Raw genomic sequence first — 378,777 nt, forward strand, 5'->3', positions numbered from 1 at the left:
TATACTTTAATATTACTAAGTTATTACTACTTGAGCTAGATTTTTTGATGGTAAAAAACATTAAGTATAAATCGTTATTTACTACAATAACATCATCATAGTGAACCAAATTTCCTAAACTTCTTACCGTGGCAACATTTTTTGTGTTTTCAAGAGTTCCATCAGTTTCAAACAAAAAATATCTGGTAGTAAAATAGAGTTTTCCGTTAGCTTCAATAAACTGCGTTAGTATAGAAGTTCCTCCAGTCCCATCAAGATAGCCTGAACCATTACCATCAAATTCACCAGTTATCGGAAATGTTCCTTCAGTTGTTCCATCACTTCTCCAAACTCTCGAATTATTAGTACTTGGAGGTTGAAATGAAAATATAAAAGTATTATTGCATTTTCCTTCAAAAGAAGGCGAATTCCAAATCGACAAATTATCTTTTACTAAAACAGTTCCTATAGTTGTTCCATCAGTTTTCCAAACCTCTAATTTTTCATTATCTTTTTTAAGTAGAAAATAAATTACATTTCCAACTGTTGTTAATTTTAAAACTCTTCCGTTAATAAAATTAGTTATTTTCTCTGTTCCGCTTTCAGTACCGTCTGTTTTCCATATTTCTCCTAACGAATTTTCATCTTTAGCTAAAAAATAGAGCTTATTATTCAAAATTGCGGCGTTTAGTGCTAATGAACGAGATATTCCATTACCAGTCCCAGGATAAATATCCTTTACTAAAGTCGTATTTGCCGCTGTTCCATCACTCTGCCAAACTTCTCCACCAGTACTCTGTTGATAACCAGTTAAAAAAATCTTATCATTGAATTGTATACAATTCCCTGCTCCACCTGGAGTAAAATTATAAATTTCCTGTTGTGCCTTAGCTTCAATAAATAAAAGAGTTAAAAAAAGTAAAAGTAATTTTCTTTTCATAGGGTTTTAATAATATAAATTCCGTTAGACAATAGCTTGAAAAATTAGTACGTAAATATATATTAATAATTAAAAAGTAGTAAAAAAAATAGAGGATTAATTAAAAAACTAATCCTCTATTTTATTGATTCTCAAAATATCTACATATTCCTTCTATATTGATTTACCCTTATTTTATTGATATAAATAAAATTTTAGTCAACCATTAGCTAACAGCTATAAAGATTGGCATTTATATTTTTGCTTTTCTAAACTAAACTGGCATTATAAAGACTAATCTTAGATTTGTTCATTTGAGAATTTTTTAATACGAAATACAAAATAAAAAAACATACTAAAATTAGCAACTATAAATAATATTGAAATAAATTCTTTCATTGCATATTCAGAAATCGCTAAATTTAACAGTGGGAGAATAACTCCAATAAGTAAACTAACTTTAATCGTGTTTATAATATCAATCTCAATTACGGACAAACCATCATTTACTCTTTTTACCGATTTCAAAAGTTTTGGCAAAATATCAGATTCTATGTCAGAACAAATAACTGCAAGCATTTCTTTAAAATTATACTTTTCTAAATCATAATTTGAATTAATTTCATGTATTAACCTTGATAATCTGTCCTTGCTATCCTTGTTTAATTTATTATAATCAAAAACGTCGTATTTATTGAGGTTAGAGGAAAGCCTTGAAAGATGATTTATTTCACTTAGTCTTTGGAGAAAATCAATTTCATAAATTAATTCATTATCGTAATAATCATTATATAAGACAGTTTCAAAAACTTCAGGTTTTTTACGATTATTTACAATACTAATCATTGATAAGAACATATCGCTTTCAACATCTAAATGGTCTTCGTGTTCATTAAGTTCCTCTATTAGTTCATAATCTTCTGGTTTGTAGTCAGAATAAGACATGAGTTTGTAATCAAAATAATCTACTGATTTAAATTTATTGACTTCTAATAGGTTTTTCGTCGAATTATCATGCTTCCATACTCCGTAATAATTCGTAACCTCATAAAGAATACGTCTTAGAGCAGTAATCTTTTCGGATAAACTTATAGCATTGGCTTTAGCCGTAATTTTACTTTCTTTGGATATATTTAACCTTCCAAAGAGAAAGGTCGTTAGAATTGCGGAAAAGATTCCATTAACAGTAATTATTACTTCAAGTATTTTATCATTGTTTTGAAATAATTTTTCAAGGTAAATAATTGTTGAATAGCTGAAAAGATTTGCAATTATAAGTACGTAAAATATAATAAGTAAAATTTTAGACTTGCTATACATATATTTTTTTTGAACAAAAATATTGATAACTATCTTGAAAAGTAAATCAACTTACTATTATTTTTTAATTCTTTAAATGAGTTTTTTAGTTTTCTTAAATCCATAAAGTGAAATTTCAAAAAATTAATAACCTTTGGATTAATTTGATAAATTAGCAAACGAAATTAAAAAAATATACGTAGAGCTATGACAGAAATTGAAATGACTGAGTTTTTCGAAAGCTATGGTCGAATGCCTGCTTTTTCAAGAATTAAAAAAATTTACGACATAACAAACAATCTTGATTTATTTTTGCTAAAAATTCTGAGAAGTGATTTTAGAAGATATTCACTTAAAAAAAATTTTCAATTAGTAAAAGATTTCCACTCTGGAAAAATAACCGAAGTTGGCTACGAATACGAGTCAGCAATGTCCTTTATCGAATTATACAACTTAAAAAACAATGCTTTAATAATAGATATTAAAGACGAAACATTTGATGAAATTGTTTGGTCTCTGCCTGAAAGAGATTGCGAAGATGCGGAAATTCTCTTCGAAGGAATGTCTGAATTTCTATATGAAATTGACGAATTAATTAGACACGAACAAAATGAAATTAAAAAATCTAGTCCAGTAAATAATAATACTGAAGAAGAAGAAGAAGAAGAAGAGGAAGAACTAATTGATTATAGCGAAAATAGCTATAGTTCAAAAGTTATTTTTTTAGAAAAACTAGGAGTTCTCGAATATCTCAAAAATAAACCTCCATTCAATACATCTGTAAACAGCTTAGCAAATGCTTTAAGTGGTGTTACAGGTGTAAAAGCGACAACATTACAACCAATGTTAAATGCTATGATAAGCAAAGGTATATCAGAAAAAAACAATCCTTTAAAATCAATAAAAACGGTAAATGTTGTTGTTAATAAATTAGTAAACATCGGTTATAAAGCGGAATAGAATAAAAAGAAATACCAGCCCATTATAATTAAGGCACTTATCGACCTGCAATCAAACATTTTTGTTTTCTAAAAGTAATACATCCGCTAAATCTATTCCGTCTTCATAGTTGGTATTTTCCAACCAGTCATTAACAACAATATCAAAATTAAAACCATTCAACTGTTTTGCTTTAATTAACCAATCATTGTATTCGCTTTTGTCTGGAAATGCAATAATTCTATATTGCTTAATTGGCAACAATAACTCGTATTTTAAACCGCCTTTACTACCTGTAGCCATCCAAATATACTCAGGTTTAAAAAGACTCATTAAAACTGCTGTTTTTTCACTTTCAACTAATCCAATGACTTTCGCATTAACCCCATTAATGAGATGTAATCCAAACAAACACTGCCTAAGATTAAAATCATGTATAATTCCTTTCCTTTTCAATACACTATGAACCCAATCAATTAACGCTTTGCCGTCATTATTTTTTATTCTTTTCCCTGTTTCTTTATTGTAAGCCAATATTTTACCCGCATGAGCACATTCATAATTATCAATTTGCCAAAAAACTGTAGAACAATCCCAACGATTTGATGTACTTATTAAGTATTTCGAAACTACTTCGTTTACCGCTTTTTCTGGAAAATTATTCATTAAAAATTGAATAAAATTATTTCTCTTTTTTGAAAGGAAGCCACTTTCAACTAATTGCAAACTATGAAAACTAGTTTCGACATAATCAATAATCCTTTCTTTTTTGATAATTATACCGTTAGATGGCACATTAAAATAACCACAACTACTTTCACGGTCACACCTACCTAAATCATCACTTAAATAGGATTTGGTTTCAGTATCAATAAACTTAACTAATGTCTTCATTTTACACATTGGGCAAATAAACTTTTTACTACTGGTGTCTAAACTATATTTATACTTCTTCATTGTTTTGTTTTGTTTGTTCACGGTGTTCATCTTTAAAAGTGTGAACACTGTGAACACGTTTATAATTTAAGATACTTGTTCACTGTTCCAACTGCGATACCCAATTCGTCTGAAATCTCTCTTTGAGTTTTACCACTGTCACTAAGTTCTTTAGCAAGCTCAATCAGTTCATCCCTATCTGCCTTATCTACTTTATTTGATTCTTTTAAATGAGTTTTTTCTTCATCAAAATCTAAGAACTCAAATTCTAGAAAATTGTGAGGCTTTATTATCTGACAAACACAAACATTATCAGCACCATAAATCTCTTCGGTATTTCGTTGTTTAATCTGTTTAATATATCTTAAACTAGAATCTGCGGAGCTTTGGCCAATCGTAAATGAACTATCACAAAAATTCATCAACATTTTGCTTCCTGCCAAATCGTTTTTAGTTATTGCTTTGGACAAATCACGTTTAGGAGTATGAGCCAAAACCAACATTGACAAATCATATTTACTTTTCAATGCTTTTAATTTCTTCATCAAAGGAAGCGCATCTTTTGCTGATTCATTACCACTTTTAAGGTATGTTAGATTATCGACTATGATAGTTTTAGCACCTGTTTTAGCGATTGACCACTCTAATGAATTTAAAAGATAAGTTTCAAAATCTGTATTTGATGGTAAGTCCGCATCGCTATTGATTTCTATTCGACTAAAACCATTATCGAAATAATAATGTTCATCATAATTTTTAGAATATCTATTTTCAAATTGTTTAGCGGATAACTCAAAATCAAGATATAGAACAGCCTGCTTTTCTGCATCTAATTTAAAAGGCGTTATTTCCTTGTTTTTACTTATACTGTCAGCAATTTGAACCGCTAGGATTGATTTACCAACATTGGAATCAGCAAATAGAATACACAGTTCTCCTTCGAACCAAAACTCACCAAAAAGCTTTTTTGGTACAGGTTTATTTTTTGCTTCTTCCATCCATTCATTACCAGTTTTAATGGTGAACAAACCAATATTTTCATATTTAACTATATTATTGCTTGTCATTGCTTCATCAATTACATTACTTAATACTTCCAATCCGTTGCTTAAATTTTCCATAGTTTATGAATTGATAGGTTTAACTGCTTCTAATACTTCATCTCTTTTATAGTACACACGATTTCCAATACCATAGCTTTTAAGCCTTCCACTTTTTGTATGTTTCCATAGGCTTGTCTTATTGAAAGAAAGAAGCTCACAAACCTCATCTCGAGTTAGTAAAGGATTTTCGGATAAATTTTGTTCCTGAGTTTTTGCAAGTAACAATGGCTTTAATACTTCTGCTAATTGTTCTATTGTAATACCGTTTAAAAAAATTTGATTGTTCATAATTACCATGTTTTAATTTCTATGGTACAAATGAAGATTAGGGATTTTTTAGGGTTTCCCTAATTCGAACAGCAAAAACTTAATCGCTTGATTTTATACAAAATAGGTGCAATAATTTATTTTTCATTGATTAGGAGCTTAGCCTAAAATTGAATCCAACTAAGACGCAATAAAAAATAAATGCATGTTTTTTTTAGTCAAAGTGCATCTTTTTTAAAAGTTTCACATATTTATTAAAAGACAACAGACATAACCCAAGAGATTAGCAACCTCTCTTGACCTTTTTATATCCAATTTAGAATGAAAGAAAAGTTTAATGAATTAATCAACAATGCAAATAGCAAAAGATACAAGGCCTATTATAAGCTTAACCAGTTACCAGAGTTAACAGGTTTATCAATAAGAATGTTGAAATACAAAATGATTAAAATCAAAGAAAAATATGCTGGAGTAACTAATTTACTAGACAAAGATGGCAAGCAATGGAAAATACACTATTCAATCATTAATGAGTTTATGCCAATCAATAAACGAAAAACTTATACTGAAAACAATTACGATTGGCAAAGCTTTGTATCGTGGAATCCTTTTGAGAACTATGACAAGGAATATCATCAGGAATTGATTTATCAGATAAAAAATGAGATGCCAGACAAATACATAAAGTACACAATAGAAATGGATGGGAGAGGATTCAACCATGTTCACTTTATCACAGATGGTAATTTATCCGAAGTAAAAACAATAGTTGAAAATGTGATTTATAAGTACTTTTCCTGGAACGAAATCTCTTTTGAGGCTACAAGTATAACAAATAAATATAATTGCTTAAACTACACTAATAAAGCACCAATAATAACAGAAATAATATAAATTACAATGAAAGAAAATGAAATAACAAATTTTGACTTTAATCCGCAATTGCGTGAACTAGTAAAAAACTATTGCGAAATGAAATATGAAGAAAACTCAATCACCGATGATTGGCATTTATGGCAAGAGTACCAATTATTACTAAAAGACAATAAATTGAATGACCTTTTTGAAGTTGAGTATCTTTTAAATTCTTGGGAAAATGGATAACATTGACGAAAAAATAAGAATCAAACAAATGGAAATTAGTATTGAAGAAAATCCAGAAAGAAAAGCTGAACTACACACACAAATGACCAAATTACAATTTCAAAAAGAAATTGCTGTTATCAAAAAAAAAATAGAACAATTAGGCTAGCCCCTAGCCCCCCCTCTCCTCCTTCGATGTAATTAATAATTTATCTCTCGTTACCTCCCTCAAAAAAAACAAAAAAACATTGCTCTATTGGGGGGTATCGATGGCGTTCGAAAATTTTTTTTCTGGAATTTTATCACTCCCTTTTGTTCCTAGATGCTCCTGTATTTCTTCTTACGGTCTTTTCTAAAAGACGTGTTTTTATCATCAAAATCAAGTTTTTTAATGATTACGTTCGTGAATTGTTTTAATTAATTCGAAATAATATTTTTAATATCTATAAATGATTATTTTTGAAGATTAAAGTAATTAAATCTTACAATGAACGCATCTCAAATAGAAAAAAACGTAAGCGAATTAGTAAAATTAATAGATAAAGAAAATTTTATTTTTGATTTATTAATTGCTTATGGAATTTCCAAAACTTCGATAACTCGTTTAAAGAAAGGCGATTTCAATTTATCAAAAATTGAAGGAGAGGTTTTGTATAAAAAGAAAGTATTCTTTAAAGAAGTTGCTTCTGATAAATTACTAACCACTATTGATGATTTAACTAAAAATGAAGAAGATTTAAAACATAATCCTCGTTTTGTAATTGTCACTGATTATATTACTCTATTAGCAAAAGACATCAGAACAGGCCTAACGCTTGATACTCCAATTACTGAAATTAATAAAAGATTTGATTTCTTTTTACCTTGGGCAGGACAAGAAAAGTACCAATCTAAAAATGAAAATCATGCTGATAGAAAGGCTTCTTACGAAATGGCCAAACTGTATGATATTTTGGTACACGAAAACCCAAATATTTACGACGACGGTGGCCATAATTTAAATATCTTTTTATCAAGATTGTTATTTTGTTTCTTCGCAGAAGATACAGGAATATTCAATGAAGAAGGAGTTTTCACAAACACATTAGGTCAACATACGAAATCTGATGGTAGTGATGTACATTTATTTTTAGATAGATTATTTAAAGTATTAAACACTGAAGACAATAGCGATGAACCTGCTTATTTACAAGTATTCCCTTATGTAAATGGTGGGTTGTTTGGAAGTAATATAGTATCTCCAAAATTCTCATCTAAAGCTAGGAAGATAATTCTCGAATGCGGAGGATTAGATTGGTCTGAAATTAATCCAGATATATTTGGTTCAATGATTCAGGCAGTAGTTAATCCTGAATACCGCAGTGGTTTAGGAATGCATTATACTTCTGTGCCTAATATTATGAAAGTAATTGAGCCTTTATTTCTAAATGAACTTCGCGAAGAGTTTGAAAAAAGTAAAGGAAAACCGAGCCAGCTAAGAAAACTAATTTATAGAATTTCAAAAATAAAATGCTTTGACCCTGCCTGTGGTAGTGGTAATTTTTTGATTATAGCTTATAAAGAATTAAGACAATTAGAAATTGAAATTTTACAAGACATTTATAATACAGAAAGTCAAGTTTCTATTGTTTTTACCGAAGTTAAACTATCACAATTTTATGGTATTGAATTAGATGATTTTGCCCACGAAATGGCCATTTTATCACTTTGGTTAGCGGAACATCAAATGAATAAAGTATTTGTGGATGAATTACACGATTACGGTAAAGCTAAACCTATTTTACCATTAAAAGATGCAGGACACATTACACAAGGAAATGCTACAAGATTAGATTGGGTAAAGGTTTGTCCAATAAGTAAGAATGATGAAGTTTACATTTTGGGGAATCCTCCATATTTAGGTTCACGCAATCAAGATACTGAACAAAAGGAAGATATGAGATTCGTTTTCCGAAAAGATTATAAAAGTTTAGATTATGTTAGTTGTTGGTTTTATTTAGGCGCAAAATATATTGAAGGGTTTAATGCTCAAATTGCATTAGTTTCGACAAATTCTATTTGTCAAGGTGAACAGGTCGCAATTACATGGCCAAGAATATTAAATGATAAAATAGAAATTGGATTTGCTTATCAATCATTCAAATGGACTAACAATGCAAAAGGCAATGCTGGAGTTACCGTAATAATAGTAGGATTAAGAAATATTACAAATAAAGTTAAATATCTATTTGACCATGGCTTGATGAAAGAAGCTACAAACATATCACCATATTTAACAAATTCTAAATCAATTTATATTAAAAGAACATCTTCTCCAATATCAAATTTACCAGTAGCAGTATTTGGAAATATGCCAAATGACGGGGGTAATTTATTACTAAATGAAATTGAAAAAGAAGAGTTAATTAGTGCATATCCGCAAACAACTAAATATATTAAAGAGTTTATCGGTGCTCATGATTTTACAACTGGTAAAAAAAGATGGTGTTTGCTAATTGCAGACAGAGAACTTGAAGAAGCAATGAAAATTGACATATTAAGTAAAAGACTGGACAATGTTAGAAAAATAAGAGAAAAAAGCACTGAAGTTAGTACTAGAGAAAAAGCAAATACACCGAATCAATTTTACTTTTTTTCTCATCAAGATACCGACTCGATTCTGATACCTAGACACACTTCAGAAAGAAGAGATTATATTCCAGTTGGTTTTTTTGACTCTAAAACTGTAATTGCAGATTCGGCTTTAGCTATATATAATGCACAACCATGGATTTTTGGATTACTAAATTCAAAAATCCACATGTCTTGGGTTAGAGGTGTTGGAGGTAAATTAAAAACAGATTATAGATATTCAACAGGATTATGCTTCAATACATTTCCCTTTCCAAAAATTACAGATAAACAAAAAGAACAAATTAATTTGCATGTTTTTGATGTCTTAGACGAAAGAGCAAAATATCCCGAAAAAACCTTAGCACAATTATACGACCCCGATAAAATGCCAAAAGGATTAAGAGAGGCACATTATCAATTAGACCTTGCAATAGAACGATGCTATCGTTTAAAGCCTTTTGAAAGTGATGTAGAGCGTTTGGAATACCTTTTTAAAATGTATGAAGAAATGACAACCAAAAATAGTTTAGCTATAAAAGAAAAGAAAACGAAGAAAGTAAAATAATTATGCCAGATATAGTTCACGTTAAATACAACCAGACAGGTAAAAGCAAAAAAACTAATGAGTTTGGTATGAGGGAAATGCAGGAAAGAGCTTTTGAAGCTCGTACTGCACAATATTTATTAATCAAAGCACCTCCAGCATCTGGAAAATCAAGAGCTTTAATGTTTATTGGTTTGGATAAATTAATAAAACAAGGTGTTAAAAAGGTTATTGTTGCCGTTCCAGAGCGTTCTATCGGTAGTTCTTTTTCAAGAACTGATTTAATGAAAGATGGTTTCTTTGCCAATTGGGAACCAAATGATATTTATAATCTTTGTACGCCAGGTGGTGAAAGCAGTAAAGTAAAAGCATTTAGTAAGTTCCTTAATAGTGATGAGAAAATATTAATTTGTACGCACGCTACATTACGTTTTGCTTGTGAAGGTATTGATGAAAAGACTTTCGATAATACAGTAATAGCAATCGACGAATTTCATCACGTTTCAGCAGATGGTAATAATCGTTTAGGTGAAGTACTACGTTCTATTATGACAAAGTCAAAAGCACACATTGTGGCTATGACTGGTTCTTATTTTCGTGGAGACAGTGTTCCCGTGTTGTTACCTGAGTTAGAAGCTCAATTCACTAAAGTAACTTATAATTATTATGAACAATTAAACGGATATGAGTATTTAAAATCCTTAGGTATTGGTTATCATTTTTATCAAGGAAAATATTTCAAACCTCAGGACGATACAGGTATCTCAGCAATTGCAGAAGCTATAAAAGAAAATCAAAAAACAATTATTCATATACCAAGCGTAAATTCTGGAGAATCATCAAAAGACAAATACGAAGAAGTAAATCATATAATTGAAGCTATAGGTGAATTAGAATATCAAGATTCTAATACAGGTTTACTACATGTTCGCAGTTATAAATCAGGCAAACTATTAAAGATAGCCGATTTAGTTAACGACAATCAAAAAGAAAGAGATAAAATTCAAGAATATTTAAGAGTTTCTAGAAATGCTGATGATGTTGACATTATTATTGCATTAGGAATGGCAAAAGAAGGCTTTGACTGGCCATTTTGTGAACACGCATTAACGGTAGGTTACAGAGGTTCATTAACCGAAATAATACAAATTATTGGTAGATGTACTAGGGATAGTGAGAACAAAACACATGCACAATTTACAAACCTAATTGCACAACCAGACGCCGAAGATGGAGAGGTAAAACTATCTGTTAATAATATGCTCAAAGCTATTACGGCCTCATTATTAATGGAGCAAGTTTTAGCACCAAATTTCAAATTCAAACCAAAGTTTCCTGATGAAGATGAATCAGAAGACGATGATGAAACCATTAGAATAAAAGGATTTAAAACACCTACATCTCAACGGGTAAAAGACATTGTAGAATCCGATATTAACGACTTGAAAGCTAAGATTCTTCAAGATGATAAAATGATTAAAGCTCTACCTGGTAATGTTGACCCTGAAGTTATCAATACAGTTTTGATTCCAAAAATTATTCGAGAGACTTATCCAGATTTAACTGAGGAACAAGTTGAAGAAGTTAGACAATATGTGGTAGTTGATTCAGTTATTAAAAATAGCACCATTGAAACACAAGGCGACAAACGTTTTATAAGAATGGCTGATAGTTTTGTAAATATTGATGATATTAATATTGACTTAATCGACCAGATAAATCCATTTCAAAAAGCATTTGAAATTCTATCAAAATCTGTAACAGCATCAGTATTCAAAGCTATCCAAGAAACGATTGACGCTACAAGAATTGAAATGACCGAAGAAGAAGCGGTAGTTTTGTGGCCAAAAATTAAAAATTGGAGGGCTAAAACAGGAACAGAGCCAAGTATCCAATCATTTGACCCGCAAGAAAAAAGAATGGCAGAAGCTGTAATATATTTAAGAGAACAGTTAAGAAAGAAAAAAGCTAATGGCTAAAAAGTTAACATTAGACGATATTTTTAATGATGATGAATTTGGACTATTAGAATCAAAAGCTAAAGTTTCCAATGTAAAATCAGAAGATGAACGATTGATTGATTCGTTCCAAGAAATTAATGTCTTTTTTGAAAAGAATAAAAGAGAACCAAAGGCAGATGTTTTTGTTATTTCAGAAAGAAGTTTAGGAGTTGTATTAAAAGAATTAAGAAAGAACAATAAAAATTTACAAATATTGAAGCCGTACGATACCTATAACTTACTTGGTAATGCAGTCACGGAAATAAATTCAATCGATGACATTTTAAATGATGATGAATTTGGTTTATTAGATACCGATGATACGCTGGAAATATTTAAACTAAAAAATGTTCCAAAATCTTCTGAAATAGCTGAAAGAGATTTTACTGCTCGAAGAAAAGCCATGAAAGACAAAGACTTTGAACCTTATGAATTTAGATTTAAAGAAGTACATAAAGAATTAAGAGAAGGAAAAAGAAAATTATCCGAATTCAAAGATGTCGAGCAAAATCTTGAAAAAGGCAAGTATTATATTTTAGATGGAATTTTACTATTTTTAGAAGATGATGGAATTGAGGACAGGTTAATTAAAGACCGAATTAGAAAAGACGGCCGTACCAGAATCATTTTCGAAAATGGAACAATTAGTAATATGTACTATCGTTCATTAGCAAAATCTCTGTATAATAATGGTAGAATAGTTTCTGATACTGATTCAGATTCAGAAAATGAATTATTTAAAAATGCTAATATTGTCAATGAAAATGATTTAGAAACTGGTTGGATTTATGTTTTAAAATCAAAATCAAACAACCCCGTCATTTCTGAAATTAAAGATTTACATAAAATCGGTTTTTCTAAAGTAGATGTGCGAGATAGAATTAAAAATGCAATTAAAGAACCTACATATTTACTTGCTGATGTCCATGTGGTCTCGACCTACAAGTGTTACAATGTAAATCCACACAAATTTGAACAGCTATTACATCGATTTTTTGCAGAAGTGTGTTTAGATGTAGACATTCATGATGATAAAGGAAGAAGAATTACACCAAGAGAGTGGTTTGTTGCTCCATTTCCAATAATTGACAAAGTGATTGATTTAATCTTAGATGGAACTATTGTCAATTTCAAATATGACTATGAAAATAAAGCCATTATTAGTATAAAATAAAACCAATATCAACATAGAGCTGTTCTAAAACAATCAAAAAATGCAAGAAACAAAAATCTGGAAAGTAAATCACAATATATTAACTGAACTCAATAAGTCTAATTTGGATTATGAAGACAGAATTCATAAATGGATAGAAAATGATATAAAAATTATTCTTCCCGATGCGATTTTAATTGGGTCGAAAATTAAGACAGACCATTTGAAGGAGATTGACTTGTTAGCTATTGATAGTAGTGGTGATTTGATTATCATCGAACTAAAAAGAGGAAATACAACTAGAGATGTTGTAGCTCAAGCTTTGGATTATACTGCTTGGGCTTCAACTTTAAAGGCCGAAGACCTTACTGCCATTCTTCAAAAACAAAATATTCATGAATCAATATATGAGCTTTTAAACAAAAATTTTGATGACGGTGAGCAAATTGAAATTAATGAAAATCAAAAAATTTTAATTGTAGCTTCTGAAGTTGATGCAATTACTGAAAGAGTTATTAACTATTTATCGACGAAAGGCTTAAATATAAATGCAGTAACATTTAATTACTACAAAGACGATAACAGTGAACTTGTAGCGAGAAATTTTTTAATTAAACGCAATGAAATTTTTACAACAGACGAAAATAAACGTAATGGTAGATTTATCACAAAGCTTTTTAATGAAGGAAAATTGTTAGTTGGCCACAAAGTGAGATATATTCCTTTAAATAACAAAGGAGTTGATAATTTTGCTGAAATTGTTAGGAAAGGAAGCAAATGTTTGAAGATTACAGGAACGGACGAAACATTTTCTTTTAGTGGATTAAGAAAGAAATTTATACTTGATAACCAATTAAATGACTATAATGCCTACTTTCCTTATAATCAATGGGGAGAATGGGAGTTGATTGGAGAAAGCGAAAATAAAGAACTAGCAGAATTATAAAATAACAAAAGTTTCACTAATAACAATAGTGAAACTTTTTGTTTTAGCCAAACCCTTACCAGTAAAGGGCTGACATGATTTTAATAAATTTGAAAACTAAAAAAGTTTCACTTTTGTTTTGATATAGTTGTTTTTGAAACTTTTATTACTATCTTTACAGTAATTAATAATCACCACATGAGCCTTAAAAATTCTATTACAACTAGTGACTATCTAAATTTTGATTCAACATTGAACAAAGCAATGAAAATCATCAAAACTGAAAATAACTATAAATTAGGATTCTTGGTTGTGTTTGGTATTAACGCTGGACTTAGAATTTCAGATATTTTGAAATTAAAACATGAGGATTTAGAAAAGGATTCAATTTCATTAGTAGAATCTAAAACTAATAAGAAGCGTGTTATTAGATTAAACGACAATATTAAGAATGCTTACGAAATTCTGAAAACAAGAACAGATATAAGAAGTGGTCATATTTTCACTTCAAACCAGTCAACAGTAATAACGGTACAATATGTAAACCGTAAACTAAAAGAAATGTTTGCAACTAAAAACGTTGCGATTAGTAGTCACTCCCTCAGAAAGACTTTTGGTCGTCAAGTTTGGGCTAATAATGGAGAAAGCGATAAAGCTCTTTTATACCTTAGCGAATTATTCAATCACTCATCACCAGCGATAACAAAAAGATACTTAGGAATCAGACAAGAGGAACTGGATGATATATACATGAGTTTGTAGTGTTCATGTTCACGATGTTCATACTTCTAAAGTGTGAACACCGTGAACAAAAAACTAGAAAATGTAATTCTCATGTAATAGTTTGCTCAAGCAATAAAAAAATGCATCCTAATCAATAATTAAGTTAGACTTTTTTAAAATTTGACTATTGCTACTTCCATCATTTACTAATAAGTATAGTTTATTGTCATAATAGGTAAAACCGTTGCAAAAAGATGGAGATTGATTAAGTTTAATAACTTCTTCATCAATTAGCTTTCCATTTTGAGTATCAACTTTCCAAATAATTGGGTCATTTAAACCAATATGATATTTATTTGTAGCAGTTCCCATTAGATATAAATAATTATTTATCTGCTTAAAATATGAAATTTGCCCCACTGATTTGCCATTTTCTGTAGCTAATTCTTTGTGCCATTTTATATTTAGGTTTTCATCATAACAAATTATTTTTCCTCCATCTGAAATAATTTCAAAAAAGTCGTTACTGTTTTTACTGAATAATTTGTAGTCAGCGTCTACAATGAAATTGTATTTTACGAGCTGTAGTTTTGGGTTCAGAATAATGGCCAATTGATATTTATGAGATGAAGCCATTGGTAGGCTAGTTGGATAATGAACTTTGTATTGGTTATACAGATTAATGTTTAATAATATATTGCCATTATTTAAATAGTCCATTGAATCAATGTCCCATGTATAAGCTTTAACTCCAACTTTAGTTTCGACTACACCATTACCTTTATTTATCATTTGTGGCATGTCACTATTTTCAATAATGTAACTTACATTGAGCATTTTCATGTTAATGAATGCTTTTGAACTATTAAATAACTGAATATAAACATAACCATTTTGATTTTGTATATCTACAGCTTTGGAACTCATAGCATAGTTTCTATTTTTGTCAATAGTAAAAAAATATGATTGGTCTTCCGTAAGCGTATTTTTTGTAACTTGAAATCTATAAATCTTACCATTTTCTTCTATGTCAACGTATGTGCCAACTTTCGTAAATTCACACATGACATCTGGTGAATAATAGCTCCATTGTTCGTTTTTATAACGAGGATAATTATAATATTCAAACTTACTATAATCGTCTATAAAATAGGACGATTTATACACCTTTGAATTACGAAAAGTGAAAAATAAATCTTCATCAAAATTTGGGCGTAAAATATTTAAAGCTCCTAATTTACTGGCGTTAGAATTAGTTCCATCTAAATATTCAATTGTACCAAATTGTTTTTTATTTAAGTCATATACGGAAAAACCGTCAAGTTGCCAATGTTGACCACCATTGCTACTTCGAGGCACAAACAATAATCCATCTTTAATGAAAAGTTCATCTTTCCAATGTTGAGCTTTATTTCTACTCTTTGCCTGCCCATCATTTTTTATTGCGTCTAAATAATATGGGAAAGGTTCAAAATTTGATTCTTTTAAATTTTCAAGAGAAAAAGAAGTTTGACCATTTATTTTAATGGGACTGAGAATACATCCCAAAAAGAGAAATTTAATACCACAGAGTAGAACGATTTTTTTTTTCATTTTTTTAGAGTATTTACTTATTAGTGAACATGATTTTTTTCACAAATATATACGTTTATAGCATAAGCGCTATAACAATTTTCATGTAAATATCTTCTTTTTGATAAGTGGAAAAGAATGATAAAAAAACTAGAATACTAATCTTCGATAAAGAAGGATTAATGTTGTTGGCTAAACGACTTAAGGAGCTACGTTCTGAAAAAAAAATGTCTCAGGAAGAACTTGCTGATAAGTCAGAAATTACTTTATCACAGATTGCAAGAATTGAGACCGCAATAATAAATCCAACCGTTAGTACAATATTTAAAATTGCTAGAGGTCTGGATGTTTCACCTAAAGAGTTGTTTGATTTCGAATTAACTAAAACATTGAAATAAAAAGCTCGCATTTTGAGCTTGATGATATTTATATGAGCTTATAGTTTATTCTGTGTTCTTTTTGTTCACGCTTTTAAAACATGAACACTGTGAACAAAAAGATATTTTAAGAATCAGAGAATATCTTATATGAGAGCTTAAATAAAAATAGGGTAGCCAAAAGCTACCCTATTTTTTTAGACAGTTACTATTGTTCGCTGTCTAATTTTCATAGACAGTTACTGTTTTTCGTTGTCTAAGTACTGCTTAATAGCCGTAGCGACTACTATGACAATACCCAAAATCCCTTTCCAATTCATTGGATGTAGTTTTAGTTGTAAAAAAATTTACTTTGCAAACTAATGCACACTAACGCTAACGGGCTGAAGTTAATTACACTAAAACCGACTCTTTGCAACAACTTCAAAATTGTAGATATCGGTACTTACCTCATGTGTAAGTAGTACAAATATAATCAATAATTAATTTTTAACAAACTGTCTTTTTTGTAATAGATAGTTTTGCAGATTCTTAATTGTTGATGTTGGTAGATTAATTTTGTTCTATGTCAGAAGACAATCTACTAAAATAATCTAACATTTGAAAAGCATTATCATATGTCGTTTTGCCAATATACTTTAAAAACATTTGCTCTGTTCCATGACCAGTTATGCCCATCAAAACTGAGGTTGGAATATTACCATAAAAATTAGTCGCAAAAGAACGCCTACAAACATGAGAACTAATAACTTGCCATTTTTCATATACTCCAAAGGTCAAAGTCCTTTTATCATCAATACGCATTTTACCTTTTACCTTGGTGTTAATTTTAGCTTCTTTACATACTTCTTTACTGTAATGATTAAAATGCTCCAAGTTTATTTTATATGGTAACCCCGTTTCAATTATTTCTAATGCCTTTGGAATTAATGGAATAACCACTAATTTACCCGTTTTCTGCTGTCTTAATTCTATAATTTTCGAACCTTTTATAATCTTAATATTTTTGTCTGTAATATTAAGTAAATCACCTGCTCTTTGTCCAATTAAACAGCCTAACAATAGCCATTTTCTAGCGTTGATGTGTGCTTCACGTACTAAGTCGACATTCTTTATAAGCTCTTGTTCTGCTTCTGTCAATATTATAATCTCTTCAGATTCTTTGACTTCTTTTATAGATTTAATTTGTTTAAACTGTGGATGCGTCACAATACCATTTAATGATGCCTTATTAATAACCGCTCGTAATATTGAAATATAAGTACCTATATAATTCACAGAACGACCTTTAGCTTTATGATATTTTTTAAACGTATCAATAAAATCCAAACCAACATCTCTAATAATCACTGGCTTACCTTTTAAATTATCAACCTCATAATTAGTAATAAATTTTTTCAGGTTTTCTAAATTTTTGATAGAGCCTTTAGTTAAATTATCTCCACTATCTATATAAGAATCTATAGAATTAGTTAGTACATCTAAGTCAACAACAGCAACTTTATTATTAAATAAGTCTATTTGATATTGTAACCATTCACCAGTGAATATTATTCCTTTATCTACATGATTGTTATAAGCTTCATTAATAAAGAGAGACAATTTATCCAACTTAAACTTAATTGCTTTCAATTCTTGATTTTTCAGTATTGGCTGACCTTTATCTTTATTCCAATCATTTGGACTAACTACGAAACCAGTCTTGCGTTTCCAAACAGATTCTCTATTCAATGAATAACGAACATAAATGTTGGCATTTTCATTTTTGCTTTGAATTAAATATTTAATAGTTGCCATCTTTATTTTTTTGAAATCAAATGTAAATAAAAAAATACACTTTTAGCCAACAATTAGTCAACCAAAAGTGTATCCCGATAAATTCATTAAAGTCTAAACAACAGCTAAAGCATTGAAAACACAAGATTTTTATTCGTTTTGATTTAGGCTAATTATTTATTCTACATATTCCTTCTATACTGCCCGCCTACTTCAAACAAGGCCGAAGTAATTTGCCCTAACGAACAAACTTTAGTCGCTTCCATTAAATGGGCGAATAAGTTTTCGTTTTTAATGGCGGCTTCCTGTAGTTGGCGCAGGTGCTCGTTTACTTTTGCTTCGTGGAACTGGTGTAAGTTATCGAGCATCGTAATTTGATATTGTTTTTCTTCTTCGGTAGCACGAATTACTTCTGCCGGAATTACCGTTGGAGATCCTTTTGAGCTCAGGAAGGTGTTTACACCCACAATTGGGAAATCTCCGTTGTGTTTCAGGGTTTCGTAATACAAACTTTCTTCCTGAATTTTAGAACGCTGGTACATGGTTTCCATAGCACCTAATACCCCGCCACGTTCTGTGATACGGTCGAATTCCTGTAAAACGGCAGCTTCTACCAAATCGGTTAATTCTTCGATGATAAACGATCCCTGAATTGGGTTTTCGTTTTTCGCCAGACCTAATTCTTTATTGATAATTAACTGAATCGCCATGGCTCTACGCACTGATTCTTCGGTTGGTGTGGTAATCGCTTCATCATATGCGTTGGTATGCAATGAATTACAGTTGTCGTAAATCGCATACAAAGCCTGTAAAGTGGTACGAATATCATTAAAATCAATTTCCTGAGCGTGTAACGAACGTCCGGAAGTTTGAATATGGTATTTTAGCATCTGCGCTCTTTCGTTGGCTCCGTATTTATTTTTCATGGCTTTTGCCCAAATCTTACGCGCCACACGTCCAATTACTGAATATTCAGGATCTACTCCGTTTGAGAAGAAGAACGATAAGTTTGGTCCAAAATCGTTAATGTTCATGCCACGGCTTAAGTAATATTCCACGTAAGTGAAACCATTCGAAAGCGTAAAAGCCAACTGTGTAATTGGGTTGGCTCCTGCCTCAGCAATATGATATCCTGAAATCGAAACAGAGTAAAAATTACGAACGTTTTGTGTAATAAAATATTCCTGAACGTCCCCCATTAATCGCAAAGCAAATTCCGTTGAGAAAATACAGGTATTTTGTGCCTGATCTTCTTTTAAAATATCGGCCTGAACCGTACCACGAACCTGTGATAAGGTTTTTACTTTGATATCGTTATACACTTCCAAAGGTAAAACCTGATCTCCCGTAACACCCAAAAGCATTAATCCTAAACCGTTGTTTCCTGCCGGCAGATCGCCCTGATACTTCGGACGTTCTGTTCCTTTTTCCTTGTATATTTTGTTGATTTTAGCTTCAACTTCTTTTTCTAATTCGTTGGCTTTAATGTAAATCTCACATTGCTGATCGATTGCCGCATTCATAAAGAAACCTAATAACATTGGTGCTGGTCCGTTGATGGTCATACTTACCGAAGTCAGGGCGTGAACCAAATCAAAACCTGAGTACAATTTTTTGGCATCGTCCAGACAACAGATCGAAACTCCTGCATTACCAATTTTTCCGTAAATATCAGGACGTAAATCCGGATCGTTTCCGTATAAAGTCACACTATCAAAAGCAGTCGACAGTCGCTTTGCTGGCAATCCCGCACTTACGTAGTGAAAACGCTTGTTGGTTCTTTCCGGTCCACCTTCGCCTGCAAACATTCTTGACGGATCTTCTCCTTCACGCTTGAACGGATACAATCCTGACGCAAATGGAAATTCTCCCGGAACGTTTTCCTGTAAATTCCAACGTAAAACATCGCCCCAGGCTTCGTACTTAGGCAAAGCAATTTTTGGGATTTGCAAATGCGATAAACTTTCTGAATGTGTAGCGATTTTAATTTCTTTATCTCGTACTTTAAAGCTGTACACCGGATTTTTATATTTGGCTACTTTTTCGTCCCAATTCAGGATAATTTCCCAATTGTAAGGATCCAAATCCATTTTTACTTTGTCAAACTGATTGAGTAATAGGTTTAAAAAGATTCTGTTTTCGTCTAATCCTTCGGCTTCGCTCAGGATGACGCTGTCGTCATCGATTCCCGCTTTATTAATTTGCGGAACTTTCCCTGAAACGGTTTCTATGGTTTTAAAAATTCCGTATAATTTCTGCGCTACTTTTTGCTGTGAAGCTGCGATTTCATCATAAGATCGGTTGTTCTCTGCAATTTCGGATAAGTAACGAGTTCGGTGTGGCGGAATCACGAAGATTTTCTCGCTCATTTCCTTCGTAATCTGAAAAGTAGATTTCAGCTCCGATTGTGTTTTCTCTACAATCTTGTCCATGATCGCTTTATAAAGCGTGTTCATTCCCGGATCGTTAAACTGAGAAGCGATGGTTCCGAAAACCGGCATTTCATCCGGATTTTTATCCCATAAATTATGATTGCGCTGGTACTGCTTTTTAACGTCACGGATGGCGTCAAGAGCACCTCTTTTATCAAACTTATTCAAAGCGACCAAATCGGCAAAATCAAGCATGTCGATTTTCTCCAATTGTGTTGCTGCTCCAAACTCCGGTGTCATTACATATAAGGATACATCAGAGTGGTCCATAATCTCGGTGTCGGATTGCCCGATTCCTGAAGTTTCAAGAATGATCAAATCGTACTTTGCTGCTTTTAAAACCTGAATGGCTTCGGCAACATATTTAGACAATGCCAAATTCGACTGACGTGTCGCCAGCGAACGCATATACACACGAGGATTGTTGATGGCATTCATGCGAATTCTGTCACCCAGTAATGCTCCTCCCGTTTTTCTTTTTGACGGATCGACAGAAATCAATCCGATTGTTTTCTCAGGGAAATCAATTAAAAAGCGACGAACCAGTTCATCCACTAAAGATGATTTTCCGGCTCCACCCGTTCCGGTAATTCCAAGAACCGGAATTTTAGAATCGGTATTGCTTTCGTGAATCTGATCAAAAACAGGTTTTGCGATTTCAGGAAAGTTTTCTGCTGCCGAAATCAAACGTGCAATTGCGGTTGGAATTTTATTTTCGATATGATCGATTTCTCCATTTAACTGATCTCCAATAGGATAATCTGAACGTTGAACCAAATCATTAATCATTCCTTGTAAACCTAAAGAACGGCCATCATCCGGAGAATAAATTCTTGTAATACCATATTCATGTAATTCTGAAATTTCGCTTGGAAGGATTACTCCGCCTCCGCCTCCAAAAATTTTAATGTGTCCTGCTCCTTTTTCTTTGAGCAAGTCATACATGTATTTAAAATATTCATTATGTCCTCCCTGATACGATGTCATCGCAATCGCATTCGCGTCTTCCTGAATAGCGGTATTTACCACTTCCTCAACACTACGGTCGTGCCCAAGGTGAATTACCTCAACTCCGGTTGACTGAATAATACGACGCATAATGTTTATCGCTGCATCATGTCCGTCAAAAAGAGAGGCTGCGGTTACAATTCTTACTTTATTTTTAGGAATATATGGTATTTGTTGTTCCATTTTATGAATATGATAATTTTAAGGGAGCAATTTACAAAATATTACAACATTTGATCATGCTAATATCTTTTTGTTAACAAAAAAAAGAATCTTTTTTCTTTTAGAGGGGTAACAATTTGAATACTAAGCTGATTTATCCTATATAAGTCTTATAAAAATGTTAACAACATGGAAATCTTGAAATATTTAAACAAAATACAAGAACCTATAAATCAACACTATAAAGTAATTTAGTAGTATAGAAAAACCCCAAATTTTTACTTAAAACTACCTACAAAAGTAACACCGTAAAAATTTAAAAAATGAAAACATTATATCCACTCAGCCTAATTATAGTTCTAAGTTTTTTTGTCTCTTCTTTTGCCAAAACTGATCATAAGAACGTTTCGTATAAAAAAACTTCAACTGTCGCGCCCGTTTACAAGAATTCAGGTTCTGATAATGTAAACGAAATTTCAAATGACTTCTTTAAAAGATATTCTGATTTGAAAAGATATAAGTCTGACGTCATGTCTTTATACAAAAACAGAACTCCGGGAACTATTTGGTTTGATGAAGATGCCATCAATGAGTTTGGTTCTGCATTATATCAAAAAGCTAAAAAAACGAATGATTTGATTGTTCCTTATCAAAAAGAAATCGATGCTCTTTTTTCTTCTTCAGCAACAAAGCTGTCTAAAACAGATGCAGATATGCTTTTGAGTTCTCTATATATTGCTTACGCCAAAAAAAGTAATGCAGATGCCGGGAAAAAAATGTCGTATGATGCTATGCTGACAGATTTTTTAAATTACAGTACAATCGAAGAAGCCACTACTTCGACCACTGAAAATGTTAAAGTAACCTATGATCAATATTATAAATTACAGGACGTTCTGAAAAAATATAAAAAACTAGACCGTTCTAATAAATGGAAACCTATTGTTCCGGAAGAAACACCTTATAAAGATTTACGTCCGGATGCTGTTTCAAATACTATCGCTCAAGTCAGAACCCGTTTATACTTATTGGGAGATTTAAAAAAGGATTCTAAAAGTAACGTTTACGACCGTGAATTAATGGATGCTGTAATGAAATATAAAGTTCGTAACGGTTTCAAGCCTAACTATATTTTAGCAGAAGAACATATTAAAGAAATGAATGTTCCTCTTGCCGATAAAATGGAGACCCTAAAACTTAACATGGAGAGATGTCTTACTATTTCGGATCAAATGGCCGGTTGCGATGAGTATGTTTTAGTCAACGTTCCTTCGTACGAATTGATTTATGTAAAAAATGGGAAGGTGCAACTGTCTTCGAGTGTCTTTGTTGGAGCACCATTAACTAAAACAACCATTTTTAATGGCGAAATTGAGAGAATCGTTTTCAGCCCTTACTGGACCGTTCCGCAAAGTATTGTAAACAATGAGTTGAAAAGTAAAATCGCTGAGGATAAAAATTATCTGGCCAAAAAGAATATGGAAATCGTAAATGGTCAGGTGAGACAAAAACCGGGTCCTGAAAACTCATTAGGATTAGTAAAATTTATGTTTCCGAACCCTGATGATATCTATATGCATGATACTCCATCTAAAACTTTATTCGATTTTGAAAAAAGAACGTTCAGCCATGGTTGTATAAACGTAAAAATGGCAAAAGAATTAGCTACTGCCATGCTTAAAGATTATCCTGAATGGACTCCCGATAAAATAGATAAAGCTATGGCGGGTAAAACAGAAAATAGTTTTAAACTAACTAAAAAAGTACCTATTTATATTACTTACTTTACTTCGTTGGTCAATGAAAATGGAGAAATTGGTTTCTTTCAGGATGTTTATGAGCAAGATGCTGAATTAAACAAAACGGTTTCTCCTCAGACGGGAGTAGTATCTAACTAAAATTTAACAATTAGCTAGTTCTCTTCATCAAAAGAGCTGTAATTTTTAATAGGGTAATTTTAGATTTGAATTTAGAGTTTGAAAGATTAATAGTATCTTTAATAACTCAAATGCAAATTTAAAAATTACCCTTTTTTTATGGAAGACGATTATACTGAAGTTCAAAAAAGCTGGTGGGACAGAAACTGGAAATGGTTTGTTCCAACCGGATGTTTAAGTCTTGTGGTGTTGTTTGGTTTGTTTATAACTGCACTTGTCTTTGGAGTTACCACCATGCTCAAAGAATCTGATTCTTATAAATCTGCCATGAACGAAGCGCAGCATAATGCAATAGTGCTGGAGAAATTGGGCAGTCCAATCGAAGACAACGGAGTTGCCTCTGGTAGTGTTAATTCAAGCAATAGTGTTGAGCATTGCAACTTACAAATTCCAATAAGGGGTTCTAAAAGCAGAGGAACTTTATTTGTCGTGGGCACCAAAAACGGAACATGGAAATACGATGAAATGAGTCTTTATGTTGAAGACACTAAAGAAAAAATTGATTTGCTAAAAAAATAAAATACTTTCCTCTCTTATACTTTTCTACACTATCACACTATGAGCCTACGTTTACTTTTTTTAACCCTAGTTTTAAGTTTCAATTATTCCGTTTTCTCACAAACTAGCGAACCTCACAATATAAACCAAAAACCTGATAACAAAACCGTTCCGTCCCAAACTGATTATATCAAAATACTTTGGGTAAATAAGCAAGGTGTTCTTCAGCTTAACGAAGAATGCATCAAAACCTTAACCGATCCACAACGGGCAGCACTTGGATTTGTTACTACTGGTGTCGACCATGACTGTTACTGGGATAGTGATAAAAAAGCAGACGAGAGCAACTTAAAATGTAAATTTCTATGGGCTCTGAACTTGGGATATCAATGCTCTGAAACGCATTTAGGTTTTTTAAAACAATGGTTTAAAGAAGATACTGAAGTTTTAGGAAGATTGCAATATTGTTCCAAAAATGAGACTACACCCAAAAATAAAGAATTCTTTCTCTGGCTAAAAATGGCCACAACTGACAATAACATCAAAATTATCTACTCGGCAGTTGGCATAGATAATGATACTAATTCCAATTGGAAATGGACGGAAGCGTCAAGTTATTCTTACACCAATACCGGAATTAAACAAATATCCCGAAAAAATCTTGATGGAGGTTTTTTCTAGAAAAAACACTGAGGCTCTGAGATCCTGAGTTACTAAGGTGCTAAGTTTTATTTTCAGAAGAAATATTTTAATTCTAAAAAACTCCCTAGAGTCATTATCCTATTCAAATAAAACCTTTACGCCTCTATTCCTTAGCACCTTAGAACCTCAAAAAAACTGTTAAACCTCCAACAAATTGGTTTCTTCTCTAAAAATAAAATTGTGGCTTTATTTTTGAATAAGTAGTATTTTTGAAAACTTATAAAATTACACTTTAATGAAAAAGATTCTACTTCTGTTACTTACGCTTACATTTTCTTTCACTTCTAATGCTCAGATACAAAAAACTTTAGATCAGTTATCTCAATTATCGTCAAAGATTAATGGCACCGGAAATGTTGATATTGCCTCGGGATTAAAGGAAGCCCTAAACAAAGGAATTACAAAGCAAGTAAGCAAATTAACCGCTGAGGATGGCTTTTATAAAAATGAAGCGGTAAAAATTTTAATGCCGGAAGAACTGCAAAGAGTTGACGCTACTTTACGAAAAATTGGTTTATCCTCTCTTGCCGATGAAGGCATAAAAGCAATGAATCGTGCTGCTGAAGATGCTGTTAAAGAAGCTACACCAATCTTTGTTTCTGCCGTTAAAAACATGTCGTTTACCGATGCCAAAAACATTTTATTGGGGAACGAAAGTGCTGCAACCAATTATTTACAAAACAGCACTACAACCGCTTTGTACAGCAAATTCAATCCCGTAATCAAAACTTCTTTTGAAAAAGTAGGTGCTGATGTAATCTGGACAAACATAATCAAGAAATACAACACCATTCCTTTGGTTAGAAAAGTAAACCCGGATTTGACTGATTACACCACAAATCAGGCTTTAGCAGGTGTTTTTAAAATGATTGCTGTAGAAGAAAAAGACATTCGTACCAACATCAATGCAAGAACATCTCCTTTATTGAAGAAAGTATTTGCTATGCAGGACAAAAAATAGCTTTTGTTGTTAAATTGTTGATTGGTTAATCGTTTAATCGAATTAACCAATCAACGATTAACCGATTAACCAATAACCTAAACCAAAATGCAAAAAATAACCATTCTGATGCACTGCAAAGATCAAAAAGGAATCATTGCCGCAGTGACCACTTTTATTGCTAAAGTCGAAGGAAATATTACCTATATCGATCAGCATGTTGATGTAGAGCAAAATGTCTTTTTTATGCGACTGGAATGTGAGCTCACCAATCAACATGTGAGTGCCGAATCGATAAAAGAAGATTTTTCAAAAACCATTGCAACCGACTTTAATATGTCGTGGGAATTGTACAATCAGGAACACAAACCTAAAATGGCTTTGTTTGTCTCCAAATACGATCATTGTCTGTTTGATATTCTTGGGCGTTACAGTGCTAACGAATTAAATATAGAAATTCCTGTCATCATTAGTAATCATAACGAGTTGCGATCAGTTGCCGAACGATTTAATATTCCGTTTCACTGTGTTCCATTTACAAAAGACAATAAAGAAGAAGGTGAAGCCAAACAAATTGAACTGTTAAAAAAATACCAGATTAATTTCATTGTCCTGGCGCGTTATATGCAGATCGTTACGCCTAAATTGATTTCGCTTTACGAGAATAAAATCATTAATATCCATCATTCGTTTTTACCGGCCTTTCCGGGTGCCAAACCTTATCACTCGGCTTTTAAGCGAGGGGTAAAAATTATTGGAGCAACCAGCCACTACGTGACGGAACAACTGGATGAAGGGCCAATTATTGAACAGGATATTGCGAGAGTTTCACACATACATTCCGTTGAGGATTTTATTATGAAAGGGCGTGATTTAGAACGCATCGTTTTAGCCAGAGCCATAAAATTACATGCCGAAAGAAAAACAATAGTTTACAGTAACAAAACAGTTGTTTTTTCTTAGGTGCAAAGTCGCAAAGGCTCAAAGAAACAAAGATTTTCCTCTTAAATAAACAAACCCGACAGGTTTTAAAAACCTGTCGGGTTAACTTTTTAAAAATATACGTTCAAAACTCAGAACCTTTGTCCCTTTGAACCTTTGCTCCTCAGAACCTTTGTCCCTCAGAACCTCAGAGCCTTTTTATTAACGTACATCAAATCGGTCCAGATTCATTACTTTAGTCCATGCTGAGACAAAATCTTTAACAAATTTCCCTTTGGCATCACTGCTTGCGTATACCTCAGCTAAAGCACGAAGTTCAGAATTAGAGCCAAATATAAGATCGGCACGGGTTGCTGTCCATTTAACCTCTCCCGTAGTACGATTACGTCCTTCAAAAACTTCACCGGTTTCATCACTGGCTTTCCAGGCCGTTCTTAAATCTAGCAGATTTATGAAGAAATCATTACTTAATGTTTCTTTATTTGCAGTAAACACACCATGTTTAGAACCGTCATAATTAGCATTCAACACTCTCAACCCCCCCACCAACACAGTCATTTCAGGTACAGATAAGGTTAACAATTGTGCTTTGTCTATTAAAAGTTCTTCGGTAATGGCTCCTGTTTTCGCACTTTTATAGTTTCGGAATCCATCTGCTTTTGGCTCTAATACTTCAAACGAATGCACATCTGTTTGCTCTAAAGTAGCATCACCTCTTCCTTGTGTAAAAGGAACATCAACAGATAAACCGGCATTTGATGCTGCTTTTTCAATAGCTGCAGATCCTCCTAAAACAATTAGATCGGCAATCGATACTGATTTTCCGGAATTAGTAAAATCATTTTGTATGGCTTCTAAAGCAGCCAATACCTTTTTTACTTGTCCACCTCCATTAACTTCCCAGCTAATTTGCGGTTCAAAACGAATACGGGCGCCATTAGCCCCTCCACGTTTATCCGAACCTCGGAATGTAGAAGCTGATGCCCAAGCCGTATTTACCAATTCTGAAATAGAAAGTCCGCTGGAAAGAATTTTATCTTTTAAAGCAGCAATATCATTATAACTCAACTCGCCTTTAGCAGCAGGAATCGGGTCTTGCCAAATTAATATTTCACTTGGAACTTCAGGCCCTAAATAACGAGAAACGGGCCCCAAATCTCTGTGCGTCAGTTTGTACCATGCTCTCGCAAAAGCATCAGCAAATTTGTCGAAATTCTCGAAATAGTCTCTTGAAATTGGTGCGTAAATAGGATCTAATTTCAGTGCCATATCAGCTGTTGTCATCATCGGAGCATGTCGTTTGGCCGGATTGTGAGCATCTTCTACTGTTGTAGCAGCGCTTTCATCTGTTGGTGTCCACTGATGTGCTCCTGCAGGACTTTTGGTTAATTTCCAATCGTACTTAAACAAAGTTTCAAAAAAACCATTATCCCAGGTAGTCGGATTTGGTTTCCAGGCTCCTTCAATCCCACTGGTAATAGCATCTCCTCCTATTCCGCTACCAAAACTGCTTTTCCAGCCCATTCCCATTTGTTCTATGCTGGCACCTTCCGGCTCAGCTCCGACTAATGCTGCATCACCGGCACCATGCGCTTTTCCGAATGTATGACCTCCCGCAACTAAAGCAACAGTTTCTGCATCATCCATTGCCATTCTTGCAAAAGTCTCTCTAATATCTCTACCAGAACCTAGTGGATCCGGATTACCATCCGGGCCTTCAGGATTTACATATATTAATCCCATTTGTACAGCCGCAAGTGGATTCTCCAGATTTCTATCACCGGTATACCTGCTAAATGGTTTATCACTGGTAGCCAACCATTCTATTTCTGACCCCCAGTTCACATCCTGTTCCGGTTCCCAAACATCTTCCCTTCCACCTGCAAATCCAAAAGTCTTAAATCCCATAGATTCTAAAGCGCAGTTACCTGTTAAGATCATCAAATCAGCCCAGGAGATTTTGTTTCCGTACTTCTGTTTGATTGGCCAAAGTAAAAAACGTGCTTTATCTAAATTCCCGTTGTCCGGCCAGCTGTTAAGAGGAGCAAAACGCTGATTCCCCGAACTTGCACCTCCACGACCGTCTGATATACGATACGTTCCCGCGCTGTGCCAAGCCATACGAATAAATAAAGGACCATAATGACCATAATCTGCCGGCCACCAATCCTGCGAATCTTTCATCAGGTCAAAAAGATCTTTTTTAACCGCATTCAGGTCTAACGTTTTAAATGCTTCCGCATAGTTAAAATCTTTTTCCATTGGATCCGACAAACTAGAATGCTGACGCAGTATATTTAAATTTAAACGATTTGGCCACCAATCTTTATTAGAGGTTCCTGTACCAGCAGTTTCTTTCATTTGTCCATTATGGAAAGGACATTTACTTTCGTTTGAATCACTCATTGTTTTCTGTTTTTTTTGATTAGAATTAACTGTTTTATATCAAATGCTAATTTTTTTTTAAGAAATCACACCTCATTGATATCTAACACTTTATCAAATATACAAACTTATCTTTGCGATATTAATAAACAAAATTGATTGTTTTTATATTTTAATAGCCAAAAATTATTTAACACTACAGAAAGCTCAAAACAGCACATTAAAGAATCTTAACTTATGTCCAACAAAGTAATAACAAAACCTTAACAGCAAAACATCCATATAAGTTGGATCTTTGTAGTGTAATAAACTGGTTATTTATTATTTTGGTTTTGGTTAGTTAAATGATGCCGGCGTCTTCGAGATGCCGGCATTTTTTTTGGGCTAATTTGTTACCTTTTTTGTTTCAGGTTTCAGGTTTCAAGTTGCTACACTTTGAACATAGTTTAACCGCAAATTTGCTAAAGTTTTTGCGCCAAAATATACGCTCCAACAACTTGAAACAAAGAAAACCTGAAACTTGAAACCTGAAACTAATTTCTAAGTCTTTCGTGCAGTAATTTGAAGTATGGAAAAGCTTTTAACAATCGGCTTCCGTGCCAGGAGAACATTTCGCCATCGACGAAAATAGTTTTGGCATGATGGGTAAAACGTCCTATTTCAAAAGCATCTTCTTCTTTGAATGGATAAGGTTCTGAAGAAAGAAAAACCAAATCAGGATCGCCTTCCAGACGCATTTTTCTGAGTTCAATTTCCGGATAGCGGCCTTTATCACCGTAGATATTCTGAAAGTGATTGAGTTTTAATAACTCATTAATATAGGTATCATTTCCTGCTACCATATAAGGGTTCTTCCAAATAAAGTAAGCCGTTTTTTTCTCAGGAATGTCCTGAACGTATTTTTTAAAATCGTCTAAAGCGAAGAGCAGTTTATTGTTCCATTTCTGAGCTTCGGTTCTGCAATTGAAAAGCTGTCCGAAATCAGAAATCATTTGAAAATTATCCTCAATTGAAACAATATTGGTCACCCAAACCGGGCAAATAGTACTTAACTGCGCTACAATCTCGGGCGTATTTTCTTCTTTGTTACAAATGATAATATCGGGTTGGAGCAGTTTTATTTTTTCATAATGAATCTTCTTCGTTCCTCCAACCATTTTTTTAGTCGACTTAAAATGATACGGATGCACGCAGAACTTTGTTATCCCCACTATTTTTTCTTCTAAACCTAAATCGTATAGCAATTCAGTTTGAGAAGGAACTAACGAAATAATTCGTTTTGGAGCTGTTTCGAAAGTATGTAAGGTACCAAGCTGATCTTGTAACTGTTTCATGTTTATTTTGTTTCAGGTTTCAAGTTCTTTAACCGCAAAGTTCGCAAAGGATTACGCTGTGAACGCAAAGCTTTTTTTTTGCGAACCTTGCGAAAAACCTTTGCGAACTTTGCGGTTAATCTATTTATAAAGTTATTTAAACCTTAGAGTTAATAATCTCTTCCATTTCTTTTTGAACTTTCAGAGCTTCTTCTCTTGCTTTTTCAGCAAAGTCTGTTCCTTTTGAAGCATAGATAATGGCTCTCGCTGAATTGACCAATAAACCTACTTTATCATTCATTCCGTATTTGCAAACTTCAGATAAACTTCCGCCCTGGGCTCCAATTCCCGGTACCAGTAAGAAATTATCCGGGACAATTTTCCTGATTTCAGTAAAGTATTCCGCTTTTGTAGCGCCTACCACATACATAAGGTTGTGACTGTTTTTCCAGGTTTTAGACGTTTCCAAAACTTGTTTGTATAATTCTTTTCCGTTAACGTTTAACGTCTGAAAATCAAATGCTCCTTCGTTTGAAGTCAAAGCCAGCATAATCGTATGTTTGTTTTCAAAAGCCAGGAAAGGCTCTACCGAATCTTTCCCCATATAAGGAGCAACGGTTACACTGTCGAAATTCAAATCTTCAAAAAAAGCTTTGGCATACATGCTTGATGTATTACCTATATCACCACGTTTTGCATCGGCAATGGTAAACATTTCCGGAAAATTCTCGTTGATGTAGTTTATGGTTTTCTGAAGTGAAAGCCATCCTTTTAATCCGTAAGCCTCAAAAAAAGCAGTGTTCGGCTTATAGCCTACCGCTAAATCGTGCGTTGCATCAATTATTGCTTTATTGAACTCAAAAATTGGATCTTCGGTTTCTAATAAATGTGGCGGGATTTTAGTCAGATCAGGATCTAATCCAACGCATAAAAATGATTTTTTTAAAAGAATTTGTTCGTGTAGTTGTTGTGTTGTCATTCTTGATTTTTTAGTTCTCCAAACAGAGTAGAAATAATTCTATTTTAGAAGTATGCAAAAATAAAAAAAGCCATTCAATTACGAATGGCTTTTTGGTTTTATATTCTGTTTAGGCTTACAAATTACCTAAATATACAATTTCTGTTCTTCTGTTTTCTGCTCTTCCTTTAGCCGTTTTATTAGACTGAACCGGTTTTGCAGATCCAAATCCTTGTGAACTTAAGTTAGCCGGATTTACTCCTTTTTCAATCAAAGCATCCATTACTACTTTTGCTCTTGCCTCAGATAATTTCTTGTTGGCTTTTGGATTTCCTATGTTATCTGTATGTCCGTTGATTGCAAACTTAGCATTTGGATAGTTCTTCAGAATCTCTTTGATCGCATCTAATCTACCTGAAGTTTCTCCTTTTCTGGCGTCACTTAAAGTTGCTTTTCCGGTTGTAAAGAAGATAGACTTAGCCTCTACTTTCAATTGTGCTAATGTTTCTTTTGTAACTTTAGGACAACCATTATTTTCTGCAGGACCATACACTAACGGGCAAGCGTCATCTTTATCTAAAACTCCGTCTTTATCAGCATCTAAAACAGGGCATCCTTTATTTTCTGCAGGACCAGCAACATCCGGACAAGCATCGTCTTTGTCTAAAACGCCATCTTTATCAGTATCCGGCCAAGGACAACCTTTGTTTTCTACCGGACCGGCAACTGCAGGACAAGCATCTACATTGTCTAATAAAGTATCTCCATCACTATCTTTCCAAGGACATCCTTTATTTTCTACAGGACCTGCAACACTTGGGCAAACATCATCTTTATCAAAAACTTTGTCTCCATCTGTATCCGGCCATGGACAACCGTTATTTTCTTCCGGACCTGCTACTTTTCTGCAAGAGTCTTCTTTATCAATTACTCCGTCTTCATCCGTATCTTTGAATTTCTTCTGATAAACCGGAATTTTTACCCCAAGATGAAAATCAACCGCTTTGGATTCTTTTGAAACCAGATTCGTCAAAACAGAACCTGAACCAATAAAGAAAGCTCCTAAACGAATTCCTGATCCTACCTGCATTCCGCTATATTCCATCCAGGTCATCGGTACATAAAAGCTAAACCATCTGCTTTCGTAACGAGGCGTTAAACTCACACGATTGGCAATACTGCTTCCGTTTAATTTAGAATCACTCACCATACTGATATCTCCATTTAAATTTAAATAGAATTTTCTGTACATGTTCCAATCTACATCAGCGTGAATTGCTGTTGGCAAGTTGGTTCTAACTCCTTTTGAAGTCGAAACTTTTGTATAATGCTCGTTTAGGAAATCATATAAGTTATCAGCATCGTTGATCATTTTCTCTGTTACCACTCCTGTAACATTATAGGTATCTAATTTTGAGTTCTTGTAATTGATCGAACCAATATCGGTAACCGAAAGACCAAAACGTACTTTGTATTTGTTCAAATCACGAAAGTTATTGTCGGCTCTGGTTGCTTTGTTTAAATCGTACTTTTTGTATTCAGGTCTCCATTCATAAACAAGTCCAAAATCAAAACCGAAACCATTTGAATTCGCATCAAATTTGTAGTCTTTATTAGCATCAAAGTCCTGGCTTGCTCCTACGGTTACTTCTCCTTCAGAAAAAAGCGTGCTGGCTCTCGGATTGGCTTTGTTCTCCACAAATGCAACTTTCACACCTCTGCCCTGAGTATAACCGTTTACACCACCCTGAAGATATTTTGCTGTTAAACCTCCTTTTAAGAAATGTTGATCGTTCTGCCATAAAACTGCAGCATATGAAACACCAAACTCTCCCCATGAATGCGAAACTGCATTTGGATTGCCTAAGTTGAAATTAAAGTTACTGGCATGATCTAAACCATCTTTCACTTCATTTACAAGGCTACCATTAACATTATAAGCATTAGTGACAGATCTGGCTCTTGTAAAAACAGCGATTGTATGTTTTGGAGCAATATTAAACATGAATGAAGGCCCCATGATATCAAAATTAACCAAACCATTGTTGGAGTTAGCTGGTGTCATGATCGACTGCTTGTCAAAATCATATCCTTTTTTATACACGTCAAAAAGACGAACACCATAAAGATCATTTGCTACTGTCCCACTGACTGAAAACAGATTAATATCGGTTTTAAAACGAGAATCGGCGATAGAAGCCGGATTAAAAAGAACGCTTTGAACCCCTGCATAATTATCATGCGTATATCCCAAATAAGACTGAGATTTGGCTGAAAAAGTAATCGCAATAAGTAATAAACTGAGTAAAGTTTTTTTCATTAAAATTTGTTTTGTTTTAGGTAAATTCGGCGGCAAAACTACACTATTTGAATTACAAACAGGTTACGTAAACATTGAATTCCTGTAACTTTTTTAACATTTTTTTCACATGAATCTAAAGACTCTCTTTCTGCTTTTCATAAGTACCCTTTAATCAAATAATTATAACAGTATAAATTAAATTTCTTTATCACCTTTAAAAGTGTAAAATGTGAATTATGCAACACTTCTTTAAATAGATATAACAGAAAAAAGGCAAATAATTCGCAATTTTACATAACTATTACTGCTTAATGATTTTGCAGGAGTAGCATAAAAGCGGAATGAGTTTAAAAAGGAATACTGAAGCAAAATACGCAACTCTGAAGCATGATGATTTGATGTTTGCCGGAGCTAAAATGGATAGTAAACTTTAGCAAAAGCAGGGAAAAGTAGAAGAAGAATTTCATCAAATCCTTTCAGATTCGCAACCCTTTCTGACTCAATCGGAATACCGTCTAGTATAAATATTAGACGGTATTTTTTTATACTAAAAACGATGTCTTGATGTGTCGAATAGTATTTTTCGGAATTACACTCAATGGGTTACTGAAAATATTAGTAAATTTCTAACAATTGTTAAACGACAGAACCAAAATTAAATTAAGTATCTTTAACCAAATTTTCATTAAATGAAACTATTTATAAAGTTCGACATTAACACCATTTGCTCGCTTTTTTTAAAACACAATCTGGACCAGCACAATGTAAGCTTTACCACTTTGGGGTTTGGTGAAATTGAGCTCAATAACAACCTTGATGCTGAGGCACTCGAGGCCTTAAAAGAGAAACTGAGCCCTTGTGGTTTTGAAGTGGTAGAAAACCAAAAAAGTGTTTTGGTACAGAAAATAAAGGATGCAATTATTGAACTTGTCTTTATGGAAGACAGTAACAATTACAAAAGTTCTGTGTTTTTGGCCGAAAAACTCAATCATAGCTATGGGTACCTATCGAATGTATTTTCGGAAGTAACCTATTCGTCTATCGAGAATTTTATTATTTTACAAAAAATTGAAAGAGCAAAACAATTAATTATTATCAACGAAATGAGCCTGACCGAAATTGCTTTTTTACTCAACTATTCAAGTGTAGCGCACCTTAGTACACAGTTTAAAAACACCACCGGAATTACGCCATCGGCTTTTCAGCGAATTATTAAGAAACGAAGAGAGAATTTAAAATAAAATACAAATACCTATATTAAAATGCAAAAAAACGCATTACACATTTTATTGGCTGACGATGATGAGGACGATCGCCTTTTTTTTAAAGATGCTTTTGAAGAGATAAAGATTCAGACTAAAGTAGAATTTGCGCATGACGGAATGCAATTAATGGACCATTTAATGAATCCTGATAATGCTTTACCCGATATTTTATTCCTGGATTTGAACATGCCGAAAAAAACCGGAAAAGAATGCCTGATCGAGATTAAAAAAACAGAGCGTTTAAAAGACATTATCATTGCAATCTACTCTACTTCCTCTTCGGAAGAAGACATTGAAGATACTTTTATTCAGGGCGCCAATATTTACATTAAAAAACCAAGTGATTTTAACAATCTGAAAAAAATAATTAATGAAGTCGTTACTGTAAACTGGCACTATCATACCTCAGGGTTAAATCGTGATAATTTTCTGTTGCGACTAAAATAGTAGGAAATCAATGAAGTGGATCCCAAATTTTAATTCCTCAAACTCACTGAGAGTTATTTTTGTAATCGCAGTTTTCATTCTGTTATTTCTTTCTTCTATTGCTCACAAGCACAATCAGGACCTGAATGAGTCCAGTAAGCTGGTGATGCATACGTATGAAATTAACATTCAGTTAGAACGGTTAATGTCGGCTATTAAGGATGCCGAAACGGGACAGCGCGGCTATATCATAACCCGCAATGCCCGTTTCCTGACTCCTTATATTTATTCGCGCGACAAGGTAAACACTTCGTTCATTAATTTAAAAAAGTTAACAAAAGACAATCCGCGACAGCAGAAAAATCTTCAAAACTTATTCAAGCTCATCATTCAGCGTTTTGTTTCGTTTGAAAATTGCCTTAAATACAGCGATCCCAAAACCTACGATAAACGAAAACTCGACAATCATTTGTTTGGCGGACGAATTTTGATGGAAAACATTCGTTTTAAAGTAGACGAAATGAATGATATCGAAAAAACTGATTTGGCCAAAAGACTAAAAATCTACGATGCCGAAATTTCCCTGAGTCCGCTTTTTTCTATTTCACTGTTTCTGGTTGCTTTAAGCTTTATCCTATTGGCTTACCGACAAATTAGTCGTGATTTCGAACGCCTGAAAGTCTTCAACAAGCAGCTTTTAATCTCCGGAAAACTGATGGCCGAATCTGAAGCTATTGGTAAATTCAGTACCTGGCAATGGGATTTAGACACCAACAAAATAGACTATTCCGACAATCAATATCGCCTGTTGGGCTACGAACCTAATGCTTTTGTTCCCGAAAAAGGCACCTTTTTAAACTTTGTTCATCCGGATGATAAAGAAACGGTAGCAAAGTCAATGAAAGGAATCCTAAACTATAAGCAACTGCCTTTTGTTTATTACAAAATTGTACTTCCTACCCAAGAAGTGAGGCATTTTAAAACAACAGGAAAATTATTGACTGATGAACAGGGAAGCAAAATTCTACTGGGAATCAACTTTGATATTACCGATGAGCACTTACTCAACATCGAACTTCAGGCACGAAACGTCGAACTCGAAAACAGCAATAAGGAACTGGCTTCTTTCAACCACGTTGCGAGTCACGATTTACAGGAACCTCTTCGAAAAATTCAGACTTTTATCTCCCGAATTTCAGATGCCGACAAAGCTGTTATGTCTCAAAATGCTAATGATTATATTGCTAAAATTGAGATTTCGGCCAAAAGAATGCGTGTTTTAATTGATGATTTATTGTTGTTTTCAAGAACAAATACCACCAAAAAAGAATTCATTAAATCAAATTTAAATGAATTACTTAAAAATGCCGAAGCTGAATTAACCGAAATGATCGACGAGAAAAAAGCGGTTATTACCTCTACAAAATTGCCTAAACTGGCCGTCATTCCATATCAGATCGAACAGCTTTTTATCAACCTCATCGGGAATTCTTTAAAATACAACCGTCCGAATGTTGCTCCCGAAATTACCATTGAAAGTCAAAAAGTATTTTCGGTAGATTATCGCGAACTATTAGATCAGAATGTAAAAAAATACCATAAAATAACTTTTACAGATAACGGAATGGGCTTTGACCCTCAGTTTAAGGAAACTATTTTTGTACTATTTCAGCGTCTTCATTCTAAAACAGATTATCCCGGAACAGGAATTGGTCTGGCGATTTGTAAAAAAATTGTCGACAATCACAAAGGATATATCATGGCCGACAGTCAACCTGACCAGGGTTCAATATTTACGATTTTTCTTCCGGATTAAACCCTCAAAAAAATCTTTAAAAACCACATAACAAACGTTATATAAATCTTTTATGGGAATTATATAACGTTTCTTTTTTTTGGTGTAAAGCAAAATCCTCCATTCGTTGCCATCTTTGTAAAGTAATACTTTATGAAGTAATAATGAAAGCAATTCCCCGAGTAAAAGCATTTTTTTTAAGAACAATATTCCTATTGTGTGTACTAGTTTTTGTTTCGTCCTGTAAAAAAAACTACCCAGTAGCAACTTCTTTAAAAAATGAGGCTTTTACTAAGAATGAAAAAGAAGAAATTGAAGCCTTTTTTTTTATCGCAGCGGCAAATGCAAGTCAAACCATTATTTCTAAAAGTCAAATTGCACAACAAAAAAGTTCTGACAACAACATACTGGAAGTAAGCAAACAAATCGAAATCAATCAAAATCAGCTGTTACAAGAGATCACAACTCTGGCCAATAAAAAGTTGATCATTATTACCGAAATCAATGCCACTCATAAGCGGGATTTATACGATTTAATTGATGCCAACGAAACCAATTTCAATGCGGCTTATCTGGATTCTATGAATGCCTCTTTAGAAGAAGAGATCAGATTGCTCGAATCGATTTCAAAGGAGACGAACGATCAGATTATTTTAGAAATGGTGTTGCAATATCTGCCAAAACAATATGAGTTTCTCAGAGAAATTCAAAAATCAAGAATAGTAATCTAAACGCCTGTATACGCTATTATTAACTAAACTATCTAACTATGAAAATGTACCCAAATTTTTTATGCGCCTTAACCCTTTTCTTAACAGCATCGTTTGGAATGCTGCACGCTCAGAACAATAATGTAAATCCTGAGTATGGAATCAAAGGAGGGTTCAACATGTCGAATTTGTACTCTAGTGATGCCAATGACGAAAACATATTATACGGTTTCAATGCCGGTCTTTACGCCACTTTACCCATCTCTGATTTCATTGCTATTCAGCCTGAAATCCTATTCACTACAAAAGGAGCCAAATTGGAATACAATAACGCTCTTGCCAGCGGAGATTCAAAATTCAGACTCAACTACATCGAAGTTCCTTTATTGGTTAGAGTAAATATCACCAGAAACTTTAACGTTCATGCCGGTGGTTACGCCTCTTATTTGGTAAGCTCAAAAGTAACCGGCAGGGGAGATTTTAACTTCGAACAAGAAATTGACACCAATGACCTGAACAAGTTTGACGCCGGTTTATCTGCGGGAGTTGGAGTCGATTTTGACCCAATAAGCATCGGATTACGTTACAACTACGGGCTAACTACTATTGGAAAAGAAAGAACGGTAGCCGGAACAACCTATACTTTTCCGGATGCCAAAAACAGCAACCTTACTTTATACCTTTCGTATAAATTAAACTAAGAAAACGATTCAATTAAACCTAAATACAAAAAATCATGTCAAATCTACTATACACAATCGCGTTGGTACTGGTCATTCTTTGGGCATTGGGCTTTTTTGTTTACAGCCTTGGAAGTATCATTCATATTTTATTGGTCATTGCAGTTATTGCCATATTATTGAGGCTCATTAAAGGCCGTGAAATTTAATAAACACTATTAAGCACTATATATTAATTACTAAATCGAATATTATGAAAACGAGCACCACAATTTTAGGAATATTAGGAGCCGCAGCAGCGGGAGCAGTTTTAGGAGTTTTATTTGCACCGGACAAAGGATCAAATACCAGAAAAAAAATATCAGACAAGTCTAAAGATTACGGAGATAATATAAAAACCAAATTTGACGGAATCGTTAGTACTATTAAGTCAAACGGGAAAGAAATTATCGAAGAGGGAAAGGCAAAATTCAGCCAGGCAAAAGAGGACTTCAACACCCTTAAGGACGAAGCCAAAGCGGTAAAATCGAACTATTAAAAGGTGAAATTTAAATCCTAAACACCCCCTTTATTATGGAATCAAATGCAACAACAAACGAGAACTTAAATCTTTACGAGAAAGCAGAGAACTATACCAAAACGAGTTTAGAATTAATCAAACTCAAAACGGTATCAGCATCGGCAGATGTTTTATCAACATTGACCTCCAGGATCGCAGTTGGCGCTGTTGTTGCATTTTTTACGTTGTTCCTTAATATTGGAATCAGTTTATGGATTGGAAAAAAACTTGGCGAAAACTATTACGGTTTTTTTATACTGGCCTTGTTTTACTTAATTGTTGCCATTGTACTGCACAAATCGCATCACAAGCTTATTAAAACCCCTATCGGAAACATGATTGTTTCGAGCATTTTAAAAGAAACGAAACAAGAAGCCCATTGTGATTCAGGTCAATCAAAAAACTAAAAAAGACTGTCATGGAAACTATTTACACCCTTGATTCACTAGACCGGAAAATTCAGCTTTTAGAACACCAACAAAATGCCGAGTGGTGTGCCATTAAAGACGAAATCGATGACATTAAAGAGCATTTAAAACCTCTTAACCTGATTCGTAGCACCGTTGAAGAAATCAATGAAACGGTTGGGTTTAAAAGCGATCTCGCACAGTCGGCTATTAGTATCGGAATTGGTTATCTCGCCAAAAGATTTGTCGTTGGCAAAAGCACCTCGACTTTCAAAAACATCTTCGGGTCTGTGTTACAGCTTTTTGTGACCAATGTGGTTTCGAAATCGGGGAATTCCTAAGATACTGAGGCTCTGAGATGCTAAGATTCTAAGATCTGTGACCTATATTTTAGGTTCAAAGGGACAAAGGTTTTTTGGATGTGTTTACATCCTCCACAAAAAATGCTGAGAGATTTAGAAAACCTAATTTTCGGCCTAAATCCAACAAAATTATTTCATTTTACAGCAACAATTTTCAAGCTGTAATCCATATAAACAATAAAAAAAGGAGTGTTTCAAAAACAATGAAACACTCCTTTTTTATATATCTATTTTCAGAAACCTTTGTATCTCTGCACCTAAAACCTTAGAAACTTAGCGTCTCAGAATCTTAGTATCTTAGAACACCTCCGACGCTTCCTTCAATTTCTCCATATTGTTTACCAATTGAAGCTCGGCAACAATTTTCTGAATATCACCATTCATGATGTTTCCTAAATCGTATAACGTTAGTCCCACACGGTGATCGGTTACACGACCTTGTGCGTAGTTGTACGTACGAATCTTAGCCGAACGGTCACCCGAACTTACCTGAGAACTACGTTTTGTAGCGTCTTCCTCTTGTTTCTTAGCCAATTCCATTTCGTACAAACGAGAACGTAAAACCGTTAACGCTTTGTCTTTATTTTTATGCTGTGATTTCTGATCCTGACATTGCGCCACTAATCCCGTAGGAATGTGCGTTAAACGTACCGCCGATTTCGTCGTATTTACCGACTGTCCTCCAGGTCCTGACGAACAGAAGAAATCTACACGAACATCGTTCATATCAATCTGTACATCAAACTCTTCCGCTTCCGGTAAAACCATTACCGTTGCTGCCGAAGTATGCACACGACCTTGAGTTTCGGTTTGCGGAACACGTTGTACACGGTGCACACCTGCTTCAAATTTCAGGGTTCCGTACACATCTTCTCCGGTAACTTCAAAAATAACCTCTTTGAAACCTCCCGAAGTACCTTCGTTCATATCCACCACAGAAGTTCTCCAACCTTGTGACTCACAGTATTTAGTATACATTCTGAATAAATCCCCTGCAAAAATACTCGCTTCGTCCCCACCCGTTCCGGCGCGGATCTCCACCATGACATTTTTAGCATCTTCAGGATCTTTAGGAATCAACATAAATTTGATTTCCTCCTCCAGTTGCGGCAAGCGTTCTTTTGCTTCGTCCAATTGCATTTTGGCCATTTCAACCATATCTGCATCGCTTCCGTCAGCAATAATTTCGTTTGCTTCGTCAATATTCGCTAAAACAAGAATGTATTCTTCTCTTTTTTCAACCAAAGCTTTGATGCTTTTATATTCCTGGTTGAGTTGCACATAACGCTTTTGATCAGCAATAACATCCGGCTGAATAATCAAATCCGAAATCTCATCAAAACGCTGCTTTACATATTGAAGTCTATCTAACATTTTCTAATTCCTTTTATTGGACCGCAAAATTACAAAATTTTTACCGAAAATTCTAGTGTTGTTTTCTTGTGTTTTTTCAGATCGAAATTTAGCGGAATTAGGATGGTTTTTAGGAGCTTGTTCCTGCTATCCGCTCTATCTTTTTAGGCAGAATGTTTATCGCTTTAATTTAGACGTTTTCGTTTGCCTAAAAAGGATGCCGCTGCTATCAGGGCTAGGGGTTTTGAATTTATCATCCATTTACGGATTTCCATAAAATTATTAGGTTTAAAGAAGGTACTTTTATGAAAAATCAGGTATTTCTACGTAGTAATTAATTTAAAATAAAAACGATGTTTGTCATTTACGAAGACTTAATTCAAAAACATCAATTTTAAGAAAAAATATAAATTAACTAAAATTAAAAAACTAGTTTATGAGTGGATCAGGAGGAGGTGGATATCAGCCACCACAACGAACTAAATTTGATTGTTATACAAGTATTATTACAAATACTGTTTCTTCTTTAAATATCAAAGTACTTGAAAAGCGCAAAATAGGAGATCTTTTAGAAGTTGTACTTGGGAAAAATGAATCTTTGTTATTGGAAGATGGAGATGGAGAAATACTGGGAGCTATTCTTCATTTAAATACCCCAGATATAATTGACTGCATTAAAAATGGATCATTATATAAAGCAGAAATATTAAGTATAAATTCACCTGCATGTCGTGTGCAAATAACAAGGAAATAAATATGATAACAGTTGTTGGTGGAACTTATCGAGAAATCGATTATGATGATATTTCAATCGAAATTTATGGCTCTGGTTTTCGCGCAACAAAATTTCTTCTAGAAAATGACTGCAAAGCACATTTTGAAACTGTAGGAAACAGTAATATCATTGGATATCTTAATGAAAATAAAAAAGTTTACAATGGGTTTACTTTTGAATGTAAAGAATGTGATGAAATAATAACATTTAAATATAGCTTTTCTCTAGACCAACCAGCTATATTTCCGCATTTGCTTACTATACAAAAAGCTGAGCAAATAAACATAAAGTCTGAAAATCTTATTGCCTTTGGTATGTTAGAAACAGATTTTACATTATCTGGAAATAAAGTTGTTTATGACCCACAAACCCCCATAAAACCTAAAAAATTTAGTGAATTTGGTAAAGCTGAAGAACTTGTATATATAGTTAATAAAAATGAAGCATCATCCATCGCTTTTTCTGAAGATATTGAAGAAATCAAAAACTACTTTTTTAATTCGGAACAAGCAAAAGCATTTATTATAAAAAATGGACCATTTGGAGCAACTTTATATTTGAAAGATAAGGAAGTAAAAATTCCTTCTTACATTACTAATAATGTAAATAAAATTGGTTCTGGTGATATATTCACGGCAAGCTTTGGCTATTATTGGATGATGAAAGGTTTATCATTAGAAGATTCAGCAATATATGCATCCCGATCGACAGCAATTTATTGTGATAAAAAAGTATATGTTGAAACATCAACCTTAGATGTTTTTAATTATCCAGAATTTAACAACCAAGCGTTTTCAGAAAAGCAAGTTTATTTAGCATCTCCATTTTTCTCAATTGCGGAACTTATCTTGATCGATAAGATACGTTCTGCTTTTTTATCTTTTGGAATTAAAGTTTTCTCACCATTTCATGATATTGGCTTAGGCGAAGATACAATTATAGCCAAAAAAGATCTAGAAGGTATCGAGAATTCTGATATAATTTTTTGTGTTTTAGATAACCTTGATTCAGGTACATTAATTGAATCTGGCTATTCATTGGCTAAAGGAAAAAAAATGATTGGATATCATAGAACTTGTGATGATAATAAGCTTTTAATGCTCAAACCAGCCAATATTCATTTTTATCAACATCTAACAACTGCAATCTATCAAACAATATGGAATCTATAAAAAAGGCGCTTTTATTATCGGGTGGAATTGATTCAATATGCTTAGCATATGATCTCAAGCCTGATATTGCTTATACAATTGATTATGGTCAAACAGTTGCTGAGAGAGAAATTTATGTTTCTGATTTTGTTTGTCAAAAATTAGGAATTCAACATAAAGTAATTAGAGTTGATTGTAGAAATCTAGGAACTGGTACTTTAGCAAATTCAGAAAATTTAAGTATTTCGCCTTCTGAAGAATGGTGGCCATTTAGAAATCAGTTATTAATTACTTTAGCTTCTATGCAAGGGATAAAAGATGGTATTTCTGAACTCTATTTGGCATCAGTAAAATCAGATAATTTTCATAAGGATGGGACGGAGGATTTTTATAAGTTATCCGATAAACTTGTCTCTTTTCAAGAAGGAAAAATTCGTGTATTATGTCCAACCTTGGATTTTTTTAGCCATGAGCTAGTAAATAAATTTAATGTCCCTTTGGAATTATTAAGTATTGCTCACTCTTGTCATATTTCAAATATTGCTTGTGGAAAGTGTTCCGGTTGCATAAAGCAACTTAAAGTTAGGTATGAAATTAATCTGGAATAAAAAAACATTGTACCATCAGTATTTACACGAGCGGGACGCTCGCGACTGCAAGGAAAAAAATAATAGTAATGGGCTGTTAGAATATGTAAATACTAATAAAACTTGATAAAATACTTTTAATCAAAAGACAAAATATGGCATTTCCAATAGAAAAAAAATTAGTCGTCGGTGTTTCATCCAATGCTCTTTTCAATCTTCAGATTGAAGATGAAATTTTTGATAAAAAAGGAATAATCGAATACAGAAAATATCAAAAAGAGAATAAATTGGTTTTACTTGAAAAAGGTCCAGCTTTTCCATTTATCAAAAGGTTCTTAGAAATTAACAAGCATTATCCCGAAGAGCAACCAGTTGAAGTTGTACTATTATCAAAAAATAGCCCCGAAACTGGAATAAGAATTTTCAACTCGATAAAACATTTTGAATTAGATATCTCCAGAGCTGCATTTACTTCTGGTAAATCACCATTTGAATATATACCTGCGTACAATATTTCATTATTTTTATCAACAAATGATTTAGATGTTCAGAATTCAATAAATGCTGGTTTTCCAGCAGGTAAATATATAAACAACAATGTCGAAGATTTTGACGAAGATATTGAATTAAGGGTTGCCTTTGATTTTGATGGGGTAATTGCAGATGATAACTCAGAGGCAGTCTATAAAGAAAGTAAAAATCTAAAAGATTTTCATGATTATGAATTAGCCCATATAACAGAACCTCACGAACCTGGCCCTTTAGCTGATTTTTTCAAAAAATTAGCATTTTTTCAAAAGTTAGAAACTAAAAAAGAAAACAATTCTACTGATTATAGAAAAATATTGAGGACAAGTATAATAACTGCAAGAAATGCACCTTCCCATGAAAGAGCAATTAACACTTTAACAAGTTGGGGAGTTACAGTTGACGAATTATTTTTAATGGGAGGGGTTGATAAAAGTAGAATTTTAAATGTCGTAAAGCCACACATTTACTTTGATGACCAATTAGTTCATCTCAATAAAGAAGCTACTAAAATACCATTAGTACATATTCCATTTGGAATTGCTAATAAATAAAAAATTTCACCTCCTTCGCTAACACGAGCGGAGAAACCTTAAAACAAACTTCAATTAAAAAACAAATCCTTATGAAACATTTTCTTTTACTTTCTTTTTTATTCGTTTTCAATATCAATTTTGCACAAGAAGCCAAAATAAAAAAGGAAAAATGGCATTGGAACAATGGTCCCAAACAAGATACGGTTATTGGTTATGCTCAGGTTTTAAAAGTCGACAATGTGCTTTACATTTCGGGTGCTGTAACAACGGAATTAACTCCGGCAGGAATCACAACTGTCTATAACGATTTAAAGGCTTCGCTAGCGAGTTATGGTGCCACATTTGCCAATGTGGTAAAAGAAAATCTATACACAACAGATATTGAGACCATGAAAAAGTACAACAATGTTAGAAAAAAATTCTACAATGGTGACTTTCCTGCGGCAACGTGGGTGCAAATCGTACAATTATACGTGCCAACCGCAAAATTAGAGGTCGAACTGGTTGCACATCTGCCTAAATAATTGGATTAGATTAGAGGTTTAGCGTCCCGCTCTTGAACACAAATAAAATTACCTAAAAAAGTCACGAGCATTCAATTATAAAATCTAATTGCAGAAAACATGAATAACGAGAATAACAAAAATGACCAAACCAAAACAAAAATTTTAAATGCTTTAGCGTGGGTTGCTGCGGCCTTAATTGCCTTGTTTTCTGCTTACATTTTTTATATAATGGCTCAAAGAGGTTACGAATCTAAAGTCTGGTTACCTATCGCGCAAAAGCATTTTCCAGTTGTTGTTGGATTACCTATGGCAGCGATTACTTCCCTTTTCATCGTTTTAGTTCTAGAGTATGTTTCTGGAAAAATAGAATTTGAGATACCGGGAGTAAAATTTAAAGGCGCAGCCGGACAAATTATATTTTGGATCATTTGCTTTCTAACAATAGTCTCGTCAATAAAATTGTTATGGGATTTAGAATAAAAAACTTATTCCCGCTGACACGAGTGAAATGCTCGCACCAGGAAAAGTCTATTTTTTTAAATTCTAAAAATCAAACAAAAACAACTCAAAATGAAAATCTTAAAAACCTTATTTATCTTAGCGTTCTTAACATTCTTATCCTGCAAAAAAGAAGACAAATCATTTGAAACTCCCGAAAAAGTGGCTGCCCACACATTCGAAGTTCTTAAAAATATCGATAAAAAAACTAACGAAGAATTCCTGCAAGAAGTAATGACCTATCAGGAGCTTAAAGATTTGGCCAATAACCCTAATGCTAAACTTGGTGAAATTGTAAAAAGCAAGTTCGAATCTGTATCACAGAAAGCGTTTACAGATACTTCAATAAGAGATTTTAATGATATTAAAGAAACTGGTAAAACTTATAATATTGACTGGAGTTCTATAACATTTTCTGAGTTTAAACATTTGGTTATTGAATTTGACAATATGAAAGGTTTGAGAGTAGAAACATATTTCAAAAATAAAGACGGTCAAATTTACTTTGTGAAATCACAATCATTTTATGACGGAAAAGGCTACAGAATCGTAAAATTAGCCGAAATAGTACCAAAAAGGTAATTGCCCCCCGCTGGCGAAAGCGTTCCGCTCGTGAACGCAAATAAAATAACCTAAAAAAGTCACGAGTAATCATAATGATCAGACTATTATAAAAACTAATCAATTCAGGACATGCACGAACAGAACGCTCGCGCCAGTGGATGGATTTTAATAAATTAAACTCATAAAAAAACATGGATTACAAAGAAGAATTAGCAAAGCAACTTGAAGAAATTTTCAAAAGACATGACGAAATTACAATCAATGACAACCTTTCACAGATTTGTAGAGAACTTGCTGGTTATACTGAGAAAATCAAAGATTGTTTATCCAAAGACCAAGATTTGTCAGAAGACGATAAAAAAAGAATTGAACAATTGGAAAAAGAATACAATACAAATATTGACAAATTTAAAAAACTTAAAGGTTTCTAATTTGTTCGAACAGCTATTTCTTACAGAGTAATTCCACTCACTGCTGCGAGCGTCGCTTGTAAACGCAAAAAATAACCTAAGAAATCACAAGTAATGATAATGATCCAACTATTTTAGAAATTGATCTTAATTAATTCAGGATATGCACGGGCCTGCAAGGAAAAAAAACAATCTTTGTGGGCAAGGCTTACAAATCCATATTATTGGAGGAAGCTATTCAAAGTTCATTTCTAAAAATTAAAAAATTCTATTTATTACCAAAATATGGCAACAATATTTTATTCATGGCAATCTGATTTGCCAAATGCTACCAACAGAACACTAATTCAAAAATGCCTTAAAGCTGCAGTATTAGCAATCAACAATCCTAATCTAGAAATAGAGATTAAAGTGGATCAAGACACACAAGGACTCTCTGGTTCTCCTGATATCGCTCAAAGTTTATTTGAAAAAATTGATAATTCAGAAATATTTGTTTGTGATATAAGTATCATTAATTTTGATCAAGGAAAAAGGAAAATACCAAATCCAAATGTTTTGATAGAGCTTGGATATGCAGCAAAAGCACTTGGTTGGGAAAATGTTATCTGTATTTACAATACCGCATTTGGAGCAATTGAAGATTTACCTTTTGATATAAAACAAAGAAGAATCCTTACCTACAGCCTTTCTGAAGGGGAAGACAAAAATTCTACAAAAAAAACGTTAGAAAACAGTTTAAAATCATCAATAAATCGAATTCTTGACGCTGGAGAGCCTAAATTAAAACGTGAACTCTCAACTATATTTAACGATATAAATCCAGACATAATTCAGTTGGTTAAAACTGGCAAAAAAGCTATTTCAATTAATGTAAATTTTCTCCATACTTCTGAATTACATAAACATATAAGAAACAAACATTTCAAAAAAGTAATTGAGATGACTCCTAATAGAAATACATTAGGTAATAACACTTGTTACAATGGAGGATTAAACGATATAGGGCCAGGACAATTAGATGGCTACGATTTTACCTTTAAGGGTGAATGGTAATAAATAAGAAAATAGTTTCACGAGCGGGACTTTCTCTCCAGCTGTCAAATTTATAATTCATTCAAAAAATTTAAGTAAAAAATATGATTAACGATTTAACATTAGACAGAGCATTGGCTTTTTTTAAAGCATTTAAAGGAGATGATATCGTATTTGATACTCCATATTGTGGAACTTACACTGATTTTTACTCTGAAATAGATAGTATCGGTATTTCAACTTTACGAGTAAAGGTTGACAAAAATTATATAAATCCAGATTGTGTTGATAAAGATAACCTGGCAGATATCCCTATTGGTTCAATTAGAAAAATATTAAATACCAATAATGTTCCTTTGGAATTACATGAAATAGATGGAAAAATACTTAGTTTACGAGCTTTTCTTTTAAAGAATAAAATATTTTTCAATCCTGCGGAGCAAGAAACTTTAGAGAAGTTGCTACAGAAGCTTGAATCATTTTATAGTCAAACTCTTCTCGAATCAGATAGATCTCCTGCTCCAAAAATTAATCGAAATAGATTTAGTGAGTTGTTTCTAGATTTATAGATTACGGTCTTGTTCTAAAACAGATCTACAAGAAAATTTTGTTGTGACAAAACTAAAAACAAATTCAACTTTGTCACACTTTCTGTAACAAAATAAAAATAAATTCAACTTTGTTACAACTACTGTAACAAAATGAAAATAAATTAAAATTTGTTACAGCTTTTGTGGCAAAACAAAAATAAAAATCAAATTTGCCACAAGAATATAATGTGCTTCTCCTAACTATCGCGAGCGTACAAATGATTGGCAATTAAAACAAAAATGCGCAAAAGTCTCCAAAAGACATTTGCGCATTCTTATTATAAAAATTCCTTATGTTAGTACGAGCTGAACGCTAGTGAACATAACGGGTAAAATATTATTCTTTTACAGACGACATAAATTTTCGTCCCATTCTCTCAGATGTTTTTTCGAGCTCATTACCTTTTGAGGAGTTTTTTACTGCCATTAAATGAAGTATTTCATTTCTGTAATTGAATTCGTCTAATAAATTTATTACAGACAGTTTCCTTTTCTTAGTATTAGCCAAATCATTAGACAACACATCCTCTAGAAATTTTATCATAAGAGAATTAATTTCCTCCTTATTTTCAATGGTGTGCGGATTTTTATATTCAGATCTTATAGTTCCAGACATAAGAACATCCGCCAAAACTTCAAAAATATCATTTGCATTTTTGAAATGTGATTTTTCATTATATTCTTTTACCAAATCCATATCAAACTTCTTCAAGTGTTATTCTAATCGTTTTATCTGCTTCTTCTGTAATGTCTATAACTTTAAATTTTGAACCTGACATAAATAGCACTTCCCTTTCATTTTCTCCATTGTCTATACCAAATTTAGCAATTTTTTCTATGTCTTTTCCTCTTTTAGAAAAAATTATGAATAATGGACTACTACTAAAACCCGAAGCTACAAATCTTGACTTACTGCACGATAAAAAGCTTTCTTCAATTATAATCGAATTACTTTTAAGAGCATCATAATATCTCTGTAATTTCGACTTATTAACTTTTATAGATCTGTAACAAAGCAATTTATAGTCCGGTAACTTGTTAAGAGCATAATTTAAATGTTTTCCAAATTCAGGTAAATCTTTCCCATCTCTTAAAGTTTCATTCAAAGATTCATAACCTATGTCAGAATAATTATAAATAATTGCTTTTTCAAATTCATTTAACTCACTTGTATTTTTGTGTCGATTAGAACTTAGAATTTCTTTTAGCTCTGCGGTCAAAAAAGTTTCAGCATATTTTTGTAAATCTTTCTCCATGACTTCTGAACAATGTTATAAAAACTGCTTTTCGAGACTATTACTTTTCTTTCAGTACTCTTTCTAAATACTCGATTTTTTCTTTTTCGGCTTTCACCAATTCTTTTTCAGCCAGTACCAAACGTTCGTAAAGTTCAACTACTTTATCTAAAGGGTTGAAAGTACATTCATTATTAAATGTTCCATTTCCAAAACTACTATTCGAAACTGTTTCATTAAAAGTATTGAAATAATTAAAAACCGCTTCTTCCGAAAAATTTTTAATCGCTTCTACAGTTACCCCCAGCGCCTTTGCCACTGCTATTAGTTTTTCGTCATCAATAGTCTCGCTGTTTTCCATAATTGAAACGGCCTGCTGGTTGGTTCCTAAAGCCTGTGCCAAAGCTTCCTGCTTCATGTCTTTCAGTTCACGAATACGGCTGATTTTTCGCCCTATGTGATTTGGTTTTGTTGCTGTACTCATAATTCAAAGATATTTAAAATTCTTTTAAAAAGTAATGATCTGTAAAAAACAGAATTGTTTCGGTAAGATACTGTTTTAACCACTTATTAAACGGTGATTAAAAATACGCTTTTTCTTACATGATTCACCAATGTGTTTTGTTTTTCTTGTACTAAAAATGCATCAACAAAATAAAGAACCAGCGGTACGGAACCTATAAAGACGGTAAATAGGTGTCGTTCCTATGGAACTTTGCAAAACGAAAATCCTTTTTTCAACGGATTAAAATCCGTTGCTACAAAATATTTCATTCCTAGCGGAATTAAAATTATGCATAAAAGACTGGCCTAAAACTCCTGTCTGTAAAGAAATTTAAAGACACATTATCAAGGTAAAGAGCCATAGGCTCGACTAATATTGTAGGGTTGGATTTTAATCCAATTTGAATATATGCGGTTACAAAAGAACCAGCGGTTCGAAACATATAAAAAACGATAAATATGTACCGTTCCTATGGAACTTTACAAAACGGAAATCCTTTTTTCAACGGATTAAAATCCGTTGCTACAAAATATTTCATTCCTAGCGGAATTAAAATTATGCATAAAAGACTGGCCTAAAACTCCTGCCTGCAAAGGAATTAAAAACACACCCAAATAAACGTAGAAATTTTCTTTCTTTTTAAACAAAATGTAAGTTTATTTTTATATATTTGAGTTCTTCGCAAAAACAAATTTACCAAGCTATATACCCCGATTTATGAACTATTAAAAGCCAATAATCATGGAAAAGCTATTTAAATGCGCCTTAGCGTTTGTTTTTCTTGCCTTGACAGGTTGCGAAAAAGATTCAAATGAACAACATGAAACCAAAACAGAATCAGCAGTTCCTTTTGAAAAGAAACTTCTAAATGCCAATGAACTTCCGGCTGACATTCAGCAATACATCAACACAGACGATGCAGAAAACAGCGCCAAGTCCGGTAACGTTGAAACTTTAAACGAGCCAATATTTATGATGCATGACATCGTAAGTATGACCGATGACAAAAACATCACCAATTACAGTATTAGTTTCTTTTATCCCGACACTCCGGAAAATGTGTATTACAATCTTGTTATAAATGTACTTCCAACAGGAGAAAGTAAAAAATACATCTTTAAATACATTTGTAACCCGGAGGATTTTGAAAATTTTAAAGCACACCGTTTTGATTTTAAATATTTCGATGGCATCACCGAGATAAGTCAGGTTAGTTATCCTACTACCCGAAAATTTACCTCGAAGTCCAGTGTGGGAGATGATCCATGTGCTAAAATCTTTGTTCCTTCACCTTCAGATCCAAAAAGCAATCCGGCCGCAGGTGGCGGAAGCGGTAATGGAGGAAATCTTCCGTCAGGAGGATTCAATACAAGCGTTCCGGGATACAACTCCCCTCCAAGCAGTGGCGGTTATAAAGGCGGCGGTGATGGCAGTTCCGGTCATGATCATTCTAACTGTTATGGCAGCAACGGACAATATTGGTATTATGCCGGTGATGTTCGTCCACCACATCCTCATACTTCAAAAAGCGCAGGACCTTGTCCTGAAGTAACTCCTCCAACCGGATATGTACCCGTAAATACAATGCCACTGATTAAAATTTTAGGCACCCAATTAAAACTATCTATAGCTCAAATCGCCTTTTTAAGAAATCGTCCTGACACTATGAATATCATAGGTAGTTATTTGAATTCAAATAATTTCTCTGATGAAGCTAAAAGCTTTTGTAATTGGGCAATAAATTATCTAATGCAGAACCCTAATGTAACGATACATCAATTTAAAAATTGGTTTATGGGGACTTCAGAAGGGCAAGATGGCGATTATGACGCTGCATATTGGGATAATCCTAATTTAGTATTTCCAAAACAAGAACTCCCTACATTCAGTAATTTTAAAAATGCATGCCCAAGCAGATATACTACTTCCGAGACTCTTTGTAATGATATTGGCGGAGATATTTTAAAAATGTATAATGCAGTAATAGCAAAAAATAATAAACTAAATACATGTGCTATCCGTATTTCAAGAGCCCTTAATTATTCAGGAGTAGTAGTCCCCTCATTGCCTGATAATCCCAATGGAACAAAAAATAGTGTTGTCGGAGCAGACGGAAAAAATTATATCATTAATGCAAAAACACTTAATTCATGGATGAAAAAAACCTTTGGTACTAATCCAACAAATTATGAGCATTATGATTTTACACAAGGTGGTAATAAAGGAATAAATTTTCCTAATTTGCTAAAAAATAAAAAAGGGATATACACAATGGTATCTAGACCAGAAATACAAAAAGCTTGGGGATCTGGTCATGCAGATTTGCTAGAAGATGGTCAATGCTTGTTAGATTGCCACTTTTACGATTCAAATAATCAATTTGTACCTGTAGATTATATAGATATCTGGACTTTAAATTAGTTAGTTATGAAAAAAATAATAATTATAGGAATTCTTTTTTGTATATTTTCATCATGTGAAACTTATAAGAGATCTAAATTTGAATATCAATTTGGCGAAAGGAAAGCCGAATGGATTAACATGTACAAAACAGAAGTGTTTTTTACATGTTTAAGAAAAAGCTATGAAAACCCAGCTATCTTTAACTTAATTGCAAAAGAAGACCTTCAAGTACCTTATGAGCCAATCCTATCAGAATATGATAAAATAAATTTATTAAGCACTAAAATAATAAAAGATATTCCGAAACCTATCTACCCAAATTGTGACGATTGTACTGAAAAAGAAAAGCAAGAGCAATTAAAGAAGAACTATTTTTGTGCAACCTGTCTAAACTACTATGCTAGTAGTGAATTAGATTCTATCGCTAAAAAAGCATATAAAAACTATCTAAAATCTGAAAGAAATATTCTTAAGAACTAAAACAGAATATAAAAACATCCCTATCAAGTATATAAATTTCAAATACTTTCTATATTTCCCGATCTATTAAAATTAGTTAGTGGTTACATGGTGGAGAATGAGAAAAAATATACGGTAGAGCCTAATAATACAAATAAGAAAATAAACTTAGGTAGAACTTTTTTAGGAGCGCGAAATTTATATAAATGGATGTTAAAAACTTTTCCAATTACTAATGTAAATAGCATAGTTTTAAAGCAGTCAGATGGAGGTATCAATGGGGCTAACTTCCGCAGTCTACTTGGTACAAACCAAGGAATTTACATTTTAATACCAAAGGATGCATCAAGTTCTGGTTTTGGAGCGTCAGGACATGCAGGTATTTATACTACACCAGATTTAACTCATTATTATTTTGGGGCCACTGGAGGAGTAGAATCAATTACATTATGGAAATTAAATTAATTAATTATGAAGAATATAAGTTTACTTTTTAGTCTCTTAGTTTTAGTGGCTTGTGGTGTTTCAAGTAATAAAAAACATATACAAGATTTTAAAAAAGATTTTAAATTTAATGCATATTGTAGTTGCCTATTAAAGGGATATAATGATAAAAATATAACCTCGCAGATCACACGTATTGATAAATCCTTCTACTCACCAATATTAAGCAGTATCTTTTCTGATGAATTTAAAAAAATTGGACTTGAAGAATCTAAAATCATGACAAACGATTCAATTAAATCTATCAACACTGTTTCCGAAGCAATGATTGGAAAGAAAATACAGTTACATTGCCTTAATTTTTACAACAGTAAAAAATTAGATTCAATAACAAAACTCAATTATAAAAAATGGAAGAATTTAAAAAATATTGATTCAATTGTCAATATAAATAATCCTGGATTATAAGCTAAATTATATCTATCTTAAAATATGACTAATTGCGAATTTGAAAAATTGTTATTACAAAAGGCTGTAATTTCTTTATAATAATAAGATCGATTCTTATTTCTAAATCATATAGATGTATGGATTTTAAACTAGTGTAGTAATATGAAAAATATAAAAATTCTTTTAATTTTATTTTACTTCTGTTCTTGCAGCACAAATACTTTTCCAAAATTTGATTATAATAAAAGTGATAATCCTTGGATTGATGCTTATAAGGACAATGTGTTTTTTTCGTGCTTAAAAGAAAGTTACAAAAATGATTCTATTTTCAAATTGATAGAAAAAAAAGATGTTCTAAATCCTTATGATGGTCTAAGTTTAGAAGACTTAGAAAAAACTAGGTGTTTAGGCATAAATCTAAGTACTAATATTCCCAAGCCAATTTTATGTGACAATTGTAAAGAGGGAAATAACTATTATATGGCTAATTGTCTCCACTACTATATTAGTAAAGAATTAGACTCTATTGCCAAAAAGGCTTATAAAAACTTTTTAAAATTTGAAAAAGATAATTCTAAGAACTAAAACAAATTATAAAGAATAATCCATTTCGAAGTATAATAAAATACGCTGTACGAAATCAAAAAACTTTGTGCAGCGTAAATTTTAATAATATTTTTAAGTCCTTGAAAACCACAAAGAGCAAAAAAAGCTCTAAATATCACCGACTCAAATATTCAGATCCAGCTTCGACAGCAACATAGCTTAGAACATTTTTTATACAAAATTACAAGAAGGAATGGCTGAATATGGAGGAACTATTAGCACATCTCCCCTCTGCTGGCGCGAGCGTCTTACTCGTGAACACATACAAAATAACCTAAAAAGAACCTTGCTCAATCAGGATTGTGGAAATTGATCCAAAAGTTGAATTACGGATTTCCGTAAAATAACTGAGTCATAAGAAGTTAGTTTTGGATAAATATTTAATTCTAAAACCAACTACCATGAGTAAAAAATCAATTAATGTTACAGACCTTTTCCTGGCAATACTTGCCTTTTTATTAATCAGTGTCAGTTTTTATCAAACCTGGCTTGGATTAGATCAAATTTTTGGTCCGGCATCTTTTATAATCGCTTTGGTCCTATCGCTTTTACTATTGTTTTTAGTTTGGATGATCCGATCTGCAAAAGCAAATGGTAAATCAACTTCCAGCTATGTGGGTATTTACATCTTCATAGCCTCGTTTTGTTTCATTGCCAATTTTAATGCTTTGTATACCAGATTTATGAAAACGGACATTTATACTACCGAATTGAGAGATATCAACGAACGTTTCAATAATTTGGAAGCCGACATTCAGTCCAAATTAAGTTATAAATACAATCGGGAGACTTCGCAAAACATTGAAATCAAGAAAAAACAAATGATGGAGCAAATTAAAGATCCCGGAAATAAAGGAATTGGAACAAGAGCACAAACCTTAATAAGAGATATAGAAGGATTAACAGGACAAAATGTTGATCTTCTGACTCCTGTTGCCAATGATTATGATGATTTGGCAGAACGAATGGGTCGCCAGATCGACAATATGATTTCTGATCTTTCTCCGGAAGAAAAAGCTTTAAAAACGGATGTAAACAATGCCGCCCTAAAATGGAATAAAAGGATTCAGGATTTATTACTGCTTTCTAAAAAAGAAAAGGATGATATCTCTCAAGGCTTAATTGATGAATCATTGGCCGAGTACAATAAACTGGGAAATCGCGCTCATACCGTGCTGGGCGATACTAAATTTAAGTTTACACCTGAAATTTCAAAAACACAAGATGTTGGAAAAATAGGTTTTGCTTTTGACCACGCCATTAAAAACTTTGGAATGTATCAATTTGTGGTATTAATGGGTTGTATTTTATTAGATTTTGTTATTGTTATCATAGTCTTATTAGCGACTACAAGCAATGAAAACAGCAACAATAGTTCGAGTGTCTTTAGTGGAAACAAAAGAAGTGGTAAAGTATTAATTGCAAAAAACTAAACTGAAATGAGCAGCGAGATCAAAAATCTAAAACCATTGTCTTTTGATGACGAAAAATTGAAACCTATTTCATTTGAAACAAAAAATGAAGTAAAACCTAACTTTGTTCCATTGGCAAATGCAAATACAAATGATATTAAAAATAAAGACAGCAATTTTGTTTTCTTTTTTGGTGTTGGAGAATCTGGTAAATCAGTTATTCTGTCTTCAATGCTTTACTATTTAAGTTCGCATGCCGGGGTTTTGCGTCCAAAACTAGGAACTCCCAATTCAAAAGAAGCGCAGGTTTTATTGTCTGATTTTTTTGAAAACATCAGACAAGGAATCTTACCAAACAGAACAACCCGCGATCAGGTAACCCGATTAGATTTAATATTTGAACCTAATAATAAATCTAAAAAAGTGCCCTCTATCAATTTAACTTTTTTAGAAACTTCCGGAGAGAATCACAAAGATATCAGCAAAGGCGGCACATATCACAGTAGCATCGAAGCTTATTTGAATGCAAACATACCGCTTACTTTTATCATTGTAACCAGTTTTGACAATGCACATCTGGAAGATACTTTAATAAATGAATTTCTTGATGAACTGGAAAGAAAAGGGAAAAATTTAAAATCAATAAATGTGATTTTAGTGATTTCTAAATGGGACAAATCAGGCCGAACAGACGTATCTAATGAAAATGAATTAGAAAATTTCATTAACGAAAGACTTCCCAGAACCAATAACCGAATAAATTCATATGAATTAAATAAAACCTATTTCACCATTGGCAGCATAGAAAACAACGGAAACGGAGAAAGGATAACACTATTAAATTTAGCGCAGGCAGAAGTCTTGTCTAATTGGCTTTACGAAAGTATTATAGGATATTCGTTAGATTATGAAGGCACTTTCTGGGAACGTTTAAAATTTAGCTTCTAAAACAAATGACACAAAACATATACTTGTTGGCCTTTGGTACATTTGGAAATCCGTACGGCTTCAGACAGACATTTTTTAAAATGGGAAATGAAAATGTTGCAAAATCAATCAAAACGTTTGATTTAAATACAAATGCAATAAAACTATTTGAGAACAGCTCCTTATACGCTATACGCAAAGAGTCGGCAAATGGATTAAACTCAATTTCATATTCAAAATATTCGTTTGCAAAAGAGAAGAATTCCGATAGAGGAGGAACTTTTATAGGAGCAAGTATTCTTTTTACAAATGAAATTGCAGAAGAAAATGTTACTATCAATAAATTAAATGAATTTCATAAAATACTAGTTAGTAAAAACATTGAAGACAAAACCCTGATGGTTAATCATTCGGATAATTTTACTGTAGATCTGCCTCAAGACTATGATAAACTTAGTTATAATCTTAAAAGTTTTAACGAACCATCCAGCTTTTATGTGTCAAATTCTAATCTGGTTGTGTACTCTAAAATAAATATTGATAAACTACAGCATAACTTTAAAAAGTCTTTAGAGCTATTAAACCGTTTTGATACCATATTTTTTACGGATAATGAAGAAATTGCAAACTTCAGTCACAGCAAAGGTCTCTACAGAACGACTAACGAAGAAGGATTTGATAATGAAATACAAATTGCAAAAGAAGAAAAAAAGAAACAATTACAGTTAATTCTAAATGATTACGAAAAAGAAATTTCTGAACTCGAAGAAAACAAGATAATCTCTATCAAGAAGCTTAAAGAAAGTATCGAACAAAATGTGCGATTACACCAGGAAAACGGCAGAAAAATTGAAGAATCTAAAAAACAGATTACTGCTACTGAAAATAAATACGCTGAGTTTTCAAAAAAAATAAGAGAGGCTATAAATTTCATCAAATCGAATAGGAAAATTGACGAAGTAAAATCATTTCATCAGGAAAACAAACGTGAGTTTCTCAACTTTATTAATGAAAATACTAAACCGCAATATTTGAATCAATTGAATAATGTACAGCCAAAAACCAACATAACAACCCAATACGCGTCAGGCTATGATTTTCTGCAACCGAATGATACATTTCAAACGAGACGATCAGAAAAGACAAGGAAAACGTATAAAATTTTCAAACCGCTGTCTATTTTGTTTTTCACTTTATGGATTTTAACCTTGCTTTATTTTTTATTTTCTGTCGAAATTTTAGAAATGCTAAGAATGAATTAATCTATAAATCTTGTTTTACTTTTTTCTTGTGCCAAAAATTACATTATAACAATAAAGAACCAAAAAAGACAACGAACAGTTCAGAACCTATAAAAACGGCAAATAGGTGTCATTCCTACGGAACTTTTAGAAACAACCTTTTTCTTTTCAACGGATTAAAATCCGTTGCTACACCGTATTTCATTTCTACGGAATTAAAGCATGCAACTTCTCATGATTTTTTTAATAAGAAATTATAGAGATAATGATTAAACTGTTTTGCTTATTGACATTAATTTATATTCTTTGCATACACAATCGGGATGCTGAAACCAAAGCTGTCAGTAGGATTTCCGCATTTTAAATCCTATAGTAAACAGTTAATACCATCAATAAAATAAACATGAAAAAACATTTTTTAACCAGCCTAGCATTATTTAGTTTCATTTTGACAGCTAATGCACAATGGAGCGGAACAACCTTTATTTATACAGATCTTTCTGTGGGTATTGGAACAAGTTCTGTCACTTCTCCTTTAACGATTAGCAAACCGACATGGAATTTAATCCCTACCGTTGAAATAAAACACATTTCCGGGAATTTTGGTTGCGACGGCTGTTTAAATGTAGCGCAAAAAATTTCAGTTTTAGACGATCAGGGAATTAATAAAAGTAATATTGGCCTTTGGGTAACTGCTAAAAATGCAGCAAATAATTATGCAGCAATATTCGAAAATGGATATGTTGGCATCGGGACAACTACCCCTACTGCAAAACTGCACATAAACAACGGTGCCAATACCGATGCCGCTGTATTAGCAACCAGTTCAGAAGATAATAAATTGGTAGTTAGTAGTGGTGTAACCCAACCTATAAACGTACCAACCTTTACAATAACTCAAGAGTTCGCAAACAATCGAAATAATGGCTATATAAGTTTTCATAGAGGGCATTCTGTACATGGTGGCTTTTTAACATTTGGGGCTTCCGGAAAGGAGAGGCTTCGAATAGACAGTGATGGGAATATAGGAATTGGAATAGCATCTCCTCTATATAAATTGGATGTTTGCGGAACAATAAGAGCAAGAGAAGTAAAAGTTGATTTACAAGGAACCTGCATCCCTGACTTTGTATTCAAAAAAGAGTACAAATTAATGACTTTAAACGAACTTGAAAAATTTGTAACAACCAACCATCATCTTCCTGAAATTGCACCTGAAAAGGAAATGCTTGAAAATGGACTCAATATGAAAGATTTTCAAATGAAATTGTTACAGAAAATGGAAGAAATGACGCTCTATATTATCGACCAAAATAAAAAGAATGAGAAGCAGGAACAAGAAATAAAATTACTCAAAGCCGAAATTAAGAAAATAAAATCAGCTAAAAAGTAAGACTCCTTATTCAGCAACTCTATTTCCGGCTCTGCGAAGCCTTAATTTTTCAAAGCCATGTGACTTCGTAAAGTAAATATAAACTCGTAGCCTTCGAACAACATAATTTTAATCCAATTTAAATAGGTACGTTTATAAAAAAAATCAGCGGTTCGGCACCTGTAAAGATGATAAATAGGCGTCGCTCCTATGGAACTTTGGAAACCCAAAATCTTTTCTTCAACGAATTAAAATCTGTTGCTTCAAATGAATCATTACTAGCGGAATTAAATTGATACGACAGCGAGAGCGCGATGCACACATTGTAAGAGAAAAAACCTAAATAGATGGAAAAACATTCTCATTCTGGAATAATTTTTGTCTAACCAATTGAATTATCAATTTAAAATAACCATGGAAAATAAAATAACTGTACCAAAACCCTGTAATGAAAACTGGAACTCAATGTCACCCAATAAAAATGGTAGATTTTGTGGTTCGTGTAGTAAAACTGTAGTTGATTTTACAAAAATGAATACTACCGAAATTCAGAACTATTTTATTGAAAATTCGGGTAAAGAAAATATCTGTGGCTATTTTAAATCTACTCAAATAGAAACTGAAAAAAATACGAAATATGATCATTTAAAAAATCGATTTAACCGAATTAGAATCAAACCCATTAAAAAAATGGCTTTATTTTCTTTGAGTTTAGTTTTCTCCCTAACCAGTTGTATGGGAAAAGCTATGGTAAATGGTGAAACTGCCGTAATCGATAATGACACAATAAATGAAACCAAAGTAACTAAGCCGGAAGATACCATAAAACCAAAAGATTCTATAAAAACCGAAAACATTCGGTTAAAAGAAAAAAATACATCATCAAGGTAAAGAGCCATAGGCTCGGCCAATATTGTAGATTGGATTTTAATCCAATCTATAATATATTTGTTTACAAATAATCTAGATTTTATGAAAAAAGTATATATTTTTCTTTTACTTGGCTTTCTATCTATTAAATGCCATTCACAAGAATCGAATTGTGAAAAATTTAAAACTGGAAAATTTCTTTATACAAGCGAAGGACTTCCGGATACATTTATAACTCGAACCGAAACAACCCAAATTGAGACTATTAAAGAATCGAAAGACGAAATTCAAGGTAAAATTATCTGGAAATCAAACTGCAATTATGAATTTACCTTTACAAAATGTCAGAGACCTTATTTTTTAGGAAAAACTATAGCTGTCGAAATATTTGAGATAAATGGTAATACCTCTAAAGGAAAAGCTTTGTTTGAAGGAATGACTCTCGATTTCAAAATAGAAAAATTGAATTAATACTCTTTGCGCTTCTTTCTAAAAATCAAGCAACAGCACATTCCATATTTTTTTGCTCAACGATCTGCATGTCAATTATTTTTTGAGCAACTGTACCTCTTTCGAATAAACGAATGAATTTGAAAACGGCACTCACAAAATATCCTGGGTTTGAAACCAAGCGGGCGATTTCTGTTATTCTCACATCTCTTTCATGCGTACAAGCCACTCTTTTATCCTCGGGAACCGCTACAAATTCATTGGCAAATTTCCAGGCACCGTCTCTGGCGGTTTCCATACTAAAGTCAATAAAAAAGGTATCTGCTTTGCCTGTTAATTTTAATATCCAGGTAAGCGTTGGCCAAATTTTAATCAAACACTTTTCTACGCTTCCTACGAGACTGCTTAAAATGGTATTTATTTTATCGAAATCAGCTTTTAAACTTCCTATATCTTCAGCCGTACTGATCTCTGCAGCGGCTATACCTAAGTCCAGGTTGATATGAGCATTCATTCCGAGTAATAGATGCTGCAGTACTATTGGCCAAAACTTTTCGGCTTGTTCAAAGGCAAAACCCCAACATTCCGATGGTTTTTCTTTGGCTTTATATTCGTAATAGGCTTTTAAATACCGATTGGCAAAAATGACATCCAATTTTTCCATTCGCTCCCCATTTTGAAAGGCTCCATTTTGAATACCTTCTTTTACCTTCACTGTCACTTCACGGTATAGTGTTGCAAATAAACCTATATTACTCTGTTCTATTTTTGATAACTCGATTATTTCATCTAATAGCTGAATGACTTCACCTATAGTTGCAGCTTGTTTCACACTCATGGTAGTTGACTTTGGTTGAATTAGTTACGAGCGAATATAATTATTTTAATCGTTAAAAAAAGGAATATTTTGAAGTATTATCTTGTTATTTATTCTGTTTTACTTTAAAAACCAATCCACTAACTAAATGAATACTTCTTCGCTCGAAATGACTCATCCAATTCAGCCGTCGACAAAAGTATTTCACTCTGCAAAGTCTTTCTCTTAAAATATAATTCTCCTTCTTGAATCCACAAATCTTTAGTACAAATTCATTTTCAAAAATTCTACTTCTGTTCACCATCAAACGCACTTATTAAAACAATTTAGTCCTTCAGACTCTAATCACAAACTTTTTCTTATTTTTGATTTCATAAGAATCACATTTTCAATAATATACCACACTTAAAAATGTAGATTTTAAAAACAATTTCATCATCATCAAAAAAAGTAAATTATGATTAAAAAAAACGTATTATCCGTTTTAGTTGTTTTGGCTGTTCTTTTAAGTTCGTGCAAACAGGAGCCAAAAGAAACGCCAGCTCCATTGATTGACGTAAAAACATTCTTCAAAAATGGAGAAAAAAGCACCTTCCGAATTTCGCCCGATGGAAATTATTTTAGTTATCGTGCCGATTATAAAGGAAAATCAAACATTTTTGTTCAGAAAGTAGGCGAACAAAAGGCTGTTCGTGTTACCAATGATACTTTGCGAAGTATTTCCGGTTATTTCTGGAAAGGCGACAGAATTGTATATGCACAAGACATAGGCGGAGACGAAAATTTCCAGCTATTTTCGGTAAAAGCAGATGGAAAGGATTTAAAAGCACTAACCCCTTTCCCGGGTGTAAGAAGCGATATTACAGATGCGCTCATTGATATTAAAGGAAAAGAAAAAGAACTCATCGTACAGATCAACAAAAGAGTAAAAGAATATTTTGATCCTTATCTTCTTAATGTCGAAACAGGAACATTAACACTACTTTACGACAACAAAGAAAACTTCGATGGCTGGTTTACAGACAACAATGGTATAATTCGTCTGGCTTCAAAAACCGATGGCGTAAACATTACCTGGAACTACCGAAATTCAGAAAAAGAGCCTTTTACTCCTTTAGTTACAACCACTTTCAAAGATATTTTTACGCCTGCTTCTTTCGATAAAAACAATAAAAATATCTACGCGCTTAGCAATATCGGAAAAGACAAAGTAATCTTGGTTGAATACGATCCTATTAGCAAGAAAAATGTAAAAGAATTATTTTCTGACCCTAATTACGATCTAAGTACTCTTGATTACGACAGAAAAAAGCAGGTCTTAACTTCTGTTGGCTGGGAAGCAGAAAAACAGGAAAAACACTTTTTTGATAAAGACTGGGAAACCATTCAAAACAATCTTGAAAAGAAACTGGAAGGCTACGAAACCGAGATTGTAAGTTATGATGATGCCCGAACCAAAGCTATTGCCTGGGCGGGGAACGACAGAACTCCCGGAAAATTTTATCTGTATGATTTTAAAACTGCAGAAATTAAAGAAGTAGCAAATCCATATCCCTGGATTGAGGAAAAACAAATGAGCCACATCAAACCTGTTACTTATAAATCGAGAGACGGTCTGGAAATTCATGGTTATCTGACGCTTCCCCTTGGAATTGAGCCTAAAAACCTGCCTGTTGTTATCAATCCACATGGTGGACCTTGGGCAAGAGACGGCTGGTATTACAATCCGGAGGTTCAGTTTTTAGCGAATCGCGGTTATGCTGTTTTACAAATGAATTTCAGAGGAAGTACAGGGTACGGAAAGAAGTTTTGGGAAGCAAGTTTTAAACAATGGGGAAAAACAATGCAGGACGATATTACCGATGGTGTGGAATGGCTGAAAAAAGAAGGCATTGCCGATGAAAAACGAATTGCTATTTATGGTGGTAGTTACGGCGGTTATGCAACTCTTGCAGGGGTTGCCTTTACACCCGATTTGTATGCCGCAGCGGTAGATTATGTTGGTGTAAGTAAACTGTTTACGTTTATGAATACGATTCCGCCTTATTGGAAGCCTTACTTAGATCAATTTCACGAAATGGTAGGCGATCCTAAAAAAGACAGTTTACTGCTTGCATCGACATCGCCGGCTTTACACGCAGACAAAATAAAAACGCCTTTATTTGTAGCACAAGGAGCTAACGATCCGAGGGTAAACAAAGCCGAAAGCGATCAGATGGTTGAAGCCTTAAAAAAACGCGGTGTCACTGTAGAATATATGGTAAAAAATGATGAAGGACATGGTTTCCATAATCAGAACAATCGTTATGACTTTTATGGTGCAATGGAAAAATTCCTTGACAAACATTTGAAAAAGGCGAAATAATCGATAACTGAGAATCTAAAAAGTGGCAAGATTTTTTTTGCCGCTTTTTTAATTTAACGCTGTTTCATTTTTGTAATGAAGTAGTTACAGTCAATAAAATTAAGATCTCAACACTCTTAAATTCAAAGGTAAAAGTCCTGATTTAGATGATAAGCGGAACAATGAAAAACAAAACAAACCTCCTCATACTAATATTTACCTTTAAATTTAGAACAAACTCTTAAAAACTTTGTCACTTTGTTCCCAAGAACCTTTGCCCCTTTCTTATAAAAAATCGCTAATTTCGCTTTTCGAATAAGAAAGAGAAAAATGAAGGTCTGTATTGCTGAAAAACCAAGTGTAGCACGTGAAATCGCATCCGTTTTGGGAGCCAATACCAAACACGATGGTTATTTTGAAGGCAATGGTTATGCTGTAACCTATACTTTCGGGCATTTATGTACCTTAAAAGAACCTAACGATTACAAACCGCACTGGAAAAGCTGGGATTTGAACAACTTACCCATGCTTCCTGAGAAATTTGAAACCAAAGTAGTTCAAAATTCAGGAATCGAAAAGCAATTTAAAATCGTAAAAAGTCTGTTCGACAAAGCCGAAGTAGTCATCAACTGCGGGGATGCCGGGCAAGAAGGGGAACTTATTCAGCGATGGGTAATGAACGAGGCGAATTACAAAGGTGAAGTGCAGCGTTTGTGGATTTCGTCCCTAACCACCGAAGCTATCAAAGAAGGTTTTGAAAACCTGAAACCCTCTGAAAACTACGATAATTTATTCTATGCCGGATTCTCAAGAGCCATTGGCGACTGGTTACTCGGAATGAATGCTACACGTTTGTATACCGTAAAACATGGCGGTTACAAGCAAGTCTTGTCTATTGGACGCGTACAAACACCAACATTGGCCATGGTTGTCGACCGATTTAAAGAAATCGAAAATTTTAAACCTCAGCCGTATTGGGAACTACAGACTTTGTATCGAGAAACTCTTTTCAGTTATGAAGAAGGACGTTTCCTGAAAAAAGAAGACGGAGAACTTTTAGCCAATAAAGTCAAAGAAAGCGAATTCGAAATTGTTTCGGTTGAAAAAAAGAACGGAAACGAATACGCTCCAAAACTATTTGACTTAACTGGTCTGCAAGTATACTGCAATACCAAATTTGGATTTTCGGCAGATGAAACGCTTAAAATCGTACAAACTCTATACGAACAAAAAGTGGTCACGTATCCCAGAGTAGATACCACCTTTTTACCGAATGATATTTATCCAAAAGTACCCGGGATTCTGCAAAAATTAACTAAATATGCCGAATTAACTCAACCGCTTTTAGAGAAAAAAATAAAAAAATCACCAAAGGTTTTCAACGATAAAAAAGTTACAGATCACCATGCGATTATCCCAACTGGAATAGAAGCTCATTTGCAATTCAACCAGCAGCAGGTCTATGACATTATTACCAAACGTTTTATTGCCGTATTTTATGACGACTGTCTCGTAGCCAATACCACAGTAATTGGTAAAGCAGCTGACGTAACTTTTAGAGCCACCGGAAAAGAGATCTTAAAAAAAGGATTTCGTATCGTATTCGAAGCCCCGAACGCGAAAGAAAGAGAAGCTGATTTGTTACCCAGTTTTGTGGTGGGAGAAAAAGGACCGCATGAACCTTCTTTTCTGCAAAAAGAAACCAAACCACCCAACCAGTTTACCGAAGCAACTTTACTTCGTGCCATGGAAACTGCCGGAAAACAAGTCGATGATGAAGATCTGCGTGAATTGATGAAGGAAAACGGTATCGGTCGTCCGTCAACAAGGGCAAATATTATCGAGACACTTTTCAAACGTCAGTATATCGTTCGAAACAAAAAACAGGTTTTGCCAACGCCTACTGGAATTCAGCTTATTGATACGATTCAGAACGAACTTATCAAATCGGCTGAGCTAACAGGTTCCTGGGAAAAGCAACTGAAAGATATCGAAAAAGGAACTTTTACTGCCGGAGCTTTTATTAAAAACATGAAACGCATGGTAGAAGCTTTGGTTACCGAAGTACGAAGCGAAACCAGACATGCTAACATTTCGCATGCAGCAACGATTGAAAAACCAGTTGTTAAAGCAGAGAAAAAGAAAACTGCGGGAATTTTAGCCGAAACCTGTCCAAAATGCCAAAAAGCTACTTTAATAAAAGGAAAATCTGCTTTTGGGTGCGGTAATTATAAATCGGGCTGTGATTTTCTGCTGCCTTATACTTTTGCAGAGAAAAAAATATCAGAAAATCAATATTTAAGATTGGTTCAGAAAGGATCTACTGTAAATATAAAGGGGTTTAAAACCGAAGAAGGAACTGTTGAAGGTTTGATTCGCTTTGAAGAAAATTACAAACTTAAATTAGAAACGAAGAAAACCACTGCGAAAGCAAAATCAGTGACAGCAGCATCAGACTCCTTAACGTGTCCAAAATGTCAAAAAGGAACAATTCTCAAGGGTAAAACGGCCTACGGATGTAGTGAATACAAATCAGGTTGTGATTTTAAAGTTACTTTTGACCATGTCCGAACCAAATTAAAAGATCAGAAACCAACAAAGGAATTGGTTTATTCTATTTTACAGAACAATGTTTAATATTTAGCCACAGATTAAAAGGATTAGTGCAGATTTTTAGTTTTATAAAGATTCTGTTAATTTGAACAAATTTAATTTCAATTCTGAATTATAAAAATTTGCTTAAATCTTTATAAATCTCTGTGAAAAAAATCATTTAAATCCATTAATCTGTAGCAACTATTTTTTTTATACTTTAGTGCGATCAAAACTCAAAAATATGTTTCAGAAAATTACTCTTTTAGCTCTTGTTTTAGTTGCTGTTTCTTGTCAAAAAAAGGATTCTACCGAAAAAGATAAAATCAAAGTTGCAGACTGGCTCATTGGGAACTGGGAAAACAAATCTCCAGAGGGGGTTCTGACCGAAAACTGGCAAAAACTAAACGATAGTACTTTTAGTGCTTCCTCCTATTTCATAAAAGAAAAAGATACTATTCATTTAGAAAACATCGTGTTATCTCAAAAGGAAGAAACCTTAACTTATTTTGCTACCGTGAAAGGCCAGAATGATGATAAACCAGTAGCTTTTCAATCAACTGCTGAATCAGACAAACAATTGGTTTTTGAAAATCCTAAACACGATTATCCACAAAAAATAACGTATACAAAAGGAGCGAATAATACTTTAACTGCTGAGATTTCAGGGAATTTGAATGGGAAACCGAGTTCAGAGAAATTTGTGATGACGAAGAAATAGCTTTTATAAAATGGGTCGTTCCTACGGAACTTGTCATTTATTGTTGCATTAATCTCAACGGATTAAAATCCGTTGCTATACATATTACATTCCTTTGGAATTTGTAACGTTGTGTTTTATTTTTTTCGAACTAAAACTTACTGCCTTATAAACTTCGAATCTTGATCATATAACAAAATTCAAACCTCCTGTTTAAACATTTTATCAACAAAAAACTCAGAACCTTAGCAACTTAGAACCTCAGCACCTTCAAAAAACCTACTCGTTTTCCCCGATCTTATTCACCATAAAGATCATCAGTATCCCCAGAAGTGCCATTATTAAAAATGCCCATTTCATACTTAAATATTCAGAGATAAAACCAACCATAGGCGGAACCAGTAAAAATCCAAGATAACCAATAGTAGAGATAGACGTTAAGGCAGAACCGCTGCTTAATTTGGATGATCTTCCTGCAATACTAAATACAAGCGGAACGACACAGGAAACTCCAAATCCAATCAAGACATAACCAAAAATTGTTGGATAAGCATACGGCAGGGCAAAACAAATCGTAAAACCAGCTGTGATTAAAACTCCGCTGTAAAACAAAATCCGTTTTGTACCAAATTTCATTACACCGTAATCCCCAAACAGACGTCCTAAGGTTACTGCTGTTGCAAAAAACACAAAGGCGGCACTGGTTAGTTTTGGAGAAGCTTTTAGTATATTTTTAAAATAAATACCACTCCAATCGTACATCGTATTTTCGCACGCCATAGACACAAAACAAATGAGGGCAAACTTTATCAGATTTTTTTCCGGCATCGAAAAGAACTTCTTTTTTACCGGTACAGGCTCATTGTGAATACTCATCGGATAAAAGCAAGCGGTAAGTCCCATCATAAAAACACTAACGCCAAGTAAATGATGAACCGGTGCAATATGCTGTGTCACCATTACATAACCCAAACCTGCTCCCGAAAAAACAGCTATACTCCATACGGCATGAAAACGGGTTATAATTGATTTTGGATACAATTTCTGAACCTCCAACGATTGTGCATTAATAGATAAGTTGAAAATGTTCCGCGAAGCTCCGAAAATTAAAAGTATAACAACTAACTGCCATACAAAAGCTGCTAAACCGGGTAACGCCAGAGCAATATTAAACATGATGGCTCCCAAAAGCATAACATAACGACTGCTGTATTTATTTAACAGCATTCCAGTAAAAGGCATGGTCAGCATCAGACCAATCGGAAAGGCAAATAAAACAGCTCCAAACTCAGCTTCGGACAGATGCAATTGTGCCTGTATATGCGGAATACGGGACACCCAGGAAGAATATCCAAATCCCGAAAGAAAGAAAAATACAGTATTAGCCAAACGGAATCCCTTAGGAGAATTCTGCAGTTTTTTCAAGAAAGGTAAAATCATGAGGAGGGTTTCAATTTGGATACAAAATTAAGGCTTTCAACATGTAACTTCTACTCTTTTTAACTTTTTTAATAAACGTCAGAAATTTAATTCATTCCGATCATTACTCAAAGAAATTTTAAAAAAGTACCCCAGATTTAACTCAAAGTTCATGAAATCAAACTAAACATTATTTGTTAAAGAAATAGTATTTTTTACATTTGCACTGTTTTTATTAATTCTAAATAAAAATAATTACCTTAACCAAACTCAATGTAAAATGAAATATTCTATTATGAAAACCTATCGTTTTCTACTTACAATCAGTTTTCTTTTTTCTTTTTTCGGTTCGTTTGCCCAGCAAAATTTCGGAAAAATAAAAGGAACGATTACTACATCTGATGGCGATCCTGCTGCCGGTGTAAATGTTATTCTTAAAAACTCAAAATACGGTACCGTTACCAACGACGATGGTACTTTTGATCTCAACAGAGTACGAACTAATACCTATACCTTACAAGTATCTTTAACCGGTTATGAAACTACTGAACAAGAGGTAGTGGTAACTGAAAGTGAAACAACAGTTCTCAATTTGCAATTAAAAGTTTCCAACAAAGAGCTGCATGAAGTTGTAGTAAACGGTAAGAAAAGCATCCTCTCTAAAAAAACAGATTATGTTGCGAGAATGCCGCTGAAAAATCTTGAAAACCCTCAAGTCTATAATGTGATTCCCAAAGAACTTTTGCAGGAACAAATTGCAATAGATATTAGAAGTGCAGCTGTAAATGCGCCTGGTGTCACCACAAAAATTTATCCATCAGGAGGGCTTGAAATTTCATTTAGAGGATTCAGTACCGGAGTTAATGCCCGAAACGGAATGGAAAATATGACAGGTCGAAGCTCTATTTCTATTGATAATGCCGAACGTATCGAAGTTCTAAAAGGACCTTCGGGAACTTTATTCGGGTCGTCTGTCTCTTCTTTTGGTGGTGTTGTGAATTTAGTTACCAAAAAACCTTTTGAGACTAAAAAAACAGAAGTATCCTATACCGGAGGAAGTTTTGGATTAAACCGACTAGCGCTTGATGTTAATACTCCACTAACACCTGATAACAACGTATTGTTTCGATTAAACGCTGCGGTAAATACCGAAAAGAGTTTCTTAGACTATGGTTTTAGCAAAACATTCCTGATCGCGCCAAGCCTTACTTACAAAGCAACGGATAAATTAACCTTAAGTATTGATACCGAAATTTACAATGTAAACAACACACGTCCTACTTACGGACGTTCGTATGCTTCGGGAATTACAAACCCAACAGATTTAAAGGTAGACTATAGAAAAAGTTTGTTTCACGATGATCTTGATGCCAAAACTTCATCAACAAAAGTTTTTGTTCAGGCCGAATATCAATTGGCAGAAAACTGGAAATCTACTACTGTTTTCTCTTTTATTGATGAAAATGTAGATCGCAGTTATCAATATTACACACAATGGATTTCACCAACAGAAGTAAAAAGAAGCGTATCGCGTTTTGGCCCAATATTTAATCAGTTTACCAACATACAAGAAAATATTAACGGTCAGTTTTCTACCGGAAGTATCAAACATAAACTTTTATTAGGTACCAATTACAGATTTTCAAAAGGTACTTTTAATTATGGCGCAACGCCGGTTCTGGACATTATCGATGTCACAAAACCTTTTGATCCTATCCGAAAAAAACAAGTTGATGCCGTGGTATCTCAACTTACATGGGCAGTTCCGGACGAACAAATATTTAGTGTTTATGCCTCAGATGTGATAAGCTTTACAGACCGTTTATCAGCTATGCTAAGTCTTCGTTTAGACAACTTCGTTCAGAAAAAACTGGAAGACACAAAGGGCTATAATCAAACTGCTCTATCTCCTAAATTAGGTTTGGTTTATGAAGTGCTTAAAAATCAGGTTTCTTTATTTGGAAATTATATGAATGGTTTTCAAAATTCGGGTCCCGTAAATCAACCCGATGGAAGCTTGTTAGTATTAAAACCGGTTTATGCCAACCAATACGAAGGTGGGGTAAAAGTAGAAGCGTTCAATAAAAAATTAAGTACTACATTAAGTTACTACAACATTACGATTGATAATGCTACAAGAACAACTTCTGACGGTTTTAATGTTCAGGATGGTAAACAAGTGAGTAAAGGAATTGACTTTGAATTTATTGCCACTCCGGTTGCAGGTTTAAATGCTATGCTTGGGTATGCTTATAATGACAATCGCATCGTAAAATCATCAGATGCCGCTATTGAAGGAAATAAAGCCAGCGGAGCTCCGGAAAATGTAGTTAATTTTTGGATATCATATAAGTTTCAAAACAAATTAAAAGATTTAGGACTTGGTTTTGGAGGCAACTACGTAGACAAGCAATACAAGTTTGAAGATGAAAGTTTTTACAGCCCATCTTATTCTGTTTACAATGCGACCCTATTTTATGATAAGCCAACATGGAGAATCGGTGTTAAATTCAACAACATAAACAATAAAAAATACTGGGATTCTTACGGAATGGCGCAAGCTCCTGCCAACTTATTAGTAAACTTAACTCTTAAGTTTTAACAGCATCTGCAATAAAAAAACACCTCTGCTTTAGAGGTGTTTGCATTTAAAAGAAAATTAGTCGCTTATTATTTTCCTACAATTATTCACTGATAACATTAACCAATCAAAAAAATCATGAACTACTTTAAAAAACGAATTAAAAATTCGCAATTCGTAATCTATCTCTTTTTACTCTTTTCTTTCAGTGCTTTTGCTCAGCAAAACACCGGAAAGATTAAAGGAACGATAACAACATCAGATGGTGAACTGGCTGTTGGTGTTAACATCATCCTGAAAAGTTCAAAATACGGTACCACCAGTAATGAAGACGGCGCTTTTGAATTTAACAGGGTAAGACCAAACACCTATACTTTGCAAGTTTCTTTAGCCGGTTATGAAACTCTGGAACAGGAAGTAATTGTTTCGATCAATGAGACTACAACACTTAACTTACAGTTGAAGGTTTCTAACAAACAGTTAAAAGAGGTAATCATTACCAATAATCGAGGAAAAGCTTTTCCGAAGCAAAGTACTTATGTTTCAAAAATGCCTTTAAAAAATGTCGAAAATCCACAGGTTTACAACATTGTTTCATCTGAATTAATTAAGGAACAAGCCATTACAAATTATGAGGATGCCTTAAAAAATGTACCCGGAATTCAAAAATTATGGGAATCTACAGGTCGTGGCGGTGATGGTGGTTCGTATTATAGCCTTCGTGGATTTGAAGTCCAGGCCAATATTGTAAACGGATTACCGGGTTTAACAAACGGAAGTTTAGATCCGGCAAACGTTGAACGCATCGAAGTCATAAAAGGTCCATCCGGAACTTTATTTGGCAGCAGTTTAGTGAGCTATGGCGGATTAATTAATACCGTTACCAAAAAACCATACAATGGCTTTGGCGGTGAAGTATCTTATCTGGCCGGAAGTTTTGGATTAAACAGGGTCACTGCCGATATCAATACACCGCTAGACGATGCCGATAATGTTCTTTTTAGAATTAATACTGCTTATCAAACCGAAAACAGTTTTCAGGATGCCGGATTTCGTACTTCCTTTTTTGTAGCTCCTTCCCTTTCTTATAAAGTAAACGATAAGCTTTCCTTTTTGATCAATACGGAATTAATGCTGGAAGAAAAAACAACGCCGTCAATGCTATTTTTAGGCAGAGATTCCGCTTTGCAATATGCTAACTTGGCCGAATTAAACTATAATACCGATTTATCATTTTACAGCAACGATCTATCGATAAAAAATCCAAGATACAGTCTCCAGGGACAGATGACTTATAAAATTTCCGATCAATGGACTTCGCAAACGGTTTTATCCAGAAGCTCATCAAAATCAAGAGGTTATTACACTTATATCTATGACAATGAAGATGGAAATAAAGATTTTGGATTTAATATCACCAAAGAACAATCACAAACCGTAACAACTGATATTCAACAGAATTTCATTGGCGATTTTAAAATTGGATCAATGCGCAATCGTCTTGTTGCCGGTTTCGATTATTTTGAAAGAAATGTAATGTCTGGCGGATCCGGTTATGGTAAACTTTACAACATCACAGCACAGGGTGAAGTGAGACAATTGAATGCTGCCAATCCTTATTATCTGACCCAAACGTCTGTTGATAAACTTCTGGCAAATGAGCCGGCCGGAAACTTCAATCCGAAGGATGCAACTTATAGCGTCTATGCGTCTGATGTGCTTAACATCACTTCTAAATTGTTGGTCATGGCTAGTTTAAGAGTTGATTATTTTGATACGAAGGGTGACATCAAAAATAAAAATGACGATTATACACAAACGGCTTTATCGCCAAAATTCGGATTATTATACCAGCCAGTCGAAGATAAGTTAGCCGTATTTGCCAATTACATGAATGGCTTCAGAAACATTGCTCCAGCCGTAAGTTATGATACTGATGGCAATTTAATCGGTTCCAAAACTTTCGAAGCGGAACATGCCAATCAATTGGAATTTGGAGTTAAAGCAACTATTTTTGAAGATAAATTAAATGCTACTGTGAGTTACTATAATATTAATGTAGCCAATTTAGTGACCAGTAATCCATTGTACAGCTCGCAGGGTGGTGAAGCGCAAAGCAAAGGTTTTGAATTTGACCTGAATGCTGCGCCAATAAAAGGATTAAGCATAATTGCCGGATACAGCTACAACGACAGTAAAATTACGAAAGGTGATGTTGGAAATGTTTGGCTGGAGCAAGGCAAAAGACCATTTTGGTCAGGTCCTAAAAACTTAGTAAACCTATGGGTTACTTATAAATTTGAAGAAGGCACATTAGAGAATTTCGGTATTGGTTTTGGAGGAAATTATGCCAGTGAAAATGCCATTCTGGACAGTTCTAAAACCGGAAAATTTGTATTGCCGGATTATACTGTAATCAATGGCTCGGTTTTCTATAATTCAAATAAATTCCGTGTAGCTTTTAACATTAACAATATTGCTAATAAAGATTATTTCAATGGTGGGTGGTCTACTCTAAATCCACAAAAACCCAGAAATGTTGTAGCCAGTTTCGCCTACAAATTCTAATATAAACTATCCAATAAAGATAAAAAAGGGGCTAATTTAAGAGATTAGTCCCTTTTATTTTTTTAGTTTACTGGGCAGATATCCAAACGTTTTTTTGAAAGCCACTGTAAAATGGTGCGGGTTTTTATAACCTAATTCTTCAGAAACAACAGATATCGGGAGATCCTTTTCTAATATCATTTGTTTCGCATATTCCATTCTCACCTGCGTCAAATAATTAAAAACAGTAGCATTAAAAACCATCTTAAAATATTTTTTAATTTTAAAATTATTCAGTCCTACCTGCGATGCAATACTCGCTAAAGTATGTTTTTCTTTAAATTGTGTTTTTAAAATATTTTCGACTTCAAGGATTTTAACATAATCGCATGCACTAAGTTCTACGCTTACTTTGGTATTTTCTTCTTCATTTATAATGGTAAATAAATACGAAAGAATCTCTACTACTTTTGATTCCAGAAAAGCTTTTTTAATGGCTCCGGAATACGAACATTGCAAGATATCTTCTATCAAAACATTCAGTTTAGGCGAAATACTTTTGCTTGTATCCCACATTGCATATGAAGTATGAGTAGCTATTGCTTCTGCCAAAAGCGGAATGGTGGTTTTTAAATTTGGGTAAAACAGCTGCTCTAAATAGGATGCCGTAAACGTGATTTCGAGCGTTTTTCTTCTTTTAGTCCGATAATTTAAAATGCCTTTTATTTTGGGCAAATAAAACAAATTATAGTGTCCCTGCGGAATATAAATTCCTCTGTCTGATGTATTCTCGGGGCAGTATTCATTATCACCCTCCATTTCAATATGAAGCTTTATGAACGAAAAATCGTGCTCTACTTCAATCGAGTAAAATTCATTTTCTATTATTAGATCTCTTGCCACCAAATGAACCCCATCTAACATTATATCGGTAATGACACCTCTAATTCCTTTGTAATTATAATTGATTTTCTTCTCGACAAGATCTTCCTTATTAAACCGAATAGGATCATTTACAACAACCAGTTCTCGCTTAAAAATATCACTTCTCATCACTGTTTTCATCGCTAACATTCTATTTGCTGCTACGGGTTTAAACGCATAATTATAGTCTATAACTTACTAATTACAAGACGATTTCATTTAAATCCTTATTGCGTTTATATTAATCCTTATTGCGTTTATTATGTTTTTATTAACATATTACTTTTGCGTAAAATTATCAATTTATAACCAATCTAAATAAATATAGTATGCTTTTTATTATACCAAGGGTAAAAAAGATGTTAACCACCCCCATTTACATGCTTCTTCTGGTTTGTTTTTTCATTACGAATGCATTTTCCCAACAAAGTACCGGTTCTATAAAAGGAACTGTAATTACTTCAGATGACCACCTTGCCTCCTCCGTAAATATTACAATACCAAAATTAAAAAAGTCAGCCCTCACAGATGAAAATGGTGTTTTTATTTTAAGTCAGGTGCCTACAGGAACATATGAAATCGAAATTAATATGATGGGACATATTCCATCAAAACAGCAAATTACAGTCAGTGCAAACGAAACCTCAACGGTTTCATTTCAATTAGAATCTTCTTTAAAAGAATTACAGGAAGTTGTGGTTGTTTCTGCAGCCAAAAAATTTGCTAAAAAACAAAGTGAATATGTCGCGAGATTACCGATTGCAAATCTTGAAAACCCGCAAGTGTATACCGTCGTTCCCAAAGAACTCTTTGTAGAACAAATAGCAGTTGATTTCAGAAGTGCTTTAAACTCGGCTCCGGGACTAAACAACGTGACACAAAGCGTGGGCTCAGGAGGAGTTGGATTAAGTTTAAGAATGCGTGGTTTCAGCGGTTCATCGGCAGCAGGATCAATCCGTAACGGAATGAACACAAACTGGGTAACGATGAGTGATCCTGTAAACCTGGAAAGTATCGAAGTAATCAAAGGGCCATCGGCAACCTTGTTTGGTTCGTCCTTAACCACTTATGGCGGTCTTATCAACAGAGTGACTAAAAAGCCTTTTGACGTTATGAAAGGTGAAGTAAGTTATACGACCGGAAGCTGGGCTCTGAGTCGTACAACTATCGATTTTAATACACCTCTTAATGAAGAAAAAACAATGCTTTTTAGGATTAACGCCGCTTTAGACAACCAAAAAACATGGCAGGATTATGGCAAAAGCCACACTTTTATAGTGGCTCCTTCCTTTACTTATAAAGCCAGTGACCGTTTGACCTTTGACTTTGATTTAGAATTGTATCAAGGAAACCGTAATTCAACTTCTATTGGTTTAGGAAGCGGTACACCGCCAGTAAAAAGTCTGAATGATTTACATTTTGATTTCAAAAAATCGTATGCGACAGATGATTTACAGTCGGAAGCAAAAAACACCAACATTTTTGCAAAAGCCACCTATCAATTATCAGATCAATGGGTTTCACAAACTAATTTTTCTAATGCTTTTACCGACAATAAAGCCAATTATTTGTTCTTGCTGATCAATACGGCTGCGAACTCTGGTATTACTTTACAACGAAGATTGTACAACATCAACAGTACTTTTAAAACTTCACAAATTCAACAAAACTTCATCGGAAACTTCAATATTGGAAGCCTTAAAAACCGATTACTTTTAGGGATCGATTATACCTATATCAGTACAAACGATAACAGATGGCTCATTAATAATTATGATGCCGCTGTTGCAAATCCTGCTCTTACCATCAACGGTAATGCTGCTTTTATCAATATGGAAAAATACAAACAGCTTATTGCCAATATGACAGCGCCAACTGTAGTTAACACCAGAGATTTTAGAACTTTGAGTTTTTATGCTTCCGATGTGATCAATATTACCGATCGATTTATTGCTATGGCCAGCGCGCGTTTTGATCATTACGAAAACAAAATTGCACAGTACAATCAGAATGCTGTTTCTCCAAAATTTGGTTTAGTGTATCAGGTTATTAAAGACAAAGTTTCGGTTTTTGGAAATTATATGAACGGATTCAGCAATGTGTCGCCAGCACCAACTGCAGACAATCCAAATGGTTTGACAGAGTTTAAACCTGAAGAAGCAAACCAGTTAGAAGGTGGTGTAAAAATTGAATTACTGGGAGGAAAACTAAACGGTACTTTGAGCTACTATGATATTAAAGTAAAAAACAAATTGCGTACAGATCCTAACAATCCTTTATTTTCTGTTCAGGATGCAACGCAAAGCAGTAAAGGTTTTGAGGCCGATTTGATTGCAAATCCGTTTAGAGGTTTACATATTATTGTAGGTTACGGTTATAACCAAAGTGAATACACCAAAGCAAACCCAAGTCTTGAAGGAAAAAAACCTTACTCTACTCCTGCTAATGTTGCTAATTTTTGGATTAGCTATAAAATCTTAGACGGACAAGCCAAAGGAGTTGGTTTTGGTTTTGGCGGAAACTCTCAAAGTGATAGCTATTTAAATGATGCCAACACCTTTACAGCAAACGGATACACCACATTAGATGCCAGTGTCTTCTATGAAAAACAAAAATTTAGATTAGGGCTAAAAGTCAATAATCTTGCGAACAAAGAATATTGGTCAGCAGATTATTGGGCTAATATGATGCCAACAAGACAATTAGTAGCTAATCTTACTTTTAAATTTTAATTCTTTTTAATTAGTTATAACCAAGCTATCATATCTTATCAATTGTAGCTTGGTTTTTATCGTTTTACAGTATGTCTGGAAATACAATCAAAAAAAACAAACAAAAAAGCAAATGGAGTAAGCTGAATCATTGGCTGCATTTGTGGTTAGGACTTACTTCCGGAATTATTGTATTTATTGTAGCGCTCACAGGAGTATTATTTATCTTTTGCGATAATATTATTGATGGACTGGCTTATGATTCCTTATATGTTTCTGAAGTAAAAGAACAAAAACTGACTCCGGAAGAAATTATAAGGGCTTTCAAAACACAGCTGCCAGATCGTAAACCCAGTTATTTTATTACCTATAGAGATCCCGAAAGAACCATTAAAATGGCTTCGTCGACCAAAGACCGAGATTTGCAATTTTCATGGATCGATCCCTACACAGGTAAAGTTCTGACTTCGGGAAAAGCTTATGATTTCTTTTATGTCATTGCCCACATTCACAGCGGTCATATTCCTTTTGGAGATATTGGGAATTTAGTTGTCGAAATTTCAGTTTGGATTTTTCTAATCGAATTAATTACGGGACTTATTTTATGGTGGCCCAAAAAATGGAACCGATCTACTAAACTGCAAAGCTTTACTATTAAGAAAAATGCCAGTTTCAAGCGACTTAACTACGATTTACACAATGTTCCAGGGTTTTACAACCTATTGCCCGCCTTATTGATTACCATTACGGGTTTAATTATTGTCAACAAACCTTTAAACTCTGCGACGCAAAAAGCATTTGGAGGTATGCCACGCGCTTACTCCAAATTTCGGGACATAAAACCTGAATATGACAGTACTAAAACATTTGCAGCATTAAACCCAATAATAGAACGATTATTTGCTAAAGACGAAGCAATTGAGCAAGTCAAATTATCGATTGCCGCAAAAGACAGTATTACCAGTTTATTTGCAGTTACCGCCGAAGATATTGGTTTGAAAGGCGTTCAAAACGGGAAAACTTTTGTGCTTAATCGCTATACAGGCCAGGAATTTGAAATACCCGTAAAAGTAATGAACGGTTTAGATATTGACGACACAACTATGAACCTCCACATTGGTTTTTGGGCCGGATGGATTGGAAAAACACTGACTTTACTTGTGGGACTTGTATGCATGTTTCTTCCCGTGACAGGTTTTTTAATTTGGTACGGACGTCAGAATAAAAAGAAAAAAACACAATCAGTTTAAAAATGAAAAAAACAATTTTATTGCTATGCCTTTTTTGGTTTACGCCTTCCTTTTCGCAAGACAGCATCTCTATTGGCAGTAAGCATCATCTATTCTCTAAAGCATTAAATGAAGAACGAAACTTCTGGGTTTATCTTCCCCCTGATTACAACAGTACTAAATATGCTCCTGCAAAATATCCTGTTGTTTATTTACTAGATGCCGAGAGTAATTTTCATTCCTTTACCGGACTTCAGCAATCACTTGCGCGAGGACCTTATGCCAGTATTCCTCAAATGATAGTTGTTGGAATAACCAATACCAACCGAACCAGAGATCTTACCCCTACCGAAGCAAATCGTCAGGCGTTTTTTGATAAAAAAAAGAAGATGTTTCAACAAAGCGGAGGCAATAAAAACTTCATCGCTTTTTTAGAGAAAGAGCTACGTCCTTACATCGACTCCAATTACAGAACTTCGGGATATAATGTTTTAAACGGACATTCTTTTGGAGGATTAACAGCCGTAAATATTCTGTTGAATCATACCTCATTATTTAATTCTTATATCATTATTGACCCAAGTCTTTGGTGGGATAATGAACTTATGAATAAAAAAGCGGATTCACTTTTTAATACAAAAAATTTTGAACAGCGCAGTATTTATTTAGCCATGGCCGATAAAAAAAGCATTCCTCAGGATACCACAACAGATATGGCAAGAGGCATCAGAAAATTTGAAAAATTGCTGAAAGATAAAAAGCCTAAAAACCTTCGCTGGGGTTTTAAATTTTATGACAATGAAGATCACGGAACCATTCCCATTCCGGCCGAATATGATGGTTTACGCTTCCTTTTTGAAGAACATCTGGTTCAGGTAAAACAAGCTGTTATTGATCCAACACTGGTCGAAAAACAATATGCTAAATTATCTCAGCAAACCGGTTTTACCTTCCTCCCAACCGAAAGTTATCTGGATTGGATTGGCAATTATTGTTTGGACATTGATAAACCGCAACAGGCCCTTATTTTCTTTAAATATGCCGAAAAGTATTATCCGAAAAGTAAAAATATACCTCTCGCACTAGAAAAAGCATATATAAAAAATGGAGACACAAAACGAGCTGACGATATTCGGAAGAAAATTCAAAATTAGATTTACGATTTATTATTCATAATTATTCTAAATAAATATTGTCAGACTAATATTAAATTTTACATTTGTGATACTAAATTATTAACTCACTAATTAAATATTATGAAATCTAAAACTTTAAAATCATTAACATTTTTACTTTTAATGTTAGTTGCGAGCCCTGCATTATTTGCCCATGCTTTATGGATTGAAACTAAAGCGACTGGTACTAAAGGGAAAGCACAGGAAATTTCAGTTTTCTTCGGGGAATTTTCAGACAATGATATTACAGCTTCAGCAAAATGGTTTTCGGATTTAAAAGATTTTTCACTGGTTGTAATTAGCCCGTCAAAAAAAGAAACAAAACTTACCGCTACAGCCTTAGAAAATAAATATCAGGCCTTTTTTACACCAGATGAGGATGGCGTTTATACGGTTGTGATGCATCATACTGTAAAAGATGTATACGGTACCATGAAATTAGATTACAACTCAAGCGCAACGGTTACCGTGGGCAATGCCGTAAAAGGAAATGATGCTGCCGCAAATACAAACATCATTAGTGTCTTTGCTAAAGAAGTGACAGCGGCTAAACAAAAAACAGTACTAAACATCAATGCTTTGTATGAAGGTGCAGCGGCTAAAAAACAAAAAATAAAAGTAATTGCTCCAAATGGCTGGGAAAAAGAATTATGGAGCAATGACAAAGGGGAAATCTCTTTTACACCACTTTGGTCAGGAAATTATATGGTAGAGTTTGCTTATACTGAAAAAGCTGCCGGAGAACATAATGGTAAAAATTACAACGAAATCTGGAAGATGGCAACTTATTTAATTGCCGTTAAATAATAGAGTCCATTCCTTTATTTGATCATTTTATAGTTAGTTGGGCCTTGTTCGTAATGAGCAAGGCTTTTTTTAACCTAAAATCTCTTTTACCTCCTCTATTTCATACTTAATAAAATTCAAAAAAGCAAAATCTTAAGCTAATCTTAAGACTATTCTAATGAAATTTTAATCTAGAAAAACTCTGAAAATTTTGTTAAGACCGTATCTCGATATTACATTTGCAAAAATTTATTTTTATTAAATCTAAATAAGCAACATGAAATATAATTTACTACTTGCATTATCCTTTATAAGTTTTGCTTCTTATAGTCAAAACTATTCAAGCGACGAGGCAGCCTCAACTGCCAATGACACGGTAAAAAACAAAAAAGGAGAAATACTAAATGAAGTATTAATTAAAACCAATAGAGAGCCTAAACCGGTTACTGCAGTTCGTTCGGGATTAAAACCAATGGACAATCCACAAAGCATACAGGTTATTAGTTCTGATGTAATCGAACAACAACAGGCCATTCGTTTAAGTGAAGTTATTAAAAACGCTAATGGTGTTTATGTAAGTTCTGCTCGTGGTGGTGCACAGGAATCTTTTTTCTCAAGAGGATATGACATGTCCGCCAATAATATGTTTAAAAACGGATTCCGTTACAATTCAGGTTCCATTCCTGATGTTTCCGGTCTGGAGAAAGTTGAATTCCTAAAAGGAGGTTCGGCATTATTGTTTGGAAACGTTGCACCGGGAGGTATCTTAAACCTGGTAACCAAAACACCTTCATTTAAATCAGGTGGCGAGGTATCGATGCAAATTGGAAGTTATGCGTTCTACAAACCTTCTTTCGATTTTTATGGCCCTCTTAGCAAGTCAATTGCTTTTAGAATAAACGGTTCTTACGAAAACTCTGAAAGCTTTAGAGATGTAGTAAAAAACGAACGTGTATATGTAAACCCGTCTTTACTTTTTATCATCAATCCAAAAACACAAATTACGGTACAAGGGGATTATTTAACAGCAGACTGGACTCCGGATTTTGGAACAGGACTTATTGGAAAACAAATTCTTGACTTACCTCGTAATGCATTCTACGGATCACTTTGGTCTAATGGTACTACAAAATCAGCAAGCGCTTCGGTTTTATTAAACCATGATTTCAATAAAAACTGGAAACTAAACTTTAATAGCTCTTATCAAACCTATGATAGAGGTCAAAAATCTACAGCTCAGATGTCCAATATAACCAATAGTGGCGACTGGACCAGAGCATTAGTTCAAAATAAAAATTTAGAGCAGATATTGGGCGACCAATTAAGTTTACAAGGAAATTTCAATACCGGATCAGTAAAACATCAGGTATATACAGGTGTTGATTGGGAAAATTCATTTGCTACCGGATACACTTATGCTTTTGATCCAGCAAATTATGACACTATCAATTTATTTACTTTTGATCCGTCAAAACAAAAAAATGATATTCCAAATGCAAGAGCGACTCAAATTCTAAAAACAGAAACCAATCGTTTTGGGGCTTATTTCCAGGATCTGATTTCGATTACAGAAAAAGTCAAAGTATTAGCAGGTATTCGTTGGTCATGGCAAGAAGGCCAAGCTACCACTTATAAAGAAACTTATAACACCGGTACAAAAGTTCAAACGGTCGCTCCGGAAAATGCAATTGCAGAAGTTGGTGCTAAAAAACTGGACAATGCCTTCTCACCAAAAGTGGGTATTATCTATCAACCGACAAAAAGCACTTCATTATTTGCCAGCTACTCGAACTCGTTTTCACCAAATACAGGATTCACAGTTGACAACAAAACAATTGAAGCATCAATCATTGACCAATACGAAGCAGGTATTAAAAAAGAATTCTTTGAGGGCTTGTTAAGTACAAACTTAACGGTTTATCAAATCTCAAACAGCAATTTAGCACAAACTGCACCATTTCTAGCTGATGGTGTTACGGAGAATGTGAATTCAAACATTAAAGTATTGGGTGGAGCTACTAAAAGTAAAGGGGTTGAAATTGATGTTACCGCAACACCTATTGAAGGACTTAATATTATTGCCGGTTATAGCTATAATGATATGCGTTATACTAAAACTTCCGGAACAAGTGGAAGTTTTGTAGCAGGAGATCAGGTTGTAAGAACACCTAAAAACACAGCCAACCTAAGTTTCTTCTATAAAGTACCGGAAGGAATGTTTAAAGGAGTTTCATTTGGAGCAATCGCTAACTATATTGGTAACCGTTTAGGCGGTTGGAACGATGATTATCTATGGACAGCTGTTAAGCCTACACCTACCAATCCAAAACCAAATCCTGCTTACATTGTTACCATTAGAGACAGAGATATTCCTATCGAAGGTTACACTACTATTGATGCTTCTGTAGGTTACGAGTGGAGAAAATTCTCCGTTTTATGTAAATTATCTAATATTACAAATGAATTGAATTATACTGTTCACGAAAATTACAGTATCAACCCAATTGCACCTCGTCAAATTTTGACAAGCTTAAAATATAAATTCTAAAATTTTGAATTAGATTTTACCCTCCGGACTTTTATCGTATTTCAATAACGAAAACAAAAAAGTTTGGTTTTAAACGAAAAACCTCATCTGACAATAGATGAGGTTTTTTGTTTTCACTAAAGAAAGTAATCCGATTGTATTACTTTTGTTCCACAAAAATTCTCACCAAAACAAAACTCCGATATATGTCAGATTCCAAAAAAAATCAATTGCAAAAAAGTCTTGGCCTAAGTTTTAATATTGCTGTATTAATTGGAGGAACGATAGGCGTTGGAATTCTTCGCACACCCGGCAGCATTGCTTCCCTACTAGACAATTATTGGCTCATTATTGCTTCATGGCTCTTTGGAGGTTTATATGTTTTGCTAGGAGCCAATTCTTATGCAGAACTTTCCACAATGTTACCCAAAGCAGGAGGTTCCTATAACTATATTAAAAGAGCATTTGGTGAATATGCCGGCTTTCTTTCCGGCTGGTTTGATTTTATCGTCAATGTAACACCACCGGCTTTTTATTGTATTGTAATTAGTGAGTACATTATTATTTTGTTTCCTGTACTCTCAAACTATTCTACCGTGATGGCAATTTCTTTATTACTTGCTTTTGTACTTATTCATTTAAGTGGTGTAAAAAACGGCAGCGTCATTCAGCAAATTACCAGTTTCTTAAAAGTAATATGTTTTGTAGCCTTGGTCATAGCCTGTTTTATGTACACAGGTACTGAAGTTCCTAAAATCAAAACGGACAATTCTTTCTTTCAAATTGGACTAATCTTCGGCTTTTTCAAATCATTACAGTTGATCATCGGGACTTACAACGGCTGGAACAGTGTTTGCTTTTTTGCCGAAGAAAATGATAACCCCAACAAAAATATTCCCAAATCATTGTACAGCGGTGTCTTTTTAGTTGTTGCCATTTATGTTTTAGTAAACGCCGCTTTCTTTCATGTTTTACCAATTGAAACCCTGGCAAAATCAAATTTAGCAGCAGCTGATGTTGCCAAGATCCTTTTTGGAGAAAACGGAGCTATTATTGTTACGGTAATTTCCATATTTTCATTAATCAGTATACTAAATGCTTTTATGATGATTCCACCAAGAATCCTTTACGGATTAAGTCGTGACGGGTTCTTTTTCAAACAAGGAACAACAGTAAATAAAGGAGGAACACCAATCGTAGCACTTTTAGTTTCATCGTTTTTCAGTTTATTTTTAATTTGTATAGGTTCTTTTGAAGTATTATTTTCTTTCGCGGCCTTTATCTCCATTATCGTTTGGGGATTAGCTTATCTTTCTCTCTTAAAACTAAGAGCCACCGAACCCAATTTACCTCGTCCGTATCATTCTTTTTGGTATCCGTGGACGACAATATTTGCCTTTGTAGCCTCGATCGCTTTGTTAATAGGATTTATTTTCAGCGATCCAAAAGGTTTTGCTATAATCGTTATTCTCACTTTGATTTCTTATCCTGTATTTTTGGTTTTGAGGAAGAAAAAATAACGGCTTATTTTTAATCGCCACGAATTCTCGAATTTTATTTTTACCATCTATGAAAACAAACAATTCGTGAATTCGTGGCTATTTTTTTAAGAAAAAAGATCTAAAATATTTCTGCTGACATACTGTTGTCACCTTCTGTGATTTAATTTGTAATAAAACTAAAAAGATGAGCAAACTAGATTTAACAAAAACCGACAAAGTATACTACACTGCTAAAACTAATCCCGAGATAGTTTACATTGAAAAAACAAATTACCTATCGATTACAGGAAAAGGTGATCCTTCGGGACAAGAATTCTCAGAAAATATTCAGGCATTGTATGCCACTGCTTATGCTATTAAATTTATGCAGAAAGCTGTAAATAATGATTTTGTTGTTCCAAAACTGGAAGCCTTGTGGAGTTTTGATACTGAAAAATACAAAGGCATTTCTATGGATGAAGCTCCGCTAAAAATACCCCGAAGTGAGTGGGATTACAGAATTATGATCAGAATGCCGAATTTCGTAACTAAAGAGCAAACAGAAGAAGCCATTCAAAATACTGCCAATAAAAAACAAATCGAACGGGCGAAATCAATCGAGTTTTATGAGATGGCTGAAGGCAAAGTAATACAGGTTCTTCATATCGGACCTTTTGAAAATGAGCCTCAGACACTAAAAAAAATACAGGAGTTTTCTACAGTACACCAGCTGGAACAAAATGGCTTACACCATGAAATTTATCTATCAGACTTTCGAAAAACAGCTTCTGAAAAATTAAGAACAATACTTAGAGAACCTGTAAAATAACTTACTTTTAATAGCCACGAATTCCCGAATTTTATTTTTTACTATCTGTGAGTAAATGAATAATTCGTGAATTCGTGACGATTAAAAACAACAAACCCGACAGATTTTCAAAAATCTGTCGGGTTAAATATTAATTACAAAGCAGCTTTTATTTCAATCCGGCAATACTTTGCTCGATTGTAGCAATTTTTGCTAAAGCATCAGCTTCTTTTTGTTTTTCATTAGCCAAAACTTTCTCCGGTGCTCCGGCAACAAATTTTTCGTTAGATAATTTTGCCTGAACAGATTTTAAGAAGCCTTGCGTGTATACCAGCTCTGCAGTCAGTTTAGCAATTTCTTCTTCTAAATTGATATTTCCTGAAATCGGAATGAAATATTCATTTGATTTTACACGGAAAGACAATGCTCCGTCAACTTTAGCTATAACATATTCGAAAGCAGAAATGTTCCCTAACTTCGTAACGATAGAGTCAAAATACGTTGTGATATTCTCACTGTTGATTGCTTTCAATTCGATCGCATCTTTAAACGGAATATTTTTATCCTTACGAATTGTTCGGATTCCTGAAATTACTTCAATTGTACTTTCAAAATCTGAAATTAAACTGGCGTTGAAAGGTTTTAATTCCGGCCAGGTAGAAACGATTAAAGCTTCTTCCGGAGTTCTGTCAGCTAGTAAATGCCAAATTTCTTCGGTTAAGAAAGGCATAAACGGATGCAGCAATTTCAAATTGCTTTCTAACATTTCGATCGCTTTATCAAACGTTCCTTTATCAATTGGCTGTTGATAGGCTGGTTTAATCATTTCTAAAAACCACGAACAGAAATCATCCCAAACCAATTTATAAATGGCCATCAATGAATCTGAAATTCTGTATTTTTCGAAATTATCTTCAATATCAACTAAGGTTTGCTGCAATTTTGCTTCGTACCATTCGATGGCTACTTTTGAAGATTCAGGTTGTGGAATCGTTTCAGAAACTTCCCATCCTTTGATTAATTTAAAAGCGTTCCAGATTTTGTTTGAAAATGCTTTCCCCTGATTGCATAATTCTTCATCAAACATAATATCGTTTCCGGCAGAAGCACTTAAAAGCAATCCTACACGAACTCCATCTGCACTAAATTTATCGATCAAATCTAAAGGATCAGGTGAATTCCCTAATGATTTAGACATTTTACGACGTTGTTTATCACGAACTAAACCAGTTAAATACACATTTGTAAATGGTTTTTCACCTGCGTACTCGTAACCTGCAATGATCATTCTGGCTACCCAGAAGAATAAAATATCCGGACCTGTTACCAAGTCATTTGTTGGATAGTAATATTTATAATCTGCACTTTCCGGATCCATAATTCCACCAAAAACTGACATTGGCCAAAGCCATGATGAAAACCAGGTATCTAAGGCGTCAACATCTTGTTTTAAGTCAGCTGCTGTCAATGAGTTGTTAGATGTTCTCTCTTTAGCTAAAACTAAAGCTTCTTCAATAGTTTCTGCTACTACGAAGTCTTCTTTTCCATCTCCATAATAATAAGCCGGAATTTGTTGTCCCCACCATAACTGACGTGAGATATTCCAATCACGGATGTTGTTTAACCAATGCGCATAAGTGTTCTCGAAACGTTTTGGATGCAATTTGATGTCTCCTGTTTCTAAAACGGACTTAATTGCCGGTTTTACCAACTCTTCCATTTTCAAAAACCATTGGTCAGATAATCTTGGTTCGATTACCGCTTTGGTTCTTTCGGAGGTTCCTACTTTATTCAAATGGATTTCGGTTTTAGCCAAAGCTCCAATTTCCTCTAATTCTTTTGCAATTTCAGTACGAACCACAAAACGGTCTTTGCCCTGATAATGCAATCCGAAACTATTTAATGTAGCATCTTCATTAAAGATATCAACGATTTCAAGATTGTGCTTCTCTCCTAACGTTTTATCATTCATATCGTGTGCCGGAGTTACTTTTAAACACCCGGTTCCGAATTCAACATCTACATATTCGTCTTCAATAATCGGAATAACTCTTCCACAAATTGGAACGATAGCTTTTTTCCCTTTTAGATGTGCAAAACGCTCATCATTTGGGTTAATACAGATCGCAGTGTCTCCAAAAATAGTTTCAGGACGTGTCGTGGCGATCGTCAGAAAATCTTCTGAACCTTCGATTTTATATTTTAAGAAAAATAATTTTCCTTGTTGTTCTTCATAGATTACTTCTTCGTCAGAAAGCGTTGTTTTTGCTTCCGGATCCCAGTTTACCATTCGGTATCCTCTGTAAATCAACCCTTTATTATACAAATCTACAAACGAGCGAATTACAGATGCTGACATATCAGGATCCATTGTAAATTTAGTTCTTTCCCAATCGCAGGAAGCTCCTAATTTTTTAAGCTGATCTAAGATTACACCGCCGTATTTATCCGTCCATTCCCAGGCGTGTGCTAAAAATTCTTCACGGGTTAAATCATTCTTATTGATTCCTTCCGCTTTTAATTTCTGTACTACTTTTGCTTCTGTCGCGATAGAAGCATGATCCGTTCCCGGAACCCAACAGGCGTTAAAACCTTTAAGACGCGCTCTACGAATTAAAACATCCTGAATAGTATTGTTCAGCATATGCCCCATGTGAAGGACTCCTGTGACGTTTGGTGGCGGAATTACAATTGTATATGGTGTTCTGTGATCAGGTTCTGAATGAAAATAGTTGTTCTTCATCCAGTAATCATACCATTTGTTCTCGATCGTCTTAGCGTCAAATTGTGCTGGAATTGTCATTTACTAGGGTTGTTTAATCGTTAATTTGCTTATTTGTTTAATCGTTTTGTTACTGCAATTACATCTTTTACTAATCATCAATCGATGAAGCAGATACACGTCTAAACAATTAAACAGAAAAACTGGTTCAATTTTTGTACTAATTATTGACAGCAAAAGTAAATAATTAAGTACACTATAAAAAGCGAATTAATAATTTGTGTGTTAATTAAAAGAATGTATATTTACTTACAACTTAAAAAAAATTTGAAATGAAAAATGTAGCCTCTTTTATTGCAGTCGTATTGTTTAGTACAATAAGTTATGCACAAAACGGCCCAAAAATTGAATTTGAAGCCCAAGACAATACAATTGATTATGGAAAAATTTCGAAAAGTGACAACGGAGTTCGCTCTTTTGAATTTACCAATACAGGTGATGCCCCACTTTTGATTACCGGTGCTGAATCTACTGTAAGTTCTATAGTTGTTACCAAACCGGCAGCAGCAGTTATGCCAGGAAAAAAAGGTAAAATTGATGTAAAATACAACATGGTTTCCGGTCCGATTCGTAAAACAATAACCGTTGAAACGAATGCCGTAAACTACCCTGACGGTAGAGTTGCCTTAAAAATCAAAGGTGAAGTTTTATAAAGAATTAAATCTAAAAAATAGTAAAGCCGCTTCCTGAAATTAAGAAGCGGCTTTTTTTATCTGTATTTTCAATCTAAATCCGAAAGGTTTTAAAAGTCTGTCGGATTTATTTTTTAGAGGTCATTATTTTGCTTTCTCAGTACACTCAACAGCATCAAATTTATATTTTACACGATCAAAATCGATTGGTTTATCTTTTACCAGGTAAGTAACTCCCATAGTAGTCTGCATCGTCCCGTTACCTAGAATAAGTCTTTTGTCTTTCTTTAAGAATGCCATTGGATTTTTAAAAGTTTTATTCTTGTTGGTTACCTCTTGAAAAGTATAATCGGCAAATAAGGTGTCTCCGCGAAATTCTCCCGTAAGTTCTCCCACTCTTTCTGTTGCCGCGGAAACTTTCATAGTCATGTTACCACTTATCTTACCATTTTTTAGCGTGTTTACTTTTAAATCGATAATATCTTTTTCATATATAGCTTTGTAACATTCTGTACTTACGATGGTCTCAGCATCTGCTTTAGCTGCTTCAGCCGCCTTCTGATTTTCATTGTTTTTACAGCTTTGAAGTCCGATACAAGTCACAAGCAAGCAGGATACAACTAGGTTTTTCATAATTATCTTTATTTTAATCGTTGTTATTTTATAAAATTAAATAAAAAAGAAGCCAAAAGAAAGGGTTCTCAACTAATTTTTTAAACATCAAACCCGACAAGGTTTTAAAAATCTGTCGGGTTGGTTTAACTCTTGCAATTATAAGTCCTTAATTACAAATTCACTTCTTCTGTTCAATTCGTGTTCTTCTTCTGAGCACGCTTCATCGGGGTTACATTTCACAATAGGTACCGATTCCCCATATCCCTTAGCCGTCACCCTTTTGGCGTTAATACCTGACTCTATTATAAAGTCTCTGGTTGAATTGGCTCTTTTTTGAGATAAATTGGCATTAAACTTTTCATTTCCTCTCGAATCGGTATGTGATCCAATTTCGATTACCATGTCTGGATATTTCTTCATTAATTCGACCACACGCCCCAATACTACTTTAGATTCTTTTCGGATGTACCACAAATTATAATCAAAATAAATCGGATCGGTTTTAATGATTAATCTGCCTTTATTGTCTTTTACCACATCTTTTTCCTGTGCAAGAATCTGAGCAGTTTTCTCTTTCTTTCTAATGTCTTTTGCAATAATTTCGTCTGCCTTCGCCTTTTTATCAGCTTCTTTTAAAGCAATAGCAGCCAGTGCTTCCCTTTCTTTTCTTCGTTTTGTATCAATTTCTTCCTCTTGTCTTTTCTTTTCTGCAAGCTGCTGTTCTTCCTGTCTTTTCTTTTCAGCAGTTTGTAACTCCTCTTGTTTAATAACCTCCAAAGATCTTAATGCCATCGAAGCATCATGGCTTGCGTTTCTGGTTTTTCCGGAAGATATGATTCTCGATTCGCTTGTATACTTTTCTTTGGAACTTAAAACTATAAACGAACTTTCGCAATCAACAGTAAAACTAAACTTCCCATCTGTGGTGGTAATTGTTGTATTCAAAACCTTCTGATCTGAATTCTGTAAAATCACTGTTGCATTTTCTAAGGGTAGCTTAGTATCGACATCTGTAATAACTCCTGTGATGAATTGTTTACAATCTTCTACAATTAGATCTTTGATTTCTTTAATTTGATAAATATCATCGCTCCCTTTTCCTCCCTCTCTATTCGAAGCAAAATAACCTTCTTTGGTATCGGCATCGATATTAAAAGAGAAATCATCCCCATTTGAATTCAAAGGCTGTCCCACATTCACGGGCTTACTGTATTCGTTTCCTTTAATATCGGAAACAAAAACATCAAGTGACCCATAACCCAAATGTCCGTCAGAAGAAAAATAGAGTTTTTGGTCGGTTGAAACAAAGGGAAATTGCTCTCTTTTGTCGGTATTAATGGTTGGCCCTAAATTTCGAGGTGTATCAAATGCTCCTTTATTAATGTTTACCGAATAAATATCAAATGAACCCAAAGTTCCCGGCATATCTGATGCAAAGTACAACACTTTTTCATCCGGACTCAAAGCGGGATGTTCGACTGAATATTCTGAACTGTTAAACGGAAGAGAAGTTACATTTTTCCATTTTCCTTCCACCAATTCAGCTTTAAAGATCTGAAGATTCGAAATTTTCTGCTCGTTTGTTTTCTTGCTTTTGTTCTTAGAATTGTTACGCGTAAAATAAATCGTTTTACCGTCTTTTGTAAAAACCGCGTTTGCCTCGTGCATCCCGCTTTTTAACTCTTTGGCAAAATAATGCACTATAGAATCCGCGGAATTGCTGTTTTTAAGAGGAATCGACACCAGATTCAAATAGGTTTCATTGTCCCATTTGAATTTTTTATCCAATAATCCGGGCTTTAATTTTACTCCTGCAAAAACCAGGTTTTCATTATATTTTACTGCTCCAAACTCAGAATTAGGAGTGTTGATTGCCAGATTTTTAAGTTCATATCGTTTCCCTATTGCCGAAACATTCTCCAGAGTTTTTAACTCTTTCTCAAAATTAGAAACTGCATCACTATCATTTGATTTTGAATAATACTCCTTTAAAGCTGCATTGGCATCGTCATAACTGTTGCTTGCTTTTAAAGTCTGTGCATATCTGAAATAATAATTTCTATCTAAACCATTACCATAATTTTGGATCAAAAGTCGGTAATAACGCTGTGCTTTTATCAAATCGTTAGTGTAAAAATAAGAGTCTGCCAGATTCCTGATCACTTCCTGTGAAGGCTTATTTTCTGCTAATTTTTCATATAAAGTAATCGCTTCAGCATAATGCGTTTTATCAAAAAAACGTTTGGCTCTGGCCAATTCAAAATCCTGAGCCTGTATAAACTGTATTAAAAATACGAATACAATAACGAGTAATTTTTTCCTGTTTTTCATTTTAAAAGAATCTTGGCGATTTATCATATCCTTTGCCTAATAAGTCTAAATCAAAAAGCAGCATAATTTCGTGTGTACCAGAATTAAACCTTCCCATATTCGACAAAGTATGATCGTAAGCATAGCCCACTCTTAAAGTTGGCGTTACATTTATGTTCATTAAAGCACTTACAGCATCGTTTACTCTATAGGCTGCACCCAATTCAAATTTATTATTGTACAAAACATTGGCTGTCAGATCTAAAGTAATCGGCGTTCCCGGAACAAATTTTGACATAAAAGCGGGCTTTAATTTAACCTTATCATTGAGTTGGAAAACATATCCTGCCGTTAAAAAAGTGTGAATGGCTTCTGATCCGTAAGCGTTGATTCCGGATTTCTCTTCAAGGTGTTTTGTGCCCAACAAATTGGGTACAGACAATCCGACATAAAAATTATCTCTGAAGTAATAGGCTCCCACTCCAATATTAGGCTTGGTGACATTTACATTTTCGGCGAAAGCCAAATCACTGGCCGCATTCCCGCTTTCTAATTTAAACCCGTTGAAATTACTTTGGAGCGATGTATAACCTGCTTTTAGTCCAAGCGAAAGTTTATTTTTTCCACCCAGATTTAAGACATAGGCAAAATCAGCATAAAAATTATTCTCTTTTTTTGCTCCGTCGCCAATATCATCTGAAACCAATGATAATCCCACTTCAATTTTATCGCTTAAAGCTGTATGTCCGAAAAAGGTAAAAGTTTTAGGCGCTCCAACGGCTCCAACCCATTGCGTTCTGTACAATCCTCCAAAATTCATCATAGCAGGAACTCCTGTCGCATAAGCAGGATTGACTACACTCATGTTGTACATATAATGGGTGTACTCAGGATCCTGTTGGGCTGAGGCTGATGTGATACAAAAGAGGAAACTTATAAAAAGTAGTACTTTTTTCATTTGAAACTTATCTTAAATACTATAAAAAGAAACTATCTGTTCAGGTAAAGTCGTCCCTGCTGCGGACGTCTGTTGTCTTTATTAAAATTGACCACATAAAAATAGACTCCATTTGGCACAATTCCGTCACCAAAACCGGCCGATTCGGAATTTCTTCCGTCCCAATTTGGTTTATTTCTATTTCCTTTAAACATTACATTTCCATATCTGTTGAAGATTTCAAGAGTATAATCCGGGTATAAAAATTCTATATCCGGAATCCTGAAAGTATCATTTACGTTATCTCCGTTTGGTGAAAATCCGTCCGGAATAAAAAAAGCATATTCATCCGGATTACAATCGAATAAAGAAACTGTAACCCCTAAATAATTATCAGAAATACAACTGGTTACAATCGAAAGATCGAAACCGTAATAAGTTGCCTTATCGCGAAGCAAAGTTGTTGAAGTCAATAAATTACCGTTATTTTCTGCATCATACCACGCAACTGTCGAAGATACATTGGTCGCTTTTGATAAATCTGCAATCGTTGGATTTTTTAAACCACAAAAATTTTCCCCACCTGAATTCAGTGTCGGAGCCGGTGTATCGTTTACCACAACTGAAACGGGAGTGGGCGCAGAAAGACAATTTGCAGCAGAAATCTCTCTTACATAAAGCTGTTCTGTTTTTAAAACATAAGTATCTGCAAGTGGAGTAGTTACCGTTGCAGAACTATACCATTTGTACTGAGTTCCTCTTGGTGTTAAATTTGTGATTACCGCTCCCTCTACTTTACAAAAAATCTGCGGACTAGCTGCAAGCGGAGCGTCAGGAATTGCATTTAACATAAAAGTGTCCGACACATTAACCAAATCAATATCACAGGATGTCACATTGTTCTTCACATTAAGAGCTTTAATTCTTGTTGAACCTGTATTTAAAAGCAATTCCTGAGGAATAACAAAAGTAGCTTTCCCGTTTGTAACTGCTAAAACAACGGTCTGTAATGCAGAAGAATTACTATCAGAAAGCGTGTAAGAGAGCGTAATGTCTGTTAAATTTCCTAATCCGGAAACAGCTACAGGAACTGATTCTCCAAAACAAAAGTTTTCGACCTGTACGACAATAGTTGTCCCATCTGGCAAAGGATTAATAATCTGATTCCCTTTTACATTGGCTACATTCGCACATTGGGGAGATGGATTCGTTATGTTTGTAATACTTGTTATCGTAATTGCTGACGATCCGCTTTTTACATTTAAACTCGCCGGAATTACAAAGTTTGCATTCCCACCAGAAACTGTAATATTTACTGTTCTTCCGGTAACAACATTATCTCCTGTCAGATTATAAGTAATTCTGTAAGTTCCATTAGCCAATAACGAAGCATTTGAAAGCTGAATTATTGCTGCCTCATTTTGACAAATTGGACTAGTGGTTAAAATGGCTCCATCTAAACGCGGCAACGGACTAATAATTAAATCATCTGATAAATTATTAATTATATTGGTACATAATTTTTTACTGGATGTAGCTATAATGCTAGTCACAGTAAGCGTAAATGTGCCTATTTGCTTAAAATAAGCAGAGCTAAGCGGAAATATCAATATCCCATTAGTAAAATTAGCCTTTACAGTTGCTGATGCAATGGTAGGTCCTGTAATAGTATACTGAACTTCATATTCTCCGTTCGGAATTACTTGCGGCCCTTGCATAATTCTTGCGGTATAGGATGCCGTTGCAATTTTATCTTCACAAATATCTGAATCAACCAACACCCTTGCGCCGGTAAAATCTAATCTTTTTTCCAGTGTAATTTTTACCGTTTCACTATCATTTTCACAGATATTCTGATCCGGAACTGCAAAAACGGTGTAGGTATAGGTGTACTCTCCCGCTCCGGATGTAGCAAACAATGTCTGAAGATTAACGGTATGACCCGTTGACGCGGTAATACCGGGACCACTCCACTTACCTCCCATATCTTCCCCTGAAAGCAGGTCGTGCAGGTCAAAATTAGCATAAGGTCCTAAGTCAGTCGTTCCGCATAATTCTTTATCTGTTGGATCTCCGGCTTCCGGCTTCCTTACAACCGTTATCTTCACTGCAGAAGTAAGTGGCGCTGATTCGCATGCCAGTACGGGCGGCACTGTGTACGTAAAATTATAAGTGGTCTTCACTTGTACCTTTGGTACCGTGAACGTAGATCTTACAATCCTACCGCTACTATCCCTCCATGTTCCGTTGGAATGCGGCCCCATAATAACACTATTAAATGCCGTAAAAAGATTATACTCTCCTCTGTCATTACAGATTGTAGCTTCAGTTCCAATTCCCGAATATGCACCAATAGTTAAGGTTACGGTTGCTTTATCTACCACACATCCCGGCGTTGTTACGGTATAGGTGTATTGATAAGTGCCTCCACTTGAAATAAGCTGGGCATTTAACATTCCTGTAGCAGAATCCAGACCTCTCAGATTATTATTATCCGTCCAGGTTCCTCCCGGAGTTGGTATACCTCCCAATAACGAAAACAAAGAAATTGATTGATTGACCGGATTTTCAATATCACAAATTATTATTTGCGCATCGGTTCCCGCACACTGCGCATGAATTTTTGACGTACAAATCAGTAAGACAATAAAGGATAATAAAAATCGAAAGAAATTAGCGTTTTTTTTAACCATAAACCTCCAATTATTTTTTTACAAACATAACAAAATAATAATGTTTATTAAACAGTTAAAGCTCACTTTAATAATTAAATATTTACAAAAGATCTCTGTAATAAAAAGCAACATTTAATTTTTTCTACAATTCATCTTCCAGTTTAAATCTAAATTTTAAAAGAAGACTGTTTCTTTCTATTTCTAAATCTATCCAAACGTCTTCTTCCGACTTTAAAAGTGAATTGATCTGCTGTAAGGTATATTTGTATGGAAGTGCGTGATTAATTCGAACAATGACATCTCCTGCTTTCAACCCACAACGTTCTGCGGCTGATTTTTTACGGATGTTTACAATTTCATAAATTGGTTTTAATGAAAACTTATATCTGAAATTGTTATCTTTTTTAGCGGTATAACCCGCTTCCTGAATTGAATTAACAACCTGTACAGTCTCCAAATGAACCGTCTCCTGAACCCATTGAAGCCCATTGTGCTGCACAGTAATTCCACTCTTGTTATAGGTAAAAGGTTCTAAAAATTTACTATTTTTCTTGAGATACAATGTTTTATCCGCATAATCCAATACAACTGTAAATCGTTTTAAAACTTCCCCGCCAACAGAACCAATTCGTCCCGGTACCATCTTTACATTTCGAATCGAAGTTGAATCCGGAAAAGCCACGATAGGATTTTTAAAATCAAACTCACCGATAGAAAACTTTTCAATTTTGGCACGATGTCCTTCGATATCACCACTGAAACCTTTCCCCAGAAAATCAGGGAAATTTTTATTCGGCAGTTTTATAATATCATTCTTAAAAATCCAAAAAGCGTCACTATTACCAATATCGATTAACATTTTTGCGGGTACAGCAACATTGTCCACAAATGCGGTTGTGTACAGATACGGTTTAGCTCTTTCGATCGTAATCGGGACTTCTTTAAATTTTTTATTCAGTCTTTTAAGAGTTTCTTCATTATTCTGATAAACAACAATTTTCTTCTTTTGATAGTTTAACTCAACGAGGTTGTTTTTGAAAAATTTATATCCGATAATGCCATTCACCGGAATTCCAATGTGTGATGATAAATTAAAAGTTTGGTCCAAAATAACATAAAGTAAATGGTTATTTGATTTTAAACCATGAGTTTCTAAGACATTATTAGTCGATTTCAAACCTTCAATTTCGTTTTCACTTCCTAAACCTCTCAGCTTAATTTTCTGAACATTTTTAAAACTAACTTCCTGCTTTTCTTCCATACTGAACAAAATGGTTTCTTCAACACCGGAATCCAGTAAGAAATTCAGTTCTGCTCCATTTACTTTTATAGGAATAAAAACCAGATTATTAATTAATGTAAAAGGTATGGTAACCTTAGAGGCACGATTTCCTATTTGAAAATCTTCTTGCGCCTGAAGTGTAAAAGCTGTGAAAAGCCCAAAAAACAACATGAAATGTTTTCTCATTGATAAAATTTTAAGATAAAATTACTAAAAATATCGATAATTACTACAAATTAATAAGTACCTGTAATGTTTACGTTAAATTCGAAAAAAAAATGCAAATTTGCACTTCAATAAATAAAACCCATGCCAACAATCTCACACAAAGGCAGAAACATGCCCGAATCACCGATACGTAAACTTGCTCCTTTTGCTGATTTAGCAAAGAAAAAAGGACACAAAGTGTATCATTTAAACATTGGTCAACCGGATATCAAGACACCCGAAGTGGCCATCGAGGCGGTAAAAAATATTGACTTAACCCTTATAGAATATAGTCCGTCAGCCGGATACGAAAGCTATAGAAAAAAATTAGCTCAATTTTACCAGCGTCAAAATGTAAACGTTAACACAGAAGACATCATTGTTACAACTGGTGGTTCTGAAGCCTTACTATTTGCGCTGGCCACAATTACAGATCCGGGAGATGAAATTATCATTCCGGAACCTTTTTATGCTAATTACCATGCATTTGCCTCTTCAACAAGTGCAACTGTCGTTCCTTTGGTTTCGACTATCGAAACAGCATTTGCTTTACCAAGTATTGAAGAAGTTGAAAAACTCATTACAAAAAAAACAAAAGCCATATTAATTTGCAATCCCGGCAATCCAACCGGATATTTATATTCTGAAGAAGAAATCAGACAATTGGCAGCCTTAATCAAAAAACACGATCTATACCTGATTGCTGACGAAGTCTATCGTGAGTTTTTATACGACGGAGACGACAAACATTTTTCTGTAATGAATTTGGAAGATGTTCAGCAAAACGTGATCATGGTCGATTCTGTTTCTAAACGCTATAGTATGTGTGGCGCCAGAATTGGATGTCTGGTAACCAAAAATAAAGAGGTATTGGCAACTGTAATGAAGTTTGCACAGGCACGTCTGAGTCCTCCTACCATCGAGCAAATTGCATGTGAAGCGGCAATAGATACTCCGCAAAGTTATTTTGACGAGGTAATTTCCGAATATAAAGAACGTCGCGACACTTTAATCGCAGAACTGAATAAAATTGAAGGCGTTATTGTGACGAAACCAAAAGGAGCATTTTACTGCATCGCACAATTGCCTATCGACAATTCTGAAGATTTTGCGCAATGGCTTTTAGAAAGTTACGATCTGAATGGAGAAACGGTTATGGTTGCTCCTGCTGCCGGATTTTACTCAACACCGGGAATGGGACTGAATCAGGTTCGAATTGCGTACGTTTTAAACAAAAAAGATTTAGTTACTGCTGTAAACATTTTAAAAGAAGCTCTTTTGGTTTACAACAAGAAGTAAGATTCGAATATAAAATTTTAAAAAGACAATAACATGCTGTGTTATTGTCTTTTGTATTTAAAAGAAACCTCATTTTCTCTACAATTTGAATTTTATAGCAAAAGCCGCAATTAAATAGTAAAAACCATAGAAAAGGTTTACCATTTATTAATTATCTTTACCGCCTTAAAAAGAAATACCCATACTAATAGTAAGTTTTTAATGATAAATAACGAAGATTTTTTAGACGAAATAGGAGACAATCACTTTAGCAGTAACGCAAAAAATCCTTTAAGACCGGATGCTTTTGACTTAAGTGATGACGAAAAAATAGAAAAAATAAAAAAAGATGTTGAAAACATCCTTCAAACCTTAGGAATGGATTTGACGGATGACAGTATCAAAGGGACTCCAAACCGAGTAGCCAAAATGTTTGTAAAAGAAATTTTTGGAGGTCTTAATCCTTCAAAACAGCCAAAAGCTTCTACTTTTGACAATAACTACAAATACGGTGAAATGCTGGTAGAAAAAAATATTACGGTTTATTCTACTTGTGAGCACCATTTACTGCCAATTATCGGAAGAGCTCACGTGGCTTATATCTCTAACGGAAGAGTTATTGGTTTATCCAAAATGAACCGTATTGTAGAATATTATGCCAAAAGACCTCAGGTTCAGGAGCGTCTAACCATGCAAATTGTTCAGGAATTACAAAAAGCACTTGGAACCGAAGATGTAGCCTGCGTGATCGACGCGAAACACCTTTGCGTAAATTCCAGAGGAATCAAAGATATCGAAAGCAGCACAGTAACCTCTGAATTTGGTGGTAGATTTAAAGATCCGCAAATTAAAAGAGAACTTTTGGATTATATTAAATTGGATACGCAGTTTTAAAAGTTTGTTGTTTTTGGTTGATAGTTTGTTGTTCTTATGGCAAAAATAGAGAAATTTGAAGATCTGGAAATCTGGAGACTTGCCAGAGAAATTTGTCAGCAAATTGAGTATTTGATTCAAAATACCAACTTAAAAACAAATTATTCACTGACAAATCAAATTGACAGAAGTTCAGGTTCAATAATGGACAATATTGCTGAAGGTTTTGAGCGAAATGGAAATAGAGAATTCATTAATTTTCTAAGTATCGCAAAAGGTTCAGCCGGAGAAGTAAAATCACAATCCTACAGAGCGTTCGACAAAAAACTAATTAATAAAGAACAGCATTTAGAACTAAATGAAAAAGTTGAACTGGTAAAAAATAAAATAGGGGCTATGATGAATTATTTAAATAAATGTGAAATCAAAGGCCTCAAATTCAAATAACATTTTTCCAACAAACAACAAACAACAAACAACAAACAATAAACAATAAACAATAAACAATAAACAATAAAGTAAAAATATGCCTTTATACACAGCTCAACCTCTAAAAATATACAATTCACTTTCGGGTGAAAAAGAAAGTTTCAACCCTATACATGAAGGAAACGTTGGAATGTATGTTTGCGGACCTACGGTTTATAGCAATGTACACTTAGGAAACGTTAGAACTTTCATGTCTTTTGACGTGATATTCAGGTATTTTTTACACCTAGATTACAAAGTGCGATATGTGCGTAACATTACTGATGTGGGGCATATTGTAGACGATGTAGATGAAGGTGAAGATAAGATTGCCAAAAAAGCACGATTGGAGCAATTAGAGCCTATGGAAATTGTTCAGCGCTATACCGTTGATTTTCATAATATATTGAAATCCTTCAATTTCTTACCGCCAAGCATTGAACCAACTGCTACCGGACACATTATTGAGCAAATCGAAATCATCAAAAAAATTATCGATACCGGAATTGGTTATGAAGCAAACGGATCGGTTTATTTTGACGTTGTGAAATACAACGAAACCAATAATTACGGAATTTTAAGCGGTAGAAATATCGAAGATATGCTGGCAAACACTCGTGATCTTGACGGACAATCTGACAAAAGAAACCCACAGGATTTTGCGCTTTGGAAAAAAGCAGAACCGGAACATATTATGAGATGGCCTTCGCCATGGAGTGATGGTTTCCCGGGCTGGCACTTAGAATGTACCGCCATGAGTACCAAATATCTTGGAAATCATTTCGATATTCACGGAGGTGGGATGGACTTGAAGTTCCCACATCACGAATGTGAAATCGCCCAAAACGAAGCATGTACAGGTCAGTCTCCGGTAAACTACTGGATGCATGCCAATATGCTGACTTTAAACGGAAAGAAAATGGCAAAATCGACCGGAAACAACATTTTACCGGGAGAAATTCTAAGCGGAGACAATAACATTCTTAGCAAAGCTTTTTCGGCGTCTGTAACCCGCTTTTTCATGTTGCAGGCACACTATAGAAGCATCCTGGATTTTTCTGATGATGCTATTGTGGCTGCCGAAAAAGGATATAAAAGATTAATGGAAGCTGTAGATGCTTTACCTACAATTTCAGCAGGTACAACAAGTTCTATAGACATTGCAGCATGGAAACAATTGTGCTACGATGCTATGAATGATGATTTCAATACGCCAATTCTGATTGCGCAATTGTTTGAAGCGGTTCGTTATATCAATTTACTGAAAGACGGAAAAGAAACAATCTCAGCAGAAGATTTAAACACCTTCACAACTGCAATTAATGCTTTTGTTTTTGATGTTTTAGGCTTAGCCAATGACAAAGCTGCTGACGGAAATACCGACAAACTGGAAGGAACTGTGAACATGCTTATCGCAATGAGAAATCAGGCCAGAGCTGACAAAAACTTTGCCCTTTCAGACCAGATTCGCGATCAATTGATTGGCCTTGGAATTCAGTTGAAAGACGGAAAAGAAGGAACCAGCTTCTCTATATAAATCACTCATTTTCTAATAAATCATGAAAGTAATCACTCCATTTGTTTTATTAGTCCGCTTTTATCAATCTGCAATATCGCCTTTTACTCCGGCGAGTTGCAGATTTGAACCTACATGCTCCACTTACATGATCCAGGCCCTGCAGACACATGGTTTGTTTTATGGAGGTTATCTGGGCATGAAAAGAATCTTAAGCTGTCACCCTTGGGGAAGAACCGGTTACGACCCCGTTCCTGAGAAGAAATGTTCACACAAACATTAACTTTTTATAAAGAGCAACACTACTTTAAATATCTATTTTTACAAAATACAAAAAACAACAGCACATGACACAGCCCTTAAATATCGTTTGGAATCCTTCAGAAGGAATCGATCTAGGATTTTTTATGATTCGTTATTACAGTTTAATGTTCGTAATTGCTTTCGGACTAGGATGGTTTTTAATGAAAAAGATCTTCGAACGCGAAAACGAATCTATCGACAAATTAGATTCTTTATTTGTCTGGACTGTTTTAGCTACGTTAATAGGTGCCCGTTTAGGACATGTTTTATTTTACGATTGGGAATATTTTAGAAATCATTTACTTGAGATATTCTTACCTGTTAGATTCGAGCCTAAATTTGAATTTACCGGATTTCAGGGATTAGCGAGCCATGGTGCGGCTATTGCCATCATTGCTGCTATGTATTATTACAGCAAAATGATTTTGAAACGTCCATTATTATGGATTTTAGACCGTGTTGTAATTCCGGTTGCCAGTGGTGCTATTTTTGTTCGTCTAGGGAATTTCTTCAATTCCGAGATTATCGGACATGAAACAAAATCTGCCTTCGGAATTCGTTTTTTACACGATCAATTCAGTAAAAACGAAGCTGTAAATGCTACTCAAATCGCAGATCCTAAAGCTGCGTACACCGCTATCGCAACAGATCCTAAATTTGCCGATTTACTGGCTCAGGTTCCGGCAAAACATCCAACACAATTATATGAAGCTATCAGCTATGTATTTGTTTTTGCCATTTTGTTTTTCTTATACTGGAAAACGAACGCAAGATTAAAATCAGGATTATTGTTCGGACTGTTCCTTGTACTTTTATTTGCAGTACGTTTTGTGGTAGAATTTGTAAAAGAAAGTCAGGGTGGATTTGAAAACGAATTAGGTCTTTTTTCTACCGGACAGTGGCTAAGCATTCCGTTTATCATTATTGGACTTTTCTTCATCATTAGAGCGCAAAGAAATCCTCTAGCAGAATCTTAATCCATTCGATAAAAAACTATAAAAAAGCGTCCGATAATTCAATTTATCGGACACTTTTTTTTGCATTAGGAACAAAAGTTGAGAAAGAATAGGACTGAAAGTCCTAAAAGCAAAAGCATAGTGCGAAGCACTATAAATTAGATTAAGATGTAAAATTGCCCTGAAAGGGCAAAAGCAATTTTCGCACCTAAATCTCAACAAAAAAACATTCAGATTCTTAGAGAATCTCATACAAAATATGCTGAAAGATTTTCTCTGCCATCAGGCTTTTGCCCTTTCAGGGCGTAGCTCATAATTGCCATCATCATTCATAGTGCTACGCACTATACTATTGCTATAGCTCTTTCAGAGCAAATTCCAATTTCATAGATTCGTTTTTAATTAAAGGAAATACGAAATCCCTAATTCAATGTTTCTGGTATTATATCCGGCATTTTCACTGTTTAACCCTCCATTTGAAACGTGCCGAATATTACCGCGAGCATCCAGCTGTAAGCGATTCATTTTAACCGAAAAGCCCATCGCAAAAACATCTGCAAAAGCAAAACCTTTAGACATTCTTTCTGTTTCCGTATCTGTAATCATTGGTCCAATACTTCCTAAAGCATAAACAGAGAAAACTTTTCCAATTGGTTTCCTGACCAAAAAGCCAAGATTCAGCACGTACTCATGCACGTCCTTCAACTTCGTATATTCTTCCCTCTTTTCAAGATAATCAGGTCTGTCCGGCTTTACAAAGTAAAAATTCAACAATTGATGTCTTCCAAAATTAACTTCCGGCTGAACTAAAACTTCATATTTAAAATACTTTGATTCATTAACCCGATAGCGCAATTCTACTTTATAAAAATGATTGGTAAACGTGTAATTTCTATTATTAAATTCACTCCCAAAACCATGATTGATTCCTATGGCCAACTTTTCGTTTTTAGTCTGCCCCGAGGCTTTAAATACGCCAAAAACAATAATTAGAATCAATAGTAATTTTCTACCCATAAATTTTTTTTTACTACCCTAAATATAGCACAAAAAAAAGATCCGGCTTACACCGGATCTCTTTTCAAATACTTAATTTACATTTTACAATATTTTACTTCTATCCCAAAATTCAATCCTAAAGGATTGAATTACCTGACTTATTAAACTTAATTTGCAAGTCATACTTAGCACATCTCCCTCCTAAATAGAAAGCTAAAGAAATACAAAAAAGTACCAGAATAAATAATCGTATAATTTTTTTTTCTTCCATTTTAGCAATTTATAGATTATGCCTTGCATCATATGCAGCACAAGCAGCTCCAAGTTCATAACAACACCATACAGCGGCTAAACCAAGTGATAGAATCCCACTGATTCCTCCATTAATATCCTTTACTTCTTCTTCTGATAATTCTATTACATTTTCCATAATCTAATTTCGATTTTATGAATTTAAATGATATCCTAACATAAATGCCCCCAGGCCAACTGGACCACATACTAAATAACACCCAAGCCCAACCAAATAAGTTGTTTTAGATACACCTCCCTCAACTTCCTTCATTTCCTGAACATTGAGCACTACTACTGCTAAATTTTCTAATTGTTTTTCCATGATTTCATTTTTTTAATTAATAAATTTTTCAATAAAATTATTTTATAGAAATCTTTTTCTTACAGCAAATTTAACCGACTTCCGTCTAATAACCTTGGACGGAAGTCTTACTTATCTATTTTTAACAAATATTCTATTAAAAAAACTACAGCCTTCCCTCAGACAAACCAAATTGTTCTTAAAACTCCAATGCATCGTACCCATTTTTAATGCAAAAAAAAGATCCGGTTTTCACCGGATCTTTTTCTATAACTTAAGCATTTAATTATGCGTTGTGCTTGTCTTCGATTGTGTGTTTGTCATCACTTGAAATTGTGTCAACCAATACCGGTGTAGCAATAAATAATGATGAATAAGTTCCTACCACAATACCAATTAACATAGCAAAGATAAATCCTCTGATAGATTCTCCACCAAAGATAAACATCGTTAATAATACAATGATCATCATTAATGACGTATTCAACGTTCTTGATAATGTAGTATTAATAGAAGCGTTTACGATATCTTCAAAACTTCCTTTACGGTTTCCAATGATGAACTCTCTAATTCTGTCAAATACAATTACAGTATCGTTCATAGAGTAACCAATTACAGTAAGGATAGCTGCAATAAAGTGCTGATCCATTTCCATGTGGAAAGGCATGAATTTGTAGCATAAAGAGTAGATTCCTAATACAAAGATAACGTCGTGTGCTACCGCTGCAATCGCACCTAATGAATATTGCCATTTACGGAAAGAGATCATTAAGTATAAGAAAATAACCGCCATTGCACCTAATACAGCCCAGTAAGAGTTTGTTTTGATATCCTCAGAAATAGAAGCTCCAACTTTAGATTGTTGTACAACACCAATTCTTTTACCATCAAATGAGTTGATGAATTTTTCGTAAGAAGTGTTAGGGAAATATTTCGTTAACGACTTGTATAAAATTTGGTTCACTTCTTCATCGATAGCTACACCGTCTTCTTTAATTTTATATTTAGTTGTGATTTTCAACTGATCGTCATCACCTAAAATTTTCGCCTCAACCGGAGTACCGAAAGCAGCAGACAATTCATCTGATACTACAGTAGCATCAACAGGTTTTTCAAATTTCACCTGGAATGTTCTTCCTCCAACAAAATCAACACCTTCATCTAATCCGTTTACGAAAAAGATAGAAACTAAACTCACAACTACTACAATTGAAGAGAAGATGTATGTGAATTTTTTGATTTTAATAAAGTCAAAGTGGAAGTTTGTAAACCAGTTTTTAGTAACACTTGTAGAGAAAGTTAAATCTCCTTTTCCAGCAATGTTTCTGTCAATAAAAATTCTTGCGATAAAGATTGATGTAAACAATGAAGTTACGATACCAATCAATAATGTTAATGCAAAACCTTTAATTGGTCCTGTACCAAAAATAAACAAGATTGCTCCAGTTAAAACGTGCGTTACGTTTGCATCAATAATAGAACGCATTGCTCCGTGCCATCCGTAAGAAGCTACAACCGCATCAGACAACGATTTACCTTCACGCAATTCTTCTTTTGCTCTTTCAAATATAATAATGTTCGCATCTACCGCAGTACCTAATGTTAATACGATACCTGCAATACCTGGCAATGTCAATACAAAACCAAAACTTGCCATAATTCCGAAAAGGAAAAGTAAGTTTAATAATAATGCAAGGTTAGCATACCAACCAGCTTTACCATAATAGAATACCATCCATAAACAAACCAATAAGAATCCTAATACAGAAGAAATTGTACCTGCATCAATTGCTGCCTGACCTAAAGATGGTCCTACAACTGTTGACTGAATAATATCTGCAGAAGCCGGTAATTTACCTGCATTTAACACGTTAGCTAAATCTTTAGTTTCAGCAACATCAAAAGATCCAGTGATCTCAGATCTACCTCCGGCAATTGGTCCGCTTGTAACACCTGGTGCAGAGTAAACAATATTATCTAAAACGATAGCAATGTATCCTTTTTGAGAGAAAGCTCTTCCTGTTAATTCTTCCCAAACTTTAGCTCCCTGGCTGTTCATTTGCATAGAAACAGCTGGTTTTCCTAATTGGTCAAAAGTATCTTTTGCATCTGTAACTACTCCACCGCTCATCGCAGGAACGTTGTCTCTATTTCCTTTTAAAGCATATAATTCAACTGCTTCAATATCTTTTCCTTTTGCATCTTTAATTGTAGTTGGTTTACTCCAAACAAATTTTGCATTGTGTTGGTCAGCACCCAATAAAACTCTGATATCTGCTCTTTTAAAGTAAGCATTTACAGCAGCAGTATCTTTAGGAGCAAAATATCCTAAAACTGGTCCACCACCCTGACCTAACATTTTGTCAAATAATGGGTTGTTTCCTTTTTTAGTATCAACTGAATCTTTAGCATTATCTGTTAACAATGCATTCAATGAATCTTTAGCAACAGCTTTAGTTTCTTTTACTTTAACTTCAGTCTTTTTTAAAGCCTCGTTAGAAGCTACTAAGAAGTTACCAATTTCTTCGATTTTAAAAGTTTCCCAAAACTCTAACTGAGCTTTTCCACCTAATAATTTCTTAATTCTATCTACATCCTTAGCACCTGGAAGCTCTACTAAGATTCTTCCTGTTTCTCCTAATTTTTGGATGTTTGGTTGCGTTACACCAAATTTGTCGATACGCTCTCTAAGTACTTTGTAAGCACTTTCGATAGATTCGTCAACTTTTTTCTTAATTACTTTTTGAACTTGTGCATCAGACATTTGAAAATCTACACCACCTTCTCCTTGTAAACTTCTGTTTGCAAAAATATCAGGTGAAGCTAATTTTACTGATCCTTTTGAGTTAGCCTCAAAAGCTTCAAAGAACTTATTTAAATAGGTTTTGTTTCCTTCTAAATTTGCAGTTGCATCAGCTAATGATTTATTAAATACCGGATTTTTAGAATTGTTTGCTAATCCTTTCAAAACGTCTTTAACAGAGATTTGAAGAATCACGTTGATTCCACCTTCTAAGTCAAGACCTTTATTAAGTTGTTTGTTTTTTACTTCGTTATAAGTAAAATCAGTAAAACCAAGGTTTAACACTTTTTCTTTTCCAATAGAATCTAAGTATTTTAATTCTTTATCAGGATTATCTCCTGCAAAAGCTTTAGCTTCACTTTTGACACTATTGGCCACAAAAGTGAACGAGAGTTGGTAAATACTTACCAATGCAAATAGAATTGCGAAAAATTTAATAAGTCCTTTATTCTGCATTATTACTAAAAATTAATTATTTTTTATTGTTTGTTTTTGTTTTAAAGTCCCATAGAATAAGCCCTGATATGATTTTTTAGCACTAAAAAATCAAGATCACGAATTACAACATTTTTTTTAACCCGAGCAAATATATAATTAACGAAAAGATTAACCAATTTATTTATTAATTAATCTCAAAAAAAAGACTGCAAAAGTGCAGCCTTTTCCTCTTTTTACGAAATTCGTTATACTAAAATCGATTTTAAAGCGTCATTCATGCTTCTCACCGCATCTGCACTTTTGGCAAATAAGGCTTTTTCATGATCATTTAACTGAATGTCTAATATTTCTTCCACTCCGTTTTTACCAATTATACAAGGTACACCTATACAGATATCATTTTGTCCATACTCTCCTTCAACAAAAACAGAGCAGGCGATCATTTTTTTCTGATCATTCAGAATACTATCTACCAGATAAGCTACAGAAGCTCCTGGCGCATACCATGCTGACGTTCCCAAAAGACCTGTAAGTGTCGCTCCACCCACCATAGTATCAGCAGCTACTTTTTGCAATACTTCTTCTGAAAGAAATTCAGTTACCGGAATTCCGTTATAAGAGGCCAGACGGGTTAATGGAATCATAGTAGTGTCACCATGCCCTCCAATAACCATAGCCGAGATATCGTTTGCCGGTTTATCTAAAGCTAATGAAAGATAGGTTCTGAAACGAGAACTGTCTAACGCTCCACCCATACCAATAATTCTGTTTTTTGGTACTCCGGTCGATTTCAATGCCAAATACGTCATCGTATCCATTGGATTAGAAACTACAACTATTATAGTGTCCGGAGAATATTTCAGTACGTTTTCGGCAACTGTTTTTACAATTCCTGCATTTATACCTATTAATTCTTCACGGGTCATTCCTGGTTTTCTTGGAATTCCAGATGTAATAACTACTACATCACTTCCGGCAGTTTTAGAATAATCATTGGTCACCCCAGATACTTTGGTATTAAAACCTGTATTTGTGGCACATTGCATAATATCCAACGCTTTCCCTTCGGCAAAACCTTCTTTAATATCCAACAACACTACTTCGCTTGCAATTCCTCTATAAGAAATAACATCTGCACAGGTAGCTCCAACATTTCCTGCTCCTACAATGGTAACTTTCATATTTTATACTTTATCGGTTATTAATTAATTTGTTTGTTTGATAAATCGACAATTCGTTTAATCGTTTAAGTAAATTTAAACAATTAAACGAATTGATGATTAAAATTTATTACGCATCGATATTAGCGTAAACTGCATTTTTCTCGATAAATTCTCGACGTGGCGGAACTTCATCTCCCATTAACATAGAGAAAACTCTGTCAGCTTCAGCCAAACTATCAATGGTTACCTGACGCAGAGTTCTGAAGTTCGGATCCATTGTTGTTTCCCACAATTGCTCCGCGTTCATCTCTCCAAGACCTTTATAACGCTGAATTGCGGCGCTTCCACCCATTCTCTCGTTGGCCTGATCACGCTGAACATCATTCCACGCATATTCTTTCTTGTTTCCTTTTTTAACCAAGTACAAAGGTGGTGCAGCGATATAAACGTGACCTTCTTCGATCAGTTCTTTCATGAAACGGAAGAAGAACGTTAATATTAAGGTAGAGATGTGACTACCATCGACATCCGCATCACACATGATGATTACCTTGTGGTATCTTAATTTTTCAATATTTAAGGCTTTACTGTCTTCTGCGGTACCAACTGTTACCCCTAAAGCAGTAAAGATATTTCGAATCTCTTCGTTTTCGAATACTTTATGGTGCATCGCTTTCTCCACATTCAAAATCTTACCACGTAAGGGTAAAATTGCCTGAAAGTTTCTGTCACGACCTTGTTTAGCAGTTCCACCCGCCGAGTCTCCCTCGACAAGGTAAACCTCACATCTTGCAGGATCCTGCTCTGAACAATCTGAAAGTTTTCCCGGTAATCCACCACCACCCATAACGGTTTTACGCTGTACCATTTCACGAGCTTTCTTAGCCGCGTGACGTGCCTGAGCAGCCAAGATTACTTTTTGAATAATGACTCTGGCGTCATTTGGATTTTCTTCCAGATAATTCTCTAACATCTCTCCAACAGCCTGAGAAACCGGAGAAACTACCTCTCTGTTTCCTAGCTTTGTTTTGGTCTGACCTTCGAATTGAGGCTCTGCAACTTTTACCGAGATAATAGCAGTTAATCCCTCACGGAAATCATCTCCCGCAATTTCGAATTTCAATTTATCCAACATTCCGGATGCATCAGCATATTTTTTAAGGGTTCTTGTTAAACCACTTCTAAAACCTTGTAAATGCGTTCCTCCTTCGTGTGTATTGATGTTATTTACGTAAGAGAAAATATTTTCTGTATAACTTGTATTGTAAATCAGCGCCACTTCAACCGGAATTTCTCCTTTATCGTGATCCATACTGATTACATGCGAAACAATTGGCTCGCGGTTACCGTCTAAATAACGAATATACTCTTTTAGCCCTTCTGTAGAATGAAAAACTTCGCTTCTGAATTCTCCTTTTTCATTTACTTCTCTTTTATCTGTGAAAGTGATTGTAATTCCTTTGTTCAGAAAAGAAAGCTCACGCATACGAGCGGATAACGTATCATAAGAGAACTCTGTAGTTTGTGTAAAAATGGTATTATCAGGGTAAAAAGTCTGACGTGTACCTCTTTTTTCTGTTTCTCCTATTTGTTTTACCGGATATAATGATTTACCTCTCTCGTACTCTTGTTCGTAGATTTTTCCTTCTCTAAAAACGGTAGATTTCATGTGAACAGAAAGGGCATTTACAACCGAAACCCCTACTCCGTGCAAACCTCCGGAAACCTTATAAGAATCTTTATCAAATTTACCTCCGGCTCCAATTTTAGTCATTACAACCTCAAGTGCCGAAACGCCTTCTTTTTTATGTAAATCAACCGGAATACCACGACCATTATCCTCAACTGTTACTGATCCGTCTTCGTTTATTGCAACACCAATGGTATCACAATGTCCTCCCATCGCCTCATCAATAGAGTTATCTACAACTTCATAAACCAAATGATGAAGCCCTCGAACTCCCACATCTCCAATATACATCGATGGACGCATTCTTACGTGCTCCATTCCTTCTAATGCCTGAATACTATCTGCTGAATAATTGTTCTTCTTGATTTCTTCGCTCATATAATTTATTCTAAAAAATGTATTTATTGTCTAACACGCAAATATATAAAAACGCAAATTATATATCCGTAAAATTCCGATTTAAAGCACTTAAGTTATCAACACAATTGTCTGAAAAACCTAAAAATATACTTAAAAGAACACTTAAATTCCAATTTTCTTAAATTCCAATTTGCAAAATTTTAGAATGCAGTAAAAAATCAATTGATTTTATAAAGTCTAAATTGCAAAACGCCTATTTTTTAAACTGTATAAAAAAACCGAAATAACATTATAAAAATGCATTTCGGTTTCTATGAATTCCCCCTAAATTGGAATTTGGGTTTTGGAATTTTTATATTAATTTTTATTGTTTTTTATTAAAATCTCCAACATAAACAGAAGTCATTTTATCTAAACTTAAGTACTTTTTCGCAACCGCATTTACCTCTTCGATTTTCAAGGCTTTAACTTTAGCTTCAAGAGCATCATAATCTTCCAAAGGAACTCCGTATTGCAGATAAACATTGGTCAAATCCATTAAAGTTCCGTCATCACCCAATCGTGTTTTTCTTTCATTAAGCCAGCTCACAAGATTTGATTTTAACTCTTCTGCTGTGAAGCCATCTTTTAATGCTTTTGCAATTTCTTCTTTTGCAGCAATCTCAACGGCATTTTTCTTCGTTGGATTTAAAAATGCGTAATAAGCCCAATACGAAACATCATTGGTGATGGGTACATTTACGAACGACCCTGCTCCGTAGCTGATTCCTTCTTTTTCTCTCAATCGCATCGGTATTCTTGCGCTTAGAAAACCTCCGCTTCCTAACATTTCATTGGCCATCACAAAAGCAGGATAATCAGCATCTTTCTGAGTCATTTTAAAACTGATTTTACCCACAGCAACCGCATTTTCTTTATCAGGAGTAATATACTCTTTATCGGCTTTCTGTGTTTCAAAATAAGTCGGTATTGCTCTTTCATATTTTGATTTAGAATTCCATTTACCAAAAGTACTCTCTAAAATCTGAGCTGTAGATTTCGATTCTAAATCTCCCACTACAGTCCCTACTCCATTATTTCCTCCTAAAATATTTTTATAGAAATCAATAAGTTCCGGCTGTTTTATCTTTTTGTAAGCATCAATTTGTTCCTGAACGGTCGCAGTGTAAAAAATACTCTCTTTTGGATATTTAGAGGTTTGTCTTGAAACTTCGATAAATGCCAGAGAATTAGGATCATTTAAATTCGATTCTAAGTAGGTGTTATATTCACTGATTGTTTTGGTTAACTCATTTTGCGGAAAAGTAGCATTAGTCAATAAATCTCCTAAAATCTCCATTACTTCCTTAAAACTTTCTTTATAGGTACTAACATTCACCGTTAATGTTTGTCCTGAAAAACCAAATGACAAACTTGATTTCAGAACATCTAAACGATCACTAATTTGTTCTTTTGTACGGGTAGTTGTTCCGGTCTTTAACAATTGAGCCAAAATAGCACCAACATCTGATTTTCCAGATAAATCCTTTTCATTACTTACCGGAAATTTAAACGCTGCCTGAACTTTTCCTCCTTTAATTTCTTTTTTAATCAAGCCATACTTAGCGCCATTACTTAACTTTCCTTCAACAAAATTTTGTTTCAGATTTTTAATAGAAGCTTCAAACGGAGCTGTTTCTTTTTCAAGTGCTTTTCCTTTGTAATCTTTAGTAAAAGCTGCTAATTGCTCGTCAGTATATTCGACTGGCTTAACTCTTTGTTCGTCTTTTGAAGGAATAAATACTCCCACAGTTCTGTTGTTACTTTTAAAATACTTTTCAGCAACTCTTTGTATGTCCTCTTTTGTAAGTTTTTCGATTGCATCTCTATACAGGAAACCTAACCTGTAATCACCTGCACCAATAATTTCGGTAAGATTTATGGCAAAAGAAATAGTGTTATTTTTAACCCCTTCAATTTGCTTGATAATTTTAGCTTTAGCTCTGCTTACGTCTTCATCCGTGTATTTGGTTGATCCAATTTTATCCAGTTCAGCTCTTACCAGTTCTTTTGTTGCTACAACATCTTTATCGTTTGGAACGGCTACTCCAAAGTACACAAAACTGGCATCTCTGGTGGTTGGCTGCCAATAATAAATACTGGAAATCTTTTGAGTTTCTACCAGTGATTTGTACAAATAACCAGATGGATCGGCTGTTAAAATTTCCCCCAGAGCATCAATGGCTGCATAGTCTTTATCTGCATAGGCTGCGGTGTGGTACAATGCCCCGATATTTTTGCTGTCACCGGCTCTTTTCAGCTCCACAAACTTTTCACCATCCTGCGCCGGCTCTATCGTATACGTTTTATCCAAAACTCTCTTAGGTTTTGCAATGCTTCCAAAATATTGACCTACATACTGCAATGCTTTTTTCTCATCAAATTTTCCGGCAATTATCAAAGTTGAATTATCCGGCTGATAATATTTTTCATAGAAAACTCTTAATCTGTTAGCTTTTACGCGTTCAATATCTTCTTTACTTCCAATGGTGCTCTTTCCGTAATTGTGCCACAAATAAGCCGAAGAAAGTATTCTTTCCTGTAAAACACCGTCAGGGTTGTTTTCTCCTATTTCGAACTCGTTTCTAACTACAGAAAATTCTTTATCTAAATCGGTCTGTAAAATAGTCGCATTGATCATTCGGTCTGCTTCCATTTCAATACTCCATTTCAGATTTTCATCATTCGATGGAAAAACTTCATAATAATTGGTACGATCCAGCCAGGTTGTACCATTAGCAGCACCTCCTTTTTCAGAAAGCATTTTTTTTATATCTCCTAAGTTTTTGGTACTCTTAAAAAGCATGTGCTCTAACAAGTGGGCCATTCCTTTTTCTCCGTAACCTTCGTTTCTGGAGCCAACATTGTAAACAATATTTACCACCATATTACTTTGGGAAGCATCCGGAATCAAGAGCACTTTCAATCCGTTATTCAGGGAATATTCTTTTACTCCTTCGACATTTTTAATATATTTTGGCACGTCAGTTTTTTGTGCGCACACCGGACTTAATGAAGCTAGCGAGCAGCACAAAACACTGCTAAGCAATAAGTTTCTCATAGATAAAGTTTAAAATGGTTAGTTATTAATGGTAACCAAATATAATATTTTTCCTAAACACGATGAGCGATAATTAACTTAGTTTTTAGAAATGTTCAAGGATTCAAATCTTAATTTTCAAATTACAAGTTTCAGGTTTCAAGTTTCAGGTTTCAGGTTTCAAGTTTCAAGTTTCAAGTTTCAAGTTTTGAAATTTGGAATTTGGAATTTGGAATTTGGAATTTGAGTTTTAATAACTAAAAGTTTTCCTTCTTTCAAATCATAAAAAAATCCGGAACTACATTTGACATGTCTTTCCGGATTTTTTTTTAAAACTTATTTTCAATAATGATTTTGTTCCCTCTATTAAGAAACAACACTCCTTGCCTATTTTAAGCAATAATTCCTGCTTTCGATTCAACACCTGCTTTAACGTGCGCTGCATTGGCTCTTCCGCTTGGATCCTGATTTTCCTGCCATTTCGGTATCCATTTTCTAACGGTTTGTGCTGAACTAACCTGTGGGTAGAATTTATGGAAAATTGATCTGTACAGATAAGCTTCCTTAGTTGTCGGTGAGTTATATGGAAATTCTATGCTTGCACCTGCAAGCTGTTCGTCTGAAACCTGTGCGGCGCAGAATTCAATCAATTCATCTACCCAGTTGTATCCCACTCCATCCGAAAACTGTTCTTTTTGTCTCCATAAAACTTCCTCTGGCAAATAAGGATCGTCTGGTGTATCAAAAGCTTTTCTTAAAATGTATTTTTCAATTCCATCGTAGGTTTTTGGTTGTTTTTCTATGGTTTTAATTCGGATTGACGCCTCTAAAAATTCTTTGTCCAAAAACGGAATTCTCGCTTCCAGTCCATGTGCCATTGGTATTTTATCAGCACGCAGCAAATCAGCAGTAAACAATTTTTGTACTCTTTCGATCGTTTCGTCCTGAAATTCCTCTGCTGATGGTGCATTTCTAAAATACAAATGACCTCCAAAAACCTCATCGGCACCTTCACCGGAAAGAATTACTTTAATTCCTTTATCAGCAATTACCTTTGACAACAGATACAAGGGCACCCCTGATCGCACCGAGATAATATCATAAGTTTCAATATGATAGATTACTTTTTCTAAAACCTCGATTCCTTCTTCAATTGTAAAATAGATTTCATGATGCTCTGTCCCTAAAAATGCTGCCGCAGATCTCGCCGCTTTATTATCAGGTGCATCAGCATCTAATCCGATAGAAAACGAATGCAGTTTTTCTCCGTTTTCTTTCAATAATCGCGCAGCAATTGCTGACGTTAATGAAGAGTCTAATCCTCCTGAAAGTAATACTCCCACAGGAACTTCGCTCATTAAACGTTTACGGGTTGCTTCAATTAAAGTATTACGAATTAAATCTAAATCTAATTTTTGATTGGCTTTGGAGTGGTCTTCATATTCGGGATTGTAGTATTTTACAAAACCGGTTTTACCTGTATAATAGTGTCCCGGAGGAAAAGTTGAAAAGGATTTGCACTGATCAGAAATGGACTTCATTTCTGATGAAAAATAAATTCTCCCTCTCTCATCCAGTCCATAATACAACGGTTTTACACCAACTGCATCTCTGGCTGCTATGTAATTATCTCCGTCAACAATTACAAAAGCAAAATCACCATCCAGCATATGACAAAACTTATGCCCAAATTCTTCGTACAAATGCACGATAACTTCTGAATCTGATTTTGTTCTGAAGCTATGCTCTTTTAAGACTGTATCTTTTAGTTCCTGATAATTGTAAATCTCTCCATCATGCACCATCCAGACCTTGTTAGTTCCCTGAATAGGCTGCTTACCTGATTTTAAATCAATAATCGACAAACTTTCATGGCAAATGATACTGCCATTTTCCATAATATGCAAATCACTTTCATCAGGACCACGATGCGACATTCTTGCAGAAAGCTCTTTTACGAGTTGCGGGTCTTTACCTTTACCTATAACAGCTAATAATCCAGACATACTGTTCTATATTTTTTATTATTCCCTTTATTTTTTTGGATATTAAATACGTTAATCCAATATTTAATATTTTTCTAATGTTTGGCTAAGCTAAATATTATTTCTGAATTTTATGTACTTATTCAGCTACATTTTTAGTTGTTTCCATTTTTATTTCGACAAATGCCAAATATAAAAAAGTAAAATCAGATCATTGCTTAAAAAAACTTTTAACTAACTGAAATAACACAATTTAACATTCTAAGACAAGAAAAACGTTCCCAGTACTGAGAACGTCTTTCGAAAATATATATACTAATTCTAAAAATACTTTTTTATGCTTTAGCGTATGCATCATCATGCACACTGGCTACAGCTCTTCCTGAAGGGTCATTCATGTTTTTGAAAGCCTCATCCCATTCTAAAGCAATTTTTGTACTACACGCTACACTTGCTTCCTGAGGTACGCATAATGCAGCGGCATCACTTGGAAAATGTTCTGCAAAAATAGAACGATAGTAATATTCTTCTTTAGACGTTGGTGTCTGCAATGGGAACTTATACTTTGCATTGGCCAATTGTTCATCTGAAACTTCTTGGGCTACCACTTCTTTCAAAGTATCAATCCAGCTGTATCCAACACCGTCTGAAAATTGTTCTTTTTGTCTCCAGGCAACACTTTCAGGTAACATGTCTTCAAATGCTTTACGAACGACCCATTTTTCCATTGGATGCTCTTTGTTGATCATTTTATCTTGTGGGTTGATTCTCATGGCAACATCCATAAATTCTTTATCCAAAAACGGAACACGTCCTTCAATTCCCCAGGCTGCTAAACTCTTATTGGCACGTAAACAATCGTACATGTGTAATTTACCTAATTTACGAACGTTTTCTTCGTGGAATTCTCTCGCGTTTGGTGCTTTATGGAAATACAGATACCCTCCGAACAATTCGTCTGCTCCTTCTCCTGACAATACCATTTTGATTCCCATTGATTTGATCACTCTCGCCATTAACCACATGGGTGTCGAGGCTCTAACGGTTGTTACATCATAAGTTTCTAAGTTGTAAATCACGTCACGAACAGCGTCCAATCCTTCCTGAATGGTAAATTTAATTTCATGATGAATGGTTCCGATGTGTTTTGCAACAACCTGCGCTGCTGCTAAATCAGGTGATCCTTCTAAACCCACTGAAAAAGAGTGCAATTGCGGATACCACGCATCTGTTGTATCATCTGACTCGATACGTTTTTGTGCAAATTTTTTGGCTACAGCCGAAGTAATAGACGAGTCCAAACCTCCTGAAAGTAAAACTCCGTAAGGAACATCACTCATTAATTGTCTGTGAACTGCTGCTTCAAGCGCTTTTTTGATTTCAGGAATACTGGTTTCATTGTCTTTTACAGCTTCATATTCTGTCCAGTCTCTTTTGTACCATTGTACAAATTCGCCATCTTTACTGGTCATATAATGTCCCGGAGGAAACAGTTGGATTTTTGTACAGTACCCTTCCAAAGCTTTTAATTCAGAAGCAACATAGAACGTTCCGTGCTGGTCCCAACCAATGTACAATGGAATAATTCCCATGTGATCACGAGCTATAAAATACTCATCTTTCTCTACATCATAGATTGCAAATCCAAAGATTCCATTCATTTCATCTACAAAATGAGGTCCTTTTTCTCTGTAAAGTGCTAAGATTACTTCACAGTCACTTTCGGTCTGAAAGTTGTATTTTCCCTGAAATTGTTTACGTAATTCTCTGTGGTTATAAATTTCACCGTTTGCAGCCAAAACCAGTTTTTTATCTTCGGTAAATAATGGCTGTTTTCCTGAGGCCGGATCTACAATCGCCAAACGCTCGTGTGATAAAATTGCTTTATCATTACTATATATTCCACTCCAGTCCGGTCCGCGGTGACGGATAATTTTAGACATTTCCAAAACCTGAGGTCTTAAAGTCTCAGCTTTTTGCTTTAGATCAAAGGCGCATACGATTCCACACATAACTATATATTTTTAATTATAAAATTTTAACTTGATGAAGCAAAGATGCGATATCAGTTACAATTGAAAAACACATGAGTTATTTTTAATTACAATTTAAAATCAAAAATCGATTTTTACATACAAAACATAAAATTTAAGCATTTAAAAAAGCCTCAAACTTAAAAATTTCAATTTTAAGCTTCATAAAAGAAAAAAAAGCAAACTAACAGAAAAATATTTAAGTTAAATCACAGCAAATATCAGAATCATTAACAGATTCTCAAAGGGAAGAATAAATACTGTTCTGAAATTATTGTTTCAATCAATCCCGAAGTTTAGGAAGAAATTATCTAAAGATTGATAAACTTTATATTGATCGTTCCTAAGGAACTTATTAATTGGTATTCATGCCTCTTCAACGGATTAAAATCCGTTGCTACAAAATAAACCGTTCCTCCGGAACTTGTATATAAAAGCCTTGATCTTTACATATATTGTAACAACGGATTTCAATCTATTGAAAAAAGTAATTAACAATACCTAATTTCTAAAGAGCAAGGTATAAGAGCCTTGGGCTCGACATATATTGTAGCAACGGATTTTAATCCGTTGAAAAAAAATCATCAAAGCAAAGTTCCGGAGGAACGACACATTTAGATTTAAAAAATTAAGCAAAAAAAAACAGCCCCAAACAAAGAGAAGCTGCATATTAAATAAAGAGAATCCATTTAACTAATTTCCTGAATTAGATATTTCGTTCCGTTAATTTCAAAAGTAAACCCCACTTGATTTCCCATCAAGTGTGCTCCCAAAGGAGATTGAGGTGAAAGCGCAATAACATTTGTACCTTCAATATTAATTTTAGGAAGTGCCACACTTACATACAAAAAGATTCCATTGGTTTTTACCAAACTTCCCGAAATGATATTTTCGGTTGTTTTTGAAGCATCAATTTTGTCTAAAACTGCTTTTTGAGTCATTGCTTCTTTCAATTTATTCGTCAATTTTTCCTGTTCGATATGCATCATAGACAAAGCAGTTTCATGTTTGTCTCCGGCAGAACCTTTGGCATCGTTTTTAGAATCTTCGGTCAGAGCCGAAATCATGTCTCTAAAAACGTCAATTCGATCCTGAACCATTTGCTGGTAATGTGTATGTATTTTTTGTTTGAAAGTCATTTTTTTTGAGGTACTGAGGTTCTGAGTTGCAAAGGTGCAAAGGTTAAAATTAGAAATGAAAAAAAATACGCTTAACCTATTATTTCATCAGGAATCCATCCTTCATCATTATTTATAATTTTTCTTACCCAAGTCCAGCCGTTCAAACTCTTAATTTTTAGAATCTCATCGTCTTTGTCAACGTCGAGTTCTTTTGCAGTGTAATATTCTAAAACTTTAGCCTCTTTATTATCCTCAGAAATTTCAAGTATCTGAATGGGTACCCAGCCTCCATTAATTCCGTTATCTGCCCAAATCCACCCTTTCCACTTTTCTTCTGTTTCCTCTTCTCCTAATTTTACAATCTCACCCTTATCGAGAGTAATAGGATTTTCATATTGTGTTTTATAGGTTTCAAGAATTTTAAATACTTCTGTCATTATACAGCTCTTTTAATGAAATGAGTTTTTTTGGAGGTACTGAGGTTCTAAGTTGCAAAGGTGCAAAGTTTTTTTCTCTTTGTTTTATTTTTTATTCAAAGAAAGCCGATGGATAAACTACTTTTCCGCTTACTCCTGACAATCCATTTTCGGTTAAAGGAATCACCATACAATTTTCTGCCGGAACATCGAAAGGCATTTCGATATTGTATTTTTCACAAAGTTCATAACCAAATCTCGGATAATAATCAGGATGTCCTAATAAGATAACTGATTTAAATCCTAATTCTTTCGCGACTTCATGAGCGTACACGATAAGTTTCGAACCAATTCCCTTTCCTTGAAATTTTGGTAACACTGAAACGGGAGCCAATGCCAAAGATTCAAAAGATTCTGTATCGTTTTTAATTTCTAATTTCGTCAATAAGATATGTCCTGCGATTTCATTCTCCACTTCGGCAACAATAGATAATTCCGGAATAAAAGCAGCTGATTTTCTTAATCTTTCAACTAAAAACTGTTCTTTATGATCGCTGTATTCTTCTTTTTCAAAAGCTTTTTCAATTAAGTCAAAAACACTTTTGTGGTCCTTTTCATTTTCTTGTCTGAGTTTAATTTTCATCTTAATTATTTTAATTATCTGTCTATTTAACCGCAAAGCACGCAAAAGTTTTTATCATGAACGCGCTTAGCAAACGCAAAGTTCGCAAAGCTTTATGTTGAAATAGCTTTGCGAACTTTGTATTTTATCTGCGTAACGCAAAATAAAAAACTTTTGCGTGCTTTGCGGTTAAAAAAAACTTAAAAATCGAATTTGTAGTTTGCTCCAACTACTACCTGAAATCCTTGTACCGGGTAATTCAGCCATTTTTCATAGGCTTGATTCCCTATATTATTCAATTTCAGGAAACAAGTCAAACGGTCGTTGTATTTATACCCCAGATGGGCATTGGCATCAAAATAGCTTTTTAGTGTTGTAATTACCGGATCGGTTCCTAAGTTTACATTCGACTGCATGTCTTTTCGTTCTCCCACAAAGAAAACATTCAGTCCCGCATACCATTGTTTGGTGATATTTACATCCAGATTAGAACTCAATTTCATAGAAGGCAAATTCCACGCTTCTATACCGTCATATTTGTAACTATTGAAGGTTCCATTAATTCCGAAAGAAACATTTTGAGAAAAATCAGCTTTTAATTCCCCATAAAAACGGAAGGTTCTGATATCATCATAAATCACTCCAAAAGAGTTTCCAAAACCATAATTTTGATTAGAAAAATCTTCTGTGTAATCGTTACTTCTGTATAGTGCTTTATCTTTTTCATTTAAATAAGAACCGGTAAGATTGTAACTAACATTGTTGGCCAACTTTCCTTTTAAACCCGCAAAAACAGTATATTGATTGTTGGTCGGTTTCACTAAAAGTGTTGGAGATAAAAACGGATTTTCAGTCACAAAATCAGCATAGGAATTTTGATTCAAACCTCCATTTACTCCTGTATAAAAAATCATCAAATCTCCTACCAGCTTATAGGAAGCATTTACTTTTGGATAAATATAAAATTTGTTTCCGCTGTTTTCAGAATCCAAGCCATAAAACAAGCCTGCTCCCAACTCCAGTGTCCAATCATTTTCTAACATTACAAAGCTTGGTTCAATTCCAAAATTAGTCAGACTGTATTTCAAAGGCTTTGTATTATCATACGCATAATTATGTTCGAAAGATCCGCTTACGTGATCTACAATAATATTGGTATTGATAGCCTGGTCCATTATATCTACCTTAAAAGAAGGTTTTACATAAAAACGGTTTTCTGATGACGAAAAACTATCTGAAAAATGCGTAAACTTAGTCGAAATCTTACTGAAAACACCTTCTGCAAAAGCTACGTTACCGCCTAAAGAAATGGTATTATATGAATGATTTGGATTAATTCCTCTTATTAAATCATCACGCATCTGTCCCGCTAAAGTTGACCCAAAATCAGCCGGTAAACCGTACCAGTTGTACAATTGATTCTGATAGCCCAAATCGACATTCCATGACATATCACGATTGTTTACCCCATATCCTACATTCAGTGCTGTATCATAAAACTCATCGTTTAATTCTACACCTTTAATTCCTCCCTGAGAAGAATGGTGACGAAACATACCTGCCACATAATCGTTGTTTCCTAAATCCTGATTGACAAACAATTCAGCGTTTAAAGTTCCGTAATTCCCTACTCCAAGCGTAGCATAATTGTTAAATAATTTTTCTTTTTTAGATTTCTCAACACCTTCCGCTTTTCCTTTTGAAGGCGTAAAGGTAGAGGCTACAGGAACAGATAAAATACTGTACTTTATCGTTTCTTTGGGCTGATTACCGCTATCGTCAAGCGAAGGAGTTTCCTTTACTTTGAAAGCATCTGAAATCGTTGGCGAATAGGGCTTTACTACGTTTACAGTTTCTGTACCGATTGTTTCATTCTTCTTTTGCGAAAACGAAAGCTGGACAACAAACATTACTAGTAAAATGATGATTTTATTCTGGCAATTAATTTTCATATATCTTTTTTTTGAGAGTAAAGGGAATAGAATAAAGAGTATCGACTTCCCTCCTTTTCTAAATTTTCTTTTTACTCTATAATCCTACCTTCTTTATTCTATTCTCTTTACTCTTTACTCTTTACTCTTTACTTTTAAACTTCCCACTCTCCTTTTGCGACAAACTGAGCTTTCCCTCCTATTTTGATATCAAATTGATTTTCGGTCAATTGCCCTTTAAAATAAATTTGAGACGGACGATTGATATAATCTCCCTGATAATTGATCATTTCAAATTGAGGCAAATGATATTTTAAAAGAAAAGCCTGTAAACAAGTACTTGCGCTTCCGGTTGCTGCATCTTCAACCAATTGATTGTGCTCGATACACAACATTCTGCTAAACAATTTTGAGTCTTCCAAATAATAAAAATATAAGGCTCTGTGAGCTGTTTTACAGTTGTTTTTCATCCATTCATCTGCTTTATCTTTATCTAAAACCAAATTTTCCAATGCTCTTTTATTGCTCAGTCCAACCATCACAAAAGCACTTCCGGTCGTTACTTCCTGAATTGGGAATTGATTCTCGAAATCTTCTTTTTTCAGATTGCTGAATAAGGTGAAATCTTCCTTTGCATAAATATCCCAAAACTTAGGCTGTGCAGCTTTTAACCAAATTAAATCTTCAGATTGATGAATCGAAATTGGCCCAATAGGAACTTCTAATGTGATATTCTCAGGGGAATTATCAAATATTTTGTTGATTAAAACCCATGAAGTTCCAATTATAGGATGTCCTGCAAACTGCATTTCATGAACAGGAGTAAATATTCTGATCTCTGCTTTGTTTTTTTCTCTGTCAAGCTTTGTTATAAATGTGCTTTCTGCAAAATTAATCTCACGTGCCATCTGCTGCATTTCTTCAGTACTTAGATTCTCTGCTTCCGTAAAAACGGCTAACTGATTTCCTGTATATTTTTTATCGGCAAAAACATCAACTATATAAAATGGTAAACTCATAAACTATTTCTTTTTTTTATTTAGATGAAAGAGTCAAGATACAAGACTTCTATTCTATCTTCTTGCATCTTTACTCGTGCATCTTTACTCTTGCATCTATTCCCTTTTCTCTTTAAAACACTTACTTCGTGATCGACGAATTTGTTTTCGACTCTTCCAGTTTTATGGCACTTAACTCTTTCTTAGCTTCTTCAACAACATCCGGATAATCGGTAAAATTGTTAATGACATTGTCTAAAATATAAGTTGCCTGATAACTGTCTTTTAATCCGTAAAAATTCTTTGCCATTAGCACCAAACTTTTCGCTCCGTAATATTTGTAAGCCGAATAGTTTTTAGCCAGCTTTTGTACTGAAACATTAGACGCATCAAATTTTCCTTCTTTGGTTTTAAAATAAGCATCATAGTACAAGGCTTCCGCTGCTAATTCTCCTTTCGAAGTTGCCGATAATTTAGCATAGGCCGTTTTGGCCTTGTCTTCGTTTCCGGTTTGCATTGCTGCACGTGCCACGATAATTTGTGCATCGGCCTTTACATTTGCATCGGCTTTTGCGTTTTGCAATACTTTATCAGCATACACTACAGAATTGTCATAATCTTTTTTGTCATAGTAACATTTCATCAGGTTGGCCTGTGCAAAGTTTTTATTCTGAGGAAAATCAGCTTCGTTTTCTAAACGTACTAAAACCGGAATCGATTGATCACAATCTTTTGCTTTAAGGAAAATCTGTGCAAGTCTGCTCAACGATTGCTCCGTAAATTCACTTCTTGGCTGATCAGTCACATACTGATAATTTGCCACTGATTTTGTTTCTGACCCTTCGGCAAAATACAATTGTGCTAAATAAAAGTTGGCTTCCAACGCATGCATTCCTTTTGGAAATTTGTTCACATAACCTGTAAAACCTGTTATGGCTTGCTTACTGTTGTTCTGACTATATTGTTTGAAAGCCGCATCATAAGTATCATTATCCAGCTCGGCATCAGTTACCGCCACAAAATCTAAGGTACGTACCCAGGTCGCATATTCATCCACCTTTCCTGAGTCGACATAAATCAATCTGGCTGTCGAAACGGCTTCTAAAGCTTCGGGAGTTTTAGGAAACTCTGCTGCTACTTTTTTAAACTTCACCAAAGCCTGATCATCACGATCTGAATTGTAATAAATCAATCCTTGCTTTAAAATGGCTTTCGAAGTAAACGAACCGTTTTTAAATTCTGAAATCAACTGATCATAAGTTTTAAGTGCCTGGTCGTTCTTTTTCTCCGCAACATAAGTGTTCCCTAATTCGTATAAAGCATCATCGCGATAAGACGACTTTTTATACATTTGAAGGAAATGGCTCAACTCCTCGGCTTTTTTATCATTTTTAGACATAAATCCGTAAGAAATTGCTTTTTGAAACTGCGCATAATCGGCGTCAACACCTTTTGCTTCAATGGCTTTGGAGTACGCTTCATTTGCCGCACTGTACTTCGAACTCACAAATCGGCAATCGCCCAAACGCAAATACGAATCGTTCAAACGTACTTTATCTTCTTTCGAATTGTCAATTTGTGCCTGAAAAGAATTCCCTGCCTGATCGTATTCTTTTTGTTTAAAATAAGCATAACCAATATTATAATTGATGTTTTTATACTCATTAGTAGTTTTTGCCTCAGCTAATCCTGCAAATTGCTTGTAGCTTAGTAAAGCATTCTGAAAATCATCGGTCATATATTCCGTTTCGGCTTTCCAAAAAGTCGCACGGGCCGTAAATTCAGGAGTCTTTTGTTCGCTGACAGCATTTTTGAACATTTTCCCTGCCTCGGGATAATTAGATTCATTGTACAATTCTACACCTCTGTAAAAAAGTACTTTTTGATAAGCCGCTTTATTCTCTGCCGACCTGTTTTTTTCTAATAACGAAAGTGCTTCTTTGTAGTTTTTTGAAGAAATATAAGAATCAACCAATAATTTTTCTACTTCAGATCTGCTTGAATTATTTGGATATTTCTTTAAAAAATCGAGCAAAATTCCCGGTACAGTTTGATAGGCATTCCCAATTTCATAACTCAGTTTTGCATAATTTAATGCTGCGTCTTCCTGAATTTGCGCATTAAAATCCATTTCAGAAGCATTTTTAAACGCATTTAAAGCTTCCTGCTTTTTACCTGTATTTAAATATGCTAAACCTAAATGATAATAGGCATTTTGAGCTACAAAATCTTTTCCTTCAATAATTTTATTGAATTGGGAAATTGCTTTTTCATACTCTTTTTGTTCGTAATATGCATATCCCAATTGATAAAAATCGGTGTTATTCCACTTTCCTTTTTTACCGGCATATTGCTCTAAAAACGGAATTGCTTTACCATATTGCTTTAAATTGAAATAACTTTCTCCAATAATTTTATTCAGTTCTGACTTTTCCAAATCATTCGATTTACTCATGGCTTTTTGCCCCAAATCAATTGCTTTTTGGAAACTCCCCAACTTAAAATTCATGTCGGCCTGATAATACGAAAGCTTTTCTTTGTACTTTTCTTCGCCTGAAACTTCATCAAAATATTTCGTTGCTTCTTTATAATCATCACCTTCATACGCCATAAATCCCAAATAATATTTGGCCTGAGAACCAAAATCAGCAGAATTTACCACTTTGTTAAAATAAGTAGTTGCTTCCTTTTTCTTTTTAGCGCTGAAATAACTGTATCCTTTTTGAAAATTAAATTTATCTGAGTCTGATTTGCTCATGTAACTTTCGTCTACTTTATCAAACCATTGCAACGCTTTCGGGTAATTTCCCTGCTCAAAAAAATACTGAGCCACTTCAATATACGCCTGATTTTGCTTTGTACTTGTCGGATAATCGTGTACAAATTTCTCCATCAGAGCATCAGCATTTACTTTATTCGTTCGAATGGCGCAATTAGCAATATAATAAGCACAATCAGATTGAACTTCCTCAGTTGTTGCATTATTTTTTACATATTCGAAAATAAGTTGAGCCGAAGCATATTGTTTATCATTGTATAAAGCCAGTGCTTTGTCAAAATCCTTTAAGTCGTAAGTATAAATAGCTGATTTTTGTGCCGAAACTATGGTTGAGAAAAGGATAATTGGGAGTAAAAAGAACCAGGAAAGTTTACGCATTTTAATTATATTTAGTATTCAAATGTATCATTTTATACCGTTTATAACGAAACGTTCCTTGAATTTATTATGAATAAATATTTTAATCGCAATTATTAAACTACATAGTAAACGCCAAAAGATTGGTTCTCAAACTTTACAGAAATATTTTTCTGTTTTACAATTGAAACAACGATTCTGTTATGTTTGACACAGATTTCACCCCTTTTCACAGATTGAAAAATTAACTTTAGCACAAGGAATAAAATCATTCTAATTCTTTAATCTGTGGCTGTTTTTTTGAAATTCCTCACAGAAATGATTAAAATTTATTTTGAATCCAAGCGTTATCTTATTACTTTTACCATTCAAATTAATTTTATTATGTCGCAAACCGTACTGTCTCTTAAAGAAGTCACTATATATCAGGAAGGAAAGAAAATTTTATCTCATATTAATTTAGATGTTCAGCATGGTGAATTTATCTATATAATTGGAAAAACAGGTTCCGGAAAGAGTAGTTTCATGAAAACGCTTTATGGTGATTTGCCTTTAACTGAGGGTGAAGGACATATCGTTGAATTTGATCTGGCGACTTTAAAAGAAAGTGAAATCCCTTATTTGAGACGTAAAATCGGAATTGTGTTTCAGGATTTTAAGTTACTTCCGGACCGTTCGGTAAAAGACAATATGCTTTTTGTTTTAAAAGCTACCGGCTGGTCTGAAAAAGAAGCGATGGAGCATAAAATCGATGAAGTTTTGGATAAAGTAGGCATGAAAGAATTCCTAAACAAAATGCCACATCAACTTTCAGGCGGTGAACAACAGCGTGTTGCCATAGCAAGAGCGTTATTAAACGATCCTGAATTTATCTTAGCCGATGAGCCAACCGGAAATCTTGATCCGCAAACCAGCTCAGAGGTTCTTGAAGTACTTAAAAAAATCAACGCCAACGGTAAAACTGTGATCATGGTAACCCACGATTATGCTTTACTGATGAAATTCCCGTCTAAAACCCTAAAATGTGAAGACGAAAGAATTTTTGAAGTAGTACAACGCAGCGTATAGTGCTTTCTATTTTAATTCCGGTTTATAATTATGATGTTGTTTCCTTAGTTAGAAAACTTCATGAACAAGCCGTGGAGTTAAATATCTCTTTTGAAATTATTTGTCTGGACGATGCCTCAAATCTTTTTACAAATGAAAATCAACAAATTAATCAATTTCACAATGGTTCATTTTTTATACTAGAGAAAAACATTGGAAGGAGTGCTATCCGAAACTTGTTAGCAGAAAAAGCTGCTTATCAAAATTTACTGTTTCTCGATGCTGATACATTTCCTGTTCATGAGAATTTTCTTTTGAACTATATTTCAAAAATAGATAATCGCGAGAAAATTATTTATGGCGGTATTTTATATGAAAAATCAAAGCCTTCCAAAGAAAAACTTCTACGATGGATTTATGGCGCAAAAAGGGAGGCCTTAAGTGTTTTTGATCGAGAAAAAAATGTGCATCTTTCTTTCTTGACTCTAAACTTTTTAATTCAGAAAAGTATCTTTTCTAAAGTCAATTTTAACGAAAGCATTCCAAATCTCAGACACGAGGACACATTGTTTTCATACGATTTAATGCAAAATGAAATTGACATTGTTCATATTGAAAATCCGGTTTATCATTTAGGAATTGAAAACAGTAGCACTTTTTTGATAAAATCAGAAGAAGCCGTTTTAGGATTAAAAAATCTAGTAGATTCAGATTTAATTTCTAAAGATTATGTAAAACTTTCTCATTATTTTCAAATCTTAAAAAAGTTCCGTCTTCAATTTTTAGTTTCTTTTGCCTTTAAAATCTTAAAACCTTTATTCAAAAAACAGCTTTTGGGTAAAAATCCTTCTCTTTTTCTTTTTGATCTTTATCGATTAGGGTATTATTGTAGTATAAATTAAGCTTTTACAATTGAGTCAAATAATTCATTCCACTGTTTCATAATAGAATGTAAATTATACTTTTCTACACTTTTTATTGCTTTCTCACTCATTCTCAATCGTAAGTCTTTATCTTCTATCAAAAGGCTTAACTTTTCAACATAAGAGCCCTGATTGCCGTCTTCTATAAGAAATCCATTTTTATTATTTTCTATAATTGCCTTTGGTCCAACCGGGCAATCATACGCTACGCAAGGCAAGCCACAAGCCATCGCTTCAATCAATACCATTGGTAGTGCTTCATTTCTGGAAGTCATTACAAATATTGATGATTCTGTGTACTTTTGTTGAATATTTTCGACCGGATTACAAAAAACTACACGCTCTTCAATTTTTAACTTTCTTGCTAAATTTCGCAATTCTAAAGCTTCATTTTCTTTGCCATAAATTTCTAATATCCAATCCGGATGCTTTTGTGCAATTAATTTCCATATCTGAAGTAATCTGTCAATTCCCTTTTCATGCGAATGTCTTGCGACGGCGATAACTTTTTTTGCTTTTAGATCTGAAAAGGATTCCCTTTCGATCCATAACGGATTAGAAATTACATGACTGTTTTTAACAGACCATTCACTCAAACTTTCTTGTGATAATGCTATAAAAAGCATAAATTGAGAAGCACAGTAATTTCGGTACTCATATTTAAACTTGCTTATAAATCTAAAAGGACTATTACTCCTGTATTCATTAAACCTGGAACCATGTGCCTCAAAAACAATAGGGACTTTTGTGTTTATGAGTAATGGTATTGAAAATGATTTTAAGGCAAAATCACAAACTATAATACAATCGGGCTGTATTCTTTTTATATACTCTTCTATTTTTTTTTTATATTGTAACAGGTTAAATGCTTTATTACTTTTTAAAGATATATCGTAAAAATCAATTCGCTTATTAAACTCAAAAAAAAGATTTTCATTCCCTTCATTTTGAGTAACAATACTAACTTCATAGCCAAATTTTTCAATCAAATAATTAGTTTTTACCGCAAGTACTCTTTGTACCCCTCCTTCTTCGTTTGCTCTTTGAGTAATGTAGAGTAGTTTCATTTCTTTGATATCAAAAAATCATCGTAATTCCTTATGTAATCATCTTCTTCAAAAAATTCCGAAGCTAAAACCAAGCATACTGCTCCAGACGAAAAATTTTCGAGCTCACGCCATATATTATTCGTAATTAACAAACCCTTATCCGGCTTATTTAAAAGTACTGTTTTTTCAGTTTCCCCATCTTTTAAGACCACATCGAAACTCCCTGAAATTGCAATTAAAATTTGCTGTAGCTTTTTATGAGAATGACCTCCCCTTTTAGAAGAACTTGGAATATCGTATAAATAATAAACTCTTTTAATCGCGAACGGAATTGTATTCTTTTCAATTACCGCAATATTACCTAAGATATTTTCAATTTTTGGAAAATCAATCATTACTATATCCATACTTGTACTATCAGCTTTATATTTTATTAGGTAATATTATTATCGATTTCTTATTTTCGTATCAAATATATAACTCTTTAAAAATAATGCAAGATAAATTATTAGTTACAGTTATTTGCTTGTGCTATAACCACGAACATTTTGTGGCGGAGAGTTTATTTTCTGTGATGCTACAGGATTATCCGTTTATTGAATTAATAATTATTGATGACTGTAGTAATGACGATTCTAAAAAGGTAATAAAAAATTGGCTTTTGGATTATCCTAAAGTAAAATTCATTACTAATAAAAGGAACTTAGGAATCACAAAATCATTTAATATGGCACTAAAATTGGCTAAAGGAGATTATATCATTGATTTGGCTGCAGATGACGTTTTAGTTCCAAATTGTATTTCTTTGCAAATTGAAACTTTTAAGAAAAGTACTTTTACAAATCTTGGTATTGTATACGGAAATGCTGAACTGATTACAGAAAAAGGTGAATTTGATTCTTATTACTTCCCTGTAGATCATAATCACAAAACTATTAAAAAAAAACAAAATGGCGATGTCTACAAGAGTGTTCTCTCAGGTTTAGATAGTATTTGTTCTGTTTCTTCCATGACAAAAAAAACAGTTTACGATTCATTAAATGGATATGATGAAACACTTGCTTATGAAGATTTAGATTTTTGGATTAGAGCCTCCCGTGTCTATGAATTTGACTTTATTGATGAAATTTTGGTAAAAAAAAGAATCTCAGAGAATTCATTGACTTCTAGTTTCTATGACAATAAAAAATTAGCATTTCGAAAAATGAATCTCTCTACTTATTTGATTCTAAAAAAAGCCATTCATTTAAACAGAACTAAAAAAGAAGATCTTGCAGTTCAGAAAAGAGTACATCATGAAATTGTACATACTTTTCAAATCAAAGATTATAATTTATTATTTAAAAACTTCAGCTTACGATTCTGGTTATTCTGGAGGACCACTTTTAAAAAGTATTGAAAAATAAGTGAAAGGCTTTTTTAAAACTGTAAATTTTATACTTCTCCAACATGGTAAAACTAATTGTATTCAATGGGAATTATTGTATCTCAAAATTTTAAAAGTCTACTTTTTAAACTCAAAAATAATTGCCAGACTTCCTTTAATTCCTCTAACTTCAATAAATAGGAAATAAATAAATAGGTTACTCCTCCAAGTACAACTCCAAGAAACAATTGCAATATTAGATTATCCACGAAACAAGTCATCGCATATACCGAAATTGCCATTCCAAAAGCTGCTATAAAAAAAGGAACCATGTCTTTTAGTTGTTTTATCGCTCCATATCCATAAAATTTACCCGGTAAATAGGCATTTATAATGAACGATAATGCTGAAGTAATAACATGACCAATTACGATAGCTTTTACGCCTAATGGAATTGTGATTATCATCGCTAATATTGTTAAAGGTAATTTTGACAAATCTACTTTTAAAAATAAATCTGAACGACCAACTGCGTTTAATAAATTCATATTAATTGCACTCATAGGGAGAAAAATACGTGCAAAAACCATCCACTGCAAAAGTGGAATCAGAGAAATCCATTTTTCTGTAAGCAATACTATCACAATTGGTTTTGCCAATAAAGCAATAATTGTCATTAATGGAATAATAAAAAAAGCTGACATACGAATCATTCTGCTATAAATAGAAACCAGTCTTTCTCTATCATTTTGAACGGTGGCAAGAACAGGAAAAGTAGCTTGCTGAACGATGCTAACAATGATTCCTGCTGATAAATCGGCAAAACTTTTAGCTCTTGTATAATGTCCTAATGATGCAGGAGCATAAAATTTTCCTAAGCAAATATTATAGGTATTATTTAGGATTTGAGCATACAAACCGGCCATTAACAACTTTGAGCCGTAACCAAATAATGATGTGAATGACTTTTTTGAAAAGACAACAGAAGGAGTCCAGTTTCCTAAAAACCACAAAGATAAAGACGTACTAAAAGTTCCGACAAGCATTTGAATAACCAACGCCCAGACTCCATAACCGCTTATTGCCGCCGTTACTCCACACACTCCTCCGGCAATCATGCCAATTACATTACTTTTGGCCAGGGATTTAAAATCAATTGCAATTGTTAATTTTGTTCGTTGAACTACTGCAAAAGCATTTAAAATCAGGATTAAACCTAATACCCGAAGTAAATCAATTAATTTTGGCTGATTAAAAAATGATGCTATGTAAGGAGCCGAGAAAAATAACAGTGCGTAGAAAAAAACACTAACCGCTAAATTAAAAACAAACACAGTCGAAAAATCAATATGGGTTCTGTTCTGACGCTGAATCAAACCTGTTCCTAAACCACTTTCTACAAAAGTCTGTGACAAGGCTATAAAAATGGTTAACATCCCTATTACTCCAAAATCTTCCGGCAGCAAAATTCGAGCAAGTACTATACCTACAATAAATTGCCCAAACTGAATGGCAAATTTATCAACTGCTGACCAGACAACTCCTTTTATTGCAGTTGATTTTAAAGAGGTATCGTGCATGTATAAAAATAAATTTTAATTAAATTCCAATTCAAAATTATTCAAAAATTTGACTTTCGAGGTATTTCATAATGTTTTCGGATGCGGTTGAATTATTTTTAGGAATTAGAGTATTTTGTACAAAATCGCAACGTTTATCTTTCATCCAATCATTCCCGTTAAGGACAACATTCTCAATAAAATCAATCACTTCTTTTTTGTTTCTCGACTGATAATGTGCTGTTATCGCTTCATTGCCAAAAGTACTCCAATAATCCATAATTGATTCATCCCGAATCATAAAAAGCGATGGTTTTCCTGTAATAAGATATTCTGCCATAAAAGAACCACTATCATGTATGAGTGCATCTGATGTTAAAAAAAGATCGATATAATAACCGTCACCAAACTGACCATTTTCAAGGTTTATCCATTTACCGAAATAATTATCGGTTTTTTCTTTACCCCAATTCGGATCATTTTCCAATTTAACTCTTAATAAAGGATGGGGATTGAATGTAATCTGTAATTTATCCTTATAACTAGTGGCTAATTCTAAAAAGAAATCATAATACTCCAAAAAATTAGATACTTTGCTTAACTCGTTCATTAAATGATGCGGCGTCCATATAATTCTTTTTAAAGCAGGATCCTTATTTTTCCAAACCTCCCTTGGCCGTTTATTTATCAAAAGAGGGTCGAATCCCGGATAACCCGTTACAACTCTATTTATTGCTTTATTCCTTTGGTTTTCGGAAGCCATTTTTTGATGAATATCCGTTTCTGAAAAAATTTTCCAAATTAAATTATGAAAATTCAGATCATAGGTAAACTCATAATTAACCGTTGGGATACTATAAGGAACATAACAGGTTAGTGTTTTGGAAAACTCTTTTATATAATACCTGTAATCCTGCAAACCCTCATAAGGATTAGTAAAAAAAACAAGATCAGGTGAAAATGTCTTTTTGATATCTAAGTATTCAGCTGTAGCGGTATCATAAGTTCTAAAAACATCATATCCTCTATTTTTAAAGGCATTATAGGCTTTATTCATTTCGAAAAGCATATTTTCCTTACCAAAATTTACAACCGGGCACACAAATATTTGAGGCTCAAACTGAGGATGTGCAAGCATTAAATCAAATAACAGATCGTATTTCCAAACCGATTCATGAGTCAGAAAAAAAGCAACTTTAACCTTTTCTTTTTTCCTTACGATTTCAAGTGCTTTTTGATGATTTTTAGGTGCCTTTCTAATTTTATACCCATCCCTTATGGCGCGCAGGTTTGTAAAATTATAGGCTTTAATCAGCGACATCCAAATTTTCTCAGGAACGTAAGGTTTAACAGCTAATTTTAATTCTCTCATTTTTTATTCCAATTAAAACTAATATCTATTTAAAACCTCAACAATAAAATCAACCTCCGTTTCTGTCAAAACTGGACTAATAGGTAAGCTTAAAACTTCCTGATGAATCTTTTCTGTCACCGGCAATGATAAATTACTCCATTCCAGAAGTGCTTTTTGCTGGTGTGGCGGAATTGGATAATGTATTACGGTCTGTATGTTATTTTGGGATAAGTAGGCCTGCAGCCCTTCACGATCTGAAGTTCGTATCACAAACAAATGAAAAACATGGTTATTTGAAAAATCCCAAAACGGAAGTACTATTTTTTCATTTTTTATTTCTGCCAAATATCGTTTAGCAATTTTGCGTCGCCTCTCATTATCGGTATCTAAATGAGGTAATTTCAGACTTAAAAAAGCAGCCTGAAGTTCATCTAGTCTTGAATTCACACCAATATAATCATTGTGATATTTTACCTCAGATCCATAATTGCGAAGCGAAAAAAGCACTTTTGCCAACTCCCTATCATTTGTCGTAATGGCACCGCCATCGCCTAAAGCACCAAGGTTCTTTCCGGGATAAAAACTGTAAGCTGATGCGGTGGATAAATTATTAATTGTTGATTGTTGATTGTTAATTGCGCCATGCGATTGGGCTGCATCTTCAACTATCAATAGATTATTACGATTTGCTATTTCATTTATTTGGTCCATTTCGGCCAGTTGTCCGTAAAGATGAACGGCTAAAATGGCTTTGGTTTTCGGACTGATTTTTTCCTCAATTAAATCAGGATTGAGATTGTACGTTTCTAATCTTGGTTCCACCAAAACCGGAACTAAATCTGCCTGCAATACAGCCAAAATGCTAGCAATATAAGTATTCGAAGGAACAATAACCTCATCTCCTTTTTGCAGTTTTCCTAAAGCTATATACCCCTTAAAAATCAGAGTTAAAGCATCGAGACCATTTCCTGTTCCGATACAATAATCGGCTTTGCAATATTTTGCAAAAGCGGTTTCAAATGTTTCCACTTCCTTCCCTAAAATGTACCAGCCATTCTCTAAAACTGTTTTCAGTTTTTCGTGAAATGCGGTTTCATAAGGTTTGTTTATTTTCTTCAGGTCCAGAAATGATATCATTTTCTTTTTTTCTATTTAAACAAAAATACCATTTAACTTCTTATAATTTGCCGTTTCCAGTTCGTAGAAATCATGAACTATAGTACCCGCTCCAAAACTTTCTTTCCAGTATGACAAACCTTCATTCAGGTTCTTTCCCTCATTTTCATTCGAAATTCCAAAATCAAAAAATCGCTTTTGAGCAAATCGTTCCTGAATCAGATAATGGTATAAATAATCCAGGCTTCCTAAGTCTCCCTTTTCATTCTTCGAAATATACTGGCAATGCACTGTCGTTTCAGTTTCAAAAATCGTAGTTCCGGCCACAATTTTATCTTCTAAATAAACATTAAACTGATGAATGTTTTGAGGAAAATGCTTTTGCAGATAATACATTTCTTCTGCTGAATGTACCGGATTTGCTTTGTGTTTTTTATTCAAATTGGGAATTAAAACTTCATCCCAAAATAAATAAAAATCAGTTTCTTCTTTGATAGTCAGTTGATTCAAAACTCCTTTTTGAAAACCTCTTTTTCTAATTTTTGATACGACATTTCCCTGAGATAAATCGATTACTGAAAGTGAATCACGGCGTACCAGCTTCGCATCAGCCAAAAACAGAGCATACAAAATTTCTTCTGCAGGTTTCAGATGGTAAATAGAAGGAAGAGTTTTATAATACAGTTTCAGAATCTCATTTTCGTTCAGAAAGAACAAAACTGCCTGAAAAATTTCAATAACGTCAACTTGTTTTGTTTTTTCACTATAAACCAAGCCTCCGTAAGTCAATCCCTGGTGTGAGTAAACCGAATTTTCGACTTTATTCGCCGGTAAAATTGCTTTTAATCTATCATCCTTGAAAACCAAAAGTGAGAAATCTTTAAACCGGTCTTCGTGGTACTCCATAAAATCACGGTAAAACAGGAATGTTGCATTTTTAGCCTGCGCCACAAATGCATTCCATATTTCGTAATCGTTTTTATGATAATTCCTTACGGTATATTTCATTCCGCTTTCTGTGGTAATTTTATGGTTCTCTTTTGAGTTCTGTTGAAACAAACTTATAAAAAAGTTTGCCGCGAATTCACAAATTTAATTTTTATTGTCTAACAAAAATTTAAATTCTGTTTGTGAATTCGCGGCTCTTAAATTTTCAGCACACTACTATTGTTTAAAAATCTTATTTATGTTCAAATGCCGGTAAATACCATTTGTATTTTACGGCTAATAAACGTGTAACAATCATTACGACAGAAGTTACTAAGTACAAAACATCGTCTTCTAAATTCAGTTTTTTCAGAATAAAAAATACGATTCCTCCAAAAATACAGATGGTTGCATAAATCTCTCTTCTAAAAATGGTTGGAATTTCGTTACACAAAATGTCCCGAATCACACCACCAAAACAAGCCGTCATGGTCCCTAAGGCAATACAAATTGCAGGATGCAAACCAATCATAATCCCTTTTTCGAGTCCAATCAAGGTAAAAACACCCAATCCGATGGTATCAAACAAGAATAGCGAAGTACGCAGTCTGTCGAACTTTTTTCTGAAAAGAATGGCAAACCCAAAGCCCAGGATGATTACATATACATATTGCAAATCCAGCATCCATCCAACAGGTGTTCTGCCAATCAGCACATCACGAAGCGTTCCTCCACCTACGGCTGTAACAAAAGCAATGATAAAAACACCAAACGGATCCAGCTTTTTATGCATCGCTGTCAAAGCACCCGACATGGCAAAAGCCATTGTACCAATAATATCTAATAAATGAAACATTTTTTACTTTTTAGCTGCAAAAGGCGCAGAGCCGCAAAGGTACAAAGGTTAGCGCTGTTTTTATATTCTTTAGTGCCTCTTCTCTCTGATTATTTATTTTTTCACATAAATCGGACTTCTTTTCAAAAGATAAGAAACAGAATCCATCCAACTGTCTTTTATGTTTAAGAATGGCTTACGGGTTTGTGAATAAATTTTCGTTCCGTTTTTATACATATCAAAATAAACCATGTAATTGTAGTAGGTCTGTGTACTTGATGTTGTAGTCGAAATATCGTTTGTTTTAAGCTTTTTATTGTTGTCACTCACTTTAGCGTTTCCGCTGTTATAAGTTGAAGCTACTGAACCCTCAGTTACAGTATACGACACTTTTGTTGCGATGACATTATCCACTCCTAAAATTTGCTGAAGATCTTCGATTGGGGTTTCATCGATATTTTTATAATCTATCCCTGCTTTGTGCAATAAACTGTTGGTTACTCTTAAGTCCTGAACTGTTAACGGAAAAATATTCGACGATTTATCCAGTAATTTGTTGTACAAATCATTCTGAGCAAATTTTGCCATTTCTTCTGAACTTTCTAAAGTGCCTGAGTTTACATAAGGTACCGGCAGCACAGCAATGGTATTGGGTTTCATTTCTGCGGCAGCAATCACCTGTCCTGAATTACCTGAACTGGCAGTATTTGCAGATACATCAAAAGTTTGAGAACGCCCGCTCGCAAAATCAATTCTGGCAATCTGAGATACGTCGAGTGAAATTTGCAGTGTTTCCCCAGGTAAGGAATATTCAACTGTTTTATCTGACATTTTTGCAATGGTACATTCAATAATCTGATAATCTCTTTTTATAATTTTATCCAGTTTTTTGCTTCCGGTCTGAGCAAAATTGGTAACGGAAATCAGCAACATTAAAATTGCAAAAACCTTTGTAATTTTCATAATTTCTATAATTTAAATGATCCTACTCTTAAAGCTTTTCGGTAACGCCTTTCTAAAATCAATAAATATCTCCGTAATACAGCTTAAAAATCAGCATTACGACAAGTTGATTTTAGTATTAGTAAAACTACAAAAATTAAGAACTTTATAAAATGACATTTATCATCATTTTTTTTCGCCCCTTTAAACGCTACATATTCTGCGTATAAAAATTATAATCTTTAAGAATGACTCTCAGAAAGTCGCTATTATTACCTGACTGATTTTTAATTCCGGTAACACTCTCTATTTTCGCAACCAGTTTATAAATGATTTCATGATCGTTTTTGGCAAGTGCACTTTGAAAAGTCTCTTTGATAATTCGCATATCATTGTCCGATAATTTAATCACCAAAGGATAAGTCGGAACATAAGCGTCTCCTATTTCCTCCAGAATAGTGTGGCTGATATTGATTTTATTTTTTAACGTAATCACAGCTGTTCCGGCAACCATATCGCCCAATCGCTGTCCTTTCTGACTCGAAATTATGGATATAAGTCCCACGATTCCTCCAAGTACGGAAATATCAACTAATCTGAAAAACCATCGCATTAAGTAATCACCGAATCCCGCCTGATAACCGTCAATTTTTACCACTTTTATTTTTACCAATTTCTTACCAATTGTCTGTCCTTCAAAAATACTTTCTAAGGTTATGGTATAAATGATAAATGGAAAATACATTAGTAAAATTATAGACATTCTCGACCAGTTGTCTAAGGTGTTCAGGACTTTATCGAAATTTAATCCGTAAAAAAATACCAGGGAAATTACGGTCACATAAGCCAGTTTAATAGCCAAATCGATGAAATAAGAACCTATTCTTTCCCCTATCGTTGCGGCGATAAAATTTATTTTGACATTTTGTGTCGTATTTATAGATAATTCTGACATATTTTATATTTTAGCCTGCAATGAGAGAAGTTGCCTTCATAAAACAAAATAAAGAAAAATGGCTGGAATTTGAGCTAGCTATTTTTGGTAAAGCTAAAAAAAATCCGGACGAGTTAGCTAATTTGTACATTCAAATGATGAATGACCTGTCCTATGCCCAAACGTATTATCCGAAGAGCAAAACCGTTATTTACCTCAATCATCTCGCTTCACAAATTTATCAGAAAATTTATAAAACAAAACGAACAGAAAAAAATAAGTTTCTGGAATTCTTTGTTACCGAAGTTCCGTTGCTGATGTACGAGTACAAACGCTATTTACTCTATGCGTTTGCGTTATTTTTTCTGACAGTGGGAATTGGAGTTGTTTCTGCCCGATACGATCAGGATTTTGTTCGCCTTATTCTGGGTGATTCTTATGTGAACATGACTTTAGAAAACATCAAAAAAGGAAATCCAATGGCTGTATACGGCTCCGGAAGTAACTGGGGAAGTTTTATTGGCATCACCATGAACAACCTTTATGTAGGTGCGAGATGCTACATTTACGGGATTTTCGGGGGTCTGGGTACTTTTTATATTTTCCTTCAAAACTGTATCATGCTAGGTTCTTTTCAGTACTTTTTTTACGAACAGGGCGTTTTCTGGAAAAGTGTCCGCGGCATCTGGATTCACGGTTCAATGGAAATCTTCGCCATCGTAATCGAAACTACAGCAGGCTTTATTTTGGGAGCTTCTATCTTGTTTCCTAAAACTTTCTCGAGAATGAATTCTTTTAAAATAGGCTTCAAAAATAGCTTCAAAATATTCCTGAGTACATTTCCGTTTACCATCAGTGCGGGTTTTCTCGAAGGTTTTATCACGCGTTATTCGATTGATATGCCCAATTGGCTAAGTAGTTTTATCATTTTACTTACTTTAGCTGTAATTTCATTTTATTATTTGATTTACCCTTTTATTGTTCACAAAAAAACAACTTTATCCTAATGTTTGAACTTTACAAAAAACGACAGCTGGGCGATTATATCATCGATACTTTTTCCTTTTTTAAAACTTTCGGAAAACACTTTTTTAAGATCTTTTTCATCATCAACGGTGCCTTTCTCCTAATCGTAGGGGCTTTGGTGTTTTTCTTTTTAAAAAGTAATTTTCAGGCTGTATTTAATGATAGCTTAAACCAACCCGGCTCTGACAATCTTGCCGGTTATTTTAACGATAATTTTGGACTCTTAGTTGGCTTTGTTGCCCTCTTTTTTATTGCTGTGATTGCTTTATCGCTTTTCAACTCGACTTACCCTATTTTGTACTTAAAACTGGTGGCGAAAAAGAACACAACTGATTTTAAAACAGAAGATATCATCAGGATCTTCAGACAAAATATCTGGAAAATCATCAAATTTTGTATTGGACTTACCTTTCTTGTTGTTCCGGTGCTGTTAATTGTTATCATCATACTCTTCTTTTTATGTTTTCTAATTGTTGGGATTCCCCTTCTGCTAATTGCCATCCCCGCTTTATTTACCTGGGTCAACTTTAGTTTTTATGCGTATCTGACAGAAGATAAAAGTTTCTTTCAATCCTTAAACCATGCCTATCTTTTACTAAAAGAAGATTTCTGGACTTCAATTGGAGCTACTTTTTTAGTTCTGATTATGATCCAAATGATTCAGGGATCGATCACCATGGTGTTCTATTTTGCCGGAATATTTATTTTTTTACTAACGGCCATTGGAAGCTCTAATTATAATGCAGAAGCGATAGGCGATTCTCCGCTCTTCCTTTTATTTTTGACTCTGATTTTCATCCTTATATTTACTCTGAGTAATATTTTCAACAACATGATTATGGTCAATCAGGGAATTATGTATTACAGTTTGGGAGCAAAAGAAAAAATTTCAAATCGCGACATTGATTTAATCGGAACCGATAATGAATAAAATCTTCCTATTCCTTTTATCTTTCTTTATTTTCTCCGGCATTGTTCAGGCTCAGGATACTTTGGCTACAGCCGAACCTCCCAAAATAACAGCTGTAAAATACACTGAAAAAGATATTCGGATAGATTCTGACACCATAAAAATTAAGACTTTCTCTAAAAATTTCAAAAAAAAGTATAGCGGTTCCAGCTTTGTTTATGAATTTAAAGCTCCTGAAAAAGGTTTATGGCAGCGTTTTAAGGAATGGCTGGCCAGTGTTTTTAGCGATTGGTTCGATTTTGAAACTCCGGAAAGCTCTATTAATTTTGTTTCGGTTTTAATAAAAGTACTCGCCGTTCTTATCATCATTTTTGTTATTTATTTGATCGTAAAAGCGATCATTAATAAAGAGGGACAGTGGATTTTTGGAAAAAACGCTAAGAAAAAAAATATCATCTATTCAGAAATCGAAAAGAACATTCACCTTTTGGATTTCGATAAACTGATCAAAGAAAGTATACAATCAGGAGAAAAAAGAGCAGCCGTTAGATACTACTATCTGTGGCTTCTGAAAGTAATGGCACAAAATCATTACATTGAATGGGACATCGAAAAAACCAATTCTGATTATTTATACGAACTTCAAAAGCCTACCCACAAAGAAGAGTTTACTTATTTGTCTTATCTGTACAACTACATCTGGTACGGGGAGTTTGAGATTGATGAAATCACTTTCAGAAAAGCCGAAAACCGATTTAAGAATGCCTTAAAAACCTTTAGCAATGAGTAAAACACTTAAAATTTATATTGCTGTACTGGTTCTTATTCTGGCTTTAATTCTTATAGCAGATCGGGAACAGCCAAAACCTATTGACTGGACACCCACCTATTCTGTCAATGACAAAATTCCTTTTGGGCTCTATGTTTTTAACAACGAAATCAATGATTTTTTTAAGAATCATACTGTAGAACGAATTTCAGACCTAACTCCTTATGAGTATTTGACTTCAAAATATGACAATGACAGTCTGGTAGAAAATTACAAAATAAAAGGAACTTTTTTAAACATCTCCGAATCCAATACTATTGATGAAGAATCTGTAAACGAACTTCTTTACTTTGTATCGCGTGGAAACAATGCTTTTTTGAGCATGAAAGACTTTCCTCAATACCTGTTAGACAGTTTAAAAGTTGAAGTAAATGCGGATTATCTCAATTCTGGCAACACCACTGTCTGGCTGGCGAACTCCCAACTGAAGGACAAAAAATATAAGTTTGTACAGACACTGGAAAATTATTTTTCTAAAATTGATACCGCAAAGACCACCGTTCTGGGTTATCAGCTTTCTTCGCTCAAGAAAGCAAAAAAGCACGTCAATTTTATAAAAATACCGTATTATCAAGGGCATTTTTACCTGCACACACAGCCTGTCGCTTTTACAAACTACAACTTACTGAAAGCAAACCATTATCAGTACGCAGAGAATGTCTTATCCTGTTTGCCTGAGGGAGATATTTTTTGGTACACGAAAGGGCAAAACAGCGAACGCATTTCCGAATCGCCTCTGCGATACATTTTAAGTCAACCCGGTTTAAAATGGGCCTGGTATTTCTTTCTGTTTGGCATGTTGATTTTTATTATTTTTAATGCCAAGCGCAAACAGCGAATTGTTCCCATATTAAAGCCTTTACCCAATTTAACCGTTGATTTTACAAAAACTATCGGAAATTTATATTATCAGGAAGGCGATCACACTAATATCATTGATAAAAAGATCATTTACTTTTTAGAGAAAATCAGGAATGAATATTTAATCGACACCACAAAACTGGACGATCATTTTATTCAAAAATTGCATCATAAAACGGGTAAAAATGTAACGGATATTCAGGAACTCGTATTTTTGATTAACGAACATCGAAAGAGTTATCACGGCAGTCTTGAAGAAGATCTGATTCGAATAAACAATGCCATAGAAAAGATTTTACATTAGATAAAAAAAGCTACCATACTATAAAAGAAAAACTGACCATCATGGACGATATCAATACAACATCTCAAATCACAAATGAAAATGTGAATTTTGAAACCAGAATAAACTTAGCACCTCTTTTAGATCACGTTAGCGCGATTAAAAAAGAACTTGAAACTGTAATTGTCGGACAGCACAAAATGGTCGATCAGCTTTTGGTGGCTATTTTATCAAACGGACACGTTTTACTGGAAGGTGTTCCGGGAGTTGCCAAAACCATTACGGCCAAACTATTGTCTAAAACCCTAAACATTGGCTTTAGCCGTATACAATTCACACCGGATTTAATGCCATCGGATATCTTAGGAACTTCGATTTTTAATTTAAAAACCTCTGAATTTGAATTCAAACAAGGTCCAATTTTCTCCAATTTAATCTTAATCGACGAAATAAATCGTGCCCCTGCCAAAACACAGGCCGCACTTTTTGAAGTAATGGAAGAACGTCAAATTACCATTGACGGATCGGCCTATCAGCTTGAAACTCCATTTCTGGTAATTGCCACTCAAAACCCGATTGAACAGGAAGGAACTTATCGTTTGCCGGAGGCACAATTGGATCGTTTTTTATTCAAAATCACCATCGATTATCCGAAACTCGATGAAGAAATTTTAATTATCCAAAGAGAGCATTTGCTACAAAATCACGGAAAATTAGAGGCTGTTAAAACGATACTTTCTGCTGTTGAAATAAAAGAGTACCAGGCATTGGTAAAACAAATCAGAGTCGAGCAAAATCTGTTGGAATACATTGCACGAATTGTAGTCAATACCCGTGAAAATGCTTTCTTATATCTGGGAGCCTCACCACGTGCTTCAATTGCCATTTTGAATGCCGCCAAAGGTTTTGCTGCCATCCGAGGACGTGATTTTGTTACTCCTGAAGATATAAAAGAAGCTGCCATTCCGGTTTTACAGCATCGTGTAATTGTAGCCCCTGAGCGCGAAATGGAAGGCATCACTAGTTCAGAAATCATCAGACAAATTATTGAGACTGTTGAAATTCCGAGATAGTTATTGGTCTCAGTTTTCAGTCTCAGTGGCAGTTTTCGGTACTATGCTTAATAACAAACCTTTTTTAAATGAAATATTCCAAAATTTTCTTTTTGTTTCTTCTGGGTATCACATTGGTAAGTTTTAAACCTTTGGATGTTAAACAGGCGGATACTACCTATACATCAGTTTATTTTTTAACAGACAAACAGCAAATTGAAACCTTAATAAGAAAAGCCTATGAATGGATCGAAACCAAAAAAACACAAGGCGACTTTGATGTAATCGAAAATAAAAAGGGAGATAAATATGTAGCGCTAAATACAAAAACACATCATAAAATAATAAGCGAACTTAAAAACTCTAATTTTTTTGCACAGCAATTTATCGACAATTATAACAAAATTGCGCTGAAAATTGGGGAGAATCTTAAAAGCAGTAAAATCGAATATTGGGTTGGAGAATTACCTCCATACGGTAACGATAGCAACCCATGGTGTAATTGTCAGGATAATCCGGAATCTTATTGGAAAACACTAAAAGTAAACGACTTAAAAATCCAAAATAACAAAGCGACATTTTACTGGACATGGACAGAATGGAAAGATAGTCCTAAATATAAAGTAACAGCAGTTAAAGAAAATGGAATCTGGAAAATAGCCGCCTTAGACGGTTTTGATTATAAAAGCTTTACTAAAATATAGTAAAAAACCTTTAACCCTAATTTTATTAAAATTGAAATTTATAAAAAGCCTTTACCTTAATAACTTTTTCTTCTATGTGCTTCTGGGCATAATTGGATTGTTTGTCTGTGCTTTTATTTTCCCAAATTTGTATCATGCGGTTTGGTTTGTGGTTTTAATTTTATTTAGTTTCTTAGGGCTTGACGTTCTCCTGCTCTATCTTAGTAAAACAGGCATTGTAGCGGAAAGAACGACACCGGAAAAACTTTCAAACGGAGATTTGAATCCCGTAACCATCACCGTTAAAAACCATTATACCTTTAAAATTTCAGTTAAGATCATCGATGAAATTCCGTTTCAGTTTCAGGTACGCGATTTCAAAATTGTAAAAACCATTAAAGCCTCTGAGCAAAAAGAAATTGGCTATGAATTACGACCTACAGAACGAGGAGAATATTACTTTGGTTATCTGAACGTTTATGTTTCGTCACCGCTAAGATTAATTTCCAGAAGATTTTCGTTCGATAAAGACAAAATGGTTCCCACTTATCCGTCTTATATTCAGCTGCGAAAATATGATTTATTAGCTTTTTCGAATAATCTGTACCAATACGGAATCAAAAAAATCCGTAGGATTGGCCATACGATGGAATTTGAGCAAATTAAAGAATATGTTCAGGGTGATGATCTTCGAACTTTAAACTGGAAAGCCACAGCCAAGAAAAATGCTTTAATGGTCAATCAGTTTCAGGACGAAAAATCGCAGTCTGTTTACATGGCAATCGATAAAGGCCGCTCCATGCAAATGCCGTTTGACGGCTTAAGTTTGCTGGATTATGCTATCAATTCGGCCTTAGTTTTATCGAACGTTATTCTGAAAAAGCAGGACAAAGCAGGGATTTTTTCATTCTCTAAAAAAGTAGAAAATCGTGTTTTTGCCGAAAAAAGGGCTTCTCAGATGCAAAAAATTCTGGAAACCTTATACAATATCAAAACCGACTTTTTCGAAAGCGACTACAGCCGTTTGTATGTCGACATCAAAAAAAACATCAATCAAAGAAGTTTGATCCTTTTGTACACTAACTTTGAAACAATGGACGGTTTAAACCGACAGTTGCCTTATTTAAAAGGAATTGCAAAAAACCATTTACTGGTGGTTGTTTTTTTCAGTAATACCGAACTAAATGCAATCATCAACAAAAAAACAGACACCATTCAGGAAATCTACGACAAAGTAATCGCTGAAAAATTCATGTTCGAAAAGCGTTTAATTGCTAACGAACTCAAAAAATATGGCATACACTCTGTTTTAACACAGCCAGAAAATCTGACTTTGGATGCTATCAATAAATATCTGGAAATAAAAGCCAGAGGGATTTTGTAGAAGTGTAATTATTGTTACTAAAAAAATTAAGTTTTATGGATTATGAATTTATTTCAAAAGTTGTATTAATTATAGGTATATATTTTTTTGTAAATTATTTCTATAAAAAAACAGATTGGCATTCTTCATCAAAAAATGAGAAAAAAAAATTCCAATATTACTTTAATTATATCTTTATATTCTTTTTTATTACTTTTCTATATATCTTTATAGCATTCGTCTTTATTGTCTTTTTGAAAGAATCTTTACATTATCTAGCAACAAGAAGCTACTGGGAACAAATTTTTCTTGTTCTTGGCGTAATAGTTTCTTACTTCTATTACTTAATTATAAGTGATAGCAGGAAACTTAAAGACAATGAAAAATCCTCTATAATTAAAGAACAGAAAAAATTAATTTATCAACTAGAAGAAAAAATTAATACGTTAGAAAAAGAAAACTAAATATTAAACTATCTACATTAGAATTAAAATCAGTCTGTTCCAAACTTTTTACTAACATCAGATCAATATTTGGTCATATTAATAGAAGTCATTTATTTTTTATAATTAGAACTATGAAAAAAACATCTTTAATACTATTCTTTTTAGCCAGTTTTTTAGCAACAGCACAAAAAACGGAAAACATTATTATCATCACCACAGACGGCTTTAGATGGCAGGAAGTGTTTAAAGGAATGGATCCTGCAATTGCCAATGATAAAAAATTCAATCAGGGAGACAGTACCTATATTTACAAGAATTATGCAAGTACTGACTCCAAAGAAAGCCGAAAAAAAATCATGCCTTTTTTATGGTCAGAAATTGTTTCAAAAGGGCAAATTTATGGCAATCGCGAGTTAGGAAGCAAAGTTGATGTTTCTAACCCATACTGGTTCAGCTATCCCGGATACAGCGAAATTATGACCGGAAATGTTGATGTTGCCATCAACTCCAATCATTACAAAAACAATCCAAATGTAAATGTTCTGGAGTTTTTAAACCAGCAATCTAAACTAAAAGGAAAAGTTGCCGCTTTTGGCGCCTGGGATGCTTTTGATCGAATTTTAAACGAAAAAAGAAGCGGTTTTCCGGTAATTTCTGCCTTCGATAATGTGGGAGGAGACAAACCTACAGAAACTCAGAAGTTATTGAATGAAATGCGCAACAATTCGTTTAAACCTTTTCATCAGGATGAGTGTTTAGATGTTTTTACCCACTATCAGGCTTTAAACGAACTTAAAACCAAAAAGCCAAAAGTACTCTACATCGCCTACGGAGAAACCGACGAATGGGCACATGCCGGGCATTACAGATCGTATCTTGATGCTGCAAACCAGGTCGACAAATGGATTAAAGAAATCTGGAATTTTGTACAAAACGATCCCCAATACAAAAATAAAACTACCCTGATAATCACCGTGGATCACGGCCGTGGAGATAAAACAAAAGCACAATGGACAGATCATGGTGCCGATGTTGAAGGTGCCTCACAAATTTGGTTCGCTGCAATGGGTCCTGAAATTGCCTCAAAAGGAGAAATCAAAACAGATTCTCAACTGTATCAAAAACAAATAGCGCAAACCATTGCAAAAATCATGGGATACACCTTCACTGCTCCACATCCGATAGCAAACGAAATTTCAGAAGTCCTTACAAAATAAAAGTTTTTTTTGCCACAGATTAAAGGATTAAAAAGGTTATAATCTATAAAAATCTTTTAATCTGTGGCAAACTCTTTTTACGATTTTAGAATCTCAGTAGCTTAGCCTCTCAGAACCTAAGCTCCTCCAAGAAAAAACCTCTGAACCTTTGCAACTTTTCAAAAAAACCTCAGTGACTTAACCTCTCAGGACCTTAGTACCTCCAAAAAAAACCTTTTTAAAAAAAATCTCAGTACCTTAGCCCCTCAGAACCTAAGTACCTTTAAAAAAAATGAAACAAATTACTTCAGTACAAAATCCGTTTATAAAATCACTTGTTTTACTACAGGAAAAGGCCAAAGCCCGCAAACAAACCGGAACATTTTTGATTGAAGGCTTACGTGAAATTTCACTTGCAATAAAAGGAGGCTACGAAATAGAAACCGTTTTATTTTTACCTGAATTGGTTACTGAAAATCAGATTCATAAATTAGTAAACAGTCCGGTTCAACTCATTAAAATCAATAAAGAAGTTTATCAAAAACTAGCTTATCGCGATACTACTGAAGGCGTTCTGGCCATAGCTAAAACCAAATCGATGCTTTTATCAGATCTAAAACTATCTGATAATCCATTGATTATAGTGGCCGAAGCACCGGAAAAACCGGGAAACATTGGCGCCCTTTTACGTACTGCTGATGCCGCAAATCTTGATGCGGTATTAATTGCCAATCCAAAAAGCGATTTATACAATCCGAATATTGTACGCTCCAGTGTTGGCTGTTTGTTTACCAATCAGATTGCGACAGGAACGACAGCTGAAATCATAGCCTTTTTAAAAGAAAAAAAGATTGATTTTTACTGTGCTACGCTTCAAAATTCAACATCGTATCACACACAGGATTTCACCACTCCCACCGCATTGGTTGTGGGTACAGAGGCTACCGGCTTAACGCAGGACTGGCGAGATGCTGCTACTCAGAATATCATCATTCCCATGCAGGGCGAAATCGACAGCATGAATGTCTCGGTAGCTGCTGCAATTTTAATTTTCGAAGCCAAACGACAACGCGGATTTAACTAAACCAAAACATACCGTCATGAACTGCAAATTATCACTTTTAGCCTTATTATTTAGCTTTACTCTTTCAGCACAAATAACCAATCCGGAAGTAGATGATCTGGTCAACCGCACCCTAAAAGCATTTGATGTACCCGGAATTGCAGTGGCCATTGTAAAAGACGGAAAAGTAGTTTTGGCAAAAGGTTATGGTGTAAAATCAATTGCAACACAGCAAAAAGTAGATGCCAATACGCTTTTCGGGATTGCTTCCAACAGTAAAGCTTTTACCTCAGGAGCACTGGCAATGCTGGTTGACGAAGGTAAAATAAAATGGGATGACAGAGTGGTAAAATACCTTCCTGATTTTAAAATGTACAACGATTATGTAACCCGTGAATTCACGATTCGTGACCTGTTAACCCACAGAAGCGGACTTGGACTTGGAGCCGGAGATTTAATGATCTGGCCCGACGGAAGCGATTTTAAAGCACAAGATATTGTTCACAATCTAAGGTATTTAAAACCTGTTTCTGATTTTAGAACCAAATACGATTATGACAACCTGCTCTATATCGTAGCAGGCGAAATTGTACATGTAGTAAGCGGTAAAACCTGGGCCGAATTCGTAGAAGAACGCATCATGAAACCTTTGGAAATGAGTAATAGTGTAGCTTCAGTGAAACGTTTAAAAGACACCACAAACGTTATCACACCTCATGTTCCGGTTGACGGAAAACTCAAAACCATAAAACGTTATGAAAACCAACTTTTTGACGGAGCAGCCGGAATTTATTCCAGTGTAAATGATCTGAGCAAATGGGCCATACTACAACTCAACAACGGAAAATATGGCGATAACAAACCACTGTTTTCAGAAAAAGAACACAATGAAATGTGGCAATTGCAAACCATCATTCCAACCAAAACAAGACCGCCGTATAACACTCATTTCTCCGGTTATGGTTTAGGCTGGTTCCTGAGTGATGTAAAAGGATACAAACAGGTTTCACATACAGGAGGACTGGAAGGAAATGTAACTCAAACCACTTTGATTCCGGAATTAGGATTAGGAATTATTGTTTTAACCAATCAGCAATCGGGAGCAGCTTTTAGTGCCATTACCAATACGATAAAAGACAGTTACCTCGGTATTAAATCAGATGACTATGTGACGATGTACAGCAGCCGAATGAAAGACAGCGAAGCATCGGCCGATAAAGTAACCGATGAAGTTTGGGCAACTGTTGCTAAAAACAAAAAAGACAAACTAAAAACTGACTTTTCTAAAATTACCGGAACTTACAAAGACAACTGGTTTGGCGAAATTACCATTACCGGGAAAAAAGGAAAAGTATATTTTGCTTCCAAGCGCTCTCCGCAACTGGCCGGTGAGGTATTTTTCTATAAAGATGGAAATTACGTCGTGAAATGGAACAATGCTTTCTTTCACGCCGATGCACATCTGCTTTTCAAATACGACGAAAGTGGTAAAGTCCTTAACTTAAAAATGCTTCCAATTTCTGAATTAACTGACTTTAGTTACGATTTTCAGGATTTGGATTTTTCGAAAGAGTAATTTCAGGTTTCAAATTTCAAATTTCAAGTTTCAAGTTTCAAGTTTCAGGTTTCAAGTCGAAAACAAAATATAAAAACAGTTCTCTAAAACATGAAACCTGAAACGTGAAACAAAATAATTTCATTCTAAAATCAACCCTCCATTCCCTTGCGTATATTCAAACTTATTCTTATTTTTAGTACTTGAACTATGCCGTTATGATAGAAATAGATATTGAAAAAGAAAATAAAGCAATTGCACAAGAGTATAAAGAGTTACTTCGAATCAGTTACCAGACTTTAAGTCCAACCGACAAAAAACTTATCCGTAAAGCATTTGATGTTGCAGTTGATGCGCATAAAGAACAAAGACGTAAATCCGGAGAAGCGTATATCTTTCATCCTATTGCAGTTGCGAAAATTGTTGCTTCCGAAATTGGTTTGGGAGCGACCTCTATCGCTGCGGCCCTTTTGCATGATGTTGTTGAAGATACTCCCTTGACAGTAGAAGATATAGAGCGTTTGTTCAATCCGAAAGTTGCACAATTGGTAGAAGGTTTAACCAAAATATCATTGGTTCAGAGAGATCTGAATGCCTCCATGCAGGCCGAAAATTTCCGAAAAATGATTCTGACACTGAACGATGACGTTCGTGTTATTCTGATCAAACTGGCCGATCGTTTGCACAATATGCAAACCATGGATTCGATGGCGGAATACAAACAAACTAAAATCGCCTCAGAAACACTTTATATTTATGCCCCTCTTGCCCACCGTTTGGGATTGTACAATATCAAAACCAAACTGGAAGATTTAGGTCTGAAATATACAGAACCAAATGTATACAACGACATTGTAAGCAAAATCAGAGAAACAAAAGAAGAACAGGATGCTTATATCAAAGACATTTCAGATGTTTTAAAGAAATCTTTAGACAGTGAAGGTGTCGATTATGTCATTAAAGGACGTCCAAAATCTATTTACTCCATTCGTCGAAAAATGCGTGCTCAAAATGTAAGTTTTGACGAAGTGTACGATAAATTCGCCTTAAGAATTGTTTACAAATCAGATCAGCATGATGAAAAATTCGTAGCCTGGAAAATCTATTCCATCGTGACAGATCATTACAGACCGAGCCCGAGTCGTTTGCGTGACTGGATTTCCTCTCCAAAATCAACCGGTTACGAAGCCCTGCACATTACGGTTATGGGGCCAAAAGGCCGTTGGGTTGAAGTCCAGGTTCGAAGCGAACGTATGGATGAAATTGCCGAAAAAGGATATGCCGCACATTACAAATACAAAAACGGCGCAACCGAAGAAAGCGGTCTGGACGTATGGCTGAATTTACTTCGTGAAGCACTGGAGAATCAGGAAACCAATGCCGTAGATTTTGTTGAAGATTTCAAAATGAATTTGTATTCCAAAGAAATCTTTGTCTTTACACCAAAAGGAGAAATCAAATCACTTCCAAAAGGAGCCACATCACTTGATTTTGCTTTCAGCATACACTCTGAAATTGGAATTAAAACCCGAGGAACACGCGTCAATGGACGATTAGTGCCTTTGAATCACGAATTAAAAAGTGGCGATCAGGTTGAAGTTATAACCTCTGCCAATCAAAAACCAACTGTAAACTGGTTGGAATACGTGACAACTTCGCGCGCGAAAACCAAAATTAAAAATGTTCTGAACGAGAACACCAAAAAAATCGCCGAAGAAGGAAAAGAACTCCTTACCCGAAAATTAAAACATCTTAAAATCACCATTAACGAACAAGTTATCAATGAATTGGTTAACTTTTTCAAACTTAAAACCAGTTTAGATTTATTTTACAGAGTAGGTATTGGTGCGATCGAAAATCAACAATTAAAAGATTACGCGGCGCAAAAAAGCAATACGTTTATCAATTTCTTCAAAAATAAAATTAAGCGAAACAAAGACAACACCGCTTCAGAAGACATTCACAAACCCATCATCAGCAGTAACTACGACATGCTGGTTTTTGGAACGGAACACGACAAACTCGATTATAAACTCTCCCCATGCTGTAACCCGATTCCGGGAGATGATGTTTTTGGATTTGTAACCATCAATGAAGGAATCAAAGTTCATAAAAAAGACTGTCCAAATGCAATTGGCATGCAGTCAAATTATGCTTACCGTATCATGAGTGCCAAATGGATTGACTCTTCTCAGGAAGAATTCAAAGCCATCATCAACATAACAGGAATGGACGTTTTAGGACTTACCAATCAATTGACCAGAGTCATTTCGAACAACATGAGTGTAAACATCCAGAGCATTTCGTTAAGCACTGATGCCGGAATTTTTCACGGACAAATTGCTGTCATCGTTCAAAACAACACCATTTTGAAGAAAATGATCAATGCCATTAAAAAAATCGACGGAGTTGATAAAGTAACAAGAGAGTACAGAACTTAGGAATGGGTTATTGTTCCAGCTTTCAGATTATGAGTTCTGGATATTAAACTCCGAAACTTGAAACTTGAAACTTTAAACTTGAAACTTGAAACTTGAAACTTGAAACTTTAAACCTGAAACTCACAACACATAACTTTTTTAACCTATCTATAAGGGTTTTATAACTAAACTTTAAACCCGAAACTTTTATTCATTAAAAATAAAAAATTATCTTTGCCGGATATGACACTCATTTCAACTGACAACACTAGAAATCAAGAAATTGTAAAAAATGTTTTTACACTGTATCTTGAGCAAAAAGGGCATCGCAAAACTCCTGAGCGTTATGCTATACTTCAGGAAATTTACGATAGCGAAGAACATTTTGACATAGAAAACCTATACATCAAAATGAAAAACAAGAACTATCGTGTGAGTAGAGCTACATTGTACAACACGATTGAGCTTTTGTTAGACTGCGCTTTGGTTAGAAAACATCAATTTGGACAAAATCAGGCTTACTACGAAAAATCATATTTTGATAAACAGCATGATCACATTATCATGACGGATTCCGGTGAGGTAATTGAATTTTGCGATCCAAGAATTCAGACCATCAAAAAAACTATCGAAGAAATATTTGATATTGAAATTACAAATCATTCGTTGTATTTCTACGGAAACAAAAAACAAAAACAATAATTCCGAAAGGTCTTATTCAGAAAATATAAAAAAGAAAATTAACTACATTAATCAGTGGGGCAATACGGATTGCCTCAACGCAAATTAAAAGAGAATGACCGTAGATTTATTACTAGGATTACAATGGGGAGATGAAGGTAAAGGAAAAATTGTAGATGTACTTACCTCAAATTATGATATTATTGCACGTTTTCAAGGAGGACCAAACGCAGGACATACATTAGAATTTGACGGAATTAAACACGTACTTAGAACCATTCCTTCCGGAATTTTTCATAAAAAATCAGTAAACATCATTGGTAATGGTGTTGTAATAGACCCGGTGGTTTTTCAAAAAGAAATCGAAGGTTTAGAGAAATTTAACCTTGATATCAAAAGCAAACTGATCATTTCAAGAAAAGCACACTTAATTTTACCAACGCACCGTTTATTGGATGCTGCTTCTGAAGCATCTAAAGGAAAAGCAAAAATCGGATCTACTCTTAAAGGAATTGGACCAACTTACATGGACAAAACCGGAAGAAACGGATTGCGTGTTGGAGACATCGAATTAGAAGACTTTAAAGAGCGTTACAGAGCATTGGCTGACAAACATGAAGCTATGATTGCTTTTTATGATGTAGCGATTCAATACAATCTGGCTGAACTTGAAAAAGAGTTTTTTGAAGCTATCGAAGAATTAAAAAAATTAGATTTCATTGATAGTGAAGAATACATGTACCAGGCTCAAAAAGCAGGTAAATCAATCTTATGTGAAGGAGCTCAGGGTTCTTTATTAGATGTTGATTTCGGAACCTATCCGTTTGTAACTTCTTCAAACACTACAGCTGCCGGAGCTTGTACCGGTTTAGGAATTGCTCCGAACAAAATCAAAGAAGTATACGGAATTTTCAAAGCTTACGTTACACGTGTAGGTAGTGGCCCATTCCCTACTGAACTTTTTGACGAAGTAGGTGCAACAATGGCAAAAGTTGGAAACGAATTTGGATCCGTTACAGGAAGACAAAGACGTTGCGGATGGTTGGATTTAGTAGCTTTAAAATATGCCGTTCAGGTAAATGGAGTTACTCAGTTAATGATGATGAAAGGTGACGTACTTTCCGGATTTGAAACTTTAAAAGTTTGTACTGCATACAACTATAAAGGTGAAAACATCTCTCACTTCCCTTACAACATCGAGCCTGAAAACGTAACTCCTGTTTATAAAGAGTTTAAAGGATGGCAAGCTGATTTAACAGGAATGACGACTTACGATCAATTACCGGTTGAGCTAAAAGAATATATTGAGTTTATTGAAGCAGAAGTAGGAGTGCCGATCAAAATTGTATCGGTTGGACCAGACAGAAAGCAAACAATAACAAAATAACACCTCTAAACGCTCTGATAATCAGAGCGTTTTTTTTTATACCAAACATTTCTTATGATGAAAAATCCAAAAATTAAAGTTACCGAAACCCAATTATTATCAGACAATTGGTACCTGCTGAACAAAGTAACTTTTGATTACGAAATGAAAGACGGTAAAATAGAATCTCATATCCGTGAAGTGTATGACCGCGGAAATGGAGCTGCCATTTTATTGTACAACACCTCAAAGAAAACCGTTATCCTGACGCGTCAATTTCGTCTCCCGACCTATCTAAACAGCAATAAAAGCGGAATGATGATTGAAGTTTGCGCAGGACTTTTAGATCAGGATCATCCGGAGCAGGCTATTATTCGCGAAACCGAAGAAGAAACCGGGTATCGTCTACAGAAAGTAGAAAAAGTAATCGAAACCTACATGTCACCAGGATCAGTAACCGAAATTTTATACCTTTTTGTGGGAGAATATGACGAGACCATGAAAGTAAATGATGGCGGTGGATTAGACGCTGAACAAGAAAACATAGAGGTTCTGGAATATACTTTTGACGAAGCTTATGCCATGATTGAATCCGGCGAAATCACAGATGCAAAAACGATTTTATTGTTGCAGCATGCCAAAATAAAAGGTTTGATTTAAGATTTTTTGAGTATTTTAGATAAAACTAAAATCTATTAAATGCTCCATTTTAAAACATTCCTTTTTCTGTTTTTTCCTTGTCTGCTCTTTTCCCAAAATGAAAAATGGCCTGCCGCAAAACTAAAACAGGATTTATCAACTTTTAAGGAAATTCGAGAAAAAGCCAATTCAGGGGTTTATAAATACCGAACCAAAAAGCAGATCGAAAGTATTTATTCGTGGGCATTTTCAGAATTAAAAAAACCTAAATCGTTACTGGATTTCTACAAAATAATCCTAAAAATCACTGACTTCGAAGGTAGTGTGCACAACAATACAACTCTTCCTAATGAATTTCTAAAAAAATATACATCAGGAAAAGTTTTCTTTCCATATCCTGTAAAACTACTTGGTAATAAAATAATTATAAATTTTCAGAATTCCGAAATTCCGATTGGATCTCAAATTCATAAAATCAACGGCATTAAAATCGAGAAAATAATCTCTCGTTTCTATAAATATTACACGACGGACGGTTATAATCTTTCTGGAAAATCAATCGGAATCAGCGCTTCATTCGGAAGGTATTTCGAACTGGAATATGGCCCAAAAGAGCATTTTCTGGTTGAATATTCACTTCCTGATCAAACTCAAAAACAATCCAAAAAAGTTCTTGCTGTTTCGAACGAAACAAGAAAGGATAATTTTAAAAATCGCCATTCTCTGCCTGTAGACAGTCTGTATTATGGCAAAATCAAAAATAAATATACTTTTAAGATAAGTACACCAAATACAGCACTGCTTTCTATACCAACTTTTGCCATTGGAATGAATGCAGAAGACAAGGAGCATATTGTCTATAAAAAATATCTGGACAGCTGCTTTCAGTTTCTCACACTGCATCCTGAAATCAAAAATTTAATTGTAGATGTTCGTAGTAATGGCGGTGGAAGTGACCCCAACGATCTTGTCGCTTTTTCTTATCTGACACAAAAAACGTATCGGGAAAACACATCGGCATTTATTAATTTTCAAAAAGTTCCCTACCCCCAGTATTTCGTTTACGAAGAAACAGAACCCAAAAAACAACTGGAGGAACTAAGTGAATTTGAAGCCGAACTCAAAGAAGAATACCCTGAGTTGAAAGGCAAAACATATCTGCAAGATCCCAAATTCAATCGTTTATTACAGCCTGACAAAAATAATTTTCAAGGGCAGATTTATTTATTAATTAGTCCCAGAATCGCATCTGCGGGATCACTCTTTGCTTCTTTAGTTGCAGGCCATACCAATGCCATAATTATTGGAGAAGAGACAATGGGAGGTTACTATGGCCATAACGGACATACACCTGTGGGATATGAACTCCCAAATACAAAAATAAAAACGCAATTTTCGATTGTCAACTTAGAACAGGATGCCCCTAAGAAACCCAATCAGCTTTTTGGCAGAGGCGTAATTCCCGATCATGAGATCAAACAAAGCACGACTGATTTTATACAAAATAAGGATACACCGTTGGAATATACTTTTAAATTAATTGATCAGATGTAAAATGAAAATCCAACAAACTATTCAGGTAATTGTATAAACGATTTGACTGGTAATCAAATAACTTTACTAGTATAAAAAAATACAATTATGAGAAAGTTACGATACCCCTCAAGTATTTTACTACTGATCGTTCTAATTTTAATAAGTTCTTGCAAAAAGAATGAAACTACTGAATCTAAGAGCAAAGTCAAAAAAACGATCGAGTATAAAAAACCAAAGTCGATCTCTTATCATTTTGAAAACACCAAAGAATGGCTTAAAATCAATGCATCCGATAGCAGCAAGCTTCATATTGCCTACGCTCTAAACCGAACAGATCAAAAGAATTTTGTCAAAATGGACTCGGTTATTATTCCGGCTGATTTTACAGGTGATCTGGTCTATTATCTTCCGTTTCCTTTGCACGTTGCCGCCTTAGAAGAGGTTTCAAAAGTGATTCTTTTTTCTTATCCTTCTCAGGCATTTGCCGCTTATGAAAATGGAGAACTAATCTATACAGGCCCAACTAATATGGGAAGAAAAAAAGATCCTACTCCAACCGGATTATTCTTTACCAACTGGAAGGCCGAGAAAACAACCAGCACCTTCAATGACGAATGGGACTTAAAATGGAATTTTAATATTGAGAATAAACTGGGTGTTGGATTTCACCAGTACGATTTACCCGGATATCCGGCATCACATTCCTGTTTGAGATTACAGGAAAACGACGCCAAAGATCTTTACAAATGGGCTGATGAATGGGTCTTAAAAGACAGAGAAAACGTAGAAATAAAAGGAACTCCCGTAATCGTTTTTGGAAACTACCCTTTTGATGCACCAAAACCGTGGTTTGCATTGGTAAAAGATCCTAAAGCACTTGATCTCTCCGAATCAGAGATAGAAACGCAAATCCGGCCTTTTTTAAAAGAAATACTGGAAAACCAAAAACTTAGAGAAGCCGGACAAACTCCTACGCCCTGATTCTATTTTATAAAAAGCAACATCATTACAATCAGTCAAAACCATTTCTTAAAAGGTTCTGGCTGATTTTTTTTATAACATTTACGCCCCCACTAAACCTTTGAAACTTTGTGTCTTTGAAACTATTTAACATTTAAATGAATAAACGTTCATTTATTATTTATATATTTGCTACCTAATTAAAAACAAGACATGAACCATTCCCTTATAAAAAACAAAAAGATCGTCATTATTGGTGGCGGACCTGTTGGCTTAACAACAGCAAGAATTTTACAAATTAATGGTGCCGACGTAACGGTATACGAAAGAGATTTGAACGCTCAGGCCAGAACTTCGGGCGGAACACTTGATATTCATTTAGATTCTGGTCAGAAAGCAATTGAAAAAGCGGATTTAATGGCCGAATTCTATAAATATGCACGTCCAACCGGCGAAAAAATGGCCGACATGCACGGTAATATTACTTCGACTGAAATGCCTACTGAAGAAAACGCCTATGCACGACCTGAAATCGACCGCAACGATTTACGAAAAATCATGCTGGAGAATCTAAAAGAAAATACAGTAGTTTGGGACAGTCATTTAATCCATATAAAAAAAGCCGGAGCGCAATATCATTTAGAATTTAAGAATGGTACCACTGCGAGCGCTGATTTTGTAATTGTAGCCAACGGCGGAAGATCGAATGCCCGAAAATTTGTAACCGATCTGGAACCTCAACTTTCAGGAACCTATATTATTCAGGGAGAAATTGCTGATCCGAATCGCGATTATCCGGAATTCAAACCTAAATACGGTGATGGAAATGTAATGGCTATGGGAGAACACAAAATGTTCTACACTCACACATTACGTGACGGTTCAGTACATTTTGGAGTTTCTTTCAAAGCAGATGAAAATTGGATTTCAAACAACGGAATTGACTTTGAAAACCTCACTTCAGTAAGAGCTTTTTTGAATGAAACCTTTAAAAACTGGAGCGACGATTATAAAAAATTCTTTAACGCAGCAACTGATTTTTCCGGATTGCCTTTACGTTTGTTCTCATTAGAAGATTCCTGGAAAGAACACTCCAACATTACACTTGTTGGAGATGCAGCTCATTTAATGCCTCCCTTTGCCGGTGAAGGTGTCAATATGGGATTGTTTGATGCTTATCATTTAACCGAAAACTTAACCAACGGAAAATTTATCACCCTTCAGGATGCCATTGATGACTATGAACAAAAGATGTTTGGCTATGCTTTAGAAGCACAGCGTGAAACTACCAAAATGGAAATCTTACTGCACTCTGACAACACAACGGAAGACATTTTAAATAGCAGGATTGGCTAAAAAATCGAGTTATTAAAACTAGAAAAGGCATAAGAAACTAACTCTTATGCCTTTTGTTTTTTTTGTATAAAATTCTTGGCTTCCTTAGCAATCATTAACGCAAATTATATCAGCGCCTAATTATTACTGACATACAAATATCCCACCCTTTCTCTAAATACACCTGCTCTTTCATAACGAAGAATATAAAAGTAAGTTCCGGTAGGCACACCGCTCTTTTTAGAGATCGTAGCTCTTCCTTCGGATATACCCCTGAAAACATTGTTATTACCTCCATAATTATGGGTTTTAAAGATTTGAACTCCATTTCGATTGAATATTTCCACCGTATTATTAGGATAATTATGTAAGCCTGTAATTTTAAAATAATCATTCAAACCGTCACCGTTTATTGAAATCGCATTGTACACTATAACATCTGCAATTACAATCGAAGCTTCTGCCCTATTGTTCATTTCATTGATATCTACAGGATTGGAATTTTTCAAATAGGCTATATTAAGATAATCACCCAATTCTTTAACTTTTGCTGTTATCTTAAGCGTTTGATTTTCCTGTGCCTGTAAAACAGGTAACATCCAAATTCCATCGATGCTATTATAGCTCCCTGAAGAAGTCTGTGAAGTTACATAATCATATCCTGATGGAAGTTTTTCACTAATCACCACTTCCTTAACTGCATTTATCCCTAAGTTCTCTGCTGTTATCGTAAAAACTACCTGATGTCCAATTCCCGGTGTAGGATTATCGACTGTCTTTTTTAAACCCACATCCGAACAAGAATTAACCGCTACAGGAAAATCTATCAACACCAGAGGATCAAATTTCGAAACATCAATATACTCTGCTTTTACAGTTGCCTTCCCTGCACTATTCCATATAACCGTTACATAATCATCTGTAGATTCTCCTCCTGCAACAATTACACCTTCCTTAGAAACTATCCAATTATAATCTGACATTCCGCTGGCAACCTTGTATGTTGCTTCATCAAAAACACAGGCTCCACTATCCCAGTGAGGAGATTCGGTGGTACAGCTCTTCACAATTGTTTTTACAGCCAAACGTATTGGGCTCTCGCAAATTCCTGCTTTTAAAGAACCGTAATAAACTTTGTTGTCTTCTAAAGTTGTTGTTGCGGCAATAACATTTCCATTGTTAGCTGCATCATACCAAGTCACTCCTGATTCGTTTACTGCTAAATCAGCCACGGTTTTGTTGTCTGCTTTACAAAACTCTTGTGTGGTTTTGCTGGTCGTTGGTGTTTTTGGATCACTCAAAGTAACGGTTACCACCAATCTGGTTGAACTCTCGCAAGTTCCTGCTTTTAAAGAACCGTAATAGACTTTATTGTCTTCTAAAGTTGTTGTTGAAGCAACTGCATTTCCGCCTGTTGCTGCATCATACCAAGTCACTCCTGATTCATTTACTGCTAAATCAGCCACTGTTTTGTTGTCTGTTTTACAGAATTCCTGCGTGGTTTTGCTGGTCGTTGGTGTTTGAGGATCGCTCAAAGTAACCGTTACCGCTAATCTGGTCGGACTCTCGCAAGTTCCTGCTTTAAGCGAACCGTAATATACTTTGTTGTTTTCTAAAACTGTTGTTGAAGCGATTACACTTCCTGCTGTTGCCGCATTGTACCAGGTCACTCCTGATTCATTTACTGCTAGATCAGCCACGGTTTTGTTGTCCGCTTTACAAAACTCTTGTGTGGTTTTGCTGGTCGTTGGTGTTTTTGGATCACTCAAAGTAACGGTTACCAATAATCTGGTCGGACTCTCACAAGTTCCTGCTTTTAGAGAACCGTAATACAATTTATTGTTTTCTAAAGTTGTTGTTGAAGCAACTGCATTTCCATTGTTAGCTGCATCGTACCAAGTTACTCCTGATTCGTTTACTGCTAAATCAGCCACGGTTTTATTGTCTGTTTTACAGAATTCCTGCGTGGTTTTACTGGTCGTTGGCGTTTGAAGATCGCTCAAAGTAACGGTTACCGCCAGTCTGGTTGGGCTCTCGCAAGTTCCTGCTTTTAAAGAACCGTAATAGACTTTATTGTTTTCTAAAAGAATTGTTCCGGCAATAACATTTCCATTGTTAGCTGCATCATACCAGGTCACTCCTGATTCGTTTACTGCTAAATCTGCCACGGTTTTATTGTCCGTTTTACAGAATTCTTGAGTGGTTTTACTGGTCGTTGGTGCTTTTGGATCACTCAAAGTAACGGTTACCGCCAATCTCGTTGGGCTCTCGCAAGTTCCGGCTTTTAATGAGCCGTAATAAACTTTATTGTCTTCTAAAGTTGTTGTTGAAGCAACTACATTTCCTGCCGTAGCTGCATCGTACCAAGTCACTCCTGATTCATTTACTGCTAAATCAGCCACGGTTTTGTTGTCTGCTTTACAGAATTCCTGCGTGGTTTTAGTTGTCGTTGGCGTTTTTGGATCGCTCAAAGTAACCGTTACCGCCAATCTGGTTGGGCTCTCACAAGTTCCTGCTTTTAGAGAACCATAATAAACCTTATTGTTTTCTAAAAGAGTTGTTGAAGCAACTGCATTTCCTGCCGTAGCAGCGTCATACCAAGTTACACCAGATTCGTTTACTGCTAAATCTGCCACCGTTTTGTTGTCTGTTTTACAGAATTCTTGCGTGGTTTTACTTGTAGTTGGTGTTTTTGGATCGCTCAAAGTAACCGTTACCGCCAATCTGGTTGGGCTCTCACAAGTACCCTCTTTTAAAGAACCGTAATATACTTTATTGTTTTCTAAAAGAGTTGTTGAAGCAACTGCATTTCCTCCAGTAGCTGCATCGTACCAAGTCACTCCTGATTCATTTACTGCTAAATCAGCCACTGTTTTGTTGTCTGTTTTACAGAATTCTTGTGTGGTTTTGCTGGTTGTTGGTGTTTGAGGATCATTTATTGTAATGTTAATCGATTCTGAAAAATAACACCCTCCAATAGTATTTATTTCCACTTTATACGAACCACTTTGAGCAGTCGTTACATTATCTAATGCCAATTGCGTTGCATTAGATGTAGTACCATCCGTCAGCGTCCATATAATCGAAGTAACTGGTCCCACGTCACTTATATCCAGTTTCAAACTATCTCCTTTACAATAAGAACTTTTCCCCTTTATTAATGGATCAGGTTTTGCTCTTAAAATTAAGGCTTGATCTACCTCATAGCAAGCCGTTTTGGCTCTTACCACATAATTGCCCGCTTCCAATCCTTTAAAAACTGGGCTCGTTTGACCATTAGCAGGAAAGGCCGCATCTGTATCTTTTTTAATAAAATAAGTTACGGTATCCGTATCTAATGTATTATTTACCTTAACATAAAGGTCTCCTGTGGTATTGCCAGCGCAGACGATTCCTCCCGATTGAGAGAGATCAAAAATAGGGAAATTGGATTTTACACTTAAAGATACAGTTGTAGTATTGCCCCACAAATCACCTGGCTGCGAAAAATTATTTCCTGTTATGTAATTTTTCGCTATACCAATTTCATAGTCTCCCGAAATTTGCGGTTGAAAACTAAAATCAAAAACTCCTTTAGCCAGTGTAACCCCAATAACAGAATTTATGTTGCCTTCTCCTGCAACAGGTCCTTTAAATGTATTAACATAAAACCTTGGTGTCGAATATAAACCTTCTAATTTACTGCTAATTATAGCACTGCCTACTGCTGAAACCGTTACAGTTGCTTTTTTTATGTAACGATCACAGATGGAAGGAGAAACCTCATAAGAAGCTTTTGTAATTTCAATCTTGGTAAAGTAGGTGTCCAATACTACATCAAAAACTTCATTAAAACAACCGGAATCTTTTACCCTGATTTTATAAGTTCCAGGTGTTAAATCATTTCCTAACCTGAAATTACCCGTCTTTTTTCCTGAATTATCTAAAATTTGTACAACTGTCAATGCCGAGGGACCGCTTTCCAAACTAATCGTTACTGCTCCTTCCAGGCCAACAGTTCCAGTAACTCCTATCGGCGCATTCATGCCTAAGGCCGATTTACCAAAATACTGAGCACTAGGACCTGTAAGAATTTGTATTTGACTTTTTAAATCACTCGTGGGCGGGCTGAAATAAACCGGATCAATAAAAACATTGTTTTTATCACTAATATTTTTCTTTGTCGCGCTCGAAGTATCATTTCTAAAAAAATAAGATGGTGCTTCTGTACCAGCATTATCTGTTATTTTTACAGTATAAGTCTCACCAATATCTAAAAGACAATTTACAAGACCTATATCGAGTCTTCCATCAGTAAGAGTATAATCCGTTTTAATACCTGTTGCATTATTAGTAACTTCCAAATTATAGGGCAGGCATCCTGTCATCGCCCAATTTGCCCCCATACCATTACCGCTTAATCGTACTTTTCCTGTAGTACTGCAATTAGTATTAGCCGGATCATCAACAATACGAAAGTCAAATTTAAACGCCAAAGGTTTACCTATCGACGATGCCCCATAATCCTGCGTTATTGTTCGTGACAGTCCACAATAGGTGCCCGTAAGACGAACCTCTCCCCATTCAGAGCGATCCGAAGGCAATACAAACCTTTGTTCAGCCTGTGCACGTGTTAAATTATCATATACATCCCAGCCTGTGCCGTTTTGGATTTCTAATTTGTATCGAATACTGCTGGTAGCATCATTAAAACCGACTAAAAAATCCGGAGTAGTATTGATGTAAAAATGACTTACGACAGCTTTAAATCCGTTCACCAGAGTGGCACTTTTAACACCTGAACAAACATCTCCTGTCGTATTATACACTATATCAACATCGCTATTGCTCAAAGATGTTTTTGTTACAATCTGTAAATCACTAGACTTGAATATTACATTTGCTGAAAGTGTTACGGTATTGAGCGAAGTAGTCGTTGCCCCGCAGTTGTCTGTTAGCTGTACTTTATAAGCTCCCGGAAGCAGATTTGTAAAGTTATAATTGGTCAAAGAGGTTGTTATTTTCTGCACTTCACTGTTATCTGAAGCATTGAGAAGGCTTATGGTGTAAGGCCCATTTCCTCCCGAAATTCTAACTGAAACAGTTCCTAAAGGATCAGGATCGTTACCACAGTAGGTATAGTTTTTTGCACTAACAGAAGTAATCGTGGGTGAAACTGTAGAGAACGAACTTCCTACATTTATAGAAGCTGCCGCCCTAACAAAAGTAGTACCGTTATAATAGCCATAATAGTAATCTCCCGTTGCGAGATTGATAAAAACAGGATCCGGACTTGTGATAACAGTTGCCTCGTTAAAAGGTAATTTTGCAATTGCATAAGTAATCGGAACTGTTACATTATTCACTGTAACGGTAATACTTCCGTTTCCCACACAAGACGTGTTACTTGCAACGGCCGTGATAGTTACCTGTGCATGACCTGCATAAGACAATACATATAATAAAATAAGAACTATTTTAAACCAACAATTTTTCATATAATGTGGTACCTAATTTTTTAACGTTTTTGGAACATTTAATCATTTTTATCTCGCACATTCAGAAAACTACCTTTATAAATTTGCAGCTTCTTCCTCTCTAATTATTCTGCAAAGGTACCTCCCCCTTATCGCTACATACATGACTATGTAATAAGTGGTATAAGAGTGTAATAAATGGTTGCTGGAAAGCCTTTATATGTAATACGTGACATTGCTCGCATTTCAAAAGTTCCGCTCCTCTTGAGCTTTTTGATATTGAAAAATTACATTTGCTATAAATATTTTGCTCCGTTGGAGCAATTTCTAAAAATACCCGTTCTCCAAATTCTTTAACGTATTGGGAATGATAGTGGAAATAAATATTTTGCTCCGCTGGAGCAATTTCAGAAAAGCCAATAGTAGAGAAACAATCCCAAAAATGGTTGGTCTCCAAATTCTATAACACATTGCAGATGATAATGGTTTTTTTTTAGTTTTGGAAATCTGCTTTTGTTGCTCCATAAGATTTTATAGGGAAACAAAAAAAGGCATAAGAAACTAAATCTTATGCCTTTTGTTTTATATTGAAAACTAAAAATTATCTGGAATAATTTGGAGCTTCTTTTGTAATGGTTACGTTGTGCGGGTGACTTTCAGTAATTCCACTTGAAGTAATTCTAACGAAACGTCCTGACTCTTGTAAGGTTGGAATATCTTTTGAACCACAGTATCCCATTCCGGCGCGAAGACCACCAATGAACTGAAGCATACTTTCGTTTAATTCTCCTTTATAAGGAACACGACCTACAATTCCTTCTGGAACTAATTTTTTAACGTCGTCTTCAACATCCTGAAAGTAACGGTCTTTAGATCCGCCTTGCATCGCTTCAACAGAACCCATTCCGCGATACGATTTGAATTTTCTTCCTTCGAAGATGATCGTTTCTCCCGGAGATTCTTTTGTCCCTGCCAGTAATGAACCTAACATCACACAATCAGCTCCTGCGGCAATCGCTTTAGGAATATCACCTGTGTAACGAATTCCACCATCGGCAATTACCGGAACACCACTTCCTTTAATAGCCGCAGCTACTTCAAGAACTGCTGAGAATTGAGGAAAACCAACACCGGCAACGATACGGGTTGTACAGATAGAACCAGGTCCGATACCCACTTTTACACCGTCAGCACCGCTTTCTACTAAATATTTAGCCGCTTCCGGAGTAGCGATGTTTCCAACTACTACATCTATTTGAGGGAATTTTGATTTTACTTCTTTTAATACATTGACTACACCTTCAGTATGTCCGTGAGCAGTATCGATGATAATTGCATCAACACCCGCTGCCACTAAAGCTTCCGCTCTTTGAACAGCATCACCGGTTACCCCAATTGCCGCTGCAACTCTCAAACGTCCGTAAACATCTTTGTTAGCGATTGGCTTTTGAGTCAGTTTTGTGATATCTCTAAAAGTGATTAAACCTACTAATTCATTATTAGCATTTACCACCGGTAATTTTTCGATTTTATGCCCTTGTAAAACTACTTCGGCCTGCTCTAATGAAGTACCTTCAGCAACCGTCACTAAGTTTGTGCTTGTCATTACCTCAGCGATTGGTCTTGCTCCGTTTTTTTCAAAACGTAAATCACGATTGGTAACAATTCCTTTTAGTATTTTATTCTCGTCAACGATTGGAATACCACCAATCCCGAATTCTTTCATTGCATTTTTAGCATCTGCAACAGTTGAATTTGTTGGTAAAGTTACCGGATCGATAATCATTCCGGACTCTGCACGTTTTACTCTTCTAACTTTCGCAGCTTGTTGCTCGATCGTCATGTTTTTATGTAAAACACCAATTCCGCCTTCCTGAGCCATAGCAATTGCCATAGAACTTTCAGTAACGGTATCCATAGCAGCTGATACTATTGGAACATTTAGCGTTATATTTCGTGAAAACTTTGATTTAATACTCACTTCGCGGGGAAGCACATTCGAGTAGTTAGGTACTAATAATACATCGTCGTAAGTTAAACCTTCGCCGATAATCTTGGAGTTGTGTGCTATCATGATGCAATTTCTAGTTGAATTGCGTGCAAATATAGTGAATAAATTGATAACTTGGATGCTAAGTTATTCTTAAATTTATAGTTAAGGAATTAATCTTACAAATGAACCGTATGATAAATTCCAAGTTTTGAAATTCCAAATTCCAATTGTTAGAACTTGAAACCTGAAACCTGAAACCTGAAACTTGGATTTTGGATTTTGGATTTTGGATTTTTTAAAAACATTATTCTTCCGAATTGTCATTAAATATAAAATTAAAACCGAACTGAAATGCCATACTGTTGGCTTTTGAAACATCTTTTAATTCTAAGAGGTTATTGACCAGAACATACATATTCAGTTTTCCAAGTGTACCTGCAAATCCTAAGCCAATATTCTTACTCGAATAGGAATCAACTGTATAAGTGGCTTTTACATCTAATTTTTCAAAAATATTGCGTCTGTAAAAGGCGGTTAATGCCACAAAAGGTTCTACAGGCATGGACATTGCAAACAGCTGCCCTCCTACACCGTTGACATATTTTCTGGTAACTTTACCATGGCAATTACAATCTTCATCAGAACGTGATTCGCCAAAGGAATACTGAAGGGAAGAATAGAATTTTGTTGGTCTGAGGGTGGTGTACTTGTTATAAAGTGTATCGCGTGGTATGGCTTTATCAAAATCATCAAAGATATTCTTCGGTTCATTCGAATTATCAAAATTCGGATTCACACCTTCATAGTGATACGTTCCTTTATAGGTTAAGGTTTCGATATCTTTAGACTGTCTCACAAAACCCAGATCAACAATACTTGCGGTAAGTTGAAGATTATCTTTAAAATAATAAGTAAAACCCGCATCAAGCCCTAAACCTAAACTTCCGTTAAAAAAAGTATTGTGCACAATATCACTCGGAATACTACCGTCGTACTCGTCTTTTGTAAATGTGGCAATACCAGAAGTCTTAATTTCTAAGTTAGACGAAATCGTTTGGGTATATAAATTAGGAGTTCCCGCAGCCTGTCCGGTATAAATATATCCTGAATTTCGGGTTGATGTTGCATTTGCTCCGCTCGAATAGATTTTGGCACGACCTCCCAGAACCAGTTTCTCACTTACTTTTTTATGAAATCCAACGTGAAACACTGAGAGTACTTCGGCTCTTAAATTTAAGTCAGACAAATTGAATGACTTACCAATGTAATCTTTATTTCCGTCTAGTGCTAATATAGCGGGGTCCTTTGGAACGTACATTAAAAAGTCAAATTCCTGATAGGCTCCAAACGAAAGATACGACTGACTGTCTTTTCCTCCCACTCTGAAACCACCTGAAAACAGTTCCAACTGTTGATTAATTTGAGTTTTATCTCTACTGGATGATTTATTAATCACGTTTCGGATTTTATCGTTGAAATTTACCCCGTTATTCGCAAACAAATCATAGGCCGAAAAACTGCTTGAGCCTAAATTTGCTGAAATTCCGGATAAAACAGGAACTCCAAAATAGAATTTATAAGCGACATCTGCTCCCGGATTTACAAGGGAAGATTGCGGAATGGCGGTAAAATTATACAGTAATTCTTTATTTTGAGCAAAACAAGAAAGCTGAAACACGACTATCAGAACTAAGTATAGTTTTTTCATTGAATTACCATATAAGCGGTTGCACTTGATCGTAATTTTAAACTGCCTGTACTGTTTCCGTTTAAAGGCGGACCTGGTGCCATAACCACTACAAAGCCAAGTTTACGGGTCTGTTTCAACAAATCTAATCGTTGATTTTCAAATACTTCGGTAGGATATTTTATAACATTTGTACCTCCTGCATAAGCCGGAACAGCAAGCGTAATGGTTTGAAGAATTTGATTATTATCATTCAGAAGTAATACATTCAGGGTAAAAGCCCTGTTTATAGTATTCTCCATTTCAAAATTAAATTCGGCTTTAACGAGATGATCGTTGAAATATTTTTCTTTGAAAACATCAAATTCCTGAACATCAAATCCTATTTGCTGTTCTGTACCGTTATCAACAAAGGAAGCTGCCGGAACATTAAAATATGCCAGATTCGCTACAAAAGCAGGTTCCAGCTTGAAATCTTTAGTCTGATCAAAATCCAGATCACTGGAACATGATGAAAATAGGACAGATAAAAATAGTATCTGAGAAATTCTCTTTATGAAATTTGGTTTCATGGCTTTACATATCTAAAGATTAACAACGATACTTTGATACTAGTTATTATTTTACTTTCATAAGTAAATATAATTATTTTCTAATGAAATTTTCCAAACAATTTTGATGCTTCATTATAGGCACTCTCAAAACTTAAAGAGTTCAAACCTGTCACTTTTTTATTGGATGTAAAATACGAAATCAACTTTTCGGTAGGCATATTACCTGTGAGTTTATCTGTTGCCATCGGACAGCCTCCAAACCCCTGAATAGCACCGTCAAAACGGGTACAGCCAGCATTCGAAGCTGCCTCTATTTTCTCAAACCAGCTGTTTGGTGTGGTATGCAGGTGCGCTCCGAATTCAATTTGAGGGTATTTCGGAATTAAATTGGAAAAAAGATACGTGATTACTTCCGGTGTAGAACTACCAACGGTATCTGAAAGTGATAGTATCTTAACTCCCATTCCCGCAAGTTTTTCCGTCCATTCACCCACGATCTCTACATTCCAAGGGTCACCGTAAGGATTTCCGAACCCCATAGAAAGATAGGTAACTACTTCTTTATTTTTCTGATCGGCGATTTCAAGAATTTCTTCTAATGTGATTAAAGATTCAGCGATTGTTTTATGTGTGTTTCGCATCTGAAAATTTTCAGATATCGAAAAAGGAAATCCCAAATATTGAATAGGTTCATGTGCTGCTGCCAGCGCTGCCCCTTGTGTATTGGCAATAATCGCTAACAATTTGCTCGTTGTTTGCGACAAATCAAGCTGAGCCAGAACTTCGGCAGTATCCTGCATTTGAGGAATTGCTTTTGGAGACACAAAACTTCCAAAATCGATAGTATCAAACCCCACTCTCAATAAAGACTGTATATAGGAAACCTTATTTTTAGTAGGTATAAAAGTTTTGATGCCTTGCATAGCATCACGTGGACATTCGATAATCTTGATTTCTTTATTCAAAGCTTACTCTTTTATGCAGGCTAAGTTAGTTTCTTTTTTAAAGAAATAAAAGTTATAATTTTCTTTAATTGTATTACATGATATGGTAACACTTTAATATGTTACACAAAAACGTAACAATCAACAATGTTACACAAAAACGTAACATTAAAAAATATTAGCTACATTTGTAATACTATTATTATTCTTTTTATTTATATTTGAAACTATGACTAGTGTAATTACGGGGGATATAATCGATTCCAGAAAGCAAAAATCAAAAGACTGGGTAGAATCTTTAAAGAGAATCTTATCTCCTTTTGGAGATACGCCTCTTCAATGGGAAATTTACAGAGGGGACGAATTTCAAATTGAAATAAAAAATCCCGAAGAAGCTTTATTGGCAACCATCCTCATTAAAGCACATTTAAAAGCTTTAAAACTGGATGCCCGAATGAGTATTGGTATTGGAGATAAAACACACAATGCTGAGAAAGTTTCTGAAAGCAATGGTTCTGCCTTTATACAATCAGGTGAACTTTTTGGAACTTTAAAGAAACTAAAAGTAAATTTAGCCTTGCGAACCGGTGATACGGCTGTCGATGAAAAAATGAATTTAATGCTTCAGCTTGCTCTTACTTTTATGGATAATTGGCCCGCTCAATCTGCAGAATTTGTTGCAATTGCGATAGAAAATCCAAGCTTATCACAAGAAGAATTAGCCCCAAAATTAGGAATCAAAAGAGCCGCCGTAAGCCGAAGACAAAAACGGGCACAGTTTGATTTAATATTGAGTTTAGACCGTTATTTCAGAACACAAATAAACCAACTTACAACGCTATGATTTTATTTATAAAACTACTTTTAGCACATTTACTGGGTGATTTTACAGCACAACCTAACTCCTGGGTAGTCGATAAAGAAGCCAGAAAACACAAAAGTATTTATCTGTATCTTCATATTCTTTTACATGGCATTTTAGCAGCCGTTTTAGTCGGAGAAATTCAATTCCTCCCTTACGCTTTTCTAATTGCCGTATCTCATGGCGTTATCGATTTAATCAAACTCCATTTCCAGAAAAACACAACAAAACGCAGTTGGTTTATAGCAGATCAGGCGCTGCACCTTTTAGTTTTGATTGGCGTTGTTTTGCTCTACAATGGTGAAACCGTTCATTTTCTATGGCTCAACAATCAATTTTGGATTTTAGCTACAGGATTTTTATTCATTACAAAACCAACTTCTATCCTGATTAGAACCATTATATCAATCTGGAATCCGGAAAGTCAAAGCAGCCACAATGAAAACTCACTTTCCAAAGCCGGAAATTATATTGGCATATTAGAAAGATTATTTGTCTTCTGTTTTATTCTAACGGGACATTTCGAGGCCATTGGTTTCCTATTAGCCGCAAAATCTATTTTTAGATTTGGCGATTTAAAAGAAGCCAAAGACCGAAAACTAACCGAATATGTTTTAATTGGTACGCTGATCAGTTTTGGAAGTGCTATTACTACAGGACTAATCGTTCAGGTACTGCTTTTACAATTGCTTTAAAACCTTTTTATTGATTGCTTTGATCAAAGCCGGTCCTTCATAAATAAAACCGGTATACAATTGTACTAAGCTGGCTCCTGCATTCAATTTCTCGATTGCATCATCGGCAGTATGAATTCCCCCTACTCCAATAATCGGGAAAGCTTTGTTGCTTTTTTCCGAAAGAAAACGAATCACCTCTGTCGAACGTTTTGTTAGTGGTTTTCCTGACAATCCACCTGTTTCTACTTTATTGGCAGATTGCAATCCGTCACGTGAAATTGTCGTATTGGTGGCTATCACACCCGCAATCTGAGTTGTTTTTACAATATCAATAATATCTAATAACTGCTCGTCTGTAAGATCGGGAGCAATTTTTAACAAAATTGGTTTTACCTTTTGCGTGCTTGTTTTTTGTTTCTCTGTATTTCTGTTCTGAAGCGTTTGCAACAGAGCTGTCAAAGGTTCTTTGTCTTGTAATGCACGTAAATTTGGCGTATTTGGTGAACTTACATTGACTACAAAATAATCTACGTGATCAAACAAAGCATCAAAACAAATAATATAATCGTCTACCGCATTTTCGTTTGGAGTCACCTTGTTCTTTCCTATATTACCCCCAATCAAAACTCCGGAATTCTTTTTCAAACGCTCTACAGCTTCCAGAACTCCGCCATTATTGAATCCCATTCGGTTTACAATTGCCTGGTCTTCTTTTAGTCGAAACAAACGTTTTTTAGGATTCCCTTCCTGTCCAACAGGAGTTACGGTCCCAATTTCGATAAATCCAAATCCGAAATCCGATAATTCTTTATACAGCTTGGCATCTTTGTCAAATCCTGCCGCCAAACCTACCGGGTTTTTAAATTTAATTCCAAAAACTTCACGTTCCAGACGACTGTCTTTTACTTCGTATACTGATCTTATAATTGATGAAACTCCGGGGATTTTTGAAATGAATTTAACAAATGAAAAAGTAAAGTAATGGACTTCTTCAGGATCAAACCCAAAAAGTATCGGGCGAATTATCGATTTATACATAGTAGTGTGTTGTTGTTGTTTTTTCGGGTGCAAATTTAATTATAATACTTTGAAAATGTCTTCTTTTTGCTAAAACAAATTACATCGGGTTTTGACCCTATATTTCTATGTTCAAATGATTTTTACTGTAATCAAAAGCCCTCTTTTTCATAATTGCATTACAACATTGGAAACAGAAAACAAAATCTTTAAACACTACAAATACAAAACTAACCACAATCATATCAACACTTTATCAAAAAACAACAATAAAACACTATTAACTATATAAAATAAATAGATATTAAAAAGATTACTTTATAAACTTTATTCTTAAATTTACCCGCAACTACTATTCGATAAAAACATTCGTCATGAAAAATAAAACGTATTGGATTTTTGCCATTCTAACCCTCTCCGCTATTACAATTGCTTACGGCTATACAAAACTTATAGTACCGAAACAAAAGTTAACGGCGATGAATTGTGACGAGGTTCCAAATACAACGGAGAAATCATTGTTTAAACCAACCATTGAAAACAAAAACAAACCTGTCGGTAAAGCTCCTGAAGGAATGGTGTGGATTCCAGGTGGAGAATTCTCTATGGGAAGTAATGTTGAGGACGAAAGTTTGTGCAGCATAAAAGGAGTTACCAAAGATGCTGCACCCATACACCGTGTTTATGTAGATGGATTTTACATGGATAAAACCGAAGTTACAAACGACCAATTTGAAGCTTTTGTTAAAGCAACAGGTTATATTACTTTAGCTGAGATAAAACCCACTCATGAAGAATATCCCGATGCTCCTTTGGAAAATCTCGTTGCCGGATCGGCCGTGTTTACTCCTACCCCGGCTCAAGTTGATTTAAACAATTATATGCAATGGTGGACTTATGTGCATGGTGCTGACTGGAGACATCCGGAAGGAGCCGGAAGCTCGATAAAAGGAAAAGGCAACTACCCTGTTGTTCAGATTTCCTATGATGATGCCGCCGCTTACGCCAAATGGGCCGGAAAAAGACTGCCAACAGAAGCTGAATGGGAATTTGCTGCCCGTGGTGGAAAATCAGGTCAGTTGTATGCCTGGGGAAATACCTTAAAACCTAAAGGAAAATTTCAAGCCAACATTTATCAGGGACACTTTCCTCTGGAAAAAGGAGACACTGGCGAAGACGGCTATATTGGCATTGCACCGACCGCTAAATTTGCTCCTAATCCTTATGGTCTTTATGATATTGGCGGAAATGTGTGGGAATGGACCAATGACTGGTATACCGCAGACTACTACGAAATAATCAGTAAGAATCGTCAGGTTGTTAAAAACCCACAAGGTCCTGACTCTTCTTATGATCCTTCAGAGCCCGGACTACCCAAAAAAGTTCAGCGTGGCGGATCTTTTTTATGCACCGATCAGTATTGTACCCGCTATATGGTAGGCACCAGAGGAAAAGGAGATTACAAATCACCGGCCAATCATATTGGTTTTAGATGTGTTCAATAAGATTTTTTTTAGTCTGTAATAACATAAATTAAAATCTTTGTCATGCTACTTACAAATCCAATTTCACCAATTTAAATTCGTGAAATTGGATTTTAACTTTCTAAAATCAGAACAAATCAGTAAAATTTGAAGCAAACTTTTTTTCAGTCTAATTTATAGTTTTCATAATTTGAAGCTTTACAACCCTTAACTATTTACTTATATTTGCCTAAAAATAAAATAAAAAAAATGCAACATATCATAGATCGTTTTGTTAGTTATGTAACTATTGACACTGAGTCAGATCCAAATTCAAAAACAACTCCAAGTACAGAAAAACAATGGAATCTTGCCAATAAATTAGTCGAGGAATTAAAGACAATTGGCTTATCAGATGTTACCATAGATGACAAAGCTTACATTATGGCTACGTTACCTTCTAATGTCGATCATGAAGTTCCAACTATTGGTTTTGTATCTCATTTTGACACTTCTCCTGATTTTAGCGGAGCAAATGTAAAGCCTCAGATTGTTGAGAACTATGACGGGAAAGATATCGTTTTGAATGCCGAGAAAAACATCGTTTTATCACCCAACTATTTTAAAGATTTATTACAATATAAAGGGCAAACCATTATTACAACTGATGGAACAACCTTATTAGGAGCCGATGACAAAGCAGGAATTACCGAAATTGTCTCCGCTATGGAATACTTAATTCAGCATCCGGAAATTAAACACGGAAAAATTAGAATTGGTTTTACTCCGGACGAAGAAATTGGCCGTGGCGCACATCATTTTGATGTAAAAAAATTCGGTGCAGCCTGGGCTTATACTATGGACGGAAGCCAAATTGGTGAATTAGAATATGAAAACTTTAATGCGGCCGGAGCAAAAATTACTTTCAAAGGAAAGAGCGTTCATCCGGGTTACGCCAAAGGAAAAATGATCAATTCAATGTTGATTGCCAACGATTTCATCAACGAACTTCCAAAAGGAGAAACCCCTCAGGAAACGAAAGGCTACGAAGGTTTCTTCCATGTACATCATCTTACCGGAAGTATTGAAGAAACGGTTTTAGAATTAATTATCCGTGATCACAACAAGAAAAAATTCGAAAAACGTAAAGATTTAATCGCCAAAATTGCCAAAAAAATCAATAAGAAATTTGCGAAAAAATTCGGAGAAGATATTGTAATTGCTGAAGTTAAAGACCAGTACTATAACATGAAAGAAAAAGTACTTCCTGTCAAGCATATCGTTAATATTGCCGAAAAAGCAATGAAAGAATTGAACATCAAACCTATCATCAAGCCTATTCGCGGCGGAACAGACGGGTCGCAATTGTCTTTCATGGGACTTCCTTGTCCGAATATATTTGCCGGCGGTCATAACTTTCACGGAAAATACGAATATGTTCCTGCCGAAAGTATGCAAAAAGCGACTGATGTCATTGTAAAAATTGCTGAGTTAACTGCAATTCCGGGCATTTTTGACGTTCCTGAGAAAACTAAAAGAAAAAAATAAACCGAAGTATGTCCGATAAAAAACACGTTTGGGATAAAGTCAACAATTGGGAAGAAGAACTTCTTTTCCTAAAAGCTATTATTGACAAAACCGAACTGGTTGAAACCGTAAAATGGGGAGGCCCCGTTTATGTATACAACAAAAAAAATGTTATCGGCATAGGTGGCTTTAAAGAGTATTTTACGATTTGGTTTTTCAATGGGGTTTTCCTGAAAGACGAGAAAAAGAAACTCATCAATGCGCAGGAAGATAAAACAAAATCGCTACGCCAATGGCGTTTTACTTCAAAAGATCAGGTAAACGAGGCAGAGGTTTTGGCCTACATTTCGGAAGCTATTGAGAACGAAAAACAAGGAAAAATCATCAAACCTTCAAAAAAAGAAGCTATTGTTTCTGAACTTTTTCAAAAAGAACTGGATCAGAACCCTGCTCTGGCAGAAGCATTTCAAAAATTCAGTCCTTACAAGCAATATGAATTTCTGGAGTACATTGAAACTGCTAAGCAAGATAAAACCAAACTTTCGAGAATTGAGAAAGTAATTCCGATGATACTGGAAAACATCGGTTTGAATGATAAATACAGATAGGGTCAAATTTCAAATTTTTAAAAATTCCAAATCCCAACCTATAAAAAAACCTTTATCAAAGTTTGAAACTTTGATAAAGGTTTTTTTCTTTACACAAAGAACTGTCATTTCGACTGAAATGACAATTAAAAAAAAATCCCAAACTCCAGTTTTGGAATTTGGGATTTCATATTTTGAAATTTATTTTTTCGAAGAAAAAATTTAAGCTTTTTTATTCAAAGCAGCACTCATTTCCATAGAAATTGCTGAACGCTCAATTTTCAATTTTCCGGACATTGTTTCGATCACTGCACTAGTTTCAGCAAGCTCAACAATTTTACCGTGAAAACCACTTTTAGTAATTATTTTATCACCTACTTTTAGGCTGCTTTCAAATTCTTTTTCATTTTTTACTCTTTTTTGTTGTGGTCGGATCATAAAGAAATACAACACGACAAACATTAGTAAATAAGGCGCAAATTTCATTAAATCTTGCATAGTATTCAGTTTTTATTTTTGTTATTAATATTTATGTTTTCCGGCTCTTCGGCATCGCTCAGAGCAAAATTGGAATTTGTTCTTCGACTTCGCTCAGAAAGACAACTTAATTGGGTTTTCGAATTTAAAAAATTGAAAATTCGTCTCAATTACATTAAACCACGACCTACTTTAACCATCTTTTTATTTGCTGTAAGCTCTTTAACCAGATTGTCTAAAATTCCGTTGATAAAAATACTACTTTTTGGTGTAGAATACTCTTTTGCAATTTCTAAATATTCGTTAAGAGTTACCTTTACTGGAATAGAAGGGAATTTTAAGAATTCGCAGATAGCCATTTTTAAAATAATAGTATCAATTTCTGCAATCCTTTCGCTGTCCCAGTTTGGTGTTTTATCATCGTATTCTTTTGCCAAAACCGATTCGTTTAAAACTGTTCTTCTGAACAAATCTTTAGCAAAATCCTTATCCTCAACATCTTTATACAATTTAGGCACTCTAAAATCGTCCGGATCTTCTGTTTTAATCGCTTTTAATTGTTTGATGATGTGCGTATTTACAACCGGAATGTCATCCACCCAGGTTAATTTATCATCCTCTAAATACTCATATAATTTTTCATTTGGAACAATTACTTCAGCAAACAAATCAATTACAAATTGCCTGTCTTCTTCAAAAGTATTGGTTGTAGTACTCATGTATTTCGCATACAAAGCACTTGACTTGATATCATTTAAAAGTAAAATGATATAATCGTCGTTTAGGTTCCAGTTGTTGATTTTACGATTTTCTAAAGCAATACTAAGTGAATTACTTTCGGCCAGGAGTTGAAAAATTTTGTTTTTAATAAATTTTTCATTCGGATTACGTTCTGCAGCGGTTGCAAGATGTTTTTTACTTGAAAGATGTAAAAAAACGGACTCTTTTTTGCAAATTTCAATCAATGAAGAAAGCATTATAAGATATAGATCCTGAATATTATCAATACTGTAAAAAAGAAACTTCTCTTCTTTTTCCATATTATCAGAACCGCTTTGATGCATTGCATAAATGGATTGCATTACTTTAACGCGTATGTGTCTTCTATTTACCACCTCGTAAGAACATTTAAAAATTAGTCTGCAAAAGTAAGTATTTAACTCTTTATAATAAAATTAAAATGATAAAAAAAGTCTCAGTTTTCAGTCACAATTTCAAGATTTCTCTAAAAACTGTGACCGAGACTGAGACTCTTCAACAATAAACTATGTTTTATTATTTTTTAGCGTTTTCAATTTTTCTCAAATCGATACGATTTTGAGCAATTGTCAAAGCCGCTTTGTGCGTTGTCATTCCGTTTTTCACAGCATACTCGATAATCTCTAAAGTTGTGTTGTAGATGTTTTCGGTTTTTGACATGATTTCAGCTTTACCGTAATGCTCTAATTCAGCATATACGTTGATAATTCCACCAGCGTTGATTAAGAAATCCGGAGCATATAAAATCCCTCTTTCCTGTAATCTTGCTCCGTGAACATTCTCATCAGCCAACTGATTGTTAGCTGCTCCGGCAATAACTTTAGCTTTAATTTTATCTACAGTTGCATCATTAATGATCGCTCCCATTGCACATGGCGCATAAATATCAACATCAGCTGTATACAAATCTTCACCAGAATAGATTGAAGCATTGTATTTCGAAGCTACCTGAAACAATTTCTCTTCATTGATATCCGTAATTGTAACGATTGCTCCTTCTTTAGTTAAATACTCAACCAAAGCCTCACCTACGTGACCAATTCCCTGAACTAAAACTTTTTTACCTTCTAAAACATCAGTACCAAACTGACTTTTAGCAGCAGCTTTCATTCCTAAATAAACACCGTAAGCTGTTATTGGAGAAGGATTTCCTGAACCACCTCTTTCTTCAGAAATACCCGTAACATAAGGCGTTACGTCTCTAACAGTGTCCATGTCTTTTGTTTCCATTCCAACATCCTCAGCCGTAATATATCTACCGCCTAAAGAGTGAACAAATTCACCAAATTTACGCATTAATTCAGGTGTTTTTTGCGTTTTAGCATCACCAATAATTACTGCTTTACCTCCACCGATATTCAATCCGGTAATGGCTGATTTATAGGTCATACCTCTTGAAAGACGCAAAACATCGTTTAATGCTTCCCATTCAGTATTGTAATTCCACATTCTAGTACCTCCTAAAGCTGGTCCCATAACTGAATTATGAATACCAATAATTGCTTTTAAACCTGTATCTTTGTCATTGCAAAATACAATTTGTTCGTGATCGTCAAAAGACAATTGACCAAAAACAGGATCCATTTTCTGAAGTTCTTTTCCAGTTGCGAAAGTTGCATCCATAGCGCTACTATATTATTTTGTTAAAATTATGAATATGTCAAAAAGACTTCTCAAATTTATATAAAAAATATACATGTGCTAATTTATTATCTTTAAAATAACAATCTAACAATCGTTTTGTTTTGATAAAATTATATATTGCATTAATTTTTATTCATAATATTTCATCAAATCGAAACATTTTAACATTGAATCTCTTAAAAAAATGAAAGAATTAAGTTATTTAAACAAATATTTCATCAAATATAAATATAGTTTTTCTTTAGGTATTTTAATCACCATAATCGCACAAATATTCTCTCTGTTTACTCCAAAGCTTATTAGCAAGTCGTTAAACGCTATCGAAAAGTTTGACAAACTACCAAAAGCCGATCAATCTTCGCAAATCGTCATTGATTCGTACCGCGAAGGATTAATTCACAACGTACTGCTAATCATAGCTACTACCATCGTAGCAGGATTTTTAACGTTCTTAATGCGTCAGACTTTGATTGTAATGTCGCGTCATATCGAGTTTGATTTAAAAAATGAGGTTTTCAAACAATATGAAAGACTCTCACAAAACTTTTACAAACAAAACCGCACCGGAGATTTAATGAACCGTATTAGCGAAGACGTTTCAAAAGTTCGTATGTATGTGGGGCCTGCCGTAATGTATACGATCAATACTTTTATTCGTTTTGCCATTGTCATTATATATATGTACAATGTCTCACCATTATTGACACTTTATACGATTTTACCTTTACCTATTCTTTCCTATTGTATTTTCAAACTAAGCTCAGAAATCAATAAAAGAAGTACCACTTTTCAGCAATATTTATCTAAAGTTTCCAGCTTCACACAGGAAATCTTTTCCGGTATCCGTGTTATAAAAGCCAACTCACTGGAAAATCAGCATCAAAACAACATGGTCGCTCTGGCTGACGAAAGCAAAAAAAAGAGCTTAGATTTAGCCAAAGTACAGTCCTTATTTGGTCCTTTGATGATTGCCTTAATCGGAATCAGTAACCTTGTAGTCATTTACTTTGGAGGTGTTATGTACATTAACGGAACGATTCCAAATATTGGAACGATTGCCGAGTTTATTTTATATGTGAATATGTTAACCTGGCCAGTAGCTTCATTAGGATGGGTTTCATCAATGGTACAGGAGGCCGAAGCTTCTCAGAAACGTTTGAATGAATTTTTAAAAATCGAACCTGAAATAAAAAACAATAACGAAAATCATTCCGATATTGAAGGCACAATTTCTTTTGAAAATGTAAGCTATACCTACGAAGACACCAATATTGAAGCGCTTAAAAATGTAACTTTTACTGTCAAAAAAGGAGAGACATTGGCCATTTTAGGAAAAACCGGTTCCGGGAAGTCCACAATATTATCGCTAATCTCTCGTTTATATGATGTAACCGAAGGGAAAATCACCATTGATCAAAACGAAATCAGCGGTCTGAACCTATATGATTTGCGAAATAATGTTGGAATTGTACCTCAGGACGCTTTTCTATTCTCGGACACTATTAAAAACAATATAAAATTCGGCAATCAGAACGCTACAGATGAAGAAGTAATCGAAGCGGCCAAAAATGCGGTAGTTCATGATAATATTATCGCTTTTAACAAACAATACGATACTGTTTTAGGAGAAAGAGGAATCACTCTCTCAGGCGGACAAAAGCAGCGTGTCTCTATTGCGCGCGCCATTATTAAAAATCCGGCGATTTTACTTTTCGACGATTGTTTGTCGGCAGTGGACACAGAAACAGAGGAAACAATCCTTAGCAATTTATTTGAAATTTGCAAGGATAAAACTACAATAATAGTAAGTCACAGGGTATCATCGGCAAAAAATGCCGATAAAATAATCATTCTGGAAGACGGGAAGATCATTCAACAAGGCTCTCATAATCAATTAATAAATCAGGAAGGCTATTATGCATCGTTATATTTAAAACAACTTTCAGAAAAAGAATTACTTTAATTGTTGCGTAATAGATAATTTTTTATGATTTTTGAGTACTATTAATTCCAAAAATGATAGAACGTATTATGAGAGAAAATGACATGTTAGAAAAAGAAGAGATTTTTTCTAAAGTATTACGAGCAGGAAGAAGAACTTATTTCTTTGATGTGAGAGCTACTAAAGCTGATGATTATTATATCACAATTACCGAAAGTAAAAAATTTACTGAGGAAGACGGTTCCTTTCATTTTAAGAAACACAAGATCTACTTGTATAAAGAAGACTTTAGTGCTTTTGCCGAAATACTTGAAGAAATGACTTCCTATGTCCTGAACCACAAGGGCGAAGAAGTAATCTCTGAAAGACATCAAAAAGATTTCAAAAAAGAATATGGTTCTGATAAACCTGAAGGACAAAGAACCAGTTTTACTGATATAGATTTTGACGATATTTAGTCGACGGAAGACTTTTTTAAAAGTATAAGTCCATAGTGTTTTGCATTTTGGACTTTTTTTAAACACATAAACTCTACCAATTTGGTAGAACATTTATTTATGCTTTAAAATAAGGAATTCAACTATCTTGATAAAAAAGCAACAATGGAAATACAGCTATTGATTCTGCCAGGTCTTGGAAATTCAGGAGACAAACATTGGCAAACGTTTTGGCATGAGAAATTTAAAAATTCAACCCGCATCGTTCACGACGAATGGGATGAACCTATTCGCGCAGAATGGCTTGAGCGTTTAGAAGAAGAAATCTCCGGACTTAATGGTCCGACAATACTAGTAGCACACAGCTTAGCTGTTTCACTTGTCCTACATTGGGCACAGAACAATAACAATTCAAACATAGTGGGCGCCTTACTGGTTGCACCTGCCGATGTAGATTCACCTGCACACACACCGGAATCTATACGAAACTTTTCACCAATGCCAACCTCGAAACTGCCTTTCCCTTCTATTGTAGTAGCGAGCGAAAATGATCCTTACGCGACTTTTGAGCGAAAAAAATACTTTGCCGAAATGTGGGGAAGCGATCTTGTCAATGTGGGACAAAGAGGACACATCAACTCCGATTCGGATTTAAAATATTGGGAAGAAGGACAATTGATTTTGAAACAATTGATCGAGAAAACAAAATAGTCTTCAGTCGCAGTTTACAGTCGCAGTCTGCATACTGAAAACTGAGACTGTAAACCGTGACTGGATACTGCAAACTAACCTATTCGCAGTCCATTTTCTATTTTAAAATCAGGTGCCAGTAAAATAACATCCCCCTCCTTGCCTATTGCGCCTAGAACCAAACATTCGCTCATAAATTTCCCGATTTGCTTTTTGGGAAAATTGACTACTGAGATAATTTGTCGGTTTAGCAAATCTTCTTTTTTATAATGCACCGTTATTTGAGCTGATGATTTACGGATTCCTATTTCGGGACCAAAATCAATGGTCAGCTGGTAGGCCGGTTTTCTGGCTTCGGGAAAATCATTTACTTCTATAATTGTTCCGACACGCATGTCAGTTCTTTCAAATTCACTCCAGGTTAAATCCATTTTTGTTTTACTATTTGATGTTTTACAAACCTATTAATTTTAGTATTACAACCACCAATTCCATAACTGTTTTTTGAGTTGTTTTCCTCAATTTAGAAATCATATTGTTGTTCTGATCTCATAAAAGAAAATATACTCCAAAAAATTAAAAACAAGTCTATATCCTTTCTTTTACAGAAATTTAAAGTTATTTTTGAAGAACTTATTTCTACAAAAATGGCACGAACTCCTTCTAATATGATTCCTCTTGGAACAATTGCTCCAGATTTCAAATTAAGAGATACCAATTCGAATAATGAGTATTCATTTGACGATTTGAGGGGCTCAAAAGGTACGCTGGTTATGTTTATTTGCAACCATTGCCCATTTGTGCTTCATGTTATCAAAGAGGTTGTCATGATTGCCAATGATTATCGTGTACAGGGAATTGGTGTGATTGCGATTTCAAGCAACGATGTTAAAAACTATCCGCAAGACGGTCCCGAATTAATGACTGACTTTGCTTTTCAGAACAAGATCGATTTCCCGTATTTGTACGACGAAAGCCAGGAAGTTGCCAAAGCTTACGAAGCGGCTTGCACTCCTGATTTTTATTTATTTGACAATCAGGATCGACTGTTTTACCGTGGTCAATTGGACGATTCAAGACCCGGAAACGGAATTCCGTTAAGCGGAAGTGATCTTCGCAGTGCAATTGATGCTCTTATTTATAACAGAAGCCTGAAAGATCCGCAAAAACCAAGTATTGGCTGCAACATCAAATGGAAAACATCGCTTTAGTATTTTCAAAAAGTTTGCCTATCTTTACAAATCAAATTAATTATTCCCACAGTGACTACTATAAATCTATTTACAGTTTCTCCGGTATTGCTTTCTCTTACGAGAAGGGCATACTCGACTGTATTTATTTCACATAGTAAGGCCTTTATCAATTAGGCCTCCGTCTATTTCAATTTCTTCTCTCAGACGGAGGATTATTTTTTTTAAATTTTTCAGTTTACAATTTTCAGTTTTTAGCAGCAGTCTCCATTTACAGACCGCCAGAAATGACTGTAGCTCTAATTTGCAACTGAAAATTCTACACAGTCAACCCACAATAAATTAGAATAGATATGAAACCAACACCTACATTCTGTAAGTCAGATTATCAATTTTTAAGAGAATTGATCCTAAAAAGTAAAAATGCAACCAATGCCAAAGAAATTGGACAGCTTTCGAACGAGCTGGACCGCGCTGTTATCCGTAAAGAAAGTGAATTAGACAGCAGCACTATACGCATTAATTCCCATGTTATTATTGAAGATGTAAAAGCAAAAAAACAAATGAAAATTCAAATTGTCCTTCCTTCATTTGCAGACGTAAAAGAGGGCAAAATATCAATATTAGCGCCACTAAGTGTTGCCATTATTGGCTTTAAAAAAGACGATGTTGTCGATTGGGAATTACCGGCCGGAATAAAAACTTTAAAAATAGCAGCGGTTGACAATTCTTCTGAAAACGCTTCTTAATTTTCTAAACACCTCCCGCGTGAAGGTGTTTTTTTTATGCTTAGTTTGAAGCAAAAAAAAACTATTCAAAAATAATATGAATAGTTTTTATGCTTTTTAAATTTCAACTCCTTACAATTGAGAAGTTATATAGTTTGATATTAAAGCAATTTGAGTATCGTCTACCTTCGCTTTTTTCTGCATTCTTACCAGAATTGGCTTCCAGTCTTCCTGACTAAATTTCTTCGGATCGTATAGTTTATGGCATCTTGCACAACTGTTTTCGTACAAGTTTTTACCTTCTGCCAATGCAGGAGTTAGTTCTGTAGTTTTTGCCGTCTCAGTTGCAGCCGGAGTGGCTGTTGCAACCGGAGCTGCTTTTTTTGTACCGCACGAAATCAAAAGCAATGTCGCAGCGGTTAAAGTTAGGATCCTTAATTTCATTGTTCTTGTTTTTTAAAGTAAATATAAAAAAAATCCCATTCGGCTAGCGAATGGGATTGCTATTTAAAACAATACTAAATTGCTGTAAAGTCTTATTTTACGTCCATTAATTCAACGTCAAAAATCAAAGTTGCGTGTGGTGGAATAACTCCTCCTGCACCTGAAGCTCCGTAAGCTAAATCAGATGGAATTACAAAACGAGCTTTGTCACCTACTTGTAATAAAGCAATACCTTCGTCCCATCCTTCAATAACCTGCCCCTGACCTAATCTAAATTCGATCGGTTTTTTACGTGGGTAAGAAGAATCAAATACTTTTCCGTTTTCTAAAGAACCTTCGTAGTGTACTGCAACAGTTTTACCTGCTTCTGCTTTTTTACCTTCTCCTTTTTGGATCATTTTATAACGCAATCCACTATCTGTTTTATCAAAACCTGCAGCCAATTGCTCCATCTTTGCTTCTGATTCAGCTTTTAAAGCAGCATCACGCTTCAAACGAGCTCCTTTTAAAGAGATAAAAGCTTCGATTGCATTCCATTTTTGAGCTTCTTCACCTACTCTGATGATTTCTACTGCATCAAGATTATCTCCTTGAGCTACAGCATCCACAACATCCTGTCCTTCGATTACATGACCAAAAACAGTATGTTTTCCATCTAACCATGAAGTTGGAACGTGAGTAATGTAAAATTGAGAACCGTTACTTGCCGGACCTGAATTTGCCATTGCTAAAACTCCCGGACGATCGTGTTTCAAGCTTGGGTGAAACTCATCATCAAATTTGTATCCAGGATCTCCGGTTCCGGTTCCTTTTGGACATCCTCCCTGAATCATAAAATCAGGAATTACTCTGTGAAAAGTTAATCCGTCATAGAATTTTTGTCCTTGAGGTTTTACTTTATTTTCCATATTTCCTTCTGCAAGAGCTACAAAATTCCCTACGGTCCCAGGTGTTAAATCGTGTGTAAGTTTTACTAAAATCGAACCTTTACTAGTGTTGAATTTAGCGTATATTCCGTTTTCCATGGTTGTTATTTTTTATTTGATTGCAAATTTACAAATTAATTTTATATCAATTTATGCTTTCTGTTTTTTAGACTTTGATTTGTAAGTAAGGCCATAAACCGTAAATGCCAGTGCCGATAATCCAACACATCCAATGGTTACGGCATGCCATCCGCCCAGTTTCCATAACAACAATCCGTAAGCAGATCCGGCTGCTGTTCCTAAAAAACTAAATGACATAAAGACGGTATTCAATCGGTTTCTGGCTTCAGGAAGTAAGGAATACACGCGGGTTTGGTTTGAAATATGCACTCCCTGAATTCCGATATCAATAAATACAATTCCAATCGCAATTCCGATCACACTTTCTATTGAAAAATAAAAAACCAGAAAACTAATTAAGATCAATAAACAACCGTAACCTACCGCAATTCTTGAGTTTCCTTTGTCTCCCATTTTTCCTACTAAAGGTGCCGCCAAAGCTCCTGATGCTCCCACAATTCCAAATAGTCCAATTGTAGCACTGTTAAAACCGAATGGTTCTCCCGAAAGCAATAAAACCATAGTGGTCCAAAAGGCCCCAAATTGCGCAAAACTAAATACATTGATCAGTGTCGCTTCACGCAGAACCGGTTGTGTTTTTATAAGTGTAAAAAGCGATTGAATCAGCTGTCCGTAAGTTCCCTCAAACTGAGGTTTATTGACCGGAAATTTATTCTGAATCACAAAAAATATCAGTAAACAAATACCTGCAGCAATATAAAACATAGACCTCCAACCCAATACCTGACCGATAAATCCGCTTAAAGTTCTGGAAAGCAATATCCCCACAAGTAAACCACTCATTATGGTTCCGACTACTTTTCCGCGCTGTTCAGGCGCACTTAAAGATGCTGCCAATGGTAAAATTAACTGTGGTACAATTGAAGTAATTCCAATTAATAAAGAAGCTACCTGCAAAAGAAAGAAACTTTTTGCCGTTGCCGCAATAATTAAAGCGATTACAGAAGCAAAAGTGGTGATTAAAATTTGCTTTTTACGTTCGATTTTATCTCCCAGCGGAACCATGAAAAACAGTCCTATAGCATAACCCGCCTGGGTTAGATAGGTTATTGTTCCCGCACTGGCTTCAGGAATTTTAAATTCGTTGGCAATTAAAACAATTAAAGGTTGGCAGTAATACAGGTTTGCAACTATAAGTCCGGTGCAAGCTGCCATAAATAAGACATTCGTTTTGGATAAATTCATTTTGCAAAAATACCAATCTAATTATTACCAAAACTTTAAAAAAATTATAATTTTTAAAGGTTTCAAAACCAATTCGGTTCTTATTTTATCGCTTTTAATGGACTTTAAGCCCTTACGATTGTATAAAATCTTCTCGCATTGGACTAAAAACATCTGTCAGAAGTCCGCTTTCCAGACAAACTACTCCATGAATGGCATGAGGCGGAATGTAAAAACTATCTCCTTCCTTTAACGTTTGGGTGACTCCGCTAATGGTAACATCAAATTTACCACTGGAAACATAGGTAACCTGAGAATGATAGTGCTCGTGTAAAACTCCAATTCCGCCTTTCTCAAAATGTACATTTACTAACATCACTCTTTCATCGAAAGCCAGAATTTTACGCTTGATTCCTTCTCCTACGATCTCCCACTCAATTTCATCTCCTTTTATAAATTCTTTACTTGTTTTTAGATGCTGCATTTTCTCTGTGTTTCATTAACTTTTCGTTTCTTGCAATTTCATTAAACGATAAACGTCTTTTCGTTTCGGCTATTTTTATCAAATTTAAGCTAATCTGTTTTCTTATTACTTACTTCTAAATTAATTCTTTAAAAATAAACTTTTCATCATAATCAACTTCAGACTTCTGCAAAAAGTGAATATACTCCTCTCTCAAAGTTTTCTTTTTGTGGTGCGCTTCCTGGTTTTCAATATACCTGATTACAGTACTCAGTTGAGATTTACTGTATGAAAACGCTCCATAACCTTCCTGCCACTGAAAATGACTTTTAGACAATTTATTACTATTGATCCATTTTGAGGAATCCTGTTTAATATTTTTCATCAAATCAGAAATTGATTGCGCAGGTCTGATCCCGATCAAAATATGAATATGATCCGATACGCCATTTATCGCCAGAAGCTTATGATCATTATTTTTTATAATTCCGGTTATATATTGATACAATTCGGCTTTCCATTCTTTGTCTATTAACGAGCGTCTGAATTTCACTGCGAAAACAAAATGAATATGTATTTGGGTGTATGTGTTTGCCATTACCGATATGTAATTCCTAACGGAATAATTTTAAATCACTAAAAAAGAAAGAATAAAACTACAAATATTTTATCGTTAAATATTACTTCCCTCAATTTATTTTACTTATTAGCAAAAAAAATGCTCCGTCAGGAGCAAAATATCGGTAATCCACCGTCAACAATGTCCCGTAGGGACAACACCTCTTTTTACAGTTAGCAGCTGGCCTTAGTTTTCCTCTTCTTCAAAATTATCGAAATAGGTAAAATCTTTGGTAATCAATCCGTTTTCAATGGTAAAAATAGTGCAGATTGGCAGTTCAAATTTTGAATTATCAGGCGCTGTACCTGATGAAACAAACTCTACAATAATATGTTTGTCTCCCGACGGATAAACCTGAATCACTTTATCATGCAAATCCGGAAATGTAGCATTTAGTTCTGCATACTTATCCGCAATTTGTTTACGGGTTTGTTTTACAATCCCCGCTCCTAGTGAAGGGTCTTTAAAATCAGCGGTATCCGTGTACATTTCTGACATCTTCTTCCAGTCGTGGTTGTTAAAATGTTCAAAATACTGTTTAATTAATTGTTCGTTTTTTGTGGCATCCATAGGTTTTGATTGATTTTGATTGTTACAGGAAATAATTAGAAAAAACACCATTAACATTGCTATTTTTCTCATGATTTATCATTTTAAGTTACTCAAGATCAGCATAAAGAGAACATAAATATACTGAAATGATTTTCACCGCAGTAATAAATCAGCGCTATTTTCTGATAAAAAACAATCAATCCGTTTATTTTACAGCAATCGTTTGTGGCGGCTGCTGTTGTTTATCGGTTTTATACAAATAAATTTTCCCGTCTTTATGGGTGTATATATAAGTGTAATTCCAATAGTTTAAACCCGCAATTCTGGTACCTTCACTTGTATTTGTATTTGCATATACCTGATCTGCATAAATTAATATTTCCCCATGATCCTGATTGTTTATAGTACGTATGGGAGGTCCCCACGCCTTTATAAGATTATTTTTAGACTGACCAATCCATTGATCGTTTGCATTTTTAGCTGTTGAACATGCCTGTAAAATCAATAGAACAGTTACTACTAATAGCTTTTTCATGGGATTTTATTTTTTGATGATTGAATCGTAATATTACTTAAAATTAGGCATCTTTTTTTTACATTTTGACTGCTTTATGTTATATAATTGTCACATATTTAACTGTATCACAAACACTTAAATACAAATCATCAAATAACACACCCGTTAATAATTCATTCTGAGCAGTCTCTTAATTATTTTCTCTCATTTTCAAATCTTGAAAATTCACAAAAATTAACTTTGTATCTTTGCATCTTAGAACTATTGAAGAAAAAAAATGCGAATTGACATTATTACAATTTTACCTGAATTATTAAAGAGTCCGTTTGAGGCTTCGATTATGAAACGTGCCATAGACAAAGGTTTAGTAGAAGTTCATTTTCATAATTTGCGTGATTACACCACAAATAGACAAAAAAGTGTTGACGATTATCCGTTTGGCGGAGGTGCCGGAATGGTAATGACAGTTCAGCCTATTGATGACTGTATCACACATTTAAAAAGTCAGCGTGAGTATGATGAAATTATCTATATGTCACCTGATGGAGAAACTCTAAATCAAAAAATGGCCAATACAATGTCGATGTATGAAAACATTATCATTCTCTGCGGACATTATAAAGGGGTAGATCAACGTGTTCGTGACCATTTTATTACCAAAGAAATTTCAATTGGCGATTATGTGTTATCCGGTGGAGAATTAGGCGCTTTAGTATTATCTGATGCTTTAATCCGATTGATTCCCGGTGTTTTGAGCGACGAAACTTCAGCATTGACTGATAGTTTTCAGGACAATCTGCTTTCGGGCCCTATATACACAAGACCTGCAGATTATAAAGGCTGGAAAGTGCCCGAAGTATTAACGAGCGGACATTTTGCTAAAATTGACAAATGGCGCGAGGATATGGCCTACGAACATACTAAAAACAGACGCCCGGATTTATTGGAAGAAAAATAAAAAATATTCCCTTCTCATTTATTTTTAGTGATTCTTCTCCATCATACTTGAAAGCTGTAATTATCGTTATCTTTTTTGTTACTTCTTTCTAAAAGATAAAAAATGAGCGATTTTAATCTGAAACATATTTATAATACACGGAATTATATTGAGATGAATTACAATCAAATCATCTCAATAAATTCTCTGGAGCGTATTTCCTGTTACTCCTACAGGAATTTGCAACGCATTTTTTATTCTTTATTTAATGAAACCATCGGCGCTTATCAAACCCGATTGAAAGTAGAAAACGGATACAAAAAACTGATCTACTCCAACAAACAAATCTCAGAAATTGCACTTGAAGTAGGTTTTGCCGATGTACAGTCTTTTTCAAAAACCTTCAAAAAACATTTCGACTGTGCTCCTTCACTAGCCCGCAATCAAAAAGAACTTTTATTAAACGATACAGGTATTCTTCAATCTTTTACCTCCTTTTTAAAGCCTGAAATACTTGTAATTCCTGAAACAGCTGTTTATTACCTTAGCTCCAAAACGCATTATATTAATCCGGAAATAGAAAATCTTTGGGACACTCTTTTAAAAAATGAATTCCCTGAGACGGATGCTCGCTTCTTCGGAGTTATAACGGATGACATTTTAATTACCGAAAAAATAAATTGTACTTACGAAGCCTGCATTGCGACAACTGCTGTTCTTAAAAATCTTCCAAAGAAGCAAATTTTTGGAGGCAAATATGCTCGCTTTTTTCACCATGGAAGCTACAACACCCTTGAAGAAACGTATAATCAAATCTTTGGCGGTTGGTTTCTAACCCATGATTTTGAACTTTCACATTTGCCTGTTATTGAACAATACCTAAAAACCAGCGACAATTGTGATAACGAATCTGACTATCTCACAGCGATTTTTATTCCGCTTATTTGATTTGTCCATTTTGGACAACTAACCGTTTATCGCTTGATACTATCTTTGCCTCGTCAAAACACTAGTAACACAATGACAATAAACAAGTTAATCCACAACAAACTCAAATTAAGATGAAAAAATTATTTCTACCAATAGTACTACTTCCTTTATTCACTTCCTGTCAGGAAGACGGAATGTCTGCAACACCTAACGAACCAACTGAATCCATTAAAAGTGAGATTATGTATGCCATGCCTGAAGAATCTGCTCCGCATGAAGGAACCTGGCTGCAATGGCCACACCAATATCAATACGGTATTAACTATAGAGATGATTTGGATGCTACATGGGTTGCTATGACGAAATCATTGTCGACAAGTGAAAAGGTGCATATCGTTGCTTATAATACCAACGAAAAGAACAGAATTACAACTTTATTACAAAATGCAGGAGTTTCTCTTTCTGCCATCGATTTTAAAATCTATAAAACGGATGATGTTTGGGTACGAGATAATGGACCTATTTATGTAAAAGACAAAAACAATCAACTGGTAATTCAGGACTGGGGCTTTAATGGCTGGGGAGAAAAAGCTGATTTTAAAAATTGCAACACCATACCAGCACAAATTGCCGCAGATCAAAACACAACTGTTGTAGATTTGAATGCAATCATGATCAACGAAGGCGGAGCTGTAGAAATAGATGGAAAAGGAACCTTATTAGCTACGAAAAGCTCAATTCTGAACTCAAATCGTAATCCTGGAATGAGTCAGGCACAAGCTGAAGCCATTTTTAAAAAATATTTAGGAGTGTCTAACTTCATCTGGCTTAACGGAAAAGCAGGAAAAGAAATTACCGACATGCACATTGACGGGTTTGCACGATTTGGTAATGACAACACCATCGTAACGATGAGCGAAGATGATTTATTGTACTGGGAAGTACCAGAAGGAGACATTCCTACTTTGTACAATTCAAAAGATTTAAAAGGTAAAAAATACAATTTCCTAAAACTGCCTTTGACTCAAAACAAAGTGATAACGACCTATGGAAAAAAATTAGGCTACAAAGGTTCTTATGTTAACTACTACATTGGAAACACGGTTGTATTGGTTCCTAATTACAATGATCCTAATGATGCTGTTGCCAATCAACTGATTCAAAGCTTGTATCCTAACAGAAAAGTAATCGGTATCGACGTTCGTAATTTGTACGCTAACGGGGGAATGATCCACTGTGTGACGCAGCAGCAGCCAAAATAAAAAGTTTCTTTTGTTTCAGGTTTCAAGTTTCAGGTTCTTATGATCCGTAATCAAAACCTGAAACTTGAAACCTGAAACTCTTAACCTTCAATTTATCAGCAACTTAAAATAATTTACATTTTATAATTCATAATTTACAATTATTTTTTACATTTGCACCCGAATTAGACTAACCTCTGGCGAAATACGTGAATGTTACTCTAAATAAACAATAATAAAAATTATCATGGCAGATTTATTAAAGTTCGTTCAAAACGAATTCGTTGCTAAAAAAGATTTCCCTGTTTTCGGAGCTGGAGATACTATCACAGTTTACTACGAAATTAAAGAGGGTGAAAAAACAAGAACTCAGTTTTTTAAAGGAGTTGTTATTCAAAGAAGAGGTTCTGGTAACACAGAAACTTTCACTATTCGTAAAATGTCTGGAGCTATTGGAGTTGAGCGTATCTTCCCGGTAAACTTACCAGCTTTACAAAAAATTGAAATCAACAAAAAAGGAGCTGTACGTAGAGCTAGAATTTTCTACTTCAGAGAACTTACTGGTAAAAAAGCTAAGATTAAAGATAAAAGAAGATAATCATTTATCTATTGGTTATAAAAAACTCGTTTCATATCATTTGAAACGAGTTTTTTTTTGGACTTCATTTTCAGAATGCCAAAACCGTAATTTTTTAATACCAAAATCGTCGATTTGACAATTTAACGACCCCGAAATAACAATCTGATAATTTCGGCATTTCTCCTGAAAACTACACCGTTTTCGGACTGTTTTTATTATATTTGCTCCGCTCATTCTGAGCCGACTATACCTTTTACATTGCCATTCTCTGGCGATACGATTATAAAAAAAAAAAAAAATGACACAGAATTCGAAAATCTATTACACCTTAACTGATGAGGCGCCCTTGTTAGCGACTTATTCTTTTTTACCTATTGTTCAAGCATTTACGGGTACTGCTGGTATCGCTATTGAAACCAGAGACATCTCTTTGGCTGGCAGAATTTTATCTAATTTTCCTGAGCTTCTAACAGCTGCTCAAAAAACCGGAGATGCCTTGGCTGAATTAGGTCAGTTGGCAACACAGCCTGATGCTAACATCATCAAATTACCAAACATTTCTGCATCGGTACCGCAATTAAAAGCGGCTATTGCTGAGTTAAAGTCACATGGTTACGGAATTCCAAATTATCCTGAAGATCCGCAAAATGATGCCGAAAAGGAAATTAAAGCAAAATATGCTAAAGTTTTAGGTTCTGCTGTAAACCCGGTTTTACGTGAAGGAAACTCTGATCGTAGAGCACCACGAGCAGTAAAAAACTTTGCAAAATCAAATCCACACTCCATGGGTGCCTGGTCTGCTGATTCTAAAACAAAAGTAGCTTCAATGCCAAGCGGTGATTTCTACGGAAGTGAAAAATCGCTTACAGTTGCAGAAGCTAACGATGTAAAAATTGAATTCGTTGCAAAAGACGGTACAACTACTGTATTAAAAGCCAGTACTCCGCTTAAAGCAGGTGAGATCATTGACAGTTCTGTTTTAAGTGTAAAAAAATTAAAAGCTTTTGCTGCTGATGCTATCGCTGATGCTAAAAAAGAAGGTGTTTTACTTTCGGTACACTTAAAAGCAACCATGATGAAAGTATCAGATCCAATTATCTTTGGCGCTATCGTTGAAGTATACTTTGCTGATCTTTTCAAAAAATACGAAACTTTATTTGCAGAATTAAACATTGACACCAGAAATGGTTTAGGTGATATCTATGCAAAAATTGCAGGAAGACCTGAACAAGCGGAAGTGGAAGCTGACATTACTAAAGCAATCGAAAACGGTCCTGCTTTGGCAATGGTGAATTCTGATAAAGGAATTACAAACTTACACGTACCTTCGGATGTAATTGTTGATGCTTCTATGCCGGCAATGATTCGTACTTCAGGACAGATGTACAATAAAGAAGGTAAACAACAAGACACAATCGCAGTTATTCCGGATCGCTCTTACGCTGGAATTTACACGGCTACTATCGATTTCTGTAAAAAACACGGTGCTTTTGATCCTAAAACAATGGGAAGTGTTCCTAACGTAGGTTTAATGGCTCAAAAAGCAGAAGAATACGGATCTCACGACAAAACATTCCAAATTAAAGCTGACGGAGTTGTTCGTGTAACAGACAACAAAGGAACTGTTTTAATGGAACAAAACGTTGAAACTAATGATATTTTCAGAATGTGTCAGGCCAAAGACGCTCCAATTCAGGACTGGGTTAAACTAGCTGTAAACAGAGCTCGTTTATCTGATACTCCTGCTGTTTTCTGGTTAGACGAAAACAGAGCACATGACAGAGAATTGATCGCAAAAGTTCAAAAATATTTAAAAGATCACAATACCGTAAATCTGGATATTCGCATCTTAAACCCAGTTGCTGCTACTGAATTTACTTTAGACAGAATCATCAAAGGTTTAGACACCATCTCTGTAACCGGAAACGTTTTACGTGATTATTTAACGGATTTATTCCCAATTCTGGAATTAGGAACTTCTGCAAAAATGTTATCTATCGTTCCGTTAATGAACGGTGGTGGATTGTTTGAAACAGGTGCCGGAGGTTCTGCTCCAAAACACGTAGAGCAATTTACAGAAGAAGGATATTTACGTTGGGATTCATTAGGAGAATTTTTAGCGCTTGGTGCTTCTTTAGAGCATTTAGGACAAACTTTAGACAATTCTAAAGCAATTGTTCTGTCTGAAACTTTAGATCAGGCAAATGATAAATTCCTTGCCAATGATAAATCTCCAGCTCGTAAAGTAGGTCAGATTGACAACCGTGGTTCTCATTTTTACCTTGCATACTACTGGGCTCAGGCTTTGGCTGCTCAAAACAAAGATGCTGAATTAAAAGCGATCTTCACTCCAATTGCTGCTGAATTTGAAGCTAACGAAGCTAAAATCGATGCTGAATTAATTGATGCACAAGGAAAGTCTCAAACGATTGGAGGTTATTACCAACCAACTCCGGAGTTAGTAAGCAAAGCAATGCGACCAAGCGAAACATTCAACTCTATTATTGCTCAAATAAAATAGCAGTATAAAATAATAGAGAGATAAAAACATCTCTTCACTAAAAAGACAACTTTCAACAGTTGTCTTTTTTTTATGAATTGAACTAAAAAAAAACTTTGAACCTCCGCACCTGTGTACCTTTGAACCTTAGAGAAAAAGTGATTCTTAACTTATGTTTAACAATTGTTGTGCAAAAATATTTAACAAGAATCGTTAACTATGTAACTCAAAACCAAGATAATGACCACCAAAAAAATAACTGCTTTTTTATTTTTCTTCTTTACTATTCTAACATCATTTTCTCAGGAAAAATTTACACTGAGCGGTACCATCACCGACTTTAAAAACAATGAAACTTTAATTGGCGTAAACCTCTATATTCCAGCCTTAAAAATTGGCACTACCACCAATGAATATGGTTTTTATTCCCTAACTGTTCCAAAGGGAGAGCATCAAATTGAAATTAGCTATGTTGGTTATCAAACTCTTCAAAAAACCATTGCTTTAAATCAAAACACTAAAAATAATTTTGCCATTACCGAAAGCGGTGAAGAACTTAAAGAGGTCATAATTACCGATAATAAAAGTAAAATCAACATCAAATCGCCTGAGATGAGTGCCAATAAACTCTCTATTGCCACCATCAAAAGAATGCCGGTTGTTTTGGGTGAAGTCGATGTCATAAAATCAATTTTATTGCTCCCGGGAGTCACAAATGCAGGTGAAGGCGCTTCGGGGTTCAATGTACGTGGCGGAGGTGCCGATCAGAATTTGATTTTGCTGGACGAAGCTACTATCTTTAATTCTTCTCACGTATTTGGTTTTTTCTCCGTTTTTAATCCGGATGCCATCAAAGATTTAAAATTATATAAGGGAGGAATTCCGGCTCGTTATGGCGGAAGAGCCTCTTCTGTTTTAGACATTTATCAAAAAGACGGAAACAGCAAAGAGTTTCACGTCAATGGTGGAATTGGATTAATTTCAAGTCGAATTTTAGCCGAAGGTCCGCTAGTGAAAGACAAAGGTTCTTTCCTGATTGGAGGAAGAGCTTCTTACGCTCATTTATTTCTAAAGTTATCCGAAGATCAAAAAAACAACGCTGCTTATTTCTATGATTTGAACACTAAATTGAGTTATAAGCTAAACGAAAACAACAGCTTGTATTTATCGGGTTATTTTGGCCGCGACGTATTTAGTCTGAACAAGAGTTTTACCAATATCTACGGAAATTCGACCCTAAACCTGCGTTGGAATCACTTGTACTCTGATAAGCTATTTGCCAATTTATCTCTAATTTACAGCGATTACTATTACGGTCTTGACTTAGATTTTGTAGGCTTTAAATGGGACTCCGGAATTAAAAATTATAACATCAAGTATGATTTCAAAAACTATGTCTCGGATAAATTCAAACTGAACTATGGTTTAAACGGAATTTACTATGAATTTAATCCCGGAACCATTAAACCAAGTAATGAAAAATCCGGAATTAATCCGGACCAGCTGGACAAAAAATATGCTTTTGAACCTTCAGTTTATATCGAAGCCGAGAATCAGCTTTCCAAAAAACTCACACTTGCTTATGGCTTGCGCTACAGTCTTTTCTACCGCTTAGGTACTTCTACTATTAATTATTACAACAATAATGAGGCTGTAACCTTCAATAATAATATGCAGATTTACGAAAAAGGAATCCCTGTCTCAACAAAATACTTCGGTAAAAACAAGGTCATTCAGGATTACAACAATTTCGAACCGCGACTTTCGGTTTCTTATCAGTTAAACGACGATCAGGCTATTAAAGCAAGCTATAACCGCATGGCGCAGTATCTTCAATTGATTTCGAATACCTCATCACCTACTCCGCTTGACGTGTGGATGCCTAGTGACAACTACATCAAACCCCAGATTGCAGATCAGGTTGCTTTGGGCTATTTTAGAAATATTAATAATGGCGCCTATACCGTTGAAGTCGAAACCTATTATAAAAAGATTCAAAACCGACTCGATTATATCGATGGTGCTGATTTGATCGCTAATGATGCGATCGAACAAATAGTTCTGAACGGAAGAATGAGAGCTTACGGTGTCGAATTTATGCTTAAGAAAAACGAAGGCAAATTCAACGGATGGATTTCCTATACTTTATCCAAATCACAACAGCAGACTCCGGGAAGAACTTCCGAGGAAATCGGTATCAACAACGGACAATGGTACAGTTCTGCCTATGATAAAACGCATAATTTAGCCGTAACATCAGCCTATAACCTGAACGAGAAATGGTCTTTTGGAGCTAATTTTGCGCTTCAGTCAGGACAGCCTGTTACCTATCCAAATGGGCAATATCAGTATTTAGGAATCACGGTACCTAGCTATGGTTTAAGAAACGACAACCGTTTGCCGGCCTATCATCATTTAGATGTTTCGGCAACTTTGACACCCCGAAGAAACAAAGACAGAAAATGGAAAGCAGAATGGGTTTTTAGTATTTACAATTTATACAACCGCCAGAATGCAGCCTCGATTAATTTCCGCCAAAATACTGATACCGCTGCAAATGAAGCCGTAAAAACTTCAATTTTCGGAATTGTTCCTGCTGTTAGCTATAATTTTAAATTTTAAGACCTCCTTTCCCTCCAAAGAAAATAAAAGACCGATCATGAAAAAAGCAACTCTATTAATTGTCCTTTTTATATCCATTTTCTTCACCGCCTGTGAAGAAGTTGTGGATGTTAATCTGGATACTGCTCCGCCAAAATTAGTTATAGAAGCGGCAATAAACTGGCAAAAAGGAACTACAGGAAAGCAACAAACCATAAAACTGACCACCACTACAGGTTATTTTCAAAATGTTATTCCAATTGTTTCGGGTGCAACCGTATTTATCACGAACAGCCAGAACATAAAGTTCAATTTTAGTGAAGTTCCGAAAACCGGACGCTATGTTTGCTCAAATTTTATTCCGGTAATCGACGAACTCTATACCTTAACGGTGATTTCCGGCGGAATTACTTATACTGCCACTGAATCTATGAAATCAGTCGCTCCCATAAACCGGGTGGAGCAAAACAATCAGGGCGGTTTATCAGGAAAAAAAGTGGAAACCCGTGCTTATTTTAACGATCCTGCCAATGCCGATAATTTTTATCTTTTTAAATATGTATATTCGACGAAAATTACTTCAACTTATTACGTTACTGAAGACAAATTTTTTCAGGGAAATGAATATTTCAGCACTTCAGATGATGACGATTTAAAAGTTGGTAATGAAGTCGAAATGACGCATTACGGCATCTCTAAACAATATTACAATTATATGAGTATTCTGGTGAGTATTGCCGGAAACAATGTTGGCGGACCTTTTCAGTCTCCTCCCGCAACCGTAAGAGGAAATATTATCAATACGGCCGATAAAGCTAATTTTCCGTTAGGTTATTTTTCGCTTAGTGAAACCGATTACAAAAAATATAAAATTCAATAATCAGTAAAAAATGGAAGCCAGAATTCAGATTTTATCCGAAAAAAAACTAATTGGTAAATACGTAATAATGTCGTTTTTGGAAAACAAAACTCATGAATTATGGAGTTCGTTTATGCCGAAACGAAAAGAAATTAAAAACATGGTCGATGCCGACTTGTATTCTCTGGAAGTTTTTCCAACGGCACATTTTGACAATTTTGATCCCGGAAATACCTTCGAAAAATGGGCCGCAGTCGAAGTCTCTGCATTTGATGAAGTGCCACAGGAAATGAAATCTTTGGTAATTCCTGAGGGACTGTATGCCGTTTTTGTTCATAAAGGCCCTCAAAGTGAAGGCCACAAAACGTATCGTGAAATTTTTGTAGATTGGCTCCCCAATTCAGCGTATACGGTTGATGAAAGACCGCACTTTGCCATAATGGGTGAAAAATACAAAAAAGAAGATCCGGATTCCGAAGAAGAAATCTGGATTCCGATAACCCAAAAAGCTTAAAATCATGTTGATCGATACCTTAAAAATTCTTTTTAACAGAGACCTGAACAAATTAAAAGTTGAAATCGAATCCTATCAAAACGAAGCTCTGATTTGGACAATTGCACCGGATATTTCCAATTCAGCCGGAAATCTTTGTTTGCATCTGATGGGAAACATAAATACTTATATTGGCGCCGAATTAGGAAAAACAGATTATGTTCGTGATCGTCCATTGGAATTTTCCCTGAAAGATATTCCAAGATCTGAGCTCATCAGCAAAATTGAGCATACTATTTTGGTGGTAAACAACACCTTTGATAGCCTAACCGAAGCCGATTTAGAGCTTATTTATCCGCAAATTGTTTTCGAAAAAGAAATGACAACCGGTTTCTTTTTAGTGCATCTTTCTACCCATTTAGCCTATCATTTAGGGCAAATCAATTACCACAGAAGATTATTATAACTTAAATTTAAGGCTACAAAAAATAAGAAGAAACAATTGTTTTTTTGTCTGTACAAATAAAATATTAACAATATATTTGATACAAAAATTTATTTATGAAAAAACACTACTTCTTATTATTTCTTTTTTTTATATCACTATCGAGCAATGCTCAAGTTTCTTCAAATATTGACCCGGATTTTGACACCAAAGATTATCTTCCCAGTTTAACTTTGTTCAGTAAAGATTTTGCTTTACAGCCTGATGGGAAAATAGTTTTGGTTGGAAATTCCAGTTCTTATAAATTGTACAATGACAAGAATGCAGTAAAAGGCAACAATATTTTGAGGTTAAATAAAGATTTGTCTCTTGATGAAACGTTCAAAACTGGCTTAGGGTTTAGTTCTGCACCGTCAGGTTTAGCAATACAACCGGATGGAAAAATTCTGATTGGTGGCGCTTTTACAACTTATGATGGAAAACCGGTAAACAAAATAATCAGGTTAAATGCCGACGGCACTCTTGACAATACATTTAATCTTTCTGATAAAGGATTCAATTCATTTACGTTTACAATTATACGTTCCATAAAAATACAACCGGATGGAAAAATACTAATAGCGGGAGTTTTTGATGTTTCTATTTATCAAAAATTTACTGGCCGCAATATGCTGCGCCTAAATGCTGACGGTACTGTGGATAAAACTTTTCAACCAGGCTCCGGTTACCCTTATAATATTTTCAAATTTGAACTGCAAACTGATGGTAAAGTAGTAAGAGCCTATGAGAATACATTCAACAAAGAAACAAGTTATAGAATTGACCGTCTAAATTCTGATGGTACTTTAGATTCAGGATTCACTGCTATAGAAGGATTTGGAGGAATTTGTTCCAACAATACTGTTGGGTATGATAGTATGTACGATTGTAAATTGGGCATTCAAAAAGATGGAAAAATATTATTTGGCGGTTGCTACAGTACATTCAAATATATTGGGACCTCCGGTTTTATGAGATTCAATACCGACGGATCGAAAGATACATCATTTAAATATGTTGTACCCGGATTCCCAATGGCAACAGTAAAAGATTTTATTTTTCTTTCGAATGATAAAATACTAAAAAGCGATTTGACACTCATTAATAATGATGGTTCTATTGATAATACAGTTGTAGCAAAATTAGACGCAAACACAAATTCAAATAAAATTTTGTTGTGCCCGGATAATAAATTATTAGTTTGCACGGAGAATATTGTAAACTTTACAGGAGGAAGTACTTCTTTTAACCGATTTATTAAATTAGATTTAACTACTTCTGAAATTAACGCACAAGAACAACCAAGTACTTTTTATGCCGGAAATGATATTTTAGAAAAACCGAATGGCGACATTCTTGTTCTGGGAAATAGCAAAAGTACCTTTAATACAAAATATCATGATGGTATAAAATTGCTAAACAAAAATGGCAAGCTTTCTCAGAATAAAAATTTATACCAAAACCTGTTTACATCCCCTAAAAGCGAAAAAAATACCTTTAGAAAAGGAATTGTTCTGCCAGATGGTAAAGTTATCTTAAATAAAATTGAATCTACAGGCGTAAGTAGTTTGGTTAAATACAATGATGATTTTACAATAGATGCTTCTTTTTCGGCCCCTATTTACCTTGGACGCATATACAATTTAATATTGCTTTCCGATGGAAAAATCTTAGTTACTTCGGATGGACAGGACAGTCTTACAAGATTAAACAGCGATGGCTCTAAAGATCTTAGCTTTGCTTCAGTCAGAGGATTTAACAATCTCTGCTACACTTCAGCAGTGCAAAAAGATGGAAAAATAATTGTAGCCGGTAATTTTACTGCTTATAACGAAACAAAAATCAATCGAATTGCAAGATTTAATAGTGACGGAACATTTGACAATACTTTCCGTCCTGATGAAAACCTAACCGGATTTATCTACACTACAGGCATACAATCCGATGGAAAAATCATCATCGCGGGTCAGCTAAATTTTAATTCTATAACAGAAAAGAGTTGTGTCCTAAAACGCTTAAATACGGATGGCTCTACAGATGCATCATTTACTGAATATAATTCTACTTATGTGGCGCATCTTGTACGAGGTATGGAAATACAGTCTAATGATCAAATTGTACTTTTTACTAATCGAAACAGCACCACTGATTATCAAATAAATGACTTTAAACGATTAGAGAAAAATGGAGAAATTGACACCACATTTGATTCAGGTGAAGGATTTGATGGTAACATCACTGCCATTAAAATTCAAAAAGACGGAAAACTTTTGGTAACAGGTAATTTTGTAAAATACAAAAACAACTGGTCTAATGGAACAATCCGATTACTTGGCACTAAAAGCACATTGGATACACCCGATTATTTCTTAAACAATGACAATTCTAATCTTGTTTTATTTCCTAATCCGGTTAAAGATGTACTGAACATTTCGTCAGATGAAAATCTATCTATAAAATCAATACAAATTTATAATACACTTGGACAATCTGTATTAGATACCAAAAACATAAAAAACTTCTCGAACATCAATGTTTCGGAATTGAGTAAAGGGATTTACTTCGTTAAAATAAATTCAAACAAAGGAACAACAACAAACAAATTTTTAAAAAATTAACCAAATGCTCTCTTAATTGAGAGCATTTTTTTTGCTCCCCTATTCTCGTAAAATCTCCATTCCAAATAATTTAGTTATTTGCCTGATCTTTTACAGCTCATAACTTTTGTACATTTGCAGCACATTTCAAATTAAAAACTAAATGTCTTCACACCATATCGTACGCGACGACCAGGAACCCGCTTTAATTATCGCCAACGGAGCAGCATGCCATCCGGAATTATTAGGACAATTACTGGAATGGTCTCCTCTGGTTATTGTACTTGATTCAGCCATTGAAAGAGTAATTGAACTGGGCATTAAAGTCGATGTCCTTCTGGGTGATTTCGACCGTGGTTTTGATCCTGAAATATACAAGACCACACAATATCCTATCGAAATTGTTCATACACCCGATCAGGACAAAACCGATCTGGAGAAAGCTTTTGATTATTTAATCGATCGAAAAATCCCTGCTGTAAATGTTGTCTGGGCCACCGGAAAACGTGCGGACCATACCATAACCAATATCACCAATATTGCCCGCTACCGCGATTTGCTTAAAATTGTTATACTGGACGATCATTCGAAAGTATTCTTACTCCCTCAAAAATTCGAAAAGTGGTACACCGCAAAAACTCCTATTTCCTTGATTCCGATTGGGGTAGTTAACGGAATTTATTCGACCAATTTACAATATCCTCTTGAAAACGATACCTTAACCATTGGCTACAGAACCGGAAGCAGCAATTCTGTTCTTCAGGATGGTCTGGTAACCATTATCCATACCGATGGTGATTTACTGTTGATGGAATGTATGGATTAAGGATTGTTGTTCTGAATGCAATCACAAAAAAGGAATGACTATCTTTGCACCCAAATTCACAAAATGAAACCAACAGACAATTCCGAAAAAAACAATTTACATCCCCGAAATCTGCATCGTTCACGTTATGATTTCGAACTTCTTATTGCAAATTGCCCTGAATTAAAAGCGCAGGTTGCCGTAAATAATCACGGAATTGAAACTATTGATTTCAGCAATCCCCTTTCGGTAAAACTGCTCAACAAAGCTTTACTGAAAACCTATTATGACATACAAAATTGGGACATTCCTAAAAACTATCTTTGTCCGCCAATTCCCGGAAGAACAGATTACATCCATTATCTGGCCGATTTACTGGCCGAAACTAATAACGGAACTATTCCTCAGGGATCATCCGTGTTAGGTTTAGATGTAGGTACGGGTTCTAACTGCATTTATCCTATTTTAGGAAATGCTGTTTACGGCTGGGACTTTGTTGGAACAGATATCGATAGAAAAGCAATCGAAAACTGCAGTAAAATTATTGAAGCAAATCCAAAACTAATTGAAGCCATTAGCCTTCAGCAACAAACAGAATCGCGCTTTATTTTTAAAAACATCATTACTCCCGAAGATCGTTTTACGTTCACGATGTGCAATCCGCCTTTTCATGCTTCGGCAGAAGAAGCCAATAAAAGTACCGTTCGTAAAGTTTCTAATTTAAACCCGAAGGACAAAAAGAAAGTAAACCCTGTTTTAAACTTCGGAGGTCAAAATGCGGAATTATGGTGTGATGGAGGTGAGCTTCGTTTTATCACTCAAATGATTTACGAAAGCGCTAAATATGCCACACAATGTCTCTGGTTCACCACTTTAGTATCCAAAAGAGATAATCTTTACAGCATTTACAAAACATTAAACAAAGTAAATGCGGTCGATATTAAAACAATTGATATGGCTCAGGGCCAAAAAACAAGCCGAATTGTAGCCTGGACTTTTTTAAGTGAAAACCAACAAAAGGCCTGGAACTTTGAAAATGCCTGATATTGAAATTCTAATAGTTTAAAATAAAATTCTGATACTTTTTAGAGTTGCCATTTTTGTACCTTTAAAGTAATTTGAATTTTATTCCTATGGCAAAAATTTTCTTTAAAGTATTGTTGTTGTTTTTACTAGCAGGTTGTGCGGCTTCTAAAAAGACGAAATTTGACGATTATGTTTTTAAAACAAAAAGCGAAAAACAAGTTTATATAAATTCATACGATCAGGCACTAAAGCTTTGGGATATTCCTTATACCGAGGAAACTATACCTACAACTTACGGAACAGCTCATATAATTATTAGCGGTGTAGAAAACGGTAAAGATCTAGTGCTCCTACATGGTATGGATGCGAGTTCGACTATGTGGTATCCCAACATAAAAGCACTCTCCAAAACACACCGCATTTATGCCATTGATTTTATAATGGAACCCGGAAAATCTACTTTGACGACAAAACCACTGTCTTCAGAAGAAATTGTTATCCTATACAATGAAATTTTCAATCATTACAAATTAAAAAATATTGATCTTATAGGAGCCTCCCGCGGTGGCTGGATTGCAACATTACTAGCCACTCAAAAAGAAAATTCAATTGATAAAATAGTATTGTTAAGTCCGGCACAGACCTTCAAATCTGTAGATAAAGTAAGAAAGATGACTCCGGCCTTACTATTGAAACTTTTTCCAAATGAAAAGAATTTCGAAAAAACATTGAACATTTTTTCTATTCATCCCGAAAAAATCAGTCCGGTTTACAAACAACAATTCTATTTGGCCAACAAATATGCAAAGTCAAATTCAAGCATGCTGAAAATGCGTCCTTTCTCAGATGATGAACTAAAATTCATCAGCAATCCGGTTTTGATTTTAATTGGAGATCATGATGTTATCAATTCAGAAGAAAGTCTTGAACGTGCTCAAAAACTTTTAGTAAACGGTACAACAAAAACGATTAACGATGCGGGTCATTTTTTAAGCATAGATCAATCTAAATCAGTAAATGAACAGGTAATTGAGTTTTTAAATCCTAAGAAAGCAAACTTAAAACCTTAAAGAAAAATATTTTTCGCAACGTAAACACAAGATAAATACTAAAAATTTAAAAAAGGACCTTTAAACAGAATTAACCAATAGTTTTAACTTAAAATTACATATATTTACAATTATAGCAAAACTATTTTAAAAAATCGTCAAAATAGAGCGAACCATACCCTTCAATCTACTGGACCAGTCATAAATTAAAAAAGTGACAATAACCATTTGGTTCAGAAATTTATTGAATAAAAATTCCAAAACAAATTCAATTTCAAAATAATTTATAGCAGACCCGTTTGTTATTTATTTTTTGCTTTCATATTAATTTAAACCAAACTAATATAAAACCAGAATTATGAAGAAGAATCTATTCAAAAACCAAATGTATTTACGACTCCAAAAAGTGTTACTCACACCTTTTGCATTCACTATTCTTTTAGCAAACGGCAACAATCTTACTGCTGCTGAAAATACGAAAAACCGAAAAAATACCATTCAGACCAATCAAAACAAACAAACCGATCTTGTCAAAGGAAAAGTTGTCGATGACACAGGAGCCTCTTTACCGGGAGTTACTGTTTTGGTCATCAGTACCAAAAAAGGAGCCGTTACCGATATTGACGGGAATTATACTATTGAAGCCAAAGTTGGCGACGTTCTGCAATTTTCCTATGTAGGATTACAAACCAAAACCGTAACAGTTGTGGGACCAACTGTAAATGTTACGCTATCAGGAGGCAGTGGTGAAAGCCTGGAGAATGTAGTGATTATTGGTTCGCGTAACCCTACCCGAACTGTTACAGAATCAGCTGTTCCAATAGATGTTATTGCAATGAAGGATATTGCAACACAAGGAGCACAAACCAACCTGAATCAGATTTTGAACATGGTAGCTCCTTCCTTTACCTCAAATACCCAAACGGTAGCCGACGGAACGGATCACCTTGATCCGGCGCAATTAAGAGGTTTAGGCCCTGATCAGGTATTGGTTTTGGTAAACGGAAAAAGAAGACATACTTCCTCTTTAGTTAACATAAACGGAACTCCGGGAAGAGGATCAGTAGGAACCGATTTGAATGCAATTCCCGCTTTCGCTCTTGAAAAAATAGAAGTACTGCGAGATGGTGCTTCTGCTCAATATGGTTCAGACGCTATAGCAGGGGTAATTAATCTTAACATAAAAAAAGACACTAAAAAAATAGATATTAATCTCTTCTCAGGAAGTAATTTTTCACGAAATGCTAACGATCACAGGGGAGGAAATGATGGTAACAATTACCAAATGGATGTTAATTACGGAACAAATTTAGGCAAAGAAAAAAGTTTTATTAATTTAACGGGAAGCTTGCAATTAAGAGATGCTACAAGTAGAGCTAATGACGCCACAGGTACTATCTATAACGCTTACAATGCGATTGAACAAAGAGCTTCAGAAGACGGAATAAATATAAATTCTCTGTACGGCAACATTACCAATACTCCCAATTCTGCTCAAATTGTAAGCTTAATAAAAAACTATGCTCCCAAAGTAAGTTATTTTACCGGGGCACAACAAACGAATATCAGTAATGCCACAACTATTTCGCAATTACAAACGGCCTTAAATTTTGATGCCACAGACGGAGAACTGGCTTACCGAAAACTTGAAAGAAGAAACTTTAATATGAGAATAGGGCAATCTGAATTTAAAAGTGTTCAGTTCTTTTTGAATGCCGCCTATCCCATAAATGATAAATTAGAAGTTTATGTTTTTGGTGGAACCAGTTATAGAAATGGTGAATCTGCCGGCTTTTTCAGAAGACCTAATCAATCAAGATCTTATACCGGTTTATACTTAAATGGTTTCTTACCTGAAATTCATTCTACCATTAATGACCTTTCTGCTGCAACAGGGCTTAGAGGTACTATTTTTAAAGACTGGCATTTTGATTTGAGCAATACATACGGTCGAAATTCCTTTGATTATAATATCGAAAACACTGTAAATGCAACTTTAAGAGAAGGCTCCCCTACTGAATTTGATGCTGGAGGCTTACGTTTTGCTCAAAACACAACGAATTTTGATATGAGTAAAAAAATCAATACCCTGAACGTCGCTTTTGGTGCCGAATATCGCTACGAACAGTACGGTATCAATGCCGGAGTTCCTGATTCTTACAGTCAATACGATATCAACGGAAATGTAGTTACCGGCACAACACCTGCCAACATAAGAGTGACTGATTTTTATGGCGCCGCCAGACCAGGTGGAGCACAGGTTTTTCCGGGTTACAGAGCAGAAAATGCAAAAACCGAAAAAAGAAACAGTGTAGCTCTTTATACGGATTTAGAGTTAGATGTAACCGAAAAATGGTTATTAAACGGAGCTGTTCGCTTTGAAAACTATTCTGATTTTGGAAGTACTACTAATTTTAAAATTGCCACCCGCTATAAACTTACAGACAACATCAATTTGCGTGGTGCTTTCTCAACAGGATTCAGAGCTCCATCCTTACATCAGATTTATTATGAATCCACTGCAACACAATTTACAGGAGGAGTTCCTTTTGAAGTAGGAACTTTCAGCAATGATTCTGAAATCGCAAAATTACTTGGAATTCCGAAATTAAAACAAGAAGAGTCAACCAGTGTAAGCGCCGGATTTACAGCTAAAATTCCATCAGCCAACCTTACTATAACTGCAGACGCTTATTACATCAAAATAAACGACAGAGTAGTACTTACCGATCAGTTTACGCCAACTCCACTGACTCAGTCTTTGTATGATCAGGCTGGCGCAAATGCGGCAACTTTCTTCGCCAATGCCATTGATACCGAATCTAAAGGAATTGACGTAGTACTTACCAACAAAATGAACCTAAATGAAAATCTGACTTTAAAAAATGACTTGTCCGGTACCTTTTCAAAAACACATAAAATAGGAAACATTCATGCTTCTCCTATACTGGAAGCGGCAGGTCAGGTAAACACTTATTTTTCAGAATCCTCAAGAATTTATTTAGAAGAAGCAGTACCGCGAGTAAAAGTAAATCTGACAAACGGCCTTACTTATAAAAAATTCGATTTCTTCTTAAGAAACGTGTACTTTGGAGAAGTAACAGATCCAAACGTTGCTGACGTAAACGGTGATGGTTTTGTAGGCGCCACTATTGTAAATGGAAAAGCGGTGGAAAATGAACATCCTGTTTGGGGAGGAAGAGTGATTACCGACATGTCTGTAGGTTTTAAAATTAGTCCTATTGCTAAAATCATAATCGGTGCTAACAATGTTTTTGATATTTATCCGGACAAAAACCTTGGACCGCAAACAGCAAGAAGAGCCAATGGCGTTGATGCAAATGGAAACATAACCTATGCCACTACTCCAACTGCTATTGATTTATCCAACCAAAATCAATTTGTGTATTCCAGAAATATATCTCAATTTGGTCAAAACGGACGTTTTGTTTTTGCAAGATTAAGTCTTAGCTTCTAAATCATTCTCAACTATAAAAAGACCGTCAACATGAAATTTGTTGACGGTTTTTTTTGAATTATACTTTCAGAAAAAAAGAAATCAAACTCGTATCTTTACGACACTAATCTTTCATCATCCAAAAATGAATTTCCAGGTATCCTCTGAATACAGTCCAAAAGGTGATCAGCCGCAAGCAATCGAAAAACTGTCACAAGGCATTATAGACGGTGAAAAATACCAAACTTTATTAGGAGTTACCGGTTCCGGAAAAACTTTTACGGTGGCCAATGTTATTCAGGAAGTTCAGAGACCTACTTTGGTTTTGGCACACAACAAAACGCTGGCTGCACAGTTGTACTCGGAATTTAAGCAATTCTTCCCGAATAATGCTGTGGAATATTTTGTTTCTTACTACGACTATTACCAACCGGAAGCTTTTATGCCGGTTACAGGAGTATTTATCGAAAAGGATCTATCCATCAATGAGGAACTTGAAAAAATGCGTCTGAGCACTACTTCTTCCCTGCTTTCGGGGCGTCGTGATGTATTGGTTGTCGCTTCGGTTTCCTGTTTGTATGGTATTGGAAATCCTGTTGAATTTCAGAAAAATGTCATCGAAATAGCAAGAGATCAGGTCATTTCCCGAACAAAATTACTACACAGCCTGGTGCAGAGTTTATATTCCCGAACGGAAGCAGACTTTACTCCCGGAAACTTCAGAATCAAAGGAGATACGGTTGAAGTATACCCAAGTTATGCCGATGACGCCTATAGAATTCACTTTTTTGGTGATGAAATAGAAGAAATAGAATCCTTTGATGCCAAGACCTCACAAGTCATTGAAAAATTCACCAGACTAACCATTTATCCTGCCAATATGTTTGTGACTTCACCTGATGTTTTGCAAGGCGCTATTTGGGAAATCCAGCAGGATTTAGTCAAACAAGTCGATTATTTTAAAGAAATCGGTAAACATCTGGAAGCAAAACGTCTGGAAGAACGTACAAATTTTGATTTAGAAATGATTCGCGAATTAGGATATTGTTCCGGAATTGAGAATTATTCAAGATATCTTGACGGCAGAGATGCCGGAACCCGTCCTTTCTGTTTGTTAGATTATTTTCCAAAGGATTATTTGATGGTGGTAGACGAGAGTCACGTGACGGTTTCGCAGGTTCATGCCATGTACGGAGGCGATCGCAGTCGAAAAGAAAACCTGGTAGAATATGGTTTCCGTCTGCCTGCTGCAATGGACAACCGACCTCTGAAATTTGAGGAGTTTGAAGCCATGCAAAATCAAGTTATTTACGTGTCTGCAACACCTGCTGATTATGAACTTCAGAAAACAGACGGGGTTTATGTAGAGCAGATTATTCGTCCGACAGGATTATTAGACCCTATTATTGAGATACGCCCAAGTTTGAATCAGATTGATGATTTGATCGAAGAAATTCAGGTTCGCTGTGAATTAGACGAAAGAGTTCTGGTCACTACTCTGACCAAAAGAATGGCCGAGGAACTAGCCAAATATTTGACCAAAGTCAACATTCGTTGTCGTTATATTCATTCCGACGTAGATACACTGGAGCGTATCGAAATTATGCAGGACTTACGCAAAGGAATTTTTGATGTTTTGATCGGGGTAAACTTACTTCGTGAAGGTCTGGATTTACCTGAAGTTTCGCTTGTTGCTATTTTAGATGCCGATAAAGAAGGCTTTTTAAGAAACCACAGATCATTGACCCAAACTATTGGCCGTGCCGCAAGGAACCTTAACGGAAAAGCCATCATGTATGCTGATAAAATCACTGCCAGTATGCAAAAAACAATCGATGAGACCAGTTATCGCAGAACCAAACAAATCAATTATAATACTCAAAACAATATCACTCCTCAGGCCTTAAATAAAAAAATCGATAGTGCCTTTACTAAAAATCCTCTGGTTGAATACAAATTAGGGCATACCATACCGTCAGCAGCGGCAGAACCGGAAACGGCTTATTTATCGAAATCGGAACTGGAAAAAATGATTCGTGAAAAACGAAAATCAATGGAAAAAGCGGCAAAAGAACTGGATTTTTTACAGGCTGCAAAACTGCGTGACGACATTAAAAAACTGCAGGAACAGCTTCCTTAAACACACAATTCTAAAACAATTGACATCCAAAGTATAAAAGAATTTTATACTTAAAATTATGGAAGAAATATTTTATAAGGAATTTCAAATTCATTAGTTTTAACAAAATTTTAAAACGCTGAAATGAAATATCTTTTATTCCTTCTTGCTCTTTTTGTTTTCAATATTTCTGCCCTGGCACAATCTGGAAATAATGATTTTTGGAATAAAGAAATAGAAAATTCTTCGGATATCATCAAACCGAATATTCTTTCCAATCACCCGTTAGGAATTTATATTTCCAGATTAAATCATAATTTCAATGTTCGTTCTCCTGATAAATACTCTTTTTCATTTGAATTCTCTAGCGGTAATGTCGCTCTACCTTATGTAAAATCATATGAATTAACAGATCCCAACGATCAAAAAGCAGCAGAAAACATGCCCTGGCATGTTCGGGAGTATGCTTTTGACTTCAATAAAGTTCCGCACAATACTAAAGAATTCACCGCCGATGGTGTGATTCGATCGTATCGATTTACTTTTACATTGCCTATCACGGTTCATCACGAACTTAATTTCGGTTTACGAATAAATTCGCTGGATGGAGGAAAATATCCGTACTCTATTTTTACTTCTGATGAAACAATCGAATGGTTTCACAGTAACATTGCCGGCGGAGAAGATCCTTTCTCAAGACGCTACTATGGTTTAAATAAAGCCGGAATATCTTACAAAGATGAAAATGACAGGGTCCTCACCATGCATAACGGTAATTTTACCATTCCCGGAATTGACATCAATTACAACTATTATCCCAAATTAGAAATGAATGAAAAACATCATATCTATTTGAATTTTGGAGCACAGCTTGGTATCAATACTTCTCCATACAATCCTGTGGCCGATTTTGGGATTTCTTCTTCTATTCTAAAAAAGAAGATCATTAAAAACAAAAACATTCTGACTTTTGGTGCCAGTGCAGGAGTTTTGCGTCAGCATTTTTTAGAATATGGAGATCGGGTAAATATTAGTAGTAGGGATTTCTTCTATAGTCTTGAAGGGCTTATTGACTACAAGGTAAAACTGAAGAACAATAACCACCTTTCGTATGGTATCAATTATAATTTTCAGTCCTCCTATAATAGAAAAAACGAAAAAGATCATACTGTTCTCACCGGACAAAGAATCAAGACGCACTGGCAAAAAACGATTTCACATTTATACGAAGATTTAGAGGGATGGAATTTTATCTGCACCTACTCTACCAAACGTTTTTCTTATTTTGTGTATTTCAGAGAAGATCTAAATCTGGACAATGCACCTGATTTTCAAACCGGTATTGGTTTAAAAATGTCCATTAAAAAAAAGTAGTTATCTGATCTGAAGCTTAAAAATTTAATTGTGCTGTTCCTGAAATACTTTCAATAAAAGCTTAGGATCGATTATAGCATTGGGTGCTTTTTTCATTAAATCGAGAACACGTCTGGTTGCAATGGGATTCAGACCCATTTCGATCGCAATTTGCTGTATGGCTTTGGCTTCTTTTTCATGCAAGATACCATCGCAATACATAATCAGCGCCAGTCGATAAAATTGCTGAATGCGCTGAAACTCCGATTTTATAACTGAACCGGCACTTTCCTGATGAAATAAATCGCGAAAAACATCGGCACTAATATTTAATTCCTGAGCCACCAGCCACAAAAACTCATACTCTCTTTTATGCAACTGTCCGTCAACGGTAGAGAAAGCAATCATTTCTAAAAGTAAACTTATCTTTTCGGCTTCGGTATTCATCAATTTATTATTTTTAGCTAAAATATTGTTTTTAACTCTAAAACGCAACAGTACTCATGATTAGGAGGTTTTTCTTTTTTATTTTCTTGTGGGTAACCGCCATCGCAAGCGCACAAGAGAGTACTGCTTCAAAAAACGTATCTACCTTTACCATCGAAGCTCCTCAGCTAAAAACAACTAAAAAAATATGGATTTATCTTCCTGACGGATATGCCGCCTCGGCCAAAAAGAGATACAGCGTGATTTACATGCACGATGCCCAAAATTTGTTTGATGGCAAAACTTCGTACGCAGGCGAATGGAATGTAGATGAAAAACTGGACAGTCTGAAAGCCCCCGTAATCGTAGTAGGCATTGAACATGGAAATGACAAACGTTTAAATGAATTAACTCCGTATAAAAATGAAAAATACGGCGGTGGTGATGCCGATAATTATCTTGATTTTATTGTAAAAACGCTAAAACCTTATATCGACCAGAATTACAAAACCAAAACCAAGGCCAAAAACACCCTGATTATGGGAAGTTCATTGGGCGGATTGGTTTCGTACTATGCCGTGTTAAAATATCCCGAAGTCTTCGGAAAAGCAGGTGCATTCTCGCCATCCTTCTGGTTTTCAAACAACATTTATACTTTGACGGAACAAACTCCTAAAGTCAAAACTAAAATTTACTTTTTATGCGGAGACAAAGAAAGTGACGATATGGTAAGAGATATGACAAAAATGGAACGTCTTCTGGACACTAAGCGTTGCTATTGCCTTCATCTCACCAAATCTAAAATTGTAAAAGGCGGCGAACATAATGAAAAACTTTGGCGTGATGGTTTCGCAAAAGCAATAATCTGGCTGGGCTATTAAATAAAAAAACAGACTTATGGAATTAATCTTAAGAGAATACAATTTAAAACTCAAACATACTTTTACCATTTCCAGAGAATCGATTGATTTTCAGCCTTCACTGATTGTGGAGCTTAAAAGCGATGGCTTTTCAGGTTTTGGAGAAGCCACTTCAAATCCGTATTACAAAACAACTGTTCCGGTAATGATTCAGGATTTAGAAAAAATCCGAAGCATTATCGAAAGTACAACCACTGAAACTCCCGAAGTTTTCTGGTCCAAAATCTATCCGTATTTAAAAGAGGACATGTTTGCTTTATGCGCTTTAGACATGGCTTATAATGACTTGTACGCACGCAAAAAAGGCAAGAAATTATATGAATCATGGAATTACTCCACAGAAAAAAATCCGCTTACGGATTACACCATTGGTATTGCCTCGATCGAAAAAATGGTTTCAAAAATGCAGGAACTTCCGTGGCCTATTTACAAAATTAAACTGGGTACCAAAGAAGACATTGCTATTGTAAAAGAGCTTCGAAAACATACCGATGCCATTTTCAGAATCGATGCCAATTGCGGTTGGGATGTTGAGGAAACCATAAACAACGCCATTGAGCTCAAAAAACTAGGTGTAGAATTCCTCGAACAGCCCATGAAAGCCGATGACTGGGAAGCCCATAAGGAAGTTTTTAAACATTCGGTCTTACCTGTAATAGCCGACGAAAGCTGCATTATTGAAGAAGATGTCGCAAAATGTTTCAATCATTTTCATGGCGTAAATGTAAAACTTGTAAAATGCGGAGGTCTGACTCCAGGGAAACGTATGATCGAAGAAGCCAAAAAATTAGGACTCAAAACGATGGTGGGCTGCATGACCGAATCGACTGTGGGAATCTCGGCTATTGCCCATTTGCTCCCTCAGCTGGATTATGTGGATATGGACGGAGCCTTACTTCTAGCCCAGGATATTGCCACCGGAGTAACCATAAAAAATGGTGTAATTCATTATTCTGAACTTAACGGCACCGGAGTAACCTTAATCTAATTTTTATGAACGTAGACCAATTTCCGGACAGAACTATTGAAATCAATAAAGAGCAATACTTGTATTTTGGTGGAACTGCTTATTTGGGATTGCCCACCAATAACCCTTTTCAGGAATTGGTCATTCAAAACATACGAAAATGGGGAACTACTTACGGCAGCTCCCGCAATGCCAATATAAAACTAACGGCTTATGAAAATGGTGAGGCTTTTCTCGCCCGTCACATACAGGCCGAAAGTGCTGTTACGGTGTCATCGGGAATGCTGGCCGGAAAATTGGTTACGGAACAATTGACTAAAACCACCGATTGTTTCTTTCATTTTTCAGATCTGCATACCGCAATTAAAACGCCCAACAGTTTACCAATATTTTTGAACAATCAGATACATCCACGTCTGACCGATTCTAAAGCAGAGAAAATCACTATTCTTACTGACGGAGTTCCTTCCTATCAGACCAAAGCTGTTGATTTATCTGTTTTAAAGGAAATTCCAAGTCATAAAGAAGTCACTTTAGTTATCGATGAATCACATTCGTTTGGAATTTTAGGAAAAAATGGCTGTGGAATTTATTCACAAATCAACCTTCCCATTAAGCATAAAATTATGGTTTCGTCTCTGGGAAAAGCGTTCGGCTTAAATGGCGGTGTTATTGCCAGTGATACTTCTTTCATCGATCAGATAAAAAATACGGATACTTTTATATCGGCTGCCGGAATGAATCCCGCTTTTGTTCAGACACTGGCCGATGCATCCGATATTTATCGTGTTCAGCATCAAAAATTAATGGAGAATCTACATTATCTGGATACAAAACTTATCAAAAGTGAGCATATCAAATTTGATAAAACGTATCCTTTGATTTACATTGAAATGGAACGTATAACGGATATTCTTAGAGCAAATAAAATTATTATCGCCAATTTCAGGTATCAAAAAAATTCGAGAGATATTAATCGAATTGTAATTACAGCCAATCACACTAAAGATGATTTAGACCAGGTAATTGAAATTTTGAATCAAAGCAAAAGCGTATAAAAAAACAGCTCTGATCAAAAAATCAGAGCCGCTTTAGTTTTTATTTATCCCACCAAACCGGTGTGACCATTGATTTAAAGTTTAATTCATAATTTGCTTTATTCGCGTTTCTTTCGTTAGTTGAATAAATAAATCTTCTTATCCATTTTCCTCCATTAGCAGGATCAGCGGCTTTTGGCAGGGCTAATCCCGGAAAAACGTTTGTAGAAAAATCATATCTTCTGTAATCATTAAATGTTTCGCAGTTCAAATAGAGTACTATATTTTTTTGCCTCATAATATCTTTCAACTGTAAACTGGCGGCACCTTTATTAATAGAAGCATCTCCTAAATAAGCATTTTTATCAGGAGCGGAAACTCCCAATTTATCCATATTTGCCCCAATAGCATCCATATAGGCGCTATACCCTGTTGCATTTGTTCCTGTACTTGTCGCATTACCTCCATTTAAAATAAATTGTGCTTCAGCCTGCATTAGTTTAACTTCAGAAAAGGACAAAATAACAACTGGCGAATCTACTTTTGAATAATAAGAATACAACCCTATTTTAGCATTAGGTGCCGGTGTTCCTTTTGATCCCTGGCCAGGTTCTCCACCAATATAATTCCCCGGAACATTAGGATTTGGATCTTTAGGATTCACAACCCCATCTGTTACAGGATAACTCCTAAGATCAATCAGTAATGGCATTCTCGGATCCATTGTTACCGTTTTAAAAGCAAACGTGCTCCCGTTCATAAAACCAATAAATTGCTTGGTTATCAAATAAGATGCATTCCCGGTATTAAGTCCTAATTGATTATTATACCACGGATTGGTCTGTACTTTATTGTAAATCAATTGAAAATCATCTGCATTAGATGTTATTCCTTTTGCCAAATAAGAAACTACCGTACTGGCAGCAGTTGTTGTATTAATTTTTGATAAGTGCAGTGCATATCTCGCTTTAAAGCTATAGGCGGCTTTTATCCATTTTTCAACATTTCCGCCATAAACAAGGTCTTCTTTTCCAGGAGTAAAAGAGGATGTGTTAGGAGCAGATAAATTGGCAATTCCCTGATCTAACAGGTTGTTTATACCTTTGTAGACCTCTTCCTGGCGGTCATATTCCGGCTTAAAATTCTGTGATGCCAACGACGCCTGCGAAAAAGGTATATCTCCGTACAGATCCGTCAACAATCCAAAATTTACTGCTTGTAAAATTTGAACAATGCCCTTGTAATGTGATGATTTTGTTTCATCGGCTTTATCGGCTACTTCTTTCAGATTTCCTAAAGCTTTTACATACACAGAAGACCAGTAACTATCTAAGGATTCTTCGTAATGATTGTCTACCCCTACTGACGAATTAAGTGCAGAGGAAGTATATTGCGTTAATAAAGAAACTCTGGTCGCGGCCGAGTACTGAGCATCAAATGTGTAATAAATTGCAGGACCCAATAGATCTTTTAGATTCTTATTAGCATCAGGTATTACATTTCCTGGTGTATTTACATCAAAATAATCATCGCTACAGCTATAAGTTGTCAGGGCAATGATTATGATCAAGAATATTTTGAGTATATTTTTCATCTTTTCTAAATTAAAATCCTAGATTAATACTAAATGAGTATGATTGTGTAAGCGGAGTCGTCAAACCAGTAAATCCGTAAACATTGGTACCGGCACTGTAGCTGGAACCTTCCGGATCAAAACCATCAAATGGTGTCCAGATCAGGAAATTACTACCCGATACTGTAAAAGACAAATTAGAAACACCAATGGTTTTTAATGCTTCTTTGGTCATATTATAAGTAACCGACACATTTCTGAGCTTAAACCAGGAGGCATCCTGTATAAGAGCATCTGCGGCTGTATTGTAAATCGTATTGTTGTAATAATTGTTGCGTAACGATTTATTTATAGGGATGTCGTTAGGTACATATCCTCCCGCTCCATCCGATTTTACACCGTCTAAAACAGCAGTTTCGCTTCTGTCAGCAGTAACTCCCAAAACACCATTTCTAATTCCGTTTCTTCTGGCTGTATCATACGCATCTCCGCCTTTTTTATATTCCAGCAAAAAACCGATATCAAAATTTTTAATTTTGAAGGTATTGTTTAGAGTAGCTACCCAGTCCGGAAAAGCCTCACCAATCTTACCTATTGCTATGGCTCCCGTACTTGTTTTATTAAAAACAGGCAATCCGTTTGCACCAATCACTACTTTACCGTCTACTCGTTGCCAGGACTGCCCATAAAGTGTTCCCGCGGCATCACCCAAACGTACTTGTGAAGTTATATTGGTAGCCTGAGAGTCATATCCGAAAATAATATTTTCAAAAGGCAATGCTGTAACTTTAGTTTTATATTGTGTAAAATTTAGCGTAGATGTCCAGCTGAACTTTGGATTTTTAAACCAATCTGCACCTAAAGTCAATTCGTTTCCTGTTGTTTTTAAAGATCCCCCATTGTCCCAAAATGCCGTAATTGAAGAGGATTGCGGCACAATTCTTTGAATAATCTGATCATCACTAACTCTGTTAAAATAAGTGTATTCCAATCGTATTCTATCTCTAAAAAAACGTAAATCTGTACCTATTTCCCAAGTAGATATAATTTCGGCTTTCAAATTTGGATTGGCATCAACAGATGTAGCAGATACTCCTCCAACTCCGTTGAATGGAAAATTTACATCTTTTATATTTTTTCTAAAGATCGCAAACGGAGGCGTTTTTCCGCTTTGTGCCCAGGAGGTTCTTAATTTTCCATAAGACAAAACAGACTTGTTTTGGTCTATCAAATCTCCAAAAAGAAAAGACAAATTCGCAGAGTAATAATCAAATTTATTATTCTTTACCGGCAAAGTAGATACCTGATCGTATCGCCCCGTAACCCCCAGATAAATAATTTCTTTATAATCGGCTTTTGCTTCAAAAAAATTACCCACGTTTCTTACACGCTCTTCACCCGAATTATACGCAAACAAATTGGTCGCATTAGAAATATTATTAAAATCTGTAATAAAAATTCCTTCTCCTCTTACATTAGAATAGGTGTTTTTGGTATCCAAAATTTGATTTCCTAAAGTAAGGGTGGTATTAAAATTTCCGAATTTTTTATTGGCCGTGATCACAAAACTGGAATTAAGTCCCGTAAAGCCAATATTTTCATCCAGAATAAAACCATTTACTGCTGTTCCCACATCAAGATTAGCAGGAACATATCGGTTTCTAGTTTCAGAATAATTATCTACACTAGCTCTATACACAAAGTTTAACCATGAAGTTGCCTGGTAATTAAAATCGGCCGAAGCAATAATACGATTTACATCATCTTTTAAATTACTTACAGCCGTAAAATATCTTGGCTGATCGATAATACCATTTGTATAATCTTTTTCTTTACCGGCAGCGGTAAGATAATCATTTACATCAATAGAGGGTGACCAATATGCCAGAGAACTCATCACCGATTTGTCTCCATTATTAGATCTTATCCCTCCGGATTTTGTATAAGCAAAAGAAGACCCTATTTTAAATTTTTCAGAAATCTGATACCCTCCATTTGCTTTGAAAGTTTTTCTTTGGTAAGAAGTATTCGGTACAATACCATCATCTTTACTGGTAGAAGCAGATACAAAATAATTGATTTTCTCTGTTCCTCCGCTCACACTCACACCTAAATTTTGAGTCACACCAGTTTTAAAGAAATCCTTATAAAAATTTCTGTATTTAATTCCTGCACCATCTGAACTGGAATATTCCGGTCCAAAACTCCAGAATCCTCCCGGGCTTGCAGGATTTACCCATTCAAAACCACTAGCGCTATCCGACACTGTACTTTTTACATAAGAAGCTCCGTTTAGACCTTCTCTGTATTTGGATTGCAGCTCCGGATAATGATTTACCTCACTAAAAGAAATACTGGAATTGATATTAATTTTTGGTTTTCCTTCTTTCCCTCTTTTGGTAGTGATAATAATCACGCCATTACCGGCCAAAATACCGTACAATGCTGTTGCACCAGCACCTTTAAGAACGGTGTAGCTTTCTATATCTTCCGGATTGATATCTATTGCTCTGTTAGAAAATGAAAACTGTTCTCCGCTACTCACAGAATTAGAACCTTTGGAGGGAGCTACATTTCCTATAGCCGTAGAATTGTTTACTGGGTTCCCATCAATAATAATCAAAGGCTGATTATTGTTAGACGGATCTAAAGAAGAAACACCCCGAATAACAATATCTACACCTGCACCAACTCCTCCCGAAGTTTTACTTATGGTTACTCCTGCTACTCCTCCCTGCAAACTTTCAAGAGCATTTAATTGGCCCGGTCTTTCGATATCTGAGGCCTTCAAAGTCTGGCTCGCATAACCCAAAGATTTTGTTTTATTTTTTATACCAAATGCGGTTACCGTCACTGCATCCAACTCTTTAGAATCCGGATTCATTTTTACATTCAAAATACTTCCCGTTACAGTCGCTTCATTCATTTTGTACCCAACGAACGAAAATAGTAAGACTGATCCTTTATTTACGCTAATGGCAAAATCCCCGTCTAAACCAGAAGTAGTAGTATTGGATGTTCCTTTTTCCAGGATATTTACACCTGGCATTGAAACTCCCATCTCATCTGTTACGCTTCCTTTTACCGTTATTTTTTGTGCAAACAGAATACCAGAAGTAAGTAAGAACAAAACGAAGGAAAAGGTAAAATTCTTTTGTTTCATAAATTTTAGTTAAAAGTGGTTAATAATTTGGTTTGTTAAACCTGTAATTTACAGACTTTATTTTACTAAAATTCGTTTTCATATTAAAATTCAAAGATATTTCTTATAAATATATTTTGCTTTGTTTAGAAGATGAGAGTCTAATCGAAATACCGGAAGCAAACAAAATTCTTATTGCCAATTTCAAATACAAAAAACAAAGCTCCTCTAATTCGAATTGTAATTACAACCCAACACTTAAAATTCGATTTAGATCAATTAATAGATCTCTTAAACGATTGTAATTTTAAATAAAAGCGAAAGAACCTGCCACGAATACACTAATTTTCACTAGTTATACTGCGCTCCAATTTTAATTCTTACAATTCGTTGAAAAAAAATTAAAAACACCCTGTATCATAATAATTACTTTTAAAATGTACCTTTGTAAAAAATTAAGTGTATAGTTTGTGATTCCGACGAAGATTGTAGGAACTTGAAACTAAAAACAAACTTGAAACTAAAAATCAAAAAATGACAAACAACGATATCCTAAAAAAACTTCGCGTGGCTTTGATGCTCCGTGACGACCAAATAGTAGAAATTTTAGAATTAGTAGATTTCAGAATTTCAAAATCAGAATTGGGCGCTTTTTTTAGAGCTGAAGATCACCCAAATTTTATGGAATGTGGTGATCAGGTTTTACGTAATTTCTTAAACGGACTGGTAATTCATTTAAGAGGAACGAAAGAAAATCCTAAAAACCCAAATGATGTTTTAGCCAAACACAAAGCTCAGATTCCAAAGAAAGACAGCACAAAGGACAGACCTGAATTTAAAGCCGCTCCTAAAGATTCTGAAAGAGCAAGAGGCGATCAAAGTCCATCAAAATCAAGTTCAGCTGATAAAAGACCTAAGAAGAAAGAGTTTCCAAAAGGCAATGGAAAACCAGTAGTGGTAGAAAAAGTAGTATATAAAAACGGTAAGAATAAAAAATAGTACTGTTTGTTTAACCGCAAAGAGCGCAAGGGTTTTTAACAATAAGAATCTATACAAACGCAAAGTTCGCAAAGCTATAATGGATAAAGCTTTGCGAACTTTGCGTTTATTAAGCACGATCTAAGAAAAAAACTTTGCGAACTTAGCGGTTACTAAGCGCAATCTAAGAAAAAAACTTTGCGCTCCTTGCGGTTACTAAACGCAATCTAAGAAAAAACTTTGCGCCCTTTGCGGTTACTAAGCACAATCTAAGAAAAAAACTTTGCGCTCCTTGCGGTTACTAAACGCAATCTAAGAAAAAACTTTGCGCCCCTTGCGGTTAAATTTTATTCTCTTCTATTTTCTCAAAAAAAGCATCTTTAAAAGTTGCCCCAATCGGGAGTTCTTTCCCATTTGTAAAAACAGAAAAATTATCTGTTGACTCAATATGTTTTAAAGCTACCACATACGATTTATGAATTTGAACAAAACCTTTTTCGGGCAGTGATTCAACAACATTTTTCAGGGATGAATGTGTGATAATTTGTTGGTTGCCAGTATGAATACAAACATAATTCTGAAGACTTTCTACATATAAAATCTCCTCTAAAAACAGCTTTACAAACTTATTTTTTCCGTCGGTTTTAATAAAAATAAATTCAGCCGAATGGTTATCCGATACAACCTCTGTTTTTGAATCTCCATTTAGTTTGGAAACCGCCTGATAAAACCGTTCAAAAGCGATTGGTTTTAGTAAATAATCTACAGCATTCAATTCAAATCCCTCCAAAGCAAAATCAGGATAAGCCGTTGTAAAAATCACTTTTATCTCTTTAGAAATGATTCTCGAAAGCTGTAAACCTGTTAATTGCGGCATCTGAATATCCAGAAAAATAACATCAACACTATGCGTATTTAGAAATTCTAATGCTTTCAACGCATCATTGAAAACAGCTGTTTTTTCTAAAAAAGATACTTTCCCGATATAATTTTCCAGAATACGCGTTGCTGGCGGTTCATCATCAACAATGATACACTTCAATTTCATATTACTTTTTTAATGGTATTTTTAAATAAGTTTTAAAGGTATTCTTTTCTGCTATTTTCTCGAGTGTAAACTCACCTTTATAAGCATGCTCTAAACGTTTGCTAAGATTATCAAAACCAATTCCGGTTGAAGAATAATTTTCGCCTGTACCATTATAGTTAAAGGTTGACAGCTCTAAAAAATTTTCTTTTATTATGATAGCAATAACCGCTTTCTCTTCTTCTTTATTCAATTTTCCGTGTTTGAAAACGTTCTCAATAAAATGTACCAACACCGACGGAAGAATCTTTTCTGTTGAATAATTTCCTTCAATTACAAAATCCAGGTAAAGCTGATCTTCAAATCTTTTTTTCTGCAAATGAATGTAGTTTTCTACAAACTGAATTTCTTTGAAAAGCAATACCTCATCTTTCTCCGTTTCTGTAATGACATAACGCAGCAAATCCGACAGTACCAAAATATCCGAAGCCATCTCATCCTCTTTCAAAACCAACTGACTGTAAAAGGAATTTAAAGTATTAAACAAAAAATGCGGACTCACCTGCGATTTCAGCATTTGGAGTTCTGCCTTTTTATTTTCTAATACTAATTCCTGATTTTGTTTTTGCGTTTCCTGAAAATGAAAGAACAAATACGCCAGACTGCTCAAAATAACAGCAGGCAGGCCAAAGAAAAAATTATCCTTAATATAATAGCTGATCTCTCTGGTTTCTTTGGCATAATTATGAATTCCGGTAAGCTCATATAATATCACTTCCTGAACAAAATAACGTATTGCTGAAAAAATCAACAAGGAGACAGGAATACTCATCACAAACAAAAGAATTTTCTTTTTGTTTAAAAACCATTTACAAAAAGTGTGAAAATTTAAAAAGTAGACGATGAAGATTACCACTATAAAACTAATGTTAAACATAAAGGAAATCCTGTTGAATACAAGATCCAGATCCCGATTGTTTATCCCAATTTCCCAAAGATTAAAGGTGATATACAATCCCAGAAAAAGAAAGATATGATAAGACAATGGTATTTTTAGCTTCATAATAATATTGTTGTCCTTTCAAAAATACAACTATGACTTCATATGGATGCTATATTTATACAAAACCTCTATTTTGGGTGACGAACCATCAAAAACGATACACCAAATTTTTAAACCTAAAATTCCACGAGTTTACCAATTGAAATTTGACGTTCATCAAAAACTAAAATTTCACCTGAAGAGCTATGCTACATTTGTCCTGAATTTAAAAACCAATCATCATGAAAAAAATCACCTTACTATTACTTGCTCTTATCGCATTTAATACCGTTTCCGGACAGTCAAAGAAAAAACAAATACTTTTACTTGGAACCTTCCATTTTGAAAACCCGGGGCTTGACGTTGCTAAAGTAAATACCTTTAATGTAATGTCAGACAAAAGCCAGAAAGAACTGGAAAACATTACGAATAAAATTAAAAAGTTTGGTCCGAGCAAAATTTTTGTAGAATGGAATTATCAAAGACAAGACAAACTGGACAAATTCTACAATAGAAATACAGACAGTTTACTTCATAAACAATCAGATGAAATTGTACAAGTCGCATTAAGATCAGCTAAAAAATTAGGTCATAAAAAGTTATATGGCATTGATTACAACAACACCGACTTTCCATACGATAGTCTCGTAAAAGGAATGACAGCCGCCGGCCAGTTTGATTTAATCAAAAAGAATGAAGAAACTATGAAATATTATGAGAAGAGTCAAAATGAAAAAATTGCTAAATATTCACTGACTGAACTGCTGTTAGACATCAATACCAAAAAATCGAATGAAGACAATATTGGCTGGTATGTTGAAACGGCTACTAAAGGAGGTAAAACAGATGATTTTGTTGGTGCTTACTTAGTTTCGGAATGGTACAGAAGAAACCTTTATATGTATGCTTTAATTCAAAAACTAACCGAAAGTAAAGACGACAAAATAATGGTTTTATTAGGCGCCGGACATACGGCTATGATCAGGGAATTTGTTGAACACAATCCTGATTTTGAAATTATAGAACTGGCAACGGTTTTGAAATAGTCAGGGATCATTTAACCTCAAAGGGCGCTAAGAATTTAACTTAGGATTGTCAATAGAAACGCAAAGTTCGCAAAGCTATTTGTTCAAAAAAGCCACGAATTCACGAATTTTTATTCTCAAAGATTATAAAAAATAATTCGTGAATTCGTGGCTAAAAAACTTTGCGAACTTTGCGTAATTCTTTGCGTGCTTTACGGTTATAAAACAAAAAAAATCCACTCCTTTCGGAATGGATTTTCTATATCAATTGATTTCTTATTTAATTAAGAAAGAGCAGCTTTAACTTGGTCAGCAGCTTCCTGAAATTGAACAGCTGATAAAATTGGCATACCTGAGTTGTCAATTAATTCTTTTGCAATTTCAGCATTTGTTCCTTGCAAACGAACGATAATTGGCACATTGATAGCATCACCCATGTTTTTGTAAGCATCAACAACACCTTGAGCAACACGGTCACAACGAACGATTCCTCCGAAGATATTGATCAAAATAGCTTTTACGTTTGGATCTTTTAAGATGATACGGAAAGCTGTTTCAACACGTTTAGCATCAGCAGTTCCACCAACGTCTAAGAAGTTAGCAGGCTCAAAACCAGCATATTTAATTAAATCCATAGTTGCCATTGCAAGACCAGCTCCGTTTACCATACAACCTACAGTACCGTCAAGATCTACATAGTTCAATCCTACTTCTTTAGCTTCAACCTCGATCGGATTCTCCTCACGGATATCTCTCATCTCAGCATATTTTGGTTGTCTGTATAAAGCGTTATCGTCGATATTTACTTTAGCGTCAACAGCAAGAATTTTGTTATCTGAAGTTTTCAAAACCGGGTTGATTTCGAACATAGATGCATCAGAACCAACGTAAGCGTTGTATAAAGCATCGATGAATTTCACCATTTCTTTAAAAGCATTTCCAGTAACACCTAAGTTAAAAGCAATTCTTCTTGCCTGAAAACCTTGTAATCCAACAGTTGGATCAATTTCTTCTGTAAAGATTAAGTGTGGTGTATGCTCAGCAACTTCTTCGATATCCATTCCACCTTCAGTAGAATACATAATCATGTTACGTCCTGTACCTCTATTCAATAAAACAGAAACATAAAACTCAGAAGTTTCGCTTTCACCAGGATAGTAAACATCTTCAGCAACTAAAACTTTGTTTACTTTTTTACCCTCAGCAGAAGTTTGAGGAGTAATCAATTGCATTCCGATGATTTGTTCAGCAATTTCTTCAACTTGTTGCAAGTTTTTAGCCAACTTCACTCCACCACCTTTTCCACGTCCACCTGCGTGAATTTGTGCTTTTATCACATGCCATCCTGTACCAGTTTCGGCAGTTAATTGTTTTGCAGCAGCCACAGCTTCAACCGCATTGTTAGCCACAATTCCGCGTTGAATGCGTACTCCGTAACTTGCTAAAATTTCTTTTCCTTGATATTCGTGTATGTTCATAATATAGAATTTGTCTGGTTCTGAATTTATTTCAGAATAAAAGTGCGACAAAAGTAGCAAAAATCAACTTAATAGTAAAATCTTTTTCAATTAAAAAACGAGAGTGATATGCACGAAACGTTTATTCTTTTTGAAAGCAAAGAAATGGTTAAATAAATAATTTGTTAATATTAACTAGAAACCACTAAAACGTTTGATATTTAACAAAAATACCACCGTATTTGTTAGCCTTACAGCGATTTTTCATACTATATTTTAGTCTGTATTGTCATTTTAATAATTCGCAATGGCTAAAAAAACATTATTATCAATTAAGAAGTCTTTTTCTAATATTACAACAAAAATAAAAGCAAAACAGCTATTTCAATACATTATATTTAACGAAATCTCTATTTTTGTAAAAAAAATATCAAGAATGAAAGTTAAAGAACAAGGGCTTTATTTGCCTGAATTTGAACACGACAATTGTGGTGCAGGATTTATTTGTAATTTGAATGGTATTAAATCAAATGATATTATTCACAAAGCATTGGATATCTTAATAAAATTGGAACATCGTGGTGCAGTTAGTTCTGATGGAAGAACTGGAGACGGAGCTGGAATTTTATTCGACATCCCACATGATTTTTTTAAAAAAGTATGTGATTTTGAAATCCCTGAAACACGCGAGTATGCAGTAGGAATGGTTTTTTTACCAAAAAGCAAAAACCAGGTTTCTTTTTGTATGAACGCTTTCGAATCGACTATTAAGGATCAAAATTTAAAGATTCTGGGTTGGAGAGATGTACCGGTTGAAGTAGAAAATTTAGGGCAAATCGCCGCAGAAAAAGAACCAACAGTTAAACAGGTTTTTGTTAGCAAAAACGGTCAGGATTTAACTGAAAATGAATTTAATGCAAAACTTTTTGCAGCTAGAAAAATTGCCGAACATGCCATTAGAGGATCTAAAACCTCTGAAAGCCATATGTTTTATTTCTCTAGTTTATCGACAACTACCATAATATATAAAGGTCTCTTGATGCCGGAAGACATCAGCCGTTATTATGTTGACTTAAAAGATCCAGATTTAGTGACTCGTTTGGCATTAGTGCACCAACGTTTCTCTACCAATACATTCCCATCCTGGGACTTAGCACAGCCGTTTAGATACATGTGTCACAACGGTGAAATCAACACGCTTCGCGGAAACGTTAGTCGTATGCGTGCCCGTGAAGAATTGATGCAAAGCAAAATTTTTGGCGATGATATCAAAAAACTATTTCCAATTATCTTAGAAGGAAAATCAGATTCTGCTTCTATGGATATGGTAGTAGAGCTTTTACTAATGACAGGACGTTCCTTGCCGGAAGCCATGATGATGGTGGTTCCGGAAGCCTGGGAAAAACACCAGACCATGTCTCCGGAGAAAAAAGCCTTCTACGAGTTTAATGCTTGTATTATGGAACCTTGGGATGGCCCTGCCTCTATTCCGTTTACAGACGGTAACGTCATTGGTGCGTTATTAGATCGTAACGGATTGCGTCCATCGCGTTATACCTTAACCAAAAGCGGTTTTGTAATCATGTCATCAGAAATTGGTGTTTTGGATATCGATCCTGAAGATGTGATTCAACACGGTCGTTTAGAGCCCGGGAAAATGTTTCTGGTAGACATGAACGAAGGCCGTATTATCGAAGACGACGAGGTAAAGAAATCAATCGTTACCAAACGTCCTTACAAAGAATGGATCGATGCTAACTTATTGCCTTTATCTAAAATACCGTATACCAATAACCCAACACCGGTTGAGAAACTGGATTTCCTAACCAGACAAAAATTATTTGGCTATACGATTGAAGATTTAAAAACCATCATTAACCCAATGGGAGGTCAGGGAGCTGAAGCCATCAGTTCTATGGGTAACGATACGCCTTTGGCTGTTTTATCAGACCAGCCGCAATTGTTGTACAACTACTTCAAGCAATTGTTTGCACAGGTGACTAACCCGCCTTTAGACGGTATTCGTGAGGAGATCATTACTGATATCAGTTTAGCCATTGGCGGTGATTTCAATATCTTTGAAATTGAATCTAAGCAGTGTAAAAAACTAAAAATCCAAAATCCGGTTATTTCCAATGAGGATTTGGATAAAATCAGAAACATTGACCACGTTGATTTCAAATCGGCTACTATTTCTACCTTATATAAAATAGAAAAAGGAGTTAACGGACTGGAGCGCGCACTTGAAAGATGTGTTGAGGCAACTTTTAAAGCCGTTTCTGAAGGATGCAATGTTATTATTTTATCAGACCGAGGCGTAAGCGAAGAACTGGCTCCAATACCAATGTTACTGGCTTGTTCGTACATTCATCACTCTTTAAACATCCTTCAGGTTCGTTCAAAATTCGGAATCATAATTGAATCTGCAGAGCCTCGTGAACCGCATCATTTTGCTTTATTGTTCGGATACGGAGCAAGTGCGATCAATCCTTACATGGTAAATGAAATTATTCATGATCAGGTGAATCAGGGCTTTATCAAAGGTGTAAAAGCAGATTATGCGATTGTAAATTACAACAAAGCCATTGCAAAAGGAATCGTTAAAATCATGAACAAAATTGGGATCTCTACTTTACATTCGTACAGAGCTGCTCAGATTTTCGAGATTTTAGGACTGAACAAAACTTTTACTTCAAAATACTTCCCTTACACCCCATCGCGAATTGAAGGAATTGGTTTGATGGAAGTCGAAAAAGAAGTCAAGAAACGTTTCCAAAAAGCATTTCCAAATTCAAAAATTGCCAACTTACTTTCCCTTGAAATTGGAGGTATTTACAGATGGAGACGCGGTGGAGAGAAACACATGTTCAACCCCACCACTATTTCTAAATTACAACAGGCCGTTCGTTTAAACAGTCCTGAAAGCTATAAAGAATATTCTAATATGGTCAATGAGCAAAGCTCAAACTTAATGACGATCAGAGGTTTATTCGAATTCAATAATTTAGATCCAATTTCTATTGATGAAGTAGAATCATGGACTGAAATTGTGAAGAAATTCAAAACCGGAGCGATGTCTTACGGATCGATCAGTAGAGAAGCGCACGAGAATTTAGCGATTGCCATGAACAGAATTGGCGGAAAAAGTAATTCCGGAGAAGGTGGAGAAGATCCAAAACGTTTCCAGAAAGAAATTAACGGAGATTCCAGAAACAGTGCGATCAAACAAGTGGCATCGGGACGTTTTGGTGTTTCGATCAACTATTTGACCAACGCCAAAGAAATCCAGATTAAAATGGCTCAGGGCGCTAAACCGGGTGAAGGTGGACAGCTTCCTGGAGAAAAAGTAGTGCCCTGGATTGCCGAAACCAGAAACTCTACCCCTTATGTAGGTTTGATTTCGCCTCCGCCACACCACGACATTTACTCTATTGAAGATTTGTCTCAGTTGATTTACGACTTGAAAAATGCCAATCGTGAAGCTCGTGTCAATGTAAAATTAGTTTCTGAAGTTGGCGTTGGAACCATCGCAGCCGGTGTTGCCAAAGCAAAAGCTGACGTAATCTTAATTTCTGGTTACGACGGAGGAACCGGTGCTGCACCCTTAACGTCTTTACAGCACACTGGTATTCCATGGGAACTTGGTTTAGCCGAAGCGCAGCAAACTCTAATCTTAAACGATTTAAGAAGCCGTGTGGTTCTGGAATGTGACGGACAGCTAAAAACGGGTCGTGACGTAGCGATAGCCGCTTTATTAGGAGCAGAAGAATTTGGTTTTGCAACGGCTCCGCTGGTAGCCTCAGGATGTATTATGATGAGAGCTTGTCACTTGAATACCTGTCCGGTTGGTATTGCCACTCAGGATCCTGAATTAAGAAAAAACTTCAAAGGAACTCCGGAGCACGTCATCAACTTCATGTATTTTATTGCTGAAGAACTGCGAGAAATCATGGCGCAATTAGGCTTCAGAACATTAAAAGAAATGGTGGGTCAGTCGCAAAAATTAAATGTAAACAAAGCGATCCAACATTACAAAGCCAATGGCTTAGACTTATCATCGATTCTGTACAAACCGGAAAAAGCCAAAACGGTTCCAAATCACAACACAACACAACAAGATCACCAGCTTGAAAATGTATTGGATTTTGATATCATTAAAGAAGCAATTCCTTCTATTTACAGAAAAGAAAAAACCAGAGTTACCTTTAAAATTAAAAATACAGACCGTTCTGTAGGTGCGATTTTGAGTAATGAAATCTCAAAAATTTATGGCGCACAAGGATTACCTGATGATACTATTTTAGTTGATTTTGAAGGTTCTGCCGGACAAAGTTTTGGTGCTTTTGCAACAAATGGATTGTCGTTTAAAATTCACGGAAACTGTAATGATTACTTAGGAAAAGGACTTTCGGGAGGAAAATTAATTGTAAAAGTACCTCCTACTGCCACTTTCAAACCCGAAGAAAATATCATTATCGGGAACGTTGCCCTTTACGGTGCTATTACCGGAGAGGCTTATATTAATGGAATTGCCGGAGAGCGTTTCTGTGTTAGAAATTCCGGAGCAACAGCAGTTGTTGAAGGAATTGGAGATCACGGATGCGAATACATGACGGGAGGTACAGTAGTTGTTTTAGGAAAAACAGGACGAAACTTCGCCGCAGGTATGAGCGGCGGTGTTGCTTATGTGTACGATCCGAATCAACAATTCGATGCAAGAGTATGCAACATGGAAATGGTTGCTTTTGATCCTATCGAAGACGAGGACGTGAGAAAACTAAGAAAACTGATCAAAAACCACTCTCTGTACACCAACAGTCCATTAGCCAAAAGAATTTTAGCAGACTGGGAAAATGAACAGCAAAATTTCGTAAAAGTAATGCCAACAGATTACAAAAAAGCATTACAACGAATTGCAGAAGAGAAAAAAATAGAAGAATTAATAGCGGGATAAAACATCAATTTCAAAAATCAAAAATCAATTTCAATGACAATGTCTTCCTGAGCGAAGTCGAAGGAAGCGAAGTCGAAGAATTGAAATTTGGTTTTTTAGGAAATTGTAATTTTAATAAAAATGTCATGGGTAAAATAGGCGGATTTAAAGAATATAACAGAGCCGACGAAAGTAATATAGCAGTTGCAGAACGTGTTACGAACTACAACGAATTTACAATTCCGTTAGCAAAAGATAAAATAAAAGAACAAGGTTCGAGATGTATGGATTGTGGTATTCCTTTTTGCCACAGTTCCTGTCCGTTGGGGAATTTAATTCCTGATTTCAACGATATGGTACATCAGGAAAAATGGCAAAGTGCTTTAGAGATTTTACAGTCTACCAATAACTTTCCGGAATTCACAGGCCGCTTATGCCCTGCTCCATGTGAGAAATCATGTGTATTAGGAATCATCAAAGAGCCCGTTGCCATCGAAAACATCGAAAAAAACATCATCGAAAGAGGTTTTGCCGAAGGCTGGATCAAACCACAGGCCCCAAAAACCAGAACCGGAAAAACAGTTGCGGTTATTGGTTCAGGACCTGCAGGGTTGGCTGCCGCTCAGCAATTAAACAGAGCCGGTCATACCGTTACCGTTTTTGAAAGAGACAACGCCATAGGAGGTTTATTACGTTACGGAATTCCAAATTTCAAATTAGAAAAAGGAATCATCGACAGACGTGTAGCAATCCTTGAAGCGGAAGGAATCACTTTTAAAACCAATGTAAATGTTGGCGTAAACTATAGCGTAGCCGAATTAAATTCTTTCGATTCTATCGTATTGTGCGGTGGCGCAACCGAAAGAAGAAGTTTACCAACTAAAGGTATCGAAAGTAAAGGCGTTGTTCAGGCTATGGATTTCTTAACTCAGCAGACTAAAGTTTTGTTTGGAGAATCAATTCATGATCAGGTTATGGCTACCGGTAAAGATGTAATCGTAATTGGCGGTGGAGACACCGGTTCAGATTGTATCGGAACTTCTAACAGGCATGGTGCAAAATCGGTAACCAACTTTGAGATTTTACCAAAACCTCCGGTTGGAAGAAGCGAAACAACTCCTTGGCCTTTTTGGCCGCTACAGTTAAAAACCTCATCTTCTCACGAAGAAGGCTGCGACAGGAACTGGTTGATCAATACCAAAGAATTCTTATCGAACGACAAAGGAGAACTGGTAGGATTAAAAACCGTTGAAGTACAATGGAAAATGACTCCGGGTCAGCGTCCTGAATTAATCGAAAAAGAAGGTTCAGAGAAAATATGGCCATGCGATTTAGCTTTATTGGCTTTAGGATTTACAGGTCCTGAGAAAACTTTAAGCGAGCAATTAGGTCTGGAAATCGATATGAGAAACAACTATAAAGCCAAAAATTATCAGACGAATGTTCCGCACATTTTCACTGCCGGTGATATGCGAAGAGGACAGTCCTTAATTGTATGGGCCATTTCAGAAGGCCGTGAAGCAGCAAGAGAAGTCGATTTGTTCTTGATGGGTTCTACCAATTTACCAACCAAAGGAAACGGAGATTTGCCTAGTTTATAAGTCACAGACTCCTTAACCTTTGTAAAAATAAAAGCCCCTTTTTGAAATCAAAAAGGGGCTTTGTTATGAAATATTAAAATTACACTTCAAATTACTAAATTTAAAAATTATACTGAATTTGTAAAGTGGCACGTCTTCCCGGAGCATTCACAAAATCTTTATCTCTCGCTTGCCACCAGGCAATATTGGGAGCGTAATCTTTATTAAATAAGTTCTCCACTCCCAGCGCTAATCGGAATGATTTATTGATAAGATAAGAACTGCTTAAATTAAAGACCGTATATTTTTTTACTGGACCTTCGTTAAAACTATACAAGTTTGTGGTTGGATTTGGATCAAATCGGTCTCTTTTGAAGTTATGTAAAGAACTTAATTCAATATCTAAATTTTTCAACGGACGAATCTGAACATAAGTCGTAAGTTTTGGAGCCATTATTCGGGATCCGTTAATATATTTTTCGTACGATCCGTTATTGTCATTATCGACCTTCCCTTCTATCCAGGCAAAAGCACCTCCAAAACTTAGAAATTCTATTGGATTAAAACCTACAACGGCCTCATATCCCCAGATGTTTTCGGGAGCACGCTGCATCGCAAAAGAACCATCAGCTGACTGAATTGATGTAGCCCCTAATTGTGATGTGCTCCAGAAACTGGTTACCTCATAGTTGAACCACTTTTTAATCGCTCCGGCTACTCCCATTTCGTAATTGTTTACAATAATAGGATCCGTTGGTAATTTTGAAATCACACTTTCAGTAGACGTTCTTAAAATACGCCCTACCTCATTGATCGAAAAGGATTGAGAATAACTCGTAAAAACATTTACTTCCGGCATAATGTTATATCTTAATCCGATGTTTCCAACAAGAGCGTTGTAATCTAATTCACCTCCCTGAACAAAAATACTCTTGGTGTACGTATTGTTTTTAGCATTCAATACCGGCAATGTGTTGAAATCATCTGCTTTCACCTTAATATTTTCATATCGCGCACCTGCTTTTAAGGTAAATTTACCCCAGGCATCAAATTTAATCAATGCAAAAGGCGCAGTATTCAGCATTTTCATTTGAGGAGTCCAAAAACGACCGTCTTCTAATTTTTGAACCGTTTTGTCCTGAAGTAAATCCAAACCATAAATCACCTCTGCTTTGTAGGTGTCATTTGCAAAAAGACGGGAATCAAAATTAACGCGAAGCCCTTTCTTTTGTGAAGCCACATTGGATTGACCTCCGTTTAAAAACTGATCTCTGTCATACGAATAAACCGTTCTGAAATCTTGTGCATAAAGATTAACATCCAAAGAAGTATTGTTCCAAATCTCCGAGTTCGAATACGCTACTCTAAAATTATGGTTTCTCGGAGTTCCCTCAGGCGTTCCCAAACGTCCACCGGCGTCCACTCCAATCGTTGGGATTTCTCCCCATTTACCAATCTTAACATCCTGATCTAAAAATGATTTTGAAGCATACCCCATGTACGAGAACTCTAACCTTTGGGTATCAGTTAGTGCATATCCTATTTTAAACAATCCGTTATAGGTATTTAAATTCGATAAGCTATAAAACGGCGAAAGGTTTACTCCGTTAGCATCTTTAGCAACACCTGATCTTTCCTGTGTAAAACCAACAACGTAATCGAGTTTTTTTAGTTTTCCAGCCAAAGAAAGTGAAGCTCTGTAACCAAATGATTCTGCAAAAGTTTTGGGTTGTGTGATCAAACCTAACTGTACCGAACCGCTAATTTTTTCTTCAGAATGGCTTTTCTTTGTAATATAATTGATGATCCCTCCATCGGCACCATTCCCATAAATTGAAGTTGCACCTTTAATAACTTCCACTCTTTCGATAGACGAAGGATCAATTACCTGAAGGTCTCTACCTCCATTTCGCAAAGGTGTAGACTGCGGTATTCCATCAATCATAACCAAAAACGGCCTTCCTCTTAAAGTCTGACCGAAATTTGAAGTTTGGTTACTCGCGGTCGCTAAACCCGGAACTGTATATTGCAAAATATTACCGATATTCGAATTTACCAAGGTCTGACTTTGGATTTTTTTCGCTCCAACAATCGTAATAGAAGAAACAACCTCTTTTATACTCTCTTTTTTTCGGCTTGCAGTTACAATAATGTCATCTAAATTATTAGTCTGCAAACTGTCTTTTGATTTTTCCTGAGCAAACCCCACCGATGTTGTAAGGATAATCAAGCAAAATGTAATAATCTTTTTCATAAATAATCTCTAATAATGTAATTTTGGCGCAAATATAATTTTAATTCACTCTAAATAAGAATTAGAAACCATTAAAAGTTAAAAAAACTTTAAATGTTTATTTTATAACAATTTGTTACAATTTGTTATTTTTCAATTTAAAATTTGTCAATCGGCAAAAGAGTAATAAGTTTGCTGAAAATAGTTTACAGATGCAAGCAAAAGATTTACTGCAGTTAGCAGACCAATTTGGAAGTCCATTATATGTATATGATGCCGAAAAAATCCAATCTCAGTACAACAGGTTAACTAAAGCTTTCTCTAAGGTAGAAAACTTAAGAGTTAATTATGCCATGAAGGCATTGTCTAACGTTGCCATTCTTCAGCTATTAAAGAACATGGGGTCTGGCCTGGATACTGTATCTATTCAGGAAGTTCAATTAGGCCTTCATGCCGGCTATGATCCTGACAAAATTTTCTTTACACCAAACGGAGTTTCTTTAGAAGAAATCGAAGAAGTTGCCGCAATGGGTGTACAGATCAATATTGATAATTTATCTATTTTAGAGCAATTCGGGACCAAACATCCTAATATACCGGTATGTATCCGTATCAATCCACACGTAATGGCGGGTGGAAATGCTAATATTTCCGTTGGACATATTGATAGTAAATTCGGAATCTCTGTTCACCAGATACCGCATATTTTACGAATTGTTGAAAACACAAAAATGCATATTGTGGGGATTCACATGCACACAGGATCAGATATTTTAGATATCGAAGTATTCTTGTATGCAGCTGAAATCTTATTTGATACGGCTAAACATTTCAAAGAATTACAGTTCTTAGATTTCGGAAGCGGATTCAAAGTACCTTACAAAAAAGACGATATCGAAACGGATATTGAAGAATTAGGTAAAAAATTATCTAAAAGATTCAATTCTTTCTGCACAGAATACGGTAGAGATTTAACGTTGATTTTCGAGCCCGGAAAATTCCTCGTGAGCGAAGCTGGTTTCTTCTTAGCCAAAGTAAACGTAGTAAAACAAACCACTTCGACAGTTTTCGCAGGGGTTGACAGTGGTTTCAATCACTTAATCCGTCCGATGTTTTACGGTTCACAGCACCATATTGAAAACATCTCCAATCCAAAAGGAAAAGAGCGTTTTTACTCGGTAGTAGGTTACATCTGCGAAACGGATACTTTTGCCAACAACCGCAGAATTTCAGAAATTACAGAAGGCGATATCTTAGCGTTCAGAAATGCAGGAGCTTATTGTTTCTCTATGTCTTCGAACTACAATTCAAGATACAAACCAGCTGAAGTTTTATGGATGAACGGTCAGGGAATCCTGATTCGTGCTCACGAAACTTTCGAAGATTTACTAAAAAATCAAATTCCGTTGCCACAAGAAATTGCAGCAACAGTTTAAAATAAAAAAAAAGAGAATATCACCGAAGTCCCGTTTCTTAATTGAGGCGGGATTTTTTTTTACAGTTTTTAGATTTATGCCCCGTCAGGCTGAGCGAAGTCGAAGCCTCAGCCCAATCTTGTCATTTAGACAGGGAAGACTCGAGCGATAGCGACTGACGAAGTAAATCATACTACTTGATCGACAAAAATAGTCGTCAATATAGCACACGGATGACACGGATCCGCTTTGCGAAAACACGGACTATGACGGATTTTTTTTCTTATAATCTTCTAAATTTAATCTTGCCTTTTCTGAACTAAGGAGAAATGACAAACTTCACTAAAATCTCTTTGGCACAACAAACCCGACAGGTTTTAAAAACCTGTCGCGTTTAAACGATCCTATAAATTTTTAATGAAGCACACTATTCGTTCAACTTCGGTAAAACCAGTTTTTTGATGGAAATCAATGCTTGCTGAATTCCCCAAATCGGTGTCGGAAGCAATTTGCTTAAGTCCTTTTTGTTTCGCCCAGTTTTCAGCAACTTTTGTCAATCTTCTGGCAATACCTTGTTTTTGATACGCTGGCTTTACGTAAATAGCTTCAATGTAGGCAACGGGTAAGTCTTCTGCACCTTCAACATAGTCATTTCGCGTACTTAAATGTACAAACGCAATGTAGTCTTCTTGATCCTTAACCACATAACAAATTTCATTTTCTGAATCTATAATCGCTTTATAACTTTCAACTTCTTCGTCAAACGAACAGTCGTTCCAAAGCTCTAAAACTAATTCGACAAGTTGTTTTAAATTTTGTGATGAAATTACTTCAATGTTCATTTTAAAATTCTGCTCTTTATTAATTTAACAATTCAGTCAAAATTATGCAAATTCTATATAAGATGTTTCATTAGAGCGTACTTAACGTATAAATGCGTTATCCGAATAAGTACCATTCAAACCCGACAGGTTTTAAGAACCTGTCGGATTTACAATTTTACTGCTTCGCAAAAAATGAATTTCAAATAACTCAAATAAAAAAACTATTTTAGTTTGATAAATCAAACCCCAAAATCTATGAAAATTACGATTCCACTGTCGGTATTATTCTTATTACTTACTACTACTTCATTCAGTCAAACCATCCCCGATCTAAAACTAAAACCAAAAGAAATTCCCAAAGGCTACACTTTAAACGATGGAAATATTTGTATCACTCCGCAAGCCTGCACTTTTTATAATGATATTGAAACCTACGCTAGTATTGTTGGAACCTTAAAAAGTAAATCGATTCAAAATTTTAAAAGCAAAACCGATCGTGGATCTGTAATGTATTTTGAATTTGAACACACTTTTAAAGGAGATCGATTTCTGCAAGGATTACTTTGGGGAAAAGACGGTCAACCGACAGATGAGCATCCCGAAGAATATCTTGCAAAAGGAAAATTTCTGATCATTTGGAATTTTCATCCTAACAGTGTCCTTAAAGAAAAATCAGAGACTAAGATCGAGGCGATTTTACAATAAGAAATAACCAACAAATACAAAAATGAACAGACCAGGAGCCGTTGGAGCATTGCTTGACATCTACGAACAGGCAATTTTAGATCTTAAAAACGTTATTACAAGTATTCCTGATAATGTTTTGCCCCACATTATAGACGAAAAAACAACAAGCAAAGATTGTAAATCCATACAAGCTATTCTTTCGCACGTCGTCAGCTCCGGTTATAGTTATGCTATCAGTATTCATAATCTGAAAGGGCACAATATGCGGCGGCCTGACAAAGTTTTTCATGTCACCATTGCCGAATATCTAAAAGATTTAACCAATGTTTTCCTTTTTACCGAAAACATCTTCAAAGAAATTAAAGACGCTGAATTAGAACAATATGACGATTCCTTAAAAATAAAAACAGGCTGGGGACAATTGTACGACATCGAACAACTTACAGAACATGCCATTGTACATGTTCTCCGACACAAACGACAAATTGAAAAAATAAAATCCAGTCAATTGAACTGGAATTTTCTCTAACTTCGCTTACAATAAAAAATAACCCTAAACAAAATGAAAACCAAATCGAATCCTGTTGTTTATTTTGAAATTCCGGTAACCAACATAGAAAGAGCCATACAATTTTATTCGGCAGTTTTTGATTTTGAATTTGAACGTGATCGCATTCATGATAATGAAATGGCATTCTTTCCACTTATCGAAGGCAACAATGGTATTTCGGGAGCCTTAGCCCAAGGTGAAATATACAAGCCTACGATAGATGGAACTCTTGTTTATTTGAATACCGAAGATATCGAAGAAACCATAAATCTGGCCGTAAAAAATGGTGCTGAGATTTTATTTCCGATAACCTCAAATGGCGAATTTGGCTGGGTAGCTGAATTTAAAGACTGTGAAGGAAACAGAATTGCGTTGCACATGAGCCAAAAGGAATAATTTAAAATTGAGAACAAATCTAAATCTATAAAACCTCTTTTCCGCTTTATTTAAAAAACATCAAAATGAAAATTCAAACACGAACCCTTTTTTATGCAATCCTTTTCTTTTTATATCTTACCGCAACTTCTCCTTTACTGCAGTTGGGTGAGAAATTAGGAACAGATCCCTACATTACTTTGGGTTGTGGATTTGCTATTTTGAACATTATTTATTCTTTCTTAGGTTTAAAGTGGAAACCGGTACTAAATGTGATCTGCTCTGTTTCAATTGCCGCTTTGTCTTTATTTTTGGCCGTACAATTCGCTAACTTACACCTACTTACCAAATACGATCCTTATTTAGTTAAAACTGCTATATTCACCAATGCTATTCTATCAATCCTATTTTGGGAAATTGTGTATCAGGTGAAAATTAGGAAATAATGAAATTCTAAATACACCCCGTTTACAATACCGTTCCCAATCATTTATATTTTGATAATCTCAAATCTTACCAAAAAAGTCTCACTCGAAAACATGAAATTCAAAATTTTACTTCTTGCTGCCTTTATTTTTATCTCTTGCAAAAAAGAATCCAAAACCGAGGTCACAACAATTTCAACTCCAGCAAAAAACAGTGTTGAAACCACTGAGAAAAAAGAAACACAAAATAGCTCAGATACCATTGTGATTTCGACCAAACACAAAACAAATAAAATCGTATGCGATCTGGACGGTGACGGAAAAAATGAAACGGTTGAAATTGTAAGAAGTACAAAAAGTGATAAAAGCGGTTTACGAATCATTTTCGGAAACGGAAATCGAACAGATTATTTCGGAATGGGAAATACTATTCTCTATCAGGGTTTTGAAGAAATCGACTGGGCGGGAATATTTGAAAAAGCCCCAAAAGGGGAAGTTGTCTGGAACAATGTAAACGATCAGGGAGAAATCTTGGGCGATGACGAAATAAAAGAAGAAGATAAAATCAAACTCCCAAATGATGGTATCTTTATTCATGCCGAAGAAAGCTGCGGAGGCGGCATTATCTATCTTAAAGATGGAAAATACGAGTGGATTCAGCAGGAATAAATCTGAAATAAAACAGTTTACAAAAACTTCACCTTCTTAAATTAAAATCACAACTTCTAGTTTATCTAAAAACAGATATCTTTGCTCCTTTAAAATCAATTGGTCTTTAGAATGAAAAAAATTACAATCCTGTTTTCAATATTATTTTTAGCACTGTCGTCTTGTGGTGTAAAAACTACTCAATCCATGCTAAGCGATGGAAATTACGATGGAGCTATAGACCGCGCTGTTGAAGCTTTAAGAACCAAAAAAGATTCTAAAGGAAAACAAGATTACGTGTATTTGCTGGAAGAGGCGTTTGCAAAAGCCAAAGACAGAGATTTACGTAGCCTGGAATTAATGATCAAAGAAGCAAATCCGGTAAATGCCGAACGCACTTACAATACCTACATGCAGTTGAACAATCGCCAGGAAAAAATCAGGCCTTTATTGCCTCTTCAACTGTTGAAACAAGGAAGAACTGCCACATTCCAGTTTGATAATTATACCAATCAGATCATAAGCAGTAAAATTGCATTGACGAGATATTTATATGAAAATGCTTCTGCCCTTTTAAAATCCAATAACAAACTGGATTTTAGAAAAGCCTACGATGATTTTTCTTATTTGGAAAGCATTAGCCCAAACTACAAAAACACTAAAAAACTGATGGAAGATGCACAGTTTAAAGGAACAGATTTTGTGGATGTTTATGCTAAAAACGAAACCAATATGGTCATTCCAAAACCGCTCCAGGATGACTTACTCGATTTTAAAACCTACGGACTAAACGATAAATGGACGGTTTATCACAGTCTTAGACAAAAAGGCATCGTTTACGATTATAGCCTGATTGTAAACTTCGTGCAGATCAATATTTCGCCAGAGCAAATCAAAGAGAAGGAATTCATTAAAGAAAGACAGATAAAAGACGGTGTCAAAACGCTTCTCGACAGCAGAGGAAGACCGGTTAAAGACAGTCTGGGCAGAGAAATAAAAGTAGACAATTACAGAATGCTCCGTGCAAACGTATACGAATTCAGACAATTTAAATCCTGCCAGATCACAGCAAAAGTGGACTATGTTGATTTAAAAACCAATCAGTTACTACAATCTTTTCCGGTAAGCAGTGAGTTTATTTTTGAGAATATTTACTCTACTTACAAAGGAGACAGAAGTGCGTGTGAAGACAATTATATCAGTTATTTCAACAAACGAGCTGTACCATTTCCAAACAATGAACAAATGGTTTTTGACACAGGAGAAGACTTAAAAGAGAGATTAAAAGATATTATTGTCAGAAACAAATTCAGGAGATAAATCTAACGCTTTATTAAAAGCGGTAGAGTCCGGCTGATAAACATATTGAACTATAAACCTCATTTCAAATGAAAAAGATAACCCTTCTATTTTTAGTATCATTTTGTTTCACAGGCTGTGTTACACAATCTCAAACGGCCAAAACCTCTACCGCAATGACAAACCAGCAGCAATATCCAAAAGCACTAGTCGATTACGATGATTTTAAAAACCTCGTTACCGAAGTCGAAAAAGCAAGAGCAAATCGTCTAGTGAGTCTCGATCTTTTTCTTAAAATGAGTCATGAAGAGAATACTGTTATTTTGGACACACGCTCTGATTTTCGTTACAACCGAAAACATTTAAAAGGGGCTATTCATCTCGATTTTACCGATTTTACGCAGGAAAATCTTCATCAATTAATTCCGGATCCTAACACGAGAATACTGATTTACTGTAATAACAATTTTAATGGCGATCCGATAGATTTCGCTTCAAAAATGGCTCTTCCTAAAAGTGCTCCCGAGTCTCAGATTTTAGCCAACAGAAAACCGGTTATGCTGGCTCTGAACATTCCTACACATATTAACCTTTATGGGTACGGCTATAAAAACATCTACGAACTTGACGAATTGGTTCACGTAAATGACCGCAGAATAAAGTTTGAAGGAACGGAAGTAAAGTAATATCCGTTATCTACTTTAAACTTTTGAGAACAATTAATTTAGTTGATAAAAACAAAAATCTGCTAAAAAATTGCTTCACTTGTCCTAACATATACATTTACAAACGACAGGACAACTACCACTACTAAATTTTCCTAATAACAAATCGAGAGCTTTACGGTTTTACGTAATGTAATGCCGATTTCGTACGTTACATTTACGCTCAAAAAATAATGCTAATTTTTTTTTATTCAAGGATTTATCCAACTCATATTAAATAACTAAAACCAATAATAACCAACAACCAAATTTTAATGAAAAAACAAGCCTTATTTCTTGTATTAACTCTTATAATAAGCATTAACAGTTACTCTCAAATCCTTTTCGAACACGGTTACCTTATTAACCAAAACGATCAAAAAATAGAGTGTCAAATTGAAAACCTGGATTGGAAAAGTACTCCTACCAGCTTCAGATACCAACTCCCTGACAATTCGAATATCATTACGGCAGATATAAAAACTGTCAAAGAATTTGCAATCACCGGACAAAGTAAGTACATCAGATCTTTGGTTAAAATAGACCGCTCCTCAAAAAACATAGAAAATATGAGTACGGATAAAAATCCTGATCTTAAAGAAGAAACTCTCTTCTTAAAAGTACTTATTGAAGGAAAAGCATCTCTTTATTTATATAGCGATGGAAACTTAAGGCGCTTCTTCTATAAAATGGATAATACCGAGATAAAGCAATTAATTCACAAAAGCTATCTGATAGATCAAAATTCTACAATTGCGAAAAATAATTACTTCAGAGAACAGCTTTTTATTGATCTAAAATGTGAAAATATTCTTCAAAAAGAATATGAAATTTTAGACTACAGCTCCAATAAACTGCTAAAATTTTTCATCAAGTACAACAAATGCAGTGATACTAATTTTGCCACTTTTGAGTCTAAAGAAAAGAAAGATCTTTTTAATTTAACCTTAAGACCAAGGCTAAACAGCAGCTCATTATCAATAAGCAACTCGCCACTTGATTATTACGATTTTAAATTTGATTCTAAAACAAATCTTAGTCTGGGTATTGAAGCAGAATTTATTTTCCCTTTTAATAAAAATAAGTGGGCAGTGATCGTAGAGCCAACTTATCAATACTATAGTAGTGAAAAATCCAAGCAAACCTCCAATTTGTCAGGTGGTGAAGCAAAAGCGAAAGTAGATTATAAATCAATAGAACTGCCAATAGGAATTAGGCATTACTTTTTCCTTAAAAATAATTCCAAGATATTTGTAAATGCATCTTTCTTAATTGATTTTGATTCAAATTCGAAAATAGAAGTCACCAGAAAAGACGGTTCGGTTGTAAGTAAACTAGATGTTAGTTCCCGTAACTCCTTGGTATTTGGAATTGGTGGAAAATTTCGTAACAGATATAGTATAGAGTTTAGATATTTGACTGGCAGAACTATTCTAAGCAATTACCAAACCTGGAACTCCTCATTTTCAACAACATCCGTTATACTAGGTTATTCCTTTTTTTAAGATAATTCAATAACATTAAACACTTAACGAATCCCTTTCATTGTTTGATGAAAGGGATTTATTTTATAGACGATTTTTGAGTTTTTTTTCGTCTTAATTAAGATTTTAGAATGTCAAAAATTTGTATTTTAGTTCTATATAATTTACCTGTTTCACATCATAATATTTTACCCCATTGCTACTAAATACCACAAAAATGAACAAATTATTTTCCCTTGTCTTTTTATTCCTTTCTACCACTTTTATCTTTTGCCAAACCAATAAAACTAAACCAAAAGAAATCGCAAAGCCATTTGTATTAGGAGTTATTGATGAAATTCAATCGAAAGAATTAGGAGAAAAAAGAATCCTTAATATCTATCTACCGGAAGGTTACAAAGCCGAAGAGGCAACAAAATATCCCGTAATTTATTTATTAGACGGTTCGGCTGATGAAGATTTTATTCATATCGCCGGTCTGGTGCAGTTTAATAGTTTCGAATGGATCAATCAGGTTCCTAAATCAATTGTTGTGGGAATTGCCACTGTCGACAGAAGAAGAGATTTTACATTCCCGACCACTATCGAAAAAGATCAAAAAAGGTTTTCAACTTCCGGTCATTCTGATAAATTCATTGCTTTTATCGAAAAAGAATTACAGCCTTTTATCGAAAAAAAATACAAAGCCAATAACTCTAAAACCCTTATGGGACAATCATTGGGAGGATTACTGGGAACTGAAATTCTACTAACAAAACCAACACTTTTTAATAAATATGTTATTGTAAGCCCAAGCATTTGGTGGAATAATGGTTCCATACTAAATCTCGACAGCGCCATTTTTCAGGAAAATTTCAGTCCGCAGACAGACATTTACATTGCAGTTGGTAAAGAAGGACTTACGCCAACAGAAATTCCAAGAGTTATGGAAGTCGATGCTAATTTACTAACTGAAAAAATTAAAGCTTCAAAAAGCAAAAACATAAGAGTATATTTTGATTATTTCCCGCTCGAAAATCATGGTACGATTTTACATCCGGCAGCTTCGAATTCATTTCGTTTTTTCTATCCTATAAAAGAGAAAGAATAAAAACCGAACATAGTACGATCCCAAAAAATTATTTTTAAAATAATGACAAATAAAGAAGACCATAAACTAGATAATCCGGTTTGGTATGCATTATCCGAAAACCATTCCGCATTTGCCCTTGATTATGATGGTACTAAATTTTACAATCCGGATTATTGTCCGTTTGGAAGTTTTATAGTATCGGAAAGTACTTTAACGGCCATAAAACAATATGAGTTGTTAACGGATTCTTTTTTTATAGTGGGTGAAAAACCTGAAATAGACGATTCTTTAACAATCATCAAAGAATTGATTTGTCTGCAAATGGTTATTCAGGACAAAATTCAACTTGCAATCGATACTGAAATTGTCAAACTTACCGAAAATCATAATGCCGAATTATTACAACTGGTTAATTTGGTACAGCCGGGATATTTTAAAACCCAAACTCCTTTATTAGGTAATTATTATGGAATATTTAAAGAAGCCCAATTGATAGCTGTCGCAGGCGAACGTATGAAAATGAATGATTTTACAGAAGTGAGTGCTATTATCACGCATCCCGATCACACCGGAAAAGGTTATGCCAAACAATTGATTTCGCATGTTGTCAATAGCATCTTAGACGAAAGTAAAACTCCTTTTTTACATGTTGTCGAAAATAATATTGGTGCCATTAGCTTATATGAAAAACTAGGTTTTGTAACGAGACGAAAAATCAGCTTTTGGAATGTTTCTAAAAAACAGTAATTTTATCTTACACCTAAAATAGTCGTTCCAAAAGTACTTTTAACATTATAACCTTTAAGACATGACAGCAAATAAACAAACCGTAACCGAATATATGGAAGCTTTTAAAGTAAGCGATCATAAACGGATTTTAGATTGCCTTACTGATGATGTGATTTGGGAAATGCCCGGAATTTATCAGCATGTTGGTAAAGAAGCTTTTGACAAAGAAATAGAAAACGACAATTTTACTGGCAGTCCCACGATTCAAATCATAAAACTAATTGAAGAAAATGACATTGTTATTGCTGAAGGTGCCGTACAGGGAAATATGAAAAACGGAAATAGATTAGATGCCGTATTTTGTGATGTTTTTGAAATGGAAAAAGGCAAAATTAAAAAACTCACCTCCTACCTAATGTCAAAAAACTCAAGTTTAAAATTCGAATAAATTTACAACTCATTCTCTCTCAGTTTTGTCATTCCGAATCTGAGATAATCATCCCAGCCAGCCGTCGCGATCCAAACTTCTGTATTGAATGGCTTCGGCAATATGTGACGAAATAATATTTTGGGAATGATCTAAATCACTGATTGTTCGGGCGACTTTCAGGATTCTGTCGTAAGCTCTCGCAGACAGATTCAATCGTTCCATAGCGGTTTTCAGCAATTCTTTTGACGGATCGTCAAGAATACAAAACTCCCGAATAAGTTTGCTGCTCATTTGTGCATTGTAATGTACGTTTTCGATAGTTTCAAAACGTCTGGTTTGAATTTCTCGTGCGGCGGTAACCCTTTTGCGGATTTCAACACTACTCTCGGCTTTTCGATCATCGGCCAGTTTTTCAAAAGGAACTGGTGTGACTTCGATATGAATGTCAATCCGGTCTAAAAGCGGACCCGAAATTTTGCTCATATAACGCTGCATCTCGTGTGGTGAAGAAGTATTAGGCATACTCGGATCATTAAAAAAACCACTTGGACTTGGATTCATACTCGCCACAAGCATAAACGAGGAAGGGTAAGTTACTGTAAATTTAGCCCTTGAAATAGTCACTTCGCGATCTTCCAGCGGCTGGCGCATCACTTCCAAAACATCGCGCTTGAACTCCGGTAATTCGTCTAAAAACAAAACACCATTGTGAGCCATCGAAATTTCTCCGGGCTGAGGATAACTTCCTCCTCCAACCAAGGCAACATTAGAAATGGTATGGTGAGGACTTCTAAAAGGTCTCTGATTCATTAACCCTACCTCTTTTAATTTTCCGGCAACACTATGAATTTTAGTCGTTTCAAGAGCTTCACGTAAAGTCATTGGCGGTAAAATACTCGGAACACGTTTAGCCAACATCGTTTTCCCCGCTCCGGGCGGACCAATTAAAATAATATTATGACCTCCGGCAGCCGCAATTTCCATACAACGTTTTATGCTTTCCTGTCCGCGTACATCTGAAAAGTCAAATTCCGGAAAATCTAAGCTTTTATAAAATTCAGCTCTGGTATCAATACTCGTAGGCTCAAGCGTTCCTTTCCCATTAAAAAAATCAATAACATCCTGAAGATTCTGAACTCCATAAACGTCTAATCCGGTCACTATTGCGGCTTCTTTCACATTCTGAATGGGTAGAAAGAAACCTTTATAACCTTCTTCCTTTGCTTTGATTGCGATTGGTAATGCTCCCCGAATAGGCTGTAAACTACCGTCTAAAGAAAGCTCTCCCATGATAATATATTTTTCAATCTCCGGTGCTTTTACCTGATCTGAAGCAACCAAAATCCCCATCGCCAAAGTTAAATCGTATGCGGAACCTTCCTTTCGCAAATCAGCCGGTGCCATATTAATTGTTATTTTCTTACCAGGAAAATTTAGTCCATTATTCTTCAGGGCGGCGGCAATTCGATAACTACTTTCCTTTATGGCATTATCCGGCAATCCCACTAAATGATAACCAATCCCATTATCCATATGAACTTCGACTGTAATCGTTGTTGCTTCTACTCCAAAAACGGCACTTCCATAAACTTTTACTAACATAATCCTTGTTCCAAAAATGGCTTTAAATCTAACAAAAACACAAAAGTAGCTTTTTTATTACAAATTAACCTTCTTTTCCTCCTACTTCCTTTTAGATTTAATTCTATCTTCTCAAATTCATCATTAGAAAATCACAAATATTCTTAACTTCTACTAACAAAAAACAACAAAACAACACATCTGCAAATATTTTCATCAGATTTTATCATAAAATCTTAAATTAGCGTTATAAATAAAAATCCGAAACATTATGAAATATCTCACTAAACCATTTTTACAACAGATTTTTATTTTTAACAGCAAACTCGTTTTTTTATTCGTGCTCACTTGTCTCATTCTCCCAAACGCGAATGGTCAGCAAAAGAAAATAACGGAAAAATTCAAAAAAGAAACTATCCTAAAAATAGATTCCCTCATTCAAAAGGAGTACATATTTCCTGATCAGGCAAAACTGATCGCTGCTCATTTAAAAAAGAGTTATAAAGAAAATAAATTCAAAAAATACAATCTACTGGATTCTTTCGCTGTAGCGCTAACGAAAGAAATTCGTTTGGTCAACAACGACAAACATCTTAGAGTCAAGCCTAAATTTGTTCCGGATAATAAAAACACAAATGCAGCTAAAGATTCCTACGAAATTTATCTTCATAATTTAACCGACAATCGCAAACTTGCCGATGGTTTCCGAGAGGTTAAGATACTTGACGGTAATATCGGCTACCTCAATTTTAAATATTTCATACACGAAACTAACCCCACTATTGATTCTTATATGCAATTGCTTTCTAAAACGGACGCCATTATTATTGATTTAAGAACTAACGGAGGTGGAAGTCCTAAAACCGTGCAGTACCTGTGCAGTTATTTTTTTAAAGAACCTCTATTGCTAAATACCTTATACTTTAGAAAAGACAACTTTACGGAAGAATTCAGAGTTACAGAAGTTAACGGTAAAAAAAGAATCGATGTTCCCCTATTTATTATCACAGGTGACAGAAGTTTTTCGGGTGCAGAAGAATTCAGTTATAACATGCAAACACAAAAAAGAGCAACCTTAGTTGGTGAAGTGACTGGTGGCGGAGCAAATCCCGGCGAAATTCTTGAAATTAACTCTCTTTTAGAAATATTTATTCCTACCGGAACTGCAATAAATCCAATCACTAAAACAAACTGGGAAGGAATTGGTGTAATCCCTGAGTACAAAACAACCAAGGAACTTGCCTACGACAAAACCATAGAATTGGCAAAAAAAGCAGCAGAGGACTACCGAAGTAAAATTGCAGCTGAATCAAAAAAACTTTATCTGGAATTGCAATCTACTGTTGACCAGCAAACAAAACCATTAAACGAAGCTGATTTAGCAAAAATGGATCAGCAAATTCAAACCGTTATAAAAAAACTAATTGAATCTGATTGGTTTACGGAAGAGGATATTACTAACCTGTCGTCTGATTATACTCCCACAAAACCATTTATTACAGAATCAATTTTAAAAAGCAATGCAGAATTACATCCAAAATCTCCGATAGCCTTTTTAAAATATGGTGATCTTTTGGAACAAAACGGGAAAAAAGATACTGCAACGGCCGTCTTAAAAAAAGCGGTAGAACTCGCCACAGAAATCAAAGCTCCCTATCTGGAAGGGATAAAAAACCGATATGAGAAGATCCTAAAATAAAAAGAGATCCTTCAAAGTAGCCTTCAAAAAACAGTGTAAAACATCAAAATCAGAAGAATTACTAAATCGTTTTTGGTACTTAACGCGGAATATAAAAAATTAATTTTCATTAAAACTTGTTCAAATATTAATATTTCCTATTTTTAATGAAAATTTTATTAATTATCCATGAAAAGAAAACTACTACTACTGTTTTTGAGTGTTTTTTTAACAAAAACGTACGCTCAAGATTACTTTCCCGTTAATGAAAGTGTCCACAACAAAAACAACAATTACACTGTTTTTACCAATGCCACGATTTATGTAACCCCAACACAAAAAATCGAAAAAGGAACTTTACTTATTCAAGATGGCAAAGTAGTTGGTGTTGGAAATAACATCACCATTCCTAAAAATAGCGTTGCTATTGATCTTGCAGGAAAAACTATCTATCCTTCGTTTATTGATATCTACACCAGCTTTGGGGTTGAAAAACCTAAAGCCCCTGCCGGACGTGGACGTGACCGTAGCCCTTTATACGACACTAAAAAAGTAGGCTACTACTGGAACGAAAGTGTTCGTCCTGAAGTAAATACTTATGAGACTTTTAAATACGATCAGCCGAAAGCTGAGGAATTACTAAAAGCCGGTTTTGGAGTAGTAGGAACCCATATTGCTGACGGAGTTGCTCAGGGAACCGGAATTTTAGTAGCGCTGAACAACACCGAAAACAGCAAACAAATTATTGCCAATAAAGTAACCAACCATTTTGCTTTTACAAGAAGTGCTCTGACCAATCAGGCTTATCCAAGTTCTTTAATGGGTATGACAGCTTTGTTACGCCAAATGTACCTGGACTTAGACTGGTATAAAAAAGGAAATTCAGAAACTAAAGATTTGTCATTAGAGGCTTTAGCTGATAACGAAAAACTGGTTCAAATTTTTGCTACAGAAGACAAGTTAAACAGTTTAAGAGCTGCGAAAATTGCCAAAGAATTTGGATTAAACTATGTTCTGAAAGGAAGCGGAAATGAGTTTGAAAGAATCGAAGAAATTAAAGGTACCAATGCCAAATACATCATCCCAATCAGTTTCCCTGAGGCATATGATGTTTCTAATCCTTATTTGTCCAATCAAATCGAATTGGCCGATATGCGTTTCTGGAATCAGGCGCCTACCAACTTAAAAGTTCTTTCGGATAATGGAGTTGTTTTTGCTTTAACAACAGACAAATTAAAAAAGACCGAAGATTTTAAAACTAATTTACTAAAAGCCATTAAATATGGTTTTGATAAAACAAAAGCTCTGGAGGCTCTAACCACAGTTCCTGCGGCTATTTTAGGAAAAAGTAATGAAGTGGGAAGTTTGAAAACTGGTGCTTTTGCCAACTTCATCATTACTTCAGGTGAAATTTTTGACGAAAAAACTGTTTTATACGAAAACTGGGTTCAGGGAACGAAATACGTTGTGAACGATGTTAACGCAAAAGACATTCGTGGTAACTACGACTTAACGGTTGGAAAAGATACCTACAAATGGAAAATCGAAGGAACGGTTGATGCTCCAAAATCTGAAATTACAACTGCAGATACAAAGAAAGTAAGCAGCACTTTTGCTGTTTCTAAAAACTGGATTACTCTTTTAATTAAACCAACCGATTCAATCAAATCAAATTTTACACGTTTGACAGGATTGATTGAGAAACCGGAAAACTTATCCGGAAAAGCAGTATTGGCAAACGGAACAGAATTGTTTTGGACTGCTACTAGAACAAGTCCGTTTGTAGCGGTAAAAGATTCAACTAAAGTTGAAAAACTAAATCCGATTATCCCGACAACTTATCCAAATATTGCTTTCGGTGACTCAAAAAGACTAACGGCTCAAACTTTACTATTCAAAAATGCTACGGTTTGGACCAACGAAAAGGAGGGTATTTTAACTGAAACTGACGTTTTAATTAAAAACGGAAAAATTGCTGCTGTAGGTAAAAATCTTTCAGATGCTTCTGCTACGGTTATTGATGCTAAAGGTAAACATATCACAAGCGGAATTATTGACGAACACTCCCACATCGCCATTTCAAAAGGGGTGAACGAGATGGGACATAACTCGACTGCCGAAGTTACGATTCAGGATGTTGTAAACTCTGAAGACATCAATATCTACAGAGACTTAGCAGGAGGTGTAACCACTTCGCAATTATTACACGGATCTGCAAACCCGATCGGAGGACGTTCTGCCATTGTAAAATGGAAATGGGGTGCTGCACCAGACGAAATGTTATACAAAAACCAGCCAAAGTTCATCAAATTTGCTTTGGGAGAAAATGTAAAACAAGCGAATTGGGGAATTGATAATCCTACCCGTTTTCCACAAACCAGAATGGGAGTTGAACAGGTTTTCACTGATTATTTTCAACGTGCAAAAGAATACGATGAAAGCTGGAAAAAATTCAACGCAGGTTCTAAAAAAGGAAAAGCGCCAAGAGTTGATTTAGAAATGCAAACGATAGCTGAAATTCTAAACAAAGAGCGTTTTATTACCTGTCACTCTTATGTAGAATCTGAGATTTTAATGCTGATGAATGTTACAGAGAAGTTCAATTTCAAAGTGAATACTTTTACGCACATTCTGGAAGGATATAAAGTTGCTGATAAGATGAAAGAACACGGTGTTGGAGCTTCTACATTCTCTGACTGGTGGGCTTACAAATTTGAAGTAAACGATGCGATTCCGTTTAATGGACCAATCATGCACAATCAGGGACTAGTGGTTGCCTACAACTCAGATGATGCCGAAATGTCAAGAAGATTGAATCAGGAGGCTGCAAAAGCGGTGAAATATGGAAACATCTCTGAAGAAGAGGCTTGGAAATTTGTAACCTTAAACCCTGCCAAATTATTACACATTGACGATAAGGTAGGAAGTGTAAAAGTAGGTAAAGATGCTGACGTTGTATTATGGAGCGAAAATCCGTTGTCTATTTATGCTAAAGTCGAAAAAACAATGATTGAAGGTGTAGTGTATTTTGATCTTGAAAAAGATGCTGAAAAACAACAAGCTATTTCTAAAGAAAGAAGTTTATTGATTGGGCAGATGTTGCAGGAAAAAAACAAAGGAATGAGCACACAGCCACCAACTAAGAAAGAGAAGAAAGAATATCACTGTGATACTTTAGAACAATAATAACGGCTTTATAAAATTCATAAAGATAAAAACAGATAACATGATTAATAAAAACATATATATAGGTCTGCTTGCCTTTTGTGCATCATTGCAAATAAAAGCACAGCAAATACCGGCACCTCAACAAACCAAATCGGTTTTGATTTTAAATGCTACTGCACATTTAGGTAACGGAAGTGTTATTCAGAACAGTGCCGTTGGATTTAAAGACGGAAAATTAACCCTGATAGCAGATGCAACGACCGTAAGACTTGCTGCTGATGCGTATGACACAACTATTGACGCCAGCGGAAAACACATTTACCCGGGATTTATCGTGGCTAATGCAACATTAGGTTTAGTAGAAATTGATGCCGTGAAATCGTCAGACGATCAGGAAGAAATTGGAACTTTTAATCCAAACGTAAGAAGTATTATCGCTTACAATTCTGAATCGAAAGTAGTAGAAACTGTTCGTCCGAATGGGATTTTAATGGCTCAGATCACTCCTCGTGGGGGTAGAATTTCAGGAACTTCTTCTGTGGTGCAATTAGACGCATGGAGCTGGAAAGATGCCATTATAAAGGAGAATGACGGAATTCATCTTGACTTCCCTTCTAATTTCAGAAGATCCGGATCATGGTTTGAACCGGGAGTTATTGAAGCCAACAAAGACTATCCAAAACAAGTGGAGGAAATCGCAGCGTTCTGGGGTAATGCAAAAGCTTACAATCAGGCTGCTTCAAAAGAAAGAAACATTGTTTTTGAAGCGACAAAAGGGCTTTTTGATGGAACGCAGACGCTATACATCCATGCTGATGAAGAAAAACAAATCGTTGATGCTATTCAGTTAGCGGCAAGCAATCAGATCAGGAAAATAGTTGTTGTAGGAGGTTTTGAAGCTTATAAAGCTGCTGATGTATTGCAAAAATATAATGTTGGTGTATTCTTAAGACGCGTGCATGACATGCCAACAAGTGATGACGAAGATGTAAATCTGCCTTATAAAATGGCCAAAATACTTACCGATAAAGGTATCGTGGTAGGCCTTGAAAACAGTGGTGATCACGAGCGTATGAGTGTAAGAAACCTGCCGTTTTTAGCAGGAACCTGTGCAGCATATGGTTTAGACAGAGAAAAAGCGTTACAGCTTATCACTTCAAACACAGCAAAATTATTAGGTATTGATGCCACTTGTGGTACTTTGGAAACAGGTAAAGATGCTACTTTATTTATCTCTGAAGGTGATGCACTTGATATGAGAACGAATAAGCTAACAACTGCTTTCATCCAGGGAAGAAAGATTAACTTAGAAACTTTTCAAACCAAACTGAATGACAAGTTCAAAGCAAAGTTCAATCAGAAATAAACAATAAATTTTACAATAAAAGGCGTCATTTGAAAATTCATCTGACGCCTTTTTTATTTACAATTCACAACAACAAAGTGAATTAATCGGATATTAATTCAAAAAAACATCAAAAAACACCTCTACACAACATTGATTTTTAGTTTATAAACTGACAAAAACACAAATCAATTTTACCAAATCATAAATTTAAAGTCAATATTATCCAATTGACACAAAATACAGGGGGTCAAAATAAAAAATTAATAAAAATAAAGCACCTACCCCTATTTTTTACATGGTTATTACTTGATTTTATACATTTATAAAAAATTTAAAACTAAATAACTATGCGAAAAATTATTTTAAGTGTGATTCTTATCACGATTTTAGTACTCACCTTTTTATCCAACTTTATATTATCCGATAATCCAATTCCGGCAGAAGCTGTAAAGTTTGACACAGGAGACACAGCCTGGATGATCGTAGCCACTGCTTTTGTTTTGCTTATGACACCCGGATTAGGATTTTTCTACGGAGGAATGGTAGGTAAGAAAAACGTTATTAGTACCATGCTGCAAAGTTTTATGGCAATGGTAATTGTTACAATCTTATGGGTTATTGTCGCTTTCGGATTAGCATTTGGCCCTTCTATTCGCGGAATCATTGGAGACCCAACTTCCAATTTATTCTTTCAGAATGTAGGTACCAGCACTACCTGGAGCCTTGCCCCAACAATACCTTTTATGTTATTCGCATTGTTTCAGGCAAAATTCGCCATTATTACACCTGCATTAATCACTGGTGCATTTGCAGAACGTGTGCGTTTCTGGGCTTATTTGTTATTCATGGTTTTATTTATCCTAATCATATATTCTCCTTTAGCACATATGACATGGCATCCAGACGGAGTATTCTTTAAAATGGGAGTATTAGATTTCGCAGGAGGAACAGTAGTGCACATGAGTGCCGGATGGGCCGCTTTAGCAGGAGCAATATTCTTAGGAAAAAGAAAAGTTCAAAAAGTAAATCCGGCCAGAATTACTTACGTTTTACTGGGAACAGGTTTATTATGGTTTGGATGGTTTGGCTTCAATGCCGGCTCTGCATTAGGAGCTAACGGATTAGCTGTTCAGGCTTTAGGAACTACAACTATTGCTGCCGCAGCTGCTGCTATGGCCTGGGTTTTCCTGGATAAAATCTTAGGACACAAATTATCAGCTCTGGGTGCTTGTATAGGAGCAGTCGTTGGACTGGTTGCCATTACTCCTGCCGCAGGTTTTGTAAGCATCTCTCACGCTATTTTCATCGGAGCATTCTCTGCCATTGTTAGTAATCTGGTAGTAAGCAAATTTCCTAAAGGAAAAATCGATGATGCGTTAGACGTTTTCGCCTGTCATGGTGTTGGTGGTATGGTAGGAATGCTGTTAACCGGTGTTTTTGCCTCCAAAGCAATCAACCCCGCTGTTGGAGACAATCAAGGTTTAATTTTTGGAACTCCAACATTATTTATCAATCAATTAACTGCTTTGGTAATCGTTTCTATCTTTGCTTTTGTAGGTTCTTATGCTTTATTCTTTGTCGTAAACAAAATTACCCCACTAAGAGTTACTGAAGAAAAAGAAGAATTAGGATTAGACATTTCTCAACACGGGGAATTCTTATAAAAACAAATTTCCGCCTTTGCCCATAAAAAATCCCTCTAAGTCTGACCTTAGAGGGATTTTTGTTTTGAATTAACTTCACCTTTGTTTATTATAGATGTAGACTTTAGATTGTAGATTGCAGATTTTAAATTGTACTCTTTACTCTATATTCTTTACTCTTTTCTCTATGTTCTAGAAAAAAAACTACTTAAAATTAGAAATTCCTTCTTTCATCCATTGCAAATATTCTTCTGCGCTTACATAACTGATAGTAGGTTTTGAAGAGTTTAAATTCTTCCCTTCCAAATCTGTAATCACATATAATGGCTGTGTATTGGTTTTATATTTTGAAATCATAAAATCGGTCCATTTATCACCCACCGTTTCGATTTTATCTCCTTTTGCCGTAACATACTGCTCTTCTTTTGGCAAGTCACGTTTATCATCCACATAAAGAGAAATCAAAACGACATCATTTTTCAGGATTGGCAGAATCATGGGTTCCGACCATACATTGTTTTCCATTTTTCTGCAATTCACACAGGCATAACCTGTAAAGTCAAGCATAATCGGTTTGTTGATTGATTTTGCATACGCTAAGCCATCTTCGTAGTCATGAAAAACCATGATGCCATGAGGTCCTAACTCCGCTCCTTCCGGTAAACCCGAAACGGTTTCAGTACTGCCGCTATTTGAATTTGCAGATCCGCCTACTCCAAACGGACTTTCGCTATATTGCGGTGGTGGCGGGAATGCGCTGATTAATTTTAATGGCGCTCCCCAAAGTCCCGGAATTAAATAAACCGTGAACACTAAAGTAAGTAATCCTAAATACAATCTTCCAACCGAAATATGATTTAAAGGACTATCGTGAGGCAATGTAATTTTTCCGAATAAATATAAAGTCAGAGCTGCAAAAATAGCGATCCAGATAGCGATGAATACTTCTCTTTCCAGAAAATGCAACTGAAGTACCAAATCTGCATTTGATAAAAATTTAAACGCTAAAGCCAATTCTAAAAATCCTAAAACTACTTTCACAGTGTTCAGCCATCCACCGGATTTTGGCAACGAATTTAACCAGCCCGGGAACATAGCAAAGAACATAAATGGTAACGCTAACGCTAATGAAAATCCTAACATTCCAACAATTGGAGCAATTCCACCATTCGAAGCAGCTTCTACTAATAAAGTTCCAACAATAGGTCCGGTACAAGAAAACGACACAATAGCCAAAGCTAGAGCCATAAACAATATCCCAATTAAACCTCCTCTGTCTGCTTGCTGATCTGCTTTATTCGCCCATGAATTTGGCAGCATAATTTCGAAAGCTCCCAAAAATGAAGTAGCAAAAATGATCAGGATCACAAAGAAAATCAGGTTAAACCAAACATCTGTAGACAGTGCATTCAACGCATCCGCCCCAAAAATTTTGGTTACAATCAATCCTAATATTACGTAAATAGCAATAATAGAAAACCCATAAATGATTGCATTTCTTATTCCTTTTGCCCTGCTTTTACTTTGTTTGGTAAAAAAACTTACCGTCATTGGGATCATCGGGAAAACACAAGGAGTCAACAAAGCTGCAAATCCTGAAATAAAAGCGATAAAAAAGATCGACCATAAACTTCTTGAAGGCGTTGACGCTGGAATTTCTTCACTTGTTTCTGCCAAAGCCTTATCTGTTTTTATAACTTGCTCTACTGCTGAAGCGGCTACTTTTTTTACTGTATCAACTGCTATCCCCTCCACTTTTGTTTCATCTAATTTAGATTCAGATACTGCCGCAACAGCATCCATTTTAAAATTTGATGGAATCGCAATAGAAAACTTTTTACTGGAATTGATACAAACTTCTTTACAAACTTGAAAGTCAAAATCAACATCAACCGTTTTTAGATTCGGATTGATAATGGTGATTTCCTGTTCGATATGCGCTTTGCCTTCAAAGAAAGTTTCATTTACACCAAAAACATCATTAAAAGCTGTTTTGGTTTTTCCTTCTTTAGCCTTTCCAACCAAATTGTAATTTCCTTTCTGATTTTTAAAGGTAATCTCTAAAGCAAGCGGTCCACCTTCCGGTGTAAACTGCGAATACATGTGCCACTCTTTTTCAATTGTTCCGTCAAAAATCAAAACAGCATTATTTCCGGCTTTCTTTTCAATTTTTGAAGTCCATTTTACCGGTTCGAGAATTTGAGCGTTCCCTTTTGCAAATGCAAAAAGAAAAAACAGTAAAAAAACAATGGATTTATTCCAGACACTTTTCGACGTTATCGTTTGATGGTAGTAGTTAGGGTTCATTATAATAATTCTATTTTAATTATTTCGTTTGTTGTATTCTCGATTTTAAAGCGTTCATCCTGTCTGATTCCGATAACCCACACAATCTGATTATCTGAGCATAAAATCCAAATTTTTTCCTTTTCAATCAGCGACAATTTTTCATCCTTAAAAAGTTTGCTGAGCTTTTTAGATTTCCCATTCATTCCAAAGGGATGAAAAACATCTCCCTCCTTCCATTTACGCAAAATAAGAGGAAAACGGATTTTTTCAGCGTCCACAAATATAGCTTTATTTGAATCTATTGTAATGTCGTCTACCTGACAAAGCCTCAATTTTAAGGGAAAATTAACGTCTTGCTCCCCTGCACTAATTTCGAATACTTCATTTTCTTCTAATTCAGAAATGGGGCTCAAAATCAAAGTATCTCTGTTTTTCAACAATCGAAAATCAGCCGAAAAAACCTGTTTACCGGATTGTCCCTCTACCAAATCATAAATATCATTCCAGGCCACGAAACCAAATTCATTTAACCATTGATACAAGTACGATTTATAATTGGGTAATTTCTTTAGCTGATTCAAGTCAAAGTGAATATCTTCTCCCTCTTCTTTTGCTACTTGCTGGTAAATCATGATCGAAGCATCCTCAACCATTTCTTGTGATTCCTGCAAATACTCTTGCGTTTTTTGAAAGGCATTTAAAAAATTTGGATTGATTTCTTTCAAGATCGGAACAAGATCATGGCGAATTTTATTTCGAAGGTATTTATTGGACGCATTACTGCTGTCTTCCCGCCACAGTATATTGTTTTGCTTTGCATATTCTAAAATTTCGGCTCTGGAAAAAGGTAAAAGTGGACGAACAATTTTATCATTTTGCTCCGGAATCCCAGTCAGCCCGTCTAATCCTGTCCCTCGGGTTAGATTGATTATGAAAGTTTCGAGATTGTCGTCGGCATGATGTGCCGTTAAAATATAGTCGAAATTTTCGGTTTCCAGAAGTTCATAAAACCAGTTGTAACGCAATTCCCGAGCTGCAATCTGAGTTGATAATTTATAATCTTTGGCAAAAGCCTCGGTATCAAATTGAGTACTAAAAATCGAAATACCATTCTCGTCACAGTACTTTTGAATAAAATCCTGGTCTCCAAAACTTTCTAATCCACGCAATTGAAAATTACAGTGCAAAACGGCGATCTCAAACGGTAATTGCTGAAACAGATGGAGCAAAACCATGCTATCCAATCCTCCGCTTACTGCCAGAAACAGCTTTTTATCCTCCAGAAATGGAAATCTTACAGCGAGATGATTTTGAAATTTTAAAAGCATTTATAAATGTAAAAATTTAATTCAATATAATAGAGAAAGTTTTTTTAATCTTAAAATTGTACGAATTTACACTATATTTACAAACTGCAACTAAAATTGTACGAATTTTATTTATTTTAACATTCCCACATGCAATACATTAATCGAAAATATATTGGTTATTGCAAAACTTCGTGCATTGCTTTTGCCTTTAACAGACATTCTTCGTACTCTTTTTCAGGAATCGATTGAGAAGTAATCGCACTTCCAACTGAAAACGAAACATATTTATTTTCCTGATTGTACAAGATACTCCTTATCACCACATTAAAATCGAAATCACCTTCAGGCGTAAAATAACCGACAGCACCACTGTACAGACCTCGTTTGGTTTCTTCCACATTTTCAATAATCTTCATGACCGAAATTTTTGGTGCTCCCGTCATGCTTCCCATTGGAAAAGTGGTTCTTAAAACATCTATTGGTGAATACTGCGGATCTATTTTTGAAGTGATGGTTGAAATCATTTGGTGCACCTGCAAAAATGAGTAAATTTTACAAAGTTCCGTTACTTCAACAGAACCTTTCTGTGCCGTATGCGACAAATCATTTCGTACCAAATCGGTAATCATAATGTTTTCAGCACGTTCTTTCGCATCTGATGCTAAAAACTGCTTTAATTTTTCATCTTCAACCGAATCTGAAGATCGTTTTGAAGTTCCTTTTATTGGTTGAGAAATTAAAGTTTCACCAACTTTTTTCAGGTATCGCTCCGGAGAAGCCGAAAGCAAATATTGTTTATGATTCTTAAAAAATACCGAAAACGGAGCCAGTGATATTGCATTTAACTTCTGAAATTTCTCTAAGGGGTTAATTTCGGCAGTCTCAGCAAAAAATTCCATACAAAAATTGGCCTCATACATATCACCTACATGAATGTGCTCCAGCATTTTGTTTACTTTTTCAACGTAAGCTTCTTTTGAAATACGTTGTTTGACTTCAATGCTACTTACCGTTTCAAAAGCATCATATTTACTATCAACGACTTCTTCATAATCCTCTTCCAGCTCATCATCACAAAGCAATAAATATTGTATCTCAAGTTTATTTCCTTTTAACGTAAAAATCTTTTTAGGCTGAAAGAAAAACAAATCCGGAAAATCTAAACCGTCAAAATTTGATGATGTGAGGTTTTCCGTATCATTTTTTAAATCATAGGAAAGATATCCAAAAAGCCAGTCTTTAGTCGTTTGCTGATATTGTTTCAGATCTTCAAAAGCATTATGAAAATCTGTTTTTAAAGAGGTAAAAGCATCCACTGCCAAAACAAAATCAAAGCTTGAATATTCCTGTGGATACGAATTACTATCCAAAAAAATTACCTCTCGAAATTGTTGTGACCAGCTTAAAAGCTGCTGTTTAAAATGCTCTGGATCTGAAATGTCTTTGTAAATGGTAACTCTCAAAAATAGGTAAATTTTAGGCCTCAAAATTACAACAAAAAAAATCCTTCAATAAAATATTAAACAAAAAATATTGGCACACTTTTTAGTATATCGAATTAACAAGAATACTCAAACCTTTTTTGCCTATTGATAAAATACACTTCTAAAAAACACAGCCGGTAAAGACTAACACAGATTGAATTCGTTATACCAAAAAATCGATAAAAATTTTCCTAGTCTCTCCCTGAAAAACGGATTCTCTAAATTATTACTCAACCCATTAAATCTAAAAAACTTTATGAAAACAATTGCCAACCTTGGATTGACTTCCTTAGTGCTTATCATCTTATTCTTTTCCTGCAAAAAATTCGATCCCGCTACATCAGAAAACCTTGCAGACCAACAAACTACAACAGACAGCACTGCGGTTTCTTCATCGGCAGCAGTGGAAAAAAAAGACGGTAAGCAAAAATTTATTCGCACTGCCGACATTAAATTTAAGGTAAAAAACGTCGTTAAATCTACTTATGCAATTGAAAACACCACTCAGAAATTTGGAGGTTTTGTAACCTACACCAGCTTACAAAGCACCATTCGAGATCAAGTTAAAACCAAAATCAGTCAGGATAGTACTCTAGAAACCACTAAATATACGGTACAAAACGACATTACAATCCGTGTTCCCAATACACAGCTCGATACCGTTATTAAAATCATAGCCAAACAAATTGATTTTCTGGACTTCAGACTTATCAAGGCCGATGATGTTTCTTTAAAGTTATTATCCAATCAGCTTTCGCAAAAAAGAAACACTGTTACACAAAAAAGAGTCGAAAAAGCAATTGATGCTAAGGGCAAAAAAATCAATGATGTCATGGAAGCTGAAAATGCGCTGGCGAACCAGAAAGAAGCCAATGATAACAGCATTATTGAGAAATTATCCTTAGAGGATCAAATCAACTTCAGTACCATAACTTTACAACTGTATCAAAACGAAACGATAAAACAGGAGATAATAGCCAGCGAAAAAGACAGCGATGCTTACAAACCTAATCTGGGAATTCAAGTCATCGATTCGCTAAAAAATGGTTGGTACATTCTTGAAACGATCTTTGTTTTTCTAATTAATTTGTGGCCATTTCTTTTGATTGGTTTTGGAGGATTTTTCCTTTACAAAAAATACTTTAAGAAATAAGAAAAGTGTTAAAAAACAACAATTTCATAAGAAAAAAATCGTTATATTTGATATAGCATTCTATTTATCTCAAAATAGAACGATAATGACTGTCAAATTCTCAATATAAAAGTCATGAAAATTACTTTTTATCATTGGTGAGTTCAGATTATAACGTTTTCCAAAAATAAATTAGACTTTTTTAACCCATTAAAAATCTTACGTATTATGAAAATTGCTACCATTATTGTCCGTGTTTTAATTGGCCTTTTGTTATTATTCGCTTCTCTTAGTTTTTTCTTCAAACTGGCTCCGGAACCAGAAACTACCGGTGATTTTAAAGCTTTTAATATGGGGCTTGTTGCCTCAACTTATTTATTACCATTAGCAAAATCAATCGAACTACTTTGCGGAATTGCGTTTGTAACAGGACGATATGTAACACTAGCCAATATACTGATCTTACCCATTACGGTAAATATCTTGTTTATTAATTACTTTCTTGCGCCACAAGGATTGCCGTTGGCAATATTACTATTCCTGGCTAACTTGTTTTTAATCTACAGATATTGGGATAATTACAAAAGCGTTTTCACCAGATAATCTATTTTTCACTTTAGATTTAAAAAGCAAACCCGACAGATTTAAAAACCTGTCGGGTTTGCTCTTTTTACTACTTACACTATTTTGCTTTAAAATCAGAATAAAAAGGACCAAAAAATGAGACCTTAAGCATACCAATATTATCTTTTCTGATAAAGCTGGCTTTTCCCGATACTTTCCTCTCACTCGTCTTTTATGACATTATAGCCCCTGTTATTTACCTTATCTCTATATTATTACTTAAAAGAATAATAACAACCCTTATTTAGAATCTGATCTGACAATTTTAATATTTACTAAAAAAATTTTAGCCCTTCAAAACTACCTTTTTTGAATTCTTCAGTGCTCTTAAAACAAAGTATCTCTACCATTTTTTGGCTTCTGTAAAAACAAAACTACAAGCTTAATTATCAAACAATTAAACCATATACATCTGCAAATACAACCTCAGAATCATACCTCTAATTTACGAAATTTTTTCTGAACTTTTTCATTTTTAGACTCAAATATTACAAGAATAAAATTCAATTCTCCGAATACTTTTACTAAACAATTATATTTGATGAAAATTTCCATTTTACATGAAAAAATATTTACTCGCCTTCTTATTATTGTTTGTTCATTTTTCCAGATCGCAATCTATAAAATCTATAGATTCGCTAACGACCGAAATCTGTAAATCATTGGTTCAAAATCAGGCTTTAGACAATGAAATCAGAATTAATACCATCAACAATTCGCATATCACCCCTTACCTGGCAAAATTTAAGGATAGTATAGTTCAAAGAAGAGTGTTTGAGCAGTTATTTTTCAGGTTACATAAAAACTGTAACGAATTTGTAGCTCTTTTTCCAAACGAATCCGAGAAAAGCAACTGGTCCATGCAGAATGAAAAACCTCTTGATGAAATATCCAGAGAGGAATGCAATCATTTTGATGAATCTTCAAAATATTATTACATAGAAAATAGCGGCGCTAAAGTAGCCGTAACTTTAAGCGATCATTTATGGACAGAAAATTTCAATGATGGTACATTCTCAAAATTGCGTTACAAAAAGAAAGGCAGTTGCGAATTTGAACTGGAATTTATTGAAAGTAATAATCTGTCACGAAAAAATTTAAGTATTAAAGGCGACAAATATTTATACCATTTATATAAAGAAGAGAATGGAACTTATAATGTCTATTTAAAAAATAAAGAAACGTATTATATTTTTACCATAATAAGGCAATAAAAAACCCGTCAGAAATAATTCTGACGGGCTCTTAAGATATATTTTACGTAAATTATACGTGTAATGCTCTGTTATCAGTAGCTGCCAAAGCCGCTTCTTTTATAGCTTCAGCAAAAGTTGGATGCGCATGGCTCATTCTTGAGATATCTTCAGCAGAAGCTTTAAATTCCATAGCTGTAACAGCTTCAGCGATTAAATCTGCTGTACGGGCTCCAATCATGTGAACACCTAAAACCTCGTCTGTTTTTTCATCAGCAAGGATTTTTACGAATCCATCTAAGTCAGCACTTGCTCTTGCACGTCCTAAAGCTTTGAATGGGAAGCTTCCTGATTTGTATTTAACTCCTGCAGCTTTCAATTGCTCTTCAGTTTGTCCAACTGCTGCAACTTCCGGCCAAGTGTATACAACACCAGGAATTAAATTGTAATCGATATGCGGTTTTTGACCTGCTAAGATTTCAGCAACCATAGTTCCTTCTTCTTCCGCTTTGTGTGCCAACATTGCTCCACGAACAACGTCACCGATAGCATAGATATTTGGAACGTTAGTTTGTAAATGATCGTTTACTTCTACTTGTCCTCTGTCAGAAATTTTTACTCCTGCTTTGTCAGCGTTCAATCCGTCAGTATACGGGCGGCGTCCAACAGAAACTAATGAATAATCTCCTTCTAAAGTGATTGTTTCTCCTTTTGCATTTTCAGCCTGAACCACAACAGCATCACCGTTTCTTTCTACTGATTTTACTTTGTGAGAAACGTAGAATTTCATTCCTTGTTTTTTCAATACTTTAGTCAATTCTTTAGACAAAGAACTATCCATTCCCGGAATGATTCTGTCCATGAATTCTACTACAGAAACCTGAGCACCTAAACGAAGGTAAACTTGTCCAAGCTCAATTCCGATTACTCCACCACCAATAATTACTAAGTGTTTTGGAACTTCTTTTAAAGCCAAAGCCTCAGTAGAAGTGATGATTCTTTCTTTATCAATTTTAATGAAAGGCAAAGAAGATGGTTTTGAACCTGTAGCAATTATAGTATATTTTGCTTCAATAGTTTCGGATGTTCCGTCAGCTTTTGTCACCGCAATGTGTGTTGCATCTACGAAAGAACCTAAACCATTAAAAACAGTAACTTTATTTTTATCCATTAAGTAGTTAACTCCACCTGCAGTTTGATCAACAACAGCTTGCTTGCGCGCGATCATTTTCTCTAAATTGATTTTCACATCACCTGAAACTTCGATTCCGTGATCTGCAAAATGTGCAATTTCCGCATAATGATGAGAAGACGATAATAATGCTTTTGAAGGAATACAACCTACGTTAAGGCAAGTTCCGCCTAAAGAGTTATACTTTTCTACAATTGCAGTTTTAAATCCCAATTGTGCGCAACGAATTGCTGATACATATCCGCCAGGACCTGAACCTATAATGACTACGTCAAATGAACTCATAGTTTGTCTATTTTATTTTTAGCGTTACAAAATTAAGGAATAAAGTTTTGTTTGAAGTTTAATTTTCAATGTTTTTTGGGTGAAATTTTGAGTGAGGATTTTACCGTTAAAAGTACTAGGAGTCTCGCAATAAATTTTACCTTTAGCAGAAAATAACAGGTTCCGGACTTCGTGACCTTACAAAATAGCAAAACATTAGAAACAACTTTAAGAGCATAAAAAAAGACCTACAATGGGATTATTTGACATATTTAAAAAAAAGAAAACAGAATTGACATTTCCTGAAAATGAACTTGAAAAATGTTTAATGCAAGCTGCATCAAATTTTTCTGCTCAAAAGGAGTTTTATCAAAAATTGTTAGAAAATCAATTGTATATATTGACTAACGAAAATTCTATTTCGGGAATTGGAAATCAAACTCTGGAAAATGACGTAACTATTCAATGTGTTATTTTTGAAAATGGACAGATTCCAATCTTCACATCCATAAATAGAATATTTGACAAAGGAATAATCCCAAAAATGGTTCCATATCTTAGCTTAGAAGGACAAGTTTTGTTTGAAACATTGAATGGAGTAACATTTATACTAAATCCTTACTCAGATTTCACAAAAGAATTAATTCCAGAAGAAATTGAAAACCTTTTAAACGGCAAAATCTATAACAAAATTGATGAGCTAGAACTTGAAAATAAAAAAAATCAAGAATTTAATGAAATCTTTGAGCGAGCTGGAAAAAAGCAAGAGGGATTGATTTTATTAGGTGGATACCATAAAAAAGAATTGAAGGACTCCGACAAATTAAAACTTGAAGAATCTATAAAAGATTTCAAAAAATGTCTTGAAATAGTTCCAGAACATTGGCAAAGTATGATTTTAATGTCTAAAGCGCTTCAAAGACTAGAGCGGCACAAAGAAGCTCTTGAACAATTGGAATTTGCCTTTAAACTTGAATTAGAAAACCATATTATTCCTATGGAAGCTTCACTAGAAGCTATGCATCTAAAAGACATTGATAAAGCGATATTTTATTCTGAAGAATCTCTAAAAAGAAGCCCTAATGACTTTGCATTATTAGGCAATCATGCTATGAATTTACTTGTTGCTAAAAAAGACCAGGAAGCAAAAGCAATAATTGACAAAGCCATTAAATTGCAGCCAAATGATTCGATAAATAAAAATATTGAAGCAATCATAAATGATGTAATATCTGAAAAACGAACAAGGCCAACTTTTGAAGATGCTATTAAATAAAAAACTATTTTTTTTTGATTATCACTCTAGAACTTTGCGAGATTAAACACCTTAGAATCTTAGTTCCTCAGTCCCTTAAAAAGAAATCACCGTTGAATTCTTCACTTCGCTAATCATAAACATACTTTGTGTGCTGCCAATATGTTGAAGCGAAGTCAGTTTTGTGACCAGAAATTCACGATACGCTTCCATGTCTTTTACCAAAACTTTTAAGATATAATCATAATCGCCGCTTACGTGGTGGCATTCCAACACTTCGTTTAGCTTGGTAACTTCACTTTCGAATTTGGTTAGGAATTCCTTGGTATGCTGAATCAGTTTTAAATGACAGAAAACCACAAATCCTTTTTCGATTTTAGATTTATTCACCAGAGCGACGTAGTTTTTTATGATGCCTTCGCGCTCCAGTTTTTTAATTCTCTCATAAACCGCCGTCACAGAAAGATTGAGTTTTAAAGATAATTCTTTGTTTGTTTTTTTACTGTCGGTTTGTAATAAAACCAGAAGTTTTTTATCTGTGGCATCTAAAGTCATGGCTTCAGTTTATGGTTTGTTCTTATTGTTGTAAAATGAAAGAAAATCTATTAACTGATCTTACATCCATCAAATTTAGATTAAAAATCAGGATAAACACATTTTTATAGTTTTAAAATCTAATTATTCATTTCGTGATTGATTTATTTTCCAATTAGCTTTTATTTTGAAAAAGATTTCTTTCAAAAAAGAATAAACGAGGTTCTTATTTTAAAGTAAAAGTCAAAATAGTGGTCTCAAAAAACCACAAACTATAAACCATAAACCACCAACTATGAACCACTTTAACCCGGCAGACAAAATTCAGGATTTGCAATACTTTGGTGAATTTGGCGGTGTAAATCCATCGATTTCCGATTCTTCTACTTATACTTTTCTTTCAGCCAAAACCATGTTCGATACTTTTGAAGGGAACATGGAAGGTTGCTACTTATATTCCCGTCATTCTTCTCCAAGTAACTTGTATTTGGATCAGGCACTGGCAGCGATGGAAGGAACGGAAACCGCCAATGTTTCGGCTTCCGGAATGGGGGCTATCACTCCTACTCTTTTACAACTTTGTGGTGTGGGTGATCATATTGTTTCAAGCAGAACTATTTATGGCGGAACATATGCCTTCTTAAAGAATTTCATTCCTCGCTTTGGAATCGAAACGAGCTTTGTGGACATTACCAAACTTGACATTGTAGAAGCGGCAATCACCTCTAAAACTAAGGTTTTATACTGTGAAACGGTTAGCAATCCATTGTTGGAAGTAGCTGATATCGCAGGCCTGGCCAAAATTGCCAAAAAACACAATCTAAAATTGGTAGTAGACAATACGTTTTCACCTTTATCGGTTTCTCCTGCAAAATTAGGGGCCGATATTGTGATTCACAGTTTAACCAAATACATAAACGGAAGCAGTGATACTGTTGGCGGTGTAACCTGTGCTTCGAAAGAGTTTATCAATTCGCTAAAAAATGTAAATTCAGGCGCCAGTATGTTATTAGGCCCTACAATGGACAGTCTGCGTTCGGCTTCTGTGATGAAAAACCTTCGTACGCTACATATTCGTATCAAGCAGCACAGTCATAATGCACATGTTTTGGCTGATAAATTTGAGAAAGACGGTTTAAAAACGGTTTATCCGGGATTAAAAAGTCACCCAAGTCATGAATTGTACAAAACAATGATCAATCCGGAATATGGTTTTGGAGGAATGCTGACCATAGATGTGGGTTCGTTGGAAAAAGCCAACGAATTAATGGAATTGATGCAAACCAGAAATTTAGGTTATCTGGCGGTGAGTTTAGGATTTTATAAAACATTATTCAGCGCACCGGGGACTTCTACTTCAAGTGAAATTCCGTTAGAAGAACAAGCCGAAATGGGACTGACGGATGGTCTGATCCGTTTCTCTATCGGTCTGGACAATGACATTGAACGTACCTACAAAATGATGAAAGCCTGCATGACAGAGCTTGGCATCTTGCAAAATAAAACAATTCTTTATAAATAAATTTGCACGATTTTTTTTTAGTTTGTTTAAATCCGCTGAAGGTTTTTCTTTTGGCGGATTTTTTTTACTGTAAATTCATTAAATTTTAATTGCCGAAAATTCGGGTAATTCGCGACAACAAAAAAATAAGCCTTTCTAAAATTCTCAGAACGGCTTATTAAGTATTTACACTGTCTTTAACCCAAATCTAATCAGGCAATAATTTATAGAATATTCATTAAAATACGTATCAAAAAGATCGTATAAAAAATAACTAAAACAAAGAGAAATGTTCTTCTAAATCTTTTTTTATACGGAACCTCTTTTTTGATAAAAAGAACTATTATAGCTGTAAAAAAAGCAATAAGCAAAGGAAAAATGACAATAATACCAACTAATACATCAAGAATTAACTTTGCGCTATTAGCTTCACTATAGGTACCATCAAGATTATAAGCTCCCATCTTTTGTACTTGAAAAGTTAATCCCACTATGTTGAGCACAAGCAGAACAACAAAAATTAAGAGGAGCTTTTTATTTGAGATATTTTTCAAATGAAATCTGTATTAAAATATAGAAATAGAATTGGTGGGTATTAAAAAAATTTCTTTTTAAATATTATTCAGCTTACTATTTTTTCGGCTGAAGCCAAAATAGATACAAAGACCGATAAGCAACCAAACTGTGAAATAAATCCAATTCCAAACACTTAATTCGGCCATCATGTACAAACAACAGATTAGGCCTAAAAGCGGAATTAAGGATAGATTCTGTTTGAAAGCCCAAACCGTTAAACCAACCAATACCAATAAGAAGATCCACATTGGAATTTTATGTTTGAATAAACTCAGTCCGCTTTCAAATTTCGCAGTCTCTTTTATAGGTAAACCTTTTACAACCTCAACATATTTTGCTTCGTCATCCTGATACTGACTTAATAGATGCTCTAAATCGGATGTTTCTGAAGTTTTATTCTGAACGTCGATACTTTTTAAATAATTGAAAACTTTTTCAGAATCGCTTTTATCCAATGAAGTTATAATATCTGCCGGGCTATTCACCTGGGTCTCATTGGTGATAAAACTCATCGTAGCTTTTTTATTGCACCCAAAGGCAAAAACTAATCCTATTATCAATAAAGCTGGCATTATATATTTTGAATTGATATAAGGCGTTTTAAACTTTCCTCTTGGAATCTCTGGCTTATTTTGCAATACCAAAACTCCGGCACAAACTAATACAAATGCAAATAAAGTTCCGATACTGCATAAATCAGTTACCATGGTAAGATTTAAGAATAAGGCGGGTACTGCAACCACAAAACCAGTTACGATAGTTGCATAAGATGGTGTTTTAAATTTTGGATGTACTCTGGAGAAACGTTTTGGCAACAATCCGTCACGGCTCATGCTCATCCAGATACGAGGCTGTCCCATTTGAAAAACCAATAAAACGCTTGCCATCGCTACTACCGCACTTACTGCAATAATTCCGGACATCCATTTTAAATCTAATTTTTCAAATACAAATGCTAGCGGATCACCTACATTTAATTCATTATAACGTACCATTCCGGTTAAAACCAAGGCAATGGCGATATACAAAAGCGTACAAATAATAATCGCCCACATCATTCCGCGTGGTAAATCTCTTTGCGGATTTTTACATTCTTCGGCTGTAGTTGAAATGGCATCAAAACCAATGTAAGCGAAAAATACTGCAGAAACTCCTTTTAATACACCACTTACTCCATTTGGTGCAAACGGATCCCAATTAGCTGTATCTACGTAAAATATCCCAACCGCAATTACCAAAAGTACAATACAAAGTTTTACTACCACCATAATATTACTGGCATTACGGGATTCTTTCATTCCGCGGTAAATCAATGCTGTAATCAAAATGATAATTAATAAAGCCGGAAGATCGGCAACAAAATGAAACGAGCCAAATAAAACCGGAGAAGTTGTCCAGGCCGTATAAGCAGACTGCAGAGCTGGTTCTAAATTTTCAAAGGCTTTTCCACTATGCATCAAAGCTGTTGCGTTATTAAATCCGTTTGAAGCCGTTAAATAATCCATCTGAACCCACTGCGGGAGATGAATCCCTCCACTGGCGAGAAGTCCTGTAAAATAATCACTCCACGATATCGCAACGGTTATATTTCCAACGGAATATTCCATGATCAAAGCCCAGCCAATTACCCAGGCTATAATTTCTCCAAACGCCACATACGAATAGGTATAGGCACTTCCTGAAACAGGTACCATTGAGGCAAATTCTGCATAGGCAAAAGCGGCAAAACTACAAGCTACCGCTGTAAATAAAAACAAAAATATAACGGCCGGACCACCGTCTGCACTGGCTTTTCCGATCGTACTAAAAATTCCGGCTCCCACTATAGCAGCAATTCCGAAGGCGGTTAAATCTCTGGCAGTTAAGTGTTTCCCTAATGCATTATGACCGTCTGCATCGTTTTTTGCAACTTGCTTCAGAATATCTTGTACCGTTTTCTTTCGGAATAAACCTGATAATGCCATATATGATTTTGCTTTTAAAATTAATTTAATTCGGTCTTTGTGGTTTTATTTTGCAAATAATGCAAAAATTATCCTGATTTCAAATATATAAAACGATTTTGTTTTGCATCACTTTTTGCGATGAATTATTTTCACCACAGATTATAAGGATTAAACAGATTTACGTTATTTTTTCTTTTGCCACGACCCGAGCGATAGCGAACAGGCGAAGCAATTTCACGAATTAGCGCGAATTATTCTTTTTGCCGCAGATTAAAAGATTAAAATGATTTAAAAAAACTATAAAAATCTTTTAATCTGTGAAAAAAATCCATCGACTTTAGCTGCGTGGAAAAAATTTGTGAATTAGTGCCCAACAGTTCCTACTTTAAACAGTTTCTTAAGATACTTACCGATTTTATTTATTCCAATCTGCAGAATCTACGAAAAACCTTTTTTTAGCATTTCAAATACTTGACTATTTTTTCTCTCGCAGATGCTGCAGATTTAGCAGATTAACGCCAATTTCTTTTATTCTAAATCATTTAATCCTCATAATCTGTGGCAAAAAGAATAGAATCTATTTTTTTTTACAAAGATTAGAAACAAAAAAATTTGCGTCAATTCGTGAAATTCGTGGCTAACAACATTCTACTTCAAACAGTTTCTCAAAATACTTACCGGATGCTGTGCTTCTCTGCTTGTTCCGTCATAAATTTGGTGACGGCAGCTGGTTCCGGCTGCAGCGATTTTTACCTCTTGGGCGGTCGCTCTTACTTTTGGGAATAGAGTATCTTCTCCCATTTGCATGCTCACCTGATAATGCTCTTTTTCGTAACCAAATGATCCCGCCATTCCACAACAACCTGAATTGTAAATGGTAACCACATTATTCGTTGGTAAATTCAGCATAGCAAAAGTTGCTTCAACAGAACTAAGGGATTTCTGGTGACAGTGTCCGTGAATTTTAATTTCTTTCTTTTCTGCCGAAAAAGAATCAGCTGTGATCTTACCATCGACAATTTCTCTTTTAAAGAATTCTTCTATCGTAAAAGCATTTTTAGCTACTTTTTCAGCGGCTTCTTTATTCGTTGCCAAACGCAGATATTCGTCTCGGAACGTTAATATTGCTGAAGGTTCAATTCCGATTAAAGGTGCTTTTGCTGAAACTAAATCCTTAAAAATAGCCACATTGACATCTGCAATTTTCTTGGCTTCTTCTAAGAATCCTTTCGACAAATACGTTCTTCCGCTTTCTTCATGATCGACGATTAAAACTTCGTAACCTAATTTTGTCAATAGTTCAAAAGCGTCGATTCCGATATTCACATCATAATAATTGGTAAACTCATCATTAAACAGATACACTTGCCCGTTTGGAAAATTCTTTTGTTGTGGTTTATGATTTTCGTACCATTTTCTGAACGTCTTTTTTGCCAATAACGGAACCTGTCTTTCCGTAGCAATTCCCATGCTTTTTTTCACGAGAGACTGATTGGAAATAAAATTCGTAATCGACGGAAACAAACTTCCCATCTTATTCAGTTTGGCATTGTGTGCAAAGATTTTGTTTCGGGTCGAAAAACCGTTTGCTTTTTGATATTGGTATAAAAATTCTGCCTTCAAAGTGGCTACATCTACATTACTCGGACATTCGCTGGCACAGGCTTTACAGCTCACACACAATTCAAAAACTTCGTAAAGCTCTTTCTGGTCAAATTTGTTTTCTTTCTCCGAATACGTTAAATATTCGCGTAAGGCATTCGCCCTGGCACGCGTCGTTTCTTTTTCATTTTTCGTCGCGCGGTAACTCGGACACATGGCTCCTCCTGCCGATGGCAATTTTCTGCAATCACCAGAACCGTTACATTTTTCAGCGGCACGTAAAATCCCCAAACTATCCGAGAAATCCTGAAATGTCTTAATATCCGGTTCAACTCTGCCCGAAACCACACGATGATTCTCGTCCATTTTTAAGGCATTCACAATCTTACCAATATTCAAGGCTGAATTTGGGTCAAACGCCAGCTTGATTCTTTTTAGCAATTCATAATTGGATTCACCAATCATATAAGGAATAAATTCACCACGCACGATTCCGTCGCCATGTTCTCCACTCAGAGATCCTCTGTATTTTTTAACCAAAACGGCCACATCCGTCGCTATGGTTCTGAAAAGTTTTAAATCGGATGTTTTTTTCAAATTCAACACCGGACGCAAATGCAGTTCTCCTGCTCCGGCATGTGCGTAATAAATTGCCTCTTGTCCGTGACGCTTCATCATGGCCGAAAATTCAGCAATATAAGCCGGCAAATCGCTCAATTCAACCGCAGTGTCTTCGATTGAATCGGCTGCTTTATTGTCACCAACGATACTTCCTAAAAGACCCAGACCGGCTTTTCTCAGTTCATTGGCTTTGTCAATATCGTTCCCGTAAATTTTTACCCGTGCATAACCAAAATTGTTTTTTTCCAAATCAGCAATCAAAGCATCCGCTTGTCTTTCAGCATCTTCTAAAGTATGCGACGCCACTTCAAACAACATAATGGCTTTGGGCTCTCCCACCAAAAAGAAACGGTTTTTAATATGTTCCCGATTCGTTTTGGTACAATCTAAAATGGTATCATCAATCATTTCCGCCGTGTACAAATGATGCTTCATCGCTACAACAACAGATTCTAATGATTCCTGAATCGTGTGATAATGCCCCACAACCATAATGCTGTGAGGCGGAGGCAGGTCGTCTACTTTCAGCGTCACTTCGGTTGTAAAAGCCAGCGTTCCTTCGCTCCCGCAAAGCAGTTTGCCTAAATTGATAGTAGGTTCAGTTCCACCAAACAAATCCGATTTCAGCAGAATATCAACAGCATAACCTGTATTTCTTCGGTGAATCTCGGGTTTCGGGAACTCTTTTACAATTTCTTCCTGAGTGGCAACAACAGAAAGCTCGTCGTAAATGGTTTTGTATATTTTATTTTCTAAGGTATCTCCTTTGGTTTTTTCGATAAATTCAGCCGAAGTCAGATCTTGAAATACCACTTCCGAACCGTCGCTTAAAAGAGCTTTTACCTCAGCAATTTTATCGCGTGTCACTCCATATCGAATCGAAGTGGTTCCTGAAGAGTTATTCCCCACCATACCACCAATCATTGCGCGGTTTGAAGTTGATGTAATTGGGGCAAAAAATACACCGTGCGGTTTTAAAAACAAATTGAGCTCATCGCGAATTACACCAGGCTCAACTGTTACGGTTTTCTTTTCGGCATTGTACGAAATAATTTTAGTAAAATGCTTCGACACATCAACAACCAATCCGTCTCCTACTGCCTGTCCTGCCAACGAAGTTCCGGCCGTTCTTGGCGTAATCGACATCTGATGCTGTCCTGCAAATTTTATCAGCTTGGCAATATCTTCAATTGTTTTGGGGATCGCTACCGCATTGGGTTTAATTCGATACACAGAAGCATCGGTCGAATAAAGCGTTTTATGAAGATCATCATATAAAAGGGTTCCTTCTAATGATGCTGATAATTGTTCTAACTCTTTAATTATTGACATTATAACTTGATTTATAAACTAAAACGGATTCCGTGAATTACAAAAATAGTTTTTTTTGAGGTTCTGAGAGGCTAAGAGGCTAAGGTTCTAAGTTTTTTTCTTTGATTGCGTCTTTTTGAATTGGAATTTGGAATTTTTGAGTTAGAATTTCACCCGCTAGTGCGAGTGTCTCGTTTGCGCACACAATCTTGTCTCGTCCTGAAAAAAGTTTAGAAGGTCAAAGATTTTTTTACTTATTTATTTTATTCGTAATATTATCTTCAAATTCAAAAACACTTAAATGGGAGATCATTTTTTTGATATTCGAACAGACAAATTATACAAAAGAATTGCTTTTTTTATTCTGTTTGGAGTACTACTAAACTTACTCTTATTTTTCGGAACCTCTCATCTTGAAAACAAGATAACAAATAGGTCTTTTATTAATTCTTATGTAATTTATTGCACTTTTTTAGGCCTTTTTCATTGTTGTGTTTATAGAAAATTTATTCGCAATTTTCTAACCATGACTATTGTATTCTTTTTCATAGGTCTGGCATTTTGTCTCTTTTATTTTGTAATGCTCACATTCAGTTTCGGAATTGAGGTCTTTGCTTTTCTCGCAGTCTTAATTATCTATTTATCCATTCAGATAGTCACTTTAAGACTGTGTTTTAATCTAAAACCTACTGCTAGTTTAAGTTTTATAACTATTCTAATTTTCATCGCAGGTTTTAGCATAACGTACATAAAAAAGGACTTTGACCTTTATTATTATGGCTTTTCATTTATCTGCTCTGTATGGTGCCTAAATATTATAGTATCGGTATCACTTTTCTCTGATTTTGTATTTGACAAAAACCAAAAAAACACTTCAAAGGATGGCTCTAATACAGGCAAAATAAACACAGAAAATTTCCAAGATTATTTAACAACCACATTTGGCTCAAAAATAACCTTTTACGAATCCTTCAACGAATTTCAGATTTATGAAATTGATTGCTTTCCCGAAAATTTCGAACATAAATTAGCCATCGAATTTTCAAATGAAAACATCAAATTTTCGACCGTTACAAAAGAACCCTCTGTTGATTTTTCTTTATATGATTATGTAATCGAAACCAACAAAGAAGCCGAAGACTTTATACAACATATTTTAAAATTTGGCTGGCCAATTAAATAAGGTATTTTCAGAAGCTAATCCTGCTGTCCTTCCAATTTTTTGTGCCGAACCCCGGCACAAAAGGATTTTCCCTCCCATCAGGGCTAGGACTTTTGGTGTCATAAGAAAACATTAATTAATAAGAAAAGGCGGTTCTTGAATTACTCTGTAAGACTTAAAAACACATCCAAAAGGAGGTTTTTCCATATTCTTAACAATCACCCAACCTAATATTCCTTTATTTATAAGCTGATACAATTCATATTCGATAAAATCATCACTATAATTTAGTTTCTGATACTCCGGATGCGTTCTAACAAACTCCGAAAATTTCCATTGCGAAAACGTAATTTCATTTATCGAAATATCATAGTCATAAATAACACCGTCTTTATTGGCCGTACAGCCACTTCCGTGAAAGTAATATTCAATTCCTTCAATAGTTCCTTTTCTTTCAAAAAAAGTGCTCGAAAACGAACATGGATTTATATCCTGTTTATATTTCTTTTTTAATAAAGTTTCAAATGTTCTTATAAAACTGACATACTCCGCTACTATTTTTTCGATCATAATTGTCCCAAAATTAAATTGAAAATACGGGATTCGCAACCCTCTCCCCGAGCGTGAGGGAGTGCAATTATGTTTTATAAGTCTTTAATTAAATCACTTGGATCTACTTTTAAAGATTGAGCAATTTTAAACAAAGTACTTATCTTCATTTCCTGAGAGCCTTTGATGTATTTCCTTAAATTTTCCACATCCATTTCAGCATCATGAGCAACCTCCCTTTGTTTCAACTGTTGCTCTTCTATGATATCTTTTATCCTGATTCCTAATTGTTTGACAACTTCCGGAACTTCACTTTTTCTTGTCCTTTTCATGGAAATGAATTTACAAGTAACAGATTGTTTTTGTATGATTGCAAACAATCGGTTGTATTCAACTGTTTATTTTATATATTTGTATTCAGCTAATTAAACATAGCTCAATAACGGAAGTTGCAATCACACATATTTCCCTAAAATTTTAGATTATGAGTACAACCAACCTTTCACAAGAAACTGAAACCAGGCTAACCAATTTCTTCAACAGCACTATTGACCCAAAAGAAATGGCGAAAGCCATAAGACAAGTCAATTACATCCTTGCCTTAGGTGTTTTAAGAGAACATGAGACGCTTAAAAATGAAGTAAACAATCTCGAAAAGAGCTTTTACTGGCTCAATGAATTAGCCGAAGTTTTAAATCCTTATTTTGATGTGGAATAGAATTCTAATTATTCTATTTTAGAACTAACAAAACTAAAAGTCTCGATCTTACAAAAATCGAGACTTTTTTTTATTTGTAAATCTATACTATGAATCTGTTTTGCAGAATTATTTTTTAAAATCAAATTATAGCAATACATTTAATCCATTATATCAAAATCTAAACTTCATGATAGAAATAATAATCGAAATACTAACTTATATTGGATTACTTAAATCCTCAAAAGAGACAAAGAACGAAAAAATAAGGTAAGCAATCTCGAAAACAGCTTTTATTGGTTCAATGAATTAGCCGAAGTTTTAAATCCTTATTTGGGTTTGGAATAGATTACTGATTACAACATTTTAGAATTAACAGAAAAGCCTCGATTTTTGAAGATTGAGTTTTTTTATTTAGTTATTTTAATTAATTATTGAAATAGGCACGAAGCCGGGAGGCTTCGCAAAGAGTACAACTTTTAATATTTTTTTCTGATTTCTGAAAGGCTTCTTAGAGTTGGAAAACTTAATTTTGTTAGATAAATTTAATTCAAAATATCTACTCTGCTTTTAAGACTTATTCCTTCAACGATGTTATGCTTTTCATGTATTAAATCTTCTTTTGGTAAATTCTCTAATAGATTATATTTTATTATAAGCTTTTGAAGTTTAAAGAATGATAACGAATTATAAAATGTTAGAAATAATTCTGGCGTTGTCATTTGTGCTTGAACAAAATTTGCGTATTGATAAAATTCTTGTTTAATTTTTTGTTTTTCATCTAGACTTTCAAACTGGGCCATTTTTTCATGTTCAGTTTTGTCTAAAAAAAGTAAAATATGATAAATATGCCTGAAATAATGTCCATATACATGCAAAAATTTATTAAAAAATTTACCATATATAAATTTTGCCAATTCTAATTCTTTAAGTCTCTGTGCATCTTCCCAGTCTTTTTTATTTATATCATAATATTTTAATGTATAAGATAATTTTCTGCTATCAAATAGACCTTGCTCTTCATATTCATTTTGCGGACCACCTACTTGTTCATCGTATTCTGTCCATTCTGAAAAATTTACAAAAGAAGAATTTAATGCTTTTTCTATTCTTTTAAACTCAATCCTAGAACGCATAAAAAAAGTACGCCCATTTGCCTCATAATATGAATATTGATTATACGATTTCAAATCTACTATTGTTGTTGAAATCTCATTTACAATTTGTTGCTGTGTTTTTATCAGGTTGAAAAAAGTAGTTTGGAAATTTTGATCTTTAAATTCCTGCCTAGTATCTGATAGCTCTTTTCTTTGCAGATTTAACTCTTTTTGTTGAAGAATTATTGAATAAATTATAACTGCAAGTGCTAATCCAGAAAACAGGGAATTTATAAATCCAAATTTATCTCCGAAATTTGCTCTTTGTTCAATAGCTACAAATTTATCTATAAATATCCAACTCCAAACCCATAATAATGAGATTGAAAGTAATAAAATAATGAATTTTAAATTGTCATTTTCCTCTTTCATTGAGATGTTATTTAAAAATTGAATCCAATATTATTTAACCTTAGCTATTTGCAGCTTTATGGAAACTTGCGTTTTTGGTCAAACAAAATACGATTAAAAAAGTACTCTAATTATATTTGCAAACTAGGAAGTGATGTTTGCCACGAATAGTAATTTACTTAATAATTATCATTTTCAAAATCATCAAATCTCACATTTGTAAATTGATGAATATAATGCTTAGGCATACTTTTAATTGAGTTTTTAGCATTTGGATTTAAAAAGGAGTAAGAGTTAACATTACTTATAGTCTTATCTTCACTTAAAATGGTATTGTCCTCTAAAACAATTATTCCAGATAAATATTTCGATATGGTATATAGCTTTTTTGAACCTTTATATTTAGAGTTAAAATTGCTCATTTTTTCGCTACTATATTTGTATTGACAAAAAAAACGTCTAGAAAACGAACGATAAAATTCAATATTTGAAACGAAATCATTAACTACCAAATTATACCAAGGAAATACAACTAATACAATTAGTGTTGGTTCTGATTTCATAAATTTATTTGCGTAATTAAAAATAGACCTATGAAGGTTCTTTGCATGTAAATATGGGTCATACGTCCTTACTGCCGTTAAAACTCCTTCATCCCATAAGATCCTAACACCAAAATTCGGAATTACTTTGCTTCGAAAATATGACTGCTTTGTTTTTATGTTTAAAGTTTCTTTTAATTCATTTAATAAATTATTTCGATTATTTTTAAAATCATCATAGGAAACATCAAGAGCATATTCAGCTGAAAAATGAACATTTTGATAGTTTAGATGATCCCTAATTTGTGAATATATTCCTTGTAATATCTCTTCATTATTGTCTTTAAAGCATTTGATATCAAAATACAGTGAATAGTCTTTTACAAATCCATCTAGATTAGTTTCATTCTTTCCAAGTTCTTCCGCTAGGGATTTTGAACTAGCCAAAGTTATATTTGGACTTATTGGTTCAAATAATTCATTTGTACTGTTAAGATGATCGAATGCTGCTAATTCCGCAAAAGCACCATCCCAATTTTTTAAACTTTGAATTTCATTAACTTGCACTAAAATTTCTTTAAGATATTTAGGATATAGCCTATATGTTTTTTCTAAACGCTTAAGTCGTTCAATAAAATTTTCTTTAAAATGGCTAAATTGAGTATGATTTAATGCTCTAATAACTTTATTTGAATGTAGTTTATTAATATCAAATGTAGTTGTTCCCACTCCGAATATTTCCTCTATAATAATTGAATAATTTTCTATATCGTTCATTTTTTTTATTTTACATTATTATTTTTTTTAAAAAATTTACAAATCTTCAAAAATATCAATTAACCTTACTAAACAGCCACGTATAAATACCTGTTTATTCAAAAAAAATGCTGCATAATTCCAACAACAATTAGAATCACACAGCAGTACAAAATCCCGCCTAAAAACGCAATTTTATCTACACAACCCTCACCCCGGCCTCCACAAAGCTTCTAATCTTAGCACTCTTCGGGTTTAGTTCGGTAACGATGGCATCTACTTTATCGAGACCACAGACCTGATGTGGCATTTTACCATTAATTTTATCAGAAGTCGCGAGCACAATTACTTTATCGGAAGCTTTAATCATTTCTTTTTTGATAATTGAAACTTCATATCCCATTTCGGTAAGTCCCTGATTAACATCTAAACTACTCACTCCCAAGAAACAAACATCGGCTTTGATTTTAGACAATACCTGTACCACGTCGATGCCCACCGTTACCATGGCTTTTTTCTGCAGTTTTCCACCAATAAAAATCAGTTCAATATTGGGATGCTGCGACAACTGCATGGCAATAGGAAGACTATACGTATATATGGTAGCCGAAAAATCAATCGGAATGAGTTTACAAAAAGACAAATTGGTAGTTCCTCCGGTCATGATAATCACCTGACCTTCATTCAGAAACGATAAGGCTTTCTGTCCTACTATTCTCTTTTTGTCTTCATTGATTATATGAATATCAAAAACGTTATTGGATTTCTCCTTTACCGGAAAAGCCGCTCCATAGACCTTATTGATCAAGCCTTTATTGTGCATTTCGTTAAAATCTCTACGTATGGTATCCTCAGAGATACTGAGCTCCGTGGCAAGATCGATCGTGTTTATCTTTTCGACACTCTTGAATTTATCCATGATAAACTGATGTCTCTCTTTCTTCAGCATTTTAACTTTTTTGAACAAATATAAAAATATATTGCATGATCATGCATGATTATTAAACAATTATTTCAAAAACACCTCATAAAAACCTCACAGTATTTACAAAATCATAATTTTATGCATTTTTATGCATTTTTTAATATTTTAATTAAATATGTTGCAAAAATTTGCATTTATAAAAAATAATTCTCTACATTTAAAATCTCTAACCAAACAAATATTTTAAAAATGAAAAAACTATTCTTTTTATTTGGAATTATTTTGTTTGCGCAGCCCATTTTTGCGCAGTCAAAAACCGTAACCGGTACGATTATCAGTACTACCGACGGACTTTCTCTTCCAGGAGTATCCGTTTTGATCGAAGGTACTTCTAAAAGCACTACAACTGATCTGGACGGAAAATTCAGCATCACTGCAAACGAAAACGAAACGCTCGTTTTTAGTTTTGTAGGATTTGCTTCGAAGAAAATCAAGATCTCAGCAAACATGACTACAATCAACCTTAAAATGACCGAAGAAACGAACGCTCTTTCTGAAGTGGTTGTACTGGGTTCCACCGTACGCGCCACCCGTAAAGAGCTCGGAAATGCCGTAACCAGTTTAAAAGGAGAAGATTTAGTTAAAGCACAGCCTGGAGGTCTCTCTACGGCGCTTCAGGGAAAAATTGCCGGTGCTCAGGTTTCTCAAAACTCGGGTGATCCTGCGGGAGGTTTCAGCATCAAACTGAGAGGAACTTCTTCTATATTAGGTTCTTCAGATCCTTTATATGTTATTGATGGTGTGGTTTTAAACAATGCCACTACCAACGTAACCAACCTAAACGTGACTACCGGAAACTCTAACATGCAAATTGGTCAGAACAGATCTGCGGACATTAATCCTAACGATATTCAAAGCGTTGAAGTCTTAAACGGAGGTGCTGCCGCAGCCATTTACGGATCAAGAGCGGCCAATGGTGTGGTTTTAATTACAACTAAAAAAGGAGTCGCAGGAGAAACCAGATATACCTTTTCAACCAGCGTGACTTCTAACCAAATTCGCAAAAAACTGGATATGAATATGTCTGACAAGCAGTTTGTAAGTACTTCACCAGCCCTGTTCCCAATTCAGGGAAATCCTGCGAGTCCAACTACTGTAACGGTTTTAGGCAGAAACCTTGAAACCAGAACGACTAACGTACAGCGACACGACTATCAGGATGATATTTTTACTACGGGTGTAGGAACTGATACGTATTTCTCCCTACAAGGCGGAGACGAGAAAACCAAATATTTTGCTTCTCTTGGTTATCTGGTAAACGAAGGAATTATAAAAAATACCGATTTTAAAAGAGCGGGTGCTAAAGTAAGATTGAAACATGACTTCAACTCAAAACTATCCGCTACGGTGGGATTAAATTATGTAAACTCCAGTTCGAATGAAAAACCGGACGGAAACGTCTTCTGGAGTCCGATTAACGCGATCAACATCACCAATAATATCTACGACATTAATCAAAGAGACGTAAATGGCAATCTGTTGGCGGTTGATCCGAACAGAGTCAATCCACTTTCGATTATCGAAACTTTCAAAATCAAACAAAATACGGATCGTATTATTTCGGATTTGCAATTGAACTACACACCGTTTAAAAATTTCAATGCCGATTTGATTTTTGGTATCGACAACTACAATCAGAGAGGAAATGTCTTCATTCCGAGATATCCGTATGTTGTGAATCCGGCTTACTACAATGACGGGTATGTTTCTGAGGCTACTAATAGAGTGGTACAATTCAATAACGATTTGAACTTAAGATACCTTTGGAATATTAACGACAAATGGAAAGCTACTACTTACGGAGGTTACAACGTACAGACGTATCGTGATAATTTTGCAGCAGTTGAAGGACGTAACTTAAAACCTTTTATCGAAACTATCAATGCTTTTAATACTTTGATTCCGGGTTCGCCAAGTTCCAGTCAGTCCAAATATAATTTATGGGGGTATTATCTTCAGGAAACTGTTGGCTACAAAGACAAATTATACCTAACAGTTGCCGGAAGACAGGATGCTTCGACTATTTTTTCGAGTGCCAACCGCTCTCAGTTTTATCCAAAAGCAAGTGTGAGTTATGTATTTTCAGACGAACCCTTTATGCAAAACATTCACGATGCTGTAAGCTCCGTACGTTTTAGAGCTTCATGGGGAAAATCAGGAAGTTTAACCGCAATTAAACCTTATGCCCGTTTTACCAATTATTCTACCGGAACACTTTTAGGAAATAGTGTTTTTACGATCGAAGGATTCAAACAAGGAAATCTGGATTTAAGACCGGAACAAAGTGTTACGTATGAAATTGGAGGTGATTTTGGTTTTATCAAAGACCGTCTGAATTTATCTTTCAGCTATTACAATGCCGATATTGATGACTTGTTATTGCCGGTTCAGCTGGCGGCTTCTGAAGGCGCAACGAATACGATTAAAAACATCGGACAAATGAACAACAAAGGGTTCGAAATCAATTTGAAATACGATCTGATCAAAAAAGAAAACCTGCACCTTGATGTATTCGTGAATTACAGCAGTAACAGAAACAAAGTGACAGGATTACCGCAAACTCGTTTCAAACTGGACAGTAACTTAGCAGGAGCTCCTGTTTTTGTAGAGATGGACAAACCTATCGGAATATTCTATGGAACTTATTTTGCCCGAAATCCCGACGGCAGTTTATTACTTACTCCAAGCGGATATCCACAAACCGAAAAAGGAGATGTAAATACTGGAGCACCACAAAGAGATGCTTCAGGACAGCCAACCGGAACTATTTTGAACAAACAAATTGGAAATCCAAACCCGGATTATATTATAGCTTTCGGAGCCAACCTGAATTACAAAAAATTTGGTCTTTCTATATTGTTTGACGGTGTTCAGGGCGTAGACGTTTTTGATGCCGATTACAGAACCAGACAAGGTGTGGGATCAGGAAAAATAGTTACTCAGGAGCTTAACGGCGAATTACCACGTGGGTACATCTGGTCGGTTTACAATGTGGAAGAATTTAGAGTGGTAGACGGAAGTTACCTGAAATTAAGAGAAGTTTCACTTAATTATTCTTTCGGAAAATTAAACAAATTCTTTGACGATCTAACTGTTACGGCCAGTGGAAGAAACCTGATCTCCTGGGATCACTTTACCAGTTTCGATCCGGAAACCAACTCGGGCGGACAGTCTTCGGTTGCGAGATACAATTTTGGAACCGTGCCAATTCCAAGTTCTTATTCCTTGGCGGTAAAAGTTCAATTCTAACCAAACTAAAACATCATGAAAAAAATATTCATCCCTATAGTAGCCCTTACAATGCTTTTAACAAGCTGTAACGAAGATTATCTAGACCCTACCAAGCCCTCTCAGGAATTAGTTTTTGGAACCCGAGAGGGAGTTATTGGTGCTGCCAACGGACTACAGCTTCTTTGGAGTGTTGACCGAACAAGTCCCATTTACAACACCATTACCGGAAACGGATTTACCACAAAAGAACTGCGATTGCTAAATGCGGGAAATGTTGACGAAGGTGAACTTTCTGTGGGTGGCGGCGTACTTTCGACCAAAAATCAGGTCGTAAACAATCTGTGGTCACAGTGTTTAGTAATTAAATCTGAATCGCAAAAAGTAATCGATAATGTTGGTGTATTAACTTCAGATACCGAAAAAGCAAGCATTCTGGTTCACGCCTCTATTTTTAAGGCAATGGCACTTACCACTCTGGTACAGTATTTTCAAAGCGTACCGTTAAAAACAGGTAAAAACGCCACTTTTGATTCGAGAGCAGATGTATTAACCGAAGCCATCAAAATTTTAAAAGTAGCAGAACCACTGCTGGACAAAGCGACCGGAGCAACAGGATTGGTTACTAGCATTAATTACAAAAATACTGTTTATGCCTTATTAGCCCGAACGTATCTGATGGCCGGAGATTACGACAACGCCATTACCTATGCCGGTATGGTTGACCTCTCTGTAAAATCGGTTTTTGCTTTTGACCAGATTAGCGCCAACCCTATTGCTTATATCTCAATCACAACCAATAATGTTTTTCAGCCTGTTGATCTGACTTTGGGATTACCTCCTGCTTTAGCTCCTTCAAACTCAGACGGAAGGCTGAATTTTTACATCAAACCAGGTTCAAACCCAACTGTTGCCACAGGATTCTTTGATTCGAATACCAAATCGATTCCATTGTATTTACCGGGCGAAATGATGCTGATTAAAGCCGAAAGTTATGCCCGAAAAGACAATTTACCGCAAGCACTTATCGAACTTAATAAAGTTTTAACTAAAACAGCCGGAGCAGATACTTATGGCATTGGTGCCAATCTTCCTCCATATGCAGGAGCTGTAACCAAACCGGCCATCTTAACCGAAATTTACCGCAACCGCTGTATCGAAATGTACATGTCAAGTCTAAAACTGGAAGACAGCAGAAGATTTGATCGTCCGGCAGCAGGAACAGCCGGAGCCGAAAGAAATCGTAACTGGTATCCTTATCCGGATTCTGAACGAAACAATAATACGAATACCCCTGCTGATCCGGCTATTTAAAAATTGTCGGTCTTCGACTCCGCTCAGACTGACAATTTTAACTCTGATCAGACTGACATTCTCTGATTATTATTTTTTGATTTACAAAAGCTAAACTCAATTTATAATAAATGCAATCTGTCAGTCTGAGCGGAGTCGAAGACCGACATTCTCTGATTATTATTTTTTGATTTCCAAACAATAATCAATAACCGTTAAGCAATAAACAGCTTAACGGTTAAACAAATAAACGATTAAACAATACTACAGCTATGTATTATGAAAAATAAAAACCCCGAAACCGAACAAGAGTCCCTTTATAAAAATCTGGATCAGATGAGCACCAAAGAACTACTGATCAATATGAATACAGAAGATCAAAAGGTACCTCATATTGTTGAAAAGCAAATTCCGAAAATTGAAAAACTAGTCAAAGCCATCGTTAAAAAGATGCAGTTGGGCGGACGCTTATTTTATATTGGTGCCGGAACCTCAGGGCGTATTGGAATTTTAGATGCTTCTGAATGCCCTCCTACTTTTGGAGTACCTCACGATATGATTATCGGAATTATTGCAGGAGGCGATACCGCCATTCGAAAAGCCGTAGAAAATGCCGAAGACGATACTGAGCAGGCCTGGAAAGATTTATCGAAACATCAGATCTCGAGTCTGGATTTTGTTATCGGAATAGCCGCTTCCGGAAACACTCCGTATGTATTGGGAGGACTCCAAAAAGCCAAAGAAAACAATATTAAAACCGGAAGCATTTCCTGTATCAGTAAAGGACTGATTGCCGAAGTCGCCGATTATCCGATCGAAGTCGTGGTTGGTCCCGAATTCCTAACCGGAAGTACCCGCATGAAAGCAGGAACAGCACAAAAACTGACTTTAAATATGATTTCAACTTCGGTTATGATCAAATTGGGAAGAATCAAAGGCAACAAAATGGTCGACATGCAATTGTCTAACGAAAAATTAGTTAAAAGAGCTATTAAAATGATCGTGGAAGAACTCCAAATTGAACACGATCAGGCTGCCGAACTTTTAGAGAAACACAAAAGTGTCAGAGCCGTTTTACAGGCAAATAACGCTAAGAAATAAAACAACTGAGTACAGCTTAACACATCGAAACATAGTGTTTGGAATCTATAAAGAAACGCCACAGATTAAACGGATTAAAGAATTTAAAAATCTGCATGATCTGCGAGAAAAAAATCAAGATTTCCAGACATAGCTTTACGACAACGCTATGCGATACTATTAAAAGTGAAATGCCTTTATTCGGAATCCATAAACTATGTTTCTATGTGTTTAATTATCCTTTTTATTAAGTACATTGAACATAACCAAAAATAATCTCATCACTAATCCAAAACCAAAATGTCTTCAAGCACCATCTTAATCTTCATCATCGTATATTTTGGCATACTATTACTGATTTCTCAAATCATCAGCAAAAAAGGACAGGACAACGATTCGTTTTTCAAAGCCAATAAAAACTCCAAATGGTATTTAGTAGCTTTTGGAATGATTGGCACTTCGCTGTCCGGACTAACGTTTATCTCCGTTCCGGGTGAGGTTGGATCTCCAAACGGAGAGCAGTTCAAATATTTTCAGTTTATATTAGGACAGGCCGTAGGGCTTATTGTAATTGCAAAAGTATTACTCCCTTTGTATTACAGAATGAATCTTACCTCGATATACAGCTATATCGAAAAAAGAATGGGAACAAACAGTTACAAAACGGCCGCCTCTATTTTTCTGGTAAGTCGTACAATAGGTTCTGCCTTGCGCTTTTATTTGGTTGTACTTGTACTGCAGCGTTATGTTTTTGATTACTATCACATTCCGTTTCCGCTCACCGTATTTTTAGGCTTGACCTTTGTTTTTCTATATACTTACCGAAGCGGCTTAAAAGCCATTATTATCACAGACACTTTACAGACTTTCTTTTTGGTGTCCTCAGTTTTTATTACCATCTATTTTGTTTTAAACAGTTTAGATTTAACCGTTTTCGAATCGGTTTCAGCAATTCGAAACAGTAATTACTCTAAAACTTTTTTCTTTGATGATTTCCTGACCAATAAATATCATTTTGCCAAGCAATTTTTAGGAGGGTTACTAATCATGATTGCGATGGTAGGACTGGATCAGGATTTAATGCAAAAAAACATCAGTTGCAAAAACATTAAAGAAGCGCAAAAAAACATGTACACTTTTACCGTTATTTTTGTCACGATCAGTCTTCTTTTTTTAAGTCTTGGAGCTTTACTGTATATGTATGCTGCAAAAAACAACATTTCCGTACCGCTGGATTTAGTAACCAACAAACCCAGAACAGATCTTCTATTTCCGGAGATTGCACTGAATCATTTGGCTACTGTTCCCGCTCTGGTATTTTTGTTAGGAATCATTGCAGCCACTTTTGCTACAACCGACTCTGCTTTAACGGCTCTGACCACTTCTTTTTGTGTTGATTTTCTGGGAATGGATAAAACCGAAAACATTTCAAATCCTAAAAATGTAAAACGAAGACATTTAGTGCACCTCACCTTTTCGTTTCTGTTCTTTTTGGTCATTATAGTTCTTAATTCTTTTAACGATAGTTCTGTTGTGGCTTTAGTTTTCAAAGCGGCTTCTTACACTTATGGACCGCTTTTAGGTTTGTATGCTTTTGGATTACTTCAGAAAAACAGAATTGTAACCGACAAACTGGTACCTTGGTTTTGTATCGTAGCTCCTATTTTAACTTATGTACTAAGCGAAAATTCGAAAACTCTTTTCGGTTATGTCTTTGACAATGAATTGATCCTTATAAATGCACTGATTACCTATACAGGCCTTTATTTTACCAGTAAAAAAACCGACGAAAAAATATACTTTTAAGCCGATTACTGTCAAAATAATCTAATTTTAACCCGTTAACAAAAAAATGATACATCTTTTACATACGATTTGTGAATAAAAAATTTCGCCACGCATTCACGAATTATTATAAAGCAATAATTAGTGAATTCGTGATGGAAAACAAATCTATCTGTTAAAACAATTATACCCAACGAGTTCATTTTATCACTTTTATAATTCAAATCGTCTTTATAAAATTCAATTTTCATGAATAAAAATATAAACGCCCTGTACCAAATTGCTCAAAAAGAAACCCGCAACATTATCGGACTAATGTCCGGCACTTCCCTTGACGGGCTCGATATTGCCTTATGCAAAATTTCAGGTTCAGGACAAAATAGCACTGTCAGAATAGCTCAATTTGAAACCATTGATTATTCAGAAGACATTAAAATCGAAATCCGTAAAGTTTTTGCGAAGAAAGAAATTGATTTTCAACATTTGGTGATGCTCAACGAATGGATTGGTTTGCTTCATGCCGAAATGATCAATAATTTTCTCAAAAAACGAAATATTCCCTCCGCCGAAATCGATTTGATTGCTTCACACGGGCAAACGGTTCTGCACGCTCCTAAGTTTTTGCACCAGCAGGAAAAATTTCCAAACGCCACTTTACAAATTGGCGATGGCGATCATATTGCCGTAAAAACAGGTATCATTACCCTTTCAGATTTCAGACAAAAACACATTGCAGCAGGTGGCGAAGGCGCTCCGGTAGCCGTTTATGGTGATTATTTTTTATTTGGAAAAAAGGGCGAAAATCGCATCATGCTCAATATGGGCGGTATTGCTAATTTTACCTTCTTACCTGCTTCATTAAATCCTGAAGAAACTTTCGTAACCGATACCGGAACCGGAAATACCCTGATCGATCTTTTTACGAAACAGTATTACCCTGAAAAAAGTTACGACAAAGATGCCGAAATAGCCCGAAAAGGAACTGTAAATCAGTTATTGCTCGATCATTTAAAAGACGATGCTTTTTTCCGTCAGGAATTTCCAAAAACAATAGGTCCGGAGCTTTTTAGTGCCGAATACGTAAAAGCAGCTTTGACCAGAAGTTCCTCTGAAACCATTGCTGCTCCCGATTTACTGGCCACTTTAACCCGTTTTAGCGCCGAAACAATCGCCGAAGCCATTCATTATGCCGTAAACAACTCTGTCGACAGTCTCGAAGATTTCAAAATTTACCTGTCCGGCGGAGGCATGCACAATCCTTTACTGGTGCAATGGCTTAAAGAATTGTTGCCTTGCGATTTTCACAAAACAGACGAACTGGGCATTTCAGGCGATGCCAAAGAAGCCGTTTTGTTTGCTATTTTGGCTAATGAAACTATAGCTGGGGAAGATTTTAATTTTGGCTCACACAAAGGAATTCCATCCGTAACCATGGGGAAAATTTCGTTACCTGATTAAATAATACACCAAAAAATGAAAGACCGTATCATTTCAGTTGATGTTTTAAGAGGCCTTACCGTCTTATTAATGACCGTTGTAAACAATCCGGGAAGCTGGGATTATGTTTACCCCATTCTCGATCACGCAAAGTGGAACGGCTGTACCTTAGCCGATCTCGTTTTTCCGTTTTTTATACTTGTTGTAGGAATCGCAATTCCTTTGGCCATGCCCATTAAACAAGACAAACCCGAAAACATCTTAAAAATAATCACGCGTTCTCTGCGCATCATTTGCCTTGGATTTTTTCTGTACTTTTTCAACAGTATTTATTTTCTCGGACTTGACGGATTTCCGCTTCTTCTCGTACGTTTAATTCTCACTTTTTTAGTTGGTTATGCTTTAATTGGAAACTTCAACCTAAGAATTAAAACCATTTTAGCCGTTGGTCTTTTCATTATTTTTCTTGCTTTAGCTTATGGCGGACACGAAAATTTCAGCGATGTCAGACTTCCCGGTGTACTACAGCGTATCGGAGTTGTTTATCTACTGGTTTCACTCGTCTATTTAAAAACAAACGTAAAAACCCAAATCATTCTGAGTGCTCTTATTTTATTGGGCTACTGGGCGATCATGACACTGGTTCCGGTTCCCGGAATTGGTCCTGCAAATCTGGAACCGGGTACCAATTTAGCGTCATGGCTCGATAGTATTTTACTCAAAGATCACATGTACATCGCTACCAAAACCTGGGACCCGGAAGGAATTTTGAGCACCGTACCCACTATCGCAAACGGATTGATCGGACTACTAATAGGACAATTGCTTCTAAAACCCATACCCAAAACCGAAATTGCCAAAAAAATGGGAATCCTTAGTGTTGCGCTCATTATCTCAGGATTACTGTGGGCTCTATTTTTCCCTATAAATAAAGCACTTTGGAGCAGTTCTTATGTTTTATTTACTGCCGGGATTGGTTTATTTCTCCTCACTCTGGTCTATTATGTAGTAGATATACTCAATCACAAAAAATGGACAACCTTTTTACTCAGCTGGGGCGTAAATCCTATGATTGTATTTTTTGTTTCCGGCATACTGCCTCGTGCACTTGCGATGATTAAAATTCAGAATCCTCAAAATATTTCCGAGACTATAAACGTTAGAGACTATGCGTACCAGTACTGGATCAGTCCTCTTTTTGAAAATCAATTGTTATCATCCCTTACCTATTCTGTACTGTATGTACTATTATGGAGTTGTGTTTTAGGATATTTTTACAAAAAAAGGCTCATTTTTAAGGTATAAACGATTATTGATTTACAAAACTAAAACTAATGTCCGGCTGAGCAGAATCGAAGCATTGTCGGGCTGAGCGGAGTCGAAGCCCCTCACGTTATCGTTGACCTGTCTTCGACTCCGCTCAGACAGACAAGTTTGACTTCGTTCAGACAGACAACCTTGACTCTGCTCAAACAGACAACTTTAATTTACAAACAACAAACTATAAACCATAAACAACAAACAATTTTACTCCGTTTATCAACCTTCAATTAAACAAATAAACGATTAAACAATTAAACATTCCCCTTCAATTACTATTCTAAAATTATAATTTCTTATACTCATCTAAAAAAACTATTTTTGGTTTCTGTTAAAAAAGATTGAAATGCATAAAAATCAGCAACTATTATTCTCTATTCTATTTTTATTTTTCTTCGGATGGAAATCCGATGCACAGGAAAAAACACTTTACCCTAAAAACGAATTTAGAGGGGTCTGGATTGCAACTGTGGTCAACATCGACTGGCCTAAAACGGCTAAAGACAGCGTAGAAAAAGAAAAAGCGGACTATCTTGAGATTTTAGAAGCTTATAAAAAATTAAACTACAACGCTGTAATAGTTCAGATTCGAAGCGTTGGAGATGCTTTATATCCAACAGAACTCGCACCATGGTCCCGTTTCCTGACAGGGAAAGAAGGACAGGCACCCAATCCGTATTACGATACCTTGGCCTGGATGATCGAAGAAGCCCATAAAAGAGGTTTTGAATTTCATGCCTGGCTGAATCCTTATCGCGCTACTTTCGATCTGAACAAACAACAGTTAAGTCCCGATCACGACATTTTTAAACATCCGGAATGGATGATTGAATACGCCGGAAAAATATATTACGATCCCGCATTACCTGAGGTTCAAGAACATTTAACCAAAGTGGTAAAAGAAGTAGTTGACAAATACGATATCGATGCCATTCATTTTGACGACTATTTTTATCCGTATACTGTTCCGGGAAAAACCTTTAACGATACCGCTTCCTACAAAAAATACGGAGCCGGGTTAAGTCTTGGTGATTGGCGTCGTGCAAATGTGAGCAACTTTGTACACACCATTTCGACCATGATCAAAACCAGTAAACCATGGGTACAATTCGGAATCAGTCCGTTTGGAGTGTGGCGCAATAAATCTCAGGATCCGAAGGGTTCCGAAACCCAATCGACTTCCAATTACGACGATTTGTATGCCGATCCTGTTTTATGGATGGACCAAAAATGGATCGATTACATCCTTCCTCAATTGTACTGGAGTATGAACAACCCAAGAGCTTCTTATTCAAAATTAGTCAAATGGTGGTCAGAGAACTCTAATAATACTGCGCTTTATATCGGACATGCCTCTTATAAAATCAGAGGAGACAATGACAAAAGCTGGAATTTTGCCAGCGAGATTCCAAATCAGATTGATTATGCGAGAAGCTTCAAAAAAGTAAGCGGAAGCGCGTATTTCAGCTCTAAATGGTTCATGAACAAAAACTTTGATATCGTTCGTCTTTTAGAAGAAAATCAATATAAATATCCGGCGCTTCCGGCTGCAGTACCCAATTTAAAGCACATTATAATCGATACACCGGTTTTCAGTGAGTATTCAAAAGACAGCAGTAAATACACATTCACGATCAAAAGTCCGTTGAATACAAAAGTGCGCTACATCGTAATTTATGGCGGAGATCATGTTTCGAAAGTGGACATTAATGACGCTACAAAAATTATCGATAAAATTACCGTTTACGAAACGAACGGAGTAATTTCATTCAGCATTCCTGCCGAAAAAATAAATCAGTACAAAGCCTGTGCCGTAACCTTTATTGATTATTATGCCAATGAAAGTACGCCCGCAGCTATCGACCTAAAAAAACCATTTAAACCTTATACCCCTGCCCAACCAAATGAAAACAGATAATAAACCATGGTTCTGGATTCCGTTTCTAAATTTCGCATCTGGATTGCCTTATGCCATAATTATCTCTGTTTCGGTAATTATGTACAAAAATCTGGGAATATCAAACGAAGATATTGGCGTCTACACCAGTTTATTATACCTGCCTTGGGTGATAAAACCACTTTGGAGCCCTTTTATTGAGTTGACAGGAACTAAGAGAAAATGGTTTTTATCGATGCAATTGCTCATCTCCATTGCTTTTTTGATCGTTGGATTTACGATTCCGACGAGTGGATTTTTCATGATGACTTTAGCCATATTCTGGGTTGCCGCTTTTGCATCAGCCTCCAACGATATTGCCAGTGATGGTTTTTATTTATTGGTTTTACCCAAAGAGCAGCAATCTTTTTTCTTAGGAATCAGAAGTACCTTTTACAGACTTTCGATGCTTGCCGGAAATGGATTAATTGTTTTGCTTGCCGGTTATTTAGAACATAAATATGGCGACAACACCAAAGCCTGGTCCTATACCATGATTATTGTTGGTTTATTAATGACATTTATTACCCTTTACAATTTCATTTTTACGCCGAAAGAAGAAATAAACGCCTTAGAAAGTACAGATAAAACACATCATCAAAACTTTGCAACTATATTTATAAGTTTCTTTCAAAAAAAACAAATTGGAATAATTCTCGCTTTTATTCTTGTTTTCAGACTTGGCGAATCTCAATTACTTAAAATGTTAAGTCCTTTTTTATTGGACGGAAGGGAATTAGGCGGAATGGGATTAGATACCGAAGCTGTTGGAATAATCTATGGAACTCTGGGGATTTTTGCTTTGACTGTTGGAGGAATTTTAGGCGGAATCGCACTTTCTAAACATGGTCTTACCAAATGGATGTTTCCTATGTTTTTGACCATGCACCTCCCTATTCTTGGTTTTATCGGACTGGCTCATTTTCAACCACAGGATATTTTCCATCTTCATATCAATTTATATTTTTTCGAAATTAACTCTCCTTTAAACCTCTATACCTGTATTACTGTTATTCTGGAACAATTTGGATACGGTTTTGGTTTCACAGGTTTTATGATGTATTTAATTCATGTTGCAGAAGGAGAATCAAAAACGGCACATTATGCGCTTGCAACTGGTTTTATGGCATTAGGAATGATGCTTCCGGGAATGCTTAGTGGCTTTATACAAAAATATTTAGGTTATGAAAACTTCTTTATTTGGGTCGTAATCGCCACAATTCCGGGTCTTATTTTATCTCGTTTTTTAATATTCCCAAAAGATTTTGGAAAAAAGTCTGAAGAAGTTTAACCCCAAATCGAACATCTTACCTATGGAGATCAATGAAAATTTACAGGCCGAACGAAACCTGAAAGCAATTGAATTGGAAAAAGCAGGAGAAACGGAGAAAGCAATTGCGTTATACGAACAAAATATCAACGAAGGTTTTAAAGGAAATCATCCTTACGACCGATTGGCAACCTTCTACAAAAATCAGATTGATCTCGATAATGAGATTCGGGTTTTAGAAAAAGCCATTGTTGTTTTTGAAAAAATTACGCTCGAAGACCGACTCGAAGGTTTGCCGAAACTCTTCCGTTTCAAAAACCGACTCGAGAAAGCAATTGAAACTAAGAAGCAATTGGCAAAACAAAAGAAGGCAAAGTTGAAATAAAACATCAATCTCTAAAACTACAGAAAAAGCATGAAAACAAAGATCTGTATTATTACATTGATTATCCTATCAATATTATCATGCAGACAAAATGATGAAAATAAAAACAAACTGTCAGACCAAAAAAAGTCTGCTGCCAAAACATTTGAGCAAAAAGAAAAGAAACGTTTAGAGAAAAGGGCCGAAATCGAAAAACAGGACAGAATTGATAATTTAAAATTAGATAAAGTTTTATCTGAAGCTTTGAAAATTGCTATTCAAAATATTGGCAAAGATAAATTTCAAAAAAAATATACGGTCAAAACTGACCAGGATTACAACATTAAGGTTGAAATGAATATGGATAATCATTTCACAAAAAACGCTCCACACTTAATTATTTGGAGATATGGAGCAGATAAATTATGTATTGATATATATTCTAAAAATGGTAAAAAATTAAAAAAAGTACTATCGCACGATGAATGGTCGATGACTTATAGAAACGATACTATTAGAGACATTAATGGCGATGGATTAAAGGATTTCGTTGTAAATTGGTACGGTTCTGTGGGGTGTTGTCTAAAAGCATTTAGTAACGTTTATTTGCTTAGGAAAGACAATAAATCATTTTCCACCGATTTTGAATTTATCAATCCAACCTTCTCCCCTAAGGAAAAAATAATCAGAGGTATTTGTTACGGACATCCGGCAGAAACTGAAATGTATAAATACAAATGGAATGGAGAAGCTGTTGATACCATTGAATTTGTGAGCTATGAAAAAAATATCAAAGATCAAAAAACCGGAAAAATAATCATTTCGAAAAACCGCTCTTACAATAATAAAAAAATAATAGAACGACTCAATTCTGTACCAAACGAATATCAAAAAATTGAAGGTTATGACTGGTTTACTGGAAATCTTGATAACAATTAATCTTCAAAACTAACCTATTTAACATCATGAATAATCTAAAGCGAACAAACTCAGACGATACTGATTTTAAAAATTTAGTAGTTTTATTAGATCAGGATTTAAAGATCAGAGATGGAGACGACCATGCCTTTTACAATCAGTTCTACAAAACCGATCTCATCAAACATGTTGTCGTTTTTTATGAAAATGATATAGCAGTTGGTTGTGGTGCTTTCAGGGAAAAAGAAAAAGATACGGTCGAAATCAAACGCATGTTTGTACATCCGGATTTCCGAAAAAGAGGAATTGCTTCTCAGGTGCTGGCAGAACTGGAACAATGGGCTAAGGAAATTGAATACCGTTATACGATTTTAGAAACCGGTAAAAATCAACCGGAAGCCATCAGCTTATACCAAAAATTAGGCTACACTATCATTCCAAACTATCCTCCTTACGAGAAAATGGACAATAGTGTTTGTATGAAAATGACTTTATAACAATGAAAATGACAACACAAGCATTAAGACAAAAAGTGGGACAATTCTTTTTTCCTGCAGTTTTTATAAACGATACCGAAGAAAACATTCAGGAAACTGAACGTTTAATAAAAGAATACAACATTGGCGGACTTACCTTTTTCCATAGTCGTGCCAGTGCCGCAACAAACTACGAAAGCAAGAAAAAAGTTGAATTCAATGACGACAGCTATCAAAAAATAAAAGCCCTGATTGTCCGTTATCAAAACGCTGCCACTACCCCCCTCCTAATCAGCATTGATGCCGAATGGGGCTTGGCCATGCGTATTGAAAAAACACCGCAGTACCCCTACGCCATTACGTTAGGCGCCTTACCGGAAGATAAATCGAATCTGGTTTATGAAGTGGGGAAACAAATTGGTTTAGATTTAAAAGCTGCCGGGATTCACTACAATCTTTCTCCTTTAGCCGACATTAACAACAACCCGAACAATCCCGTAATTGGCTATCGTTCTTTTGGTGAAAACAAAGCAAAAGTAGCCCATTTTGCTGTAGAATATTTAAAAGGTATGTCGGAAGTCGGAATTTTAGGCTGTCTGAAACACTTTCCCGGGCACGGCAATACCAATGTCGATTCGCATTTGGGGTTACCGGTTTTAAACGAGACTTTAGAAGAATTACTTGAAAACGAGCTGTACCCTTTTATTAAAGGAATTGAACACAATGTCGATTCGATTATGATTGGGCATTTAGCTGTTCCAAGTTTGAATGAAGGAAAAAATACTTCGGCAACTTTATCAAAACCTATTATTGAAACACTTTTACGAGAAAAACTGGGTTACGATGGTCTGGTCATTTCTGACGCGCTGAACATGCATAGTGTTTCTAAATTACACGAAACCAAAGGAGAATTGGAATGGGAAGCCTTTAATGCGGGTAATGATGTTTTATGTTTCGCCGAAAATGTACCCGAAGGAATCGAAGCCATTCTTAAAAATGCTTCTCCGGAACGTATTGAAGAAAGTTTCAACAGAATTATCAAAGCCAAACAAAAAGTTGGAATTCTAGCCGAAAATCACTTTACTTCAGGTGAACTAAATTTCGGAAGAGCATCAGCTTTAAACCTTGAAATTGCTCAAAATTCCATCACAAAAATCATTGATAATTTCACCATCGAACAGATTTTTGAAGCGCAAAAAAACAACCGGTTAGCGAAGCTGAGTTTATACAAAAACACGAAAAATCCGTTTTTTCAGACTTTAAATACAGTACTAAATTCAGCAGAATTTGCTTTTGAGAATGCAGAAGCTTCATCCATTTCAGAAATCAAAAAAGGTCTCGAGCCATTCGAAACCGTTATTATTTCTTTGTTTGTCCCTAAAGCAAAACCAATGAATAATTTCGAAATCGATGATGAAGTTTTAGAATTACTTTCTGACCTTCTTCAAACCAAAAAGTGCCTCCTTTACGTTTTCGGAAACCCTTATGTTTTACCAATAATTCCGAATCTTTCTAAAGCTTCCCGAATTATTCAGGTGTATCAGGATTTCGAAGAATTTCAAAAAAATGCAGGAATTCAATTTCTTGAAAATAATATCTGCAGAGGAAACCTACCCGTAAATATTGAAATCCAATAACTTACAAAGATTAAATAGCTATATATAATCAAAAACTATCACCTAATAAATATTAATAATTACTTCTTATTGTAAGAATACGCACTTATACCCTACTTTTGCACCAGAAATTAATTTTTAACTTTAAAACGAAAAATATGTCTTTAGTAGGAAAAAAATTCCCAAGTATTGCAGTTGATGCTATCTCTGAAATGGGTGATAATTTAAAAATCAACATTTTTGAAGAAGCAGTAAACAACAACAAAAAAGTATTATTGTTTTGGTACCCAAAAGATTTCACTTTTGTTTGCCCAACTGAATTACACGCCTTCCAAGCTGCTTTACCAGAATTTGAAAAAAGAAATACTATCGTAATCGGAGCTTCATGTGATACAAACGAAGTACACTTTGCATGGTTAAACACACCAAAAAACAACGGTGGAATCGAAGGTGTTACTTACCCAATCTTAGCAGATACAAACCGTAACTTAGCTAACATTTTAGGTATTCTTGACATCGAAGCTACAAGCTACAGCGAAGAAACTGATTCAGTTATCATCGAAGGTTCAAACGTACCATACAGAGCTACTTACTTAATTGACGAAACTGGAAAAATCTTCCACGAAAGTGTTAACGATATGCCATTAGGACGTAACGTAAACGAATATTTAAGAATGGTGGATGCTTACACTCACATTCAAACTAAAGGTGAAGTTTGTCCTGCAAACTGGGAAGCCGGAAAAGAAGCAATGTCTGCTGACAGAATCAGTACTGCTGAGTATTTGAGCGCTAATTAAGCGGCTAAGATACTAAGGTTCTGAGATGCTAAGTTTTTTAACTTAACTTTTGAATCTTACATATAGTTCTACAATAAAAGTCAAGAGATTCTAAGATTAAACTTAGATCTTAGAATCTCAACGACTTAAAAAACTATCAAATAAATCCACACAAAGTTATTCGGTTCGAGAGCAAAAACTTAGCATCTCAGAACCTTAGCAATTTAGTGTCTTAAAAATAAAAACTATGTTAATCGACTTAAACGAAGATACGTTAGCAGATTTAGTTGCTAAAAACGAAAAAGTAGTAGTGCAATATTCAGCTTCATGGTGTGGAAATTGCCGTATTATGAAACCAAAATTCAAAAAATTAGCCACAGAAAACGAAGCTATCACTTTTGTTTTGGTTGATGCTGAAAATTCACCGGAATCAAGAAAGTTAGCCAATGTAAGCAACCTGCCTACTTTCGCAACCTTTGTAAACGGACAATTGGTTGGAGAAACTCAAACCAACAAACAAGAAGTTTTAATCGACTTGGTAAACGCGATCGCGTAATGAGATTGGTTAGACTTACTTAGATCTTTAGACTCCTTAGATGATGTCTAAATTTTCAAGAAAGTCTAAGAAATCTAAGAATGTCTAAAATCTAAGAAATCTAATTATGAAATTACCCGTAATAAAGCAGTTAACCCAATTTATCGAAGAAAACGATCAGGATTATATCATTGAAACTATCGAAGTTTTAGAAGCAATGACTGAAATTCCGTCTTTAAAAGATGAAGAATTAGATGTAATTGGCGAATTAATTTCGAATATGTATGGTGCGCTTGAAGTACACAAAATGGTAGTTCAGGGCACTGATAAAAAAGAAGCTCTAAATGCGTTTATGAAACGTGTTTTAGGTTCCATCGATAAATAATCGAGCATACAAATAAAAAAAACATGACAAGAGAAAGCGTTTCAATTTTGAGGCGCTTTTTTTTAGTTTTCGGTCTCAGTGTTCAGCCTCAGTTTCAACCAAGGGCGTCTTCCTGAGCGAAGTCGAAGGACTTTCACGCTGCAAAACATCTTCGTCCCGCTTGAACCAACAAACGAAAAACGCAAGTTATTAGGAACAAACTCCCTCCCCATGTTTTGTTAAAATTTGAAACTTTAACAAAGCCTCTCAATTTAAATTCGTGAATTCGCGACTATTAAAACAGCCCCCTTAATCTCTCCTTAAACCCATCAACAAATACTTTTAGATTCGAATATTAATCCTTACTTTTGAACCTCATTAATTTAAATAAAAATCATGGCTTCAATAACATTGGGAGGAAATCCTATTCATACTTCAGGCGAATTACCAACAGTTGGATCACAACTAGCTGATTTCAAATTAGTACAAAACGATTTATCAGTTGTTTCTTTAAGCAATTTTGCAGGAAAAAAACTGGTTTTAAACATTTTTCCAAGTATCGATACCGGAACTTGTGCTACATCTGTTAGAAAATTCAACGAAAGTGCCAGCAACTTAGAAAACACAACTGTATTGTGTATTTCAAGAGATTTACCATTTGCACAAAAACGTTTTTGTGGTGCTGAAGGATTAGAAAATGTAGTTAACTTATCCGATTTTCAGGCTGGAGATTTTGGAAAAACAAACGGTTTAGAAATTGTTGACGGACCTTTGGCTGGTTTACATTCAAGAGTAATCATTGTAGTTGATGCTAATGGAAAAGTAACACACACTGAACAAGTAGCTGAAATTGCAAACGAACCAAATTACGAAGCAGCTTTAGCAGCACTATAAGATCTTTAAATGGAATTTCAAAAAGACAATACCTTTGTTACCGGCCGACTAAAAAGTATGACCTATGCTTTTAACGGAGCGGTAAAATTAATCAAAACAGAACACAGCATTATGGTTCAATTCTCTCTGGGAATTATCATGACCATTGCCGGGTTTTACTTTCATATTTCACAAACCGAATGGTTGTGTCAAACATTAGCCATAGGCCTCGTTTTAAGCGTTGAAGGTTTGAATACGGCAGTAGAAAAAATTGCCGATTTTATTCACCCTGATTACAGCAAACGAATCGGTTTTATTAAAGATATTGCAGCCGGAGCGGTATTTTTTGCCGCGATGACAGCAATCGCAATAGGCTTAATCATTTACATCCCAAAATTTATATAGGCAACAGGAAACGCAAGAATGGCAAAAACAACCAAAAAGGAAACTTTAGACAAAAAAAACGAATCAAAGACTGAAAAGATAAAGTACGGAAACCTATCCAAACAACAAAAATTTGTTTTGGGATGTCTTCTGATACTCTTTTCTGTGGCACTATTAGTTGCCTTTATTTCTTTTTATGTCAACGGACAATGGCAATCTGACCAAAGTGCGGTAAGCCAGCTTGGCGATCGTACCGAAATTGTAGAAAACTGGCTCGGAAAATTCGGGGCATTCCTCGCCGATCTAATTGTATACAGAGGTTTTGGTATTGCCTCTTTTATATTCGTCCGTTTATTTTTCCTTACCGGAATGTTTCTCGCTTTGGAACTTTCTACCAAAAAATTAAAAAACACTTGGTTTTGGGATCTTTTTGCCCTTATTATTGTCTCTGTACTATTTGGATTTTTCGCCACTTCAGCACCTGAATTGGGCGGAACGATTGGATATGAACTTAATCTGTTTTTACAAGATTACATCGGAAAAACCGGAACTTTACTTACACTACTTTTCGGATTAATTGTGTATCTGATTTTTAAAATCAAACTATCTCCTGAAAAAATTCAGTCGTATTTTGATTCTACTAAAAAAGAATTCAATTCTGAATTGGCTTCTATAAAAAAACCTCAGGAAGCCGAAAGTGCTTATAATTTAGAAGAATTTGCTATCGAGGAAGAAGATCCGGAATTGGACAACATTCATCTAAAATCTAATATCAGCCAATTCGAAATCAACAAAGAAGCTTTAAAACCAACTATTTCAAACGCCTCAGAAATTGATTTGAATCCGATTTTAAAACCAGTTCAAATGGATATCAATCCGGTAACTGTAAAAACACCTGTTCATACGGAAGAATTTGTAATCGAAAAAGCGGAAGAAGAAGATATTATCGAAGAGAATCTGGCTTCCCGTCTGGTAGCCGATTTTGGTTTATTCGACCCTACTTTAGACCTATCCAATTACAAATTCCCTACGCTTGATATATTGAAAGAATACTCAACTGGAGGAATTACAATCAATCAGGAAGAATTAGAAGAAAATAAAAATAAAATTGTTGATACACTTCGCAATTATAAAATTGAAATTGCGCAGATCAAAGCAACCGTTGGTCCATCGGTAACCTTATACGAAATTGTACCGGAAGCCGGAATCAGAATTTCGAAAATTAAAAGTTTAGAGGATGATATCGCATTATCACTTTCGGCATTAGGAATCCGTATTATAGCTCCTATTCCAGGAAAAGGAACTATTGGTATCGAGGTTCCGAACAAAAATCCTACAATGGTTTCGATGAAAAGCGTTATTGGGTCTGCTAAATTTCAGGAAGCTGAAATGGAACTGCCAATTGCTTTAGGAAAAACAATCTCAAACGAAACTTTCGTGGTCGATCTGGCCAAAATGCCTCACTTACTGATGGCCGGGGCAACCGGGCAAGGAAAATCGGTAGGTTTGAATGCTGTTTTGACCTCTCTTTTATACAAGAAACATCCGGCCGAAGTTAAATTTGTACTGGTAGATCCGAAAAAAGTAGAGCTTACGCTTTTTAATAAAATTGAAAGACATTACTTAGCCAAACTTCCTGACACAGAAGACGCTATCATCACCGACAACGCAAAAGTAGTGAATACGCTGAACTCACTTTGTGTTGAAATGGACAATCGCTACTCTTTACTAAAAGACGCGATGGTACGTAACATCAAGGAATACAACGAAAAATTCAGAGCACGAAAACTAAATCCTGAAGCAGGCCACCGATTTTTACCTTACATTGTTCTGGTAGTCGACGAGTTTGCTGATTTAATTATGACTGCAGGTAAAGAAGTTGAAGTTCCTATTGCCCGTTTGGCCCAATTGGCCCGTGCTATTGGTATTCACCTGATTATTGCTACACAAAGACCATCGGTGAATGTTATTACAGGTTTAATTAAAGCCAATTTCCCCGCGAGAATTGCTTTCAGAGTAACTTCTAAAATTGATTCCCGAACCATTCTGGACACACAGGGAGCTGATCAGTTGATTGGACGAGGAGATTTATTATACACCAACGGAAATGATGTGATACGTGTACAATGCGCCTTCATAGACACTCCTGAGGTGGAAAAAATTACGGATTTTATCGGTTCGCAAAAAGCTTATGCCACAGCTTATTTGCTTCCGGAGTTTGTTGGAGAAGAAAATGGCATCAATCTTGATGTGGATATTTCCGAAAGAGACACTTTATTCAGAGAAGCTGCCGAGATTATTGTCAATGCACAACAAGGTTCGGCTTCATTACTGCAAAGAAAATTAAAATTAGGGTACAACAGAGCCGGTCGTTTGATCGATCAGCTGGAAGCAGCGGGTATTGTTGGTCCGTTTGAAGGCAGTAAAGCAAGAACCGTAAACATCACTGACTTAAGTGCTCTTGACCAATTTTTTAATAATGAACAAAATTAATCCCATCATGAAAACAAAAATTCAGGAAATCCAAAACAATTCTATTACTAAGATGACTAAAAAGTGCATTCAAATGGCAGTTTTATTGCTTTTGAGCTTCACTTCTATTCAGGCTCAGGATAAAAAAGCCAAAGATTTATTGAATGAAGTAACTTCAAAAATAAAAAGCTACAACAATATTGTTATTGACTTTAAATACACACTGAATAACGCTAAAGAGAACATCAACCAGGACAGTAAAGGAAATGTAACCATGAAAGGCAATCAATATGTATTGAATTTTATGGGAGTAACCAAAATATTTGACGGTCAGAAAACCTACACCATCGTTCCGGAAGACGAAGAAGTTACAATTTCTAAAGTAAACGAGAAGGACGATACTGCTATTACACCTTCAAAAATGCTGACTTTCTTCAATTCTGGCTACAAATACAACATGGATATTGTTCAAAATGTGAAAGGAAGAAAAATACAATATATCAAATTAGCTCCTACAAGCTCTAAAGACCAAAGAAAAGAGATCCTATTGGGTATTGATGTTCAGACCAAACACATTTATAATTTGATCGAAACCGGAAAAAATGGAACAAAAACCACTTTAACCGTTAATTCTTTTAAAACCAATCAGCCTTTATCAAAAAATCAATTTACATTTGTAGCGAGCAAATATCCAAAATACTACATCAATAAATTAGATTAATTACAAGGTTGAAAATTTTAGACAAATACTTACTAAAAACATTCCTGATTACATTTACTACGGTATTTGTAATCCTTTTTTTTATCTTCATACTTCAAACCGTATGGCTCTTTATCTCTGAACTTGCGGGTAAAGATCTCGATTTGATTTTGGTTGTGAAATTCCTTTTATTCTCAATGCCGCGAATCATCCCGCTGGTTTTACCTCTATCGGTTTTATTAGCCTCTATTATGACTTTCGGAAATCTGGCTGAGAATTATGAATTTGCAGCGATGAAATCATCAGGAATATCACTTCAGAGAGCGATGCGAGGTTTGATCGTGTTTATCTTTGTTTTAAGTATTGTCGCTTTCTGGTTCGCTAATAATGTGATTCCGTATGCGGAATATAAATTTATTAATTTCCGAAAAAACATTGCGCAAGCTAAGCCTGCCATGGCAATTGCCGAAGGGCAGTTTAATGATGTTGGTTTTTACAACATTAAAGTCAATAAAAAATCTGGCGAAAATGGAAACATTTTAACCGGTGTTACGATTCACGAAAAACCAACCAATACCGGCGAAAACAAAACCGTTATCAAAGCCAGAGATGGTGAATTGATGAGTAACGAAAAATCCAGTATTTTAAAATTAGTTTTAAATGACGGATATTACTACCAGGATGTTACTCCGAAAAAATACGAAGATCGCGCTAAGTTGCCTTTCATAAAAAGTGCTTTCAAAAAACAGATCATTAATATTGATTTATCTGAATTAAACAAAACCGATGACGATAAAGAAAATATAAGCAACACGAACGGAATGTTGAACATTAACGAACTTCGTTACACACTGGATTCCCTGAACAAAAATCTGGATAATGAAATCATCTCTTTTTCAGAAAATATCAATCAACGTGTGGGTATTACCAAATCAGTCGTTCCTGTAAAAACAACCATCAAGAAAAAAAATCTGCCCAATGATCTTTTATCACGCTATACCAATAAAGAGAAGGCTGATGTGATAAGAATGGCTAGCAGCAATGTGACGAGCAATATCTATTCTATTGAATCAACACAAAACGATTTAAAAGAAAAACAAAGAGATATCAATCAACATTTAACGGCCTTATACGAAAAGTTTGTAATCGCTTTTGCCTGTTTCTTAATGTTTTTTATTGGCGCACCATTAGGAGCTATCATTCGTAAAGGAGGACTTGGTTTACCTATTGTATTTGCCGTTTTAATTTTCATTACCTTCCATTTCATCAATACTTTTGGAAAAAGACTTTCACAGGAAGGCGCAATGAATCCGTTTTTAGGAGCATGGATGTCCTCTTTTATACTATTGCCTTTAGCTGTATTATTAACGTATCGTGCTACTAACGACAACGGATTAATCAACTTTGATGCAATTACTACTCCAATCTCACAACTATTTCAAAAAATTTCCGAGCGGTTTTTTCCGGCTCAAAATCAAAAATAACTATGTCAACAACAAAAATACAACTAAACACCATTGAGGAAGCTATTGAAGACATTCGTCAGGGTAAAGTAATCATTGTAGTGGATGATGAAGATCGTGAAAATGAAGGTGATTTTCTGGCTGCAGCCGAAAAAGTGACTCCGGAAATGATCAATTTCATGGCTACTCACGGACGTGGATTAATTTGTGCTCCATTGACCGAAAGCCGTTGTAAAGAATTAGACTTAAGACCAATGGTAACTAACAATACCGATCATATGGAAACTGCTTTTACGGTTTCTGTAGATTTAAAAGGTCATGGCGTAACGACAGGAATTTCGGCAGCTGACCGCTCTAAAACGGTAATAGCATTGACCGATTCAAATGTTAAACCACATGAATTGGCGCGTCCGGGACATATTTTTCCTTTAGTAGCCAAACAAGGCGGAGTTTTAAGAAGAACCGGACATACAGAAGCCGCTATAGATTTTGCCCGATTAGCAGGATTTAAACCCGCTGGTGTTATTTGCGAAATTTTAAATGAAGACGGTACCATGTCTCGTTTGCCTGAACTGGCAAAAGTGGCTAAAAAATTCAATTTAAAATTAGTTTCGATTGAAGATCTGGTAGCTTACAGAATGCAACACGACAGTCTGATTGTAAAAAAAGAGGATTTTGATATCGAAACCCGTTTTGGAACTTTTAGATTAAGAGCATACGAGCAAACCACCAACAAACAAATTCATATTGCCTTAACAAAAGGAACCTGGAATCTGGGAGAAGCAATTTTAACAAGAATCAATTCGTCGCAGGTAAACAACGATTTACTAGGTACCTTAACTAATAATGCAGAACAGCAATTAGACGATATGTTTAAAGTGATTAATGAAAATGGTAAAGGAGCCGTATTATTCATTAATCAGGATATGACGGCAGTAAATCTGTTGAACAGAATTTCCGAACTTAAAACTTTACAGGCAGGAGGAACAATGAAAGCTCCGAAAGTAATCATTGACAGTAAAGATTATGGAATTGGTGCGCAAATTTTACACGATATCGACATTTCAAAAATCAGATTGGTTTCTAACACGGAACAAACAAAACGTGTGGGAATGATTGGATATGGACTTGAAATTACCGAATACGTAAGTTATTAATATATGGGAACAGTAGAAGAAAGAATTATAAAATCGGAAACACGAATATTTAAAGCGGTTTTCCCGAGTACAACAAACCATTACGACACTTTATTTGGAGGAACAGCTCTTCATGTTATGGACGAAGTTGCTTTTATTTGTGCTACAAGATTCAGCAGAAAAAAAGTAGTAACGATTTCAACCGGTCAAATCGATTTTAAAAAAGCCATTCCGGCGGGAACTTTAATCGAATTAGTAGCCAAAGTGATCAGTGTTGGAAGAACGAGTTGTAAAATTCACGTCGATATTTTTATGGAGCAAATGTATTCCGAGCTTCGCGAAACCGTAGTTTCAGGAACATTTTCGTTTGTTGCAGTGGATGAAAACAAAAAACCGGTGCCTATTTTGGACGACCTGAACTAATTTTTCAAAAATCTATTTTTCGGAAATACTGATAATTAGATACTTGAAAATTATTTCAAAAATAGCTCAAAAAAAAGCACTGAAAAAGTTTTGAGAACCGAAAAAGCATCTTATATTTGCACTCGCAGTCAGCAAATGATCGCAACATACTGGAGAAATGGCAGAGCGGTCGAATGCGGCAGTCTTGAAAACTGTTGACTGTAACAGGTCCGGGGGTTCGAATCCCTCTTTCTCCGCCAGTAGAAGTTTCACAAGAAACTTTAAAAGTCAAAAGCCTTTAAACACTAGTGTTTAAAGGCTTTTTCGATTTTACACACTTTTCAAAAAGCACATGTTTTATCAAAGAATGGTGGCACAATCAGTGTCCCACTTTTTTTGAGATCTTTTTTCTCAAAATTAGACCACTAAAACAAAAGAATTCCCCGGGAATTCCCTGCTGTTAATGGGCTCTCTTAAAATTATTAATTCAATTTGATTATTAATTTTAAAATTAGATAACATGTTAAAAACAATTTTTCTGCTAAAATCCGGCAGAGTTAATCGAGATGGAGAAAGCTCTATTATTCTAAGGCTTTCTTATAAAACCAAAACAATTACAATCGCCTCGGGAAAATATATTTCGAAAGAAAAATGGATCCAGACAAACCATCTGAAAAATACACTAAAGGCGGAAAAAGAAAAGGTAATCAAAAGCTCTCTTGATCTCATGCAGCTTAATGCCGAAAAGAAGTTTACAGAACTCTTCCGAATTGATCCTGAGGTTGATCTGGAACTGCTAAAATCTGAACTTACAGGAAAAGCCAAAATCGGCCAGCCTCAAGGGCCTTCCATAATTTCAATTATAGAAACATACAATATATTCTTCACCAAAAGAGTCAATTCCGGAGAACGCGCTGCGGCTTCACTGCAGAAGTACAAAAGAGCAAAGGATTTACTTTTGGATTTCATCACCAGCGCCTACAAAAAGGAAGATATGCCTGCATCTGAAATATCAAGCTCGTTTGTGTTTAAACTGGAACAGTTCCTTAAATACGAGAGCAGTTTTAAAGATCAGACAGGCATCAAAAACAATTCGGTGGTAAAGTATATGAAAATGTATAAAACTGCCTGCAATTATGCCATTAAAATGGATTTGATCATAAAAAACCCATTCAACGTTTACGACGGAAAGCTGAGTGTAAAAGATGCTGTTTTCCTGACCCAACATGAACTTAATACAATCGAGAATAAAATATTTTCAACGCCCCGTCTTGAAAAAGTTAAGGACATATTTCTTTTCAGCTGCTATACAGGATATGCACCTGTCGATGCCATGGATCTGACCGAAAGAAACTTATCAGAAGATTCGACAGGAAATTTATGGATTATGACCAGCAGAGCTAAAACTGCTATAAGAGCTAATGTTCCTGTACTAGCAACAGTTGAAAAAATTATTGCTAAATATAAAAACCAGCAGAAGGGTCTTATCCCGAAAATTTCCAATCAGAAAATGAATGCTTATCTTAAGGAAATAGCTGATGTCTGTGGTATAGACAAACATCTTACATGGTATGTTGCCAGGCATACCTTTGCCACTACTGTCACTTTAGGGAATGGAGTAAGACTGGAAAATGTATCTGCGATGATGGGGCATACAAACACAAAACAGACTCAGCATTACGCAAAGGTTTTGGATGTGAACATAATGGAAGACATGGAAAAACTGAAATCTAAATTTAAGTGATATTTTTTTAGAAAGCGGGTCCCCAATTTGCAACTTCTTTTAAAACTTTGATCAAATTTAAAACAAAAAATCAAAGGACTATCTGTTAGACATATAAATGAACTGAAACGAACCTACAAACCATTTCAAATTATGTCTGCACTGCGGACACAATTGACATGGACAAAAAAGTTATATTTCTTTTAGTTTTTTTACTGAATAAAGATTATCTAAATCTCTCAACACTGTTGAGAGATATTAGTTAGACAGAGATTTTTTATTTGCAGGTTGAAGGATATAGGTTTCGGCTCGGAAAAAATGACCTTTATATTCAACAGCAATCTACAAATTGGATAAATCTATTCTTTCTAAACATTTCTAATTGCGTCCGCAGTGCGGACGCAATTAGAAAAACAAATAAAATTCCCAAATAAGAGACATAATAATACTGGAATTGCTATAATTTTACAATAGAGGTTAAAGCACAATTTTACTGATTTTCACCAGTTTTAATTTTGCGGCAACATCGTGGCATCATACTTTTTTAAAATATTAAACCTAAGCAAAGACAGTACTTCACAAGCTCATGTTCGAAACATTACTACATCAAAAATATTATAAACATCACTATTCTGAGATTTGTGGCACATGTTATTTTCCAAAACAAGAAATCCAGCTAAATCAAGGCTTGGTGGCTTTATGTTCGAAACTGCATACAATAAAAAGAAAACTAACTAACTTTTGAATAGTCTATTCTTTTAAATAATGCCCCAACCCAATTCACTTTATCGCCACTGTCCAAAATACACATACAAACAATCTAGAAAGAAACAAAGCTCTAGATCAACATCGTAAGATCATCAGCGAAAAACATTGGTACGAGTCCTGTTCCCGCTAAAATCAAATTATTGAAATTTACCAGAAGTTTTTGCTCTTTATAATTTAAATATTTTTTTTTAAAGTATTTGTATACTTGCCATTCAACTGGGGCCGAAAATGGTTTATTCCAGGTAATGAGCGGAAGCAAAAAAAATAAAAATCTTTTTTATTTTTCGACTTCAAAAAAAAAAACAAAAAACAGAAAAACTATTATAATTATTTAAATGCAAATCAGAAATACTACTAATTCCGATTTGCATTTTTATCGGTTAAATTCGTTTTTATAATATGCATTTTTATCTAAACTTTCTATCAAAAAAATAGCTACATTTCTTACACTTAATCTTTTTGAATTATTTTTTCTTATTTCATACGAATACGGTTTTCATCATTTTATATTAATACCTTTTACGTATGTTTGTGAGAATATAATTATTATTAAAACAATTTCTTTTGTAAACTAATAAACACGTCAAATTATATATAATAACAGCTTTACTATGATAGTCGATTTATCTAAATAAGACAGAATATATGTTTGAATAAAAAAAAGAAAAAGAAGGAAGAAAAGTTTTTAAAAATAAAAAATCAAAGCTTTCCATTAATGAAACAGAAGTAAATCAATTAACAGAAGCTTTATTGACAGATAGATCCAAACGGATGCCTAAATACTAGATTTCGAGTTAAAATTGTTCTGGCTAAAACAGATAAAAGTAATTCAGGTTATATAAAAAAAATAATCATTTTATAATTCGATAGTTTTATAAAGAAAAAATGAAATAAAATGGAAATAAATTGGAATGAAATAAAAAAAGAAATACTTGTAGAAATTAAAGATATTATGCGTACTGATACGGATATCAAAATAAATGAAGTTCTGGATTTGTTTATTGAAGTACTTAAATTTCCATTAGAAGACATTGAATTATCAGGTATTGAAAGTAGAATACCTAATGCAATACAAAAAATTCTTATTGAACCATTATCTCGAGTAGACAAAAACACTTTTTTTACTGATGTCGCTAAAATTGAACCTTACTTGAGAAAAATATTATTCATCACAAATAAACAATTATTTGATCAAATTAAGCTAGAAAAAAAAGGCTTAGGAGCAATAATATCAGCATTAGGATTAAATCCAAACAGAGTTGATTATTCATCAACGTCACTTACTCCATCTCAATCTACACATTTTTCTATACATTTAATAAAGGCTTATAATTTAAGAAATCTTGAAGGTCATAATTGTACAGAATGGACCAATACTAAATTATATGATGAATTGAGAAGTGTACTTGTCATTTTTTTATATGCAACTTATAGAAAATACAATGAATTAAAAATTGCAATTAATCCGTTCGATGTGACCTCATATTTAAAAGATGAGATTAAAAAAATAAAAATTCTTCAGTCTCGATTTGTACATATTGAAGGAAAAGAAGAAATCAACGAAATAGCACTTTATGCTAAAGAAATGATGGAAGATATTGAAGAAAATGAGGAAGAAGAAAACGAAGTAACAGAAGATATAATTGCTCGTGAAGGCACAATTGATATTCTAAGAAATAGTATCAACGAAAAGAAAATGATTATTCTAGGAGACGTAGGCATGGGAAAATCCACAACCCTTTTATACCTACACTTAAAAGATGCCGAAGCAGCTTTAAATGATAAAAATAAATCAGTCCCTATTTATCTTGAATTAAAAAATTTAACAGACAAGGATATATTAGTAACAAAGATTAAGGCAAAACTAGGATTGGATGACGACTTAGCAGTAGATCTCTTAAGAAGAGGAAAATTAAATATATCGCTTGATGGTTTAAATGAAATTGAAAATAAAATAAAAGCAAATATTTTTAAACAAATAAGTAATTTAATAAACGATTATCCCAATAATTTTTATCTAATAACGAGTCGACCTCAGCATTATAACAGAGAATTTGACAATCAAATAGGTAATTTTAAAATTCCTGTATTTCTATTACAAAAAATGAAAGATAATCAGATTGAAGATTTTTTAACTAGAAATGGAAAACCGGTTAAAAGTTATATTTTAAATGAAATTAATAATAATGATAGACTAAAAAAAATTATTCAAACCCCCTTAATGCTAATTATGCTTATTGCAGTTGTTATCAAAGAAGGTAAAATACCCAGTGAAAAAGGCAAGATAATTCGTTCCTTCATGCATAGTCTTTATGATAGAGAACAAAGGCAAATTATTGATTTTGACAAGGAGTTATTTCATCTTCTGCTTTGTTATTTAGGATTTCAATCTAGAGATTTAACGGGTTCAAATTCTGGAATTGAAAGAGATGAATACATATTACCATTGCTAGAACAAAGAAAGGAGCAATTAGGAATTCAAGTTAATTTAATTGACTTTTTAAGAAAAGCTATTGATTTAAATATTCTTGTTAACGATAATAATCTTTATAGTTTCAGTCACGAATTATATCAGGAATATTATGCTGCGGAATACCTACATCAATTAATGAAATCATAAAAATGTATAGTTCTATTTTAGAAAAATATATTAACGACCCATCTTGGACAGAGGTAATAAAATTATATTCTGGTCTTTTTGAATACACTATTGAGAGCAACGAATTTATAAAAGAAATTAATTCAATCAATGTATACCTAGCTGCACAATGCAGTACATCGTTCATAAACGAGAATTTAGAATTGGAAAGTGAAATAATTAACAAGGCTGATATTTTATTAAATGAAAAAATATCAAGTAATTATAGTATTGATATTCTATACATAAATACAATGCTTGAATTAGGACAGTTTGAAAAAATTCTTCCATTCTATGAAAAAACTCTACCTAAAAACATTCCATATTTAAATTCTATTATTCACAGGTTGTTTGAAAACAATACATTTATAAATGCAAATTCTTTAAATGCTATTTTAAAGAATAATTCAAATTTTTATATTTCTAAGATAATTGAATTTTATAACTCTTCTGAAATAGAAATTGAGGAGGATCAATATAGACTAATTGTCAATAATTTAATTGACTGTAAAAACAATAAAACTAAATATTTAATCGATTTTATTAAGCTCAAAAATGAAATAACATTATATATTGAAAAAGAAAAAATAAATGCTATCGCTCAAAAAATTGATGATTATAATGATTTTAAATTCTGGATAAATAAATTCGATATCGAGATAAACTATGTGAATTATGTTAATGATAAAGTCAAATCAGATATTTCATTAAAAGTATCATACTTGATTTTTTGTTTAATAGTAAAAAATAAAAAAAAATTCAGAAACTATCTTCATAGCTTAATTCAAAATTTAATTCAAAGAGAAGATAAACGATGTCTTGTTTTAGGAATATTTTTAATTTCATATTTCAATAAAATAAATATTTTCAAAGAAAATTTATCTTCTGAAAATTTATCTTTATTTTTTTTAATTCAAAATAAAATTAATTTAAAAGAAAGAGAGTGTTTTACTCGTACTGAATTACAAATAACAAAAAAATTAAGAGAAATTAATATTAAAGAAAATCTGGATTCATTTAAAGGAAAAATATATCATACCAAAGTACTGTCTATCTGGAAATATCATTACGTTTTACATTCTGGTAATTATGGTCTAAAACCAAGTTTATTGCCTTTTGATGAAACAATAGAGACCTTAAAAATTAATGATCAAGTCTCAGTTATTGGACTACATATTGACAATAAAAATTTAAGGTTATATACTTCTCAAAAACAATTAAAAAATCATTCTTTACGTTTCAACCCTAAGCATTTGAACATATTAAATAAAGATGATATCATTAAGTGCAAAATTTTTTTTAATGATGAGAGGATTAGATTATCACCAATAGGGTTGGGGAAAGATTTTAAATGCATGTTAATGAAAAAATATGACACTGCAGACTTTCCCTTAAAATCGCAAGAATTTGTTGTAACTCAAGTCATAAATCCTTTTTTTGTTAAGGTATTACCTTTATAAATTAAAATTTCTTTTTTTGATGTTAAAAAAAAACACAGAAATAATAAATGAATTAATTAATAATCCAAATTGGTCTGAAGTAGTAAAACTTTATTCAGGTTTATTTGAGAATGAATACAAAAGAGAAGAATTTGTAATTGATTTAGCGCAACAAGATGTTTTATTAGCTGCTCAATGTAAGACAACTTCTATCGAAGAAGAAATAAACATTACAAATGCGATAAAAAAAGATGCAATAAATAACTTTAAAAAAGACCCAAGAAATACCGTCTTTGCATTATTAGAAATTGAAGCCGCCGATGAATTATTTCTTTCAAAATATAATGCTTTTAGAAATCCTTTTGGTAAAAGAGATAGAAAATCATTTGATGAATTATTAATCAATTCTACAGCCGAGCAATATATTAGTTATTTATGTTACGTTTCAAAATTAAAACACATTACTTTTTTAATTTGGTCTATTAGTTTTGCTAAAAAATTTACATTAAACACTCAACAAATTGAGAATTTAAAACTTCCTTATGAATTACTATTCAAGAGGAAATTTTACACTTTTGCTTATGAGTTGTTTTTAATAATAAATAACAATAGTGAAGAAAAAGCAAATGAGGCTTTTGTCTATGAATTATTGAAAGAAAGAAGAAAAGATTCTTTCAGATTTGCATTAAAAATAATTTCAAAACATAAATTAAAATGTTACAATAAAGAATTTATTTATGAATCTCTATCTCTTAAAAATAAACAATTAAAAAAAATAAATCCAGAGAATGCATTAATAATTCTGCAATAATTAATCTCAATAATAATTTTAAAGTAAAATACAAATTGAAACCCCAAAGAAATATATTAACAGAGAAAATTGATGACTCTAATTGGTCTGAAGTGATACATCTTTATTCTGGTTTGTTTGAAAATATAAATGATAGGCAAGAATTTGTAATTGATTTGTCAGAAGTAAATATACTACTTGCAGCAGAATGCAAAATGACAAGTATTAATGAAGAGGAAAATATTGAAGTTGAAATATTAAAGAGAGCTTTCTATTCATACAAAGATAATGATGATTATCTTTCAATTGTAACACTTTTAAAAATGCAAGAATACTATATTGCTACTGATTTATTTAATTATAAATTTGATTTAAAAATAAATCAAAATATAGCAATTAATGCCATTTTAAGAAATACTGAACCACTTGATTTTATAAATCAAATATCAAAAAAATTATCCAAAGAAGTTTTATCAAATATTATTCAAATAGTGTCTAAAAACACTGCTGATAAAGATTACAAATACTACTTATCCCTTAGCAAAGTAATTAACAATGAAAATGTTTTAGAACTATATGCCGAAGTAAGCAACTCAATACATTATAACAATCCGGATATCATATTTTTTCTTTTAAAAAATTGCAATAGGGATCAAGCAAATATTATATTTTTTGATATTAAGAAAAAATTAAAAACGTTGACGGTAAATATTATTAATCAGATGATTTTAATATCAGATGATATTAGTGTGTTTAATTTTTATAATGAATTAAAAGAATACAATTTGAATCCCAATCTAGAAACATTCAAATATTTAATTAAAAAGAAAAGCATAAAGTATGATTTGATAATTAACGAAGTTTTCGATTATATAATAAAGTTAGATTTAATAAAAAATAATCGTAACAGAAATAATGTTTGGATTCCTTACATTCTTTATCAATAGGAATACGAAAAAGCATTAAATTACTATTATGAATATATTTCAGTAAAAAGTAAGGATTTTCATGCTGATAAATCTGTTGTAAGCGAATTAAAATTGATTTCGCATATGATTGAAATTGCACCTAATTTTAAAATTGCAAACAAATGGTTCTTATATGCATTAAGTGAATTCGAAAATAATTTAATCCCAAGTACTATTTACGAAAATTATTTATTTAATAATTCTGATGCTAAGATAAATGAATTTATTGAAGTCCATTACGAAAATTTATTTAAGGACTTTAACAAATTCATAAAGAATGCAAATTTCAAAAAAGAAGAAGATTATTTTGTTAATTTCTTTATTAAGATTTTTAAATTCAATATAAAGTTTAACTCTTTAAAAATAATTATATCGAGAGTACTTGACATTGGAGGTAATATTCCAATTTCAATATGGTTTGATTTTTTAAATAAATTTTCAGAAAAAGAAGAACTTAAATATCTAATAACAAATCATACAACATATTATAGATCTAATCCAAGATACTTAACTTCAGTACTTTCAAAAAATTCAAATAAAAAAGGTCTTTTAATTATTGAAATTTTAAATTCTTGTAATATTGAAGTAAATATCATACATTATAATTCTGTTTTAAAAAACAGTCAAGATTATTCTTTTGCAATTAACCTATATAAAACAATCAAAGACAAGACTATACTGCCTGATAAATTTACATTCACTCACATAATAAATTTATCTGTTACTGTTGAAAATTTTTTCTTTATAGTTATGGAGATGAATAATTATAAAATCAATTTTGATGAATATTTAATTAATTCTATTAGAAAAAAAGTAAATATGTTTGATAAAGCATATTTCATTGAATACTATAAAAAAGATGTTTCACATGTAAGCATTAGATGGATTCTTGATATTTTGAACTAAAATTATATTTCATTCAACTGTACAAAATCCTCGTTTAGTGCAAGTATTTCTAAACTCATATCTTTTGCTTGATTTCTTTAATGCAAATGCGAGGATTTATAGGTAGGTATGTAAATATTATTATAGGAGTTATTTACGAAAACATATTAAAGATTAATGAAAGATCATAGAGAATTAAATCTACCATTTGATTGAATATTTATTTTTTTCAGATCCTCATGAAAACGGTTCGAGAATTGTCACGTTAGGACTACTTAAAAAAATAAAAATTAAATTACAAATAATTGAAAAACATTGATATATTTAGATATAACTATTCTGAATAATACCACTGAATAACAACAAGTTAAAGATAAATGCTAAACTGATTTTTTAAAGTAAACAAACAGTAAAAAAGTAACAATTATGCTTCAGGGGCAGAATCGGTGCACTTTAGGTTTAAGACATCATAAAAATATAGCATAGAAGCAGATTTTAGCGGTTAAGTTCGAATCCAGCTCTCCTCCGTTTCCCACAACCGTTACCGAATATATATATCTTTTTTTTTAGGAAATTAACCGATTAAACTTTACATTGTGGAGTCTGAAGCTCTTGTTTATTCTCTACTTCGCAATAGTTTTTTTCACAATACAAATTGTATATATATACAATTGCCTGTTGTTCAAATGAAGTCAGAAATTGATTAATTTCGGCTCATTACTACCACTTTGTTACTCCACCTACAAAAGGTATCAATATGTTTTTAGATGGCTTTGAGTTAACCGCAAATAAGAAATACAACACTACAGAATTTTAGAATTAATGCAGATCAGGATTTTTGCTCTTGAATTTGATAATCTCATCATTTATTTTCGAATTCAATTCTTCATTTTCATCTTCTTTAAGAAGCTGTCTTACTTTATTTAAAACCAGCGCCCTATTTCTAGCTCCTTGGATTCCGTATTGATCCAATAATTTTTCCTCTTCCTCTGTAATGCGTATTTTTAGTTTCTCTGTATCAATTTGATATTCTTTTGTAACTCCTCCGAATTCATTTAAAAGAAATTTGAACGCTTGATTCGCCATGTTCAAAAATCCCTTTTTTAAGCTTTCTTCTACAGAAGCACTTAAATCTGGACTATATTTTAGCAATGGTTTATCAATACCGTCAATAAATTTTGGTAAATCTTCAAAATTATTGCATTCAAAATTATGTGCAAACTGATTTCTAATACTGATAATATGTAATAAATTGGCATAAGTCAACTTGTCAATTTTACCGCAATCCACAAGCAGATCAATTTTAGCACGCAAACTTATCGACGAGGTTTTATTATCTAATGACTTCGTACTGCCCAGTAACTCCAGCCCCATCATGTGCTTGATAAGTTTAGAAGTTAATGACTCAAAGAAAAGAGCTTTTTCAATTGCAATTTGTCTATTTTCAAATGTAGGCTGAAAGTTCATTTTTTTTCTTTTGATTAATTATAATTCCTTATGATCTAAATTGGAAAAAAGTTAAACAATTCTATTTCCCAAGGAATATGGTTCGAATTCAGTTAAGTTTTCATTACGCCGCATGCAAAATCGTTTTCCAATTAGGCCATTATCTACATCCGTTTCAGCAGCAGTCAGCTGTTATACAATTACCAATCTTCATATAGAAAATCTGAAATTTCTTTCGCTGTATCATGCTTTAACATTGACATATACTCTAAACTAATATTTGGCGAGATCTTTTCGATTTCTGCAATTCGTTTATTGTGTAAATTGAATTTCTCAACATTTTCAGCATTCTCAGTTACTGTAAGCTGAATTACTTCTTTTGTTACAGCATCTATTGCATTTAATCCTTTCTCATTAATTTGTACATTTTCTAATTTTAAAATTAGTGAAGCAGGAAAATCATTTACGTGCTGTATAATCTTGTCACCTGTAATCGGAATAAAAACCCAAAGTGATTTACCTAAATTATTTATAATTCCAGTTGTAAAAGGTTTGGCTCCGTAGATTAATATTTTTTGCGTCTTATACTCTAAAATAAATAAACCTTTAACTAAATGCTCACTCTGTTGAAGCAAATCTTTAAGCTTTTTTTCTTTATTTAATATAGCTGTAGATTCAAGAAAAATTGAATTTATTAGATTTAAGTTATGTTTGAATCCATTCATCAGAAAAATACCCACAAGAGCACCAGCTTCGCGATGCGCAAAATGATTCCTTAACTCTTTTGCTCCTCTCCATTGTTCAAATAAATCATTCGAACATAATTCTTTTAATCGTGTAAGCTTTGAATGTAATGATTCAAAACCATCTCTTTTTAAACCAGAAATTTCGAGTTTTAAGGTAACACATGCTTCAAAAATTCGTGTCGATTTTGAAAATGCTTCATCTATTAATGGATAATTAAAATAGCTATAATACATAAGCCTCTCAACTACTTTGTAATCATTAATTATCGTCTCAGGAACTAAAGAATGGAATTTTCCTTTTAGTAAATACTTTTCTCTAAAATCATCCTCAGATTTTACATCAAATACTTCCCAGATTTCATCAGGTTGTAAATAATTTATTTCTTTCATATAAGTTATTATTTTGAGGCCTCTTGAGAGAGCATTATAGCTAATATTCCCTCGCCTTGCTCAATTCGCGACTTTCGTAATAGAGTCTTTTCAGCTAAACGAAAACATGCTATAAACGGTAATTCTACTAAATTCCCAAATTGCATAAGATGTGTGTTAGTTGCCGTTATCGTTTCGCTTTAGCCCTGTTTAAAAATTCAGGAATTGTTACGTTCATATAAAAATTGATGTATTGTTCAGCTGCATTATTTCCACTTTTAATGTACAATAATCTTTCATTTTTGTATTTTTTCAATTTATATTCCAATAAAAATTCAGGCATCATTTTTCTGAAGTCATCACCTAATTCCATATTAAATTTTTCTGAATTTTTATAAATCATCATTGGAGTTTCGATATCATCTTTTTCGGAATCTTTGAATATTCCGCGATGAGTATTTAAATTTCTGGCTTTAATAATGTGCTCAAAACTTTTATGATAATATTCTATAACCTTTATTGATAATGAGTCTTTAACTACTTCCGATTTCATTAAATTACCCCATGTACATTTCCTTTCGGAATATCCAAGTTCATATACTTCATTAGTAAATAATTTGAACAAATCTAAGAGTGTATTGGATTTGTGATAAAAAACTTCGGTATGATATTTAATATAATCTAAATGAGTAATTTCATTTTCATCATAAATTTTTTTTAATGGAAAACGACGAAGAAAGACTTCTATTTTTTTAAAATCCCCTTTGATTTCATTTATTTTAGAATAAATGTCAAAAACTTTATTAGCATATTTACCTTCTGGACTAAATAACTGATGATTGTTTTTGGACAAGCTATACTCTGGATGAATACGAATCTCTTCCATTGTACGATGAACAATTTCAATAAAATCTTTAAATAATTCGCCGTTAAATTCGGTTATTTCCATTTAGTTTCTTTTATAGGGGTTGGTAATGTACTGGCATTACAGCGGAATCGGTACTAAACTAATTCCATTCTTCTGAATTGACAAATCTTTCTAAATACAAAATCAGCTTACTATCCTTCCCGCGTTCTTTTTTTAATAATTACGGTATATAATTTAGTTATGATTACTAAACAATACCAAAGATACTTAAGAAGTACGCAGTTATTTTGCGTAGTTAAAAAATAATTATCTATTATAAGGATTTTAAACAAGAAAAAAATATCTTCCCTTTTTAATGAAAAACCTTTTTCGCCATCCTTCTCCTTCGTCTGCCAAAATCAAAATCAGCATATATAGCATAGTAAAGAATTTCTTTAAATTTTGGAAGAAATGGTTTGTAAATTGTTCATCAATTAACCTATAAAATATATTTTAAATACGCAACACTCGTAAACTTTACTTATGTCTCAATTGTATTTAAGACGTGATATTATTTTCTTTCAAAATAGTAGCAAAAAAATTTCTGCAATCAAAAAAACATACTATCTTTGCACCCGCAATAAGCGAATGCTTGCATCTTACTGGAGGAATGGCAGAGCGGTCGAATGCGGCAGTCTTGAAAACTGTTGACTGTAACAGGTCCGGGGGTTCGAATCCCTCTTCCTCCGCTGAAGACAAAACCCTCAACAATGTTGAGGGTTTTGTTGTTTTATTTCCAAAGTGTTTTATTGTATTGTTCGATACTAGGGTCATCAAAATCTTACTTAATCTACGATCCTCGTATTCTGTTTTGGATCGTAAAGCATGGCTGTACACAAACAATTTTTCTTGTCCTTGTTTATCAGTATTGGACAGTTTACACAGGATTTACAATTTTCCCAAAACATTTCGTCGGTAGTCAGTTCTGAATAAGTGACCGGTTCAAAACCAAGTTCATGGTTCATTTTCATGACAGCAAGACCAGTGCTTAGGCTAAATATACGGGCATTGGGGTATTTCTCGCGGCTGAGTTCAAAAATTTTTGTTTTAATTCTTTTAGCAAGTCCGGTATGCCTGAATTCAGGAGCGACGATTAATCCGGAATTAGAAACATACTTTCCATTTTCCCAAGAGGTGATAAAAGAAAATCCTGCCCACCTTCCGTCTGAAGCAAAGGCTATGACTGCCTCTCCTTTTTTTATTTTGGTTTCAAGAAACTCGGGAGAACGACCGGAAATTCCGGTTCCGCGGGCTATGGCTGATGCAAGTGTTACTTCACAAATTTCTTTTATCCAAAAGGTATGGACAGGTCTGGCTTTTTCAATACTAAAATCGGGAATTTCTACAGCTTCTTTAAGTGGTAAAGAAGCTTGTTGTTTTTTTAACAGGGTTGAAAATGTAAAATGTCTTTCAATAGGTTCTATTTTATAGGTCAAGGTTCTCATAGTCGTTTAGTGTAGATCTTATTTGTTACTGTTTTTATTCCTCAAAAAGGGCAGAAATACAAAACACTACATCCAACTTGTATACCACTAATTCTTTATAATTTATCAACTACCATTAAAACCCTGCAAATCTTAGGCATTATATCTTAAACCGTATTTTTTGAGCACAAAAAAAACGTCTCAAAATGATATGTTTTTATCATTTTGAGACCGCTTTAAAAGGAACTTATTTTTTAGGTATTTTTTCATTCTCTACAAAGATCACTTTTGCTTATTACTAAATAGCTTCAATATAAGATTGAATGCTATCAGAAAACAAAGTGCTCCTAAAATAGCGATCCAAAAATTTGCCTTCTCGGTAGTATGTGTAACGATATCGCTTTTCTTCTTGATCGCAGCCATATTCAATTTTATAATGTGAAAAATATCCTGACGTATTTTACTTTTTAAATTTTCATCGTTCCAATTCCTTTTTAGAGCATCAAAATTAACCTGAAGGTCATATGTCACTTTTTGCTCACCCTCTTCAGTAATATTTTCCATCTGTCTGGTTAGATTATTCTGAAATACTAGTATTGCATTTTCTTTATCAGAATTCATTTTATCCAATGAAAGAAGCATATTTCCGGAATAATCAAGCGTGTTGTAATTCGCCTTCAGAATATCCTTAGTATCGTTTTCAATAGAAAAATTATAATAGGCACTAACCAATGAAAGAATAACGATCATTACAAGAAGCAGAGCTGCTCTGAGATTTAAAAGTATTTTCATTTTTAAGATTATTTAGGTTACACAAGAAACTTCGCTTACTAAATCATAAAAAACTAAATATCAAATATTTACAATTTACAAATTTTCATTTTCAAATCCTAATAAAAAACCTCAGACCTTCTCACCGGAATAATTCAGAACATCTCCATGCCTGCGTTTACTTTATACTGCTCTTGTTCATCCACATATACAAGGGAGGTATTAATATTGGTGTAAAAATTAATGTACTGGTTAATCCGCCAATAATAACTGTTGCTAACGGTCTTTGTACATCTGAACCTATACCGCTGGAAATAGCCGCTGGAATGAGTCCAAGAATGGCTAAAACAAGAATACTGAGAATCGCCCGTAGTTGTTCCTTTGCTGTCTGCTGAATGAGCGATTGTGAAATTGGATTCTTAAATGTTGCTCTGTGAAGTGCTGAAACCAATAACACACCGGCCATTACTGAAATTCCAAAAATGGAAACAAAACCAACTCCGGCAGAAACATTGAAATAATATCCTCTGACTAACAAGGCTATAATACCTCCGCTCAAAGCAAATAAAACACAGCTCGTTGTTATTATCGTATGCTTGAAATTTTTATAGAGCATAAAAAGAAACACAAAAACCATAATTAGTGTAAGTGGAATTGTCAGAGCCAATTGTTTTCCGGCTCTTTCCAGATTTTCATACTGACCTCCATAAACTAGTTCATACCCTTTTGGAATATTCACATCGGTTTTTATTCTCTTTTGCAATTCTTTTACAAAACCGCCCTGGTCTCTGCCTCTAATATTGGTTCTTACGGTCACCATTCGTTTATTATTGTAACGGTAAATATTGGTCTGTCCTTCAGTAAAATTGATCTCTGCCAATTGTTCCATAGGAATAAGGGCTCTATTTGCTGATGGAACGAGCAGCTTCTTAATCTCATCAATGTTGTCTCTGAATTGCGGCAGGTAACGGATAACAATATCATAACGTTTGGTACCGTCATACACTGTAGAAATATTTTTACCCCCAATTGCCGCTTCAATCATATTTTGAATTTCGGAAACATTAATACCATATCGGGCAGCATATTCCCGGTTTATCTTTATCGCCAGCTGTTCCTGTGTTCCCTCCTGCTCTATATTTACTCCTTCGCTTCCCGGCATCGATTTCATAATCGCAACAATACTATCTGCTTTTTTCCTCATCATTCCCAAATCTTCTCCTACAATAGAAACGGCTAAATCTGCTGCACTTCCGGTAACAATTTCCATTACCTGATCAATAATAGGCTGTCCTGACGTAAATTTCACACTAGGGAGCTCTCTTTCGAGCTCTAAGCGAATATCTTTGACAAGTTCTTTTTTTGAAATGGTATCACTCCATAAATGATACTCTTTTAGTCCTACCAAAATTTCGTTTCTATTGGCCGGGAAAGGATCTGTTCCGTCATCATTTCGGCCCGTTTGTGTAATCACAAAATCGATTTGCGGATATTTTGAAATGATACTTCTTATTTTAGGCGCATTTTTAGCATTTTCCTGTATGGTGATTCCCGCCGGAAAATTTCCTCTAAGAAAAATAGAACCTTCGTCTAATTCCGGTAAAAACTCTGTTCCTAATTTTAAACCAAATCCAATTAAAAGCAATACCAATCCAAACCCGATTACAACAGACTTTTTATAGTTCGTCAAAATTTTATGGAGGAATTTAGCATACAACCGTTCAACAAACTCAAGCACCTTATTATTATGTTCCTTGAAAGATTCATCTTTAGCTGAAACTGCTTTATTATAAACGAAAGAAATCAGAACCGGAATAAAAGTCAGTGCTGCCAACATCGAACCAACCACAGCGAAAGCTAATGTTAATGCCATTGGAGAGAACAATTTACCTTCAACTCTTGTCATTAGCAAAATTGGCATGTAGGCCAATATAATGATGGTAACAGAAAAGAAAATCTCACGTCCAACTTCCTGAGCTGACAGTAAAGTGATGTGTACAATGCCATTTTCTTTTTCTTCGGGTGTTGCTGTCCGGTATTTCCGGATTAGATGTTCTGCCATGACTACCGCGCCGTCTACAATGATTCCAAAATCGATTGCTCCCAACGATAATAAATTGGCCGGAATGCCTGTAAACCGCATGATGATAAATGCAAAAAGCAATGAAAATGGAATGGTCAAAGCTACCACTAAGGCACTTCTCATACTGCCCAAAAAGAAAATCAAAATAATGATGACAATACTTACACCTTCAAAAAGCGTTTTACCAACGGTATGAAGGGAATGATCAATTAGAAAACTGCGATCATAAAGCGTTCTGATTTTTACTCCTTCCGGCAGTTCTTGTCCTTGTAAGTCTTTGATCTTCTGTTTCAGTTCTTTGAGTACTTCACTCGGATTTTCGTATCTGCGCAGCAAAACAATTCCTTCAACCCCGCTATTTACATTCACTTTCTCATCGGCAATTGTGTATCCCAAAACCCCGCTTGGCGGAGGAGGGGCTATTTCGACACTTACGACATCACGAACAAATACCGGTACACCATTGACTGACTTCAATACAATATTTTCAATGTCTTTCTCGTTTTTGATTGCTCCTAAACCGCGCACGGCAAATCCTTGCCCGCCTCGTTCAATGACATTTCCTCCCGTATTCTGATTGTTGGCTCTGATGGCATTTTCAACGTCTGCAATCGTTAGTTTATACTTTTGCAATTTATCCGGATATGCCAGAATATGAAATTGTTTTAGAGGTCCGCCAAAAGTTACAATATCAGCTACACCAGCGGTCTGCAACAGATAAGGTTTTATAACCCAGTCCTGCAAATCTCTTACCTGCATTGGTGAGAGTGTTGGCGGGGCTTCTACAACATATCGGAAAATTTCACCTACAGCCGTCGAAAGAGGAGCCAATTCAGAAGAAACTCCTTCAGGAAGTTCGGCTGTTGCCAGGCGTTCCATTACCTGTTGTCTTGCAAAATAATCATCGGTACCGTCTTTAAATGTAAGCTGTACCACTGACAAACCAAAAATAGTCCTGCTTCTTCTGTCTAAGACATTTGGGGTGTTCTGCAACGCTCTTTCAATAGGAACTGTAACCTGTTGTTCTACTTCTTCGGCAGCGCGCCCCTGATACTGCGCCACTACTATAACATTTGTATCTGCTATATCCGGGTATGCTTCAATTTTTAACTGGGTAAAACAGATGTAACCAACAGCCATTAACGCGATGCTGATACCTACGACCAGCCAGCGATTTTTCAGAGAGAATATGAGTAAATTTTTAATCATGATTACCAGAGTTCAACAGAGTGGGTTATAATAAACCCGCCTCGGTATTGCTTTCTTAATTCAGTTAATACTTCTTTTATCTTTTTGTCCTCGTCGATAAACGTGAGGAGCATTGGTGTTTCATCAAATGAGAATTGTTGTCCCGGCTGCTTCAATCTGTTGTGTCTTCCAAAACCGGAATGACCTGTGAAAGAAGTTGCTCCCACAATACCATTTTCCAACAGTAAATGCATTATGAATTGATGTAGAGGTTTTCCTTCTTTCAATTCATCTTTGTCGATATAGATTTGTGCTTGTGTCATTTTTACTTTTTTAATAGCCAAACGATAATCCTTTTAGCTGCATTACGCCTTCAACGACAACTAATTCATTATTGTTCAGCCCTTTAAAAACAATTATTCTGTCTCCTACTTGCTGACCGGTCTGAATTTCTCTTCTTTTAAAGTTATTTTCAGATTCTTTTACAAATACATAATTTTTTCCATTGACTGTAATTAATGATGTTTTGCTTATGCTGATGAAATTCCCTTCCTTCAAACCAAAAGATACACTGGCAAACATTCCGGCTTTCAATTTGTTTGATGGATTGTGCACTGAAATTCTAATTTTTACCATTCGTGTTTCAAGATCAACCCTATCTACAATCGCATCTATTCTGCCTTTGAATGTTTCGTTAGGAAATGAATTAAAAGAAATGTCACCTGTACTGCCAGATTTTACTTTGCTTATTTGATTCTCGGGAATATCACAAATCAAGTAGGCTGTTCCAACTTTTGCTTTTCTCAGCATATCCGGAGTGAAACCTGCCGAAATTAATCTCGATTCATGTTCTATCAGGGCTGCTTTTTCATTGGCCAAACTGGTTTGTTCTATGGATAAAGCTGTCTGTGCATTTAGTAAATCCTGACCTGTGGCCGCTCCATGCCGATTTAAATCTTTGGTACGCTCTAATTCTGATCGTTTTTGTTTAATATTAATGTTTTGAATTTGACTGATACTAATCCGGCTCTGCATAAACTGCGTGTAACTGGCTGCCAGCTCAGAATTGTCAAACAGTACAACAGGCTGCAAAGCTCCTTCGTCGGATGGTAACACGGTCGCCGCAATTTTTGCCGGTGCCGAAAACTGTGCTGTTATAGTGTTGGTACTGATGGTTTCTGTTTTAAAAAAATCAATCCCTTTTTTATCGGGAAAAAGAATAGACATTCCCTTCTCTTTTATAATTGGTGCTGTTTCTTTTTCGGTTAGTTTATTCTCTTTTTTTCCGCAGGAAGTAAATAAGATTACTACTGAAAATGCGCAAACTATTTTTTGTATCATAATGCTAATTGATTGATTAAACCTGTTGTATAAAGTAATTGAATGTAGCTTTGCTTGTAAGACTGCATCGTATCGTAATATTGCTGCTGTGTTTCTAACCAACTGCGCTGTGCTTCTAAAAAGTCAACAATGGTGGTTCCTCCTTTTAGATAAGAATACTTGACATTATCTAAAATGGTTTTCGACTGTTTCAATAGTGACTCAAAATTTGCAATATTTTGTTTCTGCCTCTCATAGTTTTCATAAGCGATCTTAATTTCGGTTCTGACTTTTACTTCGAGAGCGGACAATTGATTTTCAACCTGATTTTTTACCAAAACCGATTTTTTAATTTCTCCCTGATTTCGATTAAAAATGGGCAAATCAATATTGGCATAAACCCCAAAGTACTGAACTGCATTTTGTGGGTTCCAGATAACTCCTAATTCGGGCTGTGGAAAAGAAAGCGATTTCTGCAGTTTAATATTACTGTCAGAAACGTCTATTAATGATTTTACGGACTGTAAATCGCTTCTGTTTTGAAATGCCTTAACAAACAGATCATCAATAGTATTGGGCATTGCAAATAAAAAATCATCTGACATGTCGGCACTTACATTCTCCTGCGTACCAAGCAATAATTTCAATTCGCTTTGATGGTTATTTACCTCCTGAAATGCCGTTTTAAGCTGAATGTCATATTGTTTTGACAGTAGTTCTGTTCTGTATAAATCGGTTTGGGTAATTACTAAGTTTTTATACCGGTTTTGGTTTGTAAAAAGCAGGCTGTCGATATTACTTTTAGCGGTACTGATAATCTCTAATCTTCTTTTAACGGTCCAGACTTCCAGCCATTTATTAGCTACATCAAAAAAAAGATTGCGCTCTGTTTCACTATAGTTTTTTTCTGCAAACAAAACATTTTTGCCGGCCAACTCAATTTTATTTTTACGCTGTCCTGCTATTTGGAAGGGTTTAGTCAATTGCCACCAGACCTGACGATTTTGCTTGTCGTGCCATTGTGTGTTTTCATGAAATCCAGAGGATTGCATCAATTGCAGGGTCTGATTGTTCAGGCTTGGATTGGGACGAAGTTTAGCCGTGACTATATCCGATTCTGCAATCTTTACATTTAATTGCTCTGTTTTAAGAAACGGATTATTGCTTCGTGCAGTTTGAAGTGCTTTTTGCAGCGTACAATTTTCCTGTGCCTGTATATGAAAACAAAGCCCCAGGGAAAAGAGTAAAAAAATAAACTGTTGTTTTTGAATTTGCATCGCTAAAAATATTTGATGCAAAATTCGTCTGACTATTTATAAAACGCCGTTAGAAAACAAATAGAAAAAAATTAGAATTCCATTAGAGACCCTCACAAACTCTCTAATATTATGGTAAAAGTTGTTCCTTTTGAAGGTGCTGAAGCTGCAGTAATAGTACCGTTATGCAGCTGAATAATCTTGTGGGTCAGAGACAATCCAATACCGTTGCCTTCTGCGTATTTTTTGTTGTCACCTCTATAAAAAGGTGTGAAGATGTTTTTTATATCGTTTAATGGAATACCAATTCCTTTATCTGAAAATTTCAATATGATCTTTTTTTTATCAAAGGAAACTGAAACCATGCTTTGGCGGTTCTCTGAAAACTTACATCCATTTTCGAAAAGATTGACAAAAGCAGTTTTTAATAAATATTCGTTCCCTTTTACTGAAATTTCACTGTCATCTTCAAATTCCTGTTCAAAATGAATGTCTACTTTATACTCTGAATTTGCCCTCTGTAATTGTTGTCTGGCATCCAAAAGAACCTCATCTATACGCACCTGCTTGAATGCTATTTCAGAAGGGTCATAACTTGCTTTGGCAAAATCCAGCAGACTATTTGATAATCGGGCTAATTTTCGGGCATCGCTTAAAGCGCTTTGTATGGCTAATTGATATTCGCTTATTTCTCTGTTTTTAGTAATTGAAAGTTCCAATTCGGTAATAATAGCAGCAAGCGGCGTACGCAATTCATGGGATATATTGGAAACAAATTGTTTTTGGGCATCAAAAGAGTTTTCTAAACGATTAAGCATTTCATTAAAGGTATTGGCCAATTCCGAAAGTTCGTCTTTATTTTCATTATCATTTAAACGTAAATCAAGATTAGTAGCTGTAATATTCTTCATCTGATCTGTCATTTCCTTAACGGGTTCAAATGCTTTTCTGGAGAAATATCTTCCTGCCGCGTAAATGAATAAAATAGAAAGTGTAAAGACAAAAATGATATTATGAAGCAGGTTGTTTAATTTGCTGTAACCGTATTGATCATAAGAAGTAGCGGTAATAATGTAGCTCTTTTTTTCATACGTATACCTCAACCCTATCACCTGCCAATCCTGCTGATAAAAACGTTTTTCGCCCTTTTGGTAAATTTCCTTAACCATTTCGGGTGTTTCTTTTACAAAATCAATATCAACAGCATCATGGTAAAGAAGATTGAAATTAACATCATAAATCGCCACTTCAACTTCATTAAGCACTTTACGGTTGTTTCGATAAATATTTTGCAGGGTTTTTACCTCTACTTTGGCATTAAAAAACAAATTGGCCTTGGTAATTGCTTCTTTTTTCAGAACGGCATAAAACTCTTTTTCCCGGTCTTCTTTGGCTGAAAAATAAATAATTGCTGCAAATACAAGCAAAATTGCAGCTGTGATGATACTGAATAATATAGTTAAGTGCGTTCTAATCCTCATTATTTAATTTCAGGATAAATCCCATCCCTGATTTGGTATGGATAAGTTTCTGGTCAAAATCTTTGTCAATCTTTTTTCTTAGATAATTGATGTAGACATCAATAAAATTAGTTCCGGTGTCAAAATGAGTATCCCAGACCTTTTCTGCGATTTCTACTCTTGACAAAACTCTTTCAGGATTCAGAAGCATAAACTCCAAAAGATTGAATTCTTTTGGCGTAAGATTGATTTCTTTTCCATTTCTTTTGACTGTTTTTTCATTGAGATTCATTTCAAGAGTCGCATATTTTAAAACATTTCCTGAATTATTTCCTATGTTTATATGTCTTTTGAGTAAGGCTCTTATGCGAACCAATAATTCACGCATTTCAAAAGGTTTCACAAGGTAATCATCGGCTCCGGCATCAAAGCCTTCCACCTTATCGTCTGTGGTACCCAAAGCGGTCAGCATAATAATAGGCAAGTTGGGTTGGTTTTCACGAATGACTTTACACAAATCTAATCCGTCCATTTTTGGTAAAATGATATCGGTAATCATTAGATCAAACTCATTTTGCAAGGCCATTTTCTTTCCTGAAATTCCATCATAAACTAAAGTACAGATAAACCCCTGTTCTTCCAATCCTCTTCGGATAAGCTCAGCAACTCTTAAATCGTCTTCTACAATTAAAATTTTCATACTTACAAATTTAGATTTTATTTCACTTGCCAGTCCTTTTTACAAAATTTTTCTACTAATCCTCTTAGAAAAGTTCTGTAAATGTGCTTAAATAAACTTGATCTAATAAAGAAGCCGTCACAAAACAAATTCTATGACGGCTTCTCTATTTTAAAACTTCCTGATGATACAAATTCATGAAATTTTAAAAGATGTAATGTGATGTCTTTATTCAACAGTGTTTACACTATTTGTGAAATCATTAAAAGTGCAATAAAAAAAATCGTAGTAAATACCATTAAATTGATAACTCTGTCTTTTTGACGAACCGCTTTATTTGATATGCCCAATTTCTTTATTTTTTTCTTTCTTGTTTTATCTTCATTCATGGTTGCTCTAATTTATATTGTTTTACACCTGTTAGTATCGGTATTCCGATTTGCATTTTAGAGACAATTGATATACCAAACATTTTCAAAAAGAACAAAACACTGAGTAACAAACAACTAAAACTAAAAGCATATTTCTCAATTTACCAATACCTATCAAAATGATACGATCATCCATCCAAAATGGAAGGATTAAATTACTTTCCCCCAAAAAAAAACTTCTCAACCAGAATGAAATAAATCCCTAAACGGTAAAAGCATCAAAGTTATGGAGAGGCAATGCTTGCAATATTGTTTACCACTTCGTTTATTCCGTTTAATTTGTCTGTGGGTATAAACATTCCGTTTGCCAGAAGAATTATAGTTAGTTTTTTGTCGGGGAATTTCCTGAACGCTGTGGACACCCCACCGGAAAAACCATACGATACTTCTCCTTTAACTTTTATGAAGTCCAGTCCATAAGTAAAATCCCTTTTGACTTCGTAATCAAAGGGTTTTAACAATTGAACTTTCGTTTGCTCTGAGATAAATTCGTTGCTGTCCAGTTTCCTATTCCATTCTACAAATGCATCAAGCGTTAAATTCAGGGCAGCGGCTCCGTATTCGTATTCCGGAAAGTTCCAGTTTCTTTTTAAAATCTGTCCACTATTTGCTGTATTGACATAGCCATAGGTTAAATTTTCAACGACTTTTAAATTATTACCTTCAAAGACGGCTTCTTTTTGTGATAAAGGAAACTGTGTATCCAGGATATATTCACTTAACTTTTTTCGGGTTACTTTTTGAACTATACGATTTAAAAGCCAAAAGTTGGTTTGGTTGTAATCGAATTGGTTTCCCGGGCTGAACTTTATGGTATCGCTATATACTTTTTGTTTTGTATCCTCTTCTTTACTGTCCGTGTACTCAACAATATCCGGCAATCCTGATGAATGTGTTAAGAGATTTTTAATTCTCACCTTCTTCCAGCTATCGGGTAAATCTTCTACAAAATCCGAAATAGTACTCTCCAACGACAGCTTGTTTTGTTCGATCAATTGATAAACGGCTACAACTGACATTACTTTTGTGGTCGAGAATAAGGGAAATAACGTTTTATCAGTTACCGGAACACTCATTTCGATATTTGCCAGTCCGTAATTTTTTTTGTGAATCAGTACTCCATTCTTTACTACGGCCACAGCCAAACCCGGAATATTGTACTGCTTCTTAATTTCTACTATATAGGCGTCAATTTTTTTGTTGCTTTTAACTTGTGCCTCTATATTTATTGCCCAAAATGTACCTAGAATTATGGTCAGTAAAAATCTGTTTATCATAGCATCTAATTGTTTTTTAATTCGTTTTTGAACTATTACCGGAGACCTCATCTCTGTTAATACGTAATACTTCCCACTAGTTGCAGTTTGCCAAAATATCGGTTTTCAGGATATTTAACTTTTTAATTTACCCCAATATATTTAATTGAAAAAAATCCTGATTTTTTGATTACCTTATTTGATCAAACTGCGGTTAGCGGATGTTTTTATGGTTTATTCTTTTTTAGAAATAGCTCTCCAACTGTAGCTTTTATGTACTATTCTCCAGTTTCCTTCGTATTTAAGAATTAGAAAGTAATCTGTAAAAGTGCGCCAATTGGGTACTTTAATTTCTACTTTCGCAATTGCGGCATCTTTCTCCATATCAATCGCAAGAATGCGTCCGATTCGGTTTAATTTTTCCCCTGTTTTTATGTTAGCGATGTATTGTTTACCGGAACGTGTCCACAGCGTATCATTGGTTACTGTGTACAAATTAAAATTGGGATGGAAGGCTTTTCTAAGTCTTTCGGGCTGTCCTTCTGCCGTACCTTCAATGTAGTCAAAAAGGACTTCGGTGATTTGATCAAAGTCACTTTTTACCGTATTATTTCCTGCCTCTTTATCGTTTTCCCTGATTAATCTTACTACTTCATTAGCCACTTTGGTACCTGAAGTAGGATCCTGCCCCGTTACAAACCTGCCATCTGTTACATAAAAAGCGTCTCTTCCTTTTTCTGAATAAACAAAGTTTCCTTTATTGGCTACAATTGCTTTATTCATCGAAAAGGGAAATGTTTTATAATAGGCCATCTCTTTACTTTCAAATTCATCCGGAAAACCGGTGATTTTTCGTCCCACATAGAGTGAAACTCCGTTCTCGTCTTTCAAATAAGCAATTCCTGCTGTTCCATGGCAAATCGTGGAGATAATTCCATTTTTTTTATAAATTGCCCCTGCCAATTTCTGAATGGTCTGGTTTTCGGCTACACCAAACATTGCGGCACCTCCACCCGTATAGAATATTGCGGAATAATCATTAGCCGTAACTTCTTCAGGTTTCCTGGTCTGTTTCAATTTACTCATAAACCAACTGTCGTATAAGTATGTTTTTTGGATACTGTCGGAAGCGTTAATGTATCCAATAGGAATTGCTCCTCCCTTCGGACTTATAAAATCAACCTTGTAACCTGCCTTTGTAAATATGTCGTACGGAATTACTATTTCTTCAAAGTGATTGGATGTACTTATTTTCGTATTGCCATAAAAATCCTGATTTGAGGTAACAAATAGTATGTTTTTTTGCGCATGAATACTTTGAGGATACAGCCCCGTAAAAACTAGTGATAAAACGATTATTTTTAACATTTTTCTGGAGATTATCGGTTTTAGTTTGAACAAAAAGTACTGGGTTATCCTTTTGGTTTTACTTCCGCTTCAACCATTTTGTGAGGAGTACGGGTTGAAATTTTATCTACAATAAACCAGCCCTGGTCTGTTTTCAGAAGATTGAAATAGTCTACAAACAATAGTTTTGCAGTGCTTATTTCTACTTTGGCACTGGCCGCATTATTGGTAAAATCAATAGAAACGATGCGACCTGACCAATTATCAGGTTTAACATCACGCTTTTTATATCCTACCAGATACTTCGATTTGGGAACGACTACGAATTCTTTTTCTCTGAAGCCTTTCAGCTGCCAGGAGCTGTGGAATGCCTGACCTACTTTAACCGAGTCGCCAGTGGCCTGACCGTCTATGTAGAGATTTAGTGTTTTTTGAATCAAACTCCAGTCATCAGTAGTATTTTGACTTTGAGCATTTGATTTAAAAAACAACAGACTTAATCCGATAAACAAAAACACTTTTTTCATTTTTAATTTTTTAGGTTATTAATAATGAATGCAAATGTCCGGTATCGTCTTAGTTTACAGGGTATAGATTATAAAACTGAAGTCTCATTCTATAAATTAGAACTCATTTGGAGTACCGTTTTTGATATTCGGTGGGGGTTAATCCGGTTTGTTTTTTAAAGGCGGTGAAAAACGTTGATTTAGAATTGAAACCGCTATCATAACCCAAACTTTCAATGGTATAGTTTTTTTCGGTTTCTAATAGCTCTTTTGCTTTCTCGATTCTGTATTCTTTAATGAGATTGGAGAAGGATTTGCCTACTACTTCATTTACATATTGTGATAAAATATGTTTGGTTACTTTTAGTTCTTTTGCCGCTTCTTCCAAAGTGAAATTGGAATTTAAAAAAAGTTCTTTTTCTACTATAACAGAAAATTTTTGACTAATCAGATCTAATGTCTCTTTATCAATGCTTTTGTTTTTGTATCTCTCTTTTTCCTGAAAGAAAGTAGTTTCCTGGCTATTTCCGTAAATTAATAGTAAAATGATCAGGTATAAAATAAAGGTAAAGGATAATGCTCCGACGATATAAGAAGTGTAAGCAGCGAAAGTATAGGCTGCCCAAACCAAAGCTACTCCAAAATAGATGCTAAGGAACCATACTTCTAACTTTTTTAAGCTCTCCTTCTCTTTGATTTTCTTCAGAATTGGCTGAATATATTTAAAAGAAAAACCGATATAAACCAACCATTGAAGATATATGGCTTTTACAATCCACATACGCCAGATCTGAGGGTGCTCTACGTAAGAATAAAGACTTCCCAGAATTGCCATCATCACCAAATAAGGTATTGTATGTGTAATCCAGACTGATTTGGAATAGGGACTGTAAGATCGGAGATATAAAAATAGAAAAGGGCCAATAAGAATGCAGGCCGAAAGTCCGATTTGAATAAAAGTATTCGATAAGTGAGGATTAAAATAAAAGAAAACCGATTTTATAATTCTGATGCTTAATACCAATAACAGTAAGGATAAAAAATAGTTTGCAAAAATTTTCTTTTTGGCATTTACCGCAAAATATAAGGAAAGCAGGAAACCATTAAAAGCTCCTAAGGCACTAAAAAAGAATAACAATTCATGTGATGATAACATTCTTATCTGTTTTTTGGTACGGTTTATTGTTTTATAATCTCTGATTTCAATGAATCCCTTCAGGCTCTGTTATCAGCCGGATTTACAGAAGAAACAGACTCTATTTTCTCTGCCAAGATAAAGTTTTTTTGTGAAGAAAAAATGCAATCGCAGTAAAAACCGACAATTTAAAAGAGGTCCTATTTTTTGAATATTACGTCTTTTAAATGGTATTGAAAACTCTTTTTCTGTTCTAAACAATTACTGTTGCTGTAATCGCTTCCGAATAAAACAGATCACTTCCAAAAATCGTTACCGGGCATAAAAAAACCTCCAGAATCATACGATTTTGGAGGTTTCGATTTATTTTTTTTAGATGTTTGTTTTGGTATAAAAATAACTTTGTGCTGTTTTATTACGAAGCAAGATTAATGACAATGTTTCCATATTCAACACTATTATCAAGCATTTTTTGATGTGCTAAAGGCAGTTCATCCCAGGTAAACACATCAGATATAACGGGATGAAATTTTTTCTGTAAAATCAGTTGATTGGCATGATACAATTCAGACAGGGATGCAAAATGAGAGCCTTGTATCCTTTTTTGTCTCATCCAGACGAATGAGGCATCAAAAGACATATTAAATCCTGATGTAGCACCGCAGAAAACAACCATACCTCCTGATTTTACAACATAGGTACTTACGGGAAGGGTTTGTGAGCCAATGTGATCAATAACAATATCAGGATTCACTTTTTTGCCTAATATATCCCAAATGGCGCTTCCAAATTTCCTGACTTCTTTTAAGTATTCTTTGTATTCTTCTTTATTACCAATGTCAGGTAAAGCTCCCCAACAATTGAACTTTTTCCGATTGATATAACCGACAGCTCCAAGCTCCATACATTTTTCTCCGCGCTCATCACTTGAAGTAACGGCAACCGCATTTGCTCCTGCCAATTTAATTAACTGAATGGCGGAAGCTCCCAAACCTCCACTTCCACCCCATACCAGTACATTGGTTCCGGGTTTCAAATCGTTTGGAGCAAATCCGTAAAGCATTCTCCAAACGGTGGCGTAAGTCAGCATATAACCTCCTGCTTCTGCCCAGGTTAAGTGTTTGGGTTTTTGAAGTAATTGTTGTGCACGAACTTTGGTATACTGTGCAAAGGAACCGTAAGGGGTTTCGTAGCCCCATATCTTCTGTGATTCGCATAACATCGGATTACCGCCGTTACATTCCTGACATATGCCACAGGTTTGTCCGCAGTGTACGATGACTTCATCTCCAACTTTAAATTTAAATTCCGGATTATTCTTTAGTCCTTCTCCGATTTCCCATACTATTCCGGATGCATCACTTCCTGCGATATGAAAATCCTTGCCGTGAAATGCAGTAGGCGAAGCTGGTTCTCCCAATCCGGCCCAAAGACCATTGTAATTTACTCCGGCAGCCATCACTTTAACGAGAACTTCATTAAATCCCAATTTTGGGGTTTTAATCACTTCCTGCTGAAACGCCTGATAAGGAGTTCCATGATTTTCCGGTCGTATGACATAGGCATGCATTAAAGCGGGAGTATGTCCTAATGGCGGACATTCATCCATTTCATATAAGTCTTTTAAAAGTATTTCTCTTTCAAGTTCAAGTAATAATTTTTCCATAATTAGGTTCATTTTTTATTTTTAATTATTTTCTTGCTGTAGTAGTTGTGCAACCTTAAATTCCTTCTGCGATGACTACCATCAATTCGCAGAAGGTCAATTCTCTTTCAAGGTTGCTAAAACAGGATATGGGTTTGTCTGGATTTTATTTGATCGTACTTTGTGGTAATCGAACAAAACTTGTTATCAATTTTAAAGCTCTTTGTATACCAGGTATCTTCACCGTAGGTTACATGACCTTTATTGATTTCAATCTCCGTAAGCGGAATAGACATTCCTTTTCCTATTGCCTTAATTACTGATTCTTTTCTGGTCCAGAATTCATAAAACTTATCCAATCCATCACGATTGATTTCTGCAAATTCCTGAGTGGAAAATACATTTTCGAATAAGGAATAATTGATTTCATTGATTTCTTCAATATCAACTCCTATTTCCTGTTTGCTAAAAACACATACAACTGTATTGCCGCTATGTGAAATATTAAAGTTAAAACTGCTGTCTAACATATAAGGTTTCCCATAAATGTCTTTAACAATTTTATCGAATTCAAATGTGTTGTTTCCCAATATGTGAGATCCCATGCAAACCATTAGTTTTCCAAACAAACAGTTGTATCTGTCATCCCATCTTCTGTATTTAAGTACTTCCTGTCTAAACTTTTGAGGTAAAAATTCCAGGTAGTATTTTAAAATACCCTGATCAAGATTACTATCACTTGAATACTGAAATAAGTAATATTCATCTTCTTTTAAATCTATTTTAGGAATGGATTCAAAATCATTAAAGGCTAAGTAATGTGTCGAATTTTGCATCATACTATTAAGGTGTATAAAAATTTACATTGAGGTTTCTCACTGCATATTTTGCATTAGACTTTACCAATATTTTATATTTTTTTAATTTCAATGATACCTACGTATAATTGAATATTGCTCTCAGTACTGGTTACAATGCCATCAGTTGTTACTTGTAACAATGACACTATTTTTTTACTGTTTCATATTCTCATGGAATATCTACGGATCTGATTAAATCAAACTATTTTTAAACCTCTAAAAGGCTTTTTATAAACAATTTATTCCATTTTAATTGCCCTCTCCAAGGTCATATGGCGGTTTAAGAAGCAGAACTGAATATTGCTGCTTTTAAAGGACAAACTGCTTTACTTTTTGCCGTAGTGTCAGCTACTGATGCGCCTTGTTTGATTAAACTCATCTTAAGTGCGCACATTACTCCATTTTTAGCACAGTTACATTTTGGCTTACTATCTTTCATCTTTTTGGTGTTTTTGGTTGTTAATAGTATTTTTTTTAGAAAAGAGCTTGATTTTACGGTTTGGGTGAATTCTGCCAGCTTTCAAAACTCATACTCCAATAGACCGCCGTCTCTTTTAGAAAGAGACGGCCAGTATCTATCAGGATTGTAATCATAAATAAAAACTGTCTGACATTACGGTGCTCTTCAGCTCCTATCCGGCTTGTCTAAATTTTTGAAACTTCATTGAAAGCTTACGCCTGAAGGGCTCTCTTAAGTTTTCTTTCTAAAACCAGTGTACCAATTTTATAACCAAAAAAGAAAAGAATTGCGGTGTTTAAAGCATTAAACAACGGGAAAAGAACGTAGATAAAAAGACTGGATAATCCGATATTTACGAAAAGTTCTTTTACATATTCTACTCTTGATTCATAGATAAGGAATACGGTAGTAGCTACCACGAGTCCGATTAGAAAGCACTTTAGAAAAACTCTTTTGTTTTCAATTTTAAAAGCTGCAATAAACCCCGTTACAATGGTAAGGATCAATATTACGGTATAGTTGTTTATTAAAAATTGTGCTAGTAACACAACTACATAAGGCAAGTAATTCAGTATATTTTTCATTAGTTAAATTTTATAGTGGTTATAATTTTTTCCAGTTTAGCAGGATTCGCAACAAATTGGCTTTTTTTGTACTCGCCTTTTCTCCAGGATTCGATTTGATCTTTGTAATGTGTAGAATTTATCAAACCGCTCTGGCCTCCGGCCAAAATTGTATGTGCCTGTATGTTTCCGTTTTTTACTTCATATACTGCACGGAAGACCGGATGAAACTTTTCTGTATTAATATTAATGGTATTGACATTACCTCCGATATTATCAATTTTTTCTCCCAATCCCGGAATGAACATCATGTTGTTGATATCAAACTTAGATATCTTTTTATAGGTAACTTTTTTCCATTGATCGCCATAACTTTGCGTTAGGGTGTCAAGTGTTCTCTTGAAAATAGCATCTACAATTTTTTGTTTGTCATCACCTCCCGGAAGGGTGTATTTTTTATCGTTTAAATATTTTAAGAAGTTCTGTAAAGAAGGCTCTTGTTTTACCTGCAGTCTGTTTTTTGCAAATTGCTTAGCTTCTTTTATAGAAACTTTTCGCAGCATTTCAAAAACTAATCCCTGATTTCCGTCGCCTTTCATATTTCCATCCCAATTTTTTAACTCTTTTACAATGCTATTGTATTTTTCTTTTTGCGGATAGTTATTCATTAAGGTTTTAAAATCATTAAGGGAAATATCAACAACATCACTCTGCATTTTCTGAATTTCAGGAACGGACCAGTTTTTCTTTTCTTCTAACACCGAGTAAATACGTTTGGCTCTGTAATCGTCTTTTGAACCATGTGCTCCAAAATAAACATTGTTTTGAATTGGCTGCTGGTTTGCTGAAAACAAAAATCCGTTATCGGGATTGTAAGCCGACCAGAAAGCATCTAAAGCTTTCACTGGAGTGTACTTTTTGCTACCGTCTAATACCTGACCGATATAATCGCTGCTTCTTGCCGGTAATTCGCCCGCACATACGATTCCAATATTATTGTCAACATCGCTGTAAGCAAAGTTTTGTGGAGGATAACTGTAGTCTTTTAAAGCTGTTGAGAAGCCATCCCAATTTTTACTTTTCATGACTTCATACATTGCTTTTACAGAGTTACTTTTTTCTGCAGCGTACCAATGCTGTGCATAATACTGTCCATTTTCTTCTTTTATAACTTTTCCATGTACCGTACTTCTGTACTTTTCTATAAAATCAGGTTTTCCTTTTACTTTGATCGTGTAATTTTTAATCTGGAAAGGAATCCATTTTCCTTCATATAAATACAGACTGTCATTTTTTACCTGAAGTTTGTATCTGTCTACCAGATCCCATTCACCATTGGTAATTCCCCACGAAATTTTATCATTGTGACCGCTCGCTATAACCGGAACACCAGGAATTGTGAAACCATATGCTTTAAAACTTCCGGTTACAATGTGAGCTTCATAAAAAGCTTCCGGAAGCGTCAAATACAGGTGCGGGTCATTTGCCAGAATATTATTTTTACTTTTTGTTTTGGTGTTGTTTACCACCCAGTTGTTACTTCCTACACCCTGATAGAACTTATGATTGGTCATCAATTTTGCTCCCAGATCAAATAACGACGGTTCTTTTTGAGCGTTCTCTACTGAGGCTGTCTCCAAAGAATGAGCTCCTAAATGAGGCAGATTAGTAGTGGAAGGTAATAAACCGGAAGGCAAAATGGTGTTTATACCTTTTGGCTGTAAAGGATAAAAATAAGTGATCTCCTGACCCGGTAGTTTCTCCAAAATTTCCTGCTGATCAATATGGTGATCAAAATAAGTCAGCGTATAACTCATATACCAAGTGAAAAGCAATGAATACTCGGTTTTCCATTTTCTCGGTGCTGTGCCTAACGCTTTATACAAAGGATCTGTATTCTCGTTATTGTTTAAGTAAGCATTTACCCCATCAGAATAAGCTTGTAAATAAGCATAAAATTCCGGGTTCTCTTTTTTGTAGGTTGCCAGTATCTCTTCTGATTTTCTTTCAAACTCATACGGCTTCCAGAATTTGTCCGATTTTAAGGTTCCGGACCATAAAAATTCTGATAATCTTCCCTGTACGATTCTTGAGATCATCTCCATCTGAAAGTACCTGTCTTTTGCATGCATGTACCCCAGTCCGTAAGCCGCTGCTGTTTTTGTAGCTCCATAAATATGCGGAATTCCAACATTGTCTACATAGATGTCTAATTTTTGATCACTTTTTATCTTTTGAATTCCATCACTTTGTAAAGGCACAGACAACAGACCTGTTTTATAGGTTGTTAATTTTCCCAGGGAGCCAAATGGACCCAAATTAAAGGTTGTGATAAATATCCAAACTAGGGACAATAACACAAAAAGCACTACTTTGATTGTTTTGTTTCTTTTCATTTTTTTCAAGATTATATCTTTAGATAATAGATTTTATACGTTTAGTGGGTCTGTTCCTAATTTTTTCATTTTGCAAAGCATATAAGGCCCCTCTCTCTTTACCGGAAAATAAAAAGAGAGCTGTACGGGGCCAAAAAGGAAATTATTAGGTTATTTTAAACTGTTCTAAAAGATTTCGGCAAGTTCAGAAATGTTTGTTTTTTCTAATTTACCATACTCCATTTTAAGTAAAGTATCTGCAGTATTGTAATATTTGTCATCGTGTGTGATGGCTATGATTGTTTTATCCTCATCGCGAACCAGTGTGGCAATAATTTCGGTATAAAATTTATGTCTGAAATGCGGATCCTGATCTGCAGCCCACTCGTCCAGTACAATTATAGGTCTGTCTTCTAAAAGTGTATTGATTAAAGCGATTCGTTTGCGTTGTCCGGTAGACAAATGAGTGGTCGAAAAATAACCGTCTTTTATGTGCACTTTTCCTTCTAACTCAAACAATTTCAAATATTTATTTATTTTATCATAATCCACATTTGTTATTCCGTAGAATTCATCAAACAAATAAAAATCACTAAAAACGGGAGCAAAAAGGTTTTTTATTTTCTCTAATTCTTTTAGCGGAACTAATTCTCCATCGATATAAGCTTCCCCATTATCTAAATCGTAGAGATTTAAGACGGTATTAATAAAAGTTGTTTTTCCTTCTCCGTTACCTCCGTATACAAAGACAATCTCGTTTCTTTTAATGTCAAAGTTAATTGGCCCGACTGAGAATTGATTTTCTCCAAAAGAAAAGGCATAGTTTCGTATTTTTAAATTTGAAAAATCTTTGTATTCTTCTTTATCATCAACCTCTTTCAATTTTTCAAGTTCGGTAAGTTCTTTTTTTAGTTTTTCCATTTTTTTCAGGGATACTAAGGCTCTGTTCATTACCGGAATAATAGACATTACACTTACAATTGGTCCCATTAAATACAATAAAACAAATATGAAACTTATTTTGATTGCTATAGGCGTTTGAAATACTGGTCCTGCAAACACCAGAATAAATGTAATAAGGCTATAAAATAATAACTGACTTATTATTTCGCTATTTAGATATTTTAAAAGTGCCGTAACATATTTATCTTCTCCGGTTGTGGCAATTTTCATTACTTTCTGATCGTAAATCTGAGTTCCTTTATCGCTGTTGATATTAATTTCTTTAGCTCCGTTGAGAATGCTGTTAAAAATTCCGATAAATACTTTTTCCAATTCTCGTACTTCTTTTATTTGTCGATTACTGGTTTTTGCCCTCAGTGTATATATGCATACTCCTAACGCAATAACAGCAAGACTGACTGCGAATAGTTTTAAAGACAAAAAGGCCATATAAACCAAACAGGCAAGTATTAGAATAATCGAAGAAAAAAAGGTAATAATCATTAAGGAAGCATTTGAAATATGATTTACGTCTGTCGCCAATGTTGTATATACTTCCTCTTTGTATTCCTGAAGTTTTCTGTAAGGTGCTTTAAGAATCAATTTTATTACATCTTTTCTAATGTCCCAGTATATTTTTTGAGACAATCGAATAATCCCTTCTGACAACCATCTGCGCGAAACAAAAAATACAACAATGGTTCCTGCAAAAAGGTACAGATAATTTTGCATGGATACTGTTTCGGTTGAGGTTATAGAATTGCTTATAATTTTATTAATTATGGTGATAAATGCAAATCCCGACAATCCTGAAACTATAGCCAGTAAAGAGTATCCTATCAAGGGTCTTAAAGGTATGAGTTTAAAGTCGCTAATTTCTGATATATTGTTTTTCATAGCTATTTTTTAATAAAATTGTAAATAGTCCCCGGCCCCACTACGCAGGAGTTTCTATTTTACTGATTTAGTTTCCGGTGGGATGATTTTGCTTTCGCGAAAACAGAACAATAAGTGTATATTTTAAACCTGCAAATACACACTTATCAGATGGCTTTTATCTTTTTTCTGTTAGGTACACACTGCTGAATAAGCAGCACATTCACTAATAATTTTTGCCAATGTTTTTACCTGATTGTGAATAAAGAAATGATTTCCGGGCAGTACCTGATAGTCAAATTTTCCACTGGTATATAGTTCCCAATTCTGAATGTCTTTGGATGTTTCTTCCTGATCTCCCATCACGGCATAAATTGGAGTGTTAATTACAAGACCTACTTCAGAAAGTTTATTTTTTTCTAAAATTTCAAAATCGGCTCTCATGATAGGACTAAAATAATTGTAAAGATCTTCATCTTCGAGTATCTCTTCCGGAACTCCCCCAAGAGATCTCAGTTCTTCTTTAAATTCAGAATCAGCTAAGGAGTGCCTCACTTTATCATTATAAGAAGCACCAGGCCCCGGATTACCTGAAACAATTAATATATGGGGCGAATCCAGCTGTTCTTCCATTTTTTTTGCAACTGACAATCCTAAAGTTGCCCCCATACTATGACCATAGATAATATAGGGTTGGTTACTATTTCTCAATCTTTTAATTTGAGATACATAATCATCTATGGCATCTGTCTTTTTATGAAGATGTCTTTCGAGATTTCTTTTTCCTCTACCCGGAAGTTCTAAGGCATGATATTCAAAACTATTCTGAATATAGTTCTTTAGAAAATCAAAAGAGTAGCAACTTCCTCCTGCAAAATGCAGTAAAAATATCTGTATTTTTTGATTTGAATACATAGTTTGTTTTTTTAAGATGTAGCAATTGTAAGGGTGTTATTCTCTGTTACTTTTATGCTCTTTTCTACTTTTAGCTTTGTTAAATCTATAGTTGAAATTAAGGTTCCATCTCGCTGCATTAAAATTGGTCATCTGGTTTACAACAAAATCACTTCCAATGGTTGTTTCTCTTGTTTTTCGAGTATTAAAAATATTACTTACTCCCAGTGTTAATGTTCCATTATTATTAAACAGCGACTTTCCTAAAGCCATATTCAGATAGTAAAATGACTTGGTTCTTGTCTGAGCATCACTTACAGGTGCCTGATATTCGAATTTACTTTGTAATGTAAAGTTTTTAGGAAACTTAACCTGACCTAATAAAGTTGCTGTCCAGGTTTCATTAGAATAATCCAGATTCGTTGTTCCCACACTTCCTTTCTGATCAAAACTATAGGCATTAATTACTGCATTTAAAGACAGCCATTTTGCCGGAGCATACTGTGCTGAAAGCTCTACTCCAAATCGCGATTCTTCATCAAGATTGATTAAAACGGTTTCAAAAACATCGTCTGAATTTTGCGATGTAAAATATTGAAAGTTGTTTTGGGTTTTAGAGTAGTACACAGACGGATTAAGTACCCATTTTTTTGTTTTGCTTAAAAGACCTAATTCAATACCATCTGTTATAGAAGGTACAAGTCTGATGTTTCCAAAAATACGGGAGTTAAAATCCTGAAGTTCCGGAAAAGGGTTTAACTGAAATAAATTAGGCCTGTTGATACGCTGGCTGTAATTTAACTGAGCTGTTGTTTTGTCGGAAAGGGCATAACTTAAATTTACAGATGGAAATAGTCTTGTATAGGTACTATCTATAAGAATATTTCTTGTGTTTTGATCTTTAATTTCGATACTGGTATACTCTGTTCTTAAGCCTAACTGGTAACTGAATTTGTTTATCTTATTTCCATACTGGACATATGCCCCAAGAATTTGTTCTTTGTAGTCTAATCCATTATTAAAACCATCTATTGGCTTTAAAGTTCCGTTAACCTCTTCATCAGCGGCAAAATCTGTAGTAATTAATCTGTGTTCGACTTTTACTCCTGCTTCAAGATTTGCAGTTTCGCTTAAAGGGGTTACAAAATCAGATTGGACTACAATATCATCATTTCCTCTGTTGGATTTTGTATCGATAAGAGAACGGTCTCCGTTGTTAGGTGTAATCGTTCTTCTCTCAATGTTAAAGTCTTTTGTACTATTCCAAAAATCATACTGAGCGTCTATTGTAAATTTCCTGCCCGGTTTTTTGAACGTTTTGGTATAGTTAAATTCCAACTGATTGTAACTTCTTTTTTCCTGTGAATCAGCGATGGTTTGAATGTGTGAATTACCAACTCCGTCTCCTGAAAGATAATAGTTAAAAGTATTGGTATCTTTATCTTTGGTCTGATTTCGGTAAAATGCTGCTGTAATCGAATTGTCGTCATTTATAGCATAATCAAGTCCCAAATATACCAATCCACCATCATCATGTCTGTCCTGATCTTCGCGCTGGCTTAAAAAAAGATTCTTTCCGTCTGCAGTAGTCACCTGATCTCTGGTGTTAAGTCCAACATAATCGGAATAACGAACTCCAAAATTAGAAAACAAATTAAATTTTCCTTTTTTGTAATTAAGGCTTCCCAATATTCTGTGATCTGCCGGTGTTCCGGTTGAAAGGGTCATACTCCCGCTCAGGTCCTGCTTATTGTTCTTTTTTAGAATAATATTGATAATTCCTGCCGATCCGGCTGCATCATAACGTGACGAAGGATTGGTAATAAGCTCGATCGATTTTATGGATTCTGCCGGAATTTGTTCCAATCCCTGAATCGATGTTAGTCCCGATTTTCTTCCGTTAATAAGAATAAGCACATTATTATTACCTCTCAGACTGACAGAACCGGAAGGGTCTACTCTAACGGAGGGTACATTGTCGAGTACCTGTGTTGCAGATCCTCCTTTTGAAATCAGATCTTTACCTACATCAAATACTTTTTTATCCAGTTTTAATGCCAACTGAGAAGTCTCAGCGGTAACAACAACTTCGTTCAGAGAGGTCACATTCGACTTCAATTTAATCGTTCCAAGATTAATATGGGATTTAGAACCGTCTACATCTAGTGCCATTGTAGTAGTTTCAAAGCTAAGAAATTGAAATTCGACGGTGTACTTCCCTATTTTCATCCCTTCAACTTTAAAATCTCCTTTATCATTGGTAATCACCGTTTCGACAATTGATGCATCCTTTTTTATGATAACTGAAGCATAAGCCAACTTTTCATTAGGGTCTTCTCCTGTTATTGTTCCTGATACTTGAGTCAAAGATTGGGCAGATACAGAACACATACATAACAATACTAGTGCATATATGAATATTGATTTTATCATGATATTAATTATTATTTGGTTTGTTGATTTAAGAGCTTTTATTAAGCTTTCCTGATTTTTAACTCAGGACAAGATCATTTTTGTATTCGATAATTTTCTCTCCATAAAGTCTTTCCGGATCTATATCATTGGCAAGACAATATTCTAACAGTTTGTTTGACTCTACAATTGGAATAGATTCATCGGTGTATTTGATTGAACTGATGTATTTAAGCCAAGGTTCCATTCCCATTGCATATACAAATACTTCACTAGGTTTAAAAACATCTACCATTGCTTTAGCTTGTTCAAAATTACATCCGGCCAATCGTCTGGATTCGTCTTTATCTCGTGCTAAAGTTTCCGGCATCAGAGGGCCATATAACCAGGACAATGGTGCTCCTTCGCATTCCATTCCTAAGAAAATAACATTGATGTCTCCCATTACCTTGTGAATACGCTCGTATAGTTTTGGGGATACGTTGCAGGAATCTGCAGCAAACAATATTTTTAATCCGTCTTTATAAGCAACATGGTGACATAATTTACTTCTTACATCCAAATCACAATGTTCTCCAACAAATGGTAATCCTGTAATAGAACAGTCGTCGAAATGAATGGTTTCCATTTCTCCCAGCTCTATAATGTTTTTGAATCCGATTCTTTCAAACATTAATTTCAGGTTTGGATCCTGAAGAAAACCTCCGTTGCTTTTTGGAACTATAATGTTTTTGATCTTACGTCGAAGTCTCAGCAAGGTTTCGAAAAGAATATGATCCTGGTGATTGTGTGTTACCAATACATAATCGATAGATTCTGGCAAATCATCATAAGAATAACGTGATATATCCGATTCGTAACCGTAACTAACCAGAGGATCTGCAAGGATTGTTGTACTTTTGGTTTCGGTAAGAATACAGGCATGTCCAAAATATCTTGTTAGAACACCGTCTCCGCTATAACGCTCGTATTTTTTAGATTTTTCTTTTGTGAAAAACGATTTAAACAAAGGAAGGTCTTCTGCCTCAATTTCAAATATTCTGGCAATTTCTCCAAACGTTTTCGGATGGTCTTCCATTTCGAAAAGCTGATCTATTTTCTCGCTTTTCAAAGGCAAGTTTACTCTTAAAATATCCTCTCCCGGCAATTTTGGTGTGCTTAGTACAAATGATCTTGAATCATCATCATGTACTAAAAATAAATTGAAACTTTGAAGCGACTCATTGTAAAACTCTGTTTCATACAATAAGGATTCAAAAAAGCGAAATGACGGATTGTTATTGATATCATATACCAATTCTACAAGACCTTGTAAACTCTCCGGTACTTTGTTATATAATTCTATAAGTGCATATCCTTTTGCCTCTTTTTTAAGCATGTCGTTAAGAGCGAATACATCTTCTCTTAATTTCAGAAGAGCTGCACATTGTTCTTTGGTGTTATCAATAAGTCCTTTGATTTCATCTACTCTTTTTCCATCATAATCGATGAAAGGTCCGCCTAACATTTTAGGGGTTTTAACTGCTGCTGCGTGAATCATCGGATTCTGAACATAAGAAGTCATAATTTTCAAATGTCTGTCCTTAATGTTCATTGCTGCCGTAGCCGGTGATATTAAGTGAGGCCATGCATACCAGTTGTCTACTAAAGGTTCAATAGCCAAATTCCTTTTAATGTATACTAAATCTTCATTTTGAATTTCCATTTTTTTTCCGGTTTTATTTAATTAATTATTGTTGTTATTTGATTAAAAATGTGCATAAAGCAGCCAGGAATAGTATAAAGACTTACCCTAATTTCAGAGGTATTCTTTACCTATTCGCGCTGAGCAAAAAGTATTGCGTTTGTTTCTAAATCTTCTTAGATTAATTCCTGTGCAAGTTCAAACAGGTAATTTTTGAGATTAAAATCTTCAGAGAATAATGTCTTGTATTTTTCTAAGGAGCAGGACATGCTTATTTCAACTGCGTTTGGATAGCTGCTGCAGATTAAGTCTATACCCTGAGTAAAATCATTGACCGAGTGCTTTTTGCTGTTTTCGGCCACAGTGGCATCCAGCGGTTTTTCGCTTTCACTGCTAATAAAATTTAGCATACCTCCTATTTCACTTTTTACCGAAACCTCATAAATACGCTCTACATCTTCGCAGATCACCTCATAAGGAATCTGCTGATGCATAAGTGTTTCCATATAGAGACTGTAAACTTCTTTTACATACCTGTCTTTTGTGGTTTTTGAAGGATTCAAAACCGGTAAAGGCAGAAAATTATTTACAACCCCCAACACTTTATGTCTTTCGATATCATTAGTTCCTAATTCTCTTGCCTGTACCAAAATCAGCTGCAAAGCTTTGTCAGTATGTTTACTAAGTATTAACTGGTGTAACGCTGTAAAGAAAGCCGAAGGAGTCAGACCGGTTGCATTTATGGTTTTCGAAAGTGTTGCAAAATCATCGGCTGTTATCGTGGCCGTTTGCTGTACACAGTCGATCAATCCGGCAGGGGCTTCCTCTGTCTGCTCTTTTCGCACAACATCTTTTAAGGTTTCCAGCCAGTATTTTCTATGCTCATTTGCTTCTGCCGAGTGCAAATATGATTTTTGCCAGGCCGCAAACTCATAATACAAAGTATGATTGATTTCTAAAGGTTGATCGTTAAAATAAGCTCTCAGGTTTTTAAGCAAAATCATGTTGGTAAAAGCATCTGTAAGTGCGTGATGTATGCTTATAAAAATATAAGAGTTTTGATCTGACACATTATTTGCTTCCTGTATCAAAAGTACTTTTACTAATGCTCCCTCTATTACATCAAAAGGCTTAGACAATAAAGCTGTAACCTGTTCTTTGTTTACTTTTGTTTCATAATAAACTTCAATTGGGACTTCTGATGAAGGCAGCATGCGCTGTTTTACAAGTCCATCTTCTTTATAAAATTGAGTCCTCAAAATTGGGAACAGCTCCATAAACGATTTAAACCTTTTTAAGAAATCTTCTTTTGAATCAAATTTAGAAGTGACTATTGGACCTATAATCCCCTGAGACATGGTCTTACTAAGTATAAAATTCTGATTTGGCGTGATCTGAAAATCTGCTGCTGTATTGATTTCAACATCCTCGTTCTGATGTGCCTGACTTTCGCTTAGTAAGTTTAAATGATTTACCAGCGTAACCAAATGATTTTTAAAGGCACTGGACAATTCATCCATTGTTTCTTTTTCAAATAACAAAGAAGAATAGCCTATGTTCATTTTGAGTTCTCCGAGTGAGATCATCCCTACAACACTAAATCCAAGATTATTATGATTGGCTGCACTTGAATTTCCACCGATACTTTCCCTTCCATACCTGAACACCGAATCATTTTCTGATGAGACTTCATATCCAAAATCACCCAGGTAATTGTACTCCAAATCAAAGGTAGTACCGAGGTCAACGTCGTCATTTAGAAAATGTAAGACACTGTATCCTATACCTTTGTTCGGAATTTTCAACAAGTCTTCTTTTACTTTAACTAAATTTTCCAATGCATCATGCTTTGATACATTTAATACAAAAGGATAAAACGATGTAAAGTATCCTACAGTGCGGCTTATGTCTACGGTATCAATGATTTCTTCTCTTCCGTGACCTTCCATCTGTACGGTCACTTTGTCTTTATGCAGGGTATCTTTAATAGCCAGTCCAAGACAGGTTAAAATTATATCATCGATTTGTGTGTTCAGCAAAGCATGCGCTGAGGTCTGCAAAAGCGTTGTGGTTTCTTTATCTAAAACCATTGCGGTGGTGGTATCGCAATTGAGTTTGTAAGCTTCATTTTCTTTCAACTCACATAAAGGGGTACCGCGCTGCCTGCATATTTCCTGCCAATAAGAAAGTTCTTCGGTTGTTTTTAGCTCTTGTGCATGTGCTTTCAACTCTTTTGCCCAGGTTTGATACGAAGTGGTTTTATAAGGAAGCTTATATTCGTTTCCTTCTTTACTATTCGCATACAAATCGGCAAAATCCTGTAATAAAATCCTCCAGGAAACCCCATCTACCACTAAGTGATGAATAATAAAAGCGATACGATCACCATCCTTTAATCTAAAATGAGCGATTCTTACCAAAGGTCCTGTTGCCAGATTAAAAGAAGACTGTAATGCTATTCCGGTATTTCTGATCGTCGTCAGATGATCCTCATCTTCCCTTAAATCGTAAAAATGGATGGTATAACTTTCTTCTGTACTGCTTTTATTGTATTGCTTTCTGGTATTATTTTCTTCCGGAAAAGCCATTCTCAGTACATCATGGTGTTGCACCAGCTGATCGATACATGATTCTAAAACCTGCGGATCAACCTCATCCTGCGTCTGAAGTAAAACAGTGTGATTGTAATACTCAGGTGCATTAAAAATTTTGTTTCTCACTTTACTGAAGAAAAATTCCTGAATAGGAGTCAAAATCACTTCTCCTGTCACTTCTGACTGATCGAGTATCTGATCGTTCTTTTGTAATAATGGTACAAGGTCTTCCAGTTTAGGCTTTGATATGATATCTCCTGCTTTAAGTGCAAATCCGTGTTGTTTGAGTTTGGAGACAATCTGAATCGATTTAATGGAATCTCCCCCAACGGTAAAGAAATTGTCCTTAATTCCGATACCTTCTTTCTTTAACACTTCTTCCCAGACACTTACCAATAATTTTTCTTCAAACGTTGTGGCGGCCACAAAGGTATGATTATCGTCAAGTACTGTATTATTATGCAGTGCAGGCAATGCCTTTTTATCGATCTTTCCATTAATTGTAAGCGGCATCTGTTCGAGCTGCACATACTTTTGAGGAATCATATATTCCGGAAGAATTTTGGAAAGGAAAGATCTTATGTTTCCGGGATTGATGGTTTCCGATGCCACAATATAAGCTACAAGCTCCTTTGCTCCTTCGTATCCTTCTTCCACACCCACAACAGCTTCGAGTATCTGATCGTCAGTTAACAGCTGTTGTTCTATGGCAGAAAGTTCGATGCGATAGCCTCTTATTTTTACCTGTTCATCATTACGCCCTTCGTAGATGATGTTCCCTTCTTTTGTCCACTTGCCTAAATCTCCTGTTCGGTACAGATTCCCTTTCTCAGCAAATGGATTTTTAATAAACTTACTGTTTGTTAATTCTTCGCGGTTTAAGTATCCTCTCGCAACTCCTGTGCCTCCGATACATATTTCTCCTACTACTCCTACCGGAACCAGATTGTTGTGGTGATCCAGGATATGTATTTTAGCATTCGAAATTGGTTTTCCAATTGGAATATTACGGTAGGCCTCTGTATTGCTTTCGGGCATTTTAAAAACAGTTCCGCAAACACTGGCTTCTGTTGGACCATAAGCATTGTAATAGGTTCCGTATTTAAAGTATGGTTTCATGATTTCATAATCCGGCGCCTCTCCTGCTGTGATGAGTGTTTCTAATGTCTTTAAATCATCTATGTCAACCAGGGCAATATAAGAAGGTGGTAATGTCGCAATATTAATTTTATTTTCTTTTATGAAAGCAGTAAGGGTATTGGCATCTTTTCGCTGTTCATCATTTGCCATATAAAGACTTCCTCCTGATAAAAGAATCATAAATGTTTCCCATACCGACGCATCAAAAGAGAAGGGTGCAAACTGCAATCCTTTGTTGCTCTCATTCAGTTTAAAATAATCGATTTGCGAAAGGATGGTATTTACGATCTGACCGTGTTCAATCATCACTCCTTTCGGAAGTCCTGTTGATCCCGAAGTATAAATTACATACGCCAGATCAGAAGGGGTTACCTCAATTGCTATCGAATCGCAGTCACTTACATCAAAACCTAAATCTACTGCTATTAAAGCTCCGGTATAAAATTCCAGATCAAACATATAGGAGGTTGTGGTAATGAGCAATTCCAACTGTGTATCGGAAATGATATGCTCTTTTACCTGATTAGGCATTTCAGGAGCAATCGGAACATAAGCACAGCCCTGTTTTAAGATCGCAAGTATAGCAATGATATTCCATTCATTACGGTCTAACTGTATTCCGATGAGTTTTCCTTTTTGAATTTTATAATGTGCCTGAATGTAACGTGCCAGATCATCAGAAGCCTTATCTAAAGCGGCATAGGTAAAGTTATTTTTACCCGCCACAAGAGCCACTCCCTCCGGAGTTTGTTTTACTTGTTTTTCAAATAATGACAATAAGGTTTCGTCTTTAGAATAGTCCAGTGTAATGTCGTTAAAATCCAGTACCAGTTCTTTTCTTTCTTCAGCAGACAGGTAATCAATTTCCTGAAGAGGAATATCGGACTGTAAAACAATTTTCTCCAGTAATTGTTTGAAATGTGTCATCAAACCTGATACAAATTCAGCTTCAAAAACGTCTGTATTGTACACCAGATGGCAGCATAAATGCTCTCCTTCTTCCATAAAATTGATGTCTAAATCTGTCAGTACTGAAGTTTCTCCCAACTGTTTTATGGTGTCAATCTGACTTTCATCTACCTTGAATTGATGGCTGTTATCAATCGCATTCTGCAATAGAATCATCACATCAAACAGAGGTGATCTTGACATGTTTTTATTATAGTTGATGAGTTTCAGTACATGATCAAAAGGATAGAACTGACAATCTAAGGCTGATAATGTATTTTCTTTTACAGTGTCAAAAAACGTACTGAATGTCTGTTCCGGATCGATCTGATTGCGCAGTGGCAGGGAATTGATATAACATCCTATCTGCCCTTTTAAATCGGCGTGGTCACGTCCGCCAACTGCTGTACCTATAATAATGTCCCTGCTATTGGTATATTTATAAACCAGTACATTCCACACAGCAAGCAATCCCATAAATATACTTCCTTTTTTATCTGAACAAAGCTTTTTAAATTCTGCTGTTGTTTGTTTCGAAAGGTAACTTTTAAGTGCAAAACCATTGACTGTTTTAACGGCCGGTCTGCTTTTATTATTTGTAAAGTTAATTATGGGTAATTCTCCTGAAAATGTGTCTTTAAAATAAGCTTCCTGATCTTTAAAGAAACCACCGGCAAGCTGTTCATTTTGCCAAACCGCATAGTCTTTGTACTGAACATTCAGTTCCGGAAGTTCATGAGGAAGCCCCAGTGAAAATGAGGTATAAAAAGCAAAAATGTCTTTAAACAGTATTTCAAGAGACCAGGAGTCGCTTATCACGTGGTGTATGTTGCAGTAAAAGATAAACTCACTTTCTGCTAATTGAAATAAATACACTCTGATCAAAGGACCATTCTGAATATCAAATGGTTCGTTTACATCTTCTCTGGTGAAGTTTTTTACATCTTCTTTCCCTTTATTTGAATTTCTAAAGTCAAAAAACTCAATTGTAAAATCTATTTCGTCTTTTTCCAGAATATGCTGTCTGATTTCTCCCTCTTCACTAATTCTGAAAACGGTACGCAATGACTCATGTCGTTCTATGGTGCTTAATACTGCACGTTTAAAGTTTGCAACATTTATATCCTGTTTGAGATAAACCGAATTTGGAACGGCATAATTGAATCCTTTTGCTTCTGTATCTAAAAGTATAGAAGATAACATTCTAAGCTGGCTTGACGAAACTTCGTAGCTGTTTTGTTTCTCTGCTTTCGGAATACTGTTGTGTTTGTTTACAGACGAGTATTTGGTAAGATAGGAGACAATTTCCTGTTTGTTTTCTTTTATCTTTTGAATAAGCACCTCATCTATAACGTCATTCTTAAAACCAAGTTTAAGATCTGTACCTTCTAATGATATTGTAATATTATTTTCATATATCTCATTTAATAAATTGACCATTTCATTTCGTTTTTGGTTTTACATGATGTTTGTTTACAAGTAATAATGTGTTTCAATCTTCTTTAGTTTTGGTTCGTACAAAAGAAAAGTCAGGTGTTTTTTTTAGATTGTCATTACCGATTTATAGGTACTCTCTTCCTGAAGTGTCACAAGCTTTAATCCCATATCAATCTCTGCAGCCAGTTCTTTGATGGTCGATTTTTGGTAGAAATCTTTAATTTTGATTTCGATGTCAAATCGTTTCTGAATTAGTTTAAGCATGGTAACACCTTTTAAAGAATTACCTCCTAAGGCAAAGAAATCATGTAAAACTCCAATTTCATCTTTACTAAAAAATGATTTCCACATTTCAACAAGCTTTTCCTCAGTTTCATTTGATGGTGGTACATAGTTTACAAAAGACACCGCATTATCCTCTAAATCCTCCTGGAAGGCTTCACTGTCATCATAATCTTCTGTGGTGAGAGGAGCAGCAATAGCGCCCTCTTCTGATCCTGAAAAATTGAGAAACGCAAAAGGATTTACTTTTACAGGCAGTTTTGTTTTATTAAATACATAACCCGGCATTGACACTCTGTATGGCTTTTGCTCTCCGTAGTAAGTTTCCCAGTTAATATCGATACCATTCATCCACAATTCTCCTAATTTTTGACAAAGATGCTCCTGATCATTAATTTCCTGTTTGGGATGTCTGACCAAATTTATAGCGGTATTATTGGAAGTTTCATCGTGCTTTTGCTGCTGAAACAAAGTGGTTAAGGTATTTCCTGGTCCGACTTCAATAAAAATGCTATCCGAATCTTTTAACAATGTGGCTAATCCGTCTGAGAATCGTACTGTATGACGCAAATGATCAACCCAATATTGCGTTGATACAGCTTCTTCCGAATTGATCAGTTGTCCTGTAAGATTGGATACAAAAGGAATTTTTGGTGCCGAGAATTCGACTTTTTCTAACTCCTGTCTGAACTCTTCCAAAACTGAATCCATTAAAAACGAATGTCCTCCTAATGAAATTCTTAGTTTTGAACATAAAATTTCTTCGGTTTCCAATATCTCTATTAGTGCCTCTATAGCTGAATCTGTACCTGATAAAACGCAAGATTCCGGAGAATTAACCACTGCCAGGCTCACCTGATCATTTAGGTAGGTTTTTATTTTTTCTTCAGAAAGCGATACACTTAACATGCTTCCTCCCGGCGTCTTGTTCATTAATAAAGCACGTTTAGCCACCAATTTTACACCGGTTTCAAAAGAAAATACTTCGCTTAAACAAGCCGCAACATATTCTCCTGTACTGTGTCCTATTAATTTGTCGGGAGTGATTCCCCAACGCATCATTAATTTGGCTAAAGCGTATTCAAAAACAAATACGATAGGCTGCGTGAATTCATTTTTATTAATGTCTGTATTTTTTTCTGCGCCTGCATTTTCTCCGTACAAAACCTTTGTGACATCTACTCCGGTTAACGTTTTGATAATCGAAAATCCTTTGTCTATGAGCTCTTTAAAATAAGGTTCCTTTTCATAAAGATTTTTACCCATGTTGAGGTATTGCGCTCCGGATCCTGTACACATGAAAACGATCTTTCTCTTTTGACTTAGTTTACCGGAATAAACGGACTTACTTAAAGGATCTTTTAAAGTTTCAATGGCATTTTCTCTGGAGTTGCTTACCAGAAAACGATTGTACTTAAACTGATTTCTGCCGACCTGCAAAGTATAGGCCATATCCTGAAAATTATCTTTTTCATTTTCTTCAAGAAACGAAGTTAACCTTTCCTGATAGGCATTTAAGGCTCCTACAGATTGTGCAGAAAAACGCAATAACTTATAAGAATTGTTCTCAGCGATTTCTTCCTTTAGCGGCGCTTCCTGTAAAATTACATGGGCATTATTTCCTCCTATTCCAAAGCTGCTGACACCGGCTCTCAAAGGCTGGTTGTCTTTCGATGTCCAGGCCGATAATTCCGTTTGTACTTTAAAAGGCCCGGACTTAAAATTAATTTCCGGATTTGGATTTTTAAAATGTAAAGACGGCGGAAGCATTTTATTTTTTAATGCCAGTGTTGTTTTAAGGAACCCTGTAATTCCTGCTGCACTGTCCAGATGCCCAATATTAGTTTTTACAGATCCTAAAGCGCAGTGATGATTGGTATTGTATTCAAAAGATTTATTAAGAGCTTCTACTTCTATAGGATCGCCCAATTTTGTACCGGTACCATGTGCTTCAATATAGGTTATCGATTCAGGTGTTGCATCTGCAATCTGCTGTGCCTGTTTGATACATTCGTACTGACCGCTGATACTTGGAGCTGTATACCCTACTTTTCGGTTTCCATCATTGTTTACCACTGAGGCACGTATCACAGCATAAATCTGATCTTTATCGGCTATGGCGTCTTCCAGTCTTTTCAGAACGGCTACTCCGGCTCCTTCTCCGGATACAATACCGGATGAATCTTCATCAAAAGCTTTGCAGTGACCGTCTTTAGAATTGGTCATTCCTTCCTGATACTGGTGCCCTTTGTATACTTTTGAATATACTCTTACTCCTCCGGCAATTGCAATAGAACATTCTCTCATCAATAAAGAACGACAGGCCTGATGAATTCCAACCAATGAACTTGAACAGGCTGTATCTACATAATAACTGGGACCTCTAAGGTTCATATTATAAGAGATCAGAGTACTGATGAAGTTTTTATTGGAGATTTGATTCAGATAAAATGAATTTACATTATCATTATTGGTGATCATCGTATAGGCTCTCCAGTTCATATTATCTGAAGCAGACAAATACAGTCCGATTTTATCTTTGTATGTTTTAGGATTGTATCCGGCATCTTCCAGACCAAGCCAAACCAGTTCGTGCATCATACGTACCTGAGGGTCCATTGACATTGCTTCTTGTCTGGTGTATCCAAAAAAAGAATAATCAAAACTATTAGGGTCTTCCAGAGAAGCCTGTGCTTTTATCAAATCCGGATTAGCAAGTTCTTTTTCCGTTACTCCCGCCGCTCTTAATTCATCATCGCTGTAAAAATGAACTAATTCTTCTCCGTTCATTAAATGTTTCCAGAACTCATTAATATTATCTGACTTGGGATATTTACCTGAAATTCCAACAATAGCAATATCTTTTTTTCTAATATTATTTTCCATAGTAATTAAATTGCATCGTATTACATTAAGTTTATAAATTCATCCAGAGCTTCTGATATATCTTCCGGAACTTGTTCGGTTTGTTTTTCCTGTGAATCAACAGCATTTAAGTATTGAAGAAACTCCTCGACATTAGGGTTTTCAAATAAGGATACGACTTTAATATCAAGCCCTAATTGCTTATTGATTTCGTTAAGTATTTTGACAATCTTTATGGAATTGGCTCCCAGATCAAAGAAATTGTCCTGCAGACTTACTCTTCCTGCCTCTTTCCCCAATACTTCTGCAATGATTCCGGTAATCAGTTTTTCTTTCTCTGTTTCGGGTGCTACGTATTGTTTTTCGCTGGCTATTTTAATTCCAGGTGTATTCCCCAGTTCTTTTTTATCGATCTTTCCGTTTATGGTGATCGGCAGCTGTTTTAAGGCTATAAACTCTGAAGGAATGCTATAATGCGGAATTAAGTTTTTCAGGAATCCTCTTAGCTGCTCTAACGACAATGTATCATCGGATACTACTATATAGGCAATTAAACTTTTGATATTAAATTGATTGATCTCTACCATTACAACAGCTTCGTCAATTTGATTGTGAGCCAGCAAAGCTTGCTCTACTTCTCCGAGTTCAATTCGATATCCCGAAATTTTAACCTGGTCGTCTTTTCTTCCCAGAAATTCGATAGTACCGTCCGGCAGCCATTTTCCTAAATCTCCTGTTTTGTAAAGGCGTTCGTTCTCTGCATACGGATGTTCAATAAATTTCTCTGCTGTAAGTTCCGGTCTGTTTAAATAACCTTTGGCCAATCCGGCTCCTCCTATGCATATTTCTCCAATAACTCCAACAGGTACTATTTTGTGATCCTTGTCCAGAATAAAGGTTTGGGTATTGGCAATCGGTTTTCCTATTGGAATATTTCCTAATGGTAAATCCTCTCCTTTAAGCAAGCCATACATCGCAGAACAAATACTGGTTTCTGTGGGGCCATAGGCGTTATAGTAATTTCCTAACTCCAAATATTCTTTTACCTTATTATAAACAGGAGCTTCACCAGCTGTGATTAAAGTTTTTAATCTTCTTAAAGAATTTACGTCCATCAGACTCAAATAAGAAGGCGGTATTGTCGCTACAGCGATTTTATTCTCGATAATGTATTTCTCCAGCATTTTTGGATCCTCACGGTGTTCTCTGTCGATTACAGATAAACAGGCTCCTGATAAAAGTGCTGTGAATATTTCGGATATTGAAGCATCAAATGAGAATGAAGCAAACTGCAATCCATTATCATTATTTGTAATATCGAAAAGTTCGATTTGAGCGAGAATAGTGTTTACAATCCCTTTATGCTCAATCATTACTCCTTTAGGATTTCCGGTAGAGCCCGAAGTATAAATGATATAGGCTAAATCATCCGTTGTAAGTTTTACATCTTCTAAATCTTTACTATAATTATTCGGTTCAAAATCGGTAACCAGATCAAGCAAGGTCCCTTTAAAATCATCGCTGATCGTTATATGAGACTTATCTGTAAGGAGTAACTTTATGTTGGTATCATCATAAATGTATGCTTTTCGGGATTCCGGATGTGCTGTGTCTATCGGAATATAAACCGCTCCCGCTTTCATAATGCCTAAAATCGAAATAATTACAGACGCATCTCTTTCTAACTGTACTCCTATAAAGTCTCCTTTTACAATATGGTGATCCTGTCTTAAACAATTCGCCAAACGGTTCGAAAGATGGTCCAGTTCCTGATAAGTATACTTTTGATTTTTAAATGATAATGCTGTGTTTTCAGGAGTTTTGGCAGCCTGAAGTACAAACAAATCGATTAAGGTTTTATCAGTCGGATAGGATACTGAATTGGCATTAAAATCAATGATAAGCTCTTGTTTTTCTTCTTTCGATAGGTAATCTATGTTTTTTATCTGCTGATTTGGATCTTGTACCAGTACTTCCAGCAATTGTTTGTAATGGTTTATGATACGTGATACCGCTTCCTGCGAATACAGGTCGGTATTGTAAGTGATATTAAAAGCGAGATAATCTCCCTGTTCCTGAAACGCAATGTCCATATCGAACTTAGATACTTTATACCCTTTATCTTCTATCGTATAAAAAGCCGTCTGATCCAGATTTTTGTTTTCAGCAACATCTCTCATGTTTTGTAGCATAAGCATCACGTCAAACACGGCACTTCTGCTGGTATCGTTTCGAAGATCAAGGTCGTCTGCCAAATTATCGAAAGGATACATCTGATGTTCATAAGACGAGAGGGTATTTTCTTTTACCGCTTGGTAAAAAGAATCAAAACTCTGCTCTGGATCTACTGCATTTCGCAACGGAAGTGTATTGATATAAAAACCTATCTGATCACTTAAATCGGCATGCTCTCTACCTGCAACAGGCGTTCCGATAATGATATCCTTTTCGGCGGTATATTTGTGAAACAGGACATTCCAGGCGGCCAGCAATCCTATAAACAAACTTCCTCCCTGATTTTGTCCGTACTTTTTAAGTCCGTTTGTGACTTCCGGTGTAATATAAGTTCTCAGGCTATTCCCCGCATAAGTCTTAACGGTCGGTCTTACTTTTTGATACGGCAGATCTAAAGTAGGAAGTTCTCCTGTCAGTGTTTTTAACCAATATTCTTTATGAACATTGTTTTGTTCCTGCTGCAATTGTTCCTGCTGCCAGACTGCATAATCTCTGTACTGGATTTTTAATACCGGTAATTCCGGTTCTTTCTCTTCGAGAAGCTGTTCGTATAGTGCCAGAACATCTTTTGCCAGAACATTCATTGACCAGCCGTCGCAAACAATATGATGTATGTTGTAATAAAATATATAATCATCATCTGAAAGCTGTAATATGCTGGCTCTTACCAACGGTCCGTTTGTCAGATCAAATGCTGCATAGGTGTCTTCTTTTATGTACTGAGCTACGTTTGTATCCTGATGCAGATCGGTTGTGTAATCTATATAATTTACACGGAACCCCAGTTCCTCTGTCGTTTTGATTACCTGTCTTACCTCACCCTCATCATTGATTTTAAATACCGTTCGCAAAGCTTCGTGTCTGCTTATAGTAGCTTCTATTGCTTTTGAAAAACATTTTACGTCATATGCTCCTTTTAAAGCCAGATGAAAAGGCATGTTGTATACTCCGGCACTTCCTGTAAACTGACTCAACACCCATAATCTGCGTTGTCCTGCTGAAACCGGATAATCTTCGGCATCCTGAACTTTTTGTATGGAGAGGTGTTTTTTTACTTCCGAGTTTCCAATCAAATTGGCATGGGCCTTAATCGTAGTACTTGAGAATACTTCTTTTAATCCCAGTTTTACTTCAAAAACTTTATGATATTGGTTGATCAGTTGTGTTGCTTTAAGACTGTGGCCTCCCAGTTCAAAAAAGTCATCTTCAGTTCCTACGGTATCTAATTGAAGTACTTCCTGCCAAATGGCTGTAATTTGTGTTTCAAGTTCATTTACCGGAGCCACATACGCTACACTTGATGATCGGCCTTTATTTAATGTCAGTAAATATTTTTTATCTACTTTTCCATTTACAGTTAGCGGAATGGCATCTGTTTCTATAATCACAGAGGGTACCATATACACTGGTAATTTGCGTTCCAGATATCTTTTGATCTCTTTTGATTCTTCTTTTTGAGAACAAACAATAAAAGCAATAATTTCTTTTTCGTTCTCATTTTTACTGTCTACTAATACAACTGCCTGATGGATCCCGGGATGCTGCAGCAGCTGTTGTTCGATTTCACTTAATTCTATTCGATAACCTCTTACTTTGACCTGATCGTCTCTTCGTTGTTTGTAAATGATCTCTCCATTGTCCATCCATCTGGCAATGTCTCCTGTTTTATAAGACAATGAACCATTTTCTGTTGCGATAAAACGTTCTGCATTAAGCTCCGGACGGTTTAAATATCCTTTTGCAACTCCTGCACCCGAAATTATAATTTCACCGTACATTCCAATATCGCAAGGATTACCCTGCTGATCCACAATTGCTATGGTCGTATTGGCAATAGGTTTCCCAATGCGTACCTCAGTCTGATCGCTTGTCATTTCTTTTACGATACAGCCTACGGTCGTTTCAGTTGGCCCGTATTCATTAAATATGCGAATGTCTTTGTCAATGTCCCACACATTCTGCAATTGATTCTGAGTCAATTGTTCACCGCCGCAAATAATGATTTTAACGTTTGTTTTATTGATATTCAGCTCTTTCAGTAACGAAAGGTGTGAAGGCGTTAATTTTAAAGTATCAATATTCGGGTTGGTAAAACTTTCTATAAGCAATTCGTTAATTGATTTTTCATCTGATCCGATCCACAATTGTTTTCCTCTGGTTAAACTTGTAAAAAGAGACGTTATGGTAAGATCAAACGAAATAGACGTAATCAATCCCCAGTTTCCTGTCTCCGCATCCGTAAAATAATAGTCATTCGACCATTGTATATAGTTTAAAAGATTGGCATGCGTGATCAGACAACCTTTTGGATTTCCGGTAGATCCTGAAGTGTAGATGCAATAGGCAATATCTTCGGGATTGGCTTTATTAAATAGTGCCGTATCGGCCTGTGCTTGAAATATTTCTTCTTTAGACGGATCAAGAACAGTTAAATCAGCATAAATTTCTGCCCCAATTATAGCCGGTGTACTGATAAGTAGTTTACAGGCTGCATCTTCCAAAACAAATTGAATTCGATCTTTTGGATAAGCGGTGTCCATTGGAATATAGTAAGCTCCGGCTTTCAGAATTCCTAAAACACTAATCATAAAATAAGGCGAACGATCCAGTAAAACCGCAACAGGATCTGCTTTTTGAATGCCACAATTCTGAATTAAATATTGAGCGAATTGATTTGATTTTTCGTCTAACTCTTTATAAGAAATAGTAACATCATCATAAGACAGAGCCGTGTTATTTCCTTGTAATGCTGCCTGCTCGTTAAAGATTGCCAAAATAGAATCAAATGAGGCATATTCTTTAGCCGTATCATTTGACGCAGCTATAATGGCCTGACCTGCTAAAACATCATTCTGATTGGTAAAAACTCCCTTAAGCTGAGAAGCCATTAAAGCCGCTGCGGCATCGGAATACAAAGCTGTATCGTAATACAAATCTATTGCTAAGCTGTCGCCATAATCTACAGCATTAACCTTTACTTCAAAAACATCCGTTACACTAAACAGATCTCTTATTTTTAAAGTATCTGAAGAATAATTGTCATTCAGCTCTGCATACTCAAACACATAGTTGAAGGTTGTAGCTTCAGTAACTTCCTTGTCATGAATTCTGTTTACATAGAAATAATCCGACCACATTCCAATTTCTGCAACTGTTTTTTTGATAAATGCAATGGCTTCTTTTTCAGATAGTGATGCAAATTCGTTCAGGCCAACCGGAAGTGTTTTTGCTACTAAACCAAATGTATTTTCAAGTTCGTTATAATATCTTTTAAACGGAAGATATCCAATTGTAAAAGAGTCTTCGTCAAATTTTGACAGATAAGCCGCGAACTGAGACAATAGCAAATGTTCGGCTGAACTATCCTCCTGAACCATTTTGGCTTTTAGTTCGGTATAAGCATCTCCGTCAATAAGGCAGATGGATTTTCTTTGAGGACTGAACGTCTGATTATTGCGATTCTTAAACGGTACAATGTCTTTGGTCAGATCTGTTGGATAGTTTTTCCAGAAATTCACTCCTTCTTCTTCCGGATCGCTGAACAACTGCTGCTGCCAGGCCGAAAAATCCTGATATTCTACCACTTCTCTCTCTTCTTTTTCATACGAAGTTTCGTCGAAGATGGCTTTGGAAAGTTCGCTGCATAAAAAGGCGGTACTGTAACTGTCTGCCCAAAGTGAAAACAAACGCACTGCCAATACCTGATTTCCTTGTGAATCTTTCAGCAGACAAAAACGTATCGCACTATCTTTTAAAGGGTCGTACCCGTATCCTAAACTTTCCTGAACAGTCGCTGTAATCGTAAACTGATCCAATGCCTGAACCGTTCTTTCGACTATTTCTGTTTGCTTTAATTCAGATACTGCCTGAACCGGGAAACCAACATTTGGTGCCTCGTTCATTTTAAACAATAAGGTTTCATTTTTACTTATTACGAGTGCTAATCCGCGTTTTAACTTTTCTATAGTCACATCACTTTTCAGATCAATAACTACCTGATTAAAATAGTTTTGTATGTTTTTTTCAGCTACACTCCATAAGTTCATTTGATTTATTGAAAGCTGATATCCTTCAACGTTATTTATTGTTTCTTTTTCCATGATTTTAGTATCTGATTAATTAGGTATTCAAACTGTTCCGGCAGAACGCGAACAGTACTTTGTTTTTGGATTAGGTATGTTTAGAAATTAAAATAAGGAGGCTATAATTTGTCTGCTGCCTTCATAAGGGCTTCTTCCGTGTGACATCAACATGTTGTCCAGGAATAATACATCTCCTTTTTCCCAAGGGAATAAAACGGTAGCTTTTTGATAGGCTTCTCTGATTTCTTCGATTTCTTCTTTTGAGATTTCGGTTCCGTCTCCGTAGAAGGTGTTATTTGGAAGCTGGTCTTCTGAATTTACCAGATCAAAAAAGGAGGCTTCCAATGCATATTTGTTAAAAAAGTAAGCGTGATTGAACCAAACTGAATCTCCTGTAGCCGGGTGTTCCCAAATTGCTTTTTTAGTCCATGTTAAAACTAAATTGGTATCGCTTTTCCATTCAAACGAAATGCCTTGTTCGTTGCAGGTTTTCTCTACTTCTTTTTGGTCTTCAGTCTGAAAAACTTCTTTCCAGGACAAACCATAAGCTTCGTTGAGGTTTCTCACATATTTCACTCCTTTTTCCAAAAACTTAGTTCTTGTTTTTTCGCTTAAATACTCCAGTACTTTTTTGTTATCGGCTATCGGAGTTTCACCTTGTTTGTCGGCCGGATCGATGCAGCAAAACACAATATTGCTTGGGTGAACGGGCGCATACGAACTTTCACTGTGCATTTCGATCGAATATTCTTTAGGATAAGTTGTCGTGTGGTACACGTTCTTTCCAACTGAATATCGAGGTGATGATCTTAAATTATATTCAAGAGGAGTATCTGCATATAATTTGCTGAAATTTTCAAATTTTTCAACGGTGTTAATGTGAAATCCTCTAAAAAGTATGGCTCCGTAGGTATTCACTTTTTCCTGAAATTCAGCTCTGTTCTGAGCTACCCAGTCGTTTAACTGCATTCCGACTGCCGATGGTTTAACTACCAATGGAAATCCTGCCTGACCTGGCCATACTGAATAGTCAACTTGTGCAACATCGGTTACTTTTTGAGCTTTAATCCCTTTTAATTTTTGTATACTATTGATCATAATTTTATTTTTTTAGAATACAGCTTTTGACTGTAGTGTTTGTAATCAAAATATTTAGTTCGTAAGATTCAGAGTTTCACCAATCAGGTCGAACCAAAAATGATCTAACCTGATTCGCGGCTCTGTACTCTAATTTGAAAAAGAATTTTATCGCTGTAAATGCGATAAGCTAAAGGCTTTTATTTTTTAACCAATTTAAATTTGTTAGCATTAAGGCTTCTCAGGATTTGCTTGGTTTCTTTCTGGAAATCAATATCATCTATCCTTTCAGCTTTGTTTTCTAAAAGCTGTGATAATAAATACTTAAAGTCGTTCATCAGGATTTCGATAAAACTTTGATTGTACAAATCGGTGTTGTAATTAATGTTATAGTACAGGTGATTTCCTATTTCTTTAACATTAATAAGCATGTCCAGTTTTGATCCTTTTTGATCCTGAACCACAATCTGATCCGTCTCTTCCTGTGTAAGCAGTAAATCTTTATTATTTTCTGCTGCTCCCGTATTGTGATAGGATATCATAATATCGTACAAAGGATTACGGCTGGTATCACCTTTTATGGTTAAATCGTCCAGCAAGTTATCGAACGGATACATTTGATGTTTCATATTCTCAAACATGGCTTCTTTAACCTTATCAAATATCTGGTCAAAATTGTCCTCCGGATTGATTTGATTGCGGATCACAATATTGTTAAAGTAAAGTCCGATTTGATTTTCAAGATCTACATGATCTCTACCCATAACCGGTGACCCGATGCTAATATCTTTCTGATTGGTATATCTGTAAAACAATATGTTCCAAACCGCTACTACTCCTGTAAATAAGGTTCCTCCTTTTGTTTTACAGTACGTTTCAAATTTTCTGGTGACCGTATCAGAAAGAAATGTTCTTAACGTTTGTCCATTATTGGTCATCACTTTTGGTCTTGCTTTCTGACTAGGGAAATCTAATACTCCTCTGTCTCCGGAAAGCGTTTGCAGCCAGTATTTTTTGTGCTGATCAAAAGCATTGTTTTCCAATTGCTGCTTTTGCCATACCGCAAAATCTTTGTACTGAATAGACAGGACCGGAAGCGAAGGCACCGTGTTATTTTTGAATGCGTTGTAAAATGCCAGTACGTCTCTCTTTAAGATGTTTATGGAAACTCCGTCTCCGATAATGTGATGCATGTTATAATAAAAAACATGTTTCTGATCGGATACCTGCAGTAATGCTATTCTTAACAAAGGCCCATCTGCAAGGTTAAAAGGCTGTAAAGTATCCTGCAGTATATAATCTGCTACAGCATTTTCAATATTTGCCTCTCCTCTGAAATCCTCTTCCTGGATGGTAAAGTCAATTTCTGAAGGGGCAATAATCCATTGTCTGACCTCAGCATTTTCTCCTTCTTTGAATATGGTACGCAATGTTTCATGACGCTCGATAACAGCATCAATGGCTTTCTTTAAAAGCGGAATATCGTATCCTTCTAAAGTAAGCTGCGCAGGCATATTATAAGAAGTATTATTTTCTCCCGACTGACTCAACACCCACATGCGATACTGACCGCTTGAAAGCGGATAATTCGTTTGTTTAGCGACAGGGGTGATTTTTTCGATTTCATTACTTTCAGCAGAAGCACCGAATAATAGTGGACAATGTTCCTCGATTGTTTTGTTGACAAATAAATCTCTAAGTTCCAACTTGATTCCGTACTCTTTATGGTATCGGGTAATAAGTCTTGTCAGTTTTAAACTGTGTCCTCCAAACTCGAAGAAATTATCGGTAACTCCTATACGTTCTCTGTCTAAAATTTCTTTCCAGATGGTTACCAACTGCTCTTCATTAGTATTGCGCGGCGCAACATAACCACTTGCATCTGTTCCTTGTGATGCCAGTTTTGGCAAAGCTTTTTTATTTACTTTTCCATTAGAAGTAAGTGGCATTTCATCCAGAGGGATGCATAAAGTAGGCACCATATATTTAGGAAGACTTTCTAAAAGATATCCTTTAAAATCTTCCAGTGTATAATTGTCTTTAAGGACTACATAAGCGACTAATTCTTTTGAATAAAACTGATCTTCATGTACAATAACTGCGGCATGATTCGCATACGGACAGATGTTTAAAGCTGCTTCTACTTCGCCAAGTTCAATTCTGAATCCTCTGATTTTGATTTGTTTATCGTTTCTTCCCAAATATTCTATATCTCCGCTTGAAAGTCGTTTGGCAACGTCTCCGGTTTTATAGAGACGTTCTCCGGGATTGAATGGATTAGTCATGAATCGTTCTTTTGAAAGTTCAGGACGATTTAAATACCCTCTTGAAACTCCGGCTCCTGAAACAAACAATTCTCCGGCAACTCCCATGGGTACTAATTCCATATTTTCATCCAGAATATAGCAGCTCATTGTTGGGATCGGTCTTCCGATATCACTTACATTAAGGTTAATTTCACGTGTACCGATCTCTTTAAAGGTTACGTGCACCGTTGTTTCGGTAATACCGTACATGTTGATCAGAGCACAATCCGGATATTGAGCCGCCCATGGTTTAAGAACTCCCGGTGTAAGTGCCTCACCTCCAAATATTACATAACGTACTTTCAAAGGATGTTTTTTGTCGATTACCTGCTCTTGTAAAGCATTGAATGCGGAAGGGGTCTGATTCAATACAGTTACTTCCTGCTCTGCTAAAAGATCTGCAAATGCTTCTGTATCTTTTGCAACCAGTTCAGGAACGATCACCAGTCTGCCTCCGTATAACAAAGCTCCGAATATTTCCCAAACCGAAAAGTCAAAACTATAAGAATGGAACAGGCACCATACGTCTTTTTCGTCAAAATCAAACAAAGGTTTTTCCGTAAAGAAAAGTCGTACTACGTTGCCGTGTTCAATCATTACACCTTTAGGCACTCCGGTAGTTCCTGAAGTATAGATTACATAAGCCAGGTTATCTAAAGGTAAGTCCAACTCTAAATTGGTCGTTTCATAAGCAGAAAGAAATGTATCTGCATGATCTAAATTTACCAGCTGAACAGGGATATCCAGTTTTACGGTTTCACTGCTTTTTGTGCTTACCAATACAATATTTGACTTACTGTCATTGAGTATAAAACTGATACGCTCCGTTGGGTATTCAGGATCAATAGGTACATACGCTCCGCCTGCTTTTAAGATTCCAAGTATTCCGATGATCATCTCAAAAGAACGGTTGATACACATTCCTACCATGACTTCCGGACCTACACCCTGCTCTTGTAAGTATCTGGAAAGCTGATTTGCTTTTTCGTTCAATACTTTATAGGTCATGTGTTTACCGTCTATAGTCAAGGCAACAGCATCGGGAGTTTTTGCCGCTTTTTCTTCAAAAATCTCCACTATATTCTGATCTGCCGGATAATCTACTTCAGAGGCGTTGTAAGCTTTGGTAAGCACTTCGATTTCTGCTGCACCCAGCATATTGAAATCTCCTATTGTAGTAAACTGCTCTTCGGCCATTTGACACAAGGCTGTTCTGAAATGTTCGGTAATCATCTGAACAAAAGCGGCCTCCATTATCGAACTGTTGAATGTAAAATCGATAACCAGTCTGTCTTTCAGCATAGGCTGAATCGAAAGTAAATAGTTGTTGTTTTCTTTCACATTTACACTCTCTATTTCTAAAACCGGTTTCTGCTTGCTGTCACTGCTTTTAGACGGATAGTTGGTAAACGATAATAAAGTGTCAAAACAATCTCCTTTTATTTCGTTCCATTGCTGAATTTTATTAAGAGACGTATGTTGGAAATTCCTAGCCGTTACAGATGTTTTCTGAAGCATTGCCAGAAAATCAGTAATCGTTTGATTCTGATCTATTTTTGCTCTTAACGGAATGGTATTGATATACAATCCTACTTTGCTGTCGTAATTGAGTTCAGCCGGACGTCCAGAAACGGTAACACCGTACACAATATCTTTAAAGCCAGTGTATTTTGACAATAAAATGGCCCAGACAGCCTGTGTTAAAGTATTAGGTGTAACATGTTGTGCTTTCGAAAAATCATTTATTTTTTGCGTTAATTCGGCATCAAAATCAATGGTAATACGCTCGTATTTTCCTTTTCCTTTGTTACGTTCGTGTAATGCTTTACAGAAAGGCAGTAATGAAGGTTCGTTAAAATCCTGCATATAAGTCTGCCAGAATTCTTTTTCTTCAAAGGCGTCTATCGCTTTGATATAATTGATAAAATCTTCGTATCGGTCTTCTTCCTGTGCCTCAGGTTCTGCACCGTGCATTAGGTTGGTGTACGCACGTATCACTTCCTGAATGATCACTTGCCCGGACCATCCGTCCCATAATACATGATGTTTTGTCCAGATCATTTTATAAGTACTCTCTCCAAACTTAGCCAGCGTGATACGCATTAAAGGCGGGTTTGTAAAACTAAAATCTTCGAATCGGTCTTCGTCTTTTAGTTTTTTAAATGTTATGTCTTTTTCCTGATCGGTATTCTCGGTTAAATCAACCAATCGCAACGGAACTTCTACTTCTTTGTTTACAAACTGAATCGGAATATTTACTTTATCATAAATAAAACCGGTTCTTAGGATAGTATGATTGTTAATGACATGCTGCCAGGCTTTTTTAAAGCGAACTACATCCAGTTTAGACGAAAAAGTAACATCAAACTGGGTATGATAAGTGGTATTTTCTTTTGCTCCGGTACTGTACAAATAGGTACTGTGAAATAAAATTCCTTCCTGAACAGGACTTAATCCGTACATAGAAGAAATGTTTTTTCGGTCCAGTTTAAAATCTTCTTTCTTTAAATAAGCAATAATATCGGCTTTGTTTTCTTTAATGAACGAAGTTATGTCCTGACGTTCGGTGATAATCTTAATATCAGAAGGTGTAAGTTTTCCTTCCTTTCCTAATAAAACTAAATCCTGTCCGTTAATTTTAAGCTGAAATCCAAGGTCTTTTAAGTTTTTTATGAATTTTTCCATGATTTTAAAAATATTTTCTTGTAACGTAGTCACTCTTTACTGTTAATATGAAATAATACGGTGCGTTATCGAATGGTAATCAGAATACGGCAATTCCTCTTAAGGTATCTTCGTATTCCGTAGCCGTTGTAAGGATACTTTCTATACTTTCTAAAAAGGAAGTGATGGTTTCAGCTTTAAAATAAAGATCATTATAGGTGAGTATAAAGTCAAAACTGTTTTCTCTTTCCTGTACTAAAAGATTAAGATCGTATTTTCCTAATCCCTGATTTTTATAGTTAAAAGGCTCTCCTTCTTCTTCGGTAACAGCATCGTATCGGTCGTATAAATACAAAACATCAAAAAGTGCTGTCCTGCTCATGTCTTTTTTAGGATTGATTTCTACAACCAGCTTGTCAAATGGAATTTCTTTATTGCTGTATGCCGTTTGCCAGGTATTGGCAACCACTGTGCAGGCATCTTCAAGTGTTCCATTTCTGTCCAGTACAGATCGTAACACTACCAGATTTTCTATGGGTCCTACGGTTGATTCTGTAAGATGGTTGCGCATGTTCATCAAGGTACCGATCACGATATCCGAAAGTCCTGAAAACTGAGCCAAAGCCATCTTATAGGCAGCTAAAGTCACCATTTGCGGACTAGTGCCATTAACTGCTGCAAAGGATTGTAAACCATCTTTATTAAAAGAAAAAGAGCTCGTTGCAGTTTGATAAATATGAACCGGAACGCGTTCTGAATCCGTAGGAAGATACAGCACCTGATTATCGGTTAACTGTTTTCTCCAAAAAGCAACCAAGCTTTCTGTTTCGTAAGGATCAACAGCTTGTTCCCATTCTGAAAAATCTTTGTATTGCATGGTAAATCCTAATGAATCTTCGGGATGCGAAACGAAACTTAAAAAATCTTCTTTGAGAATCTTAAGACTATAACGGTCTGCCACTACATGATGAAGTACAAATAGTATCCTGATATGATTTTCCAAACGTTCGAAATAGGCTTTTACTAATACTCCATTTTCAAAATCAAAGGATATCTTGCGCAATTCTTCCTGATTTTCTTTTAGATTAAGCTGTTCTTTAAGCAGCTTTTTTATATCCGTTTCTTCAGGGGTTGTAATGACTTGAAAAATCTGATCACCCTCTCTTACGATTTTGGTTCTTAAAACATCATGACGGTTGATCAATTGTGTAAAAGCACGATAAATTTCTTCGGTACTTACCTCTTTTTCTATTGTAAAACTCAATGGTATATTATGGTAAACTGGCCCTCCTTCGTAGAGATAATCTCTTTCGAAATGGTCGATGAACCACATCCTTTGCTGGTGATAGGATACAGGTAATTTCATATGTTATGGTATTAAATAGTGATAGTTATTAGGGTTCGTTATGAGTTTAGAATCTTAGTACACTTTCATCCTGAGATTCTTCGGCAATTTCAGATTCAAACAGAGCATCAAACTCTTTAAAATCTAATGAATCGCTTAATCCAAAATCGGAAGGGGTTAGTTCTCGGTCTTCTTTACTAATACAGTGTTCGATAAGCTGGGTTAAATATTCTATATACTTATCAGCCAGATTCTGAACGGTTTCTGATTGGTATTGTGCTTCGGAGTAATCCCAGGAAATTCTAAGTTCATTGGCCACAATAATTGCTTTTACAATAAATTTTTCTTCCAGTATAGAAGTTGGGCTGATATGATCTCCTCCGTATTCCGGAGCTGATGAAAAGACTGCACTTTGATTCAGCACATTATCGATTTGTCCCAAATAATTAAAGACAACATCCCATCCGCAATCTTTTAAAGAATGGCGTATTTCTTCAGACGAGTGTAAATAACGCAAACAGCCGTACCCCATTCCTTTGGTTGGAATCCTGCGCAATGCTTCTTTTACCGATTTAACAATATCGCCTTCCGTTTCGGCATTTTCTTTTGACAGGATCACCGGATATTTATTGGTAAACCATCCTGTAGTACCGCTAACATCAATGTCTTTCAGTACATTTTCTCTTCCGTGGCCTTCAAATCCTAATGCCAGTCGTTTTGTTCCCAGAACATCTTCAAAAGTCATTTGAAGTGCGCTTAACATCAAATCGTTGATTTCTGTATTATAAGCTGAATTGGCATCTTTCAACAGGTGTTTGGTATATTCCTGATTTAGAATTCCGATCTGAGTTTTCTTCGTTTGTCTGGTAGGCTTATTGGCCGAAAAATCGGTTGGAAGCGGCGTATAGTCGCTATTAATTTGCTGCCAGTACTCTAACTGAGATTCTATTTCTTCGGTCTCTGCAAAGTTTTTCAACTTATTGATCCAGTCTCTGAACGAATTGTTTTTGTTTTCCAGATACAGCTTTTCGTCTGTTGTTTCTTCTGTCAGCAGTGTTTCCAGATCGTCGATGATAAACCTCCAGGAAACTCCGTCTACCGCTAAGTGATGTGATACCATGAAAAATCGGTTGTAGGGTACAGCGTCTGGTGTTTCAATAAGAACAAAACGCGCTAAATCTCCTTTTTCAATATCCAGTGATTGTTGGTATTTTGCACAAATTGCCGTCACAGCTTCTGCAACATTCTTTTCATCATCGATCGTTTCTGTTCGATAGAAATTAACCGATTCTCCGTAAAACTGTTTCCATTCTTCCTGTCCCTGAACGATCTCTTTTTGGTATATTGATCGAAGCGAATCATGACGTTTGGCTATTAATTCAACTGTTTTTTCGAGTTTTTCTTTCGGGATCTTTTTATCGATGCTCAATAAAACGGCCTGATTAAAATGTGACAATACGGCTTCATTTCTTTCAAAAAACCATTGCTGAATTGGGGATAGAGGTACTTCTCCTTCTAAAATTCCCTGCTCGGCAGTACTAAACTCTTTGCTATTTCGTTCTGCAGCAACCGCCAGTTCTGCGATCGTTTGATAGTCAAACAAATCCTGAACCTGAACCTGATAACCTTTTTTCTTGGCACGACTTACTACCTGAATGACGATGATAGAGTCACCTCCGAGTTCAAAGAAATTATCCGTCACTCCAATTTCGTCAACATTAAGCAGGTTTTGCCAAATGGTAACCAAATCCTCTTCTGCTTTTGTGGTTGGTGCTACATATGTACGTCCCGTTGCAGCTGTAGGCTCCGGCAATGCTTTTCTGTCGATCTTTCCGTTTGAAGTCAATGGCATCTGATCCAGTACAACATACACCTGAGGAACCATATAATCCGGAACAACTCCTGATAGATAGGTTTTCAAATCAGCCTCTGAATACCCTTCTTCAACAACCAGATAACTTACCAATCGTTTAACTCCTGCAACGTCTTCTCTAAAAGAAACTTCATTCTGTACAACACCAGGATAGCCTTGTATCACACGACTGATTTCTTTTAACTCTACACGGTATCCACGAATCTTGACCTGATCGTCTACACGGCCTAAAAATTCAATCTCCCCTAAAGAATTTCTGCGAACTAAGTCTCCCGTTCTATATAAAACAGCACTTTTACCTGCTGCAAATGGATTGGCGATAAATTTCTCCTGAGTTAAGTCTTCACGATTCAGATAACCTTTCGAGATTCCTTTACCTCCCAATAATAATTCTCCTGAAACTCCAATTGGACATAGCGACAGATCACTGCTTACAATATAAGCTTCACTGTCTGAGAACAACTTCCCAACCGGAATGGTCACGTAATCAAAAGCAGGATCTACTTTGTGAAGCAATTTTCCAATCGTACTCTCGGTAGGACCGTAATGGTTTACAATCATCACATTTGAATCTTGTGCTGCGATCTCTTTTACATAAGACACCTGAAGTACGTCTCCTCCAAATATTATAGTACGTTCCGGCAATAACAAATCAGTATCGATGCGTAAAGCCTGCCAGTGACTTGGTACTATTTTGATACAATCAATTGGGTTGGCGTTAAAATATGCTTGTAGCTTCACGCCATCCATTAAAGTATCTTTATTGAATAAGTGCAAACATCCTCCGCTTAATAGAGAACCGTACAATACGGTATTTCCTAAATCGGCAGAAAGTGAAGACATTAATCCGAAACTTTTGTTGGCACTGATCGAAATCTTAGCTTCTAATCCTTCGTAATAGTCTACCAAATTCTTGTGACTTACCTGAACTCCTTTTGGCTGACCTGTGGTTCCTGAAGTATATACGACATAAGCAGTCGTATCTTCTGTTGCCAATGTTGAGAAGGTAACCTCCTGCGGAAGTGCCTGGATATCGGCATATTGAATATCGATAGAAAATATCGGAACTGAAAAATCAATTACATCAAATAAACTGCCGGATTCGATCAACAAACATTTTACATTGGCTTCTTGTACCATGTACAACTGACGCTCTTTTGGTAAGGAAAGATCAATTGGAACATAACCTGCTCCTGATTTTAAAATAGATACCATCGCCAGTAAAGACCAATTTGAAGTATCCATCATCATGGCAATCAAATCACCCTGTTTTAAATCATACGTTTGTTGATAGTAATACGCCAATTTGGTAGCAGCTTCATCCAGCTCTTTGTACGTCATACGGCTATCATTATAAACAAATGCAATCGCATCCGGAGTTTTGGCTACCTGCACTTCAAAGTGAGACAATACCGTTCCTTTTCCTGATAATGCATACTCAGGTGTGTTATAATCTACTAAAAGTGCCTGCTCTTCTTCGGCGCTAAGCATGGCCAGATTTCCTATTGATGAGGTATCGTCTGCTAAAATAGTGTCCAGCAAATTCTCGTAATGAGATCGGAATCCTGTAATCGTAGACGAATTGAAAAGTGCGCTGCAATAGTTGAATGAGAAAGAAATTCCTTCCGGACTGTCTTCTGCAAAAATGGTCAGATCGAACTTCGAAATGTCATAATCCATTGGCACAGACTCAATCGTTATATCACTAAATTCAGCAATTTTAGCTTCCGGATTGTTGTTTAAAACAAACAATATCTGGAATAAAGAACTTCTGCTTTTGTCTCTGGCTTTCTCTACACGATCGACTACTTTTTCAAACGGAACTGCGATATGATTGTACGCTTCTAAAGTGGTTTGTTTTACCGATTTCAGCACTTCATTAAATGTTGGATTACCGGATAAATCAGTACGTAGTGCCAAAGTGTTGACAAAGAATCCAATCATCGATTCTAATTCCTGCTGCGGACGATTGGCTACCGTAGTTCCAACACAGATATCAGACTGACCGCTGTAACGGTACAACGCTACTTTGTAAACACTTAGCAATAACATGAATAAAGTTACTCCTTCTTCTTTGGCGTAAGCTCGTAAAGCCTCACTGCGATCGCGATCTAATTTAAAGTTTATATAGTCTCCTATACTGCTTTGAACAGCCGGTCTTGCATAATCTGTTGGGAGTGCAGAAGGTGCTACTCCTGTTAATTTAGATTCCCAGTAATCTAATTTCTCCGCCAGATAATCTCCGGAAACCTCAGAACGCTGCCAAACGGAATAGTCGGTGTATTGGAAACTAAGTGCTGGCAATACCGCCTCTTTTCCTTCTGCATAGGAAGCATATAATGTTTTAAATTCATTAACGATAAGTGATGTCGACCATCCGTCTGTTGCGATATGATGACGAACCAATAATAAAATATGCTCTTCGTCTGATACCTTGATAATTGTAGCACGTAACATATAATCTTTAGACAGGTCAAAAGAACGGCTTATTTCGTCTTTGATAAAAGCTTTCTGATCGGCTACAGAAGTAAGAACAGTAAGATTCCAATGCTCTGAAGACTGAACTTTTTGATACGCTATTCCTTCTTTTTCTAAGTAAATAGTACGCAATGCCTCATGACGCTCTACAATTGTTTTTAAAGCTTGTGACAGATAATCAGTATTAAGAGCTCCTTTTAAGTTTAATAATACCGGTACGTGATAATTCTCACTTCCTTTTAATTTATCAATAAACCATAAACGTTCCTGAGCATAAGACAATGGAATGTCTGCCGGCAAGTCTTGTTTGACAACCAACGGAAGTGCAAGCGTATTGTCCTGACTTTCGATAAAAGAAGCCAAAGCAGCAATATTAGTATGATCGAATATATCGGTAATATTGATGGCAACATTAAGTGTCGTTTTAATCGCTGATAGTAAACGAACGGCAAGCAAAGAATGTCCTCCCAATTCAAAGAAATCATCCGTAACTCCTATCTGTTCTACATTCAATAAATCCTGCCAGATCGCAACCAGACCTTTTTCGGTTTCCGTTTCAGCTGCAACATATACACGTCCTTCTGTAACTGTAGGCTCCGGCAATGCTTTTCTGTCGATTTTTCCGTTTGAAGTCAATGGCATCTGATCCAGTACAACATAGACCTGAGGAACCATATAATCCGGAACAACTCCTGAAAGATACGATTTCAAATCAGCCTCTGAATACCCTTCTTCAACAACCAGATAACTTACCAATCGTTTAACTCCTGTAGCGTCTTCTTTGAATAAAACCTCATTCTGTACAATTCCGGAATACCCCTGAATTACACGACTGATTTCTTTTAACTCTACACGGTATCCACGAATCTTCACCTGATCGTCTACTCGTCCTAAAAATTCGATTTCTCCCAATGAATTTCTGCGAACTAAGTCTCCCGTTCTGTACAAAACCGTGCTCTTAGCTGTTGCGAATGGATTGGCAATAAATTTCTCCTGAGTTAAATCTTCACGATTCAGATAACCTTTCGAGATTCCTTTACCTCCCAGTAATAATTCTCCTGAGACTCCAATTGGACATAACGACATATCGCTGCTTACGATATAAGCTTCACTGTCTGAGAACAACTTCCCAACCGGAATGGTCACGTAATCAAAAGCAGGATCTACCTGGTGCAATAATTTTCCAATCGTACTCTCAGTAGGACCGTAATGGTTAACAATCATCACATTTGAATCTTGTGCTGCGATTTCTTTTACATAAGACACCTGAAGTACGTCTCCACCAAATATTAAAGTACGTGCCGGCAACAATAACTTGTTATTTATGCTCAGCGCCTGCCAGTGGCTTGGTACTATTTTGATACAATCAATTGGGTTGGCGTTAAAGTACGCTTGCAGTTTCACTCCATCCATTAAAGTATCTTTATTGAATAAGTGCAAACAGCCTCCGCTTAATAAAGAACCGTACAATACGGTATTTCCTAAATCAGCAGAAAGTGAAGACATTAATCCGAAGCTTTTGTTGGCACTGATCGCAATCTTAGCCTCTAATCCTTCGTAATAGTCTACCAAATTTTTATGACTTACCTGAACTCCTTTTGGCTGGCCTGTAGTTCCTGATGTGTACACCACATAAGCCGTAGTATCTTCTGTTGCCAATGTTGAGAAGGTAACCTCCTGCGGAAGTGTCTGGATATCGGCATACTGAATATCGATAGAAAATACAGGAACTGAAAAATCAATTACATCAAATAAACTCGAAGATTCAATAAGCAAACATTTTACATTGGCTTCCTGTACCATGTACAACTGACGCTCTTTTGGTAAGGAAAGATCAATCGGAACATAACCTGCTCCTGATTTTAGAATAGATACCATCGCCAATAAAGACCAGTTTGAAGTATCCATCATCATGGCGATCAAATCACCCTGTTTTAAATCATACGTTTGTTGATAGTAGTATGCTAATTTGGTAGCAGCTTCATCCAGCTCCTTGTACGTCATACGGCTATCATTATAAACAAATGCAATCGCATCCGGTGTTTTGGCTACCTGCGCTTCAAAGTGAGATAATACCGTTCCTTTTCCTGATAATACATACTCAGGTGTGTTATACTCTACTAAAAGCGCCTGCTCTTCTTCGGCGCTAAGCATGGCAAGATTTCCTATAGCTGAGGTACCGTTTTCTAAGATAGCAGTCAATAAGTTCTGATAATGTGATCTTAAACCTGATACGGTTGCAGCACTGAAAAGATCTGTACAATAGTTGAATGAAAAAGAGATTCCTTCCGCACTGTCTTCTGCAAAAATAGTCAGATCGTATTTGGCAATATTATAATTCATTGCCATTGGTTCGATGGTAATATCACTAAATTCAGCAACTTTTGCCTCCGGGTTGTTGTTTAAAACAAACAATACCTGGAATAAAGAACTTCTGCTTTTATCTCTTGTTTTCTCTACGCGATCTACTACTTTTTCAAACGGAACTGCGATATGATTGTACGCTTCTAAAGTGGTTTGTCTTACCGATTTCAGAACTTCATTAAACGACGGATTACCGGATAAATCAGTACGAAGGGCTAAAGCATTGACAAAGAATCCAATCATCGATTCTAACTCCTGCTGCGGACGATTGGCAACTGTGGTTCCGATACAAATATCAGACTGACCGCTGTAACGGTACAATAATACTTTATAAACACTAGATAATAGCATGAATAAAGTTACACCCTGCTCTTTCGCATAAGCACGTAAAGCCTCACTTTGATCGCTGTCTAACTTTAAACTGATATGGTTCCCGCGACTGCTTTGAACAGCTGGTCTTGCATAATCTGTTGGAAGTGCAGAAGGTGCTACTCCTGTTAATTTAGACTCCCAATACTCTAATTTTTCTGCTAAAACCTCTTCAGACAACTCGGTACGCTGCCAAACGGAATAATCCGTATATTGAAAGTTAAGCGTTGGTAAATTAGCTTCTTTTCCTGTTACATAGGAAGCGTATAATTCTTTGAATTCTTTAACGATTATAGATTCAGACCATCCGTCTGTTGCAATATGATGACGTACCAATACTAAAATATGTTCTGCATCTGATACCTTGATAATCGTAGCACGTAACATATAATCTTTCGATAAATCAAATGGTTTGTTTATCTCTTCGGCTGTAAATTCTTTATAATCTGCCACTCCCGAAACAACATTCAACTCCCAACGGTCTGAGGATTGTACCACTTGATAAGCAACACCTTCTTTTTCTATAAATATAGTACGGAGTGCCTCATGACGCTCTACAATTGTTTTTAAAGCTTGTGAAAGATAAGCAGTATTAAGATCTCCTTTTAGTGTTAATACCGTAGGCATATGATAATGTTCACTGCCTTTTAATTTATCTATAAACCATAAACGTTCCTGAGCATATGACAATGGAATATCTGCAGGTAAGTCTTGTTTACTTACCAAAGAAAATGTTGAGGCAGTATCTTGTTTTTCTATAAAAGAAGCCAGCTCTGAGATCGTCGGATTACCAAATACGTTTGTAATGGTAAGGCCAACGTTCATTACTTTCTTTGTTGCCGATATTAAACGTACTGCTAATAAGGAATGTCCTCCCAGTTCAAAGAAATTATCGGTAATACCAATTTGCGCTACATTTAGCAGATTCTGCCAGATGGCAACTAATTCCTCTTCTGTTTTTGTTCCTGGTGCTACATATTCATATTCTCTGCTAAATGTTGGATCCGGTAATGCTTTTCTGTTTACTTTACCATTTGATGTCAATGGAATTTCATCCAGTTGTACCATTATTCCCGGAATCATATACCCTGGAATGTGTTCTTTTAAATAAGCAACAAGATCTTCTTTTGTTTTATTCTCTTTAAAAACTACATAGGCTACCAATTCATTTACTCCGTAAGCATCTTCTTTCGCAATAACAACTCCCTGATGTACAAACGGACAGCTGTTGATAACGGTATCCAATTCTCCCAATTCAATTCTGTACCCTCTGATTTTTACCTGGCTGTCTTCTCTTCCCAAGTATTCTATAGTACCATCCTGAAGCCACTTTGCATTATCACCGGTTCTGTATAATTTTCCTTCCCCAAAAGGATTTTGCACAAATCGGTAAGCATTAAGTTCCGGAAGATTGATGTACTCTCTGGCTACCTGAACACCACCTATGTACAGTTCTCCTGTAACACCTTTAGGCTGTATGTTCATTTCGCTGTCCAGAATATAAATCTGAGTGTTTGCCACGGGAACTCCTATCGTAACACGTTTTAAATCTACCGCATTAAAAGGAACAATCCAGCTTGTCACATCGATTGAAGCCTCTGTAGGTCCGTATAAATTGCTCAAAACAACATTTGGCAATACTTTTTGAAAATCTTCTACCTGGCTTATTTTTAAAGCCTCTCCACTACATACCACATTTTTCAGACTGCTGCATTTAGAAACATCAATATCCAATAAAAATGCACTTAGCATAGAAGGTACAAAGTGAATCATTGTTACCCCATGTGCTGCGATCAGCTCTCTTAAATAATCGCTGTCTTTATGTCCTTCCGGTTTTGGAATTACTAATTTACACCCTGTCAATAATGGAAGGAAGAACTCCCAAACCGATACATCAAAACAGAAAGTAGTTTTTTGTATCAATACATCTTTAGCCGTTAAATTATAGTACTCCTTCGCCCATAACAGACGGTTCACCAAACCTCTTTGTTCGTTCACAACTCCTTTAGGATTTCCTGTAGATCCTGAAGTGTAAATTACATAAGCCGCATTCGTAACAGGTATTGCTACAGCGGGATTAGTTTTGGACTGATTGACAAGTACTGAATCCTGTTGATCAAGATTAAGTATCGTAGTCCCTTCCAGAAAATTAACTTTGTTGAAACTGTCGTTATTTACCAATACAACTTCTGCCTTAGTATCTTTAACAATGTACTCTATTCTTTCAACCGGGTAATGAGGATCAATAGGTGCATAAGCTCCTCCTGATTTCATAATACCCAACATTCCAATAACCATTTCAAAAGAACGTTCCATACACAATCCTACTATAGATTCTGTTGTAACATTGATACTGCGTAAATAATGAGCCACCTGATTGGCTTTTTCATTTAAAGCTGCATAAGTCATTTCTTCTCCTTCAAAAGCCAAAGCAACTCCTTCCGGATTATTAGCAACTTGTTCTTCAATGAGGTCTATAAGCGTAAGATCAACAGGGTAATTCGTTGCCGTAGCATTAAAATCCTGTACTAATTCTTTTTCTTCTTCCTGACTGATGTAGGTTAGTTTTCCAATAGGAGTTTCCGGTTGAAATAATACTTCTTCCAGAATTTGTTTATAGTGTCGTATTAATCCTTCGATCATTTGATATTCGTACACCTCGGTATTATAAGCAACATCTAAAACAAGGTGCTCTCCGGCTTCTCTGAAATTAAGCTCTACATCAAATTTTGAAACTGTTTCTCCTAAATCAAGAATTGCATCGGTTTTTGATGTTGGTATTTCGATCGTCACCTCATTTGCTGATGTATTCTGAAGCACTAACAAAACATCAAACACACTGCTTCTTCCTGCATCTCTTTTTATGTTTAAGTTTTCTACTAAACTGTCAAAAGGATACATTTGATGGTTAAACGCCTCCAGTGTCTGCTCTTTAATTCTCTTGTAAATCGAAGTAAAATTCTCCCCGGCCTCCACAGTATTGCGCAAGGCAAGAGTATTTACATAAAAACCAATCTGATTGGCTAAATCTGCATGGTCACGTCCTGCTACCGGACTACCTATAATAATATCTGTATCTGAGGTATATTTATGAAACAGAACATTGATCGTGGTTAGTAAACTAATAAAAGTACTGCCATTGTTCTCTTTTGTAAAATGCTGAAGCATCGCTGTTGTTTCCTTAGAAATATAAGCTCTTAAACTTCTTCCTTTATGTGTTTTCACAGAAGGACGACGTTTTTCTGAAGGAAGATCCAGGATTGGTAACTCACCCGAAAGACTTTCCATCCAATACGCTTTATCCTTGGTAGAAACCGCTGAATTTATCTGTACTGCCTGCCAGTTTGCATAATCTTTATATTGAATGGCAAGAGGTGCAAGATCAGGAGTAATCCCTTTTACAAAAGACTCATAAAATGCAAATACATCTTTTGATAATACATTCATCGACCAGCCGTCACCTATAATGTGGTGCATGTTGTAATAAAAAACATAAGTATCCTCTTCAGTCTGTAATAAACTTAGACGAAATAATGGTCCTTTTTCTAAATCAAACGGAACGAATGAATCTTCTTTGATATAACCGGATACACTGGCATCTTTATCTGCAACATTTCTGAAATCAACATAAGACAGCCCGAAGTTTACGTCTGTTGTTGGCTGCACGTACTGTCTCACATCACCGTTTTCATCCATTTTGAAAGTAGTACGCAAGATCTCGTGACGCTCTATAGTAGCGATTATCGCTTTTTGAAAGTATCCTATATCATAATTACCTTTTAAAATGGTACGCATAGGCATATTGTACACCTCAGACCCTCCTTCAAACTGACTTAAAGTCCAAAGACGGCGCTGTCCGGCCGATACTTCGTAACTTTCAGATTCAGAAACCGCAGAAATTGACTCAAAATTAAATTTCGCACTGTTTTTACTGCTTTTAAGTAAGGCGATAAGACGATCTTTATTGGTTGAAATATCATTTTTATCCTCTGCAGTAAGAGCTGCTGTATTTCCTGTTACTCTTAAATTTTCTTCTGAATCATCAAGAAAAATTTGTACTTCTTTATGGGATAAGCCGGTAATTATTGATTTGATATCTTTCATCGTAATAGTGTTTTCTAAATGCTTTATTTTTGAATTAATAACTGATATATTTAAAATAACCTATGTACAACACCAAACACATTGTTCTAAAAGACAATGTGTTGTGATGATTTACCAGGTAGTAAAACTAGATTTTGATGTGGTAAAAAAGGATTGAGATAAGAGATCTTTTACACTTTACAACAAGTACAAAAATCACTTTAATGATTAGCTCCATTATATAGGAGGCGATAATCTAATTGAAAAGAAAATCTAAAACCTATGCCTTTGCAAATACGTTTTCTTCCGGATTGGATAAATACGACAAAGGTATTATGGCTGATATATTCTGGCGCAATGAACTTAATCGTACGCTGATTCTGTGCTGATTGTCAACTCTGAAAACTTCACATTCCAAACCTGATAGTTCGCCATGTTCGATTTTAAGTTTATCGCCTATTTTTGGCAGTGCCGATTCGACTTGAACATCGGTCATATCTTTTCCCTGGGTAAAGAGTTTGATATAAGCGATTTCTTCTTCGGAAACTTTGCCGTATTCTTTGCCGAAAGACAAGTAGGAACAACCGCTCTCTACATTTAAAGCATCATGAAAGTCTTTGTTGTTTCTAATGTTTACAA

At 35.0% G+C, this 378,777-nt stretch carries 290 protein-coding genes and 2 tRNA genes (1 of these 292 running past the window's edge); 171 read left to right on the plus strand and 121 right to left on the minus strand.

The annotated features are described in order from the left end of the window. Positions 1-919: the 5' portion of a T9SS type A sorting domain-containing protein gene (locus tag BHE19_RS09485; RefSeq protein ID WP_070906903.1), read on the minus strand. Its footprint begins 686 nt before the window's first position; the window shows 919 of its 1,605 coding nt (coding positions 1-919); its start codon is at positions 917-919; its stop codon lies off the left edge, out of view. A 279-nt stretch (positions 920-1,198) separates the two neighbouring features. After that, on the minus strand, positions 1,199-2,218 hold the full coding sequence (locus BHE19_RS09490; protein WP_070906904.1) for a hypothetical protein: 1,020 nt from the start codon (positions 2,216-2,218) through the stop codon (positions 1,199-1,201). Positions 2,219-2,404: 186 nt separating this feature from the next. Between BHE19_RS09490 and BHE19_RS09495 the strand changes: the two genes are divergently transcribed. Beyond that, positions 2,405-3,157, plus strand: coding sequence for a hypothetical protein (locus BHE19_RS09495; protein ID WP_070906905.1), 753 nt, complete (start codon positions 2,405-2,407; stop codon positions 3,155-3,157). Positions 3,158-3,208: 51 nt separating this feature from the next. Here the strand turns inward: BHE19_RS09495 and BHE19_RS09500 are convergent, their stop codons facing one another. From BHE19_RS09500 to BHE19_RS09510, 3 genes are read right to left on the minus strand one after another with little or no spacing between them, the layout of a single operon-like run. Then, on the minus strand, positions 3,209-4,093 hold the full coding sequence (locus BHE19_RS09500; RefSeq protein ID WP_070907142.1) for a DUF6371 domain-containing protein: 885 nt from the start codon (positions 4,091-4,093) through the stop codon (positions 3,209-3,211). 59 nt (positions 4,094-4,152) lie between these two features. After that, positions 4,153-5,193 carry an AAA family ATPase gene (locus tag BHE19_RS09505; RefSeq protein WP_070906906.1) on the minus strand — a complete coding sequence of 347 codons (1,041 nt, stop codon included), beginning with the start codon at positions 5,191-5,193 and terminating at the stop codon, positions 4,153-4,155. Between the two features lie 3 nt (positions 5,194-5,196). Continuing rightward, a complete protein-coding gene (locus BHE19_RS09510) occupies positions 5,197-5,463 on the minus strand; it encodes a helix-turn-helix domain-containing protein (protein WP_233431368.1) in 267 nt (88 codons plus the stop codon). Positions 5,464-5,763: 300 nt separating this feature from the next. Here BHE19_RS09510 and BHE19_RS09515 point away from each other — a divergent pair, with 300 nt between their 5' ends. The 8 genes from BHE19_RS09515 (at position 5,764) to BHE19_RS09545 (ending at position 14,522) form a co-directional block, all read left to right on the plus strand. Further along, complete coding sequence (locus BHE19_RS09515) at positions 5,764-6,336, plus strand: hypothetical protein (protein ID WP_070906908.1); 573 nt, start codon at positions 5,764-5,766, stop codon at positions 6,334-6,336. A 6-nt stretch (positions 6,337-6,342) separates the two neighbouring features. Continuing rightward, on the plus strand, positions 6,343-6,546 hold the full coding sequence (locus BHE19_RS09520) for a hypothetical protein (protein ID WP_070906909.1): 204 nt from the start codon (positions 6,343-6,345) through the stop codon (positions 6,544-6,546). Continuing rightward, positions 6,539-6,694: a hypothetical protein gene (locus BHE19_RS22765; RefSeq protein ID WP_165607918.1), complete on the plus strand. Its 156-nt coding sequence runs from the start codon at positions 6,539-6,541 to the stop codon at positions 6,692-6,694. The genes BHE19_RS09520 and BHE19_RS22765 overlap by 8 nt, the downstream gene beginning before the upstream one ends. Positions 6,695-7,012: 318 nt before the next feature. Next, a complete protein-coding gene (locus BHE19_RS09525; RefSeq protein ID WP_070906910.1) occupies positions 7,013-9,703 on the plus strand; it encodes a class I SAM-dependent DNA methyltransferase in 2,691 nt (896 codons plus the stop codon). 2 nt (positions 9,704-9,705) lie between these two features. Beyond that, positions 9,706-11,661 (plus strand): DEAD/DEAH box helicase, encoded by a 1,956-nt coding sequence (locus BHE19_RS09530; protein WP_070906911.1) that lies wholly within the window; start codon positions 9,706-9,708, stop codon positions 11,659-11,661. Next, positions 11,654-12,856, plus strand: coding sequence for a GIY-YIG nuclease family protein (locus BHE19_RS09535; RefSeq protein ID WP_070906912.1), 1,203 nt, complete (start codon positions 11,654-11,656; stop codon positions 12,854-12,856). Before BHE19_RS09530 ends, BHE19_RS09535 begins: the two co-directional genes overlap by 8 nt. Positions 12,857-12,896: 40 nt before the next feature. Next, a complete protein-coding gene (locus BHE19_RS09540) occupies positions 12,897-13,781 on the plus strand; it encodes a PDDEXK family nuclease (protein ID WP_070906913.1) in 885 nt (294 codons plus the stop codon). Positions 13,782-13,958: 177 nt separating this feature from the next. After that, positions 13,959-14,522: a tyrosine-type recombinase/integrase gene (locus BHE19_RS09545; RefSeq protein WP_070906914.1), complete on the plus strand. Its 564-nt coding sequence runs from the start codon at positions 13,959-13,961 to the stop codon at positions 14,520-14,522. A gap of 108 nt (positions 14,523-14,630) precedes the next feature. On the opposite strand, the gene BHE19_RS09550 is transcribed toward BHE19_RS09545, so the two are convergent. Beyond that, positions 14,631-16,076, minus strand: coding sequence for a hypothetical protein (locus BHE19_RS09550; RefSeq protein ID WP_070906915.1), 1,446 nt, complete (start codon positions 16,074-16,076; stop codon positions 14,631-14,633). 107 nt (positions 16,077-16,183) lie between these two features. On the opposite strand from BHE19_RS09550, the gene BHE19_RS09555 reads away from it, so the two are divergent. Continuing rightward, positions 16,184-16,453, plus strand: a complete 270-nt coding sequence (locus tag BHE19_RS09555; RefSeq protein ID WP_083342505.1) for a helix-turn-helix domain-containing protein — start codon at positions 16,184-16,186, stop codon at positions 16,451-16,453. Positions 16,454-16,984: 531 nt separating this feature from the next. Here BHE19_RS09555 and BHE19_RS09560 read toward each other — a convergent pair. Together BHE19_RS09560 and BHE19_RS09565 are read right to left on the minus strand one after the other, a co-directional pair. Next, the gene (locus BHE19_RS09560; protein ID WP_070906916.1) at positions 16,985-18,229 is read right to left on the minus strand and encodes a tyrosine-type recombinase/integrase; all 1,245 of its coding nucleotides are present in this window, start codon (positions 18,227-18,229) and stop codon (positions 16,985-16,987) included. Between the two features lie 161 nt (positions 18,230-18,390). Then, complete coding sequence (locus BHE19_RS09565) at positions 18,391-21,831, minus strand: methylmalonyl-CoA mutase family protein (protein WP_070906917.1); 3,441 nt, start codon at positions 21,829-21,831, stop codon at positions 18,391-18,393. A 302-nt stretch (positions 21,832-22,133) separates the two neighbouring features. Here BHE19_RS09565 and BHE19_RS09570 point away from each other — a divergent pair, with 302 nt between their 5' ends. The 5 genes from BHE19_RS09570 to purU all read left to right on the plus strand — a co-directional run bounded on the left by BHE19_RS09570 (position 22,134) and on the right by purU (position 26,850). Beyond that, complete coding sequence (locus BHE19_RS09570; protein ID WP_070906918.1) at positions 22,134-23,708, plus strand: L,D-transpeptidase family protein; 1,575 nt, start codon at positions 22,134-22,136, stop codon at positions 23,706-23,708. Between the two features lie 138 nt (positions 23,709-23,846). Beyond that, positions 23,847-24,266: a cytochrome c oxidase assembly factor Coa1 family protein gene (locus tag BHE19_RS09575; RefSeq protein ID WP_070906919.1), complete on the plus strand. Its 420-nt coding sequence runs from the start codon at positions 23,847-23,849 to the stop codon at positions 24,264-24,266. Between the two features lie 39 nt (positions 24,267-24,305). Next, positions 24,306-24,926, plus strand: coding sequence for a hypothetical protein (locus BHE19_RS09580; RefSeq protein WP_070906920.1), 621 nt, complete (start codon positions 24,306-24,308; stop codon positions 24,924-24,926). Between the two features lie 256 nt (positions 24,927-25,182). Then, positions 25,183-25,908, plus strand: a complete 726-nt coding sequence (locus BHE19_RS09585; RefSeq protein ID WP_070906921.1) for a DUF4197 domain-containing protein — start codon at positions 25,183-25,185, stop codon at positions 25,906-25,908. An 87-nt stretch (positions 25,909-25,995) separates the two neighbouring features. Continuing rightward, a complete protein-coding gene (purU, locus tag BHE19_RS09590; protein WP_070906922.1) occupies positions 25,996-26,850 on the plus strand; it encodes a formyltetrahydrofolate deformylase in 855 nt (284 codons plus the stop codon). A 180-nt stretch (positions 26,851-27,030) separates the two neighbouring features. On the opposite strand, the gene katG is transcribed toward purU, so the two are convergent. The 4 genes from katG to BHE19_RS09610 all read right to left on the minus strand — a co-directional run bounded on the left by katG (position 27,031) and on the right by BHE19_RS09610 (position 33,805). Then, positions 27,031-29,235, minus strand: a complete 2,205-nt coding sequence (gene katG / locus BHE19_RS09595) for a catalase/peroxidase HPI (protein ID WP_083342506.1) — start codon at positions 29,233-29,235, stop codon at positions 27,031-27,033. Between the two features lie 512 nt (positions 29,236-29,747). Next, entirely contained in the window at positions 29,748-30,548 is an 801-nt protein-coding gene (locus tag BHE19_RS09600; RefSeq protein ID WP_070906923.1) for an ABC transporter substrate-binding protein, read from the minus strand. Positions 30,549-30,684: 136 nt separating this feature from the next. Next, positions 30,685-31,506 (minus strand): orotidine-5'-phosphate decarboxylase, encoded by an 822-nt coding sequence (pyrF, locus tag BHE19_RS09605; RefSeq protein WP_017498554.1) that lies wholly within the window; start codon positions 31,504-31,506, stop codon positions 30,685-30,687. 115 nt (positions 31,507-31,621) lie between these two features. Beyond that, complete coding sequence (locus BHE19_RS09610; RefSeq protein ID WP_070907145.1) at positions 31,622-33,805, minus strand: DUF5723 family protein; 2,184 nt, start codon at positions 33,803-33,805, stop codon at positions 31,622-31,624. Positions 33,806-34,476: 671 nt separating this feature from the next. On the opposite strand from BHE19_RS09610, the gene BHE19_RS09615 reads away from it, so the two are divergent. From BHE19_RS09615 to BHE19_RS09650, 9 genes are all read left to right on the plus strand, one after another. Continuing rightward, positions 34,477-35,028, plus strand: coding sequence for a helix-turn-helix domain-containing protein (locus tag BHE19_RS09615; RefSeq protein WP_017498551.1), 552 nt, complete (start codon positions 34,477-34,479; stop codon positions 35,026-35,028). A gap of 21 nt (positions 35,029-35,049) precedes the next feature. Further along, positions 35,050-35,499, plus strand: coding sequence for a response regulator (locus BHE19_RS09620; RefSeq protein ID WP_017498550.1), 450 nt, complete (start codon positions 35,050-35,052; stop codon positions 35,497-35,499). 10 nt (positions 35,500-35,509) lie between these two features. After that, a complete protein-coding gene (locus tag BHE19_RS09625; RefSeq protein WP_070906924.1) occupies positions 35,510-37,294 on the plus strand; it encodes a sensor histidine kinase in 1,785 nt (594 codons plus the stop codon). A 143-nt stretch (positions 37,295-37,437) separates the two neighbouring features. After that, positions 37,438-38,004 (plus strand): DUF4142 domain-containing protein, encoded by a 567-nt coding sequence (locus BHE19_RS09630; protein ID WP_070906925.1) that lies wholly within the window; start codon positions 37,438-37,440, stop codon positions 38,002-38,004. A 38-nt stretch (positions 38,005-38,042) separates the two neighbouring features. Next, positions 38,043-38,684 (plus strand): porin family protein, encoded by a 642-nt coding sequence (locus tag BHE19_RS09635; RefSeq protein WP_070906926.1) that lies wholly within the window; start codon positions 38,043-38,045, stop codon positions 38,682-38,684. 35 nt (positions 38,685-38,719) lie between these two features. Next, a complete protein-coding gene (locus BHE19_RS22615; RefSeq protein ID WP_123923494.1) occupies positions 38,720-38,872 on the plus strand; it encodes a lmo0937 family membrane protein in 153 nt (50 codons plus the stop codon). Positions 38,873-38,916: 44 nt separating this feature from the next. Continuing rightward, a complete protein-coding gene (locus BHE19_RS09640) occupies positions 38,917-39,201 on the plus strand; it encodes a YtxH domain-containing protein (RefSeq protein ID WP_017498545.1) in 285 nt (94 codons plus the stop codon). A gap of 35 nt (positions 39,202-39,236) precedes the next feature. Then, positions 39,237-39,629 carry a hypothetical protein gene (locus tag BHE19_RS09645; RefSeq protein WP_070906927.1) on the plus strand — a complete coding sequence of 131 codons (393 nt, stop codon included), beginning with the start codon at positions 39,237-39,239 and terminating at the stop codon, positions 39,627-39,629. Positions 39,630-39,640: 11 nt separating this feature from the next. Then, a complete protein-coding gene (locus tag BHE19_RS09650) occupies positions 39,641-39,970 on the plus strand; it encodes a hypothetical protein (protein WP_070906928.1) in 330 nt (109 codons plus the stop codon). Between the two features lie 318 nt (positions 39,971-40,288). Here BHE19_RS09650 and prfA read toward each other — a convergent pair whose 3' ends face one another. Then, complete coding sequence (prfA, locus tag BHE19_RS09655; RefSeq protein ID WP_017498542.1) at positions 40,289-41,365, minus strand: peptide chain release factor 1; 1,077 nt, start codon at positions 41,363-41,365, stop codon at positions 40,289-40,291. 415 nt (positions 41,366-41,780) lie between these two features. On the opposite strand from prfA, the gene BHE19_RS09660 reads away from it, so the two are divergent. The 10 genes from BHE19_RS09660 to BHE19_RS09705 all read left to right on the plus strand — a co-directional run bounded on the left by BHE19_RS09660 (position 41,781) and on the right by BHE19_RS09705 (position 48,503). Then, entirely contained in the window at positions 41,781-42,098 is a 318-nt protein-coding gene (locus BHE19_RS09660) for a hypothetical protein (RefSeq protein ID WP_070906929.1), read from the plus strand. Between the two features lie 2 nt (positions 42,099-42,100). Then, positions 42,101-43,291: a PfkB family carbohydrate kinase gene (locus BHE19_RS09665; protein WP_070906930.1), complete on the plus strand. Its 1,191-nt coding sequence runs from the start codon at positions 42,101-42,103 to the stop codon at positions 43,289-43,291. Further along, positions 43,279-43,878: a 7-cyano-7-deazaguanine synthase gene (locus BHE19_RS09670; protein WP_207544115.1), complete on the plus strand. Its 600-nt coding sequence runs from the start codon at positions 43,279-43,281 to the stop codon at positions 43,876-43,878. Before BHE19_RS09665 ends, BHE19_RS09670 begins: the two co-directional genes overlap by 13 nt. A gap of 134 nt (positions 43,879-44,012) precedes the next feature. Then, a complete protein-coding gene (locus BHE19_RS09675; protein WP_070906931.1) occupies positions 44,013-44,939 on the plus strand; it encodes a 5'-nucleotidase in 927 nt (308 codons plus the stop codon). Between the two features lie 71 nt (positions 44,940-45,010). Further along, on the plus strand, positions 45,011-45,445 hold the full coding sequence (locus BHE19_RS09680; protein ID WP_070906932.1) for a RidA family protein: 435 nt from the start codon (positions 45,011-45,013) through the stop codon (positions 45,443-45,445). Positions 45,446-45,544: 99 nt separating this feature from the next. Further along, positions 45,545-45,907 (plus strand): hypothetical protein, encoded by a 363-nt coding sequence (locus BHE19_RS09685; RefSeq protein WP_070906933.1) that lies wholly within the window; start codon positions 45,545-45,547, stop codon positions 45,905-45,907. A 90-nt stretch (positions 45,908-45,997) separates the two neighbouring features. Beyond that, the gene (locus BHE19_RS09690; RefSeq protein WP_070906934.1) at positions 45,998-46,507 is read left to right on the plus strand and encodes a hypothetical protein; all 510 of its coding nucleotides are present in this window, start codon (positions 45,998-46,000) and stop codon (positions 46,505-46,507) included. Positions 46,508-46,680: 173 nt separating this feature from the next. Continuing rightward, on the plus strand, positions 46,681-46,920 hold the full coding sequence (locus tag BHE19_RS09695; protein ID WP_070906935.1) for a hypothetical protein: 240 nt from the start codon (positions 46,681-46,683) through the stop codon (positions 46,918-46,920). 264 nt (positions 46,921-47,184) lie between these two features. Next, the gene (locus BHE19_RS09700) at positions 47,185-47,955 is read left to right on the plus strand and encodes a hypothetical protein (protein WP_070906936.1); all 771 of its coding nucleotides are present in this window, start codon (positions 47,185-47,187) and stop codon (positions 47,953-47,955) included. 83 nt (positions 47,956-48,038) lie between these two features. After that, on the plus strand, positions 48,039-48,503 hold the full coding sequence (locus BHE19_RS09705) for a hypothetical protein (RefSeq protein ID WP_070906937.1): 465 nt from the start codon (positions 48,039-48,041) through the stop codon (positions 48,501-48,503). A gap of 358 nt (positions 48,504-48,861) precedes the next feature. Here BHE19_RS09705 and BHE19_RS09710 read toward each other — a convergent pair whose 3' ends face one another. From BHE19_RS09710 to BHE19_RS09720, 3 genes are read right to left on the minus strand one after another with little or no spacing between them, the layout of a single operon-like run. Further along, entirely contained in the window at positions 48,862-49,236 is a 375-nt protein-coding gene (locus tag BHE19_RS09710; protein ID WP_123923496.1) for a hypothetical protein, read from the minus strand. Continuing rightward, on the minus strand, positions 49,223-49,780 hold the full coding sequence (locus BHE19_RS09715) for an ADP-ribosyltransferase (RefSeq protein WP_070906939.1): 558 nt from the start codon (positions 49,778-49,780) through the stop codon (positions 49,223-49,225). Before BHE19_RS09715 ends, BHE19_RS09710 begins: the two co-directional genes overlap by 14 nt. Before the next feature lie 40 nt (positions 49,781-49,820). Next, complete coding sequence (locus tag BHE19_RS09720) at positions 49,821-50,243, minus strand: helix-turn-helix domain-containing protein (protein WP_070906940.1); 423 nt, start codon at positions 50,241-50,243, stop codon at positions 49,821-49,823. Between the two features lie 762 nt (positions 50,244-51,005). On the opposite strand from BHE19_RS09720, the gene BHE19_RS09725 reads away from it, so the two are divergent. The 11 genes from BHE19_RS09725 (at position 51,006) to BHE19_RS09775 (ending at position 60,919) form a co-directional block, all read left to right on the plus strand. After that, positions 51,006-52,685, plus strand: a complete 1,680-nt coding sequence (locus tag BHE19_RS09725) for a T6SS effector amidase Tae4 family protein (protein WP_070906941.1) — start codon at positions 51,006-51,008, stop codon at positions 52,683-52,685. 6 nt (positions 52,686-52,691) lie between these two features. Beyond that, positions 52,692-53,147: a hypothetical protein gene (locus BHE19_RS09730; protein WP_070906942.1), complete on the plus strand. Its 456-nt coding sequence runs from the start codon at positions 52,692-52,694 to the stop codon at positions 53,145-53,147. An 87-nt stretch (positions 53,148-53,234) separates the two neighbouring features. Next, a complete protein-coding gene (locus BHE19_RS09735; protein ID WP_070906943.1) occupies positions 53,235-53,591 on the plus strand; it encodes a hypothetical protein in 357 nt (118 codons plus the stop codon). Between the two features lie 6 nt (positions 53,592-53,597). Beyond that, entirely contained in the window at positions 53,598-54,038 is a 441-nt protein-coding gene (locus BHE19_RS09740; protein ID WP_123923498.1) for a hypothetical protein, read from the plus strand. A 144-nt stretch (positions 54,039-54,182) separates the two neighbouring features. After that, entirely contained in the window at positions 54,183-54,605 is a 423-nt protein-coding gene (locus BHE19_RS09745; protein ID WP_070906945.1) for a hypothetical protein, read from the plus strand. 422 nt (positions 54,606-55,027) lie between these two features. Beyond that, the gene (locus BHE19_RS09750; RefSeq protein WP_017498181.1) at positions 55,028-56,059 is read left to right on the plus strand and encodes a hypothetical protein; all 1,032 of its coding nucleotides are present in this window, start codon (positions 55,028-55,030) and stop codon (positions 56,057-56,059) included. A gap of 6 nt (positions 56,060-56,065) precedes the next feature. Beyond that, positions 56,066-56,986, plus strand: coding sequence for a hypothetical protein (locus tag BHE19_RS09755; RefSeq protein WP_070906946.1), 921 nt, complete (start codon positions 56,066-56,068; stop codon positions 56,984-56,986). Positions 56,987-56,991: 5 nt separating this feature from the next. Next, a complete protein-coding gene (locus BHE19_RS09760; protein ID WP_070906947.1) occupies positions 56,992-58,227 on the plus strand; it encodes a hypothetical protein in 1,236 nt (411 codons plus the stop codon). Between the two features lie 382 nt (positions 58,228-58,609). Then, positions 58,610-59,599 (plus strand): hypothetical protein, encoded by a 990-nt coding sequence (locus BHE19_RS09765; RefSeq protein WP_070906948.1) that lies wholly within the window; start codon positions 58,610-58,612, stop codon positions 59,597-59,599. Between the two features lie 393 nt (positions 59,600-59,992). Then, complete coding sequence (locus BHE19_RS09770) at positions 59,993-60,469, plus strand: hypothetical protein (protein WP_070906949.1); 477 nt, start codon at positions 59,993-59,995, stop codon at positions 60,467-60,469. Positions 60,470-60,550: 81 nt separating this feature from the next. Further along, entirely contained in the window at positions 60,551-60,919 is a 369-nt protein-coding gene (locus BHE19_RS09775; protein WP_070906950.1) for a hypothetical protein, read from the plus strand. Between the two features lie 25 nt (positions 60,920-60,944). Here the strand turns inward: BHE19_RS09775 and BHE19_RS09780 are convergent, their stop codons facing one another. Next, the gene (locus tag BHE19_RS09780; protein WP_070906951.1) at positions 60,945-61,736 is read right to left on the minus strand and encodes a DUF5995 family protein; all 792 of its coding nucleotides are present in this window, start codon (positions 61,734-61,736) and stop codon (positions 60,945-60,947) included. 436 nt (positions 61,737-62,172) lie between these two features. Here BHE19_RS09780 and BHE19_RS09785 point away from each other — a divergent pair, with 436 nt between their 5' ends. The 3 genes from BHE19_RS09785 (at position 62,173) to BHE19_RS09795 (ending at position 67,372) form a co-directional block, all read left to right on the plus strand. Continuing rightward, entirely contained in the window at positions 62,173-64,080 is a 1,908-nt protein-coding gene (locus BHE19_RS09785) for a S9 family peptidase (RefSeq protein ID WP_070906952.1), read from the plus strand. A gap of 309 nt (positions 64,081-64,389) precedes the next feature. Further along, positions 64,390-66,696: a type IA DNA topoisomerase gene (locus tag BHE19_RS09790; RefSeq protein ID WP_070906953.1), complete on the plus strand. Its 2,307-nt coding sequence runs from the start codon at positions 64,390-64,392 to the stop codon at positions 66,694-66,696. 199 nt (positions 66,697-66,895) lie between these two features. Next, the gene (locus BHE19_RS09795; RefSeq protein WP_070906954.1) at positions 66,896-67,372 is read left to right on the plus strand and encodes a DUF6265 family protein; all 477 of its coding nucleotides are present in this window, start codon (positions 66,896-66,898) and stop codon (positions 67,370-67,372) included. Positions 67,373-67,630: 258 nt separating this feature from the next. Here BHE19_RS09795 and BHE19_RS09800 read toward each other — a convergent pair whose 3' ends face one another. Continuing rightward, on the minus strand, positions 67,631-68,791 hold the full coding sequence (locus BHE19_RS09800; protein ID WP_017498190.1) for an MFS transporter: 1,161 nt from the start codon (positions 68,789-68,791) through the stop codon (positions 67,631-67,633). A gap of 259 nt (positions 68,792-69,050) precedes the next feature. Between BHE19_RS09800 and BHE19_RS09805 the strand changes: the two genes are divergently transcribed. Further along, positions 69,051-71,372, plus strand: coding sequence for a TonB-dependent receptor (locus tag BHE19_RS09805; RefSeq protein ID WP_070906955.1), 2,322 nt, complete (start codon positions 69,051-69,053; stop codon positions 71,370-71,372). A 117-nt stretch (positions 71,373-71,489) separates the two neighbouring features. Next, positions 71,490-73,919, plus strand: a complete 2,430-nt coding sequence (locus BHE19_RS09810; RefSeq protein ID WP_070906956.1) for a TonB-dependent receptor — start codon at positions 71,490-71,492, stop codon at positions 73,917-73,919. 54 nt (positions 73,920-73,973) lie between these two features. Here BHE19_RS09810 and BHE19_RS09815 read toward each other — a convergent pair whose 3' ends face one another. Beyond that, the gene (locus tag BHE19_RS09815; protein ID WP_165607919.1) at positions 73,974-74,963 is read right to left on the minus strand and encodes a helix-turn-helix domain-containing protein; all 990 of its coding nucleotides are present in this window, start codon (positions 74,961-74,963) and stop codon (positions 73,974-73,976) included. 218 nt (positions 74,964-75,181) lie between these two features. On the opposite strand from BHE19_RS09815, the gene BHE19_RS09820 reads away from it, so the two are divergent. The 7 genes from BHE19_RS09820 (at position 75,182) to BHE19_RS09850 (ending at position 85,560) form a co-directional block, all read left to right on the plus strand. After that, the gene (locus tag BHE19_RS09820) at positions 75,182-77,554 is read left to right on the plus strand and encodes a TonB-dependent receptor (protein ID WP_233431369.1); all 2,373 of its coding nucleotides are present in this window, start codon (positions 75,182-75,184) and stop codon (positions 77,552-77,554) included. A gap of 71 nt (positions 77,555-77,625) precedes the next feature. Continuing rightward, the gene (locus tag BHE19_RS09825; protein WP_070906959.1) at positions 77,626-78,783 is read left to right on the plus strand and encodes a PepSY-associated TM helix domain-containing protein; all 1,158 of its coding nucleotides are present in this window, start codon (positions 77,626-77,628) and stop codon (positions 78,781-78,783) included. A 2-nt stretch (positions 78,784-78,785) separates the two neighbouring features. Next, positions 78,786-79,916 (plus strand): alpha/beta hydrolase, encoded by a 1,131-nt coding sequence (locus BHE19_RS09830; RefSeq protein ID WP_070906960.1) that lies wholly within the window; start codon positions 78,786-78,788, stop codon positions 79,914-79,916. A 102-nt stretch (positions 79,917-80,018) separates the two neighbouring features. After that, positions 80,019-80,744, plus strand: coding sequence for a hypothetical protein (locus tag BHE19_RS09835; protein ID WP_070906961.1), 726 nt, complete (start codon positions 80,019-80,021; stop codon positions 80,742-80,744). Positions 80,745-81,000: 256 nt separating this feature from the next. Beyond that, entirely contained in the window at positions 81,001-83,271 is a 2,271-nt protein-coding gene (locus BHE19_RS09840) for a TonB-dependent siderophore receptor (protein WP_070906962.1), read from the plus strand. Positions 83,272-83,456: 185 nt separating this feature from the next. Beyond that, positions 83,457-84,770 (plus strand): APC family permease, encoded by a 1,314-nt coding sequence (locus tag BHE19_RS09845; protein ID WP_070906963.1) that lies wholly within the window; start codon positions 83,457-83,459, stop codon positions 84,768-84,770. Positions 84,771-84,936: 166 nt separating this feature from the next. Continuing rightward, complete coding sequence (locus BHE19_RS09850) at positions 84,937-85,560, plus strand: GyrI-like domain-containing protein (RefSeq protein ID WP_070906964.1); 624 nt, start codon at positions 84,937-84,939, stop codon at positions 85,558-85,560. Positions 85,561-85,708: 148 nt separating this feature from the next. Here BHE19_RS09850 and BHE19_RS09855 read toward each other — a convergent pair whose 3' ends face one another. Continuing rightward, positions 85,709-88,342, minus strand: a complete 2,634-nt coding sequence (locus BHE19_RS09855) for a valine--tRNA ligase (RefSeq protein ID WP_070906965.1) — start codon at positions 88,340-88,342, stop codon at positions 85,709-85,711. A 251-nt stretch (positions 88,343-88,593) separates the two neighbouring features. Between BHE19_RS09855 and BHE19_RS09860 the strand changes: the two genes are divergently transcribed. Continuing rightward, positions 88,594-88,974, plus strand: a complete 381-nt coding sequence (locus BHE19_RS09860; RefSeq protein WP_017498202.1) for a DUF1573 domain-containing protein — start codon at positions 88,594-88,596, stop codon at positions 88,972-88,974. A gap of 123 nt (positions 88,975-89,097) precedes the next feature. On the opposite strand, the gene BHE19_RS09865 is transcribed toward BHE19_RS09860, so the two are convergent. From BHE19_RS09865 to BHE19_RS09885, 5 genes are all read right to left on the minus strand, one after another. After that, entirely contained in the window at positions 89,098-89,586 is a 489-nt protein-coding gene (locus BHE19_RS09865; RefSeq protein ID WP_070906966.1) for a hypothetical protein, read from the minus strand. Positions 89,587-89,724: 138 nt separating this feature from the next. Beyond that, positions 89,725-91,899 (minus strand): OmpA family protein, encoded by a 2,175-nt coding sequence (locus tag BHE19_RS09870; RefSeq protein ID WP_233431370.1) that lies wholly within the window; start codon positions 91,897-91,899, stop codon positions 89,725-89,727. A 1-nt stretch (position 91,900) separates the two neighbouring features. Continuing rightward, positions 91,901-92,836, minus strand: a complete 936-nt coding sequence (locus tag BHE19_RS09875) for a PorP/SprF family type IX secretion system membrane protein (RefSeq protein WP_070906968.1) — start codon at positions 92,834-92,836, stop codon at positions 91,901-91,903. 32 nt (positions 92,837-92,868) lie between these two features. Continuing rightward, positions 92,869-95,508 (minus strand): gliding motility-associated C-terminal domain-containing protein, encoded by a 2,640-nt coding sequence (locus BHE19_RS09880; RefSeq protein ID WP_070906969.1) that lies wholly within the window; start codon positions 95,506-95,508, stop codon positions 92,869-92,871. A gap of 124 nt (positions 95,509-95,632) precedes the next feature. Further along, positions 95,633-96,958, minus strand: a complete 1,326-nt coding sequence (locus BHE19_RS09885) for a PDZ domain-containing protein (RefSeq protein ID WP_070906970.1) — start codon at positions 96,956-96,958, stop codon at positions 95,633-95,635. 123 nt (positions 96,959-97,081) lie between these two features. Between BHE19_RS09885 and BHE19_RS09890 the strand changes: the two genes are divergently transcribed. The 6 genes from BHE19_RS09890 (at position 97,082) to lgt (ending at position 102,394) form a co-directional block, all read left to right on the plus strand. Then, on the plus strand, positions 97,082-98,278 hold the full coding sequence (locus BHE19_RS09890) for a pyridoxal phosphate-dependent aminotransferase (protein WP_070906971.1): 1,197 nt from the start codon (positions 97,082-97,084) through the stop codon (positions 98,276-98,278). Between the two features lie 201 nt (positions 98,279-98,479). Then, the gene (folE, locus tag BHE19_RS09895; protein WP_017498209.1) at positions 98,480-99,151 is read left to right on the plus strand and encodes a GTP cyclohydrolase I FolE; all 672 of its coding nucleotides are present in this window, start codon (positions 98,480-98,482) and stop codon (positions 99,149-99,151) included. A gap of 36 nt (positions 99,152-99,187) precedes the next feature. Further along, positions 99,188-99,577 (plus strand): four helix bundle protein, encoded by a 390-nt coding sequence (locus tag BHE19_RS09900; protein WP_070906972.1) that lies wholly within the window; start codon positions 99,188-99,190, stop codon positions 99,575-99,577. A 79-nt stretch (positions 99,578-99,656) separates the two neighbouring features. Then, entirely contained in the window at positions 99,657-101,135 is a 1,479-nt protein-coding gene (cysS, locus tag BHE19_RS09905; protein WP_017498212.1) for a cysteine--tRNA ligase, read from the plus strand. Between the two features lie 22 nt (positions 101,136-101,157). Then, positions 101,158-101,397, plus strand: coding sequence for a membrane protein insertion efficiency factor YidD (gene yidD / locus BHE19_RS09910; protein WP_070906973.1), 240 nt, complete (start codon positions 101,158-101,160; stop codon positions 101,395-101,397). A 64-nt stretch (positions 101,398-101,461) separates the two neighbouring features. After that, entirely contained in the window at positions 101,462-102,394 is a 933-nt protein-coding gene (gene lgt, locus BHE19_RS09915; RefSeq protein ID WP_070906974.1) for a prolipoprotein diacylglyceryl transferase, read from the plus strand. A gap of 381 nt (positions 102,395-102,775) precedes the next feature. On the opposite strand, the gene BHE19_RS09920 is transcribed toward lgt, so the two are convergent. The 15 genes from BHE19_RS09920 to BHE19_RS09980 form a co-directional block, all read right to left on the minus strand. Continuing rightward, complete coding sequence (locus BHE19_RS09920) at positions 102,776-103,390, minus strand: acyloxyacyl hydrolase (RefSeq protein WP_070906975.1); 615 nt, start codon at positions 103,388-103,390, stop codon at positions 102,776-102,778. Positions 103,391-103,652: 262 nt separating this feature from the next. After that, complete coding sequence (locus tag BHE19_RS22770) at positions 103,653-103,802, minus strand: hypothetical protein (RefSeq protein ID WP_165607920.1); 150 nt, start codon at positions 103,800-103,802, stop codon at positions 103,653-103,655. 15 nt (positions 103,803-103,817) lie between these two features. After that, positions 103,818-103,988, minus strand: coding sequence for a hypothetical protein (locus BHE19_RS22775; RefSeq protein ID WP_165607921.1), 171 nt, complete (start codon positions 103,986-103,988; stop codon positions 103,818-103,820). Positions 103,989-104,253: 265 nt separating this feature from the next. Beyond that, positions 104,254-107,226 carry a protein translocase subunit SecDF gene (gene secDF / locus BHE19_RS09925; protein ID WP_070906976.1) on the minus strand — a complete coding sequence of 991 codons (2,973 nt, stop codon included), beginning with the start codon at positions 107,224-107,226 and terminating at the stop codon, positions 104,254-104,256. Positions 107,227-107,453: 227 nt separating this feature from the next. Next, the gene (mdh, locus tag BHE19_RS09930; RefSeq protein ID WP_017495355.1) at positions 107,454-108,389 is read right to left on the minus strand and encodes a malate dehydrogenase; all 936 of its coding nucleotides are present in this window, start codon (positions 108,387-108,389) and stop codon (positions 107,454-107,456) included. A 109-nt stretch (positions 108,390-108,498) separates the two neighbouring features. Next, positions 108,499-110,439 (minus strand): DNA topoisomerase (ATP-hydrolyzing) subunit B, encoded by a 1,941-nt coding sequence (gene gyrB, locus BHE19_RS09935; RefSeq protein WP_017495356.1) that lies wholly within the window; start codon positions 110,437-110,439, stop codon positions 108,499-108,501. A gap of 346 nt (positions 110,440-110,785) precedes the next feature. Beyond that, positions 110,786-113,521: a M16 family metallopeptidase gene (locus BHE19_RS09940; protein WP_070906977.1), complete on the minus strand. Its 2,736-nt coding sequence runs from the start codon at positions 113,519-113,521 to the stop codon at positions 110,786-110,788. A gap of 371 nt (positions 113,522-113,892) precedes the next feature. Next, positions 113,893-115,506 (minus strand): asparagine synthase B, encoded by a 1,614-nt coding sequence (gene asnB, locus BHE19_RS09945; protein WP_070906978.1) that lies wholly within the window; start codon positions 115,504-115,506, stop codon positions 113,893-113,895. Between the two features lie 314 nt (positions 115,507-115,820). Then, a complete protein-coding gene (asnB, locus tag BHE19_RS09950) occupies positions 115,821-117,497 on the minus strand; it encodes an asparagine synthase B (RefSeq protein WP_070906979.1) in 1,677 nt (558 codons plus the stop codon). A 710-nt stretch (positions 117,498-118,207) separates the two neighbouring features. Next, entirely contained in the window at positions 118,208-118,657 is a 450-nt protein-coding gene (locus BHE19_RS09955; protein WP_070906980.1) for a hypothetical protein, read from the minus strand. 71 nt (positions 118,658-118,728) lie between these two features. Then, a complete protein-coding gene (locus BHE19_RS09960; protein ID WP_017495362.1) occupies positions 118,729-119,076 on the minus strand; it encodes an SH3 domain-containing protein in 348 nt (115 codons plus the stop codon). A gap of 91 nt (positions 119,077-119,167) precedes the next feature. After that, complete coding sequence (locus BHE19_RS09965; protein ID WP_083342508.1) at positions 119,168-119,698, minus strand: GNAT family N-acetyltransferase; 531 nt, start codon at positions 119,696-119,698, stop codon at positions 119,168-119,170. A 179-nt stretch (positions 119,699-119,877) separates the two neighbouring features. Further along, a complete protein-coding gene (locus BHE19_RS09970; RefSeq protein WP_070906981.1) occupies positions 119,878-121,629 on the minus strand; it encodes a TonB-dependent receptor in 1,752 nt (583 codons plus the stop codon). A 134-nt stretch (positions 121,630-121,763) separates the two neighbouring features. Continuing rightward, complete coding sequence (locus tag BHE19_RS09975) at positions 121,764-122,627, minus strand: PhzF family phenazine biosynthesis protein (RefSeq protein WP_070906982.1); 864 nt, start codon at positions 122,625-122,627, stop codon at positions 121,764-121,766. 121 nt (positions 122,628-122,748) lie between these two features. Beyond that, positions 122,749-125,763: a tetratricopeptide repeat protein gene (locus BHE19_RS09980; RefSeq protein WP_070906983.1), complete on the minus strand. Its 3,015-nt coding sequence runs from the start codon at positions 125,761-125,763 to the stop codon at positions 122,749-122,751. 363 nt (positions 125,764-126,126) lie between these two features. On the opposite strand from BHE19_RS09980, the gene BHE19_RS09985 reads away from it, so the two are divergent. Both BHE19_RS09985 and BHE19_RS09990 read left to right on the plus strand, forming a co-directional pair. After that, positions 126,127-126,810 (plus strand): cell division ATP-binding protein FtsE, encoded by a 684-nt coding sequence (locus BHE19_RS09985; RefSeq protein ID WP_026109865.1) that lies wholly within the window; start codon positions 126,127-126,129, stop codon positions 126,808-126,810. Continuing rightward, positions 126,810-127,691: a glycosyltransferase family 2 protein gene (locus BHE19_RS09990; RefSeq protein ID WP_070906984.1), complete on the plus strand. Its 882-nt coding sequence runs from the start codon at positions 126,810-126,812 to the stop codon at positions 127,689-127,691. Before BHE19_RS09985 ends, BHE19_RS09990 begins: the two co-directional genes overlap by 1 nt. Here the strand turns inward: BHE19_RS09990 and BHE19_RS09995 are convergent. Together BHE19_RS09995 and BHE19_RS10000 are read right to left on the minus strand one after the other, a co-directional pair. After that, positions 127,688-128,779 (minus strand): glycosyltransferase family 4 protein, encoded by a 1,092-nt coding sequence (locus tag BHE19_RS09995; protein ID WP_070906985.1) that lies wholly within the window; start codon positions 128,777-128,779, stop codon positions 127,688-127,690. The two genes, BHE19_RS09990 and BHE19_RS09995, sit on opposite strands and share 4 nt — an antisense overlap. Further along, on the minus strand, positions 128,776-129,168 hold the full coding sequence (locus BHE19_RS10000) for a sugar 3,4-ketoisomerase (RefSeq protein WP_070906986.1): 393 nt from the start codon (positions 129,166-129,168) through the stop codon (positions 128,776-128,778). The genes BHE19_RS09995 and BHE19_RS10000 overlap by 4 nt, the downstream gene beginning before the upstream one ends. Positions 129,169-129,254: 86 nt before the next feature. Between BHE19_RS10000 and BHE19_RS10005 the strand changes: the two genes are divergently transcribed. Beyond that, positions 129,255-130,160: a glycosyltransferase gene (locus tag BHE19_RS10005; protein ID WP_070906987.1), complete on the plus strand. Its 906-nt coding sequence runs from the start codon at positions 129,255-129,257 to the stop codon at positions 130,158-130,160. Positions 130,161-130,249: 89 nt separating this feature from the next. On the opposite strand, the gene BHE19_RS10010 is transcribed toward BHE19_RS10005, so the two are convergent. The 7 genes from BHE19_RS10010 to BHE19_RS10040 all read right to left on the minus strand — a co-directional run bounded on the left by BHE19_RS10010 (position 130,250) and on the right by BHE19_RS10040 (position 137,815). Continuing rightward, the gene (locus BHE19_RS10010) at positions 130,250-131,707 is read right to left on the minus strand and encodes a lipopolysaccharide biosynthesis protein (RefSeq protein ID WP_070906988.1); all 1,458 of its coding nucleotides are present in this window, start codon (positions 131,705-131,707) and stop codon (positions 130,250-130,252) included. A 37-nt stretch (positions 131,708-131,744) separates the two neighbouring features. After that, positions 131,745-133,058, minus strand: a complete 1,314-nt coding sequence (locus BHE19_RS10015; RefSeq protein WP_070906989.1) for a CDP-glycerol glycerophosphotransferase family protein — start codon at positions 133,056-133,058, stop codon at positions 131,745-131,747. 18 nt (positions 133,059-133,076) lie between these two features. Further along, on the minus strand, positions 133,077-134,177 hold the full coding sequence (locus tag BHE19_RS10020; protein ID WP_070906990.1) for a DegT/DnrJ/EryC1/StrS family aminotransferase: 1,101 nt from the start codon (positions 134,175-134,177) through the stop codon (positions 133,077-133,079). A gap of 15 nt (positions 134,178-134,192) precedes the next feature. Continuing rightward, a complete protein-coding gene (locus BHE19_RS10025; RefSeq protein WP_070907148.1) occupies positions 134,193-135,164 on the minus strand; it encodes a GNAT family N-acetyltransferase in 972 nt (323 codons plus the stop codon). Between the two features lie 172 nt (positions 135,165-135,336). Then, positions 135,337-135,939 (minus strand): trimeric intracellular cation channel family protein, encoded by a 603-nt coding sequence (locus BHE19_RS10030; protein ID WP_070906991.1) that lies wholly within the window; start codon positions 135,937-135,939, stop codon positions 135,337-135,339. 93 nt (positions 135,940-136,032) lie between these two features. After that, a complete protein-coding gene (locus tag BHE19_RS10035) occupies positions 136,033-136,881 on the minus strand; it encodes a hypothetical protein (RefSeq protein ID WP_070906992.1) in 849 nt (282 codons plus the stop codon). Between the two features lie 190 nt (positions 136,882-137,071). Beyond that, positions 137,072-137,815, minus strand: a complete 744-nt coding sequence (locus BHE19_RS10040) for an RDD family protein (RefSeq protein WP_070906993.1) — start codon at positions 137,813-137,815, stop codon at positions 137,072-137,074. Positions 137,816-137,835: 20 nt separating this feature from the next. On the opposite strand from BHE19_RS10040, the gene BHE19_RS10045 reads away from it, so the two are divergent. The 18 genes from BHE19_RS10045 to BHE19_RS10130 all read left to right on the plus strand — a co-directional run bounded on the left by BHE19_RS10045 (position 137,836) and on the right by BHE19_RS10130 (position 158,019). Further along, positions 137,836-138,801 (plus strand): stage II sporulation protein M, encoded by a 966-nt coding sequence (locus tag BHE19_RS10045; protein WP_070906994.1) that lies wholly within the window; start codon positions 137,836-137,838, stop codon positions 138,799-138,801. Further along, positions 138,801-139,751: a hypothetical protein gene (locus tag BHE19_RS10050; protein WP_070906995.1), complete on the plus strand. Its 951-nt coding sequence runs from the start codon at positions 138,801-138,803 to the stop codon at positions 139,749-139,751. The genes BHE19_RS10045 and BHE19_RS10050 overlap by 1 nt, the downstream gene beginning before the upstream one ends. Next, the gene (locus tag BHE19_RS10055) at positions 139,744-140,520 is read left to right on the plus strand and encodes a DUF4129 domain-containing protein (RefSeq protein ID WP_070906996.1); all 777 of its coding nucleotides are present in this window, start codon (positions 139,744-139,746) and stop codon (positions 140,518-140,520) included. Before BHE19_RS10050 ends, BHE19_RS10055 begins: the two co-directional genes overlap by 8 nt. Next, positions 140,513-141,724, plus strand: a complete 1,212-nt coding sequence (locus BHE19_RS10060; protein WP_070906997.1) for a DUF4350 domain-containing protein — start codon at positions 140,513-140,515, stop codon at positions 141,722-141,724. Before BHE19_RS10055 ends, BHE19_RS10060 begins: the two co-directional genes overlap by 8 nt. Positions 141,725-141,765: 41 nt before the next feature. Further along, the gene (locus tag BHE19_RS10065; protein WP_070906998.1) at positions 141,766-142,776 is read left to right on the plus strand and encodes an AAA family ATPase; all 1,011 of its coding nucleotides are present in this window, start codon (positions 141,766-141,768) and stop codon (positions 142,774-142,776) included. 68 nt (positions 142,777-142,844) lie between these two features. Next, positions 142,845-143,459 carry a hypothetical protein gene (locus BHE19_RS10070; RefSeq protein WP_070906999.1) on the plus strand — a complete coding sequence of 205 codons (615 nt, stop codon included), beginning with the start codon at positions 142,845-142,847 and terminating at the stop codon, positions 143,457-143,459. 31 nt (positions 143,460-143,490) lie between these two features. Beyond that, positions 143,491-144,822, plus strand: a complete 1,332-nt coding sequence (locus BHE19_RS10075) for a DUF58 domain-containing protein (protein ID WP_070907149.1) — start codon at positions 143,491-143,493, stop codon at positions 144,820-144,822. 35 nt (positions 144,823-144,857) lie between these two features. Further along, positions 144,858-145,265, plus strand: a complete 408-nt coding sequence (locus BHE19_RS10080) for a hypothetical protein (protein WP_123923500.1) — start codon at positions 144,858-144,860, stop codon at positions 145,263-145,265. Positions 145,266-145,378: 113 nt separating this feature from the next. Continuing rightward, the gene (locus tag BHE19_RS10085; protein WP_070907001.1) at positions 145,379-146,464 is read left to right on the plus strand and encodes a phosphoglyceromutase; all 1,086 of its coding nucleotides are present in this window, start codon (positions 145,379-145,381) and stop codon (positions 146,462-146,464) included. Positions 146,465-146,735: 271 nt separating this feature from the next. After that, complete coding sequence (locus tag BHE19_RS10090) at positions 146,736-147,527, plus strand: TrmH family RNA methyltransferase (RefSeq protein ID WP_070907002.1); 792 nt, start codon at positions 146,736-146,738, stop codon at positions 147,525-147,527. Between the two features lie 16 nt (positions 147,528-147,543). Beyond that, a complete protein-coding gene (locus tag BHE19_RS10095; RefSeq protein ID WP_070907003.1) occupies positions 147,544-149,082 on the plus strand; it encodes a serine hydrolase in 1,539 nt (512 codons plus the stop codon). Positions 149,083-149,279: 197 nt separating this feature from the next. Beyond that, positions 149,280-151,502 carry a RelA/SpoT family protein gene (locus tag BHE19_RS10100; protein ID WP_017495396.1) on the plus strand — a complete coding sequence of 741 codons (2,223 nt, stop codon included), beginning with the start codon at positions 149,280-149,282 and terminating at the stop codon, positions 151,500-151,502. A 222-nt stretch (positions 151,503-151,724) separates the two neighbouring features. After that, entirely contained in the window at positions 151,725-152,183 is a 459-nt protein-coding gene (locus BHE19_RS10105; RefSeq protein ID WP_017495397.1) for a Fur family transcriptional regulator, read from the plus strand. Positions 152,184-152,277: 94 nt separating this feature from the next. Next, positions 152,278-153,549 (plus strand): adenylosuccinate synthase, encoded by a 1,272-nt coding sequence (locus BHE19_RS10110; RefSeq protein ID WP_017495398.1) that lies wholly within the window; start codon positions 152,278-152,280, stop codon positions 153,547-153,549. A gap of 57 nt (positions 153,550-153,606) precedes the next feature. Next, the gene (locus BHE19_RS10115; RefSeq protein WP_207544117.1) at positions 153,607-154,188 is read left to right on the plus strand and encodes an NUDIX domain-containing protein; all 582 of its coding nucleotides are present in this window, start codon (positions 153,607-153,609) and stop codon (positions 154,186-154,188) included. Positions 154,189-154,227: 39 nt separating this feature from the next. Further along, the gene (locus BHE19_RS10120; protein ID WP_070907005.1) at positions 154,228-155,721 is read left to right on the plus strand and encodes a S41 family peptidase; all 1,494 of its coding nucleotides are present in this window, start codon (positions 154,228-154,230) and stop codon (positions 155,719-155,721) included. A gap of 87 nt (positions 155,722-155,808) precedes the next feature. Further along, the gene (locus tag BHE19_RS10125) at positions 155,809-156,684 is read left to right on the plus strand and encodes a L,D-transpeptidase (protein WP_070907006.1); all 876 of its coding nucleotides are present in this window, start codon (positions 155,809-155,811) and stop codon (positions 156,682-156,684) included. 192 nt (positions 156,685-156,876) lie between these two features. Continuing rightward, entirely contained in the window at positions 156,877-158,019 is a 1,143-nt protein-coding gene (locus tag BHE19_RS10130; RefSeq protein ID WP_070907007.1) for an FAD-dependent oxidoreductase, read from the plus strand. 116 nt (positions 158,020-158,135) lie between these two features. Here BHE19_RS10130 and BHE19_RS10135 read toward each other — a convergent pair whose 3' ends face one another. The 5 genes from BHE19_RS10135 to BHE19_RS10155 all read right to left on the minus strand — a co-directional run bounded on the left by BHE19_RS10135 (position 158,136) and on the right by BHE19_RS10155 (position 168,653). Next, on the minus strand, positions 158,136-163,475 hold the full coding sequence (locus BHE19_RS10135) for an Ig-like domain-containing protein (RefSeq protein ID WP_083342510.1): 5,340 nt from the start codon (positions 163,473-163,475) through the stop codon (positions 158,136-158,138). A 580-nt stretch (positions 163,476-164,055) separates the two neighbouring features. Then, complete coding sequence (guaB, locus tag BHE19_RS10140; RefSeq protein ID WP_017495404.1) at positions 164,056-165,528, minus strand: IMP dehydrogenase; 1,473 nt, start codon at positions 165,526-165,528, stop codon at positions 164,056-164,058. Between the two features lie 223 nt (positions 165,529-165,751). Next, positions 165,752-167,155: a DUF5723 family protein gene (locus BHE19_RS10145; RefSeq protein ID WP_070907009.1), complete on the minus strand. Its 1,404-nt coding sequence runs from the start codon at positions 167,153-167,155 to the stop codon at positions 165,752-165,754. After that, positions 167,152-167,706, minus strand: a complete 555-nt coding sequence (locus BHE19_RS10150) for a hypothetical protein (RefSeq protein ID WP_070907010.1) — start codon at positions 167,704-167,706, stop codon at positions 167,152-167,154. Before BHE19_RS10150 ends, BHE19_RS10145 begins: the two co-directional genes overlap by 4 nt. Before the next feature lie 80 nt (positions 167,707-167,786). After that, positions 167,787-168,653: a hydroxymethylglutaryl-CoA lyase gene (locus BHE19_RS10155; RefSeq protein WP_017495408.1), complete on the minus strand. Its 867-nt coding sequence runs from the start codon at positions 168,651-168,653 to the stop codon at positions 167,787-167,789. A 208-nt stretch (positions 168,654-168,861) separates the two neighbouring features. Here BHE19_RS10155 and BHE19_RS10160 point away from each other — a divergent pair, with 208 nt between their 5' ends. Together BHE19_RS10160 and BHE19_RS10165 are read left to right on the plus strand one after the other, a co-directional pair. Continuing rightward, a complete protein-coding gene (locus BHE19_RS10160; protein ID WP_070907011.1) occupies positions 168,862-169,476 on the plus strand; it encodes a hypothetical protein in 615 nt (204 codons plus the stop codon). Then, complete coding sequence (locus BHE19_RS10165; RefSeq protein WP_070907012.1) at positions 169,473-170,189, plus strand: DUF3307 domain-containing protein; 717 nt, start codon at positions 169,473-169,475, stop codon at positions 170,187-170,189. The genes BHE19_RS10160 and BHE19_RS10165 overlap by 4 nt, the downstream gene beginning before the upstream one ends. Here the strand turns inward: BHE19_RS10165 and BHE19_RS10170 are convergent. Then, positions 170,175-171,209 carry a quinone-dependent dihydroorotate dehydrogenase gene (locus tag BHE19_RS10170; RefSeq protein WP_070907013.1) on the minus strand — a complete coding sequence of 345 codons (1,035 nt, stop codon included), beginning with the start codon at positions 171,207-171,209 and terminating at the stop codon, positions 170,175-170,177. The genes BHE19_RS10165 and BHE19_RS10170 overlap by 15 nt on opposite strands. 353 nt (positions 171,210-171,562) lie before the next feature. On the opposite strand from BHE19_RS10170, the gene BHE19_RS10175 reads away from it, so the two are divergent. From BHE19_RS10175 to BHE19_RS10185, 3 genes are all read left to right on the plus strand, one after another. Beyond that, complete coding sequence (locus tag BHE19_RS10175; RefSeq protein WP_070907014.1) at positions 171,563-172,693, plus strand: formylglycine-generating enzyme family protein; 1,131 nt, start codon at positions 171,563-171,565, stop codon at positions 172,691-172,693. Between the two features lie 228 nt (positions 172,694-172,921). Continuing rightward, positions 172,922-174,199, plus strand: coding sequence for a peptidase T (gene pepT, locus BHE19_RS10180; RefSeq protein WP_070907015.1), 1,278 nt, complete (start codon positions 172,922-172,924; stop codon positions 174,197-174,199). Positions 174,200-174,207: 8 nt separating this feature from the next. After that, positions 174,208-174,786 (plus strand): YdeI/OmpD-associated family protein, encoded by a 579-nt coding sequence (locus BHE19_RS10185; protein WP_070907016.1) that lies wholly within the window; start codon positions 174,208-174,210, stop codon positions 174,784-174,786. A 201-nt stretch (positions 174,787-174,987) separates the two neighbouring features. Here the strand turns inward: BHE19_RS10185 and yajC are convergent, their stop codons facing one another. The 3 genes from yajC to BHE19_RS10200 all read right to left on the minus strand — a co-directional run bounded on the left by yajC (position 174,988) and on the right by BHE19_RS10200 (position 177,624). Next, on the minus strand, positions 174,988-175,263 hold the full coding sequence (gene yajC, locus BHE19_RS10190; RefSeq protein ID WP_026109868.1) for a preprotein translocase subunit YajC: 276 nt from the start codon (positions 175,261-175,263) through the stop codon (positions 174,988-174,990). Between the two features lie 149 nt (positions 175,264-175,412). Then, positions 175,413-176,324, minus strand: coding sequence for a transcription antitermination factor NusB (gene nusB / locus BHE19_RS10195; protein WP_070907017.1), 912 nt, complete (start codon positions 176,322-176,324; stop codon positions 175,413-175,415). 193 nt (positions 176,325-176,517) lie between these two features. Then, entirely contained in the window at positions 176,518-177,624 is a 1,107-nt protein-coding gene (locus tag BHE19_RS10200) for a Glu/Leu/Phe/Val family dehydrogenase (RefSeq protein ID WP_017495417.1), read from the minus strand. A 205-nt stretch (positions 177,625-177,829) separates the two neighbouring features. Here BHE19_RS10200 and BHE19_RS10205 point away from each other — a divergent pair, with 205 nt between their 5' ends. From BHE19_RS10205 to BHE19_RS10215, 3 genes are all read left to right on the plus strand, one after another. After that, positions 177,830-179,608, plus strand: a complete 1,779-nt coding sequence (locus BHE19_RS10205; protein WP_017495418.1) for an ABC transporter ATP-binding protein — start codon at positions 177,830-177,832, stop codon at positions 179,606-179,608. 68 nt (positions 179,609-179,676) lie between these two features. Continuing rightward, complete coding sequence (locus BHE19_RS10210; RefSeq protein ID WP_017495419.1) at positions 179,677-180,045, plus strand: PUR family DNA/RNA-binding protein; 369 nt, start codon at positions 179,677-179,679, stop codon at positions 180,043-180,045. Positions 180,046-180,189: 144 nt separating this feature from the next. Beyond that, positions 180,190-180,735 carry an RBBP9/YdeN family alpha/beta hydrolase gene (locus BHE19_RS10215; RefSeq protein ID WP_070907018.1) on the plus strand — a complete coding sequence of 182 codons (546 nt, stop codon included), beginning with the start codon at positions 180,190-180,192 and terminating at the stop codon, positions 180,733-180,735. Between the two features lie 74 nt (positions 180,736-180,809). Here BHE19_RS10215 and BHE19_RS10220 read toward each other — a convergent pair whose 3' ends face one another. Then, complete coding sequence (locus BHE19_RS10220; RefSeq protein WP_017495421.1) at positions 180,810-181,145, minus strand: tRNA-binding protein; 336 nt, start codon at positions 181,143-181,145, stop codon at positions 180,810-180,812. 216 nt (positions 181,146-181,361) lie between these two features. Between BHE19_RS10220 and BHE19_RS10225 the strand changes: the two genes are divergently transcribed. Beyond that, positions 181,362-181,925 carry a thioredoxin family protein gene (locus BHE19_RS10225; protein ID WP_070907019.1) on the plus strand — a complete coding sequence of 188 codons (564 nt, stop codon included), beginning with the start codon at positions 181,362-181,364 and terminating at the stop codon, positions 181,923-181,925. A 332-nt stretch (positions 181,926-182,257) separates the two neighbouring features. After that, a complete protein-coding gene (locus tag BHE19_RS10230; RefSeq protein ID WP_017495423.1) occupies positions 182,258-182,653 on the plus strand; it encodes a GreA/GreB family elongation factor in 396 nt (131 codons plus the stop codon). Positions 182,654-182,764: 111 nt separating this feature from the next. On the opposite strand, the gene BHE19_RS10235 is transcribed toward BHE19_RS10230, so the two are convergent. The 7 genes from BHE19_RS10235 to BHE19_RS10265 form a co-directional block, all read right to left on the minus strand. Beyond that, entirely contained in the window at positions 182,765-183,076 is a 312-nt protein-coding gene (locus BHE19_RS10235; RefSeq protein ID WP_070907020.1) for a c-type cytochrome, read from the minus strand. Between the two features lie 92 nt (positions 183,077-183,168). Further along, positions 183,169-184,101, minus strand: a complete 933-nt coding sequence (locus BHE19_RS10240) for a peptidylprolyl isomerase (RefSeq protein ID WP_017495425.1) — start codon at positions 184,099-184,101, stop codon at positions 183,169-183,171. Positions 184,102-184,152: 51 nt separating this feature from the next. Then, positions 184,153-185,298, minus strand: coding sequence for an MFS transporter (locus tag BHE19_RS10245; RefSeq protein WP_017495426.1), 1,146 nt, complete (start codon positions 185,296-185,298; stop codon positions 184,153-184,155). 142 nt (positions 185,299-185,440) lie between these two features. Beyond that, positions 185,441-185,791 (minus strand): cupin domain-containing protein, encoded by a 351-nt coding sequence (locus tag BHE19_RS10250; RefSeq protein ID WP_070907021.1) that lies wholly within the window; start codon positions 185,789-185,791, stop codon positions 185,441-185,443. 115 nt (positions 185,792-185,906) lie between these two features. After that, on the minus strand, positions 185,907-186,368 hold the full coding sequence (gene tnpA / locus BHE19_RS10255) for an IS200/IS605 family transposase (RefSeq protein WP_070907022.1): 462 nt from the start codon (positions 186,366-186,368) through the stop codon (positions 185,907-185,909). A gap of 207 nt (positions 186,369-186,575) precedes the next feature. After that, positions 186,576-187,031 carry a nuclear transport factor 2 family protein gene (locus BHE19_RS10260; protein WP_070907023.1) on the minus strand — a complete coding sequence of 152 codons (456 nt, stop codon included), beginning with the start codon at positions 187,029-187,031 and terminating at the stop codon, positions 186,576-186,578. A 115-nt stretch (positions 187,032-187,146) separates the two neighbouring features. Then, entirely contained in the window at positions 187,147-187,476 is a 330-nt protein-coding gene (locus BHE19_RS10265) for a hypothetical protein (RefSeq protein ID WP_070907024.1), read from the minus strand. A 259-nt stretch (positions 187,477-187,735) separates the two neighbouring features. Between BHE19_RS10265 and trmD the strand changes: the two genes are divergently transcribed. The 16 genes from trmD to BHE19_RS10345 all read left to right on the plus strand — a co-directional run bounded on the left by trmD (position 187,736) and on the right by BHE19_RS10345 (position 210,510). Then, positions 187,736-188,416: a tRNA (guanosine(37)-N1)-methyltransferase TrmD gene (gene trmD / locus BHE19_RS10270; protein WP_017495431.1), complete on the plus strand. Its 681-nt coding sequence runs from the start codon at positions 187,736-187,738 to the stop codon at positions 188,414-188,416. Positions 188,417-188,518: 102 nt separating this feature from the next. Continuing rightward, on the plus strand, positions 188,519-189,343 hold the full coding sequence (locus tag BHE19_RS10275; protein ID WP_070907025.1) for an AraC family transcriptional regulator: 825 nt from the start codon (positions 188,519-188,521) through the stop codon (positions 189,341-189,343). 113 nt (positions 189,344-189,456) lie between these two features. Continuing rightward, positions 189,457-190,587 (plus strand): agmatine deiminase family protein, encoded by a 1,131-nt coding sequence (locus tag BHE19_RS10280; protein ID WP_070907026.1) that lies wholly within the window; start codon positions 189,457-189,459, stop codon positions 190,585-190,587. Between the two features lie 226 nt (positions 190,588-190,813). Continuing rightward, complete coding sequence (rplS, locus tag BHE19_RS10285; RefSeq protein WP_017495434.1) at positions 190,814-191,164, plus strand: 50S ribosomal protein L19; 351 nt, start codon at positions 190,814-190,816, stop codon at positions 191,162-191,164. A gap of 280 nt (positions 191,165-191,444) precedes the next feature. Continuing rightward, positions 191,445-193,667, plus strand: coding sequence for an NADP-dependent isocitrate dehydrogenase (locus BHE19_RS10290; RefSeq protein ID WP_070907027.1), 2,223 nt, complete (start codon positions 191,445-191,447; stop codon positions 193,665-193,667). A 219-nt stretch (positions 193,668-193,886) separates the two neighbouring features. Further along, entirely contained in the window at positions 193,887-196,268 is a 2,382-nt protein-coding gene (locus BHE19_RS10295) for a TonB-dependent receptor (protein ID WP_070907028.1), read from the plus strand. Positions 196,269-196,305: 37 nt separating this feature from the next. After that, positions 196,306-197,127 (plus strand): DUF4249 domain-containing protein, encoded by an 822-nt coding sequence (locus tag BHE19_RS10300; protein ID WP_070907150.1) that lies wholly within the window; start codon positions 196,306-196,308, stop codon positions 197,125-197,127. A gap of 10 nt (positions 197,128-197,137) precedes the next feature. Continuing rightward, positions 197,138-197,620, plus strand: a complete 483-nt coding sequence (locus tag BHE19_RS10305) for a GyrI-like domain-containing protein (protein ID WP_070907029.1) — start codon at positions 197,138-197,140, stop codon at positions 197,618-197,620. A 4-nt stretch (positions 197,621-197,624) separates the two neighbouring features. Continuing rightward, complete coding sequence (locus tag BHE19_RS10310; RefSeq protein WP_070907030.1) at positions 197,625-198,065, plus strand: DinB family protein; 441 nt, start codon at positions 197,625-197,627, stop codon at positions 198,063-198,065. A gap of 95 nt (positions 198,066-198,160) precedes the next feature. Further along, positions 198,161-200,701: a T9SS type A sorting domain-containing protein gene (locus tag BHE19_RS10315; protein ID WP_070907031.1), complete on the plus strand. Its 2,541-nt coding sequence runs from the start codon at positions 198,161-198,163 to the stop codon at positions 200,699-200,701. Positions 200,702-200,843: 142 nt separating this feature from the next. Then, positions 200,844-201,506 (plus strand): thiamine diphosphokinase, encoded by a 663-nt coding sequence (locus BHE19_RS10320; protein WP_070907032.1) that lies wholly within the window; start codon positions 200,844-200,846, stop codon positions 201,504-201,506. A 63-nt stretch (positions 201,507-201,569) separates the two neighbouring features. Then, positions 201,570-202,529 carry a 23S rRNA (adenine(1618)-N(6))-methyltransferase RlmF gene (rlmF, locus tag BHE19_RS10325; RefSeq protein WP_070907033.1) on the plus strand — a complete coding sequence of 320 codons (960 nt, stop codon included), beginning with the start codon at positions 201,570-201,572 and terminating at the stop codon, positions 202,527-202,529. A gap of 89 nt (positions 202,530-202,618) precedes the next feature. After that, positions 202,619-203,581 (plus strand): alpha/beta fold hydrolase, encoded by a 963-nt coding sequence (locus tag BHE19_RS10330; RefSeq protein WP_070907034.1) that lies wholly within the window; start codon positions 202,619-202,621, stop codon positions 203,579-203,581. A 337-nt stretch (positions 203,582-203,918) separates the two neighbouring features. Continuing rightward, complete coding sequence (locus BHE19_RS10335) at positions 203,919-207,038, plus strand: TonB-dependent receptor (protein ID WP_083342512.1); 3,120 nt, start codon at positions 203,919-203,921, stop codon at positions 207,036-207,038. Positions 207,039-207,162: 124 nt separating this feature from the next. Next, complete coding sequence (gene uvrB, locus BHE19_RS10340; RefSeq protein ID WP_070907035.1) at positions 207,163-209,157, plus strand: excinuclease ABC subunit UvrB; 1,995 nt, start codon at positions 207,163-207,165, stop codon at positions 209,155-209,157. A gap of 123 nt (positions 209,158-209,280) precedes the next feature. Further along, positions 209,281-210,510, plus strand: a complete 1,230-nt coding sequence (locus BHE19_RS10345; RefSeq protein WP_017495446.1) for a hypothetical protein — start codon at positions 209,281-209,283, stop codon at positions 210,508-210,510. 24 nt (positions 210,511-210,534) lie between these two features. Here the strand turns inward: BHE19_RS10345 and BHE19_RS10350 are convergent, their stop codons facing one another. Next, entirely contained in the window at positions 210,535-210,936 is a 402-nt protein-coding gene (locus BHE19_RS10350) for an excinuclease ABC subunit B (RefSeq protein WP_070907036.1), read from the minus strand. A gap of 56 nt (positions 210,937-210,992) precedes the next feature. On the opposite strand from BHE19_RS10350, the gene BHE19_RS10355 reads away from it, so the two are divergent. From BHE19_RS10355 to BHE19_RS10365, 3 genes are read left to right on the plus strand one after another with little or no spacing between them, the layout of a single operon-like run. Beyond that, complete coding sequence (locus BHE19_RS10355) at positions 210,993-211,796, plus strand: alpha/beta hydrolase (protein ID WP_070907037.1); 804 nt, start codon at positions 210,993-210,995, stop codon at positions 211,794-211,796. A gap of 16 nt (positions 211,797-211,812) precedes the next feature. Continuing rightward, positions 211,813-212,823, plus strand: coding sequence for a dipeptide epimerase (locus BHE19_RS10360; protein ID WP_070907038.1), 1,011 nt, complete (start codon positions 211,813-211,815; stop codon positions 212,821-212,823). Between the two features lie 5 nt (positions 212,824-212,828). Further along, a complete protein-coding gene (locus BHE19_RS10365; protein WP_070907039.1) occupies positions 212,829-213,860 on the plus strand; it encodes an aminotransferase class I/II-fold pyridoxal phosphate-dependent enzyme in 1,032 nt (343 codons plus the stop codon). Between the two features lie 40 nt (positions 213,861-213,900). Here BHE19_RS10365 and BHE19_RS10370 read toward each other — a convergent pair whose 3' ends face one another. Continuing rightward, positions 213,901-215,433, minus strand: a complete 1,533-nt coding sequence (locus tag BHE19_RS10370) for a SusD/RagB family nutrient-binding outer membrane lipoprotein (protein ID WP_070907040.1) — start codon at positions 215,431-215,433, stop codon at positions 213,901-213,903. 10 nt (positions 215,434-215,443) lie between these two features. Beyond that, the gene (locus tag BHE19_RS10375; protein ID WP_070907041.1) at positions 215,444-218,575 is read right to left on the minus strand and encodes a SusC/RagA family TonB-linked outer membrane protein; all 3,132 of its coding nucleotides are present in this window, start codon (positions 218,573-218,575) and stop codon (positions 215,444-215,446) included. A 513-nt stretch (positions 218,576-219,088) separates the two neighbouring features. Here BHE19_RS10375 and BHE19_RS10380 point away from each other — a divergent pair. Further along, the gene (locus tag BHE19_RS10380; RefSeq protein ID WP_017495453.1) at positions 219,089-219,553 is read left to right on the plus strand and encodes a DUF1456 family protein; all 465 of its coding nucleotides are present in this window, start codon (positions 219,089-219,091) and stop codon (positions 219,551-219,553) included. A 319-nt stretch (positions 219,554-219,872) separates the two neighbouring features. On the opposite strand, the gene BHE19_RS10385 is transcribed toward BHE19_RS10380, so the two are convergent. Further along, a complete protein-coding gene (locus tag BHE19_RS10385; protein ID WP_070907042.1) occupies positions 219,873-220,580 on the minus strand; it encodes a LytR/AlgR family response regulator transcription factor in 708 nt (235 codons plus the stop codon). 1 nt (position 220,581) lies between these two features. Further along, a complete protein-coding gene (locus BHE19_RS10390) occupies positions 220,582-221,622 on the minus strand; it encodes a sensor histidine kinase (RefSeq protein ID WP_070907043.1) in 1,041 nt (346 codons plus the stop codon). A 221-nt stretch (positions 221,623-221,843) separates the two neighbouring features. Between BHE19_RS10390 and BHE19_RS10395 the strand changes: the two genes are divergently transcribed. Next, complete coding sequence (locus BHE19_RS10395; protein ID WP_070907044.1) at positions 221,844-222,647, plus strand: DUF5694 domain-containing protein; 804 nt, start codon at positions 221,844-221,846, stop codon at positions 222,645-222,647. Between the two features lie 263 nt (positions 222,648-222,910). Here the strand turns inward: BHE19_RS10395 and sucC are convergent, their stop codons facing one another. Beyond that, a complete protein-coding gene (gene sucC / locus BHE19_RS10400; protein ID WP_017495457.1) occupies positions 222,911-224,104 on the minus strand; it encodes an ADP-forming succinate--CoA ligase subunit beta in 1,194 nt (397 codons plus the stop codon). A 415-nt stretch (positions 224,105-224,519) separates the two neighbouring features. Between sucC and gltB the strand changes: the two genes are divergently transcribed. Together gltB and BHE19_RS10410 are read left to right on the plus strand one after the other, a co-directional pair. Beyond that, positions 224,520-229,037 (plus strand): glutamate synthase large subunit, encoded by a 4,518-nt coding sequence (gene gltB / locus BHE19_RS10405; protein ID WP_070907152.1) that lies wholly within the window; start codon positions 224,520-224,522, stop codon positions 229,035-229,037. A 125-nt stretch (positions 229,038-229,162) separates the two neighbouring features. Further along, complete coding sequence (locus tag BHE19_RS10410) at positions 229,163-230,617, plus strand: glutamate synthase subunit beta (protein ID WP_070907045.1); 1,455 nt, start codon at positions 229,163-229,165, stop codon at positions 230,615-230,617. A 100-nt stretch (positions 230,618-230,717) separates the two neighbouring features. Here the strand turns inward: BHE19_RS10410 and BHE19_RS10415 are convergent, their stop codons facing one another. Next, positions 230,718-232,850 (minus strand): TonB-dependent receptor, encoded by a 2,133-nt coding sequence (locus BHE19_RS10415; RefSeq protein WP_070907046.1) that lies wholly within the window; start codon positions 232,848-232,850, stop codon positions 230,718-230,720. Between the two features lie 122 nt (positions 232,851-232,972). Between BHE19_RS10415 and lysA the strand changes: the two genes are divergently transcribed. Beyond that, positions 232,973-234,265 carry a diaminopimelate decarboxylase gene (gene lysA, locus BHE19_RS10420; protein WP_255348295.1) on the plus strand — a complete coding sequence of 431 codons (1,293 nt, stop codon included), beginning with the start codon at positions 232,973-232,975 and terminating at the stop codon, positions 234,263-234,265. A 383-nt stretch (positions 234,266-234,648) separates the two neighbouring features. Here the strand turns inward: lysA and aac(6') are convergent, their stop codons facing one another. Continuing rightward, complete coding sequence (aac(6'), locus tag BHE19_RS10425; protein WP_070907047.1) at positions 234,649-235,086, minus strand: aminoglycoside 6'-N-acetyltransferase; 438 nt, start codon at positions 235,084-235,086, stop codon at positions 234,649-234,651. Between the two features lie 237 nt (positions 235,087-235,323). On the opposite strand from aac(6'), the gene BHE19_RS10430 reads away from it, so the two are divergent. From BHE19_RS10430 to BHE19_RS10480, 11 genes are all read left to right on the plus strand, one after another. After that, complete coding sequence (locus BHE19_RS10430) at positions 235,324-235,773, plus strand: hypothetical protein (protein WP_070907048.1); 450 nt, start codon at positions 235,324-235,326, stop codon at positions 235,771-235,773. A gap of 22 nt (positions 235,774-235,795) precedes the next feature. Continuing rightward, positions 235,796-236,284, plus strand: a complete 489-nt coding sequence (locus tag BHE19_RS10435; protein WP_070907049.1) for a damage-inducible protein DinB — start codon at positions 235,796-235,798, stop codon at positions 236,282-236,284. Between the two features lie 33 nt (positions 236,285-236,317). Then, complete coding sequence (locus tag BHE19_RS10440; protein ID WP_070907050.1) at positions 236,318-236,701, plus strand: VOC family protein; 384 nt, start codon at positions 236,318-236,320, stop codon at positions 236,699-236,701. A gap of 65 nt (positions 236,702-236,766) precedes the next feature. Next, complete coding sequence (locus tag BHE19_RS10445) at positions 236,767-237,126, plus strand: hypothetical protein (protein ID WP_017495466.1); 360 nt, start codon at positions 236,767-236,769, stop codon at positions 237,124-237,126. 93 nt (positions 237,127-237,219) lie between these two features. After that, the gene (locus BHE19_RS10450; RefSeq protein ID WP_070907153.1) at positions 237,220-237,774 is read left to right on the plus strand and encodes a hypothetical protein; all 555 of its coding nucleotides are present in this window, start codon (positions 237,220-237,222) and stop codon (positions 237,772-237,774) included. Positions 237,775-237,885: 111 nt separating this feature from the next. Continuing rightward, entirely contained in the window at positions 237,886-239,073 is a 1,188-nt protein-coding gene (locus BHE19_RS10455; protein ID WP_070907051.1) for a hypothetical protein, read from the plus strand. Positions 239,074-239,141: 68 nt separating this feature from the next. Beyond that, positions 239,142-239,738, plus strand: a complete 597-nt coding sequence (locus BHE19_RS10460; RefSeq protein WP_070907052.1) for a rhodanese-like domain-containing protein — start codon at positions 239,142-239,144, stop codon at positions 239,736-239,738. 293 nt (positions 239,739-240,031) lie between these two features. Next, positions 240,032-241,261 (plus strand): outer membrane beta-barrel protein, encoded by a 1,230-nt coding sequence (locus BHE19_RS10465; RefSeq protein ID WP_070907053.1) that lies wholly within the window; start codon positions 240,032-240,034, stop codon positions 241,259-241,261. Between the two features lie 196 nt (positions 241,262-241,457). Next, positions 241,458-242,330 (plus strand): alpha/beta hydrolase, encoded by an 873-nt coding sequence (locus BHE19_RS10470; RefSeq protein WP_070907054.1) that lies wholly within the window; start codon positions 241,458-241,460, stop codon positions 242,328-242,330. A gap of 42 nt (positions 242,331-242,372) precedes the next feature. Continuing rightward, positions 242,373-243,059, plus strand: a complete 687-nt coding sequence (locus tag BHE19_RS10475) for a GNAT family N-acetyltransferase (RefSeq protein ID WP_070907055.1) — start codon at positions 242,373-242,375, stop codon at positions 243,057-243,059. A 61-nt stretch (positions 243,060-243,120) separates the two neighbouring features. Beyond that, positions 243,121-243,489, plus strand: coding sequence for a nuclear transport factor 2 family protein (locus BHE19_RS10480; RefSeq protein WP_070907056.1), 369 nt, complete (start codon positions 243,121-243,123; stop codon positions 243,487-243,489). Positions 243,490-243,537: 48 nt separating this feature from the next. On the opposite strand, the gene BHE19_RS10485 is transcribed toward BHE19_RS10480, so the two are convergent. Further along, on the minus strand, positions 243,538-245,073 hold the full coding sequence (locus tag BHE19_RS10485; RefSeq protein ID WP_070907057.1) for a YifB family Mg chelatase-like AAA ATPase: 1,536 nt from the start codon (positions 245,071-245,073) through the stop codon (positions 243,538-243,540). A gap of 250 nt (positions 245,074-245,323) precedes the next feature. Here BHE19_RS10485 and BHE19_RS10490 point away from each other — a divergent pair, with 250 nt between their 5' ends. From BHE19_RS10490 to BHE19_RS10505, 4 genes are all read left to right on the plus strand, one after another. After that, positions 245,324-246,751 (plus strand): S41 family peptidase, encoded by a 1,428-nt coding sequence (locus BHE19_RS10490; RefSeq protein ID WP_070907058.1) that lies wholly within the window; start codon positions 245,324-245,326, stop codon positions 246,749-246,751. Between the two features lie 168 nt (positions 246,752-246,919). After that, positions 246,920-249,916 carry an amidohydrolase family protein gene (locus BHE19_RS10495; protein WP_070907059.1) on the plus strand — a complete coding sequence of 999 codons (2,997 nt, stop codon included), beginning with the start codon at positions 246,920-246,922 and terminating at the stop codon, positions 249,914-249,916. 40 nt (positions 249,917-249,956) lie between these two features. Beyond that, positions 249,957-251,264, plus strand: a complete 1,308-nt coding sequence (locus tag BHE19_RS10500) for an amidohydrolase family protein (RefSeq protein WP_070907060.1) — start codon at positions 249,957-249,959, stop codon at positions 251,262-251,264. Positions 251,265-251,593: 329 nt separating this feature from the next. Then, a complete protein-coding gene (locus BHE19_RS10505; RefSeq protein ID WP_070907061.1) occupies positions 251,594-252,910 on the plus strand; it encodes an ammonium transporter in 1,317 nt (438 codons plus the stop codon). 183 nt (positions 252,911-253,093) lie between these two features. Here BHE19_RS10505 and BHE19_RS10510 read toward each other — a convergent pair whose 3' ends face one another. The 3 genes from BHE19_RS10510 to BHE19_RS10520 form a co-directional block, all read right to left on the minus strand. Continuing rightward, positions 253,094-255,196 carry a protein-disulfide reductase DsbD family protein gene (locus BHE19_RS10510; RefSeq protein WP_070907062.1) on the minus strand — a complete coding sequence of 701 codons (2,103 nt, stop codon included), beginning with the start codon at positions 255,194-255,196 and terminating at the stop codon, positions 253,094-253,096. Then, positions 255,196-256,506, minus strand: a complete 1,311-nt coding sequence (gene tilS, locus BHE19_RS10515; protein WP_070907063.1) for a tRNA lysidine(34) synthetase TilS — start codon at positions 256,504-256,506, stop codon at positions 255,196-255,198. The genes BHE19_RS10510 and tilS overlap by 1 nt, the downstream gene beginning before the upstream one ends. A gap of 158 nt (positions 256,507-256,664) precedes the next feature. Continuing rightward, positions 256,665-257,951 (minus strand): anthranilate synthase component I family protein, encoded by a 1,287-nt coding sequence (locus BHE19_RS10520; RefSeq protein ID WP_070907064.1) that lies wholly within the window; start codon positions 257,949-257,951, stop codon positions 256,665-256,667. A gap of 277 nt (positions 257,952-258,228) precedes the next feature. Here BHE19_RS10520 and BHE19_RS10525 point away from each other — a divergent pair, with 277 nt between their 5' ends. The 3 genes from BHE19_RS10525 to BHE19_RS10535 all read left to right on the plus strand — a co-directional run bounded on the left by BHE19_RS10525 (position 258,229) and on the right by BHE19_RS10535 (position 260,942). Further along, positions 258,229-259,125: a DUF4349 domain-containing protein gene (locus tag BHE19_RS10525; protein WP_070907065.1), complete on the plus strand. Its 897-nt coding sequence runs from the start codon at positions 258,229-258,231 to the stop codon at positions 259,123-259,125. Between the two features lie 207 nt (positions 259,126-259,332). Continuing rightward, a complete protein-coding gene (locus tag BHE19_RS10530) occupies positions 259,333-259,707 on the plus strand; it encodes a DoxX family membrane protein (protein WP_070907066.1) in 375 nt (124 codons plus the stop codon). 581 nt (positions 259,708-260,288) lie between these two features. Beyond that, on the plus strand, positions 260,289-260,942 hold the full coding sequence (locus BHE19_RS10535) for a hypothetical protein (protein WP_070907067.1): 654 nt from the start codon (positions 260,289-260,291) through the stop codon (positions 260,940-260,942). Positions 260,943-260,994: 52 nt separating this feature from the next. Here the strand turns inward: BHE19_RS10535 and lpdA are convergent, their stop codons facing one another. Next, positions 260,995-262,398: a dihydrolipoyl dehydrogenase gene (lpdA, locus tag BHE19_RS10540; RefSeq protein ID WP_017495487.1), complete on the minus strand. Its 1,404-nt coding sequence runs from the start codon at positions 262,396-262,398 to the stop codon at positions 260,995-260,997. A 232-nt stretch (positions 262,399-262,630) separates the two neighbouring features. Here lpdA and BHE19_RS10545 point away from each other — a divergent pair, with 232 nt between their 5' ends. Continuing rightward, a complete protein-coding gene (locus BHE19_RS10545; protein ID WP_070907068.1) occupies positions 262,631-263,653 on the plus strand; it encodes an SseB family protein in 1,023 nt (340 codons plus the stop codon). A 75-nt stretch (positions 263,654-263,728) separates the two neighbouring features. Here the strand turns inward: BHE19_RS10545 and BHE19_RS10550 are convergent, their stop codons facing one another. Then, positions 263,729-264,187 (minus strand): Lrp/AsnC family transcriptional regulator, encoded by a 459-nt coding sequence (locus BHE19_RS10550; protein WP_017495489.1) that lies wholly within the window; start codon positions 264,185-264,187, stop codon positions 263,729-263,731. A gap of 274 nt (positions 264,188-264,461) precedes the next feature. On the opposite strand from BHE19_RS10550, the gene BHE19_RS10555 reads away from it, so the two are divergent. Next, positions 264,462-265,688 carry an aminotransferase class I/II-fold pyridoxal phosphate-dependent enzyme gene (locus BHE19_RS10555; RefSeq protein WP_070907069.1) on the plus strand — a complete coding sequence of 409 codons (1,227 nt, stop codon included), beginning with the start codon at positions 264,462-264,464 and terminating at the stop codon, positions 265,686-265,688. A 203-nt stretch (positions 265,689-265,891) separates the two neighbouring features. On the opposite strand, the gene BHE19_RS10560 is transcribed toward BHE19_RS10555, so the two are convergent. The 3 genes from BHE19_RS10560 to BHE19_RS10570 form a co-directional block, all read right to left on the minus strand. Then, a complete protein-coding gene (locus BHE19_RS10560; protein ID WP_070907070.1) occupies positions 265,892-266,221 on the minus strand; it encodes a hypothetical protein in 330 nt (109 codons plus the stop codon). A 57-nt stretch (positions 266,222-266,278) separates the two neighbouring features. Then, positions 266,279-268,207 (minus strand): amino acid permease, encoded by a 1,929-nt coding sequence (locus BHE19_RS10565; protein WP_070907071.1) that lies wholly within the window; start codon positions 268,205-268,207, stop codon positions 266,279-266,281. A 630-nt stretch (positions 268,208-268,837) separates the two neighbouring features. Next, positions 268,838-271,744 (minus strand): FAD-binding and (Fe-S)-binding domain-containing protein, encoded by a 2,907-nt coding sequence (locus tag BHE19_RS10570; protein WP_070907072.1) that lies wholly within the window; start codon positions 271,742-271,744, stop codon positions 268,838-268,840. Positions 271,745-272,249: 505 nt separating this feature from the next. Between BHE19_RS10570 and BHE19_RS10575 the strand changes: the two genes are divergently transcribed. After that, on the plus strand, positions 272,250-272,906 hold the full coding sequence (locus BHE19_RS10575) for a hypothetical protein (RefSeq protein WP_123923515.1): 657 nt from the start codon (positions 272,250-272,252) through the stop codon (positions 272,904-272,906). A 111-nt stretch (positions 272,907-273,017) separates the two neighbouring features. Here BHE19_RS10575 and BHE19_RS10580 read toward each other — a convergent pair whose 3' ends face one another. Together BHE19_RS10580 and BHE19_RS10585 are read right to left on the minus strand one after the other, a co-directional pair. Then, positions 273,018-273,455 carry a DUF6896 domain-containing protein gene (locus tag BHE19_RS10580; protein WP_070907074.1) on the minus strand — a complete coding sequence of 146 codons (438 nt, stop codon included), beginning with the start codon at positions 273,453-273,455 and terminating at the stop codon, positions 273,018-273,020. Between the two features lie 74 nt (positions 273,456-273,529). Next, positions 273,530-273,766, minus strand: coding sequence for a helix-turn-helix domain-containing protein (locus BHE19_RS10585; protein ID WP_070907075.1), 237 nt, complete (start codon positions 273,764-273,766; stop codon positions 273,530-273,532). Positions 273,767-273,918: 152 nt separating this feature from the next. Here BHE19_RS10585 and BHE19_RS10590 point away from each other — a divergent pair, with 152 nt between their 5' ends. Further along, positions 273,919-274,152, plus strand: a complete 234-nt coding sequence (locus BHE19_RS10590) for a hypothetical protein (RefSeq protein WP_070907076.1) — start codon at positions 273,919-273,921, stop codon at positions 274,150-274,152. A gap of 524 nt (positions 274,153-274,676) precedes the next feature. On the opposite strand, the gene BHE19_RS10595 is transcribed toward BHE19_RS10590, so the two are convergent. The 3 genes from BHE19_RS10595 to BHE19_RS10605 all read right to left on the minus strand — a co-directional run bounded on the left by BHE19_RS10595 (position 274,677) and on the right by BHE19_RS10605 (position 277,886). After that, positions 274,677-275,660: a putative phage abortive infection protein gene (locus tag BHE19_RS10595; RefSeq protein ID WP_070907077.1), complete on the minus strand. Its 984-nt coding sequence runs from the start codon at positions 275,658-275,660 to the stop codon at positions 274,677-274,679. A gap of 158 nt (positions 275,661-275,818) precedes the next feature. Further along, positions 275,819-276,958 (minus strand): hypothetical protein, encoded by a 1,140-nt coding sequence (locus BHE19_RS10600; RefSeq protein WP_070907078.1) that lies wholly within the window; start codon positions 276,956-276,958, stop codon positions 275,819-275,821. Positions 276,959-277,136: 178 nt separating this feature from the next. Further along, entirely contained in the window at positions 277,137-277,886 is a 750-nt protein-coding gene (locus tag BHE19_RS10605; RefSeq protein WP_070907079.1) for a DeoR/GlpR family DNA-binding transcription regulator, read from the minus strand. A 225-nt stretch (positions 277,887-278,111) separates the two neighbouring features. Between BHE19_RS10605 and BHE19_RS10610 the strand changes: the two genes are divergently transcribed. The 29 genes from BHE19_RS10610 to BHE19_RS10760 all read left to right on the plus strand — a co-directional run bounded on the left by BHE19_RS10610 (position 278,112) and on the right by BHE19_RS10760 (position 312,982). Continuing rightward, positions 278,112-281,171 (plus strand): SusC/RagA family TonB-linked outer membrane protein, encoded by a 3,060-nt coding sequence (locus tag BHE19_RS10610; RefSeq protein WP_070907080.1) that lies wholly within the window; start codon positions 278,112-278,114, stop codon positions 281,169-281,171. Positions 281,172-281,186: 15 nt separating this feature from the next. Further along, positions 281,187-282,464: a RagB/SusD family nutrient uptake outer membrane protein gene (locus BHE19_RS10615; protein ID WP_070907081.1), complete on the plus strand. Its 1,278-nt coding sequence runs from the start codon at positions 281,187-281,189 to the stop codon at positions 282,462-282,464. A gap of 258 nt (positions 282,465-282,722) precedes the next feature. Continuing rightward, positions 282,723-283,544 carry an N-acetylmuramic acid 6-phosphate etherase gene (gene murQ, locus BHE19_RS10620; RefSeq protein ID WP_070907082.1) on the plus strand — a complete coding sequence of 274 codons (822 nt, stop codon included), beginning with the start codon at positions 282,723-282,725 and terminating at the stop codon, positions 283,542-283,544. A gap of 279 nt (positions 283,545-283,823) precedes the next feature. Continuing rightward, positions 283,824-285,329: a sodium:solute symporter gene (locus tag BHE19_RS10625; protein ID WP_070907083.1), complete on the plus strand. Its 1,506-nt coding sequence runs from the start codon at positions 283,824-283,826 to the stop codon at positions 285,327-285,329. 228 nt (positions 285,330-285,557) lie between these two features. After that, the gene (locus tag BHE19_RS10635; RefSeq protein WP_070907085.1) at positions 285,558-286,766 is read left to right on the plus strand and encodes an anhydro-N-acetylmuramic acid kinase; all 1,209 of its coding nucleotides are present in this window, start codon (positions 285,558-285,560) and stop codon (positions 286,764-286,766) included. A 15-nt stretch (positions 286,767-286,781) separates the two neighbouring features. Next, positions 286,782-288,050 carry an acyltransferase family protein gene (locus tag BHE19_RS10640; protein WP_070907086.1) on the plus strand — a complete coding sequence of 423 codons (1,269 nt, stop codon included), beginning with the start codon at positions 286,782-286,784 and terminating at the stop codon, positions 288,048-288,050. Between the two features lie 361 nt (positions 288,051-288,411). Continuing rightward, positions 288,412-289,983: a glycoside hydrolase family 10 protein gene (locus tag BHE19_RS10645; protein ID WP_070907087.1), complete on the plus strand. Its 1,572-nt coding sequence runs from the start codon at positions 288,412-288,414 to the stop codon at positions 289,981-289,983. After that, complete coding sequence (locus tag BHE19_RS10650; protein WP_070907088.1) at positions 289,970-291,292, plus strand: MFS transporter; 1,323 nt, start codon at positions 289,970-289,972, stop codon at positions 291,290-291,292. Before BHE19_RS10645 ends, BHE19_RS10650 begins: the two co-directional genes overlap by 14 nt. A 22-nt stretch (positions 291,293-291,314) precedes the next feature. After that, a complete protein-coding gene (locus BHE19_RS10655; RefSeq protein ID WP_070907089.1) occupies positions 291,315-291,656 on the plus strand; it encodes a hypothetical protein in 342 nt (113 codons plus the stop codon). 30 nt (positions 291,657-291,686) lie between these two features. Further along, complete coding sequence (locus BHE19_RS10660; protein ID WP_070907090.1) at positions 291,687-292,574, plus strand: XAC2610-related protein; 888 nt, start codon at positions 291,687-291,689, stop codon at positions 292,572-292,574. Between the two features lie 26 nt (positions 292,575-292,600). Continuing rightward, on the plus strand, positions 292,601-293,050 hold the full coding sequence (locus tag BHE19_RS10665; RefSeq protein WP_070907091.1) for a GNAT family N-acetyltransferase: 450 nt from the start codon (positions 292,601-292,603) through the stop codon (positions 293,048-293,050). A gap of 2 nt (positions 293,051-293,052) precedes the next feature. After that, entirely contained in the window at positions 293,053-294,666 is a 1,614-nt protein-coding gene (locus tag BHE19_RS10670) for a glycoside hydrolase family 3 protein (protein ID WP_070907092.1), read from the plus strand. A 137-nt stretch (positions 294,667-294,803) separates the two neighbouring features. After that, positions 294,804-295,442, plus strand: a complete 639-nt coding sequence (locus tag BHE19_RS10675; RefSeq protein ID WP_017495509.1) for a peroxiredoxin — start codon at positions 294,804-294,806, stop codon at positions 295,440-295,442. 226 nt (positions 295,443-295,668) lie between these two features. Beyond that, positions 295,669-295,977 carry a thioredoxin family protein gene (locus BHE19_RS10680; protein ID WP_007805605.1) on the plus strand — a complete coding sequence of 103 codons (309 nt, stop codon included), beginning with the start codon at positions 295,669-295,671 and terminating at the stop codon, positions 295,975-295,977. 106 nt (positions 295,978-296,083) lie between these two features. After that, on the plus strand, positions 296,084-296,341 hold the full coding sequence (locus BHE19_RS10685; RefSeq protein ID WP_017495510.1) for a DUF6952 family protein: 258 nt from the start codon (positions 296,084-296,086) through the stop codon (positions 296,339-296,341). Positions 296,342-296,716: 375 nt separating this feature from the next. Continuing rightward, positions 296,717-297,214: a thiol peroxidase gene (gene tpx / locus BHE19_RS10690; protein ID WP_017495511.1), complete on the plus strand. Its 498-nt coding sequence runs from the start codon at positions 296,717-296,719 to the stop codon at positions 297,212-297,214. Positions 297,215-297,223: 9 nt separating this feature from the next. Then, positions 297,224-297,598, plus strand: coding sequence for a diacylglycerol kinase (locus BHE19_RS10695; RefSeq protein WP_017495512.1), 375 nt, complete (start codon positions 297,224-297,226; stop codon positions 297,596-297,598). A gap of 18 nt (positions 297,599-297,616) precedes the next feature. Further along, entirely contained in the window at positions 297,617-300,070 is a 2,454-nt protein-coding gene (locus BHE19_RS10700; RefSeq protein ID WP_017495513.1) for an FtsK/SpoIIIE family DNA translocase, read from the plus strand. A gap of 7 nt (positions 300,071-300,077) precedes the next feature. After that, positions 300,078-300,770 (plus strand): LolA family protein, encoded by a 693-nt coding sequence (locus BHE19_RS10705; protein WP_051041434.1) that lies wholly within the window; start codon positions 300,078-300,080, stop codon positions 300,768-300,770. Positions 300,771-300,778: 8 nt separating this feature from the next. Then, positions 300,779-302,233 (plus strand): LptF/LptG family permease, encoded by a 1,455-nt coding sequence (locus tag BHE19_RS10710; RefSeq protein WP_070907093.1) that lies wholly within the window; start codon positions 300,779-300,781, stop codon positions 302,231-302,233. A 2-nt stretch (positions 302,234-302,235) separates the two neighbouring features. After that, positions 302,236-303,369 (plus strand): 3,4-dihydroxy-2-butanone-4-phosphate synthase, encoded by a 1,134-nt coding sequence (gene ribB / locus BHE19_RS10715; RefSeq protein WP_017495516.1) that lies wholly within the window; start codon positions 302,236-302,238, stop codon positions 303,367-303,369. Positions 303,370-303,372: 3 nt separating this feature from the next. Next, positions 303,373-303,771, plus strand: coding sequence for an acyl-CoA thioesterase (locus BHE19_RS10720; RefSeq protein ID WP_017495517.1), 399 nt, complete (start codon positions 303,373-303,375; stop codon positions 303,769-303,771). 151 nt (positions 303,772-303,922) lie between these two features. Continuing rightward, positions 303,923-304,010: transfer RNA gene (locus BHE19_RS10725), tRNA-Ser, on the plus strand. Between the two features lie 260 nt (positions 304,011-304,270). Continuing rightward, positions 304,271-305,494, plus strand: coding sequence for a site-specific integrase (locus BHE19_RS10730; protein ID WP_070907094.1), 1,224 nt, complete (start codon positions 304,271-304,273; stop codon positions 305,492-305,494). A 1,642-nt stretch (positions 305,495-307,136) separates the two neighbouring features. Further along, positions 307,137-308,861, plus strand: coding sequence for an NACHT domain-containing protein (locus BHE19_RS10740; protein ID WP_070907096.1), 1,725 nt, complete (start codon positions 307,137-307,139; stop codon positions 308,859-308,861). 2 nt (positions 308,862-308,863) lie between these two features. Next, complete coding sequence (locus BHE19_RS10745; protein ID WP_070907097.1) at positions 308,864-310,339, plus strand: hypothetical protein; 1,476 nt, start codon at positions 308,864-308,866, stop codon at positions 310,337-310,339. Positions 310,340-310,358: 19 nt separating this feature from the next. Further along, positions 310,359-311,129, plus strand: a complete 771-nt coding sequence (locus BHE19_RS10750; protein WP_070907098.1) for a hypothetical protein — start codon at positions 310,359-310,361, stop codon at positions 311,127-311,129. 35 nt (positions 311,130-311,164) lie between these two features. Further along, positions 311,165-312,055, plus strand: a complete 891-nt coding sequence (locus BHE19_RS10755) for a hypothetical protein (RefSeq protein WP_070907099.1) — start codon at positions 311,165-311,167, stop codon at positions 312,053-312,055. 105 nt (positions 312,056-312,160) lie between these two features. Then, on the plus strand, positions 312,161-312,982 hold the full coding sequence (locus BHE19_RS10760) for a hypothetical protein (protein ID WP_070907100.1): 822 nt from the start codon (positions 312,161-312,163) through the stop codon (positions 312,980-312,982). A 798-nt stretch (positions 312,983-313,780) separates the two neighbouring features. On the opposite strand, the gene BHE19_RS10765 is transcribed toward BHE19_RS10760, so the two are convergent. From BHE19_RS10765 to BHE19_RS10775, 3 genes are all read right to left on the minus strand, one after another. Beyond that, positions 313,781-314,428, minus strand: coding sequence for a hypothetical protein (locus tag BHE19_RS10765; protein ID WP_070907101.1), 648 nt, complete (start codon positions 314,426-314,428; stop codon positions 313,781-313,783). A gap of 179 nt (positions 314,429-314,607) precedes the next feature. Beyond that, positions 314,608-315,543 (minus strand): hypothetical protein, encoded by a 936-nt coding sequence (locus tag BHE19_RS10770; RefSeq protein ID WP_070907102.1) that lies wholly within the window; start codon positions 315,541-315,543, stop codon positions 314,608-314,610. A gap of 166 nt (positions 315,544-315,709) precedes the next feature. Then, a complete protein-coding gene (locus BHE19_RS10775) occupies positions 315,710-316,471 on the minus strand; it encodes a Cthe_2314 family HEPN domain-containing protein (protein WP_070907103.1) in 762 nt (253 codons plus the stop codon). A 562-nt stretch (positions 316,472-317,033) separates the two neighbouring features. Here BHE19_RS10775 and BHE19_RS10780 point away from each other — a divergent pair. Continuing rightward, positions 317,034-317,118: transfer RNA gene (locus tag BHE19_RS10780), tRNA-Ser, on the plus strand. Between the two features lie 96 nt (positions 317,119-317,214). Here BHE19_RS10780 and BHE19_RS10785 read toward each other — a convergent pair. From BHE19_RS10785 to BHE19_RS10925, 30 genes are all read right to left on the minus strand, one after another. After that, positions 317,215-317,874 (minus strand): GNAT family protein, encoded by a 660-nt coding sequence (locus BHE19_RS10785; protein WP_070907104.1) that lies wholly within the window; start codon positions 317,872-317,874, stop codon positions 317,215-317,217. A gap of 261 nt (positions 317,875-318,135) precedes the next feature. After that, entirely contained in the window at positions 318,136-318,645 is a 510-nt protein-coding gene (locus BHE19_RS10790) for a hypothetical protein (protein WP_070907105.1), read from the minus strand. Between the two features lie 157 nt (positions 318,646-318,802). Continuing rightward, the gene (locus tag BHE19_RS10795) at positions 318,803-321,916 is read right to left on the minus strand and encodes an efflux RND transporter permease subunit (protein ID WP_070907106.1); all 3,114 of its coding nucleotides are present in this window, start codon (positions 321,914-321,916) and stop codon (positions 318,803-318,805) included. 2 nt (positions 321,917-321,918) lie between these two features. Then, positions 321,919-322,218, minus strand: a complete 300-nt coding sequence (locus tag BHE19_RS10800; protein ID WP_070907154.1) for a DUF190 domain-containing protein — start codon at positions 322,216-322,218, stop codon at positions 321,919-321,921. A 10-nt stretch (positions 322,219-322,228) separates the two neighbouring features. After that, on the minus strand, positions 322,229-323,236 hold the full coding sequence (locus BHE19_RS10805; RefSeq protein ID WP_070907107.1) for an efflux RND transporter periplasmic adaptor subunit: 1,008 nt from the start codon (positions 323,234-323,236) through the stop codon (positions 322,229-322,231). Continuing rightward, on the minus strand, positions 323,233-324,492 hold the full coding sequence (locus tag BHE19_RS10810) for a TolC family protein (protein WP_070907108.1): 1,260 nt from the start codon (positions 324,490-324,492) through the stop codon (positions 323,233-323,235). Before BHE19_RS10810 ends, BHE19_RS10805 begins: the two co-directional genes overlap by 4 nt. Before the next feature lie 92 nt (positions 324,493-324,584). After that, positions 324,585-325,952 (minus strand): sensor histidine kinase, encoded by a 1,368-nt coding sequence (locus BHE19_RS10815; protein WP_070907109.1) that lies wholly within the window; start codon positions 325,950-325,952, stop codon positions 324,585-324,587. Then, positions 325,942-326,631, minus strand: coding sequence for a response regulator transcription factor (locus BHE19_RS10820; RefSeq protein ID WP_017495525.1), 690 nt, complete (start codon positions 326,629-326,631; stop codon positions 325,942-325,944). Before BHE19_RS10820 ends, BHE19_RS10815 begins: the two co-directional genes overlap by 11 nt. Positions 326,632-326,852: 221 nt before the next feature. Next, positions 326,853-326,999 (minus strand): hypothetical protein, encoded by a 147-nt coding sequence (locus BHE19_RS22780; protein WP_017495526.1) that lies wholly within the window; start codon positions 326,997-326,999, stop codon positions 326,853-326,855. 266 nt (positions 327,000-327,265) lie between these two features. Then, positions 327,266-328,318, minus strand: a complete 1,053-nt coding sequence (locus BHE19_RS10825; protein ID WP_165607922.1) for a serine hydrolase domain-containing protein — start codon at positions 328,316-328,318, stop codon at positions 327,266-327,268. 213 nt (positions 328,319-328,531) lie between these two features. Beyond that, a complete protein-coding gene (locus tag BHE19_RS22295; RefSeq protein WP_083342514.1) occupies positions 328,532-329,665 on the minus strand; it encodes a nuclear transport factor 2 family protein in 1,134 nt (377 codons plus the stop codon). A 44-nt stretch (positions 329,666-329,709) separates the two neighbouring features. Continuing rightward, the gene (locus BHE19_RS10835; RefSeq protein ID WP_070907111.1) at positions 329,710-330,171 is read right to left on the minus strand and encodes a nuclear transport factor 2 family protein; all 462 of its coding nucleotides are present in this window, start codon (positions 330,169-330,171) and stop codon (positions 329,710-329,712) included. A 103-nt stretch (positions 330,172-330,274) separates the two neighbouring features. Next, the gene (locus tag BHE19_RS10840; RefSeq protein ID WP_070907112.1) at positions 330,275-331,306 is read right to left on the minus strand and encodes a helix-turn-helix domain-containing protein; all 1,032 of its coding nucleotides are present in this window, start codon (positions 331,304-331,306) and stop codon (positions 330,275-330,277) included. Positions 331,307-331,700: 394 nt separating this feature from the next. Continuing rightward, entirely contained in the window at positions 331,701-332,951 is a 1,251-nt protein-coding gene (ccrA, locus tag BHE19_RS10845) for a crotonyl-CoA carboxylase/reductase (RefSeq protein WP_070907113.1), read from the minus strand. Between the two features lie 116 nt (positions 332,952-333,067). Continuing rightward, on the minus strand, positions 333,068-333,769 hold the full coding sequence (locus BHE19_RS10850; protein WP_083342515.1) for a 4'-phosphopantetheinyl transferase family protein: 702 nt from the start codon (positions 333,767-333,769) through the stop codon (positions 333,068-333,070). A 301-nt stretch (positions 333,770-334,070) separates the two neighbouring features. Next, entirely contained in the window at positions 334,071-334,229 is a 159-nt protein-coding gene (locus BHE19_RS22785; protein WP_157495779.1) for a hypothetical protein, read from the minus strand. Positions 334,230-334,462: 233 nt separating this feature from the next. Beyond that, complete coding sequence (locus BHE19_RS10855) at positions 334,463-334,834, minus strand: hypothetical protein (RefSeq protein ID WP_070907115.1); 372 nt, start codon at positions 334,832-334,834, stop codon at positions 334,463-334,465. Further along, positions 334,834-337,209: a penicillin acylase family protein gene (locus tag BHE19_RS10860; RefSeq protein WP_070907116.1), complete on the minus strand. Its 2,376-nt coding sequence runs from the start codon at positions 337,207-337,209 to the stop codon at positions 334,834-334,836. Before BHE19_RS10860 ends, BHE19_RS10855 begins: the two co-directional genes overlap by 1 nt. A gap of 165 nt (positions 337,210-337,374) precedes the next feature. After that, positions 337,375-339,027 (minus strand): cyclic peptide export ABC transporter, encoded by a 1,653-nt coding sequence (locus tag BHE19_RS10865; RefSeq protein ID WP_083342516.1) that lies wholly within the window; start codon positions 339,025-339,027, stop codon positions 337,375-337,377. Positions 339,028-339,198: 171 nt separating this feature from the next. Then, complete coding sequence (locus tag BHE19_RS10875) at positions 339,199-339,921, minus strand: thioesterase II family protein (protein WP_070907119.1); 723 nt, start codon at positions 339,919-339,921, stop codon at positions 339,199-339,201. A gap of 36 nt (positions 339,922-339,957) precedes the next feature. After that, on the minus strand, positions 339,958-342,333 hold the full coding sequence (locus BHE19_RS10880; protein ID WP_083342517.1) for an outer membrane beta-barrel family protein: 2,376 nt from the start codon (positions 342,331-342,333) through the stop codon (positions 339,958-339,960). A gap of 58 nt (positions 342,334-342,391) precedes the next feature. Next, complete coding sequence (locus BHE19_RS10885; protein WP_017495539.1) at positions 342,392-344,017, minus strand: MBL fold metallo-hydrolase; 1,626 nt, start codon at positions 344,015-344,017, stop codon at positions 342,392-342,394. A gap of 155 nt (positions 344,018-344,172) precedes the next feature. Then, the gene (locus BHE19_RS10890; protein ID WP_070907120.1) at positions 344,173-350,118 is read right to left on the minus strand and encodes a non-ribosomal peptide synthetase; all 5,946 of its coding nucleotides are present in this window, start codon (positions 350,116-350,118) and stop codon (positions 344,173-344,175) included. A 102-nt stretch (positions 350,119-350,220) separates the two neighbouring features. Beyond that, positions 350,221-353,283 (minus strand): type I polyketide synthase, encoded by a 3,063-nt coding sequence (locus BHE19_RS10895; RefSeq protein ID WP_070907121.1) that lies wholly within the window; start codon positions 353,281-353,283, stop codon positions 350,221-350,223. Between the two features lie 20 nt (positions 353,284-353,303). Next, complete coding sequence (locus tag BHE19_RS10900; RefSeq protein ID WP_070907122.1) at positions 353,304-359,597, minus strand: non-ribosomal peptide synthetase; 6,294 nt, start codon at positions 359,595-359,597, stop codon at positions 353,304-353,306. An 87-nt stretch (positions 359,598-359,684) separates the two neighbouring features. After that, positions 359,685-360,677: a TauD/TfdA family dioxygenase gene (locus tag BHE19_RS10905; RefSeq protein WP_035746294.1), complete on the minus strand. Its 993-nt coding sequence runs from the start codon at positions 360,675-360,677 to the stop codon at positions 359,685-359,687. Positions 360,678-360,856: 179 nt separating this feature from the next. Next, positions 360,857-365,647, minus strand: a complete 4,791-nt coding sequence (locus tag BHE19_RS10910; protein ID WP_070907123.1) for a non-ribosomal peptide synthetase — start codon at positions 365,645-365,647, stop codon at positions 360,857-360,859. A 79-nt stretch (positions 365,648-365,726) separates the two neighbouring features. Beyond that, on the minus strand, positions 365,727-366,992 hold the full coding sequence (locus BHE19_RS10915) for a condensation domain-containing protein (RefSeq protein ID WP_083342518.1): 1,266 nt from the start codon (positions 366,990-366,992) through the stop codon (positions 365,727-365,729). Positions 366,993-367,038: 46 nt separating this feature from the next. Next, a complete protein-coding gene (locus tag BHE19_RS10920) occupies positions 367,039-378,159 on the minus strand; it encodes a non-ribosomal peptide synthetase (protein WP_070907125.1) in 11,121 nt (3,706 codons plus the stop codon). Between the two features lie 259 nt (positions 378,160-378,418). Then, positions 378,419-378,777 (minus strand): antitermination protein NusG (locus tag BHE19_RS10925; protein ID WP_070907126.1); only part of this gene is annotated, 359 nt, incomplete at its 5' end.

It is taken from the genome of Flavobacterium tructae, from assembly GCF_001853485.1.
GTDB classification, from domain to species: Bacteria; Bacteroidota; Bacteroidia; order Flavobacteriales; family Flavobacteriaceae; genus Flavobacterium; species Flavobacterium tructae.

Excerpts from the sequence above, each read along its gene's own strand:
- BHE19_RS10120 (WP_070907005.1), top strand. The coding sequence starts at position 154,228 with ATGCTCCATTTTAAAACATTCCTTTTTCTGTTTTTTCCTTGTCTGCTC.
- uvrB (WP_070907035.1), top strand. The coding sequence starts at position 207,163 with ATGAATTTCCAGGTATCCTCTGAATACAGTCCAAAAGGTGATCAGCCG.
- BHE19_RS10835 (WP_070907111.1), bottom strand. The coding sequence starts at position 330,171 with ATGAAAAAAGTGTTTTTGTTTATCGGATTAAGTCTGTTGTTTTTTAAA.
- BHE19_RS10290 (WP_070907027.1), top strand. The coding sequence starts at position 191,445 with ATGACACAGAATTCGAAAATCTATTACACCTTAACTGATGAGGCGCCC.
- BHE19_RS10265 (WP_070907024.1), bottom strand. The coding sequence starts at position 187,476 with ATGAAAAAGCTATTAGTAGTAACTGTTCTATTGATTTTACAGGCATGT.
- guaB (WP_017495404.1), bottom strand. The coding sequence starts at position 165,528 with ATGATAGCACACAACTCCAAGATTATCGGCGAAGGTTTAACTTACGAC.
- BHE19_RS10885 (WP_017495539.1), bottom strand. The coding sequence starts at position 344,017 with ATGGAAATTCAAAATGAAGATTTAGTATACATTAAAAGGAATTTGGCT.
- BHE19_RS09860 (WP_017498202.1), top strand. The coding sequence starts at position 88,594 with ATGAAAAATGTAGCCTCTTTTATTGCAGTCGTATTGTTTAGTACAATA.
- BHE19_RS09685 (WP_070906933.1), top strand. The coding sequence starts at position 45,545 with ATGAATAACGAGAATAACAAAAATGACCAAACCAAAACAAAAATTTTA.
- BHE19_RS10465 (WP_070907053.1), top strand. The coding sequence starts at position 240,032 with ATGAAAAAACAAGCCTTATTTCTTGTATTAACTCTTATAATAAGCATT.
- BHE19_RS09750 (WP_017498181.1), top strand. The coding sequence starts at position 55,028 with ATGAGTAAAAAATCAATTAATGTTACAGACCTTTTCCTGGCAATACTT.
- BHE19_RS10250 (WP_070907021.1), bottom strand. The coding sequence starts at position 185,791 with ATGCAGCATCTAAAAACAAGTAAAGAATTTATAAAAGGAGATGAAATT.
- BHE19_RS10895 (WP_070907121.1), bottom strand. The coding sequence starts at position 353,283 with ATGGAAAATAATATTAGAAAAAAAGATATTGCTATTGTTGGAATTTCA.
- BHE19_RS09850 (WP_070906964.1), top strand. The coding sequence starts at position 84,937 with ATGAGCAAACTAGATTTAACAAAAACCGACAAAGTATACTACACTGCT.
- BHE19_RS10660 (WP_070907090.1), top strand. The coding sequence starts at position 291,687 with ATGAAAACAAAGATCTGTATTATTACATTGATTATCCTATCAATATTA.
- lpdA (WP_017495487.1), bottom strand. The coding sequence starts at position 262,398 with ATGAGTTCATTTGACGTAGTCATTATAGGTTCAGGTCCTGGCGGATAT.
- BHE19_RS10275 (WP_070907025.1), top strand. The coding sequence starts at position 188,519 with ATGAGCGATTTTAATCTGAAACATATTTATAATACACGGAATTATATT.
- prfA (WP_017498542.1), bottom strand. The coding sequence starts at position 41,365 with ATGTTAGATAGACTTCAATATGTAAAGCAGCGTTTTGATGAGATTTCG.
- BHE19_RS09855 (WP_070906965.1), bottom strand. The coding sequence starts at position 88,342 with ATGACAATTCCAGCACAATTTGACGCTAAGACGATCGAGAACAAATGG.
- BHE19_RS10820 (WP_017495525.1), bottom strand. The coding sequence starts at position 326,631 with ATGAAAATTTTAATTGTAGAAGACGATTTAAGAGTTGCTGAGCTTATC.
- BHE19_RS09800 (WP_017498190.1), bottom strand. The coding sequence starts at position 68,791 with ATGATTTTACCTTTCTTGAAAAAACTGCAGAATTCTCCTAAGGGATTC.
- BHE19_RS10370 (WP_070907040.1), bottom strand. The coding sequence starts at position 215,433 with ATGAAAAATATACTCAAAATATTCTTGATCATAATCATTGCCCTGACA.
- BHE19_RS10800 (WP_070907154.1), bottom strand. The coding sequence starts at position 322,218 with ATGACACAAGCACAAATCTATATCGACAAAGATGAATTGAAAGAAGGA.
- tpx (WP_017495511.1), top strand. The coding sequence starts at position 296,717 with ATGGCTTCAATAACATTGGGAGGAAATCCTATTCATACTTCAGGCGAA.
- pepT (WP_070907015.1), top strand. The coding sequence starts at position 172,922 with ATGCAACATATCATAGATCGTTTTGTTAGTTATGTAACTATTGACACT.
- BHE19_RS10240 (WP_017495425.1), bottom strand. The coding sequence starts at position 184,101 with ATGGAAAACGGAATATACGCTAAATTCAACACTAGTAAAGGTTCGATT.
- gyrB (WP_017495356.1), bottom strand. The coding sequence starts at position 110,439 with ATGAGCGAAGAAATCAAGAAGAACAATTATTCAGCAGATAGTATTCAG.
- gltB (WP_070907152.1), top strand. The coding sequence starts at position 224,520 with ATGAAAGTTAAAGAACAAGGGCTTTATTTGCCTGAATTTGAACACGAC.
- BHE19_RS09580 (WP_070906920.1), top strand. The coding sequence starts at position 24,306 with ATGAGCCTACGTTTACTTTTTTTAACCCTAGTTTTAAGTTTCAATTAT.
- BHE19_RS10440 (WP_070907050.1), top strand. The coding sequence starts at position 236,318 with ATGAAAACCAAATCGAATCCTGTTGTTTATTTTGAAATTCCGGTAACC.
- BHE19_RS10135 (WP_083342510.1), bottom strand. The coding sequence starts at position 163,475 with ATGAAAAATTGTTGGTTTAAAATAGTTCTTATTTTATTATATGTATTG.
- BHE19_RS10530 (WP_070907066.1), top strand. The coding sequence starts at position 259,333 with ATGAAAATTGCTACCATTATTGTCCGTGTTTTAATTGGCCTTTTGTTA.
- BHE19_RS09870 (WP_233431370.1), bottom strand. The coding sequence starts at position 91,899 with ATGAAAAACAGGAAAAAATTACTCGTTATTGTATTCGTATTTTTAATA.
- BHE19_RS10045 (WP_070906994.1), top strand. The coding sequence starts at position 137,836 with ATGAGAGAAGTTGCCTTCATAAAACAAAATAAAGAAAAATGGCTGGAA.
- BHE19_RS09965 (WP_083342508.1), bottom strand. The coding sequence starts at position 119,698 with ATGAAAATTAAACTCAGACAAGAAAATGAAAAGGACCACAAAAGTGTT.
- BHE19_RS10910 (WP_070907123.1), bottom strand. The coding sequence starts at position 365,647 with ATGGAAAAATTCATAAAAAACTTAAAAGACCTTGGATTTCAGCTTAAA.
- BHE19_RS10785 (WP_070907104.1), bottom strand. The coding sequence starts at position 317,874 with ATGAGAACCTTGACCTATAAAATAGAACCTATTGAAAGACATTTTACA.
- BHE19_RS10065 (WP_070906998.1), top strand. The coding sequence starts at position 141,766 with ATGGACGATATCAATACAACATCTCAAATCACAAATGAAAATGTGAAT.
- BHE19_RS10815 (WP_070907109.1), bottom strand. The coding sequence starts at position 325,952 with ATGAGGATTAGAACGCACTTAACTATATTATTCAGTATCATCACAGCT.
- BHE19_RS10415 (WP_070907046.1), bottom strand. The coding sequence starts at position 232,850 with ATGAAAAAGATTATTACATTTTGCTTGATTATCCTTACAACATCGGTG.
- secDF (WP_070906976.1), bottom strand. The coding sequence starts at position 107,226 with ATGCAGAATAAAGGACTTATTAAATTTTTCGCAATTCTATTTGCATTG.
- BHE19_RS10010 (WP_070906988.1), bottom strand. The coding sequence starts at position 131,707 with ATGCACGATACCTCTTTAAAATCAACTGCAATAAAAGGAGTTGTCTGG.
- rlmF (WP_070907033.1), top strand. The coding sequence starts at position 201,570 with ATGAAACCAACAGACAATTCCGAAAAAAACAATTTACATCCCCGAAAT.
- BHE19_RS10360 (WP_070907038.1), top strand. The coding sequence starts at position 211,813 with ATGGAATTAATCTTAAGAGAATACAATTTAAAACTCAAACATACTTTT.
- BHE19_RS10645 (WP_070907087.1), top strand. The coding sequence starts at position 288,412 with ATGCATAAAAATCAGCAACTATTATTCTCTATTCTATTTTTATTTTTC.
- BHE19_RS10455 (WP_070907051.1), top strand. The coding sequence starts at position 237,886 with ATGAAAAAAATTACAATCCTGTTTTCAATATTATTTTTAGCACTGTCG.
- BHE19_RS10640 (WP_070907086.1), top strand. The coding sequence starts at position 286,782 with ATGAAAGACCGTATCATTTCAGTTGATGTTTTAAGAGGCCTTACCGTC.
- BHE19_RS10860 (WP_070907116.1), bottom strand. The coding sequence starts at position 337,209 with ATGAAAAGAAACAAAACAATCAAAGTAGTGCTTTTTGTGTTATTGTCC.
- BHE19_RS10485 (WP_070907057.1), bottom strand. The coding sequence starts at position 245,073 with ATGTTAGTAAAAGTTTATGGAAGTGCCGTTTTTGGAGTAGAAGCAACA.
- BHE19_RS09645 (WP_070906927.1), top strand. The coding sequence starts at position 39,237 with ATGGAATCAAATGCAACAACAAACGAGAACTTAAATCTTTACGAGAAA.
- BHE19_RS09505 (WP_070906906.1), bottom strand. The coding sequence starts at position 5,193 with ATGGAAAATTTAAGCAACGGATTGGAAGTATTAAGTAATGTAATTGAT.
- BHE19_RS10230 (WP_017495423.1), top strand. The coding sequence starts at position 182,258 with ATGAAACCAACACCTACATTCTGTAAGTCAGATTATCAATTTTTAAGA.
- BHE19_RS09830 (WP_070906960.1), top strand. The coding sequence starts at position 78,786 with ATGAAAAAAACAATTTTATTGCTATGCCTTTTTTGGTTTACGCCTTCC.
- BHE19_RS09900 (WP_070906972.1), top strand. The coding sequence starts at position 99,188 with ATGGCAAAAATAGAGAAATTTGAAGATCTGGAAATCTGGAGACTTGCC.
- BHE19_RS10565 (WP_070907071.1), bottom strand. The coding sequence starts at position 268,207 with ATGGCATTATCAGGTTTATTCCGAAAGAAAACGGTACAAGATATTCTG.
- BHE19_RS10445 (WP_017495466.1), top strand. The coding sequence starts at position 236,767 with ATGAAAATTCAAACACGAACCCTTTTTTATGCAATCCTTTTCTTTTTA.
- BHE19_RS10865 (WP_083342516.1), bottom strand. The coding sequence starts at position 339,027 with ATGAAAAACAATATATCAGAAATTAGCGACTTTAAACTCATACCTTTA.
- BHE19_RS10335 (WP_083342512.1), top strand. The coding sequence starts at position 203,919 with ATGAAGAAGAATCTATTCAAAAACCAAATGTATTTACGACTCCAAAAA.
- BHE19_RS09995 (WP_070906985.1), bottom strand. The coding sequence starts at position 128,779 with ATGAAACTACTCTACATTACTCAAAGAGCAAACGAAGAAGGAGGGGTA.
- BHE19_RS10055 (WP_070906996.1), top strand. The coding sequence starts at position 139,744 with ATGAATAAAATCTTCCTATTCCTTTTATCTTTCTTTATTTTCTCCGGC.
- BHE19_RS10810 (WP_070907108.1), bottom strand. The coding sequence starts at position 324,492 with ATGCAAATTCAAAAACAACAGTTTATTTTTTTACTCTTTTCCCTGGGG.
- BHE19_RS10110 (WP_017495398.1), top strand. The coding sequence starts at position 152,278 with ATGACCGTAGATTTATTACTAGGATTACAATGGGGAGATGAAGGTAAA.
- BHE19_RS10765 (WP_070907101.1), bottom strand. The coding sequence starts at position 314,428 with ATGAACTTTCAGCCTACATTTGAAAATAGACAAATTGCAATTGAAAAA.
- BHE19_RS09770 (WP_070906949.1), top strand. The coding sequence starts at position 59,993 with ATGGAAAATAAAATAACTGTACCAAAACCCTGTAATGAAAACTGGAAC.
- yidD (WP_070906973.1), top strand. The coding sequence starts at position 101,158 with ATGAAAGTAATCACTCCATTTGTTTTATTAGTCCGCTTTTATCAATCT.
- BHE19_RS10705 (WP_051041434.1), top strand. The coding sequence starts at position 300,078 with ATGAAAACAAAAATTCAGGAAATCCAAAACAATTCTATTACTAAGATG.
- BHE19_RS10840 (WP_070907112.1), bottom strand. The coding sequence starts at position 331,306 with ATGTTATCATCACATGAATTGTTATTCTTTTTTAGTGCCTTAGGAGCT.
- yajC (WP_026109868.1), bottom strand. The coding sequence starts at position 175,263 with ATGCAAGATTTAATGAAATTTGCGCCTTATTTACTAATGTTTGTCGTG.
- BHE19_RS09735 (WP_070906943.1), top strand. The coding sequence starts at position 53,235 with ATGGTGGAGAATGAGAAAAAATATACGGTAGAGCCTAATAATACAAAT.
- BHE19_RS10310 (WP_070907030.1), top strand. The coding sequence starts at position 197,625 with ATGTTGATCGATACCTTAAAAATTCTTTTTAACAGAGACCTGAACAAA.
- BHE19_RS10020 (WP_070906990.1), bottom strand. The coding sequence starts at position 134,177 with ATGATATCATTTCTGGACCTGAAGAAAATAAACAAACCTTATGAAACC.
- BHE19_RS09765 (WP_070906948.1), top strand. The coding sequence starts at position 58,610 with ATGAAAAAACATTTTTTAACCAGCCTAGCATTATTTAGTTTCATTTTG.
- BHE19_RS09740 (WP_123923498.1), top strand. The coding sequence starts at position 53,598 with ATGAAGAATATAAGTTTACTTTTTAGTCTCTTAGTTTTAGTGGCTTGT.
- BHE19_RS09845 (WP_070906963.1), top strand. The coding sequence starts at position 83,457 with ATGTCAGATTCCAAAAAAAATCAATTGCAAAAAAGTCTTGGCCTAAGT.
- asnB (WP_070906978.1), bottom strand. The coding sequence starts at position 115,506 with ATGTCTGGATTATTAGCTGTTATAGGTAAAGGTAAAGACCCGCAACTC.
- BHE19_RS10435 (WP_070907049.1), top strand. The coding sequence starts at position 235,796 with ATGAACAGACCAGGAGCCGTTGGAGCATTGCTTGACATCTACGAACAG.
- BHE19_RS09675 (WP_070906931.1), top strand. The coding sequence starts at position 44,013 with ATGGCATTTCCAATAGAAAAAAAATTAGTCGTCGGTGTTTCATCCAAT.
- BHE19_RS10390 (WP_070907043.1), bottom strand. The coding sequence starts at position 221,622 with ATGAAGCTAAAAATACCATTGTCTTATCATATCTTTCTTTTTCTGGGA.
- BHE19_RS09550 (WP_070906915.1), bottom strand. The coding sequence starts at position 16,076 with ATGAAAAAAAAAATCGTTCTACTCTGTGGTATTAAATTTCTCTTTTTG.
- BHE19_RS09495 (WP_070906905.1), top strand. The coding sequence starts at position 2,405 with ATGACAGAAATTGAAATGACTGAGTTTTTCGAAAGCTATGGTCGAATG.
- BHE19_RS10795 (WP_070907106.1), bottom strand. The coding sequence starts at position 321,916 with ATGATTAAAAATTTACTCATATTCTCTCTGAAAAATCGCTGGCTGGTC.
- pyrF (WP_017498554.1), bottom strand. The coding sequence starts at position 31,506 with ATGACAACACAACAACTACACGAACAAATTCTTTTAAAAAAATCATTT.
- BHE19_RS09875 (WP_070906968.1), bottom strand. The coding sequence starts at position 92,836 with ATGAAAAAAGTACTACTTTTTATAAGTTTCCTCTTTTGTATCACATCA.
- BHE19_RS09815 (WP_165607919.1), bottom strand. The coding sequence starts at position 74,963 with ATGAAAACAGTGATGAGAAGTGATATTTTTAAGCGAGAACTGGTTGTT.
- BHE19_RS10080 (WP_123923500.1), top strand. The coding sequence starts at position 144,858 with ATGGATTATGAATTTATTTCAAAAGTTGTATTAATTATAGGTATATAT.
- nusB (WP_070907017.1), bottom strand. The coding sequence starts at position 176,324 with ATGCAATCCATTTATGCAATGCATCAAAGCGGTTCTGATAATATGGAA.
- BHE19_RS09975 (WP_070906982.1), bottom strand. The coding sequence starts at position 122,627 with ATGAGTTTACCATTTTATATAGTTGATGTTTTTGCCGATAAAAAATAT.
- BHE19_RS09820 (WP_233431369.1), top strand. The coding sequence starts at position 75,182 with ATGTTAACCACCCCCATTTACATGCTTCTTCTGGTTTGTTTTTTCATT.
- BHE19_RS22765 (WP_165607918.1), top strand. The coding sequence starts at position 6,539 with ATGGATAACATTGACGAAAAAATAAGAATCAAACAAATGGAAATTAGT.
- cysS (WP_017498212.1), top strand. The coding sequence starts at position 99,657 with ATGCCTTTATACACAGCTCAACCTCTAAAAATATACAATTCACTTTCG.
- ribB (WP_017495516.1), top strand. The coding sequence starts at position 302,236 with ATGTCAACAACAAAAATACAACTAAACACCATTGAGGAAGCTATTGAA.
- BHE19_RS10025 (WP_070907148.1), bottom strand. The coding sequence starts at position 135,164 with ATGAAATATACCGTAAGGAATTATCATAAAAACGATTACGAAATATGG.
- BHE19_RS10430 (WP_070907048.1), top strand. The coding sequence starts at position 235,324 with ATGAAAATTACGATTCCACTGTCGGTATTATTCTTATTACTTACTACT.
- BHE19_RS09775 (WP_070906950.1), top strand. The coding sequence starts at position 60,551 with ATGAAAAAAGTATATATTTTTCTTTTACTTGGCTTTCTATCTATTAAA.
- BHE19_RS09625 (WP_070906924.1), top strand. The coding sequence starts at position 35,510 with ATGAAGTGGATCCCAAATTTTAATTCCTCAAACTCACTGAGAGTTATT.
- BHE19_RS09660 (WP_070906929.1), top strand. The coding sequence starts at position 41,781 with ATGAGTGGATCAGGAGGAGGTGGATATCAGCCACCACAACGAACTAAA.
- tilS (WP_070907063.1), bottom strand. The coding sequence starts at position 256,506 with ATGCTTTTAAAATTTCAAAATCATCTCGCTGTAAGATTTCCATTTCTG.
- BHE19_RS09785 (WP_070906952.1), top strand. The coding sequence starts at position 62,173 with ATGATTAAAAAAAACGTATTATCCGTTTTAGTTGTTTTGGCTGTTCTT.
- BHE19_RS09865 (WP_070906966.1), bottom strand. The coding sequence starts at position 89,586 with ATGAAAAACCTAGTTGTATCCTGCTTGCTTGTGACTTGTATCGGACTT.
- BHE19_RS10480 (WP_070907056.1), top strand. The coding sequence starts at position 243,121 with ATGACAGCAAATAAACAAACCGTAACCGAATATATGGAAGCTTTTAAA.
- BHE19_RS10300 (WP_070907150.1), top strand. The coding sequence starts at position 196,306 with ATGAAAAAAGCAACTCTATTAATTGTCCTTTTTATATCCATTTTCTTC.
- BHE19_RS10220 (WP_017495421.1), bottom strand. The coding sequence starts at position 181,145 with ATGGATTTAACCTGGAGTGAATTTGAAAGAACTGACATGCGTGTCGGA.
- BHE19_RS10015 (WP_070906989.1), bottom strand. The coding sequence starts at position 133,058 with ATGAGAGAATTAAAATTAGCTGTTAAACCTTACGTTCCTGAGAAAATT.
- rplS (WP_017495434.1), top strand. The coding sequence starts at position 190,814 with ATGGCAGATTTATTAAAGTTCGTTCAAAACGAATTCGTTGCTAAAAAA.
- BHE19_RS10385 (WP_070907042.1), bottom strand. The coding sequence starts at position 220,580 with ATGAAATTGAAGTGTATCATTGTTGATGATGAACCGCCAGCAACGCGT.
- BHE19_RS09715 (WP_070906939.1), bottom strand. The coding sequence starts at position 49,780 with ATGGAGAAAGATTTACAAAAATATGCTGAAACTTTTTTGACCGCAGAG.
- BHE19_RS09545 (WP_070906914.1), top strand. The coding sequence starts at position 13,959 with ATGAGCCTTAAAAATTCTATTACAACTAGTGACTATCTAAATTTTGAT.
- BHE19_RS10130 (WP_070907007.1), top strand. The coding sequence starts at position 156,877 with ATGAACCATTCCCTTATAAAAAACAAAAAGATCGTCATTATTGGTGGC.
- BHE19_RS10245 (WP_017495426.1), bottom strand. The coding sequence starts at position 185,298 with ATGGCAGCTTGCACCGGACTTATAGTTGCAAACCTGTATTACTGCCAA.
- BHE19_RS10460 (WP_070907052.1), top strand. The coding sequence starts at position 239,142 with ATGAAAAAGATAACCCTTCTATTTTTAGTATCATTTTGTTTCACAGGC.
- BHE19_RS09885 (WP_070906970.1), bottom strand. The coding sequence starts at position 96,958 with ATGAGAAAACATTTCATGTTGTTTTTTGGGCTTTTCACAGCTTTTACA.
- BHE19_RS10825 (WP_165607922.1), bottom strand. The coding sequence starts at position 328,318 with ATGATAAACAGATTTTTACTGACCATAATTCTAGGTACATTTTGGGCA.
- BHE19_RS09780 (WP_070906951.1), bottom strand. The coding sequence starts at position 61,736 with ATGAGTGTGAAACAAGCTGCAACTATAGGTGAAGTCATTCAGCTATTA.
- BHE19_RS10200 (WP_017495417.1), bottom strand. The coding sequence starts at position 177,624 with ATGGATGCAACTTTCGCAACTGGAAAAGAACTTCAGAAAATGGATCCT.
- BHE19_RS10880 (WP_083342517.1), bottom strand. The coding sequence starts at position 342,333 with ATGATAAAATCAATATTCATATATGCACTAGTATTGTTATGTATGTGT.
- BHE19_RS09805 (WP_070906955.1), top strand. The coding sequence starts at position 69,051 with ATGAAATATTCTATTATGAAAACCTATCGTTTTCTACTTACAATCAGT.
- BHE19_RS10035 (WP_070906992.1), bottom strand. The coding sequence starts at position 136,881 with ATGAAAATTACAAAGGTTTTTGCAATTTTAATGTTGCTGATTTCCGTT.
- BHE19_RS10805 (WP_070907107.1), bottom strand. The coding sequence starts at position 323,236 with ATGATACAAAAAATAGTTTGCGCATTTTCAGTAGTAATCTTATTTACT.
- BHE19_RS09700 (WP_070906936.1), top strand. The coding sequence starts at position 47,185 with ATGGCAACAATATTTTATTCATGGCAATCTGATTTGCCAAATGCTACC.
- BHE19_RS09970 (WP_070906981.1), bottom strand. The coding sequence starts at position 121,629 with ATGAAAATTAATTGCCAGAATAAAATCATCATTTTACTAGTAATGTTT.
- BHE19_RS10295 (WP_070907028.1), top strand. The coding sequence starts at position 193,887 with ATGACCACCAAAAAAATAACTGCTTTTTTATTTTTCTTCTTTACTATT.
- BHE19_RS10365 (WP_070907039.1), top strand. The coding sequence starts at position 212,829 with ATGAACGTAGACCAATTTCCGGACAGAACTATTGAAATCAATAAAGAG.
- BHE19_RS09890 (WP_070906971.1), top strand. The coding sequence starts at position 97,082 with ATGCCAACAATCTCACACAAAGGCAGAAACATGCCCGAATCACCGATA.
- BHE19_RS10685 (WP_017495510.1), top strand. The coding sequence starts at position 296,084 with ATGAAATTACCCGTAATAAAGCAGTTAACCCAATTTATCGAAGAAAAC.
- BHE19_RS10315 (WP_070907031.1), top strand. The coding sequence starts at position 198,161 with ATGAAAAAACACTACTTCTTATTATTTCTTTTTTTTATATCACTATCG.
- BHE19_RS09635 (WP_070906926.1), top strand. The coding sequence starts at position 38,043 with ATGAAAATGTACCCAAATTTTTTATGCGCCTTAACCCTTTTCTTAACA.
- lgt (WP_070906974.1), top strand. The coding sequence starts at position 101,462 with ATGACACAGCCCTTAAATATCGTTTGGAATCCTTCAGAAGGAATCGAT.
- BHE19_RS10570 (WP_070907072.1), bottom strand. The coding sequence starts at position 271,744 with ATGTCAATAATTAAAGAGTTAGAACAATTATCAGCATCATTAGAAGGA.
- BHE19_RS09620 (WP_017498550.1), top strand. The coding sequence starts at position 35,050 with ATGCAAAAAAACGCATTACACATTTTATTGGCTGACGATGATGAGGAC.
- BHE19_RS10670 (WP_070907092.1), top strand. The coding sequence starts at position 293,053 with ATGAAAATGACAACACAAGCATTAAGACAAAAAGTGGGACAATTCTTT.
- BHE19_RS10730 (WP_070907094.1), top strand. The coding sequence starts at position 304,271 with ATGTTAAAAACAATTTTTCTGCTAAAATCCGGCAGAGTTAATCGAGAT.
- BHE19_RS09940 (WP_070906977.1), bottom strand. The coding sequence starts at position 113,521 with ATGAGAAACTTATTGCTTAGCAGTGTTTTGTGCTGCTCGCTAGCTTCA.
- BHE19_RS10320 (WP_070907032.1), top strand. The coding sequence starts at position 200,844 with ATGTCTTCACACCATATCGTACGCGACGACCAGGAACCCGCTTTAATT.
- BHE19_RS10545 (WP_070907068.1), top strand. The coding sequence starts at position 262,631 with ATGGGATTATTTGACATATTTAAAAAAAAGAAAACAGAATTGACATTT.
- BHE19_RS09835 (WP_070906961.1), top strand. The coding sequence starts at position 80,019 with ATGAAATCTAAAACTTTAAAATCATTAACATTTTTACTTTTAATGTTA.
- BHE19_RS10150 (WP_070907010.1), bottom strand. The coding sequence starts at position 167,706 with ATGAAACCAAATTTCATAAAGAGAATTTCTCAGATACTATTTTTATCT.
- BHE19_RS10185 (WP_070907016.1), top strand. The coding sequence starts at position 174,208 with ATGTCCGATAAAAAACACGTTTGGGATAAAGTCAACAATTGGGAAGAA.
- BHE19_RS10550 (WP_017495489.1), bottom strand. The coding sequence starts at position 264,187 with ATGACTTTAGATGCCACAGATAAAAAACTTCTGGTTTTATTACAAACC.
- BHE19_RS09790 (WP_070906953.1), top strand. The coding sequence starts at position 64,390 with ATGAAGGTCTGTATTGCTGAAAAACCAAGTGTAGCACGTGAAATCGCA.
- BHE19_RS10115 (WP_207544117.1), top strand. The coding sequence starts at position 153,607 with ATGAAAAATCCAAAAATTAAAGTTACCGAAACCCAATTATTATCAGAC.
- BHE19_RS10890 (WP_070907120.1), bottom strand. The coding sequence starts at position 350,118 with ATGGTCAATTTATTAAATGAGATATATGAAAATAATATTACAATATCA.
- BHE19_RS10750 (WP_070907098.1), top strand. The coding sequence starts at position 310,359 with ATGTTAAAAAAAAACACAGAAATAATAAATGAATTAATTAATAATCCA.
- BHE19_RS10745 (WP_070907097.1), top strand. The coding sequence starts at position 308,864 with ATGTATAGTTCTATTTTAGAAAAATATATTAACGACCCATCTTGGACA.
- BHE19_RS10475 (WP_070907055.1), top strand. The coding sequence starts at position 242,373 with ATGACAAATAAAGAAGACCATAAACTAGATAATCCGGTTTGGTATGCA.
- BHE19_RS10905 (WP_035746294.1), bottom strand. The coding sequence starts at position 360,677 with ATGATCAATAGTATACAAAAATTAAAAGGGATTAAAGCTCAAAAAGTA.
- BHE19_RS10005 (WP_070906987.1), top strand. The coding sequence starts at position 129,255 with ATGCAAGATAAATTATTAGTTACAGTTATTTGCTTGTGCTATAACCAC.
- BHE19_RS10775 (WP_070907103.1), bottom strand. The coding sequence starts at position 316,471 with ATGGAAATAACCGAATTTAACGGCGAATTATTTAAAGATTTTATTGAA.
- BHE19_RS09680 (WP_070906932.1), top strand. The coding sequence starts at position 45,011 with ATGAAACATTTTCTTTTACTTTCTTTTTTATTCGTTTTCAATATCAAT.
- BHE19_RS10165 (WP_070907012.1), top strand. The coding sequence starts at position 169,473 with ATGATTTTATTTATAAAACTACTTTTAGCACATTTACTGGGTGATTTT.
- BHE19_RS10555 (WP_070907069.1), top strand. The coding sequence starts at position 264,462 with ATGAACCACTTTAACCCGGCAGACAAAATTCAGGATTTGCAATACTTT.
- BHE19_RS10525 (WP_070907065.1), top strand. The coding sequence starts at position 258,229 with ATGAAAACAATTGCCAACCTTGGATTGACTTCCTTAGTGCTTATCATC.
- BHE19_RS10900 (WP_070907122.1), bottom strand. The coding sequence starts at position 359,597 with ATGGAAAAAGAAACAATAAATAACGTTGAAGGATATCAGCTTTCAATA.
- BHE19_RS10000 (WP_070906986.1), bottom strand. The coding sequence starts at position 129,168 with ATGGATATAGTAATGATTGATTTTCCAAAAATTGAAAATATCTTAGGT.
- murQ (WP_070907082.1), top strand. The coding sequence starts at position 282,723 with ATGAAAAATAAAAACCCCGAAACCGAACAAGAGTCCCTTTATAAAAAT.
- BHE19_RS10695 (WP_017495512.1), top strand. The coding sequence starts at position 297,224 with ATGGAATTTCAAAAAGACAATACCTTTGTTACCGGCCGACTAAAAAGT.
- BHE19_RS10060 (WP_070906997.1), top strand. The coding sequence starts at position 140,513 with ATGAGTAAAACACTTAAAATTTATATTGCTGTACTGGTTCTTATTCTG.
- BHE19_RS09585 (WP_070906921.1), top strand. The coding sequence starts at position 25,183 with ATGAAAAAGATTCTACTTCTGTTACTTACGCTTACATTTTCTTTCACT.
- BHE19_RS09615 (WP_017498551.1), top strand. The coding sequence starts at position 34,477 with ATGAAACTATTTATAAAGTTCGACATTAACACCATTTGCTCGCTTTTT.
- BHE19_RS10210 (WP_017495419.1), top strand. The coding sequence starts at position 179,677 with ATGAGAGAAAATGACATGTTAGAAAAAGAAGAGATTTTTTCTAAAGTA.
- BHE19_RS10770 (WP_070907102.1), bottom strand. The coding sequence starts at position 315,543 with ATGAAAGAAATAAATTATTTACAACCTGATGAAATCTGGGAAGTATTT.
- BHE19_RS10175 (WP_070907014.1), top strand. The coding sequence starts at position 171,563 with ATGAAAAATAAAACGTATTGGATTTTTGCCATTCTAACCCTCTCCGCT.
- BHE19_RS10580 (WP_070907074.1), bottom strand. The coding sequence starts at position 273,455 with ATGATCGAAAAAATAGTAGCGGAGTATGTCAGTTTTATAAGAACATTT.
- BHE19_RS10355 (WP_070907037.1), top strand. The coding sequence starts at position 210,993 with ATGATTAGGAGGTTTTTCTTTTTTATTTTCTTGTGGGTAACCGCCATC.
- BHE19_RS22780 (WP_017495526.1), bottom strand. The coding sequence starts at position 326,999 with ATGAATGAAGATAAAACAAGAAAGAAAAAAATAAAGAAATTGGGCATA.
- BHE19_RS09560 (WP_070906916.1), bottom strand. The coding sequence starts at position 18,229 with ATGGCAACTATTAAATATTTAATTCAAAGCAAAAATGAAAATGCCAAC.
- asnB (WP_070906979.1), bottom strand. The coding sequence starts at position 117,497 with ATGTGTGGAATCGTATGCGCCTTTGATCTAAAGCAAAAAGCTGAGACT.
- BHE19_RS10260 (WP_070907023.1), bottom strand. The coding sequence starts at position 187,031 with ATGAGAAAAATAGCAATGTTAATGGTGTTTTTTCTAATTATTTCCTGT.
- BHE19_RS10760 (WP_070907100.1), top strand. The coding sequence starts at position 312,161 with ATGATTGAAATTGCACCTAATTTTAAAATTGCAAACAAATGGTTCTTA.
- sucC (WP_017495457.1), bottom strand. The coding sequence starts at position 224,104 with ATGAACATACACGAATATCAAGGAAAAGAAATTTTAGCAAGTTACGGA.
- BHE19_RS10350 (WP_070907036.1), bottom strand. The coding sequence starts at position 210,936 with ATGAATACCGAAGCCGAAAAGATAAGTTTACTTTTAGAAATGATTGCT.
- BHE19_RS09610 (WP_070907145.1), bottom strand. The coding sequence starts at position 33,805 with ATGAAAAAAACTTTACTCAGTTTATTACTTATTGCGATTACTTTTTCA.
- BHE19_RS10635 (WP_070907085.1), top strand. The coding sequence starts at position 285,558 with ATGAATAAAAATATAAACGCCCTGTACCAAATTGCTCAAAAAGAAACC.
- BHE19_RS10095 (WP_070907003.1), top strand. The coding sequence starts at position 147,544 with ATGAACTGCAAATTATCACTTTTAGCCTTATTATTTAGCTTTACTCTT.
- BHE19_RS10495 (WP_070907059.1), top strand. The coding sequence starts at position 246,920 with ATGAAAAGAAAACTACTACTACTGTTTTTGAGTGTTTTTTTAACAAAA.
- BHE19_RS09570 (WP_070906918.1), top strand. The coding sequence starts at position 22,134 with ATGAAAACATTATATCCACTCAGCCTAATTATAGTTCTAAGTTTTTTT.
- BHE19_RS10655 (WP_070907089.1), top strand. The coding sequence starts at position 291,315 with ATGGAGATCAATGAAAATTTACAGGCCGAACGAAACCTGAAAGCAATT.
- BHE19_RS09880 (WP_070906969.1), bottom strand. The coding sequence starts at position 95,508 with ATGGTTAAAAAAAACGCTAATTTCTTTCGATTTTTATTATCCTTTATT.
- BHE19_RS10070 (WP_070906999.1), top strand. The coding sequence starts at position 142,845 with ATGAAATATTCCAAAATTTTCTTTTTGTTTCTTCTGGGTATCACATTG.
- BHE19_RS09725 (WP_070906941.1), top strand. The coding sequence starts at position 51,006 with ATGGAAAAGCTATTTAAATGCGCCTTAGCGTTTGTTTTTCTTGCCTTG.
- BHE19_RS10855 (WP_070907115.1), bottom strand. The coding sequence starts at position 334,834 with ATGAAAAATATACTGAATTACTTGCCTTATGTAGTTGTGTTACTAGCA.
- BHE19_RS10160 (WP_070907011.1), top strand. The coding sequence starts at position 168,862 with ATGACTAGTGTAATTACGGGGGATATAATCGATTCCAGAAAGCAAAAA.
- BHE19_RS09690 (WP_070906934.1), top strand. The coding sequence starts at position 45,998 with ATGAAAATCTTAAAAACCTTATTTATCTTAGCGTTCTTAACATTCTTA.
- BHE19_RS10225 (WP_070907019.1), top strand. The coding sequence starts at position 181,362 with ATGGCACGAACTCCTTCTAATATGATTCCTCTTGGAACAATTGCTCCA.
- BHE19_RS09535 (WP_070906912.1), top strand. The coding sequence starts at position 11,654 with ATGGCTAAAAAGTTAACATTAGACGATATTTTTAATGATGATGAATTT.
- BHE19_RS10675 (WP_017495509.1), top strand. The coding sequence starts at position 294,804 with ATGTCTTTAGTAGGAAAAAAATTCCCAAGTATTGCAGTTGATGCTATC.
- BHE19_RS10050 (WP_070906995.1), top strand. The coding sequence starts at position 138,801 with ATGTTTGAACTTTACAAAAAACGACAGCTGGGCGATTATATCATCGAT.
- BHE19_RS09490 (WP_070906904.1), bottom strand. The coding sequence starts at position 2,218 with ATGTATAGCAAGTCTAAAATTTTACTTATTATATTTTACGTACTTATA.
- BHE19_RS10875 (WP_070907119.1), bottom strand. The coding sequence starts at position 339,921 with ATGTATTCAAATCAAAAAATACAGATATTTTTACTGCATTTTGCAGGA.
- BHE19_RS22295 (WP_083342514.1), bottom strand. The coding sequence starts at position 329,665 with ATGTTAAAAATAATCGTTTTATCACTAGTTTTTACGGGGCTGTATCCT.
- BHE19_RS09730 (WP_070906942.1), top strand. The coding sequence starts at position 52,692 with ATGAAAAAAATAATAATTATAGGAATTCTTTTTTGTATATTTTCATCA.
- BHE19_RS10615 (WP_070907081.1), top strand. The coding sequence starts at position 281,187 with ATGAAAAAAATATTCATCCCTATAGTAGCCCTTACAATGCTTTTAACA.
- BHE19_RS10030 (WP_070906991.1), bottom strand. The coding sequence starts at position 135,939 with ATGTTTCATTTATTAGATATTATTGGTACAATGGCTTTTGCCATGTCG.
- BHE19_RS22785 (WP_157495779.1), bottom strand. The coding sequence starts at position 334,229 with ATGAAAGATAGTAAGCCAAAATGTAACTGTGCTAAAAATGGAGTAATG.
- BHE19_RS09745 (WP_070906945.1), top strand. The coding sequence starts at position 54,183 with ATGAAAAATATAAAAATTCTTTTAATTTTATTTTACTTCTGTTCTTGC.
- BHE19_RS10085 (WP_070907001.1), top strand. The coding sequence starts at position 145,379 with ATGAAAAAAACATCTTTAATACTATTCTTTTTAGCCAGTTTTTTAGCA.
- BHE19_RS22615 (WP_123923494.1), top strand. The coding sequence starts at position 38,720 with ATGTCAAATCTACTATACACAATCGCGTTGGTACTGGTCATTCTTTGG.
- BHE19_RS10215 (WP_070907018.1), top strand. The coding sequence starts at position 180,190 with ATGGAAATACAGCTATTGATTCTGCCAGGTCTTGGAAATTCAGGAGAC.
- BHE19_RS09565 (WP_070906917.1), bottom strand. The coding sequence starts at position 21,831 with ATGGAACAACAAATACCATATATTCCTAAAAATAAAGTAAGAATTGTA.
- BHE19_RS09840 (WP_070906962.1), top strand. The coding sequence starts at position 81,001 with ATGAAATATAATTTACTACTTGCATTATCCTTTATAAGTTTTGCTTCT.
- BHE19_RS10470 (WP_070907054.1), top strand. The coding sequence starts at position 241,458 with ATGAACAAATTATTTTCCCTTGTCTTTTTATTCCTTTCTACCACTTTT.
- BHE19_RS10395 (WP_070907044.1), top strand. The coding sequence starts at position 221,844 with ATGAAAAAAATCACCTTACTATTACTTGCTCTTATCGCATTTAATACC.
- BHE19_RS10105 (WP_017495397.1), top strand. The coding sequence starts at position 151,725 with ATGACACTCATTTCAACTGACAACACTAGAAATCAAGAAATTGTAAAA.
- BHE19_RS09810 (WP_070906956.1), top strand. The coding sequence starts at position 71,490 with ATGAACTACTTTAAAAAACGAATTAAAAATTCGCAATTCGTAATCTAT.
- BHE19_RS10665 (WP_070907091.1), top strand. The coding sequence starts at position 292,601 with ATGAATAATCTAAAGCGAACAAACTCAGACGATACTGATTTTAAAAAT.
- BHE19_RS09720 (WP_070906940.1), bottom strand. The coding sequence starts at position 50,243 with ATGAGTACAGCAACAAAACCAAATCACATAGGGCGAAAAATCAGCCGT.
- trmD (WP_017495431.1), top strand. The coding sequence starts at position 187,736 with ATGCGAATTGACATTATTACAATTTTACCTGAATTATTAAAGAGTCCG.
- BHE19_RS10600 (WP_070907078.1), bottom strand. The coding sequence starts at position 276,958 with ATGAACGATATAGAAAATTATTCAATTATTATAGAGGAAATATTCGGA.
- purU (WP_070906922.1), top strand. The coding sequence starts at position 25,996 with ATGCAAAAAATAACCATTCTGATGCACTGCAAAGATCAAAAAGGAATC.
- mdh (WP_017495355.1), bottom strand. The coding sequence starts at position 108,389 with ATGAAAGTTACCATTGTAGGAGCAGGAAATGTTGGAGCTACCTGTGCA.
- BHE19_RS09705 (WP_070906937.1), top strand. The coding sequence starts at position 48,039 with ATGATTAACGATTTAACATTAGACAGAGCATTGGCTTTTTTTAAAGCA.
- BHE19_RS10040 (WP_070906993.1), bottom strand. The coding sequence starts at position 137,815 with ATGTCAGAATTATCTATAAATACGACACAAAATGTCAAAATAAATTTT.
- BHE19_RS10680 (WP_007805605.1), top strand. The coding sequence starts at position 295,669 with ATGTTAATCGACTTAAACGAAGATACGTTAGCAGATTTAGTTGCTAAA.
- ccrA (WP_070907113.1), bottom strand. The coding sequence starts at position 332,951 with ATGGAAAAATTATTACTTGAACTTGAAAGAGAAATACTTTTAAAAGAC.
- BHE19_RS09640 (WP_017498545.1), top strand. The coding sequence starts at position 38,917 with ATGAAAACGAGCACCACAATTTTAGGAATATTAGGAGCCGCAGCAGCG.
- BHE19_RS09600 (WP_070906923.1), bottom strand. The coding sequence starts at position 30,548 with ATGAAACAGTTACAAGATCAGCTTGGTACCTTACATACTTTCGAAACA.
- BHE19_RS22775 (WP_165607921.1), bottom strand. The coding sequence starts at position 103,988 with ATGGAAAAACAATTAGAAAATTTAGCAGTAGTAGTGCTCAATGTTCAG.
- BHE19_RS10505 (WP_070907061.1), top strand. The coding sequence starts at position 251,594 with ATGCGAAAAATTATTTTAAGTGTGATTCTTATCACGATTTTAGTACTC.
- BHE19_RS10915 (WP_083342518.1), bottom strand. The coding sequence starts at position 366,992 with ATGAAATTACCTGTATCCTATCACCAGCAAAGGATGTGGTTCATCGAC.
- BHE19_RS10605 (WP_070907079.1), bottom strand. The coding sequence starts at position 277,886 with ATGCTGAAGAAAGAGAGACATCAGTTTATCATGGATAAATTCAAGAGT.
- BHE19_RS10625 (WP_070907083.1), top strand. The coding sequence starts at position 283,824 with ATGTCTTCAAGCACCATCTTAATCTTCATCATCGTATATTTTGGCATA.
- BHE19_RS09985 (WP_026109865.1), top strand. The coding sequence starts at position 126,127 with ATGTCGCAAACCGTACTGTCTCTTAAAGAAGTCACTATATATCAGGAA.
- BHE19_RS09530 (WP_070906911.1), top strand. The coding sequence starts at position 9,706 with ATGCCAGATATAGTTCACGTTAAATACAACCAGACAGGTAAAAGCAAA.
- BHE19_RS09515 (WP_070906908.1), top strand. The coding sequence starts at position 5,764 with ATGAAAGAAAAGTTTAATGAATTAATCAACAATGCAAATAGCAAAAGA.
- BHE19_RS10280 (WP_070907026.1), top strand. The coding sequence starts at position 189,457 with ATGAAAAAATTATTTCTACCAATAGTACTACTTCCTTTATTCACTTCC.
- BHE19_RS10510 (WP_070907062.1), bottom strand. The coding sequence starts at position 255,196 with ATGAACCCTAACTACTACCATCAAACGATAACGTCGAAAAGTGTCTGG.
- BHE19_RS10720 (WP_017495517.1), top strand. The coding sequence starts at position 303,373 with ATGGGAACAGTAGAAGAAAGAATTATAAAATCGGAAACACGAATATTT.
- BHE19_RS10100 (WP_017495396.1), top strand. The coding sequence starts at position 149,280 with ATGATAGAAATAGATATTGAAAAAGAAAATAAAGCAATTGCACAAGAG.
- BHE19_RS10450 (WP_070907153.1), top strand. The coding sequence starts at position 237,220 with ATGAAATTCAAAATTTTACTTCTTGCTGCCTTTATTTTTATCTCTTGC.
- BHE19_RS09510 (WP_233431368.1), bottom strand. The coding sequence starts at position 5,463 with ATGAACAATCAAATTTTTTTAAACGGTATTACAATAGAACAATTAGCA.
- BHE19_RS10575 (WP_123923515.1), top strand. The coding sequence starts at position 272,250 with ATGACTATTGTATTCTTTTTCATAGGTCTGGCATTTTGTCTCTTTTAT.
- BHE19_RS10535 (WP_070907067.1), top strand. The coding sequence starts at position 260,289 with ATGAAAAAATATTTACTCGCCTTCTTATTATTGTTTGTTCATTTTTCC.
- BHE19_RS10345 (WP_017495446.1), top strand. The coding sequence starts at position 209,281 with ATGAAATATCTTTTATTCCTTCTTGCTCTTTTTGTTTTCAATATTTCT.
- BHE19_RS10610 (WP_070907080.1), top strand. The coding sequence starts at position 278,112 with ATGAAAAAACTATTCTTTTTATTTGGAATTATTTTGTTTGCGCAGCCC.
- BHE19_RS09760 (WP_070906947.1), top strand. The coding sequence starts at position 56,992 with ATGACACAAAACATATACTTGTTGGCCTTTGGTACATTTGGAAATCCG.
- BHE19_RS09695 (WP_070906935.1), top strand. The coding sequence starts at position 46,681 with ATGGATTACAAAGAAGAATTAGCAAAGCAACTTGAAGAAATTTTCAAA.
- BHE19_RS09665 (WP_070906930.1), top strand. The coding sequence starts at position 42,101 with ATGATAACAGTTGTTGGTGGAACTTATCGAGAAATCGATTATGATGAT.
- BHE19_RS10380 (WP_017495453.1), top strand. The coding sequence starts at position 219,089 with ATGACAAACAACGATATCCTAAAAAAACTTCGCGTGGCTTTGATGCTC.
- BHE19_RS10410 (WP_070907045.1), top strand. The coding sequence starts at position 229,163 with ATGGGTAAAATAGGCGGATTTAAAGAATATAACAGAGCCGACGAAAGT.
- BHE19_RS09525 (WP_070906910.1), top strand. The coding sequence starts at position 7,013 with ATGAACGCATCTCAAATAGAAAAAAACGTAAGCGAATTAGTAAAATTA.
- BHE19_RS09540 (WP_070906913.1), top strand. The coding sequence starts at position 12,897 with ATGCAAGAAACAAAAATCTGGAAAGTAAATCACAATATATTAACTGAA.
- BHE19_RS10920 (WP_070907125.1), bottom strand. The coding sequence starts at position 378,159 with ATGAAAGATATCAAATCAATAATTACCGGCTTATCCCATAAAGAAGTA.
- BHE19_RS10595 (WP_070907077.1), bottom strand. The coding sequence starts at position 275,660 with ATGAAAGAGGAAAATGACAATTTAAAATTCATTATTTTATTACTTTCA.
- BHE19_RS10700 (WP_017495513.1), top strand. The coding sequence starts at position 297,617 with ATGGCAAAAACAACCAAAAAGGAAACTTTAGACAAAAAAAACGAATCA.
- BHE19_RS09500 (WP_070907142.1), bottom strand. The coding sequence starts at position 4,093 with ATGAAGAAGTATAAATATAGTTTAGACACCAGTAGTAAAAAGTTTATT.
- BHE19_RS10090 (WP_070907002.1), top strand. The coding sequence starts at position 146,736 with ATGAAACAAATTACTTCAGTACAAAATCCGTTTATAAAATCACTTGTT.
- folE (WP_017498209.1), top strand. The coding sequence starts at position 98,480 with ATGATAAATAACGAAGATTTTTTAGACGAAATAGGAGACAATCACTTT.
- BHE19_RS09520 (WP_070906909.1), top strand. The coding sequence starts at position 6,343 with ATGAAAGAAAATGAAATAACAAATTTTGACTTTAATCCGCAATTGCGT.
- BHE19_RS09575 (WP_070906919.1), top strand. The coding sequence starts at position 23,847 with ATGGAAGACGATTATACTGAAGTTCAAAAAAGCTGGTGGGACAGAAAC.
- BHE19_RS10125 (WP_070907006.1), top strand. The coding sequence starts at position 155,809 with ATGAGAAAGTTACGATACCCCTCAAGTATTTTACTACTGATCGTTCTA.
- tnpA (WP_070907022.1), bottom strand. The coding sequence starts at position 186,368 with ATGGCAAACACATACACCCAAATACATATTCATTTTGTTTTCGCAGTG.
- BHE19_RS10740 (WP_070907096.1), top strand. The coding sequence starts at position 307,137 with ATGGAAATAAATTGGAATGAAATAAAAAAAGAAATACTTGTAGAAATT.
- BHE19_RS09955 (WP_070906980.1), bottom strand. The coding sequence starts at position 118,657 with ATGACTTTCAAACAAAAAATACATACACATTACCAGCAAATGGTTCAG.
- BHE19_RS10305 (WP_070907029.1), top strand. The coding sequence starts at position 197,138 with ATGGAAGCCAGAATTCAGATTTTATCCGAAAAAAAACTAATTGGTAAA.
- BHE19_RS09755 (WP_070906946.1), top strand. The coding sequence starts at position 56,066 with ATGAGCAGCGAGATCAAAAATCTAAAACCATTGTCTTTTGATGACGAA.
- BHE19_RS10145 (WP_070907009.1), bottom strand. The coding sequence starts at position 167,155 with ATGAAAAAACTATACTTAGTTCTGATAGTCGTGTTTCAGCTTTCTTGT.
- BHE19_RS09920 (WP_070906975.1), bottom strand. The coding sequence starts at position 103,390 with ATGGGTAGAAAATTACTATTGATTCTAATTATTGTTTTTGGCGTATTT.
- BHE19_RS09650 (WP_070906928.1), top strand. The coding sequence starts at position 39,641 with ATGGAAACTATTTACACCCTTGATTCACTAGACCGGAAAATTCAGCTT.
- BHE19_RS10490 (WP_070907058.1), top strand. The coding sequence starts at position 245,324 with ATGAAATATCTCACTAAACCATTTTTACAACAGATTTTTATTTTTAAC.
- BHE19_RS10850 (WP_083342515.1), bottom strand. The coding sequence starts at position 333,769 with ATGATGCAAAATTCGACACATTACTTAGCCTTTAATGATTTTGAATCC.
- BHE19_RS10585 (WP_070907075.1), bottom strand. The coding sequence starts at position 273,766 with ATGAAAAGGACAAGAAAAAGTGAAGTTCCGGAAGTTGTCAAACAATTA.
- BHE19_RS10205 (WP_017495418.1), top strand. The coding sequence starts at position 177,830 with ATGAAAGAATTAAGTTATTTAAACAAATATTTCATCAAATATAAATAT.
- BHE19_RS10500 (WP_070907060.1), top strand. The coding sequence starts at position 249,957 with ATGATTAATAAAAACATATATATAGGTCTGCTTGCCTTTTGTGCATCA.
- BHE19_RS22770 (WP_165607920.1), bottom strand. The coding sequence starts at position 103,802 with ATGGAAAATGTAATAGAATTATCAGAAGAAGAAGTAAAGGATATTAAT.
- BHE19_RS09825 (WP_070906959.1), top strand. The coding sequence starts at position 77,626 with ATGTCTGGAAATACAATCAAAAAAAACAAACAAAAAAGCAAATGGAGT.
- katG (WP_083342506.1), bottom strand. The coding sequence starts at position 29,235 with ATGAGTGATTCAAACGAAAGTAAATGTCCTTTCCATAATGGACAAATG.
- BHE19_RS09630 (WP_070906925.1), top strand. The coding sequence starts at position 37,438 with ATGAAAGCAATTCCCCGAGTAAAAGCATTTTTTTTAAGAACAATATTC.
- BHE19_RS10790 (WP_070907105.1), bottom strand. The coding sequence starts at position 318,645 with ATGAAAATACTTTTAAATCTCAGAGCAGCTCTGCTTCTTGTAATGATC.
- BHE19_RS09980 (WP_070906983.1), bottom strand. The coding sequence starts at position 125,763 with ATGCGTAAACTTTCCTGGTTCTTTTTACTCCCAATTATCCTTTTCTCA.
- BHE19_RS10590 (WP_070907076.1), top strand. The coding sequence starts at position 273,919 with ATGAGTACAACCAACCTTTCACAAGAAACTGAAACCAGGCTAACCAAT.
- BHE19_RS09795 (WP_070906954.1), top strand. The coding sequence starts at position 66,896 with ATGTTTCAGAAAATTACTCTTTTAGCTCTTGTTTTAGTTGCTGTTTCT.
- BHE19_RS10170 (WP_070907013.1), bottom strand. The coding sequence starts at position 171,209 with ATGTATAAATCGATAATTCGCCCGATACTTTTTGGGTTTGATCCTGAA.
- BHE19_RS09960 (WP_017495362.1), bottom strand. The coding sequence starts at position 119,076 with ATGACAGAAGTATTTAAAATTCTTGAAACCTATAAAACACAATATGAA.
- BHE19_RS10330 (WP_070907034.1), top strand. The coding sequence starts at position 202,619 with ATGGCAAAAATTTTCTTTAAAGTATTGTTGTTGTTTTTACTAGCAGGT.
- BHE19_RS10235 (WP_070907020.1), bottom strand. The coding sequence starts at position 183,076 with ATGAAATTAAGGATCCTAACTTTAACCGCTGCGACATTGCTTTTGATT.
- BHE19_RS09670 (WP_207544115.1), top strand. The coding sequence starts at position 43,279 with ATGGAATCTATAAAAAAGGCGCTTTTATTATCGGGTGGAATTGATTCA.
- BHE19_RS10375 (WP_070907041.1), bottom strand. The coding sequence starts at position 218,575 with ATGAAACAAAAGAATTTTACCTTTTCCTTCGTTTTGTTCTTACTTACT.
- BHE19_RS10650 (WP_070907088.1), top strand. The coding sequence starts at position 289,970 with ATGAAAACAGATAATAAACCATGGTTCTGGATTCCGTTTCTAAATTTC.